Below are 461,373 nucleotides of genomic sequence, written 5' to 3'. Positions count from 1 at the left end.
AATCGAGTTGACATTCTATCTACATAGTCATACAATGTAGTGGTAATGAGTAATACTGAATAGCGTAGTTTTTAAAAATATATTCAGTATCCAATAGGCAAAAGCGGATTTAAGAAAAAATTTAAAAATCGAGTTGACATTCCATCTACTTAGTCGTACAATGTAGTTGTAATAAGTAATACTGAATAGTGAGGTTTCTCAAAAGCTATTCAGTAAAAATTAGCCTTAGTACTCTGTGATACTGAATATAAGTCAGACAGAATAGGGGGTAAAGGAGGATCAGAATATGGAAAATTTAACTGAAATGCTGAAAGGTTCGCTGGAAGGATGTGTTCTGGAAATCATTAGCCGCCGTGAAACTTATGGCTATGAGATTACCCGCCACCTGAATGAGCTTGGGTTTACTGAAGTCGTGGAAGGAACGGTCTATACCATCCTTGTGCGATTAGAGAAGAAAAAACTTGTGAATATTGAAAAGAAACCGTCAGACATGGGGCCGCCTCGCAAGTTTTATTCACTAAATGAGGATGGCCGTCAGGAGCTTGAATTATTTTGGAGAAAATGGGATTTTGTATCATCAAAAATTAACGTCTTGAAGTCAAACTAGCCTCATAAGATTAAATATTCGGCCGATATTTTGGGAGTTTCTTGTTCTGCTTTATAAAAAAGGAGGAAAAATAATATGTTGGAAATGTTCAAAAAATTAATTGGTGATAAAAAAGAGTACAAAATGATGATGGCACGGGTTGGAGCTCTGCCAGAGGACTATCAGTTTGTGTTTAAGAAAATTCAAAACTACATGTGGAATTTCTCAGCTGGTAACGGGATGGATATGCTACACATACAGTATGAATTAATCGATTTGTTTGAAGCCGGTGCGGCGGAAGGCAGACAAGTGCTTGAAATCACTGGGGAGGACGTGGCATCCTTTGCTGACGAACTAGTGGCAAATGCTAAAACTTATGTTTCCAAGTATCGTGAAGATTTGAATGAAAGTATCATGAAACAATTGAGAAAAAAATAAATGCAACAGGTAATACCGACTGATTAGCTGGTTACAAATGTGAATTGACGCCATTGCTATTCAGTTATATTTTTAAATCAGTACTAAGTAATACAGATTATCAGTAATACTAAATAGAGGGTGTAGGCAGTCTATCTTTACAAAACATTTTTTAAGGAGGAAAAAAGCATGACCAATACAGCGATTTCTGTAAAAGGATTAAAAAAATCCTTTAAAGATAAGGAAGTGTTAAAAGGGGTAGATTTTGAAGTGCAGCGTGGCTCCATTTTCGCACTGCTGGGCTCAAATGGAGCGGGCAAGACGACGATAGTCAATATCCTCTCGACGCTGATGAAGCAAGATGGCGGCGAAGTAGGTATTTGTGGTTTTGACGTTCAGCGTCAACCGGATCATGTTCGTCAAAGTATCAGTCTGACAGGGCAGTTTGCAGCTTTAGACGGTATGCTCACGGGGAGAGAGAACTTGATAATGATTGCCAATTTGCGTGGAGTTTCTAGTCCTGCTCAAGTCGCTGATAATTTGCTTGCAAGATTCAGCCTGACTGATGCAGCCAACCAGAGGGCAGACCAGTACTCAGGTGGGATGAAGCGCCGGCTTGATATCGCCATGAGCTTGATTGGGACGCCAGCAGTCATTTTTCTCGATGAACCGACGACAGGGCTTGACCCCGAAGCGCGTATTGAAGTGTGGGATACCGTCAAGGAACTTGCCGGCGGCGGCACAACCATCTTGCTCACGACCCAGTACCTCGAGGAAGCCGAACAACTGGCGGACCGTATCGCTATCTTGCATGGCGGAAAAATTATTAAGACTGGTACTCTTACAGAACTTAAAGAGATGTTCCCGCCAACAAAAGTGGAGTATATCGAAAAGCAGCCGACATTGGAAGAAATTTTCCTTGCGATCATTGGCAAAAAGGAGGAGATGTAAATGAAGAGCAAAACAGGGGTATTATTAGGGCGCTTAATGCGCAACATCATGCGCAGTCCAGATACAATTATTACGGTAGCGATTACGCCGATTATGATGATGCTGTTGTTTGTCTACGTATTTGGCGGCGCCATAAAGACAGGAACGGATAACTACGTCAATTATTTATTGCCGGGAATCTTGCTGATGGCTATCGCATCCGGTGTCGCTTACACTTCCGTACGGTTGTTTACGGATGTAAAGAGCGGGCTGATGGCACGTTTCATTACTATGCCTATCAAGCGTTCGTCGGTATTATGGGCTCACGTATTAACATCACTTGTTGCTAATGTGCTTACTATCGTGGTGGTTATCCTTGTTGCGCTCTTAATGGGCTTCCGTTCCAGTGCTAATATTCTGGATTGGCTCGCGGTAGCTGGAATACTCGGGATGTTTACGCTGGCGCTGACATGGCTGGCTATCATTCCTGGGTTGACAGCGAAGTCTATGGAAGGGGCGACAGCCTACTCGTACCCACTAATTTTTCTGCCCTTTATTAGTTCGGCCTTTGTTCCTACCGAAACTATGCCAAAAATTGTTCGTGCGTTCGCTGAAAACCAGCCTGTGACTTCAATCGTGAATGCGATTCGTGCCCTCTTATATGAAGAGGCTGTTGGCAACGATATTTGGATTGCACTTGCTTGGTGTGTGGGCATTATGGTTATCGCTTACTTCTTCGCCGGCAAAGCATTTAAACGTCAGTTAGGGTAACACCACCAGTTAATGGCAACTAAATCTTCTGGAATAATATATATATGGGAAAATGGATTTAAATCACATTAATCTTAGTTATTGCTATAATTGTTAGTATTCTTACTGGTTATGCAGTTGGTACGTAAGTAGGCTCAGACGTTGAGAAAAAGCAGACTGAGAGAGTTAAAAGGGAAGAGATAATATTTTGCCCTCAATTCTAATTGCCATATAATAAATGCAATTTTTATACATGAAAAGCCCACCTGTTTCCGTAGGTGGGCTATATCTTTATTACACAATTCGAAAGTATACTCTCTTTTTCTAAGTATGTAATTATGCATATTTAGAAAAAACTACACTTAATAAATATTACATATAGTAAATGGAAACTTATGGTGTAATTCTTTTAACAGGCTTAACATGATAACCATTATATAAGGTGCGTAGGCTCCTTTGGAAAAGTTCTTCTTTTCTGAAAAATGAATGTTAATTCGTTATATGTAATAAAAATTCATGAGAATAATTTTATGTTTTCTAAATTTATTCCTTTACATCAATGTGTATTATTTATTACAACAGCTTCATGTCAAAGATAAGATGTGAAAGCAAAGGGAAATATAAGTATCTTTATAACGAGTTCCTAATATAATCAATGTGTTAACGAAAGGAACTCTGTATTATGTTTACTTTTCTATTAACTAATACAGCTTCAAAAAATAGACACAATTGCTACATACCAATTGTAATTTATTATCTATTCATAATTCTGTTTATTCTGTCTTTCTAAAAATAAAAAAATATTAGACTCGCAAATATAAACGTTATAATGAGGGCGTCGAGAGGTAACCGATTACCTACGAAGAAAATATCAAACATTTTAAAATTGGACAGACTGAAACGATTAATTACAGAAAGGTGTGTGACCAGAAGGGGAATTTCTTCAAAATAGTTTAGCAGCAGCGGACATCGTATTAGCTGGTGTAAACAATATCATCAATGGTAAGTATAGGGTTGGAGGATAAATGCCTCGCACATTAAGAGAGACAGCTTTAGGTGGAATCGTTTACAATATGGCGCATCTAGTAAGCGGTTCATTTTTTAAGAATGGTCTATATTCTTAAGCCTAAAAAGAGACGTAAGAATAGGATACAAGGGGGATTTATTATATGAATGGGAATACTGCAAAAAAAATAGAATTTCAAGCTGAAAATAATGCAGTGAAAAATGAGAAATATCCAGATCCTAAAAAGTGGCATAAACAAGATACTACCTGGGCATTGAGCCTTTTTGGAACAGCAATTGGAGCAGGAGTACTCTTTTTACCTATTAATGCCGGTTCAGGTGGTTTATTATCATTACTGTTAATTACGATACTTGCATTTCCTGTTATGTATTACTCACATAGGGCACTTGCTAAAATGATATACGCTTCCAATTCTGCTGATGAGGGGATTACAGGCACAATAAGAGAGTATTTTGGCAATAAGGCAAGTATAATTTTTAACATAGTATATTTCGTCTCAATTTATACGATCGTACTGATGTATTCGGTTGCACTTACAAATACTGCAAGTAGTTTTATCGTGCATCAATTGCACATGCCGGAGCCTCCAAGGGCCATTTTATCACTTGTATTAGTACTCGGTCTTATCGCTATACTAAATTTCGGTCAAGATATCACTGTAAAGATAATGAGCATGCTAGTATATCCTTTCATAGCTTCTTTACTGTTTATCTCAATATCTTTAATTCCACAGTGGAATACGTCAATGCTTAGTTTCTCAAGTGCGTCTACTGCTTCAACAGGAACAGGGTATTTTGGAGTGATATTGATGATACTACCAATCATCGTATTCTCGTTCAATCATTCTCCTATGATTTCGTCATTCGTTATGAAACAGAGAGCTACGTATGGAATAGAAGCTACTGATGCCAAGTGTGCTCAAATACAAAAAGTTTGCTATATCATGACATTCGCTGTTGTTATGTTCTTTGTTTGGAGCAGTACTTTAAGTTTGACTCCAGATGATCTTAAGATGGCAAAAGAACAGAACTTGTCAATCCTATCATATCTTGCTAATGAGCTTAATTCGCCTGTAATCACTATTGCAGCTCCTATCATTGCTTTTGTGGCTATTACAAAGTCTTTCCTTGGCCATTATGTAGGAGCGTATGAGGTAATGCGTGACATGATTATGAAGTCCGGTAAAAAACGCGGGAAAGATATAGGAGAAAAAACAGTTCAGACAATGATTCTTACTTTTGTCGTATTAACATGCTGGTATGTTGCTTATGCAAATCCAAGTATTCTTGGAATCATTGATGCTCTTAGCGGTCCATTAGTTGCTGCGATCTTATGTCTATTACCAATGTATGCGATTCGTAAAGTACCAGTACTGGCTAAATACAGAGGGAAAATGAGCAATGTGTTTGTCATTATTGTAGGTATACTTACTGTCCTAGCAAGTATTAAGTCATTATTCTAATTCGCTATTGTTAGTTCAAGTGCTAAAATAGCGGGATATGAAAAATGAATGAAAGAGATTATGGAGAAGATAAATCCAAATTCGAATTTAGAACAAGTAATTTAATGAGGGTTAAACTCTAATATGAAAAGACATGAACAAAGATTAGTTCATGTCTTTTTTTGTGTTGGCGTTATTCTTAGAAGAGCGTTTCAAGTAGCGGTAGCGAATAAAATGTTTTTACTAGGTATTTAAATAGAGGTAACTGGCATCTAGTCAAACTCAATATTATTTTGGGTTTAACTGACCACTGCTTATGGGCAGTATAAACATAATCTCTCTTTTAAACCTTCTAACACTTCTTCAGGAACTTCCCTGATTTTGATATCTTTACCTAGGAAAAGTAGCCAATTTGTTATTTCTATCAATTCATCGAGATTATTAACATTGATAAAAGTTTTTAGAATGGCTGTGGATTGGTAAGGATTTGTATAGGAAATAGAAATTTTTATAGGATGGTATTTTTTGAACTGGGTAATCGCTTTTGGACCAAGTTCAAGTACAAGGTTGATTGCTTCGTCCTTCTTACTTAGTTTTTCTGAAATTTTTTTCTTACTTAATCTAGTTTTCGTCGTATAGGTTTCGACATTAATGAGATGATCGACAAGAAACATCTTCTTTTTTTCTTCTTTTATGTCAAAGCCTTCAATTATCCAATGGCTTTTTTCTTGATAAAGGTGCAGTAGATAAATTGGATAAGACTTGGTTTCCTCCTCTTCTTTTACGGTAATCAATAAATGGCTATCTAAAAGAAGGATTTGGATGAGTTTTTCTAACATAGGATGGGGGAGGTCAGAAAGCTCAAGTAGGTCAGGATTATGAGGGTTAGTCCCTTCAAAAAGCAAGATTTGATTTAAAAGAACAAGGTCATCCTGCTGGATTTCTGAGATGAGTCCTAGTAGTTTTTCGGCTAAAGACTGACGACTCTTTAGATAGGGAAGTTGTTGATTTCTTGTGGCCATAAAGGCAATAAAAAGAGCTTTGACCTCATTATCAGTAAAGCGAACAACGGGCAAGATAGAGTTATGCATGACAAAATATCCTCCATCCCTGCCAACTTCAGCGACGAGCGGCATCCCCATGGCTTCAATTTCTCTAATGTCTCTAATAGCTGTCGATCGTGAGATGTTAAATTCTCGTATGATTTCAGAAATTGTAAAGTGGGAGCGGTTGTTAATATAGCGCATGATCGTATTAATCCGTTCAACTTTTTTCATGTTGGTCTCCTAAACAGTATCATTTTTTGACATGATTTAAAGATATTATAAACTCATCAAGTGAAAAGATAAATCGTTTGATCAATTTAAAAGTGAGGAAGGTTTTAAATATGAAAAATTATACAATAGAAGAAAAAGATAGCTTTATCGTGTTAGGTATTGGAACTGAACTTAAGAGCCACTATACAGACTTTGCGGGCATAAACAAGGAAAAGGCAGACTTTTGGCTGGCTGTCGAACAAGATGGAAGGTTGGACACTTTAAAAGCTTTAGCTACAAATGATTACATTTTTTCTGTGAGTGAAGCGGTGAATAACAAGATGATGTATTACGCTGGTGTCATGACAGAGGCAACGATACAAGAAGAATCTAGAGTTATCCAGTTTCCGAGGGGAGAATACCTAGTAGTTAAAGGGGAAGGCGATACAGCTGAGGAGCTAAGTAATAAGCTTACTGGTATTGCATTTGGTCAAGCATTAGCAGAAGTAAAAGATTTTTCCTATGTTGGTGGGCCAAATACAACAGTTGAGATGGGGCAGCGAAACGGCTTAGTATTTGGTGAAATATGGATTCCAGTTGTTAGGAAGTAAAGTATTAAAAGGAGAGATGGAATTGTCCAATATAGTTGATTTTAAAAACGTAACTACAGCTGGCATGGAGTCTTCACCCGTAGCAGAAGCACTTGCTGGTTTACGTGCCCATGAAGCACGTTACTTTATGAATAAATACAAGCATGAATTTACGGTTGTACCAGCTAGTGAAAGCGAGAAGACTCTTGATTATGTGAACCGCATTTTGAAAGAAGAACGTGATATTGAGTTTGCGGCAAAACCTTTAGAAACATCGTGTTTTCAAGTGGAAAATATTAAATTTGCCTATGTCTTCTATGAGGATGGTCTTGCAGTCAACGTCATGTATACGCTGGATAACCCAAAGAAGCGGGCTGTTGGATTTAAGCTTTCTGAGGGAATGGAGATACCAACGGAGTTAGTAGAGAAGTTTAAGTTTGCTAGACAGAAGTCTAAACTTGCTGGAACAATTCGAGGTTCGTTTTTTGTAATTAAAGGAGAATATATTGCAAGTTGAAGAATCAGTCATTTGTTGTATTGAGTTATTCTTTTAAAAGGCGCGATTAAGGCTAACAATCTTAAATTGTTAGCCTTTTTTACATAAGTATAATATTCATAGTCTGCTACACACTACGTTCAGATAAAATAAAACGAAAGGAAATTACTGTAGAGTGGTGGTGGCGTGAGCAAAAAAAGGCTATTTGAGTTATTCTTAGTAACTTTTGCTTTACTATTCCTTCATGTAAGCACATTTACTAATGAAAAATTGAATGATAAATTTGGTAACTTTACCTTCTTTGTTGTATTTCTCATGTTTTATATCAACGTTGCATTTATAAAGCGGTATTTTGATGATATACAAAAGTGGATTCGAAATATCACATTTCTTCTTGCCCTGTTAGTAGTAACTTTAATATCACTATGGATAGGTTACTTTTAAAGCCTTGTGATTAAGGAATTTTTGTTTTGTTATCTTTCCTTAACAACAAACAAGACGCCAACCAGATCATGGTAGCGCCTACTATAATATAATCTCTTTTCTAGATATGCCTTTATCAAGAATCAAAGAACTTAATACCACTTAGTACAAAAGCATCAGAACTTGGGCTATAACCAACTAACTTTCTTGTTCCTTCAATATCAATTCGTTTAAACCTGTTGTTAGATACACCATGTAAAATTGAAAATGGAGGTAAGTTCTTTGCCGTCATCGACTTTAAGAGAAGGTCCATAAAATCTTCTGGGCTTAAGTATGCACTCATATCTCTAGCTGTTAGTGGTTTACCATATGGATTATAATCATCATATGCACCTATACGAATAGCAAGACTTTGTAACCCTTCTTCATAAGCAAAATAAGAAGCAACAGCCTCTGCAAAACACTTACTTACCCCGTACATATTTTTGGGTCTCGTGGGTGAATAAGCATGTGGTTGATAATCCAAAGGATAGCCTTCAATTGTTTGAGCACTGGAAGCAACTATCACTTTGGATACATTATTATCACTAGCAGCTCTAAAAATATTATAGGTTCCCTTTATATGATTTTCTAATAAGGAGCCATAAAAATCAGCATTTGGCGAAGGATTACCTGCCAAGTGTATAACTATATCTATACCTTTCGTAAATTCTTGACAAGCAGCTAAATCAGAAACATCTAAATATATGATTTCATGATTTGTATCTTTAAAAGTTTCTAAAGCAGATAAGTTAATATCTGCTAGCCGTAACTGGTAATTCCCTTGCTTATCTAGGAATCTTGTAACATCTTGGCCAATCTTACCTGCAGCACCTGTAACTAAAATTTTTTGCATTTCACTTCATCCTTCCATAAAAAATACATCCCTTGTCAAGGGTCATATAATAGAGCATGCACTTATTGTATGTTGGTAATGGCATTAAATAAAACGAAGAAATATAATGGAGACATGAATAAAATTCATGAGGAGGACCATAGTGACTTTAACAAAATATGAAATATTTAACAAAGTGGCAGAACTCAATAGTTTTACAAAAGCTGCAGAAGTGTTAGGTTTCACCCAATCTGCTGTAAGTCATGCAATTAGCAGTTTGGAAAAAGAGTTTTCCTTTCCTTTATTTATTCGTAATCACTCTACTTTAACATTGACCAAAAATGCAGAGGAGCTTTTAATTACCGTTCGGAAAATTTTATACTATAACAACATGCTGAAGCAGGAAGTAGCCGCTATCAATGGGTTCCAAAAAGGAACAGTAAGAGTGGGGGTTTTTTCGAGTATTTCTAAAAACTGGATTCCTGGTATTCTTAAAAAAATGGAGGAAAAGTTTCCAAATATTGAAATCGAATTACTGGAAGGAAACTATGCTGAGGTTGAGAATTGGTTACAAAACGGGAGATTAGATTGTGGATTTATTAATAATGATACTTACTTTGAATCATTTGAAAAATCCTTTGAAATCGTACAATTGAAGAGGGATCGACTTTTATGTGTTGTATCTAACCAATCCCCATTATGTAAGGAAAACCAAGTATCAATGCAACAAATAGAAAATGTACCTTTTATTATGCCAACATATCAGTGTTATGATGATATTCAAAAAATATTTAGGGAGAATAAAGTTAGCCCCAATATTCGATTCGAAAATATGAATGAATACTCAGTGATCTCCATGGTGGAGAATAATCTAGGAATTAGTATATTGCCAGAAATGATTATACCGACATCAAAAATTTCTTTTGCAGCAATTCCACTTGAAAGTGATAGCTATCGAACTATTGGATTAGCTATAAGAAAACCAACCTCACTCGCGACTAAGAAATTTTCTGAGATTACTAAAAGGTGGGTATCATTTGAATCAATTTAATTTTGCCAAAATCTGAGTTATTTAAACTGATATGGTTCTTCTTGAACGGAGCAGATTAATTCAATAAGCAATGAGAAAAAGTTATATATTATGTGTCGATGTAGAACTATAATATACAAAAATCAGGAGGTGATTATATAGTAATATATAAATTATATGACAGAACACCCTAATAACTTTGACTAATTACTAAACCTATATGAATCTTTATGATGGAATTCACTTAAATTAACAAGTAATGATTTGGAACGAATGTGCAATCAAAGTTGATACGCCATACGCATTTGATGAAAAATAATTAGTGGGTATGGGACGTGTTATTTCAGATGGTGTAATTACTGGAGTAGTTTGGGGAATATGCGTTCTATCAATCTATCTGTCCGAAGGAATCGCCGCCATGTACAAATCGCGCTGGGTAATTGAATCATTTTTCCGCTGGATTTAGCTGAATTTGAACGTTCCCGTATTGTTTGGCACAACATCCAATGCGTTGTTCAATCAGTTATTCACAGCTATAATTGCCTATGCTTTGCTGAAATTTCTTCGTGCACAAGGCCAAAAGACAAAATAAACGCTTGTCATTTGCAGGTTTCACACGCCTGTTTCTTTGTGAAGCCTTGTCAATTGAGTGGCAAATTAGTTTGAAAGAAACACTTGAATTCTACAGGTCGATAAATCAAGAAACTGTATTACTTTGGTTAATCAACATACGTGTTAATTTATAGTATAATGATTGCTTGAAATAATGCGGTGGAAAACAGGGAAAAGAGGGAACCGATGCCTACTATACTAGTTGCTGACGACGATGCGAACATTCGCGAACTCGTCTGTTTATTTCTACGCAACGACGGATTCGCAACAGCTGAAGCAGCGGACGGCAAGGAAGCACTGGCCGTCTACATCTCAACGAATGTCGATCTTGTCGTACTTGACATTATGATGCCGATTATGGATGGTTGGACGTTAAGCAAGGAGCTCCGAAGAGCCAATCCTGATCTACCTTTACTTATGCTGACTGCGAGAGGAGAAACATGGGAGAAAGTGAAAGGTTTCGAACTTGGGACGGACGATTATTTAACCAAACCATTCGATCCGTTAGAGTTGACGGTTCGTGTTAGGGCACTACTCAAACGATACAAGATTGGCTCCACGCAGACGATCCATTTAGGGAACGTCATCCTTGATCGACAGACCTATAAGGTGATGAAAGGGACGGAGTCGCTTACGTTGCCGCTAAAGGAGTTCGAATTGCTGTATAAGCTCGCTGGAACACCCGGACAAGTCTATACGCGCGTGCAGTTGATCGATCAGATTTGGGGTATCGATTACGCCGGAGATGATCGAACGGTAGACGTACATATTAAACGGCTGCGTGAACGGTTCGCGACAACACCCGATTTTCGGATCGAAACGGTGCGCGGGCTTGGGTATCGGCTTGAGGTTTATGAATGATCAGATCCTTATATATACGTGTTGTCCTGACATTTTTAGTCTCCATCATCGGGGGCACGATCATTTCTTTTTTTGTGTCAACTTGGATATTCGAAGATAAATTGAACGAAAACGCTCAAATCAACTCACGTAACTTTGGCCAAGACATCGTCCGGATTTACAAGACCTTTCCGTTACGTGAAGCGGACTTGTTCGTAAGTGAAATGAAGCAGCTAGATTCTTATTATATTCGAATTTACGAAGCAACGGGTCAGTTCAAGTCTTACGGTAAACTTCACGGACACAAACCTGCGCCTGTGACGATGGAGCAACTAAAGAAAGTATTAGATGGAGGTGTTGTTCAGGACACTCCTAATGGTATTGCCACGGTCCTCTTAGGGTTGCCGTTGAAAACGGAAATGGGAACGAAAGCGATATTTTTGGAAGCGCTCGCCCCTCCTTCAGCCTCTTTTGTCACAAAGTGGGCATTGGTCTTTGCAACATGTTCGTTGATTGCAGGAAGCTTATTGATTCTAGTTGCCTCTGTATTCCTGGTAAGACCGATAAAAAAGCTGACAAAAGCGACCAGGCGGATAGCATCTGGAGATTTCAACGTCAAGTTGAATATTAAGCAAACGAGTGAGCTGGGTACTTTGGCTCGCAGCTTCGAAGAAATGATGCACGATCTGCAGCAACTTGAGCAGATGCGCAGGGAATTCGTAACGAACGTGTCGCACGAGGTTCAGTCTCCGCTCACTTCGATATCCGGTTATGCTCTAGTGCTTAAGCAAGTTGACCTCTCAGAATACGAACGAAGCCGTTATCTTGATATTATCATCGCTGAAGCGAAAAGGATGTCCAAAATGAGCGATAGCCTGCTAAAGCTGAGTTTTCTTGAATCGCAGTCAAAGCAACTGCGGCTCGTCACGCTCAGCCTCGATGAACAAATCCGACGGATAATCGTGGCGCTCCAGCCACAATGGTCTGCTCGCGATATACATTTCGAGCTTGATTTACAGACAGTTAAAGTAACGGCTGATCATGACCTGTTAAATCAGGTATGGACGAATATCCTCAGAAATAGCATCAAATTTTCCGAGGATGCCGGCGTGATTAACGTAAGCATCAAACAAGATATCAAAAACGTGACAATCCTAATATCCGACACTGGTATTGGTATTCACCTTGACGACCAGAAGCGTATATTCGAGCGTTTTTTTAAGGCCGATCGTTCCCACAGTCGTAAGTATGACGGAAGTGGTATGGGACTCGCTATCGTTAAACAGATCGTGTCGCTTCATCAAGGTGACATCCGAGTGAAAAGTGAACTTGGTCAAGGAACGACCTTCATTGTCACCTTGCCAATCACTACACCAACAGATTAGTTAGATTCATTCTCTATGCTACGACTCATATGCAAGCTTACTTGCATATAGAGCCGTAGCATTTTTTTTGGCAGTTCATATTCAGTTCATATTGTCGTCATGGTGAGTACATCTTCATTGGTTAAGTTTTCATTACAGGCACATGAAGGAAGGCAAACAGATCAGGACAGGAGAAGATGACAGTGACACAACAAGAGGAAAAGAAAACGCTGAGTGGAATGAAAATAAAGAAAGTGCGAAACATCTTACTTAAAACCATAGGAGCAATCGTTCTAGCCATTGTACTTTTTTTAGGTATTGTTTATATCGTAAATGTGATAAGTAGTCATTCGGAGCAAAAACGAATAGTGCCCTACGGGCAGCACGTATCTGTAGACGGGAAAAACATGAATGTGTTAATTCAAGGCGAGGGCGAGGAAACGATCGTGCTCCTGCCTGGTTATGGAACAGCTACTCCAGGGCTTGATTTTAAGCTTCTTATCGATGAATTATCTCCATTTTACAAAGTTGTTGCGGTAGAGCCTTTCGGTTATGGATTAAGTGATGAAACTGTAAAAGAGCGAACCACGGAGAATATGGTAAGTGAAGTTCATGAAGCTCTACAGCAGCTTAATATTAACAGATACATGCTCATGGGCCACTCCATTACAGGCATTTATGGAATTGATTATGTGAACAAATATCCAAACGAGGTGACTGCATTTGTCGGAATCGATAGCAGTGTTGCAACACAACCGGGTATGGATATCAATTTCCCATTAAAAACGTTTGCATATCTCAAAAAATCAGGTCTCTTAAGATTGGCTATGAAAATCAGTGCTGACCCCTATGCTGGACTGGCATTTGATGAAAAAACCGTAGAGCAAATGAAAATGATTTCGAATAAAAACATGTATAATGAAACAACCTTGAATGAGATGGACCATATTTCGTCTAATTTTAAAGGGGCTCAAGGTTTAATCTTCCCTAAATATCTTCCACTTCTTCTCTTTGTACAAGCGAATAATGAAGATGTAGCAGGATGGATACCTCTGCATGAAGGGCAGATCAAAGACTCGGTACATGGAAAAATAGTAACCATGGATGGATCACATTATTTACACCATACCAAATTCAAAGAAATCGCTGAAAACGTTAGACTATTTATGAAAGAAGTAAAGTAAGTGTTCAGAGAAAGGTTCATCCGTTATTTTATGCATTTGTCTACAGTCTGCAAGACCATCATTTCGATGGTCTTTTTTATGTCCAAACAGTTGTATATTTCCAAACCAAGATTATACTTTCGCCTGAAAGACATTGGGTTTCATTTTCATATTAACTAACGAGGCAGGTGTGCGGCCGAGCCTAGGTCGTATCATATAACGGGTGGGATTCCCGTCGATTAAGAACTAGCCATTCGCTCGTAGCGAGTCTTGGAGGGCTAAAGGTAACTTTAGTCTTTAAGCGTAGACAGTTAGGTGGCGGATTTGCTTTACTGATCGTTCTATTCATCCTGTCAAACATTATAGGATGTAGTTGTTGGGGTGGCGGTAGCGGCGGATTCGGTTACTAAAAAAAGGGGCACTCATAAGAGTGTCTTTTTTCTCAATATAAGAACTCTAAGAATATGATATTATTTTAATGCAAATTCCCTTTTGTGCAATGAGATAGTAATGCCCAACAAAAAACCCACCTATTTCCGTAGGTGGGCCTTATCTTTATTACACAATATCAAAGTATACTCTCTTTTTCTCGTGAATTTTATGTAATTATACATATTTGTAAAAATTACATAAAATAAATATTACATGCAGTAAAATATAAATTGTGGACACGTTCTATAAAGCTGATTCTCCGATTAGAAGGCGTAACACATATCAACCATATAGGTGTGGTGTGGCGTTGCTTTAATCTAGCCAAACAAACGATCTCGATTCTCTTGTATTTGTACACTAACAATCTGTTGAAAATAAATGATTCTGTTTTATAGGACGTGTTTACTTAATGTCCAATACATATTATTAAATTAAAGTGGTTCAAGTCGGAGGAAGGCAACGGCACCTTAGGGTGTCTTTTTTTTTATGTAATAATGCATAGAATATTAAATTTAACAGATATTATGATATACTCTCAAGGTGTGATACATAATTTCTTTGAATTGGAAAACTAAACCTTATCTACCCAATTATGGGGGGCGCCTTATGGCGTCTTTTTTTTAGGACCTGCTCAATTCAGGCGTAAAAACATAAGGTAAAGTGAACCCGTAAAAATACATGGAATGAACCCTAGTTTCACCTTCTTATCTAAAGGAGGAAATATTATTATGGGATATGGTGGTAGTTGCGGCGAAGGCTGCGGTTTTGCTGGAGGATTTGCTTTACTTGTTGTATTATTTATTTTATTAATCATTATCGGATGCAGTTGCTTCTGCTAAAAAACTATTGGAAAAGACACTCTTATATGGGTGTCTTTTCTTTATGGGGTCTCACCACATCGCCATCAACTAAAAAAATATATAAAACCCCCAAAAAGGAATTTTATATATTTTCAATTTGAAGAGATCAATTTTCTCGTTTGAGGTATTTGTTTACCTTATCATGAGGACAATAAAGTGTTTTATGCTATTTTTTTGAAATGTCAGTAAATTATTTGATGAATTAATAAGTTACTATTAATCTATAAATAGTAACAGTGCAGTAATCCAAAAGAAAAATGCTCAAATCGATAAATAGGGGAGGATTCTAGATGAAGGTAAATCAGAATATTGTTTTAAAAATTATTGGGTTAGAATTTTTATTAATGATTTTTTACACGCTTAACGGGGCCTATCAAATTATTACTAAGCCATCCAGTCCAGTATTACAATTTATTGGACTTGTTCCTTTAGCAGTGGGAATTTTAATATATTTAACAATAAAGAACAAGTGGAAATTCTATTTCTTTGATATTAAGTTAAATAATTCAATGAAGAATACCATTTTATTAAATTCCCCATTAGTGCTTGTTCTATTAGTAATACTACTTGGTAATAAAGGATTAAACACAACATCGGTATCTGACTTATTTTTTATGTTTATCATGCAATTTTTTGTTGTTGCATTTATTGAGGAAATCTTTTTTCGGGGATTTATGCTCAAAATGTTGTTTTCAAAGGGGATAAAAAAATCAGTTTTGATTTCAAGTTTTTTGTTTGGTATCACCCATTTATTACAACTAATTGGTGGGCAGTCTATTGAAGATACCATTTTACAAATCATATATGCATTTTTAGTTGGACTTGTTCTGTCCTTACTTATCGTAAATAAGCAATCAATTATTATCACCATTACTTTCCACACTTTTAATAATTTCTTTAATTTTATGGGGAATGTTCAAGCCTCGTCGCTTTTTACATATATTATTATTGCAATTTTATTCTTCTACACCATATATTTATGGAAACGTGCTAATAAAAAAGAGTGTATTCGACAGGAAATAAATATAGCAGTTTGAGTTGTGATATTACCTTTTCAGTATAGAGGGCAGCCTGGTACCACAATATTACCTTTAAAGGGGCTTGCTGCATGCTCATCAACTTAAGAGATTAATTGTTCCCCTAAAAAAATACGTTATTCTTTCTGTAGAATCATAGGAAAGGATGGCGTTTTTTTCATTCTAGGGGGCATTTCTTTTTATTAGCTTGATAGCGATGTGGCGGTATCCCATTAATAGAAAACGACTGCAAGAGTTATAGTTTTATGTTTTTATTTCCCTTTTGGCATTTATCTTTTAATCAGATGAATGCTTTTTTTAGTACATAATAAAAAAATAACCAGAAAAACTGTCACAAAATCCGTTTTTCTGGTTTCTCTATAATACAGGCATCAAATTGAAAGTGAGGTTTAAACTAACATGTTAACCATAGAAAATGAAGAAAGTCATGCTTCTGATATGCCTTTTGAAGATTTATTTAAGCAGTACTATGCTTATGCTGTGAAACAGATTATATGGATTGTTAAAGATCAATCTATCGCTGAAGAGTTAGCACAAGAAGTGTTTTTACAATTATATCGTAGCGACTGGAAAGTAATTGAAAACATACCTGGATGGTTGATTAAATCTTCTACTTATGTAGCTTATAACCATTTGCGATCTGAAAAAAGGCAACAAGCGAAGATTGATAAAGAAATACAATACCATGAAGTACAAAATGTTTCATCATTAGACGATGATTGGATAAGAAAAGAAGAAATTACAAAGGTACAAACGATACTAAATAAAATGAATGATCGAGAACGAACCCTTTTACTAATGAAATTCTCTGGTTTTCAATATAAAGAAATTGCAGAAATACTTCAAATTGAAATATCTTCTATTGGAACATTATTGGTCCGAGCCAAAATGAAATTTCGCAAGATTTATAAACAAATGGAGGAGGCATAACAAATGAAATGTTATGATATCGGATTTATTCAAACATATATTGATGGAGAACTTTCTCATGATATAAGAAAGGAATTCACAAAGCACCTAGATACATGTGAAGCATGCCAAGATTTATTAGTAGAAATCAGCAAATTAAATCAATGGGAAAACGTAATGCTAGATGAAGAATCTGTAAATTCACCACAAGAAATCAAAATTGATATAGAACAAGCATGGAAAACATTTGAAAGTCGTTCCAAGCTAGACAATGTTTCTAATATAAATCACAAAAAACAACAGAAGAAGGGACTCTTTACAAACATGAGTAAAAAATCAAAACGTTTCATGTATACAGCAGTAGCTGCAGCAGCACTGTTCACAACAGCAATGATTCCACAAGTACAAGTAGCGGCTACAAATGTTGCCTCATATTTTTCTGATGCAATTACAAATGATAAAGTTGTAAATGAAGGAATACAAGATGAAAATGGTGTCACACAAGATATGATGAAGAATGGTGAATATATTCCTATTGATGAAAAAATTACAGATCAAGGTATTACTGTACATTTCAAAGAATTATATATCGCAGATTCACGTATATCAGTTCATTATAGAATGGAAAAAGCTGACGGAAGTTTAGTACCATTTGAATTTGATACATCAGGATTAGAGCTCGAAAGTGATGGTAAAATTAATGGGCAACAAGAGGAAAACCCTGAGATTAAACATGAAGGGAGACTATCATTTATCCATGATTCAGATGACCGTCTTCCTTTTGAACTTATGGCAGCAGGTAAAAAATTAAATGATGTAGGTATTCGTGATAATGATAAACCCGAAGGTGTTGCTACATTTGTTATAGTTTCTGGGGGAAAAGACGATTTTAAACAGCCCCTTACTTTAGATGTAAATATAAATAGAATTGGAAAAGTAATTGGATCTTGGAAAGGAGAAATTCAAATTGATACTTCACATCTGAAAAATAATACTAATTAAAATGAAAAAAAGAATAGAACAATATGTATCTAATGCTCAGTTTATATGTTTTCTTGTTTTCGTTACATTTATTTCTTATATAGTTTTTACTCTATCTTTTATTTATGATTTAAGTTTATAACCTTAAATCAATCATTTAAGACCATTACGAGAAAAACCTCCCTAAAAAAGTAGGAAAATAAATAACCGGTCCCTTAACGTATAAGGAATCGGTTATTTTGTATCTAAAATGTGTCTAAACTTACAATTTTCTTTTTTGATATGGTGCCCCTATAGAGAAAGAATTTTTTCGTTTAGGGGGTACTTCAAAACCTTAACTTGATGGCGATGGGGTCCCGCCAACATAACGCGAATTTCGTACGCTAAGGAATTTTTTATTTAAAAAACTTGGTTTTCCGTACATTAAGAGTGTTCCATAAACGGTATTTGATGTTTGATATAAAACTTAGTTTTTGGTAATGAGTTTTTGAACTGAATTTTAAACATATTTCAGTCAGTTTTGATAGATATAAATAAAGTTCCTTAAACGACCGTTTTAGGGACTATTTGGACTGGTTAGTCAACATGTGATACCGCCAGCATTTCGAAAAAAAACACGCTAAGCAAATTAAATAAGAAATAAGCAGGTTTTTATCACGTTAAGAGTAAACCTATTTATGAAAAATAAAATTCTTAAAAAATGGAGAGCCGATACCATAAACCTGCATTTTTTAAGAATTTTGATGTTGGCTCTTTATTTACTAAAATAGCAAGTTAGTGAATAAATTGTTCATATTTTTTCGAGAGGAGGTTAAGCAATGAGAGCGCCGTATCAAGTATTGATATTTCCTTATATAAAAACTGATGATTCCATTCAATATGGCATTTTTAATCGAAGTGATTATGGTTATTGGCAAGGAATAGCTGGTGGTGGAGAAGATGGTGAGACTCCTATTGAATCAGCAAAACGGGAAGCGTTTGAAGAGGCTGGTATTATAAGAGAATGTCCATATATAAAACTAGATTCTGTGTCTTCACTACCAGTAGAGGATGTAGTTGGTGAATTTCTTTGGGGAGAAGATGTTTATGTAATAAAAGAATTTTCTTTTGGAGTTAAAGTTCCTACAAAAAATATTAAATTATCTAAAGAACACTTCAAGTATAAATGGTTGTGCTTTGAGGAAGCCGTAACGCTTTTAAAATGGGATAGTAACAAAACAGCTTTGTGGGAATTAAACAAAAGGCTGTTAAAATAATTTAAGTGTTAGTTAACAAAGCCGATAATAGAAATCACACATTAAACATATATTTATACGCGTCGTTACTACACGCTAAGGAATAGTAATAAAAAGATGATGCCGATAAAACTATATAAAAACCAAAAGAATCCTAAGATGGGGAATGTTTTATGAAAATTAAGCATAGTAAACCTCCTTGGATATATAAAGTATTATAATACATCGTTGGTCTATTTAGAATACTAACCATGAATTGGATGACATTAGGCATGGTTAAACTAATAGAAATGATACATTAAACGTATTTAATGAGTCTGCTAGGTATAAAGATAATTGATAATCATACAATGATATGGAAGGGCCTTTTCTAACGTGTTAGTTACCTCAACGTATATGTATCTCTTGGCGCCTGGGCGAGGGTGCTTTTTTTATTGCACATTATAATATGGACAAGCATAATATTATGTAACAGGACGAGTTCTTCGTGTCCTATTCAATGCTCAGGATAAACCCCAATTCACATTGAGAGCACTCTCTTTTTATTGAATCTACATTTATTTTTATGCCTAATGAATTCGCTAAGTGGATACTATTTCATGTAAAATGGTGATTTTATTTATATTCTGGATAGATTTCTTGCGAAATATGTAACTAGAGCCGTATTTAAATTGAAATATGATACGATAGTTGTATATATACATTTAGATGGTAAGAGGGGATAAAAGTTGATGAAAAACCATATAAAAGTAAATGGAAAACTCCTTCAAACAAATATATAAAATTTTAATTTTTTTGGAGGCGTTCTTCAATAAGTTTTGCTTTTTCATTCACTTTTGTTGTATATGTGAAATCACCGTAACAATATGGATATCTAAAATTTTGTTTATTTCCACCACAAGTGTATGTAGCTGGATTCTGATCAACTTTCAACTTAGAAAACTGTTTAGCTGTATCTTCCGAGTGTTGTTTAGCTTCTTGATTGGCAATAAAATCAATATAGCCTGGCCCCATATTATAGCTTTGAATAATTGTATCCATGCTAACACCTTTTTCTTCTCCATATCTATACATTTGAACAAAGTGCTTTACCCCTTGTTTAATGCTCAAGTTTATCACTTGGATTTCATTTGGCTTTAATCCAAGTGATTCGGAAGATTGCATAGGGTCGTTGCCCTCACCCCTACTCTCGTGGTACATAATTCCTAGTAAAATTGCTGTTTTTTCTCCCAAATTATATTTTTCTAATTCTTTTTTCATGATGGGCTCATATTGCAATAAACGTTCCTCGGTAGCAAACGCTTTATTTTTTTGAGTATTGGTTTTGTCATTAAAATATAGTATCCCGATTATTGTTCCTAACCCTAAAATACTAATAAAGAATAATATAATAGTTTGTACTTTTCTCTTATTCTTCAAATATTACTCCTCCTTTTACAAGAAACCCTATTTTCAATGGTGGCTGGTTATTAAAAAATTCAATAATTCTCTATTTCCCAGCTTTTTTAGACTCGAAAATTTTTTTCTAAATGCTAAGTTTAATAGAAAAATTTAAAGATAAGGTAAAGATAAGATAAAGATAAAGATAAAGTCCATTTTTTAGGGTATCTATTATGTGTTCTAAAGGCTCCAGATTCAAGAGATATATTATCTACATAACCCATAAGAGAGAAGGAGGTAAGCAAAATATCACTTGAAACAGATATAATTCTTTCTTTATTAGATATAAAACTGTGGATGGCCCATCATTCGGAAATTAGTCGCTTAAAAATAAAAAAAATTAAAATCAGAACCGTACCTCAATAAGTCTTCAAGTGTTAATAAAAGAAAGCTATATAAGGTGAGGGAATAAAGATTCAACACCAATGATTATCAATAATTGAAGTGCTAATGATTATAATAAAAAGAACCTTCAATAGGCTCTTTTTTATAGTTGGTAAATATGTTATCAACAATAGATGGTAATAAAGATAGAAATTTAGACACTTTTTATTAATGGGCTAAGTTTTCTTAGGAAGAAATCTATTTCTCATGACTGATCGCTAGATATAACAGGATATATCATTTATTAATTTGGGTGGGTGATTTAGCTTTTTGAGTTTACCACACTAAAATTTAAATTTTGTTTAGGGACAAAATATTAAAGTGTTACATTCTGAATTAACAGAAAATTTAAGTGGTAAAAATCCTATTAAATCTTTTATCAGGTAACTCATATTTCTTTGGCCTCATTTTCATGGTATTACCGAACGTTTATATGTCTCTAAGGGAAAGAAATACTTTAAGTTTTATTACCATCTAATGTTTGATTAAGATGGTAACATGAAAATAAAACGTTTACAACTAGAAAATAAAGAAAAAATATAAAAATTCGACTTTTTTCGACATTACGACTATGAGAGAAAGAATCTAAATTAAGTAAATCTTATATTTAGAGGGGATATTTACCTTATACATAACGGTTAAAGCATTTGCAAATGTTTCACGAGTAATTAAAAAAGTCGAATATAAAATTATATTGTGACAATTTTAAACGAATATACTTTATAATTCATACTTAGACTAATAAATTAATTACTAATAAATTAAATACGCTATATTTAATAGAGTATAATACGGAATATTTAACTTTAATATTCCGTATTATATATAATTATGAATAATTTAACATATTTGTTGCGAAAAATTTTGACATAAGATATTTTAAATATTAAGCACAGAAACATTTCAAAGAAAAAGAGCTATTTTAAAATGTACCCTAAAAACATTTTTCCTAAAAGTAGTAAGATTTTGCAAAATGTTTCTGTGCTTAATTAGACGAAAATAATATGATAAATTGTTTAAAAGAGATAAAAATAAGTTGCTTTTATGGAGAAATATACATCCCATACTATTAGAATTATGTCAAATTGTAGTTTGCAAATTACATTTCAAAGTATAAAAGGGGCATTTATTGCAGCTCGAATATCTATTACTGATTTATTGCATAAAAAGGTAGCTGCACAAAAGTACAGCTACTTTTTTCTTGAAAACATTATTATGCAAATAGCATACTTAACGTAAACTTGCGCTTAACGGTACTTGTGAATAAATTGTGAAATTGCTACTCTATGTTTCTAACTAACATTTTTGCACCAGAACCATATAAAAAGAGGACGAATAGTTACGTCTTCTTTTTATATGGTTATATTAGCTACAAAATAATATCATTTAAATAAATCTTCTATTATATTAGCAGGGGATAGTGATAGAAAAGTGTGTTCCTTTTCCTAGTTCACTTTCTATCTCTATATCTCCGTTTAATTCTTTAATAATACTGTACGCAATCATAGTACCAAGCCCAGTACCTTTTTCTGTTGTTGAATAAAATGGCAAGGCAATACGTTTTATTTGTTGGGAAGACATTCCTATTCCTGTATCAATAATATCAATTACAATATTACCTTTTATTTTTTGTATATTTATTTGTAATACGCCACCATTTTTCATAGCCTCAATTCCATTTTGTATGATGTTGGTTAGACATATTTTAAATTTTTCAGTATTAGCATTTATGTAAAGGGAATCTGTTGTAATATGCTGTTTTATTTCAACATTATATGAAAGAGCGAGTGGTGAAATATTATCTTTCACTTGATTTAATATGTAATTAATATCTAGTTCCTCTTTTATAATGTTTTGTGGTTTGGTTAAAGATAAATAGTTATTAATAGTAGATTGTATTTGCTGCATTTCAAGTAACATAATTTCTAAGTACTTATCTTGGGACATCTTAGCACTCTCATCTTCATTTAGTAGTTGAGTGAATCCACGTACCGTGGTCAGTGGATTATGAATTTCATGCGCGATCGATGCAGCTAGTTCGCTAGCTATATAAAATTTTTCTGCTCTTTGCATTCTTTCTTTTATTTTATATTTCTCGATCATTCCTTCTATTAAATAAACTGATAATAATACTGTGAAAATATTTATGATTATATAATTGAATAAAAATTCAATGAGAGTAGAGTCAATTTTACTACCTGTATTTATTTGCGTTACAATACCGCAGATAGAAAGGGAAGTTGTACATATCAAAATAAGTAGAATACTTAATAATATCTTCTTTTCTTTGAAATAAGTAGGTGACAAGTAACGAAACATGATTGTAATAACAGAAATAACAGTAAAGATAATAAATGATGGGAAGACTCCGCTTCCACCTAAGTAAAATCTATAAGAAAGATATAAAACTCCAATACAAATAATGCTCTTTGTATTTCCATATAGAAAAACTAATATAATGGGAATAAAACGTAAATCATAAATGAACCCAGCGTGTAAATGAAAAGGAAAAGTCATACAAAAAATAATTGCAATGGAGGAAAGTACAGAAATTAATATATTATTACATGCCATTTTTTCTTTATGTTCTAGCCAAAATACTTGGTAACTAAGGATACAAATAATAATAATAAATGTATTTAATAATAGTGTAGGAATTCCCATAGTTTATACCTCTCTGAGAGTTTGTAAGTAGGATTATGTATGTGTTTAATCTAGGTGTTTGATTTTATTAGATTTTCTATCTTTAAAAAAGAAAAGGAAGGGCACTTGAAAAAGTGCTTTTTTACCATTTATATTAAAATCGATGAGGAAGATAGAATAAAAAGTTACTTTTACTTATGAACAAAAAAATTGAAAGTAGCCCTTGTATAGGTAAAAGATGAAGCAAATTACTGAAATAGTTACGTTTCTCTGGAGTGAATATTCCGAAAAAACATTGTGTATGGCGAAATCCATTTTATAACCTTCGCCATATTAACATGCAACTTATTAAATTACAAAGAAAAAATTAAAAATTATTATTTTTTTGTTATTTTAATTTATTTAAAAACGTAAAAGTATTCAAGAGGTTACCATTGAGATGCTAGGGTACTTAGACCAATATTCGAACTTAGTAATAACGTTGTTACTTTTATACTAATATTCTTAATACTAATGTTAGTATAATTGATCGATTGAAAGTTCCGATAATTACCTACGTACCCCTTTTTTTATATCATTTTATATTAAATACAATGATATTTATTGTCACATAATAATGCAAATTTCCAGTAAACTAATAGAAAAAATCCTATAAAAACATAATTTACTATCTTTTATATAAACATTGCAGGTGTAAATGCAATAAAATTTCATTATTAATACATATATTCAATTTGAAAATATCTTTGTAGTGGTCCTTCATGCGAAGAATCGTTTCCGTACTCCAACTACCGTTATTCTAGTATTTTACCAAGTTTCTTATTTTGTTAAGGTATCCTAATATTGTTACTTTTGTGAAATGAAATGTTTTAATATTATAATTTATAGTGAATGTTGAGAAAATAAATAATTTGTAAAAATAATATAATATTTGTAACTTTATGTCTTATAATATGAAATATCTTCGTTGTGATTATTTTAAATATTTGAATAATACATCAGATTCATTTTATCTAGGGAGGTTTTAAAATTGGGGAAAAGAGTTGTTAAAAGAGTTTTTGCATTATTATCAGTACTAGCATTATTCTTTAATGTGTTTCTACCGAAGGCAAATGCGGAGGTTATGACGCATGAAAAGTATTCAATGAACTGGAGTTATAGCAACAGTTTAGGAAAGGATATCCGAACTGAAATTATCAAAAATTCAAGCGGTCAAATTGCTTATTGTTTAACTCTAGGTTTAAAATCACCAAATGGTGAAGATCTTCCTGAAATGGGGAAAACAGATAATGTAGTATATAGGGTTCTATTAAATGGTTTCCCACAAAAAAGTATAGAACAACTGGGAGTAGCTAATAAGAATGAAGCACATTACGCAACTCAGCTTGCGGTTTGGAATGCATTAGGTCAACTTGATGTAAATGAATTAAAGCATGAAAATAAAAATGTTGAAAAAGCGGCTAAGACAATTATTAATGCTGCAAATACAAGTGAAGATACTCAAGATATTTTTATGAATGTGATTCCTGCTGAAAAGCAAAAGGCAGAATTAAAGGGTGAGTTTTTTGAAACAAACCTATACACAGTACAAACAAATGCTAAGAGTGGTTCTTATAAAGTAGTAGCGAAAAATGCACCTAATGGAGTTAAAATTGTTAGTGAAAATGGAGAAGTGAAAGATCAGCTTTCACTTGGGGAAAAATTCCGTATCCAAATTCCTAAAGATACAAAAACAGGTGAATTTAATCTAAGTGTTGCTGCAAATTTAACTAAAGTTCAAGCAATTGCTTATCGCGGTACTGATACTGTTCAGAATGCTACAGTGCTACTAGAAAGAAATGAGGAAAAGCTTAGTAGTGACCTTGCAGTAAATTGGGAAGCTGCTGGTTCTTTAAAAATTAAAAAGGTTGGGGAAAATGGAGAAATATTAGCTGGTGCAGTATTTGAAGTCTTTAATGCAAATAATGAATCAGTTGGAAAAATCACGACGGGTGCTGATGGTACTGCAGAATTAAATAACCTACCAATTGGTACCTACACAGTAAAAGAAATTAAAGCACCAACAGGTTATGTTTCAGGTGATAAACCACAAACTATTGAAGTTAAGACAGGGGAAATAGGAGCTGTTCAAGTAGTAAACAACAAAGTAAAAGGTAACATCGAAATAAAAAAACTTAGTGATTCAGGTAAGATGTTACCTAATGTTGAATTCACGGTCTTTACTGAAGATGGAAAAGAAGTGAAAAAAGTAGTAACAAAAGAAAATGGAATTGCAAATGTTGATGGTCTTACGTATGGTAAATATTATTTCTTAGAGACAAAAACACCTAATGGATATATTGGAAATAAAACAAAGTATCCTTTTGAAATTAAAGAGCACAATAAAACACTTACTTTTACAGTGGAAAATACAGAAGTGAAAGGTAGTGTGAAATTACTAAAAGTAGATAATGAAGATATCAGTAAAAAATTAGAAGGTGCAGTATTCGAGCTAAAAGATGCAAGCGGGAAAGTAATTGGGGAATATAAGACAGATAAAAATGGTGAAGTTAACGTCAAAGATTTAGCGTATGGTAAATATTCATTTGTAGAAAAGGCTTCTCCAAATGGTTACGTTCTTATTACAGAACCAATTGTGTTCGAAATAAAGGAACACGGGAAAATTATTGAGCTATTAGCAGTTAATCATCTTATCAAAGGTGATCTAGAAATTACAAAAGTTGATGTAGCTGATGGAAACAATAAGCTTCCGAATGCAGAGTTTACTATTTATAATGAAGCAGGAAAAGAAGTAGTTAAAGGGAAAACAGACGATAAAGGTATCGCGAAGTTTGAAAAGTTACCATTTGGAAAATACACATATAAAGAAACTGTTGCACCAAAAGGTTATGTATTGAATGAAGAAATATTCTCTTTTGAGATCAAAGAGAATGGTCAAATCATTAAACATATTGTCAAAGATGAAAAGATTCCATCAGTAAAAACAACAGCTACTGATAAAACCGATGGTACAAAAGAAATGCACACTTCTAAGTTTGTAACAATCCAAGATAAAGTGGAATACAAAGACCTACAAGTAGGTAAAGAGTACACTTTAAAAGGTAAATTAATGGATAAAGAGACTAATAAACCATTAGTTGTAAATGGTAAAGAAGTAACTGCTGAAACTAAGTTTACACCAAAAGAAGCAAATGGTTCTATTACACTAGATTTCACTTTTGATGCAACTGGTTTAGAAGAAAAAGAAGTAGTAGTATTCGAAGAGTTACTGAAAGACGGAAAAGTTGTTACTACACATGCTGATATCAATGATAAAGGTCAAACAGTTAAGTTCGTTAAGCCATCAGTAAAAACAACTGCTACAAACAAAGCTGATGGTGGAAAAGAGATTCATTCAAAGGATTCTATCACTATTCAAGATAAAGTAGAGTATACTAACTTAGTTGTTGGTAAAGAGTACACTGTAAAAGGTAAATTAATGAACAAAGCTATTAACAAACCATTATTAATTGATGGTAAAGAAATAACAGCAGAGACTAAGTTCATTGCAAAAGAAAAGAATGGTTTTGTAACATTAGACTTTACTTTCGTTGGTGCTGAACAGCAAGGAAGAGAAGTAGTTGTGTTTGAAGACTTATTGCATGAAGGTCAAGTAATTGCAACTCACACTGACATTAACGATGTAGGTCAAACAGTTCGATTTGTAGAGCCTTCTATTAAAACGACAGCTACAAACAAAGCTGATGGTTCTAAAGAGTTAGACGCTTCTAAATCTGTAACAATCCAAGATAAAGTGGAATACAAAGACTTAATCGTGGGTAAAGAGTACGTTGTAAAAGGCAAACTAATGGATAAAGCAACAAAAAAACCATTATTAGTTGATGATAAAGAAGTAACAGTAGAATCTAAGTTTACTGCAAAAGAAAAAAATGGTTCTATCACACTCGATTTCACATTTAATGCATCTGCATTACAAGGTAAAGAAGTGGTAGTGTTTGAAGAATTGTATCAAGATAATGTCTTGGTTGCTATTCACGTTGACATCGAAGATAAGGGTCAAACGGTGAAATTTAAAGAAGTAAAACCGGAACAACCAAAACCAGAACAGCCGAATCAAGATGAAAATACTCCAACATCAGAGCAACCTAAAGAGCAAGTAAAAGAGCAACCACAACCTAAGAAAGAAATTCAATCTAAAATTGGATGGTTACCCCAAACAGGTGCTGACCTTACAAGTTGGATCTCTATGGCTGCAGGTGCATTATTGTTAATTGTTGGTGGAGTGATTTTCCTAAAACGTAAAAATGCATAAAAATTAAAAAATAAGCACATCTGTTTTTTTACAAGATGTGCTTATTTTTATGTTAATAATTTAGTCCTATTTACAGTATTTTAATCTATTTGCTTATTTTTGAGTTGTTGTAATAATTCCCTGTTTTCTTTTCCTTAGCTTTCAAAGTGTCAGCTTCTAAATTCACTGTGAGACAAAATCCCTTAGCTATTTCAAAAGGTCTCATAGAGAACTGGGGGATATAATGCTCTTTTTTTACAAACTGTGTTTTTTCTGCCGTGATAAAGCAACAAATCCTTTCCTGCTATCATTATAGAGATAATTTTATCAAAAAAAGAGAGCGTTATCTCTTCAATTTAGATAAATGGGACACAAAGTAGTATGGTGTGACAGAAGTGGCTTTGACCTTACTGAAATGTTAAAGGGAATTTTCATTCATATAGATTGTTTTAAAAAAGGTGCGAAGTCAATTCTATGACTTTGCACCTTTTTATTTCACTTGAACTTTGTTTAAGCGCGTTTATCTACTCATTGTTACGCGTGAATTGCGTTTAAAATCGACACTTTATTCGTAGTAAATAATACATAATTTTGTTTTACAGTTCTAATTAATATACGATCAGTTGTCCCATATGCTGTTCCGATACGGATTGCACTTGGTTCTTCAACACCCGCATAGGTAGCATCTTCGGTAACCTCAATCACATCACGTAATGGAATCGTGACCTCCGCAAATTGCCATGAAATAATTAACTCTTCTTTTGTTTTTTTGACATCAATACCTAGCATTATACCAAGACCTTTCTATAATAGAATGCTACACTTCTTATCTTATTATACAAATTTTTAGATTATTTTTCTACATGTATGAATAGAGCTGATATTTTAAGGGTGCCAAAAGAAAGGGAAGATATACTATCAATCTATTAAGGAATACGTTATGAAGAAAAGTTCACAGGGAATTAATATGGATTTGATATGGTTGAAGTATGATGAATGAGTAACAGTAGGAGTTGCAGGAAGGAAATGAATGATGAGACTTAAATTAGTAGGAACCTTAACTTGTATAGTAGTAATGTTAGGTATCTTTATCATTTACACCAATATATCTATTGGTAAAGAACCATATAAGACAAACCATGAAACTAGTGAAAACTCCATAAATAAAGAAAAAAATAGTAAGCAAAATGGGACCTCAAATAAGATAGCAAGTTCCTTTGCTAGTATACAGGCTGTAGTAAATAAGGAATATGGTTTACCCGAAGACTATATGCCAGAGGATTTAGTTGTACCAAATGTACCGTTCTCATTTAGTGGAACGGTAGAAAAGAGTCATCTTCGTAAAGAAGCAGCGGAAGCGTTAGAAAAACTATTCCTTTTAGCTAAGCAAGATGGGATCCAGTTGAATGCTGTTTCAGGATTTCGTTCCTATGAGTATCAAAAAGGTCTGTATGCCAACAATGTTAAAAAGAAAGGGCAAGAGCATACGGATCGCTTCTCTGCAAAGCCAGGGCATAGCGAACATCAAACAGGGTTAACGATGGATGTTTCTTCTAAAAGTGCGAACAATGAACTAGAGCTATCCTTTGCGAATACGAAGGAAGGAAAATGGCTGAAAGAAAACGCGCATCGTGCAGGGTTTATCATTCGTTATCCTAAGGGGAAGGAAAGTATTACGGGTTATGCATATGAACCTTGGCATATTCGCTATGTAGGAGATATTGCTGAAAATATATATAAGGAAAAACTGACTTTAGAAGAATATATGAATCTGTGAAAATAGAATTGAAGAGTTAAACTGTATTCATTGTTTATGAATGCTACTTTTTCTATTAAAAAGCCTAATTTCTCAATGTTTTGTAGAGAAATTAGGTTTTTTTCATCACTTCATTAGAGTTTTTTAGGCTTCGTTCGTTGGTATACTTCACACAATATTATAAAGGAAATAGAACTTACTGAAGATAACATATGAATGTTTTATAAATGTATCAAAAAAGTGAACAAAATCGTTATTTTGCACAACAAGATAGTCAGCGTAATGAAATAACTGCTTGTAAAAAAAGAAGCCCTATAGGAAATATTACAGGGCTTCACCAAGTTGAGTTATGTCGTATTCAAAAGGGATTTTAACATGATATTTGTGTTGAATAAACTGGTAAATGTGTCCAAGTAATTTGGAGCTATTTTATAAAAAAAGAGAAGCGCTTAATCAGGACGCTCCTCTTAATGCCAATACACAATAACTATCCCATTATACTGTATAAGCGTAAAATATTTAACAATTACCTTCATGGTAAATATTTCATTTTGTCTTAGTGCCTTTAAATCACGAAAAAAGGTTCTGCTGTTTCCAACAGAACCTTTCCTAAAATGGCAAAGAGTAACTCTTACCTTACTCTTTGTTCATATACTACAGGAGTTTTAATGAAAATCCAAGGCTCCTTATATTGAGAAATAAAGAAGAATCATTATAAAAATTTTTATCTTTTTTCATAAATAAAAGAGCAGCTAGCAAAAACTAACTGCTCAATACAAGGAGATACAGAGAAAACTAAATGGATTTTGGCATACAGCCTATCAACATTATGGACATAATATTGATTTTTATTCGAAGGAATTCATGTTTTACAAATCAGATTATGATAGTCGATATTCTCCATATTGACCAGAAAAGAACCAAGAATTCTAGTGAAATTCCAAGTGTTTTTTTCCTAGTTTTTTGAAATTCTTTTACTAAATAGCCAATAGCGCTAATTGCTAGAAGAATGAAAAGAATAAGTTCTAGTGTAACTGGCATTTGATCTACTCCTAATCTATTATTTTAATTTAGTATATAACGATTATAAGATATTTTTTTGTGGTTAGTGGTGAGAAATTAAACAAAACCATCTCTTTACGAAAAAAGGTCCTGTTGTTTCCAACAGAACCTTTCCTAAAATGGCAAAGAGTAACTCTTACCTTACTCTTTGTTCATATACTACAGGAGTTTTAATGAAAATCCAAGGCTCCTTATATTGAGAAATAAAGAAAAATCATTTAAATTGTTTTTGAGTAGAAATGAAAATAGGGGTTTGCCTTAAACATTTATTATTAATCAAGAATATGAGTATAGAAACAGGTTTAAATTTTGTAATGGTGGAGGGGATTGTTGTGGACATAACTCAAAGTGTGGTAAGAATAGTGGTTAATGGGAAAGACCTTCCGTTCACTTCAGTTCAAACCTCTGTATGGAATCATGGACCTGTAAATGATTTAATCGTTTCGACGAATCAGAGAGTGAATGAGCTTTATCAATTCATGTGGTCACAAGTACCAGTTACGATCTCGGTGTATTTTCTTCAAGGGGCGGACTTAATGAGATTCGCTAGGATCGCTGGAATTAATGAACGTGTAACGGGAGAATATATATATCATTTCATTTGGGGATAAGAAGAATTCAAAGTAGCTTAACAGCTGCTTTTTTATTTTGCATAGAAAAAGGAACCATAATAGGCTCCTTAATTTGATTCAGAAGTTGTGTAGTTTTTCTTGATGATATCTTTTATGTTGATAATTAAGGATATAAGGAATCCAGCAGCTAGGATACCGTTTACCCAGTAATATGTATTCCCGGATGTGAATTTATTATAAAAGGAATCGATATTATAATACACTAAGCCTGCTGAAATGACGGTAGAGATTACTAACGTACCAAAACTTTTCATGACGTTGCCCTACGATTCTGAAATTTTAGACTTTTAATACAATTATACATTTAAATAAAAAGGTTTACAAAGGAATTACCATAAGGAGGAGTTATAACGAGTTTCTTCCAATTGATGGTTTTTATTTTTGAAAAAATAACTATTTTATAAAAATATTTTTTTGACCCCCATAAAATTATTTATTCCTTCGAATATATATAAGTAGAAGAAAATAAATGAAAGAAAAAGCTAAAATTACCAAAAATATAGCGAAGAGTTATTCAAAGATTGCAGCTAAAATAGAAAAGAGCAAGTGGTATTGCAAAAGAAAACAAGAAAGTAATACAAAATACAGACTTCACTTTAGTACAAGTGGAAAAAATAGTCATATAAAAAGTCGGCCTCGAAAAATATGAGCACCAGCAAGAAGACAAGCCCAAAGAAAAGTACTAAGAAAATGTGGTTAAATGGTCACTTGTTTAGTGGCCATTTTGCTATTTGAAGCAGAAGGAGGCAGGAAGATTACTAGTGTTGAGTTTAGTAATGAAAATCTTAAAAAAAACGAAAATAGAAGATATCGTATTTAACATACAAAACAACGGAGGAGATAAGGAAGCTTTTATCGTACAGTATCAGCCGTTTATTAGAAAATCAATCTCGTCTGTCTGCCGCAGGTACATTACAGAACAGGATGATGAATATAGTATTGGATTGTTTGCGTTTAACGAAGCAATTGAACAGTATTCATATAAAAAAGGAAAATCTTTTCTAGCGTTTGCTGATCTTCTTATAAAAAGAGATGTAATTGACTATATACGCAAGGAGTCTAAGCATAATCTTGTCTTTTTAAAAGAAGATAAGCAAGAGGAAATATTAGAAATACAAGTATCGCTTACGGAGTATATGAAAGAGATGGAAAATAGTAACCGTAAGGAGGAAATTCTTCATTTTCAAAGTGTGCTAGCTGAGTTTAAAATCACATTTTCAGAGCTTGCTAAGGAATCCCCTAAGCATCGTGATACGCGTGAGCACTTAATAGAAATTGTAAAGATTATTATAAAAGACGAGAAAATGATGGAAGAGCTGTTCCGAAAGAAAAAGTTACCCCTTAAACATATTGAACCATGTGTTAGGGTAAGTCGTAAAACGTTGGAGCGACATCGAAAATACATTATTGCGATGTGTATTATCTTTGCAAACAACTATACATATATTCTGGATTATATAAGAGGGGAGAAGCATGATGAATAAAGGAATTGTGATGGATATAAAGAAACATAACGTAGTTGTTTTAACTCCAAATGGAGAGTTTATTACGTTTAAAAGAAAAGTACACTCTTACATGATTGGAGAGGAAATCTCGTTTAACGAACAAGAGCAAAGAGCACCGCGTTTTTCAATGCCACCTTTCTTAAAGCCTACAACAGTAATTGTTGCTGGTTTTCTATGCGTATTGCTGTTTTTCTACAATCAACCGGAAGAAAAAGTGTTTGCTTATGTCTCAGTTGATATAAATCCAAGTTTAGAGGCGAGCGTAACGGAAGATCTTCGTGTTATAGATTTGCGGGCTTGTAATGATGATGGAAGGCGTATTTTAAAAGAAATGAAAGGGTGGGAAAATAAGCATCTGCAAGACGTAATACGTACTATTATAAAGCAGAGTCAAAAGGATAAGTACTTAACGAATGATAAGCAAGTTATGCTAACAGCTGTTACAAAGGACAAGTCGTTAGAACCTCAGTTGGAAAAGGCTATGCAAGAATTAAAGAAAGAGTATGAGATAAAACATATTACAGTTGAATATCAAAGCAGTACGATGCAAATGCGGGAGGATGCCAAGAAAGCAGGGGTTGGAACGGGCGTTTATATAAAACAAGAGAATGAGAAGCAAAAATCGCTTACTCCACCTGCACCTCCGTCTAATCAAGAACAACAAAAGTCATCTTCTGATGCATCATCGGACGCATCTCCTGTAAAAGAAGAAAGCAACGAGAAGAAAGAGCATATAGAACAAAAGCAATCTAAGGAACAACAACCGAAGCAAATAAAAGAAAATAATGGGAATCAGCAAGAGAACAACGGAAGAGGATCACAAGGAAATAATGGGAATGGGCAAGGAAACAACGGCAGAGGGTCACAAGGAAATAATGGAAATGGGCAAGGAAACAACGGCAGAGAGTCACAAGGAAATAATGGAAATGGGCAAGGAAACAACGGCAGAGGGTCCCAAGGGAATAATGGAAACCAGCAAGGGAACAACGGAAGAGAATCGCAAGGGAATAATGGACATCAGCAAGAAAACAACGGTAGAGGTCCACAAAAAGAAAATAATGGACACCAGCAAGAAAACAACGGTAGAGGTCCACAAAAAGAAAATAATGGACACCAGCAAGAAAACAACGGTAGAGGATCACAAGGGAATAATGGGCATCAGCAAGAGAATAACGGAAGAGAATCGCAAGGGAATAATGGGAATGGTCAAGGGAACAACGGAAGAGAATCGCAAGGGAATAATGGGAATGGGCAAGGAAACAACGGAAGAGAATCGCAAGGGAATAATGGGAATGGTCAAGGGAACAACGGAAGAGAATCGCAAGGGAATAATGGGCATCAGCAAGAAAACAACGGTAGAGGATCGCAAGGGAATAATGGGCACCAGCAAGGGAACAATGGCAGAGGGTCTCAGTAAGGAAAGCTCCTACCACATAATATTTAGTGAAAGAAAAATCTATAGAATATTGAACGGAGGGGAGATTCCTTCCATCTGAAGATATTTTTTAACATTTTTTTAAAATGACGGACATAAAATCGTATATCCTTTCGAATTATATATATGGATATCATTAATGTTTATATAAAAGGGGAGAAAAAATATGAAAGAAATGTATGAAGAAATCACTGAAGTATTGAAGGTATTAGCACATCCTGTTCGTTTATCATTAGTAAAAATAATGCTTGCAAAAGGTCCTATTAACGTAACGACAATGTATGAAACATTACAAATGCCTCAAAGTACAATTAGTCAACATTTATCTAAACTAAAAGCTACAAAGGTCGTTACAGGTACTCGGAAAGGGTTAGAAATTTATTATGAAGTAACAGATAATCGTACAAAAGCGATATTATTAAGCTTGGCTTAAAGGGTAACTGTTTAGATTTCAAAATTAAGTAAGCAATTCAGCGACTATAATTTTCTTATTAACATTAGTCGTATGTGTTGTTGTTTTTAATTTGTTTAATACATTTCTTTATTAGGGTCTTGCCGTATCACTATCAAGCTAAAGTTTAAATGGATTATAAAAATGAAGGTTTTCTTATTAGGGTCTTTTTGTTAGCTTGATAGTGATGTGCCATTCCCACTAGTATGTAAAGAATTTGGTAGTTTTTTTAGTCATGTAATCTTTTGATCTGATGGTCTTTTCCCCATTCAAATAGTTCATCCATAATTTGCATTAAAGATTTTCCATGTTCGCTTATTGTGTACTCAACCTTTGGTGGTACTTCTTGATATACAGTACGATGGATAATCCCATCAGCCTCAAGTTGCCGAAGTTGCTGTGTGAGAACTTTTTGTGTAATGTTTGGAATTTCTCGTTTTATTTCATTTGTTCGCATTTTTCCATCCGCCAAAACACATAAAATATGAATTTTCCATTTTCCACCGATCACGTCGAGTGTCGTTGCGATTGGGCAATTATCATTTTGATTCATATAACACCTCCAAAGGTACTTTAAGGTTCCTATAGCACTTTAAAGTACGTACTTTTCAATTATATGTGACTCATTCATACTAATACTAAAGCGTTTGAATTATTTATAAGGGGGAAGAAAATATATGAAAACACTTGTAATTGTAGCACATCCTGATATTGAAAAGTCTCGAATTAATAAAAGATGGGTAGAAGAACTTGAGAAATATCCAGATGAAATAACGGTGCATGAATTATATAAAGTGGCACCAAATTGGCAATTTAATATTGAAGAAGAACAAAAGCTGTTAGTAGAGCACGACCGATATATATTCCAATTTCCACTCTACTGGTATAGCTCACCACCATTATTAAAAAAATGGTTCGATGATGTATTAACATATGGATTTGCCTATGGATCAAAAGGGGATAAAGTGAAGGGGAAAGAATTTGGTGTAGCTATTTCTATAGGTGGGTTAGAAAAAGACTATAAAAATAGCGGAATTACAATGGATGAATTAACGAAACCATTCCACGCTACGAGCTTATATACAGGAATGGAATTTATACCATCATTTTATTTATATGGTGCGGAATATGAAATCAGTGATGAAGAGATTGACAAAAGTGCACCTGAGTATGTGAAATATGTGATGAATAAGGAGTTTTCTAATATATAAGGAGAAATAGCCATTTACTTGTTAAGTAGATGGCTATTTTTGTTTATCCCGCATTAACCGCCCGTAGGGTGTGGACTAATAATCAGTGGGGATGAACACCTCACATCGACTAAAGATTCACTTCATTTAAATTCACTAAGTTTAATCTTTAGTAAATTAATAATTAATCTGGTAAAATAAAAACCCTAACATATATAAAGGGGAGTTTTACTTGAGAACGATGCGACAATTATTACAAAAAAGAGCAATGCAGTCACCAAATTTGGAAGCGCTTATCTGTGGAGAGAAAAGGTATTCGTTTCAGCAGTATAATGAACGAGTAAATCAGCTTGCACATTATTTGTTACATACCGGTGTGGAAAGAGGGGATCGTATAGGAATTCTATGCAAAAATAATCATCCGTTTCCAAGCGTTATGATGGCAAGCTTAAAAATTGGAGCGGTATTTATTCCGCTTAATCATCAGCTTACTGCTTATGAATTAGAATCGATTGTAAAAGAAGCGAGATTAAAAGTATTAGTTATTGATGATGAATTTAGTGAAGTTGTATTAAAGATTAATGGAGTTAAAGAAATTCCTTATGTAATTGAGACGACAAAAGAAGGATTTGGCTCATTTGAATTAAAATTAAAGGAACAGCCAATAACAGAGCCGAATGTGGAAGTTCATGAAGATGATGATGCCATTTACTTATTTACTTCAGGAACGACTGGACAGGCAAAAGCATGTGTAATTGGTCATAAAAACTTACACCATTATTTTACTGAAATTGCGGGGCAAAGAGAAATTCCAGCAGGTGAACGCTTTTTATCAGTGCACCCATTGTTTCATATGAGTGGCGTGCTTTCTATTTTAAATTGTATTTATCACGGCGTTACGATGGTCTTTTTAGCTGATTCGAATCCTACTCTTATTTGGGATAAGATTGAAGAAGAGAAAATTACTACAATGCTTGCGTTCCCAGCTGTTTATAGTTACATGCTTGATGAATTAGATAATAAAGAGCGCAACATTTCGACCTTTAAAGTAGCGCAAAGTGGTGGTACAAAAGTGCCAGAAACACTTATCCAAAAATATATGGAAAAAGGAATATATATGGTGCAAGGTTATGGGAGTACAGAAGGTTGGGTAGTAACTTCTTGGCATCCAAATATGGGAAAAGAAAAAATGTCTTCTGTAGGGAAAACTTTGAAACATGTAGAGCTGAAAATTGTTCATCCAGAAACAGGTGATGAACTAACAACAAATAAAGTTGGAGAGATTCACGTGAAAAGCCCGTACATGTTTAAAGGATATTGGAATAATGAAGAGGCAACAAAGAAGGTAGTAAAAGATAATTGGTTTAACATGGGTGATGCTGGCATGATAGATGACGATGGATTCCTACATATTATGGGAAGATATAAAGATGTTATCGTACGCGGTGGTGACAACGTATATCCAGATCAAGTAGAAGATGTTATTCATGAAATAAACGGTGTTTTAGAAGTTGCAGTAGTTGGGATTCCAAATGACTTTTGGGGGGAGGTTCCAACAGCTTACATTGTAAAGGACATTCAAACGTCTTTAACAGAAGAAGAGATTATTCAGCATTGTAAAGAAAAACTAGCAAGCTATAAAATACCAGAAGTTGTATTTATGGACGAATTACCGAAAAACGCTTTAGGGAAAGTGTTGAAGAGGGAATTAAGGGATGTTTTTCTTGTGAAATAAAAGGTTATTAAATAATGAAGAATCCAGTTATGTAAAAAGCATAACTGGATTTTTGTTTATAAAAAACATAATTATTTACTAGATTTTGTATTTTGTGTAAGATAATAAAGAATATTCAATTAACAATTAAAGGAAGAGATATAAATGAAGCTGCCACTATTACAAGTAGAGACAGAGAGACTGATTATTCGTCCATTTCAAAAAGAGGATTATGAAAGTTGGTTAGATGGATTCAATAAGAGGTTACCATCTCAATATAAATACGATGATGGCTATCATGACATGTCGTCTTCAACGAAAGAATGGTTTACGGAATGGATAAGAGGATTTGATGAGGCGGCAAGACGGGATGAAATGTACGTTCTAGGTATTTTTCAGAAAGAAGATGGTGCCAATATTGGAAAGCTAGAACTTATAAAAATTTTACGTATGGACTATCAATGGGCGATGATGGGTTACTCTATTCATAATCAACATTGGAAAAATGGATACGGAGCAGAAAGTGTAATAGCTGCGCTGCCGTTATTTTTTAATGGCCTTCAATTTCATAGAATCGAATTACATATACATATCGATAATGAGCCATCTATTCGTCTTGCAGAAAGAGCAGGATTTTCCTTTGAATGTAGGAGAGAGGCATTTTCTATGGGGAATGGTAAGTGGGCAGATTTTCTTAATTATTATAAAAATAATGAAACGAACAAATAAGGGGATAAAAAATGAAGACTATAAACGTATTTCATTACGACGCATTTACGAATAAACCAAATATGGGAAATCCAGCAGGTATTGTATTAGAGGCGGATGGATTAACGGAAGAGGACATGCAGCGTATTGCTGAAAAAGTTGGATTTAACGAAACATCTTTCGTTCTTTCTTCAGAAGTAGCAGATATAAGAATGCGCTATTTTACACCAGGGTTTGAAATGGATTTATGTGGTCATGGGACAGTTGGAACTATATATGCCTTGCGTGAAAGAGGTTTATTAGAAGAAAAAACAAACCTTACGATTGAAACGAAGGCAGGTATTTTACCGATACAAATAGGTGCAAATGAAAATGGAGAAACCTTTATTAAAATGAGGCAGGTAGCACCTCAGTTTAAAGATTTTGCAGGTTCAAAAGAAGAATTAGCTCATAGTATCGGGTTAGAAGTAACTGATTTAGATGCAAGTGTACCAATTGTATATGGAAGTACGGGGAACTGGACTGTAATTGTACCGATTAAAAATCTAGATGCATGTGAAAGAATGAAACCTAAAAATGAGGCGTTTCCATCGGTATTAAAAGAAATACCTAAGGCTTCTATCCATCCAGTTTGTCTAGAAACTTATGATGAACAGGTGCAAATGCACGGTCGTCATTTTTCATCACCTTATGCTGGAACGATTGAAGATCCAGTGACAGGAACAGCTTCAGGTGTAATGGGAGCGTATTATGCGACGTATTTGGAGAAAGATTTTGACCATGAATTGGAGTTAATCGTTGAGCAAGGACAGGAAATAAATAAAGATGGTCGTGTAATGGTTTATGTAACGAAAGATGTAGAAAATGAGAAGTTACAAATAGATATTGCGGGAACAGCGGTGTATGTGAAAGAGTTTGAATTTTCAATATAAAGTGAAACTTTAATCAGTGGGGGTTTTGTTCATCCCCCACCTAACTTCTTTGCTTCCGCTGAATTTTGAGGTGGAGGTCTTACTGCACGGCAAATAGCGGGATAAAAAAAGAAAGCCCGGAATACATCCAGACTTTCATTATCTATTCAACACTTCAATATACGAAGCATCTCCAGTTGTTCTTAAAGCAGAGCGGAAATTGTTGTTTTCTAACGTTTTAGCGACTTGTTGTAATTGCTGTGCATCATCATGATGGATAAGTAAGCTGTCGGCACCGCTTTCTTCTATATGAATGTGTTCGACACTTCCAATGGCATCATGTACTGCTTTTAAAAATTCAGGTTTCATATTGTCCTCCTAATATGTATGTAACGTTGTTGTTAGTATTTCCTTATTTTTGAAATATAAAAGTAAATGATTTTTTGTTATATTAAGATTTTGGAAGGGGTTTCCTATTCGTTTGTCAAATAATAGTAAAGTTGTCTTTTTAATTGAGGGAATCTTCGGAATTAAAGGGTGAGAGAATGGACATTTCAATAATTGTTGCACAGCTAGTTAAGGAGAAAGTTATTTCACATGATCCAAATAGTGTAAAAGCGTTGAACGGAGGAACGACAAGTACTGTATATTTGTTGGACGAAAAATATGTAGTAAAGCTGAATGAAGCGGAAATAATACGTGAAGAAGCTAATTTTCTCTCATTTTATGAGGAGAATAGTTTATTTTCAAAGCTTTTGTATAAGGAACCTTTACATACATATTTCGTGTATTCTTTCCTTGAAGGTAATACTTCGTGTAAACAAGGATATAAACGAAGTACGCTTCGTACACTTGTAAAAGAAGTTATCAATAAGTATAAAATGGTTCCAGGGGCAGAAGGCTGGGGATGGAAAGAAAGTTCGGTTCAATCTTGGAATGAATTTTTAACGGCAAATGTGATGGAAGCTTATGAAAATGTAAGACGTTACATAAGTGAGGAAGATTATAGAATTGTTCTTAAACTAGCAAATAGGGAAGCCGGAGTAAATCAGCCATTTTTATTACATGGTGATTGCGGATTCCATAACTTTATATTTCAAGAAAATAAGTTATATGGCGTGATAGATCCGTTACCAGTGTTAGGGGATCCTCTATATGATTTAATTTACGCGTTCTGTTCAACTCCGGAAGATTTAACAAAAGAAGTGATTGGTTATGCGATAAAACCATGTATATTTCATAAAAAAGAACGAGATTTATATGAGGAAATAGTCATAGGTTTATATTTGCGTATAGATACATGTTTGAGACACCACCCGAAAGATTTAGAAGATTACTTAGTAGCTTGGCGTTATTGGATGAACGAAATTGAGCCGGCTTTATAGTACAAATAGTTTGGGGGAGATAGTGAAATGAACATAGCAGAAGCAAAACGAGATTTAGCACAAAGAACGAAGAGGGGAATTCCTGTTATAATAGCTGGTATTTTGTTTTGGATTGTAGCGAGTGTAACGGGTATTCTTCTTTCAGAAAAACAAGTTGTGTGGGTGTATTTAATTGGTATGGGTTGTGTATTTCCTTGTGGCTTAATGATAGCTGCTATATTGAAAATTGATATGTTTGCGAAAGGAAATTCGCTAGGGACTTTAGCTGGAATAATTGGTGGGATAAATGTATTAAATATTCCGTTAGTGTTACTTGCATATTTTCAATTTCCAGAATGGTTACCTTTTGTAGTAGCAATGTTAATAGGTGTTCATTTTGTACCGTACGTATGGATTTATGAAAGTAAAAGTTATGGTGTATTGTCAGTAGGAACCGTATTTGTGACGTCAGTTTGCGGGATTCTTTTTGCAGACAATGGACTTATTGTAATTCCATTGTCAGTTACAGCTGTCTATTTACTGACTCTAATAGGTTTAGTAATCGAAAATAAAAAAGCAGAAAACGATCAACAAATATCAGCTTAGCAAAAAATTAAAGGGATAGGGGAATAACTATGAATAATTTCGTTTGTACAACGTGTGGCGTGCAGTATGCAGCGAGTGTGGAAGAACCGGTAAGTTGTGTTATTTGTGATGAGGAGAGACAATATGTTAATCCGAAAGGGCAGTCTTGGACGAGTTTAGAAAACTTGCAAACGAGTGATACATATAAAAATGAAATTATAGAAGAAGAAAATGGGCTTTATAGTATTACGACAAAACCAGAATTTGCGATCGGTCAGACGGCATTTGTAGTAAAAACAGAGTCATATCGTTTGTTATGGGATTGTATTACTTATTTAGATGACACGACAATTGAGAAGGTAAAAGAGTGGGGCGGATTAGATGCGATTGCACTATCCCATCCGCATTATTATTCAACGCAAGTAGAATGGGCAGAAACATTCGATGTACCAATTTATATACATGAAGACGATAAAGAGTGGGTGATGCGTCCAAGTAGTCGTATTATTTATTGGTCTGGTGAGTCTTTACAATTAGCAGATGGGATTACTGTACATCGTCTCGGAGGGCATTTTAGCGGCGGTTCTGTATTACATTGGGAAGAAGGAAATGATGGGAAAGGTATATTATTAACAGGTGATATCATTCAAGTTGTAGCGGATCAGCAGTGGGTAAGCTTCATGTATAGCTATCCAAACTTAATTCCATTACCGGCGAGAAAAGTTGAGGAAATGGCGAATCGAGTGAAACCGTTACAATTTAATCGTTTATATAATGCTTTTCACCGAGTAGTAAAAGAAAATGCAAATGAGGCAGTGGAACGTTCTGCTGAAAGATATATGAAAGCGATAGAAGGAAAGCTGTTTCATACGTAAAAGGAGTGCTAGATTAATGAAAACGTTAGTATGCTTTGGCGATAGTATTACAGCTGATGAAATACTTTTTGATGGAACACCGAGATTAACACCACGTTTGCAAGAGATGTTTCCAAATTGGAAAGTGGTTAATGGGGGTGTTCCAGGTGATAATACTTTCGATGCGTTAAATAGGATAGAAGATGATGTACTATCGCATAAACCAGACTTTGTAACGGTTTTTCTTGGTACAAATGATGCGGTCTCTTTTTCTCAAGTATCATTACAAGTATACAAAGAAAACTTAGAGAAGATTGTAAGCATGATTTCACCAGAAAAAGTATTACTTATTAGTCCTGCACCAGTTGATGAAGAAAGACAGCATAATAGAACGAATGAAGTACTCGGCCAATATGCAGACGTGGTTGAGGAAGTGGCGAAAGAAACAAGAAGTCATTTTTTAAATTTGTATGCTGAAATGATTCAAGAACAGCATTATAAAAAATTTGTAGAAGATGATGAAAAAGACGGTTTACACTTTGGACCACAAGGTTATGAGTATTTAGCGAAGTTAATTTGTGAAAAATTAAAAGGGATTCTGTAAGAAGCAAAGCTTGGGCGCTTTGCTTTTTTTGTATTCACATAAGTAAAATATAGTATCTTTTCGCAAGGGCATTGTAGCAAGGCAAAAATGCAAACACCTTAATATATTCTAATTAATCACAGAAATAGACAATTCCTGTACTAAATGTTTAGTACCTATAGCACTTTAAAGTACATACATTTTTAATGTGTTAAATATAATTCATAATAGCACCAGTAAGAAGAAAACAAGCGTTACGGTACTATAGAATCTGGTAATTCTAAAAAATGCCAATGTGGTATAAGACAATTAGGGAGGTTAAAGATATGAGTACTTCAAATTTGAGTGAAATAAGTAAACAAATATTAATAGAGGAGGAAACACTTCAATTTTCCTCTTTTACAAATGAAGATGCCTTGCAATTAGGTTTATATATCGTTGAAACAGCAAAGCGAGAGGGGAAATTGATTGCTGTTGATATAGCCAAAAATGGTGTGCAATTATTTCATTTCAAGATGACGGGGACAACTGAGGAAAATACGAAATGGATTGAGCGTAAAAAACGGGTCGTTTCCCTGCATAATCATAGCTCGTATTATATGCAGATAGAAAGTGAAATAAGCGGAGTTCCATATCATGAAAAATACCGTTTAGATGGCTCGGAATATGCTGCGTTTGGTGGATGCTTTCCTATCCAAATAAAAAACGTAGGGGTTATTGGGATGATAACAGTCTCAGGATTACCACCAGAAGTAGATCATGAATTGGTTATAAGAGCAGTTAAAAATCATTTAAATCAATAATAGAAGTAATTTTAAAGGTTAAATAAAAAGGCAAAAATGAACATATTCCTGTTCGTTTTTGCCTTTTTATTATTTATTTAAGGAAATGGACAGGGAGATGATATCCCTAAAAAGTACAAAGAGAATGTAGCGTGGATTCTAAGGGTCAACGTTTTCCTAGTAAACAACCATTTAAAGATATTATGAAATAAAAAATCTTCAATTCGAAACACTTTGCTTGACGATTATAATCTATGTAGTTAATATGATACACATAAAATAACTTAATTACTTTTAATAATTAAGTTATTTTATATAAGTCACGGTAGGTAAGTAGAATGTGGTAAAAATGCTTTGAATTGCCACTATTAATATTGGGGACAATTAGAAAGCGACAACTATAAAAAATTAGAAGTTAAGAAATAAGATTGGATCAACAATAATAGTAGCTTCTGTACAATGCATTTTTACTATAGTGACAATGACTATACATCACGAGGGGGGACTGAAATTGGAATCAATGACCTTTGTTTTATTTGGAGCAACAGGGGATTTAGCTAAAAGAAAAATTTACCCCGCGCTATATAACTTATATAGAGATCAAAAGCTTCCAAAGCGAATATCCGTTATTGGGCTTGGAAGGCGTGAAGTATCTCATTTAGATTTTCAAAAAAGAATAAAAGAATCCATAGAAACTTTTTCTCGTCGCAGAGAAGAAGGTACTCCGAAAATAGAAGATTTTTTAGAGTATTTTCGTTATTGTCCGTTAGATGTGAATAAGCCAGAAGATTATAAAAGGTTATTACAAGTAGTTCGTGAAAGGGAAGAAGAACAAAATATACAAGGGAATAGAATGTTCTACCTTTCAGTTACTCCGGACTTCTTTGAGACAATTGCTTTAAATATTAAAGAAAGTGGACTTGATAAAACGGATGGATGGAAGCGCCTGATGATTGAAAAACCGTTTGGTCATGACCTTAAATCTGCCCGAGAGCTGAATGATAAGCTTAGCCGAACGTTTGAAGAAGACGAAATATACCGTATTGATCATTATTTAGGTAAACCGATGATTCAAAATATTGAAGCACTTGAATTCGCAAATCCTGTTCTCCAATCGATTTGGAATAAAGAACATATTGCGAATGTACAAATAACAGCTAGTGAAACGGTTGGGGTAGAAGAAAGGGCAGGATATTATGATCATGCAGGAGCCATTCGCGATATGGTTCAAAATCATATGTTGCAAATATTAATGATGACTGCTATGAATTTGCCGGAAAAAATTAATGCATGTGAAATTCGTGAGGAAAAACGAAAAGTGATGGAGACTCTTCGTAAAGTGAAAAAAGAAGACGTTCAGAACCATATCGTTCGCGGGCAATATGCTTCAGGGGAGATAAAAGGACAACAAGTTGTAGCGTATAGGGAGGAGCCAGGAGTAAATCCTTCTTCTCAAACAGATACATTTGTTGCGGCTCGCCTATGGATCGATAACCCATTTTGGACTGACGTTCCCTTTTATATACGAACAGGAAAAAGAATGAAAGAAAAGTCTACTCGTATTGTAATTGAGTTTAAAAATACATTAAAACAGCAATATCAAGATAGTAATCCAAATGCAGAGCCTAATTTGTTAATCATTGAAATTAGCCCAAATGAAAATGTTTCACTCCAATTAAATAGTAAAAATCCATTGAACAATGGAGAGCTTGAACCGATCCGTATTCATTTTACTTGTGAGCAAACAGGAGTGGGAATACCTGAAGCCTACGAAAGGCTTATCTATGATGCTGTATGCGGAGATTCTACATTCTTTGCACATTGGAGAGAAGTTGAGTTGTCGTGGGAGTGGGTGCAGCCAATACTTGAAGCATTCGAAGAAAATTTGTTACCTCTTCATGAATATGAGTCTGGCTCGTATGGTCCGGATACTGCTCATGCTCTATTACAAGAAAGTGAATTTAAATGGTGGTTAGATGAAGGATTGAAAAAATAAGTACATTCTTATAAGTAAAGCAATATGAAAAAAGATATTCATCATTTTATTAACATGTATTTATGATGAAAGGTAATTCAAGGAGGAATTATATTATGAGAGTAGGATTAATTGGTTTAGGTAAAATGGGATTAAATTTAGGGAAGAATTTAATGGATCATAAACATGAAGTAGCTGCATTCGATTTAAATACGAGTGCGGTGGAAGAAATGAAAGAGTATGGTGCTACAGGTGTATCTAGTTTAAGCGAACTCGTTCAATCATTGGAATCACCAAGAATTCTTTGGGTAATGGTTCCGCACGCTGTTGTTGATTCTGTTATTAATGAGGTTACACCGTTGTTATCAAAAGGAGATATTTTAATTGAAGCTGGGAATTCACATTATAAAGAGTCTATTCGCCGATATGAGCAACTAAAGACAGATGGCATTCACTTTATGGATGCAGGAACTTCTGGCGGAATGGAAGGTGCTCGAAATGGTGCTTGTTACATGATCGGAGGAGACCAAGAAGCTTGGGACATCGTTGAACCTATCTTCCGAGATACAGCTGTAGAAAATGGATACTTATATGCTGGCAAAGCTGGTAGTGGTCACTTTTTAAAAATGATTCACAACGGAATTGAATACGGAATGATGGCTGCTATTGGTGAAGGATTTGAGGTTTTAGAGAAGAGTGAATTTGACTACGATTATGAAAAAGTATCAAAAGTATGGAACAACGGTTCAGTCATTCGCTCTTGGTTAATGGAATTAACTGAAAATGCATTTTCTAAAGATGCAAAACTGGATGAAATTAAGGGCGTTATGCATTCTTCTGGTGAAGGGAAATGGACAGTAGAAACAGCATTAGACCTTCAAACAGCAACTCCTGTTATCGCGATGTCTTTATTAATGCGCTACCGCTCATTAGACAATGATACGTTTACAGGAAAAGTTGTAGCAGCTCTGCGCAATGAATTTGGCGGACATGCAGTAGAAAAGAAATAAACATTTTAAAATTATAACTCGTTAGCGTTTAAAAAATGGAGGGAATGAATCATGAAGTTTTTTATCGATACTGCAAATCTTGAGGACATAAAAAAGGCATATAAACTAGGGGTTTTAGCTGGCGTTACAACGAATCCTTCTTTAGTAGCGAAAGAGGGCATTAAGTTTGAAGACCGTATTGCAGAAATTTGTCAGGCAGTACCTAACGTTGAATCTGTTTCGGCAGAAGTAACTCCAGATGTTGTTGCAGCTGAAGAAATGATCTCCCAAGCAGAAGAACTAATTAAAATTAACGGTGGCGATAAAAACATCACGATAAAACTTCCGATGACATTAGCAGGATTAGAAGCTTGTCGCTATCTTACAGAAAAAGGTGTGAAAACGAACGTTACACTTATTTTCACTGTGAACCAAGCTCTTTTAGCTGCCCGAGCAGGTGCAACGTACGTTTCTCCATTTTTAGGTCGCTTAGATGATATTTCTGAAGATGGCGTATTATTAGTTGCTAAAATTGCTGAATTATTCGATGTTCATCAATTAGATACACAAATTATTGCGGCTTCTGTCAGACACCCAGACCATGTCACTCGTGTAGCGATGGCAGGTGCTCACATTGCAACAATTCCTTATAAAGTCATTGAACAACTTGCTATGCATCCACTAACAGATCAAGGTATTGAAAAGTTTGCTGCGGATTGGGCGAAAGCGCCTAAGTTATAATGAAATGAAGATTTCACTTTTCAAAATAGCACTATAGTTATGAAAAGGACCTCCTTATGAGAGAGAAGCTTATTAAAACGTAGCTCTCATAAGGGAGCGTCTTTTTTGTATACATCATGGTGCTCTTTTGTTATAGGAATAATTTGAAAGGGGTTACATAGTGAGCTCGAAATATATGATTGGTGTAGATATTGGGACAACTAGTACAAAATCAGTTTTGTTTTCGATTGATGGATCAGTTATTGCAAGTCATGGGATTGAATATCCTTTATATTCTCCCGCACCAGAAACAGCAGAACAAGATCCAGAAGAGATTTTTCAAGCGGTCATACATACGATTAAAGAAACTATACAATCAAGTAATGTGCAGCCAGTTGATATTTTTTGTGTTTCTTTTAGTTCGGCAATGCATAGTGTCATTGCTGTAGACGAAGCAGGGAAGCCGTTAACGAGATGTATCACTTGGGTAGATAATAGAAGCGCCAGCTGGGCAGAAAAAATAAAGAATGATATGAATGGTCATGAAATTTACCTTCGTACTGGAACACCAATCCATCCTATGACACCACTTTCGAAATTAGTTTGGCTTAAGAATGAACATGATGAGTTGTTTGCAAAAAGCTATAAATTCATCTCTATTAAAGAGTATGTTTTCTATAAGTTATTTAAGGAATATGTAATTGATTATTCTATTGCATCAGCAACAGGAATGTTCAATTTGAAATCTTTAAAATGGGATGAGGAAGCTCTTCGTGTTGCAGGAATTACCGATGAAAAGTTATCTACAGTTGTTCCAACGACGCACAGTTTAATAGGGATAAATGAAGAACTTGCAAGAGAGATGAATGTACTTGTTGCTACTCCTTTTATAATCGGTGCGAGTGATGGGGTACTATCGAATTTAGGTGTAAATGCAATAGAACCTGGAGTAGTTGCTATTACAATTGGTACGAGCGGTGCAGTGCGAGTTGTCACAAATCATCCTGTAACGGATCCGAAAGGTAGGACTTTTTGTTATGCGTTAACTGAGGACCTTTGGGTAATTGGTGGACCGGTTAATAATGGTGGTATGATTTTTAGGTGGGTTCGCGACCAATTATGTACGTTAGAAGTTGAGCATGGGAAGCGTTTAGGAAAAGATCCATATGAAGTGCTTACGGAAATAGCGGCAAAAGTGAATCCTGGATCTGACGGTTTATTATTTCATCCATATTTAGCAGGCGAAAGAGCTCCTTTATGGAATGCGAATGCGCGGGGATCTTTCTTTGGGCTTGGACTACATCATAAGAAAGAGCATCTTATACGTGCTGTTTTAGAGGGGATCATTTATAACTTGTATACAGTTCTTCTTGCGTTAAAAGAACTAATTGGCGAACCGAAAAAAATTCAAGCGACAGGTGGTTTTGCAAGGTCAGAACTTTGGAGACAGATGATGGCGGATATTTTTCATCAAGACGTATACGTTCCTGAAAGTTTCGAAAGTTCTTGCCTAGGAGCGGCAATCCTCGGTTTATATAGCTTAGGTGAAGTAGATACATTACATGTAGTTTCTAATATGGTAGGTGCCAATTTTTATCATGAGCCAAACATGGAAAGTGTGGAGAAATATAAAGATTTAACACCGATCTATATTCGTTTGGCCCGTCACTTGGAAGAAGAATATGAAAGTATAGCAGCTTTTCAGAAAAAGTGGGTTTAGAGGCTATTTGGCAGAAAAATATGGTAGCGTATAAAGAGGTACTCTGATTTTTTAGGATACTCTTTCAATGAATAATAGTTTTAGGTTGCTTAGTAAGAAGTGTGATGAACAAAAACTATAGGGAGAAGGTTATGAAAATGACGGATAACAAAGAGTTTATTGGATATGTTGGAACTTACACGAAAGAAAATAGTGAAGGAATATATACTTTTACTTTAAATACGGAAGCGCAAAAAGTTAGTAATGTAACACTTGCGGCTAAGCTGGATAACCCTACATATGTAACGATTAGCAAAAGTAATCAATATCTCTATTCTGTTGTAAAGGAAGGAGAAGCTGGTGGTGTAGCTGCTTATTCGATTAATAGTCATACTGGAGAGCTAGAGGAAAAAAATAGACAAGTAGTAGTAGGGGCTTCTCCTTGTCATATTAGTGTGGATAGTGGAAACCATACGGTAGTTACAGCAAATTACCATAAAGGAACGATTGAGTCTTTTGAAGTAGATGAAGAAAATGGAACTGTAAATCCTACTGCATCTATTATGGCACATGAAGGTTCAGGTCCAAATAAAGAAAGACAAGAAAAACCACATGCACATTACGCGGGGTATACTCCTGATGAAAAATATGTGGTAGGTGTTGATTTAGGGATTGATAAAATAATTACGTATGGAATAAAAGATAGTACATTAAAAGAAGTGAATAGCTTGTCTGTGAACCCAGGAAGCGGTCCAAGGCATATTACTTTTCACCCGGACGGAAAGTACGCTTATGTGATGACTGAACTTAGTTTGGAAGTCATTGTGTTAACATATCATCCGGAAGAAGGGTCTTTTACAGAGTTGCAGTATATTTCTACTGTTCCAGAAGAGATTGATGGAAATAGTCAAGGAAGTGCTATTCATATTTCTTCTGATGGCCGTTTTGTATATGTAGCGAATCGTGGTCATAATAGTATTGCTGTTTTCAGTGTGGATCAAAATTCAGGTCAGCTTACATTTGTGGAACATACATCTACAGAAGGAAATTGGCCGAGGGACTTTGTGTTAGATCCTACTGGAAAATTTCTTATTGCTACAAATGAAAAGTCACATAATCTTGTGCTATTTTCAAGAAATGAAACGACAGGGAAGTTAACACTGTTACAATCTGATGTTGTTGTACCAGAGCCTGTTTGTGTTAAGTTTTTAAATGTTTAATTTATGATTGGTAGAATTTCTATATACCCCAAAAACAGAAAAAAGCAAAGCGATATCGCTTTGCTTTTTTCTATTTCTTTTTCGGCCTACGTACTAACTCTCCACCGCAGTTTGGGCAAACATTTTGCCTTTCCTCTGTACATGGTGCACAAAATGTGCATTCATACACGCATATGTATGCTTCAGAATCGGGCTGAAGGGAATGGTCGCAAATTTGACAGTTTGTTTTCATTTCTAATGCCATAGTAATCCTCCTTGTTATTTGAAAGTTCTTAATTTAATTATAATTAACATTGTAGTGGATGTCCTTTTTAAATGAAAAGAAATAAAAGGATTATGTTGTTGTTTGAAATGAAATAAGTCTATTTATTTTAAAATTGATTATTTATTGTAGTTGGAATATTATGAAATAGTCAAAAGACAACAGGGGGTATATATTTTGACTAATAATAACGATTATTTTCATGTAGAAGAGGATGTAAATCACAATAGTTTAAAAGCAGATTGTGAAAAGTGTTTTGGTTTATGTTGTGTAGCATTACCGTTCGCAGCGTCAATAGATTTTGCGGTGAATAAAGATGGTGGTAAACCTTGTACAAATTTACAATCAGATTATAAATGTAGTATACATAGAGATCTTAGAGGAAAAGGGTATAAAGGTTGTACAGTGTTTGAATGTTTTGGTGCTGGACAAAAGATTTCTCAAGTTACGTTTAAAGGAATTGATTGGCGGAAAGATGCTCAGCATGCGAGAAAAATGTATGATGCTTTTCCGGTAATGCATCAACTTCATGAAATGCTTTGGTATTTGAATGAGGCTATTCTATTAAAGGCGACGCAGACAATTCATAAAGAGCTGAAGGAAGCAATTGAAGAGACTGAGCGTCTTTCTAATTTAAGTCCAGATGAGTTAATGGAAGTAAATGTGCCATTACACCGTGCAGAAGTGAACATTCTCCTTTTAGAGACGAGTGAATTAGTTTGGAAAGAAATGAATGATGCACGTAAAAAACGAATCAGTCACCGAGGTGCAGACCTTATGGGAGCGAATTTAAAAAAGAGAGATTTACAAGGAGCCAATTTAAGAGGGGCGTATTTAATTGCGGCTAACCTTAATGGTACAGACTTACGCGGAGCTGATCTCATTGGAGCAGATTTGCGTGATGCAGATATTAGAGGGGCAGATTTTACGAATAGTATTTTTCTTACGCAAGTCCAAATTAATGCGGCGAAAGGGGACAAACATACGAAATTACCGAAAGTGTTGTCTCGTCCAGCACATTGGACTGTGTAAAGTGTAGGGAGTTGTAATAGTGTGGATATTTTTCAGTATTTAGAGGAAATGCAGGAAGATGTATTTTTGTTATCAGTATCTCAAATAGAATTGAAGTATTATGATATTTGTCGCACACTAGCGTCAAGTGAGGATGCGGAGCGCATTAAATTGATTCCATTAGATTCATACAAGGAAAGTATGAGGATAGGTTTGAAAGAAGCGTTAGAAATTGCTGAAAGTGAAGAAGCAAAGGCGATTTATTTTGAGTATGATCTTGATAATGAGTGGGATAGTCAGTTTTATATTTGTGACGATTATATGTTTCTTGAAGAAGATGAGGATTGGGCAAGTGATTGGACGGATGAAATAGAAGGACCATCTTTAGGAGAGTTAGCTGATATTTATGGTGAAAATGGCTTTGATTCAGATAAAAAGGCTGTAGGTATTACTTTATATTTAATCGCAAGAACGGTGTGTAGTTTTATAAGTGCATGCAGTGGATTACAAAGTAATATACCAATTTGCATCGGTTTCCACGACCAAGACCCAATTATGCGAACAGGCAGAGACTAAGTCTCTGCCTGTTTTTTTTTATACTATTTTTGCTTTTCAAAAGTAGTAATTATAACACTGCATATAATAAGGATACCACCAATGAAAAAGTTACTGTTTAACGTCTCATTTAACAGGAGCCAGCCAAGTAATGATCCTACGATCGGTTGAAAGAAGAAAAATAATGAACCGATGCTAGCATCCATTAATTCTAACCCTTTATTCCAAAGAAAAAATGCACCTGCGGTTGAGACGATTCCTAAATAGAGTACGCCTAATAATACGTACATGTTTATATGTTCAATAGGACTTGATTGGAGTTCCCATACCATGCACGGTGTAATGAAAAAGAGTGAAAAGAATATTGCGTGCGTTGTAATAATTAAAGATGAAAATCGAGCGGAAGCGATTTTTACATAAATGGATAGTAAAGCCCACGTAATAGCGGCTCCAACTAAAATGATTGTACCGATAAAATAGGAGCCGATTTCAATATCCCATCCGATAACGATAATGACACCGATTGTCGCTATTATAGTTGATAAAAGTCTACGAGCAGTTAGTTTCTCTTTTAAAAGGAGCGCTGCAAATATAACCATAAATGCAGGTGTAGCTGATGTCACTAAGGAGCCTGTATGAGCATCGGATAATTTCGTTCCGATAAATTGACATGTGATTGAAATGAAATACCCGATGAATCCAATCCAAGCAAATAATAGCCAATCTTTTTTGTGTATGGTTAATTTTTTCTTTTGCTTTTTTTCAGTTGTTTTCAAAATCGCATATAAAACAACAAAAGCGATAATAAAGCGTATCCAAACGAGTGTAAGTGGCGGAATAAAGTCGAGTACGTATTTACTAACGACGTACATACCGCCCCAAATACTTGCTGCTAGTGATAAACATATAGCTCCTAAAATTGTTTGTTTCATGTAAACTACCTCCGTCTATTTTTAGGGTATTATGAGTTCCCTAAGACGAGGCAAAGTGTATGTGTCCCGCATTAACGGGCAGTAAGCCCCCTACCTCAAAGTTCAGCGAAAGCAAAGAAGTTAGGCGGGGGATCAACTGCCCGTATATGCCCGATTGGTTCAACCAATAATCAGTGGGGAATAAAGCCCCCCACTGATTAAAGTTTCACTTTATTATATGAATGCCCGTCTTAGTTTATAGACGGCCTACAGGTTGGTCGTTTTCGAATGAAGTGTTGTAGTACATGAGCGCATTCCTCCTTCATAATTTTATAATGATATTATAACTCAATTTTCAGTTTATTGGGATGGTTATTGTACGGAGTTGATTCTTTAGAAAATGGTGGTTGTCTAAGAAAGCATAGTATATGGTAGAAAAACATATTTTTAAAATAAAAGAAACCAATTACATAACTGATAAGTATATTAAGAGTAGGATGAAAAAGTAGATTAATAGAGAAAGAGGAGGAGATTTACATTACTACAACCGTTATTTCTCATTTTTATAACGAAGAGTATTTATTGCCGTGGTGGCTTGTGCATCATACGAAACTGTTTGATCATGGTATTTTAATTAATAAAGGTTCTACAGATCGTTCGGTTGAAATTTGTAAAAAATTCGCACCGCATTGGGAAGTGCGAGATTCTACAAATCCAGAGTTTGATGCAATAGCGACAGATCATGAAGTGATGAGGGCGGAACAAGAAGTAGAAGGTTGGAAAATGATTTTAAATACGACTGAGTTTCTTTGTGTGCAAGATAAGAATCAGTTTTGGAAATCACTAAATGAATTGGGAGGGAGGATGTATTGGCTGGAAGGGCTTATTATGGTCGATAATCTTAACTATAATTATCCGGACCTTAACTTTGGAATACCTTTAATGAAACAGCGATTTCACGGTTATTTACCAGAAGATTGGGCGTTATGGAGAAGAGGTAGATTTATTCATAATCATGAACACGGAAGTTATACGGTTGGAAGACATTTATCCGCGCATGAATCTATGATTTATCCGCCTCTTGCTTGCATATTATGGTTTGGATTTAGTCCGTGGAACGATGCGATGAGAAAGAGAAAATTACAAATTGGTCCGACTCTTTCTGAAGCTAGTAAGCATGGGGGAATGGGAACGCATCATATTATTACACCCGAAAAATTAGAAGAATGGTATAGGGATTTAGCGAGAGGAACGAAGGATTTACGTTTTAGTGATGCATATCGGTATGCTTTTGTATAAATGATTCCCACCATAAAATTGTTTCTTCAATTCCTGTATTTAGATCGTATGTTGGTTTCCAGTTTACTTCAGTGTTTAAACGTTCTACATTAACGCCGACAAATAAAGGTTCATCTTTAGAGAAAGGGATCGCACCTAATTTAATTAAATGTTCTTTTCCTATCTTTTTAGCAATGATAGAAGCTAATTCTTTAATTTGTACAGATTGACCAGAAGCGATATTGATTGTGCCTGTAACATTGCGTTCTAATACTGTTACGAGAGCATCAGCGACGTCACCCACATGGAGGAAATCTCTTGATTGTTTTCCATGTGTACATAGTGCTTCCTCATTTTTTAATAAAGAAGTGATAATGTTAGAAACGAGCCGATTTCCTTGTTCGTGAGGGCCATACATATGAAAAATTCGTCCCCAACATACGCTGAGGCTGGTTTGCCCAGCGTATGATTGTAGCCAGGAATGTAGTGTGTTTTTACATAATGAATACGGGGTTTTATAGGAAAGAAGCGGTGAATCTTCAAATAATACGCCGTTAAACCATTCATACTCTGCGCCAGTACCTGCAACAATGACTCGCTTTCCACCGCATGATGTGAAGTGTTGAATCAATGAGATACTGCACGTAAGCCAATAGTAATTATTAATAGATACATAACACGCTGGCGGCACTGCTTCCCAAGCTAAATGAATGAGATGACTAGGTTTAATGTCGTAAATGAGTTTTTTTACTTCTTCATCGCAAAGTAAGTTTACTTTATGCCAATGGCAAGAAAGGTGAGAAGGCTTATTTGTATTGTAAGTGGCGTGCACCTCATAGCCCTTTTGTATAAGAGAATTTACAACATATTTACCAATCCATCCACTACCGCCTGTTACAAGGATTTTTTTCATGGCTCAATCACCTCAACTTCTGGAATCGTTACTAAAAATTTGCCGCCCCATTCACGAATGAAAGAGCATTCTTTCATAATTTCATCTTTTAAATTCCAAGGAAGTATGAGAATGTAATCGGGTTTTGTACGTTTAATTTCTTCTGGAGATTTTATTGGAATGCGGGTACCTGGTAGAAGGAGATTTTGTTTGTGAGGGTTTTTATCTACTGTATAAGCTAGAAATTCTTTTCCTATCCCGCAATAATTTAAAAGGGTGTTTCCTTTAGCGGGAGCACCGTAACCGATAATTTGTTTGTTTAAAGCTTTTGCTTTGATAAAAAACTTTAAAATACTTATTTTCAATTGTTCTATGCGTTTAGAAAAAAGGAGATAGCAATCTAAAGTATCTAGCCCGTGATCTATTTCTTTTTGGATTATATTTGTAACACTGGAATGGATAGTGGATGAGTCACTGTGATGGTTTACAAAAATACGCAATGAACCACCGTGCGTTGCAAGTTCTTCTACCTCGACAATTTGTAAATGATGATGCGCTAAAACTTTTTGAAGACTTATAAGAGAGAAGTAAGAGAAGTGCTCATGATAGATTGTGTCAAACTGTTTAAAGGATATGAGGTTCAATAAGTGCGGGAATTCAATTGTTATCGTGCCATCTTGTTTTAATAATGTTTTTAAACCGGCAACAAAATCATGCAAGTTTGGAACGTGTGCTAATACGTTATTTGCGACGATTAAATCAGCTTGTGGTAATTTTTTTGCTAAGTCATTGCTGAAAAAATTCACTTCAGTAGGAATTCCTTTTTGGATAGCGATTTCTGCTACATTTTTTGCTGGTTCAATTCCTGACGTTTTGATATTTTCTTTTTGAAAGTATTGTAATAAGTACCCGTCGTTACTTGCGATTTCAATCACTTTCGAATGGTTTGTTAAGTTGAAACGCTTAATCGCCATTTCTACATATTGTTTAGCGTGTAGTAGCCAACTGGAGGAATAAGAGCTAAAGTATAAATAATCATGAAAAATATTGTGGGGAGATTCAAATTCATCTAATTGTACAAGTAAACAAGAGTTACAAACAAACGTGTGCAGCGGATAAAATGGCTCCATTTTATATGAGTGTTCTGGAACTACAAATGAGTTAGCGAGAGGAGAAACGCCTAAATCTAAAAAAGTATTTGTTAGTAATGAGTGGCAAAAACGGCATTTTTTTTGTTCCATTTTATAGCCCCCTTATAAATTTTTGAATGCATCGATTTGTTGTCGCGTGAAAGATTCCATATTTTCACCAGATGCATATTTTTTGTACCAATCAACAGTCCAAGCGATAGAATAATCTGTTGATAATTTAGGAGTCCAACCGAGTTTATTTACTGCTTTTGTACTATCAAGTGTTAAAATAGGTGATTCATAAAGAGTATTTGTATGAGGGGAAAGGATTGTTAGTGGTTGATTCCATAATTTTATTATAGATTGAATGACATCATGGACGGTTCTGTTAGCCTCGTTAATTGGTCCGAAATTCCATGCTTCTGCATACTCTTTATGCTTCCAAAGTTTCTCAGCTAAAAGGATATATCCATGTAAAGGATCCAAAACATGTTGCCACGGTCGGATAGCATTTTTGTTTCGAATACTTAAAGGACGGTCTTGTAAATATGCACGAATGATATCTGGGAATAAGCGATTTTCTGCCCAATCACCACCACCGATGACATTGCCTGCTCTTACTGAGGCGAGTGAAAGGGTGTTCGTGTGAAAAAAAGATTTTTGATATGATGTTGCAACTAATTCAGCGCAAGCTTTACTAGCACTGTATGGATCATAGCCCCCTAAACGGTCGGATTCTACAAATGCTCGATTACCGCTCCCATCATTCGCATAACATTTATCACTCGTAACATTAATAATGAGACGTACGCTTTCGACGTACTTTGCTGCTTCTAATATGTGAACAGTGCCTAAGACGTTTGTTTTAAATGTATCAATAGGATCTTTGTATGAAGTGGTGACGATTGGTTGAGCTGCTAAATGAAATATCATATCAGGTTTGTGCTGTTTTATGGCATGGAATAAAGAATCGTAATCTGTAATGTCTCCTTCAATTGTAATGCACTCTTTTGCTGCGTTACATTGTTCAAAAAGGTTAGGAGTTGAGGGAGGGTGAGAAGAGTAGCCGATTACTTCTACGCCTAAAGAAGTTAAAAAAAGGGTGAGCCATGAGCCTTTAAAGCCAGTATGTCCTGTAATAAATACTTTTTTCTTATTCCAAAAAGATGATGAAGTCATATTACCAGACCTTCCATGGAGCGTCATTATTTTCCCATAGCTCGACTAATTTATTTTTATCGCGCAATGTATCCATCGGATGCCAAAAACCAGTATGCTGAAATGCTGCCAGTTCATTTTTGTTTACTAACTGAACTAAAGTTTCGGTTTCAAAAACAGACTTATCTCCACTAATGTAATTGAAAATATCATGATTTAAAACAAAAAATCCACCGTTAACCCATCCACCATCACCTAGTGGTTTTTCTTGAAAGGATGTGACAGATTGTTTATCTAAAACGAGAGAACCAAATCTACCAGGAGGTTGTACGGCTGTAACAGTAGCCATTTTTCCGTGTTTTTTATGAAATGCAATAAGTTCTTTTATATTTACATTACTTAATCCATCACCATAAGTGAGACAGAAAGGTTCGTCTCCAACATAATTTTTTATCTTTTTAACTCGTCCACCTGTTTCGGTATTTAGACCAGTATCAATTAATGTAACTTTCCATGGTTCTATAGGATGAGAATGGCTAGTAATTGTGTTATTGCTTAAATGTATTGTGAAATCTGACATGTGTAAGTTGTAATTTAGAAAAAACTCTTTAATTGCATATCCTTTATAGCCTAAGCAAATAATAAACTCAGTGATCCCATAATGGCTAAACAAACTCATAATGTGCCATAGAATAGGTTTTGTTCCAATCTCAATCATAGGTTTTGGTTTTAAATGTGTTTCTTCCCCAATTCTTGTACCGTATCCACCAGCAAGAATAACAGCTTTCATTTTTTCCTCCTAAAATAAAAATTTATAATATATACAGTATTCATATTTTATGCAAATGAGATTGTTTTTGATTAAGCGGATGAAATGGTGTGAGGTGATGACCATGCAAAAAACATTATGGTTTAAACTTTGGAAATAATTCTTGATATTCAGGATTATTACGGAGGTCTTGAGTTACGTTACTAAGCTCTAAAAAACGTGTTTCCAGTTCTTCAGGAGATTGACCGTAATGTGTTTGGAGTCCCATTTGAACACCTATTTTTGAAAGGGTAGGTGTAATTTGTAATTTTCTTGCCTTTGACTGTTCATTCCAAGGGCTAAAATAAAATTTTAAAATAAATGAAGGATAGTCATAAACTATATTCCCGTGCCGCGAATAATGTCTACCAGGTAAATATGCACCATCTAGATGATTGTGAATAAATCTCCAGGCACATCCGAGTTTTGGGTTATAAGGGAAGACGCCGTGGTATCGTTGTTCTACTAATGGGATAGAGTATCTTGGCTTTGAATAATTGTACTTATGGCTATCTATCATTAAAATCATTCTAATCGCATACATATTTTGTCCTAGTGCATGAAGAGATGAGAAAAACTCTTCTGTATTATTACAACAAAAGAATTCAGTAGTATTTAAAACGATTTTCCAACCTGAAATTTCTCTTTCAATTCCCATCACTTCAATATCAGTATTTGTTGGATCAAACTCAAGAAATCTGGAATCTCGCACTTCCCAGTGGGGTGCGAATAATTTACAAATCTCTACGGAACGATCAGTAGAACCTCTATTAATTAATATGCCGTGATCAAATATTTTTGTATGATGCATAAGCCACCATGGAAGTAGGTATTCTTCATTATAAAAATGAGAAATGATAGTTTTTTTAATATTAATCTCCTCCTATACAAGCAATCGTTATTAGTAAGGTATGCTGTTAAATAAGAAAGGTTGAAAGGAAAAAGCTGTATAGTTATAGATTAATTGTTTTTATTAATAAAGGATGAAATTTAGAAATTTGTATAATTTGTGAATGATAACCATCACGTTTGACTGTACAGTTTATGTATTGTATGATAATAGTAATATAAACAAGGGGGGAAGATCGTTGGGAAGGTGTATCGAATCGGACAGTTGGCTCTCATGGCTCACGTGTCGAAACGAACGATTGACTATTATACGAATCTAGGTATCTTAAAAGCGGAGCGATCTCAATCTAATTATCGCTATTACGACGAAACAGCATTTGAGACATTACAATTTATTGAGAAGTGCAAAGAAATGCATATGCCGCTTTGTGAGATTAAAGAGAAGATCGAGGAGAAGAAGCTGCTCGGTATCAATGAACACGTTTCGAAACAAGTGAATGAAGTGACAGACCATATTCATAGATTAGAAGCAGAGCTAACGGAGTTAAAGCCTCTTTTAGATGAATTGACTGATTCACAACGTGAAAAAATATCGAAATCTTTATCAGGTCAAACGACAGCTTTAATACAGACACTTGCTCTATTATTATAGAATAAGTGAAATCCGACCTCTTTAATTTTTGTATCGGGCTATGTTTTCTAATGAACAAATAAGAAAACATTATAGTATACAGGAGGTGGACACCTTAGTTTTTTAACTAAGGGGATTCATTGGAAATATTTAATTTAGTCATGGTTGCGATTTTAATCGCATTTACTGGATTTTTCGTAGCAGCAGAGTTTGCGATTGTTAAGATACGTTCAAGTCGCATTGATCAGCTTGTTGCGGAAGGGAAACGCGGTGCGTTAGCAGCGAAAAAGGTAACAACAAATTTAGATGAATATTTATCTGCTTGTCAATTAGGTATTACAGTTACAGCGATGGGATTAGGTTGGTTAGGTGAACCGACAATCGAAAAGTTATTACACCCGTTATTTGAGAAATGGAACGTAAATCCTTCTATCTCATCAGTATTAACTTTTGGTCTTGCTTTTATGCTAATGACATATTTACACGTTGTAGTAGGGGAATTAGCTCCGAAAACGCTGGCAATTCAAAAGGCTGAAAAAGTAACGTTGTTATTGGCAACTCCGTTAATGATGTTCTATAAAATCATGTATCCATTTATTTGGGTATTGAACGGTTCAGCTCGTGTTATAACTGGTTTATTCGGTTTGAAACCAGCTTCTGAACATGAAGTAGCTCATACAGAAGAAGAATTACGTCTTATTCTTTCAGATAGCTATGAAAGTGGCGAAATTAATCAAGCTGAATACAAGTATGTAAATAATATCTTTGAATTTGATAATCGCATCGCGAAAGAGATAATGGTACCGCGTACAGAAATCGTTGGTTTCTATCTTGAAGATTCAGTAGAAGAACACATGAAAGTAATCCAAAATGAACGATACACACGTTATCCGATTTTTGGAGAAGATAAAGATGATATTATCGGTATGGTCAACGTAAAAGATTTCTTTATTCGATATATGAACAACGATCAAGAAGATTTATCATCGATTCGCACGTATATGCGTCCGATTATTGAAGTTATGGAAACGACTCCAATTCATGATTTATTACTGCAAATGCAGAAGAAGCGAATTCCAATGGCTGTTTTATATGATGAGTACGGAGGAACAGCTGGAATTGTAACGCTTGAAGATATATTGGAGGAAATCGTCGGCGAAATTCGTGATGAATATGATGAAGATGAAGCACCACCAATTCAACATGTGAACGAGTATCATAAAATTGTTGATGGAAAAGTGCTTATCTCAGAAGTAAAAGATTTGTTTGGATTACACATTGAAGAAGACGATGTGGATACAATCGGTGGATGGATTATGATGCAAAATCATGAAATCGAAGAAGGACAATACGTTGAAGCAGAAGGCTATGAATTTAAAGTGTTAGAAAAAGATGCTTATCAAATTAAACGTGTTGAAATTCAAAAAATGGAACAAGAACAAGAGAAAGCAGCAACTGTGTAAGTTGCTGCTTTTCTTCTGACACATAATAAAATGTGAAATTAGGAGCGGATATTTTGATTCAAGTAGCCTTACGTGTATATCGATTACAATTGTATACGATCTTTAGTGGTTTACTACTAATGTGGGCGGTTACTCCGTTTGGGAAACAAGTGACAGGGTTCGGTATCGGTTTAGCAGTTAGCGCATATTGTCTTTGGCTATTAGCTCGCAGAGTGGAGAAATTAGGAAGAAGTATCGTGATGAAAGAAAAGGCTCCTGGATTAGGAGTTCTAAACCGATTTGCGGCCGCAATATTAGGGGCTATCATTATGTTTGAAATTGAGCATGAAATGGAAATGTGGGCATTTGGTACTGGAATATTGGGTGGACACTTTTTAATGATTGCGAATTTAGCCTATGCAAATATGCAGCTAGTAAAAGAAGAAGAGAAGCAAAAGGAAAATGCTTCGAAAAACATAGAGCTCTGATGAAAGGGACCTAATCAGGTTCCTTTTTTGCGTTTAAAAATAAATGATATAATACGAATGATTTACTGGTACTTATCGAATTTATGCCAAACATAATACGCTTATTTTTGGGGCATTTCAATAGTATGAAAAAAAATTAAAAAAAATTAAAAAACCCATCGATTTCTAAAGCTTATGTATGTTATCATGACAAAAGAATTTGCGAAAGAGGTGGATACCAATGTTACAAGCTTTACTTATTTTTGTGCTTCAAATTATTTACGTTCCAACTTTAACAATCCGTACGATTTTGCTTGTAAAGAATCAAACAAGATCCGCTGCAGGTGTAGGATTGTTAGAAGGAGCAATTTATATTGTCAGTTTAGGTATTGTGTTTCAAGATTTATCAAATTGGATGAACATTGTTGCCTATGTCATCGGCTTTAGTGCGGGACTATTATTAGGCGGTTATATAGAAAATAAATTAGCAATTGGATATATTACGTATCAAGTTAGTTTACTAGACCGTTGTAATGAATTAGTAAATGAATTACGCCATTTTGGATTTGGCGTTACAGTATTTGAAGGTGAAGGAATAAATTCTATACGTTATCGCTTAGATATCGTTGCAAAGCGTTCTAGAGAAAAAGAACTGTTAGAAATTATTAATGAAATTGCACCGAAAGCGTTTATGTCTTCTTATGAAATCCGTTCGTTTAAAGGTGGATATTTAACGAAGGCGATGAAAAAGAGAGCATTGTTGAAGAAGAAGAAAGATGAACATGCATTGTAAAGAAAAGGGAGTAGTGCAGCTTTAAAAGCACGGCATAATCCCCATAGAAAAAAGAGAGGAATCTATATTGAAAAAGATTCCTCTCTTTTTTTTGCGTTATTTTTTTCTGCTTTTTCTCAGATTAACAATTAACCATACAACTTGAATAATTAGTGGTAATATAAATGCAATTAATAAAACGATGAATGCCACTAATTTAAGCTCTGGTGTTTGAGTAACACCAGCACCATCAACCTCTCTTAGCCAAATGATAGCTGCCAATATCCCAAAAATGGTAATCCAAAATATGTTACCAATCCACCAAAAAATCCATCGTCTTTTCATATTAGCACCTCTTATATTTACCCTCTGTTAAAAGTATATTTTCGGTTGTTATATTTAAATGAAATAACTATAAAACTACTTTTTTTTAACTGTATATCTAACTTGTTTAAAGGTTGCCATGTCTCCATCTTCGTTATCATCTTTCGTTTGCAAAAGTTGAACTCTTGGCTTGTAGTCTGTCCTATGAGCGTGCTCGATATCTTTAATGTTAAGTTTGTAGGATTCACCATTATTTATTTTTTGTTCCAATACTTTTTTATTGGCAACATAAATAAAAGTTACTTTATTTTCATCAATACCTTCAGTCTTAATTTCTAATTCATTATCTTTTGTTGTAATCGTTGGTGTTAATAATTCAATACTGCCGTTTCCAGTTTCTAAAGACTGTTCTACTATAGTTGAACATCCGTATAATGTGATTAGGATGAATAGAAGAAGGCTAAATCCTTTTATCTTTTTCACAAGATCCCCCCTAATTTAAAAACCTTTTGATTTGTCATTCCTAGACGGTTAGTGTGGAACATAGATAAATAGCTATTAATCTGACAATGTTATACCATAATATGTAAAATGTAACAGGTGTATATTTACTTTAAGGGATAGCTTCAGGATTTTATGTTTTTTATCGTATTGAAAGATACATTTATTATTGTAAATTCGCATTTCCTAATTCTTGAAAATTGTAATTTTTTAAAGGTGTTTTGTATCTTTACATAGGGATTCATGTTCTTTAGAAATAAGTTTTTTAGTATATAAAATATGTAATGCAATAAAGCCAATAAGTCCAAATGTACCGAAAATAAGCCAAGGTGCATACATTCCGTTTAAGTTCGATGTAAACGATGTACCGGTATAATTACCAACGATAAAACCAAATGCGAGTGATAGTTGATAAAATCCGAAATAAGTAGCTGTATACGATTCGTTACTGTAATTTGCAATAGCGATATCAGCGTTAGGTAATACGAGCGTTTCACCGATTGTAAATAAAATTACACAAATAAATAGCCAATATGGATGTTGGAATAAAGGAATGAGTAAAAAGGAAATACCCATTAATAAAACACCGTATTTAATAATAGAAAGTGTGTTGTATTTATGAAAGAGTTTCCGGAATAATACCATAAATATGACACCTGTTATTGCATTTATCGTAATAACTAGTGTAGCGAGCTGGTTGCTATGACTAATGTTTTTCATATGAAGTGGAAGTGCGACAGTAAGCTGAGTAAACATAATGTAGAAGAAAATCATAATAAATGAAAATAAAAGAAAGGTTTTATTTTGTAAGATTGCCTGTATTCCTAATGTAATAGACGTGTTTTCAGTAGAGACTTGGAAGTGATTTTTAAGCAAGTAAAAGATAAGAGAGAATAACAGCATAAGAGATCCTGTTAGAGAGAAAGCATATATCGGATTGAGTAAGAGTAAGAAACCTCCTGCAATTGGTCCGATTATCGCACCGCAATTAAAACTAAGGTTTAAGTATGTAAATAAACTTTTTCTCATATGAGCTGGTTGTGAGCCGAATATGGCGCGAGCAGCAGGTTCATAAAATGCAGTCCCAAAACCGATAAGTGCGGAAGAAATAGAAATTGTATAGAAATCAGAGCATATTCCTAAGGCTATAAATCCGATTCCTCTTAAAAATAATCCGGCTATCATCATAATGATATAACCTGTTTTATCCGCGATTAGCCCTGAGAATAAAGGGATAATTCGAGATGTGATTGTCATAACTGTTAAAACTGTTCCTACTTGCATCGCTGAAAAGTGGAGAAAATTTAATAGATAAATAGCTAAAAAGGCATATACCGCAAAATAACCAAAAGACATGAAAAATGAAGCAATAAGCATGAAACGTATCGGTATTGAGAAAATTTTCATAGAACTCCTCCTAATTTTGTAACCAGTAAAATTAATTGGCGGTTAACGATTTTATATTATAATTATACATAAAGTTAGAAAAAAGTAAATTTTAAGAAAAAGGTGAATGGAATTGAATCAGAACGCACCAAATGAATTAGAATATATTCGGGGATTTTTAAATACATGGAGAATACCAAATGATACGAGAGAGCCAATTGATTTGTTGCAAACAGAAGGTGATATAAAGCAATTTATGAAAAAACATTTTCATAAAGAGTTTCTTTTTCATACGATAGATGAATTGAAACGTTTTCGAGAAGACATTCGGCTAACAATTGAAGGGGAAGGATCGTTGCAAAAGTGGTTAGAAAAATACCCATTTCAAGTACATGTAAAGGAAGATATGAAAGGTATTACATATGAACCAATACACGAAGAGAATGTGTATACAAAAATATTAAGCGTTGTTTTAATAGCGATTCAAGAAAATTTGTGGGGAAGGTTAAAAGCATGTCCGGATTGCCACTGGGTCTTTTATGATCATTCGCGTAATGGAAGTAAAAGATGGTGCGGTATGTATGCTGGAGAAGAAGGAGGAAGAGCGTGCGGAACGATCGCAAAAGTGAAAAACTACCGAGCGAAAAGAAAAGGGAGATCAAGTTATAATGTGTAATACCTATTACGTTTGAAGTATTTAAAGGAGAAGATGTACAAGCGATAGTATATAAGAGAAAAATGCGTTAAATAAAGTGGGATTTACGATTGAGAAAATAGAAGAATTTGAACCATCTAGCTCGTTTGATGAAAAACTAGCGGAGTTTTCTACGAAATATTATTCTATATGAAGCTAGGAAGTAATTTGGTAGAAAAGAAGCCTATCATTTCAAATACATGAAATGATAGGCTTCTTTATTTTATAAAAAATGTAGTTGAATGTGTACTTTTTTTATAACAGTGCATTTCATATAAAAAGTGTGATTATTTTGGGGAAGGGGGATTGTTGTGCGTCATCATAAAAATTGCAAAAAATTCGGAGTGGCACTGCCTCTTCCGCTTATAGGAGCAACTGGTCCAACGGGTCCACAAGGTATACAAGGAATAACGGGTTCAACAGGTCCAACCGGTGTAACTGGAGCAACCGGTCCGACGGGAGCAACTGGTCCTCAAGGTCCACAAGGAATTCAAGGTCCACAAGGGATAACTGGTCCAACAGGACCGACTGGAATCCAAGGAATACAAGGGATAACTGGAGCAACAGGGGGAACGGGAGTAACCGGTCCAACAGGTGCCACGGGTCCAACTGGATCATCTGCTATATCAACAGGTGGTGGGTACTTCTTTTCTACATCAACAAGCACAATTGCGGCAAATGCCAACATTCCAATTAATTCGGGATCAACTGTATATGGAGCTGGCGTATCTTTAACTAGTGCTACAACTGTTACAGTATCGACGCCAGGAATCTATTTAGTAAGCTACTATTTTCAAGGAGATGCAAATGGTGGGAATGAAGTAGTATCTGTAAGATTACTATTAAATGGAACACAAGTAACAGGGAGTTTTATACAAAATGTAACGACATCAACTGTAGTACTAGAGCCAGCCATTTCAAATACACTTCTTGTGAATGTAGCGAGTGCAAATTCACAAGAAGTGTATTACAAAATGGCCCATTAGCTGTTGGGCATGTGACCACTATAGCAGGGACAATTACGGCAAGTTTAAATGTAGTGAGGATATTATAAAAAGCACAGGAAATATAAAAACACAAGGGATGTCTTTTTAGACACACCTTGTGTTTTGGATGTTAAATGAACAATTTCTTTATCTTTTTGGTTGAAAAATATGTTGGAAAAAGTATTTGTGATGTAAGTTATCTACAACTTTATTTGCTTGATATGTGCGATGTTGTTCGAGTCGAAGTCTTTGCTCCATCATTTTTATTGCGTGATCAGATAAACGTAACATAATACATCTCTCCTTTTCTATAAATATAGGTCTCTAAAATGATATCGATTCCACATTTTATAGTTAAGGAGGCATACTGTGTAACATAGGCAAAAAGCACCTTCCTCTCCCATTACGCTTACGAGGTTAGCTGTCGGACTCGGGAAGTGAGAGTTTCCCTACTTAAAAAAGATTCGCCCCAAGTAGCATTGCTACAAAAATGGTTCCCCCGCTCCAAAATTTGGACTCAGCAAAAGGTTTTATAAAGTAAAAAATAACATAAAGAAACAGATAAGTCAAACTATTTTATTTTTTCTGTTTTTTAAGTTTTGTAAGAACTAGACCATCAGGGAGTTCTGTATTTGTTACTTCAATGAATCCGTGTTTTTTATATAATGCAATAGCAGGGGTATTCGCTTTACCCGTTTGTACAATGTATGTCATGGAAGAAGGGAACATGTTAAATATATAACTTAGGAGTTTCGTTGCAATTCCTTTTTGAAAAAAATCGGGCGATACAACTAGCCTGTGGATATCCATTAGTTGTTCTTCTTGTACAAAAGAAATAAAACCGACAAGTTTATTTTCAGAAAAATATCCATAGAATGTTTCAGCGCAACTTTGAATATCGTTTACAGTATCATATAAACGGGGTATGGCAGTACTATTTAAGTAGTCTGCTTCAACTTTATAAGCTGGAATTTGAACTTGTAAAATAGATACTGCTACCTCATGAGAACTGGAAAGTAACTTATGAATCATAGATAAGGAAGCCTCCTTTGAATATGGTATATTAATATAATTGATTTTTGGGTAAGTTTGACAATGTTTTTCTTTTTTGCATATAATATATGTATCTCCATACATATATTATTCTTACGTTTATTTCTATAGTAGGATATGGTTAGTGTAAACGAATTTGAAATCTTATATAAGAGTTTTGCTACTCTTGTATTTGATCATACAAACTATAATAGAAATGGAGGACTAGAAATGGGATGGATTATCACATTAATAGTTGGTGCTATTATAGGTGCAATTGCTAGTTCTATAACGGGTAAAAATTTCCCAGGTGGTATGTTCGGAAATATTATCGCAGGTTTATTAGGTGCTTCGTTAGGTAGTAGATTATTTGGATCTTTTGGGCCATCATTTGGTGGGATTCATGTCGTGCCAGCACTATTAGGAGCAATCGTATTAATTCTTATTGTATCATTTGTAGTGAAAGCTGCAAGGAAATAAAGATATAGATAATGATGAAAAGCCCTGAGGAAGGGCTTTTCATCATTCAAAGAGGTGATTTCATTGGAGAAAGTAAATATAAGAAAAAGAGACAAGTTAAAAAAGTTTTTTAGAGAACAAAATTATTTAGCAGTGTTACTTGGATTTGCATTATTGTTCATTAACATATTATTGCTAACAAAAATTTCTTTTGTTTTTACTCCGTTTATCGTCTTTTTAAAAACAATCTTCTTCCCGGTATTATTAGCTGGAGTACTATTTTATATCTTGCACCCATTCGTTTCACTTTTAGAAAAGAAAGGTGTTTCAAGAATCGTATCGATAGTCTCGATATATTTAATAGTACTAGGATTATTTGTGTTTTTAGTTGTAACGGTTATCCCTATTATTAAAGATCAAATTGATGCATTAATAGATAACTTACCGTATTTCGGTCATGAAATCGAACGAGCAGCACGTAGATTTGGGGAAAGTAATTTACTCGGTAAAATTCAGGAGAATTTAAATATTGATGTAGCGAATATAGTAAAAGACTACACAGTTGATTTTACAAAGTCATTATCATCAGTAACTGGAAATGTAACTGGATTTTTAAGTACACTTACAGAAGTTGTTTTAACATTTGTCATGGTTCCGTTTATATTGTTCTATCTATTAAAAGATGGTGAACAATTACCGAATCACTTTTTGAAGTTTATTTCAGAGCAAAGACAACCGGCAGCAAAGAGAATACTAGATGATATGCATTATGCGATTAGTTCGTATATAAGAGGACAAATTATCGTTAGCTTGTTTATCGGTATCATGCTATTAATTGGTTACCTTATTATTGGTATTAAATATGCGGTATTACTTGCTATTTTAGCGATGATTGTAAATATCGTTCCGTACGTAGGCCCAGTTATCGCAATAACTCCAGCGTTAATTATCGCATTTATTGACTCGCCAGGAATGGTTTTAAAGGTAATTATAGTTATGATGGTTGTGCAATTAGCAGAAGGTAAGTTTATCTCCCCGCAAGTAATGGGGAAAAAGCTAGATATCCATCCGATTACAATTATATTTATCATTTTAACTGCTGGAAACTTATTCGGTATTATGGGGATAGTTTTAGCAATTCCAGGGTATGCGATATTAAAAGTGTTAGTTACACATGGTTATAGATTTGTAAAATTGAATACGTAAAAAAAAGAGCTAAAACAGAGAAACCTGTTTTAGCTCTTTTTTATTAATAATTGATTTGCGTATTGGCGTGCCCATTGATCAGCTTCTAATATAGCATCGAGTGAAGGATCTTTTACGTTATGATGAGCTTCAACTGTATTGTAAATTGTTTTTTCGATATCGAAAAATGCAATTTCATTTTTAAGAAATAGTGCATTTGCAATTTCGTTCGCTGCATTTAATACAGCTGGAGTTGTACCGCCAATTTTGCCACATTCAAATGCGTATTGTAGACAGGGGAACTTCTCTAAATTTGGTTTTTCAAAATGTAAACTACCAATTTCTAATAAATTTAATTTTTCATAGGATGAAGGTAGTCGATTAGGATAGTGAAATGCATATTGAATCGGCATTCTCATATCAGGGGCACCGAGCTGTGCCATGACTGATCCATCAATAAACTCTACTAAAGAGTGAATGATACTTTCTTTATGAATCATAACATCAATTTTTTCATAAGGAATATCAAATAGCCACTTAGCTTCCATCACTTCAAACCCTTTATTCATTAACGTGGCAGAATCTATCGTTAGTTTTGCCCCCATTAACCAGTTTGGGTGTTTTAAAGCATCCTTCGCTTGTAATGTTTTCATTTCTTCACGTGTTTTATCACGAAAAGCGCCGCCAGAAGCTGTAACAATTAATTTTTCGATTTCCTTATTATTTTCCCCATTTAAACATTGGAAAATAGCTGAATGTTCACTATCGACTGGAATTAGGCGGCATCCATTTTGTTTCGCTAGTTCGGTTACGATATGTCCAGCTGCAACTAAAGTTTCTTTGTTAGCGATGGCGATATCTTTCTTCGCCTTTAATGCTTCAATTGTTGGGAGTAAACCTGAAACACCGACAACTGAACTTAATACAAGATTTGTATCAGGATGGGTAGATACTTCAATTAAACCATCAGTTCCATATGTAATTTTTGTATTTGTTGAAATACGAGAACGTAATGTGTCCGCTAATTCTTTTGTCGCTACGCTTACAATACGAGGCTGAAACGATTCGATTTGCTTTTCGAGAAAATCGATATTATAATTTGCGGTTAAACCGACGATTTTAAAATGTTCAGGATGAGCGGAAACGACATCTAATGCAGATGTGCCAATGGATCCTGTTGAACCTAAAATGGATATATATTTTACCATGAAAAAACCTCCAAAGTTGTTTCGAGTATTTCTGCAAACCTATATATTATTAGACAATCAAGGTGAAAATTCCTGCTATATAAAACAGAAAATTAGGGTTTAATTGGAAAGGGAATGTGATAAACTGTAAAAAATAACTAAAAGCAATGAAAGAGAAGAGTACATGTTCAAAACTTTTCAGAGAGCTGATATGTGGTGGGAATCAGTAAGGGATGAATATGGAATGGGCTCTGGAGCTTCTAACTGAAATGAGTAGGTAAAGACGGTTACTTCACGTTATAGAAGTATGAAGTGAGCTAATGATAGCTAATTAAGGTGGTACCGCGGGAGTCTCTCGTCCTTTTTTAAGGATGAGAGGCTCTTTTTGTTTTTTATTTTGAGAAAGGAGGGGTTAGTATGAGTGGAAAAATAATGTTAACAGGAATTAAGCCGACAGGTTATCCGCATTTAGGAAATTATATTGGTGCAATTAAACCTGCATTGCAAATGTCAAAAAATAATGAAGGAAAAGCATTGTACTTTATAGCTGACTATCATGCGTTAAATGCTGTGCATGATCCGAGTCAGTTTAGTAGTTATACGAAAGAGGTAGCAGCTACTTGGTTATCACTCGGACTTGGAGAAGATGTTATTTTTTATCGACAAACAGAAGTACCAGAGATTCTAGAATTAGCTTGGATGTTAGCTTGCCTAACTCCGAAAGGACTTATGAACCGTGCTCATGCGTATAAGGCGAAGGTAGAGCAAAATAAAGAAGCGGGATTAGAAATTGATGCAGGTGTGAATATGGGATTATATACGTACCCGATTTTAATGGCGGCTGATATATTATTATTTCAAGCTACTCATGTACCTGTCGGAAAAGATCAAATTCAGCATATTGAAATTGCTCGTGACATTGCGACGTACTTTAATCATACATTTGGTATGACATTTACGCTTCCAGAGTATGTCATACAAGAAGAAGGGGCAATTTTACCGGGACTTGATGGAAGAAAGATGAGTAAAAGTTACGGAAATGTTATCCCATTATTTGCAGAGCAAGAAAAACTTAGAAAGTTAATATTTAAAATAAAAACAGATTCCTCACTTCCGAATGAACCGAAAGAACTAGAAACGTTATTTATGATATATAAAGAATTTGCGAAGGAAGACGAAATTCAGGCGTTACGCGAAAAGTATGAGACTGGAATCGGATGGGGCGATGTGAAAAAAGAGTTATTCCGCGTTGTAAATCGTGAACTCTCAGGACCTAGGGGAAAATACGGAAATTATATGAATGATCCACATTTACTATATGAAGCGTTAGAAAAAGGTGCTGAGAGGGCGCGGGCTATTGCGAAGGTGAATTTGGTGGAAATTAAAAAACAGATTGGATTTGAGAGGGGACGCTGAGCGCTCCCTTGTTTTTTTTAATGTGAATCTTAATTATTTATTCGTTTTATCTGCATGTAAAATGAGGGATTCGCATTTTTTACTGAATTTATTAATTGCATATTAATAAAAATATGTTAATATAGGGTTACTTATTAAACATGTTTAATAAGTAACATTAAAGTCACTTATTAAACTAATTTAATAAGTTTGATTCATTCGATAACGAAGGAGATGATTAGATGAAAACTGAGAAAGAAAAGATGTTAGCGGGAGAAATGTATATTGCGGATGACGAAGAATTAGTAGCTGATAGGGTGGAGGCAAAACGTTTAACACGCCTTTATAACGAGGCGATGGAGACTGGTGATGAAAGTCGCTTTACCTTGTTAGAGCAGCTTTTAGGTTCTTCAGCTGACGGAAAAACCCACATTAATCCTGATTTTCGTTGTGATTACGGCTACAATATCCACATTGGAAAGAGCTTTTTCGCAAATTTCAATTGTGTTATTTTGGACGTTTGTGAAGTTCGAATCGGTGATAATTGTATGTTTGCACCTGGTGTCCATATTTATACGGCCACTCATCCTTTACATCCGGTAGAGCGGAATTCTGGAAAAGAATATGGAAAGCCTGTAAAGATTGGTAACAATGTTTGGGTTGGTGGGGGAGCTATTATTAACCCTGGTATTTCAATTGGAGACAACGCTGTAATTGCTTCAGGGGCAGTTGTGACAAAAGATGTACCTAATAATGTAGTAGTTGGTGGTAATCCAGCCAAAGTTATGAAAATGATAGACTTATAGAAATCATTTTTCACGGATGCATGAATAAACTGGTGTCGTATCGTATAGACAATGTGAAAGGTGTTTCATATGAAGAAAAATAGTGCGTATAATCATACAAAGACATTACTTGCCTCTCGAAATGCTCTTTTTCTCTTATTTGCTTTGCCAGGTGTCGCGTTTGCTACATGGATTTCAAGAACAGCAGCTACTCGAGATATGTTAGCAGTGTCAAATGCAGAAATGGGCTGGATTTTATTCGGACTATCTGTCGGTTCAATAATTGGTTTACTGAGTGCAAGCCGCTTTATTGACTGTAAGGGAGCTAGAGACGTTATTATAGGCAGTATGTTTTTTATGATTGTTGGATTGATTTGTTTAGGTATAAATATTTATTTTGTTTCTAGTATGGGGGCTTTTAGTAGCTTACTAGTATTTGGAGTAGGCTACGGATTGGCGGAAGTCGCATTGAATGTAGAAGGTTCTTCCATTGAGCAGAAATTAGGAACAACTCTTCTTCCGAAATTCCATGGCTTTTTTAGTGTAGGAACTTTAGTAGGCGCGCTCAGTGGTTCTGTCGCAGCGTCGCTTCACATCCCGATTCTGTATCAGTTTCTTGCGATTTCGGTCGTGTTTATATTACTTGTATGTATGGTGTATCGTTTTCTTCCGCATGGAACAGGAAAGAAGGAGAAATCGTGGAACAAAAGGAGAGAGAAGCATACGACCTTACGTATGGAAAAAAAGGTGCTTTTAATTGGTCTTTTTGTACTCGGAATGGCATTTGCAGAAGGTAGTGCAAATGATTGGCTACCTATCGTGATGGTAGATGGACACGAGCAAAGTATAGTGGCAGGTTCTATTATGTACACAATTTTTGTATTAGCAATGACGTTAACTCGTATGTGTAGCAGCTATTTCCTTGATCGATTCGGTCGTATCGCTGTCGTACGTGCCACCATTATGATGGCGATTCTAGGAATTTCAATCGTAATATTTGGGAGTAATTCGTATTTTCTAGCATTTGGTGTAGTACTGTGGGGGATTGGTGCAGCGTTAGGGTTCCCAATTGGTCTGTCAGCTGCTGGAGATGACCGTGAAAATGCGACTTCTAATGTTGCTGCAGTTTCTATAATCGGTTATACAGCATTTTTAGTCGGACCACCATTCTTAGGTATACTGGGGGAAGCATTCGGGATACGCAATGCCTTGTTAGCTGTTTTATTATTTGTTCTCTTGTCTGGAATTGTATCGTCTGTTACGAGAGAGAATAAATCGAGCTAAATAAGGAGTGCATGCCAGCGGAAATGTATCATCTCTATTGCTTTAGAAAATGATGTATGATATATTGTCAACGCAACTTATTAAAAGTGTTTAATAAGTATGTTGATTAAGGTGGTGAACGATTTGAGTGAACAATTTGTTACTCAAAAATCGATTAAAGAGACGATCCTTCGCGGCATTCGTACAGCTCTTCTAGAGCAAGGTAGTGCAACGAAAGTTGAACTTAGTAATACATTAGAAATCAGTTTTCCAACTGTGAGTAAATTTATAGAAAAAATGAAACAAGACGGAGAAATCACTCTAGTCGGTTTAGATGATTCAAGTGGTGGAAGAAGAGCAAAACGATATGCGTATAATCCGGAATATATGTTAGGTTTAGCGATATTTTTAGAAAAAAATGAGACGAACTATACAATTTTTAACTGTTTAGGGGAAGTAAAAGAACAAGGAAGTACTTCAAGTGTATTAATTGATACTGGCGTAAACCTATTATCTAAACATATAGAAAGTCTTATAGCTACATTTCCGAAAATAAGCTCTATATCAATTGGTGTGCCCGGTTCGGTTGATAATGGTCGTATTTTTTATATACCTGGTTATGAAAAGTTCCAAAATTTTAATTTGAAAAGTCATTTGGAGGATCTGTTTTCTATACCTGTAGTAATAGAAAATGATATGAATGCCGCAGTCCTTGGCTATTATAAAAATACTGGAAATAATGATAAATCATCTCTTGTATATTTGTATTCAGGTCAAAACGGCCCAGGGGCGGGAATTATGATAAATGGAGATGTGGTACGAGGGAGTACCTTTTTCTCAGGGGAGATATCTTTCGTTCCACAGTATGATAATAAAAACTTCTTACAATCTTTGAGAAGTGAAGATGCAGTAAGAGATTCAAATAATCCAGAGCAATATAATATAGATGCCATTACTCGTTTAATAGCTACATGTATAGCTATTATTAACCCTCATGCCTTTATCTTCTGTGATGATGAATTGAATCAATTCGTAATAGATCAAATTGTAAAAACTTGTCCGAAGTACATTCCGGCAGAACATATTCCGAAAATAACAGTGAGCGATTGGAAAGAAGATTATTTATATGGATTAAAAAGTCTTGGACTTGATCTGATGATAACAAGAACAAGCAAAGAAAATTAAATATCAAATTGTTGGTTGAATACTGTAAAAGAAAAGGTGTCGATTATGAAAATTGAACATGTAGCAATTTGGGTAAATGATTTAGAAGGAATGCGTGATTTCTATAAACAGTACTTTGGTGGTGAAGAAAATAGCTTATATCACAATTCGAAAAAGCAGTTTGAATCTTATTTTATAACTTTTGAAGGTGGAGCGCGTCTAGAACTTATGAGACAAGTAGGGATAGACGATGCAATAAAAAAACAAACAGTAGGATATGCGCATATGGCTTTTTCTGTAGGTAACAAAGAAAAAGTGAACCAATTAACGGATAGGTTAAGAGAAGCAGGATACCCTCTGTTAAACGGCCCACGCACTACAGGAGATGGTTATTATGAAAGTGTAGTAAGTGATCCTGAAGGAAATCAGATTGAGATAACAATCTAACATTTTATTTACTAATAACTGATAAAAAATAAAACTTTGTTGTTCCCCAAAATGTTTACGAGAAACCTATTATTTCTTCAGAAAGGGGGACATAACAGTGAGTGAATTCATTTTTATTTTCTGTATATATCCATTGCTTATTTTTATTTTTTCAATAGCTGGGACATATAAATTAGGTGTATTTTATGTGATGCCAATGGTAATATTTCTTATTTTTCTTATGTTAAATGTTACATTGTATGATCCATCATTTTTCTTTTGGGTGGGCATATATACTATTTTTTCATTCATTACTTCTTATATAACACTCTTATTTGTAAGGGGATATACAGCTGTAGAAAGTGAACGTTAATATCATTTGGTTATTTTTTGGGGAATAGGGATTTATGCTGAACGATAACAACCTCATTTCGCGTTATCATGACGGGAAATGAGGTTGTTTTATTTCTATATACAATATGTAATGTTTTTTAATTGGAGTGCTGAAACTCCCTAATAATACGTTCAATAACTGGATGAAGAGTAATAGGTAACTCATCAAGCGGAAAGAAGCGTAATTCTTTTGACTCAGTTTGATCACATATAAGCTCACCGTGGAATTCTCGGCAAATATAAACAGCGAGTACACCGTGTACTTGATCGCCGTTTGGATAGATTTGAAAGAAATCAGGTCCTGAGTATGTACGGAGTAGTTCTGGATTTTTAATGATAAGTCCAGTTTCTTCATATACTTCTCGTTGTAAAGCGTCTTCTAACGTTTCATTATATTCTAAGGCGCCACCAATAATACCCCAGCGGTTAAAATCTGTACGGAGCTGCAGTAATATTTCATTTTTCTCATTTAATATAATGGCGTGTGATCCGATTAAAATGAGTGGATGATTTCCTACTAGATTTCTCATGTCTTCAATATAGCCCATAATTCTTCTCCTTATATTTAATAATAATTAGGCAGTTCTTTTAACATTTTTTCTGTTTTACGTGCTGTAAATGCTAAGTTATGATCATCTTTTGTTCTAAAAAATAATGTGCGTAAAAAGATTTTAATGTTTGCGCATAAAATACAATACTCATTAAGGGAAAGGCGTTTTCTAATTTGAGGAAGCCTTTTTATTTTTTTATAAATAATTGAAATTAACTCATCTTGCGGGAAGTCATGATATAGCATAGATAGTAACGGTGTAACAATTCGTTCATCTTCATTATTATGAAAAAGATCCGATGGGATGAAAATTTTATTTAATAAACAATGAATTAATTCCTCGTACCATTCAAAGGTCGTATAGGAATTGTGAACAATTTCAGAAAAGGCATCAGATACGTGGGCAAGACAATGAGCCCATCCTTTATTTTCAATATAGCCTCGAAAATCCATTTCTAAGTTTGTGTATGTAATGAGTTTGTTTTTTATTTCTTCGATATCCTCCTCTGTAAAAAAGTAGTGCGAGTTAGCGAATTGGAGTATTAATGCAAGTAACGAAACAGTATAAGAACGTGTGAAAACCCCATCTGTAAGTGGGGAGTGAATGTCACAATATAAATACTCATCACTTAAACAAGTTTGTAGAAGTAATTTCAGTTGATCGTCCATAAGGAATTCATGATGAATGAAATGTGCAAAACATTTATATATAAGTTGGTAACGAACGTAACTATCAGTTGTTCCGATATACTGAAGCATATTGAGCGTTAACTCATTAATATCTATATGTTGCAGTTGCGTATAGTCATTTTGTTGTATAAGCTCTAACTGTTGTTGCAATGATGTAATATCCAATGGAGAACCTCCTCCGCACTTTAAAGATGCAATGTTTTCTAGTATTCTATATATTCAAGGACAATCCTGCTCATGCAAGGAGAACAAGTAGAAATTCGAGTATGACATAGATGAGGGAAGTATATGATGACTATAGAACAGTTAGAAAAACATTTTAAAATAAGAAAAAATGCTTCTTCTATAATGATAAAAGAAAATGATGCAGAGGTTTTTACAGAAGAGCAATTAGAAGAGATAATGCAATATTGCGTTGCTGAAGCTGAAAAAGATGGAATAGAAGAATTGCAATTTGAGATTTCTTCAAAAAGCCCAAATTATGATGTGTATAAGAAATGTTTCGAAACGTATTCATTTGAATATATTACTGAAAATATGATTGTATTTAAGGATATATATGAAGTAGAAGATATAGAAAGTGAAATTGATTTTAAGCTTATTGAAGAGATAGGCGAAGCCGCTTTTTATTCACTGTGGAATGAAGTGACGGGAGAACAAATCGATTATGATCAATTTGTAAATACGATGCTACAAGAAATAGGTGGGCAATGGAAAGAACATTGTTTAACAGCAAGTATCGATGAAGAGCCAATAGGAATTGTAATCCCGCATATTGAAAGAGGTACGTTAGAAGAAGGAAAACTTATGTATTTCGCAGTCGCTCCAAATATGCGAAATAAAGGGTATGAAGCAGCATTCTTTACAGGGGCAATGTTTGTCTTAAAAGAAATAGGCGCATCTTATTATATTGGCGAGACAAATGTACAAAACGAGTGGATGAAGGATGTCTTTGAAAAGAACGGATGTCAGCAGCTGAGCTCTACTGAGCGATATGTGAGAAGGTTTTAGAAGGATGGATGATTTACTCTCTCGAACTCATTTAGCGGGAATCCATGTACAACTTATGAACAAATAAAAGAACTTTTTGCATGTTTGTAAGATAAAAAGAAAAATCGAAACGACAAAGTAAGCTTTCCTATAATACAATAGAGAAGGATTAGACTATACGAAGAAAGCGTTGGTGAAAGTATGAAGCAGCAAAGAAATTGGCTACAAGCAACTGTAGAACGAAATGAAGATAATACGTTACATATAAAGTGGGAAAATAATATAGAAGAAGTTCGTATTTATTGGAGTACTTCACCAGATCATATTGAAGAAAATGGAGAATTACTTGTAACAGTAAGTGGGGATGCATGTACAATTGAAAACCCGAGTGAAAATGAGCGTCCATATTTTAGGTTAGTAGGAAGTAATGGACAAGCAGTCACAGTAGCTGAGCGTAGATTGCCATTACAAGGTGCGTTTAACTTCCGTGATATGGGAGGATATGAAACGACTGAAGGCCGTAAAGTAAAATGGGGTAAATTGTATCGTTCTGAAGAATTAGCAGGATTAACAGAATGGGATATCGAGTATTTACAGAAGTCGGGTTTAAAGTTAATTTGTGATTACCGTACAGATTTTGAAGTGAAGCATAAGCCGAACCCAAGTGTTACAGGTGCTCGTCAAGTGTGCTTACCAGTTATGCAAGACTTGGCGAAAGACTTGAATATAAATGAATTTTTCCAAGTTGGTGACCTTTCTATGTTAGGGAAACCAGGCGAGTATCTTGTGAAAATGAATCAAGATTTCGTAAGTGGTAATGAAGCATTCGTGAGCTTCTTAAAACTGGCGCAAAACCCGGAAAACTTACCGTTAGTAAACCACTGTACAGCTGGAAAAGACCGTACAGGATTTGGTTCTGCATTATTATTACTTTTACTAGGTGTACCGGAAAAAACAGTAATGGAAGACTACTTACTAAGTAACGGTTTCCGTGAAAAGTTAAATGAAAAAATGATGGCCTTTTTAGGTGCGAAATTACAGAACGACGAAAGTAGAGCAATATTAGGTGCAATGTTTGAAGCACGTGCTGAGTATTTACAAGCTGCGATTGATGAAGTTAAAAAGCAATATGGATCAGTGGAAGCATACGCTGAAAAAGCTCTTGGCTTTACGAAAGAATCGTTAGAGGAATTGAAAGAATTATTGCTAGAAGATAAATAAGAAGAAGGGAGGCTGATTGGATTAGCCTCCTTTTATTATTGTTGCTATAATTAAGCTATGAGAAAATAGGAATTGAGGCGAACATCATGAAATACAAAGTAATACTATTCGACGTAGACGATACATTATTAGATTTCCCTAAAACAGAAAGAAACGCATTACATAACGCGTTTGTACAATTTGGCATGCCTACAGGGTATAATGATTATCTTGAAAGTTATAAAGAGATTAGTAATGGATTATGGAGAGATTTAGAGAATAAAATGATTACGCTAAGTGAATTAGCGGTAGATCGATTTAGACAATTATTTGCTCTTCATACTCTAGAAGTAGATGCGCAGCAATTTAGTGATGTATACCTTGAAAACTTAGGAAAAGAAGTACATCTTATAGATGGTGCAGTGCAATTATGTGAGAACCTTCAAGATTGCAAGTTAGGTATTATTACGAATGGATATACGAAGGTGCAACAATCTAGAATTGGAAATTCCCCTTTATGTCACTTCTTTGATCATATTATTATTTCTGAAGAAGTCGGCCATCAAAAACCAGCGCGTGAGATTTTTGATTATGCTTTTGAGAAGTTTGGGATTACTGATAAATCAAGTGTACTAATGGTTGGAGATTCGCTAACTTCTGATATGAAAGGCGGAGAAGATTACGGTATTGATACGTGTTGGTATAATCCGAGTTTAAAAGAGAATACGACGAGTGTTAAGCCGACTTATGAAGTGGAGAACCTGCTACAAATTTTAGAAATTGCGGAAGTGGCGGAAGAAAAGGTAGCTTCATTTTAATAGAATTAAGATTTTTCGATTAGTTGATATATATTAAGTTACGGTAGATATATTTGAAAAATCGTTCATATAAGTTCATATACTATGATATGGAACAAAAAAAGATGGTACCAAGTCAAAATAATTTTACTGAAAGAAAACAGAAATAACACAAAATAATATATTTAGCTGTTTGTAATTGGTCATTACAAACAGCTAAAAAAAACGATTGCCTCTTAGGATCCAAGCAATCGTTTTTTTATTTTTTTCGGAGATGAAATTTGTATTTTTATACCCTATCTCCATCAAGTTTAAAAAATGTTTGTTCCCCAGTAATGAAAAAAATGAATTTAATTCTCATAAATAACTGTAAAGTGGTAAAAATTTCGTTTTGGGTGTAATTCAAAATCTTAAGTTAATGGGCATGAGGTGGGACCCTTTCCTTGTTTAGACCGGATATCCGCCTGTTGGCGGTGGCCAAGCACTAAATAATCTGCGAATCAGCACAATTTCTCCTAAATGGTAGGAGTTATGAGATGCAATATTCCGTAGAACACCGCCAGGGGTTTCATCAGGCCATTCCTCCAATGTTTTGTCCAATTGAACAGTTTGGGCGATCGTGCATGCCTGTTCAATCCCTTGAAGAAAATACTGAATAATCTGTTGCCACTCTTCCTCACTGCCAGGGCATTCTTCTTCAGGCCAGCTCTCTTTTACATGGGCAGGCAATGCAGGCATCTTCCCCTGAGCGGATAATAAGAGAAAATCTTGCCAATAGGTCATGTGTTTCACTAATTGATAAATAGAATAAGGCAGTTCCTCTCTGCGTTTTCCCGCAAGCGCCACGTCTATATCCGACAAAGCATTCTTGATGGGAAGATGTCCTCGTTCCCCTCTTAACGATTTTACTAATGCCTGGCTAAACGCTTTATTTGATTGCTCCATAATAACTGACTCCCATCCTGTTTTATTTTCTAATTTGCTGATTTTATGATTCCGTCTTTTTTATATGTACTAAATAAATTATAGAAGCTTTACGACTATTAAGAGAAAGTAAAATAAGGCAAGAATCACTGACTTCTTAACGTACAGGAAATCGTAGGTTTTTATTTAATTAGTACCTTAATGTACAATTGTATTAACAGATAAATCAAAGGTTCGAATGACAACATTCAGGTCTGCGTTAATATCAGCCACTTTTGATTTTAGCTTTTCCGATCCCTCCTGAATTTTATCCAATTGATTTTATTGTGAATGAACTATGAGTTGATTATAATAATTAGAGTGAACTCTAAGTCAAGAAAAAAATAATAAAAGGATAGTTATTCTATTATGAGGGAGTTCGCGAAGCAAAAATAGCGCTAATATACTAAGGTCATTCACGTGTTATAATGCGATAATTAAATATTCATATATACATAGTTTCTCAGAGTGATGCGATGTCATGTATGAGCTGTGTAACAACTAGAGGTGAGTGAAGGATGTTAATGTTTTTATTTGAGTTAGACAAGGCTATCCCGCAGAAGGATGAGCCACGGTATGCCGCTTATGCAAATGGCTTTATTGAAGGGGATTTAACGATTCGCGTGAGTGACAGCGTATTTTTTCAGAAGTCATGCATGAAGGTTGCAGAGCTTGGCATTTATTTAGGACAGTGGATGGAACAAGTGCAACATGGGCAGAAAGAACAATTGAATTATGAAACGAGTGACCGTGAGGAAGTAATTCTCGGATTCGTATATGAAGAGGAAGATCAGTGGAGAGTTTTTTCCAGTTGGCAGCAATTTGAACTTCAAGAGCGTATATCAACTACAACATTAGTAGAGAGCGTTCAACGCTATTTATATGAGCTAAATAAGGAACTGCGCGCGATAGGATATCCTGTGACGTTTGATCAGTACTTAAGAGGAGAGCGAATGATGCAGCTTTCTTATAAACGACTGTGTGATAGTAAAGCGGATACGACTTCAATAGAGGTTTACAATGGAAGCGAAGGAGTAGGCGCAGTACGGGGCTATTATAAAAATACGTTGATGAAAGTGCTAGACTTCATTCCGAAAGTCGGTAGTAATATCATTTATGAAATAAAGGATAGTAAGAACAATATTCGCGTCATTGCAAAGGATGTAAGTAGGCAGCGTCAAAGAAGGATTTTAGTAACGTACATCGATAATAATGATGCAGAGCATGAAATACTTGTATGTGACGGAAAGTTATTAGATGCAAATTTCTTATTTACTTTTACATATAAGACAGAAGAATATGTTGTTCACAAAACTTCAATTGGGCTTGGAAAATTATTACGAAACGGCTATGTAATCGCAGATTGGAATATTCGTCTTGAGGAAGATATGTATTATATCGAGATGGATGTATATGATGAGGATTATATAGAGGATCAATACTTACTGTTAGGTGTATTTCATGCGGTTTTGTATGGGTGATAAATGAAAAGTACTGGTATTCTTCATGGGAAGGATACCGGTATTTTTTATGTGGTTCTGGTGTGAAGATTGCATTTTGTCGCTTTTCTTTTTTTAGGAATTTACAGTTATAACATCTCATATTTTGTTTATAATTGTAAATGGTTATTAAAATGTATAAATGTTATTTCTTTTTTAATAAATAAAAAATATAAAAAGGAAAAATAATGCAACTTTATAACACGCTTATTCGTGTTATATATGAAAGGAGGAGGGGGATGGAAATTGAAGAAATATATAAGGTTTATATAAACGATGTGTACCGGTATTTATTTTCCCTTTCTCGTAGCCATCACGTAGCGGAGGACTTGATGCAGGAGACTTTTTATCGGGCGTATCTTTATCTAGAAGACTATGAAAACCAAAAGGTAAAATCATGGCTTTTTAAAGTGGCATATCATACGTTTATTGATTTTGTAAGGAAAGAGAAAAAAGTATCTTTTGTAGGAACGGAGGAATTAGAGACAATACAAGCAGGGGAATCTACAGAAGAGTATGTAGTCGCAAAAAATAGTTATGAAAAATTAATTCAGATTATTCATACTTTACCAGTGGTAGAGGCACAAGCTATTTTATTATGTGACGTACATCAATTAACGTACGAAGAGGGTGCTACTGTATTAGATTTAAAGGTAAATACTTATAAAAGTCACATATTTCGTGGGAGAAAGAGATTAAAAGAATTGTTAAAGGAGGAAAAGAGTCAAAATGACAAATGATAAACCTCATTCTGAACAAGATGATTATAAAGAATTGTTACAAGAAGCTCTTCATCAAAGACCAGATTCACTTCCTGATGGAAAACAGCAGCAAGTGTTGAAAATAGGTAAAAAAAGAGCTCGAATTACGAATGTGTTGATTGTATTTACTTTTTTATTACTTATTCAACCTATTTTATATATATCTACACTTTTATATTATACATTGGCACCTACAAACGCGATGGAGATACGGAATGTAGTAAATCAAACATTAAGTGTAACAGAACCTAATGTATTTATGAAAGAAAGGGATATGGAGCAAACATTGTTACCGCTTAGTTTACAATTGCATTTTGATTTGTATAAAAGGGTAGGAAAGAAAGATATTCGAATAGGAGAAGAGAAAACAGATTATTTATTAAGTAGAGCAACGAAAGTAAGCCGTGAATATACAACAGATGAAAAAATTCCGGAAGTCCCATATATAGATAACGAGGTATTATCTCATCCTAATAATTATAATGTGTCTTATAATAGTAGCGAGGAAGCTCAGGTATTAAAAGGTCTTCCACAAGAATCTGTTGTAGAAGCATTTGTATCTTTTAGAGAATTATTAAGTGTACAAGAGGTAACGGATACGTTTCCTACTATTGATATTGTTTGGTATGCCGTGAATACAGGATTAGAGGAGAAGCAAAAGAATGATGAGGGTCAGTATGTTGCCCCAATCGGTTTTCCAGCAGATATGATTTCAAGTCCAAGTGGTCCTTTTTTAAGTGACTCACCTCATGAGGAACAATTTATTGATGTGTTAAAGTCATTACGGAAGCATGAAGATTTAGCGGTGAAGCTATCTAGAGCGAAAACATTAGAGTTGTCACAGCGCATTTCTTTCCTTGAAAAAAATGGGATAAAAACATACGGGGCAGTTGTAACTGGACCTAAAGGAGAAGTTGAAAAATTGATGAGCCATGAAAAAGTTAGAAACTTGAAAGTAGGTGAAGCGAGATTATGGAATTGGCATTCTTAAAAAAAAGAAAGAGTCATATTTATAAACAGGAAACGTGGATGGGTATTATTTCATTAATTATTGCCTTTCTAGCGTTATTGTATTTGAACATTACATTGCTTATTCAAGAAATATTTATAGGCGAAGGTTTTCGAGAAATAGTTGGAGCTGGATTGATGTGTTCAGTCGTAGGCATGCTCACAAAAAGCAAAAGTCGAAAATATGCATTGTGGGCATGTAGTTTATTTGTTTTTATGTTACTGTTTGCTGTATTTGGATTTATGTTAGGTTGGATGATAAGCTTTACGCCATAAATATGTGGAAAAGAGCGAATGTAGATTCGCTCTTTTTTAATGTGTAAAAAGTAAACTAGATAAGAGAAGAACCTATCAAATTTGAAAGGAGAGCACTATGCATCTAGGCTGTGGTTTTGTTGATATGTTTTCCGCTCACGATTCAGTATTATATATTAAACTTGGTGCCCTTTATTAATCCTCAAAAATAAAAACCTCATCAATCGTACTATGTAGTGCCCTCGCTATATCGTGAGCAAGCTGTAAGGAAGGGTTATACTTTCCTTTTTCGAGATGGCTAATCGTTTCACGACGTACACCAACCTTTTTCGCTAAATCTTCCTGCGTCATATGTACTTTGGCACGGTATTCTTTTATCTTCGTTACGAACGCCATGGTGCATCTTCCATTTCATCAACTGGTTTATCGTAAAAGAAGGTAGAGAATCCGAATGTAAGAATGAGTGTGCTGAAAATAAGAGCAATATCAATCTCTTGTAGTGTAGGATTCGGAAATAACATTTCAATAAAGATAATGATAGCGGTAGTTAATAACGTAACGATAAAGGCGTTGCGGCAAGATTTATTGACGATTTGTTCAAATAGTTCATCGTGTTGAACTTTTCTATACGTCGTGAAAAAGGAGAAGAAACAGAACATAGTAAACAATCCTTTTTCATAAAAAAATCCGAGAAACCCAAAGAAACCGAGAAATCCTAAATATTTTATCCAAGTCGTTTTCATGATAGATTCTCCTTTCGATGTTAGAAATAAAGTGAAGGCTAATAATCAGTGGGGGGTGTTCATCCCCCACTGATTATTAGCCTTCACCAATCGGGCGTTTACGGGCAGCAGGGCTCCCACCTAACTTCTTTGCTCCAGCCGAATTTTGAGGTGGGAGTCTTACTGCCAGTTAATGCGGGATAAATCACTATATGTTATAAATATATCACATATGGAAATTCATAGTAATAATAGTTTTGCGATTTATTTCATAATAATAGTAAAAAAGGTTAAATATTCTGTAAAATAAAAAGGGAAATATCGTAAAATGGATGTAAGGAGGGGGAGGACGAAATGTTAACTGGGATAATGATCGTTATATTACTTGTAGTTATTACTGTAATTGGAACGGTGTTAATTGGGCGAAATGGTGATGCGAATTATAGTAAAGCGACAAAAGGAAATATTAAACGACTTACGATGATTTATATAATACTAGCTGTTGTTTTAATTGTTGGATTAGGAGTTTATATTTATTTTAAAGGTTAAAAAAACTGAAAAATGTAAAAATCTATAAATATAAGTATGCTATAATATTAATATAGTTAATTGGTAATTAAGGAAAGGATTGGATGTAATGATCGAAATTTTGAATGTGTCAAAAAGTTATAATGGATCTACCTATGCAGTAAAAGATTTAAGTTTATCTGTACCGAGCGGAGAAATCTTTGGGTTTTTAGGACCGAATGGTGCGGGTAAATCAACGACAATTAAGATGATTACTGGTATTCATGGGGTGGACAAAGGAACCATTACAATCAACGGTAAAGATATTATGAAAAATCCGATGGAAGCGAAGAAAACATTTGGCTATGTTCCAGATAGCCCGGATATGTTTTTACGATTAAAAGGGATTGAATATTTAAACTTTATGGCTGATATGTATGAAGTACCGAAGGAAGTAAGACAAGAACGAATAGAGTCATTAGCGAAGAAGTTTGATCTGTACAATGCTTTATCTGATCAAATTCAAAGTTATTCACACGGTATGAGACAAAAGATTGTTATTATCGGTGTGCTCGTACATGAACCAGATGTGTGGATTTTAGATGAACCGTTAACAGGTCTTGATCCGAAATCTGCATATATTTTAAAAGAAATGATGAGAGAACATGCAGATAAAGGGAAGATTGTATTTTTCTCGACACACGTATTAGAAGTAGCTGAAAAAATATGTGACCGCGTCGCGATTATTAATAAGGGAAATCTTCAGTTTAAAGGGAATTTAAATGAAATGAGAGATCATTTTGAATCCAATGAATCACTTGAAAAAATGTTCTTGGAGATGACGGGCAATGAGTAAAATTTTGACGTTAACGAAAGTATTATTGAAATTAAATTATGCAGATTTCATAACAGATAAAAAGAAAAGATGGGCGTATTTATTTTCATTTGCAGCCATTTTATTTGTAGGTTTTTTAATATTTGGTTCGATGACCCATGGAATATATGAAGGAATGATACACCTCGGACAGGATCCAGGAATTGTTATTGCGATGGGATTAGCAGTTGCTAGTATATGGGTATTTTTGATGAGTATTATGAACATTTTAACAGTGTTTTACTATAGTAATGATGTTGAAATGTTGCTACCGTTACCGTTAAAACCAGCGCAAATTATTTCGGCAAAGTTCTTTACAGTGTTAATTACACAATACGTAATGAGCTCGTTTATTTTATTGCCTATCTTTATTACTTACGGTTTAAAGAGTGGTGCTTTCATTACATATTACATTTATATGATTGTCATTTACTTATTCTTCCCGATCATTCCGCTAGTTTTAGCTTCGTTAATTATGACAATTATTATGAGGTATACGAATATAGCGAAAAATAAAGATCGAGGAAGTATATTTATTGGAGTCGTAAGTATACTATTTATCGTCGGAATCAATGTATTTATGCAATGGAGAAATAAAAGTGCAGTATCTGGAGCTGGAGATTCAGTTGCGAATTATCTTACAAATAATCAATCCTCCCTTTTCATACAAATGACAAATTATTTTCCGACTACATATTTTGGTGCAATGGGATTAGTAGAAAATGCATCGTGGAAGGGAATATTATACGTACTAATATACATTCTTATTTCTATCGCATTTTTCGGTTTGTTTTATTACATTGCAGAGCGTACATATTTAAAAGGGGTTATTGGACTTTCAACGAGTACAGCAAAAAAAGAGGTAATTTCAGCAGAAGGCTTACAGAAATCAACAGTACAAAGTTCACATTTAAAAGCGTATGTGAAAAAAGAATTTAAAACGTTATTCCGCACGCCACAATTTTTCTTAAATTGTATTGTGCAAACTTTTGTTATGCCAATTATGCTGTTCTTTGTTTTGTTTGTACAAGATGGAAATTTAAAATGGATTACGGAATATATTGATAATCCAGAATCAGCAGGTTTCGCAATTGGTGTTGGCCTTTGTGCATCCTTATTTTTAATGGGGAGTAACGTTATTGCAACAACGTCATTCTCACGAGATGGAAGCTCTTGGTTTGTTAATCGCTACTTACCAGTAAAGGCTTCGGATATCTTTTTTGCGAAAGCGATAACGGCCTGGTTAATTAATGTAGTCATTTTAGGAGTATTCGGTATTACAATGGGAGTTGTAGCAGGTATTTCGCCAGTCTTCATGATACTTTGGTTCTTACTAAGTGCGAACGGTTTATTGTTAATTAATTTAATCGGTACACGCTGGGATGCACAAACTGCAGATATTCATTGGGATACAGAACAGAAATTATTTAAAAGTCGATATACAACTTTGTGGAATTTTTTAGCTAATATTTTAATAGCTTTAGTTATTGTAGCGGGTGTAAGTGTATTATACTTCTTCCTTCAAGTAGGACTTTGGATTATGTTTATCGTTTTATTTGTAATGTTTACGATTGTAAATTATATCTTTATTAAAATTTTAAAATTAGGCGCTGAGCGTATATTGTCAAATATTAATTAAAAAGGTAGATCCTCTGTATTCGTGCAGGGGATTTATCCATAGATGGAGGAGAAAAGGTGAAGAAAATAGCAATTGTAACAGGGGCAACTCGTCTGAATGGAATTGGTGCAGCTGTATGCAAGGTGCTTGCTCAAAATGGGATAGACATTTTTTTCACGTACTGGCCTCGGTATGATAAAGCGATGCCATGGGGAATGAATGATCAAGAGCCCTTTTTGTTGAAAAAGGAAATTGAAAGTTACGGCGTTCGATGTGAAATGGCAGAAATCAACTTATCGCAGTCTTATTCGCCTAATCGTGTATTGTATATGGTATCAGAACGTTTAGGGGATCCATCTATTCTTATTAATAATGCGGCGTATTCTACTCCTACGAAAATTGAAGAGTTAGATGTAGAACAGCTAGATAAACATTATACGGTTAATGTTCGTGCTCCTATGCTATTAAGTTCATTATTTATTAAACATTTTTCACTTAAAACGAGTGGAAGTATTATAAATCTTACTTCTGGGCAGTCATTAGGCCCGATGCCAGATGAACTAGCATACGTAGCAACGAAAGGAGCAATAGAAGCATTTACAAAGTCAGTTGCACCAGTTGCTATGGAGAAGGGGATTACAGTCAATGCTGTTGATCCAGGACCAACGAATACAGGATGGATTACAGAGGAATTACAGCATCATTTAGTATGGAAATTCCCGCAAGGAAGAGTTGGAGAACCGGTGGATGCGGCACGCTTAATTGCTTTTTTAGTAAGTGAAGAAGCGAAGTGGGTTACTGGGCAAGTTATTCATTCGAATGGTGGTTATTCATAAAAATATTATGTTAACAAGTGTTGAGAAATAAAAAAATTAGTAATTATTTTGTTTTTTGTATAAATAAAATGTCAAGAAAGATAAAAAATTGATAGGGGAGTATGTTGTCATTTGTAGATTGTAAATCTTCATGTGACAACATACTCTTTTTCTTTTGCTACAGAGGAGGAAAATGTAGTAGAAAAAACTCGAATATTAAAATGAATTTATCGTTTTTTGTACGTATTATTATGAAGATTACTGTCGGAAAGATGGTGATTCGTATGAAAAGGGATTTTTTAAGGGGAAATAGAATCGTAAAGAGAAGGATAAAATTGTAAACATAGGGGGATTTTTATGAAAATGAAAAAGGTCGCTATCGCATCAGTAGCAATTGGTACAATGCTTACAATGGCAGCTTGTAGTACCTCCACAGATAAAGATGCAGCGAAGAAGGATCAGGCAACTGCACAAAATGAAGAGCAATCGAAAACGACAAGTGCAGATGAAGCGTCAAAAACAACGAAAGATACTGAAAAAGACACAAATACTTCTTCGAATGAAAAAACAGATAAGGATGCAAAAAATACAAAGGAATCATCAGGAACAGAAAGTAACGGCAAAACAACAAAAGAAAAAGAAACGACAGGAAAAACGAATGATCAAACTACTAGCGGGAAAACAACAGATCAAAGTACAAGTACAAACAACAACGGAAAAACAACAGATCAAAGTACAAGTACAAACAATAACGGAAAAACAACGAAAGATCCGAAGAAAAACGTCGCTGTGAAAACAAATGTAAAAGAAGTCGTTACATTAATTGAAAGCTTGGACAAGCAATTAGCTGCAAATCCTAAATTAGAATCAGTTAATAAACTTGGAAAACAAATTAATGAGAAGTGGGATGTCATTGAAAAAGAGTTAGAAGCATCACATCCGACTGAATATAAAACAATTGGCCAAAGTATGTATCCGTTAATTGTAGGAGCGGAGAAAGAAAAGATTGATATTAATAAAATGAAGTCATTAACGACAAAAACGAAAAAAGATTTAAATCAATTATTAACGAAGCTTTCATAGTTTCAAAAGCCTACTCGTGTGAGTAGGCCTTTTTAGTTTGTTGTACATTCTCGTTGGGTGTTAAGAAATAAAGACTTCATTTGAAAGGAACATCACAATGATAAAAAAGAGTGATAACTATTAAAGATATTTTTTGATAGGAAGTCATATAAAACGCTCCCTTGTATTTATATTTGCAATTTAGTAGTTTTTAAAGTTCATTATTTTCTACAAAAATTTCATTTTGTAGAAAAGGAGAATGAATTGAGATATACGATAAAGAGGAAGTTTATGATGAAGAAATTGCACCAGTATCGCAGAAAATCCTAGAAATATGTAAACGAGAATAACTTCCAATGGTCGCACAATTTTATTTAGCGGAAGAGTCTCCATACAGTGGCTGTTCAACCATTATATTGTTCGTCAGCAATTGTTCAGGGAGAACATAATGAAGAAGAAGGCATTCAGCAGTTACAATCAATTGCTCAAATTATGAAATACGGAACAAATGGACTACCAGTAGTAATGACGGCAATGATTCGAAAATAAAAAAGCAGCTAACAAAAGCTAGCTGCCCGACTCTCCAAGGGGGAACAAGGAGAAAATCTAATGTCATGTATAGTATTGACGGAATATTGAATTTTATTCGAGGAGGGCTTATTTTTAAATGTAATTTAGGGTTGGTTCCAGAAAAGTGACATACCACAAAAATATAAAATTATTAAAAGGACAATTACTATGAAAGCAATTAAAGAAACTTTCTTCCATAAATTTTTCATCAGTAGACCTCCTTTATGAAGAATATTAACACTTTTCCAGAATCTGACCCAAATAATCCTTTTACTCAAAAAAAGATCGCCTGTATACTAAGAGGCAATCTTTTTTGAGTTGTTTGTAATGGCTAATTACAGGTTTTAAATACTATTTAGTGTTATTTCTACTTTCCAAAACCTGCTCCATATTATTAGTCGCCCATTCCATCATTAAAAGGATAATTGGACGTAATGACTCGCCAAGTTCAGTTAACGAATATTCTACTTTAGGGGGCACTTCACGATATACCTCCCGATGTACGATGCCATCTGCTTCAAGTTCTCTAAGTTGAAGTGTTAACATTCTTTGGGTGATATTAGGTTTTAATCTTTTTAATTCATTAAATCGTTTCTTACCATCTAATAAATGATAAAGAATAACACCTTTCCATTTTCCGCCAATAACCTCGACCATAGCTTCTACTGGACAAGAATATTTATTTAAAAATGGATAATTTACATCATCTTCTTTTGAACTAATCATAAAAAGACTCTCCCTTAACAATAGTATCTTTTTTGATACTATAGCAAATAAATGTGCGTACTTGTATCATTGTTACTTTAAAAATATAATTTGGTTAAATAATAATTTAATGAAAAGGGGATCTTTTATGACTAACACAAAACAAAATACAAAACAAAAAATTATTGAGGCTTTTAACTTTAGACATGCATGTAAAGAATTTGATCCTATGAAGAAAATTTCAGAAGATGATTTTAAATTTATTTTAGAAACAGGAAGATTATCTCCTTCTTCTTTTGGATATGAGCCTTGGAAATTTATTGTGGTACAAAATAAAGAATTAAGAGAAAAACTATTACCATATTCATGGGGAGCAGGTGGGCAACTTTCAACAGCAAGTCATTTTGTCATTGTTCTTTCAAGAAACATCAAAGATATGCACTATGATGCAGAGTATATTCAGCACATGATGAAAGATATTATTGGATTGCCTGAAGAAGCCCAACAGATGAGATATGAATTCTTCAAAAAATTCCAAGAATCGGATTTTAAATTGTTAGACTCCGAACGTGCTGTATTTGATTGGTCATCAAAGCAATCTTATATTGCTTTAGCTAATATGATGACTAGTGCAGCTCAAATCGGTATTGATTCTTGTCCAATGGAAGGATTCGATAAAGAAAAAGTAGATTCTTTACTTCGTCAAGAAGGAATTTTAAAAGATGACAATCTTGAGGTGTCAGTTATGGTTGCATTCGGATACCGTAAAGGAGAACCACAATTTAATAAAACAAGACAAACTATGGATACTATTGTTGAATGGATTTAATAAGATAAATTTGTATCCATATAACGAAAAAAACGCTACCCTGTCTATAGAAAGGATAGCGTTTTTTTATGTCTGTTTTTAAATTTAGCGAGAATGCTTTGTGAATAGTTGAATTGCCTTTTCAGGTACATAGAATTTCCCGTTGCTTTCTACAACGATGCCTCCTAATTCATAATCTTTCCCACCAATATAGATAATGTTTTTATTAACAAACAATTTGGCCTCCGTATTATTGCGTTTTACTACAAGCACCGGGTTTCGTACATCTTTTTTGTCAATCGTTACAGTTGCACCAATTTGTTTAAAGGATGTTTCAGCATCTAAGAATAATTTCTTAGTTAATTCTTCTAATTGAAAGCCCATTGCTTTAGCCATTATTTTCGCAATGTCTGTATTTTGGACTAAACCGTATGGCTTTTGAGGACCGTAAGAGTATAAGAATACATCTTCACCCGTATGACCACCAGTTGTAAAACCGATGTTCGCACGGTTGGCCAATAATTTAGTAAGGATTGGACCTACATCAGTTTTCTTTTGTGCAGCTTTTAACAGCTCTTTTTCATTATCAGTTAGGTCGTCTAAACCGTAAAGTGCAGCGATCTCTTTTATATTAGATAAATCATCTTTTAGTTTATTTGTAGCACCCTCAAGTGTCATTTTCGCCTTTTTCAGTGGGGCAATGTAAGCTGATACTGGTGTGGTATCATATCCTTTTGTGGTATTGCTGTTGCCAATGGAAATACCGCTATTACCATGATCCGCTAAAGCAATGACCATAGTGTTACCGTCTTTCTTCGCAAATTCTAATGCTTCTGTAACTGCATCATCAAATGCCAATACATCGCTAATCATCCCGATTGGGTCATTTGCATGTGCTGCCCAATCTGCCTTACTACCTTCTACAAATAAGAAGAAACCATCTTTATCTTTTGATAATGTTTGAATTGCTTTTCTCGTCATCTGGGAAAGAGTTGGCTGCTTAGGATTGGTTATTATACGATCCATATCGAACGCAAGGGCAGTATTAGAGAAAGAACCCCAGATTTTCTTTGATTTGGAGTTTAATAACGCATCTTTTGTTTCGACAAAGTCATACCCTTTGTCTTGAATCACTTTTACTAAATCTTCGTTGTCTTTACGAATTCCGTTGCTTGTCGTAGGCTGAAGTGCTGCTTTTCCACCACCTAATACAACTTCTATATTTTGATAAACTTGCTGTTCACCAAGTACTTCGAAATCTTTACGGTTAACGTGGTGGGCAGAGAAACTAGCAGGAGTAGCATGTTGAATTTCTGATGTAGCAATGATTCCTGTCGCGCGGCCGGAACGTTTTGCGCCTTCTAATACGTTGGCAACTGGACGAAACTTGCATTCTTCTTTCACTGGTTCTAAGCCAGGTGAATTCACAACAGAAGGTAATACGCCCACGTAGCCTGAATTTGATTTATTTCCTGTCGCTAAAGCTGTGGCTGCTGGTGCAGAGTCCGTAATAGCTGATTCTGCGGAATACGTACGAACACCTCCGGATACAATTTGATCTAGTGCAAGAGGTGAACCTTTATACCAGCGGGCTAATGTTGTAGCAGAAGAACTTGTCCCATCTATAACCATGAAAATCACATTTTTAGGTTGCTTTCCTGCTTTTTTTACCTCAGCTTTTACCTCGTTATCGTTCATTATGATTCCTGTTGCTAATGTAAATAGTGCTATCGTTCCCGCTAATGTTAGTCCCATTATTTTTTTTCGAAGAGTAGTCATTGTGGTTCCTCCATAGGTCGTTTTCGATATCCAAATCTAACGTTCGTATGTAAACAAGATTTATTATTAGTAGTACCCCATTGCAACGAAACTAACAATAACTATGGAGTCGAAAAGTTAAATTTAAGCTACTTCTTCAGCAAAATATTCTCCTCATATAAAACTTCTTTGCACCCTTAGTTACATGGTCTTTCCTATAAAAAGAATCTTCTCTTTATTTTATGGGAAACATTTAAAAAAGGATGGTGGGGACATGACAATTGATCGAGTTTGTACAATTGGGCCAGCGAGTAATAATGAAGAAACGTTAGCGCAGTTAATAAACAATGGTATGAAAATTGTTCGGTTAAATTTATCACATGGTACGCATGAAAGTCATAAAGACATCATTCGTTTAGTAAAATCGTTAGACGATTCTATTAAAATTCTAGGGGATGTACAAGGTCCTAAAATAAGATTGGGTGAAATGAAAGAGGAACAAATTACACTTGAAGCAGGGGAGTTATTTACTTTACATACCAATCCAGTTCAAGGGAATAAAGAAGAAGCAAGTGTTGATTATGTAGGGATCGCGAATGACGTGAAAGTTGGAAGTAGAATTCTTATTAATGATGGAGAAGTTGAGTTAATCGTTGAAAAGATAAGTTCGGAAAAAATAGAAACAAGAATAAAAACAGGTGGCAATATTTCCTCTCATAAAGGGGTGAACTTACCAGGTACAATTGTTAGTTTGCCAGCTATTACGGAGAAAGATAAAAAAGATATTCAATTTCTTCTAGAAGAGGAAGTTGATTTTATTGCGTGTTCTTTCGTTCGAAAACCTAGTCATATAAAGGAAATACGAAGTTTTATACATGAACATAAAGAAACATCTCCTAATTTAATTGCAAAAATAGAAACGATGGAAGCAATTGAGAATTTTCAAGACATATGCAAAGAAGCGGATGGCATTATGATCGCAAGGGGAGATTTAGGTGTGGAATTGCCGTATCAATTTATTCCACTGTTACAAAAAATGATGATTCGTGAGTGCAATCGAACGAATACATATGTCATTACAGCGACACAAATGCTTCAATCTATGGTAGATCATTCTATTCCTACAAGAGCTGAGGTGACAGATGTATTTCAAGCTGTACTGGACGGGACGAATGCTGTTATGCTTTCTGCTGAAAGTGCGTCAGGAGATCATCCAATCGAAAGTGTGAAAACGTTACGTCTCGTTTCGGAATTCGCTGAGCATGTAAAAAAAGACGGTCCTTTTGCGATGAAAGATGTATTGGAATTGCTGCATAAGTCTCTTTAGTTTATATAGAAGGATTTATCTCTCATCCTAAAAACGTACGGAAACGAATTAGGGTATGAGGTGCCATTTTAGTATTTACTTACAGATTGAAAGGTGGCATTCCAGCTGCCTATATGAAAGAATCATTATGGAACATGGAGGTCTTTCGGAAATCTAAAGAAGGATTTTAAATTAATTAATCCAATTATCTCATTTAAAATATGTTCATTCCTATTCATAAATGATATCCTTATAGTTGAATACTTTTGCTGAATCAGCAAGAATTTGTCGTTCTTTCTGTATGAATTCAACTTTTTTATGGAAAGATATGTTAGTAAGTGTGCAATTTGAACATTTTATTTTTTAGAGTATGATAGGAGGAGAATGAATATGGAAGCAATTGAAGTAGGCGAAATTTTTAGTCTTACCGATGAGAATAATGAAGAACAGGAAGTTGAAGTGCTTGGAGCGATGGATGTCGAAGGTGCAGAATATATTGCGGTTGCCTTTGTAGAAGACATTCAAACAGAAACTGAGGAAGACATTGATATCTTCTTTTTAAAAGTAGAAGAAGATAATGAATTCTCATACATAGAGAATGACGAGGAATTTGAAAAAGTATCTGCGGCGTTCGAGAAGATTATGGACGAGCAAGAACAAGAATAATAATAAAAAGAGTTAGACAAAAGAGGGAGATGCATATCTGCCCTCTTTTGTTATATGGTTGAAAATTACATTTATAGAAATCAATAATTATATTATGTAAACTGAATGACTCTTTATTTATGCACTAGAAAAACCACCCAAATGAGGGTGGCGCTTATTATATATAGTTATTAAATGTGTTATTTTCCAAGGAAGAGAGGGGAATCTTCACTTCAGTACCTTCCTTCATATTACGCAATACAACTGTTTCTGTAGATAGTTCCTCTTCACCAATTATTAGCACATACGGGATATTTTCTTTATTTGCATAATTAAGGGCACGTTTCAATTTACGTCCAGCTAGTTCAAGTTCGACTTTTAAAGAAGTAGTAGAGCGCAATTGCTGGGCAATTTGTAAACATTGTAATTCTGTCCCGAGTGGAATGATAAAAAGATCTGCTGTAGATGATATGGTTTCTTTCTGTGATAGAGCTGTATAAATGACATCTAATCCGAATGAAATACCGACTGTTGGATAGTTCATATTATCACCACGGAATGCTCCGATAATATTATCGTATCGACCACCGCTACCGATGCTAGATGTAATCGTGCCATCTTTTAGAAAGATTTCATACACAGTGCCTGTATACATTGTGAGTCCTCTTGCTAAAAACGGATTGAATATCGTATTTTCATTTATTCCGAGGGCGAGTAAGTATTGCTGTAGTTGTTGTAGTTCCTCTACTCCATCGGCGACAAGTGTATTATTGAAAGTGTCTTTAAAGTCGGCTATAGTGAGCTTTAGGCAAGATAAAACAGTATTACATATTGTATCAGCCATTTCTACAGTAATCCCGCGCTCCAATACATCTTTTCGTACACCATCAATCCCAATCTTTTCGATTTTATCCAATGATAAAATTACGTCACTCGTTAATTCGGTAGGGATGTTAATAGACTGGAGAATACCGTTTAACAATTTTCGGTTATTATATTGGATCGTTACTTCTAAGTTTAACGTTCGGAACAGCTCAAACGCCATGCCCATGAGTTCAGCTTCCGCCATGACTGATTCTACACCGACTATATCAACGTCACATTGAATGAACTCACGGAATCTTCCTTGTTTAATCGGACCATCTCGAAATACTTTTCCAATTTCATAGCGTTTAAAGGGTAGGCGGATGTTCGGATTCATCGCCACGACTTTTGCGAAGGGAATTGTTAAATCATAACGTAAGGCAAGATCGCGTTTTCCTTGATCCTTAAGTGTATATATTTCTTTTAAAATTTCATCGCCACCACCGTACTTGTAAGACATAAGCTCATACATATTTAACGTTGGTGTCTCTAACGGTTTACAGCCATAACGTTCAAACGTATCTTCACAAGCTCTTTTAATTTTATTTCGTAGTACTTGTTCCTCTGGTAAATAGTCTTTTGTCCCTTTTACATTTTTCATTTCCACCATAATCACTCCTCTTTTAAATTAAAAAAAGCTATGCGGGTATAAAAATACCCACATAGCTTTATGAACGCTTCGTGGGTCAACAGGAAAAGCCCTGTATCCACGAAGAAAAATTTTTCTTCGGATACACGGCGTTACGTATGATGATGAAGTTGGAAAGAAGTATTAAAAGTTCGCATTAAAAATCTCTCCTTAACATAAGTTTTTCCAAATTATATCAGATGAATTTGGAAATATCAATATTTTCAGTTTTGAAGAATACGTGAAGTTATGTAGGAGAAATTGAAAAGAGTGTATAATAAAAGAAAACTTAATAATATGAAATAACTTTTTAAGGAGAACACTATGAAAAAAGATAAAACAAATGCGATGCGAATATTAGATAAAGAAAAAATTGAATATTCGATGATGTCATATGATCCGGACGATGGGAAAATTGATGGCGTATCAGTTGCTGGGAAAATTGGTAGAGAAGTGAGAGAGGTATATAAAACGCTTGTCGCTCAAGGGAATAGTAAGGATTATCATGTGTTCATTATCCCAGTAGATGAGGAACTAAATTTAAAAGCAGCTGCAAAGGCGGTCGGTGAAAAGAAGATAGAAATGATTCCTGTTAAAGATATTACGAAAGTTTCAGGGTATATTCGCGGTGGTTGTTCACCAGTAGGAATGAAGAAGTTATTTTCTACATGTATTGATGCGAGTGCTCAATCGCTTGAAACGATCATTGTAAGTGGCGGGAAAATTGGAGTACAAATTGAGCTTAAAGTTGATGACTTGGCGAAAGTGACGAGAGCGCAGTTTGGTGAAATAACGAAATAAGTATACATAGGAAAAGAAGTTCTAATTTTATTAAATTTAGATAAAGATTTATAGGATAATTAGTCCATTATGAGGGCGAATTATCCTTTTTTATTTACATAATGAATGAAATGAAAAGAGATTGAATTTTTAGTTTAATTAGTATAATATGGATGTGTAATTTTAATCATTTGTTTGGCTTTAGGAGGAGTACAATGCCTCGTTTCAAAGACTTTAAATAAACAGCAGAGTTACTTTTAAAGATAGACAAAGGACGGGAGAGTGTTTTAATGAGGGTTCAAGAAATACCATAAGAAAGCACATATTGGGGGATGCCAGTATTTTGGCCCCCCCCCCACGCTAAGAGTATGCAAGATTTTATACAGTTTTTTGGCTAATCCAGTAACAAACAAGAACCCTAAAACCGTGCCAGGATAGGAATGTATAAAAAAATGTATAGATTCATAGAACTAAAAAAGAAGGTTCCCTTGTTAGAGCAGGGTTCTTCTTTTTCCTTGCTACCGATAATGAGACGTTATGTTAACTGATCATGTATACAATATGCATTGTTCCTTCTTCAACTAAAGGGCAGATTAGTTGAAGAAGGAATTTCTCTAAATTTGGAAGAATTAATATTAAAAAATATGTTAAGGAGCTTGTGAATTATATGGAATCCATTAGCAAAAGCGAAGTGAAGCTACGAGATATCACAGAGAAAGATCTACCTATCTTTTTCGAACAACAACTAGATTCAACGGCGAACTATATGGCTGCTTTTACAGCTAAAGACCCCACTGATAAGGACGCATTTTTTGACCATTGGAAAAAAAATATTGCTGACGAGACTATTACAATTAAGACTATATTATTCAATGGCATTGTCACTGGACACGTCTCGAACTTTGAACAGTTCGGCGAACCCGAAGTAAGCTACTGGATTGGGAAGGAATATTGGGGTCATGGTATTGCAACTAAAGCGTTGTCAGAGTTTCTGGAGTATATTAAGGTACGCCCGCTCTATGCTCGTGCCGCTAAAGATAACCTCGCCTCCATTAGGGTATTGGAAAAATGCAGGTTTAAAATCATCTCTGAAGATAAAGGTTTTTCCAACGCAAGAGGCAAGGATGTTGAAGAATTTATTTTGAAGCTCGAACCTTATGATATGTAATTTAATACCGTAATACGATTGGAGCGGTTCTTGACTAAGAAACCTTCTGTTGTTTAACTAACGGGTGGCTTTAATTGAGCAAGAAACTAAGAATTTTTAACTTCCGCTTTCGAAAATTATGTAAATAAGCTGTTCACTGGATTCTCATAGAAAACTGTGGTGAGATGAAATTTTTGATTTTGAAGCACTTCAAAATCTTAGTTAGATGGCTATGTATCGGTACCCCACAATAAAAAGGCAGGAACATATCAAATATGTTCCTGCCTTTGATTTTATTAAGTTTAATATCTATGACCTAAATATAATAAAATTTGGAGCTTCTTTTATTTTAGAGAGATGTTTCCTAACAGTTGATTTTGTTAACGAAAGTCGACTTAAAATCTATATTTTGTGTGAAATAAAGTACATATAATAAAAGTATGAGGTGATACAGTGAGAGAAATTCATATTCATAAAATCATTGCGGATAAGAGAAAAGAAAAAGGAATTACACAGGAAGAGTTAGCGGCGTATATCGGTATTACGAAAGCATCTGTTTCCAAATGGGAGACTGGGCAGAGTTATCCGGATATTACATTTGTGCCACTGTTAGCATCGTACTTTAACATAAGTATAGATGAATTAATCTGTTATACACTGCAAATGGAACAGGAAGATATTAAAAATTTATATCATAGACTAGCGGAAGCTTTTAGTGAAGAACCGTTTGATGAAGTAATGATGGAGTGCAGGGAAGTGACAAAAAAATATTATTCTTGTTTTCCATTATTAATTCAAATGGGGCTACTTTTTATTAATCACCACATGTTAACAGAGGATATGGATAGAAGAATTGAAATTTTAGAAGAGGCAATGTATCTCTTTAGCCGAGTGCAGGGAGAAAGTGTAGATGTTTCTCTTGTGAAAGAGGCGGTATCGTTTAAAGCAACTTGCTATCTTATACTCAATAGACCAAATGAGGTGCTTCAATTACTTGGCGAAACGATACGTCCTAACTTTCCAGAGGAAGATCTAATTGCGCAGGCGTATCAAATGCTTGGAAATGCTGAAAAGGCGAATGAAATGATGCAAATTAGTATGTATCAACATTTAATACAACTCGTTGCGACAATACCGAATTATGTAGTAGTAAATGCCTCAAACGCTGAAAAGGTAGAGTAATTGTCTGTAAAAGATCGGTTGTTGTAGGTTAATCTAGTTTAGTATATGGGTTATGAGTTTTTTAGCGTCGTTATCCATTTAGGAATGATAAATCCTAACTATTTAAGTTGTAAAAACGAACATTTTTATTATTTTTGTTAAAAATGTTCACTTTTAGATTGCGTATACACTAAAAGTTTGTTATATTATCAATATAATAATTTTAAATAACATCACTCGTATATACTCGGTAATATGGTCCGAGCGTTTCTACCTAGTTCCCAATGAAAGAACTGGACTACGGGTTAAAGTATTCGGTCGTTCGGTGTATTGAGCCGCTACCGTTCTATAATTTAGCAATGGCCTTATCTTTTGCTTAATTAACTTTAACTACCGTAGTTCTAGAAAGTAGAGATTTTTCTACAATTTCTAGAGCTTTTTTCTTTGGACCAAAACATCGAGTATAGAAAACAACAAGAGAAAGAGGAGATTATTTATGAAGAAGAATACGTTGAAAAAATGTGCTGCCCTAGTAACTACTGTTGCATTGTCATTCTCAATACTTGCGGGATGTAATGCGGGTCCAAAACAAGTTGAGGCAAAAAGTAATCAAAAACCAATCTTAATTCAAGGTCCAATGCCAATAGAAGCTGAAAAATTTGCAAAAAGGTTAAAAAATGTGAAAGAAGAAAAATCTGGAACTTTTACCTTTTATAAAGGAACTGTAGACAATTATCCTGTAATCGTTGCGAAAACAGGTAAAGGAATGGAAAATACAGCAGCCGCTACAGCAGTGGCTATTGAAAAATATAAGCCTATAGCGATTATTAACCAAGGAACATCAGGTGGACATGATCCTAATTTAAACGTATTTGATATTGTTTTAGGAAAACAAGTCGCGAATATAGGGTCATTAAAAACAACAAATATGGATGAGAACCAAGGAATTGAACCGGAAAAATGGATATCTATGGACCTGATGGCTTCTGAAGGGAGTGCAGGAGAAGATCCAAATGCTGAGAAAATCCGATACTACGAGGGAGATAAGGATTTACTTGCAGCAGCTAATGCAGTGAAAGATAAATATACAAAAGGTAAAGTGGTGGAAGGTACTATAGGTTCAGCAGACGTTTGGAATAATGAAGTTGATAGAATTAAATGGTTCCATACAAAATACGGTACATCTGTAGAAGAAATGGAAGGTGCAGCAGCAGCGCAAATCGCAAAAGCTTATGACGTACCATTCTTAGGGATTCGCGTATTATCTAACAATAAAACAAACGGCGGAAAATACAACCCAAACACAGCAGCGGCAAATCAAGAATATGTATATGAAGTAGTTAAAAAGTATATAGATTCGATACCAAATAAATAGTAGTAGTTCTGTCTCAATATAAAAATGTTATCATTACTGCACAATGTGTTGTGAACTCAGAATTACCAAAGTTTCTTTAATTAAAATAGATTGGTGCCTTACATGGTATCCAATCTATTTTTGTACTTATTCTACAGAGGAAGAAGGGTTTTACACAAAAAATAAAGACAGTTATAGAAAAAAGAAAAGTCGAACGATTTATCAAATATGCATAATTGCATAAAAAAATTGAAATTTATAAGTTAACATTAAACTACTTTTTAATTGTAAAGAATATTTTAATAATCTTTACTAGAGAAGGATATTCCTTGTGAAAAGTAGATAAACAAAAAGTGTGGAAATAATACAGACTCAATAGAGTTTTGTATTAAATAAAAAGAAAAGGATGGGTATGGCTTTCTAAAAGTTTTTGGGGGCTAGAAAGCATTTTTTAGTTAATAGCTTCAAATTATATGTTAAAGGGGAAATGGGTATATGAAGTTTAGAAATACAAGGCTTGCTATGGTTACACTATCTTCATTTTTTATTTTAGGTACTGCATCTCTATCATTCACAGATATCATACACGGTGAAGTAGCTTCTGCATCACCACAAGAGATTATTGTAAAAAGCTATGACGATACATATTATAATAATGCAATAGGAAAAATGGGTTTAGAATTAAAGAAGGAACTTCATAATATTATTGATGATCATACAAAGTTATCATACAGTGCGGTTTGGGAAGCACTAAGAGATACTGATGAAGATCCAAATAATAAAAACAATGTGCTACTCTTATATACTGGGCGTTCGCAAGGGAAACTTACGAATGGTTCAGGAGTTGATAATTGGAACCGAGAGCATGTTTGGGCAAAATCTCACGGTGATTTTGGAACGACTGCAGGAGCTGGAACAGATTTGCATCATTTAAGAGCGACGGATGTATCTGTAAATAGCTCACGTGGAAATCTAGATTTTGATAATGGTGGTGTGAATCATTCAGAAGCGACAGAATGTAAGTACGATAGTGATTCTTGGGAACCTCGTGATAGTGTAAAAGGAGATATCGCTAGAATGCTATTTTACATGGCTGTTCGTTATGAAGGAGACAACGGCGAAATAGACTTAGAATTAAATGAAAAGGTGAATAACAATAAAGATCCATACATGGGTAAACTATCCGTTTTACTAAAATGGAATGAACAAGACCCTGTCGATGATTTAGAGCGAAAGCGTAATGAAGTGATTTTTACGAAATATCAACATAATCGTAATCCTTTTATTGATCATCCAGAATGGGTAAATAAAATTTGGAACTAAGATTTTTAAAGAGTTTTTAGTGAAATTATACTTTGACAGAAGGGATTGATCATTATGATCAATCCCTTCTTATCTTTATGCTAGAATAAATGGTTTTCATAGGAGTGGAATAGATTATAATAAAGCTTTTTACTTAAAGCAATAGTTTCAAGTGGTAAGCTTTATTTTCCTTCATTTGTATATGACTTTCACCGCACATACAAATTCTTGCAACATTAGACAGGGAAACGAAAATAATCCAAGAATATGTTATATAGAAAGAATAAGGAAAAGAGGGGAAAAAGATGTGGAAAACTACGGATCTATGTGATGAGTTTGAAAAGGAATTACAAATATGTCGCCAGTCTTTTCGTTCTTTTGGGAAGAAAGAACAATTTCACGGGAAAATTGCAACGGTAAAAGTGAAGGATGATAATGTACTAGTGAAGGAAGGATTGCAAACATTACCAGAAGGAACGGTATTAGTTGTTGATGGCGGAGCGTCTACGAATTGTGCGTTACTTGGTGATAATTTGGCAGCTATTGCGGAGGAAAGAAAGCTAGCAGGGATTATTGTGAATGGATATGTTCGTGATTCTAGTGAACTAAAGAATATAGATATTGGTATTTTAGCGTTAGGGACGATGCCAAATAGAAGTATAAAAGAAGGAAAAGGAGAGCGTGGTATTTCATTGCAATTTGGACAAGTAGAATGGAAGCCAAATGAATATGTGTATGCGGATGAAGATGGCGTCATTATTAGTGAAAAGAGTTTGCATCGTTAAAGGTTAGTAAGTTACTATTCTTAGAAAATAAATCCGATAAAGCATGGACAAAATTCTTTGTCAATAGTAAAATAATACAGAAATTTAAAATTAACAGAATGTATAGGTTTATCGTTTTACGATAACTTAAATGGAAGTAAGTTGTGCCTAGAAAAGTGAATGTTATCACAATGGTGCGTTCATAAACGAAATTATTTTTCCTATACAAATATAGCCGCGAATAATGCGGGTAGGAGGTGTTGTACATTTTTGTTCGACACTTACAAAAAGAGAGTGTCAACCGCATACCCTTAAAGGGTCTTTTTTTGTGTGAATGTTAGTAAAGGGAGGGAATTTTGGGATGGCAATGTTAAAGAAATGGCTGCTTACATCATTAATGGCAGTGGCACTTGTATTTGTTTCTTTTGCGAATACAGTACATATTACGTTTGCTGAAGGAAAGACAGCGAAACTTGCAATTATTGGTGAATCACAAAAAGGAATTATGTTATGTCCGAAAGAAGTTTCCATTGAAGATGGAGAAACAGCTTTTAGTTTGCTACAAAAAGTTATGGGTGACAAAGTAACATCTGAAAGTATGTCATTTGGAACGTATATAAAGGGCATCGATGGATTAATGGCCGGAGCAACGAGCGGTTGGTTGTATGATGTAAATGATAAATCTGCAGAAGTTGGGGCGGATAGTTATAAATTAGAGTCTGGGGATGTTGTTGCATTTCGTTACGTTGCAGACTGGAGCAATATGAGTCAACAAACGTTGCAACAAACGTTAGATAAATTTGGCACTTGTAAAACTGTAGAAGAGCCAAAACCAGAGGAATCGAAAACAGAAAAACCAGATGGTAACCCAGAGGAACCGAAAACAGAAAAGCCAGATGGTAAACCAGAGGAACCGAAAACAGAAAAACCAGATGGTAAGCCAGAAGAACCGAAAACAGAAAAGCCAGATAGTAAACCAGAGGAACCGAAAACAGAAAAACCAGATGGTAACCCAGAAGATAAAGTAACAGAACAACCAAAGCAAGAGAAAGTCGAAATTCCAGCAGCACAATTAAACGAAGCGATTTCTAAAACGTCAGAAAAGATGTTACAAGATGGAATTGGTAGTGATTGGGTTGCGATTGGACTTGCTCGTTCAGGTGTAAATGTTCCGCTTGAAACGAAAATAAACTATGTTAAGCCAGTAGCTGAAAAGGTTAAGAAGCGTTTAAATCGTTTTTCAGCAACAGATTTAGCTAGAACGATTATTATGATGAATGCAATGAATGTTGATCCTACAAAGGTAGAGGGACAAAATTTAGTACAAAATTTATTTGAATCAGATAAAGTGAATTCTGTTACAGGATACGCATTTACATTACTTGCATTAGATACAAAGAAATATGAGATTCCGGCCGAAGCAAAATGGAATCGAGCTGCTTTAGTACAAGCACTTTTACAAGCGCAGCATACAGACGGTGGCTGGACATATGATAGTTCAAGTAGTAAAGAAAGTGCTAGTAACGTTGATGTAACAAGTATGGTATTAGCAGCATTAGCTCCTTATCAAGATCAAGCAGATGTAAAGCCAGCTATTCAAAAAGCTGTTGATTATTTATACAAGCAGCAGCTAGGTAATGGTGGTTTTACCGCTGATGGACAAGAGAATTCTAATAGTACTGCACAAGCAATTATTGGACTATCGCTAGTTAAAGATGTAGATCACGATCGTCTTAATAAAGCAGTACAAAATTTAATGTCATACCAGCTTCCAAATGGTGAGTTTAAATGGTTACCAAGTGATCAAAAAGGTAGCGGAATGGCTACAGAGCAAGCATTTTTAGCTTTACTTCAGTTTAAAGATCTTGGAAAATCGATTTATGATTGGTCAAATGTAGTAGAGAATGAAATTGATACGAAACCAATTGTAGAGCCAGAGACAACTGTAGAAGAAAAAGAAGTTGTAGAACAGCCGAAACAACAAGAAGAGTTACAAAAACAACCAAAAGATGAAAATCTAAAAGTTGTTGGAGATAACGAACGAGTTAATAAAGAAACAAACAAGAATAAGAATCAATTACCACAAACAGGAGCATCTTCTCATAGTGCAGCTACACAAGTAGGTATGGGTGTATTATGTATCGCTTCTGCATATGTATTATGGAGACGTAAAGCAGCTTAACAAAAATTAGGAGCAATCATTTGCTCCTAATTTTATTATAAAAGTGAGGGCTAATAATGAGTGGGGATGAACAAAATCTCCACTCATTAAAGTTTCACTTTAATATGAAAGGTGAGGGACAGCATGAGTAAGATGAAATGGTTCATTTCTTTAGTTCTTTCATTGGGATTATTAGCCGGATGTGAAGAAACGGCTGTAAAACCTGAGAAGAAGGCAGAACCGAAGCAAGAAGAGCAAAAAGAAGTAGCGAAACAGGAAGAACAAAAAGATGTACCGAAACCGGAAGAGAAGCAAGCTGAACCGGAACAGAAACAGAAACAACAAGAAGAGCAGAAAGATAAACAAGAACAAAAAGTAGAAGAGAAACCGAAAGAAGAAAAAGCGCAGGAACAAGCTGAAGTAAAGAAAGAAGAGAAACCAAAGGAACAGCCTGCTGTAAATAAACAACCAGAGCAACAAAAAGTACAAGAAAAGAAACCCCAGCAGCCGAAAGCACCAGAAGTAAAAGAAGAAGCAAAGGTTGTTAATCAGCCAAAAGAAACACCAAAGCAGGAGCAAAAGGAAGATCCGAATAAAGAGGAGAAAACGATACCGACTCCGGTAGTACCAACTCCTGAACCACCAAAACCAGTACCAGTACCAGTACCAAAACCGCAATCGAAACAAGTCACTATCTCCGTAAAAGGTCATGAAGGATACTTATTAGGTGCGAAAAAGGTTGATGTACAAGAAGGCGACACAGTTTACAGTGTGCTACAGAGTACAGGACTAGAGGTTGATGCAATGGGCTCTAAAGGTGATATTTATGTAAAAGGTATTAATGATTTATACGAGAAAGATATTACTGCTACTAGTGGCTGGAAATATCGTGTGAACGGTGCTTTTCCAAACTATAGTGCAGGTGTAGTTAAAGTAAAACCAGGCGATACAATCGAGTGGGTGTTTGTATTAAAATAGGAAAGGATCTTCGGTAAAGGACTATGAAAATAAGCTTTTCTTCTTTACATCCTTTTGTTAATTTTTTCTATTATATTGGGGTGATGATACTATGTATGATGTGTCTTCATCCTCTTTTTTTAATTGGAGCGATTATACTAATAGTAATCTTAAATATAGTACAGGGAAATGGTGAGAAAATCAGAAAGATGTTACCTAGTACTATCGTATTCTTTTTGATGGTTATTTTATTTAACTCTTTATTAACGCATAGAGGAGCGACTACGTTATTTTATTTAGGAGATAGCCGGATTAAGCTTGAGGCCTGTATGTATGGACTTGTTATGGGATTATTATTAGTTGCAATTATGTTTACATTTGCTTCTTATAACGATATTATTTCGAGTCATAAATTTTTATATTTGTTTTCGAGAATTTCACCGAAAGTTGCATTGTTAACGATGATTACAGTACGATTTGTTCCTTTGTTTATTAGGCGGTTAAAGAAAATTACACTCGTCCAAAAAACGAAAGGTGTACAATTAGATTCAGGTTCACTCATTGAGCGTATAAAAAATGGAATGAAATTACTGCAAGTGTTATTAGTTTGTTCGTTAGAAGATGCACTTCAAACGGCAGATTCTATGCAAGCTCGTGGATTTGGTGTAACGAAACGTACGACTTATATTCGGTATAGAATGGAAAGACGCGATTGGTACACGCTAAGTTATTTAAGTATTCTATTTATAGCCTCATTCATATTTAGTTATTATGGCGGAGGGAAATTGATTATCTATCCGAAAGTGGAATCAATACTGTTCCAGCAATACGATGGAATTATGTTTATATTATTTATGATGTTTGTTAGTTTACCAATTATGATGGAAGGAAGGGAATGGATATGGTGGCGCATGCAGAAATGAAGAATTTATCATTTATATATACTGATGAAAATGAAGAAGCGTTACAGCATATTTCTCTTTCTGTTCAAAAAGGAGAATTTATAGTACTTGCTGGCGGTTCAGGTTCTGGGAAGACAACTTTATTAAAACATTTTAAAAAGGAGTTACTTCCAATTGGCACGCGTTCTGGACATACATATTATGATGGTGCTTTATTAGAAGAAGTACCAGATTTATTATCTGCCCAAGAAATTGGTATGGTATTTCAAAACCCAGAAAATCAGCTCGTAATGGATACAGTTATTCAAGAATTAGCATTCTCTTTAGAAAATATTGGGTTACCATCACATATTATTCAAAAAAGAATAGCGGAACTCATTAGCTTTTTAGGATTTCAAGATTTGTTACATCAATCTGTCCATACTTTATCTGGTGGTCAAAAACAACTAGTAAATTTAGCAGCAGTATTAGTTATGCAGCCGAAGCTACTATTACTGGATGAACCGACAGCGCAGCTAGATCCGATTGCTGCGAAAGAGTTTTTAGGATTGTTAAAGCGTATTAATGAAGAACTTGGAATTACGATAGTTTTAAGTGAACATCGTTTAGATGAAGTTATACCGCTCGCAACACGCGTTGTTTGTATGGATAATGGCAGAATCATTTATGATGGTACTTCTAAAAGTGTGATAGCGAACATGTGGGAAGTAGAAAAGTTTCGTCCATTCATTCCGCAAATTCCAAGATTGTTTTTAGAGTGGAATGTGAAAGAGATTCCATTTACAGTGCGAGAAGCACAAATGAAAATGAATGATTTTTCAGCGATATCATATAGGAATGGGCAAGTAGAACAATGTGAAAAGCGAGATGTAATTTTAAGTGCAGAACATATATCTTTTCAATATGAAAAAAATAGTCCACTTATTTTACGAGATTTAACAGTGAACATCGAAAAGGGAAAATGGACAGCTCTAGTTGGGAAAAACGGAACCGGGAAGTCTACACTGTTAACGATTTTAGCAGGATTGCAAAAAGCTAGAAGAGGTAAGGTAAAGTGGAATGGGAAAGTGGTACATAAAATTGATTCGAAAGAACGATTTAAAAGTATAGGGTACGTATCGCAACATCCGTACTATCATTTTACTTTTGATACAGTATGGGAAGAGGTTTATGAGCGTGCGCGTGAATTATATGGTGAAGAGGGAAAAACAATAGCAGAAGAAATGTTGAAAAAGTTCTGGTTAGATTCACTTAAAGAGCGCCATCCACATGATTGTAGCGGCGGAGAGCAACAATTACTCGCATTATGTACAACGTTATTATCAAAGCCAACTTTATTATTACTTGATGAGCCGACAAAGGGACTAGATCCATGGAAAAAGGAAAGAGTAGGAGAGCTATTTAAACAGTTGCAAAAAGAAGGTACAACAATTGTAATGGCAACGCATGATATTGAGTTTGCAGCGAAATACGTTGATCAGTGCATGATGTTATTTGACGGGAAAGTCATTATGAATGATGCACCGAAAGAGTTCTTTAGTGGTAACTTCTTTTATACAACATCTATTAATCGATTCATCCGTAGAGAGTTGCCATTTGCATTAACGTGGGAGGATGTGTACGAAGCGTGTCCAAACGATATGTTGCATTCATAATATTTATTTTTGCTGTTGTAATATGTACACTACTCTTTACGACTTTTATTATGGACGGGTATTACATGGTAAGTAGTTTGTTTTTATTAGCTGTCATTATGTTACCTTTCTATGTTCGTTTTGAAAGGAAGGCGTTTGTTTCACGTGAAATTGTTATCGTTGCTGTGTTAGCGGCGATTGCAGCGGTTAGCCGGGTACCATTTTCTATTTTACCAAGTGTACAACCGACTTCTTTTGTCATTATCGTTTCTGCAATTGTTTTTGGGAGTGAAACTGGCTTTATGATTGGGGCAACGGCGGCTATTGTATCTAATATTTTTTTAGGACAAGGTCCGTGGACGCCGTGGCAAATGTTCTCTTGGGGCATGATCGGGTTTATAGCTGGACTATTACGTAATACATTTTTAATGAAAAAACTGTGGGGAAGACTGTTGTACGGATTTGCCGTTGGATTTCTATTTGGCTGGATTATGAATTTTTGGGGTCTTCTTGGTTTTATACAGGAAGCAACGTGGGAAACAGTTATTGCTTACTATGTCGCAAGTTTTTACTTTGATCTGAGTCACGCGATATCGAATGTTATTTTCCTTCTGCTATTTAGTACGTCATGGATTACGATCCTCACAAGATTTAAAAAGAAATACGGTATATTAGATGAGCATAACGTGACATAGAAAAGCATACTCATATAAGGTAGGGTCGCGACTTACATATTCGTTTGCCTCTTTCATGCTTCTTACATATTGTAAGGAGCATTTTTTATTGTCAAAAAATAGATTCAATATATATCCGTTATTATATGAAATTATTTGTATAATAGTAGGTGAGAATTATTTTCAAGAGGGAGGTGTATAGTTAATGAAGTTAGTTATTCCGAAGCAACATGGAGCATGGGCGATGCTTGTCATACCATTTCTATTAAGTGTATTACTTGGTAAACCTACTTTTTATCATATCCCATTGTTTTTAGCCTGGTTCTTTATCTATCTAGCTACTTATCCATTTCTCATGTACATAAGGCAAAGACGAAAAAAAGAATTTCTACACGCTGCAATTGTTTATTTTATCATTGCATTTGTATTTGGGATGATTTCTTTATTATATGAATGGCGAATTCTTTTATTCGCAGTATTAATGATTCCATTGTTTATTGTAAATATGTATTACGCTCGTCAAAAAAATGAACGAGCATTACTAAATGATGTTTGTGCGATTATAGTGTTTTGTATAGGTGGTTTAATCAGTTATTATTTCTCCGTGAAATTCATAGATAAAACAGCATTATTCATTGCGCTTATTTCATTTCTATATTTTTTAGGAAGTACGTTTTATGTGAAAACGATGATTCGTGAAAAAAATAATCCGAAGTATCGTTTTATATCTTGGGGATACCATATTGTATTAACGGTAATTGTATTTGCTATAAATCCATGGTGTTCACTCATATTTGTACCAAGTGTAATTCGGGCCATTATGTTGTATGGCAAAAAGATTTCTATATTAAAAGTAGGGATTTTAGAAATTGTTAATTCTGTATATTTTTTAATAATAACGGTAATAATGATGAAGTATGCCATTTGAAACAAACTTCCCATCTTTTGATGGGAAGTTTTCATTCTTGTTCTAAAATGTGAACGGTGTAATCGCAACGTTGAAGAGCTTGCTCTACAGCGTAAAGGGATTGTTCAATACGTGCGCGATTAAAATCTTCTTCAACAGTCTGTAATGCATCTTCTAAACAATGTTTCGCTTCTTGTAAGGAATGAAAAGAATCTTGTACGTATCCACGAGCATTCTTTTTCAAAGTAGTAGCCTCCTTTTGTACATCTTTTTGTAGTATGAACAATAAAGAAGAAAATATAATTTTTTATATTTATTTGACAATTATAATAAAATTACGTATAGTTAAATTTAAAGTGAATATTTTCTTATCCAGAGAGGTGGAGGGACTGGCCCGATGAAACCCAGCAACCGCGATGCAGGTGCTAATTCCAGCAGAACATATTTGTTCTGGGAGATAAGACGAAGATATACGTAACTTCTTCTTATCGGAGAGGTTTTTTTGTTGCAAAAAAACCGATTACGAAAACATATAATAAGAAGAAAGGGGTTGCGAAGTACTGTGACACTCGAAAAATACGTAAAACTGCGTAGTACAGTTTATGAATATATGATAGAGCAAGATAAGCCAATATCATTGTTAGATATTCAAGAACATATCGTTTCGCATCATGAAGGAAAATTCACTAAAAAAATGTTACATCAATTTTATTTATCAAGACTATTAGATGAACTCAAACTGGATGGGAAAATTACTTTAGCTGATGATGAATATCGCTATGCTGAAAAAGGGGTATTTTATAAGGCGGGAAAAGGGAGCTGAGCTCTCTTTTTTTCTTGAAATAACGAAGTATGTAGCGTAAAAGACTGCTAAAGCAGCCTGATACAAGGGAATGGTGTTGAGTGTGTAGTGTCAAAGATTGAATGTGCCTGAAAAAGGCACTTCATATCGGCTGCAAATGAAAAGAGACACCTTCGCCGAATAGGTGTCAGTCGTTTGTCACGTAGACTCGCTACTTGACAGTTATTAGAATAACATGCAGGATTTTGGAAGTCAAAAGGGAATTAAAGGAAGAGGTGTTGTGATGTATGCATACTTATTAAAAGATATAATGAAATGGATTCCAAAGTACATTATAGATAGAGGATATGAATATTATGAAGAGGGACATGTAGAAGATGTTGAAATACACGACAAGAAAGTATTTGCTTTCGTTACTGGAAATGCAGGGAATTATGAAGTGATTATTGATCTTGAAGATTTTGCAGAAAGTAGCTGCGAGTGTCCTTATGAAAATTATTGTAAACATATGGCGGCAGTTGTGTATGAAATTCAAGGTGCTGGTGAGAGTACAGTTAAAGAGCAATTGAAAGGTTTAGAAAAAGAAGAGTTACTAACAGTATTAAATCGTTTGTTACAAAGTTCGAAAAATGTGCAAATTGTAGAGAAAATGTTAAAGAAGGGGAAACTTTAACTAAAGAGGGAGTTGTTTTGTAGTGAACGTACTAATTATATATGCTCATCCTAATCCTTCAAGCTTTAATGGGGCAATTTTAGAGCATGTGCAAAAAGGACTTGAGGAAACAAATCATTCTGTTACGCTACTTGATTTATATAAAGAACAATTTGATCCAGTGCTTGTATTTAATGAAGAGAAGAAAAGACGTGATTTACTAAATGAAGAAGAGACGAAGCGATATAGAGAATTAGTGCAGAAAGCGGATATTCTTCTTTTCATATATCCGATATGGTGGTGGGGCATGCCTGCTATTTTAAAAGGATTTATCGATCGTATTTTTGTAGCTGGATTTGCTTATAAATATGAGGGGGCATTACCGAAAGGCTTATTTAAAGGTAAGAAGGCGTGGGTTATTAATACGTTAGACTCACCGTTATGGTACGTAGCACTATTATATCGATCAGCGGATTGGATTATGATGAAAAGAGGGGTTTTGCGTTTTTGTGGTATTCGCAATATAAAACGTTCTGCTTTTCAATCTGTGAAAACGAGTAAAGTAGAGAAGCGTGAAAAATGGCTGTTACAAATAGAAGAAGCGGCTCGTACATTATGAATGAAATCGATCGTATTATAAAGTGTTGCAATTGTGATGACGAACTTTTGCGTACGTATATTAATTGTTTAGTCCAATTGAAGAAATACAGCGAAACGTTTCAACAAATTCAAATACAATTAAGAAATGATTATTTAATAAGAGGGATTTGTGAAAGAGAAGTTGATGAGGTAATAAAGGGAAGTAAAGAATATGAAACGTATGTTCTTCCTAAAGTATTGCAGTGGAATTTCCTTAAGAACAATCCTCATATGATTGAAAAAGTATGTGAAGATTTGTTTACATATGAAGCATTAAATCATGCAGAGGTAGAGTGGAGGAAGGTAATAAGCTGTATAGATAACGAATGATTTATTATATAAAAAAGCTAGTATAAAACTAGCTTTTCGTTTAAATAAATAAGAAACATAGACTAATGATAAATCCTGCATATAGTAAGTTAACAACACAAAATCCCATAATATCACGCGCGCTTAAACCAGCTATCGCTAATGCCGGTAATGCCCAGAAAGGTTGAATTAAATTTGTCCAAGCATCGCCCCATGCAATTGCCATCGCTGTTTTCGCGGCAGGTACACCAAGTTCAGCGCCAGCTGGAATCATAATTGGTGCTTGCACTGCCCATTGACCGCCTCCAGATGGAACGAAAATATTTACAATGCCAGCACTTAAAAATGTAAAGAGCGGGAATGTGGTTTCATTTGAAATACTAATAAAGAAAGTAGAAATAGCTCCTCCAAGCGAAAGACCTTCACTATTTACTCCAATCATCATCCCCATAATTCCAGCATAGAACGGAAATTGAAGTAAAATACCTGAAGCACTCTTAGTTGAGTCAGAGAAAGCGCGAATATATTGAATCGGAGTACGGTGGAAAATAAGACCGGCAATTAATAACATAAAAATAACGATATCAAGTGTAAGGTTAAAGCCTTTCGTACTAAAATAGTTAAAAATATAAATAAGACCTAATAATCCGATGCAAAGTGTAATAATCATACTATTTTCCATTTTTTCAGCGAACGTATTGTTCCCTACTTCTTGAGCGGCAGCTTCTTCATGGAATACGCTAGGATCTACAGTTATCGTATGTTTTTCATCTGGATGCATGGCCCGGTTAATGAGAGGCATCGTAACGAGAAAAATAATAACTGGCACGAGTGCGTATGGTGAGAATAACGTTTCTGTTATTGGAATCGCTTCTTTAATACTTCCAGCTGTCGTTTTAATTAACGTTTCGCCGCCAGTTGCTAACGTAAGAGGGATAGAAGCAGAAAGGCCTGCATGCCAAATGAGAAATCCAGAGTAGGAAGAAGCAATTGCTAACCTATAATCTAATCCTTCTAACTGTCTGGCCACTTCTTTTGCATATAAAACCGATACAACAATACCAAATCCCCAGTTTACGTATGCTCCTAGTAAACTTACGATTGAAATAGCAATAATACCTTGTCCATTTGTTTTCGGTAATTTCGCTGCTCTCGTTAATCCTTTTTTAATAAGAGGAGCGTTTGCTAATGCAGATCCTGTCACGAGTACAAGAGCCATTTGCATAGAAAAAGCGAGAAGTCCCCAAATTCCATTGCCCCAATGCGTAATCATTTCGACCGGTGTTTGGTGCGTTGCAAACATGCCGAAGAAGATAACGAAAACAGTTAATAAACATGATAAAATAAACGGTTCTGGTAAGAAACGCTGCACAAGGGCAACACATCCATTTGTAAATGAACGAAACAAAATAAATCAACCTCCTTATGTATATTTATTACAATGTTCGAGGTTGTTTGAGTAATATCCTTTAATATATGGAAAATTCAGATATTTAAGGTGATTGTCATAATGTCTAGGTAGATTGATAGTCTATGTTGAAATGTTATTTCATTTTGAACTGAAATATTTCAAAGAGGGGTAGTATCTATGCAAATCAACTTAAGCAAAGCAAATAGCCCAAAACGTTAAAATTATAGTTTGTATATATAAATCGAAATAGTGTAAAAATATGTGTTTTCGTTTATATCTCTGTTAATTAGATTTGACGAAAACAGAAATTGAAAAGAATGCTCTATATACAAGGGAAAGAGATGGTCATAGACGAATATGTCCATCAAATGACAGTTTATGTAAGAATCAGGTTATTGAAAAAGGATATTAGCTATTTTTAACGAATTCTGAATTACAAACAAAATTTATCAAAAGTGGTGAGATAATATAGAGAATAAAACAAATTTATTTTTGGATATGAAAATGGAAAAATATATAGTTAGCAAGCTTCGAAGTGCCGGTTGTGTTTTTGCAGAAGATGAGACCCGGTTACTTATGTCAGAGGCACTAACTCCAGAGGACCTTGTGAAAATGGTAGAAATGCGAGTCAACGGTTTACCTCTGGAATACGTTGTTGGATACACGGAGTTTTGTGGTCTACGAATAGAAGTGGATCGAGGCGTTTTTGTACCGCGTAAACGTACCGAGTTCCTTGTTCATCAAACAGAGGCTCTGTCACGTTCTAGCGATATCATTGTTGACCTATGTTGTGGATCAGGTGCGGTGGGCGCAGCACTGGCAGCAGCTTTGGGACGAGTTGAATTGTATTCTGTTGACATTGACCCTATCGCAGTACAATGCGCTAGCCGCAATGTAACGAATTTTGGCGGTCATGCTTTTGAAGGTGACTTGTATAAAGCTCTACCAGACTCACTTAAGGGCCATGTAAATATCCTAGTTGCGAACGTACCTTACGTTCCTACTGAAATAATAAAGTTTCTCCCCCGGGAGGCACGCCTATATGAACCACATGTAACGCTTGACGGAGGAGAAGATGGTCTTAACATTCTGCGAAGAGTAGCAGAAGAAGCTTTACTCTGGTTAGCTTTGGATGGACATCTTTTGATAGAGACGAGCGAAGTTCAGGCACCCCAGGCCTTTGAAATCTTTGCTGGTGCTGGGCTTAGCACAAAAGTTGCTAGAAACAAGGAACTGGACGCTACTGTCATAATCGGTTCTAATTCTAGCTTTTAGAGTAAATAAACATTATTCAATGAATATAATCATTTTGATAATCAATCTCTACAAGGGGAGGATCAGGAAAATACGGAATTAAAACATTAAGAAGTGTTAATCCATAAAAAAGTGTACCTCCGATTGTTAGACTGTGTCTAATAAACGGAGATGCACTTTTTTTATTTACCTTATTGAACTAAAGCACCTGCTAGCTTAATAGCAAATGATTACAACCGGCTATTTCTCCCAAAGTTCGATCAATCGACCTTCAGGATCTTTAATCCAAATAAACTTTCCAAATTCACTAATCTCTTCTTTTTTTTCAAGAGGTACGCCAATTTGTTCAAGATGCTGAATAGTCTCGTGTAGATTATGTACTTGGAAATTTAACATCACTTGTTGTTCTGTAGGAAAATAACTATCATTCTCGGCAAAGAAAGAAAAGATAGTCTCAGTTCCTAATTCGGGTTTAATCACAGTCCCGTTCCAATTTTCTATTTCAATCTTCAACACTTCACTGTACCATTTTTTTATAACATCAAGATTTTTAGTTCTCCAAAATATTCCTCCGAAACCTTTTATCATTGTATTTAACTCCTATCTGTCTTTAAATTTTTAATGACATAAGTTCAACCTTCAATAAAACGCAGTGCACAACGGGAATGGTGATTGGTTAGATCTTTTGCAAATTGTTGATTCGGAAATCCTCTGTGAAGCAATCTCAACCCGCCTGAAGTTAAGGATATATGATGATGGAATCGATAGAATAACATCCTGTTGGGGTCGAGAGTATCATTCTTTAAATATCGATAATAATCCCCAAATCGAAACTGCAAAAAACTGTGCTCATGCTCAATATCAAAGAACTCGGTTCCTTCGATATCAATCAAATAAGGTTCTAGTTTGTCATTAATTAATACATGATCAGGGCCGAGTTCCCCATGTATAAATCCATAACGACTTCTTGGTTCAATTTTTGATTCAAGCTCGTACAATGTATCGAGTAGATTGCTATGACTAGCCCTGATGCTGTCAATCAAACTATATAAAAAATCTAACCAAAAGTATAGATTGTTTATTTATAATTGTTATGATGTTAAATTGGGTCTGGAAAAATAGTCATATAAAACCCCGTTGGAGCTTCAATGTTTTTTTGATGAAATCATTCTTACTTCTCAAATACCTCGCCACACAAAAACTTAAAATGTATTACAATGAATCTATACGATTTTTAATCCTTCTTCTTTTCACTAACTTTACCATTATTTTTAATTGAGTATTACTGCCCCGTTAGTTTAAGTAAAAAACCTTCACAATCTCAATGATCTATTCAAACTTGAATAATCTAATTGCCTGGAAACGTTCCTCAACAATCTGTCCCTTTAGTGGAGTAACTTTATTGCTACTCAGCAGTTTCTTAATCCGTCTTTCAGTTCAGATTTTCTTTTCACTATAAAAACCTCTCTTTAGATAAACAGATCTAAAGGGACAAAACATCGCGTCTTTTAAATAAACACCGTGACTTTATTTAAAAGCGATATTAAACATATTCTTCAAATCTTGGAAGCATATGTTTGCCGCAAATGAAAAGAACCATAAGCTTGCCAAACGGCAAAATTATAATTTTGATAGCTGTCGTCATTTTTTATTCATATATTGGAAATGAATTTCATAATGCGGAAAAATAGGGGGATTTATATGTCAAAGTGGCAATCTAAAGAACAATTGGTTCAATTATTAAGCAATCTTGTTGAAATTCCTAGTATTACAGGTTCAGAAGCTGAAGTTATATTGCCAGACTTTGTTGTAGAACAACTATCTGATTTACAGTATTTCAAACAAAATCCGCATCATTTACAAAAAAATCCGACGGGGGATGGACGATATTTTGTTACAGCCCTAGTAAAGAAAAGTGATAGTACGAAAAATACCGTAATTCTTGTTAGTCACTTTGATGTTGTAGATGTACAAGATTACGGAGTGTGGAAAGAAGATGCATTTAACCCTAAAAAATTAACATCTATGTTTTATTCTCATAAAGATGAGCTACCAGATCATGTACGTGAAGATATTGAACAAGGAGATTGGCTCTTTGGTAGAGGAACAATGGACATGAAATGTGGTCTAGCTTTACAAATGGCGATGGTTGAGCAAGCTTGTGAAGGAAGATTTGATGGGAATGTTCTTTTATTGGCCGTTCCAGATGAAGAAGTGAACTCTGTAGGGATGAGAGCTGCTGTTCCAAGATTATTAGACTTAGCAAAAGAACATGACTTAGAGTATAAAACGGTCCTAAATTCAGAGCCTATGTTTTCAAGACATCCTGGTGACCAAAATAAGTACATTTATACTGGTTCTATTGGTAAGGTGTTACCTGGTTTCCTTTGCTATGGAAAAGAGACACATGTAGGCGAACCTTTTGCAGGATTAAATGGGAGCTATATGGCTGCATTATTAACAGCGGAATTAGAGTTGAATACGGACCTTTGTGATATTGTAGAAGGGGAAGCGAGTCCACCACCAACTAACTTGCTTCAAAGAGATTTAAAGGAGGATTATTCTGTACAAATTCCTCATCGTGCTGTCACATTATTTAATTTGTTTTTACTAGAAAAAACGATGACAGATGTAGTTTCATTGTTACGCCAAAAAGTAACGAAAGTAGCAGAGAAAATCGAAGAATCGTATGAGGAGCGAGCGTATCATTTTTCTAAGTATAATCCGTTCATACCGCCGAATCTTAAAGTAAATGTATTAACGTATGAAGAGCTTATCGCTTATGCAATTGAACAACATGGAAAAGAAAAAATAGATGAAATTCAATCCGATATTATAAAAAATAGAGAAGATAAAGATGATCGTGCAGTAACTATTGATTTAGTAGACAAATTATCTATCTTATGTAAAGAAAAGGCTCCAATGATTGTACTTTTCTTTGCGCCGCCATACTATCCAGCTGTGAGTTCACGCAACAATCCTTTAATTAAAGAGGTAGTTGTAGAAATGGAAAAGTATGCCCACTATAATCATAGCATTACATTTGAAAACCAAAATTATTTTGGAGGAATTTCAGATTTAAGCTATGTTGGCTTACAAAACCCATTGGATTCAATGAGTTCTCTTGTCGACAATATGCCATTATGGGATAAAGGTTATTCGATTCCACTTCAGGAATTAGAAGAGTTTGACGTTCCAGTATTAAATATGGGACCAGTAGGAAAAGATGCACATCAATGGACGGAGCGTCTGGACGTAAATTACGCATTTGAAACGTTATTAGATATGTTACCTATATGTATTGAAAAACTACTTGTTTCTAATAAAGTTACACAGTCATAGTGTTTGCATAAGAGCGAGAAAAGGACCGTAGTGATACGGTCTTTTTTTCGTAATGAATAGTTTGAAACCTTAGATTTATGAAATTGTGATGTAAGAATTCTCCTTAAAATAGATTCGCAATAAACTATTTAGAGAGAGTAGATATGGCTTGTACACTTTTTGTAACGGTATTTGCTGAGTTTTTGTATAATATAATTATGTGAAGTTAACATAACTTATTGTATCAATAATATATATTTGCGTAGAATATCCATTTTAAGATTTTGAAGTACCCCCCTAAATGAAAAATTTATTTCGCTACAGTTAGTTACTTAGTGAAGTCTGCTCATTTTTTTCGTATTAGGGAAGAATGTACTTTTTAACTTGATGGGTATGGGGTAGTACCCCTTGTAGCAAAACCGGAGTGGGAATGATGAGTATAAATAGTTTTGTGAGATTGATAAAGGACGAATTATTAAAAGAGGTAAGCATAAGAAGTGAGGATGAATTCGAGCCTATAGTAGTTAAAGATATTCCTAGACTTTGGAAGTGTTTAGGGACAGGTAATTATGCCGCAGTATTTATGCACAAAGAATACAAAGATTGGGTAGTGAAAGTTTACGCGCGAGAAGGAGAAGGAATTGAAAAAGAGTCAGAAGTATACCGAAGAATCGGAAATCATCCTTCTTATTCGAAACTTATATATAAAGGAGAAAATTTCATAGTATTGAAACGTTTAAAAGAAATTACCTTATACGATGCTATCCATAAGGGGATTAAAATTCCTAAGCAGGTAATCCTTGATATCAATGAAGCTATAGAGTATGCAAGGGAGCAAGGATTAACTCCTTGTGATGTTCACGGAAAAAATGTGATGATGGAAAATGGAAGGGGATATGTAGTCGATGTATCTGATTTCTTAAAAACAAAAGAAGATAGTAAGTGGAGAGACTTAGAAAAGGCATATTTTACATTTTACTTGCCTTTCATTTATAAATTGCCTTTCCCTGTTAAAATACCGTATTTCATGTTAAACATTGTTCGACGTTCATATAGAAAATATAAGAAGCTTAAAAAGAAATTCAAATTGTAAAAGGACCGTACATTTTAGATATGTCTAATATGTACGGTCCTAATTTTATAACTTCATGAAGTAATTTATTTATAAAATGATTGTAACAATAGAATATACCCATTTCAGTACATTTCATTTTAAACATATTGATGTACTATAGTTCTAAACAAATCACAATAATGGATTAGAAGGGGAATAAACTATGTACACAGACGCAATTGAGTATTAAAATTTCAATCTAATTTACCTTTGCATAGATGCAGGTATCAGTTAGTTCTTTACCGTCAGCTGAAAGATCTTCATTACGTAATATCCCTTCAAGCTCAAAACCTAGTTTTTCAGGGATCGCACGACTTTTAGTGTTATTAGATTCACAGCGTATTTCAATCCTTCTAAATTTGAGTAACTGAAATCCAAGATTTGTTAACTCACTTACTACCTCTGTCATATATCCATTGCCACTAAATTGCGTGTTAATCCAGTATCCAATTTCACATTTAGAAATTTTCCAATTAATTCCGTGAAGGCTAGCAGTTCCAATAAAATCATTAGTATCCTTATGATAGATAAGATAGCGAAAGCTTTCTCTTTTCAAAAAATCTATATGGGCATTTCTCAGGAGAATTTCCGTTTCTTCAACAGTAGGAATTGACTGAAATAAAAGCAACCATTGTTTTAACTCATTAATTGAATCCTTAATAGCTTGGTGTACGACATTCCCGTCACCAGCTTGAAGTGGTGCTCGAAGAATTAGTCTGTCTGTTTCTATTTGTAACGGAACATCTAATAAAATAGAATTCATATCATTTCTCCTCTCGAAAACTTTAAATTATGACAGAATGAAACTTATATAATAAAAAAACTTTCACCCAAAAGAAATAATTCTTGAGGACGAGAGTTGCAATTTCGTGGTACCACCACAGTTGGTTGATATGTCACCATATCAATCTCTTCGGGTACGTTATTATGATAAATAAATTAAAAAACACCCTATCTCACTAACAGGAGATCCCGTCACAGCAGCACTATAAATTATTATAGAACCGTGCGAAGCTCCTATTCTTTCTTCATTAAGAACTTGATATGTAGCAATACAGTAAAGTTTATCTCCCATAAAGGGACCTCCCAAAAATTAGTAAACAATAAATATATATTCAATTAATCACTTAGAAATCCCTTTTCACATATTGAAAACCAAACTGCCAGTTGGTACAAAAAATGGCTACCGAAGCAGCCTTAGGTTGTTTAACTCATGCATGCGTTAGTTGAATAAGGAATTATTATTTTTCATCTATCAAATTCCAACCTTTGTCTTTTGCATAATGGGGTAGCACCACATTCCTATCAACTTAAGAAAAGTTAACACCCCACAAACAAAAAAATGAGCTGACTTCTCAAAAAAACTAACTGTAGAGAAAGGAAATTTTCATTTAGGGGGTACTTCAAAACCTTAGCTTGATGGGCTTTTTTCTTTTTTCTAAAGATCCAGTGTAAGTTCTTTAAATATTTTCATACCAGATAAACCCTATTGGGTTTTAATTTTTTGGATTACGTTACATGCTTGTGAGGCATAGAAAGGTTATATACGACGCCTAAGATATCAAAGACGGTTTCTTATCATACCTATGGGATTTTCGTCCGTTTTTCTGTAAGAGATCAAACAGACGAAACAATATCTTTGTTAATTCTTTGGTGTCTTTTTGTAGAGATTCATAAATAAGTAGAAAATAATCTTTTATGATATAAATCGCTTTATATTCGCTTAATTCTCGTTTCTTCTTGATGAGAATTAATTGGCACATTTGAGACACAGAAGCTATTTTGAACGTAAGGGATTTGTAAGGAATAGGTAAGGAAAAAGAGATTTTCATTGTGTATGATGAAAATATAAAGAAGCATGAAAGGAGGAACAGATATAACTTATATATGAAAAACAAACCAGTTAATAAGAGTGTTTCATGGAAAAGAAATAATTTCTGAGGTTAACATACATGCAAAAAGAGGGATTTACCATTTATTAGGACAGAATGGAGCTTGTAAAAATAATCATTATGAAGATGATTACGAATTCAATGTTGACTTTTTATCATCGGTAGAGATGATAGCTGTGTGGTGAGTATGAAATATCAAGCAACCACCTATACAATATGAATAGAGGAGAGGAATGCCTTATGAAAACACGTAGTCAAATTACATTTGCAAGTCTGGCTCTTTTAATAGCTGGAAGTTCCCTGTTATATACAACGCCAGCCTCAATTGTAAAAGCAGAGCCCACTCAAAATGTATCTAGTTCGTTACAAACAAGCACTCAACGAGATCGTACTTCCGTCAAGCAAGCAATGCGGGATACATTGCAACTTGGATACCCGGGGATACTTGCTAAAACTTCTGAGGGTGGAAAAACGTGGAGTTATGCCGCTGGGATAGCGGATCTGAGAACCAAGAAACCAATGAAAACAGATTTTCGCTTTCGCATTGGCAGTGTGACGAAGACGTTCACAGCAACGGTTGTACTTCAATTAGTCGGAGAGAACCGCTTGAATCTAGACGATTACATCGAAAAATGGTTGCCTGGTGTCATTCAAGGAAACGGATATGATGGTAACCAGATTACTATCCGGCAGATATTGAACCATACAAGTGGTATCGCTGAATACTCAAGGTCAAAAGACGCTGACTTTACAGATACAAAAAAATCGTATACGGCTGAAGAGTTAGTGAAGATGGGGATTTCTCTGCCCCCAGACTTTGCCCCAGGAAAGGGCTGGTCTTATTCAAACACAGGATACGTATTACTAGGTATTCTTATTGAAAAAGTAACCGGAAACAGCTATGCGGAAGAGATTGAAAGTCGGATTATTGAACCGCTTGAATTGTCGAATACATTCCTACCTGGCAATTCAAGCGTTATTCCAGGCACCAAGCATGCCCGTGGATATGTCCAACCAGACGGAGTAAGTGAGCTAAAAGACGTTACTTATTATAACCCAAGTGCAGGTAGCTCAGCTGGAGATATGATTTCTACTGCTGACGACTTAAATAAATTCTTCTCTTACTTGCTCGGGGGTAAATTACTGAAAGAACAGCAACTAAAACAAATGCTTACTACAGTTCCTACAGGAAAAGAAGGAATCGATGGATATGGTCTTGGAATCTATGAAACTAAGCTTCCAAACGATGTCTCGATATGGGGACACACAGGTGGCATTCTAGGGTTTACTACTCTTGTTGGAGGTAAACTTGGAGGCAAGCATACGTTGGTCGTCAATTGGAATAGTTTGGGTAGAGCTGACAGTCCTAATCCTTTTAAAAATATTTTACTTGCTGAATTTAGCAAGTAGGCAAAAAAGAAAAACGGATAAATTTTGTCATATTTTTTATAGTTAAACAAATAAGTGATGAATTCGATTACTTATCTAAGGAGGCAATTCTCTCATGAAAAATAAACTATCTGGGGTGTTAGCCGCTACATTAGCGCTAACGATGATCCTACCAACAGGGGCGATAGCATCTTCAAGCAGTAAGACTCCGGTTGTAGCTAACCAAGAAGTTGCTAACCAAGAACTGGAGAAGATTGCGGCAGAGAAGGCTGCGCTACTCACGAAGTCCTATGGGACGACTAGCGTGCAGTATGCGCTAATTGATAATGGTAAACTTATTTTGTCGGGTCAGACAGGCAAGAACGATATGGAAGGAAAACAGCGGCTGAACAAAGATACTCTATATGGGATTGGTTCAGTCAGTAAAATGTATGCAACAGCGGCTGTAATGAAATTGGTCGACGAAGGAAAAGTCGATTTGGATGCTCCTGTCGTCCACTTTGTTCCTGATTTCAAGATGAAAGACGAGCGGTACAAACGCATTACGCCACGTATGCTGTTAAACCACTCCTCCGGCTTGCAAGGTTCCACGTTAAGTAATGCATTTTTATTTAACGATAATGATACCTATGCCCATGATGTCTTGATGCGGCAATTGTCCAACCAAAGCTTGAAGGCGGATCCTGGCGCGTTCTCGGTATACTGCAACGACGGCTTTACGCTGGCCGAGATTTTGGTGGAAAGAGTCAGCGGTATGAGCTTTACCGAATTTATACATCAACGGTTTACAGAACCCTTACAGCTGAATCATACGAAAACGCCGCAGGATAAATGGGAAGACGATAAGCGGGCTGGACTCTATTTTCCGGCGTACCAAGGGAAGCTTCCCATTGAATCGGTGAATGTGATTGGTTCGGGAGGGATCTCTTCCACGGCAGAAGATATGGTACGATTCTCACAATTATTTATGGGACAGGGAAAAGGGATCCTCTCTGATAAGGCAGTCAAGGCGATGGAGCAAGAGGAATATAAAAAAGGAATGTGGCCGGGGGATGGAGGTAATATTTTCAACTATGGTCTTGGCTGGGATAGTGTGAAACTATACCCATTCAGTGAATATGGGATAAAAAGCATGGCTAAGGGCGGCGATACAACACTGCAACATGCTATACTGGTCGTGCTTCCGGAACAGAAGATGGCAGTGGCTGTGTTGTCATCCGGCGGCCAAAGCTCTACAAATCAACTACTGGCAACTGAATTACTGCTCGCCGCGCTTAAAGAGAAGGGCACAATTAAGGACATCAAGCCAAACAAATCCTTTGGCAAGCCGGTCAAGGCCAAGATGCCTCAAGACGTGACGAAGAAAGCGGGCTTTTACGGCAATAGCGAAAGTCATTTCAAAATAGAAATTACGAAGAATGGAGAACTGTTCTTACCATCTAATCGAGAAGAAAAATATGTATATACTGCGAATGGAAGCTTTATTAATGAGAAGGGTACTTCCAAGCTCAACTTCGTCACTGAGAAGAATGGAAGCACTTATTTGAAGGAGAGCACATATAAATCGACGCCAGGCTTAGGGCAAAATGTGATGACTCACTATTTAGCCGAGAAACTAGAAGACAACGTGCTATCGAAGAAAACCGCTGCCGCATGGGCGAAGCGGGAAGGCGTCAAGTTCTATCTCGTGAACGAGAAATTTAGTTCTATTGAATATCTCGTTCAACCGAAACTTATTACCACACAAATTACTCGCAAGGAAGACCTGGAGGGCTATTGGGACGGCAGAAAAATTACAGGTCCGAACACCGCGGCGCATCAGCTCCAGATCCCCGTGATGAATGGCCGTGATACGACGGAAACTCATTTCTATACAGAAGGTGGCAGTGAATATATGGAGATGGCCGGATTGTTATATGTAAGTGGATCCAACGTAAAACCGCTTGATGCAGGCCAATCATCCAAAGTTACGCTACAAGCAAATGGGCATGCGAAATGGTTTACGATCCCACAAGCGACAGCAGGGAAAACGATGAGCGTGACGTTGTCATCGAAGAGTTCATTCGCGGTGTATGATGAGAAGGGAGTATGCGTCAATTTTACCGTTGTGAGCGGCAATAACAAAGTAAAATTGCCGAAAAACGGATCGGTTGTATTTGCTGGCGCGCCGAACTCGGAATTTGCAATCACGTTGAACTAGCTACAATTCAAGATGGACTTCAACAAAACCAGTACGACACAGAAAAGGTGTTTTGCTGGTTTTGTTTGTATTTACGCATTATCTTTACGAAGAGGCTTTCCACGAATAATATCACGCTCAAACTCTGCAAGAACAGCTATCATACCAACTTTTTAGCTGTTAAGAAACTTTGCAACAGAACCAGACATGTACTCCTTCATCACTAAAAACAGCCAGTTTTGATTTTAAATTTTTTTATTTATTGACTATGAAGTAACCACATAGTTTATAGTATGAATATTATTCCTTATAGGAGGCAATATAATTAGATGGATAGCTATAAGTTAACTAAAAGTGATGTAATTAAGATTTTTAATACTACGAAAGAAACACTTCGATTCTATGAAGAAAAAGGATTAGTTCAGCCAAAGGTAGGTAAAAATAACTATAGATTGTATGGAAATGAAGACCTACAAAGAATTAGCCAAATCTTCTTTTGTAAAGATATGGGTTTTTCAATTGAAGAAATTGATTTAGTAATAAATAAGAGAAATATAATAAACAATATGAATATCTTACAGAACAAAAAAATGAAATTGAAACTGAAATTCATCGATTTATGGAAGTGCAAAAGAAAATTACTAGGCTCCTAGATCTCCTTCAAAATAGAAGCAGAAATTTCAATAAAATTCAGAGTGTCTATTTTGAAGAAAGAAAATATTATCACATCAAAGGAGAAAATTTTAATAGTGTAAAATCCTTTTTTGATAAATTCCGTTCTATTTTTAAGCAAGGTGAACTTTTTCAAGAACAATTTATAACAATGTGTCCAATTAAGAATTTCTTCAATGATGATTTGGGACTTTCAGTTTATTATCCTATTTTGAATGATACAGAGATCGAGCATGTTGATATTCTTAGTATACCTGCAGGTAATTATCTTTGTGTTGATTACGTATGTACAGAAGGGCATATGGATGAAGCACGACGTCAAATATATACAAACATTAAAGACTATATAAAGAGAAATGGTTTACAGTTTAGATCATGTGATGTAATTGAATCAGATTTACACGGATTGAATCTGTTTTACCCAGAAGGACAGATAATTATGAATATGCAAATTCCTGTTGAAGAAAAATCGAAACACCAAGAGAAATGAGCATTTATTTATGCAACACAATTTACAAGAAAATTGGAAAAATCGGCTCTTTTATCAAAATGTGTTTAGTATGATTTTTTTAAAAAGTGCTGGTAGTCCACTTACTATAAAATCATAGAATCTCTTTAAATTAATACAAACTAAAGCCAATTTGCTTAGCGTGGGTTTTATGTCAATTGGTTGGCGGGGCCCCTACTATAATTGGGGTCTGTGTACATGCCCATCAAATTAATCTATTTTAATACTCCATTGCCATCAAGCTAAGACTTTAAAGTACTCTTTAAATGGAAATTTTGTGTTTTTTATAGCACCGAAGTTCATTTTTATCATTTTGGGGAAGAATGTGTTTCTTAACTTGATAGCGATGGGGTAGCACCAACAAAACACAAATTTCGTACGCTACGACAGCGTAACGATTTTATGCTACCAGTAAAAAACTGATTATTGAGAGCTCATAATCTGCGGGGGAGGGACACCCCCGCGAATTTAAGTTTCACTTTATAAAAAAGTAAGGGCCGGTACCGCTTGTTATTTGACTATTACTTTTCCATCCATTCCTTTCAAGTAGTGGAACCGACATATTAGTTCATATGTACCGGGAGTTTCAGGTTTTACGGTAATTGTTATTTCTTTTCCTGACGGGACTTCGGCGTCAATTCCGAGTTTTTTCACCGTGAAGGTATGTTCTCTATTTCCTTTGTTTTTCAATAGTAACGTCGTCGTTTTCCCAGCCGGAACAGTGATGATACTCGGATTAAAGTAATCATCATTCAATTCAACCTCAATAGGCTGTCTCACAACGTCGGATTCGGCAAATACATGGAGCGAACCTAAAGTAGTCATAACTACAATCATCGCAAGTGAAATGATTAATCCAGTTAATAGCTTTTTCACAGACATTCACAATCCCTCCTTTCCTAAGCACTAGTGTTTTCAAATTACTAAAATATTATCAATATAAATGGGGTTTAGGCGTGGCTTAAATAGTAATTCTTTCGGCAACTCCTACTAACCAAGTACTAACTGGAATAGGATTTGGGTAAATAAAAAAAGCCTCCACTACTGTGGAAGCTTCTCCAAATGATGTGCAATATCAATATACATATCGGAATAAACCGAATGGACTTCATTACTAGGCGCAGCGTTAGAAGAGAAGTGGACGATTACCATACTTGCTTTCGGATCAATGTAAAGAGTTTGTCCGTAACTGCCTAACACTTCGAAAGCACCTTGTTCATTGTGCGGAATCCACCATTGATTATGATAAGAAATGGAAGCACCATGACCAATTGCGAGCTCACCTTCTTGTACATTTTTCACACTTTCTGTAATAGAAGAAGGGACGATTTGTTTTCCGCTATATTGACCATTATTTAATAGTAATTGTCCGAACCTCGCCATATCTCTAGCAGTTGCATTTAAGCCAGCGCTTGCTTGTTCTACTTTTGTTTCATCTGTAACGTAATAAGCGTCTTCTTCCATACCAATGTGAGACCAAATTCGTTCGCTTACATTTTCAGCTAACGATTTCCCTGTAATCGTTCGGATAATCCAAGCGAGTGTTTCAGTTGATCCGTTATTGTAAGAAAAAGCTGAACCAGGTGGTGCAGTTTCTTCTGCTTCTAGTAACATATCATAAATTTTCATAGGCCCCTCGTAATTTTTACCTTGGGGTAAAATATTACTAGCTAAATATAGTTGTGCATCTTGATTTTCTAGTCCTAGCTGCATATATCCGTGAGTAGGGTATTCAGCGGAAACTTGCATGTCCAGTAATTGCTGAAGTGTTGCTTTTCCAAACGGTGTATTTTTTAATTCTTTTATGTAAGTGTCAGCTGTTTTCTCTACATCAATAAGATTTTCTTCAGCGAGAGATTGTATGATTGCACCAGTAAACACCTTTGCTAATGATGCCATTCCATGAGGTTCACTCTCGTTATATCCATTGAAATATCGTTCATAAACAAGTTGACCATTATGTACAACGACAAAAGCATCTGTTTTGTTTTCGTCTAAAAGTTTTTTTAGAGGAGTCTTATTTCCAAATCTACGCTCCACAGCAAAATCGTCTAAGTTTTGTAACGCGGTAGGGAAGGGAGCAACTTGATCAGGATTGTTTTTTACTTCATTTATTAAAGTGAATTCTTTCATATGTGTATACGACCAGCGTAAGTAAGGATCGTCTAACCAGTTTTCTTTTGTGACATTTGCTTTAGTGGGGGTCGTTTTATTATTTTTAAAAAAAGTAAACCCAAGCCCTGTAACTACGAATAGTAATACTAGTAACAGTAATAGCAGGGGAGATTTCTTTACATTCATATAGGTACCTCCTTTAGTTTCTATTATAAGTATACGCTCGTCTTAAAATAAATACAAAATAAGGAAAGTAAACGGGTAAGTTTACTTTCCTTATGAACGTTAAGCAGATATTTGTCCGTCTGTACTTTGTTTCTTGAATTTTTGTTTTCGTCCGTGTAATCCATAATATAGAAGTAAAGTGAACGCAACGATAATAGCTGCGATAAAATACATATTATGATAACTTGATTTGGCAGCGACTATACCTAAAATGAAAGAACCGAAGCCAATGCCACTATCAAAGAACGAGTAGTAAGTAGCTGTCGCAGAACCACGTCGATGGTTTGGAGCGGCAGAAATTGCAATCGTTTGGAAACTTGGAATTAATGTTCCGTATCCTAAACCGATTAACATACCTGCGCCAAGGAACCAAAATGAAGTTTGCGCTTGGCTTAAAATGAACATCCCAATTGTGAAAATAATAATAGCGGGATAGATAAGTACATTTTCACCGAAACGATCAAATATTTTCCCTGTAAATGGACGAGAAATAACCACAACAAGTGCGTATAAAATAAAGAAGTAACTTGCAATTTCGCTTAAACCGAGTTCTTTCGCATAAATAGGAATAAAGGATAAAATGCCACTATAAGAAAAGGCTAAAACAAATCCTGTTAGAGCGATTGGAATAGAAGATGGTTCAATTAAGTCTTTCCATTTCATTTTTTCTCGTTTTTGTTTGTTTACTGGTGCTTCATGCGGAATATTGACTAGTAATCCTAATAAAAATGCGAGTAATGAAAATACTGAACAAACGATAAATAGTACAGTAAATGAAAAATGAGAAATAATTGTTAAACCTAAAAAAGGACCAATTACCATCGGTAGACTCATAAATACGCCGTAATAAGCAAGTGCTTCGCCGCGTCTATGAGCTGGTGCTACATCAGTTACAATTGTTCCAGTTGCTGTTGTTGCCATTCCGAATCCAATACCATGTAAGAAGCGAAGGGCAAGTAATAAAAATAAACTTTGCGTACCGAAATACATAACAGTAGCGGCTAAAAATAGTGAAAGTGAAATAAATAATATTTTCTTTCTTCCTAAATCATCGAGCCATTTTCCTGTGAATGGTCTACATAAAACAGATGAAATAAGAAAAACAGTTGCAACTAAACCAATTTCCTCAGGTTTTCCTTTTAGGCTGTCTATAACATAGACAGGCAGAGTAGTCATAAGCATGTAAAATGTTAAAAAGAGAAACAGACTACTAAAACAAGTTCCGAGGAAATCCTTCGTCCAAAGTTTTTCACTTTGCATCGTCATCCCTCCATATTAATGATCCAAATTTTTGATAATTTGTTGTAACAATTGAAAAGCTTCATGTAAGTCTTCTTCTTTAATACCTTCTAGCGTCTTTTCTTCAAAGGAATCAACTTCTTCTTGCCATACTGGAATCATTTTTAGTGCAGTATCAGATAATGAAATCAACTTTTCACGGCGATCTTTTCCTTCAGTACGAATAATCCAGCCCATCGTTTCCATACGTGTTAACGTACGAGTCATCGTTGGTGATTCAACATTTAAATATTGACATAATTCTGTTTGGGTACAAGATCCAGTTTGATTAATGCGGAAAATAACAGCCCATTGCGCACTAAATAATCCTGTTGGAGATACACGTTCATTAAATTTCTTCGTAAACTTACGAGAAGTTTGACTGACAATGTGGAAAAAATGTTGTTTTTCGTCCATGTATTTTGATCCTTTCAAATTAGTTACCTAGCTAACTATATACCTTTTTATTTTACTTGTCTAGTAATAGACATGTTGTTTTATGTGGAAATTTCGTATAGATTTTGTATTGAGAACGTACATTCTACATGGTATTCTTTAATTAAGTAAAGAATTTTCTTTCTATTAAATAGAATGGGGGAACTTGTGATGATTAAGCCTGCAACAATGGAGTTTGTTTCACTATCGAACGGAGAAACGATTGCGTATCAGGAAGTTGGAAGGCAAAATACAGAAATTCTTGTACTCATTCACGGGAACATGACATCGTCACAACACTGGGATTTAGTTATTGAAAAGTTGCAAGATCAATACCATATTTACGCTCTTGATTTAAGAGGATTTGGCCAATCAACATATAATCAATCGATAGATTCATTACAAGACTTTGCAAGAGATGTAAAACTATTTATCGATCAATTAAAACTAGAAAAATTTTCATTAATGGGCTGGTCAATGGGCGGTGGTGTTGCGATGCAATTTACAGCGAATCATCCAACATTTGTCGAAAAGTTGATTTTAGTAGAATCAGTGGGAATGAAGGGATATCCAATTTTTAAAAAAGATATTAACGGGCAACCGATCGTATCAAGTTTAGTAAAGACGAAAGAAGAAATCGCGCAAGATCCCGTACAAATTGCTCCAGTGCTAGATGCGATAAAAAATATGAATAAATTATATTACCGTACAGTATGGAATCTATTAATATATACACATAATCAACCTGAACCGGATCGTTATGAAAAGTATTTAGATGATATGTTAACGCAACGTAATTTCGTAGATGTGAATTATGCGCTCATTACATTTAATATTTCGGATGAACATAACGGGGTTGTAGAGGGAAATAAGCAAATTCATCATATTAAAGCTCCAACACTCGTCATACAAGGTGACAGAGATTACGTCGTACCGCAAGTAGTCGGTGAGGAATTAGCAAAACATTTGCCAAATGCAGAGTTGAAGATATTAGAAGATTGCGGACACTCACCGTTTATAGATTGTTTAGATGTATTTATAAAACATGTAGAGGATTGGTTAGACAATAAATAATTCCCGAAATATAAAACTTGCATATACTATAGCATTTGTATGTATAAGGGGAGAGAGTCAATGCATAATCCATTTTTAATATATCATTCTCCATATAATGATCATCAATATATAAAAATGATTATAAATCCGATGTATATGCAAGTTTCACCAGCTGTAGTTCCTTTGCAAGTGCAGCAATCAATGGTCCATACACATCCGATTTTATTTGGGCCTTCATTTTATGAAAATCCATATTTTAAGCATTTTCATTACAATGTGAAAGCGCAAGTATGGGAAGGATAAGAAGCTAAAAGGTTCATTCTTTTAGCTTCTTTTTTATTATGAATATTCGTACACGCATTTGAAGAAACAGTTTATAATGAAAAGTGGAAAGCGTGAGAAGGAGAGGGAAAGGGATGTCGATGCGTTTTACTTTTTGGATTATGGTTGGAATTGTAGCAATCTCAGGTTTGTCACAAGGGATGCTTTTACCTGCCATTGCAATGATTTTTGAACAAGAAGGGGTTAGTTCAAGTATTAACGGTATTCATGCGACGGCATTATATATTGGGATATTAGTTATTTCACCGTTTCTTGAAAAACCGATGCAAAAGTTTGGAATGAAGCCAATTATCGTTATTGGTGGGTTTCTCGTTATTATTTCATTATTCTTTTTTACACAAATTTTTTCATTTTGGGTATGGTTCGTTCTTAGATTTCTAGTTGGAGTCGGAGATCATATGCTTCATGTCGGAACACAAACATGGATTACGACAACATCAGACCCGAGTAAAATAGGTAGACAAGTATCGATATACGGTGTATTCTTCGGAATGGGTTTCGCAGTTGGCCCGTATTTAGCAAGCACTGTTCAGTACGGTCTTGCAACACCATTTATCGTATCTACTATACTTTGCTTAATAGGATGGCTTTTACTACTACCAACGAAAAATGCATTTCCAGCACAAGATGAGGCAAAAACTGAAAGTAAATCATCCTTTTCTCGTTATAAACAAGTCGTTGGATTAGCTTGGATTGCGCTAATTGGTCCGCTCGCATACGGCGTACTTGAAGCGATGTTAAATAGTAACTTACCAGTATACGCACTTCGCAAAGGATGGTCTGTATCGGAAGTTTCCTTCTTATTACCAGCATTCGCAGTTGGGGGCATTATTACACAAATCCCGCTCGGTATATTAAGTGATAAATACGGGAGAGACCGTATTTTAACGTGGACGTTCAGTGTAAGTACGGGCATTTTCCTACTTGCAGCAGTATTTGATCAATATTACTGGATCGTCTTTGCATGTATGCTTATAGCAGGTATGGTCATTGGCTCGTGCTTCTCACTAGGGCTTGGATTTATGACAGATTTATTACCGAGACACTTACTACCAGCGGGTAATATATTATCCGGAATCGCCTTTAGTATAGGAAGTATTATGGGACCTGTATTAGGAGGCGTATTTATAGAAAAAATACAGTATACAAGCTTTTTTATTGCGGTTATGATTATAATGGGAATTCTCGCAATGGTATATATGGTCTACATGAAGAATCAATTCGCATCAAGAAAAATAGAAAGTAGGTTAGGGCATGACAAAACAACCTAATAAAAAGAAATTTGAAGTACTCGAAAACGAAACAATTACAGACTGCTTAGCGCGTATGGAACAAGAAGGATATGCACCGTCTCGTCGCATGGAAGAACCAATCTTTCATGAAGTGAAGAAAAACGGCAAAACAGAAGTTGAACCATGCGGTAGAAAAATTGTTTTTGAGGGGAAATTGAAGTAATCAAATAACAGATTTTCTTTTTGATACAGAACAAGCCATCCAATTCATCCTCTATGAATTGGATGGCTTGTTTTTTTACACTTGATCAGTGAAGGAAAATATATTTTCTGGGAAGAACGAAAAGACATGCCCAATTCTTCTAAATCCTGTTTTCTAGACTGTAGCTTCATGTAGAAAACTTTGCAACAGAGCCTTTATTTATTGTTTTTGCTAAAACTTATGTACAATTCACAGTGCGAAACAACACATATAAAATGCCACTTCCTTTTTCATTTCTCCTAATTGGCTTCTTTCTATGGATCGCAGAAAATATTGCTACTTTTTTCGTATATTGATAAAATAAGTTCTTGGGTCTTACTTGTTGTTATCAGTATAATGATTGTCGCTCAACTTAAAGAAATTAGTTACACAGATTTCGCACTATCTAAAGAGGGGACGGCAGCGATTCCCTCTTTTTGGAGCCACTCACAAACGTAAAGCAAGAGAGGAGGCTATATGAACTATTCTCCTCTCTTGTTTAGATTAACCAGCTACTACAATTGGAACAGGTATATCAAGTTCAATATCTGGAGGATGTTGATTGGAACCTATTCGACATCCTGGTGGATAATGTTTTTCTAGCAATCTATCAATTCTGATGGAATCGATAGATTGTTAGAAAGTGGAAAAAATATCCGTATATTCCGAAGCAGATGTAACAGAGTGTCCTTCCATAATTAAGTGTAAAACCAAAATACGTTGTTTTAAAAAGTTATTTGTTAGAACTGGTTATAAGTAATAAAACAGAAAAGAGGATTACATGTTACATAATTTACAGAGAAGTAAAAGAATTTTTTTATTATGTCTTATTTTTTTAGTGCTTTTAACCGCTTGTGGTAATACGGATGTTAAGACATCTAAAGCTTCATTACCACCGGCTCAATCAAATATAGATAAATCCTTAAAAGCACCAAATTGGGTAGATAAAAGTCCTATTCAACAATCTCCTAATTTTACGGAAGATAAAAAAGTAAAATCGGTTGTGAATTTAATAGCAACGGGTGATAATTTATACCATGACGCAGTAATTAAAGATGGCAAACAAAAAGACGGTTCATATGATTATAACTATATTTATGAAAATATCAAAAAAGCTGTTAAATCAAGTGATCTTGCTATAGTGAACCAGGAGACCCCGATTGCAGGAAATAATTTAAAAGTACAGGGATATCCTACTTTCAATACACCTGAAGAAGTAGGTCAATCTTTAGTGGATACTGGATTCAATATAGTGACTCAAGCGACAAATCACGCTATGGATATGGGTATTAAAGGTGTTGCGAATACAAGAGAATACTGGAAGAAATATCCGGATGTTATCCCGGTAGGCATTAATGAGAGTCAAAACGAGCGCAATGAAATAAAAACGATTACAAAAAATGGGATTCGTTTTGCATTACTTAATTATACATATGGTACGAATGGAATTAAAATTCCAGCTGATAAGTCTTGGGCATTAAATTTAATTGATAAAAAAGCGATACAAAATGATGTGGAAAAGGCAAAGAGTAGTTCTGATATGGTGATTGTTATGGTGCATTGGGGAGTTGAATATACCTCTACACCTTCAAAACAACAAAAAGAAGTTGCTCAATATTTAACAGATTTAGGTGTAGATGTAGTAATTGGAAATCATCCACATGTAATTCAACCAATTGAGTGGAAACAAAATAAAGATGGACATCAAACGCTAATCTATTATTCTCTTGGAAATCTTATTTCTGCTCAAGAAAAATTAGAAACATTGGTTGGAGGATTATCTTATATACAATTTGTTAAGTATGAAGATAAAACTTTTGGTATACGACAAGCGGCACTCGTACCGACAGTAACCGACTATGCTGATGGTAAGAAACAATTTAAAATTCAATTTTTAAAAGATTATTCGGATGAAAATTCTAAAAATCATGGGATTAAAAAATTTGTAGGTCCCGTTTCTTTGAAGGATTTCAAGGATATTCCTAGAGATGTGTTGGGAAATTGGTATAAAGACTAATAAACAAAAAGGGAATGAGATACAATTAAAAAATTTATAATTTTAGCATTGGTATTGACATTGGGATGGAGCCTTGCTGCTTGTAGTGGAAAACAAACATCTCAGGAAACTACTAATAATAACGATAAAAATAAAAATGAGATAAATGCGAATAAAAAAGATGTTTTACCTTTCTCTGATCTTAATGATTGGAGAATTATTCTTGTAAATAGAGAACATATGTTATCAAAGGAACTAGGGATTGAATTAACAAGTATCACTCAAAATGCTAAGCCAAATATGAAAATCGATAGCAGAATTGCAACTTCCTATCAGGATATGGTAACAGCTGCAAAAAAAGAGGGAATCAATCTTTATTTAAGATCAGGTTATCGAGCTATAAAATTACAACAAACTTATTATGATGCTTCAGTTAAAAGCTTTAAATCTCAAGGTTTGTCGGATAAAGAGGCTAGTGCTAAGGCATTGGAATATCTTCAGTATCCTGGTGCAAGTGAACATCACACTGGATTAGCATTAGACATTATTTCAGTTGAATGGCAGAATACTGTAGAAGATTTAAATGCAAAATTTGAAACGACTGATGCATTCAAATGGTTAGATAAGAATGCTGCAGAGTATGGGTTTATTCTCCGCTATCCAAAAGATAAAGAGAATATTACTGGCATTAAGTATGAGCCATGGCATTATCGTTATGTAGGAAAAGAAGTTGCTGTTTATCTAAAAGAAAAAGGATTAACTTTAGAAGAGTATTGCGAAAAAATTAATCCTAGCAAGTAAAAATACAATTTGCTTCTATTAAAAAGCCAGTGGACATATTTCCTTTCCTCAAAGGAAAAAATTATGTACTGCTACGGGAAAAGGCGGATCTAGAGGATGTGTGAACCTTCCTTCTAGTATTGCGAATACTGTGTATCATAATTTAAGCACGTATGAACCGGTTATCGTGTACTAGTAAATAGCAACTTCGTGTGAAGCGATGTATGTATGAAGAACTTAAATGTATAAAAGAAGCAGTGAAAAAGGATCTGATATTCATATCAGATCCTTTTTCATTCGTAACATAGAATAGTTGATTACTGTATCTGCTTAACTAAGCTTTAGAGACTGCCTGCTTTCGAGATGTTACAACATTAACCTCGCCATCTTTTTTGTTTTGGATGGTCGCTTTTCTTAGCTTACTAGATATGTGGAGGTAGCCGGAACACTGCGCTTGGCAGTGTTTTTTTATTATTTCTGCACATAAATATATAGTCATATTGATCCCAGTTTCATTTTATTGAAGAAAAGTGCGACAGCTTTTTATCCCGCTATTTGAGGGCAGTAAAACTCCCACCTCAAAATTCAGCAGGAGATGAACAAAACCCCCACTGATTAAAGTTTCACTTTATAAAATATGGAAATGTTAAAATCCCTTTGATAGAATAGCAATATGCAAAAATAATTATTTATAAATTCTCAATGTAATGAATATTCATGTTTGAATATACGAATTTAACTACATAGTTATTGTAATAAAGGGGGAGAAAGATGTTAGATGAATTATATAATGCTTTTTTAAATGCATCGGGTTTTACAGAAAGCGCGAGGAAACGAGATCAGTATGATAAATTACATGATTATTTAAAAGATCAAGAAAGAGAGTTAAAACGATTCATTCAAGATGCTGAATCAGCGAAGAGAGATTATGAGAGTAAAAGTAATGGCTTAGAAGCTAATAAAATTCCGGCAGTTGAATTTGAACAAAAACGTCATGAAAAGGATGAGGAATTAAATACATTATTATCCTATTTTAAAAGTGCATTAAGCGATGTTGGATCTGCGATAGGTACAGCTTATGCAAAGTATTTGGAATATAAAGCGAAAGCAGAAGCGGAGAAAGCGTCAGCATACAATGCAGCGACCAAGGCTTTTGAAGAAAAGAAAAAGGAAATTGAAAATCTTATCCATTAAACATATAAAGAATGGGGGAACCCACATGAGTGGTAAAGAGGTTGAAATTATAGGAAGTAACACTGCAAGTGCCATTTCTTATGCGCAAAATATTGAAAATGGTATGAAGGATTCTTTAAACGAAGCGAAAAACTTAAAAGCATACGTTACATGTGCGAACTGGAATTGAATATATTTGTAGTACTTTTACAAATTTAATAAATTCGTTGTATTTTAATGAAAATGAATGAGTTGGAGGTTGATGAATTATGAACCTTAGTTTTGAATATACTTTTAAACAAATTAAAATAGAAGATATAGAGAGTTTTGAAAAAAATAATGGATTAAAATTACCAGATGATTATAAGAGTTTTTTATTAAAGGATAATGGTGGTAAATCTAATAGAAGGAGATTTAGTACGAAAGATGATGTGGTTACGTCATCAATTATGATGTTCTTTCCACTATCAGAGGAAACAGAAAATAATCTGCAAAATTCTTTAAATTATTATATCAAGGGGAATAAATTACCCTCTAAATTTATTCCGATAGGGAAAGACCCGGCTGATAACATTATATGCATATCAATCCATGGTAGCGACATAGGTAGTGTTTACCACTGCCATACATACCATATAGATGATGAAGGAGAATTAGAATCAAAATTTATTAGAAAAATAGCTTCTAGTTTCACAGAATTTGTTAATGAACTTTCTGAAAAATAGAATTGCATTATTAGCAAGTAAATATGTAAAATATCCAAATCAACTAGCTTTGGTTGGACTATTGAAAAAAAGAATAGTGATGGATTAATGTTACATATAAAACATATGAATTTAAAGCACTTGATTGTCTACGAAAGGCAACAAGTGCTTTTTTAATAGATAGGCATGCTATAAATTAAGGCTAACAGAAATTACTAGTATTATATAATTGAAAATACATTAGCAAAAGGTGTAGAAATACTGCCAGATGGAAGTGTCGTTAGAACTAGAACGAACTATAGCGGGAAATTCCAAGAAGCCCATGATGCCTCTAAGGCGAGTATTCAGAGTAGGATCTCGAATTTGGAGAGTGGTGGGGTTAAGGGTACGGGTGAAGGTAGTAAGATAGAGAATATATCTAAATTAACTACAGAAGATATCCCGACTGCAAAAAGTGGCAAATTTAATGATTTCTTTAATTCTCTTTCTAGTGCAGAATTGGATGAATTATGGAAAGATAAAAAGATTAGAAAGAAAATTGAACGTCAGCTTAGAGAACCTGGTGGTTTACATGAATGGCATTTAGTATCAAGGGCTCCACAATTCAAGTTTTGGGATATAAGTGCTGAAAAAATTAAAGATTTAAGAACAGCAATATCTGATGTTAAATTTGTCAATCCTAAAGGCGTTCATGGAGGATTAGGTTCTACAAAAGCACATAATGAATTATTGGCAATTATTGATACATCAAATGACTATAACACATTTATTAGAAGACTTAATAATTGGGCCTACTATAGATTAGAGGGTGGAATTTCATCATTGCCAGAAGGATTAAGATTAAAATAGGGGTGTGTTATTTATGGAAAAGCAAGGAATGGTTTCAATATGGTTAGGTAATATTAAAACACAAAACCAGTTAGAGAAATACGTCAATTTAACATACGATGAAGACGGAGAGTCTGTACCTTCTAAATTTTTTGTGGATTTCAATATTGATATGGATGAAACAGATGAGGATTTTATTGAAAAAGCGGTATTAGAAGAAAAGAGTGATAATATCTCTGCTTTATTAGAGGGCTGTTCATATGAGGAGATTATACTACCTAAAATTAGAGGATATGTTAACTTAAATAAGTTGTATAACGCTGTTATTTTAATTTACAATTTTGAGTACGAGAACATAGTTAATTCTTTTGAGGATTTTGATTATATTACTTCTACTAGTCACCTACAATAGTAATCTCTAGATTAAAATTTGAATAAACTGTTGAATAGTGAAGCGCGTTAATCTTATATTAATTTGAAACCTTGATGGGCTATATGCCTCTCGAGGTTTTTATAATTTATGTTTAAATTAAAAGTTTATAGAGACAAAACATATATGTAAAGTTAAAGTGGACAGAAAAAGAAATAGGTATTTTGAGATTGAGAGCCCATGATGGTTATACTAGTATAAGGGATTTATTAGAAGGGTATAAAAATAGTAGACATACGGGATTAAGTAAGATGACATTTACCTTGTGACGAGTACAAAAGACCTTCATAGTATAATAAGTTAATGAATAAACACAAACTCATACGTTTTAAAGGGATTATTTGTCTTGATAAGCAAAAGCATCATAGTTTTTTTACGTCGTGAAAAGAAGTAGAAACTTAGAACAAACATATGAACTTAAAGCGCTTGATTGTCTACTTGAGGCAACAAGTGCTTTTTTAATTGAAAGGTATACTATAAATTTATAGAAATTATTTTTATGAATTAAAGCTAACAGAAATTACTAGTATTATATAATTGAAAATACATTAGCAAAAGGTGTGGACTCCGTATCCCCATTCGTTAAAGGTGTAGAAATACTGCCAGATGGAAGTGTCGTTAGAACTGGAACGAACTATAGCGGGAAATTCCAAGAAGCCCATGATGCCTCAAAGGCGAGTATTCAGAGTAGGATCTCGAATTTGGAGAGTGGTGGGGTTAAGGGTACGGGAGAAGGTAATAGGATTATTCCTGGTACTCCGGGTATTGTAATAGGAGGGAATTCTACTAAATTAGGAAAAAATATGATGACAGAAATTGGGCTTAAACGTTCAACTAAATGGAGTGGATATCAAGCACAGCATATTATTCCTTCTGAAATGGCAGATAATCCTGTAATTAAAAAAATCGGTATGAACTTTGATGACTCATTAAACGGTATTTTTCTAAGAGTACCAGATGATAATATAAGTACAATGGTTAGACACAGAGGATATCATTCTGTTTACAATGAAGTAGTTGCAAGAGCATTAAATAAAATGGATATTAACCAAAGTATTGATAGTTTACAAAAGAAGGTATATGATTTGCAAAAAAATTTAAGGGGATTACAGGGGAATGGTTTACCATTGTACCCAAGCCAAGGTGCAACAGTGGAACTTTGGGAAAGAAAGCTAAAACAATTGGAAATACAAAATAAGTAAATATCAGTAAGGTGGTAAGGTGTAATGGAAAATAAAGATATTAGTTTGCTTGAAGAATTACTTTATAATACAAATAAAGAGGATACAATTAGCCGAATAAAGAATATAGATAATCCAATAATCCTTCATTGTTTTGCAGCAAATTATAATTGGAATAGTGGATTTGATATACCAAATGCAATTCTTGAAAATAAAGATTGTGACTTAGGAACGGGATTACTAATGTTTCATTATACGGATGGATATCGGCTATTAGAAAGTCCGGAGGAAGTTTTGAATCCTCCATTAGAAGAATGGAAGGTTTTTATATTAAAACTTCAAAATAAAATTATAAATTTGGAGTTTAAAACACAAAATATATCATTTAGCCCTGAATTAACAAAAATTCAAATATTCAAGTTAAAAAAAAGCAACCCAAGTATTTCAGATATTCTTATTAATGAGTCACAAGGAAATATAATTGATATTCCTAAAATATAAATAAACATTAAAAACTCATTATAGTAAATAAATGAGTTTGGTTATAGTGATTTTATAAAGCTTACTATACTAAATTATATTTTATGTACAGATATGCTAAAGTTCGTGGTGCTAAATTTAAATATGCATAAGTATATATGAATAAAAAATAAAGTATATGTGAAGTAGATAGGAAAAATAATAGGATGTTTGAAAATACATACCCCATGATGGTTGTACAATCATAGGGTACTACGTGCAATGATAGAATAGAAAAAGACGTACGATCTTAGGTAAGATGACATTTTACTGGGCGATAAATATAAACACATGGAACGTATATGAAACTAATGAACTCGTACCAACTGAAAATGGAAAAATAAGATTTATTAATAATTTAACTGGTAAAGAATTGAAACATTTAAAAAGAATTTAAGAAGCTGATTACATTATATCTTAAAAAGTGGGCCTGATTTATTACCATTAGAACATAGAAAAATTGGAAAGGAGGATTAATATGGAAAGTCCAGGAGCTGTTTCTCTTTGGTTTGGAAATTGTACTAGCAAAATGGTGTTAAGAAAGTATGTAGAAATAAAATATGATAATGAGGGGAACAGGATTCCTTCGCGTTTTATGACTGATTTTCAAATAGATTTCATTGAGTATAACCAAGACTTATTAGAATGTACATATAATGAACATGTTACATCTTCTTTGTCTGAATTACTACAGAATGCTTCGTATTCTGAATCAATTATAAGTGAACTTATAGACTTTTATGGTGAAAATTTAGAAGAACAATATAATACTGTCATTAGGTTATATGATTTTGAATATGAAGAACTTGTTGAAAAAGCAAAACTGGATGGTAGGAACCTGAAGTATATGGGATCGGTAATTTATGAAGATTAGAAATCTAATGTAATGGTATTGAAGGATTTTAAAATGATATCGGGAGTTTTTAAGTTAGGAAGATGAAATATTAAAGGAGGTTTCACAGATCTTATAAACAATGTATTTATACCTTCGACATAGTAGTCCTGCAAATACATATTCGGATATGAATTACTTTATTTTTACTGTATATACGGAGAGTTATATGCTAAGCATGAAAGGGGCGATTATTAATGAACATACTACAGAACATCAGTGATATGTATACAGTTGATAATAAAGAACCTCCTTCGAAAGAAGAAGAAATTAAAGCGCTTCAGCATTTTTCGGTAATAGATGTACCTACAGAATATATAGAAATGATTCAGCTAGCTTCAAATGTTGAAATTAATGTTAACGACCAAATGTATATTAGGATATGGGGAGCTTCGGATTGCATAGAAATGAATGAAGCTTATAAAGTGCAGAATTACCTTCTTAATTCACTCGCAATTGGTGATGATGAAGGTGGGGGTGCATTAATTTATCTACAAGGTAAAGATGGTTTTGGTATATATTATAACAGTTTTGGAAATTTGGACATGGAGGATGCAGTTAAAATTGCACCATCTCTAACCGAGTTATTAGTAAATAATGTTGGTGTGAATATCTTATTAGACATTTGAGAACATGTAGAGACTTTGGTGTTATAGTTCATTGTAATTTGTTTTCTAATAGCTATAGGGAATACAGCAAAGATATATTTATATGATAATAACATTGTGAGAGTGTTTGAAGAATATTTCCACAATACAGAATCTTTATATGAGGTAAAGAAAAAATAACAATATCTATTATTAATATTCTTGGCTTAGTTGGTTAGTAAACAACCAGATACAAAAGAATACATATAAAGTATGAATAGGGATGTAGTAAAAATGACAATAATCCAATTTAATTCTTATCATCAAAAAGTAGAGATTAAGAGAAGTTTAGAACTTATTAACTTAGAACATAAAAAAATTAGAGAATATGTAAATTTTGATGTATGTTCTTTTGAACAATTGGATGAATTTCAAGTAGGATACAGCATTGATACAGATGGAAACTCCCTTGTAACCGCTGAGGAAGATACTTGGGACGCAAATTGGATTGTTATTGCATACGAAACTATGTGTGGAGATCCAATTATTATTGATTTAAATGAGGAAGGATACCCTATATCTTCAATCATGCACGGAATGGACAGTTGGAGTGGTGGCGATTTTCTTGCAGATTCCATGGACTCATTTATTAATTTTATGAAAGATATAGGTGATTTTCTTACTGAGAAACAAGTGTTAGAAGGTAAAAGAATGATACAAACTAAAGAATTGGAAATATTGTTAAATGAGTTTTTGGAAAGAAATAAATTTGCTGATTTTGAAATATGGCACTCTTTATTAAGTCCATTATTTGATATTGCAGAAGAATATGAGCAAACAATGGAGAGAAAAGTAAAAAAGATGAAGGAAGAAGGAAAGAAAATAACGGAAATTGCCCACATGCTTAATATAAAACCTAAAGAAGTGTATGAGTATATTAAGAAAGTTTAATAGCAACTCTTCACTTTTAAGAGAACAATCAGGCACGATGATGGAGCAATACAGGCAGAAAATGCTCAAACTTTTTTATAAAGCCGAAACAAAAATCTGCTGAAGAGGAATCCATTTTGATTAATCTTTTTTCAAAATGGATTCTTTTTATTTATCGTAAAACTTAGGATTGAGAGTTGTTTTTGATTAAACTTTATTTCAAATCTACAGTATAAACCATTTCATGCAATAATGTACGCATGACAAGTTAATTATAGTTAGATAATCACTATGATTAGCCTATTTTTGATTTAAAGCGAGGGCATTGGGGTTTCGAGGCAGCTCTGCATGAGCAAAGGTACTTACAAAAAATCAATGAAATTCAAACGAATATCCATAAGTGAATACAGTATGGAGAATGGGACTGAAGGACGACGGACGCGAAAGGTGGCTACAGGGATGAAGTATGGTGAAAATACTAAGTTAGTTGAGGAAGTTATCGAGTATATACAAAAAAGGAGCTTATTTGATAGGAATGATATAAAGTTACATGAATTATTACATGACATTGAAATTATCCATGATTTTGATAAAGCACAGGAATTGGCTTGGTCTCAAGATTTGGATGTTACCCAAATCGTTTGGGATGATATTTAATCGGATGAAAGTGCAAAATTATTAGAAGGAACTTATAACCCTAATATGGAATCAAAAAAAGATCTGTTATATGAAGTTTTTTCTAATAATTATAATTATTATCAGGATTTTATTTCAATTGATCATATAAATATTCTTGAAGAAGTAGAAAGAGATCTTGAGATGTGTGCACTAAATCGTTTAGTAAATGGAAAAGTGGATAATTTTTATGAAAAGGTATTTGAGGTGTATAAAATGGGAGGATGGCCTTGTGGATGGAAAGGTGAGTACCTGAAAGGGAAAATGATTGTCTACTTACCAAATGAAAAATGAAGGCTTACATACCGATATACTTTATGAATTTAATGAAATCTATAGTGAAATGATTATAGAGAGGTGACAGGCAATAATCGATACGTTTAAATATCTTGATAGTTCAGGAGGGATTATTAAATGATTAATCTATTTAATATTCCAGATTTGATAGAAAAATCAGCAGCGAGTGATATTGAAATTCAAGCAGTAGAAAATCGCATGAATGTTACATTACCTAATGTATATAAGGGTTTATTGAGATGTACAAATGGGTTTTCAATCGGTGGTGGGTTATTTATTTATGGTACGGAGCATATTGCAGAAAGGAACGAGGTTTGGGAAGTAGATGAATATGCAATGGGGTATGTCTCAATTGGTGATGATGGCGGAGGTAATGTATTTTTAATGGCTCAACATGCAGAGGGAAAAGAGGTGTTAGTAATTGGTTCTGGGGATATGAATCCTAGCCATGCTACTGTAATTACCGCTGATTTTAAAAAATGGGTAAATAGTGGTTGCGTAAGTGAAATAGAACAGAAAACAATAAATAAGTCGTCTGATATTTGTAATATAGTGTTAGTGAGAACTCCTAGTGAAGGTTTGAAAGATTTAATAAGAATAAAGAACGTATTAGGGCTTGAGATTTCCGCAATTGATTTGCTAAAGGGTTCAAGAAATCTTCCTTATATATTAGTAGGGAAATATCCATATGGTAAGGCGAAAAAACTAATTGAAAAATTAGCAATTGATAGTACTATACTGAGTATAGTAGTGGCTGAAAAAAACAGTTAATGTTAGAGGGTAACTTTTATACGATTAAAGAAATTGATATGGATCCAAGAGAGTAAACAGGGAGAGTTAAAAATGATAATAAATGATGCAGTTTTTGGTGAGATTGAGTATACATATGGATGGGTTAAGGACATTACCTTTGAATTTTGTGGAAAAGAAGTTGAAATAGCATTGATAGTGAAAGGTGAAAAAGAAGGTAAGTTTGATGAAGAACAATATACTGCTTATAATTCATTATTGCAAAATTGGGAACGACTGCAGCAAGGTTTTTTACAAGCGATTTTAGACTATTACAAGCAAGAGCGTCAACAATTAGGATATGATATTGGATTTAATGAAAATTATCCGCATATCGAAACAATTGATCAATTACTTAAGAGGATCACTTTAGTTGGAATTGTAGTCCCATATGGAGATATTAATGAAGAGCGAGATAGTGGGATAACTTTCGATTGTACGTGGGATACAGAGAATGGATTAGGAATACGTCTACTAAATGAAAAAGTAACTGAAGTGGGGTATCAAGACGTTGCCATTTAACTTTTAATCTAAGGAGTGAAAAAGTAGTATGAAAGAATTTGAGGAAAAATTTAGTGAATTGCAAGCTGATATAGTATCCATATGTATGGAATATGTTGAAAATAGAGCCGATAAAGTATATGTTTACGCTTCATGTGAAGAAGATATGATTTCTAGTAGTTTCTTTTATTTAATTAACAATAAGCATGTAGAGTGTCACAAGGTTAATGATGCATTGGAAAATGGAGAAGAAATATATGATGTATCTCCAGAACGAATGTTTCAGGTTCTACAAATTATAAGTGAAGATATCGAAGAAATTGAAATACTATGCAAAGAATACGAAAAAGATATGCCAACTGAGATGAGATTAATATACGATGCTCAGAGTGGTAAGTTTAAAGCTGAATATAAGTATGAATTAATACATACAAATGAGGATGTAAAAACGGCTGATGATTTTGCTGATGAGTGGTTTGAGGAAGTGAAAAATAATAAACTTTAAAAAATTTATAGTAATAGATATATTTATATTGAATTAATAACTCATGAAAGTTTTAGCATCCATTTGTAGAATAGCATTTGGATAGTATTTAGTGACTTGTAAAGGTTACAGCATTTGCATACAGGAGTGACAAAGTATTGCTGTAATTAATTTAAAATGTATTATGAAGTGTACAGGAAAATAATAGGCTGTTAGAAAGTACGTACTTCATGATAGTTGGACCATCATAGGGTACAATGTGCAATGATAGAATAGAAAAAGAAGTACGAGCATAGGCGAGATGACATTTTACTGGATGATGAATATAAACACATAGAATGGACATAAAACTAACGAACTCGTAAAAACTTACAAAATTAACGATACTTAAAAACATATGAACCTAAAGCACTTGATTGTCAATTAAAGGAAACAAGTGCTTTTTTGCGTTTTAGCATAGAAAATTAATAGAGAACTATAATTTTATTATGTAAACATTTTTTCTGTTTTTTACATAGTGTATACAACTAACGAGGAGATAAATATTCACTATTACTTTCATTCCTGTTATAAAAAATTCTACAATAGAAGACAGAACGTATATTTGGTATAATCAAAACATACTATATGAAATGATGTACATGAGTTTGAAATTCATGTAATAAGGTAAGTACTACATAACAATAACTAATATTTAAAGTTCTCGTACCTATAGGATTCAGTTCATGTTATACAAATCAGTTGTTAGAAAGGAAAAGATGTAATGAATCAAATTTCATTTGAAGATTTATTTGAAGAAGAAAAAGAAAAAGTGGAGGTAGCTGAGATCTCAGCACCTTTATCGCCCTTGCAAAAAGATATTTTGGGATTATTTAATTCTGAAGAAATAAGTGCACTTGAGCTATGCGAACAATTAATACGATCTGGTAAAATATCAGATGAAAGATTTACAACGAATAAGCCTAAAGCCTTTGGACAAGTATGCTTAATATTAGAAGGGTTTGTTACAGAAGGAAAGCTTACTTTTATCAAAAATGATGAGAAAAGAGATAGGGTATATAAATTGATAGAAGAAGTATGAGATGTATAGAGGGAAATGAATGATTGGTTCCCTTTAACTTTCAGTCCCGTTAGTCTAGTAATGTCCACAAAAAAGGTGTCAATCTTTCCTAGATTGACACCTTCATACTTTTAACACCTTACATATTTACGTTTGAAACCAAGTCTTCCTCTATCAAGTTCTTTCTGAATACTTTCGGAAGCATTTAGTAAACTGCTTTTTTTCTTATCACGTTTTACTTCAACTATACCAACTTCTTTTGCAGTCTCGACTGCTTTTTCGTGTAGTGGTACATATGAAATTGCCACAGTGTTTAGAAAATTATTCCCCTTTTATTTATGACGATCGCCGTAAGGTCATTGCCCAAAATAAAAGAGCACAAGCACTAACGGATGCACCTAATATACAAACTCCGTTCCATCCGTAGCTTGCATAAATGTTTGTGGAAAGAATTGCACCTGTTGCACTGCCGATAGAATAAAAAATCATGTAACTGGCAGTGAGGCGACTTCTCGCTTCTGGACGCACTGTGAAAAGCATACTTTGATTGGTGACATGTACAGCTTGCACAGCTAAATCTAAAAGGATAACACCGATAACTAGTAGGAATAGAGAATGGTTCATTAATTTAATTAGGAGCCATGAAAGTAATAATAAGGATAAGGCTATGCCAGTAGTTCTCTCTCCGAATCCGCGATCAGCAAGTTGTCCGGCTTTAGTGGCAGCTAATGCACCAGCAACTCCAGCAAGACCAAATGCTCCGATAGCTGTATGTGATAGATTATATGGTGCAACACTTAGAGGTAAAACTAATGAAGTCCATAAAATACTGAATGAAGTAAAAATAAGCAATGCTAATATTCCGCGAATACGTAAGATCCTTTCTTCTACAAATAATAAGAGAACAGAACGTAATAATTTACGATAGGTCATAGCTGTTTTTTTATGTTCAAGACTAGGTAAATTACGATATAACAAACCAATTACGAAGAGCATAAGTACAGCAGAGGTAAGATAAACGGAACGCCATCCCGCTAGATCTGTTAATGTTCCGGCAAATGTACGTGCAAGTAGAATTCCTATTACGACACCACTCGTGACGAAACCTACTATTCGCCCACGGTCTTTTGGGTTAGCTAAAATGGATGCGTATGCGACGAGTGTCTGCGTAACAGTCGCAAGAATTCCGACTAAGGCCATACCTATAAAAAGTACGGTACTGGAAGGAGCGACTCCGACCACAATTAAAGCGAAAACGGATAAAAGCATTTGAACAATGATAAGTCTTTTTTGGTTTAACAAATCACCAAGTGGAACTAATAAAAGTAATCCGAGTGCATAACAAACTTGAGTAATCGTAATAACGACACCAATAGTTGAATGGTTGATCTTAAACGCATTTGATAAAGAATCAAGTAGAGGATGAGCGAAGTATATATTCGCCACAGCCATCCCGCAAGCTATTGAAAATAATAGAGTTATATAGCGGGGCATGATTGTATTGATAGGTGATTGGAACTGATCATTATTCTGTGTAAGAGCAGCTGTCATTTTTTCTTTAATATCCATAATATCATCTCCTTTTGTTATTAAAATAATGTACCGAACGGTATGTTATTTCGTAAGTCAAATATAATCAGGGATAAGTTACTATGTCAAGTGAATTGTAAATTAAATTCAGTTTCTTTTGACATATCATTTATAATTTAATACGATATATAATATACTGATTAGTACATAAAAACGTGATTTATAATTTAGAAAACAGGTGAAAAAAGAGGAGGGGTTAAATGGCTCGACTACGTGAATTTGATAAAGAAAAAGCTTTGAATGCTGCTATGCAACTTTTTTGGGAGAAAGGATACGCTGCTACTTCATTAAGTGATCTAACTGCTAAAATGGAAATACAAAGACCGAGTTTATATGCAGCATTTGGTGATAAAGAAGGGCTGTTTGAAGCTGCATTACGGAGATACACGAATTTACACGCAGCTAGCATTCGAACAAAACTTCAAAAAGAACAATCTGTAAAAGAGGCCATTCGTATATTTTTTGAAAATATGGTGGAAGAGGAATATAAAAAAGAATCAAATAAAGGCTGTTTTTGTATTAACACAATGGTGGAACTTGCTCCTCATAATGAAAAATTTGAAGTGCTGACTAGAGAACATCAAATGTATCTTTCAGTTATATTTCAAGAATTAATTACTAAAGGAATTCAGTCTGGAGAACTGCAAAGTGATGTGAATGCTAAAGCATTGGCACAAACGCTAGTCACTTCATTAATTGGATTAACGGTGTTAATGAAATCTCGCCCAGAACGTTCAGTTGTAGATAATTCGGTATGTATCATATTATCGTTACTAAAATAAATGTAACAGAAGTGTATTTCAATCAACTATGTCGATTATAGACACTTTTATTTATAAACTTTTAACTTTAAGCACTGAATTGTCTACGAAGGCAACAAGTGCTTTTTATTTTCGTGTAAATATGAGCAGGTGAATCATAATGGTTGTCTGCAATATATGAAGATTGTTGGAGACATTTGTAATTAGGAATCGGATAAGAGAGGAATGAAAACACTATATAAGCCCCTTATAAGCACCTACCAAGTAATAAATCACTAAGAAAAAACAAAAACAAAAACAAAAACAACTACAAGAACAAAACAAGCGCGAAAAAATAAAACCGTCGTTGTAGTAGTTAAAAAAATTTGGAACTCGAATTCCAAAACCGTTACCTCATTCCTATATTTATATTGAAGGATTGGAATTTTCCTTTTTACTAGTAAAGAGCGGGAGGAAAACTGATGGCGGTGTACCGTAATGTGCAGGTGAACTTTTGGCAAGATGAATTCATATTAGATTTAACGCCAGAGGAGCGTTATTTTTACATATATTTGTTAACTAGTACGAAAACGAAGCAATGTGGTATTTACATATTACCGAAGCGTTTGGCAGAGCTTGAAACTGGTTACAGTATGGAGACTGTTGAGAAGTTATTGAACCGGTTTGTGGAATACGGGAAGATTTTATATGATGCGGAAACGAAAGAGTTATTCATTATAAATTGGTTACACTATAATCCTATTTTTAATACGAACATAGAGAAATGTGTATTACGTGAGCTGAAAATGGTGAAAAGTAAAGAGTTCCTACATAAGTTTTTACGTAAATGTCTTGAAGAAGAATGCAAGATTCCATTATTACTTCAGTATTTTGGTATGCCAGAGGAAGAGGTTGATAGTAATTCACAACAAGTAATTATTCAAGAGAAGGAAGAGGTAGAAAGAGTAGAGGATGCCACTCCGCATAGTGAAGTTTATAAATTTTACGAACAAAACATTAGTAGTCTATCTCCATATATCGCGAAGGAATTAAAGGAATGGATGCAAAGAATTTCAGGAGATAAAGTACTAGAGGCACTTAAAATTGCGTTTGAAAATAATAAGGGGACACTTGCTTATGTAAAGGGGATTTTGAAGAATTGGTGTAAGAAAGGACGAGTAAGCTTCAATAAAGGAAAGGAAATAGTGCGTAAGAGAGAAGTATTCAGTTTGTATGATCCATAGCATGAGCAAGTAATGATTTCTTCTTTTCTAAAAGGTTCTTTCACAATAGAAGCGAATAGATTGAGAGAGGAGGGATTGTATGGAAGTCGTCATAAAAAAGAAACGAAATAGGGGAAAAAGAATTTTTATTTGGTCTAGTAGTATCGTTCTTTTTTTGTTTATTTGCGCTATGATTTTTTTGAACATATATACGCTTAGTTCTGTGCCAAAGATAGATGGAACGATAAAACTTAAGGATTTACAACATGCTGTTGCGGTGAAACGAGATAGTAAAGGTGTACCACATATTAAAGCGGAAAATGCGCATGATTTATATTTCTCGCAAGGGTATGTACAAGCGCAAGATCGTTTGTTTCAAATGGATTTAAGTAGAAGACAAGCTTCTGGTATGTTAAGTGAAGTTGTAGGGGAAGCAGCTGTTGATCGAGATAAATTGTTTCGAACGCTCGGTTTACGGCGAGCGGCAGAAGCATCTGTTAGTCAATATGATGGAGAAGCGAAATATGCCCTGCAGTCATTTGCTGATGGGGTGAATACTTTTATACGTGAGGCAAAAGAGGAAAAGAAATTGCCGGTTGAGTTTACTATATTAGGATATGAACCTGCTGAATGGTCAATCGTGGATTCTTTAACGATTGGAAAGTATATGGCGTTTGATTTAGGAGGACATTGGCACGGACAAGCATTTCGATATTGGGCGTTGAAAAATCTTCCGGAAGAGCAAGCAAATGAGCTATTTCCTACATATCCGAAAGATGCGCCTAGATTGCTAGCTGAATTGAAAAATACAAATGTGGACGTAGCACAAAGTTTTTCAAAGACAGTTATTCCACCAGAGTTTAACGGTAGTAATAACTGGGTTGTGAGTGGTGAAAAGAGTGTATCTGGTAAGCCAATTTTAGCGGATGATCCTCATTTATCTCTTGCGACACCTTCTATTTGGTATCAATCGCAACTTGAAATGAAAGATTTACATGTGAGTGGCGTTATTTTCGCAGGAGTACCAGGCGTTATATTAGGACACAATGACAAAATAGCATGGGGCGTTACGAATACAGGTCCCGATGTGCAAGATTTGTATATTGAAAAGAGAAATCCTAATAATGAAAATGAATTTTTGTATAACGATAAATGGGAAAAGGCTACGGTTGTTAATGAATCTATTAAAGTAAAAGGCGGGAAAACAATTCCGTATAACGTTACGGTTACGAGGCATGGTCCAGTTATTTCAGAGTTTGCGGATAAGGGGAAAGAGAAAACGAAAACAGTATTCGCTTTGAAATGGACTGCTTTGGAGCCTTCTGCTGAATTAAAGGCTGTATTAAATATGAATAAGGCGAAAGATTGGAATGAGTTTGAAACGGCTCTTCAAGATTTTCATACACCGACTCAAAATTTTGTGTTTGCATCAAACGATGGCACAATTGCTTATAAAGCGAATGGAAATATACCAGTGCGTAAAAAAGGCGATGGTAGTTTGCCTGTGCCAGGGTGGACAGACGAATATGAATGGGAAGGGTATATTCCGTTTGATCAGCTACCGAAAGTAATAAATCCAAAACAAGGGTTTATTTCAACTGCAAATAATAAAATCGTTGATGACGCTTATCCGTACCATATTAGTAATACGTGGGCGCAGCCATATAGGCAAATGCGTATTCAAGAGTTTTTACAAGAGAAGGAAAAGTATACGGTGAAAGATTTAGAAGATTTACAGATGGATCAAAAAAATTTATATGGGAAAGAGTTTACTCCTATATTGTTAAAAGAGTTAAATAAAGCATCTTTAAATGAAGTAGAGAAAGAAGGCGTAAAACAATTAACAAAGTGGAATTTTTACGATAGTAAAGATGAAGCTGCACCATTAATATTCCATTTGTTAATGAAAGAGATTTCGAATACGCTATTTTCAAAAGAAATACCGAAAGATGTGATGGAGTTATTTGAAGGGAAGTCACAAGTAGTTGATGAATTGATTCGAAAAGAAGTAGCAGGAGAAAATAGCGCTTGGTTTACGAAGTACGGAGGCTTCACGAAAGTTGTGCATACATCGTACGAGAAAGTAATGAAGAAATTACAGAAGGAATATGGACCGAATGTTACGGAGTGGAAGTGGGGCGATTACCATCAACTGGCGTTCACACATCCAATTTCAAAATCATCTAGTATGCTAGCACTATTTGCATTTAATCGTGAAAAACCAATTCCAATCGGCGGAAGCCAAGTTACCGTTCAAGCAGCGAGTTACGGAGATAACGGTATTGTCAATCACGGAGCTTCTTGGCGATTCGTTATTGATACGAAAGATATGTCAAACGGTTATCATATCGTAGGGCCAGGACAATCGGGACATTTTAGAAGCGATTGGTACCATGATCAAATAGATGATTGGGTGAACGGTGAGTATCATACGACTACATTGAATATGGATGGAATAGAGGGGAAGGTGTTAACTTTAGAGCCGAAGTGATAATATTTCCACTGATGAAAACTGTTAAATTAGAACATAACCAAGTTCTTAAATAATTTTAAAAGCCTACTATCAGTTAAATTGATAGTAGGCTATTGTATTTTAGAGAATAAGATTCAATGATTTTATTATGACAAAACAGTAAGTGTTTTAACATTTACTTATACGATAACGGACCTTATTTACTCTGTTACAAAAGAAACCACACAAAGCGTTCTGTTTTTTTGTTACTCATTGGTATATACCGCAAAACATTTTGTTATTCAATAATTCCAATTTCTAGAGCCTTTTGAACAGCTTCTTCTTTGTTACGGACTCCTAGCTTTGTATAAGCTGTGGAAGCATAATTTCTGACCGTACCATTCGATAAATATAACCTTGATGCTATGGTAGTGTATCGAAGTCCTTTTGCTACTAGCTGCAATATTTCTATCTCTCTAGCTGTTAGCTCATAAGCAGTTGCTTTTGATTGTGGTGTCTCGATTTGCTCATCAAACTTCTCAAATATTTTGTGAGACATTCCCTGATCAATCAGTGTCCCACCTTTGTGAATAAGTCGGATCGTATTAGCTAGCTCCAATGTTTCAATAGATTTGAGTAAAAAACCATCCGCACCGTTGCGAAGTGATTCCAACGCCTGTTCGGTATCCTGAAAAGTTGTAAAAATCAATACGCGGATATGTGGCCATTGTTGCTTAATCTTTTTGGTTGCTTCGACTCCATCCATGTGCTGCATATCTAAATCCATAAGTATAACGTGGGGTTGAAGGCGCCCACACAAATCGATGGCTTGATTGCCATCCTCAGCCAAACCGACTACATTTAAATCTTCATATCTATCGAGTAGTGTCCTCAAACTTTCCCGAACAAATGGCTGGTCGTCTACAATTAACAAACGAATAAGTCCATCTTTTATTTCAGTTTGTCGCGGTATGGTACATGTAACAAGCATTCCTTCCTCTGGCTTTGTATATACAGACAATTGACCTTGCAAATTCATTGCCCGTTCTTTCATCGCATTCATACCGAAGCCTTCCTGCCATTCTACATTTCCTTTTCCGTTATCTTGAACTTCTAACCTCGTATATTGTTGTTCAAACTGCAATGAAACTATAATTTCAGTCCCCTGACCATGACGTACTGCATTTGTAAGAGATTCTTGTAAGCAACGAATGAACGCTATCTTCGCTTGCCGAGACAATTGATATTCCTCTCCGTATGCCCGAAAACTTACAGTAACCTGAGCGTGCTCCTGAAATTCGGCTCCAAGATTTTGTAGAGATTGAATTAAGGAGGGCGATTGACACGGAGACTCAATTTGATGTAGGTAACCTCTCACGTCCTCGATGCTTTTACGTCCCATTTCAAGCAGAGAATCTAGCCTCTGTATACCCATTTCAGTAGCAAGTTCGGTGCGCAACGTTTCCATCCCCATAATAATAGAAGTATAAGCGTGACCAACTGTATCATGAAGCTCACCCGACAGTCTGTTTCGTTCCTCTGCCAGTGTTATGCGTTCAATCTGAGACATATATTGCTCAAGTACTGCGTTTTGTTTACGAATTGCTTCATTTTGCTTATGATTGACGATTAATAAATGAAAGGCGAATCCCATTACATAAGCGAATCCATAATAGGTGACCATAACCCAATAGCTATTACTTGGCGCAACCGCATAGAAAATTCCAGTTGTTATAAAAACTGTTGTTGGAGCTGTCCAATAATAGGACAAATGCTTACTATTTGCTGCGATAAGAAATACCGATATAAGAAAGATATTGTAAGCTTCTGGAAATAAAGAGGTTAAGAATATACATAGTCCACCATATAGCAATATTTCTGTGAATAAGTAATATTTATAATTGAATAGTAAGGCTACCCATGGAATAGAGAAGGCAATAATTTCCCAAATAATAATAATCCAAAGTGGTAATGTTAAACCATCCTGGAAATTTAATGTTGCTAGGAGGGTAGACACACTAACAAGTAGACGGATTCCTAACATAATCCAATCATACCAAAACCAATATTTAACCATATCAAACAATTTATTTACCCCCTAAGTAGCCTTCTTTCTCATTTCCTATATTATAGAATAATCCTTCTTACATTGTTATATTTTTAAGTTTAAACTGCCTACTATTCGTAGACTACAAACTTCTATCGATTTAGTTGCTGAATCATACTGCGTGTATAACCTCCAAATTTTTTCGTTAAACCATCTACTATTTTAATACTTATGGCGGTAAACACTATACCGATAGACATTACAAGAAGTGACTTGGGAAAAGTATCTATCTGTATGAAAATAATATTCATATCGATGTATCGATACAATAGTGGTGCTAACAGGAACATAAGTGGCATTACATAAAAAATGATTGCACTAATGAGACTGAAAATGCCAATCACAAATTTCTGCATTAACCAAAAGACAGCAGACCAGGTGTGGCGATCCGTAAGTCCTAATTTTACTTGCGCCCAGTCCGATGTATCCGTTGTTACACTTCTATCGTAAGATTCTGTCGAAATATCAGTATAAATTTTCGTTTGTATGCGCTCAAATTGGATAAAGGGTGTGGTAGTTTGTAGTACGCGTATAACTAATGGAATCCCAACTACCGTAAATGAAAGGGTGAAACTGAATAGCAGAGCTATTAGATAAAAACAAAAATAAAACAAACCTGTAATGAAAGTTAGTAATAAAAAATAACCATTCTGGATGAATCTTGATTTCATAAAGCTCATCGCTCCTATCTATGTAATAAACGAATTATATTGCTTTTTTTGTCATTCTCACTAGTGTAAAAGTGTCATATGACATCTCTAAATGATGCTAAAAAGGGGAGAGTAACCTACTTCTGGTTAAAAAAGATGCTTATATTAATCTCCATAAAACAATCCCGTTCTTGCAGATGCAAGAACGGGATTGTTTTGTACTTTTATTTAATATGAGATGGACTTGTTTTTCGAATGTGAAAAATAATATCAAATTGCTCAAGCAATGAAGTATCAAAGTATAAAGAACTGCCCGGGAGGAGTTGTCCCCCTATACTTAGTAATGGCCTTTTTGCTTTAACCCATTTCTCTGCTTGTCCTTTAAGGTGACGGTTATCCAATAAAAACATTTTATATGGTACTTTTCCGAGGGTATAATTGAAACTATTTACATCTTGTGGAATCGTACCCGTTGTAATCTTACCTCCGGTGGAAGGATCATATTCGCTGTATAAGGTAAAATTCCCCTCCGTAGTTGTACTACCAATTGTGACATAATTAGTGTCTAAACGTTCCTTCAAAAACTGCCCCGCAGCATAAGGGTATAATTCCTCATCGATAATTTCTTTAGCTATATGAATATTGTGTCCCCATACCATAGTTTTACCACCCAATGCCTCTTGTGCCCACATTGCATGATCGGCCATGTATTGCTCGTGTAGCTTTATTACATTTGGGTAGTCATTAGAAAGCAGCATTGTGGTAAATTTCTCTATTGCACTTGCCGTTGCTTTCGCCCAGATGTACTCGGGTGAAACTATTTCTGTGTTGGCTTGCTCATTCTCATCTTTCAGTAATCGGGCTACTCTCTCAGCGTTTGCTTTGAACTTCTCTTTCATTTCAGGAGCAAGTTTCATATATTCCTGTATACTTCCAGTAAAAGACGGCAATTCTTTATAATTTGCTTCTACTTCTGCCAGCAAATCTGGTCGATGCAGCCTTACATAATCAATTACTTTATTAAAGCTACCTTGGTCCAACTCCTTTAAGTCGAGCCCAATAAATCGGATCTTTTTTTTATTGGATGGATCAGCATTATAATCTTTCATCCACTCAATCATGGCTATAATTTCATCAGTAGGATATAACAATTTTAAAAATTCCCTAGGGTTTCCTTTTCCTGTTTGGATATATTCATTTAGCTTTAAGCCGTTTCCCCAATCTTCTTCCATTGCGAAATTCGTAAAACCCATCTCAGTAACCAAATATTTCACAAGTCGAAACTTCATAGTGAAAATTTCAGAGCTTCCATGAGTATTCTCTCCTAATCCTACATATTGTGCACTCCCAATCATTTTCTTAAGTGGTTTTAAATCCTCAAATGATTTTGACGGTTCTATCGTTTTTAATGGGTAAGCCTGTGATTGTATTGATTTAACTATATTTTTTTGGATTGATTGACCTGAATTTTCGACTGCTACTGTTTGAGCGTTTCCTACTTCTCCACATCCTGTGACTAATAAAGCTGTACTAACCATTGCAATTATTCTTTTCTTATTCATTTTTTTCCACCTCAATTGAATTGTTTTAAAAGCGAGATTGATTCATGTACTTGCACGAATCAATTGCCTTAATTCAATTGTTATCTATCCCATATCATATTTTCTAGTTACATATTGTCATAAGGTTAATTGACACAGGTCATAGACTAATCATTACACTTTTGTACTATCGGCTATGACAACTTATAAATAATAATTACATTGATGAGTCGCAAGTAAGACTAGATTATAAATTTGGGAGGGATTTTAAAGATGAATTAATCTGTATGCCAAAATATTTTTATTCTAAGTTGTGTCTGTGGAAATGACAAGAAGTAAATTCGATAAACAAGTGAATTAAAGGGGAAGGGCGGATTACAATGATATTACACGCAAAATCGTTCCACAATAAAGATAAAATCCAACGTGCTAAAATAGGACTGCAACTCTTTCTGAGTATCTTAATCATTACTTCTATTATCCTAAATGTAGTAGTAATAATTACTAAAAGTATGCCGCTTATTGTGGTATATATGTTTATCCCAGCATTTTCTTCTATTTTGACTCGCATAATACTGAAAGAAGGGTTTAAAGATGTATCTTTTAGTCTCGGTAACTTAAAGATATGGAAGGGGATTGGTTTTGCTCTGCTAATACCTATGATTATTTGTGGAATTACTTATTCTATCGCCTGGTTGAGCGGGATTGCGGGGTTTCAGCATCCCGAAGGTGGTATGTTAGAACCAATCTACAATATACTTGGGCTTCAGTATCTAACGGCACCATTCAGTTTCATTTATCTAGTAGTATTGAGCGGCATTTTAGGGAGTTTGCTTAACTTAATCCCAGTTTTGGGAGAAGAAATGGGTTGGCGAGGTTATATGCTCACAAGGCTAGTCGATGCAGAGTTTTCACGGCCCATCCTTATTAGTGGATTGATTTGGGCAACGTGGCATGTTCCAATTGTTATTGCTGGTCTATATGTAGAGGGAACATCTGTCCTTCTTTCAGTACTTGGCATCTATTTTTGTATTGTGCCATTCAGTTATATTACAGCTTATTTACGACTTATCACAGGTAGCGTTTGGCCTTCGGTTATCATCCATACTACTTGGAATGCCATTATTCAAGGACCTTTCGCACGTGCAAGTACAGGATATCAAACTGAGATTTGGATTGGAGAATCTGGCTTGATAACTGCTCTTATTATCTTGATTACTGCAATAATTACGTCTCGAATAGTAAATCTTACTAAATAGCATACGGATGTGTTTTAAATTCAATTAGTGAAATATGACGAGGCGCAATTATGGATGCTCAAAGACATGAAAGTAATACAAATGAGATTCTTATTTCTGCTGAGAACTATTGAGCAGATGAAGTACGTGATTGCTCGTGAATTAGGAGTCACATTAGGACCGGATACATCAGCACGTGCAAATGGTTCTGTCGGTGGAGAAATTACAAAACGCTTAGTTCGAATGACAGAAGAACAATTAACAGGACAATATAGGTTACAGTAAGTTAAGGTGATAAATAAAAAAACATATATGGATTCTTTTCAGACTGTGGAGAAAATCTTCTCCACAGTCTGTTTTTGTGTAAAAAGAGGAGTAAGGACTTCTGGAAGAAATACAACGGATACTGAATTAAAGCATGGATTCAATCCTTCTGATTTCATCAGTACTCCAGTTGAAAGTTTTTACAATAAGTATAGCGTTTTTTTATTTTGAGGATATAATTTTAACTTCGCTTGATGAGCATGTGGCGTTACCCTATTATGTTTTTCTTATGACTATCAATCGAATATCAAAAATTATATAATGACCGAAATATATTTTTCGGAAATTTTTTTTTATTAATTATCTATCTGAATATATAATTTCGTTGAATAGATAAATTATTGACAAAGAGAGGGGTCTATAAAATGAATTTCATTGCAAAATTAATAAACCGCTTATTTTATAATACTATCAGTATAAAAACGTGATGTCTTTTATAACAACGAGGGTTATTTAAGGGGGCAGTTCATTTTTCTAATGAGGAATTGGAGCTGTTTTTATGATGGAATATACTTTCACTTTTAGGAACGGATATTTTCAAATGCTAACCCTTAATGAAATAATGATATGTTATAATTTTCATAATATATATGCAAAGAAGGGATGGAATGAGCACACAAATAAAGGTAACACCGGAACAATTAGAACAAGCTGCTAAAACCGTAAGCAATACGAGATCATCATTAGAATATATACATAAAGATTTATACTCTCAAATTGAATAGATAGCTTCTCAGTGGAGCGGAGCAAGCAGTGATCGTTTCTATCAGATGTTTAATGAAGCAAAACCAATGATGTTTAACATTTTGCAAGAATTAGATAAAATCGCAGTAGAATTAGAACGTGCAGCTGTTAAATTCCGGGAAGCGGATGAATCGTATGACGGAAATTTAGTTGACTCTGATATTCAAGAAGGAGCCATGTGTGGAAAACTCCCTCCAAAATCAGAAGAGTCATTTTTCAATAAAAAGGATTTAAATGCTGCGTGGACTGGTATTTCTACTGGTTTTGTAGATGGTGTTGTAGATGCATGGAAAGGATTCGTAGCTTTAGGAGATAAAGAAACTTGGTTAAATATGCGAGATGCGATTGTAAACTATAGAGAGACTATTCCTGCTGCATGGAACACTGTATCAGATACATTTATGAATAATTTTTGGAATGGAGATCTGGAAAGCAGAGAACATTATGCAGCTTACGCAGTCACTACGCTACTCACAGGCTTTGTTGGTAGCAAAGGTCTAGATAAAGTAGGGCAAGCAGGTAAGGTTGCTGCTATTACAGGTTTTACTAAAGGGAAATCACTTGTGACTAATTCTCCGGCATACAGAAATGCACTACACATATTAAATAACTATGAATTTAAAGCTGGTAATCACCTTTCATATGCGGGAGTCGGAAGTATTCAAAAGTACTTGCAGAAAGCAGCTCCATATACTTATGAGGGTCCAAATGGTCCGAAAACAATAAGAGTAAGATTGGGTGAGTTAGCGGGAAATAAACATCCAGTTACAGGAATTCCGTATGATTTAGATGGTTTCCCTATTTTTAAACCTGTTTCTGAAATTAAATTAAAAGAAGCTGAGTTTAAAAAATCTAGACCAACACATGATAGAATATGTAGTAAAGCATTATATGAACAAATAAGGAAAGATCCTAAGTTAGCTGCAAAATTCACTGAAGAAGAAATAGAGTTATTTAAGCTAGGCGAGGTACCAGAAAATTATACATGGCATCATCATCAAGAAGCAGGACGAATGCAACTTGTTGATTATGAAACACATAGGAAAACAGGTCACACTGGTGGATATAAAATTTGGGGAAAAGACAGCGATAAGTAAGGAGGAGTATATATGAGCAACGTTACTTGGATTGGAGTAAATAAAAAAGAAATTACAGACGAAAACATTCAGAAAGTAGAACAATATTTCAATATTAAATTCCCTATGGATTTTGTAGAATGTGTAAAAAAATATGATAGTGGTTATCCAAGACCAAAAATATTTGATGTACCAGGACAGGATGAGAATGTATTTAGTAAGCTTTTAACTTTTGATTTAGAAAATAGAAATTCAATCATTCAAGTTTATGATGATATAAAAGATAGATTAGCAAATAAAGTATATCCCTTTGGTAAGGATTCATTTGGAAATCATCTGTGTTTTGACTACCGTAGCAATCCTGAATCACCGACAGTAGTATTTTGGGAGCATGAGGAAGAAAACATAGAGGAAGCAATATATCCTGTTTGCTCAACATTTACAGAATTGCTTGCTAGTCTACGTGATTTCGAAGAAGAAGATTGAGGGAACTAAAAAAACGTCCTAGAATTCTAGGACGTTTTTTTATGATTTACTAATTTTCTAACCATCATCCGCTTTCTCAAGTTTAATTACGATTACTTTTTTGGATTACCTTTATATTACAGCATCAACAGTTACTGTAGCTGAACGAGCTTTGAACAAGATTACTGGAGATACGGAAACAACATGGATCCAAGAAAATCAATATCTGTGATAAGAAGGGAGGTTAACTTCCATTCTTTCAAGTTTTCGTTAAATTCCGATTTAATGAACACTTGGATAATATACGTATCTCTCCCTTCTTTATTTTTTAACTAAAAGAATTAATTATAGGTATAATATTCATGAAGTAATTATTACTTTGTACACAGTTATGAATTTATTTGTATGATGGTGTGATTTTTGAAAAAAGAACAAAGAAATTATTAACTATAAAGGTAAATAATGAAGTAAATATAAAAGTAATACAAACAAAAGCGAATATAGATAAAAATTTATTTATACGAAAAAATAGATGTGATTAGATTATCAGAGAAAATTCAATAACTTCAATTGTGAAAAGATAAAAAAGGAGCGGAAATACGCTCCTTTTTTATTTACCTTACTATTTTTAGGGGAATTATATGGATAACACTTTTATTAATGGAAATGTATTTAATTTTTTTCTGGAATATATGTGAAATGTTGTATAAAATAATCAAGAAAGTCAAAAATTATGGGGGGAAGTTGTGAAAAAAAATAAGAGTTTAATAAGTATTTTAGGAGTGTGTATCATGTTGTTTTCTTTTTGTTTCCAGGGAAATATACAGGCGGATGTAAATACTGTTCAATCTGGAAAAATAAAATCAGGAAACGTAACGGTATGGGAAGTAGGCAATGTAGCGAAAGTGTTAGCAGATGTAGAGCGCTTGAATTTAAATACGGTGAATGTACCTATTCAAGTAGATATTTCGAATGTGAATTCGGCTAATATGGTAATTAATCAGGCGCAAAAGAAACAAGCTATTATTTTAATTCAAGAATTATTAAAGCGTAATATACAAGTTATATTGGAGCCGTTTCCGTTTATTCAGCAAGGAAATATTGGAGAAACAGAGTGGAACCCTAGTAATATTAACGATTTCTTCTGGAATTGGAAAACGGTTGTTTTACAAGATATTTTTAATTCCATTACAAGTAAGTACAATATTTATGGGCTGAAAATCGCTTCTAATTTCGTGAATATGGAATATGCAGAAGGATATTGGAATGATACGATTAATTTTGTTCGCCAGCAGTATAAAGGAAATGTTTTGTATCAAATGAATTGGTGGTTAACTGCAAGCTTTGATCCTTCTTATGAGGCGAAATTTAAAGAGAAAATAAATCGCCCGTATTTAAAAAAGGTGGACATTGTAAGTATTGATAGTTGGTTTGAAGTTTCAGGAAAAAGAAATCCATCATACGAAGAAGTAAAACAAAGCTTATTTGCGACGACAGTATACAATCGTGGCCAAAATGTCGTTCAGCAACTTGAGACATTACATAAAACAACTGGAAAGCCAGTTTATTTTGGTGGATTTAATGTGCCAGCACGTGAACTTGGACTACAAAGCCCGTGGAACCCAGATGTTACGAATGTGTTTTCGAAAGATGTACAACTTAACGGGTGGCGTGCTTACCGAGATGTATTAGAAGCGAAGCCATATTTTAAAGGTTTTTCAATTTGGTTTATCGGATCTAATGATAGTAATCATTCATATCAAATACATAGTAAAGAAGCAGAGACAGTTATTAATGGCTGGTATCGAAAATAAATTTTATAAAATAGGTAAGTTTTAGAATCTATTACATATATTTTAGTGAAAGGCCTTTCACCATCTTATCACCTAGGGGGCAATCATAATGAAATTTTTGTCATACCTTACAGTAATTTTGGTGATTCTTGGCGGTTTGAATTGGTTGTTTGTGGCGTTAGATTATAATGTAGTTGAGAAATGGTTTGGTTCTATGCCGGCGCTTGTGGATACTATTTATTGGCTCTTTGGTCTTTCAGCTATTTATCAAATTTTCGATCGGTTCTTTACGAGTAAGTAGCTATTATACTTAATTACTAGAGTGTTAAGTACGATTATGTACTTAACACTTTTTTGTATGTTTATAAAAAGCAGGGTGCACATGCAAGCGATTCCATTGCGTCTTGCACCGTAATAACGGAAAACAAATTGACCGTGTAGTGTATATAGGTTATAATTCAGAAAGTTTAAAAAATAATAAAAATGAGAAATAGGGAGGTTATCTGGGTGATGGAGAGAGTGTATAATTTTTCAGCAGGACCATCTATACTCCCTTTGCCAGTTTTAGAGAAAGTGCAAAAGGAGCTTGTAAATTATAACGGGACAGGCATGTCTGTTATGGAAATGAGCCATAGATCTTCTTATTTCCAAAGTATTATGGATGAAGCAAGTAGCTTACTTCGTGAATTAATGAACATTCCTGATGAGTATGAAGTTTTATTTTTACAGGGCGGTGCGTCATTACAATTTTCTATGATACCGTTAAATTTAATGAGTACGTATAAAAAAGCTGGGTACGTACTGACAGGTTCATGGTCTAAAAAGGCGCTGCAAGAAGCCGGAAAAGTAGGAGAAGTAAAAGTGATTGCTTCTTCTGAAAAAGAGAAGTTTACTACAATTCCTAAAATGGATGATTTACCAAATGATGAAGAACTAGATTATGTACATATTACAACGAACAATACAATTGAGGGGACAAAATATGTGGATATTCCACATTTAGAAAGAGTGCCGCTCGTTGCGGATATGTCCTCAAATATTTTATCAGAACAATATGATGTTACGAAGTTTGGTCTCATATATGCGGGTGCGCAAAAGAATTTAGGGCCAGCGGGTTTAACGATTGTAATTATAAAAAGAGATTTAATTGGCAGTGCAAATAGTGCTTGTCCTACGATGTTAAACTATGAAACTTACAGTAAAAATAACTCCCTATATAATACACCGCCAACCTTTAGTATTTATGTAGCAAAACTTGTACTAGAGTGGTTGAAAGAACAAGGCGGGGTATCTGCGATTGAAGAACAAAATAGAATGAAATCTTCACTTCTTTACAATTTTTTAGATGAATCTAAATTGTTTACTTCACCAGTTGACCCTACGTATCGATCACTTATGAATATTCCGTTTACAACACCGTCAGAAGAGCTTAACAATCAGTTTTTACAAAAATCGAAAGAACGCGGCCTTGTTACGTTAAAAGGACATCGTTCAGTCGGCGGTATGCGTGCTAGTGTTTACAATGCGATGCCAACCCAAGGTGTACAAGAATTAGTAGACTATATGAAGGAATTTGAGCTTGAAAATAGATAGGGAGATGGGGATATGTTTCGTGTTCAGACGTTAAATCAAATTGCCGAAAAGGGTTTGCAAATTTTTGATGGGAATCGCTATGAAATTGGAGACAAAGTAGGTCATCCAGATGGTATTTTACTTCGCAGCTATTCTTTACATCAAGAAGAGTTTTCAGAAGATTTAAAGGCGATTGCAAGAGCTGGTGCTGGTGTAAATAATATTCCTGTTGAGCGTTGTACGGAAAAAGGGATTGTAGTATTTAATACGCCAGGGGCTAATGCGAATGCAGTGAAGGAACTTATTATTGCAAGCCTTATTATGTCTTCCCGTAATATTATAAATGGAGTGAGCTGGACGAAAGAGTTGGATGGAGAAGAAGTACCACAGCTTGTTGAAGCTGGGAAGAAGCAATTCGTTGGGTCAGAAATTGCAGGGAAACGTTTAGGTGTTATCGGTCTTGGCGCAATTGGTGCTTTAGTTGCGAACGATGCGTTATCTTTAGGGATGGACGTTGTCGGATACGATCCATATATATCTGTTGAAACAGCATGGCGTCTTTCTACGCAAGTACAAAGAGCGTTTAGCCTAGATGAAATCTTTGCAACGTGTGATTATATTACACTTCATATTCCTCTTACGAACCAAACGAAGGGGATTATTGGTAAACACGCTATAGAGACGATGAAAAAAGGAATGCGTCTATTCAATTTCTCAAGAGGAGAACTTGTAGATGAAAAAGCTCTTCAAAAAGCGTTAGAAGAAGATATTATTACACATTACGTAACAGATTTCCCAAATGAAAATGTTATAAAGATGAAAAATGTAACAGCAACGCCTCATCTTGGTGCATCTACGTCTGAATCTGAAGAAAATTGTGCAGTAATGGCTGCACGTCAATTACGTGAATATTTAGAGACAGGTAATATTCGTAATTCAGTAAACTATCCAAACGTAGAACTTCCGTACATTGGAAAAAAACGAATTACAATTATGCATCAAAACGTTCCGAACATGGTAGGACAAATTACAGGATGCTTAGCAGAACATCATATTAATATTGCGGATATGATTAATCGTAGTAAACATTCTTGGGCGTACACAATGATTGATATTGATAACGGAATTGATGATATAATAAAAGAGAATATTGTGGAAAATATAAGCAAAATCACAGGTGTTGTAGCTGTTCGAATGATTGTGTAAAGGAGAGAGAAACTTGGCAAAAATCCGACCGTTTCGTGCTATTCGTCCAGTAGAAGGAAAAGCAGCACAAGTAGCAGCTTTACCGTATGACGTATTAAATAGTGAAGAGGCAAGAGAAGTTGTAAAAGGGAATCCATATTCTTTCTTACACGTTGATAAAGCAGAAATTGATTTAGACCCGGCACTTTCACCGTACGATGATCGCGTATATGAAAAAGCGGGTGAAAATTTAAAGCAATTTATACAAGAAGAAGTGTTCGTTCAAGATGAGGAGCCAGCGCTTTACATTTATGAACTGACGATGCAAGGAAGAACGCAGTCAGGCCTTGTCGTTTGTACATCGATTGACGAGTATGAAGATGATACAATTAAAAAACATGAAAGAACGCGTCATGAAAAAGAACTTGATCGTATTCGCCACGTAGATGTGTGTGATGCAAATACGGGGCCTATCTTTTTAACGTATCGTACGAAAGAAGATGTGAAACGTATCATTGCAAGCTGGAAAGAAGAACATGCGCCAATCTTTACATTTACAGCAGAAGATGGCGTTAGGCATGTTGCGTGGAAAATAGCTGATGAAGAAGTAATTGCAAATTTAGTAAACGCATTTGAAGATATTCCTAGTCTTTACATTGCAGATGGACATCACCGCTCTGCATCAGCTGCAAAAGTAGGGCTAATGCGAAGAGAGCAATATCCGAATTACACAGGAGAAGAGGAATTCAATTTCTTCCTATCTGTTTTATTCCCTCATGATGAATTATCAATTTGGGACTATAACCGGGTTGTGAAAGATTTAAATGGCTTATCAGTAGAGCAATTTTTAAAGCAAATTACGCAGTACTTTTATGTAGAAGAAGCAAATGGTTCTCCGTATAAACCAAATGAACCAAAATCATTTGGCATGTATGTAAACGAGAAGTGGTATAAGCTCACTGTGAAAGAGGAAACGTTTGATGCGAATGATCTCGTTAAAGGTTTAGATGTATCTATTCTGCAAGATCATTTATTAAGCCAAGTACTTGAAATACATGATCCACGATCTGATTCACGCATTGATTTTGTCGGAGGAATCCGCGGATTAGAAGAATTAGAACGCCTTGTAAATAGCGGTGAATATAAAGCAGCGTTTTCATTATATCCGACATCAATGGAAGCTTTATTATCAATCGCAGACGCAGGGGAAGTTATGCCGCCAAAATCAACGTGGTTTGAACCGAAACTGCGCAGTGGGTTGTTTGTTCATTCGTTAAAATAAATATAGACTTCTTTAGATTGAAAAACCGAAATGATTATAGTTTCGGTTTTTCTTATGTTAAAAGTGTTTTTGAGGAGGGGTATCGATGAAATTGCAAGTAGGCGAAAAAATCACCTTTGAACGAACGTTTACAAAAGAAGATGTTGTTTTATTTACAGAAGTATCTAAAGATGAAGGTGTTCATCATGTTACACCAGATGAGCAGGGGAGATTTGTTGTACAAGGGCTGTTAACATCAACGCTGCCTACAAAAATTGGCGGTGACTATAACGTACTAGCTCGCAAGATGGATTTTGAATTTTTACGTCCTGTTTTTAGCGGTGATACAATTCGTTGTGACGTAACCATTGAACAATTTGAACCCGATGAAAAACATCGCACAAAAATTATTGCGATGTTTATATGTAGGAACCAACTTGAAAAAGAAGTTATGAAGGGGAGTTTTTCGGGGATTATTCTTTAGTAAGTAGGAAAAGTAATGAATAGGTGGGGGCCATGTCTCTCGGGCTTAGATTTTTAATTCCCCCCATAATTAAAATTTTACACATTGCTGAATACTGATAATAAGACGTTATGTAATATACTCTGTTCTTTTCTTAACTAATAGAAGAATAGTTGAATAAGCTCGTCAACAAAAAAAGGACATTCCTAGTATTAAAAGAAATGTCCTTTCCACTAAATTATAGGATATTTTGCTAAAATTCAAACTCTAAAATTAGTTTACTGGTTTGACCTGTAAACTGATAATTATAGGACCCTCTCAGATTTTCTAAGTTACCAGTAGCTTTAATAATTGTTCCTGGGGAATCTAGATTTCCTTTATCAAATATTCCTTGCTCTATAGCTGTAAATGTCCCTTGTTGCCCCTTATAAATTCCTTCAAAGTGTAAAAACCCAGAAATTTTAGCAGTAGCCAAGTGACCATCATTTATATTTGAGTCTAAATAATATAATAAGTATTCAACAAAAGCTTTTCCTTTTAATTCACCATCAATATCATATTCAACATGGGCAATATTAATAGGAAAATCTTTTCTAGTATCATCGATTAGTTTTTCATCCCATTTACTTACTGTAAATGTTACTTCCATAAACGTAATCTCCCTCCAATTATATAGTTTTAAAAAGTATCAATTCACAGTCATATCTCATAGGAGTGATTTTATTTATTGTGGTCCTTTCATGTCGCTATCAAGCTAACCAAAATAAAATACTCTCTAAAATGAAAAAACACGCTATTTTTTCTGTAGGATCAGGAAAATGGCTATACTTATTTAAAGTTTTCCTTTATTCCACGCCACTCTCTAAAATAGAGAAAGACCCATTTTCACAATCAATTTCTGCCATCGCACCGTAAGGTAAAATAAACTTCGGCTCGGTATGGCCAAAATTTAAATTATAAAGAATCGGCAAATCTTCTAAGTTATGTTCTTTCATAACTTGCAGTATTTCATGTTTATATTCTTCATAATACATTTCGTCTTTTGGTTTACCAAAGATGATACCCTTTGCTTTTTGAAGAATGCCTTGCGCTGCGTAATTTCGTAACCAATACTTTATATAGCTTGGTTCTGGGTGGTCTTCAGAAGTTTCAAAGAAAATGATGGTATTCTCCCAATGTTTTTTCTCAGGCCAAAGTTCCGTTCCTTTTGCAAATTCCAATACTTCTATACAGCCACCAATTAAGCGTCCTTGTACGGTAGTAGAGCCTTGAAGTAGTTCATAGCCATTGTTTTGTTGCATCGTACGCTTTGTATCTTTATTTACCTCTATCCATTCTAAACGCTCACTTGTCCATTCAGGAGCTGGTTGAATCTCGCCAATTGTCTCATTTGAAAAGAGAGTCCGATTTACCATTTCAACTGTATATGGATCCATCTCTACATTTTCGGCAAAATCAGTTAAAATGGCTGGACCGTAAAAAGAGGAAACTCCTGCTTTATGACAAAACAAGTGTGAAACGGTAACGTCAGAGTACCCCATAAAAATTTTCGGATTTTCACGTATTACATTAAAATCTATATAAGGAAGTAAGCGGATGCTATCTTCACCGCCAATATTCGCAATAATTGCTTTCACGCGCGTATCTTTAAATGCTGTCATTAAATCTTCCGCACGAGCCTCTGGGTTGTTATAAATGAATTCGCTACCTTTTAAACTATTCGGCATTGGAACAACCGTAAGACCGAAAACTTCTTCTAATCTCTTTACTCCTTGTTCATAACGCCATCTTATCTCAGAATCGCCTGCGCCTCCCCATGAAGGACTTACTATTGCCACAATATCTCCTGCCTGTAATCTCTTTGGTTTCTTTAACATATTAACTCCGCTCCTACATAATGTAATGGACTACGATTATACAAACTGTAGCATTGAAAAAATATGATGCATCACATTAATTTCTTCGTTATCAATCCGTTTACCTGCTGGTATTCAAGAATTTAGAACTCGTGTTGAATATAGGAATAATCGATTTATATTTGAAAATCACAGTATGCAACATTGCATGAGAAAGAGGGTTGCTATTTTCTATAACCTGTAACTATAATAGTTACAGGTTGGTCGTATCCAATCAAAAAAATATAATCATCATGAATGGAGAGGTTACATATGGGTATGAAAAAAATAATTTTAGCAGGTGCTTTAGGGATCGCAGCATTATCAGGAACGAATTTACCAGGATTAGAAATATCAAAAGCGAGTGCCGCTTCTATTGAATCGAATTTCTCGACGTTAGAAGGGCGAGTAGTAGAAGTAGATAACGGTGTAATTGTCGTAAAATCTAAGCAATATGAGGAACCTGTTAGTGTGTATATAGATTCCCTTTCAAATGTGAAAGTAGGGGATGAGGTTAAAGCTACTGGATCTATGATGCGTAATTTTACTGAATATATGATTGCAAATACAGTTGAAAATACGTCAAATAAATTAGGTATGCACATGAAAGAAGATGGTTCTCCTGATTATGTAATTGGGGAAGTATCAAAAGTAGGAACGATGGAAGATGAAGGAGACGGTTCTACTAAATATGTCGTAGTTGAGTATCCATCGCTAAACGGGAAAAAAGATATTATTGATGTTTTCTTAACGAAGGGACAAGTATTTCATACAGGTGAGAAAGTAAAAATTGATATGAAGTATGTAGGCTGGGGCGGAAGTTCTATTAACTACAACACAACGGATCATATCGAAAAAATTCATGAGATAAAGAGCAACGTTGAAAATAATGATGATGTTTGGATTTGGTCTTAATTAGACGCTTGTAAATAACAAATGTATCATGCAGTACCCATCGAATGATCATATGTATGATAATTCGATGGGTACTTTTTTGTTTTATGTTTTTTTGAGAATAACGGATTTCTGATTAGAATATGATGTTAATACTGGAGCGAAGGTGAAAAAAACAATATGGAAAGAGGTGTTTAAGGGTGGAGCAAGATGAGGTTTATTTACGAGCTAAAAAAAGGGTAGAGAATTTACAAGCGTTTTATATTCATTTAACGGTCTATATACTAGTGAACTTAATGCTTTTTATTATAAATATAAGCTCTGATTCAAGTAAATTATGGTTTTTATATCCACTTGCAGGTTGGGGGATCGGTATCGTTATACACGGTTTGACAACTTTTCCAGTTGGGATATTCGGAAAAGAGTGGGAAGAACGAAAGATTAAAGAATATATGGAGAAAGATAAGTAAATTTATTTCTGGAATGTATGAATATAAATCTCTTTGATCAAATGTTTGATGCGAAGTCTATTCTATAGCTTCGCCTATTTGTTTTGTATTCGAAGTTTGTGCGAGTGAGTGTTCCTATTCATTTTTTTAGCATCAACTGCATGTGAAATCAAAACTTTACTTGTAGTACATAATAAATACAGTTGTTTTACTTTTTAAATTACATGTGGATATAGGATAAAGTTGTTTTATCATCCTATATTAAAATAAAAATAAACCACTGTTCGATTTGAATATTCCACGATATAATGGTGAGAGTTTATGACAGAATAAATATTTACATAAGAAGTGAGGTACTGTATGAAAAAAAGAACGACAGACATTATTTTTATTATTATTGGTGCATTTCTTTTTGCGTTAGGTGTGAATTTGTTTGTTATTCCGAACGAGTTTGGTGAGGGTGGAGTAACTGGTATCACGATTATTACGTATTATTTATTTGAATGGTCACCAGGTTTAGTTAACTTAATTTTAAATGCGATTTTGTTAATAGCTGGTTATAAATTTTTGAATAAGATTACAACAATTTATACGATTATCGCTGTAGTTACGAACTCGCTATTCCTTCATTTGACAGAAGGTTGGACGATTGCTTCGGATGAAATGCTTGTAAATGCCATTTTCGGAGGAATATTTATTGGGTGCGGGATTGGTCTTATTATTCGCGTTGGCGGAACAACAGCAGGTACTACCATCTTAGCAAGAATGACGCATAAATATTTAGGATGGAGCATTAGCTATGGTTTACTGTTCTTCGATTTAATTGTTGCGTTTTCATCTTATTTCATCATTGGTGCAGAAAAACTGATGATAACAATTATTATGCTATATGTAGCAACGAAAGTGATGGAGTTTGTAATTGAAGGTTTAAATCCGAAGAAAGCCATTACGATTATTTCTGATAACCCGAATGAAATTGCCGGGAAGGTAACTACCTTAATGGGCAGAGGGGTTACTGTGTACTCAGGTCATGGCTATTACACGAAAACTCCGAAGGAAATTCTTTATATTGTTATTAATAAGCAAGAAGTAGTGAAGCTAAAACGGATTGTTCAAACTACAGATCCGGCTGCGTTCATCGCTATACACGATGTTCGTGATGTGTTTGGAGAAGGATTTGTTGATATTTCTAAGGCTTAATAAGAGTTAGAATTAGTTTTTAAAAAGGCAGAAAATGAGCAATATTTTTTATTGAAATAATCTTAATGCGAAAATATGAGAATCTATTTTGATCACTTAATTATCAAGACCTAAATTTTAAAAAAACAAATAAATTCAAGGACATTATATATTTTATATGACTAATATGTAATGTCCTTTCTTATTCCACAATGATACCCGTTTGTTGACGATTAATTTTCATTATGCTTTTTGTGCCGAGTCCAATGCTTTTTTTAATTCGTCCGGTTTTTGAGTGCCGATTACCACTGTGTTATATTTCAACTTTAACTCTATACCTTTCTTTCCATTCATGTTATAGGCCGTTTCACCCTTAAGGTTAAAACGAATTCCCCATCCTCCGAATCTTTTTAGTGGACTGTAAGTAATGCTTTCATAGTGACATATATTTTTGAAAAGGTACTGTTTATATTGAAAATGAAAAGGAACAAAACGAACATAAAGACCTTTTTCACGGACTTCTATAATCAGTTTCAATACCCCAAGCATTAATACAGGAAAGGCAATCCCAAAAAACAACCACAAAGCAATTAACACACCATTGGGAGCTGGTTTATCTCCAAACGGGGTATCAAGGATAATTTGTTGAATGAATCCATACCACATCAGTGCTGCGATCCCAAATATGAGTATCCATACCCAAATTTGTTGTGGTCGCTGAACCTCACGAAAGATAATACGTTCTTGTTGTTTCATTAATAATTGTCACCTCCTAAATGATTTATTACAGGGAATCCTTTTTGATCCAGTAATATGTATCCTTTGTTTTTATTCTCTATGAGAACCTCTTGTACTCTCATAGCACTTCACCCCTAAAAAAATTAACGCTCAGTCTAAAGACCTCACAACGCTTTCCGTTATGAGATACGTTAGCTACCTAAATTATACAAACTTTTCCGAATTCAGTATACATATAGAGTTTTATTTTTATTATCTGTATAAGTAATCTAATGTTTATAAGAAAAGAGGATATATACTCATATATTGAACGTAATATCCTCTTCTTAGTTTAGTCTATTTAAAATCTATTTCAAAATGGATTCTTTTTATTTATCGTAAAATATTGGCTTGTAGGTATTATTTATGAACCTTTATTCCAAAGCTACATTATCATACGATCTGTTGTACTGTATTGCGGTTCTAATGCGTAGTATCTTTGATAACCTCAATAATTTCACGTAATGGATTTTAAAATTTAGCTCATTGCCATGAAAAAATTAATGCTGTAATTGTTTTTCTTTTTCTTGCAAAAAATCCAATTGTTTCTTAATGTAAGGATGTAGAAGGATGAACAAGAGAGGGTTTAATGAAGATGATACATATTTTATTAGCTGATGATGATAAACATATTAGAGAGTTATTGCATTACCATTTACAAAAAGAGGGCTTTAAAGTTTTTGAAGCGGAAGATGGAAAGGTAGCGCAAGGCGTTTTAGAGAAAGAAAATATTCATCTTGCGATAGTAGACATTATGATGCCGTTTGTTGATGGCTATACGTTATGCGAAGAAATCCGGAAGTATCATGATATACCTGTTATTTTATTAACTGCAAAAGATCAGCTAGTAGATAAAGAAAAAGGATTCATTTCTGGTACGGACGATTATATTGTAAAACCGTTTGAGCCAGCTGAAGTCATTTTCCGTATGAAAGCATTATTGCGTCGTTATCAAATGCTTAATGCTGATATTATTACGCTGCACGGTACAACAATTGACCGAAAAGGGTTTGAAGTGAAGTGTAACGGTCAGACGATTTTGCTTCCATTAAAGGAATTTGAATTATTATCACAACTTGCTAGTTATCCTGGAAGAACATTCTCGAGAGAAGAGTTAATTGAATTAGTATGGGGAATGGATTTTGAAGGAGATGAACGAACAGTTGACGTTCATGTGAAGCGACTGAGAGATCGTTTTTCAAAACGAACAGATGATTTTCAAATTACGACAGTACGCGGACTCGGTTATAAGTTGGAGTTGAAATAAAATGAAATCACTATATTCTAGATTTGTTTTTATGACAGTCGGTATTATGCTTCTTAGTAGTATTATCGGTTTTTTATTAACGAACGTATATTATCAAGTGAAGTTAAAACCGTACAATAGTGAAAAGATTTTAATGTATGCTAAAGAAGTAAAATCATTATATGAAAAGCAAAGTGAAGAGAATAAAGAGGCATACTTACAGTCTATTGCGAAGTTAGGGTATGAAATTTATATTGTAGATGACGAAAATCATGGAAAGCGTATTGGGAATGCGTTTCGTAAGATAACAATTAGTGATGATACCGTTCATAAAGTATTGCAAGGTGAAACGTTTAATGGCGTTTCCACATATCCAACGCGCCTCTTTATTACAGGATTTTTTGATAATGAATTAATTAATAGTGTCGGTGTACCGCTAAAACACGATGATAAACAGTACGCTTTATTCATTCGCCCTGATATTCAGCAACAATTTGGTGAAATGAGAATTTTTCTAGCGGTATTACTTGGTTTCATCGTTGTATTAAGTATCATTTTTATAGCGATCGCAGCAGGGTATATTGTTCGTCCTATTCGAACATTTACGAAAGCGACTCAAAAGATTGCAAGTGGTGAATATGATATCGAATTAGATGAAAATCGAAAAGATGAAATTGGTACACTAGCGACTAATTTTCAAAAGATGACAAAGAGCATTAAAGAATTAGACCAAATGAGACAAGAGTTCGTTTCTAACGTTTCTCATGAATTCCAATCTCCACTTTCTTCGATACAAGGTTTTTCGAAAACATTACAATCGGAGAATATGAGTGAAGAGGAAAGAAAACGTTACTTGAAAATTATTGAGGGTGAAAGTAAGCGGATGTCTAGTTTATGTAAACAGTTACTTACGCTTGCTTCTTTAGATAAAGAAGAGAAGGTTTTACAGATAAAAGAATTCAATCTGCAGAAGCAAATTAAAGACGTCATTTTTATGCTCGAATGGAAATGGCGTGAAAAAGATATAGCTGTTGAATTTGATGTACCGGACATATTTATAGAAGGTGATGAAAACCTACTACATCAAGTATGGAGTAATATTTTTACGAATAGCATTAAGTTTTCAAACGATGGCGGGACGATTGAATTTGTTGTAGAAGAATTAGAATCCGGTATTGTCATTTCTATATCAGATAACGGAATCGGTATGGAAAAAGAAGAAATGGATCGTATATTTGATCGTTTTTACAAAGTAGATACGGCAAGGGCAAGAAACATAGAAGGTAGTGGTTTAGGGTTATCGATCGTGCAGAAAATTGTTGAACTTCATAATGGAAACGTTTCGGTATATAGCACGAAAGGGGAAGGGACTACTGTTCAGGTGGAGCTTCCGAAATAGATGGAAAGGAAGAGGCTGTTTTTAGAACAGCCTCTTCTTATTTTTGTCAATTGGTCAATATATTATCACTTACGTGTAAAGTGATAATATATTGACCAATTGACAAAATGCGAGTCATTCTATTTCACAATTGGGTCAGTTTGTGGAATAAGATTAGCAGGAAGTTTATTTAAAAATGTAGAATCTCTACAGAGTTATAAGGATTTTATTGAAACTTTAACTATTTAGGGAGGCGATTACTTTGAAACGAATTGACTTGTTATTAAACGTACTAGATTCCACATTCGATAAAGAGAGTTGGTATGCACCGTTTAAACATGCTATAGAAGGACTTACAGCCGAACAGGCTATCTGGAAACCATATGGAGAGGCAACTAAAACCATTTGGGAGAACGTTAATCATCTCATTTATTACAAAGAGAGACTTGCAGCAAACTTGGAAGGCCGTGAATGGATACATAATCTCGACGGTGATGAAACCTTTTATCTTACCAATCAATCTAATGATGATAAGGAATGGAAGAAAGTCGTTGAACGTTGTGAAAATGCCCAACGTAATTTAAGACAGGTATTGAGTGCAATTTCCGAAAAAGAGCTTGAGCAAAGTTCACTTGAGGGTAAATTACTAGACATCATGCTTCATGATGCTTATCATACAGGCCAAATTATGCAATTAAGAAAAATGCAGGGATCATGGCCATCAAATCGTTGAATGAACGTTTTAGTTCTTCCATTAAAGGGTGCTATTTTTGAATAAAACTTAGGTTTTCAAACGACTTTATTGTTATATTTTTAGTGTTGTGAAGTATCTTGCATCCAAAAAAAACAGGCATAACCCCGTCCTAAATTTAGAACGGGGGTTAGTTATGGAGGAGAAAACATTAAATAATACACCATTTTTCGGTAGTGAAAAATACAATGGATTTGGTGGACTGTTGAACAAGTTTGAAACTTATATAATGTTAAATTCGTCTAATCTTATAAAGGTAAGGTGTGTAGCTAATGAAAAGAAAATTTTTCATGGCATTTACAGTTATATTGTTAAGTATTTCACTCGCAGGGTGTGGCAAGGCTGATATGGAAGGAATTATTTTAGAAGTAACAGAAAATGAGATATTACTTTCAGAGAATCTTTCTCTGGACAAGTATGAAGATATAAAAAATAAATCAATTTCAGAGATACAGGGAGAGGAAAAGGGTATTCCTTTAATTTATTTAGCATATGACAATACAGAGGAATGGTCAAAAGGTGATGAAGTAAAAGTATGGATTGATGGAGATGTATTTGCATCCTATCCTGGGCGAGCTAAGGCTAACAGAATTCAATTTAAAAAATAAGTTCTCAACAATCGAGAGTAATTGTGAAACAGAATGTAATATTTAGAAAGCTCAGGATTCAAATCTGAGCTTTTTTGTGATGGTTATCTATACTGTTAATTCATACTCTCTTAATTATATCAGACAATTTAACCGTTAAAAGTTAACCAATAGCAACAATTTTTACGAAAACAGCCTAAAATTAAATAACTTTATTATCTCTACAAATTACGGATTACATGATATTTTCTATTTGCTATAAAGCCGCACCTTTCCCGCGCTCTTCCTTAAAGCGAAGCTCAAAAGTATCCGCTGTAATTTCATCAGCTTTCGGCAATGAACGTAATTTCGGATGAAGTAGCCATACGAGAGAAATAAATAAAATTCCGATGCTAGCGAGCGCGAAAATGAGTTGGCTACTAAATACATTTGCGGTGTATCCGCCAATTAAAGAGCCGAACGGCATAGCGATTGTACCCATGCTTCGTGTGACTGAATTGATGCGTCCAAGATATTGATTTGGAATTACAATTTGACTAATTGTCGCAAATAATATGTTGGTCGCACCAATTGGTATCCAAGCTAGGCCGAATAAAAAAATTGATAACCATTGAAACGGTACAAACGTAGAGAGAAACCAAAAGAAAGCGCTAGTCGCAAAGCTAATAATGGAGACATGGCTAATATTATGTTTACCAACCCATGAACTGAATAGTGCTCCAATTAAACTACCGGCGGATATAGCGGCTAAAAAGAAACCGTATAATTTAACCTCTCCTAAAGAATCGGCGAAAGAAGGGAGTATTGCCATCGTCATACCGATTGAAAAATTAGCGACAACTGAACCGATTAAGAAAACGCCCATTAATGAACGAAAGACGATTGAAAAGCCTTCTTTTAAATCAGAGAAATATTGCTTAGTTGACAGTGATGTGCCTGTTTCGGTTTGTTTCGGCATTTTTAATGAAAAGAACAAAAGGGCGGTAATCGCAAATGTAAAAGAGTCTATCACATATAAAGTAATTGCGCCAAGTAGTGCTACTAATATTCCAGAAAGAGTCGTGCAAATTAAATCAATGCCTTGATAAGCAAAGGAAAAGAGTGAGTTTCCTTTTAATAATTGTGTTTTATTCAGTAGAAGTGGTAAAGCTTTTGATTGTGCGGGATAGGCGAATTGCTCGATAAAGGCTACGATTGGCATAATGATGAGTAGTAGTTGGACTGTTAGTAGATCGAAGTAGTGTGTAATAGGAATGATTAATATAAGAATGCATTGCAGGACTTGTGTGATTACAAGGGTGTTTTTGATTGACCATCTATCAACGAATGGACCGGTAAGAAATTGTAATGCAGAAGGTAATAATGTAAGGAAACCAGCCAATCCAGAATAAAAAGGATTACCACTCAGCTCATATACGAGCCACATCGCTGCTACATAATACAAACTATCTCCTATGTTTGTAAAAATTCTCCCTAAAAATAGTAAGAGGAAATTACGGTTTTTTAATATGTCCACTTTATCTACTCCTTTATAAAAAATTTATTCGGTAAAATAAATTTGACCGTTTATGTAAAAAAAAATCGCATTACGATTTTTCTTCTTTTTTTACAAATTGCTGCATTGTTCTCTCAGCGATTTGAAGTGCAGTAGTAGAAATATAATAAGCTTTACTATTTGGATCTTTATCCGCACTTTTTGTGATTTCGTTTAATTCAGCCATTAATTCATGAAACTTTTTCACCCACACTTGAAATTGTTCTGGCGTAGCATCAAACTCCCAACAAGATGAAACGTAATTCCACTCAGCTGGGTCTTCGCTTACTTTCCGTAATGTAAAAGCTTCTTCTGGTGCAGCGAGAATATGGCTTTTCGTTCTTTCCGTCATTTGTAAAAAGATTTGGCGACCTGATTCGCTTAATATTTCTAAATGAGGTAATAGGTCCGCGGCAGGGGTGAAGCCTCTAGCGACAGATTGATAAAACTTTTGAATGATGCCATTCTTTTCTTCTGTATAAACAATCTCTATAAAACCATTCTTCTCTAATTCTTTTAAATGATAATGAATTTTAGCCCTTGGAATGCCGAATTTCTCAGATAGTAATTGTCCTGTATAAGGACGTTCGCATAGACGCATCATCATTTCGACACGTAGTGGATCGCTTATTGCTTTTAGTTGGCTATAAGTAGTTAGTGTTAACATGGGCTTCAACATGATCAACTCCTTAAATAAAATTACTCGGTCAAGATTATTTGACTGAATTGTATCAAGGATTTTAATTGTTTTCAATACTTTCTGAAAATTAAATCTTACACTCTGTAATCTTCTGTTCATATTCCGTTCATATTTCTTTTTTATGATAAGTGCATAGAAAGAAAGAGGAAGGAGCGAGCGAAATGTTTTTAGCTCTGCGTGAATTAAAACAATCAAAATTAAGATACGGATTAATCGGACTTATTATGGTGTTATTATCATTTTTAGTTCTTGTTATTTCAGGATTAGCAAATGGACTATCATATGATAATGCTTCATCGATTCAAAATATGGAGGCAAATAAGTTTGTATTAGCAGATGATGCGGAAAATAAATTACTTCGTTCACAAATTAAGAAAGATGATGTAGATAACGTAGTAAATCAAGTAGGCGAGAAAGAGGCCGTTCCGTTTCGTGTGAAAGTTTCAACGTATGAAAAGAAAGATAGTTCGAAAAAAGTGGATGTTGCTATTTTCTCAAGTGAACGTGATTCATTTTTAGAACCAAACATTGTAAAAGGTGAGAAATTAGGTACAGCAAATAACGAAATGGTTGCTGATGAATCAATTAAAGAAAAAGGAATTGATATTGGGGATACAATTATTGATCCTGTTTCAAAGAAAGAATTTACAATCGTTGGATTTACGAAAGATCAAATGTTTAGCCATACACCAGTCGTTTATGTAAATGAAGACGTATGGGGTGCTATTTCACAACCAAACCAAAAAGATTATAGTGCAATTGCGCTGAATACAGATAAAGAAATTAAAAATGCACATGTTATCGACAAAAAAGAAGTACTGCAAAGTATTCCAGGATTTAAAGAAGAGCAAGGAACATTAACGATGATCATTGCGTTCTTACTTGTTATCGCTGCGTTACTGATCGGTGTATTCTTCTACGTAATTACATTGCAAAAAACACAGCAATTAGGTGTACTAAAAGCAATCGGTACGAAAAATTCTTATTTAGCAAATAGCTTAGTCGTGCAGGCGTTATTCTTATCAGTCGTTGCGATGGTAATCAGTATTGTTCTTGTACAAGGATTAGAACAAATTTTACCAGCGGGTATGCCGTTCTTATTAACAACACCGATGATTGCACAATATGCAGCAATCTTTATCGTCATTAGTATTTTAGGAACACTTATTTCGTTATATCAAGTATTAAAAGTTGATGCATTAGAAGCAATTGGAGGCGGGATGTAATGACTTCATTATTAAAATTAGACAAAGTAAGTAAAGTGTACGGAGAAGGGAATACAGAAGTAACAGCCCTTCATCCGATGTCGCTTGATGTGAAAGCTGGAGAATTTATCGGAATCGTCGGTCCTTCTGGATCAGGGAAAAGTACGTTATTATCAATCGCAGGTGCTTTACTATCACCGTCAAAAGGGGATATTTACATTCGTGAGCAAAATATTACGAAGTTATCAGAAAAGGAAATGACAGACATTCGTTTGAAAAAAATCGGCTTCATTTTCCAGTTCGCAAATCTTGTTCCATATTTAAATGTAAAAGAACAATTGCTTTACATTGCAAAGTTAAAAAAAGACAACAAACAAGAATCGGAAAAGCGTGCGGATCACTTGCTAGCAGCATTTGGATTATCTGAAAGAAAAACTCATTATCCAAATCAACTATCGGGCGGGGAAAAACAAAGGGTAGCAATCACTCGTGCTTTCATGAACAACCCAGATTTAATATTAGCGGATGAACCAACTGCAAGCTTAGACTCAAAACGCGCACGTGAAGTTGTGGAAATGATGAAACGTGAAGTGAAAGAAAGTCAAAAAGCAGCAATTATGATTACACATGATGAAAGAATGCTTGATGTATGTGATCGTATATTGACGCTTAGAGATGGGAAGTTAATATAAAGAAAAAAGGCCAACCGTACATATATGTGCAGTTGGCCTTTGTATGATTATTTTAAAATAGATATAATGGCTTTATTTTGAGAATAACGTTTTAATTTTATTTCGTGTTATTAATAAAACCCCGCCTAATAGAGATAACATACCTAAAGCCATATTATTTGATTCTTCACTACCAGCGTTAGGAAGTTCTCTAGCATTGTTTTTCGCTGGAACAGTAGAAGGTGTAGTAGTAGTGTTATTATTCACTGTCGTTTGTTTTGGTTGTGATACTTCATTAATTTTGTTATCTACATTTTGCTTTGTTGTATGTAACTCAGCTAATTTGTCATCAATTTTTTTCTCAGTATGTTTAAAATCGTTTATTTTAATATCTAAGTCTTGTTTTTTCTTTGTTAAATCGTCTGAAACAGTTTGTTTCGCTTGTTTCATTTCGTTTATTTTATTTAGTAAATCTTGTCTAGCTTCTTGTAACTCAGCTAATTTGTTTTTCACATCTTGTTTAGCTAGTTCTAAGTTAGATGAAAGACTATCTAAATTGCCTTTAATTTTCTTAAGTTCTTCTAATGTGTTACCTGTATTCGGTTTATTTTCTTTAATTTCAGCAAGTTTGTCCTCAGCGGTTTGTTTCGCTTTCTTTAACTCAGCTAATTTGTCATCTACCTGTTTTTTTACTTCCTTAAGCTCATTAACCTTTGCATCGATATTTTCTTTATGCTGCTTAATTTCATTCACTTTTTCATCGACAGTTTGTTTATGTTCTTTAATCTCATTAACCTTTTCATCAACAGTTTGCTTATGCTCTTTAATTTCAGCGATTTTATCTTCGGCGATTTGTTTGTCTTGCTGAAGTTTTGCATCTAACTCTTGTTTATGTTGTTTAATCTCGCCAATTTTTTCATCTGCAACTTGTTTACGTTCATGTAGTTCATTCACCTTTGTATCAACATTTTCCTTAACTTGGTTAAGTTCATTTAATGTTTGATCCACATTTTCTTTGTGCTGCTGTAATTTCGCATCTAACTCTTGTCTATGTTGCTTAATTTCAGCTAAGCGATCTCCCGTACTTTGCTGGGGAGTAGCATCAGTTACTTCCGCATGAGTAGAGTTTGCGCCAGCAATCATTGCTAAAGCTAGTGTAGACGCAGCGATTGTTTGTTTTGTTTTCATATTTTTGTACCTCTTTTCTTTCATATGCATGAGCTGTTTTGTGTAAAATTGAGCATATAGAAGTAGATTATTTTATTATTATATACCATGTTCGGCGCCAAGAGGAAGTATTTGCATAAGAATCTATGATTATGTGATTCTTATAGTCTCTTATTTTGGGATAGGGGACAAATCTTCAGCAAGATGAACAATTTCTTCTATAGTAGATTTTACATCTTTACTATCGCGAATAACAAACAAATAATCAGCCTCATTTTCTACAGGATCTACTACATCTTCATGTTGAGATTCAGCCTGTTGCCGAACGAGTACTTCTTTGAAACTGGAATAGTTACCTCTAAATATATTTATACTTCGTTTACTACGAGCTACTCTTTCATAAAGAATATCATCTGGAATGTCAAAACGAACGAGTATGCGTACATATTCCTCTTCCTTAAACAGCTCATTCAGCAAATAGATCCGGCCGTTTCGGCTTCTATTTGAGTTGCAAATGATAAGGTGTAAATTTGTATGTTCTTTTGCATAATCAACAATGAATTTCGAAAGAGCGTGCTTAAATGTATTAGGGCCTTCAGTTGGCTGTAATTTTTCATAATGCGTGTTAATAAATTCTGCTTGGTTATCTTGATCCATAACGAAAGAGTGGGGTAACTTTTTTTCTAGTTCTTTAGCAAATGTTGTTTTTCCACTGTGGGTTTTTCCTACTGTAATAATGACTAATCGTTTCATATTGGCCTCCATATGTATTGTTATAATCTGGAATGTTCGGTGTGAATCGACAATTTTCCTGCCGAAGAAAATACAAAGTGGCTGAGTAGTAATGGGCTGAAAATTTCACCAAAAAACTTATTTATCCAATAATTCCCTAATGTGAAAAGTGTGATGTTGTCCTAACTCAAATGAACTAAAAAATATTCTGTTTAGAAAGGGAGCGGCAATGCTATCGTTATTGAAATATATTATGAAAATGTTCCTGGTGAAAAGGAGGTTTAGAACAAATATTAATAATAAAAGGGTAGGAAACATATACCCTTTATAGTTAAATACAGCCTTTCATAATCTATGTTGAATCAATTGGAAAATTCATGGGAAAGTGTTATGGTTTATTTGGGAGCTGCACATTATTTATGTTCAGTAAAAAAGGGGGATTAAAGTGGGGGCTAAAATTTTTAACGGCAGGCATATAGCCAATAGCAAGGATCAAGAATTTGTTGTTTTTATTATTGGTATGCGTATTAATAACCTATTAAAATATTGGAAGTGGATACCAGTTTTTAATGCTATGGGACCTATGATTAAAGAATTGTATCAAAATCCACAATGGGGTTTCTTACATACAGAATTCTTATTTAGTTGGAGAAAAGTAATCCTAATTCAATACTGGAAGGGATTCGACGAATTAGTAAACTATGCTCACGGAAAAAATCATTCATATGCTTGGAAATCATACAATAATAAGATTAAAGATAATGGGAGTGTCGGTGTTTTTCACGAAACCTATCAAATAGAAAAAGGTGCTTCTGAAGCAATCTATGTTAATATGCCAAAAACAGGTTTATCTAGAGCTACCGAACACATACCGGTATCTCAAGATACTAATACTGCTCAAAAAAGAATGAATAAATAATTCGGAAAATTGAGTATATAATTCCGATGTTCCTGCCGGAGAATATACAAAGTGTCGGAGTGTTAGCAGGCTGAAAACTTGACAAAAAAACTTATTTATGCTATAATTTACCAATATAAAAATAAAGTGTATAATAGGGTTCTCCTGGCCAGGGGGACCCTATTTTTGTTGTGAAAATGAAGGAGTGTATGTGCGTGAAACAAGGTGAATCAAGTGTAACATCGTTAGTATCAGCTTTCGGAAGGGCATATCATAGAGGAAATGGACCATTAACCCAAAATTAAAGTAGGGTATAATCCATAATAGTCACCTTATTCTTTTCTTGTTTTATTTTTATAGTATCAAAAACACTTCTTATAGATTCGGATTTGGTTTTATCGTCTATTAAGTGCCAAATACTTTCCAGTTTGTTTATTTGATCCCGAACAAATTCGGCGTCAACATTTTCCTTACATGATGTCAAATCTCTTTTTAATTTCTCTTTCTCATTTAGAAGGGAGTTCATTTTTTCATTGTATTTACTTTTATTGATATCTCCTTCTATATATATATCACTCAATCTTTCTATCTTACTGTCTAAGTGTTTCAGTTCACATTCTATATCGCTTTTAATATCTCTGGAATCTAATTTTATTGTAGTATTCTCAAAAGACCCTGAAATGTATTCAGCAAAAGCTTTGTCAACTTGCTCGGCTCTAATTCGCTTTCTGTTAGTGCAATTAATATTTTCTCGTCCGTATACACAACGATAGTAACGATAATAATAATCGCCGTATTTAGCTCTATCGCCCCTCATTGCCCGTTGACATTCGGGACAAAGTACAATTCCACTAAACGGATAATAAGAAACGCTTCTCGATCTTGTCTGTGCTTTATTACGTTTCGTTAATATTTTTTGAGTCGTCTTAAATTCTTCTTCACTTATTATAGGTATGTAACCTTCATTCTTGATCGGAACCCATTTGTTATTAACCTCCATATATCCGCAATAGAAAGGGTTGTGCAGTATTCTTTTTACCGCCGACTGTCCAAACTTATTATTCCGCCTAGTTTTAATACCCTTCCTGTTTAATTCTACGGAAATCTTAAATAGTCCCATGGTCTTGGATAGCTCATATATATAGCGTACCATTTCCGCTTGTTCTTCAACTATTTCAATTGATTTATTACCACTGCATCTATAACCGTATGGTGGATGCCCTGTTGAAAAAACGCCGTTTTCTCTCAACTTCCCAAATACATCTTTTATTCTCTCCGAAATCGTCTCACGTTCCCATTGTGCGGTTGTTCCCATCATATTCAATATCATTCGTCCTGTTGCGGTAGTGGTATCTACAGATTCTGTAGCGCTTTTGAAAGCTATTTCATTTTCTTTTATTGTTTCTAACATTTCGTTTAAATCTTTAACTGATCTAGTAAATCTATCTAATTTGTATACCAGTATTACATCGAATTTATCAACATCACTGAACATTCTTTGTAATGCAGGTCGATTTATGTCTTTTCCGCTAAACCCATCATCAACATAATCCTCAACAACTTCCCAACCTTGAGAAGTTGCAAAGGATTCAAGTCTTAATTTTTGATTCTCTAAAGAGAATCCTTTTTCCGCTTGTTCATCTGTAGAAACCCTTCTATATATAGCACATCTCATTAGAAATCACCAATAACTTTCTTTACACGTCCAATTATCGAAAATAGTGTTTTCCTATCATCTATAATATCTTTTTTATAAATTGAATCTAATGTTATTGAATTTCCATCTTTATAAATTCTTCTTATAAGAACTTCATTATCTACAGAAACAAGAGCCATATCTCCATTTTCTAAACTTGATGTTTGCATTATTAAAGCTTTATGACCTTCAAATATACCAGGCATAGAATTATCTTTTACATTTATATAGAAGAAATCACCTTCACTAATCCAACTGAAAGGCGTATCAATATATTCAATAGGATCACTAAATGAAGTTGATCCAAATTCGCTCTTTATATTGTCATATACAGGAACTTTTTTAATCCCAATTACTTCAATAGTTTTGGATTCATCTAATTCAACAATTTCAGACTTAGTAACTCCTAATGCATTTGCTATACGTTGTAGGGCAACCATCGGTATTATTGTTTTTCCGTTAACATAATTACTTATAGTAGAACGTTTTATACCAGTATTATCAGATAAATCAATTTGCCTTAAACCTTTCCTTTTCATTAGAGTTTTAATGTTTTCGCTCATCTTTTTCGCCATCATATCATCGTTGGCAGTTTTGAAATTCCTAGGCATAGTAAATTTCTCCTTTGTACTTAATTGTTATTACTTTGTTATTACTTTGTTATTACGTTATTCATTATATAATAGAAATAACAATAAAATCTATACCTTTCACCCATAAAAATGAACTTTTTACCCAAAAAATTAAATAAATTTGGACAAAAAGTATTGCATTTGATTTTTTTGCATGGTAAGATTACTCATGTAGCAGAGGTGAACAAGTGTTCGCATCGGGCGAGGTCTGTTTACTCATCTGATATTTGGTTATTTAAACATCACTATGTTACAAAAATAATAGAATAGTGGGGGAAGTTCCATGGAGTTAACTTTTAGATTGGCACGTCAACGTGTAGGTTTATCATTAAGAGAAGCAGCAAAAGCGGCTGGTATCGGCTACAATACCTTACAAAAGTTAGAAGGCGATACTTCTAAAATTAAAATGGAAGTTGCTAAGAAGTTGGCTGACATTTATTATATTGATCCATTCAAGCTTTATTATGGCAAAGAGGAAGATTACATAAAACAAGTGAAAAGTGAGTTTTTAGCAAGTTAACACTTGCACTTGCTGTTAGTATGCGAAAAATAATGTTTCATAAAAATCCAATTCTATTTAACTAAAAAGGATATAAAGATGGATATGCTAATCAGTTTAGTTACATTAATTTTGATAATCGTAATTATTCTATCAAACTAAAATTTATGTAAGGAGTTAGATAAGCTTAATGAAAAAATTAAATTTAACAAGTGAGCAGCAACAACAGTTTTTGAAACCAATCATCAAGTTCATACAAAGTAATCCAAGTTTATTTAACGAAGGTGGAATTAATAATGAAGATAGAACAATTAAGGGAACGAGCGATAGAGTTAAAGCAAGCTAAAAACAGTTACATCGCAAATCAACGCCTGGTACAAATGCAAGCAAGGAAAGCAACAAACGAACCTTTAGAGGTTACACGCGGTTACGCTAAATCAATGATTCACTGGCTAGATAAAGAAAGGGAAGCTAATGAAGAATTAAAACAAGTCACTTTACAATTAAGAAAAATGGAGCGTGTTACTAATGTCTAAAAAGAAACGTTACTTTACAAAACAGTTGCCAAAACGAGAAATTACATTGCAAGAAGCTTGGGATGTTGTAAGCAAGCACATGGAACAAGAATCTAGTAACGTTGGTACGTTGTTTGTTGATTGGCATAATGTATATGGTCAAGGGTGGTACAAACCTATTCTACATACGGCACACGGTAGAGTTATTGTACAAGCTTCTGAAAAGTGGGGTAGTAAACAATGAAATCATTTGAATTACAAGCGGCTGAAGCTAGACTGGAAGCGGCTGAACGTCAAATAAACAAACGTTTGAAAGAAATCGAATCAACGAGAGTTTTCGGCGGTACTGAAACTTTATTCTTAGTAGAAGAAATAAATCTTTACTTACTTCTATCAACTATAACTGGTAAACCAAACAAATATATCGAATTCTAGGAGGAAAACAAAATGAACTTATACAATTTAACTGGTCAATTTTTAAACATTCAAAACATGATTGCTGACGGCGTGGACTCTGAAGTGATTCAAGATACATTAGAAGCGGTTGAAGAAGCTATTGAACAAAAGGCTTTGAACACGGCTTACATCATCAAATATATCGAAGGCAATGTAGAAACTATTAAAATAGAAGAAAAGCGTTTAGCGGCAAAAAGAAAAGCGTTAGAAAATAACGTGAAGAACTTACATTCATTCTTAGAACAATCATTAAAAGCATCTAATATGGAAGAAATAAAAAACGAAACGTTAACACTTAAATTTAGAACTAACGCGCCATCATTAGACATAGCTGAAGGCGCTCAAATACCGCAAATGTATTATAAGACGGCTGAACCTTCATTAGATAAAAAACAATTGTTAGACGCGGTTAAAAAAGGAATTCAAGTAGAAGGCGTAACAACTAAACGAACTAAAACATTGCAAATTAAATAATTGGAGGAAATGAAAATGACAAAAGAACAAACAGCAGTTGAAGAAGTTAAAGTTGATGAAGTAGCGGTAACAGAAGAGGAACTTTACAGCTTTAATAAGATGTTTAAAATCAACGTTAATGATGTAGTAGAAAAGAAACAGAATTTAACTTATCTTTCCTGGGCGTGGGCATGGGCTGAAACTAAAAAGATTGATCAGTTTGCAGTACAAAAAATTCATTGGTTTCCATATGAAGGCGATAGCAATATCATGGTACCTTATTTAAAAACACCTAACGGCTTCTTTGTACAGGTATCAGTTACTATTCATGGACATACAGAAACGGAAATGTTGCCTGTACTTGATCATAAAAATAAACCTATTGCAAATCCTAACGCGTTCGAACTTAATAAAAATCAAAAACGTTGCCTGGTTAAAGCTATTGCATTACACGGTTTAGGGCTTTATATCTATGCTGGTGAAGACTTGCCTGAAGATACAGAAGGTGGGAAAAAGTCATTACCTGAAAGAAGTAATAGAGGTTCTAATAATGATAATACCGATAAATTAAGTAAAATGGTATTCGCTAAACGAAAAGCATTAGAGAAGAAACACGAAAAAACAGAAGCAGAAATTAATGAAGTGTTAGCTCAAAATATTGTAGGCTGGGTTCCGTACACTAAAGACCCTTCATTATTACAACAGGCTAAAGACTTGCTACAATCTTGGGGAGTGTAAACAATGAAAACAGTTGTAAGAAGCTATTCTAATAGAGGTAAAGTTAATCCTAATAACGATAAAGGATTGCCGTTTGCTGTAACAGGTGAAACAGTAACAGAACTGATAAAGAAAACTGATTCACTTTTAGAACGCGGTTATGATTTTAAAACACAATTCTATCAAGTTATTGAAACTAGACGTAATGAAAATTGCGGTTTAGGTAGAAGACGTTTTAACCAGTCTTCACGACACAATAGTGATGTTGGAATCAGAACAAGAATGTTAAAAGAACTTATGTATTACGAATGCATGATGATTAAAGAAAATTACTCCAAATCTATTTAACTAAAAAGGAGAAAATACAATGAATGAATTACATTTTAATACAGAATTAGCGAAGGAAACGAGTTTAACAACGGCTTTATTAGCGGAATACATTAGAGATATTTGTGAGTTAGAAGGTAAAAAGAAAGTAACTATCACTGGTACAGAATTCGAAGAAGCGATAGGGATTAAACCACTTGCTACTGAAAGAGCATTAAGAAAAGTAAGAGACGAAGGTTTGTTTAAATATTCTTCACGAATTAGTAAAGATGAATTCACTTTCATGATGCGTAAAAAGACACCTGAAGCGGATAACACGTTATTGAAGTTTCCTATTAAGTGTCAGTTTTCACCTAAAAGAATGTTAATACTGACAATCCTTCAGGAGCATGGAGGTTGGATGAACTCTGTTGAAGTTGGTTATTCGTCTGACGGTATTTTCACAAAAGACGCGGCTAATGCAGCACTAAACGATATGTTTAGAAAAGGCGAACTTCTTAAACGTGATGCAACGAGCAAAGGTAACGGAACTAGCGGTAAAAGAATTGAGTTCAAAATTTCGGAGGTAACAGCATAATGAGTAAATACATATGGTTCAGTTCAGTAGTGGCACAAGAAACGTTTTCTGTACATGCAGCAATATTATTAGAAAGATTTCATGAACGTGCAAAGATTGAAGGTCCTGAAATTGTTATGAATTATAAAGATAGCGTTCTACCTGGAATACCTGAATACATGGACAATCGTATACATTTTAAGAATACTGTTGAGAAGCTTCATGATGCTGGATATGGAGTTTTCACAAAGGGTGCAGGACAACATAGAAAACCTTCTTTCAAGCTCATAGCAGAGCGAATAAAGCCTGACAATAACATTCATGTTGAATACCTTTCTAACAAGGGAATCAAACGTAATTATGTTCATAATCTTTTGTGCGACCTTTACCCTAAAGAAATAGAATTACACGAAGCGGCTTTAGTGAGAATTTTAATAGAAGAAGCACAGGATATCATTTCGGAACAAGGTGTAAGAAAAGCATTAAGCGCGTTAGTTAGTGAAGGGCATTTAACTTTTGAAATGGGAAGTAGTAAAGGCGTAGTTTATAAGGACCAGGTAGGGTACAAAGTTTACAAAGAGATTAAAGGGAAGTAAGGAGAATTTACAATGAGCAACTTATTAAATGAACATCCATTAATTATATTACCGTCTTTAGCGGTAGATATTGGACTAAATGAAGCTATTATAGTGCAGCAAATACATTACTGGCTTCAGAAGTCTAATCATGAATATGATGGGCGCAAATGGATTTATAATTCAGCAGAAGAATGGAAGAAACAGTTTCCTTTTTGGGGAATCGCGACTATAAGACGAACATTCACGAAGTTAGAAAACATCGGTTTATTATTAGTTGGCAATTACAACAAATTAAAAATTGATCGTACAAAATGGTATTCTATCGACTATGAAAGATTGAGTAATCCATCTAATCAAAATGATCAAATGACAATTGATCAAAATGAACAAATGGATATGATCAATATGATTAAACCATTACCAGAGACTACACAGAGAATAACAGAAACTACTACTAACGCTAATGCTGAAGAGGTTAAACCGAAAAAAAACAAGAAAACTTATTCTCCTGAATTTGAAGAAGTATGGTCTGTATATCCTAAAAAGAGAAACAAACCTAAAGCTTATCAGAGATACAATGAAGCTAGAGCAAAGCATCATAGTCACGAAGTAATACTGTATGGTGTAACTAAATACGCTGAAGAATGCGCTAATAGAGATATGCAGTATATAAAGATGTTAGAAGGCTTCCTAAACGATGAAAGGTATTTAGAATACAAACTGGATGAAGCGAAACAAAAAGCAGCAGAAGCTAAACAAGGGACTGAAATAACATTATGGTAGTTCACTCAAATACAGCGAAAGAGTTTCTAGTTTATAAAGGTGAAACGTTCATATGTGCTGGTACAGCTAAAGAATGCGCTGAACACATGGGCGTAAAACCTGAAACGATTAAATTCTATGTAAGACCAGCATATAAAAAGCGGGTGGCAGCGCGTAAGAACGCAAGAAACTATATGATAGTTGAAGAAATGGAAGATGTAGAATTTTGACAAATCCAAATCTATTTAACGGAATTAAAATAAAAACATACGAAAAGGCGGGAAACGAAATGACAAACTTAGTATTCTTAAACAACAACAATGAAGCGGTAACAGACTCTTTAATGGTGGCTGAAGTATTCGGAAAGAAACATCATCATGTATTAGATTCTATCAAAGATATTTTGCCGATTGATCAAGAAAACGGAAAAACGAATTTTCGTTTCTCTTCATACAGAGCAGGAAATAGAAATTATCCTAAATACGATTTAACTAAAGACGGTTTCGCTTTGCTTGTAATGGGATTCACAGGAAAAGAAGCTATGAAATTCAAAATGATGTACATAGAGGAATTCAATAAAATGGAATCATATATTAAAGAAAAACAAACAAAACAAGTTAGTGCAAACGATAAACTACGTTTATTAATGGAAGCAGCCGTTGAAACTCATGAAATCGCGATGGAAACTAGAGAAGGTCTTGAAATCGTTAAAGGTGAAGTGGAAGTGTTACAAAACACTATGACAATTGATTATGGACAACAGAGCGTACTTAATAGAGCTAAGAAACGCCGTGTAGAAATGATGTGGGAAGAACGCGGGGAATTAAGCAAATACGACACTAAACAGAAAATGCATTCAGGAGCCTGGAAAGATATTTACATTCGTTTTGGTGTAGCGAGTTACAGAGACATTGCTAAAATTGATTTCGATAACGCGTTGAACTTTATCAATTCATGGATTCCACTAAGTTTATAAACTATATATAATAGATTTCGGATTAGGCTAAAGTATAGTTTAATCCAAATTTATTTAACTAATTGGGTAAAAAGTTTAATAAAATGGTTTACATGTTTAAAAAAGTGGTGTAAGATAAATCTTGTCAAAGCGACAAGGCAATTAAATGCCTGGGTGGTCATGGACGAAGAAAAGCCACTCACTTAATTGGGAGGAAACGAAAATGAAAGTAGAAGTACAAACAAAACATATAGATGAATTAACAACAGTAACAACGATTAAATACAACATGTATGATCGTAAACATAGAGAAGAACGCGGTTCATTAGTTTTAAAATTAGGTACTGAAGATTTTAAACACATTACGACAATTGAACAAGACTATTGGAAAGTTGACGTAATGCAGAAGGTAGAAAATCAATTCAAGTTCAAACCTACAAAAGAAGATGTAGTGCCGTTTGAACCTGATCAACTTGAACTAACTGAAGAACCAAATCTATTTAACTTTATTGAACCTGGAGAAGAAAAATCGGATGCAGCAGAATTACAGCCTGAGTGGTTTCAAGTGGATATGATGGTAAGTGTAAAAGATATAGCGGTATTTTACGGCGTATCACAGAAGCGAGTTAATGAAGTAATAGAAGAACTACACTTTGAGACTTATCCAGGTTCAGGAAAGTTTACAAGACGTTTTAGAAGTATCAGCGGTACTGATCAGCCTAGATTTCAAATGATTCATAGTAAATTAACAGTATAAATCCAAATCTATTTAACTATATGGGGGTAAATATAATGAAAAAACGTGAGATTATGGAAGCTATTCATAAAGAGGTTAGTCAAGTAACGGAAACAAAGGTGCAATTTACCCAGGTTATTATGGGTGCTGGTATAAGAATTGGGTTACAGCCGCGTAAAGCTGTATCTCTAGCAGAAAATATATTTTCAAAAGATTTCGTCAAAGTAAATAACCGCGTGTGCAAAGATACGATGTTTGACATCATAGAAGATTTAAACTCTGAATGGTGGTTAGCATAATGGCGCAATTTATTAAACAAGTCGATTTAGAAAGTGGAAAGATTCAATACTATGAAACGAACGAAAATGAAAGTGTCAAGTCAATGAATGACTTTATCGCTTGGTGTAAATCAATAGATTTCGAAAGTGGATTCGAAATGAAATACAGCGTTGTATCAAGGAAGGGGGAAAGAAGTCATGTCTAAAAAGGTAGTAAGGGTTATTGATTGGAATTGCGAAGCGTGTAACCATACGGAAACGAGCGGGCTGTTTGAAACGTGGATTGGTTGTCCTGTATGCGGTTGTGAAGAGTTCCTACATGGTGAATCTTACAAAAAAGAGGTAGAGGTAAATGATTAAAGAAGATTTCAAAGAGGCTTTATTTGTCAGTTCAGGTGTGTTAGCATTTTTATGGGCGTTAGGTTATGCATTAAGTTGGGCAATCGTTAACCTATAAGCCGATAAACTGTTACATACATCGGAGGAAATTACATTGAAAAACAAAAGTACAGCTTGGTTATTATGGTTATTCTTAGGAACGTTCGGCGCGCATAAGTTTTATACAGGGAACATCATTAGTGCAATTACAAAGTTATTTACAGCTAATTGGTTTTTTATAGGGTTATTCATTGATATATTTAGTATTAACAATGATGTAGACGCGGCGAACTTCAGAGCGATCCAACAAGCTAAAATGATGAAAGGCATGATGGAGTAAATGACTACTAAATATTCAAACCATGCAGACATGGAAATAAGCGTCCTAGAAGCAATGCTAGAGGATAATACCTTGATTGATGAATGCCGTCTGAATCAAAAGCATTTCCTGGACAGTAAAAATAAAGAACTTTACAAAACTATTTGCGAATTAAACGATAAAGAAATTGATATCAATCCGCAAATGATTATAAGTCATAGTGATTTAGAAATTAAAGATGTTATGAGAGTCATGTCAAATGGCTCTCTGACTTCTAACTTTGATTTCTTCCAGCGTAAAATGTTTGATTTTATCGAAATAGAAGAGATTAGAAAACTCGCGGCAACATTCTTGAGCGACACTGAAGAAAGAAACGCTTCAGAAGCTTCAGAACGCTTCATAAACAGAGTTATGAAAACAAGTGAAGAAAAGGTAGTGAGTAAAGAAACATTCATGGAGAAGCTTTCTGTACGTGTTGACAAACATGCAAATATGAAAGTGGATGGACTGTCAGGTGTCGATACAGGTTGGGATAAATTTAACAACTTTACAGACGGCTGGCAGGAAGGTGACTTGATCATAGTTGGTGGTCGTCCTGGTATGGGTAAAACAGCCTGGACCCTGGACAGTATGCGAAGAGCCGCTGAACGTGATCAAAAAGGAATTTACAAAGGAAAATATTATTCCGCTGAAATGCCTGAAGGTCAATGTATTGATAGATGGATAGCAGGACAATCAAGCCTTCCAGTTGCTTGTATGAAGAATCCAAATAGATTCCTACCATTATTCGATAAAAGTTCGAACAGTCAACCAGGTACAGCTTTTGCTAAATATCAAATGGCTGTAGGCGATTTAAGCACAATGCCTTTAGATATCAGTGAAGAAAAAGATTTAAGGATGATAAAGGCGGATATGAGAAAAGAAGTTAAAAACAATCCTGACAAGAAACACGTATTCATGATTGACCACATTTCACATATTAACGTGGATGGAATGACAGAAGATATCATTAAGTTTGCTCATATTGTTCGTGAGTTGAAACATACAGCGGTACAATTAGGGGTGCCTATCATTCTATTAGTACAGTTGAGTAGAGCGAATACAAACAGAGAAGACAAGCGCCCGACAATGGCAGACATAAGAGCGTGTGGAGAAATCGAACAGGTTGCTGATATGATCATAATGCCGCACAGAGAAAACTATTATGATAATGAAACAAAAGGTGAACGATATCAGGAAATGGAGATAATCGTTGATAAGTACAGAAATGGACGCGCTGGAACATTCATTCAAACGTTTGACACCGTGACAAATATATTCATAGATAAGGAGTAAAAAGTGGTGGTGACGGTTAAAGAGATTTATATGAGCGCGAAAGAAGACGAACTTATGTCTTTAATCGTTATCATAGATTTATTATTGCAGCACGGAAAAATAAAGTGGAAAGATGATCCTGGGCTTTTAATGTTCTACATGAGTACAAATAAGGATAAATGGAACAGGATTATAATAAATGAAATGAGAAAGAGAGGGATTGCAGCATGAAGGAAGAAACAAAAGTGCAATTAAGATCAGAAGTTTCACACATTACAGATGCAGTTGTTAAACTTGAAAAGGAAAAGAATTTTCATAAGGAGCAATACAACAAAACAATGGGTGAATTGATCAAGGCAGAAAGAAGACGCGATAAAATATTAACTAAATATCCAAATCTATTTAACAAGGATGGAAGATGATGAAAAAGAGATTAACAGAAACGTTAGTGACACAGGTAACGGCGGCACAATCTAACGGCTATGAAATTAAAGAAATAGAGATTGGTACGGGCTTATGGTACGAATTGAAAAACGAGCGTGAAAGCTTGCGTTATATAACAGCTAACGTTAAAAAGAACCTGGCGAAATACAAAACAAACCTGGAAGAAAGATTCATGGGTATTCCAGTGAAAAGAACATACGGCGAAGCAACATATAAATCAATCCAATTAAATTATAAATAGAGGTGCAACCATGAAAAAATGGCATATCAGTTTTAGAGTTAACAAAAATGAAGCAAACAGCGAGATTGAAACAGTTAAAGTAAACGCTCCAACAGGTAAAGAAGCTTTAGATATGTTTAATGCCTGGGCTAAATTCATGAAATACGATCCGTTTACAACTGTATTTAGATGTGAGGGTAAAGTAAATGAAGCTTAATAAAACGTGGGAAAACACAACGCAAGATGTAAATTATCAAATAAAAGAGTGGCAGGATAAAAACGTCCTGCACTACTCTGTCCTTGTGTTATACAAAGGTCTTGAACGTTCTCATAAATGGGGATTCACAAGCAAGGAACAGGCTAGGAAATCAATTTTAAAGCGGGTTGATATAGAAGGTCAATTCAAGATTAAAAAGGCTCCTAGAAGACGCGTGAACGCTGTAAAAGTAGAGTATGACGGAAAAGAATTTGATTCTATGACTGAACGTGATTTTTATATCTATCTACAAAACAATAAATTAGTTGAGTATATAGAAACTCACAATAGATACCACTTATTAGACGGTTATGAAATACCTAGCATAGTTAATAAGAAAGGTGTTAGGAAAGTCAGGGAAAAGCGTTACACGCCTGATTTTGTGTGTTTAATAGCTGGCGAAGAAATAGCATTCGAAGTAAAAGGTTCTGTTAAATCTATACCGCGTGACCTGTCATTGAGAAGGCATTTGTTTGAATCTAAATACGGAATACAGTTAGTTATTGTTACGCCTGATAAAAAAGAAGTAGAAGGGTGGAAATTCCATTGAGTTATAAGAAGTTGTTCAAGGTCCATTACACGAGTTGGGACGGGCTACCAGTTACGTTACAAATGAGGGGATACAACAAAGATGATGTAATTATGCAATTGAAATCATACCACCAGGTAAAAGAGCTACATTCTATTGAAGAAGGCGGGGGTGAATAATGCTAGCAGCTATTAAACGTTTTATTTGTAACTACTGGTTTGGGACTCATAAATATTATTGTATGGGAACTATAACTATTCACGGTATAACAGAAGAGGTTTGGTGCTGTAGACGTTGCGGGAAATATCGCATGATAGAGGTTTGCAATCATGGTGGTGAAAAGAAATGAGAAGGTGGTTTAAAAGATGGTTGTGTGACTTTTGGTATAAAAAGCACGACTACAAACAAGAAAAATATATATTAGATAAATATGAAATGGTGTGCAGGGTACATAAGTGCGAAAGGTGCAATCAAAGGATGATTGAGTTTTTATGACATATCTTGATGAAAGAAGTATGTACCACATGAAGGTGTATTTAACAGATAAGTTAGGTTGGGAACGCCGCGAAGAAATAGAAGGATGGGACATTGATAAAACGTTCGAAATGTTCCGTTATGTATATCATGGTGGATTAGATAAGAAATCAGAAGCTAAACAACGTGAATTAGCGCAAAAGGCTATATGGAGGAGATAGGCATGGATAAAACGATTGTGTTTAGAATAGAAGGCGTTAATCTTAATTACCAGGTAGGACAACAGATTATTATTGATGGTGTTGAAGGTAAAATAACGTCAATAAGAAGTATTAAGGCTGTAAGTTTTAACGAATACGAGATTATAGGACGGTACAAACCTAAAGTAAATTATGTTGATCAATTACTAACGCAATTCGGGAGGAACAGATAAATGAAGCATTCAATGTTTAGAATCGTAAGTTATGCAAGAAATTTACAGATAGGGGAACCTATTTTCATAGATGATGATAAAGGCGGTAAACACGGAATTGTAAGAGAAATTGTTTCTGTTAAGTGGGCTGATTGTGACAGGGTAGAAATTAGAGGTATCGCAACATTGATAACTAAAGAAGAGTATAAAATTAAATTGGAGGAACATTACAATGAGAAAAATTAAAGTAGTGTTACCAAAAAGAACGGATAAACCTAGTATGAAAGATATTAAGGAAATGAGAGAATGGATAAAAGAAATGAATATAAGTGATAGTGATTGGAGCCAATATAAAAATAAGCGTTACATGTTCACTAAGATACCTATATTTTGCGAACAATGCAGGGAACGAATGGAGCTTAGAAACGGATATCAAGTGAAGTACGGCTTTTGCGATGTGAGTTGCGGCAACAGACTTTATGGTCTAACTTAATAAACAATGATGTATAATTTTATACAATCCAATTCTATTTAACAAATGATATCTAATCACAACAATACAAAGTAGGAAAAAGGTTTATATATTCGTGTGTATAATGGTTTAGAGGAAAGCCTTTGATATTGTGCTTTCTTCGTTCTTTTGACCTTAAATGTTTTAAGTCATTTAGAACGAAGTGAAACTATCATATGTTTTAACGGTTTAAGGATAACTCTATTCTTTTAGAAAGAAGAAAACTAAAAACAGTGATTAAATGCATGATATCAAGGTTTGAGAGGAAAAGGAGAAAAAAAGAATGGATAAAGAAAAAGATTTTAAACAATTGCAACATACATATAATGTTTTTATTTATGAAGATACATTAAGCGAATTCGATATTATGGAAATAATGAAAGCTTATTGCAAAAAGTATAATGAAGATGTAACGAGAATAGAGCCTATACTTTATTTTAATCTACCAATATATACAGAATATGAAGAAGGTAAAAAGAAAAAGGGAGTCTAACGACTCTCTTTTTCTTTTAATCCAAATTTATTTAAAAAACTTACATAAATCTATGGACAAATGTATATAGATAGAGTATAATAAGAGTATAAGGAGGTGAGGGAATGGTGATCGAAACGATGACGAAGGTTGTAACACTAATCGTTGGAGTGTTTGGGATAGTAAATCTTAGCTTAGACATCCACTCTAAAACGAAGAAGTTACAACAAAATAAAAAGCGCCAGCGTAACAAACGCAAGCGCAAATAACAGAGTCGAGGGGAAAGGTTGACCGCCGAGTCCCCTCGGCAATATTATAACACGTCGATCGCCAAAATAATAATGAAGAAAATTAAACCAATTGATGTAACTGTATTTGTTATCTTATTCTTATGGATAGTGACAAACGATTTTAGTGTAATGAACGCGTTGGATTGGGCATGTATAGTGGTGGGAGTTGTATATACCATCATGTTTATAGTTAAGCTATGTATTAGAGGTGAAGGAAAGTGAAGTATCATTTAAACTCTAGGGAAGAAATGGAGGACTTCATTAAGAGTGAAGTCCTCATAACATCCGAGGCAATGGAGATTTTAGGAGTGAATCGTTCTCGTATGAGTGCTATGGTCAAAGCTGGTAAGTTATCGCCAGTTAAGAAGCTAGGGAATGTGAGTTTATTTCTAAAAACCGATATAGAAGCCAAAAAAGAAGAATTAGAAGTGCTGAGGGTAAAATACCGTCCTTACGATGAATAAGAGGGATTATCCCTTTTTTATTGTAATGAGAGTCTAAACGGCTCTTTTTTTTGTTGTCAGAAAACTTTTCGACCTATTCTGAAAAACGCAATAGATATCATTGGATAAACTTTGTTAAATAGAATTAGAGCGTTATATACTAGTAACTGTAAGACATGAGGATTTCTTACAAGCGTCGGAAAACGCGTAAATAAAAAAAATTGTATCGGTATAGATACACTTAATTATTCTATTTCTTTATAAACGTTGTTACCTACTCTAAATTGATACAATAGTAATTACTCACATTCTTACTAATGTATGATACGTAAATTATCCTTTGTGTTCTGAAAAGTTCTAGTATACGTAAAATATTCTTGATTTCTTGTTTTAAATAACATAAAGTCTTTTATCACAAAATGGATCGTCATTAGTCTGACCAGTGGACACGCTGATTGAATGAACTGACAAAGGCAGTCTGTAAGCTGCCTGGAAGTCATAAGGCGTACTAAAAAGAATGTGTTTCACCTCCTGAATGAACCAGTCTTAGTACCTGCTTAAATCACACAAATACTGTACTTGTGGCTTCCAGGGTGTTTATAACACCTTTCCTATCTATCTGTTTTGATAAGATTGCTTACTTAATACTTACTTTAATCATTGTTAAACACTCCTTTAAATTGTGAGAAGGGTTTTCCCTTCTTTAAGAGTATTACAAACCGATGGCGTGCCACTTAGTGCGGTCACTGTAGTGCTTTTAAAGAAGTGAAAAACTTCAAAATAATATAGTCTCACTAATACTAGAATTAGTGGTCTACTTTTCATGCCTGTTAGGTAGAAGGCTATAATATTTTTGCAAAATGTTCTCCTGACGGAGCGTATACAACTGAATCGAGAAACACATATGTGAGAAGTTTTGCTTCTCATTAAGCGTATAAGAGTTTTTATGTTTGCTGCACGGGATAGTAAACAACGGTTTAGGCATAGACCGCACTCCTTTTTCTCTTATACGTTTAATGAGTGGTACAACTCCGTTAATCCATAACGTAAAGGGAAATACAATACAAAGGTTATTATCAAACAATTGTATTGAACAAAAATTCATATAATAAGAGTAGCGAAACAGCTACGCTAAATAACAATGAATTTGATAACTAAGCGAAATTGTATGAAGTGCGATAAAGGCATGAATTACGAGTCTACGGACTATAAACATTGATCAGGGACTAACTACCCTGAATCATGTCCAGGTGTGCAAACTTGGTAACTGCAAACGAGAAAGTGCGTTAAACGACTCGTTGTCATGCTGGTTCGATTCCAGCCCTGGGCATTATCTTTTATAGTTATAAAGTGAGAAACAGAGATATCGCCATTTCTGTTTTTTTCTTTACCAAAAGGAGGAAATGATATGTGGAAAAAGTTGAAAGCATTAACCTGGAAAGAATGGAAAGAAGTATTTAAAGAAACATTCAGAGGTACATTCATGAGTAAATCATGGTTATTAAAAACATGCGGTTTGATTCTGTTTGGTTGTACTTGGCAACAAGTAGGATTACAGCAGCATTGGTATAATTGGATTTTATACGTTGTGGGGTCAATCGTTTCTATTAGCATGATGGATGCAGGATATAAAAAGAAATAGGTTGCACTTAATGTGTGACCTTTTTTAATTCTATTTAACAACGATGGAAAATATTCAATTCTATTAAACAACATACGTTATATTGAAAAGGCGAACGTATAAACGAAATATTGAGAGGTGGTAACATGCATGATTTAAACGAACGTCAAAAACGATTCGCGGATTATTACATTGAAACAGGGAACGCTTCAGAAGCTTACAGGCGGGCGGGATACAAAGCCGAAAACCCTCGGACTGTCGAAGTCAATTCTTCTAAGCTCATGAGAAATGCTAAGGTTTCAGCCTATATTGATTCTAGGATGTCTGATGTTGATTCTAAGCGCGTTGCTGACGGTAATGAAGTATTAGAATTCCTTTCTTCTGTAATGCGTGGTGAGGTTTCAGGTAAGGTCCTGCGAGGTGTTGGACAAGGTGAACAAGTTATAGCTGATATCGCGCCAACATTAGGTGAAAAGATTAATGCAGCAGTTCAGTTAGGAAAACGTCATAGACTATGGACAGAAAAAGTTGAAGTTGAAGGCGTGGCACAAGTTATTATTAATGGTTCTATTGGTGATACGTGCGATGAGTGTGGAAAACATTATGAAGAGTGTGAATGCTAATGTTAGAAAGTTGGCAAGGATTCTTTTTTGTGCTGCTGCTCATAACTGTACCATTGGCGCTGATAGACAAATACGAAAAGAAAGCGCGGGAAGAGCATGAACGAAAACGTTAATCACATTGATATGAGAAACGTTATTTCACCGCGTTTCAAGAAAGTCTATTATCTATCAGAAATGAAGAAACACCTGCGGTATGTATTGAAAGGTGGTCGTGCTTCGGGTAAGAGCTACTTCATACCGTTCCGCATATTAATGGACATCATGGAATATCCGATCAGTTGGTTGGTGCTGCGAAAAGTGCAGAATACTATTGTCAGGTCGGTATTCGAACAGATTAAAGAAGCAATGGTATTACTAGGTATAACACATCTATTCAATATCGTACCTTCCCGCCTGGTAATGGAATATAAACCGCGTGGGAATAAAATATATTTCCTGGGCTGCGAAGAACCTGAACGGATTAAATCTATTAAAGACGCGCAATTCCCTATTATGGGTATGTGGATTGAAGAGATAGGAGAATTCAGAGCTGAAGAAGATGTTTCTATTATTGAGAAATCAATCTTACGTGGTGAGTTTGAAATCAAGCCTGAACAACGTACAGAGCTACCAAACTATGAATACACGTTCTTCTATAGCTACAATCCACCTAAACGCCGTGGACACTGGTTAAACAAGAAGTATAACAGCAGCTTCATACCTGAAAATACACACGTTAATCATTCTACTTACTTAGATAATAAACATTTAACTAAGGCGTTCTATGAAGAAGCAGAGATTGAAAAGGAAATGAACCCGCTTAAATACAGGTGGGAATATCTCGGTGAAGCAATCGGATCAGGAAACGTTCCGTTTGATAATATCATCGCTGCTGAAATAACGGATGAACAGATAAGTCAATTCGATAACATTAGACAGGCTGTCGATTTCGGTTATGCAACGGACCCGCTGGCGTTTGGTCGTATGCACTATGACAAGAAGAAGCGAACGCTGTATATATTCGATGAATTGTATGGAGTACGCATATCAAATAGGGAATTAGCGAAATGGATTAAGAAGAAGGGCTACACGGATATCGAGATAACAGCCGATAGCGCGGAGCCTAAATCTATTGCAGAACTGAAGCAGGAACATGACATATACAAGGTTAAAGGCGCTAAGAAAGGACCTGATAGCGTTGAGTATGGCGTTGAATGGCTTGGAGACTTATATGCAATTGTGATTGATCCTAAACGCTGCCCAAACGCTCTGAAAGAATTCGAGAATGCTGATTGGGAAACCGACAAAGACGGAAACCCGCGTCCTCGACTGCCTGACAAAGATAATCACGCAATTGATATGACGCGTTACGCAATGGAGAAAGATATGAAACGTTCTAAGAAGATTAGAACAGTTAAACGAAGTGAATTAGGCTTCTAATATGAAAGGAGAGTGACAGAATGCTAACTTTTAATAAAGCTAGAGACTTATTTTTCAGATTCAAAACACAACGCGGTAAAGGGAAGTTAAAAGGATTCATTGACTTTCAAAAGCTGCATGATTATTACATTGGTGAACATGCTATCACGGATAAGAAACAGCGACCTAACGGACGTAAAACATATAGAACAGTGAGCAATTACCCACAATATGTATCGACTATTTCAACAGGCTTCTTTATCGGTTCGCCTGTAACGTATACAACAACGAATAAGGAGCAGCTAGAACCTGCTTTAGACATCATAGACGACAATGACGGACAAACGGTTGATTATGATAATGCTTTAGATATGAGCATTTACGGCAAGGCTTATCGTTTATTCTTCCATGATGAAGAAGGGGAATTGAATTTCAAAGACCTGGACCCGCGCTACACAATCGTTGTGACGGATGGAAAGATTAAACCAAAAGTAACGGATGTTATTTACTTCAGCGAAGCTTTAACTGCTGATAATACAATTAAGGTGAATATGACTATCTATGATTCTGTTCATCAAAGAGAATATGAATTCGACTATAAAACGATTGAAACGGATAGAGCGAAAGCTGACATCACAGAAATGGTAACGCCAACTAGTGAAGGTAAATTAGAAGCACATAAGATTACTGATGAAGACGGCAAACCAAAAGTACCAGTATTAGTTATCCCTAACAATAAGTTTGAATTAGGAGACTATGAGCCGCACTTGTCATTAATTGACGCTTATAACGATATGGACAGTAACGACTTTGAAGACGCTGCTGACTTCACTGACGCGATTCTAAAGCTTGTTAACATGAGTGAAACAAGTCCTGATGATGTTAACCATCTAAATGAGGATAAAGTTTTGCTATTAGATGAAGACGGCGATGCAGATTGGCTAATTAAGAAAGTTGATAGTGCATTCAAGAAAGATATGAAAGATAGATTAGAATCTAACATTCACAAATATACATTCGTTCCAAATATGAATGATCAGGCGTTTGGCGGTAATTTAACTGGTGTCGCTATCAAATACAAGTTGCTTGCATTAGAACAAGTACGAGGACAAAAAGAGCGCATGTTTAACAAGGCCTTAACTGATCAATTGGCTATTATCAAAGGTTACTTAGCTAAGTTCCCTAAAGGTGCTGCTAATTTCGAATTAAAAGATGTGAAACTACAATTTACGCCTAACTTGCCACCTAACTTCATGGAAGAAGCAGAACTGGTTACAAAACTAAGAGCAGCGGGACTTCCTGATAAATTCATTTACTCTTATTTATCTAGCGTACAAGACGTTGAACATTTAATAGAAATGAAGAAAGAAGAGGAACAAGAACGTTATGAAAACGAATATGCATTCGGCGGGGAAAATGATAACTTGGAAGAACAAGAAACGAAGTCTTCTGATCAAGATGGGGAACGAAATACACCACCTGCCATTAACAAAGGTAAAGAATAATGGCGACAATAGAAGAGTATTGGACCAAAAGGGCAGAACTCTTAGAAGCTAGATGGAATAGAGACGCAGAAGTGATTGAAAAAGAACTTAAGGCGTCCTATCGCCAGGCTTTAAAAGAAGCAACAAACGAAATGCGCGCATATCTCACACAAAAAGGCTTTAACTACAATGAACTAATGAAAGTTTTAAATAGAGGTGAGATAAAAGAGCGTAAAGAGTCGCTGTTAAACTTCCTTAATAAGCTGAAAGAGCTAGATACAGAAATAAGCAAACGAATAGTTGAAGATGTGAATGTACACCTGGATAAACGGAAATTAAGCCGCCTGGATGCTATCATGAGTGAAATGTTAATACAAACTGGTGAGTATTCAATAAAAGATGAGCAAATGATACGCGACCAACTGAAAGAAGTGTACAAAGAAACGCTACTTCAGAATAAATTTGAGTTAGCGGGGCTGGGAATTAATACACCAGTATACACTTTAAACAATAAATTAGTTGACAAAGTGTTATCATATCCCTGGAACGGCGAAAACTTCAGTAACCGCATATGGAATAATAAACAGGTAATGCTTCAGAAACTTAGAGAAGCACTTGTTCAAGGAGTCCTACAAGGACTACACGCCGATGAGGTCGCGGAACGGTTCGCTGATACTATGAAGGTTCCACTGCATAGAGCGCAAGCAACTATCTATACAGAAACAGCTTTCGTTTATGGACAAGCTCAATTAGATAGTTATGATGAAGCTGAAATAGATTTATATAAATTACATGTAACCTTTGACAATGTAACTTCAAAGATATGCAGGTCTTTAGACGCTTCTAAAATCCATCGTACTTCAGAAGCGCGCGCTGGTATCAACTACCCGCCGTTACATACAAGGTGCAGAACATTATCTATTCCTTACTTTGAAGGCGTTGAAGGTGCTAAATATAGATGGGTACGAGATAAGAACGGCAATTCGGTTAAAGTCGATAATGCTAATATGTCGTACAAAGAGTATAAAGAACAATTCTTGAAATAAGAGGTGATATTATGGGAGACAAAAAGAACGCTGTCCTGATCGGTTTGCTTTCTGCAACATTAGGATTAGAACATATTCAAGAAGCATTGCCTGAAGGTCTATTAGATTCAAAGGCTGAAAAGTTTAACGCTACTATGGATGAAGTATCACCTAGAGTGCGCCGTGAACTATATACAAAAGCATTAGAAGAGTTATTAACAAACTTTTAACCGTGGACCTGGACACGAAATACCAGGGTCAAATAATAGTCACTGAGACTTAAAACCAGGAGGTAACATATGAAACGATTAGCTGAAGCATTAGTTGAACCTCCTAAACAGGCTCATAAATTTTCGCTATCTTTTAAAGACATCAAGAACGGTTTACAGTTCTTTTCTGAAGGTGGCGAAGGAAATGGTGAACAAACACCACCTGAAGGTGAACAAACACCACCAGGAGGCGAACAGACACCGCCAAAAGGAAAAACTTATACAGAAGCAGAATTTCAGGAAGCGTTAAACCGCGTATCGGGTAAAATTCGAAAAGACGAATCACGAAAAGCGCGCGCTGCTGCTGAACAAGAATTCGGCGATAAGAACAAAACAGAAATGGAAACGTTAATGGACGAAATGCGAACGATTAAAACCGAACGTGACCAGGAGAAACAAAAAGCTCATAGTCTTAAAATGAAAGATATTGCTGTTGATAAATTAGCCGCTGCTGGTTTTGGTGCTGGGTTCGCCGCTAACGTGAAAGGCGATACAGAAGAAGAAATTCAAGCTAACATTGAAGCTTTTAAAGCTAATATGGAAACTGAAGTAACGAAACGCGTTAAAGGTGGATTAGCAGGGAAAACACCTAATGAAGCAAACGGCGCACAACAAACAACTGTTGACCCTGTAAAAGCTGCATTTGATAAAGAATTCAACTAAATAGAACATGACCAATAGAATTGAAGTCATTATAAAAGCTATTCCAATTATATTTAACAATTATGGAAAGAAGGTCTAAACACATGGCTGCTATTACATTAACAGAAAAATTTTCATCATTAGTAGATGAGCGTTTCAGCGCAACGGCTGTTACTGAAGCTTCTACTAACAAAGATTACACGTTTGAAGGTGCTAAAGGTATCAAGATTACATCTGTACCAACTGTACCTATGAATGATTACAAACGATCAGGACAAAATCGATATGGACAAGCTGACGAATTAACGAACGATATTCAAGAAGAAATGATGACTCAAGACCGTTCATTCACATTCACACTAGACAAAATGAATGAAGAAGAGTCTGAAGTGAAAGTAGCTCCAGCTATTGCGCGTCAAATGCGTGAAGTTGTTATTCCAGAGATCGAAACATACCGCTTAAAAGTTATGTCTGATGAAGCTGGAACGAAACAAGAGGGCGCTATCACTAAGGGAAATGCTTATGAATCATTCCTAGCTGGTCAAGAAACACTTGATGATCACTTTGTACCAGAAAACCGCGTATGCCATGCAACGCCAACATTCATTAATAAGATCAAGTTGGATGAAAACTACACGAAAGCTAGCGATCTAGCACAAGGAACAATCCTTATGAAAGGTCAAGTTGCTGAAGTTGACGGCGTTGCTATCATCAAAACACCTAAATCATTTATGAATGGTCAAGAATTTATTATTACTCATAAATCTGCTACAGTTGCGCCAGTTAAACTAGCTGAAACAAAAGTACACCTTGATCCACCTGGAATTTCTGGAACATTAGTAGAGGGCCGTTTCTACTATGATGCATTCGTGTTAGACATGAAGAAAAACGCAATCTATGCACACGCTGGAAAAGTCGAAAAGGCTACTACTAAAAATTAAGAGGGTTTCGGCCCTCTCTTTTTTAGAGGTTAACACATGAAAATGATAACTACTTTTGATCGTTACGCTATGTCTACACAAAAAGAGTATACGGCTATGCAAGAGGAATACATTGAAGACATTCTTATCCCTGTAGTGACAGAATTTATCATCGGTTATACTGGCGTTGATTTTGAAGCTGAAGGGCGTGAATTCCCTAAATCTTATGAGGTAGTAGCGTTTAGATTGATCACTTATCACTTATCTGGCGAAGGCGCTGACATTATAAGCGAGCAAATGGGAGCGTATCGCGTACAGTACGGGCCAGAGGGCATTTACCCTAAAACATTATTAACAGGGCTATCAAGGCGAATGAGAACACCTAGTGTGCGTATTCGTGGACGTAGACCAGAGGGAAGAGGATAACATGCGAATTGCGGGATTACTAGCGAAACACGGCAAACCTACGGAAATACAGCGCAAAGGTGAACGGGACAAGAAAGACCCGTATGATAAAGGCGAATTCAAAACGATTCATGAGGTTGTGGCCATTGTCGATGAATTGGTGACAGGATCACCAGCGGGATTCCGTCAAGATCGTATTGTTAATTCAACTGACGCTATTATGTATTGTTCCGTTATTGATGTAAGGGCTGGTGACAAGGTTATACAAAGCGGTAAAGAATACCGTGTAACAAAAGCATCAAACCCTTATAACTCTAACGATCATATAGAAGTCGCGCTGGATGTGTGGTCATAATGGCCGAGTTCTATTCTAGGCGCGCTGAATGTGAAAGAAAAACGGCGCAATTGCAAAAAGTGGCCCTTCAAAGAGCGATCAAACATGTTGAAGCGCAAGTGAAGATAAACACCAGGAAAAAGAGTGGCGCTACAGCCAGAACAATTACAAGTAAGGTAACTGGTGAAGGTCAAAATTTAAAGGCAATTGTGGGCGGGAACGATGACAATTTAATATATGAAGAATTCGGAACGGGTATTTATTCCGAAAAAGGTGGCCGAAAAACCCCGTGGAAGTACAAGGATAAAACAACAGGTAAATGGTACATGACACGCGGTAAAAAGGGAACACGGGCCATGCGTAAAGCTGGAGAGAGTTCAAAAGGCCAGGTAAAACAAATTATTGCACAAACAATGAAGGGTGGCATGGGTAAATGAGACAGGTTATTAAATACATTCATGAAATGTTATGGGACATTGCCGAACCACTCGGAATTGATGTGTATTACAAGGAAGCCAGTGAAGAGAACATTGCATTACCTTACATGGTATTCGATACACAAAGTGATATGGCATTGTCTCAATTCTCGGAAAACTTCACTATTAACATAAATATTTGGGGCGTTGATGAACATTATCAAGAAATGGATGACGCCAGCCAGGGGATCATGGAAGCGGTGGTAAACAGAACGCTGATAGATAATTGTAAACCGCTTGTGATCCATACAAAGTTTCTATCAAGAATGGATATACCTGTCGATGATCTGAAGTTGAGGTGTAAAGAAGTGCGTTTTACTTTGAGACACTACAGAAGATCGGGCCAGGATACAAAATAATTTATGAGGTGACAAAGCATGATTGCAAAGTTTAACAAATTCACGCCAGAAAACATTGTATTGGGATCTGGAACGGCCATTTTCTTTAACTGGAAACAAGGCGAAGACAAAATGATTGACGTTGGCGCTACACAAGGCGATCTGACGTTTAACTATACACCTTCATTAGAAGCCATTAAAGCACGCGGTGTGCGCGGCAAAGTGAAGGGCCTACAATATGTATCTGAATCAGAAACAAAGATGAAAGCGGGCTTCCTGGAGTGGATCAGAAAAGATTTAATTAAACACTTCTTACTGAATGCCAACATTACGGAATATACACATGATGGTAAAGAGCCTGGAACAGTCGCTGGTAAAGGTGTGATCATTCGAGGAAATGAAAACCTTATGAACGCTTGTGGGGATGATGTTTACATTGATGACATTACTGTAATTGGTCAAGGTAATGACGGTAATGTTTATCGAATTACGATATTTAATGCGTTGCCTACATCTGGTTTTGAAGCTGTATTCAGTGAAGCTGAAGTTGCTACAGAAGTAGAGTTTACAGGTCATAATGATCCGCATGATCCAATGACACCACCATTTGAAATTGAAATCTTTGAACCTGCTAACAAGTGTAACGCTGAATTTAGCGCGGTTAATGAAGGGCGCGTATTTTTAGACGCTGAAAAGATCGAAGAATAAATAACAGAGGGTTTCGGCCCTCTTTCTAAATACTAAAATACTTATCTCGGAAGGATGTTTTTATAAATGGAATCAGTACAATTCGAACTATTAAACGGCAATACATACACTATGAAAGAGCCTAACGCAATGCAACGCATGGTTATTGCTGGTTTAGCTGGTAAACACCAATTATTAGGGGATGTACCAGCGAGTGACGTTGATAACTTCTTTAAATGTGCGCGAAAGCAAGCTGAAGGGAAGAAACTAACTGACAAAGAGAATTCAAGCATGTTCAATTTTGCAATGATATTAAACAACAAAATTCTAATGATGATGGGCGAAGACGCTGAACAAATGTTCACGCTTATGGCGGGTATGTCCAACCTTCCTAAAGGTGAAATGAAAGAGTTATGCGGATCAGATTTTGACATTGTATTTAATGCATTTAAACGCGTTGGCGGTATCTCGGCTTTTATGAAATCCGTGACGAACCTAAGCATGTAATAGGCACTATTATAGATCGCATGGCCAAACGTTACGGATCGTTAAAAGATGTGTTAGAGCTTCCTTGGAGTTTCTTAATAGATTTATATATGACTGTAACGGACAAGGCCATTGAATACGATATGCGCTGGGACGCTTATATTAATAATCCTTTCCGTGATAAGTCATTTAGTGATTATTTAGTAGAAACAGGTTACCACGATGGGGGTAACGCTAAGAAGGAAGAAACAATCCCTGTTGAACAAGTCATGTCAAACGCGCGTGAATTAAGTAAACAGTTTAGGAGGGAATAAGGTTGGAAGTATTTAAGATATTTGGAACACTAGGTTTAAAAGATACTGAATACAGGAACGGCCTAAGAAAGAGCGAGAACGAGGGGCGAAAAGCCTCTCAATCTATCTCTAAAGGGTTTAATCCTGTTAATAAAACATTTGGCATGGTTGGCGCTAGCGCTGTAGCAATGGGTTTGGGCCTTGCTGGAGTTGCTGGCGCTTCTTTAGGTTTAGCGGTCGGGATGGTCGGCGCCGTAAAGGAAGGTATGGCATTTGAAAAGCAAATGAGTAAAGTACAGGCGGTTTCGGGATCATCTGGTCATGAAATGGCCGAACTAACTGGAAAGGCTCGTGAATTAGGTAAGTCAACCCGCTATAGTGCTACAGAAGTAGCTGAAGGTTTCGAATTTATGTCTTTAGCTGGCTGGAATGCTAGTCAACAAGTTAGCGCGATCGGCCCACTGTTAAACATGGCCACGGCTGGTAACATGGAATTAGGGCGGGCAACCGACATTGTAACCGATACTATGACAGGGTTTAGCATGGAAGCAAACCAGGCTGGACAAGCATCTGATCTATTTGCTGTTACACAGTCTAAAACAAATACTAGTATTGAGCAATTAGGGGAAGCAATGAAATATGTTGCGCCAGTTGCTAACGCGTTTGGAATGAATTTATCAGAAACAAACGTTATCCTGGGACAATTTGCGAACGCTGGTACAAAAGGATCAATGGCGGGTACTGCTTTGCGTGCTGGTCTATCTCGTTTAGCTGGGCCACCAAAAGAAGCATCTAAAGCCCTTGACTCGTTGGGAGTTTCAACAACTAACGCCGATGGATCAATGAGAAACATTCGTGATATTGTAGGTGATTTATCTAAAGGTTTCGGTAATTTATCACAAGAACAACAAATTGTTGCCGCAAAAGCTATTTTTGGCCAGGAAGCCTTTTCTGCATGGTTGCCAGTTATCAAGGGTGGAACAGAAGAGTTTGACCGATTAAAACGTTATATGGACATGTCAAGTGGATCGGCTGATATGATGGCGAAAGTCATGTCAAACAACCTTGATGGAGCAACTAAAAGCATGATGTCAAGCGCGTCAAACCTGGGGATGGTTTTATATGACAAGATGACACCAGCCTTAATGAGCGCGACAAACGGAACAACTGGACTGATAGAAGGAATCACAAACTATCTTGATCCAACTGGACAAGCTGTAGAAGCTACTCAATTACTAGCGGGAACAAAAAACCAGCTAGCAATGGAAGAATTGATCCTGGGCAACGAATTGAAACAAGGGATCATAAATCAAGAGCAATATGACCAGAAAATGCAACAAGCTAAACAAGTTATGGAAGAAAACCTTACTGCTAAAGGTATGTTAGAAACGAAAGAGCAAGAACTTGCAATACAATTAGAAGCGGGCATGATCACACAAGAGCAATATGATCAGCAAATGAGAGAAGCGAAAGTTACGATGGAACAACGCGCCGAAGCTGTAGGTTTAGCCCAGGAGAAGGAAGCGCAATGGTCTGCTGTAATTGAGGGGATCATGGGGCCTTTACAATCTTTAGGTACTGCATTTGTAGACTTATGGAACGCTAAATCTGGTGAAGGTGTGCCAGATAGTGCTGTCAAGATTTTCGAAAAGATGGGACTATCACCAGAAATGCAAGCAATGGCAATGGCTGTTATTGATGGCGTTAAACAGGGGATAGATTTAATTATGGCCCTGGTCACTGGAGATTGGGGAGAAGCTAGCAAGATAGCGGAAAAGATCGGACTGACGCCACAAACTCAACAAACAATAGCTGACGTTGTAACAGGCGTTATCAGCATTGTAACAAACCTAGCCAGTGGTGTTATATCTCTTATAGGCCCTATCGGATCATTCATATCCATGTGCTGGGACGGTATTTTACAGGTTACTAACGCTGTTTGGGGTGCTATTTCTCCATATGTAACAACTATAGTAAACCAAGTGAATTCCGTTGTAACATCGGTAATCGGCCGTGTGAAATCATTCTGGGATAACAACAACCAGGCAATAAAACAGATAACTGAAGTTGTTTGGGGTGTAATTTCAGTGGTATTCCAAACGGCACTAAACGTTATCCTGGGCATTGTAACAACTGTTTTCCCTGTAATTCGTGGTATTATCGCAACGGTAATGAATGCGATACAATTAGTAATATCCCTAGTGTTAAACTTAATCACCGGAAACTGGGAAGGTGTCTGGAATTCAATACTTACATTCTTCCAACAAACATGGGATACGATAGTTAACGTTGCTGACGGTGTTTTAAACGGCCTGTTATCGTTTTTCCAGGGTACTGTCAACACAATAGGCACAGTGTTCAAAGTTGTAACAAAAGCTATTGGCGGGCCATTTGAAGACGCTTGGAAGATCGTTGATAAAGTTACAGGCTGGATCGGACAAGCTGTAGATAAGGTAAAAGGTTTCATAAGTGGTATAGCGGATTCTGCAAAGGCTGTTGGCGGTGCTGTCGCTGGCGCTCTCGGTTTTTCTGCTCCTACACCTGCATCTAGTGGCGGAGGTGGTCGTAGTATGGCTGTACCTGCTAGTGTTGGCGGTTTCGCAAATGGTGGCGTATTTAAACCAGGTATGGAACGTATGGTTAAGATCGGTGACGCGAAAGGCTACGATGAAGCGATTATGCCATTAAATGACGATGTATTCCAGAAGATCGGAAACGGTGTAGCGGAATCTTTAGGCGGTACAGGTGGCAACGATAAAGACATTCATTTGACTGCTAAAGTTGAAATGGACGGAAAAGTTGTAGGTGAGTTAGTGGCCGACACTGTAGAGCGCGTGAACACTAGAAAGAAAGAAACTAGAAAACTATTTTAAGAGGTGAAAGAATGAAGTGTTTAGAAAATTTAGCATTCTTCAGTTTTGACGGGAAAAGAAATGATAAGGTGATTCCATTACAGGGCGTTAAGCGTCCTGCATGGGCGCCTATCGAAAGAGCGTTCTTAGAAGTACCTCATTACCCTGGAGGGCGTTTACTACGTACAGAAACGAAAATGAGAGAGGTTTTAATACCTGTAGCATTTATATACGAAACATCTGAAGAAGGCGAACTATTAAAAGAAGAATTAGCCGATTGGCTCTATACGGATCAACCAGCCGAATTAATTTTCGATGACGAAAAAGAACGAACTTATTTGGCTGTAATTGATGGTGAACTCGATCCAGATCAATTAGTTGATATTGGACAGGGTGTATTGAAGTTTATATGCCCTATGCCTTACAAGTTAGGAAAAACACAAACTGTAGACTTTAAACAAGATTCATCAAGTGAACAAAATGCATATTTTAGAAACAGAGGGACTGTAGAAGCGAAACCTATTATTGAATTAGAAATGACTAAACCCTCTACAAATCTTGATGTTTGGTTTGGCAAATATCCACATGAGCGCCAGTATTTCCGAATTGGACAGCCTATGTCTATTCAAGATAAGCCAGTACAAGAAAATGAACGTGTTTTATGGGATGAAATGAACAATATAGTTGGTTGGTCTGACGCTGGAAAAACTATAACAGGCATGGAAAGTACGGGTAAATTTAAAGTGAATGCTGGTAAATTCGCGTTTGAAGTCGAGGATTTTGGAGAACCGAAAAAAGGAGCGTTCACAGGCCCTATTTTAAAACGATCAATCCCAGGTGGCCCGCTAACTGATTTTAGGGCTGAAGCATACGTGACATTGAAAGCTAAAAACTATTGGGAAATGGGACGAGTTTCTATGTTCTTGCTTGATGAACAAGGCGATATAGTGGCCGATATTAACATGAATGATCTTTACTGGACTACAGAAAGAGCGCACGGTTATGCACGCATAGGGAACGATAAGCAACCGAACAATACACGAAAGTTATTTGATTCTGGTGGCAATGGCAATACCGCTTTCAATAACTTTTATGGCCGTATCGCTATCGCTAGACGCGGGAAAAAGTGGTCTGTCTACTTTGCTAGGTTTAGAAGTGGAACGGAAATTGATGACGCCTCTGCTGTTGTGTATTTCACGGATGACGACAAAAACCCTATGACAGTAACAGGAAGAAGAGTGGCCCAGATTGCTATAGGCATTCAACGCTGGCAAGATAACGCGCCAGTTGATCTAATGAGAATTGATGATCTTAAAGTTTGGAAAGTTAATCAAGTGCCAAATGGCGGGAAGCCTTTTTTGCTGGACACTGGCGACAAAGTTATAATAGATACAGAGCGTTCACTTGTTACGATCAACGGAACGGACGTTATTTCCGCTAAAGATATTTTTAGTTCATTCCCTAAGATCATAAGAGGGGAAAACAGGCTTTCAATTATGCCACCAGACATAAAGGGAAAAGTAACATATAGAGAGAGGTACAGATAATAAATGCAAAATACAGAACTTCACATAATAGACTTTAAAACACAATCCATCGTGGCTACATTCCAGGATCAAGACTATTGGGATGATATGCGAGAGTGGGAATTAAAAAACAATGTTGACATTCTAGAATTCAAAGTCTTTGACGGTACGCGCCAATCAGTGACGTTGCAACAACAAAACTTAGTATTGCGCCAGGATCGTGAAGGGAACGTTATTCCATACACTATTGAAGATGAATGTGAGAAAACGGCAAAAGATCGTTCTATTACAGTTAGGGCGGTCGGTGCATGGACAGGACTTAGAAAGGCTGGCTACATTCGCCCGCAACGATTAGAAGCCCTTACAGCACACCAATATGTTAGCCTTGCAACTGCTGGCACTAAGTGGCAACCAGGGAACATTGAGTATGCATCATTCAGAACAATGACGCTGGACGAATTCACCGATCCTCTAACTCTATTAAAGAAAGTTGCAACTCTATTTAACTTAGAATTACAATACCGCGTAGAAATTGACGGGAATCAAGTTATAGGCTGGTTTGTTGATCTAGTTGAAAAGGTTGGGCGAGTTACACGAAAAGAAATCGAACTCGGAAAAGACTTAATCAATATCACACGTATAGAACACACTAAAAACGTTTGTACGGCCCTTGTTGGCTTTACCAGGGGTGAAGATAATGAAATGATTACCATTGAAGGGATCAACGCTGGATCGCCTTACATTGTGGATAATGAAGCCTTTCAGCGCTGGAGTGAAAACGGACAACATAAATATGGCTTCTATCAACCAGAAACAGAAGAACAAATTGACGCGAAACGCCTTTTAACTCTTATGAAAACCGAAATGGAGAAAAGAAAAAATTCTTCTGTAGGTTATGAAGTTGACGCGCTTGACATCGCTGAAGTGTTCGGCCTACGTCATGAATTGATCATGAAAGGTGATACAATCGGAATTAAAGACACGGCGTTTACACCTGCATTGTATTTAGAAGCCCGTGCAATAGGCGGTAAAGAGTCTAATAGTAATCCAGATACAAACCGTTATGCATTTGGTGAGTATCATGAGGTCGTTGATTATGACGCTGAAATGAGGCGTTTATACAACCGTGTACAAGGATTGCTTGAAAACAAAGCTGGTAAACCTATGCTGGATCAACTAGAAAAGCTAGTTAAAGAACAAGATGAGAAAATGAATGAGGTTGTAAAAGAAAACGAGCGTGTCCTGGAGGTTACGGAAAAGTTACAAGAAATGATTATTAACAATTCAGTAACGATCCACGACGGCCCAACTGCACCAACTGAAGGTTTAAAGGATGGAAAGTCATTATGGTTGGACACTTCAAACGGTAAACCTGGCATTCTAAAAATCTGGCGTAATGGTAAATGGGAGCCCGTGACAGAAGATTTTTCTGGGCTAGAAAAGCAAATTCGAGATGAAGTTGCAAAAGATGTGGAGGCATCAACAAAAGAATTAGATTCTAAGGTGTCGGAGGTCGAGCGTAAGGCGAACGAAGCCGATAGAAAGGCTGATGCATTAGAGAAGAGAGCAACCGATCTTGAAAGTAAGAATGGTACGTTAGAATCAAAGGCTGATGCATTAGAAAAGAAAACAACAACGCTAGAAACTAAAGCGAACGACTTAGATAAAGAGGTAACAACTTTAAAAGGTGGTTATGATTCTTTAGATAAGATCACGAAAGAGATCAAAGAAACAGACCGTGGCACACAAGAAACTCTAAAACAATTAAAGATTGATGGACAAAAAGTGGATCAAACAATTGTCGAGATCGGAAAATCGTTAGACGGTTTCAATCAATCTATTAGCCAGATCAAGAAAGATGCTGAAGAAACTAATAAAACAGTAGTGAAACAACAACAAACAATTGATGGTTTCACAACAGAGATCGGAAACTTAAAAAAGACTGATACAGAGATCAATGAAACGTTAGTCAAACAACAACAATCTTTAACAGGTTTCACAAGCGAGATCAGCAACCTTAAAAAGACTGCTGATGAATTGAAAGAAACGAACGTCAAACAACAACAGACGCTAGATGGTTTCACAACAGATATTACAGAAATGAAAAAGACTGAAGCTGAATTGAAAGAAACAAGTGTTAAACATCAACAATCAATTAACGGTTTCACAAATGAGATCAGCACGTTAAAGAAAAAAGATACAGAGATCAACGAAACATTAGTTAAACAGCAACAATCTTTAACAGGTTTTACAACAGAGGTTAACAACCTTAAAAAGACTGACAAAGAACTAAGCGAAACATTAGTTAAACAACAACAGTCTTTAACGGGCTTTTCTAATGAGATCAGCAATTTGAAAAAGACTGATACAGAACTTAATCAAACGTTAGTTAAACAGCAACAGACGTTAAATGGTTTCACAAATGAGATCAGCACATTAAAGAAAACTGACACTGAATTGAAAGAGACTACAGTTAAACAACAACAGTCGATCACTGGCATTTCTAATTCTATTGTAGAGGTTAACAAAAGCATTAGTGGTCAATCACAAAAGATCAATTCATTAGAAAGTACAGTTGACGGAAATAAAAAGTTGATCCAGAAAGTTGAGAAAGATACTGATAGTTTAGGTGTCGGGATCGGTGAACTAAAGAAAGAGACAACAGAGATCAAAGAAGAAGCCGGAAAACTTTCTACTAAACTAGAAAAGGTAGAGGCTCGAACAGTCGGAGTCGAAAACTGGTTTGAGCATACAGGCAAAGACGAAAAGCCGAAAACAATCGGTATGGGTAACGGTGCTATCGTTAATAAAGCTGGACAATCGTTTTATGACGGTTATGTCATTCTGGAATGTACGGATCACACCGACTCTTTCTATCAATTCCATTTAGACCAACAAAAGATGGGTGACTATGAAAAAGGGAAAGACATGACTATCTCTTTAGATATTCAAAATGACGTTCGTGTAGATATCATGTTATTCCAAAATATAAACAACGCATGGAACGAACAAGTTTATAAAAATATCCCTGCTGGTAACTGGCGAAGGGAATCGTGGACATTCAGAATAGACGAACGGTCTACAGGTTGGGGATTGCGTTTAAGATTCGAGCGTAACGAAATCAGCAAAGGTAAGAAATTCCGAATGGCTAAAGCTAAACTTGAAAAAGGTTCTGTACCGACTGATTACTCACGATCCACTTATGAATTAGAACAGAGTTATAAAGGCGTTAAAGAACGTATTGAGTCAGTAGAAGTTAAAACAAATGACATGGGAGATCGTAACTATATCCGTAACGGTGGTTACACTGATTTTTACACGGATAACGGCCTTGCATGGGATAAAAACCTGAATGGTAATTTACGTGCTGATTGGTGGAGTACAGGTTATAACGCTGGAGTTCCCGATCCTACAAAGGGTTACCATGCACATATCAACGAAAAACGTTTCGGGTTCCCTGTATTAGCATTAATTAATAGAAACGTTGGTCAAGTTGGTGCGAAACGCTGGTTAGGTTTTTCACAAAACATGGGAATGCAAAAACAATTCGTTTCCGATCTTCAACCTGGCGATTACTTTACTGTTTCATTTGATTTATGGACTAGTCGTGTTGGTGATAACGTCGCAACTGGATTGCATCATTTCATTGAAGGTAACGCAACGCAAAATTTCCACTCTGGACAAACAGAAGTTAAGTCTACAGTGGCCCAAAAGTGGCATAGAGTACACGCTACATTCAAATTACATGATAAATATGAAGCGAATAAAGGAAGTGCCTTTTACTTATATGGAGATCGTGACGCTGACGGGACAGATAAATATGTCAAGAATATTTCATTGGTGAAAGGAAGAATGCCTTTAGGCTATGCACCTTCTCCAGAAGATAGCGTTGACGTTAAAGTGTTCAATCAGAAAGTAACAGAGATCACAAAAGACGCTGAAGGCATCAAAACAGACGTTAAAAAAGTTACTGAAGTTACTACCGAACACGGGAAACAGATAACACAATCGCAAACACAAATGAAACAGTTGTCTGATGAAATGTCTGCAAAAATGAGTACCAAACAGGTAGAAGATTATGTTGCTGGTGTTGGTATGACTAACATTCTAAGAAATGCCGATCTGAAGACTGGCTTAAAAGTGCCGTATTTCGGTTTAACACAAGGGACAACAATAACAGATAGTAAGTACAGAAGTTTCAACACGTTCTGGAGTGACAAGACGGGCCGTACTGCTGATGATTGGCAAGGCGCTATATCAAATAGATACCCATGTCAAGCTGATGAAGATTTTGTTGCGTCATGCTGGTTCATAAGTGACAACCCTGCTTCCATAGATAAAGGGGCCGTTATGGAGGTTGAACAGTTTAACTCTGCTGGAACGAGAATAAGAACAGATAATGTGTCATTAAAACCACTGACAACATGGCAAAGAGCGTCATTTAAAGTTAAAACCGTCGCTAATGCCGTAACGATAACTTGGAGATACTATGCTGTAAGAAACGGTCGTTTGCGTGTCGGTATGCCTATGTTGCAAAGAGGAACTGTAGCGAGTGAATTCCAGGTAAATCCTGCTGATATTGCCGATGTGGACGCTTTAAGAGAAGATATTGCACAACGTATTGCAACAGAGGAATTTAATAGAGTTGTTACCAATATCAACAGAGAGATCAAGGCGAACGGTGAAGGAATTCTTTTAAAAGCGGATTCGGACAGTGTGTACACGAAACAACAGGCCGATGGAACATTTGCTAAGGAAGCGCACGTAAAGACGTTAGAAGCTAAAATTCAAGTGAATGAGAGAAATATCAATCTATCGGTTAAAGAAAATGACATTATCTCTAAAATTAACATATCTAAAGAAACAATATCTATTGAGGCAAGACGAATTAATTTGATCGGTTTCGTTACGGCACAACACATAAAAGGTTCTGTACTAGAGGGTGTGAGAATCAAGACTGCACCGTCTGGAAAACAAAGATGGGTTGAGTTAAATGAACAGCATATCAACATGTATGATAAAGGCGTTAACCGTATGTACTATGGTTTCTATGATTCTGGTAACGATGTACAACCAACAATTGTATTAGGTAAAGGCTCTGTAGGTGATTTGCTGGGGGCTATGGTATTCCACCAAACAACACCAGGAGGTAATAACTTCAATACAGCATATGGCCGAATTGGAATGGTTCACCGCACGGAAAACGGCGATCTGCTCATGAATGCATCTATTGAGTTTCAACGTGACGGAGGGAATTTGTTACACCACTGTTGGGGCCAGATGAATTTCAGAAGTAACACGCAAATGATGTTTGAAACTAACGGTATTCTTCAGTTAACTACAAACTTCACTGACGGTGCTAAAAACGTTAACGTTATTGCTACAAATAACTTTGATGTTATGGCCCATAATAACGTATGGATGAACTCAAACCAAACACAATATTACCAAGCTGGAAACGGACGTATTGAGTTTGCGAAAAAGGATTCTGGAAAACCTGGTATAAAATTTAACCTTTCTAACGTGAATGATGCTGATATTAATTTTGGTACAGATATCACATTGAGATCTTCAAACGTAACTGGTTACACTGGGAATATGCAAATTAAAAACTGGGATGGTACAGCGTTCAGAGATCTAGAAGTTAGGGATGTAAAACATTATGGTCGTATCTCTCAAGTGTCGAAACGACAATTAAAACAAGCAATAAAGGACGTTGAATTTGATTCATTAGAGAAAATCATGGATCTTGAGTTAAAGAGTTACTACATGAAATCAGAGATAGAACGCCTTTATGAAATGAGAGAGAACAGAAAAGAAGACGATCCATTACCGACTTACAACGATATTGATATTAGTTATGGATTTATCGTTGAGAATACAGATCCTGTTTTCCAGGTCCCTAAAGGTGACGCAATGGACATGTACGCAATAGCGACTATTCACATTGACGCAACTCAAAACATTAACCGTCGTTTAGTAGAGGCTGAAAGAGTTATAGAGACTCAAAATGACACTATCAAAAATCAAAACGATAGAATTTATAATATAGAAAAACAATTATCACAAGTGTTAGAATTGATAGGGAAGGAATGATAAGCTAAAATGGAAAATTTCATTATGGAACAACTTGCAAGCGGTGGCGTTGTCGGTTTATGTATCGGCGGGTTTGCCTGGCTTTTCCGTTACGTGTTAAAGCGCAACGAACATAGAGAAGAAAAGTTAGAGAAAGAAATTGAAAAAGGTGCACAACGAGAACAAAGTTATCAAACTACAATTCGTGACAATCATGATATAATGAAACAACAAGCTGAATCATTGCGGGATGTTGGCGAAATTAAAAACATTCTAAAGATAAAAATTTCTGAAGAACAGCGAATTGAAACACATTAATCTAAATTTATTTAACAAAATTGGAGAGTGGTTTTTTATGGGTTACATCGTAGATATTTCTAAATGGAACGGCGATATCAATTGGGATATTGCAGCAGGACAACTGGACCTAGCTATTGCTAGGGTTCAGGATGGTTCTAATTATGTTGATCCTTTATACAAAGGTTACGCGGAACAAATGAAAGAAAGAAATATTCCTTTTGGAAATTACGCTTTCTGTCGTTTTGTATCTATTAACGATGCAAAGAAAGAAGCGCAAGACTTTTGGGCGCGCGGTGATAAGGCAGCTAAGTTTTGGGTTGCTGATGTAGAGGTAACAACTATGAACGATATGCAAGCGGGAGTACAATCCTTTATAGATGAATTACGCCGTTTAGGTGCTGAAATTGTTGGTTTATATGTTGGACATCATAAATATGAAGAGTTTGGCGCGAAAAACATTAATTGTGATTTCGTTTGGATCCCACGTTATGGAGAAAATAAACCTGCGTATCCTTGTGATTTATGGCAGTACACTGAAACAGGAAGTATTCCAGGAATTGGGAAATGTGATATTAACCGACTGAATGGAAGTAAACCTTTAGAATTCTTCACTAACAGTAAACAAATGATTCAGTCAGGTGCTTTTGATGCTCAACATCTTAATGATGTAATAGGCGCGTTTCAGTCTCTTAATATGACTGCTAAAATAATTTTACAAGAAGACAAGTTACTTTATGTAATTACTGATCCAACTGGACCTAATCAATTATCGCAAATGAAAAAATGGTTTGATGATCGTGATTGGTGGTATATGATGGTATAAAAGAAAAGACCCTAATTACTAGGGTTTTTTCTTTTTGGGTTAATAATACGTTTACTAGTGAATTTGATAGTCCGAAAATCTTTGATGATTATATAGCTAAGGATTTCATTTCACAAAAAGAACGTAATGATATTGAAACGAACATGGTTCAAGGAATACATTTTTTCAATAAAGACATTGCACAGCAGTTTCAAGATAATCCGAAAGAAATATTAAAGTGGATTACGCAAGTTCAATTATCACCAACACCTTTAGCACGCGCGGCATATTGTGAAAGAGTATTACTACATGAGATTACATTAGGAGCAAAACAATACGTTATACTCGGTGCGGGCTTAGACACATTTAGTTTTAGACATAGAGAGTTAGAGAATAAAATAGAAATATTTGAAGTGGATCATCCTTCTACGCAAGAGTTTAAAATACAAAGAGTGAAAGAAGCAGAGCTTGAAATCCCAAGCAATCTTCATTTTATTTCAATGGATTTTACTAAAGGTTTCTCGAAGCAAACATTAGTAAATGAAGGATTTGAAAATAAAAAGACTTTCTTTAGCCTTTTAGGTGTTACGTATTATTTAACGAAAGAGGAACTTTCCAGTTTAATAGAATATTTATTCGAGATAGTTCCAGCAGGAAGTTCTATCGTTTTCGATTATCCTGATGAAAACTTATTTACGGAAAAAGGATTATCCAATCGAGTTGAAAATATGATAAAGATGGCTGAGATAGGCGGAGAACCGATGAAATCATGTTTTTCTTACGGAGAAATGGAAGCACTGCTAGAGAAATCGGACTTACTCATTTATGAGCACTTATCACCAGAGGATATTCATACATTATATTTTGAAGGACGAAACGATTATTTAGAAGCTTTTGAGACGGTGCATTATGTACATGCGGTGAAGAAGTAGAGGATTAGTAGGCATGGGGAGGGATCTCTGTGTCTTTTTTTGTGGAAAACAAGAGGATGGGATTTATTGAGAAAGATAATGATAGATATATTGTTACATGAGTTACTACATCTAGATGAACATAAGGGAGAATGTGGGGTGTATTTGTCGAAAAAACAGAATGTTCAACGAAAATTCGCGATTATGTTATATAATGATTTTAATAAACCATATTTTAGAAATTACCCCCGATTATGTAGAAAGTATATTTTGTTTTGATAAGCTAAAAGAACTTGTAGTGGGGCTTGTTACAAGTTCTTTTATTTGTAAAATTTTTATTGACTAAAATATGGAAAAAAGGAGGGTGCAAGTTTGATAAGAAATTTAAAGAAAGCAGCACTTAATTCGTTAGATGGGAAATGGGGAGTAAGTATAGGGGTATCGGCGTTATACTATTTTGTACCAACTTTAAGTGCATCAGCGATTGCTAGTTTTATATATTTAATACTTGGCCTGTTTATTGGGGTAATTGGTTTGGATGTTTTCTTTATTTATTCAATTGGTGGGCAACCACAAGTAGATCCAACAGCACTAGTTTTACTTATTCTAAGTTGTTTTTTTATAGGACTGATTTGTTTCTTAATTTACAGTGTCATACAAGGTATCTTTAATTATGGGTATTCTGTTTTCACCTTACGCTTAGGTAAAAATGAAGATGCTAAGGTGGACGATGTATTTGTGGGGTTTAGGAAGAACAATTTGTTTAAATCAATGAAATTAGGAGTGTTGCAGGCTATTTTTCTATTTTTATGGAGCCTGTTATTAATTGTTCCAGGTATTATTAAATATTTTTCTTATTCAATGGCATATTATATTTTAATAGAGAATCCGGATTATACAGCAAGTGAAGCACTAAGGGAGAGTAAAAGAATAATGAAAGGGCATAAGTTCAAGTTATTTGTTCTTTGGCTATCTTTTATTGGTTGGTTTTTATTAACAGCATTTATAGGTATGTTTACATTTAATCTGTCATTCATATTCATTTCCCCTTATTACAACACAACTGTCTCGCATTTTTACTTAGACTTAATTAAGAAACAGGATGCTAGAGAAGCGAAGGTAAGTATATAAAGAATATAATTAGTAAGAAAATATTTTTAATGTATATTTTCTCGATTGTGGTCATGCAATTAAGCATATCCCTTTTTAATATGATATTGAAAGAAATAAAGTAGCTGCAATTGGATATGTTTTACTTATAATAATTTGGGTAAGGATATTATAACATTGGAGGGATTTAAAATGGGGAAGAGTGAGATATTTCAGGATTTTAATTTTAAATTAGTAGTAATTGATGCTTTATTAGATAAAGAGCCATTATTTTCAAAAGAATTAAAAGACTTAATAGAAAAGTATACGAATAATTTCGAATGGTATTCAGGAGCTGGGCCAATTGTTGAAATTAGAGATTTTTTAGAAGAGTTAATTTTGGAAACAAGTGATTTGGAAAAGATTGAATCCCTTTGCTTTGATGGAGGAAATGAAATTTATCATATCTTAAAGCCAGATTGGGATGGTGAAGACAGTTTATTTGATGTAATATCTGTTGAAGGATTTCAAAATTTAAAAAATCTAAAAATAGTGGAATATATTTCAATGTGTTACCCAAAAGTATTAGAACCATTTAAACAAGCTGGAATTGAAATTGAGGATTAATGAGGGAAAAGTTATATAATAATGGAAGTGATTCTTATTAAGAAAGAGTCACTTTTTCTTATGCAACGAACAAAGCAGAATGGAGGATATTATGATAATAATCGATAAAGATGGTGAAGGCTACTGGAGTAAAACTGTTGATTTGGGCATTTTAGGTAAATTCAATAGCATTTTTATAGATTTAGATGGATGTGATATAACAGGGGCGACGGATAATATGACTCAAGAAGAAAAGGTAGAAAAAGCTAAAAAATATTATGGTAATAGATTCAAAGAGTTAGAAACCAATGTTGGATTTATAAATGAGCAATTTCTAATGTGGATTATAACGCATTTATGTGATATAGAATATCCATTTTGGGAATTTGGTGATGAAGATGAAAGTAGTGAAGATTATCAGATTATATAGTAAAAGAAGAAATAAAAAAATTCGAAGATGAAAATGGACAATTGCAATATGATCCGTATAGTCCAAGTCCGATTTATAGAGAAATTCAGAAATATAATGCATATAATAATGAAGATAATTTATTAAGCTATGAAATCATAACGAAATATTTACCGGTTCTTGATTTCAAAAAACTTGTAGATACAATTAGACCTAATAGTATAGATACATTTGAAGATAACATAAACTTTCAAGTGAGTAGTGAGGTTTGTGGTGGAATGTTACTTTGTGCTACTTACGGAACAATTTATGCTAATAATGAGCTAGAAGTTACGCATAATTGTTAATACAAAGATTACTGATAGGTATATGGCTACACATCTATTAACTGAAAAATATTAATTGCAATCAAGCGTAAAAAAAACTCGATTCTTATTAAAAAAATAGCGTTCTTTTACTATTCAAATATGATTACATCTGAAGTTAATGAAGATTTCTTCTGCAAAAGTAGTAGATTTTTTATTTGAATTTACTACCTCAGTTTGATTTATCATATTTCAATCTCAATAGAATAGTAAATAGGTATAAAAGATATGGAGATACATACTTTAGGTTTTAAAATACAGTAACTTTTGTGAAATCAAAATGGAAAATAGAAGATGTTAAAATTACATGTATGTACACCCCATATGTGTATATTTGCTGCTCAATAAACTACCATCTCACGTAAGTTTATACCACATTTTCACTTTTATTTACAAAAAATACTATTAAATATTTTCGGATAATTGTTATAATATAATTAAATTGATATAAAAGTTTTTTTCTAGATTGTGTATTTGAAGAATTCTCATGCAAAAAGAGCAAGTTCTCAAGTAGAGAGCTTGCTCTTTTTTGAAGAGAAATAGGATTAGAAGTACATAAGGGGATAGCAGGATTTTATAAAAAGACTTTCTGTATGTATCCACAACAATGTTTAGATGTAAAGGATTTTTAAATTTATAAAAAGATTAAGAGGCGATAGAGAATGAAAAGATATATTAGTATAAAAGGAATTGGCACATATCTTCCGAAAAGAAAGGTAGAATCTTTTGAAATAGATCGCATGCTACATGTGCCAGAAGGCTGGACATTAAAAAAAGCTGGGGTAAAAACAAGATATTTTGTTGATGGGGAAACGTCTTCTTATATGGGGGCAGAAGCTGCAAAAAAAGCTGTAGAAGATGCTAAGTTAACTTGGGATGATATCGATTGTATTATTTGCGGAAGCGGAACGATTCAACAGGCAATACCTTCTACAGCGTCACTTATTCAAGAACAGCTCGGGCTACAGCATTCTGGTATTCCATGTTTTGATATCAATTCAACATGTCTAAGTTTCATAACAGCACTTGATACAATTTCTTACGCAATGGAATGCGGGAGATACAAAAATGTTGTTATTATTTCTTCTGAAATTTCTTCTGTTGGATTAAATTGGGGACAAAATGAAAGCAGTATTTTATTCGGTGACGGTGCGGCAGCTGTAGTAATAACAAAAGGCGATCATACATCTTCTATTATTGCTTCCCATATGGAAACATATAGCTCTGGTGCGCATTTATCAGAAATTCGTGGCGGTGGAACGATGATTCATCCTCGCGAGTATAGTGAGGAACGAAAAGAAGACTTCTTGTTCGATATGAATGGAAGAGCCATTTTTAAACTATCTTCTAAGTATTTGTTGAAGTTTATCGACAAGCTACTTATGGACACTGGTTATACTCTAGCCGATATTGATTTAATTGTTCCTCACCAAGCAAGTGGACCAGCTATGAGACTCATTCGTAAAAAATTAGGTGTTGATGAAGACCGCTTTATGACCATTTTTGAAGACTACGGTAATATGATTTCCGCATCTATTCCAGTCGCTCTTTTCGAAGCGATTAAGCAAAAGAAAGTGCAACGTGGAAATAAAATACTATTATTAGGTACTTCTGCAGGACTTTCAATCGGGGGCATCCTTCTTGAATACTAAGAAAACAGTATTAATTACAGGGGCACGTGCACCAGCAACTCTGCATGTATGCAGACTGTTTCATAACGCTGGACATACCGTTATTATTGCAGATAGTATTCCTTATCCATTAAGTAAAGTTTCAAAGAGTACGGATTACTTTTATGAAATTCCTTCTCCAAAATGGAAAACAAATGAAAGTATCCGTGCGCTACTATCCATTATTCAACGACACAATGTGGATTTGCTTATTCCTACTTGTGAAGAAGTGTTTTATATATCTAAATATAGAGAAGAATTAAGCGCATTTTGCCATGTATTAGTAGATGATTTTCAAAAACTTTCATTACTGCATAATAAGTGGGAATTTATTCAATTCGTAGCGAATTTAGGGTGGCAAGTACCTGCAACATATAGAATAAATAATGAAGAAGCGATAAGTTCAATGATGCACAAAACGCCAGCTCATACTCCTTTTGTACGAAAGCCGATTTTCTCCCGTTTTTCTGATAAAGTGGAATTTATTACAAAAGAGGATGCTCTAAAAGAAAGCATGATAGATAAGTCGAATTATATTATGCAAGAGTTTATACGAGGGACGCAGCACTGTTCCTACAGTATTGCACAATCTGGGAAAGTGTTAGCTCACTCTACGTATAAAACGGAATTCACGGCAGGCTTAGGTGCTACCATTGCGTTTCAGCACACGAATCATCCTAAAATTGATCAGTTTGTGAGACATATTGTAAAAGAGCTAAATTTCTCAGGACAAATTGCTTTTGATTTTATCGTTACAGAGGATGGGGATGCGATTCCGATTGAATGTAATCCACGTACTACAAGTGGATTACATTTATTCGATGAGGAAATATTGCCGGCTTTCTTTCATGAAACAGTAAACAATACACTCATTCCAAGACCAAACTCTGAGTGCGCAATTCGGTTAGCGATGCTTCTATATGGATTTCCTTATTTAAAAAGTAAACAAAAGCGTAAGCGATGGTTAAAAGTTCTATGCTCTTATCCAGATATCGTTTATCGTCACAATGATTGGAAACCATTTTTTTATCAGTTTTTTAGCATGTATAAATTATGGCGTGAAAGTTATAAACATGAACGGACTATTTTAGAGCAAACAACATATGACATATCGTGGGATGGTGAAGATTTATGAAAATGCTAGTAACTGGTGGAACGGGCTTTCTAGGACAAAAACTCGCCTTTCGACTGAAAAATATGGGCTATGAAGTAACGGCAACGGGAAGAAATAAAACAATCGGTAAGGTATTAGAACAAAATGGAATCGAGTTTGTTCATTGTCCTCTTGAAGACAGGGATCGTGTGCTACAAGTTTGTAAAGATAAAGATTATATCTTTCATAGCGGCGCACTTTCTTCCCCTTGGGGCAAATATGAAGATTTTTATAATGCGAATGTGTTAGGAACGAAACATATTATCGAGGGATGTCAAAAGTACGGTATAAAACGCTTGATCCACGTATCAACACCAAGTATTTATTTCTATTATGATGAGCGACAAAATGTAGTAGAAAACGCGAAACTTCCTGATACATTTGTAAATCATTATGCAACAACGAAGCACATGGCTGAACAAGCTATTGATCAAGCTTTCATGCATGGTTTACCAGTTATTACAATACGCCCGCGCGCTTTATTCGGACCAGGAGATAACGCGATTCTTCCGCGTCTTATTAAAGTATGTGAAAAGGGTGCTTTACCGAGAATTGGTACTGAAAATGTTCTTGTTGATATTACGTATGTTGAGAATGTTGTAGATGCTTTACTTCTTTGTATGCATTCCCCAAAACATACATTAGGGCAAAAGTACAATATAACAAATGACGAACGTGTAAATTTATATGAGGTCATAGAAAATGTAATGAAGCGTCTTGATAAGGAAGTAAAATATAAAAAAATTTCCTACAAAACCGCTTTTTCACTAGCTGCTATACTAGAAGGAATCTCAAAAACTATTTTATTTGGAAAAGAACCTATTCTCACAAAATATACTGTTAGTGTCCTTTCAAAAAGCCAGACCTTAAATATTGATAAAGCTAAAGAAGAACTAGGATATGCTCCAAAGATCAGTATAGAAGAAGGAATTACAAAATTTGTAGACTGGTGGAAAATACAATGAAAATCAAATCTTTAAAGCTATATGATACAGGATATTGCACACATCCAGAAAAAATCGCATATTCCAAGGGCAGTTGGAAACAAATCAGTTTTCCAGCTACAGTAGGATTACTCCAGCATCCAGTATTAGGATATATTTTATTTGATACTGGATATGCGGGACATTTTAAAGAGGCGACAAAAAAATTTCCTTACTCTGTATATGCAAAACTTACGCCTGTTCATTTCACGGAAGAGCAATCTATTAAACAGCAACTTCTTCTTGATGGTATTCAGCCAGAAGAAATTAAATATATTATTCTTTCTCATTTTCATGGCGATCATACTGCTGGTTTACCTGACTTTCCAAAAGCGAAAATATTAACCTTCGCAAAAGCTTATGAGGATATTAAAAAGAGAAGTAAATTTGGTGCTCTATTAAAAGGGTGTCTAAAAGATACACTGCCGATGGATTTAGAGGAAAGAATGTCATTCATTGATCAAACTTCATCCCTTAACTTACCTTCTACATATGGAAAGTTTGAAGAGGGGTATGATGTATTTGATGATGGCTCATTATTTGCTGTTGACTTAACAGGACATGCAACGGGACAATTCGGTCTATTCGTTCATTTACAGAGTAATAAAATTGTCTTTCTTTGTGCAGACGCAGTGTGGCTAAGTAAAACGTATCAAAACCTTGTATTTCCTAGTAAGATTGCCAACCTTTTAACTAGCGATCCAAAATCTTACCGAAAGAATATTGAGAAGTTACACCATTTATCACAAACATCACCTGAGATCGAAATTGTACCAACTCATTGTGAACATACATGGGATAAAATTAAAGCAGGGGTGTACTATGAATAAACTACGAATTCTCAAGCGATACTTGAAAACAAAATATGGCTTGAGATTTTCAAATCGCAAACAATTGGAAAAGTTTCATAAACAACAAATAGAAAAACAACTTTTGTTCACGATAGAGACGTCTCCTTTTTATCGCCAATTATATACGCCATTTTTAAATGAAATTCAAAAGGGGAATTTGTCTGCACTCCCCATTATTGATAAAGAAGTAATGATGGAACATTTTGATACATTAAATACAGTCCATATTTCAAAGGAAGAAGCGTTTCACGTAGCATTTGAAGCAGAAAAGACCCGGAATTTCTCACCAACCATTCGTAATATAACTATCGGTTTATCATCAGGTACTAGTGGGAATCGTGGAGTTTTTCTCGTTTCCGAGGAAGAACAAACGTTGTGGGCTGGCTCGATTATTGGAAAGGTGCTTCCTTCTAGCATTCTACATAAACACACGATTGCTTTTTTCTTACGTGCAAATAGCAATTTATACGAAGCGACAAAAAATAAGCGAATCTCATTTCATTTTTTTGATTTACTAGACTCGTTTCAGCAGCATATCACGCGATTAAATGAAATACAGCCATCTATTTTAATTGCACCTCCGTCTATGTTACGGAAAATTGCTTACTGGCAGCAAGAAGGACTGATTACGATTTGTCCCCAAAAAATTATCTCTGTAGCAGAAGTGCTTGAAGATATTGATAGAGAGTTTATTTGTGCAACTTTCAAGCAGACAGTACACCAAGTTTACCAATGTACAGAAGGTTTTCTTGCTACCACCTGCAAGCAGGGAACGTTACACATTAATGAAGATCTCGTTCATATTGAAAAAGAATACTTAGATCAAGAGAAAGGGATATTCGTTCCCATTATTACTGATTTCATGAGGAAAACACAGCCGATTATACGCTATCGTCTCAATGACATATTAATTGAGAAGAAAACGCCGTGCAGCTGTGGTTCACCTTTCTTAGCATTAGAACGAATTGATGGTCGATGTGACGATATATTTATTGGAATAAGTGAATTAGATAATAAAGAAATATCTATTTTTCCAGATTTCATTAGAAGAGCAATTTTGTTTGCATCTAGTGACATTCAAGAATTTAAAGTAATACAGCATAGCGTAGACAAAATTGAAATTAAACTTAAAGCACTCCCTGAAAATCTGGAATTATGTAAATCAAATGTAATGAAAGAGTTACATACACTATGGTCTACTAAAAAGTGTGCGATACCACAGTTCTTCTTTTCACATTACGATATTCAAGTATATGATAAAAAATTAAAAAGAATAGAAAGTCTTGTAAGGCGTGGTGAACATAAATGATTCAGTTACATGATGTTCATTCCTTGCATAGTATTGATTGGGAATCAAAAAAAGATGGGGCATACGTGCGAGATAGTTTCCTGCCTCTTTTTCAAAAGGGCGTTACAGCATGTATTGAAAATGTTAACACGGAGCTCTTTCTATTAGAAATCGATGATCTCATCTTGCCAGTTACTCTTAATAACGCAGAGTTCGAAAATTCATATGTATGTTCTCCTTATACACATTACGTATCTTATGCGTTAGAAGAGCTATGGGAGTTGAAAAAACCGTGGCTAGAGAAGCTATTAACCTATCCGCTTCATCTTATGGGAAGTTGGCTACGACGAACGAATATTAATAAAGTAATTGTCGTAAATAATTGGATGCTTTCAACAAACCTTTATCACTCTATCAACGAACGACAAATCGAACAAATTACAAATCTATTTGTTGAGAAATTTCCAGAGCATACAATTTTATTTCGCTCTTTAAATAACGCATTATATCCTGTAACGACAGAAGCACTATCTACAGTAGGTTACAAGAAAATTATGTCTCGTTCTATATACTTATTTGATCCGAAACAGTATAAAAAAATGAATCGAAAAAAACGAAAAGACTTATTAAACGATAAAAGCTTATTAGAGAAAAGCAATTATGAAATCATTACGAATGAAGAATTAACAAAGGAGGATATTTTACAAATTTCCCATTTATACAACCAACTATATATCGAAAAATATTCCGCCCATAACCCAATGTTTACACCTGCTTATTTATGGAATGCTCTTCAGCATCGTTTATTTGAGATAAAGGCCATAAAAAAAGGGAATACCATTGATGGTGTCATTGCTTATTTCATTAGGGATGGAGTTATGACAACGCCGATCCTTGGCTATAATACAAACTTTGACCAGCAACAAGGTTTATACCGTATACTTTCCCTCCTTATTACAATGGATTCTATCGAAAAAGATTTAATTTGCCATTGTAGTGCTGGGGCTGGAGAGTTCAAACGAAATCGTGGTGCAACACAGCAAATTGAATACAGTTATGTATATAACGATCATCTACCACCTAGCCAACAAAAGGTATGGAAAGTATTAATGTGGATATTAAATACATATATAGAACCGATGGCAAAAAAAAATCGCTTTTAAACAAAAAAACTTTTATGATTGCTTGTTACCTGGAACTCTTTATTTAAGTGTAGCTGCAATACCCACGTTATGGAATTTATATAGTATATTTTTAATGATTTATTTTATATTTATCGTTTGGATGAAAGAGAGAAGTGCTTGAAGAGTAGTTCTCTTTTTTATTAAGTTTTTGAAACATCGCATTATATACATACAGTAAAGAAGTAGAAGATTAGTAGGCATGGGGAGAAATCTTTATGTCCTTTTTTATGAGGATTTTTAATTTTAAAAATAAATTGTAAAAAATAATTTACAATTTGTAAAAAATAAATTACAATTATCTCAAGAGGTGTTACTATTGTTGCATAATAAAATTGTAGTTTGTCGAGCAGAAAAAGGTTGGACCCAAGAAGAACTGGCAACAAGAGTGGGAGTTAGTCGTCAAACTATCGCTACTCTTGAAAAGAATAAATATAACCCTTCTCTAATTCTTGCCTTTAAAATCGCAAATGTATTTGAAAAGCCGTTAACCGACGTATTTGATTATCTAGAGGAGTGATACATATGTTGTTGTTAAAAATTTTATTATTTGGTTTAATAGTGATAAGTAAGATGTATGTAATAAAATTTCAATCAAGTGATGAAGCAAATGACGAAAGAGGAAGAGAAATTCTATATAAAACAAATAATGTTTTGTACAATATTCTATATTTAGGTATCCTTGCCATTATTGTTTTACAATTAATTGATATTATTCCTTTGAACTTTCTACCTGATTTGTTATTATATTTTGCACTTTCATTAAGTGTGTTAGGCAGTATTTTTATATTTATCAACAGAAACAGTAAAAATTACTAATACGAGTTAAGTGTTTAATCTTGTTCTGTTAGTTGATTGAACAAAATTTATTTTTTAGTAAGCTACATAAAATAATCAATCTTTTTCATGAAAATTTAAGGAAGCCAAAAGAACCCCACACATTTCAATCAAAATGTGTGGGGTTCTTCTTTTTATAGAATAAATATTTGCAGCAATACTTTGGTCAAATTTTAATTAAAACTAAAATCCACCTTTTCTATTATAAATTTTTGTAGTTTGGAATATATCTATTTGATTAACCAAACTAGTATTTTAGAGACATTAACTTAAACCATAAATATAACCGCATGTCTATCTTGTTAATGAATTTCATTTTCCTCGGATAAAGAACAGTAAAACCCCTAAGCATGTAAATCTTTGATTTTTATTACAATTATGTAAGGTTAAGTAATAAAAATCGATAGAACGGGATATTAGAATAGGATACTCTGATTGATGGGTAGAATATTCTGAAAAAAAGGGTGACGCAAATGAAGAATAGGCAAAAAGCATCGATAATATGCAAAAGTATTTTATGTTTAATTATTTGCATATTTATTACGAATGAAGCATGGTTTACAAATGTGGTGAGGGCAGAATCGGGCACGTTGACTGATAGGAGTATAGAGGATTTTAAAAAAAAGTTGGATGAACAGGTACCAAAATGGCAGGGGAATTATGAGGTACCAGGGATTGCAATAGGGATTGTACATGAGGGGCGTATTGCTTATACACTAAACTACGGTTATGTAGATAAAAAGACAAAAAAAGCAGTGAGTGATGATACTTTGTTTCAAGCTGGTTCCATATCTAAAAGCCTTACAGCGTGGGGAATCCTACATCTTGTAGACGAAGGTCGTTTATCACTAGATGATCCCGTTGGAAAATATCTGACCAAATGGAAATTACCTAATTCAGAGTTTAATAATAATGAAGTCACAATAAGAAGATTGCTAAGCCATATAGCAGGGCTGTCTGCACATAAAGGATACCTCGGGGTTGCACCAGGGAAAAATCTTAATTCTATCGAGGAGTCTCTGTCTGGAAAAGGATGGCTTAATGAACAAGTGGAGGTTACCAATAAACCAGGTTCAGAAACAATTTACTCTGGTGGCGGATATACAATTTTACAACTTGTAATTGAAGAGGTTACCGGAATATCGTTTGATCGCTATATGGAAGAACAAATTATGAAACCTTTAGGAATGAAATCTAGTTCATTCTTACAACGCCCTGAAAATCATAACCTTTCGAAAGCTTATGGATATTTGGGAGAGGAGCTCCCTAGTTACCAATTTACCGAACAGGCTGCTGCAGGTCTCAAGACAAATGTTACGGATATGATGACATTGATACTTGCAAGTATGGATACAAATAATAAAGGGAATGGTGTCATCAAAAGTGGACGTGTTGAGGAAATGCAAAAGCCAGTATTAGGGGAGAATGGTTTAGGTATATTTGAAAAAAAACTATCTAATCAATGGAAATTAATTTATCATTCTGGTGACAATCGAGGCTGGCATTCTTTTTATGGTTTCATTCCTAATACAAAGGATGGATTGGTAATCCTTACAAATGGTGAAGGTGGTATAGACTTACGACAGGATATTTACCACGCATGGATGGAATATGAAACTGGAAAATTACCTGAAAGTTACTTCTCTCTAGCTGAGCAGAGAAAAAGTAATTCCATTACATCAATTGTTATTGGAGCCACACTTAGTGTATATTTACTGCTATTTGTGATTAGATTGTACAAAAGTAGAAGAACTTTCATTTTTAAGCAAGAGAAGAAACCTTACATAAGATTAGTAGTTAGGGTATTTTTACTTAGTATTACTGCTATGCTTGTATTTGGAGCTGCCTATTTGTGGAGGATTTTCAGTTTGAATTCTGGTAATACAATAAATTTTATTCTAATAATGGCGTGGGTTATAACATTATTAATTAGTGGCTTTTTCCCGAAAATTAGAAGTAATAAAAAACAACGTATGAAACTAAAAGATTTAACATCAAAATTTACATTTATGTAATGTTAAAGGCTAGAAAGCTAGATTGGCGTGAATCTCGAATTGTGGAGTGCAATGAAAAGACAAAATCTCTTAAAAAACACTTAATTTTTTACCCAATCTACCTTTACAATCGCTCCCTATAATATGAATTGGACAAGCATCTAAGAGAAAGCAGAACATGTCAGTTTCTACATTCTGTTATTAGGGGGAGAGTTTGAGTGAAAAAGACAGTTGCTTCGTTAGCAGTTATGGCGGCACTATTGCCGACGTTTTCAGTGCATGCGGAAGGAAAAGAGCAAGTCCGAAAATCAGCTACAACTTTTAATGTTATTAGTGATATTCAAGGGGATTTAGGGGATTTTGATCACGTATTAAAAGATATGAACAAAGTGACACCACTTTCTAGAGCGCTTATTATGAATGGGGATATAACACCAACTGGACAGCAGTCACAATATGATGATGTAAAGCGCGTGCTAAACAAAAATAAGCATCCGGAAAATGTATGGTCAACTGTTGGGAATCATGAATTTTACGCTGGTAAATGGACAGCTGATGGGAAACTCTCTCAAAATACATGGCCAAATGGTGTAACGGAAGAGACATTGTTTAATCGATATTTAAAATTTAGCGGACAAGATAAGGTATATCATAAAAAAGAATTAGATGGTTATCCGCTTTTATTTTTAGGAACTGAAAAATATATGAAATACCACGATTCAAAAATGTGGGATGAAGTATATATGAGTGATGAGCAATTAGGATGGTTAAAACAAAATTTAGAAGAGTATAGTCAAAAAGATAAAAATAAGCCGATTTTCATTTTCTCTCATCACGTTTTACCTGATACAGTATCTGGATCAAGACAAAATCCGTATTTACAAGATTATTTAAACGTTGATAAATTGTACGATATATTAAAAGACTATCCGCAAGTTGTTTTCTTTACGAGTCATACGCATTGGGATTTAAATTTAGCGGACTGGGCTGGTAAAAAGAAAATTGCAGGCGGAGATGAAAAGGGATTTACAGTTGTAAATACGGGCGGCATTGAAACAGGATGGAGGTCAGCTGGTCCAAATGGCGGCGAGATTCATGCTCCTGATGGATCTTCTTTTAAACAAGGGTTGCAAGTGAAAGCATATGGTAACGATGTTGTCGTAACGGCTTACGATTATAAACGTGATAAAGGTATAAAGAACTTATTAATTAGTGATGCAAAAATTGCACAAATGGCACCAGATGTAACGGCTGATGATAGTAAAAACGTAATCGTTGGTGCAACAGAGTATATGGAGTACAATGTAGAAGGAATGAATGAGTGGTACACGTACAATAAAGCGAATCCTCCAAAATTTGATGGGAACAAAATTGTATACGTACGCCATAAAGGCGAAATGAATTTAGAGCCAGGATTAACGCAGCTTCTTCGTTTTTCGGTAAATAAGTGATTGGTAAGGGCCTACTTCTTAATGAGTGGGCTCTTTTTATTTTGTCGTTTTTTATCGGCAAGTCGATATATTTTAAGTATCGGTCGATATAATTTGAAAATCGCTAATATAAATTTCATGTACCGTATTGAAGTTAAAATCGTTAATGCAATTTCATGCACCGAAACGAAATTCCCTACATTTTTAATCCAGAAAGGTGACTTCATCATTTTTCCATGTAATAATAGTATGGTTACATTTACTGTGAAAGAGTATAAAAGGAGCGTTATTGATGAATTTAGCTAAATTTCCGAGAAAAAAATATACAGAATCATATACACCAATTGAAAAATTAAACAATTTTTCTGAAGCACTTGGTGGGCCAACTATTTATTTTAAACGAGATGATTTACTTGGTTTAACAGCTGGCGGTAATAAGACGAGAAAGTTAGAGTTTCTAGTTGCGGATGCACAGGAAAAGGGTGCAGATACGTTAATTACAGCTGGTGGTATTCAGTCAAACCATTGCCGTCTAACACTTGCAGCTGCGGTAAAAGAAAAAATGAAATGTATTCTTGTGTTAGAGGAAGGGCTTGAGCCAGAAGAAAAGCCAGACTTTAACGGAAACTATTTCTTATATCATTTATTAGGTGCTGAAAACGTAATTGTTGTGCCAAACGGAGCAGATCTTATGGAGGAGATGCATAAAGTAGCGAAAGAAGTTAGTGAAAAAGGTAATACACCATATGTAATACCAGTTGGTGGATCAAATCCTACTGGTGCAATGGGATACATTGCTTGTGCGCAAGAAATTATGGCACAATCATTCGAGCAAGGAATTGATTTCAGTTCAGTTGTTTGTGTAAGTGGTAGCGCTGGTATGCATGCTGGTTTAATTACTGGTTTTTCTGGAACGCAAAGCAAAATTCCTGTAATCGGAATTAACGTAAGTAGAGGAAAAGCGGAGCAAGAAGAGAAAGTAGCAAAACTTGTAGATGAAACTTCAGCTCACGTAGGTATCCCAAACTCTATTTCACGCGAAGCAGTTACATGCTTTGATGAATATGTAGGACCAGGATACGCTTTACCAACACCAGAAATGGTTGAAGCAGTACAGTTACTTGCGAAAACAGAAGGTATTTTACTTGACCCAGTTTATACAGGTAAAGCAGTAGCAGGATTAATTGATTTAATTAGAAAAGGCAAATTTAATAAAGAAGACAACATTTTATTCGTACATTCAGGTGGTTCACCAGCTTTATATGCGAATACGTCTCTATTTGCGTAAGTGTAAAAAGCATTGGGTATCCAATGCTTTTTGTTTTGAATTAATGTTGAAATTTGATACAATTTCGTGAATATGCGATGATTTTTCAACATTCAACGGTAAACAACGATATATAAAGGAGATTGATGTATGACAGAATTTTGGGAAGCAAGTTTTATAGAAAATCAAATGATGTGGGGATTTGAAGCTGCAGATTCCGCAATTTTGACGAAGGATTTTTTCCTTGAAAAGAAAGTGAAGGATATATTGATTCCTGGTATTGGATATGGAAGAAATGCAAAGGTTTTTATTGATAACGAAATACAAGTAACAGGTATTGAAATTTCAAAAACGGCGATTGAATTGGCGAGGGAAAATGAAATTAATGCCAATTTATTCCATGGTTCAGTTACGGATATGCCTTTTGATAACAAACTGTATGATGGCATATTTTCTTATGCACTTATTCATTTGTTGAATAAGGATGAGAGAGAGAAGTTTATTAAAGATTGTTATAGTCAGTTAAAACCAAACGGATATATGATTTTTACTACTATTTCTAAAGATGCCCCAATGTTTGGGAAGGGGAAACAACTTGGTAAAGACTACTTCGAGATAATGGAAGGGGTAAAAATGTACTTTTATGATGTTGACTCGGTACAACAAGACTTTGGAAAATATGGACTGATAGAAACTACGGAAATTTTGGAGCCGCATAAAAATATGGCAAGTAAACCTCCATTTAAATTTATAATGATCAAATGTCAAAAAACGCTATAATTACAATTGTGTAAAAAATAGTGAAAGGTTACTTAATAAGCTTGATGTGTAAGCTACTCACTAATTATTCTTTAAAGGCGAAGTAAGGGAAGTCAAATGGCATCCCTTACTTCGCTTAATTTAGTTTAAACATGTTTTAAACTTCCAACGAATTATTTGTTATATAATGGAATTATTGAAGCGTGAGAGGGGTGATTATATGAGTACAACATTAAGAGGGGTCATATACACAATACTCAGTATTTCTATAATATTAATAATTTTTTTGGTTACGGATTATATTTGTATTTTAAGTGAAATGATAACCGAACCAAAGGAAAGATAAAATAATTGCTGTATTAAATAACGTAAAGGTTAAACCGATAATAGATAAAATTTTCTTTTCGCTGCGACTACAAAATGAGATAACTGCTAATATAATTGCTATAACAGCGGAAGTTAATATGAAGTACGCGAAAGGAACCACGTATCCTACTCCAACTCTGTCTAAAATAGGTGAGAAGAGAAATAGATTAATAGTAACGAATATACTTATAATGAGAAACGTATAACTTTTCCAAGTGTATGTTTTCAGTTGCATGGAATGGCACTCCTTCCTTATTAGTGTTTATATGTCTAATTGCAAGGTGTTTACCTTTATTTTACAATTAGGGATGCTTTTTATTAAAAAGAGGAGGACTAATATGCGAATTAGAAAATTGACTTTAGTTTTTGTTTTTATGTGTATATTCATAGTAACCGGCTGTTCAAATATACTAGGAAATGAAGATCAAAGAATCGAAGTGCAAAAACGTGTTGGTGATGATAATTATGAGGATTTGAAAGTAGTTACAGACAATAATCAAGTGTTGCAAGTAAAGAAAATATTAAATGATATTCATTTTGAAAATAAAAAAGTGGAAATGTCTCGTTCAGCTGATTATCACTTTGTTTTTCAATTTAAAAATCCGAAAATAGAGGCGAAAGCTGTGTTGTATCAAATTTGGATAAGTCCTAATAAAGATAAAGTAGAAGTTATGGCGGGGGATAATCGGTATGCTCAATTAGAAGGGAAAAATGCAGCCACCTTGTTTCAGATTGTTACCGGAGAGAAGTTAGTTAAATAAAAGTATATGGTACTTAACTTTTTGGTGTTTATTGTAATGATTTATTACTTGTAAGGGACTATTCAATGTGTTGTTCTATTAAAAAACTAAAGTTGATTAATTAAATGCGATAAAATCTTTTTAAAAATAATGAAATTTTAGGAAAAATAAGGTACACTAGTCAATGGTTTTAGTTTAAAATCGATTGACGTTAATGTATACGGGGGAAAGATTGATGAACAATAATCCAATAAATGAATCAGTTGAAGAAGTTGAGAGAAAACGAGTAAGATCAAGCAAACGTTTTACAAATTGGAAGCTTATTGCAGCGGGTGTTGGTGTAATTGTACTTCTCATTGGAGGAATGAGTTATTATCAGGCAACTCACTTCAATTCAAATGTTACGATTAATGACACAAAAGTCGGTGGTCTGAATGCTGATCAGGCAATACAGAAATTAAAAACATCTGGACTAGAAAACAAAGTCTATGTTGATCAACAACAAATTTTAGATGAAAAAGATACAAAAACGGAACTTACGGAAAAAGATTTTCCTCAAGTTAAGAAACTATTAAAAAGCCAGTGGACATTTTTCCCTTCCTCAAAGGAAAAAAATTATTCAGTGCTACCGGAAAAGGCGGATCAGTATCGTAGTGAAACGATGAAAAAACTTGTAGAAGAAAAGCTCATCTCTATGAATGAAAAATTACAAGCGCCTCAAGATGCTATGGCGAAGCTTGAACAAGGAAAAGTTGTTATTTCGAAGAGCGTTGATGGAAAACAGTATGACGTTACTAGTCTACTGAAAGATTACGACAAGCAGAAGTATAAAAGCGAAATTCATCTGAAGTCTACATACATACAGCCTATTAAAGAAGACGATCCGATTGTCAAAAAAGAGGAGAAAGCGCTACAGAATCTTCTTGGGCAGTCTGTTGAGTATAAAGTGCAGAATGAAGTGTATCCTTTAAAAGCGAAAGATTTAATTCAGAATGCCTCTATGTCAAAGGATATGAAAGTTACAATCGATGCGAGCGACATTAAGAATAAGATTGCTGAAATTAATAATGCTAAATCAACATTAAATAAAAATTTCAGCTTTAAAACCCATTCCGGTTCGGTCATATCAGTAAAAGGACAAGGCTATGGCTGGGCACTAGATGTTGAAAAAGAAACAAAACAAGTTCAACAAGCTTTTGAAAAGGGTGAAAAATCGCTATCTGCTTCTAATATCCATGGAAATGGTTGGGAGAAGGAAGGTATCGGTTATGAAACAACATCGAATAATGGCATCGGAGACACGTATGCGGAAGTTTCAATTGCAGATCAACAAATTTGGATTTATAAAGATGGGAAATTAGTCGTCACAACAAATGTAGTAACTGGTAAACATAGCACGAGTGAAGATACATCACCAGGTGTGTGGTACGTTCTATATAAACGAACACCATACACGCTGAAAGGCAGCGCAGTAGGTAAAGCTGATTATGCAGTTAAAGTAGATTACTGGGTTCCATTCACAAATAGCGGCCAAGGATTCCATGATGCAGGCTGGCGAAAAGACTGGGCAAATAATGCTTATTTAACAGGGGGATCAGGCGGGTGTGTAAACCTTCTTCCTAATGTTGCAAAAACTGTATATGATAGTTTGAACACTAATGATCCAGTTATTGTGTACTAGAAAATAGCTACGTATCAAGAAATAAATAAAGCAGGAAATCTTATCTGATGGTACATGAAAAAACACCTCTTGAATTCGCATATTTAGTGTGCAAATTCAATGGAGGTGTTTTTTGTTTGAAAACAAGAGTTCATTGCCTATAAGAAACGAAGTAGAAAGAGATTGAGATGATAAATAGATATTCAAATAGTCAATAAAATTGACACTGAATATCATTTTCATTTATTATGAAATCGTCGCATGTAATTGGACATGATTTTTGTGAAAAAGTTTACTTTTTTATTAATATAATAGATTTCTATTAAGGTGTCCCATTTAAGAATTTAAGCGTAGGAAAGGGTAAAATAAAAATGAACTGGAAAAAAGGCGGATTATGGATTATTATTTTTTTCATTGTAAAAGGTACGATTTCTACACTTTTAATAGTTACAGGTGCTAAATATTTTGATTTATCATTTATGCAACTTTTCGTACTAATACTGATCTTATTACTGATTTCTCTCATAAGTCGAAAATTGCTGCATAGACATAAACAAAATAAAAAGCAAAAAGAGCTAAATATATAATGGAGCCCCAGAGACCTTTGGATTTCTGGGGTTTTACTATATATTTAGCTTCTTACTATTTGTGGAAAGTAAAACTCCCAGCTCAAAAGATAGGTGGGTACAGAAGTTTGTTGGGAGCTGATTAAAGTTTCACTTTATTTCATAGTGCATGATCTATGTTGATTAAAGGAAGTCACTGAATTTGTTGCTACAATTATTAAACAAGGACTGAAGAGAGCTTTTTAATCAATCTGTATTCTAAAGCTAAAACCGAGCATACATTATGCTCGGTTTTCAATTGGTAGTTTAAATGTAAAAGTACTGCCTTCTCCTAATTCACTTTCAACGGTAATTTCTCCTCCGTGTAGTTCTATAATCCATTTTACCATCGACAATCCTAAACCTGTGTTTCCATTGTTTGAAGATGTTCGTGCTGCGTCAACTCGATAGAAGCGGTCCCATATTTTCACAATATGTTGCTCGCTGATGCCTATGCCATTATCGGAGACTTTACCTATTATGTTGGTTTCATCCCGGAACAGTTGCATATTCACAGTGCCGTTCGCTTTGCTATAGGCAATCGCATTCGTTAGTAAATTCATTAATAAACGCATCATCAATGTTTGATCTGCTTTAATAAACAGGTCTTCCTCTATATTTGTTGTTATATTAATCGAAGCTTCTTGAACCATTAATGAAAGCTCTTCTACAACGATTTCCGTTAATTCACTCATATTGATACATTCAAATTGAAAAGTATTATGCTTTTCTTGGTCAACTCGTGCTAATAATAAGAGTTGCGAGATTAACGCGGACATTTTACGCGATTGCCTTAAAATTACTTCTAACGATTCTTCCATTTCTTTCGGATTATTCCTCTGCGATAAAGCGTATTCGCATTGCGAAATAATAACAGATGTTGGTGTTCTTAATTCATGAGATGCGTCAGATGTAAATTGTTTTTCACTTTCGAATGATGTCTCCAATCGCACAAACATTTTGTCAAAGGTTTGTGCTAAATGATACATTTCGTCTTTCGATGAACCTTGTAAATTAATTCTCTTCGAAAGGTCTTTACCATCACCAATTTCACTGGCTGAATCACTCATTTGTTGCACAGGTCGAAACGCTCTTTGCGTAATAAAATATCCTCCCGCTGCTGCAATGAGAATAAGTAATGGAAATGAGATGAGTGTTACCACAATAAGCGTATTCATGGTCGATGATAATTGATTCATGGTCATTATGCCACGAACCCAGACTTGCTCATCGCCGCCTACATTATGGAGAAAATCATATACTATCCATTCCTTATTACCGTCTTTAATGGTTTGTATTTCATCGGATTTAAGCGATACCTTTTTATTAAAGGTTGTTGGATTATGTCCTGCCAGCAGCTCACCTTGTTTACTATAAATGATGATATTTACTCCATCTTCTAAGGCTTCAAATTCATCGTCAATCTTTAACTGCCCATGCTTATATTCGATATCTTCAACACTTTCTTTTACTGTGCTCTTCAATTGATTTTTCATATTAAAAAGCAAAACTTTATCTGAAGAAGTTAAAATAAAAGCTAACACGAGTGCCATAATAATTACAACTAGCCCCGTATACCATAGGGTCACTCTCATTTTTATTGATAGTCTTTTCATGATTCTACTCGCAATACGTAACCAGTTCCTCGTACTGTATGAATTAACTTCGTTTCAAACTGGCTATCAATTTTTTTGCGAAGATAGCGGACGTAAACATCAATAATATTCGAGCCACCTTCATAGTCGTAATTCCACACATGTTGCTCAATTTTATCTCGTGTCAACACAACTTCTTTATTACGAATCATATATTCTAAAATAGCAAATTCTTTACTGGAAAGATTGATAACTTGATCTCCTCTTGTTACTTTATGCATATTGCAATCCACCACTAGGTCAGCGATTTCAAACACATTAGATGTATTTCCTGTTTTTCTTCGCATCAACACTCGAATTCTTGCTAACAGCTCATCAAAAGCAAAGGGCTTTACTAAATAATCGTCCGCACCTAAGTCGAGTCCTGTTACGCGATCATCAATTGTATCTTTAGCTGTAAGAAGCAAGACAGGAGTTGTATTATTGTCCGCACGTAATCTTTGTAATACTTGTAAACCATCTATTCCGGGAATCATAATGTCAAGCACAATCAAATCGTAGGTAGCCATGCTTATATAATCCAAAGCATCTTCTCCATTCCCACATCCATCGACACTATAATATTCTGCATTTAATCGTTTTACCAATATATTTTGTAAGTCTTTTTCATCTTCGACAATAAGAACTCGCATTAACATTCTCCTTTTCTTCTTATTTATATGTATCACTATAATTCCGAAACATTAAAGAAAGATTAGAAACTATTTAATTATATCATTTTATTTTTTTGCGCATTAATCTTCCTTTAATGTTTGTTCAGTAATATAAGGACATGGATAAGGTGCACATGTAAAGGGAGGAGAACATAATGGGAAAATGGATGATGATTGGAGCAATGTCTTGTTTATTCTTAACAGCTTGTTCTACTCAAGCTGATAACGATACAGAAATACAACAACTGAAAGTAGAAAAAGATACATCACAAAAAGAAGGTACGCAACTACAACAAGAACCACACAAAACAGGGCCTGCTATGAATGATACTAAGCAAACACAAGATTTCAAAAACGAAGTCACATCTATTGTAGAAAAGGCAAATAATACGAAACCAGTTGGAGCAAAAGAAGATAACTTAAATACGTACTTAGCAGCAAAAAAAGAAATTGACCAATTAGATGACAAGATAGATCTATCTGATGATCAGCTAGAAGCAGATTTTCACGCTGGAACGATAACTGTTGAACAATATCAAATACAAGAAAGAGAACAAGATATACTTGAAGATCAATTAGAGCAAGCAGAAAATGTACTTGAAGCAAGATTTGGAATAAATGATTAATTATTAAGGAGTGGATGGAAATGTTAAAACATAAAAAGAAAATAATTATAAGTGTAATTGCTATTTTAGTAAGTGGTATTGCTATTGTTGGTGGATATTATGGTATGGGCTACAATTATGCGAAAAAGAATGAAAACTATACAGAGAAACAAGTTCGTGAAATTTCTTTAGCTCATACAAATGGAGAAATTATTAATGTGAAAAAAGAATTCGAATTAGAAGATGAAAACTTAGCACAATCTAAATTTGAATATGAAGTGGAAATCAAGACACCTGATAATCTGTTAAATATTTTAAAGGTTAGTGCTAGAACAGGTACAATAGAAATCAATAATGAAGATTAAAAAATTATCGACAAATAAAATATCGCGTATTTGAAAAAATCCAATAAGCTGCCCATATGGACAGCTTATTTAAATAATTCTCGTTAGCGGAAGTAAAAAATGCTACTTATTTAACATTAGCACTCCGTTAGTTTAAGAACAATTGAGTTAATAAATATATCTAAAAGTCTCATATTCGCCATAATTGATAACGGTTTTAAATTCTCCGCCACCATTTTTATCCTTTAAAAAAGCATCTATTTTATCATTTGGACTTATTAAACTAAACTACCGGCTAGCTAAATAAAGAAAAATGAACTTCATTGCTATAAAAGCCTCTAATTTTTCGTTTTGAGGAAACCTTTTCTATTAGATTTATAGACATGTGGTGTTAACACCATAAACAATGTTTTAGATTATAAAATAGAGTACTAAGCATCCAATTTGAAAGCAGATATCCCTGAAGTGCTAAACCTAAGCAAAAAAATTAACCATCCTATGCAAGAAAGTTTAGATAGCTAAAAGCATATGTTTTATTGAAAGGGTGTGATTGAATTATGGAACGGACGAATTGGGGAATTGGAGGATTAGTATTTGTTGGCTGCATGTTTCTTGGCGGAGGAGTGGGATCTATATTAGGCGATACTCATGCTGGATGGCTAATAGGAATGGGCGCTGGATTTATTGGGATGGCTTTAACGAGACTGGTCAGAAAGTAATATAACGGGATTCTTCTTATGATGAACAATGTAATTAATTAATGGCATAAGAGCTCTATAAATTATAGCTAGAACCTTATCTTTAGTATTTGTCTTTTCTAAATTTCTCCATACATAGATACGATTCTCAAGTTGGAGGCTGGCACCTTAGGGTGTCTTTTTTATGCTCTTTAAAAATGTTTTAACATATAATAGCCGAGTTAATTCAAGTAATCAAGCTAATAGATTTCGTTAGATTGCTATCATCTTTTTTGTAATAGAATAGATTCATTACCGTTTCAGACCGATGTATTCATTCATAACCTAACAGTAAAAGGGGGATGATTAAAGGCATGGCGATTAATGATGAATTAATTTGTCAACAGTTTGCAAGAATTATCGGTGGCCAAGAAGGATTCGCCGGTGGAAAATGCGTGGCAACAATAAATCGGGATGAAATACAAGCAACTATCTTAGGAAAACGTTTTAGAGTAACAACTTCCTTCTCATTCGAATCAAGAGATAATAAAACTGGACAGGCATTATGTCTAGGTCGGATAGCGCTCTTACAAAAAGAAGTTACTGAATTTGTTGCTACAATTATTAAACAAGGAATAATCGTTTCGTCTATACACAATGAGTGGTTATGTGATGAGCCGAATTTAATTTACGTTAATATCGAAGACGTTGATGATCCGCTAAGTTTCGCAAGGAAAGTTAGAAGAGCGTTATGCAATTAACCAATTTATTTAGTTAAATGAGCAATATAAAAGGATCTTTGATTGAAAGATCCTTTCATACATAAGATGAAGGTTTTCCCTTGTATTTTATTAATTAAGTTCGCTTGACTAGCAAACGAACTTGGAGGGAGTACTGGAACCATACAATAAATACATTGAGGGGGCATGTTTGAGCTATGGACCTATCCTCCCGTTCTAATTAACTAAAAGAAGAATTTTCCCATACCGATTAGACTACTAAGCATTCCGATTCCATTCATGGTGCCTTTTCCTGCTGTCAGTAAGTTTCCAAGCATTCCTGGCTGCCCGTTATTCCCCCATCCCATGGGATTTATCTGTCCTCCCCATCCTGGAGAATTTCCAAAAACACCCCAGTTATTATTGGTATTAAAATTAAAAGCTTTGGCTGGCGGTGATAGTAAAGCGGCAATATGACCTTGTGCGAACATCCCTGTATGATTGAATGGTTGGGGCCAGGGGATGGGAGGTTTTTGAAAATTAAAACCTGCATGGCCTTGTAATGGAGACCAATTAGCAGGATGTCCTTGGGGCATCATCCCTGCATAATGGATTGGCTGACCTAAAGAGAAGGGAGGGGGCTGGGGATTGAAACCCGTATAATTGGCTGGTGAATCCCAACCAAATGGATAGACTCGACAACTCCAATTCTCAGGAATATTCATACCATTCATTTCCTCAGCTTTAGTTATTTGGGGCTGTGAATATAATGATGACATTGAAATTTGGTTATTATATTGCTCCCCGTTTCCCTTTGAATTCAAATACCAATATTGGTGCATAAGCTTATTCCCCTCACTTTAAAAATGTAATGTTAGATTTAGCCTATGTAATATTACTTTTTATGGATGGTTACATAACTAGATTTACAAGCCCGTATTTAAAAGAATGGGTGTGTGGTCTTGTTGATTTATCCGGCTATTTGTGGGCTGCCTGTAAAAGTCCGACTGATTAAAGTGTCACTTTATTTTAGAAGGGGATTTTCAGCTGCTCCTTTTGTTTATTTCAGCCTAATTTAATAAACGTGTTTAAATAAACATTCAAAATCTTATTTAAATGTTTATAAAGGTTTAATCAACAACAAAATTTTAAAATGTTATGTTGAGCAAGTAGAATTGCTAAAAAGAGAATATCCATTCGAAGAGTTTGGCAAAATACTGCAAGGACAATATATTCTTGTGCAGATATACAAACGATTTAAACTGATCAATGGAATTTATAATGAAGGGGCAAATGAATATATGAGTGAAACATTACATAAAAGAAAACCACCATATTTAATGCTTGTAATCCTTTTTATTGGGGCATTTGTTTCATTTCTAAATAACTCGCTTTTAAATGTAGCCTTGCCATCAATAATGAAGGATTTAGACATTAAAGATTATTCGACGATCCAGTGGCTTTCTACAGGGTATATGCTTGTAAGTGGTATATTAATTCCGGCATCAGCATTTTTAATAACCCGCTTCTCCAATAGGAGCTTATTTATTACATCTATGGTGATTTTTATTTTTGGTACGGCCTTAGCGGCTTTAGCGCCGAACTTTAGTTTATTACTTACTGGCCGGATGGTTCAAGCAGCAGGTTCTTCAGTCATGGGGCCTTTGTTAATGAATATTATGCTAGTAAGCTTTCCAAGAGAAAAAAGGGGAACAGCGATGGGGATTTTTGGATTAGTTATGATTACAGCTCCAGCAATTGGACCGACACTATCAGGTTATATTGTAGAGTATTATGACTGGCGTTTGCTTTTTGAAATGATTTTACCGTTAGCAATCATTAGTTTACTGTTAGGGATTTGGAAATCGGAGAATGTCATGAGACAAAACAAAAATGCAAAACTTGATTATCTCTCATTATTATTATCTTCTGTCGGTTTTGGCGGTTTGTTATATGGATTCAGTTCTGCAAGCTCCGACGGTTGGACGAATAAAGTTGTTTTAACAACCTTAATCATAGGCGCTATTGCCCTAATTACTTTCATTGTCCGCCAATTAAAAATGAATGAACCGTTATTGGATTTACGTGTTTACAAGTACCCAATGTTTGCACTTGCGTCTGTAATTGCAATTGTCAACGCAGTGGCCATGTTTTCGGGTATGATTTTAACCCCAGCTTATGTACAAAATGTCCGCGGTATTTCACCGCTGAGCTCTGGGCTGATGATGCTTCCAGGTGCGGTAATAATGGGGATTATGTCACCAATTACAGGTAAACTATTTGATAAATATGGTCCTCGTATTCTTGGTATAGTAGGACTTTCCATTACAGCCGTTTCAACTTATATGCTAGCAAACCTGCAACTCGATTCTAGTCACACACATATTATTCTTATTTACACATTGCGGATGTTTGGGATGGCGATGGTGATGATGCCACTTATGACAAACGGACTTAATCAATTACCAACTCGCTTAAATCCGCACGGTACAGCTGTTAATAATACAGCTCAACAAGTGTCCGGTTCGATTGGTACTGCTATTCTTGTTACGATTATGAATTCTGTAACAAAAACAAAAGCTGAAAGTCTAATGGTTGATGTAGATCCTACAACCTTCACAGAGGCTACGAAGGCAATGTTAACTCAGAAGGCTTTATTATCCGGAATTCAATATTCATTCTATGTAGCGCTTGGCATGAATGTTGTTGCACTACTATTAGTTTTTTTCGTTAAACGTGTAGATACAAGCGCGGAAGCTGTCGAGAGGTTAAATCGGTAGGGAAAAATAAAACTCTAGATCATGATTCCTACAAGTTTTTTTACTGTTTAGTTAGACTATGAAGAAATGCAAATTTCTGCTGCTAAGGCGCTGGTATTTAAATTTGGAAAAGGACCAGTGAAATAATTATATATAGTAAAAAGGATCTGATATTCATATCAGATCCTTTTTCATTAGTAACACAGTATACTTGCTTATCGTATTTGTTTGAATTGACATTAGGAACTACTGGTTTTCCCAATACTACAATCTTTAGCTCTCAATTTGTGATAAACATTATAATAATACGCTTCATTTTAATTTAGTATTTTCTCTGCAAGTTATAAATCTAATATCAACAAACAACTTAGATTACCAACCTTATAAGCAATATCATAATCGTGAATAGTTCGGGAAAAGATAAAATAAGGTAATCAATTACATATCTTTATCCCAGGCGATTCATTGCTATCTTCTTTTTATTGAATGGGATATTTTATTTCATGCTTTTTTGAAAGGGTGTTTTTAATGGATAAAAAAGTATCTGCCATTCCTCAACCGAAAACATATGGATTGCTGGGGAATCTCCCATTAATCGATAAAGATAAACCGACCCTATCCTTTATCAAGATAGCGGAAGAGTATGGTCCCATTTTTCGAATTCAAACTTTAAGTGATACCATTATTGTCGTTTCTGGACATGAACTGGTAGCAGAAGTCTGTGACGAAACAAGATTTGATAAAAGTATAGAGGGTGCTTTAGCGAAAGTTCGCGCCTTTGCTGGAGACGGATTATTTACAAGCGAGACTCACGAGCCTAACTGGAAAAAAGCTCATAATATTTTGATGCCTACATTCAGCCAACGAGCAATGAAAGATTATCATGCTATGATGGTCGATATTGCTGTACAACTCGTTCAAAAATGGGCACGGCTTAATCCGAATGAAAACGTAGATGTTCCGGAGGATATGACTCGCCTTACATTGGATACAATTGGTCTATGTGGTTTTAATTATCGATTTAATAGCTATTATCGTGAGACCCCTCATCCTTTTATTACTAGCATGAGCCGTGCTCTAGATGAGGCGATGCACCAATTACAGCGGCTGGATATAGAAGATAAACTCATGTGGAGAACGAAACGTCAATTTCAGCATGATATTCAATCTATGTTTTCTTTAGTAGATAATATTATTGCTGAACGTAAAAGTAGTGGAAATCAGGAAGAAAATGATTTACTTTCCCGTATGTTAAATGTGCAGGATCCGGAAACTGGTGAAAAATTAGATGATGAAAATATTCGTTTCCAAATTATCACTTTTTTAATAGCTGGGCATGAAACAACAAGTGGATTATTATCTTTTGCAATCTATTTTTTATTAAAGAATCCAGATAAATTGAAAAAAGCCTATGAAGAAGTAGATCGGGTTTTAACAGATCCCACTCCAACATACCAACAAGTTATGAAATTAAAGTATATCCGGATGATTTTAAATGAATCGCTACGTTTATGGCCTACTGCTCCAGCATTCAGTCTCTATGCAAAAGAGGATACAGTGATTGGTGGGAAATATCCAATTAAGAAAGGAGAAGATCGTATTTCTGTTCTTATTCCACAGCTACATAGGGATAAAGACGCGTGGGGAGACAATGTGGAAGAATTCCAACCTGAACGATTTGAAGAGCTGGATAAGGTTCCTCATCATGCTTATAAGCCATTTGGAAATGGTCAACGAGCATGTATCGGTATGCAGTTTGCACTTCATGAAGCCACACTCGTAATGGGAATGCTTCTTCAACATTTTGAATTCATCGATTATCAAGACTATCAGCTGGACGTAAAACAAACATTAACGCTAAAGCCTGGTGATTTTAAAATTAGGATTCTACCCCGAAATCAAACTATTAGCCATACTACTGTTCTTGCGCCTATAGAGGAGAAACTGAAAAACGATGAAATCGAACAGCAAGTTCAGAAGACTCCTTCTATTATTGGAGCCGATAATCTTTCGCTTCTTGTTCTGTATGGATCGGATACAGGGGTAGCAGAAGGTATTGCAAGAGAACTAGCAGATACAGCTAGTTTAGAAGGTGTTCAAACAGAAGTGGTAGCACTTAACGATGGAATTGGAAGTCTGCCAAAAGAAGGGGCGGTTCTTATTGTAACTTCTTCTTATAATGGAAAACCACCAAGTAATGCAGGGCAGTTTGTGCAATGGTTGGAGGAATTAAAATCGGATGAGCTAAAAGGTGTTCAATACGCAGTTTTTGGTTGTGGAGATCATAATTGGGCTAGTACTTATCAGCGAATTCCAAGATACATTGATGAGCAAATGGCTCAAAAAGGAGCAACAAGATTTTCGACACGTGGAGAAGCAGATGCAAGTGGTGATTTCGAGGAACAGCTCGAGCAATGGAAACAAAGTATGTGGCCTGATGCGATGAAGGCATTTGGATTGGAACTTAACAAAAACATTGAGAAAGAACGCAGTACATTAAGTTTACAATTTGTTAGTCGTCTTGGAGGATCTCCTCTTGCGCGAACATATGAAGCAGTTTATGCATCTATACTAGAAAATCGTGAACTTCAATCATCTAGCAGTGAAAGAAGCACGCGACATATTGAGATATCCTTGCCAGAAGGCGCTACGTATCAAGAAGGTGACCACCTTGGGGTGCTGCCAATTAATAGTAAGAAAAATGTCAACCGAATTTTAAAACGCTTTGGATTAAATGGGAAGGATCAAGTCATACTGAGTGCAAGTGGACGAAGTGTAAATCACATACCTTTAGACAGTCCTGTTAGTTTATTTGACCTTCTTAGTTATAGTGTAGAAGTTCAAGAAGCAGCCACTCGAGCACAAATACGAGAAATGGTGACATTCACAGCATGCCCTCCTCATAAAAAGGAATTGGAATCATTATTGGAAGAGGGAGTTTATCATGAACAAATATTAAAGAAACGTATGTCAATGTTGGATCTTCTTGAAAAGTATGAGGCTTGTGAACTCCGATTTGAACGCTTTTTAGAACTTCTTCCTGCGCTCAAACCGCGTTACTATTCTATTTCAAGCTCTCCACTCGTTGCACAGGATCGTCTGAGCATTACGGTTGGTGTTGTTAATGCACCTGCATGGAGTGGGGTAGGGACATATGAAGGAGTCGCTTCTAATTATTTAGCTCAGCGTCATAATAAAGATGAGATTATCTGTTTCATTCGAACGCCACAATCAAACTTTCAATTACCTGAAAATCCAGAAACACCAATTATCATGGTTGGACCAGGTACTGGAATTGCACCATTCCGTGGATTCTTGCAAGCGCGTCGTGTTCAAAAGCAAAAAGGTATTAACTTAGGACAAGCACACCTATATTTTGGTTGTCGTCATCCTGAAAAGGATTATCTCTATCGTACAGAACTAGAAAATGATGAAAGAGATGGATTAATCTCTTTACACACAGCTTTTTCTCGCCTAGAAGGATATCCTAAAACATATGTACAGCATTTAATAAAACAAGATAGAATCAATTTAATTTCGTTATTAGATAATGGAGCGCATCTTTATATATGTGGTGATGGAAGTAAAATGGCTCCTGACGTAGAAGACACCCTTTGTCAAGCATATCAAGAAATTCATGAAGTCAGTGAACAAGAAGCAAGGAATTGGCTGGATCGTGTGCAAGAAGAAGGGCGATATGGAAAAGATGTTTGGGCCGGAATCTAAATTCGTCTTAATTAGATAAGTAATATTTAATTCACGAACTTCTTTCGACTAAGTATAACTGTAAACGAAATAAACTGCTTTATAAAAACCCTGTATTTTTCATTGAATATGGGTTTTTTTTATTTTTAAATAAAAGGGACGTATATGTTGATTCAAAATCCAACAATCTTTATGCTTTATATACACAACATGAATAAAAGGATGACAAAATTTTTATGGTTAGTATGGTAATTTGGAAACAGAAGTCAGCTTAATCTATGAAAACCTTATCAGAGGAGTGATGTAAGTGAGACAAAATGTTTACGATAATCCGAATTTCTTCAAAAACTACACAGCGTTGCGTGAAAGTGGAATAAATGCTAATGACTTCATAGAACAGCCAGCAATCAAATCATTAATTCTGTGTTTGAAAGGAAAATCGGTACTAGACTTGGGTTGCGGTGATGGTCATTTTTCAAAGTATTGTATAGAAAATGGTGCAAAAAACGTAATAGGTGTAGACATATCCAAAAATATGATTGAACGTGCTAAAAAGTTAAATCAGGATGATAACATAGAATTTATGTGTCTTCCTATGGAGGATATGGGACTAGCCAATCAAAAGTTCGACCTGATTATAAGTTCCCTCTCTATACATTATATTGAAGATTACTCGGCAATGATTCAAAAGATTAATGAATTATTAAAAAGCGGTGGTGAATTTATCTTTTCAACCGAACACCCAATAGCAACAGCTCGCAAAGGAAGCAACCATTGGATAAAAACTGAGGATGGTAATACATCACACTGGGCATTAGATAATTATCAAGAAGAAGGAATGAGAGTACACAACTGGTTTGTTGACGATAGTGTGGTTATTTATCATAGAACTGTTGCCACATTAATAAATACTTTAATTGAACACGGGCTTTCGCTGGATAAAATAATCGAACCGCAATCAACTTTGGCAGGGATAGAGATAATGCCAGATTTAATAAACGAATCGCGAAGTCCATCTTTTATTATAATCAAGTCAAAAAAAACAAAATAATATTTAAAAATATCTACCGCAATCTGGGAGCTTTTATTGAATTACGAAAACAGCCGTTTCACTAAGGAATGGCTGTTTTTTTAAAACATAACCTAAAGCCGTTAAACTGTATGCGTTCAAGTTGCTATCATTTTGTAATTATTTTATAAAAGAGGTTGTGAAAATATTGAACATAGGAGTGAGTGAAAATGGCATATTTACTACAAGTTGATTTTCCGTTTGAAGGTCCTTTTGGTGAAGAAATGGAAAAAGCATTTTTGGATATAGCAAAAAGTATTAATGAAGAAGACGGATTCCATTGGAAAATATGGACGGAGAATCAAGAAACGCAAGAAGCAGGAGGCATCTATGTATTTGAAGAAAAACAAGATGCTGAAAAATACGCCGAAATGCACAAAAATAGACTGCAAGCATCTGGTGTTAAAGATATTAGAGTAAGAATTTTTCACATCAATGAAAAGTTAACTAAACTGAATCGCGGTTATAGTAAATAATGAGGGACACGGAATTCAAAAAAGAAGGGGGGAATCCCTTCTTTTTTGAATTGATGCTACAGAAAGAATAGCGTGTTTTTTAATTTAGGGTCATCTCTTTTTGATAGTTTGATATCGATGTGACAATACCCCTTTATTATTTTTTAGGTTACAATACATGTATTGCTTCAATAACATATGATCATTCTTAAGAATGTCATTGAAATGTACCAATAGATGTTAGTGCAGCAAAATAAATTGTGTTATGATGTGAGCAAATATAAAGCTATCTAACGGAGGGATTCACATGCCGCATGTTGTGTTTCGTGGAATTACTATTGAACAATTAAAAAGCATAAGCAAGCCATTAGTAGAAGAGCTCGCAGATATCTGTGAGTGTGGTACGGATAATTTCACCTTGGAACTACCAAGTTCTACGTTTGTATTCAATGGAGAAGAAATAGAAGCGTTTCCTCTTATTGAAGTGAAATGGTTCGAGCGTGGACAGGAAATTCGTGATCGATTTGCCAAGGCCATTACTACATATGTAATGGATTTTGGACTTCCAGAAGTAGAGGTTGTATTTACGGTTTTCACAGAATCAGCGTATTATATTAACGGGAAGCATTGTGCAAGTTAGAGCTATTTGAAAGATTTTTATAACATTAAGAAAAGAAATAGGAGAGAACACCCTATTTCTTTTTATTAATATAATAAAATATGATGACTAGATCCAAAGTAATGATAATAATTAGAAGTACCAAGTGTATAAGTGCATCAGTTTTCCCGTTTAATAAAGATTTTATAAAGAAATCCCATTCTGTTTCATAGGGAGGCTCTGACCAATTTCGTTGCATTCCTAACACCATTCCATTTATGAAAAAGATAATACTTAATAGGATCCTTCCAACAAATACGGCAGCCACTTTTATATTCCAGCGCTGTATCTTAATTACATACAGGATTGGAAATAGAATAAGTATCCAAAAAATAATAATATAGATGGTATTAATCATTCTCTACTCCTAACAAAAGGATTGTGTTTTTAATCTTGGTGAATTCTCAGGTTGGAGGTATGTTTTATTGTTACTGGATATGCACTTGTAAAAACAAGGGCCGGAATTCCGGCTCTTTTTCTATCCCGCAAAATAAAGGTTTACTTTATCTCTCCGTCTCAAAAAACTCAATCCATTCTCCATCAGGACCAGCGAAGAATATGTAACGTGTTCCATCTGGTAATGTTTCAATTTCTTCTCCTAGTAGGAAGGTTATTTTGTGTTTCTTTAGTCTTTCGATTTCATCCTCTAATGAATCCACTTTAAAACAAATGTGATGTACTTTTCCTTCTGCCGGAAGGGAAGAGTTGTAACCTTCAATTAGTTCAAGTATCGTTTCTTTCGATTCTTCCACACCTAAAAAAGCGAGTTTTAAGTCTGGATTTGGGTGCCCCATACGTTTAATGAGCTGTAAGCCGATTACTTCTTCATAAAATGAAATAGATGTTTCTAAGTTTGCAACCATAAGTCCAACGTGTTCGATTCGTCTAACTGGCATGTGGATTCCTTCTTTCTGAAAATTATATACAATATATTATTGAAAATTAAGAAAATAATCAAGATAAAAACCTTACAAATTTTAGCGTGTTATATGGTATAGTGAGAAAGTATGTTTGGGGAGAAGGAAGGAGATTATACGATGAATACAACTACTCAAACTCCTTCATTATCGGAAACAATGAAAGAGTGGCATTATGCATTAGCATATGAAATTAAACATTGGAAAACGATAGGTGGTAGTAAAATCTCTATCATTAACGGTCGTTTTTTATATACAGATTATGAAAGTACAGTATACGTATTTCAGCTTATTTCGGAAGTAAGCTTACCTGAAGGTTCACCAATTCGAATTGAGTTCGATGGTGAGGAAGCGACAGGGGAAGTATTATCTGTACATGGATTAGAAATAGAACTGAAATTAAATGATTATATACAAGGTGAAATACGAGAAGCGGTTTTATACAGTGAACCGTGGCAATTGTTAGAACAACTACAAGAGAGATTGAAAGAAGCTCATAAAGATAAGCTGAAACGTAATCGTATAAAGCGTCTTGTTGATGGGACGAGCAGTCCGAAACATATTGAAAAGATGAAAAATACGAAAAATGAATTGGCGTATCGTTCTTTTTACAATCCAACAACGTACGTGTGGGGACCACCGGGAACAGGGAAGTCTTACAATTTATCGCGTATTATTTCTGCTCATTATCAAAAAGGAAAATCGGTACTTGTGTTAGCTCATAGTAATGCGGCAGTAGACGTATTAATGAGTGAAGTAACGAAGCAAATTGAGAAGAAGAAGAAATGGACGCCTGGAGAAATTGTTCGTTACGGTTATAGTCAACATGAACATATACGAAATCATGAAACGTTACTTGCATCGAAGTTAGTTGAAACGACGAATGGATCTTGGGGAGAAGAAAGACTCTATTTAGAAGAGACACGACAAGATCTTCGTGAAAAGATTTTATCATATAAAGCGACTTCTGCTGATAAGAAGCGTATACAAGAGATTGAAAGTGATCTTCGAAAGCAAAAAGCGAAAATTAAAGAAGTAGAAAAAGAATACATTGAAAATGCGAAAGTAATCGGTGCGACTTTATCGAAATGTGCAATTGATTCACTTATTTATGAGCGTACATTTGATTTAGTTGTCGTAGATGAAGTAAGTATGGCTTATGTTCCGCAAATCGCATTAGCTGCTTCACTTGGGAAACGTATTGTCGTTTGTGGTGACTTTTTACAGTTACCTCCGATTGCGATGGCGAACCATGAACTCGTTCGAAAATGGCTCGGTGAAGATATGTTTTATCATGCAGGGATTGTTGATTCTGTAAATAAATCAGAAGCACATCCGAACCTTTTTATGCTGCAGGAGCAAAGACGTATGCATACGGATATATCTAAGTTTACGAATTCATTTATTTATAAAAATAGAGTGTACGATCATCCATCTGTTTCAGAGCGTAAAGAACTTGCGAAACTGCAACCGTTCGCAAATGAGGCGAGTGTTTTATTTGATACGAGCTTAATGGGAGCCTTTTCTTTAAAAGACGCTGCTTCCGGTTCTCGTTTTAATATTATGTCTGGTTTAGTAGCGATGCAAATGATGTTAATTGGATTGTTAGACGGTGTTCAATCTATCGGTGTAGTTACGCCTTACAGGGCACAGTCCCGCTTTTTATCAACGTGTATTAGAGAAATGTTGCAGAAAACGAAATGTCAAAACATACCAGTTTTAGCGGCGACAGTTCATAAGTTTCAAGGGTCTGAAAGAGATATGATGATCTTTGATACGGTAGATAGTTATCCGCAAGAACGACCTGGCGTGTTATTCTTTGACCATAAAAATCATCGCCTCGTCAACGTTGCAGTGACAAGAGCGAGAGGGAAGTTCATTCAATTATCAGATTGCCACTACATGCGTAAAAATCTTTCGAGAAAACAAGCGTTATCGCAATTAACAGCTCATATAGAACGTCACGGAGATGTGTATGATCGCACGACATCAAGACAATTGTGGGAGCGGAAAATCTCGAAACGTTTACGCTGGTTTATGGAAATGAATCTTGAAGAGCCGAAAGGGTTATTGAAAGATATTTTAGCAGCAAAACGAAAAATTATCATTTCACTTCCAAGTACAAAGCAAGTGGATAAGCGAGTCTGGCAAGCGTTAATGCGTACAAATGCGCAAATAACAGTGTATAGTGATGGACCAGTTCCGTTAAAAAATGTAAAGTTACAAAGACAAAATAAAGCATTCCCGTTTATCGTAATCGATGATGAAATCTTTTGGGCAGGAGCACCTCTTACATCTCAAATGATGTTTGAAGGTAGTATGGAATTTCCGTACATATGTGCAAGATTACAAGCACCTGAAACAATTGGCGTATTAAAAGGGTTTTTAGATATTCGGTAAATTCAGATAGGAATTCCTTGACTTTTGTCTGGAATGAACTTAGAATGAAAATAATTTAATATAATTTTATGAAAATTCTTATCACGAGAGGTTGAGGGACTGGCCCTATGACACCTCGGCAGCGGATTCTTTATGAATACTGTGCCAATTCCAGCAAGGTAACTTGAAAGATAAGAAAGAAGCTCATTTTGACTGTATATACAGAAGCCTCTTTCTATCTTTTAGAAAGAGGCTTTTTTACGTGAAAATAAAAGGAGGAAGAAAAATGGGAGCGACAGGAGTAACGTCACAAAGAAAAACAATTGAAGAGAGTATAGAAAGAAATAAGGAAAAGTACATAGAAACAAGTCATAATATTCATGCGAATCCGGAGATTGGTAACCAAGAATTTTACGCATCAAGAACGTTAAGTTTGTTGTTAGGAAGCGCAGGATTTCAGTTGCAGCACAATATAGCTGGTCATGAAACAGGGTTTATCGCGCGAAAAAGTTCCGGGAAACAAGGACCAGTTATCGCATTTTTAGCTGAGTATGATGCTTTACCAGGACTCGGTCATGCGTGTGGTCACAATTTAATCGGAACAATTAGCGTTGCAGCAGCGATCGCATTATCAGAAACGCTTGAGGAAATCGGCGGAGAAGTTGTCGTGTTCGGAACACCAGCAGAAGAGGGCGGGCCAAATGGTAGCGCAAAATCGAGTTATGTGAAAGCTGGCTTATTTAAAAACATTGATGCGGCGCTTATGATTCATCCGAGCGGAAAAACAGCTCCAACGAGTCCATCACTAGCGGTCGATCCACTTGATTTTCATTTTTACGGAAAAACAGCTCATGCAGCAGCCTCACCAGAAGAAGGAATTAACGCATTAGATGCGATTATCCAGCTGTATAACAGTATTAATGCACTTCGCCAACAACTCCCATCAGATGTGAAAATTCATGGAATCATTACAGAAGGTGGCAAAGCACCTAACATTATTCCGGATTATGCTGCGGCACGCTTCTTCATCCGTGCTGCAACGAGAAAAAGATGTGCGGAAGTAACAGAAAAAGTAAGAAATATTGCACAAGGGGCAGCGTTAGCAACAGGCACAAAAGTAAAAATTCATCAATTCCAAAATGAAATCGATGAACTACTCGTAACAAAAACATTTAATGACGTCGTAGCCGAAGAGTTAGAACTACTAGGTGAAGAGGTAAACCGTAAAGAAAGAGTAGGAATTGGCTCAACAGATGCAGGAAACGTAAGCCAAGTTGTACCGACAATTCATCCGTACATTAAAATCGGTCCAGATGACTTAATTGCGCATACGAATGAATTTAGAGAAGCAGCACGTTCAGAATTAGGAGATAAAGCGCTAATTACATCCGCAAAAGCACTAGCAAATACAGCGTATCGATTAATTACAGAAGAAGGGCTGTTAGAGAAGGTGAAGGAGGAGTTTAGGGAGGAGCAGAGGAATCAGGGGTAGGTGAGAAGGAGACGTATCTCTGGATTTTCTAGTAGGAAATTGAATGAAAAAAGAACCAGCCTATGGCTGGTTCTTTTTTCATTATATAAGAATTTTTCCACATACACTCGGTATCTTTATCTTAGTACCCTCTTATCAGAACGACAATTTCTCCTCAAACTCACTCTTTAAAACAATTAAAGGAGACGATAATCCAAATTGCATTAAGGAGTCTAAAAATGTAGCGAGAGAATCCATCGAATCGCTCATGACCTTCATCATATAATTAAACTCCCCGCTAATTCGATATAAATCAGTTACTTCGGGAGCGGCATTACAAAATTGGATGAAATCAGAGCATTGACTCGTTTTAAACATGATGAATGCTTGGATGTTTTTATTAATTTTAGAAGGCTCAAATTTCGTTCGGTATGCAGCTATAACCCCTTGATCTTCAAGCTTGTTAATGCGTTCTTTTACAGCAGGCTGCGTCATGGATATAATACGTCCTATTTCTGAAACAGAAATTCTCGCATTTTTATACAACAAGTTCATAATTTTATGGTCAATTTCATCTAGTTTTACTGCGTTTTGCATTGGATAGCCCCCCTTTTTATTTTCTAAAGTAAATCGTAAATTATAACTATAATATCATAAGTGAAGGAACTAAATTACCTATAAATCTATATTTAAAATTATTAGTATTTGCTTAAAAATATAAGTATAGGATTTATTAAACGGAAATTTAGGAAGGATGAAAAAAATGAAGAATCTTGATGGAAAAGTAGCGTTAGTAACGGGAGCGAGTCGCGGCATCGGCCGTGCCATTGCAATAAGATTGGCGAAAGATGGGGCATTAGTTGCGATTCACTATGGTCGAAATAAAGCAGCTGCAGATGAAACAATTAGTGAGATTGAATCTAATGGAGGAAAGGCATTCTTAATTGAAGCGGATTTCAATTCAATTGATGGTGTCAAAAAGATAGTAGAACAATTGAAGAATGAATTACAAATAAGAGTTGGTACATCAGAGATTGATATTTTAGTAAACAATGCAGGGATAGGTACACAAGGAACAATTGAAAATACGACAGAAGAAGTTTTTGATGAAATTATGTCTGTAAATATTAAAGCACCGTTCTTCTTAATTCAGCAAACATTACCGTTATTACGAGCGGAGGGGCGAGTTATTAACATTTCATCAGCTGAAGTAAGACTTGGTTTTGCAGGGTCCATTGCATACGGTTTAAGTAAAGGTGCACTAAATACGATGACACTTCCTCTAGCTAAACAGCTTGGAGAAAGAGGTATAACAGTGAATACAATTATGCCTGGGTATACGAAGACAGATATTAATGCGAAATTGCTAGATAATCCGGAAATACGAAATTTTGCTACGAATTCATCTGTGTTCGGACGAATAGGGCAAGTTGAAGATATTGCAGATGTAGTAGCATTCCTTGCTTCTTCTGATAGCCGCTGGGTAACAGGGCAAATTTTAGATGTTTCTGGAGGATTTTGTTTATAGGGGCACTACTTCATACCCATAAAGCTAATATTTTCATATCCCCCTAAATTAAAATTTTCTTTCTCTACAGATAGCTATTTTGAGAAGCCGCTCATTTTTTCGTTTTGGGGGCATTTCTTTTTCTTAAGTTGATGGGTATGTATGGTGACCCCTATTAGACGATAGTGAATTAACAATTTCGCGGTTCAGTTCAACTTTATTCAAAATAAGATTTTTTTGCAGTAAAATCAATGTTAGTGGAACTTTTTTAATCAAACTTTTTTCTAAATTAACACAAATACTTGCAACATTTAAATTAGTACTATATAGTTCTAGTTATGACAAAGGTAAAATTAATGAATCAAAAACGTGTGATTGAAGTAGCTGCAACATTATTTTTAGAAAAAGGGTTTGCTTATACAAGTATGGATGAATTAGTACGTGTAAGCAAAGTTTCAAAGTCTAATGTGTATTATCACTTTTCTAATAAGGAAGTATTATTAGAAGGGGTCGTTGATTATTGGATTGAAATGTATCAATCTGCAATTGATGACGTACTTTCTCAGAACCAATTTTTAGTTGAAGATCGTATCCAACTGTTTTTAAAGCAATTATCACAAGGAGTTCAGTCGAGAGAGTATAAGGGGAGCTGTCCATTTATTACTCTTTATATTCAAAGTCCTAAACAGGCCACGCAAATAAAAGAAAAAATAGGTCTTTTTTTTACAGGATTACAAAAGAAAGTTTCTCTATTACTTAAACAAGGGGTAGAGAATGGAGAATTCAGAAACACGATTAATATTGATGAGGTTGCATCACTTTTTATTACAAATCTTGAAGGAGCGTTATTTATTTCAGAAACATTGAAGGATGCAACTGTAATTACGAAAACAGCAGATCATTTTTTAAAATTGCTTCGATAAAAGAAGCATTTTTTTTATATCAAATTAGTACTAATTAGTACTAAAAAGGGGATTTTATATGAGAACAGTATTTTTAACTGGTGGAACAGGCTTTATTGGAAAGCAATTAGTAAAAGAATTAGCCAAAGAGGATGTTAAAATTCTTCTTTTAGTAAGGTCGAAAAGTAAAGCAATACGCATTTTTCAAGAAAGAGGCATCTTAAAAAAGGCAGTTATGCACTTTATTGAAGGTGATTTGACGAAAATAGATTTAGGTCTAAGTGCTGAAGATAAGGAGAGGGTATTGAAAACGGATGTGATTATTCACGCAGGAGGCCCCATGGATATTCAAGCGACAAGTAAAGAGGCAGCTTCCGTATTTTTAAATGGCGCCAAACACATTAGTGAATTAGCTAAAAGCATTCATCAATTGAAGGGCTTGCAACAATTTATTCATGTTGTAGGTTATATGAGTCCCTTTGATGATAAAAATAGCAAGATTGCAATTGATGTGTTTAAAGAAGGAAACAATTATTTGAAAATAAAAAATCCATATGAGAGAACAAAATTTTTAGCAGATCTTTATATCCGTCACCAGGCATCAGCAGTAGGTTATCCGCTTTCTGTAATTAATCCGCCAACTGTAGTCGGTAGTAGTAAAACAGGGAGTACAGAGCAGATAGCAGGATTAGGTTTGCTTGTGATGAGTATGCGAAGAGGGCTCATGCCAGTGATTCCTGGAGGTAAGGGATATAGGTTACCACTTATTTCAAACGATGAGCTTGCGAAGTTTATTGTGCAGGTTTTCAGATTGGAGCAACCGACTATACAAACATATACACTTGTTGAAGACAAACAGCACGATCAGAACATTGCTGAATTATTAAGTATTATGTCGGAAAGTATGAATATGAGGGCACCAAAAATCTCTGTCCCAATGCCACTTATGAAAGCAATTATGAATAGTGGAGTAAGTAAAATAACAAAAATTCCTTCTGATGGACTGAATTTTATTACAAAACGAAAATTTTCAAATGTTTCAGCGAAAAAAATTATGGGAGGAGATTGGTTTAAGAAGACGAGTGTAATGAAATTTTTCCCTGCCGTAGTAGCTGATCTGGATTATCGAATGATGCATCAAAATGGCCAGCATAATCATTTATTTAAACGAACATTATGCGATAACACTACCCTTTACCAATTACAAGGAGAGGGTAAACCGTTTATTTTATTACATGGTTTATTGAGTGATGGAGAGGATTTATTTCCTTTAGCACAAGAGCTTCATGAAAAAACTGGTCAACCTGTATGGATCGTGGATCTTCCAGGTTTGGGACGTTCTCCTTTTAAACAAGAGAAAAATCTTCTAGATATCTATTTGAATGTAGTGAAAAAGTTATTGGAGAAAGCTACTAATGGTGCACATCTAATTGGCCATTCATTCGGTGCGTTTATTCTTCTGGAAGCATTGGTACAAGAGTACATAGATAAGAAGTATTCAATCACTTTACTTCAGCCACCTGTTGCTAAAAAAAATGCTAAATCGCTAAATGTTCCTCAATTTATGAACAAATGGACATTAAAATTGGCAACTACTAATTTGATAGGGCGTTATTTATTAAGTAATGGTTTGTTTGAAAGTATGGAGAGTATCCCTGAAAATTATATTGAAAAAATAAGTAACAGTTTTACTTCTCCTAGAATTTTAAATACTACGGTTCAGCTTAACAGTTTACTACTGAAACACGATCAAGGTGATTTCAATGAAGTAACAAAGTATAATCTTCGCATTATTTGGGGGGATTGTGACAGAGGTTATTCTGCTCCATCGCATCTTGGTAAGGTTGATTTTGTTCCATATGGCCATCATTTTCCTCTTAGCCATCCGAGTGAAACGGCAACATTAGTAATAAAAAATAGTAATACTAGCAGATGAGAGTGTGGGATAAATAAACAGTGTGTAGTAAGATCGTTGTGTCTTTGAAATAAAATCGTACTGTATGGGGTCCCACCCCATACCTATCAAGCTATACTTCTGAAATATCCCCAAAACGAAAATTTCATCCTTTCATAGTTGTCCATAGGATCTTAGGTCGATTTTCATTTTTGAGAAGAATACATTTCTCAAATTGATGGAAATATGGGGGGGAAATAATGTTACGATGTTTATAAAAAAGTAGTTAGACTAGTGTGTTTTACTCCGATTCATTTCAAAATATAATTGAAAATCCATCTTTAAATTAAAAAAGAAGGTGTTACCTTTATATATTAATAACTTCGAAATATTGTATAACAGATAATTTTTATGCATTATTGATTAACATTGCTTATTGTGCTAACGAATCAGGATAGTGTGGCGACCGACAAACTAAATAGTTGCTTATCCTCAATTATTAGAAGGACAGTTCTATCATTTCGCGAATTTATTAGACATAGACGAGTGCTATAATTTTGTATATCTACATATAAGAGGTGACTACGCATGAATCAAAGACCATCAGAAGAAGAATACGCCGGGAACTCCGGCGAATATATCCGTTTGGTACCGGACGGTAACATCATCGATATTCTGCTCGCCCAGGAAAAACAAATGACCGAGCTCCTGGCATCGTTGACCGAAAGCCAGTACGCGTATCGGTATGCGGAAGGAAAATGGACGCTGAAAGAAGTCGTGGGCCACATTGCAGACTCGGAACGCGTCATGACCTACCGCCTGCTCCGGTTCGCAAGAGGGGACCAGACGCCTCTGACTGGTTTTGATCAGGAATTGTTCATGCCTCCTTTCGGAAGTTGGACAACCGAGCAATTGGCCGAAGACTACCGGGCCGTACGGCAATCAACGATCACATTGCTGCGCGGGCTACCGGCGGAGGCGTGGACCCGCAAGGGCACAGCCAACAACCTAAGCATTACGGTGCGCGCCCTCGCGTACGGCATCGCAGGACACGAACTTCATCACATGGGGGTCATCCGAAATCGGTACTTGAGTTAATCTTCGGCTGAGGCCTTTGGAATGGAACTAACACCTCTCATCCAACCTTAGATACCGTTCTTATTGGGGTCCCGCCCCACAACCATCAACTTAAGGATTTAGACTATTTTTGAAATTAAAAGCACATTACTATTCTCTTATGTTAATGAGAAAGGGTGACGTGCTTTTTATGAATATGTACCAAAAACAAGAGTTATCTTTATTTGCCGAAGAGTTATATCGATTTTTTTCATTTGGGGGTATTTGTTTTTCTTAGCTTGATGGTGATGGGGCACTACGCTATAATGGTCAAATTAAAATTTAAAACAGTTATAGAGACTCCATTCCTCGGAAACATTGTAACTATTAAGTTGTAAAAAGAACCGTAGTTTTTTATTTTTGAAAAGGCTATGGTCCTTTTTAGTTGTAGCAAAGATATGATGTGAGGAGGTTTTTGTAAATCAAAAAAAATTGATTAATTAGTTGCATAATAAATTAATCAGCGTATATACTATAAATATCAAAAAAAGTTGATGAAGGGAGAGTGAACTACAGTGGCGCAAGATTTTCAGCTCTATGAGAAAAAATTCAAAGCATTAGCGGATCAGAAGCGTTTAGAGATTATGTATGAACTTTGCCAGCGGGGACAGACTTGTGTGTGTGATCTAACAGAGGTTTTTGAAATGACGCAATCTAAGTTGTCCTATCATTTAAAAATTTTATTAGATGCAGGTTTAATTGTAAAAGAAACAAAAGGTACGTGGAGTTATTATGATTTAAATGATGCGGAAGTAAATAATTTATTATCAGAAGAATTGTGCTGTATTTTTAGAAAAACAGGTAAAGGTAGCTGTTGTTAAAATTTCAAACTATTAATCAAAAAAAATTGATTAATAGTATTTAAAGAGGAGGAATAAGCTATGAGATATGTTCACGTTGGTATAAATGTTACGGATTTAGAGAAGTCTATTCAATTTTACGAAAAGGTATTTGGTGTGTCACCAGTAAAGGTGAAAGTAGATTATGCAAAATTTTTATTAGAGACACCAGGGCTTAATTTCACGCTGAACGTACGAGATGAAGTGAAGGGAAATCAGGTAAATCATTTTGGTTTCCAAGTGGATACAGCTGAAGAAATTACATTTCATAAAGAAAGATTAGAAAAAGAAGGTTTCTTTGCGCGTGATGAGATGGATACAACTTGTTGCTATGCGGTTCAAGATAAGTTTTGGGTAACGGATCCTGATGGGAACGAGTGGGAATTCTTTTATACAAAAGCACATAGTGATGTTCATAAAATTGAAGATCCATCTTGTTGCACGACTTCTAACGTAGTAGATAAAAATTCTTGTTGTTAATAGGAGATGGAAAATAAAATGAAACGTTTATCTTTTCTAAATCGATATTTAACACTATGGATTTTTCTAGCTATGGCTGTTGGGATTGGTTTAGGGTTTGTGTTTCCTAGTGTAGTAGACGGACTAAATACATTACAAGTTGGAACGACGTCCATCCCGCTCGCTGTTGGTTTAATTGTCATGATGTATCCACCGTTGGCGAAAGTTCGTTACGAGGAAATGGGCCGGGTATTTAAAGATGTAAAAGTATTGGTTTTATCTTTAGTGCAAAACTGGATTATTGGTCCTGTACTTATGTTTGTTTTAGCAATTATTTTTCTTCCAGATAAGCCAGAATACATGGTCGGACTCATTATGATTGGTTTAGCACGCTGCATTGCAATGGTAATTGTTTGGAACGACCTTGCAGATGGGGATAAAGAGTATGCAGCAGGTTTAGTGGCTTTTAACTCCGTATTCCAAATGTTATTCTTCTCTGTTTATGCATACGTGTTTGTAACAGTCATTCCAGAATGGTTAGGGATTGAAGGGGCTATTGTCGATATTACAATGGGAGAAGTAGCGAAATCAGTATTTATCTATTTGGGAATTCCTTTTATAGCAGGTATGTTGACACGCTTTGTACTCGTTAAGTTAAAAGGAAGACAATGGTATGAAAAGGTGTTTATACCTAAGATTAGTCCACTTACATTACTTGCATTATTATTTACAATCATCGTTATGTTCTCTTTAAAAGGGGAAATGATTGTTAGCGTACCATTAGATGTAGTAAGAATAGCGATTCCGTTATTAATCTATTTTATTGTAATGTTTTTTGTTTCTTTCTTTATGGGAAGAAAAATTGGTGCAAACTATCCGGTGACTACAACGTTAGCATTTACAGCAGGTAGCAATAACTTCGAGTTAGCAATTGCTGTAGCAGTTGGTGTGTTTGGTATTCATTCAGGCGCAGCATTTGCAGCTGTTATCGGGCCGTTAGTTGAAGTACCTGTAATGATTGCACTTGTAAACGTCGCTTTTTGGTTTAAGCGTAAATATTTTAATGATCAACCAGTATAATTTAAAAATAAAGGCGGAAAACAACATGAAAAACAAAAAGACAATCTATTTCTTATGCACAGGAAATTCATGCCGAAGCCAAATGGCAGAAGCATGGGGCAAACAATATGTAGGCGATAAGTGGAATGTATATTCTGCAGGAATTGAAGCACACGGAGTAAATCCAAATGCTATTAAAGCTATGAAAGAAGTAAATATCGACATAACGAATCAAACATCGGATATGATTGATTCAAATATTTTAAATAACGCTGATTTAGTCGTTACGCTTTGTAGTCATGCAGATTCTGTTTGTCCTTCGACACCTCCGCAAGTAAATCGTGTTCACTGGGGATTTGATGACCCGGCAGGAAAAGAATGGTCTGAATTTCAACGTGTTCGCGATGAAATTGGGGAACGTATAAAACGATTTTCTGAAACAGGGGAGTAAATAAAGGAAAGAGTCAATTTTCTATTATATAGGGGATTGGCTCTTTTTCTATACATAGTCACTACTGCATTGGTTTACAACAACTATCTCAACGAATGCAGAATATTATGTAAGAATGATATAGTTAGAATGGTAGTCTGCCTCTATTAAATTTATATATAGAAAAAAACACTATTGATAATTAACAATGAATAAAATTTTGGTTTTTAGAGTAATCGAGATAGTAATCATAAAAAATAGCGTGTAATAAAAATTTTTTCACATGAAAGGAAAAAAGGGTGAAACACATAATAAAAGACGTATTAATAAATTATTTTAAAGAAATTCATTCACTAGCAGTGGAAGAAGAGCTACATAAAAATAGCTGGAATACAGATCTACACTATAAAATTATGGTGAATGGGAAGCGATATTCCGCACGGTTTATCAATAGCAAGCGAACAATCAATCCAGCTTTTGGGGCGTTATCAAACAAACAACTGATAGAGCAAGTACGTTTTACGTATTATTTACGCGAGCATGGAGTCCTTTTTATGCAAATTAATAAAAATAGGTCAGGGGAGTCATTTACATTAGTCGCTTGGAATGATGAACAATACCGATTTATATTGTCTAATTGGATTGAAGGAGAACATATTACACTCTGTACGGAAGCTATCGCAGAAGCATTTGGAAAGGAAGCAAGAAAGGTTCATGATATTTCTAGTGCATTTCAAAGCGCGATTTTTCAGAAGAAATCTCATTTGGATGGGTATGTTGAGTTTATTAATATGTTAGAAAGCAAGACAAGCACATGTAAGGAATTGCGGGAGTATATAGATCTTGCTAAATATCATATAGACTGCGCATATACGAGTGAATTAGAGTTTATTGTACAAACAGACTTAAATCCTTTGAATGTTTTATGGGGCTCAAGTCAACAGGTAAAAGGAATTGTAGATTTTGAATCTATTAGTTATGTTGACCGTATTGAAGGGTTAGCCTTTTTAATAAAATGGTACTCTCGAACGAAAGGAATACAGTCGCATAAAGTATGTCCGGAAGTTGCTAGAGCATTTTTAGAAGGGTATAAAGCTAATAACATTTTAACTTCAAATGATTATAAAAGACTTTCTTCGTTGCTATGGTTATCCGGTAGTTTAAATTGGAACTTCGTTAAAAAGACGATGAGTCTATTTGGTGACGGGAGAGAATTAGAGGAACATTTGAAAGTTTATAGAGTAAGGGGAGAAAGGTTGTCTTCATTGTTTTAATTTGTAGATAACATTTCTTCTCTTTTGGGATTTATAAAACAAAGCATATGAGGTGTTCTAAAAATGAAAATACAAATTGTATTGTTTGACGGATTCGGAGAGCTTGTCTCCTTTGCACCTTTTGAGGTATTGAAAAGAGCGATAGAAGAAGGGGCTCCGTTTACGGTTGAATTAGTTTCTAGTGAACCAAAACAAGAGGTTACTACTTCGTTTGGAGTTACGGTTAAACTACATGATTTTTTACGAATGGATAATCGTCCAGATTTGTTAATTGTACCCGGAGGTGGCTGGAATCATAAAGCTGAACATGGGGCGAGAAAGCAAGCAGAGATTGGAACTTTGACCAAAATGATTAGAGAGATGCACAATGAAGGAACGATTGTTGCGGGAGTTTGTACTGGAGGTATGTTACTAGCTGCATCCGGTATATTGAATGATAAAAAGGCAACAATGCATCATTTGGCGCAGAGTGAAATTAGTCAATATGGGGCAGAACTTCTTCATTACAGAATTGTGGATCAAGGCGATATTATTACTGCAAGAGGAGTTACTTCAGGGATTGATTTAGGTCTTTGGATCACGGAAAGGTTTGCAAGTCCAAAAATTGCAGCTGCTGTTGAATATAGAATGGAATACGAGAGGCGAGGTGTTGTTTGGAAGTGATTTAACTTCTTTTTTAGCCCTCTTTAACGGGCAATAAGAATCCCACTTCAATTTCATAGTATAATACCATTCTTAAAAAATGCAGGTTTTACTACTGGACTTTGGCTGACAGATGATCCTTATTATACGGATGTAGCACAGAATCTTGTTCCGTATTATGATTACATATTCACGCAAGATTTAAATTGTATTGAGTTTTATAAAGGGATAGGATATAACAATGTGTTTCATCTCCCGTTAGCAGCAAATCAAGATGTGTTTAAACCTTCTCAGAAAGAAGATACATATAAGTATGATCTTAGTTTTATAGGCACAGCATTTGAAAATAGAATTACTTTTGTTGATTCAATTTCAGAGTATTTAGCAGAAAAAAACATAAAAATTGTGGGGTTCGGTTGGGAGAAGTTAAAGAATTATGAAAGATTAAAGGATAAAATACAACTCTTGCCACTTGCAAAGTATGAAGATGCGTTACAATTTTACGTATCGACTAAAATCAATATAAATTTACACCGTTCACCAAATGATCAGGAATTGAATTGTAATGCTGCAAACATCCAAGCATATTCAGTAAACAAAAGGACGTTTGAAATTAATGCTGTAGGTTCTTTTCAATTAACTGATATACGCCCAGATGTAGCAAAGCATTACATACCAGGTGTTGAAATAGAAACGTTTTACAGTGCACCGGAGTTTATACAAAAAGCGGAGTATTATTTGGAACATGTACAAGAAAGAAAACGAATAGCAAAAAATGGGCTGGATAGAACGTTGAAACATCACACATATGATAGACGTGTATTACAATTATTAAATTATATTCATTTCATAGGCGTGAAGATGTAGTCTAACCATTAACTGAAATGATAAGCGTTTAGCGCTTTCAAATAGAGTTAACTCTAGTATTCTATAAAATCATTTACGAAAAAGGGATTTGGATAATTTTGCCGAATTTATTCATTTAGAAAAAACGATTTTGCATACAAACTAATTTATATTTGATAATTAGAGGAGATTAAAAATGAATCACTTTTTTGTAGAATTTGGCGAATATGAAGCAAGTGTTTGTGAATGGGGGATAAAAGAAATCCTCAAATCATTTGTTTTCATGGTTTAGGAAGTACAAAATTAAGTTTTATAGAAATAGCGCAGCTTTTACAGGATAAATGTCATATTGTATCGTTTGATCTACCTGGACATGGGAAAACACCAAGTTTTGGGAAGGATGAAGATTACGGTGCATCCCATTTAACAAATTGGGTAGTAGCATTACTTGAGCAGATAGGAAAAGACACATTTCATATAGTAGCACATTCATGGGGAGCAAGCGTTGCGCTTCACTATGCAGCAGAATGTACAGAAAAAGTGAATAAGATGGTTTTGTTAGATGGTGGTTATCATCATGGTAAAATGAATGCAGATTATTTTGCGAAGCTATACAAAGATGCGAAAGAAGGAGAGTGTCCACCGCGATCATTAGAAGAAGAAATCACCCATTACGAGAAAAATTTTGATGAATATACTTTTGACAATAAAGAAGCATTCATCCAATCAGAAGAAATGGTTTACAGCAGGTGGTCACCATTAATAGAACGTGCGGTTTATGACTTAATGCGAGAAGAAGATAATAAAGTGAAGTGGCATGCTACTGGCGATACCGCTAGAAGTGTAATTAAGTTTCAATATACGGTGTATAAAACGTTGAAATCGCATAAAATTAAAAACGATATTTTGTTATTGTATTGTGATCTGCCACATAATTATTTAGAAATAAGAGAATTGCAAATTGCGGAATTTAGGAAGCATATTGATATTACGACTAAGCTTTATACAGATACAGGGCACTTAATGCATTGGGATAGACCGGAAGAGATTGCTGCGGATGTTTTAAATTGGTTCATATAAAGAAGGTCCGTTGTTCGAATTTGAGCAACGGACTTTCTTGATACGTTACCTGAAAAAGAAACTAGTATCTCTAAACTAGAGGAAAGTAAAAAATAAAGAAAAGAGGTTGCCTAAAAGTAACTATTTAGCGACTTTTGGGACAACCTCTTCTTTTGGTTGTGGATTTTCAAGAAAATTTAGAATAAAATAAAAATATAGCCGCCTACCTATTATTCACTAATGAAAAGAAAAGAGGCTAGCGAAATGCAATTGAAGTATGGGAAGCACATTAATATATTATCTATTGTTCTAACTTTGTTCTCTTTTTCTGTAATTGTAAGTTTCTCTACCTGGTTGAGTGGATATTCAATTCCCAACCTTTCTACAATGCTTAAGGTAACAATGTTGAGTGCATTTATTCTTGGAATTATAGGGTTTAGACAAGAGAAAAGCGCACTAGCGATTATAATTATGGGAATATGTGCCTTTGCTCTAGTCGTTCTATATACTTATGCGGTTATAAGTTTTCTTGAGCATTAAGCACCATAAAAAAGAAACGAACATATATGTTCGTTTCTTTTTTTGGGATGATTATTATAAAATAGCCTCTTCTAATGATTGAGTGCTGAATCCAAGAATTAATTTTTGAATGTTATTTTCATGATCTTTTACAATGATATATGGAACGCCCTGTACGTTAAAGGATTCAAACTCTTCTTTTTCTTCTGGGGTATTAGGGGTACCCCCATATTAGAAAAAAATATATTTTGATGCAAATTTATGGTGTAAGCAAGAGCATGAAAGTTCTATCGCCAATTCTTTTTTTGATATAATAGATGTGAAGCAGGAAATAGATAGAAAGATACTGCTAGTAATTTATACTTAAATGTAGGGTAACTAACTGTTACGATTTATTTAACCAATTATAACGAAAGTTAATTAAATATATCAGTAAGCCCTGCTAGTCCAGTGATTGGCTAGTAGTGAGGGTTAACTGCGGGCAATCCCTAAAGCTGATTGAACTACAACGTGGCTAGAAATAGCGAGCGTGAATGTTGCGAAAGCAGAAAAAATCAATCAGATGGTGTAAGGTTAAATCCTAAACACTAGAACAATGGGTCTTCCGCCTCGAATCATCTAAGTCAAAATGGATAAGATGAACGTTCAACGACTATCTCGTATAACTGACGAGAGTACATCACAAGCCTATGGTGGTGGAAAAATCCTCTATCTCTAAAGAGATAAACATATAGTCTGCGCTCATGTGAAAATATGAGAAGTTCATAAGAGAACTGGCTAAGGAATTGCGCCCTTAGTTGAACGAGATAAATTTAATTAAATCTATCAAATCCCATTGAAGCTACCGAACCTATGCATTGTGGTAAATTCAATGGGGTGAGAATATTAATGAAATTTTCACGAGTTAGTCAAGTATCGGAATTAACAGGTTTGTATCCTAGTAGTCTTAGGAGAATGCTGATGGAACACGCTACAATTCAGAAGAATCAATCTTTCATTATCTAAAAGATGAGTGCCCGAATAATCGCACAGTAAAGGAGTTAAATTCTGATGATATTGGCGAAGAAAGTCAGACTGATTCCAACGCCTGAACAAGAACAAGTGCTTAGAAACCATGCTGGTGCTGCAAGATTCGCTTATAACTATTGTAAAAGAATGAGTGATAGATACTATAAGCTATTTGGAAAATCTGTTTCACAGTTAGCTTTACAGAAACGATTTACAAAGATCAAGAAGCGAAAGAGATATGAGTGGTTAAATAACATCAACGCACAAGTTCCTAAACAGGCTTCAAAAGATTTTGATAAGGCGAGGAAAAATTCGTTCAAAAAGTACAAAAATGGTTCTCACACTTCTTATAAATCAAAAAAAGATTTAATTCAAGGATTTTATGCCAATTATGAAAGACTGATTATAGGAAAGAAAGTAGTTCATATTCAGTCCATTGGAGAAGTGAAAACAAGCCAACAACTACCAAGAAACAAAAAACCATCCAATCCAAGAGTTACATTTGACGGTCGTCACTGGTGGATTAGTGTAGGATTCCAAGAAGACTTTGAATTACAAGCACTAACCAATGAGTCGATTGGTGTGGATGTTGGTTTAAAAGAGCTGTTTGTAGCTTCTAATGGTATGAAAGAACGAAATATAAACAAAGATGCCAAGGTTAAAAAGCTTTTGAAAAGGAAAAAGTCAGCACAAAGAGATATGTCTAGGAGATTTAAAAATGGTGTAAAAATTCAGTCTGCCGGATATGAAAAAGCTAAAACTGAGCATCTGCGGTTATCTAGGAAAATTACGAATATCCGAATTAACCATATCCATCAAGCAACAGCTAAATTGGTGAAAACCAAACCAATGAGGATCGTTGTGGAAGACTTACCTATCTCAAACCTGTTAAAAAACAAAAAACTATCGAAAGCATTTTCATTTCAAAAATTACACTTCTTCTTTCAATGTTTGTCATACAAGTGCGAGAAGTATGGCATTGAGTATGTAAAAGCTGATAAATGGTTCGCCTCAAGCAAGATTTGCTCATGTTGCGGAGTAAAATACGACCATTCAGTTCAACCAGAAGGACAGTGGAGTTTAAAAATACGTGAGTGGCGTTGTGTTGGGTGCAATAGCCACCACGATAGAGATTTAAATGCTTCGATAAATTTATCAAGATGGGTAAAATAAATGCTTGATAATAGGAGGTAACGATACTGCCTCGTGTGGAGTGTTATACCCCTCGTCCCTTCGGGGTTGCGAGAACACGATGAAGCACTAACTCGTGTAAATTTGATTGAATTGTATAGATTTAGTTAAGTTTATCGTATCGGAGATTGAACAGAGTTATGGGGAATGAAAAAGAAATTAGTTCCGCTAAATTAATATGGAAGATGACGCGCCCACATACATTAACGGCGACGTTTTCTCCTGTAATTTTAGGGACAGTGGCATCACTTTACGTTGCCGAAATTCATTGGCTTTTATTTATTGCGATGATGAGTGCATGTTTAGCGTTGCAAATAGCAACAAATTTATTTAATGAGTATTATGATTTCAAACGTGGATTAGATACCGCTGATTCTGTTGGAATTGGTGGTGGAATTGTCCGTCATGGATTGAAGCCAAAAAATGTATTAACAGTTGCGCTTTTATTGTATGTGGTAGCAGCATTTATTGGCATTTATATTTGTATGAATAGCAGCTGGTGGTTAGTCGTTATTGGTTTAATTGGGATGGCGGTTGGCTACTTATATACAGGTGGTCCATTACCAATTGCGTACACTCCATTTGGAGAATTAGTTTCTGGACTGTTAATGGGGACATGTTTTGTACTTATTGCTTTCTTTATTCAAACGAATACGATAACGATTGAAAGTGTATTGATTTCCATTCCAATTGGAATTTTAGTAGGTGCAATTAACATGTCGAATAACATCCGAGATATCGAAGAAGATATTAAAGGTGGAAGAAAGACGTTGGTAATCCTCCTTGGGAGAGAAAAAGCAGTGGTAACACTAGCTGTAGCCTTTTTCATTGCTTATTTATGGATCGCGGCGATTGTATTAATGGGTTATATAAGCCCTTGGGCATTAGTTATGTTCCTAGGTTTGAAAAAGCCAATCTCTGCAATTCAAAGTTTCCAAAAAGGAGCAAAGGATCCCGGATATATGCGCATCGCAATGAAATCAACAGCGATGACAAATACGATTTTCGGCTTCTTATTATCAGCAGGATTGTTAATTAGTTACTTGTTTTAAATAAAAAAATAACTTAACCCCGATTTCTCGATTTTAATATAGAGAAATTGGGGTTTTTATTTTTGTATTTCTTTAATAATGATCAAACTCTTTTATAAATCTACATTATGTAATAGATTAGTTGAGATAAAGATCAGGATAGTGAGAGGAATGCTTTTTATATTTGTCTAAAGTTGTAGATATTTTCAATAAATAAATAATAAAATACAATATTTTTTTATTGAAAAACGATAAATGTTATGTTAGTCTTTAAAAAAAGATAGACAAGGATGAAGAAGAATGAAAAAAATATTTTTAGTTGGACTTTCTACCATAACTTTAATTATTATTGGTTTTGTCTCTTACATTACATTAACAACGAAAGATCCATTAAGTGACAAAGAATTTCCAAAAACTCAAGAAAAAGCAAAGGCAACTGCTATTGAATATTTTCAAAAAGAAAAACAGTTAGATGTTGTTATAACTAAAGTTGGAGTAGTGGGAGAAATAGGATATAAAGTTTGGATCGAAGGGCATGAGCTGAATAATGAACAACAAAAAATTGATGCAATTATAGATGTTGCAAAAGAAGATAAATATAAAGTAATAAGTTCTAATATCAATTAAATATCAAGTATTACGTATAATTGATATTACCTTATAATTCTACCTTTAATATGAAAAAACGCTATCCTGTTTGTAGAAATATACAGAAAGGATGGCGTTTTTGTATGGATCTTTCGATTCAAGATGAGTTTCATTATTTGCTGAAGAATTACAGTTATCTCTGCATTTTATCTTTATATCAGCATGCTATTATCTTGATATAACTATGTTGCATTTAGTAGTGACAGAAATAGTGAAAGATTTCTAATTGGTTAAAATATAAAATGAACTATTTCTTCATAAAAATAAAATTAATCGTGGGGAAGATGAAATATGCAAAGAACAATTTTAATTGTAGAAGATGAAGATATTTTACGTGAAATAATGAAGGATTACCTACTAAACGAAGGATATAACGTCTTAGAGGCGATTGATGGGAAAGAAGCATTATCTATATTTGAAGAACATGAGGTACATTTAATTATTTTAGACATTATGTTACCGGAATTAGATGGTTGGGCGGTCTGCCGGCGAATTCGTAAGAAATCTAATGTACCTATTATTATGCTAACGGCTCGGGTGGATGAAGATGATACTTTACTGGGATTTGAAATGGGAGCGGATGACTATGTTACAAAACCATAAAGTCATCCTATTTTATTGGCAAGGGCAAAACGATTAATTGAAAGCCGATATTCTTCCACTATTAATGTATCTACTGCAGACACATTAACTAGTAGTGGTATCCATGTACATTTCCCTTCTCGTACAGTAACTGTAGATGGGGAAGACATAAGTATGACACATACAGAATTTGAAATATTAACGTATTTCATGCAAAATCAAGGGATTGTAATTTCGAGAGAACAACTAATCACTAAAATTTGGGGTTATGAATTCGCTGGGGATGATCGTACTGTTAATAGTCATATCCGTAATTTGCGTCATAAATTAGGGCAAAAAGCGACTTGTATTGTAACCGTTGTTAGAACTGGGTATAAATTTGAGGGACAGGTATGAAAAAAGGAATTGTATTAAAGTTATTTATATTAACAACGGCATTATGCACACTTATTTTAGTGACTATTTTTATTGGACAAACCATATTTTTTAAGCAATATTATTCGAATCGAAAAGTTAATGATATTAAAACGAATATTCAATCCTTTGAAAAGGCATATATAAAAGCTGGAGATGACGTGAAAAGGATTCAAGAGTTGGAACAAAATTTCTTTCAAGATAATGCGACATGGATTACAACGTTAGATAGTGTAGGGAATATAAAATATGCAAGGGATTTTTCTTTAGAAATTCAGTTAGATCCTAACGGAAATAACACCTTTTCTGAACGTTTAATTCAGATACCGTTGTATAGTTTTGTTAATTTAGAAGATATACAAAGGATAAAAGATAGTTTAGAACAGGGGAATCATATTATTATCGATGGAGTGCAGGAAGGTGATGCAGTAGTCCCTGCGATGTTAACAATAAAAGAGAAGAATGTTGGGCTAGGGAACAAGCAATTGTCAGAGAAGTTATATGGCCCAAAAATCGCATCTTCAAAAGGAAATTCACAGTTATATTTAGCAGGAAGTATTAAGAACGTGCAGTTACCGGAGGGTACTGTAGGAACTAACTCTATTTATGGAAATCGTGTGTTAATAGATAGAATAAAACAATTTCAGGTTGATTTAATATTAAATCAAAAACCAAATAATATTACTTCTACAGAAATAGTGGACTATGAAGAAAATGATATTAAATATAAACTATTAATCAAACCAACAATAGATGCAGATGGTAAGGTGAATTATATATTTGCTATGACATCATTACAGCCAGTTGATGAAGCTGTGCAAATGATAAAGGATTATTATGTATATTTAATTATCTTTGTTTTGATTTTAATCGTTTTGATATCGTTCTATTATTCAAATAAAATTGCCAAACCACTATTACAAATAAATGATACTACAAAAAAAATCGCTGGTTTAGATTTCTCAGAGACAATACCTATTACTACAAAGGATGAAATAGGTGCTTTATCACAAAATATTAATACACTTTCTAAGGCTTTGCATTCGTATATTAATCAATTGCAGCAAGATATAGAGAAAGAAAAGCAATTAGAAAATACACGTAAAGAATTTATCGCGGGTGTTTCACATGAGTTAAAAACACCTTTAAGTATTATGAAGAGCTGTATTTCAATTTTGGAGGATGGTGTTGCTAGTAATAAAAAGGAGTATTACTTTAAAGCAATGTCAAAAGAAGTAGATAAAATGGATATGCTTATTATTGATATGCTGGAGTTAGCAAAATTCGAGTCTGGTACGTATAAAATGGAAATGGATGTTTTCCATATTGATGAGATGATTGATTATATATGTGAGCAATTAACCTCGGATATAACAGCTAAGCAATTACATGTGCATAAACAACTTTCTAAAATTGAGGTAGTCGCAAATCCACATCGAATAGAACAGGTGGTTACTAACTTTATTACGAATGCGATTCGTTACACACCGGAACATGAGAATATTATTATTTCTACAATAGAAGAAAATGAACGTGTAAAAGTATGTGTAGAAAATAAAGGGGCTCATATCGCGCCAGAACATGTAGAAAAAATATGGGATCGTTTTTATCGAGGGGATACGTCTCGTCAACGCTCCAAAGGCGGAACAGGATTGGGCCTTGCTATTTCAAAAAATATATTAGAACTGCATGGCGCAGAATATGGTGTTTTGAATACAGAAGATGGAGTATTATTTTTCTTCTATTTAAATAAAAACGTGTAGAATTTTCGTTCTACACGTTTTTATCATTTTTAAACAAAATCGACATTATCTGCATTTTATCTTTATCAACATTCATTACTATTTTCATTAGAAACGGAATGAAAAGTTGATAAGGAGATTGTTAAAATGAAAAAAAGAGCGATATTGCTTTTGTTTATTATATTAATAATGGGCACTGGCGCTAGTTTCATACATGCTAAGGGTCATAAAAATATATCACAAGAGGATTTACGATTAAGAGGAAAAACAATTGTAATTGATCCAGGGCATGGTGGAGGAGATAGAGGGACGAAAGGAAAGAAATTTGGAACGATTGAAAAAGAGCTTAATTTAAAAGTAGCACAAAATATAAAGAAAGAATTAGAAGAAAGAACGGATGCAAAAGTTATATTGACGCGTGAAAAAGATGCGAGTTTACTTTCAGAAACAAAACAAAAGGAAGAATTGCAAGCGCGTGTCAAAGTAGTGAAAGAACATGCGGCGGATCTTTATATTAGCATTCATCATGATGCTTTTGAGGATACAAATGTAAAAGGAATAACAACTCATTATGGATCTAATAAAAGGAAAGATAAAAAATTAGCTAAGATCGTACAAGAAGCTATTTTTGATCAAAATATAGACAGCCGAGATAGAGGCGTTCATGGCAGTGATTTTCTTGTCTTACGAGAAAATCCTTCTCCGGCTATCCTAATAGAATTAGGGTTTACATCTAATGCGAGTGATGAAAAAAGAATGAATTCAGAAGAATTCCAAGCAAAATCGCAAAAAGGAATTGTGGATGGCATTATTAATTATTTTACGATGTAATAAAATAGGCAAATAGAAAAATACTATTCTTTCTAAATCTTAATTAGGAAGAGTAGTATTTTTTATTTTGGGTGTATATCCAGTTTTTAAATTAAAAACAAATATTTTTCTAAAGAGTGGATGCAATAAGCTATTCTTTAACTGATTTCGACATTATCTGCATTTTATCTTTATCCATCTCTATTAATCTATTTATTGTAAACACCGGTTGAAACTAATGATTCAGCCTTATAAATAATGAATATGAAAATTAATAGGGAAAGGATCGAAAAATAATGAAAGAATCACAAAGTAAGAAAAAAACAAGTCGATTAACTAAGGTAATAATATCTCTAGGAGTTGTTTTAGCAACGACCTTTTTCACTTTCTTTTTAATTGGAAAATGGCACTCTATCCCAGCGAAGGGAGTAGCTAATGAAAGTAGTAAACAAGTTAATACGCAACAACAAGAAAAGAAAAAGGAAACATCACCAGCAAAACAAAAAAGACCTGATGGAAAACCGGTAGGAAAAGTTGTCTATTTAACATTTGATGACGGTCCTAGCGAATTGACTGGGAAATTTTTAGATGTACTAAAAGAGCAAAATGTTGCTTCGACATTTTTTATGCAAGGTAGTAATTTACAAAATACAGGTTTTCAGGAAAATGTAAAACGAGCAGTAAAAGAAGGACATTATATTGGTGCACATAGTATGACACATAATAGTGATAAGCTATACAAAAAGGGACAATTTGTACCAGAGATGAAAGAAACGTTAGATCTTATCCATAATATTACGGGCACAACTCCTAAACTAGTCCGTCCGCCATATGGATCTGCACCAGGATTAAAGGGTGAGGAAATTCGTAATCAAATTGTAGAAGCAGCAATAAAAGTTTGGGATTGGACAGTAGACTCAAATGATTGGAAATTAAAAGATAATCCAACTCAGATTATAGAAAATGTAAAAAAACAGACAACAGAAGAAGTAGAAGTTGTTTTAATGCATGAAAAGGCGCAAACATTACAAGCACTTCCTGACATTATTAAATTTTATAAAGAGCAAGGGTATGAATTTGGGGTATATAATGATGCGGATCATTTTCGTCTAAACTTCCAGAAAGATCAACGTCTATAGTGAACGTGGTTATCTTAACAAGGTGTTTTTTATTACTAAATCAATAACTAAGCCAAAAGCCGATTTCCTATAAGATAAGGAAATCGGCTTTTTCTTTATAAAATTTTACTTAGCTTATGAAGCTTACGTTTTAAAATAATATATTGAATTTATGTTAAAACGGCATTTCAGGGCTCGTATTATTTTTTCTAAACTTATTAGTTAAGATTATTCGACAATTATAGTAATAATAATTAAAGTATAGAATATACACATCTTAGGGAGGGCATATATGTGAAGAAGTGGATGAAAATTGTTCTGTACTCTTTACTAGGTATTTTACTTATGGGAAGTATTACTTTTTTTGTTTGGTCTCAGTTTACTTATAAACCAACGAAAGAGGCTTTGTCGTTAGTAGATGATAAAAAAGATGAAGATAATATAGTTTTTGGACAGAAAGATGCTAAAGTAGGGATTATTTTTTATCAAGGAGCTAAAGTAGAAGCTGAGGCTTATAGTTACTTAGGGGAAGCTCTTGCAAAAGATGGGCATTTTGTAGTGATGCCTAAGTTACCATTAAATTTAGCGATACTTGGAATCAATGTGGTAGACAGTGTGATTGAAAAGTATCCTGAAGTTCAAAAATGGTATGTTGCGGGGCATTCAATGGGGGGAGCTATGATTTCTAAGTATGCTTTTCAACATGAAGACAAGGTAGATGGGATCATTTTCTTAGGTTCGTATCCTGCAGAGGATTTCTCTACTAAATCGCTTCCGATGTTATCAATTTATGGGGAAGTAGATGCTTTAGCAACTGTAGAAAAAATAGAGAACAATAAAAAGTTAATGTCAAAGAATACAACTATGCACATGATAAAAGGCGGAAACCATGCTCATTTTGGCATGTATGGTGAGCAAAAAGGTGATAATGCGAGCTTAATTACGTCAAAAGCACAACGAGATGAAACAGTGAAAGTAATTGAAGAATGGTTATTAAAACAATGATAGCGAATGTAATAAATTTACCGAAAGGATTCTCCCATCTCAAGCATGTGTAGGAAGATAGCCTAACGGTAGGTGGGAGAGATAATAAAGAGCCAACTCGTACGAATTGGCTCTTTTATTTATTTGCTATCTCCAATTGGCCCCTTATTTTCTCCGGAATGTCCTTTTCAGAAATAATGTCGTAGGAATAGACATACTTACCTTTCACATGAATTTTTAAGTAAGTTTTTCTTATAAAATCATTAGGAGTGTTCGTTCCTACTTTATATTCCTTCTCATTCCTTAATTCATCAACACCTTTTAGCGAGTACATAGCTCTTCCTTTATGATGGTAATCTGGAACGCCATATTCCTCCGCGATAGCGTATACATTTTTTTCTTCAGCAATCGGATTAAATCTGTCTAAATCTCCGCGTAATATGAAAGGTAGTAAGTATATAGGGAGGCCTATTCCTAGTATGCAAATTATAAATTTCTTCATGACGTTTCTCCTCTTGTTCGTTTATATGATTTAGTATAGAAAAAAATTCTTATAAATATAGAGGGAAATTCCTTAAGGTTTTCTTAATAAAGTTTAACCGTGTGAAAAAAAGATTAACTTGAGCATTAAGCTTACGGAATGAATAGCCAAATAACCTGTTTTCTTTATTTTTTGATGGTAGGTTATTTGGTTTTATATTGGTATGAGTGAATTAAGAAATAAGTGGGATTTAGGAACTAGAATAAATTTATCTTACAGTAATAAGAGAATTATCTAAATAAATTATAGTGAGAACAATTAAAGAAAGCATCTAGTGGGGTGCTTTTTTCTTTTGGAATAGAGAATCCCATGGGTCAGTTACATGTAATTCAGCGCTGTGCTTCTAGGTCATTGGAAAATCCAATGATAAAAAAAGAGGGGGAAGGCGTTTTTTATTGAAGTTTGTTAATGATAGCTTTTTAACTTGTTAGGGGGGATCGTAAAATAGATTATTAATCTCTTTGATAATTTTTATTTTCCTTATAGTATTTGGCATACTGTATTAGAAATTTTTAATTTTGAAAGGAGAATCAATAATTATGGGTAAGAAAAAAAGAATAAGTAATAAATTATTACTTGTCAGTGCAATTTGTACAATAACAATTCCCTCAGTCTCATATGCGGAGAAAGTAATTTCACCTAAAAATTTTACGAGTTCTTCAAGTTTGTATGAGGGACGGAATACGGAAGTATTGAAAACAAGTTTATATCCTGATACATATAATAATCCGTTTAACCACCAATTTATTTCGAAATTAAAGGAAGCAAACACAAATATAAAAAAAGTAGACAATAGTGATGATGAAAATCCTATTATATCTACTACTCTTTCATTTATTCGCCATATGAATAGTGAAGATTATAAATCTGCATTTGATTTAACCTCAAGGTCATTACAGAAAATAATATCCAAAGAATGGTTGAAGAGCTATTGGGAGGGACTGCCAGTTCAATTACAAGCAGGTTCTTTTATAGAAATTGGAGAGGTTACACAAAAAGAGACAAATCCTGTTCATACAAATGTGGAGATTCAATTAGTTTTTGAACAAATGACTGTACCTTTACTAATAAAACTAGATCCATCTGGAAAAATAGACGATTTTCAACTCAGCATGTCGTTTAGTCCTGTTGCAGAGCGTCCATCATATAGTAAGCCTGAATCATTTGTTGATAAAGAAGTAGTAGTTGGAAGTGGTGCATTTCCATTACCAGGAACATTGTCTGTTCCAAAAGGAAAGGGTCCTTTCCCAGCGGTTATTCTTGTGCAAGGATCTGGAGCAACTGATCAGGATGAAACAGCGTTTGCTTTAAAACCATTTCGCGATTTAGCTGAAGGTCTTGCATCGAAGGGAATTGCTGTCCTTCGCTATAATAAACGAACATATGAACATGGGTTGAAAACACAATTCAGTCCCTTTTATACAGTTGATAAAGAGACAACAGATGATGCTCTTCTTGTAACTCAATTTCTTAAAAATGAGCCTCTAATAGATAAGAATCAAATTTATATTCTGGGTCATAGTCAAGGTGGAATGATGCTTCCGAAAATGATTGAAAAAGACCAAAATCAAAATATTGCTGGGGCAATTGTAATGGGAGGGCCAGCTCGTACGATCCAAGATGTTGTTTTAGATCAATTTGAGTACCTTTTTTCTATTGGAGCAATGAACCTAGAGGAATATAAATTCTACAAATCGCAATTTGAATTATTAAATGATCCCAATTTCTCTAGTCGGAATCCCCCAAAAGATTTTTACTTAGGATCAGCAGTATTTTGGGATTCTATCCGGAAAATTAAAGCAGCAGAAATGTCAAAAGAACAAAAGACACCGCTTCTTATTATTCAAGGAGAAAGAGACTATCAAGTTCAATCAAAAATCGAAATTCCTCTTTGGAAAGAACAATTAAAAGAACGAGATAACGTTGATTATCGACTATATCCAAAGTTAAATCATTTCTTTACAGAGGGTGATGGGGAAATAAGTAAGCCGGATGAATATTATAGTCCTGCTAATATACCTGAGTATGTTATAAATGATATTGCTGCTTGGGTGCAAGGAAGATCGCAATTAAATTAGCAACCATATGTTTTAATAAAGACTTTCTTTCTGTAATCAAAATAGAAACATTTTTATTAGGTTATATGTTTTTTAAAAGCACTCTTTGAAAAGGAGTGTTTTTATATTTTCCTTTGATTTAATTAACGAAAAAAATATCTTGTACTCCTTTTGTAACTTTTTCTAAATAGAAATTTTCTATAAAATAAGGGGCTTGCCTTCCAAACAAATCGTTATTTGTAACGCTTTTATTAAAGTAAAGTTCTCGTGACATCGCTTTGATATTCAAAAACATTAATAACCTATTGTATTAAGTTTTTTGAAAATTTAGGTTTAACATCTTTAAAATAGGTGTATTACATATTACATAACAACTAAATAAAAAATCTAAAGGAGGAAAGATACCATGCATAAGAATGAAAGAAAACCGGTGGTTCATGAATATCAAAATGAACAGGAAGTAGTTATGAAAGTAAAAGAGCTAGAATTGCAAGGGATTCGCCAAGATGACATTTATGTCTTAGCACATGAAAAACATCTAACAAAAAGGATTGCGGATGATACAAACACAAATACGATTGGAGTAAAAGAACAAGGATTGGGCACAAGTATTATCAACTTTTTCTCCAAAAAAGGGGACGAACTCCGAAATCAAATGGAAGAAATGGGGTTGTCGAAGGAGGAAGCTAACTTATATGAAGAAAAACTAGATCAAGGGAGAATTTTACTCCTAGTAACAGCTGAAACACAAATGGCGAGTGATAGGCAGCCGCAAAACTATCATTCCCTCTAATAGATTGCAACATCTGATAAATAGGTAAGGTAATGCTAATTTCCTATTTCAAGAAAAGATTGAAATAGACTATATTTTAGGCTGTAGCATTGAAGAAAATAAAAGTAGAGAAGGATGAGAAAAATGAAACATACAATATTTAAATATGCTTTGATTGGGATTACGACCGGAGTCATGGTTTCCCTATTAAAAAAAGAAAATCGGAAAGCTATACAAACAAAAGGAAAAAGCGTAAAAGACAAACTACAAGAAGGAAACATAAAGGAAACATTGGAGAAGGTAACTGAGACAAGTAAACAATTCTCTGTAACTGCAGCTAATGTTGCAAAACAAACATTACCACAACTGCTTACAGCCACACCAGTTGTCATTTCTACCATTAAAGATTTAACAAAAAACGAAAATAACAAAAAGAAAAAAGATGAAAAGGATTACGAAATAAATCAAAATAGTAAGGACATAGACGGGGAAAAAACGAAAAATGAAAAGAAATATATGAAAGAAGGGAAAGAAGAGAGTGCCTAGATTTAAGTCTAAAAAGAGAAAGTGAGGAAAAAAGTATGAAATCTCTGTATGCGATTGATGCAGGAATTGGCTTTACCAAGCGGGCATATCGACAGGATGTAGATTCTGAGATGACGATCAAGAGTGAAGCTTCCACACTAGCCCCTGTACCTAATCATGCTGAAAGTGAAGATTTAACAAAGGTAAGTTTTATAGACTTAGACTTTGCATACTACATGGGAAATGAAGCACATCAATCTGACGCTTCATTTCTTCCTCCATTTGACGAAGAAATAGAAAATTATTATGAAAGCGAACGGTTTAAACAACAAATATTTGGTTGCATTGCAAAGGATTATAAAGAAAATGTCGTGTTACCTTTAGTTGTTACCGGGCTTCCCGTCACTTGTTTTGGTAGTCAGCATGAGCAATTACAAAATGTATTAAAAAAAGAAACTTCCGTGCAAATTGATGGGAAATTTATTAATATTACGGTGGAAAATGCTTTGATTCTTCAGCAACCGGTCGCTTTACATGCCTATTTCTTAAAAGAGGGAATCATTCAGGAACGAGATCGTATCTTAATTATTGATGGTGGATTTCGTACATTAGAAATGACAGATATGAAACAGAATGTCATTTTAAATCATTATGAGACGGAACTAGGATGTAGCAAGCCTTTGAAAAATATTAAGAATATCCTGCAGAATCATGCGGGTGAAAGTAATCACTTGCATATTAACGACATCCCAAAAATATTAGAAAAAGGATATGGAGGTCGAGAAGAAAATTATCAGACAAGTCAGGTTAATACTTTGATTCAAAAAGAGTTGGATGCACACTTCCAAGACGTTATGCGTGTATTACAAGAACAATTTAAGTTAGACCAGTATGATACTATTATTTGGACAGGAGGAATAGTAGATATCCACAAAAAACGAATTGAAAAAATGCAAGGTGAAATCTCTTCTTTCCGTATGGTAGACGCTTCGAAAGAGGCTGCACTTCATGGATACTATATTATTGGAAGTCAAGTATTTGAGGACATCACCAATCAATCTGCATATGAATCCAAATTATAATAACGACCGAAATGGAGTTTGTTGAATAGAAGTACCAAATTATGTGGCTTCTTTTCCACATATAATAAATTCTTTATAAGAAAAGATAAAAAGTGCTTGTATAGAGGAAATGTTTAAAATTGAGAATAAAAATAGCTAATATATAGGGGGTCTTCCTTTTTACAGAATAAGACCTCCTATGCCATTTATTTTGTAATTTAGTTGATCTAAAAACTTTTCCTCCAAGACATGAATACCTACATACAAATTTCATATTACGGATATCATTTGATCAAACATAAGACTATTCAGAAAGGAAGAATAATATGGAATGCATAAAAATGCCGAAATGGAGTTGGTATCATGTGAGAACTAGTGAGCTTGAAAAACTTTCTTCTATAATCCCTCGTGATGTAACATCTTATTTCTCTCAATTTGTAAAGAAAATAAGTTCTCCTTGTGAAAATGGATTATATGTTTATACGTTATCACCAAGTCAAACTTGTGTATATGGTTCGTTTTTATATGATCAAGATAAAAAGGACGCCAAAATTCAAAACTTTCTTCATTATTTCGTAGCTCATGGAATACTGATAACGGTCCAGGAAAAAGAGGAAGAGGATTTCCAAAAATTAATACATAATTTCCCTATGGGTACAAAAAATTGTAATAGTTCCGCTGAAGGATTATGTGCTATCTTATCAATGTTTATATCTCACTATTTGCGGGAGGTTGACTATTTTGAAAACCATTTCAGAAATGTATTATGGGATTTTTATCATCATAATAACATAGCAGTTTTAGAAAAAATTTATCATATTCGTCATGAATTATTTATGAACACACATGTGTTTCGCTTAATACAAGAAGTGTTACAAGGCTTGGAGGAAGCTTGGTTAGAAAATATAACAAAAACTCTTTGTTATAAACAAACATACTTGAAATTAGAGCGTGGATTACAACTCGTTAAAGAGTACCAAGAAGAATTAGACACGATGATTCATTTACAAGAAGTTGTTTCTTCTCATCGTGGGAATGAAATTATGAAAGCTCTTACTGTATTAACTGCTGTAAGTACGCCTTTGACGGCCTTAGGAGCATTGTGGGGGATGAATTTTAAATATATGCCTGAACTAGAATGGAAATATAGCTATTTAATTGCTCTCTTATTTATTATTTTCACAACAGGAGGTATGTATATGTATATGCGATTCAAAGGATGGACAGGTGATTTGTTACGAGTAAAGAAAAAGAAATCTTTTTTTAAATCTAATTAATCCTGTTTATAAAAAATATGATAGATATTAACCTAGATATATGGTTAGTAATATTTATTAATGGGGGTAGTGCCATATCCCCATCAAGTTAAAGTTTTGATGTCCCCGCATTTAAAAAGATGCTCTTGGATAAATCCAGGAGCATCTTTTTAAATGCGGAGTAGTGCACCACTGTAATCAATTTAAAGAATCGAAATCTTCCATAACGAAATTTTTATTCATTTTTAAATGGTGATATCGAGATGTTAGGTTGATAAATCTCCATTAGTTTCGAATTGAATATTCTTCATGACAGCTAAAATGTATTGATTAGAGTTTTTTAGATCTCTTAGAAGTATTGTTATATTACTATCAAGATAATATTTTGAATAATCCTCAAAACAAAGAAATGTACATTTTCTTGAGGAAGAAATATTTTGTCAGAAAACAATAAAATCTTATTAATTTTTATAATTGGTAGAATTTTTATAGAAATAATTCTCTTAATATATTAAAATAACATTGTATTATGTCAGATTTTAATTAGGGGAGAGAAATTTTATGTTGAAAAAAATCATTCCAGTTGCTTTAGCATTAAGTACAGTTACTTTTACTAGTGTATTCGCTGTGCCTTCAGCCCAAGCAAGTACAGAACCAAACCGCTACATAGATGTACAAATGCTCGGTATTAACGATTTTCATGGGCAACTAGACACTGTAAAAAAAATTAACAATAAAGATGCAGGGGGAATTGAGTACTTAGGGGCTTATTTACGTGATCGTGAAAAACAAAATCCGAATACATTAAAGGTACATGCTGGCGATGTTGTTGGAGCAAGTACTCCTGTTTCAGCATTATTACAAGACGAACCTACGATTGAATTTCTAAATGATTTGAAATTCGATGTTGGAACCATAGGAAATCATGAATTTGATGAAGGTGTTGAGGAAATGAACCGCCTTATTTATGGTGGATACCATGAGAAAACAGGAAATTTTAAAGGAGCAAAATTCCCATATGTTGCCGCAAATTTCTATAATAAATCCACTGGTCGTTTATTTTTACCACCATTCACTATAAAAAAGGTACAAGGAGTTCCTGTTGGATTTATCGGAGTCGTAACAACGGATGTTCCAAACCTTGTTATGCCTACTATGCTAAAGAATGTAGAAATTACAGATGAAGTTGAAGCTATTAACAAATCCGTAAAGCAATTAAAAAAACTAGGCGTTAAATCTATCGTTGTTCTTGCGCATAACGGAGGTACAACAGATGGGAACGGCGTAACAAATGGTGATATCGTCCGATTAGCAAATGAGACTGATCAAGAAGTCGATGTTATTTTTGGTGGGCATAGCCACACCTATGTAAATGGAACTGTTAATAATAAACTTGTCGTACAAGCAAATTCTTATGGTATGGCTTTTGCTGATGTTGATGTAAAGATTGATCGTAAAACACAAGATATTGTTGAGAAAAAAGCAGAAATTGTTACAACTTACCATGAAGGCATGGAGCCTGATAAAAAAATAAAGAAGAAGATGGAGAAATATCAAGCAAAAATCGCACCTCTTGTCAATGAAGTTGTAGGTAAGTCTATTGCTCCACTAGATCGCAAACTCAATATGGCTGGTGAATCTACTCTTGGAAATTTAGTTGCTGATGCCCAGCGTACAACAATGCAATCCCAAATTGCACTTATGAATCCTGGTGGTATTCGTAATGACTTAGATGTTGGTGATATTACATGGGGAGAGATATATGGTATTCAACCATTCGGAAATCAATTAATAAAAGTAAATTTAACAGGTCAAGACATTCGTGATATTTTAAATCAACAATGGCAAAAAGACATAACAAGAATGCTTCAAATTTCAGGGATCCAATACACTTGGGATGCAAAAAAACCTAATGGAGAAAAAGTAACAAGTATTCGCTTAACAAATGGAGAAGAAATTATTCCTTCTAAAACTTACAGCGTCGTTGCTAACGCATTTCTAGCTTCAGGTGGAGATGGATTTGTATCCTTTAAAAACGGTAAAGATGCTGAAACAGGACCAACTGATTTTGAAGCATTAGTAGATTATATAAAAAAATCAAAAGAACCAATTCAGTCTATTATTGATGGAAGAATTCAAAAAATAAATTAGGTTTTTATTAATCTCAAAAACAAATAGATTACCTATACTTTTTCGTGTACAGGTAATCTATTTTTTGTGGGTTTGAAATAAAGTCTTACTGTGACTAATTAATAGTGACGGTGAATCTGGCCCCTATGGAACATTAAAATCAGATGATCCAAACAGTTATAACTACATCTTTGGACAAGTTAAAAAAGATCAATTTTTTATTGATTTACGCAAGGCGAACGGAGTGACAAAAACTTGGTTAAGCGAACAACATCCAATTTTCGCTGGGATAACTACCGAAGGGTCTGATATACCAAAAACTGTTGATATATCATTAGGGAAATCATTTGATATACTTGTTCAAATTCAAAAAGTGAGTCCATCTCAAGTGCATCAATAAAAGTAGAATCATATGTCTTAATGACAACGTGATAAGTGTTTCATATAGCAAGAAAAATAATCACATTAGAAAAAAATCAGCAATGTAACCTGTTAAGAGTAAAATGAATCTTCAATATTTAGAGTGTAAAAAAACACCGGAGCGACAAAAATCGGTGTTTTTTGTGCTTTCGGGCACAGATGCTACTTCAATCCTTTCATTATAGAAACGATTTTGAATGTAAGGAATTTGTAAGGGATAGGTAAGGAAAAAGAGATTTTCATTGTGTAGGATAAAAATATAAGGAGGCGTGAAGGGGGATAAGTACGGCCTACATATAAAACAATCAGTAACAAGAGTGTTTTGTGAAAATAATGAGTACAATGATTGCAAATGCATTGTTGCCTTTTCATCATTGGGGGAATTGATAGCTGTGTGGTTCGTATATGACACTGCTATCAACTATCTATACAATTTTAATAGAAGAGAGGAATGCTTTATGAAAACACGCAGTAAAATTACATGTGCAAGTCTAGCACTTTTAATAGCTGGAAGTTCCCTGTTATACATAACACCAGCCTCAATTGTAAAAGCAGAACCCGCGCAAAATGTATCTAGTTCGTTACAAACAAGTACGCAAAGCGATCGTACTTCCGTTAAGAAAGCAATGCGAGATACACTGCAACTTGGATACCCGGGAATACTCGCTCAAATTTCTAAGGGTGGTAAAACTTGGAGTTATACCGCTGGGGTAGCGGATCTGAGAACTAAGAAACCAATGAAAGCAGATTTTCGCTTTCGTATTGGCAGTGTGACGAAAACGTTCATTGCAACAGTTCTACTTCAATTATCTGGAGAGAACCGTTTGAATCTAGACGACTCCATTGAAAAATGGTTGCCTGGTGTCATTCAAGGAAACGGATATGATGGTAACCAGATTACAATCCGGCAAATATTGAATCATACAAGTGGTATTGCTGACTATATAAATTCAAAAGACTTTGATATTACGGATATAAAAAAATCGTATACGGCTGAAGAATTTGTAAAGATGGGGATTTCTCTTCCCCCAGACTTTGCTCCAGGGAAGGGTTGGTCTTATTCAAATACAGGATACGTAATACTAGGGATCCTTATTGAAAAAGTAACAGGAAACAGCTATGCGGAAGAGGTTGAAAATCGGATTATTGAACCGCTTGATTTGTCAAATACATTCCTACCTGGCAATTCAAGCGTGATTCCAGGCACCAAGCATGCCCGTGGCTATTTGCAACTAGACGGAGCAAGTGAGCTAAAAGACGTTACTTATATTAACCCAGGTAGCTCGGATGGAGATATGATTTCCACTGCTGACGACTTAAACAAATTCTTCTCTTACTTACTCAGTGGTAAATTACTGAAGGAACAGCAACTAAAAGAAATGCTTACTACAGTTCCTACAGAAAGAGAGGGAACTGGATATGGTCTTGGAATCCTTGAAATTAAGCTTCCGAACGGTGTCTCGGTATGGGGACACAGGGGTGCCGTTCCAGGGTTTTCCACTTTTGCTGGTGGAACACTTGGAGGCAAACATACATTTGCTATCAATTCGAACAGTTTAAATATTAATAATCCAGAATTTTTTAAAAATATTTTACTTGCTGAATTTAGCAAGTAAGCAAAAAGGAAAAACGGATAAATTTTGTCATTTGTAATTTCAATCGGAATGGATTACCGCTTGAAATGAGTATAGAGGGGATTAAGTATCTAGAAACAATCAAACCAATTATGAGAGGTGGCTAAGTAAAAGGATTGGTTTATACATTGGCCGATTAAAAGAGCAACAGATATAATGAGTGATTATTATGTATATACTATTGTATGGGTATTGTCACTAATTGTAAATTTGTATAAGGCGCGAAGTCTAATTTAAGACTTCGCATTTTTTGCTGTTTAACAGATTTTATTATGAAACTATTAAAATAGAAAAAGGAGAATGTAACTAGTTATGCGGATGAATCTTGGTACATGCGCTATATAGGAGATTTTGCTGAAAAAATATACAAGAAAAAATCAAAATTAGAAAAATATATGCATGAGAGACAAGAAAGCTGAAGTAAATTAAAAATCTTTGCTTTTTTGTTTTGGGAATAGTATTTTATTATCTTCACACATATAAGAAACAAAGGAATTTATCCCGCATTAACGGGCAGTAAGCCCCCCACCTCAAAATTCAGCGGAAGTAAAGAAGTTAGGTGGGGGCTGATTAAAGTTTCACTTTATATAAATTATGTTTTGATAATAAGGGTTTAATTGGTTTGTTTTAGTAGTTTTATACTTATGAGTTATTTGAAATTCTAGCGGTTTTGTATACATAGTTTTTCCCGCCTTAATTGATAGCGCATAGATATGACGGTTATTTTAACCAAAATTTTCATGGAAATACCTTTAAAAAGAACGTTAGTTCGTATATAATAAGAACAAATGTTCTTTCGTTAGGAGTGATAACCTTGTATGATTATTCTCTTTTACCGAATCGTATTATTTTATGTGTAGATCTTCGTAGCTTTTATGCAAGCGTGTCATGTATAAAAAAAGGACTTGATCCACGATATACAAAATTGGCTGTCGTAGGAGATGTAAACCGCAGTGGATCAATCGTATTAGCGGCAACACCGCCATTAAAAGCGTTAGGAATTAAGAAAATGGCACGGTTGTACGAAATACCGAAGCGGCCAGATATTATTATTGTGAATCCGATTATGCATACGTATATGAAATGTTCAAATTACATAACGGGCTTAGCTTTACAGTATGTTGCGCCGGAAGATTTTCATCAATATAGTATCGATGAGTTTTTCATGGATATGACTGCAAGTATTCATTTATTTGCGAGTAATCCGTGCGAATTCGCATTAAAGTTCAAGAGAGAAATATATGAACGTACACGGATCGAAAGTACGATTGGTATTGGTCCGAATTTATTATTGAGTAAAGTAGCGATGGATGTTGAGGCAAAAAAGAATAAAGATGGAATAGAACAGTGGACGTATGACGATATACCCGAGAAGTTATGGAGTATTAGACCGCTTTGGGGTATATCGTATAAAACTGAAATGAAATTGAATCGAAAAGCTATGCATACAATTGGAGAATTAGCTCAGTATCCTTTGAAATATTTAAAGCAATCTTTCGGTGTAATAGGGGAAGAATTACATCTACATAGTAACGGGATTGATTTTAGCAGAATAGCAGAGAAATACGTTCCAGCGACAACATCTATAGCGAAAAGCCAAATATTATTACGGGATTATTCGATAGAAGAGTTCATAGTTATTTTATTAGAGCATATAGAAGAAGTTTGTTACAGATTGAGAAGAGAAAAGAAATGCGCGCAAACGATCCATTTTTCAGTTGGATATAGCAAGGAATACGGCGGAGGAATAAAAAAAGCACATACGTTAAACAGAGCAACGAATTTAACGTATTATCCGAAAGAAGTCTCCTTCCTCAAGTGTGTGAAAGACGATAGTCTAGCGGTAGGTGGGAGATGAATTTCGACTTTGCGTAGCCAAACATTTGGTTTTCCTACTTATTTCACCTCTGATATAATCAGTCTTATAAGAAGTAAAGTTTGATATAACGATGAAATGAGATAATCATGTAGTGTTCAGGTTGTATGATCACCGTCATAGCTTATGGGAAATGAAGCGAAAAGTGAGGTGAATAGATATGACAAAGCAGAATAAAGCGTACAAATTTCGTCTGTATCCAACAGAAGAACAAGCGCATCTCATACGTAAAACGTTCGGGTGTGTACGCTTTGTGTATAATAAAATGCTGGCTGAGCGGAAAGAACTATACGAAACATACAAAGAGAACAAGGAAGAACTAAAGAAACAAAAATTCCCTACTCCTGCGAAATACAAAGTAGAGTATGAATGGTTGAAAGAAGTCGATTCATTAGCATTGGCCAACGCGCAATTAAACTTGCAAACTGCGTATAAGAATTTTTTTAGTGGTCAAAGTGATTTTCCTACATTCAAAAATAAAAAGAGTAGAAAATCCTATACAACGAATCGAGTAAACGGAAATATTATGTTATTTCATGGTTATATCAAATTACCAAAATTGAAAATGGTGAAACTGAAGCAACATAGAGAAATCCCGCCAAAACATATCATCAAATCGTGTACGATTTCGATGACACCTACTGGTAAATACTATGTGTCCATCTTGACTGAATATGAAAAAGAGATTGTGCAAAAAGAAGTACAAAGTGTAGTTGGATTAGACTTCGCAATGGCTGAATTGTATGTGAGTAGCGAAGATGAGAAAGCCAATTATCCTCGCTTTTATCGTCAGATGTTAGACAGATTAGCAAAGGCACAACGTGTATTGGCAAGACGTGTGAAAGGTTCAGAACGCTGGAATAAACAACGGATTTGTGTAGCGAAGTTGCATGAAAAGGTCGCCAATCAACGTAAAAATTTCCTTCACCACAAGTCTAAAGAATTAGCTACGAATTTTGACGTTGTAGCAATCGAAGACTTGCATATGAAAGGAATGTCACGAGTACTTAGATTTGGTAAGAGTGTAGCGGATAACGGTTGGCGGATTGTTCACGACGTTTTTAGCATATAAGCTACAAGAACAAGGAAAACAACTTGTAAAGATAGATAAATGGTTTCCTTCTACAAAGATGTGTAGTCGTTGTGGAAACAAAAAAGAAATGCCATTATGTGAACGCACGTATGCGTGTTCGTGTGGACTCACAATCAGTCGTGACTATAACGCAGCTATCAATATCAAAAAGGAAGCCATGCGGTTATTAGCATTGATATAAATCGTAAGAAATAACCTTTGGAACAAGGGAGTTAGCTCGGCTGTCCTAGGGCAAATTCGTTAGCTATCAAAAGTAACGATGAACCGAGAAGCCCCACTTCAAGTAAGCTCGTAAGAGATACTGAGTGGGGGGTAGTTCACCGATGGATATTTACAATGTTTGTACATATTTTTTATACGAGCGGCATACAGGAGAGCGGATTCGGTCAATAAGTATCTCATTAACAAATTTAATACATGAAGGGGAAGAGCAAATTTCACTTTTCGATAACATTATACAAAGAGAAAAAGAAATGATACAGGAGCAAACAAAAATCCCACGTCCAATTTTAACGCAAGATGCAAAAGAAAGGATTGAAAATAAGCTGTTAATTTCATATTTAGGTGAAGAAGAGATTTTACTTACATATTATAAAAATGGCTATCTATATAAAAATTACATAACAGTAGCTGATATAAATCCATTAAATAAGACGATTACTTGTACCGATGCTTTTCATAATCAAAGGATGTTTAAGTTTGGTGATGTAGTTGAAGTGAATTAGAGGGGAGAAATATCTCTTCCTAACTTAATTATATCATGTAAATCACGTTCGAAATAGACTGTTTATTCTTATTTACTACTGCTACAATCAAGAACACATGCACAGTAAGGAGAGATGTTAAATGAGTTCTTTCGTTCTCGATTTTCAGGAAATAGAAAAAACGCAGCTTTCGCTCGTTGGCGGAAAAGGATTGAATTTAGGGGCATTATCAAACATTCAAGGTATACAAGTGCCAGAAGGTTTTTGTGTTACAACGGTAGGGTATGAAAAGGCCATCGAGCAAAATGACGAGCTTCAAACTTTGTTGCAGCAGCTAACAAAGTTGAAAATGGAAGAGCGAGCCCAAATTGGTGGAATTAGTAAGAAGATTAGAGAAGTCATTATGGCAGTAGAAATCCCTTCTGAAGTAGTGGAAGCGGTAGCTCATTATCTCTCACGTTTTGGAAATGAACATGCGTATGCCGTACGTTCTAGTGCTACGGCTGAAGATTTACCATATGCCTCGTTTGCTGGTCAACAAGATACGTATTTAAATATTATCGGTAAAGAAGCGATTTTGCAGCATGTAAGAAAGTGCTGGGCTTCTTTATTTACAGAGCGAGCAGTTATGTACCGCATGCAAAATGATTTTGAACATAATCAAGTTTCTATATGTGTTGTCGTTCAAAAAATGGTTTTCCCTGAGGCTTCGGGAATTTTATTTACTGCTGATCCGGTTACTTCTAACCGAAAGGTAGTATCAATTGATGCCAGTTTTGGACTTGGTGAGGCGTTAGTATCAGGACTGGTCTCTGCCGATAATTATAAAGTAAAAGAAGGCGAAATTACTGGAAAGATGATAGCAACTAAAAAATTAGCTATTTATGCTTTAAAAGAGGGCGGAACGGAGACGAAACAGATTGATCTGGCTCAGCAAAAAATTCAAACATTGTCTGAACAACAAATTTTACAACTAGCACAGATTGGAAGACAGATTGAAGCTTATTTTGGTTGTCCGCAAGATATTGAATGGTGTTTAGTGGATGATACATTTTATATTGTCCAAAGTCGCCCAATCACGACTTTATATCCAATACCAGAAGTAAATGATGGGGAAAATCATGTGTATGTATCGGTTGGTCACCAGCAAATGATGACCGATCCCTTGAAGCCATTAGGAATGTCTTTATTCCAGTTAACATCTTTTGGACAGAGGTTTCAAGCTGGAGGAAGGTTGTTTGTTGATGTTGCACAAAGATTGGCTTCGCCTACTAGTAGAGAACTTTTATTAAATATGATAGGGAATTCGGAACCGCTTATTAAAGATGCATTAACGACTGTAGTCGAGCGAGATGATTTTATTACATTGTTACCAGATGATGAAAAAGAAAAGAGTGTTGGTAAAAGTGGACCACCTGCAAGTTCACAACCAAAAATCGAAAACAATCCAGCGATCGTTACGGATTTAATAAAGATGAATCAAGCATCAATCGAAGAGTTAAAACGAAACATGCAAACGAAATCAGGGGTGGATGTACTTGATTTTATTTTGGAAGATATGCAGCAATTAAAGAAAATATTATTTCATCCGCAAAGTATGGCTGTCATTATGGCAGGTATGGATGCTTCAACATGGGTCAATGAAAAAATGGAGCAATGGCTAGGCGAAAAGAATGCAGCAGACACGCTTTCTCAATCAGTACAAAACAATATTACGTCTGAAATGGGGCTAGCATTACTCGATGTTGCTGATGTGATTCGGCCATATCCAGAAGTTATTGCGTATTTACAACATGTAGAAAATGAGAACTTTTTAGATGAATTAGTTCAATTTAAAGGCGGAGAAAAAGCTCGAGATGCCATTCTAACTTTTCTAAATAAATACGGAATGAGATGCAGCGGAGAAATCGACATTACGAAAACGCGCTGGAGTGAAAAGCCAACAACCATTATCCCAATGATTTTAAATAATATAAGAGACTTTGAAGCTGGCGCTAGTAAACGGAAGTTTGAAGAAGGGTTGCAAGAAGCTTTGCAAAAAGAAGAAGAGTTAGTAGATCGATTGCAGCATTTGCCGGATGGTAAACAAAAAGTAGAAGAGACGAAGCGAATGATTCGTAACATCCGGAATTTTATCGGTTATCGTGAATATCCAAAATACGGTATGATTAATCGCTATTTCATATATAAGCAGGCAATATTGAAAGAAGCCGAGCAACTCGTGCAAAATAAAGTTATTGATGAAGTAGAAGATATATACTATCTAACTTTTGAAGAACTTCACGAAGTTGTCCTTACGAATAAACTAGATTACGAGCTTATTCATAAACAAAAAAATGATTACAAATTATATGAAAAACTAACGCCTCCACGTGTAATGACGTCTGATGGAGAAATCATTACAGGTAAATATAAACGAGAAAATCTTCCGGCTGACGCGATTGTAGGTTTGCCTGTTTCTTCAGGAGTGATTGAGGGGAGAGCACGCGTTATTTTAAATATGGAAGAAGCGAATTTAGAAGATGGAGATATATTAGTTACTGCCTTTACTGACCCTGGATGGACACCATTGTTTGTGTCTATAAAAGGGTTAGTCACCGAAGTTGGCGGACTGATGACACATGGAGCAGTTATTGCACGTGAATATGGATTACCAGCAGTCGTCGGGGTAGAGAATGCTACGAAATTAATAAAAGACGGACAACAAATTCGGGTACATGGAACAGAAGGGTATATTGAAGTGTTGTAATGAAATAAAAGATCATCCGCTATTATAGTGGATGATCTTTTATTATATAGCGGACTTATTTCTTTAAACCAGCCGCATAAAAAGGTCCATGAACTGCGATTGTTGATAAAATACGAGCAATCTCCTCAGGTGTTTCTTTTTGTCCATTATTTAACCATTGTTGAATGACACCTATATGAGCAGATGCCATATAAGAAGCTAAGTATTGGCTTGGGACAAGTAAATTCTCCTTATTAATGAGAGGACCATTCGTATCTTCAAATAGTGTTTTCCACATAAAGTCTTTCAGTTTCGTTTGGAAAGATAAATCTCCTTTTGGGCTTAGTACAGCTTTCATAAAATCACTATTTTCATTTAGAAATTCAAGAATAGAAGCGATAAGTATAAATGGCATTGTTGGGGAAGGGCTTGATCCAAGATCAGCAATAACTTCCGGTAATCTCTGTTTAGCAATGCTAGAAAATTCATACATAATTTCTTCTTGGCATTTTGTCATTAAATCAAATTTATCTTGGTAATGTGTATAAAATGTACCACGATTTATGTTTGCTTTCGTAGTAATATCTTTCACTGTAATGGCGTCAAAACCTTTTTCCTCAATTAATTCCACTAATGCATTTCGTATGGCAGTTTTCGTACGAATAACACGTAAATCTAAATTACTATCGCGCAAAGTATGTCCCTCCTTAATTTTAGCCAACACATTTCAAGGATGTGTCTTATAACCGACACATTCACGATTTTTGATTATTGTATAAGGTTCAACTCGAACATATAATTCAAATATAAATAAACAACACGTTGTTGGTTATTATAAATCAAATTAAAGGAGGAGAAAAGAAAATGTTTAAAAACAAACTTTTATTGTTATCTCCAGTTATTGCACTACTTGTTGTTTTTATTTTTTCATTAACATTATTTCCAACCGTTCAACCTAAGCCGAAAAACTTACCAATCGCAATTGTAAATGAGGATCAAGGAGTAGAAATTCCGAATCAACCGAAGATGAATATGGGGCAAACGATTGTTGATAATATGAAAAAGACATCAAAATCAGAGGAAGAACCTGCGGTAAAGTGGGTAGAAGTGCAAAATAAAGAAGCAGTTCAAAAAGGCTTAAATAATCAAGAATATTATGCAGCATTGGTTATTCCGAAAGACTTTAGCACAAAACAAGCATCATTACGAACACCACAGCCATCTTCGCCAGAGGTAGAAATATTCATCAATCAAGGAATGAATACAGCAGCATCAACTATGGCAGGACAAATGTTAAATGCGATCGTTGATAATATGAACAATACTGTTCGTACACAACTATTAGAAGGATTGAAAGCAAAAGGAGCTACATTAACAGCAGACCAAGTTTCAAATGTAGTAACACCTATTACGAAGAAAGTGACAAATGTGAATGAAATCGGCAAAAATAGTGCGAACGGTAACTCGCCAATGTCTTTATTCCAGCCGTTATGGATTGCAAGTTTAGCGAGCGCAGCAATTATCTTTATTGCGATAAGTAAAACGCAAGTGGGTACAAGAAAAGAGAACTTCGTATTGAAACTAAAACAAATAGTAACAGGAGCAATTGCTACACTTGTAATTGGATTTGGTCTTACATGGATTGCGGATGGAATGGTAGGATTAAATATCCCGAATTTCACGGATACGGCTTTATTCTTATCCATTACTTCTTTTTGTTTCTTCTTAATGATTTCTGCGGTGCTTTCATTAGTTGGACTAAAGGGTATAGGTATATTCGCTCTATTACTTTTCTTTGGGGCACCGCTATTAGCATTAGCGCCTGAAATGATGTCTCCATTTTATCAAGACTGGATTTACTCCTGGTTACCGATGCGATTTATGATAGAAGGGCTAAGAGAAATCTTCTTCTTCGGAAAAGGATTAGCTTGGAATACTCCTCTTACTGTACTCGTTTGGATTGGTGTAGTAAGCGTGGTTATTATACTTGGAACAGCTTTCAAACGTAGTGCAGTAAAGGGGCATAAAACGGAATTAAATGCTTAAAAATAAAAACCGTTTCACTCGTAGTGAAACGGTTTTTTGTGATGAAATCGATAGGGAAATAATTCAATGATAGATAGGCTTTTTCGATGTTTTAAAGGTGAGTGAAGAACTAGTATTTGCTGTCCCTTTATATATACATGCTCCTACTATTTCGAAATGCATAAAATGTTATGCGAAATAATGGAGGGGATACGATGTATAATTCGAATTATGATGATTGGTATAGACAGAATGATAAGCTAATTAGTGATATTGAAAAAGCTATAAACGGAGAGTATAGCGCTATAAGCTGCTATGCAAAATTAGCTAACATGGCTCCAAATCAAGTAGAACAAAAACAAATTCTTGAAATCCGTAATGATGAAATAAGGCATTTTCATCATTTTGTACAAATCTATACGAATTTAACTGGCAGACAGCCGAAACCACAGATTACGGAAAATTGCCCTAATACGTACTTACAGGGATTAGAGTTCGCTATACAAGATGAGCAAAAGACCGTAGATTTTTACTTGGAAATTTCAGATGAAGCAGCAGATGCATCTATGAAAGAGTTATTGCGCAGAATAGCTGCAGATGAACAAAATCATGCGGTGTGGTTTTTATATTATTTTGTGAAGTCGAAGTGAGTGTTAAAAATGAATGGCTGATGTGCTGAACATATTAGAAATTATTTTAAAACGCAGTGCAATAATTGAATGAAAAACTTGAATATAAGTAGAAAGAAACCGTTTCATAAGTAGTGGGACGGTTTTTTCGCGGTGAAATACAAGTTACATAGGTATCGACAAAATATAGTAGTTGAATTAGGTATATAATGTATGGAATGAAAACGAAAATAAATAAGCTAGGAGCAAACAAATGAAAGAGGAATTACAGTAGATATTCCAAATGAAAATGATAATTTACTTTGGAAAGTGTTAAAGCCGATTGATATTTCTTCATTTGATTGGTGGGTGGGGAGTGAGGAGTCATACTTAGTAGCACGTGGTGGATTGGATGAGGCATTATTTCCAGAAGAACCAAGTATAGTGGAAGGATCAGATTTGAAAAGATTATTTAAAGACAATATATATTATGTTATTTTTGCAGATTTAAAAGCGTATCCAAAAGGAGAGGAAGTAGTAGATATTGAAACATATGAAGAATTTAAAGAGAGTAAGTGTGAATTAGTTTTACTAGTTGCGGATTGTACATACGTCACAGTTTACGCTAAAGACCAAAAAGCAATCAAATCGTTGTATGAAAATGCACAGAATCAAGGTTATTATGTTGAATACGTTACAGACGAAAATGACGGTAGAACGCGTTTATCCGCGTGATAGGTATATAAAGGGGGAAGTAAATGAATCATATTAATGCTGATTTAGTTAAAAGGTTAATAGGGGCACAATTTCCAGAATGGGCGCACTTAGAAGTGAAACGGGTAAAATTTAGCGGACATGATAATAGAACGTTTCATTTAGGGGACGAGATGAGTGTCAGATTACCAAGTGATGTAGCATATGCACCGCAAGTAGAGAAAGAAAACACTTGGTTACCTATATTAAGTAAGGGACTTTCTTTACAAATTTCTGCACCAATTGCGAAAGGGAATCCGACTGAAGAGTATCCGTGGCCTTGGTCTATTAATAAGTGGATCGAGGGAGAGACAGTCACGAAAGAAAATGTTCGTGACTTAGATGAATTTGCGGCGGACTTAGGCTCGTTTTTAATAGAGTTACAATCAATTAATGCGAGTAACGGGCCAATAGCTGGAGAACATAATTTTTACCGAGGCGGGCTTATATCTGTATACGATGAAGAAGCGAGAGTGGCTATTGAAAATAATAAGGATGTTTTTGATGAGACATTATTTAAGCATCTTTGGGATTTAGCACTTCAGTCAACGTGGGAGCGTGAACCAGTTTGGGTTCATGGAGATGTAGCGCCAGGGAACTTACTTGTTAAAGAGGGAAAGCTTTGTGCCGTAATTGATTTTGGTATTTTAGGAGTAGGAGATCCTGCTTGTGATGCAGCGATGGCATGGACGTTTTTTGATAAGAATAGTAGAAACGTATTTAAAGAAGTATTGCGCATAGATGAAGAAACGTGGAATAGGGCGAGAGGATGGGCACTTTGGAAGGCGTTAATTACATATGATGCGAATAAGACTAGTAATAAGATAGTGGCAGAAGAATCTTATCGTGTCATTCAAGTAATTGTGGATGATTATAAGAGGTAATAGAAAAAGCTTATTTTGATTGTATATTTCAAAATAGGCTTTTTTACATGATTAAATATTCAGAATTAAAAGAAGGGATCTGACGTTATTATACAGAATATTTAGATAACGGGAGGTGTCTAATTTTGAGTGAAATTGAATTAAAAAGTAATGTAATTAAGACAGGGCGAGAGAAGGGGATTATACTTCGGTTTATACTTGCTAGTCTAGTTGGTGTGTTTATGTTTTTCGTACCAGTTACGATAAACGGTGCTTCGTCAATTATGATTGATCATATCGTATCGTGGATAAGAGCTACGGTTCCTTCGGTAGTACCTTATTATGCACTGCTTGTAATGATAATTGGTGCGATTTATCCATTTTATACGAAGAAGTGGAATGCATCTATCGTAGACATTTGTTTTTCTATTTTAAAAGTAGTAGGTGTTGTTTTCGGCGTATTATATTGTTTGAAAGTAGGACCAGCATGGTTCTTTGTGCCAGATGTTGGACCGTTTTTGTATGAGAAGTTAGTTATATCAGTAAGTTTACTCGTTCCAATTGGCTCAGCATTTTTAGCGTTATTAGTCGGGTACGGATTGCTTGAGTTTATCGGCACGTTTTGTCGTCCAATTATGAGACCGTTATGGAAAACACCTGGGCGATCAGCAATTGATGCGGTTGCTTCCTTTGTAGGAAGCTATTCGTTAGCCTTATTAATTACGAACCGTGTTTACAAAGAAGGAAAGTATACGACGAAAGAAGCAGCAATTATCGCTACAGGTTTTTCTACAGTATCTGCAACATTTATGATCATCATCGCAAAAACATTAGACATTATGCATTTATGGAATGTTTATTTTTGGACTACTCTTGTTGTAACATTCATCGTGACCGCTATCACCGTAAGAATCCCGCCTCTTAGTAGAAAACCAGATACATATATTACGAAAGAAGGGTTCCCAGAGCCCGTTTATAAAGAGAAAATGTTAGAGCGAGCTTGGGAAGATGCATTAGAAGTATCGAAATCTGCGCCAAGTATTATGAAAAATATCGCAGTGAATTTAAAAGATGGATTTATAATGACGATGGGGATTTTACCATCTATTATGTCAGTAGGATTAATTGGTATCGTCTTAGCAAAGTTTACGCCAATATTTGATTGGATTAGTTATATTTTCTATCCATTTACATGGTTACTGCAGCTTCCAGAAGCGGAACTAGCTGCAAAAGCAGCATCAGTTGGTATTGCAGAAATGTTTTTACCTTCTCTTTTAGTTGTAAGTGCACCACTCGTGACAAAGTTTGTTATTGCGGTTGTTTCGGTATCATCTATTTTGTTTTTCTCCGCTTCAATTCCTTGTATATTATCAACAGATATTCCGTTAAAAGTATCTGAGCTTATTATTCTATATGTGCAAAGAACGATTTTAACGTTGCTTATTATTACGCCGATTGCTTATTTGTTGCTTTAAACATGTAGCGTTAAATAGTATTAAAAGTGTTAAAGCTTTCTTGGACCAGATAAAAACAAAGCCTTCGCGAAAATCGTTCCAAAACCCACTGACTAAAGCATCACTTTATCGTAAAACATAGGTTTGTGAAATGTTTTTAATCCATTCTTATTATTAAGTAACGATGTGGTATTACTTTAGTTTTCGAATATTCCTTGATGGGAATATTCCTCTTTGGTTATAATCGATTCAACAGGAAAATAATATTAGTGATGATATTGATGTGTTATAACCGGAGACCATCACTTAACGAGGTGAGTGATATGTCGGGGGAAATTCCGGGCGTGAATATGACGACGTTGAGTGCTTTATCTGAACCGAATCGTATGAATATCGTTGAACTCTTGCGTGACGGTCCCTTAACCGTTGGAGAAATCGCCGAACATTTGGGATTAAGGCAACCACAAACTTCAAAACATTTAAAAGTGTTAAGCGATACAGGGATTGTGGAAGTGCAGGCTGAAGCTAATCGCCGGATTTACAAGCTCCGACCTGAGCCTTTCCAAGCACTTGATTGTTGGGTGCAGTCATTTAAGCGTGTGATGGAAGAGAGATTCGATAATTTAGATGAGTATTTGAAGGAATTGCAAAAAAAGGAAAAGTTATAAAATTAGTTCATATTTAAGGAGGAATTAACATGTCAAATAATACAATGGTATCGAGAGTAGAGAACGATCGGGTATTAGTACTGGAGCGCGTTTTCGATGCGCCGCGCGATTTAGTATTCAGTATGTTTAAAGAACCAGAGCATTTGAAACATTGGTGGGGACCAAGAGGTTGGGAAATTCCAGCATGCACTGTCGACTTCCGTCCGGGAGGCGTTTGGCACTACTGTATGAAGTGTGTCAATCAGAACTTGGAGCAATTTTTTGGTATGGAATCATGGGGAAAAGCAGTCTATAAAGAGATTATTGAGCCAGAGAAAATCGTCTACACTGATTACTTTTCAGATGCTGAAGGCAATGTAAATGATTCTATGCCGTCAACCGAGATGACATTGGAATTCATCGATTTAGGTGGAAAGACAAAGCTAATAAACCGTGCTGAATATGTTTCCGAAGAAGCCCTTAAGACCGTTATGGACATGGGCATGCTACAAGGTATCACCGAAACTTGGGATCGTTTGAATGAGCGATTGGAGTCGCTGAAATAGATTTTTGCACCGCAACTTTATTTTCGGTGATAATTAGGTGTAAGTGTATGGAGTTTAATAAAAATTGTTTATAAAGGAGCGTTAAAATAAATGATTAATAATGTTGGTCAAATCATGTTGTATGTAAATAACCAAGATGAAGTGAAGGAATTCTGGACAGAAAAAGTAGGATTTATTGTAATTTCAGAGGAAGATAACGGTCAAGGAATGCGATGGATTGAAATTGCTCCAACTAAAGAAGCTGAAACAAGTATTATTCTCCATAATAAGGAGCTAATTGCTAAAATGCAGCCGGAGTTAAATCTTGGCACACCTTCTTTAATGTTCTTCTCAAAAGAATTCGATCGTTTATATAGCGGTTTAGTAAACAAAAACGTTACAGTCGGAGAAATTGTAAATATGCCTTCAGGTAGAATATTTAATTTTGCAGATAGCGAAAATAATTATTTTGCAGTAATGGAAAAGAAGTAAATTTCAATTCAATTTATGAGTGCGATGCTTGAATAAAAGGCATCGCACTTTTTATTTTAAAGATATATTTTATTCCTTGATATAAAAATAATTTCACGTTCTTATATAACGATATAACGGTAAAAGAGTATGATATAGTTACAACAAAGGGGGCTTACAAATGGAAATTATTCACGAAAGAGCAAAGTTACGGTTAATGGATAGCAATGATGTCGAAAAAATGTTTTCAATCGTGGAAGGAAATCGAGATATTTGGGCGTATTTAATCTCTAAAATGGATACTGTTCAAGATATGCAGCAATATGTTCAAAAGGCGATAAAAGCTTATGGGGCAGGGAAGGATTTGCCATTTGTTGTTGTTGATCAAAAGACAAATGAAATAGTAGGGAGTACACGCTTATATAACATTTCAGTTGAAGATAAGACGGTGGAATTAGGGAAAACGTGGTATGACCCGAGTGTGCAACGTACGAGTATGAATACGGAATGTAAGTACATGTTATTACAATATGCTTTTGAAAAGTTGCATATGCGGAGGGTACAAATTAAGACGGATGCACGAAATGAAAAAGCACAAAGAGCAATTGAAAGACTCGGCGCAGTAAAAGAGGGTGTACTTAGAAACGAAAGAAAATTACCGAGTGGGCATGTTAGAGATGCAGTTGTATACAGTGTAATTGCAAATGAATGGCCAGCTGTAAAGGAAAGGTTATTAGAAAAATTAGAGTCATATAAAGAAAAACGATAATTCATATTAAGAAAGGTGTATTGATCGTCAAGATGAAAAATATACCTTTTTTCTTACAAAATAGTTACTTCTTTTGTTTCATCATTCCATTATGATAAAAAATTCGTTACAATGTAGTTGTATGGTAATAAACTTATAAATTACACAAATGTAATGAAAACCGCAAACGAAAAATGAATTGATAATCCTCAATTTTAAATGAAAACCCTTTAATGCATATATATGATAAGAAAAATTCCTTCTTTTAAACAAATTCAAACAAAATGATTTGATATATACGTTTTTATATAGAAGTATGGATGATGTACGGAGGCAGTTATAAATGAAAGAAAATAAGAAAAGTAAGAAAAGAAGAATCTTGCAAGTATTCTTGCTTATGATTTGTTCTATTATTTTATATGTAAGTTATGCAGCTTACGATATTTGGAGTTATCGCTTTAAAACAGATGATGGTGTGAAGACAGATGCTGGTATCGTGCTGGGAGCAGCTTCATGGAACGGAAAACCATCTCCTGTATTTAAAGAAAGAATTAATCATGCAATTTCCTTATATAAGAACGGTAATATTAAAAAGATTATTTTCACAGGTGGTACAAAGTTTGAGGCAGAGCTTGAGGAAGCGCGTACTGCTAGAGTGTATGCACTGAAACATGGTGTGAAAGAAGAGGATATTCTAATTGAAACAAAATCCCTTTTCACAGAGGACAATTTAAAGAATGCAAAGCAAGTTGGAATAGAGAACGGAATACGCACATATACGATTGTGAGTGATCCACTTCATATGAAACGTGCAATGAAAATTGCAAAACATATTAAAATTGAAGCGTATGCATCACCAACTCCAACGTCAGCGTATAAAACGTTAGATACAGAAATCCCTTTCTTTTTTAAAGAATTATGCTCGTATATTGGATATGTAACCTCTTTGCCATTAAAGGCATTGAAAGGGGATTAATATAAGAAAAGAACCTATCTTTTTTATAGGAACTTTTCTTATTGTTCAAAAGCATTGTATTTTTATCGGAATAGTGAAACAATAGAGAAGTAACTTCATATAATCATAATGACAAAATGAACGGTTTATGAATCGGACATAAAGGAGATTATGTATGGCACTCTCATTTGTTGAAACAGAAGAACAATCTTTAGTTATTGAACAAATAAATAAATTGATTCCGAAGTTCATGGAAAGGGAGCATCAACTAAGTGAATTAGAATCATTTCCGTATGAAAATATTAATAATTTGAAAGATATCGGATATACGAAATTAACGTTGCCAAAAGAATTGGGAGGCAATGCGATTTCTTTATATGACTTCGTTTTATTTCAAGAGAAAATAGCAGAAGGCTGCGGTGCTACCGCATTATCGATTGGATGGCACCTTGGCATTGTAAAGGAATTAGCTGAAAATCGTTCTTGGAATGAGGAAATGTTCACTTGGTTTTGTGAAGAAGTACGTAATGGTGCGCTTTTTAATCGAGCAGCGACAGAGCCGAATACAGGTAGTCCTACTCGCGGCGGGAAACCAGAGACGTTAGCTGTCAAAAAAGGTGAGAAGTGGATTATAAATGGAAGAAAAACGTTTACGACAATGGCACCAGTACTTGATTATTTTATCATTTCAGCAAGTATTGAAGGCCAGGAAGATATCGGAGAGTTTGTCATTCCAAAGAATACGCAAGGCGTGACAATTGAAGAAACGTGGGATAGCATCGCAATGCGAGGAACTGCGAGCCATGATCTCGTTTTACAAAATGTAGAGATACCAGATCGCTTTTTCACTGATATAAAGGGTCCAAAAGTTAAAGCTAAGGGTATTGGCTGGTTGCTACATATACCAGCATGTTATTTAGGAATTGCACAATCAGCAAGAAATTATGCAGTTCAGTTTGCGGTATCATACAAGCCAAACAGTTTAAATCATTCTATAAGTTTATTACCGAATGTTAGAAGGTTAGTTGGAGAATTAGAACTTGAGCTTATGCAAGCTCGTGTCTTTTTATATCAAATTGCGAAAAAATACGATGAGGCAGAAGATAAATTATCATTGCAAGCCGAACTTGCGGCAGTGAAATACGCGGTAACAAATGCGGCGATATCTATTGTAGATAAAGCAATGCGTATTGTCGGGGCGAAAAGTTTATCAGAAAAAAATCCGCTTCATCGTTATTATTTAAACGTAAGAGCAGGACTACACAATCCGCCGATGGATGATGCAACACTGTCTATGCTGGCGGATGCGGCGTTTCGGTCGTAATGAAGAAATATAAAGTCTGTTCCGTTCAGGAACAGGCTTTTCGTTGTCGGTGAATCGGTATTCTATGTTGAATCGTTGATATAATTCCATGTATTATGTCATTGTTCAAAGAAGAGGGAATTCTCGTTTTACAAAATAAAAAGGCTATTCTTTTGATAAGAGGATAGCCTTTTTATTTTGTTCTATTGTGGCTGCACTTCAAGATTCATACTACTTTCAGAACCGTCTTGATTATGTGCAAATAATGAATACTCACCTGGTAAAGGATTGGCGATGAGTGAACGTAAAGGAAAGGATTCACTTTCATTTGGCTGTAACGTGTGTTTGACTAAACGATCTTCTTTGAATTTAATTGAATAGGTAAAACTGTTTGTACTAGTATTTTTAATTGTAATATGTAAGTCACCTTGGCCACTAAAGTCAAAGCCTGTACCAGTATCGCCTCTGAATACAGTTGAGTTATTAAATGAAGATGAACGAAAGGTTTGAGTTTCTTCTTTATTGCTTGATGAAAGGGTAATCGTTTCTGTTTCTATACTTGAAGTTGAGGAATCTAGTTTTGTATTTTGTTTTGTTAATAAAGTAATCGCGCAAAGTGATGCAATTACAATAAATGAACTAGAGATAACGAACCGTTTTTTGTAAGAATCATATGTTTCTTTCCTTTTGTAAGGATATAAGAATGTATAATTTTAAGGGAAACATAACATATATGATATTTATTATCAATTCAATAAATCTTTCTTTTCATTCTTCTTTTTATAGTTTTATAGTGGAATGCTATGTTTCTTATTTCACCTACTGTATAATAAGAAAAAAGTACGAAAAGAGGTTATCTCATGCTAGAGGTTATTGCAACTTGTTTAGAAGATATGAAGCGAATTGAAAAGGCTGGTGGAAATCGAATTGAACTCATTTCATCATATACAGAAGGTGGTTTAACACCGAGCTATGCTTTTATAAAAAAAGCAGTAGAAGCAGTGCAAATACCAGTTCATGTTATGATTCGTCCGCATGCGAAGTCTTTTACATATACGGAAGAAGAAATTGAAATGATGAAAGAAGATATTGTAGTTGCTCAAAATCTTGGAGCTGCTGGTGTTGTATTAGGTGTGTTAAATGAACAAAATGAAGTTGATGAAGAGAAATTAGTAGATTTATTATCTGTTGTAGATGGAATAAATGTAACGTATCACCGTGCGATAGATGATACAGAAAATCCAGTAGAAGCGATGAAAGTTTTGAAGAAATTCAATAAAGTTACTCACGTTTTAACTTCAGGCGGACAAGGAAATGTAGTAGATAATATTCCGGTTCTTGCAGCAATGCAAAAGGAAAGTGAAGGGAATATACAGCTTGTTGTCGGAAGTGGAGTAACGAAAGAGAATGTAAAGCAATTGCTAGATGAAACTGGAATTTCTCAAGCTCATGTCGGTACAGCGGTAAGAGAAGGGAAATCATGTTTTTCTGAAATTGATTCTAATTTAGTACAAGAATTAGTTCAAATAATAAAATAAACACTTAAGAAAGAGGAGAAACGATGAAGGAAAATACGAAGAAAGAATTATTCTCATGGGCTAAAACGATAGGATTTACCCTTGTATTAATCGCTATTATTCGCGGTGTTTTATTTACACCTTCATTAGTACAAGGGGAATCGATGATGCCCACTTTAGAAAATAACGAACGAGTTCTCGTGAATAAGATTGGTTATAGTATAAGTGGATTAGACCGTTTTGACGTTATCGTCTTCCACGGAAAAGAAGGGTACGATTTAGTAAAACGAGTAATTGGTTTACCGGGTGATACAGTTGAGTATAAAGATGATGTTTTATATGTAAACGGAAAAGCAATGGAAGAACCGTATTTAAAAGAATTTAAAGAAAAGGCGTCTGGTCGTGTATTAACTCCTGATTTTACGTTAGAACAAATCACAGGGAAAACGAAAGTGCCAGAGGGTCAAGTGTTTGTTTTAGGAGATAATCGTGAAGTATCTAAAGACGGTCGTATGTTTGGATTTATTTCAGAAGATGAAATTGTCGGAAAAGGACAAGCTGTTTTCTGGCCATTGAAACAAGTAAGAGCGTTATAAAGCAAGTATGGGAGAAATATTCTTCCTGTCGATTTGAAATAAAGTCGTACTGTTTATAAAAAAGTTGCACCGTTTTATTCTTTTTGATTAAAGAAATCCAAGTGCGTTTGAATCAAATTTTTTTGTGAAACTGAATGTTCATTTAAGAAGGACAGAGGCCATTTTGATTATTATTTTTCAAAATGGCCTCTGTTTATTTGAAAATAGTATTGTGAGGAGGGAATTAAATGATAGTGAAAGAAGCAGAAGCAGAAGCTATCTTAAGCAGGAAAGGAGCCAAGAAAGTAAACGAAATTCCTAAAGAGGTCTTACAATTACTACAGCAAGGGAAATTAGAAAGTGTTAATCTAACAGAATGGCTAGCTATAAATCATATTGAACTACTTAAAAATCTCTTACCTTCAATAGGACTCAAGGATAGTTTGGAGTTTATAGTAGCTGAATTGGAAAAACAGAACGTTGAAACTGGAATGAAAGTCATTCGAATAATAGGAACTTTATTGGATAAAGTTATACGCGAAGAGAGTGAAAGGAAAAAGGAAGACTTACTGTTAAAATTATCTAATCATATTTCAGATAGTGTACGATGTTGGGCAGCGTTTATGAATAAAAAAACAAATAACACATTAAAAGATAAATTAACGTACATTCGACCTTTTGCAGCGGATCATCATTTTGGTGTTCGAGAAATTGCTTGGATGTCTATTAGAGAAGACCTTTCACAAAATATAGAAAAAAGTGTGGAGTTGTTAGTAGAATGGGCAAAAAGTGAAGATGAGAATATTCGCAGGTTCTCTGTAGAATCTATTCGTCCTCGGGGGGTATGGAGTAAACATATTGAAACATTAAAACAAGAACCTGATAAAGCACTTCCTATTCTTAATTTACTTAAATCAGATCCTTCAAAATATGTCCAAGATTCAGTTGGAAACTGGTTAAATGATGCAAGTAAAACCAAACCGGATTGGGTAATCAACCTGTGTGAAGAATGGGCAAAGGATACTGACATAAAATCAACTAGTAGAATTATTAAAAAAGCTAAAAGAACAATCTTGAAAAACAATTAACGTTCAATTAATAGACTTGTTAGTTGAACGAGGGAAACAAATAATCAATCATGTTTAAAAAAAGAATAATTTGAATAGCTATTAGAAGAGCATGTTTTGAACAAAGATTGTTCAAAACATGCTCTTTATATTTTTTTCTATATCAGTGTTATTAATGTAAATTGATAACACTTTATTTCAAATCTACACTTACATACTTTATTATTGAAATTTTCAATCTAACGGTTTTGTAGCAATGTGAACTTTGGAAAGTGAACCATCGTTATTTCTAAAAACAATTGCATATTCACCGTCAGGAAGCCAATCAGTCCAGTGAATATTGAATTCGCTTATCGCTTGTTCCCCAGGTTTTAAAGTTCCGTCAATCATCCAAGAATTTTTAGCGTTATATAGAGTGTAACGAAAAGGAGAATCACCTATATTTTGCACAAGAACGTTTAAGTTATCTCCTCCAAAATAATTGAAACTATAGGTGCTTGATCCAAAAAAGGCAACGTTGTTGTTAGTTATGAGACGTTGTTCAATTTGAGAGCTTAAATTAGTATCTTCATTTGTCGCAAATGTTACATTATCCCCTATACAAAAAGATAGCATAATTGCAGGAATCACTAGCAGTCTTTTCAAAAGAAACACTCCTCACATTTTGTTGTACATTACTAAATTAAATAATAAACGATATAGATTAAATGAATAATAATTAGATATAAAAATTTACAAATATATTTAATTATTTACGTTTTTTAAATGACTGACAAAATTTATCGGAGGATGTACGTGAAAAATATATTGATAGAATTGAAAGAATATTTTATAATTTTAAATTATATGTTTGTTTCGAAAAACGGAATTGAAGTTCCGAAATTCGGAACGAAAAGGAGATAAGATGAGTATAAATAAAACGGCAGTTAAGACAATGGATATTTTAGAGTTGTTTTATGAGCATGAGGAGTTAAGTTTGACAGAGATGGTTCAGCTTACGAATATGCCGAAAACATCTGTTTATCGTTTAATTGGTTCGTTAGAAGAAATGGACTTTTTACAAAAAACAGAAAAGGGAAAGTATCGTCTCGGAGTCGTTTTTTTACGATTTGGTCAACTTGTTTCACAAAGGTTATCCGTAAGAAATATTGCGATTCCTTATATGAAAGAGCTTAGGGATAGTTTAGGGCAGGCAGTAAATTTAATTATTCAAGATGGTAATGACGCAATTTATGTTGAGAAGATGGAGGGAGTTCAGCCAGTACGTGTTTATACGGCGGTTGGAAGAAGGGCACCACTGTATGCGGGTGCATGTCCGAGAATTTTACTATCGTATTTTTCTGAGGAAGAGAAAAGAAAGTACGTAGAGGAAACGGATTTAAAGCAGTTTGCAGATGGAACAATCGTGAATAAGGAGCATTTGTTAGAAGTATTACATATGGCGAAAAAAGAAGGGTACACAATTAGTTATTCTGAACTAGAAAATCATACAGCGGCTATAGCAGTACCAATTTTTGCAAGTGATGGAACGGTTGTAGCCGGCATTAGTATTTCGGGATTAGCAATTGAGTATGGCGAAAGTAACATTTCATATTTTACTGCGAAAGTGAAAGAAACAGCATACCGCATTTCGAAAGAACTCGGCTTTTTGGCATAGAAAGAGGGAGTGGGATGAAATTTTCTGCGTTAGGAGATCAAGCAATTATTGTTACATTTGGTGAAGAAATTGGAATGGATATATACGAAAAAGTACACCGACTATTTCAAGCACTGCAGCAACATCCGTTTGCAGGAATGGTTGAATGCGTTCCGTCGTTTACTTCATTAGCGGTTTATTACAATTTGTACGAAGTATGGAAGGAAAATGATAGAAATATAAGACCATATGATTACGTTTGCCAGTATATACGGGAGCTGTGTGATTCTTATAAAGAAGAAGTGAACCGAGATGTGAAACATATTTCTATACCAGTGTGTTACGGGGGAGAATATGGACCTGATTTAGAAGAGGTTGCACATTATCAAAGATTACAAGTAGAGGATGTTATTCGAATACATAGTGAAACAACATATTTCGTGTATATGTTAGGCTTTACGCCTGGCTTCCCTTATTTAGGGGGATTATCAAAAGAACTAGAAACACCTAGAAAAGAAACACCACGGTTACAAATCGCTCCTGGTTCAGTAGGTATTGGCGGAAATCAAACAGGTATTTATCCGCTAGAAACACCAGGAGGCTGGAATATTATCGGCCGAACACCTATTTCTCTATTTAATCCAAAAGAAGAAACACCAACATATATTCAAAGTGGTATGTATTTACGATTTATACCAATAACAAAGGAAGAGTACGTATCGCTTGAGGGGGCTAAAGAATGGATGTAGAGGTTTTGCATGCAGGAATGTTTACAACAGTCCAAGATTTAGGGCGATTTCATTATCAACAATACGGTGTACCTGTTGGCGGTGCTATGGATAAAAGTGCGCTCAGGATGATTAATATGTTAGTAGGTAATGAGGAGAATGAGGCTGGACTCGAAATTACAATAATGGGACCTAAATTGTTAATAAAGAAAACGACTTTGCTTGCGATTGGCGGTGCGGATATGGAACCGTTATTAAATGGAGAACGCATTCCATTATGGCGCCCTATATTAGCTGAAGAAGGAAGCATGCTTTGCCTCGGAAAAGCGAAAAGCGGTTGCAGAGCATATGTGACTTTTGCGGGCGGTATAAATATTGATCATACGATGGGAAGTAAAAGTACTTACATACGTGCTGCTCTTGGCGGTATTGAAGGGAGAATGCTGAAAAAAGGAGATTATTTTCAAATTGGTACAGGGGCAGAAGTTGCAAGCCGTTTCATTCAAAATTTACAAGAAGAAAAGCGTATAAAAACGAAGTGGGCAATTTGTAACAATGCTTTACCAAAATATAAGAAGCATCCTATTCTTCGCGTCATAACAGACTTTGAATATGATCAATTTACAGAAGAAAGTATAAAGTCGTTTTTTTCGAAAGAGTATAAAGTGTCCAATTATGCTGATCGCATGGGATATAGGCTTGACGGAGATGTTTTAAATAGAGTTGAAGAGATAGAAATTTTATCGAGCCCAGTTACATTCGGAACAATTCAAGTACCAAATGGTGGACGGCCTATTATATTAATGGCGGATAGACAAACGACAGGTGGTTATCCGAGAATTGGAAATGTAATTTCAGTAGATTTACCTCTTCTAGCGCAGCTGAAACCAGGAGACTATGTAACTTTTGAAAAAATAACTATGGAAGAAGCTGCACAATTGTATATAGAACAGGAAACAAGTATGAGTCTATTAAAGAAATTCATCGCTTTACGAAGCTGAGATTAGGAGGAAAACATCGTGACTACGATCGATTTAAACTGTGATTTAGGAGAAAGTTTTGGAGCTTATAAAATGGGGAATGATGATGAAATTCTTCCGTTCGTTTCCTCTATAAACGTTGCTTGTGGTTTTCATGCTGGTGATCCGTCCGTTATGAGGCAAACGGTTGAAAAAGCCCTGCAGCAAAATGTAGCAATAGGGGCACACCCTGGATTTCCTGATTTAATTGGATTTGGAAGAAGGAACATGCATGTTTCAGCAAGTGAAGTATACGATTATGTTTTATATCAAATTGGCGCATTAGAAGGATTTGTTAAAGCTGCTGGAGGGAAAATGCAACATGTAAAACCGCACGGTGCCTTATATAATATGGCGGCAACTGATTCGGAAATTGCGGATGCAATTGCAAAGGCAATTTATCATATTAACCCTGGATTATTACTTTACGGATTAGCAAATAGTGAGGCATTTATAAGGGCAACAGAAAAATATAATATAACTCTCGTACAAGAAGCTTTTGCCGATCGTACGTATAAGCAGGATGGAACTTTAACGAGCCGTACAGAAGAAAATGCTCTTATAAAAAATGAAGATGAAGCAATAAAACAAGTACTTCAAATGGTGAAAGAAGGGTATGTAGAATCGGTTAATGGGGGGAAAGTAGCAGTTCAAGCGCAAACGATATGTTTACACGGGGACGGAGAGAAAGCAGTCCAATTTGCGGAAAAAATATACAGAACATTCGAACTTAACGGTATTTCTATATGCGCACCAAATAAAGTGAAACTTTAATTAGCGGGATTAAAAATGAGAGGAAGTGTTAAAATTGGTGAAATTAATTGGGATTTTACTTGTTGCGGTTGGGTTTTTATTTAGGCTAAATACACTGTTAGTAGTTATGGTTGCGGGTATTGTTACTGGTATGGTTTCAGGCTTAAGTTTTTATGATGTAATTAGCATGTTCGGTAAATTTTTCATAGAAAACAGATATATGTCTATGCCAATCATATTAACTTTACCGGTAATCGGAATTTTAGAGCGTTATGGTTTAAAAGAAAGAGCAGAAGCACTTATAACGAAATCAAAAGGAGCAACAACTGGAAGAGTATTAATGTCATATTTTACGATAAGAGAATCATCAGCAGCACTTGGACTAAATATTGGTGGTCATGCGCAAACGGTAAGACCGCTTGTTGCGCCGATGGCAGAAGGGGCTGCGCAAGGTAAATACGGTAAACTCCCTGAAAAATTGAGAGAAAAGATTAAAGCAAATGCAGCAGCTGCGGAAAATACAGCTTGGTTTTTCGGAGAAGATATTTTCATCGCAACTGGAGCCATTTTATTAATGAAAGGATTCTTCGATTCAGTAGGTATGCATGTCGGTGTATGGGATATGGCGCTTTGGGGAATTCCAACTGCGATATCTGCCCTTATTGTGAGCTGGATCAGGTTTAGAAGGTTTGATAAGTATATAGAGAAAACAATGAAAGCAGAAGAAAAACAAGAGAAGGAGGCTATATAAGATGAACATCATAACAATGGATACAATTTATTATGTATTAGGTATAATCGTTGCATTTATCGCTGTTCGTATTGCATTTGATCGTGAGCATCCAAACCGATTCGGTTCTAGTTTATTTTGGGCATTGTTTGCAGTTACATTTTTATTCGGAAATGTAATCCCTTCGTTTTATGTTGGCTGTATTGTGCTTGTTATGGTTGTTTTGGCTTCATTAAATAAAGTAACAAAATCCGAGGAGAAAGAAGTACCAGTACAAGAACGTGTGAAACATGCTGAGAAATTAAAAAATAAAATTTTTATGCCTGCAATATTAATACCTATTTTTACAATTATCGGAACGTTAACGTTAGGAAAAATCAAATGGGGAAATGTTGCACTTGTTGATCCTGATAAAGTAACATTAGTTGCATTAGCGTTAGGGGCATTACTCGCATTCATTGCGGCGATGCGTATTACAAAAGCGAAAATAACAACGCCTGTTCAAGAAGGAAGTAGGTTACTACAGGCTGTCGGTTGGGCAGTTATTTTACCACAAATGTTAGCAGCACTTGGCGGTATTTTCGCGAAGTCTGGCGTAGGACAAGTCGTTTCGGATCTAGTCGGACAAGTGTTACCGACAGAGTATCCATTCGTTGCTGTTATGGCCTATTGTTTAGGAATGATGCTATTTACAGTCGTAATGGGGAATGCATTCGCAGCGTTTGCAGTAATCACTGGTGGAATCGGCTTACCTTTAATTGTGCAAATGCACGGAGGAAACCCAGCAATTATGGCAGCACTAGGTATGTTTGCTGGATATTGCGGAACGCTGCTTACTCCAATGGCAGCAAACTTTAATATCGTACCTGCGATGCTTTTAGAATTGAAAGATAAAAATGCAGTCATTAAAGCACAAGTACCAATTGCTCTTTCCATTTTTATTATAAATATGTTTATTATGTACGGCCTTGTATATCGTTTCTAATTAGGAGAGTGAAACTATGAAAACAGTATTAGTAACAGGATTTGATCCGTTCGGGGGAGAAAGTATCAATCCAGCTTGGGAAGTCGCAAAAAGTTTGCATGAAAAAACAATCGGAGAGTACAAGATTATTAGTAAACAAGTTCCAACCGTATTTCATAAATCAATAAGAGTATTAAAAGCGTATATAGAAGAGTTGTCGCCTGAAATAATTATATGTATTGGACAAGCTGGGGGCAGACCAGATATTACGATAGAGCGTGTAGCAATTAATATTGATGATGCAAGAATTGCTGATAATGAAGGAAATCAGCCGGTGGATATGCCGGTTGTAGAAGAAGGACCTAATGCGTATTGGTCTACACTTCCGATGAAAGCAATCGTGAAAAAACTTCGCGAAGAAGGTATACCGTCATCAGTTTCACAAACTGCAGGTACATTCGTTTGTAATCATTTATTCTATGGTCTCATGCACGAACTAGAAAAACATGATAAGAAAATAAAAGGCGGATTTGTTCATATTCCGTTCTTACCAGAGCAAGCGAGCAATTATCCAGGTCAACCGAGTATGTCACTTTCTACGATTAGTAAAGGTATAGAATTGGCAATTGAGGTAGCGACGGAAGTTGAGGTGGATATTGTGGAAATTGGGGGTACGACGCATTAAATAATAGTAGATTAAAGAGGGCTGATGCAGCCCTCTTTGTGTGTTTGTATTTTGTAATTGAAGATGCAGTATAGAATATAAAGGGAAAGGTTGCAATGGGAGTATTCTAACAAATATGGAATTGTTCCAAATAAAAGGGAACTTTTTAAATAGTTTCTTAATGATGTAGAATTTTCGTCTATATGAATGGATAAAAAGTTAAGTGCTGATAAACTCAAAGACATACAAAGTAATGATTTTAAAATGGTGTGATAAAAATATCACACCATTTTTATGTAAAACAAACAGAGTGAATTTTTTTCCATTAGTAAAGTATAACTGGGTAAGAGATAATCATCAGAATTGTTAATTGTACTATGATTTTTCAAAACTGATAAATTTAAATATAAGTACGGTAAGAATGCGATATTTATCTAACTTTTACAAAAAAGAGTAACCCGTTTGGCTACTCTTCACATAGAAACTTGTATTTGTTCATTTCAATAAGAGACCGTTATTGAAGTCCCTTCATGAAATTTTGGATTTTTGATGATAATGTAAACAGCAGGATGCTAACTAAAATGGAGATAGCACCAATAACACCAAAGTAAATTGCTTCTGTTGCAGGATTATACAGTTTAACAACTTGGGCATTTATTGCTTGCGCAGACGCAGTTGATAAGAACCATAAGCTCATGGTCTGCGAAGAGAAAGCAGCTGGAGCCAGCTTCGTCGTTATTGATAACCCTGAAGGAGATAAACAAACTTCTCCAATTACAATTAAAAAGAAGCTAAGGACTAACCACATAGGATTCACTAAAGAGTGAGTACCGTTGATTAAAGCCGGAATAATCATAACTAAGAATGATAAACCTGCAAATAGCAATCCAATAGCGAATTTTTTTGCCGTTGAAGGCTGCTTCTTGCCTAACTTTATCCAAACCCATGCAAAAATTGGGGCAAGCGTTACGATAAAGATTGGACTTAATGATTGGAACCAAGCGGAATGCAATGTAATTCCATTGAACTGTAATTGAGTTCGTTGATCCGCGTATGTCGCTAAGATAATAGCACCTTGTTCTTGTATAGACCAAAATATTGTAGCTGCAATAAAGAGTGGTATATACGCAAGAAGACGAGATTGCTCTACTTTTGTTGTTTTAGGACTACGATACATATAAATGAAATAATAGGTTGGAATAACAATCCCTAAGATACTAATCAGGAATGTAAAACGATTTATAGTTAACAACCCAGTTGGAATTGTAACCACACCTAGCAATGTTAATACAACTAGACCAACACTGAAATACTTAATAGTCTTTTTTCTTTCCGAATCTGATAATGGATTAGGTACTTGCGTACCGACTAGACCAAGGTTTTTCTGTTTTGTTCCAACAAATACCCCTAACCCAATTGCCATACCAATTGCCGCAACTCCAAAACCAAGGTGGAAATTATATTGCTGACCTAATGTTCCGACAACTAAAGGTGCAAGTAAGGCACCTAAGTTAATACCCATGTAGAATATACTGAACCCTGAGTCACGACGCGCATCTGTTTCACTGTATAAACTTCCTACGATGTTCGATATGTTAGGCTTTAACAACCCTGTTCCTAGAACTAAGAAGACCATAGAGATAAATAACGCACTTTTACTACCCGGTAAAGCTAAAATAAGATGGCCAATCATAATTAAAACGCCACCAAAGAATACGGTTTTACTTGGACCAAATAAACGATCCGATATCCATCCACCGATAATACTAGACATGAACAGTAAGGAACCGTAAATTGCCATTATCGAGGTTGCGGTAGATTGTTCAATTCCTAATCCACCTTTTGCGACTGAATAGTACATATAATACAGTAAAATAGCTCTCATTCCGTAATGAGAAAACCTTTCCCAAAACTCAGTGAAGAATAAAGAGAATAATCCTTTTGGATGCCCAAAAAATCCTGTTTGAGGAATACTTTGAACAAGTTCGTTTTTTTCTTTCATAATGTTAATATTACCCCTTGTTAATTTTTTATATTATACAAGTATAACTTAAGAGGCTCCCAGTAGTCCATAACTATCTAAGCCCATCGATGAAGAAAAGCAGCCTTCTGGCTGCTTTCTAAATGATAACTTTATTTTAAATTGAACAGTAGTTATCTTTGAAACTTTAATTACACCCAAAAAAGTTGGGGGTTAATTCATGCAATGAAGTAAGTAAAATGAATTGTACAACAACTATTGTAAACAACTGGTATAATAAGTATAGGAATATACATAGAGGTGATTTTTGTGCAATATGAGGAAGTACGTTCGATATTAGAAAAAGCAAAGAAAATTACAGTGTTAACAGGGGCTGGTGCAAGTACGGAAAGTGGAATCCCTGATTTTCGTTCAGCAAATGGATTATATGCTGATGCGAATGTAGAGATGTATTTGTCGAGAGGCTATTATAATAGAAATCCGAAAGAGTTTTGGAAGCATTATAAAGAAATCTTTCAAATTAATACGTTTCATCAATATAAACCAAATCGTGGGCATCGCTTTTTAGCGGAGCTAGAAGAACAAGGGAAAGACATAGCGATTTTAACGCAAAATATTGATGGTTTGCATCAAGTAGGTGGTAGTAAACATGTAATTGATTTACATGGAACACTTCAAACTGCGCATTGTCCGAAGTGTAAAACAGGATATGATTTACAATATATGATTAATCATGAAGTACCGCGTTGCGGGAAGTGTAATTTCATTCTAAACCCAGATGTTGTTTTATACGGAGATACACTGCCACAATATCAAAATGCGATAAAACGTTTATATGAAACAGATGTACTTCTCGTAATGGGAACGTCATTAAAAGTGCAACCTGTCGCTTCATTCCCAGAAATCGCAAAGAGAGAAATAGGCGCAACAACAATTTTAGTAAATGAAGAGTTAACAGGGCAAGAATACAATTTTGATTTTGTTTTTCAAAATAAGATTGGTGAATTTGCCAAAGGGTTATCTTCGATTAAATAAGTTTTTGTTTTCGTAAAGAAACTGAGGTGAATGATGTCCACCTCAGTTTTTTTGTATGAATTATATTCATGTTATTGCGTATAAGGGGAATGGTAATAAATAGGATGAGAAAATCAAAAACTGAAAATTAAATCTTTTATTTCTTTTGTAATTAATATAAAATTCTATATATAGCATATAAATAAATTTAATACATAATGGTTCATGCGTAGAAATGTTAATAGAATGAAGCGAGGGAGCAAAATGAGACAGAAAAAGGAGAAACAGAAACAGTCGAAAAAGAAAAAGACTCATATTCCATTTCGGTTAAATGTACTATTTTTTATCGTTTTTCTTTTATTTTCAGCTATTATTATTCAATTAGGTAAAGTACAAATCATCGACGGAGAAACGTATCGAAATGAAGTGAATAAAAAGGAAGATGTAACGGTGAGTACTCCAGTTCCGAGAGGGAAGATGTTTGACCGGGAAGGGAAAGTTATTGTAAATAATAAACCGTTACGAACTGTTACATATACGAAGATGAAAGGAGTGGACTCAAAAGAGGTTTTAATAGTGGCAAGAAATTTAGCAAAGCTAATTGAAATGCCGCAAGAAGATATGGACAAGTTAACAGAGACAGATAAAAAAGACTTTTGGATGCAGTTAAATGAAAAACGTGCAGCAACAAAAGTAACGAAAGAAGATGAGAGTAAATTTAGGAAACAGGAAATAGAAGGGAAAGACTTAGACAAGAAAGTAGAAGAGTTGAGACGAGAAAGAATTACACAAGAAGAATTAAACGAGCTTTCGAAAGAGGATATAGAAGTACTAGCAATTAAAAGCAAAATGAATGCGGGATATAAAATGACGCCACAAATCGTCAAAAAAGATGTAAGTCAAAATGAATATGCAGTAGTGAGTGAAGGATTATCGAGCTTGCCAGGCGTAGATACGACTGTGGATTGGGAGCGCGAATATCCAAATGACAAAATACTACGTTCTGTACTTGGTAGTGTTTCTACTGAGAATGAGGGATTACCAAGGGAGCAATTAGACTATTATTTAGTGCGAGATTATAACCGAAATGATCGTATTGGTAAGAGTTACATCGAAAAACAATACGAAGATGTGTTACATGGAACGAAAGAACAGTCTAAAAATATTACGGATAAAGCTGGAAATATTATTCGGACTGAAAAAGTGACAAAAGGAAAAAGTGGAAATAATTTAATGTTAACAGTTGATATGGATTTACAGAAAAAGGTGGAGGAAAGTCTTGAAAGGAATTTAAGGGCATTTCATTCTTCTGAACCGATGATGGATCGTGCATTCGTCGTTATGATGAATCCGAAAAATGGTCAAATTCTATCATTAGCAGGAAAGAAAATTGTAAATAAAGATGGCGGGATGCAAATAGAAGACTACGCTTTAGGAACGATGATAAGTTCTTACGAGTTAGGATCAACGGTGAAAGGAGCTACGGTATTAGCGGGATATCAAACAGAAGCGATTAAGCCATATACGCATTTCTTTGATGCACCAATGTACTTTAAAGGAAGTTCGAAGCCGAAGAAATCGTGGAAAGACTTTGGAGATATTGATGATTTAAGAGCATTGCAAGTTTCATCCAATGTCTACATGTTTAATACGGCGTTAAAGATTGCGGGGATTGATTATGTACCAAACAATCCGTTAGATATTAGGCAAGAAACATTCAATAAAATGCGCTATTACTTTAGACAATTTGGTTTAGGTGTACCAACTGGTATTGACCTTCCAAATGAATCGATTGGTCAAATGGGTAGAACAGATAATATACCTGGTTTTTTACTTGACTATGCCATTGGACAATATGATACATATACGCCGCTTCAGCTTGCGCAATATATGTCAACGATTGCAAATGGTGGTTACCGAATGAAACCACAAATTGTACAAGAAATTAGAGAGCAACCGAATAGACTAGAGGAAGTCGGGAAAGTTATGCAATCGATGGAACCAGTCGTGTTAAATCGAGTGGATATGGATCTTTCATATATAAATCATGTGAAAGAAGGGTTTAGAAGAGTTTTCCAAGAGGTAGATGGGACCGGTGCTGGAACTTTTAAAGGATTACCTTATAAACCGGCTGGGAAAACAGGGACAGCAGAAACAGTGTACGGTGGAGAAAGTGATATTGGAAGAGATGAAAACAACTATCGAAAAAAATGTTATAATTTAACTCTCGCCGGGTATGCGCCATATGATGCTGATCCGGAAGTTGCTTTTTCTGTTGTTGTGCCATGGGTAAATAATGATAAATCAGGTATTAATTCTGCAATTGGTAAAGAGGTTTTGGATGCATATTTTGATTTAAAAACGCAGAGATCGGGTGTAAGTCCAGTCCCAGTAACACAATAGCCGAGTAAGGCACAGTAAAAAATTCAAATTGTAGTATATCACTGCGCAAATGAACAGGTGCAGTGATATATTTTTGAGTTAAAAAGTGTTTTGATAAGGTGGGAATGGATATGAAAGAGGAGAATAAGAGAGGTTGGGGAAAGTACATACTATTTATATTTGTCCTAGTAGTAACGTACCAGTCTTTCACTTTATGTAAAGTGGAAGGAAAATCAATGCAGCCAACTTTACATGAAGAAGACTACGTATTTGTAAATAAAGCTGCGGTACATTTTTCTAGCTTACAGCACGGAGAAATCGTCATTATTAAGGAAGAGGATGAGTCGAAATATTATGTGAAACGTGTAATAGGGCTTCCTGGTGACGTAATTAACATAACGAATGGAACTGTATACGTAAATGACAAAAAGCAAGATGAACCTTATATAAATAAAGATTTCTATAACAATACACAAGTGTTTTATAATTTTCAAAAGACAAAGATTCCACCAAATAAGTTATTTGTAATGGGAGACAATCGTGAACAAAGTAAGGATAGTCGAAATGGTTTAGGATATATTGAAGAAGATAATATAATAGGAAAAGTGGAATTTGTGTACTATCCTTTTTCGAAAATGAAAATCATAAAATAAGTGGGGATTCACAAAACCCCACTTATTAAAGTTTCACTTTATCTTCTTTAAAAAACCTTTTGGATTAAATGATATGAAAAACTTATGTTTAGATTCATCGATTATGAAATTGCTATTTTTAGTTAAAAACTCTTCCACAGCTTCCATTGGGCCAGGGCCCCAATCAGGAAGGAGAGGATTCCCGTTAATACTTGTATCTTCTACAATAATGTAACTGCCAGTGGTTACAATAGATTTATAAAGTAAGAGTTCTTTCGATACATGTTCTTTACTATGATCAGAATCTAAAATAACTAAAATCACATCATCAGGTTTGCGCATACTTAATATTGATTGGACGGCCTGTACAGAAACAGATGAAGCTGTTAAATACGTAATTCGATTATGGGATGGCCGATTTGGTTGCGGAGTTATATCGATAGTAAGTACGTGACCTTTTCCAATTAAATCTAACATAGAAGCTAAAAACAGTGCACTACCACCGTAAAAAGTTCCGCATTCAATAATTAAATCAGGCTTTAATTCGTATAATATTTCTTGATACAAAAAGAGATCAGAAGGAAGTTTGCAGATTGGAACCCCGAACCAGTGTGTACCATGTAACCAAACGTTGCTGTCGTAATATTGTTTTAGAAATTCGCTACTAATGTTATCGATTTTGAATTCTCCTTTCTAAAAAGGATTCTTTCATACGTAAAGAGTTTACGTATGAAAGTTGTACTATATATTATGTGGTAAGGGATTATAAGGCGAGTGTTTTCACGTGAAAATAAGCCAAATAACACATGTGGAAAATGAATTGCTTGCAAAAGAAGATGTAAATGAAAGGAAATGATCGTATGTATAAGTACACAATTTGCTTCATTAGAAAAGGAGATAGAATACTTTTACTAAATAGAAACAAGAAGCCGACAATGGGAATGTGGAATGGTGTCGGAGGGAAAATAGAAGAGTATGAAACGCCATACGAAGGAGTCATTAGAGAAACCTTTGAGGAAACAGGAATAGAGCTTCCAAGTGTAACGTATAAAGGGAATGTTATTTTTAAAGTTAAAGACGAACCTTTGGGTAGTGAGGGAATGTATGTATTCCTAGCTGATTTACCAGATGGAGTACATATTGATACGCCAGTAAGCACTCATGAAGGTATATTAGAATGGAAGTCAATTGATTGGATATTAGATGGTGATAATAGAGGTGTAGTTAGCAATTTGCAAAGATATTTACCAAGAGTATTAAAAGAAGAAAACAATTTAGAGCATACATTCACATATGATAACCAGAATATTATTGATTACACAACTACACTTTTGACAGAAGATGATACGAAAAAACGATATGAAAAACATCTCATTTCTCAATAGGATAAGATGTGTTAAAATAATAAGAAAAAGCCAAGTCCTTTATTGGGACTTGGCTTTTTTGTAGGGAATGCTAATTCAAATTTTACTCTACATAATTTGCTTTAATAATAAAGCGGTGTTGCTTCACATCGAAATATCCTTTTTGCAAGATGATCTCATGTATGCGATATAATTCCTCGTTATAGCTTTCTACTGTAAAATCAGGAATTTGCCACGGAATTGCTTGTAAGTAATAGACAACAGCACCGACATCATAAAAACGCTGAAGAGGGAATTCTTCTTTCGCTTCTAAAATAGTAAATCCATTTTGTTCTAATTCACTACATGCCGTTTCGAGTGACCAACTTGAAAATTCGCTATTCAGCGGTGTGCCAAACTGCTCATTCAGTTCCGTACAATCAAGACCACCGACTTGTTGTGTAAGAAATGTTCCATTGATGGAAAGACTTCTTTTCACTTCAGAAGCAGAATAGGATTCATGTTGATTCACAATTAAATCAAACTGACCATCTTGAAATGGTAAAGCAGTATCATCAGTCACTTCTACGACTGTAACCCCTAAAGGTTCTAATTTCTTTCGTGCAATTGGGACATTCGTAGCATAGCCCTCAGTCGCATAAATAGTTGACGGGAACGGTTGTAACATAGATAAAAACTCTCCGCCACCAGTCCCCATATCTAGCATTGATTTTGCACGTTGCATAAGCTGGAAAGCAGTGCTACCGTATGACCATGATAAAGGCTCACTATTCATACGGCCAGTTTCTGCAATGAAAGAAAAATCCCAGCCGCTAAAGTTAGTCTTTGCACTTTCTAATAGTGCTGAAAATAATGGATCACGTTTCATATTGTTGTCCTCCTATTTCGTTAATAAATGATATAGTAAGAAAAGAAAAAGGGAGGACCTCTTATTAAAGTGGAACGGTTTTATGTTTCGTGTTCGAATAGATTCATATAAATTAGCTCCTTGCGAGAATGGTTATTTATATATTCGGGAGTATCGAGTGAAAATCCTTTGAAATTATAGGGGAAGGCAGTTGTTTAATGAAAAATTGGATGGAGTTTACAGACAAAGAGTACGACCAAATATGGGATAGGGTATATAGTGATTTTGAGTTTTCGCCAAGTGATTCTACATTCCCATCATTTAAGGTGCCAAGTCCCTTTATAACATATGATATTTCTCATTACTTCAGAGAGTCGGTAGATTTAGATGTATATGACGACCTGGAAGAAAAAGCATTACTAGTTTTTAAAGAGAATACGGTATCGAATGAATATATAATGGCACTTGATTGGCAACATGAATGTTACTGGGTAAATCCACATTTAAAGTTTGATAGAAATGAATTTGATGAGTGGACAATCCCGATTTTTCCAAATGGAGATTATTATTTCTTTATTCAGAAGGACTTTAAGTGGGGCTATTTAGGGCATCCGTGGGAGGAGAGTATAACGATATTTGGAAAAGAATTAATAGATGCTTTTGATCAACATAAACCGGAAATATTTCATAAGATTTTAAGGCAGGGTTAATGTTTAAAAAAGAAAAAACGTTTATACTTCCAAATGAAGTATAAACGTTTTTATTATTAGCTGTTTTCATATAGATTGTTGCTTTCTTTACAAATACTTAAAAACAAAAATCTTTTGGTAAAGTGCCATTTTTTATCATCGTTCTTAATCCATGTTTCATAATCCAAGGATTAACAGGATGGTTTTTATCGAGTAATTGTTGCAACCATTGAAAAACGAGTTCGTTATCTTCTTTCATAATATCATTAATGTGATTGGCTACAGATTTTTGAACATACTTAGAAGGGTCATTCATTAATGGCTCAAGAAGTTTTAAATTATTTCTGAAGTCACCTTTCAAAGCTCCTATTTTTTTTGCCCAAGGAAGTCTTGGTCTAGTACCTTCTGAAACTAATCTCCTGATGTGGCTGTTTTCATCACGTAACCATTGCTGCAATATGTCTAAGGTTTCTTCATGGTATTTTTCAAGATAAGGACGAATGGCATATTCAGCAGTATTTCTTTTTGTTATTTCATACATTGCATTGAATGAGGATTCAAAATCGTTAATTCCATATTTTTCAACGTATTTTGCGATAGGCATATACATATAACCCTTTGTAAATGTGCCGACTTCTGTTGTATTTTCTGGTCCTAATGTTTTCAGTAATATATGTATTGCTTCATTAAAATCTTTTTGTAATGCATTGTGTAATTCATCTGCTATTACTTCTATACGTTGCTTTAACTCTAAATTTTCAACTTTATTTGTTACGGAATCTACAAAATTTTTTTTAGAGAAATTAGGATCGTGTTTACAAATAGAATCAGCCATTTTTTCTGCTAATTCTTCGTTAAATAAAAATTTTAACGGAACATATTTACCCATTTTTTCACCCCATTGGTCGGATAAAAACAATGTTTATTTTTTAATCGACAATCCATACACCAAAGTCTCACTAGGAGTCGTAATACTAAAACCTGTCGTTTTATAATCAAGTTTCACCGTATCACCAGTGTAATCTGTCGTGAATGAATCCATTTGTACGATAAGCTCCGCATCTTCATATACAACATCATCTGCACGATATGTATCCCAAATTAAATCGACATCAACGAAAATACTGCAAGAGTTTGTCATAGTTCCTCTAATGCGAATGATCTTTTTGTCTTCACGTTCTAGTCTATGTATAGCTGCTTTTGCTTCATCAGTAATACGAATGTTCATGTAATCCCAACCTTTATTTATATTTCCTCTATTATTGCAAAAACAGGAGAAATAGGGAAGGGAGAAGCATTGCATTAAAAAAACGAGCAAACAATTTTGTTTGCTCGTTTTGCTTTATTTCAGTTCACATTTATCAAGTGGAATGACTTTCGTTTTCTTAGTAAATTTATAACCTAACCATAGTACTAAGAAGAGTGGTAAACCGATGTAAGAAACGAGTACACCGTTCCAGTCGATAGATGCTCCTGTAAATGCTCCGTAGTTTTGACCTAAAATAACAATAACACAAAGTGTAAATGCAAAGATTGGACCGAATGGGAACCATTTCGCTTGATATGGTAAATCTTTTAAATCTTTCCCTTGTGCAATATAAGCTTTACGGAAACGGTAATGACTAATAGCAATCCCGACCCAAGCAATAAATCCTGACATCCCAGAAGCATTTAATAACCAAATGTATACAACACCGTCACCGAATAAAGAAGCGATGAAAGCGACGCTACCAACTACTGACGTTGCGATTAATGCGTTAACAGGTACACCGCGGCTATCTAATTTCCCTAAGAACTTTGGTGCTTTTCCTTGGCGAGCTAAATCCCAAAGCATACGAGTTGATGCATACATTCCAGAGTTACCAGCAGAAAGTACTGCAGTTAAAATAACAGCGTTCATAACAGAAGCAGCGAAGGCAACGCCCGCTTTTTCAAATACAAGTGTAAATGGACTTACTGTAACATCACTTGCTGCAAGGCTTTCAGTCGTATAAGGAATTAATAAACCGATAACGAGAATTGCTAAAATGTAGAATAATATAATACGCCAAAAGATAGAACGAATTGCTTTCGGAATATTGCGTTCTGGATCAGCAGTTTCACCAGCAGCTACTCCTAATAATTCAGTTCCTTGGAATGAGAAACCAGCAGCCATAAATACACCGATAATTGCCATGATGCCGCCATTAAATGGTGCATCTGCAACAGTGAAGTTTTTAAAGCCGACAGATTCGCCGCCCATAATTCCAAAAATCATCATAAAACCGACAATTAAAAAGATAATAATAGTAACTACTTTAATAAGTGCGAACCAATATTCAGATTCACCAAAACCTTTAACAGATAAATAGTTTAAGAGAAAAATAATAGCTAAACAAAGTCCACTCCAAATAAGAGAAGGGGTATCTGGGAACCAAAATTTCATAATTAATGTTACGGCCGCTAGTTCAGCTGCAATCGTAATCGCCCAGTTATACCAATAGTTCCATCCAAGTGCAAAACCAAGTGATGGATCAACAAATTTTGTTGCATAAGTACTAAAAGATCCAGTAACAGGCATGTAAGCCGCGAGTTCTGCTAAGCTTGTCATTAAAAAATAAACCATAATTCCAATTGCGGCATATGCGACTAATGCACCGCCAGGACCAGCTGAATGGATAACACCACCACTGGCAAGAAATAATCCGGTACCGATTGTACCACCGAGAGAAATCATCGTAAGGTGACGAGATTTTAATCCGCGTTTTAATTCACCTTGTCCTTGTGTAGTTTGCGTTTTAGAGGTAGATTGATTTGTTGCGCTATTCATGTTCAACACTCCTTTTCTTGTAGGTTAGGAAGGAGCGGGGGAGAAAAATACAAAAAACCGCCAAAGGAATTAGGCGGAACGTTTCACAAATAACCACCCCATCATACCCTTCCGTTAAGATAGCACACCACGTTTACACGGTAATTTTGTAAACGTGACAGTTCTGTTCCTTTCGGAGACAGCCCCAGCTCATATTTCCAGAGAAGAAATATAAACTTCGGCAACTTTTCCTTTCAAACGGAGTCAGTGACATTCGCTGTGTCTCGTCCATTTTACTTTTAAAAGTCGCAACCTCTACCTCATCGGATTGATGAGGATTTATAAATTGCTATGATTTTTAATATATGGCAATTGTAATGATTTTCTGAATATATTGCAAGGGATTTTGTTAGGAAAAGTCAAAAAATATCGGTTATTGTATAGGAAACGCTTGCAAAACTCCACCCGAACCTACTTTTATGTAACAATAAGCAAAGAAAAAATTGTTATACAAATGTTTCGCAAAAAATATTGAAAAACCCTTTAAAATTAAAAGAAAATTCAGAAAATATAATTCGACATAACTATTAAAAGGGGATTATTCCTTAAATTCGTTTCAAAGAAATAGGTATAAATCCGATAAATAGAATGAATATTCTTTTTACTTCTGATAAAATTGAGGTATTGTTTAATTGAAAAGGGGATATCATTATGAAATTAGAAACGGAAAGATTATATATAGTACCGTGTACAGAAGAATGGATTCAAATTGCGAATAATCAAGGATACAATAGTGGCCCACATATTGTAGGGCATATAGAAAATGTGAAACGAGATGTGGCTTCATTACCGTGGGGACCGTGGTATGTTATTCGGAAAGAGGATGATGTGGTTCTAGGTGATATAGGATTTAAAGGGAAACCGAATGAGCAACATACGGTAGAAATTGGTTACGGATTTATTGAGAAATATTGGAATAAAGGGTATGCAACAGAAGCAGTTAGTGAATTAATGAAATGGGCTTCTCAAACAGGGGAAGTGGAAACGATTATAGCGGAGACACTCCTTGATAATTATAGCTCTATTCGTGTATTAGAGAAATTACATATGAAAAGAGTAAATAGTACTGAAACGATGGTCAATTGGAAAATAGAAAAATAAAAAATACCGCTCGAAGTAAATCGGGCGGTATTATTATTAATTATGGTAGCATTTGTTTTTGATCTTTCGGATAGCCGGCTGTCGATACGTTAGAACGATTGGAATGATTACGAACAGCAATAAAAATAGATATAATAACGACAAGACCAACTGCAACGTAAGAAAGTGAAATAATAGTTGGATCTACTTTAAATGTAGTAAGCAGTGTACGTATATTCGTAAAGATAATAAGTCCGCCAACGAGTACGCCAAGTAAATGAGAAGGAACGATGCGTACTAACCATGCGGCGATTGGTGCGGCAACAATACCACCAAGCATGAGGGCAAATACCCAAACCCAGCTTACTTGTTCCCAGCCAAGTGAAATGAAAAAGCCAATCGTTGCAGCGAGTGAAACAGGAAATTCACTCGTATCTACAGATCCAATAACTTTTCTAGCTTCATTTCCTCTTGCAAGAAGAACAGGTGTCGTAATCGGCCCCCAACCACCGCCGCCAGTTGAATCGACGAATCCAGCGAATAAGCCAAGTGGTACAAGTTGTTTAGCAGACATACGCTTATTTGAAGAAACAATTTGTTTTTGAATGATGAATCGTAATAAAATATAAACCCCTAAAGTAAATAAAAATATGGAAATGTACGGTTTAATTACATCACCAGGTAAATTGCTTAAAAAACATGCCCCAATAAATGCGCCAATTGCTCCTGGTAATGTAAGTCTGGAAACTGTATATTTATCAACGTTTCCAAATTTGATATGAGATGCACCAGAAGCGGCGGTTGTAACGACTTCAGCTAAATGAACTGATGCAGAAGCTACAGCTGGTGCGATACCAAACATTAATAATAGTGAGGTAGACGTTACCCCGTACGCCATACCAAGTGCGCCATCAATCAATTGAGCGAAAAATCCAATAATAGCAAAGACAATTAATTTCTGCATAAATAATCCCCCTGTAATAATAAATGAAAAAGACACTTTTCCCGTATGAGAAAAGTGCCTTTGGTTTTTCCAATCAGCAATAATTAAATTTGTTTTATTATAATACACATTAATCGTATAAATCAACTGGGTTTTAAGTTTTTTTGAATTGAACGAAAGAAAAATAAAATATACAATAAAAGGATGGAGAGAAAGGGGAGAAAGACTATGTTAGCATTTGATCATCTCGTTCACGCAGTGCATTGTACACCGGAGGAAGCGGCAAAACAAATGCAGGAGCATGGATTTCATACTGCATTAGGCGGTGAGCATACGACTTGGGGTACTTGGAATAGTTTATGTTATTTTGATTTATCATATATAGAATTTTTAGCAGTTCAGCATGAAGAAAAAGCGAGAGAAGCAGAAAATCCATTAGTACAAGAAACAGTGGTGAAATTAAAAAATGGAGAAGGGATGCTACAAATCGCAATTCGAACAGATGCAATTGAAGAACTAGCAGTTAAATTTAGTAAGCACGGCTTACATACGATAGGACCATTTGAAGGGAAACGGATCAGAAAAGATGGCCGGCTTTTAGAATGGAAAATGTTATTTGTAAAGCAAGAAGAGAATGGACCGAAATTACCATTCTTTATACAGTGGAATGAAACGGATGAAGAAAGAAGAAACGATTTACGTAAAATAGGGACGATCACTGAACATAAAAATAAAGTACAAGAAATTGAAACGATTCATTATACGGTGAAAAATGTTCGAGAAACAGTGCGGAAATGGAAAGAAGTAATGGAGCTAACTGCAAATTCAATCATACAAAATGAAGAATGGAATGCTGAGTGTCAAAGTGTATCGTTTGGTGATGTTCATGTGCAGTTTTGTGAACCAGTTGGAGAAGGGCTAGTACTAGAACGTTTGAAGCATCATGGCGAATATCCATTTGCAGTGGAGTTTAAAGAGGAAAATAAACGAGAGTATGAAGTGTTAGGTAGTTTGTTCGTATATTAATAGAGGTGAGTTTTGTGGAAGAAATGTTAAGAGAGATAGAAAGAAAACTAGAGTGGTCACGTATTGTAAAATGTACAGCTATTACAAAAGGTTTTTCACATGAAGAGAAGTATAAAATTGACCTAGAGAATCGAGAAACTTATTTTGTAAAAGTGTGTGGTTCTTCTAATTATGAACGAAAACAAGAAGAATATATGTATATGAAACAATTGGAGTTATTACATATTCCAACGCCGAAGTTAATTCATTTCATAAAACTTGAGGGATTAAATAAATGTGTTCAAGTATTTGAATGGACCCAAGGTGTAAATGGTCAAGAGAGCTTAAGCAAGCTATCGGTGGAAGAACAGTATAATGCAGGAAGAAAAGCAGGGGAAATATTAAAGAGAATTCACTCGATAGAAAGAGAAAGTGCAAGTAATAAATGGGAAATATTTAGGTGGAATAAGTATGAAAGGTACATAGAGGCATTAGCAGATTATGAGGTGAATTTTCTGGATTTGAAGCCAGTATTAACCTTTGTAGAAAATCATAAAGACTTATTGAAAAATCGGCCTATCACATTTTTACACGATGATTACCACCCAGCAAATAGTATGATTCACAATAAAGAGTTTATCGTTATTGATTTTGGTGGATATGATTTTGGCGATCCAATACACGATTTTTATAACGTAGCGATTTTTACTACAAGAATAAGCAAACCATTTGCGGTTGGACAAGTTCACGGTTATTGCGGAGGTGATCCGTCACTCCACTTTTGGAAACTGTATTCATTATATGCAGCGATGACATTCCCAGCGGATATCGTATGGACAAACCGAACTACACCACATTTAGTAGAGGATATGAAAGAAAGATTGAACCGAATTATAGAAGATCATAATCATTTTTCATCTTATATTCCAAAATGGTATCAATCACAACATGAGGATATAATAAACAATAAATAACGGAGGGATTCATTTGGATAAAATTGCGGTAATTTCAGATATACATGGTAATATTCCGGCATTAGAATCAGTACTGAAAGATATTAAATTAAGAGGAATTGAACGTATTATTTGTCTTGGAGATTTAGTAGGAAAAGGTCCGCATTCTAGCGAAGTAATTGAAATCGTTCGTAAAGAATGTGAAGGAACCGTAATGGGAAACTGGGATGATTTCATTACAAAACCGACTGAATTTGAAGCGTTAAAATGGCATCAAAAACAATTGTCAGAAGAACAAAATGAGTATTTAAGAAGCTTACCATTTTCAATCGAGTTTTATATGAGTGGGAAACTGATTCGTATGTTCCACGCTTCACCGAGAAGTTTGTATGAAAGAATTCAACCACATGCAACAAGAGAAGAGCGTATTAGTATGTTCGAAAATAGTGAGCTCACAGAGAATATAGAAGGGGAAAGAAAACCAGATGTCGTTTGTTACGGTGACGTTCATCAGGCGTATGTGCAAAATTTTAGAGGGAAAACGTTATGTAATGCTGGTAGTGTAGGTAATCCACTTGAAATTACACAAGCTTCCTATTTAATTTTTGAAGGAACATACAATGAAAAAGAAGCAGCAAGCTTTTCCATTCAACTCGTACGTGTACCATATGATATTGAACTAGCCATCCGATTAGCTGAAGAGTTGGATATGCCAGAAATTGAAGAATACAAGCAAGAATTACGGACTGCTTTATATCGAGGGTTTAAGGGGAAATAAGGGAAATATAAATCAATAAAAATATATCTATCATAACTTAAAATATATCAACGATTTTTTTCAATATATCGATTTACCAACAAATAGCGATAAAATTAATTTACTGCAATTATATTATGTAAACAATATACAGGAGGGAATGTCATGCTCCGAAAACAATACATGAAAGAAATTGCTGATCATATTTTAACGTTAAAATTAACCCATCCAATAAGAGTTGGAGTAAATGGTATAACAGCTTCAGGAAAGACAACATTTGCAAACGAACTGGCAGAGGAAATGAAAAATCGGGGAGTGCAAGTAACACGCGCCAGCATTGACGATTTTCATAACCCGAGAGTGATTCGTTTTGCACAAGGAAAAGAGTCTGCAAGAGGGTATTATGAAGATGCACACAATTATACAGCTTTCAAAGAAAGGCTATTAAAACCTTTAGGACCTAACGGGAATTTACAGTATGAAACGATTTCTCATAACTTAATAACGGACATGCCTGTACATAATACGCCGCTAGTGGCCTCGCCAACTATGGTGCTAATAGTAGATGGAACATTTTTATTGAAAAAAGAAATTGAGTATCTATTTGACTATAAAATTTTCGTAGATACAGATTTTGAGATTGTGAGAAACCGTGGTGCAGAGCGCGAGACTGAGGCTTTTGGAAGTTATGAAGAAGCAGAGAAAATGTTTATAAACAGATATCATGCAGCTTGTAAGATGTATATAGATGAGCATAATCCGAAAGAATGTGCGAATGTTATATTTCAGAATAGTAATTTTGATGATCCGGTAGTTGTATTTAAATGAATTTAAAATCGTTTATATAGCAAAAAGTTCGTGAAAGGGGATGCGTCGGGTGGATAAAAAAGATAATCCGAACGATTGGCCTGTATGGGCGAATGAGTCAGTAGAGATAGTTAATGCAAATCCTGATTGGCAAGATAAAGGCCGATATGAAGAACAGCAACTTTATGAACTGCTTACTCCTCTCGGTATTAGCAAAGTAATACATATAGGAAGTACATCCATACCTGGTTTACCTGCAAAACCTATCATTGATCTAATGGCTGAAACAGACTCATTTGATAGAGTGCTCGATATTTCAGCAAAATTGGCTATATATGATTGGCATTATGTAGGCCCGGAATTAGATGAAAGACCTTGGAGAAGGTTCTTTGTGAAAGTGAAGAATAATAGGCGTGTAGCTCATCTGCATTTGATGGTTAAAGGGACTGAACGATGGGAGCAACAACTTTTATTTCGTAACCGCTTACGAGAAAATCCACAATTAGTTTATGATTATTCAAATCTGAAACAAGATTTAGCTAAAAGATATAACCAAGATAGAGAAGCATACACAAAAGCTAAAACAGAGTTTATTAAACAAGTTCTAAAATGATTTAATTTTTGATTGTAAATACGTTTGAATACAAATGAAAAAAATACTTTATTTTATAACTTAAACTTACATGAAATGCATGTAAACAAAGTGAGAAGCTTTGGTGTTCCAATGTATTTCCTTTTATTTCTCGGGAGAAATTTATATAATTGAATCAAGTTCATAGAAAGATAGGGACTAAAACTATATTAAAAGTCGACTTAATTTTATGAGGGAAATTACAGGGGATAAGGCGAAAATAAGTTGAAAAACGTAAAAAGGGGACAGGAAATATAATGACAGAAGTACTAGAACTAAAAGAAGAATTACAACAAATTCAAAATAATAATTATGCTGTGCCAGAAGATGTAGATGCATATCCATATGCACAGTGGATGCTAGATTATATCGGATCACCTGATGCTGAATTACGTGATGATTTGATTTATAGTACGCTTCACAAATGGATTACAAATGATGTATTTAGACAAAAAGAATTACGAGGATTAATGTTACAAGCGATTAGTCCTGATTATTTATTTTATAAAATTGGTGAAAAGGGCACAGATTCTGTATTTAAACGTGCGTTCTCCGTATTAATTCCGCCGCTTATTTTATCTGTTCATGAAAGAGAACCACTGTTATCTGAAGAACAACTGTATAGTGTGGCAGAACAAGTTCTGGAATATGTCTATTTAGAAGAAGATGTAAGAGGTTACGTAGAAGGAAAAGGCTGGGCACATTCTACTGCACATGCGGCAGATGCACTAGATGCTTTAGCACGTACAATACAAAATCGTGAGTTTTCATATGCAATACTAGCTGCTGTTCGTCAAAAAGTTCGTATGAATGACTACGTATACATGCACTTTGAGGATGAGAGATTAGTAACGCCAATTATGTCGTTACGTAATCAAAATCTTTTAACTGAAGAAGAGTGGAGCAACTGGCTACATAGTATAGCAATTGTTGATGATATCCGACATCCTCAGCTTGCTATTTTAGTACAAAATATTAGAGCTTTCTTAAGAAGTTTATATTTTACAGCTTTAGAGAATGAGGGTACTACTGCCTTTACAGATGATATATTGAAGACTTTGAAGGATTTGCGTAGGTATTAAAAATAGCGTTTGAATTGGAAATTTTAAAAGAAATCCATACTTAGAAACAAAGAGAAAATATTAATTTTGAAAAATTTATTAGAAATTTATTTTTACATTGTACCCTTTCAGTATAGACTGAAAGGGGTGTCAAATGAAAAAAATATTGAAGATAGTAAAGATTATATTTTTTGTATGTAGCAGCATTATTTTTCTTGGAACAGGCGCTGTATTCATATATCATAACTATCAATTAAGAATGGAATCGAAATTAATGAACAATGAAGGGGACCTTGTTAATTTCAATAATAAAAAAGTGAATGTTTATAACGAGGGGAGCGGGAAGGATACTTTTGTATTTATGGCCGGATCTGGAATTGCCGCTCCTGTTTATGAATTGAAAGGATTATATAGTGAATTTTCGAAAGAAAACAAGGTTTCTGTAATTGAGAGAGCTGGTTATGGATACAGTGATGTTTTTCATGATGATAGAGATATTGATACGATATTAGAACAAACGAGAGAAGCGCTTATTAGAAGTGGAAATAAACCTCCCTATATTTTAGTGCCACACTCTCTATCGGGTATAGAGGCTATTTATTGGGCACAAAAATACCCAAGTGAAGTAAAAGGGATTATTGCGTTAGATATTGGTTTACCTAATCAGTACGTAACTCATAAAATAGACGAGGTTGATTCATTAATAATAAAAGGGATGAATATTTTAACGAAAATTGGTTTTCAGCGATTAGTTCCTTCTATTACTTATAATCCCGAAGTAATTCAGCAATCCTTTTTAACCGAACAGGAAAAAACTATTTATAAAGCCCTCTCATATAAACAAGCTTTTAATGATGATATGAAGCAAGAACTTTTACAAAGTTACAATAACAGTAACAAATCTAATTCTTTATCATTCCCAAAAGAAACACCAATTTTATTTATAGATGCGATTGCTAGGGAAAATAAAAACTCGAAATATACAAAGCAAAAAAACAGAGATTATGAGGAGTTTGCTAGCAAGTTATTGATAGCTGATGTGAAAAAAATTGAAGGTACACATAGTATTTATTTATACGCTCCTGATGAAATATACAAACTTGTAATGGATTTTATTAATAATAAAGTAGTGAAGAACTAAGCTATTGTTATTTTAGTGATGGAAGGTCTACATAATGAAAGAATATAACATATTAATTGTTGAAGATGATTTGATGATAGGAGATTTATTACAAAAAATTTTGCAGCGTGAGAAGTATAAAGTGTATTGGGAGAAAGAAGGAAAGAATGTTCTAGATGTAATCCATGAAATAGATTTAGTCATAATGGATGTTATGTTACCAGGTGAAGATGGTTATCAAATTACAAAGAAAATAAAAAATCTAGGATTAAATATTCCAATCATATTTTTATCAGCTCGGAATGATATTGATAGTAAACTAAAAGGTCTTACCATTGGAGAAGAATACATGATAAAACCTTTTGATCCTCGAGAATTAATGTTAAGAATTCAGAAAATGTTAGATAATCAATATGGTACTTTCACGCAAATTAAACATTTATTTATAGATGCAGAATATAAAAGGGTTTTCATTAATGGTTTGCGTGATGAAGTTGTGTTTACAGCGATTGAGCGTAAAATATTTTTCTATTTGTATGAAAATAGGGATAGAATTCTAACAAAAGAACACTTCTTTGATTACTTATGGCAACTCGAAGATAGAAATCAAAATATCATGAACGTACATATAAAGAAAATTAGGACCAAAATCGATGATAAAACAGGTAACATAATTCAGAACATATATGGAGAAGGGTATAGATTAAATACCTTTATGAAGAAATGAAATTAAAGAAGAAATATCAGTTATTACTATTCACTGCTATTATTAGCGTACCATTGTTATTATTGCCGATTAGTATCTTTGTATCAGTTATTTATAATGTTGCCTTTAAAACTAAAAACAAGAACATTCCTTTTCATGAATCCTTTGCATATCCTACTATGTTAATCATATTTTTATTATCACTATTAGTATTAGCTTTTGTATTTTCAAAATCGATTAATTCATTATTAAATAAAATTAATGTATTAAATCAAACGATTCGAGATTTAGCAAGTGATAAAAAAATCCCTAATATAATAGATGTCAAAAGCGATGATGAAATGGGGGAACTGATTAGATCAGTAAACTTGCTAATAGAAAGAACGACTTATCGAGAATTAGAACTACAACAACAGGAACAAATAAAAAAGGAACTATTAAATAAATTACGGCATGATATTAATACACCCTTAACAGCGGTTAGATTACAATTATATTATTTAGAAGGCGAATACGAAGGACAAGCACAAGTACTTGAATCAATGTATGGGCAGATACAATATATAAGTGATTTAACTAACGAATTTAATATTCAATCTACAGAGACCTTAGAAAATACTTATATTGTGAATGATGAAGTGAATATACATAATTTAATAGAAAATATGATTAAAAAATGGAGCTATTTGTATAGCATTCATAAAATTGAATTAGTATATAATCCACAAGATAAAGAGTTGATATGGAATAGTAATGAGTTATGGATTCAAAGGCTATTTGATAATATTTTTCAAAATGTCCTTAAACATTCAAAAGCTAAAAAACTCAAAATCATTATAGATGAAGATATTGTTTCCTTTAGAGATAACGGGATGGGGTTTGATATAAATAAAAAAGGAACGGGACTTGGTTTGAAAAATATTGAAGATATATCAAAGATGTTCGATATAAAATACACTTTACAATCAAATAGTGAGGGGACTATGTTTTCATTTGAAAATACTAAAGTTTAGAGCAATTTACATAAAACCAACACCTCACAACCATACTAATAAAATGTGTTGGAGGTGAAATTTATGGACAAAAAAGACTTTCAAAAAGTTTATAATGATTACTTACATCAAGGAGAAGAGCAAGCTCAATTTGAAGTAGACAATGAAGGCAATTCAGGAGCAGAACAAATTGTTGCCGTTCGTAAAAATGATGATGGGGATTTAATTGCTTTTAAGACAAGTAGCGGGAGAGAGTTAGATTATATTACAGCTCTTAGTGAAGCGAAATCAGGGAATTTAGCTCATGTGGACGTATTTCATAAGTATGGTAGAGATATTATACGTAGTGAACCTGATGGAATAAAGGAAAATAACTTAGATAATTTACCTTCATTTTAAACAGGTAAACCTCAAGAAGAGAATGTTCATTTGGATATTCTCTTCTTTGTTTTGCGAAGTTTTCCTTGCAAATAGACGGTTCATTTTTAAAGTGCAATTATACTTTTAAAGAGCACTCTAAACTTCTCTTTATCTTCTGCTGTAAATGGTTTCGGTCCCTTTGTACGCTTACCGCTTTTTCGAACCATTGCACTTAAATACCGTGTTTGTAACAATTGTTCAATGTTTTCATTCGTATACTTATAGCCTTTATGGTGTAGAACGATACAGCCTTTTGCTAAAGCTAGCGAAGCAAGACCATAATCTTGCGTTACGATTAAATCTTCTTTTTTTGCTAACTGCATAATCCGGTAATCCGCAGCATCTGCTCCGGAATCAACATAAATTGTTTCTACACCTTTTGGTTGTTCCGCATTAGAATAATGAGAAAAGCTAGTAACGAGGGTAACGGGAATTTCTGCATTCGTAGCCTCATAAATAATCACATCTTTTACAGGACAAGCATCTGCATCAACGTAAATCTTCATTTTATCAACTCCTATAAAGTGAAACTTTAATCAGTGGGGGTTTTGTTCATCCCCCACTGATTATTAGTTGAACCAATCGGGCGTTTACGGGCAGTTGATCTCCCACCTAACTTCTTTGTTCCAGCTGAATTTTGAGGTGGGAGTTTTACTGCCCACAAATAGCGGGATGAATAGGTTCGTGTTGATAATAATGGTAGATTTTGCTTTTGTCAAACGAGACTTCTTTACATAATGTTATTTCCCACAAACCAAAATAGCCTCACGCAAACGAGAAATACCTTTTTCAATTTGATCAATATTCACTTTCCCGTAAGATAAACGAATATAACCGTCTTTAGCACCGAAAATACTACCCGGCATAAAGGCGATTTCTTGTTTTAAGCTTTGCATAATAAGTTGTTTTTCGTTTATAGGTTCGTTTAATTTTCCCCATATGTATATACCACCGGTCGGGCTTGAGAAAGAGATTTTATCGTGAAGTTGCTCGTTTAGGGCACGAACGATAATGTCTCTTTTTTCTGCAAGTTGTTTTCGTAACGGTACGATATGCGACTGAAATGGTACAGTTTCGAAAAATTGTTGTATAAGCCACTGCGGGAATATACTCATCCCTAATTCCATTTGGTGACGTGCATCTGATAATCGCTCTACGACAGACTGCGGAGCGACAAGCCAGCCAACTCGTAACCCTGGCGCAATCATTTTTGATAAGGAATGAACATAAATGACAGTTCCGTTTTCATCAATCGATTTTAAAGTAGGGCAAGGTTGTTTATTTTCTAACGTAAGTAAACTAGACGGATCATCTTCAACGATCGCAATTCGTAAGTCTGCGCAAAGTGATAGCAGTTTCTTTCTACGGTTTGGATGCAGCATCGTTCCCGTAGGGTTTTGGAAATTTGGATTTAAAAAGATCATTTTAATACGATGCTTTCTATATAACTCTTGCACATCGTCTGGATTAATACCGTGTTCATCGACAGGTAATGGAAAAATACGAATACCTGCCGATTGGAATAACGGTAATGAATAACAGTGTGAAGGGCTTTCGAAAGCGACTGCGTCACCTGGATTTAATAAACATTGTACGATAAGGTGAAGTGCTTGTTGGGCGCCGGATGTAATCATTATGGATTGTTCGGTCGCTTCAACTTTTAAATATTTCTTCATATATTTTACTACCGCTTGTCTTAGCGGGAGATACCCCTGGGGATGATCGTAACTTAATGACTGCGTTAACGGTTGTTCTCGCAAAATTGTTTGTAGTTGATCGTGAGGATAGAGATTACAACCGAGCTCTCCGTTTGCGAAATCTATAATGTTCTCATTTTGTTGTACTTCTGCCCGAATATGGCGAAGTAACGGTAAGTTTGGTAAAAAAGTACCACCTTCTACGAAACCTCTCCAGTTCGGCGTTAATGTTGGAGAAACACCCCACATATGTGTACTCACACGTGTACCTTTACCAGTCGTACTTTCTACAATTCCCATAGCACGTAGTTCATTATAAGCAGTTGTTACCGTACTTCGGTTTACATTTAACTGCGTAGCTAATTTCCGTTCTGAAGGGAGGAAGCTACCTGGGGGAAGTTCTCCGTATGTAATACGTTTTTCAATAAAGTCAACAACTTGCTGATAAATTGGGATTTTACTGTCGTTATCTAGCTTCCATTCCATACAAACGCCTCCGCAAATCTTATATACATTAAGTATAACAAATTGGCTGGGTAAAAAAACAGCCAATTGGACGGTGTTATATCCAGCCAATTTTACTATGCTAAATAGGGAAGGGGAGATTCGGATGAAACGATGGCAAATGGAATGGCTCCTAGTATCAGTAGCATTAGTATGGGGAGCAAATTATACAATTGGAAAGTATGGCGTGGCATATATGTCATCCATTCAATTTAATAGTTTACGATTTTTAGTAGCATCACCGGTATTATTACTTATTACATTTTTAATGGAACGCTCATTACGTATTGAAAGAAAAGATTGGTTACGATTATTAGCAGTCGGTATCGTTGGAACGACAATGTATCAAACGATGTTTATGCTATCTGTGAAATATACTTCAGCAACGAACGCCTCATTATTAATTGCGATGTCACCTATTTTTACAGGGATATTAGCAGTATTGCACAAACAAGAACGTTTTTCGATGAAAGTACAAATAGGTTCAATAATAGCGTTTATTGGTGCAGCATTCGTTTTATTAACAGGACATACAGGAGGAGCTACTTACGAATATGCGTGGATCGGAAATGTAATTGGATTAGTCGCAGCAATTGCGTGGGGATGGTATCCCATTTTAGCGCAACCACTTATCACAAAATACTCCGCAATGAGAGTCACTTCATGGTCTACTTTAATTGGAATTGTACCTCTCGTTATATACTGTTTATTCAACGTAAATACATTAACGTGGCCAGTAGATACGCCAAGCTGGGGATCACTAGCATATTCAATCGTCTTTGCGACAATTTTCGGACTTGCAATGTGGTATGTCGGTATTAGTAAAATCGGTTCAACGAAAGTAATGGTTTATATGTATCTCGTACCATTGTTCGCAGTTATCTTTGCAGCTGTAACAATTGGAGAGCAAATCAATATGATGCAACTCGTTGGCGGTCTTATAATCTTCATCGGCTTATATGTTGTAAAAAAAGGCGGAATCAAAAAGCCAGCTCTCAATTTGAAAAAAGTAAGTTAGTAGTAAAAATGATCTCTTTCATATAGAAGGAGATCATTTTTTATTTCGTAATAAAAGCGCTTGTTCAACAGCCCATTTTTGATGATCGTGAAGTAAATGTTCTATAGCAAGCGATGGAGACATCCATTGTAAAATATGGTCTTCTTCATGAACTTCAACTTCATGTATCTTTTATGCAATGTAAAAGAACCCATCGTTTAAATAATATGTATCCTCTTTTTCGGCATAAAAATCTCGTGCTGCATTACCGATATAACGATCAATTTCAATCGCCCAACCTAATTCCTCTAGTAATTCACGATGTAAACATGCTTCTTTCGTTTCCGTACTTTCCATACCGTCACCAGGTAAAAAATAATGTTCTCCTTTTTCGATGATAGCTATTTTTGAGCAAGTATTGTTAAAAATAACCGCATAGCAACTAGGCCGTAATACATACTGGACGGTAGGGTTTTTATAGATAAATGTCGGTTTCGAAATCATAAAACACGACCTTTCTCTATAAAATACATAAAAGGGATATTAAGGTAAATGTAGAATTATGTAAGTATAATCTTATATGAATGGAGTGATAACAACATGATAAATCGAAAATGTTCAAGGTGTAAAGAAATAACAGGTACAATACATGGTGGTAAAAAAATAAATGAAGAATTTTTGTGTGAAGATTGTCTACAAAAAGGAATTGCGAGCGGGGAAATCGAATTATCACAAGTGGAAGAAGAACAAACTTCGTATCTTTCTATAAAAATATTAAAAATAATGAGTGTTATTTATTTAATAGTATCTATTATAACTGCTTTTTCTGCTGGAGCACTTATACAGGATCCAGGGCTTGGTGGAATATCATTTTCAATAACAGGTGCAGTTGGTGTTATGATAATTGGATCGATATTCCAGTCTGTTCTTGTATTTTCAGGTATTTGGGTATTCATTCTGTTAGTCGAAACGGTTATTAAAATATATGAGAAAATGAAGTGAGTGAGAGGGAGAAATGCATGCGAGTAAGAAATATTCAAGGGGAAGATTATGTAAATATTCATTCTGTATTAAATGATTGGTGGGGCGGAAGAGATATGGCTAGTATGTTGCCGAAGTTGTTTTTCGTCCATTTTCAAGAAACGAGTTTTATCATTGAAGAAGATGGAAAAACGTTAGGTTTCTTATGTGGATTCTTTTCACAAACGCATAAAGATGAAGCGTACGTTCATTTTATCGGTGTAAATCCGAAGTTTAGACGAAAAGGAATCGCATCGACGTTATATTCTTATTTCTTCGATGTCGCTCGTGCAAATAACCGTAAAGTTGTAAAAGCGATAACGTCACCAGTTAATAAAAAGTCAATTGAATTTCATCAAGAAATCGGATTTCAAATTGAAGCTGGGGATGATGAAATAGAAGGTGTATCCGTACATACAAATTATGATGGGAACGGCGGGAGTAGAGTTTTATTTTTAAAAAATGTGTAAAAGGAGGCTAGCTTAACGTTAGCCTTTTTGTTGTGAGGAGTGATAAATATGGAGAGTTCTCAAAGTAGAAACGAGTATTTACGACGTGTTTATAAAGTGCAAGACTATATAGAATCACATATAAATGATTCACTTTCAATTGAAGAGTTAGCGGATGTAGCAGGATTTTCAAAGTTTCATTTTCATCGGATTTTTAAGGGGATAGTAGACGAGTCATTATCACGGTATGTAAACCGATTAAAGTTAGAAAGGGCAACAAATCTACTTACATATCGCACAGATATGACGATTACACATATTGCGTATCACTTTGGGTTTACAGATTCAGCAGTTTTCTCCCGCACATTTAAAAATTATTACGGTGTAAGTCCGTCTCAATATCGAAACGACAATAGCAAGAATTGCAAAGACGTTAGCGAAGATTCTCAATACAATGAGTGTAAGAAGGTTCGAGGAGAGGTCGAAATTGTAGCAGCGGACAAAGTAAACGTCGCATACATAAGACATGTAGGTACATATAAAGATTTAGCTATAGATTTTCCGAAAATGATAGAAAAACTATTTCATTACGCACCGGAGCAAAGCTATCATGCATTCGAGGATACGAAGGTATTAACCATTTACCACGATCATCATGAATTTACTGAGGACAATCATTTAAGAACTAGTTTATGTGTAACAATTCCGAATGAGTCCGCAGTAGAAACGAGCGACATTGGAATAATGGTAATACCTTCAGGCAAGTATGCGATAGGTCATTTTGAAATATTCCAAGAGGAATATAAAGGAGCATGGGATTTCTTATACGGTGAATGGCTCCCAAATAGCGGATATAAGCCGAGAGATTCATATCCTTTTGAAATGTATAAAAATGACCCAAGGCAGCACCCGGAAAATAAACATATAGTCGATATATATGTACCTATCGAACCTTTTTAATCATAGATTAAGGGGGAAGAACGATGAAAACAGCTGAACAGTTAGATTGGACTATAAAAGAAAACTATAAAAATATAAATGGTGTATTAGTTGTACAAAAAGGTAATGTTACTTTTGAAAATTATTATAATGGTTACGGTCCAGATGATGCATGTCATGTAGCATCAGTAACAAAAACGATAATCTCTGCGTTAATTGGGATATGTATAGATAAAGGATATATCAAAAGTGTTAATCAAAAAGTAATAGAGTTTTTTCCTGAATATAATCTTAAGGAATCTGAAGTAACAGTTCGGCATCTACTTACAATGACAGCTCCATATCCTTATGTAGACTGGCAGGAACCGTTAGAAGAACTATGTACACAAATGGACTGGGTGAAGTATACGTTAAGTAGGGCAGGAAAAGGTGGAGAAATTGGACCTTTTAAATATTCATCGGCAGGCGCACATGTACTATCAGCGATTATTACGAGTGTAACAGGGAAAAGTGCTCGTGAGTTTGCGAACGAATATCTATTCCAGCCTATCGGCATAAGAGAAATTCCAAACTACAATATGAAAGCATTTGGATTTGATGACTTATTCGGAAAAGATGTCAAAGGGTGGGTTCACGATCCAAACGGTATTTCGACAGGCGGCTGGGGACTAACGTTAACAGCTAGAGATATGGCTAAGTTTGGACAGATGTATTTGAATGAAGGTATTCATAATGGAAAGGAAATTCTTTCAAAATCGTGGGTACAAGAATCAATAGCGATGAATTCAAATCAATACGGTTACTTATGGTGGTTACGAGAAGAAGATGGGGTCTTTTCATACTGTGCCATGGGTGATGGTGGGAATATGATTTGTTGTATTCCGGAGAAGGAATTGGTGGTGGCGATTGCATCTGAGATTATACCGGAAGCGAAGGATAGATGGAGATTAATCAAAGAGTGTATATTTCCTTATTTAAAAGTTTTACAAAAGTTACAATAAGAGAAATAGTTAAACTTGCTATGTTCTACATAATTGAAATAAGTGCTGTGAGAACGGAGTCGTTCAATTAAAATTAGAAAACTTCAACACCTATACGATTATTGAATAATTGAAAGGTGTTGAAGTACTTAATGAGCTAATTAAGGTACATTAAACTGAAACACTTTTTTTAATTGTTAACTATTTTTTAACTTTTCGATGTATAAGATATATAATGCAGAGCGCAATTGCTAAAAAGATAAATTTAATTAACTCCATTAGGCTGGCATCCCACTTGTTTTGCAATCCATCTGTTAAAAAAAATACATTAAACATACCATGTAAAATTGCGGGTGGTACTACAGAACGACCATACTCTCTCGTGTACGTCAAAAATATAGATACCATAAATAATAACGAGAGATAACTTACTATTCCTACAAACCATAACTCATAGTTTTTATAAAAGAGTACTACTGGTAAATGCCATAAAGACCAAAGTGAAGCGGTAATTATTGCTGTTTGTATTAATGAATATTTTTTTCGTAAATAGTAATGAAAATTCCCACGCCAAATGATTTCCTCTAAAAATGCAGACAAAGATCCAATTGTAAGACCGATGAGTAGGAGAAATCCCAATTCATTACAATGATTAAATAAGAACTTTATATTATAAATATAAAAATAAAAATGGAGACATAGACCTAGAAGTAGTGGGAATAAAATGGAGAAAATTAGTGTTATTAATGTTGGACGTGAAATGCTAAATGTATGAACTATTTTTTGTTTCTTATATGCTTTTTGATATAAAATAATCGCTAACAGCGGAACAACCATCGTAAAACCCAAATAATTACGACCATTTTCTACATTTAGCAAAACGATATAAACAAGCGAAGTGAGAAAATAAATGTATAATGTTGAATGATAAACTATGTTTTTATTAATATTTTTCACCTACCTAAGTACATATAATTTGTTAATCGAATATTTTAATTATATATGAAATAGAAATAGACAGAATGAATATTTTCATACTGTTGATTCTAGTAATAGGGAAGGGGATTAAATTATATCTCCTTTTTTTGCTAGTATAGTAAGAGATAGAAAGAGATTTCACTAGATGGATAAAAGACGTTGTTTGAAAGGTGAGGGTATGATGACAAAGTCTAATGTTGTAGAAATCATTTCAGCTTTAGTAGCTATTATCGGTGTGTATGTACTAATAAATGCACCAGAAATGGGGAGTAAGGCAACAAGTGAATCTGTTGCAGAGCAGGGCGGTCATATGGATACAAGTACGTATTTAGCTTTATTACAAGGATACGGAAATTCTTATACAATTCTAGGCGCGACTTGTTTATTTATGGGGTTGCTCAGTTTAATTTCTATAATTTCACTTCAAGTATATAAAAGTAAATAGAGGCTGAAAAAACAATGCTCCTGTCAATTTGGCAGGAGCATTGCTCGTATAAATAAGTATTTTCGTAGATGTGTACTTATCACTATGACTTAGTTGAAATATTTTTCAACCCCTCTTTATCGTCTTCATTACTGTCGAATTCGATAAAAAGTTATGTCACAAGTTGCAAATTTGGATGACGTTATATTAACTATAGAAAAAAATGAAAAATACCCGTAACTTTTTACAAGGGAAAATCGTTAAACAAAAGAAAAGGTTTTTAATCATGCGCTTGATTGAATGGGGGAAAAAGAATGAAGATTCTAATACTGGGCGGTACACGTTTTTTAGGAAGAGCTTTCGTAGAAGAGGCTTTAAAAAGAGAGCATGAAGTTACATTATTTAATCGCGGAACGAATAAAGAAGTTTTTCCTGAAATAGAGCAGTTAATCGGTGACAGAAATGATGATGTTTCAAGTTTAGAAAATCGAAAATGGGATTTGGTCATAGATACATGTGGATTTTCTCCTCATCACATTAGGAATGTAGGAGAAGTACTTAAAGATAATATAAAGCACTATACATTCATCTCAAGCCTTTCCGTATATAAAGATTGGATCCCGCATCACATAAAAGAAGATTATAAATTACTACCTGAACCACCAAGTGATAAGGTGAAAGCTGTAGAGAATGGTGAAGTTTCTCCTTATGAGTATTACGGTGCGCTGAAAGTATTATGTGAAAAAGAAGCAGAGAAGTATTGGCCGGGTCGTGTTTTACACGTAAGAGCAGGACTTCTTTCAGGAATGTTTGATTATACAGATCGGCTTCCATACTGGGTTGGGCGTGTAGAAAAGGGAGGAAAAGTGTTAGTTCCAGGAAGGAAAGACCGTCCAGTGCAGTTCGTTGATATAAAAGACGTCGCAAGCTTTGGACTAAACATGGCAGAAAACAATAAAGTAGGTACATTTAATGTAACGGGTCCGAAAGATGAGCTGACGATGGAAGAGCTATTAAATATGAGTAAAAAGGTTACGAATAGCGATGCTGAATTCGTTTGGATCGATGAATCATTTATGAATGAGAATAAAGTACAGCCATGGACGGAAATGCCATTATGGCTTCCCGAAACTTTTTCATTAGAAGGTGAAACAGATCCGTGGAAAGGTGGATTCTCTATTAATATAGAGAGCGCAGTTAAAGAGGGTCTTACTTTTAGAAGGTTAGAAGACACAGTTACAGACGTGTATGAGTGGATGAGAGAAACGAAAGATAGGGAATTAAAGGCAGGTATTTCAATTGAAAGAGAAAAGGTGCTGTTAGATAAGTGGTATGAAATAAAGAGAGCTTAAATAGGAATCTTATGAAAAAAGGACTCTGTCTATTGGTTAAACAGAGTCCTAATATTAGTCTACCACTCAATCGGTTCTTCCCCGTACATTTCCCATAGCTTAGGAAACATCTTTTTCAAACCTTCTTCGTCATCTTCATCCCAGTCTAACTCGATATCAACTTCCTCAAATTCTTCATTTGATAAGACATGGTATAGTGTAAAGTATGTATCATCTTCATCCCCAGTCTTCTCCAAATATACTTCTTGTCCGAAATATAGCGTAAGTTCTTCAATTTCTGGAACATCATACTCGCTCAAATTTTCTAATACAGGAATTAACCGTTCTGGATCTTCAATACACGCTTCGTATGTTTCTTTTCCTTGATATAATAACCACCCGCGGAAGTAATCAAAACTATCATCCGAACAACCGCCCATAATTATATAAGCAGCCGCCCATAAGTGAGACGTATAGGAAGCTTTTAAAATATGGTGCATATGTGTGTCAAAAGCTACAATTTCATGTACTGTACGTTTGGCGATATGAGAAGTGAGCCATTCTATTTGTTCTTCTTGGTCTTCGCCTTTCGATTTTGCACGAGCGAGTAGTTCCCAAAATTCTTCTTCTGTTATCGTTTTTTCTTTTATGTAATCTTCCCCTAGAATAGGGTCGGTATATCCTTTTTTTCGTTTGGTAGCGATTAGTTTGTTAGCTTCTTTTATGCATTCTTCTTCTGTTTCAAACTCTTTCGCTTTCACACTACCAGCTGTGCCAATTTTTCCGTAAAACACAACGTAGTCTCTATCTTTCACAACGATTTTCCAAAACTTATTTGATTTCTCAGTTTGCTGGATTAATAACGTTTCCATTCGTACCCCCATATTGCTTTTCTAGTATGCATTGTGATTGTAACATATGTATAAATACCTGTAATGACAAAAAGGTAAGTGTAGTTTTCGGAAAGTTCGAAAATCATTGAATGAAATAGAAAAATTTAGTAATCTTATTTGTACAGCACATAAATAATAGTTTTGTAATGATACATTGGAGGGGTTTGTTGTGGATCTTACGTTTAAAGTAGAGGAAACATGTTTTAATTACCGAGTCGGAGCAATTTGTAAATATGATAATAAAATACTTATCCTTCAAGATGAAGGTGAAGAGTATTGGTACGTACCAGGCGGAAGAGTGAAAATGCTAGAAAATAGTGAAGATGCGTTAAAACGAGAGCTTGCAGAAGAACTAGGCGTACCTATTGAAGTGAAGAGATTAATATGGTCAGTAGAAAACTTCTTTACACTTTCTGAGCGAAAGTTTCATGAGATTAGTTTTTATTATGAAGTAGAATTGCATGAATTACCTGCAAATGGGGCGGATCAATATATTCTTGAAGAAGAAGGTAGAAAATATTTATTTAAGTGGGTGCCGGTAGAAGAGTTAGATGCATATAACTTACAGCCAGCGTTTATAAAAGATAAAGTAAAGGATGTATCAGTTCATACAGAACATATCGTGTTACAAAAGTAAGCGTGCTTGGAGGGGAAAACGGTGAAGGGGACTAAAAAAGAGATACATATAGATGATAAAGTCATTCGTTACACACATATCGAAAAAGGTTCTAATACAATTTGTTTTATGTTCTCAGGTTCAGGCTACAATTATGACAAGCCGTTATTTTATTATGCAACGATGCTTATGCTTGAAAATAAAATAGATGTAGTACATATTCATTATTCCTACGATGGACAATTAATGGAAAAACCAATGGAAGAAGTAACGAAAGTAATGGTGGATGATATTAATCCTATCATTAATGAAGTGCTAAGAAATGGACAATACAACGATTCGATGTTTTTAGGAAAATCACTCGGAACAATCCCAATTGCGAATGATTTATTGAAGAGAGAAGAATTTGCACATTCAAAAATGATATTGCTTACACCATTACTAACTGTTGATTCGATTTTTGATTCGATCTTACATAGTCGTCACGAAGGGCTTTTAGTAATTGGAGACAAAGATCATCAATACAATGCAAGTCAAATGGAGCGATTAGAGCAATCGAATTTAAAGATTGAGATTGTTAAAAATGCAAACCATTCTTTAAATGTTGGGGAATTTGAAACAGATAATTCAATTACAGTTATAGCAAAAATAATAGAAAAACTTGAAGAAACAATAGAAACAATTAAAGTTTGAATGAATAATAATTATCAAAATACATGCAAAAGAGGTGCTTATTGCACCTCTTTTTTTATGTTCAAATTTTAATGGCTATGAAGTGAAGCCCGCATTAAATAGGAATATTACTTTTCTATTTCCTATAAAAAGCGGATAACAATTTTTAATAGTAGTTATTACAATTTAAATACGGAAAATTCAGAAAAATAACCAGAAACTAAGGGGGAGGTAATTGAAAGCGTTTACTGATATTGGAATACAAGAAAGGGAAAATTCCCATATAAGGAGGCCATTAAGATGAAATCGATTAACCCGATGAATGTGATAGACGAGAGTCGTATTCATTCCATGCATATTTGGTTAATATTTTGGTTGTTTATCGTAATTGCATTTGATGGATATGATGCTGTTATTTATGGAGCAACAGTACCTTCGCTCATTAAAGAGTGGGGAATATCGGATGTTACAGCAGGGGCAATTGGTAGTTATACAGCTATAGGAACGGCAATTGGTGCTGCTTTCTTTGGTTTATTAGCTGATAAAATAGGTCGTAAAAATATCATACTAGTAACTACAATCTTATTTAGTCTATTTACATGTCTAGCTGGTTTTGCGAACGGTCCTGTAATGTTTGCGGTTTTCCGTATTATCGCAGGTATAGGGCTTGGCGGAGTTATGCCGAATGTAATTGCTATAGCAACGGAATTCTCGCCGAAACGAGTTCGAACTGCTATCGTATCTTTTATTTTTTGCGGATATTCAGTTGGAGCAATGGCAGCAGCACTTACAAGTCGTTCCCTTCTTACGACAGCAGGATGGGAGCCCGTTTTTTGGTTAGCAGGAATTCCGTTATTGTTTATCCCGTTTTTAATGAAAAGTATTCCTGAGTCTGTTGGTTTTCTTTTAATGAAAGGAAAAATAGAAGAAGCTAAAAAAGTAATAGCTAAGGTAAATCCACAATTAAGTAAAGATGTGGCAATTGAATTTACAAAACCATCAACTAAAGAAGCTGGTTCTCCGGTTGTTAAGTTATTTGAGGAAAAGCGCGCCGTAAGTACAATTATGTTTTGGATTTCATGTTTCAGTGCTTTCGTACTCATTTACTCTATGAGTACATGGTTACCAAGGCTTATGATGCAGTCAGGGTACGATCTTAAATCAAGTCTCACATTTACGGCTGTCATGCAAATTGGAGCTATTGTTGGAACACTCATATTCGGTCCAATAGTAGATAAAATCGGATTTAAAAAGGTACTTGTCCCATTATTTTTCTGTGGAGCAATTGCGTTATCACTCATCGGATTTGTAAATAATATGTTTTTAGGGTTTTTGTTAATTTCAGTGATTGGCGCTTCTTCTGTCGGACTACAAAATATGTCAAATGCATTCGTTTCTCAATATTATCCTAGTAATATGCGCTCAACAGCAGTAGGGAGTACAATGGCCTTTGGGCGTCTTGGAGGTGTGGTAGCTCCGACGTTGGTAGGTATTCTTCTTTCCATGCATTTATTGCCTCAATATAATTTTGCGGCAATTGCGACTGCTGCTGTAATCGGTGGTATAGCATTGTTATTTGTTAAGGAAGAACATGGGATTTATTATAAAGAGAAAAAAGAGATTGCTAGTGGAAATAATAATGTAACTACAGCAAAATAGTGAATGATCAATCCCGGGGAAACATTTCTTCGGGATTTAAAAATGTTTAGAGAATAATTAGAATATTTACTTTTGTTTTATGTGACGTTTCTTATACAATAGATAAAAAGGTGAAATGGGGGATGGGGCGTGTCTAGTAATAAAAGAGAGAGATTAATGAAAAGAATAGAATATCATTTACGAAATACATCAAGGCAGCTTATTAAAATTGATACGGAAGAAGAGGCGCTTCAGTATTTAACTCATTCTTTTTGCGCAGAATTACATTGTGATTTCGTTGCTGTAATTATTAATGAAGGAGGACAGTTTTTGCCAAAAGCATGGAGTGGAAATTTAACTTCTTTAGCTTCAGCGTTTCCTCTTCATGCTGATGAATGTTCTTCCAAACTACAATATCAAAGCATAACGGATCAAACGGCAGATGAACCAGAAGTGTGTCTTCTATCTGAAACATTGAAAAGTGCTGGTGCGGAGACTTGGTTTACCGTCCCGTTAAAAGATGATATCCAGCATTTTGGGTTTTGTATTGTCGCCTTTTTAAATCATGTCCCGCTTTTAGATATGGAAATATCATTTGAAGAGTTCGGAAAAGATATAGCAGTGGCAATAGCTGTCGCAAGGCAAAAAGAGTCGCAGTTGAAAAAGATTGAAGGCTTTGGATGGATTAGCAAAAATCTGTCACTAGATGTGCCGTTAGAAAAGCATGTATATGAAGTAACTTCTAAAGCGGGAATGGAAACAAATTCGCATTTTGCATGTGTTTACTTGTATAACGAGACGGAAAATTGTTTTGTCCTACAACCACCATCATATGGAGAAATGAGAAGGCCATACAAAATTATGGTTGAGGATAAATATGTATTAAAAGAACACTTTCCATTTTTTGAAACGATTGGTGGTGAACAGTTTACTGCTCCAATCATTATTGATATGAAACCGATTGGAGTATTACACGTTGAAAAGCAATGTGAAGGGGTTTTTACGGAAGCAGATTCAAAATCACTTGAAATGATTGCAAATCATTTGGCCACTATACTAGATAATGCAAGATTATATAATGGCGAGAAAGAACATAAGCAACGTCTTCATTTTCTATTAGATTATCAGCAAGCTTTATTAAAAGAAACGGTCGATGATAATAATTTTGAAGGTATTACAACAATGCTTGGTAGTCTGTTTCAAGATACAGTATTTATTTTTGATAGATTTATGCAACCAATAGCATTTAATGATGAAAAGGATAGTCGCTTAGCAGAACATTTAGCTGAACTAACGAGAGAAGAACGTAAAAAGCAAAGATTTACTGACACTTTCCAAATTAATGATCCGGATAATAGTGAGTATTGTTTTTCGTTTTGGATTATTAATGGGGGCGGTAATTTTTTAGGATATTTAGCAGTACGAAGATCTAGTGGGGGGATGGATGAATTTGATCAATTAACGGTAGATTTAGCCCGAAATATATGCTCCATCCAGTTTATTAAACAAAAGCTAGTTCTAGATACGAAAGAACAGATGAAAGACAGTTTTATTAGTAAATTATTAACTGAAAAAATTGAGGATCGAGATAATATTTTGCAATATGCTAATTTATATCAATGGAATCTTTTCAAAAAACATCGAGTAGCGGTATTATCAATTTCACTCGATGAGAAAGAATTAAAGAAAGGAAACCTACTCGAACAACAAGCGAAAAAGTCACTTATTTGGGACTTGATTAAGACGCGTCTTCCAGAACTCGGGACAGGCATTTTAGCAGTATCCCATAATGATGAACAACTTTTAATTGTTCCTATTGAAAATCAGAAAAAGAGCGCTGATACATTTTGGGAATCGATGTTTTATAGCATAAAAAAATGGATTGGCTCATCACCTATAGGCTGTCGTGTTTTATTAGGGATTGGCGGTGTTACAAAACAATTGGAAGACTATTATATTAGTTATCAGCAAGCTATACAGACTTTAAATATTTTAGATAGTCGCTTTCGCAAACAGGGGTTTGCGCTATTTGAAGATCTAGGATCGTATGCCATTTTACATCATTTAAACCATCCAACCGCTGTAGATCTTTTTGTAAAGAAACAAATTGGTCCACTAATTGAATATTCAGAAGGGAAGAATATTGATTTATATAATACATTACATGTGTTCTTACAAAACAATGGAAATGTAAAAAGTGCTGCAGAAGAACTTTTTATTCATAGAAGTTCTCTCTTGTACAGGTTAGAAAAAATTGAATCACTCATTTCAGTTGATTTAAATCATGCGGAAGTGAGATTTAATTTAATGATGGCATTAAAGCTTTATGATATGCATGGGGAAGTAGTAGGATAATAGAAGTTTATATTTCCAATGATGTTCTATTTTGATAAAAGGAGGTTTCACCTTTATCCGAAATCCCTTTTATCCCACTGATTAAAGTTGCACTTTATTTTTATATAATTGTTTTTCAAAACTTGTTACACTATATAGGTATTTAAAGGAATTATAGAGTTGAAGGTGATATACATGAAGAAATATAAAATAGGAGAAGTAGGAAAGGAATTTGGAGTTTCAATAGATGCTTTGAGGTTTTATGAAAAAAAAGGGTTCCTAAAACCACAAAAGGACAAAGATAATGGTTTTAGATTTTATACATATGAGGATTTTGGAGTATTTTTAGCGATTAGAAGTTTTAGACAAATGGGTTTTCATGTTAAGGAAATTGGATCGGTTTTTAACGGTTTGGAATATGATGACATAATGAAAAAATGTCATGATAAAATAGCTGAAAAAAATGAAGCGATAAAACAGTTAGAATTAGAAACAAAGCAAATAAATGAATTTATGAACTTATTACAAGAATATAAACAAGAAGATAAGCGATGGGTTATAAAACAAGCTGAGACTTATTATTTTCTCAAACATGTTCATTTAAATGAAGGAACATTATATGCAAATCCTTTATTAAAAAAGTGGTTGAATTTCTTGCCAACAGTTTCTCCAGCATTATGTATTCCGCTTGAAGAATATAGATTGAAAAATATAGATAACAGTTATTGGGTAATGGCTATCTCTGAATCAAAGGTGAAAGAATGTCAATTACCTATGGATGATTCGGTTATTCAAATACATATGGGAGAGTGCTTGAATTATTTATATGAAAAAGACGTGGATGAACCGTTATCATCGTTAATATTAGATGAACCATTCGATATTATGCAGGAACAGGGATACGCTCTTAACGGAGATGTTTTATGTCGATACGTTTGTGAAACAAAGAGTCAAGACAAAACAGTTGAACATTATATTATTATGATTCCTATTATGAAATCAAATAATGCAAGGTGACCTCGTAAATGTGAAGTAGAGAAGGAAATGAAAAAGGTGCATGTAATTGTTAGACACTGTCTACAATTACATGCACTTTTTTTTGGAACAAAAGAATTTTCACGCGGTGTCCAGTTAAGTTTATCCAGCTATTTGTGGGCAGTAAAACTCCCACCTCAAAATTCAGGTGGAGCAAAGAGGTTAGGTGGGAGTCGGGCTGTCCGTAAACGCCCGATTGGTATGGGCTAATAATCAGTGGGGAATGAACAAAATCCGGTTGATTAAAGCTTCACTTTATACAAATTATACAAAAAAAATGAATTAATTAAATTAAGCTATTGACCCTAGTCTTAGACCATAGTTTATATTGAACCTATAAAGAAAGCGCTTGCATATATGAAGAATATGCAAAGCACTTAAAATAAATATTGGAGGTTTTTAATATGAGAAATATCGTACTTTTATGTAATGCAGGTATGTCTACAAGTATGTTAATGAACAAAATGAAAGGGTTTGCAGAAACGGCAGGTTATAACTGTGAAATTAATGCTTATGCATTAACAGAAGCACAAAATGTTGGCCCAGCAGCTGATGTGATTTTATTAGGACCACAAGTTCGATATGCATTAAATAATGTGAAAAAACAATTGCCAGAAAAGCATATTGAAGTAATTGATATGGCAGCTTACGGCATGTTAGATGGGAAAAAAGTAATTGAACGAGTGAAAATCATTTTAGGTGATTAAAAGTTTCTGCATTTGGAACGATTAACGAGCTTTATATGATTTATGTCAGTTATGAAAAGTACATATTTTGAGGGAGGTCATCGTCTGAAAAAGATAAAGAAATTTCCAATTTTATGTATGGTAATAGGGAGCTTGGCAGGTGGTTTGGTACTTTCAGGATGTTCATCAGAAAGCAAAGGTAAGGCTTTAAAAGATTCAGATATAACACTTATAACGAATGTTCTGCCGTATGGGGAAGTAGGAGCTACCGTCGTTTGTGACTTTGGAGATACAATAGATAGTTCAAAATTAACAAAAGATAGTTTCAAAGTTGAGGTGGAAGTGAATGGAAAACCTCAAAATAGAAAAATAAATAAAGTGTATACAAATAATAAAGCTGAGGTATCAGAGGCTTCAAAAGACGGACAATACGTTGTGATCGAATTAGATGAAAACGATAAACATGCATCTACTTCAACATTTGATGAAGAAAAATTTTTAAGCACAAGAGATAATTTAGATTATAAGTTAACTCTTACGAAAGAAATTAAAACAAAAGAAGGTGCAACTTTTAAAGCATCTGAACAGAAAAATAAAATTTCAAATGTAGTTACTCCTGTTGTAGATGATTTTAAAAAAGGAGTATATCAAGATGCATCTGGAAGCAAAATGCAATATAGACTTTTTGAGCCTAAAAAAGATCCTAACAAAAAATATCCATTAGTCTTATTTTTACATGGATCAGGTGAACGAGGAAATGACAACTATATGCAAGTCGTAGGGAATCAGGGCGCTGTAGCGTGGGCTAATCCAGAACAGCAAAAGAAAAATCCTGCATACGTGTTAGCTCCTCAGGTTGAGGTAACTGAAAATCTTACAGCATATTGGACCGAGGAACCTAACTATACTACTATGTTTAATTTACTAAAAGAAACCATTGATAAATATGATATTGATAAAAATCGCATATATGTTGTTGGTATGTCCAATGGTGGAATTGGAACTTGGAATGTTATTAAGAAGAACCCGGATCTTTTCGCAGCTGCTGTTCCGATTTGCGGAATAGGAGATTTGCCGGGAAATAAGCTTGTTGGTGAATATGAACCAATGCAAGATACTTCAGTATTCAAGGATATTAAAGATATGCCAATTTGGGTCTTCCATGCAGAAGATGATCCGCTAGTTGATGTGAGATATAGCAGAGATGCTGTACAAGCTATTAAAGAACTAGGTGGTTCTTTGGTCAAATATACAGAATATCCAACTGGAATCGTTCAACCTATGGGACACTTCTCTTGGGTACCAGCTTTGCAGGATAAAGAGATGATAAATTGGATGTTTAATCAGTCAAAATGATTTTTAAATATCTTAATTATAAAAATAGCATTCTACTCATGTGGGTGGTACATGCATATTTTTATAAACCGATAAGGAGAATTCATAATGAGTAAAAAAATATTATCACTTTGCTTGTTAGTTTCTTTAACAGTTTCATTATTTGGATGTTCAGCAAATGAAGGCCAAAAAGTGAAAGAGAAAAAAGAAGAAAAACCTGTGGAACTTTATTTGGTAAGGCATGGAAAAACGATGTTAAATACGACTGATAGAGTACAAGGTTGGGCGGATGCGCCACTTACAAAAGATGGTGTTGAAGTAGCAGAGTACCTTGGAAAAGGTTTAAAAGGAGTTAAGTTTGAAAAGGCATATAGTAGCGATAGTGGACGTGCAATAGAAACAGCGAAAATTGTGTTAAATCAAAGTGGAAATAAAGATATGAATATCAATCAAAGTAAAAATTTGCGGGAAGCATGTTTCGGTGAGTTTGAAGGAGAATTGAATCATACTTTTCACGAGAAACTTGCAGAAGCTAATAATATGACATTAGAAGAATTTAAGAATAATTTCGATGTTGATATGATGCTTAATACTGCAGCTAAGATTGATAAAAGTAAACAGGCTGAAAGTACTGAAGTAGTCTCAAAGAGAGTAAAAAAAGAAATCGATAAACTTGTAGCAGAAGTAGCTGAAGATGGGGGCGGTAACGCGCTTGTTGTATCGCATGGAATATCGTTAATGGCGTTGTTACATACAATATCTCCTGAATCCCTTAATAATCTTGATGGTGGTCTAGCTAATGCAAGTGTTTCAAAAGTTACATATAAAGATGGGAAATATAAAGTTGAGTCTGTAAATGATATGAGCTACGTAGAAAAAGGAAAAAAGAAAATTAATTAAAAATCAGAAATATTGGAGGTAATTATGAAGCTGTTAGAAGGGACAAAAAACGGACTAGAACGAATCATCACACCACTAACAAATTATCTCGGAAATAGTAAAGTAGTGAATGCTATTACATCAGGAATGATGATGACAATTCCTGTTACGATCGGTGTTACATTGTTTGCTATTTTAGGTAACTTACCATTTAAAGGGTGGAAAGAATTTTTAATTCAAATTGGTTTATATACGCACATGCAGGACATGATTAGTGCGACACTTAGCTTGCTAGCAGTATATATGGTTGTCATTATTGCTTATTCTTATGTGAAAGAAGAAGGTATGAACGGAATGACAGCTGCTGTTATAGCAATAGGTAGTTTCTTATGCTTAATGCCAATGTCAATTAAGGTTGGAGAAGAACAAATTCCAGCTATTTTAAATCAGTATTTAGGTAGTGATGGAATATTCGTTGCCATGTTTGTCGGCGTGTTCACCGGTAAATTGTACTGTGCATTAAAAAGAAAAAATATTGGAGTGAAATTACCGGAATCAGTACCACCTATGGTAGCTGATGCAATTAATCCAGTATTTATTTCAATCATCATTTTCACGATTATCTTCTTTATTAGAGTAATATTTGGCTATACTCCATATGAAAATATTTTTAACTTTGTAAGTCAAGTAATCTCGTTACCTGTAAAAGTAATCGGATCATCTGTTTGGTCAGTTATTGCTATCTTTACTTTTATGAATATATGTTGGTTCTTCGGTTTGCATCCAGCACCAATTATAAATGTATGGTATAGTGCGACGGCTCCGTTATTTACAGCAGCAATTACAGCTTTCGCTTCAGGAACACCATTTTCGGAAATTCCTTACTTAGCATTTAGCTTGATGCATTTTGCAGTTGCCATTGGTGGAACAGGAAATACGTTAGGTTTAGCAATAAACCTACTATTTGCGAAATCGGAGCAATATAAATCACTTGGAAAAATCGGTATCGTCCCAAATATCTTTAATATTAATGAGCCTATTGTATTTGGATTACCGCTTGTTCTGAATCCAATATATTTTATTCCATTAGTAGCATCTTCAATAGTTGGCGGGTTAATTGGTATCGTATTCCTTAAAATCACGGGAATTTTATCTACCTTTAACCCACTTATTGAATTGCCATGGGTAACACCAGCACCATTTGCAGGTTATATTTCTGGTGGGTGGTTACTATTAATCATGACGGTATTAATTATTATCTCTCAAATTCTACTATATTATCCGTTCTTTAAAATGGGAGATAAGAAAGCTTATGAGGCAGAACAACAAGCAGCAACTGAGCAATAATAATGTATCCCTCAAAAGCCCGATTGTTGTGGGCTAGTAATCAGTGGGGATGAACGAAACCCCACTGATTGTTTTTTGATTTATAAAAATAAAAAAATGTTAGGAGAATCGTTATGGAACAAAATGAATTAGTAGTATTTAAAATTATATCAACAGTAGGTAGCGCACGATCTTCATATATTGAAGCAATTCAAGAAGCAAAAATGGGTAACTTTGAACAAGCGAGACAATTAATGAATGAGGGTAGTGAAACTTTTATTGAAGGCCATAGAGCGCATGCTGGACTGATTAGTAGAGAAGCGGCTGGTGAAAAAGTAGAAGTTAGCTTATTACTAGCACATGCAGAAGATCAATTAATGAGTGCAGAAGGGTTTAAAATTATAGCAGAAGAGCTTATAAGCGTTTATGAAACATTTTTAGTGAAACAAGTTTAATATAAACAAACTATAACAATACTATTTTTGAAAAGGAAAGGTAAAAATTATGCTCAATAGTTCATTTAAAAAAGACTTTTTATGGGGAGCTTCCACAAGTGCTTACCAAGTAGAAGGGGCCTATAATGAAGATGGAAAAGGCCTTTCTGTTCAAGATGTGAAAGTTATTCCTGAAGGTACGTCAGATTTTACAGTTTGTAGTGATCATTATCATCATTTTAAAGAAGATGTGAAGCTTTTTTCTGAATTAGGACTAAAAGTATATCGCTTTTCAATAGCTTGGACTCGAATTCTCCCAAATGGTACGGGAGAAGTGAATGAAAAAGGTATTACATTCTATAGCAATCTTATTGATGAATTGCTGAAGCATGATATCGTACCGTTAATAACGATGTATCATTTTGATTTACCGTATGAATTAGAGAAAAAGGGTGGCTGGAGTAACCGTGCTACTATCGATGCTTTTGTTACATATTGTGAAATCCTTTTTGAACGTTTTGGAGATCGGGTAAAGAATTGGTTAACAATTAATGAACAGAACATGATGATACTACATGGACAGGCTGTTGGGACATCGATAGTATCTCAAAAAGAGCTATATCAGCAAAATCATCATATGCTTTTAGCAGAGGCAAAGGTAACAAACTTATGTCACGAGATGATACGTGATGCAAAAATTGGTCCAGCACCAAATATTAGTTATGTGTATCCGAAAACATGTAAGCCGAATGACAGTATTGCAGCTCAAAATTGTAACGCAATTCGTAATTGGTTATACCTTGATATGGCTGTATATGGTAGATATAACAATATAGCGTGGAATTTCATGAAAAGCAAAAATATCGAACCAGTCATTCTAGAGGGAGATATGGAGATTCTATCTAGTTCAAAACCAGATTATATAGCGTTTAACTATTATTCTTCTATTACTGTTAGTGAATATGATGAGAACATTGTAATCGATGAAGCTGCTGATCAACAAATTGAAGTAGGTGAAGAAGGGTTTTTCATGGGTGACGATAATGAACATCTAGAATTAACCGATTTCGGTTGGGAAATCGACCCAATTGGCTTCCGAGTTACATTAAGAGAAGTGAATGATCGTTATAACTTGCCAATTATCGTTACAGAGAATGGGATAGGTGCTTACGACAAAGTAGATGAAGATGGATCAGTGCAAGATCACTACCGAATTGATTATTTGAAAAAACATATTGAACAGATGGAATTGGCAATTGCAGATGGAGTGGATGTAATTGGTTATTGCCCTTGGGCGGCAATCGATTTAATTTCTACGCATCAAGGTTTCAGAAAAAGATATGGTTTTATTTATATAAATCGTGATGAAGACGATTTAAAAGATTTAAAAAGAATAAAGAAACAGAGCTTCTATTGGTATAAAGAAGTTATTTCATCAAATGGAAAAGAACGATAACATATAGTTTCGAATTTCACATCATAGAGTGCGTACCTCAAGGGAAAATTATTTATTTTGAGGTGCGCACTTTTTTATGAAAAATAACTGTACCTCTTACTAAATGAAAAATAAAGCAGTTTGAACCGAAATGAATACCATCAAAATGTACGAAAGAAATATGTATATTTCCTACACTATGTATATACAAAAACTTTTTGGATATAGATATAATTTATTTACAGAACATTTAAAAAGTTATTCAAGGGGGTAGAAGAATGGCGATTCAAACAATTGGTATTGTCGGTGCAGGATCTATGGGGTCTGGCATTGCAAATTTAGCCGCATTAAATGGGTTTACAGTTATTTTACATGATATTGAAGAGCGTTATTTAGATAATGCAATACAACGTATGAATGGTTTTATGACTAAGAGTGTTACAAGAGGAAAGATGACGGAAGAAGATAAAGAAAAAGCGCTTGGCCGAATTCGACTCACTACAACTTTAGAAGATATGAAGGATGCGGATGTAGTTATTGAAGCCGTATTAGAAAAATTAGATTTGAAGAGGGAAGTGTTTGCAGCTCTAGATCGAATCGTTCCTGAAGGGGTTATACTTGCAACGAATACTTCATCCATGTCTATAACAGAGATTGCTTCAGCAACGAACCGTCCAGAACGTGTGGCGGGCATGCATTTCTTTAATCCCGCACAACTTATGAAACTTGTAGAAGTTGTTCGTGGTTATCGAACGAGTGATGAAACAGTCAAAGAATTGAAAGCGCTATCTAAAGAGCTTTCGAAAGAACCAGTTGAAGTAAAGAAGGATTCCCCAGGATTTATTGTGAATCGAATTATGATTCCGCAATTTATAGAGGCAATTAAATTGCTAGAAGATGGCGTTGCCTCTGCAGAAGATATTGATAAGGCTGTTACACTCGGTCTTAATTATCCGATGGGGCCATTTACACTTCAGGATTTTGCAGGTGTAGACATTGGTTATCATGTGATGGAGTACTTCAAAGAAGAATTAAATAATGATCAATACGCGCCGCCGCTGCTTTTAAAACAACTAGTTAGAGCAGGTAGACACGGCAAAAAAACAGGTGCAGGTTTTTATGATTATGAATAAAGAATGGGGGATTAAGTTATGAATTATGAGTTTTTAATTTGTGAAATTGAAAATAGAGTTGCGATTGTTACAATTAATCGACCACCTGTAAATCCATTGAATACACAAGTGTTTCATGAACTTTCCGTTCTATTTGGTGAACTAGAGGCAAATGAAGAAGTACGAGTAATCGTTCTTACAGGAAGCGGAAGGAAGGCATTTGTCGCAGGCGCTGATATTAATGAAATGGCAGCACTTGATCTTGTCGGTGTAAACAAAATGAATAAGACTTCACGAACAGTATTTAGCAAAATTGAAAATATGTCAAAACCAGTTATTGCGGCGATAAATGGATTAGCTCTTGGCGGTGGTTTTGAACTCGCACTCGCATGTGACTTACGTATTTGTTCGGATCAAGCAAAATTCGCTTTTCCAGAAGTGGGACTCGGAATTATTCCTGGAGGCGGAGGTACACAGCGTCTTCAAAAGATTGTCGGCCAAGGTATAGCGAAAGAATTACTTTATTTCGGAGATATGTTTGATGCTCATCGTGCGTTCGATTTACATATTGTCAACAAGGTAGTACCTGCGGAAGAGTTGTTTGAGTTTGCAAAAGGATGGGCATATAAATTGGCAAAAAAACCACCAGTAGCACTTCAAATGTTAAAAACGGCGGTAAATGTAGGTAGTAATGCTGATCTTGAAACAGGCTTAATAATTGAAAGCATCTGTTTTGGAAATGCGTTCGCAACAGAGGATCGTAAAGAAGGATTACAAGCATTCGTTGAAAAAAGAAAACCAGTTTATTTAGGGAAATGATGAGGTGAATGGGATATGAAAGAGATTGTTTTATTGGAGGGAGCTAGGACTCCGTTCGCTGAAATTTCGGGATCGTTCAAAGGATTAAATGCAACAGAATTAGGGGCAATTGCCGCTAAGGAAGCAATACGAAAAGCTTCTATATCTGCTGAAGATATTAATCAAGTTGTATTTGGTAATGTTCAGCAGTCTAGTAAAGATGCACATTTATTGGCAAGGCATGTTGGATTAAAAGCCGGAGCACCTATTCATGTCCCAGCTTTGACGATTAATCGTCTTTGCGGAACTGGTGTTGAATCTATTTTAACGGCAGCTCGTTATATTCTTTGCGGAGAAGCAGACGTTGCACTTGCCGGAGGAACTGAGAACATGAGCCAAGTTCCTCATGTAATACCTGGAATGAGATGGGGAAGTCCACTTGGCGGTCCGGCTTTAGAAGATTGGTTATGGGATGGTCTTTATGATACGTATGGTAAATGTACGATGGGAGAAACAGCCGAGAATTTGGCTGCAAAATATAACTTAACGAGAGAAGAAGTAGATCAGCATGCACTCTCTAGCCATGAACGAGCTCTTTTAGCAAGGGAAAAAGGATATTTAAAAGAAGAGATTGTTCCAGTAACAGTGAAAGGAAGAAAAGGAGAACAGCTTATACATGAAGATGAGCATATCCGTCATACGAGTCTAGAAAAATTAGCGGAATTAAAACCCCGTTTTGCTGAAAATGGTGTCGTAACTCCAGGTAGTGCAAGTGGGATGGTGGATGGTGCAGCGGCAGTTGTTTTAGCATCTAGTGATTATGCAAATGATAGAGGATTAAAACCGATTGCTAAGCTCATTTCTTGGGCTGTTGTTGGAGTAGAACCGAAGTATATGGGGATTGGACCGGTTCCAGCTATTCAAAGTGCATTAGAAAAAGCGAATCTAACTTTAGCAGACTTAGATTTGATTGAAATTAATGAAGCATTTTCAGCGCAGTACTTAGCTTGTCAAAAAGAATTAGGTTTCGATCTTGATATAGCGAATGTAAATGGAGGGGCAATTGCGATAGGCCATCCACTTGCTGCGAGTGGAACAAGAATTTCTCTATCCTTAATTTATGAATTAAGAAGAAGAAATAAAAAGTATGGGGTATCCGCTGTTTGTATTGGCGGAGGGCAAGGAATTGCAGCGATTTGGGAAGCGTTGTACTAGAAAAACCAGGGAGAGTCCTTCCTGGTTTTCCTACATCGTTTGTCCTGCTATAAGTAAGGGATAAAAAACGCGAGCTAGTAGGGTAAGACGATAGAAAGTGAGTGAGAGAATGAAAAAGAATAGGAACTTATTAGCGGTGTATGAGCTGTTAGAATCTGTTACTTCATCTTATGGTGAAAAAGAAGCGATATATGATTTAACGAGACGAATTACATACAAACAATTGAAAAATGAAGTAGATTGTTTGGCTACTGCATTTAAGAGACTAGGAGTAAGTAAAGGAGACCGTATCGCCGTATCTCTACCAAACTGGTCCGAAACAGTAGTAATTTATTTTGCAGCAGCAAAATTAGGAGCAATAATCGTTCCTTTTAATCCAAAATATAAATCATATGAAATTGAATTTATATTAAAAAGTTCAGCTCCGAAGCTATTAATAGCATCCGGAGAATTTGAAAAGAATGTTGGTTTTGAAAAAGTATTTACTATGGTACAAAAAGCTATTACAGTACGGTTTCCGCAAGAGAATATCAGTTCCTATGAGCAGTTAATGCGTACAGAAACAATAGATATTGAACAAGTAAATATAAATGTGAATGAAGATTTGTTTTGTATATTATATACGTCAGGAACGACGGGAACCCCAAAAGGTGTAATGGTTACACACCGTGCTGTTGTACAATCTGCACAAACGATAGGAATAGAGCTGCATTGTACACAAGATGATGTATTTATTATTTCAGCACCACTGTTTCATATTTTCGGTATGGCAATTAATATGCTTTGTGCAGTAGCGATGGGAGGACGAATGATACTACAAGAAAAATTCCGTCCGCGAGAAACTTTACAATTAATTGAACAAGAAAAGGTAACCATCCAAAAAGGCGTACCAACAATGTTTATAAAAGAACTAGAATTAGAGGATTTTAATAAATATGATTTATCTTCATTACGTGCTGGATTAGTTGGAGCTGCACCTATTCCGGCAAAAACAGTGACGGAGATACGAGACCGGATGGGCATTAACCTTTGTCAATCGTTTGGGATAACTGAAACGGTTTCTATTACGATGACCTCGTATGGTGATACAAAGCAGAACATAACAGAAACTCTTGGAAAGGCTATCCCAGGAGTAACATTGAAAATTGTCGATGAAAATAGAGTAGCGCTTCCGCCAGGGGAAGTGGGCGAAATCGCAGTTAAGGGATTTGGAGTAATGAAAGGTTATTATAATATGCCTGAACAGACAAAACAGGTTTTGGATAATGATGGTTGGTATTATTCAGGAGATTTAGGCACCCTTGATCATCAAGGATATTTAAGGTTTGTAGGGCGAAAGAAAGAGATGATTATAAGAGGTGGCTTAAACGTTTATCCACAGGAGATTGAAGCAGTCATTATGAAACATCCAAAAGTAATTGAAGCTGCAGTTGTAGGTCTTCCAGATAAAGTGCTCGGAGAAGTTGCGTGTGCGGTCATACGGTTAAAAAATGGAGAAGTAAGTTCAGAAGAAGAAATGAAACTCTATCTTAAAGAGAAAATGGCAATTTATAAACTACCAGAGAAAGTGATTTTTACTGATGAATTCCCTGTAACAGCAAGTGGGAAAATTCAAAAGTTGAAATTGAGAGAACAAGTATCTTCAAATATTAGTCCAACAGTTTGATAGATAGGAGGGAAGGCATAATGGAAGAATATACTTTTCAAGTAAGGTGGGGAGACACAGATGCTGCAGGCATTGTGTACTATCCTAATTTTTATAAATGGATGGACGAAGCAACTCATGAATATTTTAAAAAAATTGGTTTTCCTTCCGCCGAACTTTACGAAGAACAACAAATTGGTTTGCCCTTACTAGAAGCAAAATGCCAATTTAAGTCACCTCTTCGTTTTGAAGATCAAGTAGTTGTGAAAAGTACTGTGAACGAATTGCATAATAAAGTTTTTACAATTCAGCATGTTTTTGTAAAAGGGGAACGGGTTGTAGCAGAAGGTTATGAAACTCGTGCATGGACTTCTTTCAAAGAAAAAGCGAAAGCGCATCCAATACCTGAGGATATTCGGAAGAAGATGATGCCGGAGATAAAAACTGTAGGGAGTTAAAGAAAGAAGAGTGAGGAAATCATAATGGGAAATTGTTAATAAAGGGGAGATATTGATGGGAAAAGAAAAAAAATATGATGCCATTGTTGTTGGTGCGGGCCCGGTAGGACTTGTAGCAGGACTTGCATTACAAAAGAAGGGGATATCAACTTTAGTAATAGAGGGAGATTCATTTGGAAGACCACGTCCAGGAAGTAGAGCAATTTATTTACACAGTGCTTCGTTAAAACTACTGGAGGAGACTTCAGAAGGCCTCGGTTTCAAACTTGCTCATAACGGAATTATTTGGCCTGTAAAACGAACGTTTTATAAAGGGAAAGAAGTATATGTACGAAATTACGGTAAGGATGAAAATCTTAAGTTTAACCGATTGCCTCATTTCACAGCTCTTCATCAAGATGAGATCGAAAAGCATATGTATGAGGCGTGTATAAAAGCGGGCGTTGAATTCCTTTGGGATGCTCCAGTTAAAAATTTACACATTACAGACTCTGGAGTAGAAGTAACAATCACAAATGACGAAATCTTGAAGGCGCAGTATGTAATTGGGTGTGATGGAGCTCGTTCAATCGTAAGAGAGGAAGCTGGATTAAAGTTTGAAGGCCCACGCACGGCAGATACTTTTATCGTCGTGGATGCAAAAGAAGATGAAACAGATCCACTTCCTTTAGAAAGAATATTCCATTACCAGCATCCAGCTATGGGGGGAAGAAATGTAATGTTTGTTCCGTTTAAAGGCGGATGGCGTATTGATTTACAACTGCTTGAGTCAGATAATCCAGATGATTATACAAATATTGAAAGTGCTAAGAAATGGTTGCCAAAAGTAATGGATGCTAAGTACGCTGATAGGATTACATGGGTGTCTTCCTACCGTTTCCATCAAGTAGTGGCAAATTCATTTACTGACGTAAAACGTCGTGTTCTTCTAGCTGGAGAAGCAGCACATTTATTCGCCCCGTTCGGTGCACGTGGATTAAATTCTGGAGTTCCAGATGCAGTTCTTGCTGCGAGAGGTATTGAGAAAGCACTACAATCTCATTCTGAAGAAGAGCGAGTGTGCGCGATTGAAGCAGCTGCAAACGAACGCCGAATTGCAGCGAAATGGAACCGCGATGCTTCAACCACTGCGCTTCATCACCTTCAGGGGAATTCTCCTGAAATGAACATGAAACGCGACATTGCTGCCTCAATGGTATCTATCGTTCCGAGGCTTGGAAGATGGCTTGATGAGGGACCATACGGACCGAAATTTGGACCTCCTGAACTGACAACGAAATATTAAAATTATAAAAAAAATTAGATGAGTAACGTGAACAAGATGAAAGGAGCGATAAGAAATGGTTTTGTCTCAATTCATGAATGAAGAAAAGTATGGTTCTCATGCCCGTTCTACAAATGGAATGATTGAGCGGTTAATGACGATGAACTGGTATAGGAACATTGGACAGCAAAATCTAGAGGCTGAGAAGAAAATAGATCAATTTATGAGTTCTCTAAACGTTAGTGAATATGAAATCAAATGGATTTCAAGAAACCAATTACATGAGACAATCGGGCGGATTTCCTTTGAAGGTAATGCTTTATGGGGGGCACTAGCAGAAGTGCCAGATCAATTGAAAGAAAAAATTGTACGCGCTGGTAACGAAAAACTTCTTGTAGATGTAGTAGATAAAGTACCAGAAGCAATCTTTCATGGTGTTTATAAAGAAGTTTTCAAGCATTTCGGAGAGGAAAAAACAGTGAAATTTCTCGTCGGGCATGCGATGTATGTAAGTGTTCTTGCATGCGCTGCTGAATTAGCTGAAGAAAAAAATGTATTGCTGCCAATTATAGAGTTAATAGAAATGGGACATGTACCACTTGGTCCAGAAGGAAATACTTTATATCTTTTATAACAAAGAGTAAGGCTGGAAAGTTATACGTTACTATCGTTCAGGGTAGAATTTTCATTCATTTAAAGGAAAGGGAGATTACTATGAAACTTGTTACTTTTACACGTAATGGAGAAACGAGGATTGCTGCGTTAGAGAACGGGAATTTGATTGATTTACATGCTGCTTTTAAAGCGAAATTGACAAGCGAAGGAAACCTTCGGGCCGCTCAAATTGCAGAGGCGTATATACCAAAGGATATGAATGGATTTTTACAAGGTGGAACGGAAAGTATGAATTTAGCAAAAGATGCAATCGCTTATGCGCTTATGAAAAACCATGAAGATAAATTGGTTTTTGCAGAAGGTGAAGTGAAAATAGAAGCTCCCGTACCTGCGCCAGGAAAAATTATATGTGTAGGTCACAATTATCGTGAACATATTTTGGAAATGAAACGCGAATTACCTGCATTTCCAGTCATCTTTGCGAAGTTTGCCAATACAGTAATCGGTCCAGAAGATGATATTCCGTATTACCCGATTTCTGAACAACTAGATTACGAAGCTGAATTTGCTTTTGTAATCGGAAAGCGTGCTCGAAATATTTCAGAAGGAGATGCCCTCCAATATGTAGCTGGTTACACAATTGCGAATGATATTACTTATCGTGATATTCAGCGCCGTACGATTCAATGGCTTCAAGGGAAGACAGTTGAAGGAAGTGCTCCGATCGGACCATGGTTAATTACTTCAGATGAATTAACGAACCCATCTGGCTTGGAAATAGTTTTAACAGTGAATGGAGAGACACGTCAGCAATCTAATACTGCTAATTTAGTATTCTCGGTGCAATATCTCGTTTCGTTTTTATCCGGTTTAATGACACTAGAACCAGGGGATGTCATTTTAACAGGTACGCCAGGTGGTGTAGGTGTTGCACGTAATCCGCAAGTATTTCTTAAAGATGGAGATATCGTTCGTATTGAAGTTGATGGAGTAGGCGTACTTGAAAATAAAGTAAGACAAACAGTAGAGGTGCCAGTACTATGACGAAAAGCTTGCAAATCCACGCAGCCGAGTCTGTTTATGAATCAATCGATAAGATCAAGACTATTGTTAAGTCTTTGCCAGAGGAAATCATCTATTGGAAACCTTCAGAAGATGAATGGTCAATTATGCAAATTATTACACATGTAGTGGAAGCTATCCCATATTGGGCAAAAGAAATTAACAATATTAAAGTAAACCATGAAAACGTATGGGGCCGCGGTTTAACAGATGGAGTACGTCTACAAGCAGTATCAGAAGAGAATATAAACAAAAAATCTATAGAAGAAGTCATAGAGCAGCTGTCTTCTATACCACTCATCATAGAAAATGTACTAAACACATTAACAGACGAAGAGTTAAATATTCAGGCTCCAAGTCGTAATCCTCGTTTTAACAATAAGCCGATTGACTTTATCGTGAATCACCTCATCGTAGAACATACAGAAAAGCATTATAAACAAATCGAACGGAATTTATGTAAATTTAATGAGCAATAAAGGGGGCAAATAAAATGGCGGAAAAAAATGCTTTTTTTGAAAGTACACTCGTACAAGATTTCAATCGTGATATAGAACAATATCATCTCGGACCACTTTGGAACGCGATCCCAGATTTAATGAAACATACACCTGAGCCTCATGCACAAGCGTACCTTTGGAAATCTGAATTGCTTCAAAAGAAGTTAACGGAGGCGACACAAATATTTACACCAGACCGCGGGGGAGAACGCCGGGCCATCTACTTTCAAAATCCTGGACTTAATTATAGAAAACCTTGGGGATGGGCATCGACCACCCAAACATTATATGCAGCGGTTCAATTAATACAACCTGGAGAAACCGCTCCGTCACATCGGCATGTTCAAAATGCATTACGTTTCGTCATGGAAGGAGAAGGGGCTTACTCAATTGTGCAAGGAGAGCGTATTTTCATGGAACGAGGAGACTTTTTAACAACTCCAAATGGACTGTGGCACGGACATGGTCACACAGGTGACAAACCGATGATTTGGATGGATTGCCTTGATATTCCGACCATTTATTATCTCGGCGGTACGTTCTTTGAGCCGTATCCAGAAAAAATTGAACAGCCAAACGTGCCGGACAATTATACTGCTCAGCGTTATGAAGGTGGAATGGTTCGACCGGTTTCGGACCGATATGCAAAGAAAGCTCCACTTAGTTCCTACAAATGGGCAGGGACGGCAGCAGCGCTTAACGGATTAAGTCGTTTTGAACCAGATGCTTACGATGGTTATGCTGTTGAATATATAAATCCATCGAACGGCGAAACAGCGTGTCCAACGATTGCAGCTTGGATGCAAAAGTTACCGAAGGGATTCAAAGGAAAAGCACATCGCCATACACATGCATCAATTTATCATGTGCATGAAGGGGCAGGATATACAATAATTAATGGTGTTCGCTTCGACTGGTCTAAAGGGGACTTCTTTGTTGTACCAAACTGGGCATGGCACGAACATGTTGCGCTAGAAAATAGTTATGTATTTTCAACAAACGACCTGCCTATTTTAGAAAAGTTCGGGTTAGAGCGGAAACAGGAATATGAGAATAATAACGGATATCAAACGATCACTGGAGAGTTTGAACCAGCTCTACCTTGATATTGTATAAAAAAGTGCCCTCTAGTAAAGAAAATATCATACAAGAGGGCACTTTTTCTATTTGTTAATTAATAAGCCTTCAACACATGAAGTAAATAATCTTTCCGATTTAGCGGATTAAAGTCAACACGTTTTCGAGTAGGGAAGGGAGCCGTCAGCTTTGTGAAACCAGTTGGCTTTGTTATAAAGATACCTTCTCCTTCAGTAAATGAATGGAGCATTCGTTTGAAATTCTCTGTTTTTGCAACAGGTAATGATCCTGTTAAATGGTAAGAATCATTATGCAACGTAGGCTCTGCAAAAGTTGCTGGGATAGCAGCTAGTTTATACATTGCGGTACTAATTGCGTGCTCCGGAACAGTTAATTCAAATTCATTTATTGGTTCAAATACACATGTTTTGGCTTGTTTTAAAGCATCCATTAATACGAGCGGTGTTAAGTTTCTAAAGTCACTCGCTGTTGTAACGGGGCTTGCATAACCAGAATGTGTTAATGTGACGATAATATCAGTAACTTCCCATCCGTATAAACCTTGTTTTAACGATTGAAATACTGTATCTTCAATCGCTTTATGAAATGCTAAAGGTAGTGATCCAAGTTCAACGCCTAAGTTATACGTTATGCCAGAGTTAAGTTCACCACGTTCAACTTTGAAACCGATTGTTGCGTAAAAAGGATTCTCTTTTTCGCCCATTACATCAAAGCTATTCCCTATGCCAATTGGTTTTTCAATACATACAACTCGCGTGTTTGAAAAGGTAACTTGTAAATTGTATTTTTCATAAAGTGTTGTTTCGATAACTTCTTTTTGTACTTCACCGAAAAGGCGAATGTATAGTTCATTATGAACATCGTCTTTCCAAACTTTAATGAGAGGATCTTCTTCGCATAGCTCCATAAGTGCAGCGTATAAATCATGAATTCGCTCTTTAGGCACTGCTTCAATAGTAGCTTCCATTTGTGGTTCGGCAAAGTGAATATCCTTTATATAATCCGTCCGCTTACCGATAATATCACCAATTTTAATTTTCGTAAGTCCCCACACTTTGCAAAACTCTCCGCTTTGAACAGTAGAAGATTGAACGGCATCTCCATTATGAAACATGCACATTTTTTTAATCTTTTCCTTATGTGGTAGAGACTCACTACGCTGAATATCAACATATTTTCTAACGTGTAAACAACCAGAAAATAGTCTTACGTAAGCAATCTTTTCGCCAGAAGATTCACGTTCAATTTTAAAAACAACACCGGATAATGTTTCATCTTGTGCCGATTTAGTAGCTGGAATTAAGGATGAAATATTTTTAAGTAATTCAGTTACTCCTATACCTGTCATTGCTGAACCAAAAAAGATAGGAAACACATTTGCTTGCTGTATTTGCTTTTCGAGTTCTTTTCTTAATAGTGCATCCGGTATTATTTCGTTATTTACATATGACTCAAGCAATGATTCGTTAAATGGTGCTAATCGTTCAATACAATCGTCATAGGATTTATATTCAATAATCCGTACTTCCTTTGTACCTTCGTTTTCTACAGAGTAGAAGGGGCATACTTCATTTGAAAGAAGCTCTTTTATTTGTTTCACAACTTTTTCAGTATTTGCGCCACTACGGTCTATTTTATTAACAAATAATATAGTAGGTATGTTTAATTTCTGTAATGTCCGCATTAAAATCTTCGTTTGTGCTTGCACACCTTCAACGGCAGATATAACTAAAATGGCACCGTCTAAAACGCGGAATGATCGCTCCACTTCAGCGATAAAATCAGCATGTCCAGGTGTATCAATAACATTTACTTTTAAATCATCAATAAAGAAAGAAACGACAGATGCTTTAATCGTAATTCCGCGTTGTCTTTCTAATTCCATTGAGTCAGTTTGCGTATTGCCACTATCTACTCGGCCAACTTCTTTAATCACATTCGTTTCATAAAGAATACGCTCAGTCAAACTCGTCTTGCCAGCATCTACGTGCGCGACAATCCCTATATTTATTGTTGTCATATATAAATATCCTCATTTCATTTTCCATTTTCATTTCCTCGTTTCTATTTGTGTATTGCCGCATTACAATCACTCTCCAGTCATTTGAATTATTACTATTATAATGTAATTTACATTTTTTGTAACGTCATAAAACGTCTTATTTTGGAAAAATATTAATAGACGAATTTCAAAAAAATAAATAGTGAAAACAAAATGCTTGCATTATAAATCGATATAGATTATATTAATTGACATATCAACTATTGATACATCAAGTATTTTTATTTTGCATGTAAAGGAGGGGTAATTTGACAAGTTCATGCTCAAAAGAAGCAATAATTTTATATAAATTACACTTTCTAAATAAAGAAGTAAGTTCGAAGTTTGAAGGGTGTACGGGTATGAGTCAATCTAGACTAGAGCTTATACTTCAGTTATATGAAGTAGATGAAATTAGTCAAAAAGCACTTCAGCAAGAAGTGAATATTGATAATGCCGCGATTACGAGGCATTTAAAACAGCTGGAAGCAAACGGAATGATTACAAGACGTAAAAATCCAGATGATAACAGAATTACGTTAGTTTCTCTTACAGAAGAGGGGCGAAATAAAATTCAAGTGTATCAAGAGGAAAAAGAGCGTTTCGCTACTTCAGCATTTAAAGGATTAAGTGAAGAAGAACGCGACAATCTTTTAACGATGTTAGACCGCATTCAAGAAAATATAAAAGAACTTTAAAAAAGGGAGAATACAACTATGACTAACTCAGTAAAAACAAATGATTTTAACGAAATTTTAACAGGACGTCGTTCAATTCGTAAGTACGATCCTTCAGTAAAAATTAGCAAAGAAGAAATGACAGAAATTCTTACAGAAGCAACACTTGCACCATCTTCAGTAAACATGCAACCATGGAGATTCCTTGTTATTGAAAGTGACGAAGCAAAAGCAACACTGGCTCCACTTGCAAAATTCAATCAATCTCAAGTAGAAACATCTTCAGCGATGATTGCTGTATTTGGTGACTTAAACAACTTTGATAACGCAGAAGAAATTTACGGTACAGCAGTAGAGCGCGGACTTATGCCAGCTGAAGTAAAAGAAGATCAAATGAAAAAACTTTCAGGTTACTTCTCAATGGTTACACCAGAAGTAATGAAAGATACTGTACTAATTGACGGTGGTCTTGTAGCGATGCAATTTATGTTAGCAGCACGTGCTCACGGCTATGATACTTGCCCAATTGGTGGATTTGAAAAAGACCAAATCGCAGAAGCTTTCGGATTAGACAAAGAGCGTCACGTACCAGTTATGTTAATTTCAATCGGAAAAGCTGCTGACAGTGGTTATCCATCAGTACGTCTTCCAATTGAAAAAGTTGCTGAGTGGAAGTAATTTTATAACAAAACAGAAATAAGTGAGATATGAGAGGGGAAACACCATGATTATTATTCACGCAATATTTCAAGTAGATCCAGCAAAACAACAATCATTTTTAGAAGAAATTCAGCCACTACTTCATGGTTCAAGAGAAGAAAGTGGAAATGTATCTTACGATTTATATAAAGATACTGAAAAAGAAAGTGTTTATACGATGGTAGAAGTATGGAAAGATGAAGCAGCAGTTGCGAGTCATAATACGAGTGAACACTTCACATCTTTCGTTAGTAAAGCATCACAGTTTTTAACTGCTCCGCTTGATATAAAGGTTTATAGCGGTGAACTAGTAAAATAATATGGTTATAGAAGATGACTTTGGCGTATGCTGAGGTCATCTTTTTTATTTTGATAGGAATATAGTTACTTGTAATGTGATGTGTTATAATTTGGAAAATAAATATTCTTAATTTTAAAAATATTTAAAGGTGGTAGTGAAATATATGAACATATTAAAGAAAATCACTAACAATATTTCAAAGGTCATTATAGGGAAAAATGAATCGATTGAACTCGCAGCTATAGCTCTTATAGCAAGAGGACATATTTTATTAGAAGATGTACCTGGGACGGGGAAAACAACATTAGCGAAAAGTTTGGCTAAAAGTGTGGACGCTAAGTTCCAAAGAATTCAATTTACAGCTGATACTTTGCCTGGAGATGTTATTGGACTCGAATATTTTGATGTGAAGGAATCGGAATTTAAAACGAGGTTAGGGCCTATTTTTGCAAATATAGTATTAGTTGATGAAATTAATCGGGCTGTACCGAGAACACAATCTTCGTTACTTGAAGTTATGGAAGAACGTACTGTTACAATTGCGAAGCAGACACATTCATTACCAGAACCTTTTTTAGTTATTGCAACGCAAAATCCTCTTGAATCGGCTGGTACATTTCCTTTACCTGATGCTCAATTAGACCGATTTTTACTTACTATACGCCAAGGTTACCCTACGAGAGAAGCGGAAAAGGAAATGATGAATCGGTTCCAAACGAATGATCCATTAGAAACGCTGCATTCTATTATTTCGAGTGAAGAAATAATAAATATACAAAAACGTGCAAGGGAAGTGTTAGTAGGGAGTGATGTGCAAGATTATCTTCTTGAAATTATTGAAGCAACCCGTAAGCATGAGTTAATTGAAATTGGTGTAAGCCCGCGAGGCACATTGGCATTTATGCGGGCAATCCAAGCGCGAGCAATATTAAATGAAAGAGATTACTGTACACCAGATGATATAAAACTACTAGCTGCATCCGTTTGTGCTCATCGGTTAACGTTAACGATTGAAGGGGAGATGAAAACGACGAAAGAACAAATCATGAAAGAAATTCTTCATACGATTAGTGTGCCAGTGGAGAATGTACGATGAATCAACAGCTTGTGTATACACCTTTAGCGGAGCCTTTCGTAATAGGAGTTATGTCAGTTGTAGCCGTTATTTTATGTGTATTTTCAAGTAATCTACTCATATTATCTCTCGTATTTTTGTATTTAATTTTAATAGGCGCTACGCATATATATATTCGGAAAGTATCTCGCGTTAACTGGAAATACAATCAAGGTAATTCGAACGTTTTTATAGGTGAAACAAATATGTGCAAATTGAAAATTTTAAACAAGTCGATATTTCCTATTTTCAATATCGTATTTCGATTTAAATGTGAAAACAAGCTAACTTGGAATCATGATGAACTAAACAAAAATCATAGTACAGGTTCAAATTATTATTTGAATTTCAATATAAAAGGTGGAGAGACCGTTTCATTTGATTTACAAGCTGTAGCATTAAAAAGAGGTATCGCGAAATGGGAAGAAGTTGAAATTGTTATTACTGATCCATTTGGATTCATAACGAAACATATAACATATAAACAAGTTGATACGCCGTCCTATTTAGTTTTACCAGCCGTTCCGAAAATACAAGTTCCTGAATTACAAGAATGGTCACGCGGATTTCGAAAAGCAATGTCTTCTCCGCTATATGATGAAACGAAAGTAATGGGAGTGAAGTCTTATGAAAATGAAGATTTTCGTTCTATCCACTGGAGTGCAACAGCAAAAACAGGGACGATAACTGCGAAAAAATACGAACGAACACAATCTGATAAATATGCGATTTATCTCAATTTACAAAATAAAAGTGGCGTTTCTTTACGAAATGATATTGAAGAACTTATTGAATTAACCGCAGGCATATGCAAACAACTGCTCATGGAAGATTGTTCATTTGAGTTATGGATTAATAGTGTGAAAGGTAACGGATTGTTACATGTAAAGAACGGGGATAATCGGAAACATTTGCAAAATGTATTAAAGGTACTTGCCTCAATATCGGACCAAGATACGCCTGTATCTTCTTCTTATTTTTACACAGCTGGATTTCGTCGTAAGGAATTGGATGCGGTTCCTTTAATTCTTGGTACTTCTCCAAGGAAATATAGTAGAACGAATAAATGGATTGTAATTAAAGAATAAGAAAGGGCTTATGTCATGATTAATAAAAAGAGGCATATGAAAGTGAAGTTTTGGAGTGTAAGGGCTTTAATCATACTTTTTTTTGCGGTTAGTGCGATAACGTTATCACAAGGTGTTGTGCATGTACAAGACATAGTAAAAGAGCGTTTTTTTAGTGAGACTGAGACCAGATCGGAAAAGAATTATAACTTTATAAGCAAAGACGAACCGTATGATGATTCTGCAAGATTTATAGATGAAGAAACAGGAGATATAGGTATAAGAACGACAACGGATAGGAAATTTCCACCTTTCGAACGAGAAAGGTCATGGGGGGACGTATTTTCTGTTCTTTCAAATCCATGGATCACTATAGCGTTTTATGTGATTATCGCAGTGGTAAGTATATATTTTCTCCACAAATCTATTAGGAAAAGGTTGACGAAAACAGAAATAGAGCAGGAGAAACAATCTGTAACAAAAGAGAATACGGTAAGAACCGTAAAGGATGAAAAAGTCATTCATCAGTTAGAGCAACCGTTACCTACAGATATGATAAGGAAAAAGTTAGTTGAATGGGAAAGAACTTTACCATTTCACGAACAGCGAAGGTCTTATGAAACGATGCAACAATGGTTAAAACGAATATGTCGAACGAGAGATATTATTCCGATATATGAGTCTGTTCGTTATGGTGAAAAGACGTATACGGAGTTAGATGTTAAGAAAACTATGCGGTGGATAGATCGGGATGGAAAAGGGCGATGTGAATAGTAGAATGTGCTATATGAAAATAAAATGATGGCTGAGTTAATCTGAATATGAAAGTTATATAAGTAAATAAAATTAGCTGTAAATTAATTTTATTTACTTATATTTAATTGCATGTTAATGTATACTTAATTTTTTAATATCTCTACCAATGGAAAAAGAATATACAAGCTATATGGAACTCTTTGTAGAGTATTGCTTCTTTAATTGTTCATGAGTATATCTTTGTTTTATTAATATAGAATGAAAAAAGGATACATTAGAGCTAAACGATTAATGGGTAGCATGTTAATAAAAAATTACATGAGTTTAGTAAAAACTTATAATTTATTTTTAAGGGTGTGAAAATATAATGAAACCGGTATTGAAAAGCATACTTATTTCCTTTGCTTTTTCTGCAGTAGGGATGTGTTGGCTTCTGTTCATATTATTTAGAGGAGGCGGAGACTGGTTATTGTCTTGGATAGGTGTATTAATGGCATATTTATCTTTATACACTTTAATAGATTTATATTGTAAAAATACATACGAAAAAACATTAAATATAGTGCTTATAAAATCAACAGTTACTACCTTTAGTTTTGGAGTATTAGGAATCATATTTGGTATAATACACGAGCTATTAACACCATGGAGTCTCAGTTTAATGGTTTGGTATTGGTTGCTAACTCTACTTTTATTTTTAACGACCATAATATTATTAGTTAGTTTAGTATTTGTAAATCGTAAAGATCAAAATTTCCCCGGGGTATATAGATTACTTATACTTCTAAATTTACTTCTTACGTTAGGACCAGTATTGTGGCCACTATTTCTTACTATTATTGGAAATGGCATGAACGCTAGTGCAGGATGGTAAAAGTGAATGAAATAAAAAGTTGATATAGGGTTTTAAGTATGTAAGTGAACGTGTTCTGATAAATTGAAAACACGTTCTTTTTTATTGTTAATCTTAATATGAACTCCTTAAATTTATAAGATAATTCGATTGAGAAAAAGATATGTTACTGGAACAAACATATATGTACCTTTGAAACGAACACAATTAATGAAGCATCTTAAAAATAATAAAGACGAGGTGAAATGAAAATAAGGGCAGTTAAGTGGCTGTCCTTATTTTATATGCCCTTTTTATTTTCATGCATAGCTCTTTCTCAGTTTATCGTATCAAAATTTGAACGTAAGTATTTCGTAAGGAATGGATAAGAAAAAAGAGAGTTTTATCATATAGGATTAAAGTATAACTTGAATTAATCTTATATTAATAGAGGAGAGGGAGCCTTATGAAAAAATGTAATTCAATTAAGTTAGCAAGTTTGGCAGTTTTATTAGCGGGTACTACTCTATTCACACCAGGTTTTACTGTGAAAGCAGAGTCTGTTCAAAATTTATCTAGTCCGTCACAATCACATGATCAAAAGAATCGGAATGGTTGGAAACAAGTAATGCAGGAAACAGTACAGCTTGGAACCCCAGGAATATTAGCGAAGACGTCTAACAATGGAAAGATTAGTAGTTATACTGCTGGCGTCGCGGATTTAAATACAAAGAAAACAATGAAATCGGATTATCGTTTTCGGATTGGGAGTGTGACGAAGACTTTTACCGCTACGACTGTTCTTCAATTAGTAGGAGAAAATCGCGTGCAACTTGACGATCCAATTGAAAAGTGGCTACCCGGTCTCATTCAAGGAAATGGGTATGATGGCAATCAAATTACGATACGTCAACTTTTGAATCATACGAGTGGTATAGCTGAATACTTAAAGTCAAAAGACGCTGACATAATGAATTCGAGAAAAACGTATACAGCAGAAGAAATAGTGAAAATGGGACTTTCTCTACCCCCAGATTTTTCACCAGGTAAGGGATGGCTGTATTCAAACACAGGATACGTAATATTGGGAATGCTTATTGAAAAAATAACTGGAAATAGTTATGCGGAAGAAATTGAAAAGCGAATTATTGAACCTTTGGATCTGTCAAATACGTTTTTACCAGGGAATTCACCCGTTATTCCAGGAAAGGATCATGCTCGTGGGTATATGAAAATAGACGAAACAAGTGAATTGAAAGACATGACGTATTATAATCCGAGTTTAGCTAATTCAGCTGGAGATATGATTTCTAATGCGGACGATCTAAATAAATTCTTTTCATTTTTACTTGGTGGTAAGTTACTGAAAGAACGTGAGCTAAAAGAAATGCTTACTACAGTTCCTATAGAAGGAAAAGGTGTTGGTGATGGATATGGCCTTGGGATCTATGAGACTAAACTTCCAAATGGTATTTCAGTTTGGGGTCATGGAGGGGCAATTCCTGGATTTACAACTTTTGTTGGCGGAGTAATGGGAGGCAAACATACATTAGCTGTCAATATTAACTCTTTAGGTGCGATGGATGTTGTTACACAGTTTAATAAAATGATGCAAATTGAATTTAATAAATAGATGAAAAGAAAGCGAATGGGATCCTGCTTTAGTTGTAAATAAAAGAGATGCTTTTTAATTTCGCAAATAAGGACAGTATTAGCATTCATGGTATGGCAGCAATCAAGTATATGTAATAAATACGGATACAAGTGTAATTCAATCTTATAGTTTAGTATAAAAAAGATGTCAGTTGTGTGACATCTTTTTTATTTTGGATCAAAGAGATATGTTGTGAATTTTGAAAATTGTTATTTTTACAATCATTCCATATAATAAAGGGTATAGGGGATATACAGGGGAGTTATGAATGGAAAATACTTTAGTTAGTTAATTATTTTTGTTTTAATAAATAAAAGTAAATTGATGTGGAGTGAAATACATTGGGACAAAATCAGTTTAGATGGAGTAACACACAATTACGAGAACATGTTGAAGTAATAGATGGCACAAGAAGCCCGCACATTTTATTCAAGAATGCAACATATTTAAATTCCTATATGCGCGAGTGGGTGCAAGCAAATATTTGGATCTATGATGACCGCATTATATATGTAGGAGAAAAACTGCCAGAGCAACTACACGAATGTGAAGTCGTTGATTGTAATGGAAAGTATGTAGTTCCTAGTTACATAGAACCGCATGCACATCCATATCAATTATATAATCCAGAAACTTTAGCAAATTATGCGATGCAATTTGGCACAACTACTTTAATCAATGATAATTTAACTTTGTTTTTCACGTTACAACGTGAAGAAGCATTTCGTTTATTAGATGAATTTAAAAAGATTCCAGCAAGTATGTATTGGTGGTGTCGTTTTGATGGACAGACTGAACTGCAAAATGGGGAATCTTTATTTAATAGTGAAGAAATAATGGAGTGGCTGAAGCATGAAGATGTTCTTCAGGGCGGCGAGTTAACAGCATGGCCAAAACTATTAAATGGCGATGATGAGATGTTAAATTGGGTACAGGAAACAAAGCGGTTACAGAAAAAAGTAGAAGGTCATTTTCCCGGTGCGTCTGAATCAACGTTAGCGAAGTTAAAGTTACTAGGTACTGATTGCGATCATGAAGCGATGACGGGGCAGGAAGCATTAACACGTCTTATGCAAGGTTACATCGTTACTCTTAGAAACTCTTCTATCCGTCCAGATTTAGAAGTTTTACTGAAAGAATTGCTGGAATTAGGTGTCAAGCAATTTGATAGATTCATGTTCACAACAGATGGTTCACATCCGTCATTTTATGAAAACGGAATGACGAATAGGATGATAGAAATCGCGATAAAGCAAGGAATACCAGTAATTGATGCCTATAATATGGCAAGCTATAACATTGCTCGTTATTATAATATGGAGCATTTACACGGCGCGATCGCGACAGGAAGAATTGCAAATATTAATATTTTGGAAAGTAAAGAAAATCCGATTCCAATAAGTGTAATTGCAAAGGGGAAATGGATGAAGCGTGACGGAATAAACAAAAATGCATCATTACATATAGATTGGAGTAAATTCAAAGTAACTCCATTATCATTAGACTGGTCTTTAAAGAAAGAAGATATGATTTTTTCTGAAACAACAGGTATAAAATTATTAAATGATGTTATTTCAAAACCATATGTAACTGAAATCGACTTAAACGGTGAAGAACTTTCTCTAGATCATGATGAGTGTTTCCTTATGATGATTGCTCGTGACGGGACGTGGCGAGTGAATACAGTTGTAAAAGGCTTTGCAAATAAATTAGGAGGCCTTGTTAGCTCCTATTCCGGTACAGGTGACATCATCCTCATTGGAAAGAGTAAAGAAGATATGCTTACAGCTTTTCATAGGGTAAAAGAGCTTGGCGGGGGAATGGTAATAGCTGAAAAGAATGAAGTATTACACGAAATAGCATTACCATTGCTCGGGATTATGTCTAATTTGAAAATGAGTGAATTAATACAGAAAGAGAAAAAAATGGTGGAATTACTACAAGAGCGAGGATACACCTATAATGATCCAGCATTTACGATTTTATTCTTTTCTGCGACGCACTTGCCTTTTATACGGGTAACACCTATAGGATTATATGATGTGAAAAGTAGTAAGGTACTTGCTTCGCCGATGAAACTGATAAATCAATATTAAAAGGAAAGGTCCTATAAAAAATCTATTTTATAGGACCTTTCTCATTCTTAGCATAAGAATATCCTAAACCTCAAATAATATAGTATCTAAATCATTTGAGGTGATACTTAAATATGAAAAAACTATTGTATGTTTTAAGTGTATTTATTTTGTGCGTATCTATACAGCATGTGGTACATTCTCAGTCAAATGCACCAAGGTTATCTTCAAATTGTCTGGAAGAAAGTAAAATTCGTGATGAAAAGTATGTGAAAAACATTATGAATGACATTATATCTACATTTGATTTAAAGATTGATGAAAATAGTTTTTGGGAAATTAGTAAAAGAGACCTAGAGGCTGCGCATTTGATGTATGGCGGAAGGGAAAATGATTCTTATTATAATTCGCTAACTAAAGTTTATGATAGTGGTGGATATAGGGGAGAGCCTAGATTATTTGTGAAGGCGCAAGAAGCATTTTTACTTTATAAAGAAATAGACGATACTAATGTAATGAAACGCCTAAACCTTGAAAAAGGGGAATGGATTGTTACCGAAACGAAAAAGAAGCAAGGGAAAATCGTGGAATACAAGCCGTTACAATGTGAAAAAGATTATCTGAAAAAGAGAAATGAATATCATAATATAAAATGATGCAACGAAAATCTTGAATGGGAAAGTTTTCGTAAATAAATGTAAATTAATCGGTAGAAATCACTAGTAAGTTCGCCATAAAAAACGTCATTTTAATCATTAAAAATGACGTTTTTTTTAATTCTTAAAGCCTTTGCATCGCACTCTCAATCCTCTTTTCCAAATCAGCTGACACTTCATGGAAATACCCTAAAACTACCTTTCTTATATCATCGGAGATAACTTTCAAATCACTAGCTAAGTTTTCGGCAAGATGTTCTTTTTCTATCGGTTGTAACTTCGCATAAAATTCACCAGGTTGCCCAAAGTCGTCTTTCTTAGTTATAGAAGCTCTTTCAAGTTTTCCTTCAACGTATCTTCCGTCACCGCTAGTTGCTTGATTAGCAGGTGTCCAATTTTGCTGTTGGTTGATCGCTATTTTACGAAATTCAGGTCCAATTCTTCTTCTTTGAGAATCACTATAAATGTTAGCACGACCTTGTAGCATTTTATCATCTGATAGTTCTGCACCGTCTAGTAAATTAGAAGGGGAGAAAGCGACTTTTTCTACTTGTTCTTTATAGTTTTCAGGATTTTTATTTAATACCATTTTGCCTACTGGTATAAGAGGATACTCCTTTTCATCCCATACTTTTGTATCATCTAAAGGGTCATGAGAAAGGTGTGTTTCATCTTTAGGATCCATGAGCTGGACATATAAACCATATTCCACTGCTTTACCAGCCTCAATTGTATCGTATAAATCTTTCCCGCTATAATCAGGGTTTTCGGCGGCCAGTTTATTTGCTTCCTCACTAGTAATGAATTGTACACCTTCAAATGGATACCAATGATACTTTACATACTTTCGATAACCTTGAGCATTTCTCCAAACATATGTATTTACACTATGTCCTGGGATGTGGCGAAGACTTTTTGCCGTACCAGCATCAGAGTATAAACGGACAACAAAGTGAATGGATTCGGGTGCTCTAGCAACAAAATCCCAAAATCTATCAGGGTCTATTAAGTTATTTTTAGGTGAAGGCAATAACGCATTAATAGTTTCAGGGAAACGCATCGGATCACGAACAGAAAAGACAGGAAGGTGATTACATAAAAGATCAAATACGCCTTCTTTTGTATAAAATTTTGTAGCAAAACCCCGTACATTTCTAGAAGTATCAGGTGTTCCTTTCGTACTAACAGCTAATGAAAATCGAACCATAACAGGAACTTTCTCATTTGAATTTTGTAAAAAGCTTAGTTTTGTATGTTCAGACATCGGATATATCGTTTGAAAATAACCGAATGCACCAAATCCTTTTGCATGAACAGGTCTTTCTAAAATTTTTTCGTGAATAAATTCTTGTAACGCCTCGTGCAGTACATTATCTTGCTTTAAAATAGGTCCACGTGAACCAACTGTTTGAGAGTGAAGTTTAGCTTGTTCATTACGTTCTCCATTTTCATTAAAGCCTTTTCCTAGTAAAGATTGTCCCTGTTTATCATAGTTTTCATCCATCGATATAGCCTCCAAATCTTTTTTTCCATTGTTACTAAATATGATTTTATAGCCTTGATTATGTATGACACGCAAAGTTCAAAATAGTAACAGACCGCTAGATGAAAAAAACGTGTATGTAGTGGACCTGTTGAAATAGAAGAAATTATGGAAAAATGAATATCGGGAAGAAAATTACTATTAAAATTACAATCTTAAAAATGAATTTATACATGACTTTATAGAGAATGAACATAAATAAACAGGGAAAATAACTAGGAGGAATTTAAAATGTCGGATTGGTTTCAATTAGATAAAGAATATATGATGCCTACGTATTGTCGTACGAAGGTTGCAATAGAAAGAGGAGAAGGGTGCAAGCTTTATGATGTGGATGGTAAAGAGTATGTAGATTTATTTTCTGGTGTCGGAGTGAACGTATTAGGGTATAATCACCCGAAAATCGTGCAAACGACAATGGAACAAGTTACGAAATCTCTGCATCTCCCATTTCATTTTTTAAACCCAGTTGCGATTGAGTATGCAAAGAAATTAGTTGATTGCTCTTTAAAAAATGGAAAAGTCTTTTTTACAAACTCTGGTACGGAAGCGACAGAAACAACGTTGAAATTAATTGATAAATATAGAGCGAATACGCATGAGGAACGTGAAGGAATCGTAGTGCTGAAGAATAGCTTCCACGGGCGTACGTTAGGGGCACTTCATTTTACGAGACAAGAAAGTGTATATCAAAATTTCCCTAAAACATCGATTCCAGTATATGAAGTAGAGCGCGAGAATATAGAGCAATTAGAAGAAACAATTGTTAAAGAAAATCCAATTGCGATTATGCTAGAGCCTATATTAGGTAGCGGGGGGATATACCCTTTATCGGGTGAATATTTACATGGTGTTCAAAACTTATGTTATAAATATAATGTCATTCTTATCGTTGATGAAGTTCAAAGTGGTATGGGGAGAACTGGTAAACTATTTGCTTATCAAAATTTCAATATTACACCGGATATTATTCAAATTGGTAAGGGAGCAGGAGGCGGGATACCGCTTGGCGGAATTATTGTAGGTGAAAAGTTATGTGATGTATTTGCACCAGGAGATCACGGCACAACGTTTGCTCATTCTTCAATGGGAACGGCTTTAGGGTTAACGGTTTTAAATACATTGATTGACGATGGTTTAATGCAAGAAGCGTATGAAACATCACACTATCTAAATGATAAATTGCAAGAAATTCAGAAAGAAAATTCTTATTATATTCAGGAAGTACGTCATGCTGGAATGATGTTTGGAATTAGTTTGAATGATAAGAATGAAAATGTTAAGAAATTACAGGTGGAGCTAATGGAGAAAGGAATGTTAGTTGATGTTACACAAGGGAACATCATCCGTTTACTTCCTCCATATATAATTACTAAAGAAGAAATTGATGCATTTATTTATGAGTTTATCTCCTGTATTCATAGCTTATCAGCTATAGCGAGTGTTTAAAAAACTTTATAAAAAAGCACCTTATTTTTAATTCAAATAGGAAGAAAATAGGGGTGAAAAAAATAAATTTAGATATTAAAATAAAAAGCTGAAAAAGGTACTCGTATAGCGCCTTCTTCAGCTTTTTAAAATAGTAAATTACTTAATCTAGGAAGCATCTCGTTGGACAAATAATTAATTATGTGAAACAATAATAACAGATAAGGAGACGTTGCTTTTCCTTAAGTGCTTCGTATTGAATTTATTCTAGTAAGAGAAGGTGTGCTTAAAGAAGTTAAATTAAATAAGGGGCTGTTTTACTATATGCAACAAAATAATGATTTGAATTTTGAACCTCAAGACGTTAATATTGTCAATTCTAAACAAGCGAAAAAAGCAGTTATTGCTACTGGCATTGGGAATGCAATGGAGTGGTTTGACTTTGGATTATACGCGTATTTAGCGGTAATATTAAGTCAATTATTCTTCTCAGGTGTGGATAATAGTGGTTTGCAACTTGTACTAACATTTGGTACATTTGCGGCGGCCTTTCTCGTTCGACCAATCGGAGGTATTTTCTTTGGTAGAATAGGAGATAAATACGGCCGAAAGATTGTTTTAAGTACAACTATTATTTTAATGGCACTTTCTACATTATTCATCGCATTACTACCAACCTATGAACAAATTGGTGTATGGGCACCAATACTACTTTTAATTGCTCGAATGATTCAAGGCTTCTCTACAGGCGGCGAATATTCAGGAGCAATGGTTTATATCGCAGAATCTTCTCCAGATAAAAAGCGTGGTATACTCGGTAGTGGTCTTGAAATTGGAACACTCTCAGGTTACATTGCTGCCTCGGTAATTGTTACCATTTTGACGTTATTATTAACAGATGAGCAAATGCTCAGCTGGGGATGGCGTATTCCTTTCTTAATTGCTGCACCAATTGGTTTGGTCGGTTTATATTTACGACGTCATTTAGATGAATCTCCAATCTTTCAAGAGATGGAAAAAGCACAAGAGGAATCTGAAGACAACGAACAATTTTCATTTATGGATATATTAAAATATCACAAAAAAGACTTCTTATTAAGCACAGTAATTGTTGCCTTCTTTAACATTACAAACTATATGATCCTTTCGTATATTCCTTCTTATTTAACACAAGTACTAAAAGTCAAAGAAACAACGGGCTTATTAATTATTTCAATTACGATGGCACTTATGATTCCACTGGCACTTTATTTCGGTAAATTAAGTGATAAAGTAGGTAATAAACGCGTAGTACAAATTGGCTTACTTGGTTTAGCATTATGTTCAATTCCAGCATTTTTATTAATTGGTAACGGACATATTGTAGCCATGTTTGCGGGTATTTTCATTTTAGGTTTCTTCCTTAGTGTATATGAAGGAACATTGCCTTCGTTATTACCAGCACTCTTTTTCACCGATGTACGTTATCGTGCGCTTTCTATCTCCTTTAATATTTCTGTATCTATATTCGGTGGTACAACACCGCTCGTATGTTCATACTTAGTTCATGCTACTGGTAATCCACTAGCACCAGCATTTTATTTAACAGGTGTAAGTGTAATTGGATTAATTGTGTTTAGTGTACTGTTTGTCACAACCTCAGGACGTGCACTAAAAGGTTCTTACCCTACTGTAGAATCGAAAAAAGAAGCACATCAAATTGCTAAAGAGGATCCTGAAGAAACACTTTGGTGGCATGAAGAATCTTTAGAAATTGAAGCAGGAAAAAAAGCATAATTTGTGAAAAGCAACGTGGACTTTTACACAAAAAGACTCCTAGTTTAATAGGAGTCTTTTTGTATACATCATTTTTTCTTCTTCTTCAAACTCTTCTGATACGCATAAAGCTTATGAACCTCTTCCTTAAATTCATGCAGAAGTACAGTGTTTTCACCATTTGAATAACGCACTGCATTATACGCGTCTATAATAATATGACTCTGAATATTTACCTCTTCTTCATCATTAATTCTTTCTAGCCAAGCTTCAACAGTTTCTCCTCGTTCTCGGTTTAAAGGAGGAGATAGCTTGCTCTCGAGTTTGAAAATTTCTTTCCGAATTTCGTTATTTGGTGATTTATTTCGTTTGAAGCGTTTTTGGCTAATGCCTTCTTTATCAGTAATGATTGTAGATTCAAAGACAGGTATATTTGGTAAACTTAAATGTTTTCGTTTTTTTACTATTTTCCAAACGACGTAAATAGCGATGGCTGTACATGCTATTATTGTAATGCTATTTATGAGAGTTGGATCAAAAGGACGCTGCCCCAGTTCCTCTTTAATTTGAGGATCTTTTAAATTTCCTTTATTCGACCAAAAGTCGTCTGTATCTTTTAATGCAGCTGCCGAGAACAATGGATTTAAAGCATAACCAAATCCTAAGGCAACTACTTGTATGATATAAGAAAAAAGAAGCCGAATATAAGGAAATACCGGAATAAGTAAAGCGCTAATTATTCCAATCGTAATAATAGAAGTGAAACGTAATAGCTGTTGATTACGATTGGAACCTGTTAACCAAAATGTAATCATAATGTGTAAAGTTAATAGTAACAATTTCCACAATGGCGGAAAGGGGGTATAAAATATAGCTGAAACGACAAACCATACAATACCGCCTAACGATTTTTGTACTGGATATCCCGGTCCAACAGAGTGTACGATAAAGAAAAACAGTGGTAATAATATTGTGCCTAAAATAGAGAAAGGTAGAAATAAAGAACAACCGATTATTTGAATAACTAACAGTAGTACAAAACCTGTTGTTTTTTTATTCATAAATTTATGAATAAAAAATACTCCTACATAACCGGTCACTAAAAATATAGCAATACCAACTAGTTCGTCCCTTTCTGTTAATAACGAAAGGAGGAGGAGCAGAATAAAGTCATTAACGTGATAGAGCCAAGTTTTCAAGCTTTTCCACCATCCCTTCATTATTAATGAGGAACGTAGGCTGAGATAGAAGAGGGAGCTCCTTTTTCTGCAAACCAATGTATATCATTGTAGATGAGCGTTCCCTTTTTCTCGTTACATAATGAAGAAATCCTTGTTTCGGAAGTAGCGTACTATCATCTGAAATACGTGCTAATTCTTCTAACGCTTTGGCGTAATGTGTTTGTCCTTCGTTTAATGGTAAAAGCAAAGGGCCACCTTCTGCTAAAACACTAATAAATAACTCAAACGGAATTTGATGCTTCGTTGCGAATTGACAAATGTACGTTGTAAATGAAATAAGGTCTTCTACATTTTCTTTCCAACCAAACCCACGATCAGCAGCTAAAGAAAGACAAATCGTCCAACTATAATTTTTTACAGGTTCATATTGCTTCGCTTGTAACGCCTGCATTTTAGCAGATGCTTTCCAATGAATAGAGCGGAAAGATTCACGTTCATATCGTTTAACACCGATAATGGATGTTTCATCATTGTAAAAAGAGAAATTCGTTCGATACGAACCTGTTAATAGTTGCTGGAGTTCTTGTAAACCGGCTACTTCTTTAGGAGTAGGGTATACAATAATTTCAGTCTTTAATTTATCAAAAACAGGTAAATGTACAGTTAATAAATGAAAAGGGTCTTTTAAAACACATTCAAATTGTTCAATTTGAAAGACACCACGCTTCGTTGCGGTTAATGTTAAATCCCATTTTTGTGCCGAATGAGCAGGTTGTGAAAATGGGAAAGAAAATAACGTTTTTGATATTTGTTCAATCCCTTGATCTTTATGCGGTATAAGGGAAGAATCTAAATGAAAATAACAAACACCATTAACGAGTGGTATATTTGCCCCATTTTTTAAATGAATAAAAAACTGTCCAGATTCATCAGGGAAAAGCCGAGTTGTTTGTTTCTCGTTTATTACTTGAAACTTTTTCTCTATGTAAGCGACATATTTATAAATAAAAATCGCAAATAAATAGTAGAAGAAAAAGAGAAACATAATAATTCGTTGCGGCAGAAAAAACGTAAATAGTATAGCGCCTGGCACAGTTAATTGAATAATATGGAGCTGAAAAAATAAAGGTACAGTTACAACGCGCTGTCCATTCATGCTTGTTCAATCTCCACAGGTACGTCTACTTCTTTTAAAATCCTTTGCATTAATTCATTTTTTGTCGTACGTAAAGCTCCTTCCATTGACAAGACGATACGGTGATTCCAAACAGAAGGAACTAAAAATTGTATATCTTCAGGCGTGCAATATTCTCTCCCGCGTAAAAAGGCTAATGCTTGAACGGCACGTACTAAAGCTAATGTGGCACGCGGGCTTACACCATTGGCAATGTAATCATGATTTCTTGTAGCGTGAGCAAGCTTAATAATGTAATGTTCTAACGGTTCTGATACGAAAATTTCTTTCACTTGTTTCTGTGCTTCTAAAATGTCTTCTAAAGAAATGACAGATGTGACGCTTTCTAACGGTGCATTGTTACGAAAACGGCGCATCATTTTTAATTCATCTTCAGGAGACGGATAACCAATTGAAATCGTCATTAAAAAGCGATCAAGTTGTGCATCTGGAAGAGGGAAAGTTCCTTGTGATTCTATCGGGTTTTGCGTCGCAATAACAAAGAACGGTTTCGGAAGAGGAGTAGACTGCTTTTCAAGCGTTACTTGTCGTTCTTCCATCGCTTCTAACAAACTAGATTGTGTTCTCGGCATCGCACGGTTAATTTCATCCGCAAGTAATATGTTTGTCACGACTGGTCCAAGTCTTAACTCGAATTCACTAGTTTTTGGATTGAAATATTCAATACCTGTTACATCACTCGGAAGTACATCAGGGGTAAATTGAACGCGAGAAAAATTACCACCAATGCTTTTAGAAATTGTTTTTGCTAGTAATGTTTTCCCGGTGCCAGGAACGTCTTCAAGCAGTACATGTCCATCAGCAAGTAATGAAACGAGGAGTAAATCAATTACATTTTCCTTACCGACAAAAACAGATCCTATGTTTTCTTTCAATTTAGTTATCATATGTATCATTCCTTTCAAAATAAAAGCGGATATTTCTATATTTTAACAAATTATTCAGAAAATTGATATGATTTTTTAATCTGAAGAAATGGATATTTAATTTTAAAATTCCACTTGCATATTTTGGAATATGATTATACAATATCGGTATACGATGTATCGTGAGTCGATATATCATGAAGCGATGTATCGGAGGTAGTTATAATGAATGCGAAAGCGCAAAAATACATTCCATTAACTGAGGCGACATATTACATATTGTTGTCACTTGTAAAGCCAATGCATGGTTATGGAATTATGCAAATGGTAGAAGAGATGACAAATGGGGAAGTAAAGCTCGGTCCTGGTACTTTATATGGGAATACTACGAAGTTATTAAAAGAGAAGTTAATTGTTGAAGTTGCCTCTACAGACAGAAAGAAGTGCTACGAGTTAACACCGTTTGGGAGAGAAGTGTTAGAGCTAGAGTATAACAGACTGCAGAGATCTGTAAGGAATGGAAACAGTATATTAGGGGAGTGAATGGAAGATGGAGACAAAAAGGGTATTTAAATTTTACGCGGGATGGAGTTTAGAAAAAGAAGAAGCGTTTTTAAGAAAAATGCATCAAAAAGGTTGGGCATTACAAAAATATAATATAATGTATACGTTTAAGAAAACTGAGCCGAAAGATGTAATATATAAAGCAGATTTTAGATTGGATTATAAAGATTCAAAAGAAAAACAAAAAGAGTATTTCGAAATATACGAAATTTCTGGTTGGAAACGCGTAACGAGTTTTACAGGATGGAATTATTTTTGTAAGGAAGTAGAAGAGGTAAATGAATTGCCTGATATATATTCAGACAAGGAAACGAGGATACAAAAACTTACTGAGTTGTTACAGTTCATTGCAATTATGTTTGCAATGTTAATTCCAGCGCTGTACTTATGTTTTTTTGGAGTATCAGAATCTGGATTATATAAAGGTATGATAGGATTTTTTGTTTGTATATATTTATATATATTTATTAATTTATTTTGGAAAATTAAAAAGTTAAAAAAGGAAATATTGTAACAAATCGTGAAAATTTTAAGAAGATGATTTCGTATTAGATTTATGGGAATCATCTTCTTTTGTTATGTAAAAAATTCTTTTTGTTCATTCTTTTTTATATAATAAAAACTATGTAATTAAGGCATAGAGCTAACGATAATAAAGATAACACCTGTAACAACACCTAAAAAAGTCATAAATGATGAAGAAACGATTAATAATAATGAACTACTGATTAATACTATTTTATTAGAGTTTTGATGTTTAAAGTGGTAATAAAGTAAAAAGCCGCAAACAGTAGAAACAATCCATATAGTTAGACCGTAAGGAGTTGTTATCTTCTTCCAATCAAAAATCCAAAAGTAGAGTATGATCATGTGGCAAACTAATAGTAGTAATGCGGATGGAATCATTAATCTGTTATTAAATATCATTTATTTCACCTCTCTTATGTAAAGATTACCAGAAGAGTATGGAGTTTAAAATATAATAAGGAAGAAATACGTTTTGTACTACCTCATTAAAAGGAAAAATCCCTTAAAGAAAAATCTATTTCTATAAGGGATAGTAATGATTTTATGAGAAAGACTGATTTTGCGCAGGTTTTATAAATTGTTCTGGGTTTTCAACAAGCCCACATACAGCACATTGGACGCGGTAAGTAGGTCCTTGATAAGCCATATGAAAAGCGTTCATCGTTTCATTTGTGTATTCTTCTTCTACATGACCTGTTTGTGGATTTAATTTTACTGGTTTTACTTGTTGCTCAAGAATATTAAAGCGCGTTCGGTTCGTTTTACAGCTTGGACATAGCATTGGTTCCATATGTATACACCTCCATTTGTAGCATTTCTTAAGCGGTATGATTTTATGCAAGTAAAAAAACTTTCTCAATATAAATAGGTGTTTATTATATTTAAAATTCAGAAAAAATAAAATATAATAAATGTAAGAACTGGTTATGTCCAAACCAAATCTCCTGTTTTATGCCAATAAGCTGGGGGGCCGAGAAATCGGCCTCATTTTTTTGTGCTCATCTCAATAAGGTACAAGGTTTTTAAAAACATTTGTCGAATTTTTAGAGGTGAAGGTTAAGGGGGAATAATTATGAACTTAAAAATGAAATACATTATTTTATATGTAGAAAAGTTTGAGCAATGTCTTCAGTTTTATAAAGAAATTTTAAGATTGCCAATAAGAGCAGAGCACGGTACATATATTGAATTTGAAACAGGAGCAACAATTTTAGCGATGAATACACGAGAGGATGTTAAGGAGTTAACGGGACTACCTCTTACAGAAGGTGTACTACAATCTTCCCATTTTGAGTTAGGGTTTGTTGTAGAGGATGTAAAGGAAACGATTGAGAAATTAAAAGAACAAGGGGTGAAAGTTCTAGTTGAGCCAATCGTAAAACCGTGGGGACAAACAATTGCTTACATTGCCGATCCAGACGGTAATTATATTGAAATTTGTAGTTCATTAGAATAGAAGGAGAAAAAGAGGATGGGGTTTCCAAAATTAGAAACAGAACGTTTACTATTAAGAGAACTTACACTATTAGATGCAGAAGCGATGTTCCATTATTTTTCAAAAGAATCCGTTATTCGTTATTTCGGAATGGACTCTTTCGAAAATATTGAGCAAGCGAAAACGACTATTCAAACGTTTAGAAAGCGTAATGAAGAGGGAAGCGTATTTCGCTGGGGAATAGAGAAGAAAGGCACGGATCAATTAATTGGTACGTGTGGGTTTCATTTAATTAACAAGCATCATAAACGAGCTGAAATTGGTTATGAGCTAGATGATACATATTGGGGACAAGGATACGCAACCGAAGCACTGCAAGCAATGCTAGCTTACGGATTTGAAACGTTGCATTTTATAAGAATTGCAGCTGTCGTATATATAGAAAATGAAGCTTCCCGTAATTTATTAAAAAAATCCGGATTTCAAGAAGAAGGATTACTTCGAAAATATATGATTCAAAATGATGTTGCTCATGACACGGTCGTTTATTCATTATTAAAAGAAGATTGGCAAAAGTAATGAGCACAAATGAGATAATGAAGGTTATTAAGGACCATAAAGATGAGCGATTTATATTAGGTATAGACGGACTAAGTCGTTCGGGTAAAACAACGTTGGTTAAAAAATTAGAAGAAAATATGAAACGAAATGGAATCCCGTTTCATATTTTTCATATTGATGATCACATAACCGAGCGTAACAAGCGATATAATACTGGATTTGCAGAATGGTATGAGTACTATAACCTTCAATGGGATATCGATTGCTTGCAGCAAAACTTATTTCAAAAGTTACAAAGTGACATGCAATTAGAGTTGCCATACTATCATGATGAAACAGACTCATGTGAAATGAAAGAAATACAGCTTCCTTTAGTAGGTGTAATAATTGTAGAAGGAGTTTTTCTGCAGCGAAAAGAATGGAGAGATTTTTTTCATTATATGGTGTATTTGGATTGTTCAAGAGAGACAAGGTTTCTACGTGAAAGTCCAGAAACGCAGAAGAATCTTTCAAAGTTTCAAAGTAGGTATTGGAAAGCTGAGGAGTATTATTGGGAAGCGGAATCTCCGAGGGATAGGGCGGATTTAGTAATTACAAAATGAAGCTAAGTATAAAGAAGTGCATGGGAAATTTGATAGCAAGATGAAAACCGCATTATCAGAGGGGAAAATGAAAGATCTTACGCCTGTAATGTTAAGCGATAATAAAGTTGTTTAAAAAATAATAAAATCCTTTAAAAAATAATAAAGTTCTTTAATTCTTATAGAACTAACCATGCAGGTTAGCTCTAAAAAAAAATTTCAATTTATTACAAAGTGTAGAAAAGCATAATTTTTCAAAGGCAAAGCAAGAATGGGTATATTATGGAATGGTAGACAATAAGTTAACTGTCATCTATGTTGCCATGAAAGAGTTTAACTGGCATGAACTACAATTTGTAGGGCAGTTTATGAGTTCACAACAAAGAGAACGCTATAATATCATATTAAAATAAAAGAGGGGTAGAACATGCCATTCCATATAGGTAGTGCAAGAGCAGGTTTTACTAAGGTAAGTGGTACTAGGGGTAGGTGCATTCTATAAGTATTTAGGATATAGAGAAAACGGTAAAGATGTAATGGAACGACACGAAGCTTATGTTGAGGATATTCATGTAGAAACTGTAACGAAATACGGTAAAGTATACTGGAATGCGATTGATAGTGAACTAGAATATGCAAAAAAAAGATTAGTGAACTAGGATATACAGAAAAGGAAACTCTTAGAGATGTATTACTTAGGGCAGATAGATGTTTGAGAGACTATGGTTACGCTATAAAATAGTGGACTTTAGGAGAAATAAATCTATTTAAAGGGGTACCAAGGATGGGGAAATTCAAGAAAGACCAAAAAGTAGTTGCACTTACATTTGAGGGGTTAACGCCATGTACCATTGTAAGAGTTGGTTGGATTTTTATTACGGTACAGGTAGAGGAAACAAAACATCTGTATTCGATTACAAAAGGTAAGATAGTTCCTTTAGAAGAAGACAAATACTACTTATTAGAAGAGTGTATAAATGAAGAAGGTAACTTTGAAATAGGCGATGTGTTTGGTATTATTGATTCATCGAACTTAGAAAGTGTAAAGAAAGAATTTGCTAACAACGGTGAATTCGAGAAGAAAGATGGACAATATTATACAAGACTTAAAACAGGTAGTGAGTTACTGAAACAATACTTCAACTAATATTTCACAAAGGAGTATGCAATATGATTGAGATGAAACAGGTAAAAGTAGGGAGAGACCAAAAGGAGTCTCTTTTTGTTTTAAATGGTGAAGGTGACATTATATTAAGTACAGAGAAAAGGTCCATCTTAAACAGTTGGTGTAATCTATTAGGGATAGAGATACCGACTAATGTAAAAATAACAGAAGTAGACAATGTACATATAACTACATATCAAGTAGAGAAGACTGTCATGTGTAAGGAATTTATAGATAAGAAAGAAGTACCTTTAGGGGTATCTCCTTGTCTAACCTTTGTACCTATGAAAGACTGTGATGAATACATGGAAGTAATTGCTTACGTACATATTGACGAGAAAGTCACAACAATCTATATACCGCATGAAACTTCAAATGTATTTGTAGAGTTGTATACAGGAGAAGTAGACACTAGTGTAAAGTTACCATTTTTAAATTATAATTTCTAATTTCTAATAGGATGGTAGGAACATGATTCCAAATATAGAACTAGGTATCAAAACGGTAAAGGGTCAAGACTTAAAATTAGGTGATATATTAAGTGCAGATGGGTTAATAGACGAAGAAGGTAACTTACATGCACAAGTAAAGAGTGAACCATCAATTGCATTCGAGTTAGAAGGTTTTATCATAGTAGAGTGAAAATGACCTAATTTTGATATTTACGGACATATTTCAAGTGGGAAAATATGCTCAACTCATCCTATCAATAATTACAATGGGATTATCTGCTTACATTTGCTTGAACAAAAAGATGAAATGAGGCTTTCGATAAAAATGAATAATCTTATTTATGTTAGGTATATAGACTAATAAAAAAATTTTATATTTTATTATTGGGAGGACGAAATAATGGATTTGGTAAACAAATTTTTAAACGGCTTGAGAGCAGCATTATCAACAGATGACCTCGAGGCACTAAATAAAGCGTACGGTGCTACAAAAGATGATATTGATACATTAAGGTCAGAATATCCAAATTGTCCAGAATCACTAATCTCTTTACTTGAAAATATTGATGGTACATATTGGCGGAAATATGGAGCAAACAAAGTTGCGGTATGTATTTTAGGCTCAGATGTTGAAGAGTATCCATATTATTTGCTTTCTACACAGCAGATGCTCGAAAGTTCAAAAGAAGAAGAAGACGTCTCCTATCTTTTAGAATACCAAGATGACGAGGATACTGTTGATTCTAAGATAAATCCAAAAGGACTTCTCCCTGGCACTTATATTCATTTTTCAGACTGTATGAACAATGGTGGAACATCAAGACTCTATATTGATTTTAACCCTTCTGATGAAGGTGTATGTGGTCAAATAATTCGTTTTTTGCACGACCCTGATGAATATGAAGTGATTGCAAACAGCTTTGATGAGTATTTACAGGATCTTATTGATGGTGATTTTAATTTTCTAGAAGAAGAATCTCAATAATTTGTGAAGAATTACACTTCAACTAATGGGAGCTTTAGTTGAACAAGATTTAAACAAATTTATTATTTATATTTGTCTACAAACTCATTTAAAAGGTTAGAAATTAAACAACTTTAAAGTGCCTTACTACAATATGATTTGTAGCGAGGCTCTTATATTTTTAAATCAGAATTAAATAACATTATTATCACTTTACATGTAATTGAAAAAGCTGGTATATTCGAAAAGATTGAAAAAAAGTCGATTGAAGAAAAAGATGGTTTATATACTGTTGTTCTTGTAGCAAAATATAGTAAAGAACAACGTACCTTTATCATAACTTATAACGCTAAAGAAGAAATAGCTGGTTTATATATTAAATAAAAACAGATACAGTGGAAGTTTCCACTGTATCTGTTTTTTTAACCAAATTATGGTTATTCGTGCTAATATGAACACATAGCTATATAAAAGGGGTGGGTATTATGAAAACCGAAATAGTTCCCAAAAAGAAGTACAGTATAATAAGCTATTTATCTTTACTCATCGGAATTATGTGTTTTTTATTCGTTTTTATAACTCCGACGAGAATAGCGAATGCGGGAAATATAGTTGGAGATTATGTAACGATTGCTCTTACAGGTGTAGGTATTATACTTTCAATAATCACAATGACGAAACAAACAGAGAAGAAGGCAATTGCAATTATCTCATTAATACTTTCCTCATCATTTTTTATTTTTTGGATTATCGCGATTATCTTATTGTTTACTGGGCAAATAAGTTTTGCGCCTTAATGAGCGATAAAAAGAGTCCTTCATTACGAGAAGGACTCTTTTTTATTCGCTATCTTCAGGTTGATATTCTAAAATATCCCCAGGCTGGCATTCCAATGCTTTACAAATAGCATCTAAAGTTGTAATTCTAATTGCTTTTGCTTTTCCATTTTTTAATATAGAAAGGTTAGCCATTGTAATTCCAACCTTCTCCGAAAGCTCTGTTACACTCATTTTTCTTTTAGCTAACATTACATCAATATTAATTATTATTGCCATGTTATTCACCTCAGACCGTTAAATCATTTTCTGATTTTATATCTATCGCATCTTTTAAAAGTCTTTGGAGAACGGCAGCAAAGACTGCGATAACCATTGAAGCAAAGATTAGGAGCATGCCAAGTATAATAATACCTGGTGCGTCATCTCTCTCTGCTACAAGATAGAAGAGTGGCATACCTACCACATATAAAATACTGATTGTTACTGCGCAGTTTTTTATCTTTTTTAAAGCACTAACAGATAATTTCGAGAAAGCGTTACCCTTGTCAATGAAGCTTACAAGTTTAAAGGCTTGATATAGAGCAAAATAAAAAGGTATCACGGTTGCATATAGATTGATTAAAACAAGATATTTTATAAATGCAATATCCGGGAACAATTCCGCTGCATATTTCCCTATGTTAGGAACTAAAAATATACATAAAGCAAGAACAGGGATTCCAATCAGAATAATAGCTGTCTTTAAAAAGAGTGTTGATCCTTGTTTCATATAAAGCACCTCATTTAAATATTATCTATTTAATCTAACATGAAATTTATCGTTTAACAATAAATTTTTATTTATTATAATCTTGTTTTTATTGTTAAACCAATTTGAATTTTAGATGAAAATAAAAAGTGCACTCTTTATAAAAAAGGGCGCCAAACAAATAGATTTCCTGAAATAAAAAAGTATGATGAATATGGTGATATATATCATTGTTCCTTTGACGGAATATAGTGAAGATAATCGTTCCTTCTTTCTGTAAATGATGTTATGTTAAAAGTAACGATTAAGTCTTTCTAATAATAAGAGTTTTTAGAAAATCAATATTTTTCGTAATTTGAAGAGGTGTTAATGAAATGAAATCGTACACGCAATTTGAACGAAGAAAACACATACTAGATGAGTTAGAAAAGTACAACCGAGTTATGGTGAATGATTTAGCGAAGGTATTAAATGTTACAACAGAAACGATACGAAGAGATTTAGATATGTTGCACAAGGAAGGGCAGCTTACGAAAATACATGGTGGTGCAATTAAGAAGAAAGATCAAACACTAGAATTTCATTTTGATAAGCGCCGAGCTGAGAATATTGAAGAAAAACGAAAAATTGCAATGGAAGCAAGTAAACTCGTAGAAGATAATGATATTATCGCAATTGAAATTGGGACAACCACAATGCAAATTTTGGATTACATATACGATAAAAAGAATTTGACGATTTTAACAAACTCGATACCAGCTGTTAATAAAATTATTGAGCTTAAAGAACACTATGATTCCTTTGATTGCAGGCTAATAGTCATTGGAGGAATATTGAATACAAATTCATTAGCATTGTCTGGGGAGATGACGTTAAACTATCTTGACCATTTCACTGTTAATAAGTTATTTGCTTCGTGTGATGGAATTTCTTTAGAAAAAGAACTAACATGTTCGTATATTGAAGATGCACAAATATATAAGCAGTTAAAGCATAATGCCAAACAAGTTGTAATGATGGTAGATGAGTCAAAGTTTAATTTAACAAAGTTTTATAAAAGCGGGAATTTTAGTGATATAGATGCATTATATACAAATGCTAAGCTCGATGAGGCGTGGCAAGATGTGTTAACAAGTAATGGGGTAGAAGTAATAACAGTATAGAAAAACAAAAAGAAGACTATTTCTTAGTAAGTTGAGAAATAGTCTTTTTTATTGTTTATATGTTGTTTTATTTTGTTTATTTGTTGTTTTTTATAATTGGTTAACAAATTAACAACATTGTGTTAATAATATACTCGTACAATATGAATTAGGGGGTGGCAAGAATGCAAATAAAACTATCAAAAGCTGTGTTCTTTTTAATACCAGTTGGAATACCTCTAATAATATTTTGGATTATTCCGAATTTCATTAGTTTAGGTATTAGTTTTACTGATTGGGATTTTATGACGAATGATTTTAACTTTGTTGGTTTAGAAAACTATTTCAATTTATTTACACAAGATTCTTTTATGCAAGCATTGCTAAATACGTTTTATTTCGGAATTGGAACAGTGATTCCAACGATTGCATTAGGTTTAGGATTCGCATTATTCTTCCGAAAAAAATTCAAAGGTTCCGCATTGTACCAATTAATGATCTTTTCACCTTGGGTAACGCCAACAATAGCTGTATCCATTGTGTGGTCACTCTTATATGAACCTCAATTTGGAGTTATTAATAAAGTTCTAAACTTTTTCGGGATACCAGGTTTGGACTGGCTTCAAAGTAGTCAAACAGCGATGTTAGCAGTCATTATTGTGACAGTTTGGAAATTAGTTGGTTGGACGATGATCTTCTATATCGGCGCATTAGAAAAAGTTCCAGATAGTTTATATGAAGCAGCTAGTATTGATGGAGCGAATTCGTGGCAGAAATTTCGATATGTAACACTGCCAATGGTTTCATCAACAACTTTCTTCTTAGTTGTTGTCAATACAATTTCTTCAGTGCAGGCTTACGATCAAATAAAAATTTTAACACAAGGTGGACCTAGTGGTTCGACGCGTACGTTACTTTATTTATTCTTCCAACAAGGGTTTGAACAATTTGATATGGGATCTGCAACAGCAATCGCATTTATCATACTAATCATTACAATACTACTATCTGTTATAAACAAAATAATAGGTGACAAGTGGGTGAACTATTAAGGTGAATAATATGAAAAAAGGTCCATTAATCGTAAAGCATCTCTTTCTAGCGTTATCAAGTCTACTATTTATTTTTCCATTCATATGGATGGTGCTTGGTTCGTTTAAAACATCTAGTGAAGTATTACAAGGAGGGTTTTGGCCTAAAGAATTTCACTGGGAAAATTATCAGCAAGTATTAGATATACTTCCATTTAGCACATATTTATTTAATAGTTTCTATACTTCTTTCATCATTACTATATATGTACTTATTTCGTCAGCGCTTTTTGCTTATATGTTGGCATTTTATAAGTTTAAAGGTGAAAATCTTACATTTAGTGTTGTGATGGCAACTTATATGATCCCTGGAGCTGTATCGTATGTTCCTGTGTATGTAATGTTAGGTAAATTTGGTTTGCTTGATTCACATTTTGGATACATGATTTCTATGGCTGTTAGCGTATTCGGTATTTTCTATTTGAAACAAACGTTCCACAAAGTTGGTTTTGAAATAGTGGAAGCAGCCAAAATTGATGGAGCGAGTGATTGGCGAATTCTTTGGAAGATTATTTTCCCAATGACACGATCATCATTTGTAACTCTAGGATTGGTCACATTTATTGGTAACTATAATAATTACATTTGGCCAGCTCTTATTTTGAAAGATAATACACAAAAACTAATTACGAATGGAATTGCTGATTATTTCATTAATAGTTCTTTAGGACGAGATTGGTCACACATTATGGTTGCAAGTACAATCGCAACAGTGCCGCTCTTAATCGTATTTTTAATTCTACAAAAATGGTTCTTATCTGGTGTTACTGATTCAGGAATAAAGGGGTAATTAAATATTAAAGGAGATATGTGGGATGAAAAAACTATTCATGCTTCTAACAGTTTTAACATTGTTTGTTAGTGCACTTGCGGGTTGTTCAGGCGGAAAAGGAAGTACGGTTAAAGCAAGTAAAGAAGGCGAGAAGGTTGTTGTTCCATTCATTAATGGAGTGGGTGGTTCTCTTGCAGATCGTGTAGACAAGATCGTGGAAGAATACAATAAAAGTCAGGACAAATATGTAGTGAAAACGACGAAAGCGGGTAACTACGATGAGTCTTATCAAAAGCTACAAAGTGGATTTGCAGCGAATAACCAAGAAGCAATCGCATTACTAGGTTCAGACGTTATTCAAGAATATGTTAAAAAACAGTTAATCGTACCTTTAGATGAATCTGTAAAAAATGATACTGATTTTAAAAAGGAAGATTACGGAAAAGGTTTTATGGAGCAAGCAACAATTGACGGAAAGTTATATGGAATTCCATTTTACGGTACAACACAAATCTTTTATTACAATAAAAAGGAATTAGCAGAAAATGGCTTTACAAAAGAGGATTTAAAGACGTGGGAAGGTGTAGAAAAGGTAGCAAAAACAGTCGCAAAACGTGGTGAAAACGGAAATGTTTCATATGCTGGCTGGATGCCAATGTGGGGGACATCAAACTTAATTGATGCAGTCCGTAGTGCTGGTGGCAATGTATTAAGTGAAGATGGTAAAAAAGTATTAATTAACGATGATACTTGGGTTACGGTATGGGAGAAATTCCGCACATGGCTTCATGAAGATAAAATTATGAAAATACATTCAGGTGGTACTGGATGGGAATATTGGGATAAAACAGTAATTGATTTAGTAGAAGGCAGAACATTAGGATTTACAGGATCATCTGGTGACCAAGGATTTGTGTTCAAATCATTAGGTAAAGGAATGACTGAAGAAGAACGTCTTAACACGTTTGACGCATTGCCACAACCAGCTTGGGGTAGTAATAAACCAGCACCAAAATTAGAAACATATTTATTCACATTAACGAGAAATATTGATCCAGAAGTAGCAAAAGGTGCATATGACTTTATGAAATTTGCGACAAGTACTGAGAAAACGGCTGAATGGTCAATGGCAACAGGCTATATTCCTGTTCGTAACAATGTAACAGAGTACGGTCCATATGCTGAATTTGTTAAAAAGCAACCACAAGCATTAGTTCCGTTAGAACAAGCCAACAATAATGGAGTAGGACCATTTGTAGATCCAACGGGTGGAAAAATCAATGACGCTTTAAATGTAGCAAAAGATAAAGTAGAGATTGAAGGGGTTCCAGCAAAGAAAGCATTAGATGAAGCAGCTAAAGTTGCGCAAGAAGAGTTAGATAAAGTTCTGAAAAAGAAGAAATAAACCTGTTGTAGTACGAACGTGAGGTGCTTTTGAACGAAGGAAGTGCCTCTAAAATTCACTTGAAAAGGTGTGAGAACTATGATCGAAATAACAAGTACGATAACACTCTCTCCATTAGTGAAAAATAAACATTGTTTCCAAATGGATGAAACTGATATTACAAACTTTACATTAACAATTGATCAAGGGGATAGCCGGAAAATTCCGCTTTTACTAATTTTGAGAGATCCTAACGGTTATGTACGTATACAATATCAAACTCCAATTGTAAATGAAAAACTAGTCGTTTCGAAAGATTCAAAGTTTTGCTCAGCTGGTTGTATTGGAGGAGACATACAGTCAGGTAATTGGGAATTAGAAGTCGTCTATATCCCTCATTGTGCAAAGAAAGTAGTGAAATTTACTGGGAAAAAAGTTGACTATACAGTAAATATAGAAGTGAATGATCAGTTGGAGCGAAAGTATAATAGAGAGCATTTTTGTAAGGGCAATGTTTTTATCGATGAAGACCGTTTTAATAGGGTAGTAAATGAAGAACATCGCTGGTACAAAGGGGATTTTCATGAACATACAGATTTAACAGATGGCGAGATAGATGATGAACTTGGAATGAAAGTATGTGAAAAACAAGAATTAGATTTTTTATATGCGACGGAGCACAATATTGTTATGCCATCTTATGAAAAAGGAAACACATTAATTATACCATCTATGGAACTTACAACTCCTTATGGTCATTACAACATATTTGGCATAAGAGAATTTGTTGATTTTACAGAGTATGCAGATGAATCATTTAGCACTGAAAAAATGAATGCACTATTTTCACTCATGAAAGAAAAAGGGTATTTATTGAGTGTGAATCATCCATTTATGAAGCCTTGGGCGAACCAAGTTAATATTAACTTAGAAAATGTTCATACGATGGAAATTATGTGTGATCCAACTTATAAAAAAAGTAAATCATCTACTTTAGAAGCTTTGCGTTGTTTCGATCAAATGTGGTCAAATGGTCTTAAAATCTGGGGAATAGGAGGAAGTGATTCGCATTTACATCCATCTAAAACATTCCCAGGATCAAAAGACCCATCCATTTACGGTGATCCAGGAACATATGTATTATGTAACGGTTTATCAATTAAAAACTTGAAATTTGCGATCCAAAACGGAAGAATTTATTTCTCACGATTTAGAAAACTAACGATAGATATTCAAAACGAAGGTGAAACGATTGCTGTCGGCGATGAGGCTAAAGGAAATATTATTTATAACGTTCAAACAGATAAACCGTGTGAGTGGAGACTACTTATAAATGGAAGAACGATTGAAAAAGAATACGGCAGCGATGCAACTTTTGCATTCTCTTTAAATGAAGGGGCGTACGCTAGAGTTGAGGGATGGGAAGAGGACGAATTAGTAGCGTTTATTAATCCTATTCATAATAAGGTTCAGAATAAAAATATAAAAACATGGAATGAAGTTATAGGGGGAATAAAAGGTGAATAAAGCGATTATTTTTGATAAAGATGGAACATTAATACAGTTAGATTCAGTTTGGTACAAAATTGTGCATCGTGTGTTAGATGATATATTTCAAACGTATCCAAATGAAAAAAGTAAACGAGATGACTACTTAACGATTATTGGTATGAATGATAACGATTTTGAGAGTACGAGTTTACTAGCTTGTCGCACAAATTACTTTATTGCGGCTGCATGGTATTCGTTACTAGAAAATCAGTATGTGGATAAAGAGGATTTTATTCAAAATGTATGTCTTCTATTCAAAAAGTACTCTACTTCAGATGATCTTGTATTTACAGAAGTGGAAGGTGCAAAGGAAACGTTACGATATTTAAAAGACAATGAATATATTATTGGGGTTGTTACGGCAGATGATGTTGATGCAGCTATTCATTCTCTGAAAATGACTGAGTTATATGATTATGTAGATTTTTTAGGTGCAGATGATGGTGTGAATAGAACAAAACCTGAAAGTGACTTTTATCATATGTTTAAAGAACAATTTTCACTAACTGAAGAAGATGTGCTTATGGTAGGTGATACATTAACAGACGTTACATTTGCCAGAAATAGTAACATTAAAGTAGTGGGCGTCTTATCGGGTGCGAGCAAGAAGGCAGATTTAGAAGGAAAAGCGGATTATATTTTAGACAGTATGAAGGATATTTCGAAGGTTTTATAATTCATGTCATCATAATTTTTAACAATATCTATAAATATAGCTCGAATTCTAGGAGGATATTATGGCTCAACTATCATTCAAAAACATTTACAAAAAATATGATCATGATGTGACAATCGTAAAAGATTTTAACCTAGAAGTAAATGATGGAGAATTTATCGTTTTGGTTGGCCCTTCAGGGTGTGGGAAATCTACAACATTACGTATGATTGCAGGACTTGAGGAGATTTCAGAGGGCGACTTTTATATTGACGGAAAACGTGTAAATGATATTACACCGAAAGATAGAGACATTGCAATGGTATTTCAAAACTATGCACTTTATCCGCATATGAGTGTGTATGAAAACATGGCATTTGGATTAAAACTACGAAAGTATAGTAAAGAAGAAATTGACCAGCGTGTGCAACATGCAGCAAAAATTCTTGGGCTTGAGCAGTATTTAAGCCGAAAGCCAAAAGTACTTTCAGGTGGGCAGCGCCAGCGTGTTGCCTTAGGCCGAGCCATTGTTCGAAATGCAAAGGTATTTTTAATGGACGAGCCTTTATCAAACTTAGATGCGAAATTACGCGTTCAAATGCGTGCTGAGATTACAAAATTACACAAGCAGCTGGAAACAACAACTGTATATGTTACACATGATCAAATAGAAGCTATGACGATGGCAACGCGCTTAGTTGTACTAAAAGATGGTATTGTACAACAAGTCGGTACACCGAAAGAAGTGTATGATAATCCAGAGAATGTATTTGTCGGAGGATTCATTGGCTCTCCTGGAATGAATTTATTCAAAGGAGTATTAACAGATAATGCAGTTATGATTGATAAGTGGAAAATTGAAGTGCCAGAAGAGAAGATGAAAGGCTTGCGAAATAATGGATATACGAATAAAGAAATCATAATAGGAATACGTCCAGAAGACTTTTATTATGGAAAAGAAATCGAGGATTTACCATATAACGCAAAAGTAACAGTACCGATTGATGTAGCAGAATTAATGGGAGCCGAAACATATCTATATTCTAATATTAATGGACAATCTTTTGTTGCACGTGTGGACACTTCTTTAGATGTGCAAAGTCAATCTAATATAGATCTAGGTTTAAATATGGACAAAGTGCATTACTTTGATTCAGAAACTGAGAAACGAATTGTTTTATCCCGCATTAACGGGCAGTAAACTCTCACCTCAAAATTCGGTGAATACGAGGAAGTTAGTTGGGAGATAACTGCCCGTAAAAGCCCGATTGGTTCAACTAATAATCAGAGGGGATGGAAAAAATCCCCTCTGATTAAAGTTTCACTTTATAGATAATAATTAATATGATTATACTTTTAGAATTTCTTCAACTACTACAAATAAATGAATAGTAACACGGCCGATTATCCTTTAGATTACAGGAAATCGGCTTTTTTATATAGAAGATCGCTTAGCGTACGAAAATCGCTTTTTGTTGGTAGTGCCCTGTCACTTCTTAAGTTGATGGATGTGTGATGCTACTCCTGTGTTAGGGTTCGAGTCATTTGAAACAGCAACCTCTATATTGAGTGGTGTTAAAGTGATCTATATGATAAAAAAGATGTATCACTTGTAAAAAAATTGCATCACCTTGAATGAGCTAATACGACAAGAGTCCGTGTCGGGTCTAATTAGGGAATGCAGTACAGAAGTGAAAAAACCTCTGTGTTTCTTTTTAATTAATATATTTATTAGGGAAAATTTCGAAATTTTCGGCACAAATGCTCCTTCTATCTTATAATAGAAGCTATTCTGGACGTAAGCAATTTGTAAGGAATGAGTAAGAAAAAAGAGATTTTCATAGTATAAAATATTTATTATACCTGCGTATAACACCTACTACTAATAATGTGTTATAATACGAATTAGCAACATAAAGGAAAGGAATTAGAAAAAATGACCTTACAAAATACTAAAAATTTAAAAAAACAAGTTGCTCCTTTTGAAAAATCAACGGCAAAAAAAAGTGTTTGGCAAATCATCAATACGGTAGTGCCATTTATTATCTTATGGTACCTTGCTTATAAAAGTTTGTCCGTTTCTTATTGGTTAGCATTAGTTCCAGCTGTGTTAGCCGCGGGATTTATGACACGGGTTTTCATTATTTTTCATGATTGTACCCATCATTCTTTCTTTAAAAGCCGTCGTGTAAATAGAATAGTAGGGACATGTATGGGTGTTTTAACTTTATTCCCGTTTGATCAATGGGGGCATGAGCATTCCGTTCATCACGCTACAAGTGGTAATTTGGATAAGCGAGGTACAGGAGATATTTGGACACTTACAGTGAATGAATATTTGGCAGCGCCATTTAGACTCCGTTTAGCATATCGTTTATATCGCAATCCATTGGTTATGTTTGGGTTAGGTCCGATTTATGTTTTCCTGCTTAAAAATAGATTTAACAGAAAAGGTGCTAGAAAGAAGGAACGCATGAATACCTATTTGACGAATGTTTTAATCGTTGCTTTAGTAGGGTTACTTTGCTGGACACTCGGATGGCAATCGTTTCTTTTAGTACATGGTTCCATATTCTTAATAGCAGGTTCAATAGGTATTTGGCTGTTTTACGTACAGCACACATTCGAGGATTCTTATTTTGAAGAAGATAAAGAGTGGGAATATGTGAAAGCGGCAGTGGAAGGAAGTTCGTTTTATAAACTTCCCAAAATCCTGCAATTTCTAACTGGTAATATTGGGTATCATCATGTTCACCATTTAAGTCCAAGAGTACCTAACTATAAACTAGAAGAGGCACACAATAATACGCTTCCTTTAAAAAATGTACCAACGATTACTCTTGCTACAAGCTTGCGGTCAATCCGTTTCCGTCTATGGGATGAGCAAAATAACAATTTTGTTAGCTTTAAAGACGTCAAAAAATTAGTGAAAAACAATGTTTCTATTCCAGTAAAATCAGAACTATAACTTCATCAAATATGACTGACTCCCCTTAATCATTTTCGATTTAAGGGGAGTTTTTGTTTAACTAGTAGATGCACGATATGGAGAAAACTTAAATGATTTAAATTGTAATTGCGGAGGATTAGGAAACAGGCATTAATAAAGGAGACAGTAAATATGTTATGTTAACAATGTGAAGCGTTTGATACCACAACTTTTTTAATGAATATCATGCTTCGTCTCTGAGAATATTTCAATAGACAGGAAATGATGTAAACGTAATACCAAAAGTATCTTAATCTGCAAAACAAATAACAATAAGAGTTATGAAGTTATTTCGAGATAATAAAATGATAAACGGACAAACTCAATTATTCATGAATTTGTCCGTTTATCTTTTAGTGGAAACAGGGGAGTATGTAAACCACATGTGCATAAAGTGTAAAGCTGTTTAAAGATTTGTGTATTCAGCTAATCTGGTCTTTTTTGCAGTTGTTACTTTTTAGTTTGACCGGATAGTTCAACAGACTTTTGCGTACAACGCTGCATAGCTGAAATGATGGCTGTTCGTAAGCCTTTTTCCTCTAATGTTGCTACAGCTTCTATAGTTGTTCCGCCAGGGGAACAAACCATATCTTTCAATGCACCTGGATGCATTCCTGTTTCTAGTACCATTTTTGCAGAGCCTAACACAGCTTGAGCTGCGAATTTATATGCTTGATTTCTTGGCATACCATCTAATACAGCTGCATCTGCCATTGCTTCTATAATCATATATACATATGCTGGCGAAGAACCACTTACAGATGTTACAACATCCATTAATTTTTCACTTACGATCTCCGTTTGACCAAAACTATTGAAAAGGATTAATACATCTTCTAAATCTTTTTCTGTCACCATTTCATTAGGACATAGCGCAGACATTCCTTCTCCAACAAGAGCAGGTGTATTAGGCATTACTCGTACAACCTTCAACTTTTTATCAAAAGCATCTTCAGTACTTTTAATGCTTTTCCCTGCAGCGATCGTTACGACGATAACATCGTTTTTTATCACTTCTTTTATTTCGTTAATTATTGATGCGTATAGGTCTGGTTTAATTGATAAAATTAAAATATCAGCATTTTTAGCTACTTCATTGTTGTCAGTTGTTGTAGTTAGCCCATATTTTTCACTAGCATTTTTTAAATTCGTAGTGTTTAAATCTGAACAAATGATTTTATTTGAAGACACTATATTTTTGTTTATCATCCCGCCAATCATAGCCATTCCCATATTTCCGCATCCGATGAATCCAATTTGTTTATCCATAATAACTCAATCTGGCTCCTTTTATCATAAATTATATCGGTTTCAAATTATTATTCTAAAATAACAATAACATCCAAGTGCAATATAAAGAAACATTCTAAGAGAATACGTTCTTTTTTGCAATACAAAAAATAAAGAAATCAATTTTATTCTGTACTAAACAAGTGCATTCTCAATTATTTAATATTTTATGTTATTTACTATTTGGTAACGTTTAAAAGCATGTTGGAGAATAGGTATAGTTATATCAACTTTTTCTAGATATGGTGATATTCATAAGTGTGTACATAATTTCATACTTAAAGCTTATCGCTCTATTCATTTTGCAAAATACCTCTTGACACAAAAACGAAATATATAGCATAATATAAAAAATCAAATGGAAAATCGTTGAAGGGAAATAGTACATATGTCTTCTTACGAAAGAGAGTGGAATTCACCGGCTGAAAGATTCCTCGTATAGAATGTATCGAACCTATCCCCGAGTCTTAAATGAAAGTTTAGGCGTACGCCTGCGTTATAGGCGCCAAGTGGATATCTATGTATATCAATTAAGGTGGTACCGCGGAACAATGACCGTTTCGTCCTTTTTATTTTATTAAGGGCGAAGCGGTCATTTTTATTTTGCTCTTTAATAGGCTAGGTGCAGCACTGATAAGAATAGAAGCCGCTGTAAGCTGTATGAATAGAAGTGAAATTTATAAAAAATTTTGATTTTAGACTTGGGGGATACAAAAGTGAAAAAACAACGAATTGTTGTAAAGATTGGGAGTAGTTCCTTGGCAGATAGTCACGGAGGCATCTCTAAAGAACAACTTTCAGATCACGTTGCTGCATTGGCACGATTGAAAGAGGAAGGGCATGAAGTTTTACTAATTACATCCGGGGCAGTCGCTGCAGGTTTTTCTGCTCTAGGGTATTCTAGTAGACCTGTTACAATTAAAGGGAAACAGGCTGCTGCTGCTGTCGGACAAAGTTTATTAATGCAGGCATACACGGAGGAATTCCGTAAATATGGTATCGTTACTGCACAACTTTTACTAACGAGAAGTGATTTTTCTAGAAAAGAACAATACAGTAACGCTTACGCTACTTTAGGAGAGCTACTAAACCGTTCCGCTCTTCCAATAATCAATGAAAATGATTCCATTTCTTTAGAAGAGCTGACGTTCGGTGATAATGATATGCTGTCAGCTTTAGTAAGCGGACTTGTTTCGGCAGATATGCTCATGATTTTTACCGATGTGAACGGTTTATATGACCAAAATCCTCAGAAAAATGCGGATGCGAAAAAATATCATTTCCTTCCTGAGGTAACGGAAGAAATTGCTTCTCTTGCAGGAGATGCTGGCTCAAAACTTGGGACTGGCGGTATGAAATCAAAAATCGATGCTGCAAAGACGGCACTATCTCTTGGAGTGAGTGTATTTATCGGAACGGGATGTGGACAGGAGAAGTTTTTAGATGTTATGAAGGGCAAAGGTGATGGAACATATATCGGGAATGCTCCTCAAAAAGTGATTAAGATGAACAAGCAATGGATCGCCTTGCATTCGCTTGTTAGCGGACAAATTGAAGTAGATGCGGGGGCAGCCACTGCCATCATTCAACATGGAAAGAGTTTACTTCCTGCTGGTGTTACTAGTGTGTCTGGATTTTTCCAAGTGGATGAAGTCGTGGAAGTAATTACGCAACAAGGGCTCGTAATAGGAAAAGGACAATGCACATATAGCGCAGAGGAACTAAGGAATTTAAAAGGTATGCAAAGCCAAGATATTCAAGCAAGAGGCGAAAGGCATAATTATGAAGTCATCCATAGAGATCACTGGGTTTCATTGTAAGCTTTAATTCTAGTACAAGAAAGATTTAGATACTGGTGTTAAAGGGCTCTCAAACTGTAACCTTTAAAAAGGAGGAAATAAAATGAATGAAGTATTGGCAAAGGGAAAAAGAGCAAAAGAGGTTGCTCGAGAACTTGTTCTTAAATCTACGAGTCAAAAAAACGAAGCACTTGCTGCAATTGCTGAAAGGCTAATAGTAGAAACAGCTTATATTTTAAAGGAAAACAAACGAGATATTGAAGAAGGTAAGGCGAAAGGGTTTTCCGATTCTCTTCTTGATCGTCTTATGCTCAATGAACAGCGTATTATTGATATGGCAGAGGGGATTAAGCAGTTAATTGAATTACGCGATCCTGTTGGAGAATGTGTAAGTGCATGGGAGCGACCAAATGGATTATCTATTCAGGAAATGCGTGTACCACTTGGTGTTGTCGGAATGATTTACGAGGCAAGACCGAATGTAACGGTAGATGCTGCTACAATTTGTTTGAAAACAGGAAACGCAGTCATATTACGTGGTAGTTCTTCTGCTATCAATTCTAACAAAGCCATCGTTGCTGTTATTCACCGAGCGCTCAAACAAACAAGCTTGCCTCCAGAAAGTGTACAGCTCATAGAAGATACAACGCGAGATAGTGCAAAGCAGTTGTTTACATTGAATGAGTACTTAGATGTTCTTATCCCAAGAGGCGGCAAGCAGTTAATAGATACTGTAGTGAGAGAAGCATCTGTTCCAGTACTTGAAACAGGTGCGGGAAATTGTCATATTTTCATTGATGAAACAGCGGATAAACAAATGGCATTTGATATTATTATAAACGCAAAAACGCAGCGTCCATCTGTATGTAATGCAATAGAAACGATTGTACTTCATGAGAAGTGGGCGCAGCAATTTGGTAGCGAGCTGTTTTCTTCTTTGAATGAAAGAGGCGTGGAGCTACGTGGAGATAGTAAAGCATTGGCAATTGATTCTTCTATTGCATTAGCTTCAGAAGAAGATTGGGAAACAGAGTTTTTATCTCTCACACTGGCAGTTAAAGTGGTTTCCACTACAGAAGAAGCGATTCATCATATAAATACGTATGGATCCATGCATTCCGAAGCGATTATTACAGAGAACGAGGAAAACGTCAGTAAGTTTTTCACATCTGTTGATGCCGCAGCACTCTACCATAATGCATCGACTCGTTTTACAGATGGATCTGAATTCGGATTCGGTGCAGAAATTGGCATTAGTACACAAAAGCTACACGTAAGGGGACCAATGGGGCTACCTGCATTAACTTCTACAAAATATGTGATTCGTGGAAATGGTCAGATTCGAAGATAAAAGACACGCAATTAGTTTTATATATGAGTAAGGACAGTAAGGGACGATGTTCCTAATGTCCTTTTTTTATGCATAATTTTAGATTGGTAATAAAAGGTAGTTTAAGGAACTTACCTAAAAAATGAATGCTTAGCTTAGTAAAAGGTCGTGGATGAAGAAAACAAAAAACTAAAAAAGACAATGCCATTTTACTTGGTAAATTGTCAAAATTGTAGACGTAGTAAAGGAGGATCGGCGCATTTTGAAAAAACAAGCTAAGACAAAAATACAATAAGCTGCCCATATGGACAGCTTATTTACATAATTTTCGATATAGGAAGTTATTGTATTTAATTTATTCAATACTTATTATTGCTCTACAAGTAAATAACGTTAATTCATTGACCTTGCGATTTCTAGCATTTTTTCCTTTGGTAATCTTGTACTTTGCATTTCTACATATGTTCCAGCTTGTGTCCAACAGAGTAAACCACCTGTAATGAGTTCTCCATTCTTGTCCAGTGTTCCACTATTTCCCCATGCTGAAAAATAACCTTTATTTCCGTTAATCACAATTTGTTCAGCATGGGTGAAGTCTTTATCAGATAATGGAATTCTCCTACTCAAGTGAATAGCAACCATTAGCTTTGTATCCTTGCTATCCATATAATGTAGGCTTATCCAAGGAGATGTTTTTGTATCTAATGTCCAATCATCTGGAATCTTTTTTGGAGATAAAATAGTGAAATTAACTTTTTTCTGTATTTCTGGAATAGTAGTGCTGTTGTGATTATACTTAATTTCTTTAGCAATGATTGTCATTGGGTAACTAATTAAAAGTATTAAGGTAATGAATAAACGAAATGAAGCTATCAATTTATTACCTCGATTCTAATTTGATTTTCTGACAGGTAGTATTTCCAAACTATTATTTTTTATTAAATAACCTGTCTCTTTTGTTTAACGAGGAATCATGTATATTTCATACATATTCAGTTAACGCATCATTATCGGTAGAGAGGAAAAAGAAGGAACCCTATAAAGTAGTATTCAATTTTTTGGATGAATATAGAGCGACCTAAATAAAAGGAGCCTCTATCAAAAGTTACTTAGTAATTTTTGATAGAGGCTTTTAATTAAAATACTTAATTGTAGTTATATATCTTTAACATATAGTGAGTGTCTTTTATTTTAAAGATTATTTACCATACAAAAAGCCCCACAAGCATAGCGCTTAATAAGGAAACAGCCATTCCGCTAACAAGAAGCTTCCAAACATTTTTACCGATTATTGATGATTTTTCCCCGCCAAATAAAGAATTGTATGTTCCATAAATCATACCTACTGTACTAAAGTTTGCAAAAGAAGCTAGAAATGTTGTGGCAACTGCAATTGTATGTGGTTGTAAAGACTTTAGGTTTGATTTTAAATCCATCATTGCAACAAATTCATTCGTTGTTATTTTTATCCCCATTAATTCAGCTACATACATAGCATCTTTTCCTGATAAACCAAGTAAAAAAGCGAAGGGACTAAAGATAATCGAGAAGATTTTTTGAATTGTTAAACCTGTTACAAAAAAGCTCAAAATACCATTTAAACATGCTGTTAAAGCTACATACCCAATTACCATCGCTAAAATAACAATAACCATATTCATCCCAACTAACATACTGTTTGAAATAGTAGAAAAGAAATCTTTTTTTTCATTTTTTGAAGGTGAATAAATAACATCCTCTTCTTTAGTAACTTCTACAGGATTTAAAACATTAGCCAAGATTAATGCATTAATACAGTTTAAAGGAATAGCGCTGAAAATATATGTTGCTGGAACCATTGATAGATAAGCACCAAGAATAGATCCGCTGACGCTACTCATACTCATAATTCCAAAAGTCAACAAACGATTTTCTTTTAACACAGATAATTGATCACGAACAACTGCAAGTGCTTCCGTATTTCCTAAAAACATCATTTGAATGGAAAAGAAGCTTTCTAACTTTGGTAAACGAGAAATCTTTGAAATGATTGCACCAACTTTATCAATAATCCAAGTTAAGATTCCAAAATACGAAAGAATATCAAAGAAAGTGATAACAAAAATGATAGGAAGTAAGGCGCTAAAGAAGAAATCAACTGTTTGATTTTCCATAGCTGAAGGAAATGCAAATCGAATTCCTTCATTCGCACATGATAGTAGCCAACTGAAAAATGACGCAATTTTATTAATGATAATACTGCCCAATTTCGTGCCTAACATAAACCACGTAATAAAAAGCTCCAATATTATTAGAATAACAATTGGTCTCCATTTTATTTTTCTTTTATTAGGCGAACATAGGAAAACGATTAATATTACAACGAAAATCCCTAACATATTTAATATGAAATGCATGTCAACAACTCCTTGAGAGTTATTATTTGTATATAAAAAAGCTCCTATTCTTCCTAATTTAGATTACAACGATAAGTTATGAAGAATGTAAATGATGTTAGGGATTAATTCATATTATTTTTAAATACTAAAAAGAACTTAATACATAGCAAACAAGCAGGTAGAATTGAAAGTTTTTCATATCTGTTGATGCTGCTGCACTGTATCACATAATGCATCAACTCGTTTTACTGATGGATTTGAATTCGGATTCGGAGCAGAAATTGGTATCAGTACGCAAAAACTACACGTAAGGGGATCAATGGGACTAAAATACGTGATTCGTGGATGAAAAAAGTATCCTGCTATTTGTGGGTAGTAAAACTCCCACCTCAAAATTCGGCTGGAGCACGAAAGTTAGGTGAGAGTCGGGTTGATTAAAGTTTCACTTTATAGAGTAATAGGTCTATTAATCTAACAAGGTAGGTTATGCCCAAAGGAAAAAGGATAGAGAGTAATATTCATAAATCGAAAACATATGCAAAGTAAAAACGAGCACTCCTATTTATAACGATAGGGTGCTCGTTTTTCTATCTATGCACAGAAAGAAAAAATCATCATTTACATAAAGGGGATTTGTAATTGTATGTTCATCTTTCGTTCATAATTATTGGTTATTGTAAAAATAGTACAAGTGGAAATTCATTATACCTTCTACGTTAGTTGCAAACCCTGTAATACTTTTCATCATAATCGTCAGAGAGTGAAAAATTATTCTCATGTATTACTCACAATAGGAAAAATATTTTCTAAATGTAGTAAGAACAGATTAGAAGGAGTTACTGAATAAAAAATTCATCAAAGAGGAGTTGAAGTAATATGAAATCATTGTATGGCAGATTTGTCATTATATCCGCTGTTATTATGGTAGTTAGTAGTGTAGTGGCATTTCTATTTACAAATATATTTTACCATGTTTATTTAAAACCATATAACAGTGAAAAAATTTTAAAGTATGCCTTATATATAGAACATTTATATGATGAAGATAGCGAACTAAATAAAGAGACATATTTACAATCTATTTCAAATCTTGGTTTTGCAATTTATGTGGTAGATGAAAAAAAACAAGGAAAACGATATGGAGAAGGCTTTAAAAAAATTAATATTAGCGACGAGGATATTAATAATGTATTAAATGGAAATATATATAACGGGATTGAGAACTATCCTAATCGATTGTTTTCCACTGGTTTCTTTGACAATACAGTAGCAAATAGTATCGGAATCCCAATTCATACGAATGGCCAGCAATATGCTCTATTTATTCGCCCGGATATTCAACAGCAATTTGGAGAGTTACGAATTTTTTACACAGTATTGTTAGCGCTAATTGTATTAATTAGCTTAACTTGTATAGCGATAGCTACGCGTTTTGTTGTTCGCCCGATTCAAAATTTTACACAAGCTACACAAGAAATCGCGAGTGGAAAGTATAATTTAGTATTACCAGAATATCGAAAAGATGAAATTGGAGTGCTTGCTAAGAACTTTCGAAAGATGGCAAAACGGTTGCAAAACTCTGAACAAATGCGTCAAGAATTCGTTTCGAATGTTTCACATGAATTTCAATCGCCATTGTCATCTATTCAAGGGTTTTCTAAAACAGTAAAAACAGAAGATTTAACTGAATTAGAAAAACATCGTTACTTGAGTATCATTGAATCAGAAAGTCAACGTATGTCTAATATGTGTAAACAATTATTAACACTTGCATCACTTGATCAAGAAAAAATTACTTTGCGTAAAGAGTTTTTCAATCTAGGAAAACAAATAAGAAGTATTATATTTACGTCTGAGTGGGAATGGCAAGAAAAAGATCTTGCAATTGAAACAGATATTCCTTATATCGAAATTTATGGGGATAAAAATCTACTTCATCAAGTTTGGACGAATGTATTTACTAACAATATCAAATTTACAGAAAGCGGGGAAAGTATTTCGTTTGAAGCTGAAGAAAATGAATTAGAGTGACGTATTGCTATTATTGATAGGGGATGTGGTATTCCAAACGAAGAGATAAAAAGAATCTTTGATCGATTTTATAAAGTTGATTCAGCTAGAAATAGAAATATTAAGGGGAGTGGATTAGGATTAGCCATTGTTAAAGATATTATTGAACTTCATGATGGTGTAATAACAGTGGAAAGCGAGGTAGGGGGTGGTACAACCTTTACTATTTATCTTCCAAAAAATAGAGAAGGAATGGATGTAGAGGAGTAATAACTAAAGTTTTTTTAGAAAGGGACCTTTTCCGTATATATTAATGAAAGCTTTGTACTTATAAAAGGTGAAGTCACATTATAAAATTGTTTTTTGTAATGTTCCATTCATAATCCGTTCATATTTCTTAATTATGATAAGTGTATAGATAAAGCACAACATAAGGAGGGAAAAGGAATGTTTTTAGCTCTTAAAGAATTAAAACAATCAAAATTAAGGTACGGATTAATTGGTACAATCATGATTTTATTATCATTTCTTGTACTTATCATATCAGGATTAGCGAATGGATTATCCAATGCGAATGCTTCTTCTATTCTTGAAATGAAAGCAGAGAAATTTATAGTATCAGGAGATGCTGAAGGGAAATTACTACGGTCTCAAATTAAGAAAGAAGATGTAGATAAGGTATTAGCACAAGTTACTGAAAAAGAAGCGGTACCAATGCATATTGCAATGTCTACATTTGAGAAAGAGGGAAGTTCAAAGAAGGTTGATATTGCAATCTTTACAAATAAACAAGATTCATTTATTACTCCAAAGGTTATTGAAGGAAAATCAAGTGACTTAGCAGACAATGAAATTATTATTGATCAATCTGCGAAAAATAAAGGGTTAGCATTAAATGATGAAATTGTAGATCCTATATCTAAAAAGGTATTTAAAGTCGTTGGATTTATAGAAAATGAAATGTTTAGTCATGCACCAGTTGCTTATATGAATGAGAAAGTATGGGAAAGCATTGCGCTTCCACATCAAAAAGAGTACAACGTTATTGCTTTAAATACCGATAAAGAAATTAATAATGCAAAAGTAGCTGATAAAAAAGAAGTATTACAAAGTATTCCTGGATATAAAGAAGAGCAAGGAACTTTAACAATGATTATTGCATTTTTACTTGTGATTACAGCGTTGTTAATTGGTGTATTCTTCTATGTTATTACTTTACAAAAGACACAACAATTAGGTGTATTAAAAGCGATCGGGACGAAAAACTCTTATTTAGCTAATAGCTTAGTAGTACAAGCTGTATTTTTAACTGTTGTTGCATTAATAGTAGGTATTGGTTTAACACTCGCGGTACAAACTGTGTTCCCTGAAAGTATGCCGTTCTTACTAACAACGACAATGATGGTGCAGTATTCTATTATCTTTATTGTAATTAGCGTGTTAGGAACATTGATTTCTTTATACCAAGTGTTGAAAGTAGATGCATTAGAAGCTATCGGAGGTGGGATGTAATGGTGACAGATTTAAAGTGGGAGACACCAGCATCATTATTAAAACTAGATAAAGTCAGTAAAGTGTATGGGGAAGGCGATACGGAAGTGACAGCTTTACATCCCATCACACTAAATGTAAGAGAAGGGGAATTCATTGGTATTGTTGGACCATCTGGATCAGGTAAAAGTACATTACTTTCCATTGCGGGAGCACTTTTATCTCCTTCTAAAGGTAATATTTATGTATCTGGTCAAGATATAACTAGTTTATCGGAAAAAGAAATGACGGATGTTCGTTTGAAACGAATCGGATTTATCTTTCAGTTTGCAAACTTAGTGCCATTCTTAACAGTAAAAGAACAGCTTCTATATATTGCAAAATTAAAAGGAGAAAATAAAACTGCAGCAAACGAATATGCAACTGAATTACTAAAAACATTTGGATTAACACATCGAATTAACCACTATCCTAGACAACTTTCTGGTGGTGAAAAACAACGGGTAGCCATTGCACGTGCTTTTATGAATAATCCAGATTTAATTTTAGCCGATGAGCCTACTGCTAGTTTGGACTCAAAACGTGCTAGAGAAGTAGTTGAAATGATGAAGCATGAAGTAAAGAAAAATAAAAAAGCAGCAATTATGATTACGCACGATGAAAAAATGCTTGATGTATGCGATCGTATATTGACGCTTCGAGATGGAAAATTACTACGAAAAAATGAAATTTGATAAAGACGCTCTTACAGAATTAGATGTAAGAGCGTTTTTTGATCAAAATAATTTTGGTAAGTATTTTATCTAAAGACCAATTGTCATAATGTAATGTGTTTTTTAACCCATAAATTGACCGTGAACTTTAAATGAAAATGCTTATTATCAGTGTAGGATATTCGGAATGATTAGCTTATTCACTAGAATATTTATGTTTGCCTGTATTTTGTTAAAGGGGGAACGCTAGCATTTCGGAAGAAACCACGCTAAGAGCATGCAAGATTTCATACAGTTTTTTGGCTAATCAAGTAATAAATAAGAATCCTAAAATCTACACCAGGATAGGAATGTATACAAAATGAATAGAGTCATAGAAAAAGAAAAAGGGGATTCCTTGTGAAAGTAGGGATCATTTTTTTTGCTACCTATAATGATACGCTATGTTAACTTCATATGAATATGTTATACAATAGATTTAAAAAGAGTTGGAGAGAACAATGAGTATAAACTATCCATTTAAACCAAAATCAAATCGCTATTTAGTACCAGGACAATTTGGGGCTATTCCTTTAGATAACAGGAAATTTGTTTGTGGCAGGGTAATTGAAATGGAACCAAATAGTAGAAGGGGATTTTTAGCAGGCTTGATGGATTGGATCGGGGATAGTCCACCTATAGCTGAGGATTTAAAAGGGTGTAAAACATTAATACAACTGAATGTTCACATTAAAACCATTCATGAAACAGCATTGGATGGTTGTATAAGTGGCTATCGTTCTTTAAAGTTAGATGGGGTTGAAGAAGATTATTTCACTTCACAACTGGTTCATGATGAGAATTGCATGTTGATGAAAGGATACTCGGTACTTAGGCAGGCGACTCAAGAAGAAGCGGATACGTACGGTCAGCTAGGTGCCGCAGGCTATATGATGATTAAATGTTACGCAGAAGATTTATTAGTAAGTAAATAACTTCCGCTAACGATAATTATGTGTAAATGAGCTGTTCATATGGACAGCTCATTATATTTTTTACTTAGCGTTGTTTTTTCAAAAATGCTGGAGGTACCTCCATGTCCATCTAGATTGAGTTTTCTATAAACTTCTGTCCTTGTTACTTACATGATTGAATTATTATTTATTTGTTTTTAAAAATACGCATACCAAATATACCTTGATAAGGTGTGTTTTTTAGATTATGCAATTTTCTACTCGGTATTGGATACAGTGTACTCATAAACGACACCTAAAATATCAAGATGGTCTTTTTGTCCATTTTTCTGTGAATTATGGATATAATTTTATCTTAGGTTGATAGTGATGTGCTGGTACCCCTATTAGATATTTTGCTCAAATTTTCATTGATAGATAATTATGTCGGTGTATGATCGGGAAAATGATCATTTCTAAACTGCCTGGGGGTTATACCAGTGTATTTTTTAAAGATTTTTATAAAATAACTTTGGTCGTTGAAATTCAGCCACATGCCGATGTCTAAAATCGAATAATTTGTTAAAAGTAATAGTTTTTTTGCTTCGTCAACTCGTTGACGTTGAATGTATTCACTTAGTGGTTTACCAACCTCTTTTTTAAAAAGTGATGATAAGTAATTTGGGCTTAAATGACACATTTGTGCAAGGTGATCAAGTGTGATGTTGTCATAAAGATGGTCATAAATATAATGTTGACAAGCTGTAATTATTGCAGAATATTTTTCTTCATTTAATTGGTGCACACGATTGGTAAAATCCATTATGGCTTCTTCCATTAATTTTAAAATTGCTTTTAAGCTTCCTAATTCCTCGAGTTGTTGAATATAGAAATCATTTAAGGTAAAGGCCGTTTCATCATTTAAACCACCTTCAATGGCCGCTCTGCAAACAAGAGCAATTCCAGTTATCATTAAATTTTTTTCACTTCTTAGGCGATTTCGTTTCGATAATAACCCTAATTCCGCCTCACCGACAATAGAGTAATCGAAGATATCCCTTAATTTATTTATCCGTCCTTTTTTGACATAATCAAGCAAAACTCGTTCATATGAAAGATTGGAATGGAAAATGAAATTCCTTCTCCCTTTTGAAAGCTCAAGATCCGGATTCTCTAATTCAATTATATCAAGGGTCAGCGCTTTATTGTTTTGGATGACCATCGTTTTATCAAGCTTTTTATGGTACATCAAATAATAAACCAATAGACTAATCGTCAGGAATTGTTGACTATCAATAATGGGGATGGAACGATAGTATTCAATGAGTTTCCTTTTATTCAGGTTTCCGTTAAAAGTATCAAGGATCTTACTAATATTTTCATCAGATATTTGTGAATCAAGGGTAGGTCCTAAAATAATGGTACCTAAAAATAGGTTCGTTTTTTTTAGATTGACAAAGAAAAAGTTCAAATTTGAGTTCGAAAAGAAAATAGGAAAATCCTTAGGATTCTCTTCATAAGTATAGACACTGATTTGCTCTTTGAACTGGCTGTAATATGAATGTCCCCGTAAGTCTTTACTTGAAAATTCGTGTTCAATCTCACCAAATTGATTGACATAATAAACAGGTATTTGATGAGCTTCATAAATAAGCTCACATATATATTGTAAATCTTCTATGACTATTTCCATCGATTCCATAAACTCCATTCATTTTTTTGAAATTGGTTATATTTTTGTAATACTTAAATAAATACTATTATTCGTAAAATAATACAATATTTCTTTTTATACAAGCAATAAAATGATTGATGTAACAAATTATAAGTAGGGAGGAATTAAACATGGAATTATCAAATAAAATTGCTGTCATAACTGGTGCAGGAAGTGGAATCGGAAGAGCAAGCAGTTTGAAACTTGCTAGAAACGGTGCAACAGTTGTATTAGTCGATTTCAATCAGGAAACAGGAGAAGAAACGTTAAAACTTGTGAAAGACCAAGGTGGAGAAGGTATCTTTGTTCAGGCCGATGTCTCGAAAACTGAAGATGTGCAAAACTATGTAAATAAAGCAGTCAAAAAATATGGACGTATTGATATATTTTTCAACAATGCAGGTGTTATTCAAAAGTTCTCACCTTTCACTTCAATAGAAGAATCCGAATTTGACCGCATTATGTCTATCAATGTAAAAGGGGTCTTCCTTGGAATGAAATATGTGTTAAAAGTGATGGAGGAGCAAGGAAGTGGCTCAATTATTAATACTGCTTCTACTGCAGGGGTTCGTCCTGAACACAGTGTAGCTGCATATTCTGCAAGCAAACATGCGGTTGTAGGCTTAACCAAGGGTGCTGCATTAGAATATACGAAAAAAGGAATTCGCATTAATGCACTCTGTCCTGGCGGTGTGAAAACAGCATTAACAACAAGTGTTGAAGCTCAGTTTGCAAAAGGTGGATACGTTCCAGAAGAGATTTCCAATATGAGAATGGGGCGTTATGCTGAGCCGAAAGAACTCGCTGAAATGGTTGCTTACTTAGCATCAGATAAGGCAAGCTATATGTCTGGTTCAATTGTTCTTGTAGATGGCGGGCTAACTTTATAGTCAATAAAAACTTCGAATAGGATTTTTTCTATTTAATAATTAGGGGCAGTTATGACTGTCCCTAATTTCGTTATTTTATTTATTTTCTAAATTGGATGGCTATGCCTCTAAAACCCCGCCAGAATAGGAATATATATATAAATGCATAGATTCATAGAACGAAAAAGAAGGTTCCCTTGTGAGAGGTTTCATTCCTATCCTTGCTACCGATAATGAAACGATATGTTAACCTTATATGAATATCCTATTCATCCAAATTTGCACAAATTTTTTCTTGCTGATGGTACAATTAAGGTAATAGAGGGAGAACATGAAATATATTGTATTTTATGGAACTCTGTTTCTTATAATCGGTACTGCAATGGGACAAAACAAATTTCTATGAAATCATTTATGATGAATGCAAATTCATATTGGAGCTGAAACAAATGGATTATATAAGTTATTTAAGAAATATGGTTGGACATGAAAAAGTAATTATGGTGGTCGCAGGTTGTTTTGTATTGAATGAAAAGAATGAAGTGCTTTTGCAATTACGATCTGATAATGGAAAGTGGGGACACCCTGGTGGATTTATGGAATTTGGCGAGACAGTTGAAGATACAGCAAGGAGAGAAGTGTTTGAAGAAACTGGTTTAAAATTAGGACACCTTGAATTCTTTAATGTGTATTCTGGAAAAAAATTCGAAAGAACGCTATCTAACGGTGATCAAGTTGCCTTAGTGAAATTGACTTATATTTGTAGAGATTTTCATGGAACATTACATACTGATAACGAAGAAAGTTTACAGCTAAAATTTTTCCCCTTAGATAACTTGCCTGAATTATGGCAGAATCAACAAGAAGTTTTGGATGATTTGTTGGAGTTTATGGAAATAAAGAAGTGAATTTTCCTATCAAGTAGACAAAAGAACCAAATGGTTATGCACACTTAGATAACATAAAACCCTCCTAAAATCAGAAAGAGGACAAAACCTGTTATTATGAGATTTGTCCTCCTTTTTGATATGATTTTACTGCCGCTACCGATAATTATGTAAATGAGCTGTCCATATGGGCAGCTTATTGTATTTTTTGCTTAGCGTTGTTGTTTAGCCATTTTTTTCAGAAATGCTGAGGATACACCTTAAAATACGAATGAAAATCCGATATATATTTGGAAGGATAATGCCCCATCCATACTCTGTTCATAATTCTTAGATAATATAAATCTTGTAATAGTAAGAGAAATTTTGTAAAGGGGTGATTGATGTGCTAGCATCAGCTATTACATTTATTACGGCAGCACTTATTTTTTATTCAATTGGGGTTTGGAGTGAAAAGATTCAAAAGACATTAAAACCTTGGCATGTGGTTATATTTTGGGTTGGATTAGCATGCGATACGATTGGTACTACATTAATGGAGAAAATGGCTTCAGAAGGTTCTCTATTAAGCTTTCATGGAATAACGGGTTTATCAGCAATTTTACTTATGCTATTTCATGCTGTGTGGGCTACTGTAGTTTTGAAGAAAAAGGATATAAAAATGATTGCAAAGTTTCACACATTTAGTGTAATTGTGTGGTTCATTTGGTTAATTCCATATGTTTCAGGGCTTGTATATGGAATGACAAACAATTCATAAATTGAATTTGAATTTTCTGGACGAAAATAAGGTTACTCATACATTAGGAGATATAAGAAGAAACTTAAAGAAAAAGAAAAACGTATATTACATTAATAAGTAAAATCCCCTTAACATAAGTCGAGGGGATTTTGTAAAGCAAATAAATAATTCTAATGGTCGAATGAGGGAAGACTGCTCTTTATAGTAGGATAAACATTATAAACATCTATTTTTATATTGTTTAGGTGAAATACCAGTATGTTTTTTAAAAATCTTTGTAAAATGACTTTGGTCGTGAAAATTTAATAATGTAGAAATTTCGGATATAGAATGTCTCGTATAAGTCATTAACTTCTTTGACTCATCTACTTTGACACGCTGAATATATTCATTTAGAGAAATTCCAACTTCTTTTTTGAAAAGGGAAGATAGATAACTAGGGTTTAATGTGACTATTTCTGCAAGGATAGTTAGTGTAATATCACCATAAAGATGAGTAAATATATAATTTTGGCATTCGTTTATAGGTTTGGAATGTTGCTGCATTGTACCATTTTTGACACGTTCTGCAAACTCAAGTAAAGCATTCTCCAAAAAAGGGGCAATGGCTTCATTTTTATGTATTTCTTCGAGTTTTTGTATAAATAAATCGCTAAGAGTATATGCGATTTCAGGGAAAAGTCCTCCTTCTATCGCAGATCTAGTTGCAAGTGTAATAGCTGCAATGGCAGAATTTTTTTGGCTTCGCAGGTGACTCGTCTTTGATAACACCCCAAGCTCTCCTGATTCAGGTAATCTCCTTAGATTTTTAATTAAATCATCCATTTTCCCTTGCTTAATACACTCAAATATTTTCCTCTCAGCTAGTGGATCGATATGAGTTAATGTACTTTGTCGTTGCTCCGATATATGTATTTCGGGCTGTTCAATTTTAAATTCCACCTTTTTTACAAGCATGTTTTTTTGCAGAACATCTGCTATGTTCAATTGTTTCTGATACAGCATGTAATAAAGCACTAAACTTATATTTAAAAAACTCAAATTATTTAATACGGGTAGAGAACGATAATATCGAATCATTTCTTCTTTGTCTATTTTTAGTTGAAGATCATTAACGATACCTTTAATTGATGTTTCTGATAGCCTGGAATAAAGGACGGGTCCAACAATGATGTTCCCACTAATTCGGTCGTTCAAACGCAGATTAATTGCGAAAAAATTTTCAAGAAAGGCTGTCTCTTCTAATGACGGAAAAGTAAAGGGAGGCTGTTCTTTAAATATTTCATTAAGTATCGCCTCTTTTGAAGAATACATAGGGTTATGCTGAATATTGGACGAGATTTCAAATACTAAATCTCCATTGTTATTAAGAAAATAGACAGGTGTTTTATGTACGTCAAAGACTAGTTTACAAATATAATATAAATCCTCTAGTTTGGAGAAACTCATTATTTTAACCCCTATTCTTTAAAAATTAGCTAAATTTTTTACCAGTATTCTAAAAAATATACCATAACATCTAAAGAATAATAACTATAATGACATTAAGAAAGCGTTTACTTAATTATTTTTTAGGAGGGCTATCATGAAAAGGGATATTAAGAAAATCATTTCACAAATGACATTAGAAGAAAAGGCAAGTCTATGTTCTGGATTAGACTTTTGGAATACAAAAGGGATTGAGCGATTAGGAATTCCTTCAATTATGGTAACTGATGGACCACACGGACTTAGAAAACAGGCAGAGGGAGCAGATCACTTAGGGATTTATAACAGTATTCCAGCGACTTGTTTCCCTTCAGCAGTAGGATTAGCAAGTACATGGAATAAAGAATTAATAAAACAAGTAGGAGTTGCATTAGGAGAAGAATGTCAGGCTGAAAATGTAGGAGTTCTCCTTGGACCAGGTGCAAATATAAAACGTTCGCCACTATGCGGAAGAAACTTTGAATATTTTTCAGAGGACCCGTATTTATCATCACAAATGGCTGCAAACCATGTTAAAGGTGTACAAAGTCAAGGGGTTGGAACGTCATTAAAACATTTCGCTGCTAATAATCAGGAGCATCGCAGAATGTCTGTAGATGCAATTGTTGATGAAAGAACATTGCGTGAAATCTATCTTGCTAGCTTTGAATATGTTATTAAGGAAGCACAGCCTTGGACAGTAATGAGCGCTTACAACAAAGTGAATGGTGAATACGCTTCGGAAAATAACTATCTATTAAATGATATTTTAAAAGATGAATGGGGATTTGAAGGTTTTGTCGTTTCTGATTGGGGTGCAGTAAATGAGCGTGTTGCAAGTTTAGCTAACGGTTTGGAGTTAGAAATGCCTTCAAGCTTTGGAATTGGTGAGAAGAAAATTGTCGACGCAGTTAACTGTGGTAAGTTATCTGTAGAAAAGCTTGATCAAGCAGCAGAGCGATTACTTTACATTATTTTTAAAGCTTATGATAACCAATTAGAAAACGCTGTGTATAGTAAGGACGCGCATCATCAGCTTGCAAGAGAAGTTGCAAGTGAAAGTATGGTTATGTTACAAAATGAAGCTTCCATTCTTCCGCTGAAAAAAGAGGGAACGGTAGCAGTAATTGGAGGATTTGCAAAGCAACCACGTTTTCAAGGTGGCGGAAGCTCTCATATTAATCCAACAAATCTTGAAAGTATTCTCGAAGAAATTGAAGCGGTATCAGGTGAAAAAACGAACATATTATTTGCCCAAGGCTATGACATTGCAAGTGATGATGTAAATGAAAGCATGGTTAATGAAGCAAAAAAAATAGCAGAGCGAGCAGATACAGCGGTCCTTTTCGTTGGACTTCCAGATCGTTATGAATCTGAAGGCTTTGATCGAAAGCATTTACAGATGCCAGAAAATCATGTGCAATTAATTGAGGCTATCGCTGAAGTTCAAAGTAATATCGTTGTAGTTTTAAGTAACGGTGCTCCAATTGAAATGCCATGGATAGGTAAAGTAAAAGGAATACTTGAAGGCTATTTAGGTGGCCAAGCATTAGGCGGGGCGATTGCCGATATATTATTTGGTGATGCGAATCCAAGCGGGAAATTAGCGGAAACATTCCCGAAAGTGTTAAGCGATAATCCTTCTTACTTAAACTTCCCTGGTGAAGGGGACAAAGTGGAATACAAAGAAGGTGTGTTCGTCGGATACCGTTACTACGATGCGAAAAATATTGAACCGTTGTTCCCATTTGGTTTTGGATTAAGCTATACAAATTTTGAGTATAGTAATCTTTCAATAAATAAGAAAGAGATAACGGATACGGACACTGTTTCTATCAGTGTGAACGTGAAAAATACTGGTAGTAGAGCAGGGAAAGAAATTGTTCAGCTTTATATAAAAGATGTTGAAAGCAGTATGACTCGTCCTGAAAAAGAGCTAAAAGGATTTGAAAAAGTAGAATTGCAACCGGGAGAAGAAAAAACGGTTAGCTTTACTTTAAATAAAAGATCATTTGCTTATTATAATGTTGAATTAAAGGACTGGCATGTTGAAACAGGTGAATTTGAGATTTTAGTAGGAAAGTCTTCAAAAGAGATCGTTTTACATGATAGCATGTATGTTCAATCAACGACTATAACTCAAAAACCAGTGCATCGTAATACGTTACTTGGGGACATATTTACGGACCCAATCTTAGCACCAATCGCAAAAGGGCTTATGGAAAAAGCATTAAAAGACAGTCCGTTTGGTAGTATGACTGAAGGGGATAGTGATGCATCTGAAATGATGGACGCTATGCTGAACTATATGCCATTACGAGCATTAGTGAACTTTAGCGCAGGTGCTTTTACAGAAGAAATGTTAAGTGAAATAATTGGGATATTGAACGATGCGCAGATGAATTGATAAGTGGCGAATGCGAGGAAGTTAGGTGGGAGATAATGGCCCGGAAATGCCTAATTAAAGTTTTACTTTATCCATTGAACATTCTTTGTTGAATATTAATTAAGCTTAATAATTCATTGCAGGATGTTTCTCCAGCACGCAAAAAGGCAAATGAGAGTTAGAATCTCATTTGCTTTTTTGCGTGCTTATTTTGCTAAATGAAGAATCATATGCTTATCTATCATCTTTAATCGTTGCTTATAAATATGAACGATGAGATGGCCATGAACCTTGGAGTTTACGAAGTTGTATAATTTGACCTGTATGATATGCATCGTGCAATAGGATATTCATATATTGTTGCCAAACTGGTAGAGACGGACTTGGTTGATCCAGTTCTGCTTCTTGAAGGGATGTTAATGAAGATTGTAAGGCATCATGTACTTGGAGCGTTCGCTTCACTGTTTGTTGCCAAGCACCATCATCATTAGGTCCACCTTGGACAAAAGTGTCATCATTATTTTGTGGAGCAACAAATGTGTCATCCTGATGTAAGCGGGAAAGTAAGCGCTCTTTAAAGATTAGTAAATGGTTTGCATTTTCCCAAATCGTATTACTGGCCGTTCCTTCTGGGTGCCAACATGCTTGTGCAGCAGTAAGATTCTTTAACGCTTCTGATATCGGTGGGTACCATTCTTCTTCGTAAAAAACTTGCTTGACCCCATTTTGTAATATTTCTTTTTTACCCATTCGTATAGCCTCCTTAACTATGAGATAGACCAACAACAAGTGTTAGAGAAATTAGAAACGTACCTACTTATCATCTGATTGATGTTTGGAAGTTTCTAAAATAACAATACGGCGCCGTTGTAGTAATTGCAGAAATAAACTTATGCTTTCCAAATCATTTTTATAAACGTAATAAATTCTCCTTTCTCTTCAATAAACCTGCCTCATAGTTGAACAAGAAAATTAACTGCAGCTTAAATTTAAAAACTTGTAGCAATATAAAGTTTCAGAGAGTTTTAAAATTCTAAAAAGTTAGAAGGTATAATTCGATGAATAAAGAATTTAATACATAGCAAATAAGGAGGGGATAAAATGGAAGTCTTTCACGTGACGAGTAGAAAAAGGGAAACATACAACGTTCAAATGAAGTATTCGATACTTTTCGAATGCGCACTTGGCATTGCGGCAATTACTCATAAGAGGTTAATCGACACGCTTGAAAAATCTCAAAGCGAATGGGAAGAAATAAGACAATCTTTATCACATGAAATGATAGAACATTTACAATTTGTTGAGAAGCATAATACGTGGAAAGCGTTGCTACAGTTACTGTATGATGGAGATTTTACGGATTTATCTCAGTTTGTTCACAATATCAATTCGTTATCGGAAGTAGATTTTAAATATGTGTGCTTACCGTTTTTAGGAGAAATGCATCAAGGAAAAAGACGTTTAGCAGCAAATGGAGACGTAACTGCAATACATGAATTAAAGGAACTGGCACATGATCACCAGTTTTTCTCTACTTATATTGGCTTTATATGTGATGCAGATGTACAAGAACTAAAGGGTCATTTAATCGCGGTTATGACAGGATGGTATGAGGGTGTTATTAAGAAAGAAGAGGAGCAACTGCTCTCTATATTAAAGCGAGATTATGAAGCGAAAAATGAAATGAATAAAAAGATGAAACCGGAAGAGTTTGTCGAGTGGGCTACAGGTGGCGTTACATATATGCCAGAGCCAAGTGTGCATCACGTACTTCTTATCCCGCAAATTACATACAGACCGTGGAACATAGAAGCTGATATTGAAGATACGAAAGTGTTTCATTATCCGGTCGCAAATGAAAGTATACATCCGGAAGATCCGTATGAACCGAGTTATTTTTTAGTTCATAAACATAAGGCGCTCGGGGATGAAGCGAGATTACGAATTGTAAAAATGTTGTTTGAAAAAGAACGTACATTGCAAGAAATAACGGAAAGATTACAACTAGGAAAATCGACAGTACATCATCATTTGAAATTGTTACGTTCAGCAAAGTTAGTAGATATTCATGACGGAAAATATGTATTGAGAAAGAAAGCAGTACAGTCGTTAGCGAAAGAATTAGATGCATTTTTGAATAGATAATATACAACGGGAATGTACATAAAGGGAGGAATTTAATAGAAAAGTTGGTGAGCTATAGTGAATAGTGTATTGAAAAATCGTTCATTCTTTTTTATGTGGATTGGCAGTGCAATTTCAGAATTAGGCGGGGCTTTCGGGACGTTATGTAATTCAATTCTCGTTTATGAATTAACAGGATCAAAAACAGCATTAAGTAGTATGTGGTTACTATATTTTATCCCGTCGCTCATACTACAACTTATAAGCGGGCCATATATTGATAAATGGAGCAGAAAGTGGATTATGATTTTTTCGCAATGGATGCGGGCCTCTGTTTTCTTACTGCCTTTAGTAATGCTAGTTACTAACAGTGTAGAAGTATGGCACATTTACGTTGTTCAAATTATAGTAGGGCTCATTACGCCGCTGTATACACCCGCCAGTCAAGCGATTACACCGAGCATTGTAAGTAAAGAGCAGCTTCAAGATGCAAATGCGTATATAGATGGAATGACTCGTCTTATGATGTTTCTAGCGCCAGTATTAGGTGGTATCGTCATTCATTTTATTGGAATGAAGCTTACATTATTTTTTGTGTGCGTTTGTCTATTAATAAGTGGAGGATTATTACTTTTCATTACAGAAAAGAGGATAAAGCAAGAACTTCGAAAAACGTGGCTAGAAGAGTTTCTTCACGGCTTTACATATTTTTTCACAAAACCAGTTATCGTTTGGCTTGGTATCTTTCTAACATTCGTTCAATTTGGAGTAGGAGTAACGATGGTTACGAATCTTCCTTATATTAAAGATGAACTATCGGCAGGGTATGCTGAATACGGTTATTTTATGGCAGGATTCCCACTTGGCTATGTAGTTGGTTCCATATTAGTTGGGAAAGTGAAGTATAGGAGCCGTAGATTACTTATGCTTGGAGGATTATTCGTAGGGGGCCTTACTTACATTTCACTAGGTTTAAATAATAGTATTATTATTGCGATTGTAATCGAGGTAATTGCTGGTATATGTATTGCATTTTTCAATGTTCATAACACGACGATATGCCAACAAACTGTCCCAAGTAATATGATAGGAAAAGTATTTTCAGTGCGATTATTTTTCATACGATTGGCAATGCCATTAGGTGTGTTATTAGGGGGAATACTGAGTGAAATGTGGGGAGTGAGAGTACTATACTTTATCATTGTCTCGATTATATGTGTCACTTCTTTAATAGGAATATTGGTTCCGTATTTCAAATTTTTAGATGAGGCAATTGAGGAGAAGTCAGCATAATTCTAAAGATTTGAAACTTTATAATTGAAAACGATTATCATAATCAATTATAATAGAAGAATACTAGTATTCGTATTACAAAGAGGGAGTGGAATATATGTTTATCGAAACGAAGACATTTACAGTAAAAGAAGGTACATCTAATATAGTTGTAGAGCGTTTCACAGGAGAAGGCATTATTGAAAAATTTGAAGGATTCATCGACTTAAGTGTTCTCGTTAAAAAAGTAAGACGCGGAGATGAAGAAGTTGTAGTTATGATTCGCTGGGAATCGGAAGAAGCATGGAAGAACTGGGAAACGAGTGAAGAGCACTTAGCTGGACATAGAGCGGGCCGCGGTAAGCCAAAACCAGATCATATCATTAAGGTTGAGCACGGAGTTTATTATGTGAAATCATCGAAATCGGCTTATCAACAGTCGTAAAAATACATTTGTTTAATTATATTCTTTCGAATAAATAACCATCTATCTGCTTACTGATAGATGGTTATTTATATTGAATAAAGAGAATGATTCGCATGTGATGTAAGAATAATTAACGGATAAGTTAAAACTAGAAATGTTATAATATAAACTCGATCAGTGAGTAAGATTAGGAGGAACAATAATGGTTCAATCGATAGTTCATATCGCATTAGTAGTAAAAGACTATGATGAGGCAATAGAATTTTATACAAAGAAACTAAATTTCACATTAGTTGAAGATATTTATCAGCCAGAAGAAAACAAACGGTGGGTAGTGGTATCTCCTCCAGGTTCAGTCGGCACCACAATATTACTAGCCAGGGCATCTAAACCTGAACAAGAGCCCTTTATTGGTAACCAATCAGGCGGTAGAGTATTTCTTTTCTTAAATACTGACGATTTTTGGAGAGATTATAATGAAATGATTTCAAGAGGAATAGAATTTGTGAGAGAACCGAAAGAGCAATCATACGGAATTGTTGCAGTATTTAAGGACTTATACGGGAATTTATGGGATCTACTGCAACTAAAGGATGATCACCCAATTGCACAAAGAATTAATAGTAAGCAATTTGACTAGGCATTTTACAAGTATGTGAAAATAAAATAGAGCTCGGCATGTAACAATTAGCAGTGTGTATAATGGAAAGGTATGAGAAAAAATATAATTCAATATCGTTTAAAAGGTGTTTGCTTATTTTAGAAACTGAGAAATATCGATCTATTCTTATAAGAATAGATCGATAACTTGGAGGATAGAAATGTTAGAAAATCTTTCATTTATTACATATGAAAGCCATAAAGAGTTAGTACATAAAATTCTAAATGAATATATCGCTAGGAATGAAGTGAGTGGGTTAATGCTCATCGGATCTATCGCAAGAGGTGACGCATACCCCGAATCCGATATAGACGTATATGTTCTTTTAGAGAATGGACAAAAGAAGGATTTTCATTCAGAAATGAGAGAAGGTATTTTAATTGAATATAAGTATGCAGATTTTAATAGAATTCAATTAAACCTTAAAAATAATCCAATGGAATTATACTCTTTTTTAGAAGGAGAAATTTTATTTGATAGTAACGGTGAGTTGAGAAGGTTAAAGGAAATAGCTCAACATAATTATGAAAATTATGCTGTTTCTAGTGATAAAGTAAAAGGCATTTCTCATTGGTTACATAGTTCGCTTATTAAAATTCAGGCTGCTTTGAAAGCAAAAGATGAGTTAAAAGCTTCATACATAGTTCACACATCAATGTGGACATTGCTAGAGGGAATATGGGCTATTAATAACAGACCAACACCTCCAGCTGGATCTGCTTTAAGGTATATTCAAGCATTATCTATTAAACCGACTAATTTTGATGATTTACTTAATAAAGTGTTTTTAGGAGATACGACAGAGCGTATCTCCTCAGCAGTTTTCTTGATTGAGTGGATTTTACTTAATTTGGAGAATAAATAATATGGCTATAACACTTGTCAACTTATATAGGTAAATCGATACTCCATGTCGAATTTTTCATATGATTGCATTCATTTCGAAAAACGTTCTAAGCTATAGGAAAAAGCATAAGACTATAAAAAAGTCTTAGACGGTATATCTTTCTTTACATATGTAAGTGTTATCAATATGAGTATATATACCCTCTGCTTAAAAGGAGATGAGTAAATGAAGTTAAATCATATGAATCTATGTGTTGATGATTTATCAGAAGCTAGACATTTCTTTGAAACATTTTTTGATTTTCAATTTTTGGAGCAAAAGGGAAAGGCACTTGTAGTAATGAGTGATGAGAGTGGATTTATACTTGTGCTAAGTGATCCAAAAGCGTTCAAGGGGAAATAGGACGTTACATATCCTGAAGCTTTTCATATTGGTTTTTTAGTGGAAACTTCAAGTGAAGTTGATCGAGCATATAATCGTTTAGTAACTGGGGGCATTGAAATAGACAAGGAACCTTATACAATGAGAGGTAGTAGTTATGGTTTTTATTTTACAATATTTAATGGATTATTAATTGAAGTTTCTTGCCTTGACTATAGAGATGGTAAGAAAGTTTCAAAACTGAATGGCACTCATCAAGAATAACTCTTTGAAGGTGTATATATAGCCCCTTATCCAGTTTGGAAAGGGGCTTGATCATTTTATTCGCTTTTTTAATGGAACACCCAAGTAAAAAATAAGCATCTTTTAGTCAAAAGCCCGATTGATTCAACTAATAATCAGTGGGGGATGACAAAACCCCCACTGATTAAAGTTTCACTTTATTAATCTAACCGAATTTCAAATTCAAGCACATCTGGATCTTTCATAAATGGCATACTTTGTTCTTTAAATAATAAGCTAATTTCAGAGAGATTATTAGGAAGAGTAGGGGAAACTACAAATTGGTAGCTCACATGTCCATCTGTTCCAGTCCATCCTTCTGCCCAGCAATCGTATGTATCATTTATCGATAATTCAACAAGGCTATGTGTATTATTCTCATTAAGTGTATTGTTTTTTTGGATCCCATTCCTTATATAAATTAATTACACTAGCGTTAGAATATTGACGAATAAAGGTTACAGTATACACAGTTCCTTTATGTTCATAAGTTTTTAAAACGGGTATATGTTTTTTAAACTTAGTCGGTTCGACGTGAGGTTTAAATTCTTCTTCACCCATCATAGTGGAGAACAATGAATTTAAATAGTCTGGATAAAATCCATTCTGCTTTGCCCAATTAGAAATAGCCTCATCGGGTGGAAATCCTGGATTCCCATTCGAAAGTTCTTTTCTTTCTTTTAATAAAGAGCAAATTTTTTCATCAATAGAGTATAAGCGTTCATCGTAATGATCAGTAGGGCGTTCAAAAGGCATTCGATTCATCGTCATTCCTCCTTTTCTTTTAGTTTAACAAAAAATGACAGACTACTGTAATACATAGTCTGTCATTTTTATTTTTATTTTAATTTTTCACATCATTATATAGTTCCAGCGCCTCTTTCACATTCAATCTATTTTTCACAATGCCATGAATTGCTTGAATCATCGCAGCTGGATGTTCGGATTGCCATATGTTTCGGCCCATGTCTACTCCGATTGCGCCTTCTTGCAGCGCATTGTACGTAATGTTTAATGCGTCTTCGATTGAATCTAGTTTTGGTCCGCCCGCGATTACGACTGGGGCAGGGCAGGTACTCGTAATTTTTTCGAATCCTTCGCAGTAGTACGTTTTAATAATGTCAGCTCCCATTTCAACACATACGCGGGAGGCGAGTGCTAGAAAGCGAGCTTCACGTTTTTGTAGCTCTTTCGCAACGGCGGTAATACCGAGTACTGGTAGGCCGTAATCGTGAGCTTCAGAGACTACATTTGCGAGATTTGAAACAGTTTGTGTTTCATAGTCTGATCCAACAAAGACAGAAACGCCGACGCCAATTGCGTTTTGTCTTACTGCTTCTTTCACAGGTGTAACAATTGTTTCATTCGCTAAATCTTTGCCTACTACAGTTGCCCCGCCTGATACACGCATAACCATTGGTGTGTTGCAGTTTTCAGGAATACAGGAACTTAATACGCCTCGTGTTAAAAAGAGGGAATCAGTATATGGAAGCAAGTTTTTAACTGTTTCTAACGGTTGTTCAAGTCCGTGAATTGGCCCTAAAAAGTAGCCGTGATCTATCGCTAACATAACCGCTCTGCCGTCAGGTAAAATTGTGTTTAATCGATTTTTAAATCCCCAAGTCATTAGGAATCACTCCTTCGTTAATGTTGGATTTTCAGTTTGTACAGTATCTTTATTTGGTAAATGTGGTGACTTTATAAAAACAGCTTTAAAAGGCTTATCAGAATGGTTAATAAGATAATGGGATTCATGAGGTCGAACTTGCAAGACATCCCCTTGTTTGATCGGAACTCTCTCGTTATTCACATAGAAATCTATTTCGCCTTCTAACGCATAGAAGACTTCTTCGCACGTTGTATGATAGTGATTTTGAAACTCTTGCCCAGGCTGAATCACGACTAGGCCAAGATCGATATTTGGACCTTGTATTAAATATTTAGGCCCGTTATCACCGAAGCGATAGGAGAAATCATTTTCATTCGCTTTTAACATACATTTCACTCCTTTATCCCGCGTTAACGGGCAGTAAAACTCCCATCTCAAAATTTGGCTGGAGCAAAGAAGTTAGGGGGAGGTCAACTGCCCGTAAACGCCCGATTGGTTCAACTAATAATCAGTGGGTGAGGAACAAAACCCCCACTGATTAAAGTTTCACTTTATGTAATGTGTTACAGAGCACCGGGTGCAATCCACATATGTGAGGTGAGCCCTTTATCGGCTAAAGCGAGCTGACTGTTATACACAGTTTTCCATGTTTCATAGAATTCCTTATATAGTTCATGATTTTCAGTGACTGGCTCAAATGTTTTTTCCCACTGTACAAACTGTTCGGCAGTCGCTGCCATAGATGAATATATGCCAGCACCAACCCCAGCGGCAATTGCCGTACCTAAAGCTGCCGCTTCTTTTACAACTGGTACTTTCACTTGGATTCCAAGAACGTCTGAAAGAATTTGCGGCCAAAGTTTTCCTTTAGCAGCGCCGCCTGCAAAAATCACTTCAGAAGGGAATTTACCTGTGAGAGCCTCTATTAATTTCAAGTTTCCGAGTGTAACAAAGGCGGCATTTTCTTCAATTGCACGGAACATTTCTTTTTTACCGCATTTTTCAGCATCTAAACTTAAATTTAAAAAGGATGGTGCAGCATGTCGCCAAGAAATATAATTCATTACATTTGAAAAAGTGGGGATTATGCCATGTGAGCCGACAGGTACGTCTTTCGCTTGTTCTTCTAACAATTCATATGCATCTACACCGAGTTTTTCAGCGAGTTTCTTTTCTTCTTGGCAAAAAGCATCTCGAAACCAGCGCATAACGAGGCCTGGGAAAAAGGCGATCGTTTCATATTGCCAAAGTTTAGGAACGACATGGCAATTTACGCGAATCGCAGCATGCGGATCCGTTATTGGTTCAGTAATGTTAACTTCTTGCTGCCAAAAGCTACCCCCGCATATTAATGTTTGATTTTGCTTAACAACTCCAGTTCCGAGTGATGCCATTTGTGCATCTCCGCCGCCAGCAACGACAGGAGTTCCTTCATGTAATCCTGTTAATTCAGCACTTCGTTTTGTGATATTCCCAATAGTTGTACCAGCTTCATTTACTTTTGGAGAAAAGGCTAGAGTAAGACCGCATTGCTCAGCAACCCAGTTATCCCAAGCTCTATTTTGTAAATCGAATATACCGGACGTACATCCGTTTGAAGGATCAATTTGTAGTACGCCGCACAATTTATATAAAATCCAATCGTTTAACATCGTGAAAGAATGAATGCTCCTGTACACGTCTGGTTCATGTTTTTTAATCCAAAGTAAGCGAGGTAAAGCACCTAATGAAAAAGTTTGACCGGATTTTTTATATAAATCCTTTTCAATTTCGGAACGAATTTGTTTTAGTTCACTAACTTCCGCTGACGCGCGGCCATCAACATTTGCACAAGCCCATATTTCCTGCCCGTTTTTATCGTATAAAACAAAGCCTTCACGCATACTCGTTGCACTAATACCTTTAATAGAAGAGGAGGACGTATTACTTTTTTGAAGAACCTCTTTCGTACATTGTTGAACGAGCTGCCAGTTTTCAGTTACATCAAAATTCATAGAACCAGGGTAACGACTATCTGATTTATGAATCCATTCTTTTTGACTAACAGCAAGTTGATTACCGTTTAAATCAAAAAGAACTGCTCGAATGCTCCCTGTACCAGCGTCGTAAGCTAATAGAGTAGACATTAAGAGTCACCTTCCTTTCTTAATAAGGAGAGGGCAGTTTCTTCATCGGTAATTAATGTATGAATGAACTTTCCTTTTAAGGCGCCGTAAATTGCAGCTATCTTTTCCGTACCGCCAGCTACACCAACGACATGTTTCATATTTTGAAGAACAGAGAGTGGTGTGCCGATAAGACGGTTATGATGGGGAAGTTCTAATTGTTTTCCGTCAGTATTATAAAATTGCCCTAAAATATCTCCAGCCCCGTGTTGACTACGTATATAAGTCATTTCACGTAGTGTTAATTTTTCTTCTTTCACAATTGTGGCGTCTTGAGATAAGCTGCCAATGCCAACTACTGCTGTATGAGCGAGTGAAGCGACGTGAAGCATATCTTTCACGCTCGGTTCAGATAGAATAATTTGTGTCATTTCGTTTGTAGATGTTAGAAAAGGGGTAGGAATAATATGAAGATCGCCTTGCATGTAGTTTAAATAGCTTTGATTTCTTGGAATATAGTGATTTACGCCTCCTGTAAGAGTAACGATTGAAAGACTCATAGAGCTATCAAAATGAATGTTTTCTAGCATTTTACTTATCGTCTCTCCCCAGCCAATCCCAAGTAAATCACCTTGTTGCAACTGAGTTTCTAAATATTGTGCGGCAGCTTTTCCGAGTGAAAATGCATAATCCTCAGTTGGAGTTGGAATAACGAAAGCATCTTTTAGATGGAATTTTTTCATAAGATCACGTTCGATGCTTAAACAGTGCAAACCAGTACCTTTTACGTGAAATGTGACGACACCTTCCGTCCGTGCTTTATCTAACAACCGAACGACTTTATTTCTTGAAATGTGAAGAAGTGAAGCAATTTCTTGCTGGGTTAATTGATCTTTATAATAGTACCAAGCTACTTTTGTTAACAAATTGTCTTCAAAGTTCAGCTGTGACATGCTCTTCATCCCTTTCAACAATTGACCACTGCTTAAACATATGTGCTCGTTATTTTGTTTATTCCAGTTGAGGCGATAAAGTGAAACTTTAATCAGTGGGGGTTTTATTCATCCCCACTGATTATTAGCCCTCACCAATCGGGCGTTTACGGGGAGTTGATCTCCCACCTAACTTCTTTGCTCCAGCCGAATTTTGAGGTGGGAGTCTTATTGCCCGTTAATGCGGGATAAATAGTCTGGTGAAAATAATACGCAAAAATCTTTATCAGTAGGAGAGGTTATTTTAAAAAGGTATCCAGATATTAACGCAGTAATATGTCCAGATGCAACGGGACTTCCAGTGATGGCGCAAGCAGCTGAGAATTTGAAAATGGATAAGAAAGTAGTCGTAACGGGATTTTCGACACCGAACGTTATGCGTGATTATGTAAAACGAGGAACAGTACAACAATTTGGATTATGGGATGTAAAACAACAAGGTGCCCTCGCAACGTATGTTGCAAATGAAATTGTTGTAAAAGGGAAGAAGTTAAAAGTCGGGGATAGCTTTGAAGTAAAAGGAATCGGAAAAGTGAAAGTAGAGCCGAACTCTATTCAAGGGTATGACTATGAGGCAGAAGGAAATGGTATTATCGTATTACCTGAACGAGTTGTATTTACGAAGGATAATATTGATAAGTATAATTTCTAGTAGAAAATAAAAACGTCCGAATATATCGGACGTTTTTATTATGTCGTTTTTTTAATCTATTCATTAATTGTGAACAGCTTCTTTTTCATTTAACCCAAGTGTGCGTCCTGTTGAAGCGTGAAGCTCTTGGAACAGTCTTGGATTTTCCGTAAGTGACACGCCGTAAGAAGGGACCATTTCTTTTATCTTTGGCTCCCATTCTAGTATACGTTCTGGGAAGCATTTTTCTAATACTTCAAGCATAACGTGGACAGCAGTAGAAGCACCTGGAGAAGCGCCAAGTAACGCAGCGATTGATCCGTCATTTGCACTAACAACTTCTGTACCAAATTGAAGTGTTCCTTTCCCACCTGCATCAGTATCTTTAATTACTTGCACACGTTGTCCAGCCACGACAGTATCCCAATCTTCACTTTTAGCGTTCGGAATAAACTCACGTAATTCTTCCATACGCTTTTCGTGTGATAACATAACTTGTTGGATTAAGTATTTTGTTAATCCCATTTCTTTTACACCGGCTGCTAACATCGTTAAGACGTTATTCGGTTTTACAGAACCAATTAAATCAAGGTTTGAGCCAGTTTTTAAGAATTTAGGTGAGAAGCCTGCAAATGGTCCAAACAGTAAAGCTTTTTTGTTGTCTATATATCTTGTATCAAGGTGAGGTACAGACATTGGTGGAGCACCAACTTTAGCTTTTCCGTATACTTTTGCATGATGCTGCTCTACAATTTTTTGGTTTTTACATACCATAAATAGTCCACTTACTGGGAATCCTCCAATATGTTTTGACTCAGGAATACCAGTCTTCTGAAGTAGAGGTAGGCTACCGCCACCGCCGCCGATAAAGACGAATTTTGCAGTATGGTGTTCGATTTTACCACTATTCATATCATGTACTTTTACTTCCCACAAACCGTTCTTCGCACGTTTAATATTTTCGACACTATGTTTGTAGTTAAGCTCCACATTTTTAGTTTTTAAGTAATCAAATAACATACGTGTTAGCGCACCAAAGTTAACATCTGTTCCAGAATCAATTTTTGTTGCAGCCATAGGTTCATTAGAATTACGACCTTCCATAATGAGTGGAAGCCATTTTTTTAATGTGTCAGGTGCATCAGCAAATTCCATTCCTTGGAATAGAGCATTTTTTGAAAGCGCTTCAAAACGTTTTTTTAGAAACTCTACATTTTTTTCCCCTTGTACCAAACTCATATGAGGTAGTGGCATAATAAAATCTTGTGGATTACGAATTAAATTTCTTTTTACAAGATACGCCCAGAATTGTCTTGAAAGTTGAAATTGTTCGTTAACTTTTACAGCTTTACCAATATCTATAGATCCATCGGATTTTTCGGATGTATAGTTAAGCTCACATAGCGCAGAATGTCCTGTACCGGCATTATTCCATTCGTTAGAACTTTCTTCTCCGGCATTTGCGAGTTTTTCAAATACTTTAATTTCCCATTCAGGTGCCAATTCTTTCAGTAATGATCCTAACGTTGCGCTCATAATTCCTGCGCCAATTAAGATAACGTCTGTTTTTTGCTGCATGTTGCTCATGATAATCTCTCCATCCCCTATATTGGCAAAAAAGAGTAGGTGTTTTTTATTTCTAAGCCGTAAAAAGAAAACACCGCCTAGGCCCCACCTAGGAATCTATCTTTTTTGTCTCAATTATATAACCATCTCATACTCTATTATAATAATTAATAGAGTAAAATATCTAGTGTTATCTGATAATTTTAAACTATTTAACGTTTTATTTCTTAGAATTCTTCTGCCATAAGGGTAAACTGCATAGTAGTAAAGCTAGATTTGGAGAAGAATTCCAGTTTGATGTTATCCCAAAAAAGCTTATAAATACTTAAATTCTTTATCTTTGAGAACTAGTAAAATTCTATTTTGAAACATTTAATGTGAAAAAATAGTATAAATAACATTTAAACGATAAGATTATTCAGAAAATTAAACAGGAGGGATACCATTGCTTACACGTGAACAAATTGCAAACTTATTTCGGAATTTTTCTGCGAATGAATGTAAAGGATCGAGTGTTTTATACGAATACTTATCAATAAAAATTTCTGAAGATGAGGAAGTTCTTACGTTAGCTTCCTACGCACAACCTGGTCAACCAGTCCCAAACTTATTATTAGGTGCAGTCCATTATTTATTGTTAAAAGGAAAAGAGCACAGTTTAAAAAACTATTATCAAAGTTTAGTTGAAAATGCTGATATAAATTTTGAAAATGCCTTTTACCAATTTAAAGATTTTTGCCATGTATATCGAGAAGAAGTTATCTCTTTATTACAAACGAAACTTGTTCAAACGAATGAAGTAAGACGATGTGCCTATTTATATCCAAGTTTCTGTTACATATTTAATAAAGTGAACAAACCATTGGCGTTAATAGAAATTGGTACAAGTGCGGGATTACAACTATTTTGGGATCAATATCGTTATTCATATGGAACGGAAGAAGTGTATGGAAATACACAATCGAATGTTCATTTAACCTCTGAAATAAGAGGGGAGAATATGCCGAATCTGCTAAAACAAAGTCCACCTGTCGTAGAAAGAATCGGACTAGATTTACATGTGAATAATTTAAATGATGAAGAAGATTATTTATGGTTACGCGCGCTTATTTGGCCAGAACATAAAGAAAGACTTGAACTATTCGATCAAGCAGCAACGCTTGTAAAAGAAAAATCAGTACAATTAATTGAAGGGGACGGTGTAGCACTTCTTCCAGCCATTGCGAATCAAATAAGGGAAGATGCTGTAATCTGCATTTTCCATACACACGTCGCAAATCAAATACCTGAAAATGTAAAACATACGCTAGAAAAACAAATTAAAGAAATTGGTGCAAAACGTGATGTATTCCACCTATATAACAACATGTGGGACCGGGACCTTCATATTGATTATTATATTAACGGAAACGAATATTGTGAAATGGTTGGGGAAACGGAAGGGCATGGGAGATGGTTTAGTTGGGGGCTTGGGGATAAGCCGCTTTGTTAATGTAATCCTATAGGATGGGGACATTTTGTTTTAAAATTAATTTTTTTTGATTAATATGATAATAATTTATGATAACTTGTATATAAGGATAAAATAAAAAGGATGATAAGCATGCAAAAGAGACCAGAGGCAAATGAATATAACCCGTATTATTCAACGTACATAAACTTAATACCAGATGGAGATATCATACATATTCTAGAGCAACAAATGAAGGAAACGAATCTTTTATTGAAGGATATTTCTGATAGTGAGGGACATTTTAGATATGCTCCTAATAAATGGAGTATAAAAGAAGTAATCGGTCATATTGCGGATACTGAACGTATCATGGCGTATCGATTGCTTTCAATAGCAAGAGGCGAGACAGCAGAACTTCCTGGATATAACGATGATATGTATGTTCTTAGAGCAGCTTTTGATAAGCAATCTATGCAAGATCTTCTTGAGAATTTAACAGTTGTTCGCCAATCTACTATGCATTTGCTTAAAAGTTTAGATAAAGAAGCTTGGTTACAAAGGGGAATTGCGAACAATTCTGAAGTCACGGTTCTTGCATTAGCAAACATTATTGCTGGTCATGAGCTTCATCATCGTCAACTTATAAAAGAACGTTATTTGGGTTCTAATGCATATCCAGCATGTTAAAATATGAAAATAAAAAGAGAATGATTCATAGGGAATTTCTGAATTATTCTCTTTTTATTTTTCTGCGTATCAGTGGAATTATAAATGTTTTTTTACAAGGTCTATTCCTTCTCGTTGATGCTAATAGGGGGCACTATACATGCCCATCAAGTTAAGAGTGGGTATTGGGGTTTGTGTAGCAATGAAACCAAATCACGCAATAAGCATTAGCGAACATTAGAAATAGTAAAAATGCCACTTTTTCCTGTTAAAACGGGGTGATTTTAAATTTCAAATTCTTCTTTTACAACAGTCGCTAGTCCATCAATTGATTTACGTAAATCTGTTTCCCCTTGTGCAAGATATACTTTTTCTATTGTGATTTCTGACGGCTTATTTATTAGTAAATTCATCGGGAGTCCAAGTAGCGATTTCATTCCCAGGTGCAGCAACTACAAGCCAATCATCAAATTGGACCCCAGCTTGCCAGCATTCATAATAGTCATGAAAACCATTTACAAACATGATTTGCCCATTTTCAAATGTAATAATTAAATGCGGAGTTGCCTTACCTAGTTGTATGTCTGTAACTTTTTTTCTTCTCATTTCAAATATTATCTTATATTCTTCTTCCTCAGTATAATCGTCAAATTCACCCTCATTAGATGGATATTTTTCAGGTGGAGTATGAAATAAACACCATTTCGATTCGATGTTGACATATAATTGCCCGTCATAATCAACGGTGGCTTCAAAATCTGTAAAATGAATCTTTATAGTTGCTGGAGAAATACCAAATTGCAATCCATCAACTTGTGCTCCTATGAAGAGATGTTTTAATACATTTTCAGCATAAAGTTTGTCTTCTTTGTTCATTATACGAATCATCCTTTCTGTAAAATATATAGTATATCTTTATTATAATAAATAAATTTTTATGTAAAATGAACCTTTTGTGAGAAACCGGCGAATATAGTGCGAAAGATCATGAGAGGGTAACGTAATTTTGGATGAAGTAGAATTAAAAGAATGGCTGTATAAAATGGAGTCTGAAGACCAAGAAGCCTTTCGAGTTATTTATAAATTAACAAGTAAAGATATTTATAGACAGTAGTATTTTTATTAGGGAATCAAAAGCAAGATGTCAAAATTGATGAATGTACAGCTTGTTAAATAGTTCAATATTTTTGATTTTTCTCTGGCTGCATAAGTATGATGTTTGTAGGAGGGGATCATATGAGTATACACAAAAAAATCATAGCGATTTCAGGAAGTATTAGGGAAGGATCATCCAACACAAACATATTAAAAACTTTAGCAGCATTTATTCCAGAAGGTATAGATTACACTATTTATAATGGGATAGAGGAACTACCTCATTTTAATCCGGATGTAGATCGAGTTGGAGCACCGGTTGTTGTTGAAGAATTTCGAAAGACATTAAGTGAAGCACATGCACTTATTATTTGTACACCAGAGTATGCAAAAAGTATTCCAGGAGTTTTGAAGAATGCTTTAGAATGGCTTGTTTCATCAGCGGAACTTTATAAAAAGCCAGTGGCTATTATAACAGCTTCACCATCAATTGCGGGAGGGGATAAAGCCCATGAATCTTTATTACTTACACTAGGTATGCTAGATACAATTGTCGTTCAAAATGGCTCGTTATTAATCCCATCTGTGCGAACTAAATTTAGTGATGATGCAAAAGTAACAGATGAGGATACAAAGAAAGCTCTTATCTCTTTAGTTCAAAGTGTAGTAGACGAGATAAAGAAATAGTGATTTAGTTCGTATTAAGGTGAAAATGGGACTTTTATAATAAAAAAAGATAAAGGCAATGCTACGGTTAGTTCAAATGTAGCATTGCCTTTTTATATAGTTAAATATATGTACTTAAAATTTCCCCAGGTAATCCATCAATCTCACAAACTACATCTGATGTAAAACCAACGTTTATTAATATTTTTCGAGAGGAGATATTATTTGGATCGATAATTGCCTTTAGTACGTTTACATCTGTCTGCTTCGCTATTTCAATTAATTCTCTTGCAATATAACTACCATATCTTTTTCCCCAGTGCTCTGGCAAAATCATATACCCAATTTCAGCTTCTTTTACATTATCTTCATTCACTGTTACATGTCCAAGGCCGATAAATTCATTTGTTGCACTGTCATAAACTTTATAAGACCCAAACAGTTTATGCTTTTCATTGCGCCTTAACAATTTTTCATAGTCGTTTTGTGCCTCTTCTAGCGGAATAGCACGCTCTGTAATTTGTGCCATCACTCTTTCATTTGATACGAGCTGGAAATATGGACTAAAATCTGTTGCTTCAAATTTTTTGAAATGCAGTTTATGCATAGGGTTCCTCCAAACGAATTTTTATTAGTTCTTCAGAAAAGATAAACGATAGTTAAATAGTGATCTCTATTTGATTGCCTTCCGGATCACTAATTACACTTTCGTAATAGCCATCTCCAGTGAAACGTGGTCCATTTAATAAAGGAGAACCAGCTTCTTTTAACGTTTTTGTTAGTTCATTTACACGTTCTTCACTTTCAACTGAGAATGCCATATGTGCATAACCAGTAATATTAAGGTTAGGCTCATTTTCTATACCTTTTTTACGCATAAGTTCAAGCCTTGCTCCAGATTCGAACGTAATAAAATAAGATTCAAATTGCTTTGCTTCGTTATGATATAAAGAGTTTGCTTTACCGTTAAAGTACTTTGTATAGAAAGTACGCATTAATTCTAAATCATTTACCCAAATTGCTATATGTTCGATTTTCATTCGTTTCACCAATCCATTCTTTATGTAAATTAAAAAATATGTACTCTGTAATAATTAGCGAAATTCAACAACACTAATTAGATGTTCACTTTATTAAATTTGCATGCATATTGCAAGAAATAAGAATGGACGTTAGGAAAAAGCGGATTGTAATGAAAATTTTTATTAATGGTATTAGATAATTTTTAAGTCATAACATGCATACAATGTCTAATTAAGTGAATTACGTACGTCAAAATTTCAAATAAGGAGGGACATTTGTGGGGCAATTTGAACAAATGGTGATTGTCGGTATTTCCATGTCTTTTATACTGTCTATTATGATATTAGGGTCTGCATATTATAATCCTCGCCTTTGGTTAAATGATTATCCGACAGATATTCAAAAAGTAGTATTGCCAAAATCGATAAATGAAAAAAAACAAACATTTTATTTCGGAATTATTTACAATATTATTCTCTTCGGAACGCCTTTAGTTTCTACATATATACTACATCACCATGGGAAATTATTGTATATTGAAGCCTATTTACATACTTTTGGGATTGTAATGATTTTCAATTTAGTAGATTTATTAATAATCGATTGGCTTATATTTTGCTGGATTACTCCAAGATTTGCTGTTATTCCTAGTACTGAGGGAATGAAAGGATATAAAGACTATAAGTTTCACTTAAGAGGTGCAATAGCTGGAACGCCATTTTTAGCAATTGTAAGTTTATTTTTGGCTGGAATTGCGACAACTATCTAGTGTGAAGTAGAAGGTCATGAAGAGTTTATAGAAGATAAGTAGATTTATAATGTATAGAATTAGAAATGAAAATTTGATAATATTGGAGTAGGAAGTTTTAAAAACAGTATATTAAGTGGTATTAATATACTGTTACAAATGTTTTGATACTCTGTGGAACCCCCTAATTTTATGGAAGGATTTCATAGAATTCAAAAAAATGTAATGGAGGCTATTATGAAAAAAATAATTGGCGCAGCAACAGCAACAGTTCTTGGATTGGGGGCTTTTACCACATCTGCTATCGCAGAAACTATCGTAACAGCGGATGTACTCAACGTACGTGAAAAGCCAACTACGGAATCAAAAGTTGTCGAAAAAGTAAAAGAAGGACAAAAGTTAAAGGTCATACATACTGAAGAAGGATGGTCAAAAGTTGATTTAAATGGTAAAGAATTGTTTGTAAGTTCGGAGTATACAAAAGATATTTATCATGTAACAGCAAACCTATTAAATGTACGTACTGAAGCAAACACAGAATCAGAAATTCTTGGCAGACTGAAACAAGATGATGTAATTGAATCAACACATCAAGTAAAAGATGGATGGCTGCAATTTGAGTATAAAGGAAAAACAGCCTATGCAAATGTTTCTTTCCTATCAAGTACAGCACCAATTGAAAAGAAAGCTGAAGAGAAAACGAAGCGAGTAGCGAAAGTACAAAAAGCAGTTAAAGCAAAGGAAGAAGTAAAAACGCAGAAAGAAGTAAAAGTACAAGAAATAGCAAAAGCGAAAGAAACAACAAAAGAGCAGAAAGAAGTGAAGGTAAAAGAAATAGCAAAGCCTAAAGAAGAAGCGAAAGTAACAGAGAGAGTAAAAGTTAAGGAAGAAACGAAAGCAGAAGAAATAGTAAAGCCTAAAGAAGAAGAAAAAGTAACAGAGAGAGTAAAAGTTAAGGAAGAAACGAAAGCAGAAGAAATAGTAAAGCCTAAAGAAGAAGCAAAAGCGCAAGAAATAGCAAAGGCTAAGGAAGAAGCAAAAGCACAAGAAATAGCAAAGGCTAAGGAAGAAGCAAAAGCACAAGAAATAGCAAAGGCTAAGGAAGAAGCAAAAGCAGAAGAAATAGCAAAAGCTAAGGAAGAAGCAAAAGCGCAAGAAATAGCAAAGGCTAAGGAAGAAGCAAAAGCACAAGAAATAGCAAAAGCTAAGGAAGAAGCAAAAGCACAAGAAATAGCAAAGGCTAAGGAAGAAGCAAAAGCACGAGAAATAGAAAAAGCAAAAGAAGAAGCAAAAGCGCAGGAAATAGCAAAGGCTAAGAAAGAAGCGCAAGCACGAGAAATAGAAAAAGCGAAAGAAGAAGCGAAAGCAAAAGAAGCAACAAAGACACAAGAAGTATCTAAAAATAACACACAGTCTGCTAAACGTGAATTAACGGTAGTAGCTACAGCATATACTGCTGATCCAAGTGAAAATGGTACATATGGTGGACGCGTTTTAACTGCGATGGGTCATGATTTAACGGTAAATCCTAATATGAGAATTATCGCAGTGGATCCGAAGGTAATCCCATTAGGATCTAAAGTATGGGTAGAAGGTTATGGAGAAGCTATTGCTGGTGATACTGGTAGTGCTATTAAAGGAAATCGTATTGATGTTTTAATGGGTTCAAAAAGTAAAGCTATGAACTGGGGAAGACAAACTGTTAAAGTAAAAGTTCTATAATAATTATAGTTATCCAAATAGAAGTCAGTTCTCTTTATTGAGACTGGCTTTTATTTTTTATCTTAATGTGATTCATTGAAAAAATTTGAAGGATATGTAAAAGGGTAAAACCTTAATTTTGCTGCTGAGTACCGTGAGCAGTAAAAGTAACCCTATTGAATTATATAATCCTTATTTGTATTTCTGACAACCATATTGTTCTTCTATCACTATTAAAATACAATTAGATAAATAGGAGAAAAATATTCATAAAATAGTAATTGTTTTATTTAGTCTTATACTAGGGTTTATAACGTTCCAAATCCCTATAGTGTCAGAATGGATACAGAACTCAGTCTTCTTGTAAATTGTTATTATTTTATTATCGTATTCATACTAAAAAGATAACGGTGATAAGAATGAGAAAAATGATGATTAGCAACAATAAAAAATGTTTATGTACCGAAAGTTATTAAAAGATTAGTATCGAGGATTACCTTTATAAGCGAGAAGAGGATAGAATATGACAATGGAATTATATGGCGAACATTGGGATGGAATAAAAGGGTATAGAGTAATGGAAGGGAAAGATTCATATAATCATTATTTCGGTGGTCAAGATTGTGAATTACCATTGTGTAAGTTATGCGGTGAGAAAATGCATCAAATTTTTTGTTTTGATTTGAAAGATGAGAGACTTGCTGAACTTAAAAATGCTGAATTGATTGTATTACCATTCATCTCTTGCTTGAATTGTGCGATGGTGTGGGAGCCACAATATTTTCAATTAAGTAATGGGGGCAAAACGGTACAAATAATAAAACAAGACAATATGGAAGAGTGGATTATGGAAGCTGAGTATAAGCTACCGGTCAATCTTCCAAAAACTAATGTAAAGCTAACGAATATGAAAAATAAAGATATACCTACAGATGAAGATAGTTATTGGGAAGCTTTTGACTTATTCGGATCGGAATATGTATGTAGATTGGTAGGAGCGCCCCTATACGATGATGTTCCAGAAGATTTAGGATGTCCAACTTGTTCGAAAGAGATGAAATATGTGGCTACAATTACACAAGATCTTGAAGAACGGGAACTTATTTCAGTAGTTGATTTCCAGTTTGGGGAAATGAATATATACTATTATGTATGTAAAGATTGTTCCGTTATGAAAACTGAAATTCAAGGAACATAAAAGAATAAGACTGACATAAAAAGTCAGTCTTATTTTTGATGTGTCACATCATTAAGAATCGCATGAAAGATGTCTTTTTGAATGAAATCATCTGTAAAAATAGTTTCTTTATCAACTTCAATTGTATCGTGAGGGTTATACCATTTACTTAATAAATCCTCACCAAACTCATGTCGTTTTTCTCTTGTATTATGTCGTCTAATGGTTTCCTCTAGTGATAAATCGAAGTAATATGTATGTGCGTCGTCGTCAAAATAATGTATTAATTCTTTTAACATATCTCCATATCTACCGCTGTTTAGAATACCTTCTAAAATAACAAATTCACATTTTCCTTTTCCGTACTTCGTAATTTCAAATAGTAAATCATGAGATAAGTTACCCATTGTGTCGTGCACTTTTAACATATCTCTACGCACGACATCTTGAGAGACTAGTAGTGTCCCTTGGCCAAAATGCTCTTGCAGTTCTTTTGCGATTGTTGTTTTGCCACTTGCGGAGTTTCCTCGAAGAATAATTAATGTTGATTTCAAATTCTCATCTCCAAATTGTTTTAGTTTTTTAGGTCCTGTTACAAAAGAACTTCATTATGGGAAACATTCTTTTAGTTAGTTAAATAATAGTTTATGATACTCAGTATAGGTTGAACAGAATAATTTCTTATTGTGGGATTATGCAAGTAAAGCTGTTTGAAAAATTTACTATCCGCATATAGAAAAGTTATTATAAGAGTAACTAATAAGGAGGTGACCTATGTTATTCCAAAAGGGACAATTATTAGTTAGATACGTAATAAAAAACGATGCACCTATCATTTCAAAATGGTTAACAGATCCAGAAGTCCTGCAGTATTACGAAGGACGAGATAATCCGCAATCTGTAGAAAAGGTGCTTGATCATTTTATACATCATCCAAACGGTCATGAAAAAAGATGTTTAATAGAATTTGATGCCGTTCCAATCGGTTACATTCAAATGTATCCAGTTGATTCTGAATGGAAAGCGTTATATGGATATGAAGAATCGCAGAATGTATGGGGAATGGACCAATTTATCGGTGAACCAATCTTTTGGGGAAAAGGAATTGGAACGAAACTTGTTCAAGCAGCAATTACATACATTATGGAAAACTTAGGAGCAGAAGCGATAGCGATGGATCCTAGAGTAAATAATGAACGTGCGATAAGCTGTTATGAAAAATGCGGGTTTAAAAAGGTGAAAGTACTAGAGAAACATGAACTGCATGAAGGGAAATTAGAAGATTGTTGGATGGTAGAATATAAACAATTATAATAAATATGCAGGGGCTTATAAAAATAAAGGGAGCTGTGTGGAATGAAAAAGGCATTACTAGTTATTGATGTGCAAGCGGGTATGTATACAGCAGGAATCCCAGTACATAATGGGGAAAAGTTTTTAGAAACGTTGCAAGAGCTCATTGGGGAATGTCGTTCAAATAGTATTCCGGTTATTTATGTCCAACATAATGGACCTAAGGATCATCCATTAGAAAAAGGTACAGATGGCTGGAAAGTGCATGCGGCGATTGCACCGCGAAAAGGGGAGCTTGTCGTTGAAAAGACGACTCCAGACTCATTCCATAAGACAAACTTAAACGAAGTGTTACAAGGAAAAGGGATTGAGCATGTTATTATTTCAGGAATGCAAACAGAGTACTGTGTTGATACGACAACGCGAAGAGCGTTTAGTGAAGGGTATAAAGTAACATTAGTAAGTGATGCACATAGCACATTTGACACAGATGTATTACGCGCTGAAGATATTGTAAAACATCATAATGTTGTATTTGGATCATTTGCAGATGTTATTACGTTAAAAGATTTAAAAGTAAAAGCGTAATTACAGAAGTTGCTGTCTCTTAATGGGGCAGCTTTTTTATTTGAAGATAGGCTATCAAACGTTGTCGATAAATCGATATTTCTTGTCGAATCGTTGATATAATTTCATTCACCGTATTGATAGTACAAAAAACAAAAAGGAGCGCCACATCGTCAAAAATTCGACTGATGAGACAGCTACTTTTTTGCATCAGTAATTATGGCTTTATTTCTTCTTATCTTTATCCAACACATTCTGTTCTTCAGCAAACTCCGTGCCATATGCAAACCGGCGATTAATTCGAATGTTATCATTGCTGTGCCTTGTGTGGGAATTAGAAAAGCGATGGACGATTACTTCTGATAATGTAAAGACGATGGCAGAAAGGATACTGCCCCATGCAATTTGCATGTAGTTGTCTAATAAAATATTACCGAAAATCCAAACACTTAAATACGTAAGTAAGAAATCCGTCATAATGGCAGCGGAATTGCCAATTCGATTTAAAATAATTTTATCAACAAACATATAAGAAACGATTGTGACGAAGAGACTAAAAGAAATGATTTGGACGAGCGTTGCTGGGAAAAATAGAGCTAGTCCGATACTAAAAGCGATGATGCATGATATAAATTTGATAAGTATTACAGTAATATCACTCAATATTTACACCTCCCATTTATACATAGTTTTACAATAAATTCAGGAGTTCATACATTGGAACGGTTTAATTTATATAAAACTTTATCATGCTGGAATTTTATCTAAATATTAAAAAAACAATTAAAAAATGTTATAGTGAAATGAGAGCGTATGACATTTTTAGGTAAGGGGGAATCCGGGATGTGGATAACTTCAGAAGTAGAAATTCCAGATGAGTTAATCGATCACCTTGAACAAGGTAAGTTAGTATTATTCGTTGGAGCAGGAGTTTCTATGAAGGGGAAATCAAACTTACCGAATTTCGATGATTTAGTTGATGAAATTTCGAAAGCTTTATATGTCGAAAGGCGTGAGATGACAGAACCCCACGATTATTATCTCGGTAAAATTGCGAAAACGAAAGATGTGCATCAAGTTGCAAGAGACCTCGTTAATATAGAAAAATCAAAACCAAATCCATTACACTATGCGATTCCAAGGCTGTTTCCGTTAGATACGGATGTTCGAATTGTAACGACAAACTTTGATCAACATTTTACGTCTGTAATTACAGAAATGAATAGAGAGCTGAATATTTATTATGCACCTGCTTTACCGACAGGGAGAGCGTTTAAAGGGTTGGCTTACATACATGGGAATGTAGAACAAGAGAAAGAAGCTTTAATTTTAACGGATGGTGATTTTGGAAGGGCTTACTTAACAGAAGGATGGGCGAGACGATTTTTAGTTGATTTATTCTCAAATTACACTGTTTTATTCGTTGGGTATAGTCATAATGATCCTGTAATGAAATATTTAGCAACAGGCTTACCACCGAGTACAAGGCGTTATGCTTTCGTCGCACAAGGTGATAATACATATCATTGGGAGCATTTAGGGATAAGACCGATTGTGTATCCGAATAAAGCAAATAATCATCAGGCGCTTGTGAAAGCGGTGAAGCGGTGGGCGGAATTAATGGGGGATAATTATATTACGAAAAGAATGCGTATTCGTGATATTGTAACCGTTCCTCCATCAGTAGAGCAGGAGCAATTATCCTATATAAAACAGTCAATAAAAAAAATTGAAACCGTTCGGTACTTCGTTGAATTTGCTCGTGATTATGAATGGGTGGAATGGCTTGAAGCAGAAGGGAAACTAAGAAATTTATTTCTGCTTACAGCAAATTATGATGAAGTAGATGAATTGCTTGCGGAATGGTTAGTGGAGCAATTTCTATTTAGTCATCAAAAAGAACTATTTCAATTGATTTTTAAAAATCATTCTAAAATATCCCCGTTATGGTGGCGAACAATTTGTACTTACTTAAACGAAACGAAAGAAACGATGGACCCTTTGTTGTTTGCAAGATGGACATTGCTTTTATTAGAAACAGCAGAGAAAGATAGTAGCTCTATTGAAATGATTTCATACTTACTGCAAAAATGTTCTTTCCCAGAGCATAAAGAAATTGCTTTATTGTTACTAACGTTTATTTTAGATGGAAAACTAAAATTGAAGCGTGTAAGAAAATGGGGAAATGATACGCAAGAGTCGATTGAACTCGAGGAATCGAGTCGTATACCGATGCCTATTTTTTCTCATGTGGAGCGAATTTGGAAAGAGAAAATGAGACCACATATTACTTACTACGCAAATCCAATTATGGTTACGGGGTTAGAAAAAATACAACTATTGTCATTAAGACAAAATGCACTGAAAAAAAGAGATAGAGAAATTTCAGAGCAGGAGTTACAGCAAAATGATTTTACATTTTTAATTCAAATTGTAAAAGAGTGTCTTACATATTTATGTGAAAACAATGAGAAAAAAGCAAATCATTATATTACAGAAATGATAGAAACTGATAGTGTACTTCAAAAGCGAATTGCAATTGAAGCAATGATTAATAATGTATTCGTTACAGCGGATGACAAACTGAAGTGGCTGTTACATGTAGATGTTCTGTTAGATTTCACATGTAAACATGAAGTGTTTCAACTTTTAAAGAATTATTACGCAGATGCTTTAGAGGAAACGAAAGAAGAAGTAATTCAACATGTATTAGAGTATCTTGCAGAAGAGAGGGCGTTTGATGCTTGTCTTGTATTAGACTTACTATTCACGTGTGATTCGAATAGTAAGTGTACGGCGGAAGGATACGAGCTAATGAAACAGAAACACCCCCATTTTTCTTCAGATCTATACAGTGTTCCAAAGAAAGAGGAAAATGAACAACGTATTACATGCAATGTAACAGCTGATGGATTACTGCAGCTGAAAGACGATGAAATAATGGAGCAAGTTCGGCAATTTTCAAGAGACGGTGTTTTTGAACAACGCCATTTTTTAGAGATGTTATCAAAAGCGTGTAAATTGAATGTAGAGTGGAGTATTTCGTTTGCTTATCAACTAGTAGGCGTGCACGAAATTAGTAATGAAGTATGGTTTGTGTGTATTAGAGAGTGGCGAAATAACCGGAATTTGGCGAATGAACAAATTCAAAAAATCATTCCGTTATTGCAGAAATTTATTAGAAATACTGCTTTTCATTGGTTAATTAGTAGTTTTCTATATGAAATTAGTAATCGATTAGAAGAGTTAGATGAAAATAGTATAAGGATTGTAAAACGCTTTGCTTTTTCTGTACTTCCACAAGTTATGAGAGGGGAATCGGATTTTAAGATTGGAAAACAAGAGTTTTACAATGAATCTATTCAGCATCCTGTTGGGAAGATGACTGCTGTATTACTAAAACTGCTAGCATATGATCATTTATACGATCGCAACGTGTATGAATATTTATTTTTATTTGAGGAGCAGGTAAGGGTTACTTCGGAAAGAACGAACTTCATGTTTGCGCGTTTAACAGCAGATATTACGTTTTTATACCATATTGAGAAGCAATGGTGTCGGAAAAATGTATTACCTTACTTAGATTTAAAGAAAGAAAGTGAGCTTACGAAATATGCGTGGGCGGGATTATGTTATACGCAAATTAATCTACCTTTGTTTACAGAAATAAGGCGATATATTAAGTATGCAGTAGAACATTTAGATGCACTACATCCATATACGAGAGAAGCATTTTTAAAATGGCTTAGCTTTGTATTTATTAAATGCGTATTATATTGGGAGCAAAAAACAGATTGGTTATATCCACTTTTGATGCAAGAAAACGAAGAGAATAAAATTAAATTTATGCAGTATTTATGCTACTACGTAAAAACGTTAAGTGGTAAGGAACAACAAAAATTTTGGACAGCGTGGCTTAGTGTGTTTTTAAGAGAACGTCCGAAAATGGGCGTAATAACAACGAGAGAATATATGATGCTTTTACGTATTGTTTTATGCATGGATGAGGTTTTAGAAAAAGGATTAAATATTATTTCTAGTAAATTTCAAGGTGTGGAAGGACAATCTAATCAAGAAGAAATGAAACAGTTGTTTATAGAGATACTTGAAAAGAAAGAGCGTATGAAAGCGTATAAAGAATTGTATGCAAATGTGTTTTTCACTTTACTGCAGACGTGTCAAGAAGCCGATTTACTTGAAAGTGAGATCATACAAATAAAAGAACTATTAACCAGGTATGAAGTAGAAAGACATGTATTAAATTTAATAGAAAATGAAATAATTCGCATCGGAATCGTAACGGAGAATTTACAAGAGGAATCATAGGGCGGAAGTGGAATTTTTAAAAAATATATAAAAAGTTATTGACAGTGTTTTGAAAAGCGTTCTATAATACGAATCATACTTATTCAATTTCAAAAACATTTGAATAAACAAAGTGCAATGAAGAGATCACAGTAGTGGTTAGTCTTACTGTAACAGAGAGCTGGTGGTTGGTGTGAACCAGTACAGGGATAATCATGAATTACAGTCTTGGAGCATCTTTTTCGTAGTAAAGATACTATTGTCTTTATGAAGGAAAAGCGGTCAATTGATCGTTAACAGTGAAGAGAGGTAGACGGAAAGTTAGTCTACAACTAGGGTGGTACCGCGATAAATATCGTCCCTACTGATTTATTCAGTAGGGACTTTTTGTATTTTAGTGGTCCAACTTGAAAATAAAATAGTCACGCGTTGAAAGGAAAAGAAGTAGTTGTTGTTTCCCTGTAACAGAGAGCTGGTGGTTGGTGCGAACCAGTACAAAAACAAGAGCGAATTACAGTCCTGGAGCATCTTTTTCGTAGTAAAGATAGTTATTGTCTTTATGAAGGGAAAGACGGTCAGATGATCGTTAACAATGAAGAGAGGTAGGCGAAATAAGTCTACAACTAGGGTGGTACCGCGATAAATATCGTCCCTACTGATTCAATCAGTAGGGCTTTTTTGTACAAAAAAGTGGCTTATTAACTAGTAGTTAGTGTCTTTATGGTAATTATTAGTTTAAAATAAGAAGAGGTATCGATTCCACTTTAAATTTGTATAATTAACCAGTTCAGAAAATAGAGAATTTTTTATTCTCTTACTATACTTTTAAAACATTAGAGGAGGATTTCCAAATGGCAAATCACGAATTAGATCAATTACGTAAACAGGTAGATGAAATTAACTTACAATTATTACACTTATTAAACAAACGCGGTGAAATCGTTCAAAAAATTGGGGAACAAAAGCAAGTACAAGGTACGAAACGCTTTGATCCAGTACGTGAGCGTGAAGTACTTGATATGCTTGCAGAGCATAACGAAGGACCATTCGAAACGTCAACGATTCAACATATTTTCAAAACGATTTTCAAAGCAAGCTTAGAATTACAAGAAGATGATAACCGTAAAGCATTACTAGTTTCACGTAAAAAGAAAAAAGAAAATACAATTGTTAATGTTAAAGGTGAATTGATTGGAAACGGAACACAAACGTTCATCATGGGACCTTGTGCGGTAGAAAGTTTAGAGCAAGTTCGCCAAGTAGGGCAAGCTATGAAAGACCAAGGCTTAAAATTAATGCGCGGTGGTGCTTTCAAACCGAGAACATCTCCATACGATTTCCAAGGTTTAGGAGTAGAAGGTTTACAAATTTTACGCCAAGTAGCAGATGAGTTCGACTTAGCGATTATTAGTGAAATTTTAAATCCGAACGATGTTGAAATGGCGCTAGAATACGTTGATGTAATTCAAGTTGGAGCACGTAACATGCAAAACTTCGATTTACTACGAGCTGTAGGTAAAGTTAATAAGCCAGTATTATTAAAACGTGGTTTAGCAGCAACGATTGATGAGTTCATTAATGCAGCGGAATACATCATTGCACAAGGTAATGACCAAATTATTCTTTGTGAGCGCGGTATTCGCACATACGAGAGAGCGACACGTAACACATTAGATATTTCAGCAGTACCGATTTTAAAGAAAGAAACACATTTACCAGTTATCGTTGACGTAACACATTCAACTGGACGTAGAGATTTACTATTACCAACAGCGAAAGCAGCACTTGCTATTGGAGCAGATGCAGTAATGGCGGAAGTGCATCCAGACCCAGCAGTTGCGTTATCAGATTCTGCGCAACAAATGGATATTCCAGAATTCCATAGATTCATGGATGAGTTAAAAGGTTTCAAAAATAAATTATCTTAATTCCATATCATAAATGCGCTGAAGAGGAAACAGTAGTGCTTATCTCACTGTTAAAGAGAGCTGATGGCCGGTGTGAATCAGTACAAAGGTAAGCATGAATTACAGCCTTGGAGCATCTTTCCCGCCAACTTTTGGAGAGAAAGACGGTCAAACGATCGTTAAAGAAGAAGAGAGGTAGACGAAAGAAGTCTACAACTAGGGTGGTACCGCGATAAACATCGTCCCTACTGAGCGCTCAGTAGGGACTTTTTTGTACAAAAAAATAGTAAAGGGGCAAGAGAAATGAGATATATTACAGCTGGAGAATCACATGGGCCGCAGTTAACAGTTATTTTAGAAGGTGTACCAGCAGGTTTAACATTAACAGCGGAACATATTAATAAAGAATTATTAAGAAGACAAAAAGGGCATGGGCGCGGAAGACGCATGCAAATTGAAACAGATACAGTTGAAATTGCAAGTGGTGTACGTCACGGAATGACACTTGGTTCACCAATTACGTTAATCGTAAAAAATGATGATTTCAAACATTGGACGAAAGTAATGGGTGCTGAACCAATTTCAGAGCAAGAAAGTAAAGAAATGAAACGTACTATAACGAAACCACGTCCAGGACATGCGGATTTAAACGGGGCAATTAAATACGGCCATCGTGATATAAGAAACGTATTAGAGCGCTCTTCTGCAAGAGAAACGACAGTTCGTGTTGCTGCTGGTGCAGTTGCGAAACAAATTTTGAAAGAACTAGGTGTGGAAATCGCAGGACATGTTCTTGAAATTGGTGGGGTACAAGCGAAGCGTATTTCAAACTTACCAATTGAAGAAATTCAAACGATAACTGAAAATTCACCAGTTCGATGTTTAGATAAAGAAGTAGAACAAGAAATGATGAATGCGATTGATGATGCGAAAAGTAGCGGAGATTCTATAG

At 34.9% G+C, this 461,373-nt stretch carries 463 protein-coding genes, 32 pseudogenes, 5 riboswitches and 5 other annotated features (1 of these 505 only partly in view); of the genes and pseudogenes, 390 read left to right on the top strand and 105 right to left on the bottom strand.

Features of this window, described 5'->3' with window-relative positions; all coding sequences use genetic code 11:
• The first annotated feature begins 286 nt into the window (after window positions 1–286).
• The 5 genes from NSQ08_RS15560 to NSQ08_RS15535 all read left to right on the top strand — a co-directional run bounded on the left by NSQ08_RS15560 (window position 287) and on the right by NSQ08_RS15535 (window position 5,172).
• Window positions 287–607: a PadR family transcriptional regulator gene (locus NSQ08_RS15560; protein WP_002128372.1), complete on the top strand. Its 321-nt coding sequence runs from the start codon at window positions 287–289 to the stop codon at window positions 605–607.
• Window positions 608–682: 75 nt separating this feature from the next.
• Complete coding sequence (locus NSQ08_RS15555) at window positions 683–1,024, top strand: DUF1048 domain-containing protein (RefSeq protein WP_002014108.1); 342 nt, start codon at window positions 683–685, stop codon at window positions 1,022–1,024.
• Window positions 1,025–1,192: 168 nt separating this feature from the next.
• Window positions 1,193–1,954 carry an ABC transporter ATP-binding protein gene (locus NSQ08_RS15550; protein WP_002033389.1) on the top strand — a complete coding sequence of 254 codons (762 nt, stop codon included), beginning with the start codon at window positions 1,193–1,195 and terminating at the stop codon, window positions 1,952–1,954.
• The gene (locus NSQ08_RS15545) at window positions 1,955–2,704 is read left to right on the top strand and encodes an ABC transporter permease (RefSeq protein WP_002033386.1); all 750 of its coding nucleotides are present in this window, start codon (window positions 1,955–1,957) and stop codon (window positions 2,702–2,704) included.
• A 1,148-nt stretch (window positions 2,705–3,852) separates the two neighbouring features.
• Window positions 3,853–5,172, top strand: coding sequence for an aromatic amino acid transport family protein (locus NSQ08_RS15535; RefSeq protein WP_002033384.1), 1,320 nt, complete (start codon window positions 3,853–3,855; stop codon window positions 5,170–5,172).
• Between the two features lie 293 nt (window positions 5,173–5,465).
• On the opposite strand, the gene NSQ08_RS15530 is transcribed toward NSQ08_RS15535, so the two are convergent.
• Window positions 5,466–6,428, bottom strand: a complete 963-nt coding sequence (locus tag NSQ08_RS15530) for a helix-turn-helix transcriptional regulator (protein WP_002033382.1) — start codon at window positions 6,426–6,428, stop codon at window positions 5,466–5,468.
• A gap of 110 nt (window positions 6,429–6,538) precedes the next feature.
• On the opposite strand from NSQ08_RS15530, the gene NSQ08_RS15525 reads away from it, so the two are divergent.
• The 3 genes from NSQ08_RS15525 to NSQ08_RS15515 all read left to right on the top strand — a co-directional run bounded on the left by NSQ08_RS15525 (window position 6,539) and on the right by NSQ08_RS15515 (window position 7,937).
• Window positions 6,539–7,018, top strand: a complete 480-nt coding sequence (locus NSQ08_RS15525; RefSeq protein ID WP_002033380.1) for a GyrI-like domain-containing protein — start codon at window positions 6,539–6,541, stop codon at window positions 7,016–7,018.
• The gene (locus NSQ08_RS15520) at window positions 7,005–7,514 is read left to right on the top strand and encodes a hypothetical protein (protein ID WP_002142573.1); all 510 of its coding nucleotides are present in this window, start codon (window positions 7,005–7,007) and stop codon (window positions 7,512–7,514) included. Before NSQ08_RS15525 ends, NSQ08_RS15520 begins: the two co-directional genes overlap by 14 nt.
• A 165-nt stretch (window positions 7,515–7,679) precedes the next feature.
• Window positions 7,680–7,937, top strand: a complete 258-nt coding sequence (locus tag NSQ08_RS15515) for a DUF3963 domain-containing protein (RefSeq protein WP_033709324.1) — start codon at window positions 7,680–7,682, stop codon at window positions 7,935–7,937.
• 115 nt (window positions 7,938–8,052) lie between these two features.
• On the opposite strand, the gene NSQ08_RS15510 is transcribed toward NSQ08_RS15515, so the two are convergent.
• Entirely contained in the window at window positions 8,053–8,811 is a 759-nt protein-coding gene (locus NSQ08_RS15510; RefSeq protein WP_002014092.1) for an NAD-dependent epimerase/dehydratase family protein, read from the bottom strand.
• A 142-nt stretch (window positions 8,812–8,953) separates the two neighbouring features.
• Here NSQ08_RS15510 and NSQ08_RS15505 point away from each other — a divergent pair, with 142 nt between their 5' ends.
• The 11 genes and pseudogenes from NSQ08_RS15505 to NSQ08_RS15455 all read left to right on the top strand — a co-directional run bounded on the left by NSQ08_RS15505 (window position 8,954) and on the right by NSQ08_RS15455 (window position 19,274).
• Window positions 8,954–9,841 carry a LysR substrate-binding domain-containing protein gene (locus NSQ08_RS15505; RefSeq protein WP_002142572.1) on the top strand — a complete coding sequence of 296 codons (888 nt, stop codon included), beginning with the start codon at window positions 8,954–8,956 and terminating at the stop codon, window positions 9,839–9,841.
• Between the two features lie 156 nt (window positions 9,842–9,997).
• Window positions 9,998–10,232, top strand: a pseudogene (locus tag NSQ08_RS15500) (GNAT family N-acetyltransferase); the annotation flags it as partial.
• A 386-nt stretch (window positions 10,233–10,618) separates the two neighbouring features.
• Window positions 10,619–11,293, top strand: a complete 675-nt coding sequence (locus NSQ08_RS15495) for a response regulator transcription factor (RefSeq protein WP_001142154.1) — start codon at window positions 10,619–10,621, stop codon at window positions 11,291–11,293.
• On the top strand, window positions 11,290–12,657 hold the full coding sequence (locus NSQ08_RS15490; RefSeq protein ID WP_201052624.1) for a sensor histidine kinase: 1,368 nt from the start codon (window positions 11,290–11,292) through the stop codon (window positions 12,655–12,657). Before NSQ08_RS15495 ends, NSQ08_RS15490 begins: the two co-directional genes overlap by 4 nt.
• 182 nt (window positions 12,658–12,839) lie before the next feature.
• Window positions 12,840–13,820 carry an alpha/beta hydrolase gene (locus NSQ08_RS15485; RefSeq protein ID WP_340776606.1) on the top strand — a complete coding sequence of 327 codons (981 nt, stop codon included), beginning with the start codon at window positions 12,840–12,842 and terminating at the stop codon, window positions 13,818–13,820.
• A 293-nt stretch (window positions 13,821–14,113) separates the two neighbouring features.
• Window positions 14,114–14,209: pseudogene (locus tag NSQ08_RS15480) on the top strand (YjcZ family sporulation protein); the annotation flags it as partial.
• Between the two features lie 750 nt (window positions 14,210–14,959).
• A complete protein-coding gene (locus NSQ08_RS15475) occupies window positions 14,960–15,070 on the top strand; it encodes a YjcZ family sporulation protein (protein WP_000540371.1) in 111 nt (36 codons plus the stop codon).
• Window positions 15,071–15,381: 311 nt separating this feature from the next.
• The gene (locus NSQ08_RS15470; RefSeq protein WP_201052621.1) at window positions 15,382–16,128 is read left to right on the top strand and encodes a CPBP family intramembrane glutamic endopeptidase; all 747 of its coding nucleotides are present in this window, start codon (window positions 15,382–15,384) and stop codon (window positions 16,126–16,128) included.
• Between the two features lie 399 nt (window positions 16,129–16,527).
• Entirely contained in the window at window positions 16,528–17,058 is a 531-nt protein-coding gene (locus tag NSQ08_RS15465) for an RNA polymerase sigma factor SigX (protein WP_002016748.1), read from the top strand.
• Between the two features lie 3 nt (window positions 17,059–17,061).
• Complete coding sequence (locus NSQ08_RS15460) at window positions 17,062–18,039, top strand: DUF4179 domain-containing protein (protein WP_340776597.1); 978 nt, start codon at window positions 17,062–17,064, stop codon at window positions 18,037–18,039.
• A gap of 797 nt (window positions 18,040–18,836) precedes the next feature.
• Window positions 18,837–19,274 (top strand): NUDIX hydrolase, encoded by a 438-nt coding sequence (locus tag NSQ08_RS15455; protein WP_002066317.1) that lies wholly within the window; start codon window positions 18,837–18,839, stop codon window positions 19,272–19,274.
• A 765-nt stretch (window positions 19,275–20,039) separates the two neighbouring features.
• On the opposite strand, the gene NSQ08_RS15450 is transcribed toward NSQ08_RS15455, so the two are convergent.
• On the bottom strand, window positions 20,040–20,672 hold the full coding sequence (locus tag NSQ08_RS15450) for a lysozyme family protein (RefSeq protein ID WP_088031856.1): 633 nt from the start codon (window positions 20,670–20,672) through the stop codon (window positions 20,040–20,042).
• A 1,449-nt stretch (window positions 20,673–22,121) separates the two neighbouring features.
• Here NSQ08_RS15450 and NSQ08_RS15445 point away from each other — a divergent pair.
• The gene (locus NSQ08_RS15445; protein WP_033732005.1) at window positions 22,122–22,316 is read left to right on the top strand and encodes a hypothetical protein; all 195 of its coding nucleotides are present in this window, start codon (window positions 22,122–22,124) and stop codon (window positions 22,314–22,316) included.
• A gap of 168 nt (window positions 22,317–22,484) precedes the next feature.
• On the opposite strand, the gene NSQ08_RS15440 is transcribed toward NSQ08_RS15445, so the two are convergent.
• Entirely contained in the window at window positions 22,485–23,741 is a 1,257-nt protein-coding gene (locus tag NSQ08_RS15440; protein WP_340776584.1) for an ATP-binding protein, read from the bottom strand.
• A gap of 1,009 nt (window positions 23,742–24,750) precedes the next feature.
• Here NSQ08_RS15440 and NSQ08_RS15435 point away from each other — a divergent pair.
• Window positions 24,751–28,032, top strand: a complete 3,282-nt coding sequence (locus NSQ08_RS15435) for a VaFE repeat-containing surface-anchored protein (RefSeq protein ID WP_340776580.1) — start codon at window positions 24,751–24,753, stop codon at window positions 28,030–28,032.
• Between the two features lie 513 nt (window positions 28,033–28,545).
• On the opposite strand, the gene NSQ08_RS15430 is transcribed toward NSQ08_RS15435, so the two are convergent.
• Window positions 28,546–28,800 carry a SunI/YnzG family protein gene (locus tag NSQ08_RS15430; protein WP_002035246.1) on the bottom strand — a complete coding sequence of 85 codons (255 nt, stop codon included), beginning with the start codon at window positions 28,798–28,800 and terminating at the stop codon, window positions 28,546–28,548.
• A gap of 244 nt (window positions 28,801–29,044) precedes the next feature.
• Between NSQ08_RS15430 and NSQ08_RS15425 the strand changes: the two genes are divergently transcribed.
• Together NSQ08_RS15425 and NSQ08_RS15420 are read left to right on the top strand one after the other, a co-directional pair.
• The gene (locus NSQ08_RS15425; RefSeq protein ID WP_033709884.1) at window positions 29,045–29,788 is read left to right on the top strand and encodes a M15 family metallopeptidase; all 744 of its coding nucleotides are present in this window, start codon (window positions 29,045–29,047) and stop codon (window positions 29,786–29,788) included.
• 1,280 nt (window positions 29,789–31,068) lie between these two features.
• Window positions 31,069–31,440: a hypothetical protein gene (locus NSQ08_RS15420; protein ID WP_002167918.1), complete on the top strand. Its 372-nt coding sequence runs from the start codon at window positions 31,069–31,071 to the stop codon at window positions 31,438–31,440.
• A gap of 68 nt (window positions 31,441–31,508) precedes the next feature.
• On the opposite strand, the gene NSQ08_RS15415 is transcribed toward NSQ08_RS15420, so the two are convergent.
• A complete protein-coding gene (locus NSQ08_RS15415; protein ID WP_000834521.1) occupies window positions 31,509–31,715 on the bottom strand; it encodes a hypothetical protein in 207 nt (68 codons plus the stop codon).
• Window positions 31,716–32,222: 507 nt separating this feature from the next.
• Between NSQ08_RS15415 and sigI the strand changes: the two genes are divergently transcribed.
• The 3 genes from sigI to NSQ08_RS15400 all read left to right on the top strand — a co-directional run bounded on the left by sigI (window position 32,223) and on the right by NSQ08_RS15400 (window position 34,834).
• Window positions 32,223–32,945 (top strand): RNA polymerase sigma factor SigI, encoded by a 723-nt coding sequence (sigI, locus tag NSQ08_RS15410; protein ID WP_340776570.1) that lies wholly within the window; start codon window positions 32,223–32,225, stop codon window positions 32,943–32,945.
• The gene (locus tag NSQ08_RS15405; RefSeq protein WP_275901025.1) at window positions 32,938–34,383 is read left to right on the top strand and encodes an anti-sigma factor domain-containing protein; all 1,446 of its coding nucleotides are present in this window, start codon (window positions 32,938–32,940) and stop codon (window positions 34,381–34,383) included. Before sigI ends, NSQ08_RS15405 begins: the two co-directional genes overlap by 8 nt.
• 184 nt (window positions 34,384–34,567) lie before the next feature.
• Window positions 34,568–34,834 carry an ArsR/SmtB family transcription factor gene (locus NSQ08_RS15400; protein ID WP_000661861.1) on the top strand — a complete coding sequence of 89 codons (267 nt, stop codon included), beginning with the start codon at window positions 34,568–34,570 and terminating at the stop codon, window positions 34,832–34,834.
• Window positions 34,835–35,081: 247 nt separating this feature from the next.
• Here NSQ08_RS15400 and NSQ08_RS15395 read toward each other — a convergent pair whose 3' ends face one another.
• Window positions 35,082–35,405, bottom strand: coding sequence for a winged helix-turn-helix transcriptional regulator (locus tag NSQ08_RS15395; protein ID WP_002033301.1), 324 nt, complete (start codon window positions 35,403–35,405; stop codon window positions 35,082–35,084).
• A gap of 124 nt (window positions 35,406–35,529) precedes the next feature.
• Here NSQ08_RS15395 and NSQ08_RS15390 point away from each other — a divergent pair, with 124 nt between their 5' ends.
• The 4 genes from NSQ08_RS15390 to NSQ08_RS15375 all read left to right on the top strand — a co-directional run bounded on the left by NSQ08_RS15390 (window position 35,530) and on the right by NSQ08_RS15375 (window position 39,396).
• The gene (locus NSQ08_RS15390) at window positions 35,530–36,063 is read left to right on the top strand and encodes an NAD(P)H-dependent oxidoreductase (RefSeq protein ID WP_002033303.1); all 534 of its coding nucleotides are present in this window, start codon (window positions 35,530–35,532) and stop codon (window positions 36,061–36,063) included.
• Window positions 36,064–36,274: 211 nt separating this feature from the next.
• Complete coding sequence (locus NSQ08_RS15385) at window positions 36,275–37,777, top strand: class I adenylate-forming enzyme family protein (protein ID WP_340776556.1); 1,503 nt, start codon at window positions 36,275–36,277, stop codon at window positions 37,775–37,777.
• A 144-nt stretch (window positions 37,778–37,921) separates the two neighbouring features.
• Complete coding sequence (locus NSQ08_RS15380; RefSeq protein WP_340776553.1) at window positions 37,922–38,485, top strand: GNAT family N-acetyltransferase; 564 nt, start codon at window positions 37,922–37,924, stop codon at window positions 38,483–38,485.
• A gap of 11 nt (window positions 38,486–38,496) precedes the next feature.
• A complete protein-coding gene (locus NSQ08_RS15375; protein WP_340776549.1) occupies window positions 38,497–39,396 on the top strand; it encodes a PhzF family phenazine biosynthesis protein in 900 nt (299 codons plus the stop codon).
• A 138-nt stretch (window positions 39,397–39,534) separates the two neighbouring features.
• On the opposite strand, the gene NSQ08_RS15370 is transcribed toward NSQ08_RS15375, so the two are convergent.
• Window positions 39,535–39,744 (bottom strand): hypothetical protein, encoded by a 210-nt coding sequence (locus tag NSQ08_RS15370; RefSeq protein WP_044443258.1) that lies wholly within the window; start codon window positions 39,742–39,744, stop codon window positions 39,535–39,537.
• Window positions 39,745–39,920: 176 nt separating this feature from the next.
• Here NSQ08_RS15370 and NSQ08_RS15365 point away from each other — a divergent pair, with 176 nt between their 5' ends.
• The 10 genes from NSQ08_RS15365 to NSQ08_RS15320 all read left to right on the top strand — a co-directional run bounded on the left by NSQ08_RS15365 (window position 39,921) and on the right by NSQ08_RS15320 (window position 50,146).
• Entirely contained in the window at window positions 39,921–40,760 is an 840-nt protein-coding gene (locus tag NSQ08_RS15365; RefSeq protein ID WP_340776543.1) for a phosphotransferase, read from the top strand.
• A 27-nt stretch (window positions 40,761–40,787) separates the two neighbouring features.
• Complete coding sequence (locus NSQ08_RS15360) at window positions 40,788–41,345, top strand: DUF7010 family protein (protein WP_340776540.1); 558 nt, start codon at window positions 40,788–40,790, stop codon at window positions 41,343–41,345.
• A 29-nt stretch (window positions 41,346–41,374) separates the two neighbouring features.
• Complete coding sequence (locus NSQ08_RS15355) at window positions 41,375–42,199, top strand: MBL fold metallo-hydrolase (RefSeq protein ID WP_088031847.1); 825 nt, start codon at window positions 41,375–41,377, stop codon at window positions 42,197–42,199.
• 16 nt (window positions 42,200–42,215) lie between these two features.
• Window positions 42,216–42,782, top strand: a complete 567-nt coding sequence (locus NSQ08_RS15350; protein ID WP_340776533.1) for an SGNH/GDSL hydrolase family protein — start codon at window positions 42,216–42,218, stop codon at window positions 42,780–42,782.
• 305 nt (window positions 42,783–43,087) lie between these two features.
• Window positions 43,088–43,564: a heme-degrading domain-containing protein gene (locus NSQ08_RS15345; protein ID WP_002033314.1), complete on the top strand. Its 477-nt coding sequence runs from the start codon at window positions 43,088–43,090 to the stop codon at window positions 43,562–43,564.
• Window positions 43,565–44,054: 490 nt separating this feature from the next.
• Window positions 44,055–45,539, top strand: coding sequence for a glucose-6-phosphate dehydrogenase (zwf, locus tag NSQ08_RS15340; RefSeq protein ID WP_002142544.1), 1,485 nt, complete (start codon window positions 44,055–44,057; stop codon window positions 45,537–45,539).
• A 95-nt stretch (window positions 45,540–45,634) separates the two neighbouring features.
• Window positions 45,635–46,528, top strand: coding sequence for a phosphogluconate dehydrogenase (NAD(+)-dependent, decarboxylating) (gene gnd, locus NSQ08_RS15335; protein ID WP_002033317.1), 894 nt, complete (start codon window positions 45,635–45,637; stop codon window positions 46,526–46,528).
• Between the two features lie 51 nt (window positions 46,529–46,579).
• Window positions 46,580–47,248, top strand: a complete 669-nt coding sequence (fsa, locus tag NSQ08_RS15330; RefSeq protein ID WP_000667685.1) for a fructose-6-phosphate aldolase — start codon at window positions 46,580–46,582, stop codon at window positions 47,246–47,248.
• A gap of 157 nt (window positions 47,249–47,405) precedes the next feature.
• Window positions 47,406–48,947 (top strand): gluconokinase, encoded by a 1,542-nt coding sequence (gene gntK / locus NSQ08_RS15325; protein WP_340780175.1) that lies wholly within the window; start codon window positions 47,406–47,408, stop codon window positions 48,945–48,947.
• 137 nt (window positions 48,948–49,084) lie between these two features.
• The gene (locus NSQ08_RS15320) at window positions 49,085–50,146 is read left to right on the top strand and encodes a lactonase family protein (RefSeq protein WP_340780173.1); all 1,062 of its coding nucleotides are present in this window, start codon (window positions 49,085–49,087) and stop codon (window positions 50,144–50,146) included.
• 70 nt (window positions 50,147–50,216) lie between these two features.
• Here NSQ08_RS15320 and NSQ08_RS15315 read toward each other — a convergent pair whose 3' ends face one another.
• A complete protein-coding gene (locus tag NSQ08_RS15315) occupies window positions 50,217–50,390 on the bottom strand; it encodes a DUF1272 domain-containing protein (protein ID WP_001162783.1) in 174 nt (57 codons plus the stop codon).
• Between the two features lie 195 nt (window positions 50,391–50,585).
• On the opposite strand from NSQ08_RS15315, the gene NSQ08_RS15310 reads away from it, so the two are divergent.
• Both NSQ08_RS15310 and NSQ08_RS15305 read left to right on the top strand, forming a co-directional pair.
• Window positions 50,586–51,440: a pentapeptide repeat-containing protein gene (locus NSQ08_RS15310; RefSeq protein WP_002033322.1), complete on the top strand. Its 855-nt coding sequence runs from the start codon at window positions 50,586–50,588 to the stop codon at window positions 51,438–51,440.
• Window positions 51,441–51,461: 21 nt separating this feature from the next.
• Window positions 51,462–51,995, top strand: a complete 534-nt coding sequence (locus NSQ08_RS15305; protein WP_012261303.1) for a hypothetical protein — start codon at window positions 51,462–51,464, stop codon at window positions 51,993–51,995.
• A gap of 23 nt (window positions 51,996–52,018) precedes the next feature.
• Here the strand turns inward: NSQ08_RS15305 and NSQ08_RS15300 are convergent, their stop codons facing one another.
• Window positions 52,019–52,906, bottom strand: a complete 888-nt coding sequence (locus NSQ08_RS15300; RefSeq protein ID WP_340776522.1) for a DMT family transporter — start codon at window positions 52,904–52,906, stop codon at window positions 52,019–52,021.
• Between the two features lie 492 nt (window positions 52,907–53,398).
• On the opposite strand from NSQ08_RS15300, the gene NSQ08_RS15295 reads away from it, so the two are divergent.
• Entirely contained in the window at window positions 53,399–54,184 is a 786-nt protein-coding gene (locus NSQ08_RS15295) for a glycosyltransferase family 2 protein (RefSeq protein ID WP_080683311.1), read from the top strand.
• Here NSQ08_RS15295 and NSQ08_RS15290 read toward each other — a convergent pair.
• The 5 genes from NSQ08_RS15290 to NSQ08_RS15270 all read right to left on the bottom strand — a co-directional run bounded on the left by NSQ08_RS15290 (window position 54,153) and on the right by NSQ08_RS15270 (window position 59,022).
• Window positions 54,153–55,076, bottom strand: coding sequence for an NAD-dependent epimerase/dehydratase family protein (locus tag NSQ08_RS15290; RefSeq protein ID WP_340776519.1), 924 nt, complete (start codon window positions 55,074–55,076; stop codon window positions 54,153–54,155). The two genes, NSQ08_RS15295 and NSQ08_RS15290, sit on opposite strands and share 32 nt — an antisense overlap.
• Window positions 55,073–56,296, bottom strand: coding sequence for a class I SAM-dependent methyltransferase (locus tag NSQ08_RS15285; protein WP_002033332.1), 1,224 nt, complete (start codon window positions 56,294–56,296; stop codon window positions 55,073–55,075). The genes NSQ08_RS15290 and NSQ08_RS15285 overlap by 4 nt, the downstream gene beginning before the upstream one ends.
• A 12-nt stretch (window positions 56,297–56,308) precedes the next feature.
• Window positions 56,309–57,364 carry a CDP-glucose 4,6-dehydratase gene (rfbG, locus tag NSQ08_RS15280; RefSeq protein WP_340776514.1) on the bottom strand — a complete coding sequence of 352 codons (1,056 nt, stop codon included), beginning with the start codon at window positions 57,362–57,364 and terminating at the stop codon, window positions 56,309–56,311.
• 1 nt (window position 57,365) lies between these two features.
• Window positions 57,366–58,133 (bottom strand): glucose-1-phosphate cytidylyltransferase, encoded by a 768-nt coding sequence (rfbF, locus tag NSQ08_RS15275; protein ID WP_002033335.1) that lies wholly within the window; start codon window positions 58,131–58,133, stop codon window positions 57,366–57,368.
• A 115-nt stretch (window positions 58,134–58,248) separates the two neighbouring features.
• Complete coding sequence (locus NSQ08_RS15270) at window positions 58,249–59,022, bottom strand: glycosyltransferase family 2 protein (protein ID WP_078176817.1); 774 nt, start codon at window positions 59,020–59,022, stop codon at window positions 58,249–58,251.
• A 225-nt stretch (window positions 59,023–59,247) separates the two neighbouring features.
• Here NSQ08_RS15270 and NSQ08_RS15265 point away from each other — a divergent pair, with 225 nt between their 5' ends.
• From NSQ08_RS15265 to NSQ08_RS15250, 4 genes are all read left to right on the top strand, one after another.
• Entirely contained in the window at window positions 59,248–59,652 is a 405-nt protein-coding gene (locus NSQ08_RS15265; protein ID WP_012261301.1) for a MerR family transcriptional regulator, read from the top strand.
• Window positions 59,653–59,771: 119 nt separating this feature from the next.
• Window positions 59,772–61,094, top strand: coding sequence for a hemolysin family protein (locus NSQ08_RS15260; protein WP_002142537.1), 1,323 nt, complete (start codon window positions 59,772–59,774; stop codon window positions 61,092–61,094).
• Window positions 61,095–61,147: 53 nt separating this feature from the next.
• Window positions 61,148–61,561: an ATP synthase subunit I gene (locus NSQ08_RS15255; RefSeq protein WP_002084378.1), complete on the top strand. Its 414-nt coding sequence runs from the start codon at window positions 61,148–61,150 to the stop codon at window positions 61,559–61,561.
• 220 nt (window positions 61,562–61,781) lie between these two features.
• Window positions 61,782–62,333, top strand: coding sequence for a DUF2179 domain-containing protein (locus NSQ08_RS15250; protein ID WP_002033341.1), 552 nt, complete (start codon window positions 61,782–61,784; stop codon window positions 62,331–62,333).
• Window positions 62,334–62,429: 96 nt separating this feature from the next.
• Here NSQ08_RS15250 and NSQ08_RS15245 read toward each other — a convergent pair whose 3' ends face one another.
• The 3 genes from NSQ08_RS15245 to NSQ08_RS15235 form a co-directional block, all read right to left on the bottom strand.
• Window positions 62,430–62,657: a DUF3923 family protein gene (locus tag NSQ08_RS15245; protein ID WP_061689133.1), complete on the bottom strand. Its 228-nt coding sequence runs from the start codon at window positions 62,655–62,657 to the stop codon at window positions 62,430–62,432.
• 75 nt (window positions 62,658–62,732) lie between these two features.
• Window positions 62,733–63,119 carry a hypothetical protein gene (locus tag NSQ08_RS15240; RefSeq protein WP_340776504.1) on the bottom strand — a complete coding sequence of 129 codons (387 nt, stop codon included), beginning with the start codon at window positions 63,117–63,119 and terminating at the stop codon, window positions 62,733–62,735.
• A gap of 228 nt (window positions 63,120–63,347) precedes the next feature.
• Window positions 63,348–64,544, bottom strand: coding sequence for an MDR family MFS transporter (locus NSQ08_RS15235; protein WP_078176819.1), 1,197 nt, complete (start codon window positions 64,542–64,544; stop codon window positions 63,348–63,350).
• Between the two features lie 112 nt (window positions 64,545–64,656).
• Here NSQ08_RS15235 and NSQ08_RS15230 point away from each other — a divergent pair, with 112 nt between their 5' ends.
• The 3 genes and pseudogenes from NSQ08_RS15230 to NSQ08_RS15220 all read left to right on the top strand — a co-directional run.
• Window positions 64,657–65,199 carry a CGNR zinc finger domain-containing protein gene (locus NSQ08_RS15230; protein ID WP_078176842.1) on the top strand — a complete coding sequence of 181 codons (543 nt, stop codon included), beginning with the start codon at window positions 64,657–64,659 and terminating at the stop codon, window positions 65,197–65,199.
• Between the two features lie 2 nt (window positions 65,200–65,201).
• Window positions 65,202–65,371: pseudogene (locus tag NSQ08_RS15225) on the top strand (class I SAM-dependent methyltransferase); the annotation flags it as partial.
• A gap of 214 nt (window positions 65,372–65,585) precedes the next feature.
• Window positions 65,586–66,271, top strand: a pseudogene (locus NSQ08_RS15220) (BclA C-terminal domain-containing protein); the annotation flags it as partial.
• A gap of 79 nt (window positions 66,272–66,350) precedes the next feature.
• Here the strand turns inward: NSQ08_RS15220 and NSQ08_RS15215 are convergent.
• Both NSQ08_RS15215 and NSQ08_RS15210 read right to left on the bottom strand, forming a co-directional pair.
• Window positions 66,351–66,494 carry a hypothetical protein gene (locus NSQ08_RS15215; RefSeq protein WP_000945246.1) on the bottom strand — a complete coding sequence of 48 codons (144 nt, stop codon included), beginning with the start codon at window positions 66,492–66,494 and terminating at the stop codon, window positions 66,351–66,353.
• Between the two features lie 99 nt (window positions 66,495–66,593).
• Window positions 66,594–66,736, bottom strand: a riboswitch (cyclic di-AMP (ydaO/yuaA leader).
• Between the two features lie 43 nt (window positions 66,737–66,779).
• A complete protein-coding gene (locus NSQ08_RS15210; RefSeq protein WP_078176820.1) occupies window positions 66,780–67,235 on the bottom strand; it encodes a GNAT family N-acetyltransferase in 456 nt (151 codons plus the stop codon).
• A gap of 231 nt (window positions 67,236–67,466) precedes the next feature.
• Here NSQ08_RS15210 and NSQ08_RS15205 point away from each other — a divergent pair, with 231 nt between their 5' ends.
• Both NSQ08_RS15205 and NSQ08_RS15200 read left to right on the top strand, forming a co-directional pair.
• The gene (locus NSQ08_RS15205; protein WP_000539737.1) at window positions 67,467–67,715 is read left to right on the top strand and encodes a GlsB/YeaQ/YmgE family stress response membrane protein; all 249 of its coding nucleotides are present in this window, start codon (window positions 67,467–67,469) and stop codon (window positions 67,713–67,715) included.
• Between the two features lie 63 nt (window positions 67,716–67,778).
• Complete coding sequence (locus NSQ08_RS15200; RefSeq protein ID WP_340776495.1) at window positions 67,779–68,900, top strand: AI-2E family transporter; 1,122 nt, start codon at window positions 67,779–67,781, stop codon at window positions 68,898–68,900.
• Window positions 68,901–68,929: 29 nt separating this feature from the next.
• Here NSQ08_RS15200 and NSQ08_RS15195 read toward each other — a convergent pair whose 3' ends face one another.
• A complete protein-coding gene (locus tag NSQ08_RS15195) occupies window positions 68,930–70,087 on the bottom strand; it encodes a 1-deoxy-D-xylulose-5-phosphate reductoisomerase (RefSeq protein WP_340776493.1) in 1,158 nt (385 codons plus the stop codon).
• A gap of 137 nt (window positions 70,088–70,224) precedes the next feature.
• Window positions 70,225–70,432 (top strand) — a binding site (T-box leader).
• Window positions 70,433–70,498: 66 nt separating this feature from the next.
• Between NSQ08_RS15195 and NSQ08_RS15190 the strand changes: the two genes are divergently transcribed.
• From NSQ08_RS15190 to NSQ08_RS15165, 6 genes are all read left to right on the top strand, one after another.
• Window positions 70,499–71,482: a tryptophan--tRNA ligase gene (locus NSQ08_RS15190; RefSeq protein ID WP_078176843.1), complete on the top strand. Its 984-nt coding sequence runs from the start codon at window positions 70,499–70,501 to the stop codon at window positions 71,480–71,482.
• A 221-nt stretch (window positions 71,483–71,703) separates the two neighbouring features.
• The gene (locus tag NSQ08_RS15185) at window positions 71,704–72,267 is read left to right on the top strand and encodes a maltose acetyltransferase domain-containing protein (protein ID WP_078176823.1); all 564 of its coding nucleotides are present in this window, start codon (window positions 71,704–71,706) and stop codon (window positions 72,265–72,267) included.
• A 69-nt stretch (window positions 72,268–72,336) separates the two neighbouring features.
• Complete coding sequence (locus tag NSQ08_RS15180) at window positions 72,337–73,530, top strand: MFS transporter (protein ID WP_340776487.1); 1,194 nt, start codon at window positions 72,337–72,339, stop codon at window positions 73,528–73,530.
• A 123-nt stretch (window positions 73,531–73,653) separates the two neighbouring features.
• Window positions 73,654–74,694, top strand: a complete 1,041-nt coding sequence (locus tag NSQ08_RS15175) for an ROK family transcriptional regulator (RefSeq protein WP_002128302.1) — start codon at window positions 73,654–73,656, stop codon at window positions 74,692–74,694.
• Window positions 74,695–74,739: 45 nt separating this feature from the next.
• A complete protein-coding gene (locus NSQ08_RS15170) occupies window positions 74,740–75,120 on the top strand; it encodes a VOC family protein (protein WP_340776484.1) in 381 nt (126 codons plus the stop codon).
• 97 nt (window positions 75,121–75,217) lie between these two features.
• A complete protein-coding gene (locus NSQ08_RS15165; RefSeq protein ID WP_002142525.1) occupies window positions 75,218–75,472 on the top strand; it encodes a YbeF family protein in 255 nt (84 codons plus the stop codon).
• A 118-nt stretch (window positions 75,473–75,590) separates the two neighbouring features.
• Here the strand turns inward: NSQ08_RS15165 and NSQ08_RS15160 are convergent, their stop codons facing one another.
• Both NSQ08_RS15160 and NSQ08_RS15155 read right to left on the bottom strand, forming a co-directional pair.
• On the bottom strand, window positions 75,591–76,040 hold the full coding sequence (locus NSQ08_RS15160) for an NUDIX hydrolase (protein ID WP_002142523.1): 450 nt from the start codon (window positions 76,038–76,040) through the stop codon (window positions 75,591–75,593).
• 17 nt (window positions 76,041–76,057) lie between these two features.
• Window positions 76,058–76,897, bottom strand: coding sequence for a DUF2785 domain-containing protein (locus tag NSQ08_RS15155; RefSeq protein ID WP_002033370.1), 840 nt, complete (start codon window positions 76,895–76,897; stop codon window positions 76,058–76,060).
• 123 nt (window positions 76,898–77,020) lie between these two features.
• On the opposite strand from NSQ08_RS15155, the gene NSQ08_RS15150 reads away from it, so the two are divergent.
• From NSQ08_RS15150 to NSQ08_RS15140, 3 genes are all read left to right on the top strand, one after another.
• Entirely contained in the window at window positions 77,021–77,743 is a 723-nt protein-coding gene (locus tag NSQ08_RS15150; RefSeq protein WP_002033371.1) for a GNAT family N-acetyltransferase, read from the top strand.
• A gap of 180 nt (window positions 77,744–77,923) precedes the next feature.
• Window positions 77,924–78,943, top strand: a complete 1,020-nt coding sequence (locus NSQ08_RS15145; protein WP_159146934.1) for a tyrosine-protein phosphatase — start codon at window positions 77,924–77,926, stop codon at window positions 78,941–78,943.
• 86 nt (window positions 78,944–79,029) lie between these two features.
• Window positions 79,030–79,740, top strand: a complete 711-nt coding sequence (locus tag NSQ08_RS15140; protein WP_340776475.1) for a YjjG family noncanonical pyrimidine nucleotidase — start codon at window positions 79,030–79,032, stop codon at window positions 79,738–79,740.
• Between the two features lie 426 nt (window positions 79,741–80,166).
• Here the strand turns inward: NSQ08_RS15140 and NSQ08_RS15135 are convergent, their stop codons facing one another.
• Entirely contained in the window at window positions 80,167–80,664 is a 498-nt protein-coding gene (locus NSQ08_RS15135; protein WP_340776473.1) for a DinB family protein, read from the bottom strand.
• Window positions 80,665–81,200: 536 nt separating this feature from the next.
• Between NSQ08_RS15135 and NSQ08_RS15130 the strand changes: the two genes are divergently transcribed.
• The 4 genes from NSQ08_RS15130 (at window position 81,201) to NSQ08_RS15115 (ending at window position 84,226) form a co-directional block, all read left to right on the top strand.
• A complete protein-coding gene (locus NSQ08_RS15130; RefSeq protein WP_002142519.1) occupies window positions 81,201–82,163 on the top strand; it encodes a tubby C-terminal domain-like protein in 963 nt (320 codons plus the stop codon).
• Between the two features lie 257 nt (window positions 82,164–82,420).
• Window positions 82,421–82,921 (top strand): sigma-70 family RNA polymerase sigma factor, encoded by a 501-nt coding sequence (locus NSQ08_RS15125; protein ID WP_002013989.1) that lies wholly within the window; start codon window positions 82,421–82,423, stop codon window positions 82,919–82,921.
• Entirely contained in the window at window positions 82,911–83,933 is a 1,023-nt protein-coding gene (locus tag NSQ08_RS15120) for an anti-sigma factor (RefSeq protein WP_002142518.1), read from the top strand. Before NSQ08_RS15125 ends, NSQ08_RS15120 begins: the two co-directional genes overlap by 11 nt.
• Window positions 83,915–84,226 carry a hypothetical protein gene (locus NSQ08_RS15115; RefSeq protein WP_002128289.1) on the top strand — a complete coding sequence of 104 codons (312 nt, stop codon included), beginning with the start codon at window positions 83,915–83,917 and terminating at the stop codon, window positions 84,224–84,226. The genes NSQ08_RS15120 and NSQ08_RS15115 overlap by 19 nt, the downstream gene beginning before the upstream one ends.
• Before the next feature lie 174 nt (window positions 84,227–84,400).
• On the opposite strand, the gene NSQ08_RS15110 is transcribed toward NSQ08_RS15115, so the two are convergent.
• Window positions 84,401–84,601 (bottom strand): helix-turn-helix transcriptional regulator, encoded by a 201-nt coding sequence (locus NSQ08_RS15110; RefSeq protein WP_002084410.1) that lies wholly within the window; start codon window positions 84,599–84,601, stop codon window positions 84,401–84,403.
• Complete coding sequence (locus NSQ08_RS15105) at window positions 84,589–84,948, bottom strand: DUF3796 domain-containing protein (protein WP_002033294.1); 360 nt, start codon at window positions 84,946–84,948, stop codon at window positions 84,589–84,591. Before NSQ08_RS15105 ends, NSQ08_RS15110 begins: the two co-directional genes overlap by 13 nt.
• 333 nt (window positions 84,949–85,281) lie before the next feature.
• Here NSQ08_RS15105 and NSQ08_RS15100 point away from each other — a divergent pair, with 333 nt between their 5' ends.
• The 6 genes from NSQ08_RS15100 (at window position 85,282) to NSQ08_RS15075 (ending at window position 90,352) form a co-directional block, all read left to right on the top strand.
• Window positions 85,282–85,476 (top strand): hypothetical protein, encoded by a 195-nt coding sequence (locus tag NSQ08_RS15100; RefSeq protein WP_002142517.1) that lies wholly within the window; start codon window positions 85,282–85,284, stop codon window positions 85,474–85,476.
• A gap of 88 nt (window positions 85,477–85,564) precedes the next feature.
• Window positions 85,565–86,290: an ABC transporter ATP-binding protein gene (locus tag NSQ08_RS15095; protein WP_002033261.1), complete on the top strand. Its 726-nt coding sequence runs from the start codon at window positions 85,565–85,567 to the stop codon at window positions 86,288–86,290.
• On the top strand, window positions 86,283–87,947 hold the full coding sequence (locus tag NSQ08_RS15090) for a putative ABC transporter permease subunit (RefSeq protein WP_159146931.1): 1,665 nt from the start codon (window positions 86,283–86,285) through the stop codon (window positions 87,945–87,947). Before NSQ08_RS15095 ends, NSQ08_RS15090 begins: the two co-directional genes overlap by 8 nt.
• A gap of 56 nt (window positions 87,948–88,003) precedes the next feature.
• Window positions 88,004–88,762 carry an SDR family oxidoreductase gene (locus NSQ08_RS15085; RefSeq protein WP_002013978.1) on the top strand — a complete coding sequence of 253 codons (759 nt, stop codon included), beginning with the start codon at window positions 88,004–88,006 and terminating at the stop codon, window positions 88,760–88,762.
• 336 nt (window positions 88,763–89,098) lie between these two features.
• On the top strand, window positions 89,099–89,824 hold the full coding sequence (locus tag NSQ08_RS15080) for a hypothetical protein (protein WP_002033268.1): 726 nt from the start codon (window positions 89,099–89,101) through the stop codon (window positions 89,822–89,824).
• A gap of 375 nt (window positions 89,825–90,199) precedes the next feature.
• Window positions 90,200–90,352 (top strand): hypothetical protein, encoded by a 153-nt coding sequence (locus tag NSQ08_RS15075; RefSeq protein ID WP_002033270.1) that lies wholly within the window; start codon window positions 90,200–90,202, stop codon window positions 90,350–90,352.
• 372 nt (window positions 90,353–90,724) lie between these two features.
• On the opposite strand, the gene NSQ08_RS15070 is transcribed toward NSQ08_RS15075, so the two are convergent.
• Window positions 90,725–91,099, bottom strand: coding sequence for a winged helix-turn-helix transcriptional regulator (locus NSQ08_RS15070; RefSeq protein ID WP_002013973.1), 375 nt, complete (start codon window positions 91,097–91,099; stop codon window positions 90,725–90,727).
• A 127-nt stretch (window positions 91,100–91,226) separates the two neighbouring features.
• Here NSQ08_RS15070 and NSQ08_RS15065 point away from each other — a divergent pair, with 127 nt between their 5' ends.
• Window positions 91,227–91,907 carry an NAD(P)H-dependent oxidoreductase gene (locus NSQ08_RS15065; RefSeq protein ID WP_016100992.1) on the top strand — a complete coding sequence of 227 codons (681 nt, stop codon included), beginning with the start codon at window positions 91,227–91,229 and terminating at the stop codon, window positions 91,905–91,907.
• 84 nt (window positions 91,908–91,991) lie between these two features.
• On the opposite strand, the gene NSQ08_RS15060 is transcribed toward NSQ08_RS15065, so the two are convergent.
• Window positions 91,992–93,665: an alkaline phosphatase gene (locus NSQ08_RS15060; RefSeq protein ID WP_137077283.1), complete on the bottom strand. Its 1,674-nt coding sequence runs from the start codon at window positions 93,663–93,665 to the stop codon at window positions 91,992–91,994.
• A gap of 253 nt (window positions 93,666–93,918) precedes the next feature.
• Here NSQ08_RS15060 and NSQ08_RS15055 point away from each other — a divergent pair, with 253 nt between their 5' ends.
• The gene (locus NSQ08_RS15055) at window positions 93,919–94,971 is read left to right on the top strand and encodes a pyruvate kinase (protein ID WP_002167963.1); all 1,053 of its coding nucleotides are present in this window, start codon (window positions 93,919–93,921) and stop codon (window positions 94,969–94,971) included.
• Between the two features lie 363 nt (window positions 94,972–95,334).
• Window positions 95,335–95,616 carry a DUF1292 domain-containing protein gene (locus tag NSQ08_RS15050; protein ID WP_002013967.1) on the top strand — a complete coding sequence of 94 codons (282 nt, stop codon included), beginning with the start codon at window positions 95,335–95,337 and terminating at the stop codon, window positions 95,614–95,616.
• Between the two features lie 157 nt (window positions 95,617–95,773).
• Here NSQ08_RS15050 and NSQ08_RS15045 read toward each other — a convergent pair whose 3' ends face one another.
• A complete protein-coding gene (locus tag NSQ08_RS15045; protein WP_340776443.1) occupies window positions 95,774–97,069 on the bottom strand; it encodes a histidine--tRNA ligase in 1,296 nt (431 codons plus the stop codon).
• Between the two features lie 342 nt (window positions 97,070–97,411).
• Between NSQ08_RS15045 and ybaK the strand changes: the two genes are divergently transcribed.
• The 12 genes and pseudogenes from ybaK (at window position 97,412) to NSQ08_RS14985 (ending at window position 110,851) form a co-directional block, all read left to right on the top strand.
• Window positions 97,412–97,888, top strand: a complete 477-nt coding sequence (gene ybaK, locus NSQ08_RS15040) for a Cys-tRNA(Pro) deacylase (RefSeq protein WP_002142510.1) — start codon at window positions 97,412–97,414, stop codon at window positions 97,886–97,888.
• A gap of 646 nt (window positions 97,889–98,534) precedes the next feature.
• Window positions 98,535–99,035 (top strand): GNAT family N-acetyltransferase, encoded by a 501-nt coding sequence (locus NSQ08_RS15035; protein WP_002013963.1) that lies wholly within the window; start codon window positions 98,535–98,537, stop codon window positions 99,033–99,035.
• Between the two features lie 432 nt (window positions 99,036–99,467).
• Window positions 99,468–100,193: pseudogene (locus NSQ08_RS15030) on the top strand (helix-turn-helix domain-containing protein); the annotation flags it as partial.
• A gap of 199 nt (window positions 100,194–100,392) precedes the next feature.
• Window positions 100,393–100,496: riboswitch (purine riboswitch) on the top strand.
• Between the two features lie 175 nt (window positions 100,497–100,671).
• On the top strand, window positions 100,672–101,550 hold the full coding sequence (locus tag NSQ08_RS15025) for a 5'-methylthioadenosine/S-adenosylhomocysteine nucleosidase (RefSeq protein WP_340776437.1): 879 nt from the start codon (window positions 100,672–100,674) through the stop codon (window positions 101,548–101,550).
• 474 nt (window positions 101,551–102,024) lie between these two features.
• Window positions 102,025–102,852 carry an endonuclease I family protein gene (locus NSQ08_RS15020; RefSeq protein ID WP_002033283.1) on the top strand — a complete coding sequence of 276 codons (828 nt, stop codon included), beginning with the start codon at window positions 102,025–102,027 and terminating at the stop codon, window positions 102,850–102,852.
• Between the two features lie 284 nt (window positions 102,853–103,136).
• Complete coding sequence (gene rraA / locus NSQ08_RS15015) at window positions 103,137–103,616, top strand: ribonuclease E activity regulator RraA (protein WP_340776434.1); 480 nt, start codon at window positions 103,137–103,139, stop codon at window positions 103,614–103,616.
• A 340-nt stretch (window positions 103,617–103,956) separates the two neighbouring features.
• Window positions 103,957–105,777, top strand: a complete 1,821-nt coding sequence (locus tag NSQ08_RS15010) for a DUF4430 domain-containing protein (RefSeq protein WP_340776432.1) — start codon at window positions 103,957–103,959, stop codon at window positions 105,775–105,777.
• Between the two features lie 123 nt (window positions 105,778–105,900).
• Entirely contained in the window at window positions 105,901–106,734 is an 834-nt protein-coding gene (locus NSQ08_RS15005) for a DUF4430 domain-containing protein (protein ID WP_340776430.1), read from the top strand.
• 23 nt (window positions 106,735–106,757) lie between these two features.
• The gene (locus NSQ08_RS15000) at window positions 106,758–107,636 is read left to right on the top strand and encodes an energy-coupling factor transporter transmembrane component T (protein ID WP_033715026.1); all 879 of its coding nucleotides are present in this window, start codon (window positions 106,758–106,760) and stop codon (window positions 107,634–107,636) included.
• Window positions 107,609–109,270 (top strand): ABC transporter ATP-binding protein, encoded by a 1,662-nt coding sequence (locus tag NSQ08_RS14995; protein WP_340776427.1) that lies wholly within the window; start codon window positions 107,609–107,611, stop codon window positions 109,268–109,270. The genes NSQ08_RS15000 and NSQ08_RS14995 overlap by 28 nt, the downstream gene beginning before the upstream one ends.
• Complete coding sequence (locus tag NSQ08_RS14990; protein WP_002167975.1) at window positions 109,243–109,944, top strand: ECF transporter S component; 702 nt, start codon at window positions 109,243–109,245, stop codon at window positions 109,942–109,944. Before NSQ08_RS14995 ends, NSQ08_RS14990 begins: the two co-directional genes overlap by 28 nt.
• A gap of 184 nt (window positions 109,945–110,128) precedes the next feature.
• Window positions 110,129–110,851 carry a YwiC-like family protein gene (locus NSQ08_RS14985; protein ID WP_002137286.1) on the top strand — a complete coding sequence of 241 codons (723 nt, stop codon included), beginning with the start codon at window positions 110,129–110,131 and terminating at the stop codon, window positions 110,849–110,851.
• Window positions 110,852–110,882: 31 nt separating this feature from the next.
• On the opposite strand, the gene NSQ08_RS14980 is transcribed toward NSQ08_RS14985, so the two are convergent.
• The gene (locus tag NSQ08_RS14980) at window positions 110,883–111,074 is read right to left on the bottom strand and encodes a hypothetical protein (protein WP_002084448.1); all 192 of its coding nucleotides are present in this window, start codon (window positions 111,072–111,074) and stop codon (window positions 110,883–110,885) included.
• A gap of 121 nt (window positions 111,075–111,195) precedes the next feature.
• A riboswitch (SAM riboswitch) is annotated at window positions 111,196–111,294 on the top strand.
• Between the two features lie 38 nt (window positions 111,295–111,332).
• Here NSQ08_RS14980 and NSQ08_RS14975 point away from each other — a divergent pair.
• From NSQ08_RS14975 to NSQ08_RS14960, 4 genes are all read left to right on the top strand, one after another.
• The gene (locus NSQ08_RS14975) at window positions 111,333–111,653 is read left to right on the top strand and encodes a hypothetical protein (RefSeq protein WP_002110869.1); all 321 of its coding nucleotides are present in this window, start codon (window positions 111,333–111,335) and stop codon (window positions 111,651–111,653) included.
• Between the two features lie 214 nt (window positions 111,654–111,867).
• Entirely contained in the window at window positions 111,868–112,305 is a 438-nt protein-coding gene (locus NSQ08_RS14970) for an SWIM zinc finger family protein (protein WP_340776414.1), read from the top strand.
• Window positions 112,306–112,327: 22 nt separating this feature from the next.
• Window positions 112,328–112,903 carry an NAD(P)H-dependent oxidoreductase gene (locus NSQ08_RS14965; protein ID WP_340776411.1) on the top strand — a complete coding sequence of 192 codons (576 nt, stop codon included), beginning with the start codon at window positions 112,328–112,330 and terminating at the stop codon, window positions 112,901–112,903.
• Complete coding sequence (locus tag NSQ08_RS14960) at window positions 112,900–113,253, top strand: hypothetical protein (protein WP_002165385.1); 354 nt, start codon at window positions 112,900–112,902, stop codon at window positions 113,251–113,253. The genes NSQ08_RS14965 and NSQ08_RS14960 overlap by 4 nt, the downstream gene beginning before the upstream one ends.
• A 40-nt stretch (window positions 113,254–113,293) precedes the next feature.
• Here NSQ08_RS14960 and NSQ08_RS14955 read toward each other — a convergent pair whose 3' ends face one another.
• Window positions 113,294–114,640, bottom strand: coding sequence for a short-chain fatty acid transporter (locus NSQ08_RS14955; RefSeq protein WP_002013939.1), 1,347 nt, complete (start codon window positions 114,638–114,640; stop codon window positions 113,294–113,296).
• Window positions 114,641–115,147: 507 nt separating this feature from the next.
• On the opposite strand from NSQ08_RS14955, the gene NSQ08_RS14950 reads away from it, so the two are divergent.
• Complete coding sequence (locus NSQ08_RS14950; RefSeq protein WP_061675250.1) at window positions 115,148–115,918, top strand: putative protein N(5)-glutamine methyltransferase; 771 nt, start codon at window positions 115,148–115,150, stop codon at window positions 115,916–115,918.
• Window positions 115,919–116,137: 219 nt separating this feature from the next.
• On the opposite strand, the gene NSQ08_RS14945 is transcribed toward NSQ08_RS14950, so the two are convergent.
• Window positions 116,138–116,485 (bottom strand): VOC family protein, encoded by a 348-nt coding sequence (locus NSQ08_RS14945; RefSeq protein WP_061675228.1) that lies wholly within the window; start codon window positions 116,483–116,485, stop codon window positions 116,138–116,140.
• A 44-nt stretch (window positions 116,486–116,529) separates the two neighbouring features.
• A pseudogene (locus NSQ08_RS14940) lies at window positions 116,530–116,958 on the bottom strand (aminoglycoside phosphotransferase family protein); the annotation flags it as partial.
• Between the two features lie 640 nt (window positions 116,959–117,598).
• Between NSQ08_RS14940 and NSQ08_RS14935 the strand changes: the two are divergent.
• Both NSQ08_RS14935 and NSQ08_RS14930 read left to right on the top strand, forming a co-directional pair.
• A complete protein-coding gene (locus NSQ08_RS14935) occupies window positions 117,599–119,239 on the top strand; it encodes a M20 family metallopeptidase (protein ID WP_340776406.1) in 1,641 nt (546 codons plus the stop codon).
• Between the two features lie 412 nt (window positions 119,240–119,651).
• Window positions 119,652–120,311 (top strand): serine/threonine protein kinase, encoded by a 660-nt coding sequence (locus tag NSQ08_RS14930; RefSeq protein ID WP_033709292.1) that lies wholly within the window; start codon window positions 119,652–119,654, stop codon window positions 120,309–120,311.
• 220 nt (window positions 120,312–120,531) lie between these two features.
• On the opposite strand, the gene NSQ08_RS14925 is transcribed toward NSQ08_RS14930, so the two are convergent.
• The 3 genes and pseudogenes from NSQ08_RS14925 to NSQ08_RS14915 form a co-directional block, all read right to left on the bottom strand.
• Window positions 120,532–121,095: a GNAT family N-acetyltransferase gene (locus tag NSQ08_RS14925; protein WP_340776403.1), complete on the bottom strand. Its 564-nt coding sequence runs from the start codon at window positions 121,093–121,095 to the stop codon at window positions 120,532–120,534.
• Window positions 121,096–121,257: 162 nt separating this feature from the next.
• Entirely contained in the window at window positions 121,258–121,407 is a 150-nt protein-coding gene (locus tag NSQ08_RS14920; RefSeq protein WP_002142482.1) for a hypothetical protein, read from the bottom strand.
• A 434-nt stretch (window positions 121,408–121,841) separates the two neighbouring features.
• Window positions 121,842–122,098, bottom strand: a pseudogene (locus tag NSQ08_RS14915) (IS4 family transposase); the annotation flags it as partial.
• Between the two features lie 366 nt (window positions 122,099–122,464).
• Between NSQ08_RS14915 and NSQ08_RS14905 the strand changes: the two are divergent.
• The 4 genes from NSQ08_RS14905 to NSQ08_RS14890 all read left to right on the top strand — a co-directional run bounded on the left by NSQ08_RS14905 (window position 122,465) and on the right by NSQ08_RS14890 (window position 126,954).
• A complete protein-coding gene (locus tag NSQ08_RS14905) occupies window positions 122,465–123,634 on the top strand; it encodes a serine hydrolase domain-containing protein (protein ID WP_340776400.1) in 1,170 nt (389 codons plus the stop codon).
• A gap of 94 nt (window positions 123,635–123,728) precedes the next feature.
• The gene (locus NSQ08_RS14900) at window positions 123,729–125,813 is read left to right on the top strand and encodes a serine hydrolase domain-containing protein (protein WP_002035327.1); all 2,085 of its coding nucleotides are present in this window, start codon (window positions 123,729–123,731) and stop codon (window positions 125,811–125,813) included.
• Window positions 125,814–126,121: 308 nt separating this feature from the next.
• Window positions 126,122–126,445, top strand: a complete 324-nt coding sequence (locus NSQ08_RS14895) for a MerR family transcriptional regulator (protein WP_340776394.1) — start codon at window positions 126,122–126,124, stop codon at window positions 126,443–126,445.
• The gene (locus tag NSQ08_RS14890) at window positions 126,412–126,954 is read left to right on the top strand and encodes a hypothetical protein (RefSeq protein ID WP_340776392.1); all 543 of its coding nucleotides are present in this window, start codon (window positions 126,412–126,414) and stop codon (window positions 126,952–126,954) included. The genes NSQ08_RS14895 and NSQ08_RS14890 overlap by 34 nt, the downstream gene beginning before the upstream one ends.
• Before the next feature lie 528 nt (window positions 126,955–127,482).
• On the opposite strand, the gene NSQ08_RS14885 is transcribed toward NSQ08_RS14890, so the two are convergent.
• From NSQ08_RS14885 to NSQ08_RS14870, 4 genes are all read right to left on the bottom strand, one after another.
• Complete coding sequence (locus NSQ08_RS14885; protein ID WP_002185405.1) at window positions 127,483–127,854, bottom strand: cupredoxin domain-containing protein; 372 nt, start codon at window positions 127,852–127,854, stop codon at window positions 127,483–127,485.
• 159 nt (window positions 127,855–128,013) lie between these two features.
• Entirely contained in the window at window positions 128,014–129,273 is a 1,260-nt protein-coding gene (locus NSQ08_RS14880) for a serine hydrolase domain-containing protein (RefSeq protein ID WP_340776387.1), read from the bottom strand.
• A gap of 99 nt (window positions 129,274–129,372) precedes the next feature.
• Entirely contained in the window at window positions 129,373–130,572 is a 1,200-nt protein-coding gene (locus NSQ08_RS14875; RefSeq protein WP_002128166.1) for an MFS transporter, read from the bottom strand.
• Window positions 130,573–130,587: 15 nt separating this feature from the next.
• On the bottom strand, window positions 130,588–131,007 hold the full coding sequence (locus NSQ08_RS14870; RefSeq protein WP_002033056.1) for a MarR family winged helix-turn-helix transcriptional regulator: 420 nt from the start codon (window positions 131,005–131,007) through the stop codon (window positions 130,588–130,590).
• 174 nt (window positions 131,008–131,181) lie between these two features.
• Between NSQ08_RS14870 and phaZ the strand changes: the two genes are divergently transcribed.
• From phaZ to NSQ08_RS14755, 23 genes and pseudogenes are all read left to right on the top strand, one after another.
• Window positions 131,182–132,099 (top strand): intracellular short-chain-length polyhydroxyalkanoate depolymerase, encoded by a 918-nt coding sequence (gene phaZ / locus NSQ08_RS14865; protein ID WP_002013809.1) that lies wholly within the window; start codon window positions 131,182–131,184, stop codon window positions 132,097–132,099.
• A gap of 60 nt (window positions 132,100–132,159) precedes the next feature.
• Window positions 132,160–132,384 (top strand): hypothetical protein, encoded by a 225-nt coding sequence (locus NSQ08_RS14860; RefSeq protein WP_002013808.1) that lies wholly within the window; start codon window positions 132,160–132,162, stop codon window positions 132,382–132,384.
• A gap of 113 nt (window positions 132,385–132,497) precedes the next feature.
• On the top strand, window positions 132,498–133,694 hold the full coding sequence (locus tag NSQ08_RS14855) for an MFS transporter (RefSeq protein ID WP_340776379.1): 1,197 nt from the start codon (window positions 132,498–132,500) through the stop codon (window positions 133,692–133,694).
• Window positions 133,678–133,878, top strand: a complete 201-nt coding sequence (locus tag NSQ08_RS14850) for an NETI motif-containing protein (protein ID WP_000166305.1) — start codon at window positions 133,678–133,680, stop codon at window positions 133,876–133,878. Before NSQ08_RS14855 ends, NSQ08_RS14850 begins: the two co-directional genes overlap by 17 nt.
• Before the next feature lie 185 nt (window positions 133,879–134,063).
• Window positions 134,064–134,355, top strand: a pseudogene (locus NSQ08_RS14845) (DUF817 family protein); the annotation flags it as partial.
• Window positions 134,356–134,677: 322 nt separating this feature from the next.
• Window positions 134,678–135,913, top strand: a complete 1,236-nt coding sequence (locus NSQ08_RS14840; protein ID WP_063218236.1) for a CapA family protein — start codon at window positions 134,678–134,680, stop codon at window positions 135,911–135,913.
• Window positions 135,914–135,961: 48 nt separating this feature from the next.
• Window positions 135,962–136,693 carry a M15 family metallopeptidase gene (locus tag NSQ08_RS14835; protein WP_340776373.1) on the top strand — a complete coding sequence of 244 codons (732 nt, stop codon included), beginning with the start codon at window positions 135,962–135,964 and terminating at the stop codon, window positions 136,691–136,693.
• 750 nt (window positions 136,694–137,443) lie between these two features.
• On the top strand, window positions 137,444–137,866 hold the full coding sequence (locus NSQ08_RS14830; protein ID WP_113769931.1) for a hypothetical protein: 423 nt from the start codon (window positions 137,444–137,446) through the stop codon (window positions 137,864–137,866).
• A gap of 25 nt (window positions 137,867–137,891) precedes the next feature.
• Window positions 137,892–138,032: pseudogene (locus NSQ08_RS14825) on the top strand (WXG100 family type VII secretion target); the annotation flags it as partial.
• Between the two features lie 82 nt (window positions 138,033–138,114).
• Window positions 138,115–138,570, top strand: coding sequence for an SMI1/KNR4 family protein (locus NSQ08_RS14820; protein WP_002033063.1), 456 nt, complete (start codon window positions 138,115–138,117; stop codon window positions 138,568–138,570).
• Window positions 138,571–138,774: 204 nt separating this feature from the next.
• A complete protein-coding gene (locus NSQ08_RS14815; protein WP_340780165.1) occupies window positions 138,775–139,398 on the top strand; it encodes a hypothetical protein in 624 nt (207 codons plus the stop codon).
• Between the two features lie 13 nt (window positions 139,399–139,411).
• Window positions 139,412–139,789, top strand: a complete 378-nt coding sequence (locus NSQ08_RS14810) for an immunity 22 family protein (RefSeq protein WP_199710085.1) — start codon at window positions 139,412–139,414, stop codon at window positions 139,787–139,789.
• Window positions 139,790–140,367: 578 nt separating this feature from the next.
• Window positions 140,368–141,009, top strand: a complete 642-nt coding sequence (locus tag NSQ08_RS14805) for an AHH domain-containing protein (protein WP_340776363.1) — start codon at window positions 140,368–140,370, stop codon at window positions 141,007–141,009.
• 24 nt (window positions 141,010–141,033) lie between these two features.
• Complete coding sequence (locus NSQ08_RS14800) at window positions 141,034–141,489, top strand: DUF4274 domain-containing protein (RefSeq protein WP_131245471.1); 456 nt, start codon at window positions 141,034–141,036, stop codon at window positions 141,487–141,489.
• A gap of 496 nt (window positions 141,490–141,985) precedes the next feature.
• On the top strand, window positions 141,986–142,381 hold the full coding sequence (locus NSQ08_RS14795; RefSeq protein WP_063218239.1) for an immunity 22 family protein: 396 nt from the start codon (window positions 141,986–141,988) through the stop codon (window positions 142,379–142,381).
• A 215-nt stretch (window positions 142,382–142,596) separates the two neighbouring features.
• Window positions 142,597–143,028 (top strand): SMI1/KNR4 family protein, encoded by a 432-nt coding sequence (locus NSQ08_RS14790; protein WP_063218240.1) that lies wholly within the window; start codon window positions 142,597–142,599, stop codon window positions 143,026–143,028.
• Between the two features lie 252 nt (window positions 143,029–143,280).
• Window positions 143,281–143,937: an SMI1/KNR4 family protein gene (locus NSQ08_RS14780; protein ID WP_340776350.1), complete on the top strand. Its 657-nt coding sequence runs from the start codon at window positions 143,281–143,283 to the stop codon at window positions 143,935–143,937.
• A gap of 438 nt (window positions 143,938–144,375) precedes the next feature.
• Window positions 144,376–144,573: a hypothetical protein gene (locus tag NSQ08_RS29930; RefSeq protein WP_445686020.1), complete on the top strand. Its 198-nt coding sequence runs from the start codon at window positions 144,376–144,378 to the stop codon at window positions 144,571–144,573.
• Window positions 144,574–144,699: 126 nt separating this feature from the next.
• Window positions 144,700–144,885: pseudogene (locus tag NSQ08_RS29925) on the top strand (cytoplasmic protein); the annotation flags it as partial.
• Between the two features lie 120 nt (window positions 144,886–145,005).
• On the top strand, window positions 145,006–145,659 hold the full coding sequence (locus tag NSQ08_RS14770) for an SMI1/KNR4 family protein (protein WP_340776347.1): 654 nt from the start codon (window positions 145,006–145,008) through the stop codon (window positions 145,657–145,659).
• A gap of 72 nt (window positions 145,660–145,731) precedes the next feature.
• Complete coding sequence (locus tag NSQ08_RS14765) at window positions 145,732–146,199, top strand: DUF2004 domain-containing protein (protein WP_340776344.1); 468 nt, start codon at window positions 145,732–145,734, stop codon at window positions 146,197–146,199.
• 28 nt (window positions 146,200–146,227) lie between these two features.
• Window positions 146,228–146,683, top strand: coding sequence for an immunity protein YezG family protein (locus NSQ08_RS14760; protein ID WP_340776341.1), 456 nt, complete (start codon window positions 146,228–146,230; stop codon window positions 146,681–146,683).
• A gap of 742 nt (window positions 146,684–147,425) precedes the next feature.
• Window positions 147,426–147,743 carry a DUF3895 domain-containing protein gene (locus NSQ08_RS14755; protein WP_340776338.1) on the top strand — a complete coding sequence of 106 codons (318 nt, stop codon included), beginning with the start codon at window positions 147,426–147,428 and terminating at the stop codon, window positions 147,741–147,743.
• 110 nt (window positions 147,744–147,853) lie between these two features.
• On the opposite strand, the pseudogene NSQ08_RS14750 reads toward NSQ08_RS14755, so the two are convergent.
• Window positions 147,854–148,048: pseudogene (locus NSQ08_RS14750) on the bottom strand (DNA alkylation repair protein); the annotation flags it as partial.
• A gap of 10 nt (window positions 148,049–148,058) precedes the next feature.
• A complete protein-coding gene (locus NSQ08_RS14745; RefSeq protein WP_340776335.1) occupies window positions 148,059–149,291 on the bottom strand; it encodes an MFS transporter in 1,233 nt (410 codons plus the stop codon).
• A 221-nt stretch (window positions 149,292–149,512) separates the two neighbouring features.
• On the opposite strand from NSQ08_RS14745, the gene NSQ08_RS14740 reads away from it, so the two are divergent.
• The 3 genes from NSQ08_RS14740 to NSQ08_RS14730 all read left to right on the top strand — a co-directional run bounded on the left by NSQ08_RS14740 (window position 149,513) and on the right by NSQ08_RS14730 (window position 153,766).
• Window positions 149,513–150,094 (top strand): TetR/AcrR family transcriptional regulator, encoded by a 582-nt coding sequence (locus tag NSQ08_RS14740; RefSeq protein ID WP_340776332.1) that lies wholly within the window; start codon window positions 149,513–149,515, stop codon window positions 150,092–150,094.
• A 440-nt stretch (window positions 150,095–150,534) separates the two neighbouring features.
• Entirely contained in the window at window positions 150,535–151,296 is a 762-nt protein-coding gene (locus NSQ08_RS14735; protein WP_340776329.1) for a DnaD domain-containing protein, read from the top strand.
• Between the two features lie 79 nt (window positions 151,297–151,375).
• Window positions 151,376–153,766 carry a penicillin acylase family protein gene (locus NSQ08_RS14730; RefSeq protein WP_340776326.1) on the top strand — a complete coding sequence of 797 codons (2,391 nt, stop codon included), beginning with the start codon at window positions 151,376–151,378 and terminating at the stop codon, window positions 153,764–153,766.
• 259 nt (window positions 153,767–154,025) lie between these two features.
• Here NSQ08_RS14730 and NSQ08_RS14725 read toward each other — a convergent pair whose 3' ends face one another.
• From NSQ08_RS14725 to NSQ08_RS14715, 3 genes are all read right to left on the bottom strand, one after another.
• A complete protein-coding gene (locus NSQ08_RS14725) occupies window positions 154,026–155,813 on the bottom strand; it encodes a helix-turn-helix transcriptional regulator (RefSeq protein ID WP_012261258.1) in 1,788 nt (595 codons plus the stop codon).
• 113 nt (window positions 155,814–155,926) lie between these two features.
• Window positions 155,927–156,505 carry a sensor domain-containing protein gene (locus NSQ08_RS14720; protein ID WP_002084562.1) on the bottom strand — a complete coding sequence of 193 codons (579 nt, stop codon included), beginning with the start codon at window positions 156,503–156,505 and terminating at the stop codon, window positions 155,927–155,929.
• A 203-nt stretch (window positions 156,506–156,708) separates the two neighbouring features.
• A complete protein-coding gene (locus tag NSQ08_RS14715) occupies window positions 156,709–158,046 on the bottom strand; it encodes an erythromycin esterase family protein (RefSeq protein ID WP_340776318.1) in 1,338 nt (445 codons plus the stop codon).
• Window positions 158,047–158,405: 359 nt separating this feature from the next.
• Between NSQ08_RS14715 and NSQ08_RS14710 the strand changes: the two genes are divergently transcribed.
• The 10 genes and pseudogenes from NSQ08_RS14710 to NSQ08_RS14665 all read left to right on the top strand — a co-directional run bounded on the left by NSQ08_RS14710 (window position 158,406) and on the right by NSQ08_RS14665 (window position 168,167).
• Window positions 158,406–159,284 (top strand): CPBP family intramembrane glutamic endopeptidase, encoded by an 879-nt coding sequence (locus tag NSQ08_RS14710; RefSeq protein ID WP_012261256.1) that lies wholly within the window; start codon window positions 158,406–158,408, stop codon window positions 159,282–159,284.
• Window positions 159,285–159,334: 50 nt separating this feature from the next.
• Window positions 159,335–159,548: pseudogene (locus tag NSQ08_RS14705) on the top strand (small, acid-soluble spore protein, alpha/beta type).
• 647 nt (window positions 159,549–160,195) lie between these two features.
• Window positions 160,196–161,428 (top strand): annotated as a pseudogene (locus NSQ08_RS14700) (WXG100 family type VII secretion target).
• 12 nt (window positions 161,429–161,440) lie between these two features.
• Entirely contained in the window at window positions 161,441–161,893 is a 453-nt protein-coding gene (locus NSQ08_RS14695) for an SMI1/KNR4 family protein (RefSeq protein WP_012261254.1), read from the top strand.
• A 725-nt stretch (window positions 161,894–162,618) separates the two neighbouring features.
• Entirely contained in the window at window positions 162,619–163,686 is a 1,068-nt protein-coding gene (locus NSQ08_RS14690; RefSeq protein ID WP_340776314.1) for a glycoside hydrolase family 113, read from the top strand.
• 88 nt (window positions 163,687–163,774) lie between these two features.
• Entirely contained in the window at window positions 163,775–163,966 is a 192-nt protein-coding gene (locus tag NSQ08_RS14685) for a DUF378 domain-containing protein (protein ID WP_002084566.1), read from the top strand.
• Window positions 163,967–164,175: 209 nt separating this feature from the next.
• Window positions 164,176–165,258, top strand: a complete 1,083-nt coding sequence (serC, locus tag NSQ08_RS14680; protein WP_340776310.1) for a 3-phosphoserine/phosphohydroxythreonine transaminase — start codon at window positions 164,176–164,178, stop codon at window positions 165,256–165,258.
• Window positions 165,259–165,270: 12 nt separating this feature from the next.
• Window positions 165,271–166,443, top strand: a complete 1,173-nt coding sequence (locus tag NSQ08_RS14675; protein WP_340776307.1) for a 3-phosphoglycerate dehydrogenase family protein — start codon at window positions 165,271–165,273, stop codon at window positions 166,441–166,443.
• 13 nt (window positions 166,444–166,456) lie between these two features.
• The gene (locus NSQ08_RS14670) at window positions 166,457–167,704 is read left to right on the top strand and encodes a DUF1015 domain-containing protein (protein WP_340776303.1); all 1,248 of its coding nucleotides are present in this window, start codon (window positions 166,457–166,459) and stop codon (window positions 167,702–167,704) included.
• Window positions 167,705–167,789: 85 nt separating this feature from the next.
• Window positions 167,790–168,167, top strand: coding sequence for an enoyl-CoA hydratase (locus NSQ08_RS14665; protein ID WP_002033079.1), 378 nt, complete (start codon window positions 167,790–167,792; stop codon window positions 168,165–168,167).
• Between the two features lie 232 nt (window positions 168,168–168,399).
• Here the strand turns inward: NSQ08_RS14665 and NSQ08_RS14660 are convergent, their stop codons facing one another.
• Window positions 168,400–168,795 carry a DUF3224 domain-containing protein gene (locus NSQ08_RS14660; RefSeq protein WP_000454079.1) on the bottom strand — a complete coding sequence of 132 codons (396 nt, stop codon included), beginning with the start codon at window positions 168,793–168,795 and terminating at the stop codon, window positions 168,400–168,402.
• A 196-nt stretch (window positions 168,796–168,991) separates the two neighbouring features.
• Complete coding sequence (locus NSQ08_RS14655) at window positions 168,992–170,023, bottom strand: S66 family peptidase (protein ID WP_002033081.1); 1,032 nt, start codon at window positions 170,021–170,023, stop codon at window positions 168,992–168,994.
• Window positions 170,024–170,314: 291 nt separating this feature from the next.
• On the opposite strand from NSQ08_RS14655, the gene NSQ08_RS14650 reads away from it, so the two are divergent.
• The 3 genes from NSQ08_RS14650 to NSQ08_RS14640 all read left to right on the top strand — a co-directional run bounded on the left by NSQ08_RS14650 (window position 170,315) and on the right by NSQ08_RS14640 (window position 172,584).
• Entirely contained in the window at window positions 170,315–170,956 is a 642-nt protein-coding gene (locus NSQ08_RS14650) for a hypothetical protein (RefSeq protein ID WP_340776298.1), read from the top strand.
• A 179-nt stretch (window positions 170,957–171,135) separates the two neighbouring features.
• Complete coding sequence (locus NSQ08_RS14645) at window positions 171,136–171,405, top strand: 2TM domain-containing protein (protein ID WP_002033083.1); 270 nt, start codon at window positions 171,136–171,138, stop codon at window positions 171,403–171,405.
• 339 nt (window positions 171,406–171,744) lie between these two features.
• Complete coding sequence (locus NSQ08_RS14640; protein WP_000747487.1) at window positions 171,745–172,584, top strand: YitT family protein; 840 nt, start codon at window positions 171,745–171,747, stop codon at window positions 172,582–172,584.
• Between the two features lie 222 nt (window positions 172,585–172,806).
• Here NSQ08_RS14640 and NSQ08_RS14635 read toward each other — a convergent pair whose 3' ends face one another.
• The gene (locus tag NSQ08_RS14635) at window positions 172,807–173,319 is read right to left on the bottom strand and encodes a DUF6141 family protein (protein ID WP_002033084.1); all 513 of its coding nucleotides are present in this window, start codon (window positions 173,317–173,319) and stop codon (window positions 172,807–172,809) included.
• A gap of 610 nt (window positions 173,320–173,929) precedes the next feature.
• Between NSQ08_RS14635 and NSQ08_RS14630 the strand changes: the two genes are divergently transcribed.
• The 4 genes from NSQ08_RS14630 (at window position 173,930) to NSQ08_RS14615 (ending at window position 177,323) form a co-directional block, all read left to right on the top strand.
• Window positions 173,930–174,607 (top strand): response regulator transcription factor, encoded by a 678-nt coding sequence (locus tag NSQ08_RS14630; protein WP_002033085.1) that lies wholly within the window; start codon window positions 173,930–173,932, stop codon window positions 174,605–174,607.
• A gap of 1 nt (window position 174,608) precedes the next feature.
• Window positions 174,609–175,985 carry a sensor histidine kinase gene (locus tag NSQ08_RS14625; RefSeq protein WP_340776288.1) on the top strand — a complete coding sequence of 459 codons (1,377 nt, stop codon included), beginning with the start codon at window positions 174,609–174,611 and terminating at the stop codon, window positions 175,983–175,985.
• Between the two features lie 241 nt (window positions 175,986–176,226).
• Complete coding sequence (locus NSQ08_RS14620; protein WP_201031407.1) at window positions 176,227–176,697, top strand: DinB family protein; 471 nt, start codon at window positions 176,227–176,229, stop codon at window positions 176,695–176,697.
• Between the two features lie 290 nt (window positions 176,698–176,987).
• A complete protein-coding gene (locus NSQ08_RS14615) occupies window positions 176,988–177,323 on the top strand; it encodes a DUF3221 domain-containing protein (protein ID WP_016120496.1) in 336 nt (111 codons plus the stop codon).
• 235 nt (window positions 177,324–177,558) lie between these two features.
• On the opposite strand, the gene NSQ08_RS14610 is transcribed toward NSQ08_RS14615, so the two are convergent.
• Together NSQ08_RS14610 and NSQ08_RS14605 are read right to left on the bottom strand one after the other, a co-directional pair.
• Window positions 177,559–178,818, bottom strand: a complete 1,260-nt coding sequence (locus NSQ08_RS14610) for an MFS transporter (RefSeq protein WP_340776279.1) — start codon at window positions 178,816–178,818, stop codon at window positions 177,559–177,561.
• Window positions 178,819–178,888: 70 nt separating this feature from the next.
• Complete coding sequence (locus NSQ08_RS14605; RefSeq protein WP_340776276.1) at window positions 178,889–179,515, bottom strand: ArsR/SmtB family transcription factor; 627 nt, start codon at window positions 179,513–179,515, stop codon at window positions 178,889–178,891.
• Window positions 179,516–179,697: 182 nt separating this feature from the next.
• On the opposite strand from NSQ08_RS14605, the gene NSQ08_RS14600 reads away from it, so the two are divergent.
• Both NSQ08_RS14600 and NSQ08_RS14595 read left to right on the top strand, forming a co-directional pair.
• Complete coding sequence (locus NSQ08_RS14600) at window positions 179,698–180,762, top strand: ABC transporter permease (RefSeq protein WP_000477763.1); 1,065 nt, start codon at window positions 179,698–179,700, stop codon at window positions 180,760–180,762.
• A complete protein-coding gene (locus NSQ08_RS14595; protein WP_002142440.1) occupies window positions 180,762–181,433 on the top strand; it encodes an ABC transporter ATP-binding protein in 672 nt (223 codons plus the stop codon). The genes NSQ08_RS14600 and NSQ08_RS14595 overlap by 1 nt, the downstream gene beginning before the upstream one ends.
• 72 nt (window positions 181,434–181,505) lie before the next feature.
• Here the strand turns inward: NSQ08_RS14595 and NSQ08_RS14590 are convergent, their stop codons facing one another.
• Both NSQ08_RS14590 and NSQ08_RS14585 read right to left on the bottom strand, forming a co-directional pair.
• The gene (locus NSQ08_RS14590) at window positions 181,506–182,630 is read right to left on the bottom strand and encodes an LPXTG cell wall anchor domain-containing protein (protein ID WP_340776268.1); all 1,125 of its coding nucleotides are present in this window, start codon (window positions 182,628–182,630) and stop codon (window positions 181,506–181,508) included.
• A gap of 120 nt (window positions 182,631–182,750) precedes the next feature.
• The gene (locus tag NSQ08_RS14585) at window positions 182,751–183,344 is read right to left on the bottom strand and encodes an AAA family ATPase (RefSeq protein ID WP_181150778.1); all 594 of its coding nucleotides are present in this window, start codon (window positions 183,342–183,344) and stop codon (window positions 182,751–182,753) included.
• A gap of 412 nt (window positions 183,345–183,756) precedes the next feature.
• Here NSQ08_RS14585 and NSQ08_RS14580 point away from each other — a divergent pair, with 412 nt between their 5' ends.
• Entirely contained in the window at window positions 183,757–184,230 is a 474-nt protein-coding gene (locus tag NSQ08_RS14580; protein WP_340776261.1) for a DUF4188 domain-containing protein, read from the top strand.
• Window positions 184,231–184,418: 188 nt separating this feature from the next.
• Window positions 184,419–184,484 (top strand): annotated as a pseudogene (locus NSQ08_RS14575) (methyltransferase); the annotation flags it as partial.
• 26 nt (window positions 184,485–184,510) lie between these two features.
• On the opposite strand, the gene NSQ08_RS14570 reads toward NSQ08_RS14575, so the two are convergent.
• Both NSQ08_RS14570 and NSQ08_RS14565 read right to left on the bottom strand, forming a co-directional pair.
• A complete protein-coding gene (locus tag NSQ08_RS14570) occupies window positions 184,511–185,884 on the bottom strand; it encodes a recombinase family protein (RefSeq protein WP_340776258.1) in 1,374 nt (457 codons plus the stop codon).
• Window positions 185,884–186,516, bottom strand: a complete 633-nt coding sequence (locus NSQ08_RS14565) for a LexA family protein (RefSeq protein WP_340776256.1) — start codon at window positions 186,514–186,516, stop codon at window positions 185,884–185,886. Before NSQ08_RS14565 ends, NSQ08_RS14570 begins: the two co-directional genes overlap by 1 nt.
• A gap of 304 nt (window positions 186,517–186,820) precedes the next feature.
• Between NSQ08_RS14565 and NSQ08_RS14560 the strand changes: the two genes are divergently transcribed.
• The 71 genes and pseudogenes from NSQ08_RS14560 to NSQ08_RS14210 all read left to right on the top strand — a co-directional run bounded on the left by NSQ08_RS14560 (window position 186,821) and on the right by NSQ08_RS14210 (window position 238,801).
• Window positions 186,821–187,057 carry a helix-turn-helix domain-containing protein gene (locus NSQ08_RS14560; protein WP_340776253.1) on the top strand — a complete coding sequence of 79 codons (237 nt, stop codon included), beginning with the start codon at window positions 186,821–186,823 and terminating at the stop codon, window positions 187,055–187,057.
• Window positions 187,058–187,226: 169 nt separating this feature from the next.
• Entirely contained in the window at window positions 187,227–187,382 is a 156-nt protein-coding gene (locus tag NSQ08_RS14555; protein WP_340776249.1) for a hypothetical protein, read from the top strand.
• The gene (locus NSQ08_RS14550) at window positions 187,333–187,572 is read left to right on the top strand and encodes a hypothetical protein (RefSeq protein ID WP_340776246.1); all 240 of its coding nucleotides are present in this window, start codon (window positions 187,333–187,335) and stop codon (window positions 187,570–187,572) included. Before NSQ08_RS14555 ends, NSQ08_RS14550 begins: the two co-directional genes overlap by 50 nt.
• Complete coding sequence (locus tag NSQ08_RS14545; RefSeq protein WP_340776243.1) at window positions 187,565–187,795, top strand: hypothetical protein; 231 nt, start codon at window positions 187,565–187,567, stop codon at window positions 187,793–187,795. The genes NSQ08_RS14550 and NSQ08_RS14545 overlap by 8 nt, the downstream gene beginning before the upstream one ends.
• Window positions 187,792–187,986 (top strand): hypothetical protein, encoded by a 195-nt coding sequence (locus tag NSQ08_RS14540; protein ID WP_340776241.1) that lies wholly within the window; start codon window positions 187,792–187,794, stop codon window positions 187,984–187,986. Before NSQ08_RS14545 ends, NSQ08_RS14540 begins: the two co-directional genes overlap by 4 nt.
• Window positions 187,987–187,998: 12 nt before the next feature.
• Window positions 187,999–188,481 carry a siphovirus Gp157 family protein gene (locus tag NSQ08_RS14535; protein WP_340776237.1) on the top strand — a complete coding sequence of 161 codons (483 nt, stop codon included), beginning with the start codon at window positions 187,999–188,001 and terminating at the stop codon, window positions 188,479–188,481.
• Window positions 188,482–188,496: 15 nt separating this feature from the next.
• On the top strand, window positions 188,497–189,198 hold the full coding sequence (locus NSQ08_RS14530; RefSeq protein ID WP_340776234.1) for a Sak single strand annealing protein: 702 nt from the start codon (window positions 188,497–188,499) through the stop codon (window positions 189,196–189,198).
• A 3-nt stretch (window positions 189,199–189,201) separates the two neighbouring features.
• Window positions 189,202–189,525, top strand: a complete 324-nt coding sequence (locus NSQ08_RS14525; protein WP_340776232.1) for a hypothetical protein — start codon at window positions 189,202–189,204, stop codon at window positions 189,523–189,525.
• A 19-nt stretch (window positions 189,526–189,544) separates the two neighbouring features.
• Window positions 189,545–190,081 carry a hypothetical protein gene (locus NSQ08_RS14520; protein ID WP_340776228.1) on the top strand — a complete coding sequence of 179 codons (537 nt, stop codon included), beginning with the start codon at window positions 189,545–189,547 and terminating at the stop codon, window positions 190,079–190,081.
• Window positions 190,081–190,656 carry a hypothetical protein gene (locus NSQ08_RS14515; protein WP_340776225.1) on the top strand — a complete coding sequence of 192 codons (576 nt, stop codon included), beginning with the start codon at window positions 190,081–190,083 and terminating at the stop codon, window positions 190,654–190,656. Before NSQ08_RS14520 ends, NSQ08_RS14515 begins: the two co-directional genes overlap by 1 nt.
• A gap of 12 nt (window positions 190,657–190,668) precedes the next feature.
• Window positions 190,669–191,421 carry a hypothetical protein gene (locus tag NSQ08_RS14510; protein WP_340776222.1) on the top strand — a complete coding sequence of 251 codons (753 nt, stop codon included), beginning with the start codon at window positions 190,669–190,671 and terminating at the stop codon, window positions 191,419–191,421.
• Window positions 191,415–191,630 (top strand): hypothetical protein, encoded by a 216-nt coding sequence (locus NSQ08_RS14505; protein ID WP_340776219.1) that lies wholly within the window; start codon window positions 191,415–191,417, stop codon window positions 191,628–191,630. Before NSQ08_RS14510 ends, NSQ08_RS14505 begins: the two co-directional genes overlap by 7 nt.
• A 59-nt stretch (window positions 191,631–191,689) precedes the next feature.
• Window positions 191,690–192,376: a Rha family transcriptional regulator gene (locus tag NSQ08_RS14500; protein WP_340776217.1), complete on the top strand. Its 687-nt coding sequence runs from the start codon at window positions 191,690–191,692 to the stop codon at window positions 192,374–192,376.
• 202 nt (window positions 192,377–192,578) lie between these two features.
• Window positions 192,579–193,112 (top strand): hypothetical protein, encoded by a 534-nt coding sequence (locus tag NSQ08_RS14495; protein WP_340776215.1) that lies wholly within the window; start codon window positions 192,579–192,581, stop codon window positions 193,110–193,112.
• A 35-nt stretch (window positions 193,113–193,147) separates the two neighbouring features.
• A complete protein-coding gene (locus NSQ08_RS14490) occupies window positions 193,148–193,390 on the top strand; it encodes a hypothetical protein (protein WP_340776213.1) in 243 nt (80 codons plus the stop codon).
• Entirely contained in the window at window positions 193,390–193,575 is a 186-nt protein-coding gene (locus tag NSQ08_RS14485; protein WP_340776211.1) for a hypothetical protein, read from the top strand. The genes NSQ08_RS14490 and NSQ08_RS14485 overlap by 1 nt, the downstream gene beginning before the upstream one ends.
• Entirely contained in the window at window positions 193,568–193,729 is a 162-nt protein-coding gene (locus NSQ08_RS14480) for a hypothetical protein (RefSeq protein WP_340776209.1), read from the top strand. The genes NSQ08_RS14485 and NSQ08_RS14480 overlap by 8 nt, the downstream gene beginning before the upstream one ends.
• A 133-nt stretch (window positions 193,730–193,862) precedes the next feature.
• A complete protein-coding gene (locus NSQ08_RS14475; protein WP_340776207.1) occupies window positions 193,863–194,087 on the top strand; it encodes an NINE protein in 225 nt (74 codons plus the stop codon).
• Window positions 194,088–195,401 (top strand): replicative DNA helicase, encoded by a 1,314-nt coding sequence (locus NSQ08_RS14470; RefSeq protein ID WP_340776202.1) that lies wholly within the window; start codon window positions 194,088–194,090, stop codon window positions 195,399–195,401. It abuts the gene before it with no gap.
• Between the two features lie 6 nt (window positions 195,402–195,407).
• Window positions 195,408–195,611, top strand: a complete 204-nt coding sequence (locus NSQ08_RS14465; RefSeq protein WP_340776199.1) for a hypothetical protein — start codon at window positions 195,408–195,410, stop codon at window positions 195,609–195,611.
• Window positions 195,608–195,802 carry a hypothetical protein gene (locus tag NSQ08_RS14460; RefSeq protein WP_340776197.1) on the top strand — a complete coding sequence of 65 codons (195 nt, stop codon included), beginning with the start codon at window positions 195,608–195,610 and terminating at the stop codon, window positions 195,800–195,802. Before NSQ08_RS14465 ends, NSQ08_RS14460 begins: the two co-directional genes overlap by 4 nt.
• A complete protein-coding gene (locus NSQ08_RS14455; protein WP_340776194.1) occupies window positions 195,802–196,065 on the top strand; it encodes a hypothetical protein in 264 nt (87 codons plus the stop codon). The genes NSQ08_RS14460 and NSQ08_RS14455 overlap by 1 nt, the downstream gene beginning before the upstream one ends.
• A 10-nt stretch (window positions 196,066–196,075) precedes the next feature.
• The gene (locus NSQ08_RS14450; RefSeq protein ID WP_340776192.1) at window positions 196,076–196,261 is read left to right on the top strand and encodes a hypothetical protein; all 186 of its coding nucleotides are present in this window, start codon (window positions 196,076–196,078) and stop codon (window positions 196,259–196,261) included.
• A complete protein-coding gene (locus tag NSQ08_RS14445) occupies window positions 196,251–196,850 on the top strand; it encodes a DUF1064 domain-containing protein (RefSeq protein WP_340776189.1) in 600 nt (199 codons plus the stop codon). Before NSQ08_RS14450 ends, NSQ08_RS14445 begins: the two co-directional genes overlap by 11 nt.
• The gene (locus NSQ08_RS14440) at window positions 196,847–197,008 is read left to right on the top strand and encodes a hypothetical protein (RefSeq protein ID WP_340776186.1); all 162 of its coding nucleotides are present in this window, start codon (window positions 196,847–196,849) and stop codon (window positions 197,006–197,008) included. Before NSQ08_RS14445 ends, NSQ08_RS14440 begins: the two co-directional genes overlap by 4 nt.
• A complete protein-coding gene (locus NSQ08_RS14435) occupies window positions 197,008–197,178 on the top strand; it encodes a hypothetical protein (protein ID WP_340776183.1) in 171 nt (56 codons plus the stop codon). Before NSQ08_RS14440 ends, NSQ08_RS14435 begins: the two co-directional genes overlap by 1 nt.
• 142 nt (window positions 197,179–197,320) lie before the next feature.
• The gene (locus NSQ08_RS14430; RefSeq protein WP_340776180.1) at window positions 197,321–197,524 is read left to right on the top strand and encodes a hypothetical protein; all 204 of its coding nucleotides are present in this window, start codon (window positions 197,321–197,323) and stop codon (window positions 197,522–197,524) included.
• A gap of 2 nt (window positions 197,525–197,526) precedes the next feature.
• Window positions 197,527–197,736 (top strand): hypothetical protein, encoded by a 210-nt coding sequence (locus tag NSQ08_RS14425; protein WP_340776178.1) that lies wholly within the window; start codon window positions 197,527–197,529, stop codon window positions 197,734–197,736.
• Window positions 197,737–197,961, top strand: coding sequence for a hypothetical protein (locus NSQ08_RS14420; protein ID WP_340776176.1), 225 nt, complete (start codon window positions 197,737–197,739; stop codon window positions 197,959–197,961).
• Window positions 197,948–198,208: a hypothetical protein gene (locus NSQ08_RS14415; RefSeq protein WP_340776173.1), complete on the top strand. Its 261-nt coding sequence runs from the start codon at window positions 197,948–197,950 to the stop codon at window positions 198,206–198,208. Before NSQ08_RS14420 ends, NSQ08_RS14415 begins: the two co-directional genes overlap by 14 nt.
• 301 nt (window positions 198,209–198,509) lie before the next feature.
• Complete coding sequence (locus NSQ08_RS14410) at window positions 198,510–198,719, top strand: hypothetical protein (RefSeq protein ID WP_340776170.1); 210 nt, start codon at window positions 198,510–198,512, stop codon at window positions 198,717–198,719.
• Between the two features lie 104 nt (window positions 198,720–198,823).
• Window positions 198,824–198,967: a hypothetical protein gene (locus NSQ08_RS14405; protein ID WP_340776168.1), complete on the top strand. Its 144-nt coding sequence runs from the start codon at window positions 198,824–198,826 to the stop codon at window positions 198,965–198,967.
• A 239-nt stretch (window positions 198,968–199,206) separates the two neighbouring features.
• On the top strand, window positions 199,207–199,452 hold the full coding sequence (locus NSQ08_RS14400; protein ID WP_340776165.1) for a helix-turn-helix domain-containing protein: 246 nt from the start codon (window positions 199,207–199,209) through the stop codon (window positions 199,450–199,452).
• Between the two features lie 1,223 nt (window positions 199,453–200,675).
• Window positions 200,676–200,761, top strand: a pseudogene (locus tag NSQ08_RS14395).
• Window positions 200,762–200,839: 78 nt separating this feature from the next.
• Window positions 200,840–201,073: a hypothetical protein gene (locus NSQ08_RS14390; protein ID WP_340776162.1), complete on the top strand. Its 234-nt coding sequence runs from the start codon at window positions 200,840–200,842 to the stop codon at window positions 201,071–201,073.
• 110 nt (window positions 201,074–201,183) lie between these two features.
• Complete coding sequence (locus NSQ08_RS14385) at window positions 201,184–201,675, top strand: terminase small subunit (RefSeq protein ID WP_340776159.1); 492 nt, start codon at window positions 201,184–201,186, stop codon at window positions 201,673–201,675.
• Between the two features lie 96 nt (window positions 201,676–201,771).
• On the top strand, window positions 201,772–203,094 hold the full coding sequence (locus tag NSQ08_RS14380; protein WP_340776156.1) for a PBSX family phage terminase large subunit: 1,323 nt from the start codon (window positions 201,772–201,774) through the stop codon (window positions 203,092–203,094).
• Window positions 203,095–203,114: 20 nt separating this feature from the next.
• Window positions 203,115–204,578, top strand: coding sequence for a phage portal protein (locus NSQ08_RS14375; protein ID WP_340776153.1), 1,464 nt, complete (start codon window positions 203,115–203,117; stop codon window positions 204,576–204,578).
• Entirely contained in the window at window positions 204,578–205,603 is a 1,026-nt protein-coding gene (locus NSQ08_RS14370; protein WP_340776150.1) for a minor capsid protein, read from the top strand. The genes NSQ08_RS14375 and NSQ08_RS14370 overlap by 1 nt, the downstream gene beginning before the upstream one ends.
• 11 nt (window positions 205,604–205,614) lie before the next feature.
• Window positions 205,615–205,812, top strand: a complete 198-nt coding sequence (locus NSQ08_RS14365; protein WP_340776147.1) for a hypothetical protein — start codon at window positions 205,615–205,617, stop codon at window positions 205,810–205,812.
• A gap of 69 nt (window positions 205,813–205,881) precedes the next feature.
• Window positions 205,882–206,514, top strand: coding sequence for a DUF4355 domain-containing protein (locus NSQ08_RS14360; protein ID WP_340776144.1), 633 nt, complete (start codon window positions 205,882–205,884; stop codon window positions 206,512–206,514).
• An 83-nt stretch (window positions 206,515–206,597) separates the two neighbouring features.
• Window positions 206,598–207,434, top strand: a complete 837-nt coding sequence (locus NSQ08_RS14355) for a hypothetical protein (RefSeq protein ID WP_340776140.1) — start codon at window positions 206,598–206,600, stop codon at window positions 207,432–207,434.
• A gap of 36 nt (window positions 207,435–207,470) precedes the next feature.
• Window positions 207,471–207,839, top strand: a complete 369-nt coding sequence (locus NSQ08_RS14350) for a hypothetical protein (protein ID WP_340776137.1) — start codon at window positions 207,471–207,473, stop codon at window positions 207,837–207,839.
• Window position 207,840: 1 nt separating this feature from the next.
• A complete protein-coding gene (locus NSQ08_RS14345) occupies window positions 207,841–208,173 on the top strand; it encodes a hypothetical protein (protein ID WP_340776135.1) in 333 nt (110 codons plus the stop codon).
• A complete protein-coding gene (locus NSQ08_RS14340; protein ID WP_340776131.1) occupies window positions 208,173–208,589 on the top strand; it encodes a hypothetical protein in 417 nt (138 codons plus the stop codon). Before NSQ08_RS14345 ends, NSQ08_RS14340 begins: the two co-directional genes overlap by 1 nt.
• Window positions 208,586–208,987 carry a hypothetical protein gene (locus NSQ08_RS14335; RefSeq protein ID WP_340776127.1) on the top strand — a complete coding sequence of 134 codons (402 nt, stop codon included), beginning with the start codon at window positions 208,586–208,588 and terminating at the stop codon, window positions 208,985–208,987. Before NSQ08_RS14340 ends, NSQ08_RS14335 begins: the two co-directional genes overlap by 4 nt.
• Before the next feature lie 60 nt (window positions 208,988–209,047).
• Window positions 209,048–209,674 (top strand): hypothetical protein, encoded by a 627-nt coding sequence (locus NSQ08_RS14330; RefSeq protein ID WP_340776125.1) that lies wholly within the window; start codon window positions 209,048–209,050, stop codon window positions 209,672–209,674.
• A 66-nt stretch (window positions 209,675–209,740) separates the two neighbouring features.
• Window positions 209,741–210,160 carry a hypothetical protein gene (locus tag NSQ08_RS14325; RefSeq protein ID WP_340776122.1) on the top strand — a complete coding sequence of 140 codons (420 nt, stop codon included), beginning with the start codon at window positions 209,741–209,743 and terminating at the stop codon, window positions 210,158–210,160.
• A 20-nt stretch (window positions 210,161–210,180) separates the two neighbouring features.
• Window positions 210,181–210,453, top strand: coding sequence for a hypothetical protein (locus NSQ08_RS14320; protein ID WP_340776120.1), 273 nt, complete (start codon window positions 210,181–210,183; stop codon window positions 210,451–210,453).
• Window positions 210,454–210,596: 143 nt separating this feature from the next.
• Window positions 210,597–213,305: a phage tail tape measure protein gene (locus NSQ08_RS14315; protein ID WP_340776117.1), complete on the top strand. Its 2,709-nt coding sequence runs from the start codon at window positions 210,597–210,599 to the stop codon at window positions 213,303–213,305.
• Window positions 213,306–213,316: 11 nt separating this feature from the next.
• A complete protein-coding gene (locus NSQ08_RS14310; RefSeq protein ID WP_340776114.1) occupies window positions 213,317–214,831 on the top strand; it encodes a distal tail protein Dit in 1,515 nt (504 codons plus the stop codon).
• A 3-nt stretch (window positions 214,832–214,834) separates the two neighbouring features.
• Complete coding sequence (locus NSQ08_RS14305; protein WP_340776111.1) at window positions 214,835–220,906, top strand: phage tail spike protein; 6,072 nt, start codon at window positions 214,835–214,837, stop codon at window positions 220,904–220,906.
• Window positions 220,907–220,915: 9 nt separating this feature from the next.
• Complete coding sequence (locus NSQ08_RS14300) at window positions 220,916–221,203, top strand: hypothetical protein (RefSeq protein WP_340776108.1); 288 nt, start codon at window positions 220,916–220,918, stop codon at window positions 221,201–221,203.
• 37 nt (window positions 221,204–221,240) lie between these two features.
• On the top strand, window positions 221,241–222,008 hold the full coding sequence (locus NSQ08_RS14295) for a GH25 family lysozyme (RefSeq protein WP_340776105.1): 768 nt from the start codon (window positions 221,241–221,243) through the stop codon (window positions 222,006–222,008).
• A complete protein-coding gene (locus NSQ08_RS14290; protein ID WP_340780163.1) occupies window positions 222,005–222,919 on the top strand; it encodes a class I SAM-dependent methyltransferase in 915 nt (304 codons plus the stop codon). Before NSQ08_RS14295 ends, NSQ08_RS14290 begins: the two co-directional genes overlap by 4 nt.
• A gap of 351 nt (window positions 222,920–223,270) precedes the next feature.
• Window positions 223,271–224,029, top strand: coding sequence for a DUF975 family protein (locus tag NSQ08_RS14285; protein ID WP_219374664.1), 759 nt, complete (start codon window positions 223,271–223,273; stop codon window positions 224,027–224,029).
• Between the two features lie 171 nt (window positions 224,030–224,200).
• A complete protein-coding gene (locus NSQ08_RS14280) occupies window positions 224,201–224,614 on the top strand; it encodes a DUF6892 domain-containing protein (RefSeq protein ID WP_219374665.1) in 414 nt (137 codons plus the stop codon).
• Between the two features lie 91 nt (window positions 224,615–224,705).
• A pseudogene (locus NSQ08_RS14275) lies at window positions 224,706–225,349 on the top strand (hypothetical protein).
• A 680-nt stretch (window positions 225,350–226,029) separates the two neighbouring features.
• Complete coding sequence (locus NSQ08_RS14270; RefSeq protein WP_002190125.1) at window positions 226,030–227,019, top strand: beta-ketoacyl-ACP synthase III; 990 nt, start codon at window positions 226,030–226,032, stop codon at window positions 227,017–227,019.
• A complete protein-coding gene (locus NSQ08_RS14265) occupies window positions 227,009–228,172 on the top strand; it encodes an ATP-grasp domain-containing protein (RefSeq protein ID WP_219374668.1) in 1,164 nt (387 codons plus the stop codon). The genes NSQ08_RS14270 and NSQ08_RS14265 overlap by 11 nt, the downstream gene beginning before the upstream one ends.
• Window positions 228,169–229,155: an NAD-dependent epimerase/dehydratase family protein gene (locus tag NSQ08_RS14260; RefSeq protein ID WP_002190123.1), complete on the top strand. Its 987-nt coding sequence runs from the start codon at window positions 228,169–228,171 to the stop codon at window positions 229,153–229,155. The genes NSQ08_RS14265 and NSQ08_RS14260 overlap by 4 nt, the downstream gene beginning before the upstream one ends.
• Window positions 229,152–230,003 carry an MBL fold metallo-hydrolase gene (locus tag NSQ08_RS14255; protein WP_219374670.1) on the top strand — a complete coding sequence of 284 codons (852 nt, stop codon included), beginning with the start codon at window positions 229,152–229,154 and terminating at the stop codon, window positions 230,001–230,003. Before NSQ08_RS14260 ends, NSQ08_RS14255 begins: the two co-directional genes overlap by 4 nt.
• Window positions 229,996–231,333: a F390 synthetase-related protein gene (locus NSQ08_RS14250; protein WP_340776086.1), complete on the top strand. Its 1,338-nt coding sequence runs from the start codon at window positions 229,996–229,998 to the stop codon at window positions 231,331–231,333. Before NSQ08_RS14255 ends, NSQ08_RS14250 begins: the two co-directional genes overlap by 8 nt.
• A complete protein-coding gene (locus NSQ08_RS14245; protein WP_340776084.1) occupies window positions 231,330–232,475 on the top strand; it encodes a hypothetical protein in 1,146 nt (381 codons plus the stop codon). Before NSQ08_RS14250 ends, NSQ08_RS14245 begins: the two co-directional genes overlap by 4 nt.
• Window positions 232,476–232,812: 337 nt before the next feature.
• Window positions 232,813–233,013, top strand: coding sequence for a helix-turn-helix transcriptional regulator (locus NSQ08_RS14240; protein ID WP_000903049.1), 201 nt, complete (start codon window positions 232,813–232,815; stop codon window positions 233,011–233,013).
• A gap of 5 nt (window positions 233,014–233,018) precedes the next feature.
• Window positions 233,019–233,312, top strand: coding sequence for a hypothetical protein (locus tag NSQ08_RS14235; RefSeq protein ID WP_098095691.1), 294 nt, complete (start codon window positions 233,019–233,021; stop codon window positions 233,310–233,312).
• 491 nt (window positions 233,313–233,803) lie between these two features.
• Entirely contained in the window at window positions 233,804–235,345 is a 1,542-nt protein-coding gene (locus NSQ08_RS14230; RefSeq protein ID WP_340776071.1) for a serine hydrolase domain-containing protein, read from the top strand.
• A gap of 197 nt (window positions 235,346–235,542) precedes the next feature.
• Window positions 235,543–236,775, top strand: coding sequence for a DUF4073 domain-containing protein (locus NSQ08_RS14225; protein WP_340776067.1), 1,233 nt, complete (start codon window positions 235,543–235,545; stop codon window positions 236,773–236,775).
• 21 nt (window positions 236,776–236,796) lie between these two features.
• Window positions 236,797–237,060 carry a hypothetical protein gene (locus NSQ08_RS14220; RefSeq protein WP_002142428.1) on the top strand — a complete coding sequence of 88 codons (264 nt, stop codon included), beginning with the start codon at window positions 236,797–236,799 and terminating at the stop codon, window positions 237,058–237,060.
• Entirely contained in the window at window positions 237,047–238,042 is a 996-nt protein-coding gene (locus NSQ08_RS14215) for a D-cysteine desulfhydrase (RefSeq protein ID WP_001046600.1), read from the top strand. Before NSQ08_RS14220 ends, NSQ08_RS14215 begins: the two co-directional genes overlap by 14 nt.
• 129 nt (window positions 238,043–238,171) lie before the next feature.
• On the top strand, window positions 238,172–238,801 hold the full coding sequence (locus NSQ08_RS14210) for a class I SAM-dependent methyltransferase (RefSeq protein ID WP_215552046.1): 630 nt from the start codon (window positions 238,172–238,174) through the stop codon (window positions 238,799–238,801).
• Between the two features lie 289 nt (window positions 238,802–239,090).
• Here the strand turns inward: NSQ08_RS14210 and NSQ08_RS14205 are convergent, their stop codons facing one another.
• Window positions 239,091–239,381, bottom strand: coding sequence for a hypothetical protein (locus tag NSQ08_RS14205; protein ID WP_340776054.1), 291 nt, complete (start codon window positions 239,379–239,381; stop codon window positions 239,091–239,093).
• A gap of 103 nt (window positions 239,382–239,484) precedes the next feature.
• Here NSQ08_RS14205 and NSQ08_RS14200 point away from each other — a divergent pair, with 103 nt between their 5' ends.
• The 3 genes from NSQ08_RS14200 (at window position 239,485) to NSQ08_RS14190 (ending at window position 242,133) form a co-directional block, all read left to right on the top strand.
• Complete coding sequence (locus NSQ08_RS14200; RefSeq protein ID WP_340776052.1) at window positions 239,485–239,907, top strand: hypothetical protein; 423 nt, start codon at window positions 239,485–239,487, stop codon at window positions 239,905–239,907.
• A 214-nt stretch (window positions 239,908–240,121) separates the two neighbouring features.
• Window positions 240,122–241,567 carry a L,D-transpeptidase family protein gene (locus NSQ08_RS14195; protein ID WP_340776049.1) on the top strand — a complete coding sequence of 482 codons (1,446 nt, stop codon included), beginning with the start codon at window positions 240,122–240,124 and terminating at the stop codon, window positions 241,565–241,567.
• Between the two features lie 350 nt (window positions 241,568–241,917).
• Window positions 241,918–242,133: a hypothetical protein gene (locus NSQ08_RS14190; RefSeq protein WP_002017170.1), complete on the top strand. Its 216-nt coding sequence runs from the start codon at window positions 241,918–241,920 to the stop codon at window positions 242,131–242,133.
• 260 nt (window positions 242,134–242,393) lie between these two features.
• Here NSQ08_RS14190 and NSQ08_RS14185 read toward each other — a convergent pair whose 3' ends face one another.
• Together NSQ08_RS14185 and NSQ08_RS14180 are read right to left on the bottom strand one after the other, a co-directional pair.
• Window positions 242,394–243,767 (bottom strand): sensor histidine kinase, encoded by a 1,374-nt coding sequence (locus tag NSQ08_RS14185; protein WP_340776041.1) that lies wholly within the window; start codon window positions 243,765–243,767, stop codon window positions 242,394–242,396.
• Window positions 243,764–244,438: a response regulator transcription factor gene (locus NSQ08_RS14180; RefSeq protein ID WP_002128055.1), complete on the bottom strand. Its 675-nt coding sequence runs from the start codon at window positions 244,436–244,438 to the stop codon at window positions 243,764–243,766. Before NSQ08_RS14180 ends, NSQ08_RS14185 begins: the two co-directional genes overlap by 4 nt.
• Window positions 244,439–244,614: 176 nt before the next feature.
• On the opposite strand from NSQ08_RS14180, the gene NSQ08_RS14175 reads away from it, so the two are divergent.
• The 4 genes from NSQ08_RS14175 (at window position 244,615) to NSQ08_RS14160 (ending at window position 246,846) form a co-directional block, all read left to right on the top strand.
• Entirely contained in the window at window positions 244,615–245,085 is a 471-nt protein-coding gene (locus NSQ08_RS14175) for a hypothetical protein (RefSeq protein WP_002190111.1), read from the top strand.
• 20 nt (window positions 245,086–245,105) lie between these two features.
• Complete coding sequence (locus NSQ08_RS14170; protein WP_193653149.1) at window positions 245,106–245,429, top strand: PepSY domain-containing protein; 324 nt, start codon at window positions 245,106–245,108, stop codon at window positions 245,427–245,429.
• Between the two features lie 536 nt (window positions 245,430–245,965).
• Entirely contained in the window at window positions 245,966–246,127 is a 162-nt protein-coding gene (locus NSQ08_RS14165; protein WP_002190108.1) for a hypothetical protein, read from the top strand.
• A 320-nt stretch (window positions 246,128–246,447) separates the two neighbouring features.
• Entirely contained in the window at window positions 246,448–246,846 is a 399-nt protein-coding gene (locus tag NSQ08_RS14160; protein WP_002033128.1) for a DUF1259 domain-containing protein, read from the top strand.
• A 203-nt stretch (window positions 246,847–247,049) separates the two neighbouring features.
• Here NSQ08_RS14160 and NSQ08_RS14155 read toward each other — a convergent pair whose 3' ends face one another.
• The gene (locus tag NSQ08_RS14155; RefSeq protein WP_340776027.1) at window positions 247,050–247,646 is read right to left on the bottom strand and encodes a hypothetical protein; all 597 of its coding nucleotides are present in this window, start codon (window positions 247,644–247,646) and stop codon (window positions 247,050–247,052) included.
• Between the two features lie 459 nt (window positions 247,647–248,105).
• On the opposite strand from NSQ08_RS14155, the gene NSQ08_RS14150 reads away from it, so the two are divergent.
• From NSQ08_RS14150 to NSQ08_RS14130, 5 genes are all read left to right on the top strand, one after another.
• Window positions 248,106–249,584, top strand: a complete 1,479-nt coding sequence (locus tag NSQ08_RS14150; RefSeq protein ID WP_033715031.1) for an MDR family MFS transporter — start codon at window positions 248,106–248,108, stop codon at window positions 249,582–249,584.
• A gap of 507 nt (window positions 249,585–250,091) precedes the next feature.
• A complete protein-coding gene (gene cypD, locus NSQ08_RS14145; protein ID WP_340776019.1) occupies window positions 250,092–253,289 on the top strand; it encodes a bifunctional P-450/NADPH--P450 reductase in 3,198 nt (1,065 codons plus the stop codon).
• A 286-nt stretch (window positions 253,290–253,575) separates the two neighbouring features.
• The gene (locus tag NSQ08_RS14140; protein ID WP_340776016.1) at window positions 253,576–254,319 is read left to right on the top strand and encodes a class I SAM-dependent methyltransferase; all 744 of its coding nucleotides are present in this window, start codon (window positions 253,576–253,578) and stop codon (window positions 254,317–254,319) included.
• A gap of 188 nt (window positions 254,320–254,507) precedes the next feature.
• A complete protein-coding gene (locus tag NSQ08_RS14135) occupies window positions 254,508–254,813 on the top strand; it encodes a monooxygenase (protein ID WP_340776014.1) in 306 nt (101 codons plus the stop codon).
• A gap of 286 nt (window positions 254,814–255,099) precedes the next feature.
• Entirely contained in the window at window positions 255,100–255,432 is a 333-nt protein-coding gene (locus tag NSQ08_RS14130; protein ID WP_002142404.1) for a DUF1904 family protein, read from the top strand.
• Between the two features lie 52 nt (window positions 255,433–255,484).
• Here the strand turns inward: NSQ08_RS14130 and NSQ08_RS14125 are convergent, their stop codons facing one another.
• A complete protein-coding gene (locus NSQ08_RS14125; RefSeq protein ID WP_033709278.1) occupies window positions 255,485–255,808 on the bottom strand; it encodes a hypothetical protein in 324 nt (107 codons plus the stop codon).
• Between the two features lie 145 nt (window positions 255,809–255,953).
• Entirely contained in the window at window positions 255,954–256,346 is a 393-nt protein-coding gene (locus tag NSQ08_RS14120) for a VOC family protein (protein WP_002033138.1), read from the bottom strand.
• Window positions 256,347–256,457: 111 nt separating this feature from the next.
• Here NSQ08_RS14120 and NSQ08_RS14115 point away from each other — a divergent pair, with 111 nt between their 5' ends.
• Window positions 256,458–258,767, top strand: a complete 2,310-nt coding sequence (locus tag NSQ08_RS14115; RefSeq protein ID WP_340776007.1) for an AAA domain-containing protein — start codon at window positions 256,458–256,460, stop codon at window positions 258,765–258,767.
• Between the two features lie 75 nt (window positions 258,768–258,842).
• Window positions 258,843–258,944: riboswitch (SAM riboswitch) on the top strand.
• An 88-nt stretch (window positions 258,945–259,032) separates the two neighbouring features.
• The gene (locus NSQ08_RS14110) at window positions 259,033–260,238 is read left to right on the top strand and encodes a M20 family metallopeptidase (protein ID WP_016101080.1); all 1,206 of its coding nucleotides are present in this window, start codon (window positions 259,033–259,035) and stop codon (window positions 260,236–260,238) included.
• Window positions 260,239–260,373: 135 nt separating this feature from the next.
• Here the strand turns inward: NSQ08_RS14110 and NSQ08_RS14105 are convergent, their stop codons facing one another.
• Window positions 260,374–260,814: an Lrp/AsnC family transcriptional regulator gene (locus NSQ08_RS14105; protein ID WP_340776002.1), complete on the bottom strand. Its 441-nt coding sequence runs from the start codon at window positions 260,812–260,814 to the stop codon at window positions 260,374–260,376.
• Between the two features lie 166 nt (window positions 260,815–260,980).
• On the opposite strand from NSQ08_RS14105, the gene NSQ08_RS14100 reads away from it, so the two are divergent.
• The 21 genes and pseudogenes from NSQ08_RS14100 (at window position 260,981) to NSQ08_RS14000 (ending at window position 282,312) form a co-directional block, all read left to right on the top strand.
• Window positions 260,981–261,745, top strand: a complete 765-nt coding sequence (locus NSQ08_RS14100) for an SDR family oxidoreductase (protein ID WP_016101081.1) — start codon at window positions 260,981–260,983, stop codon at window positions 261,743–261,745.
• A gap of 335 nt (window positions 261,746–262,080) precedes the next feature.
• Window positions 262,081–262,647, top strand: a complete 567-nt coding sequence (locus NSQ08_RS14095) for a TetR/AcrR family transcriptional regulator (RefSeq protein WP_001072320.1) — start codon at window positions 262,081–262,083, stop codon at window positions 262,645–262,647.
• A 58-nt stretch (window positions 262,648–262,705) separates the two neighbouring features.
• Window positions 262,706–264,562, top strand: coding sequence for an alpha/beta fold hydrolase (locus tag NSQ08_RS14090; protein WP_002033146.1), 1,857 nt, complete (start codon window positions 262,706–262,708; stop codon window positions 264,560–264,562).
• Window positions 264,563–265,108: 546 nt separating this feature from the next.
• Window positions 265,109–265,618, top strand: coding sequence for a DinB family protein (locus NSQ08_RS14085; RefSeq protein WP_002033148.1), 510 nt, complete (start codon window positions 265,109–265,111; stop codon window positions 265,616–265,618).
• A 533-nt stretch (window positions 265,619–266,151) separates the two neighbouring features.
• Window positions 266,152–266,457 (top strand): arsenical resistance operon transcriptional regulator ArsR, encoded by a 306-nt coding sequence (arsR, locus tag NSQ08_RS14080; RefSeq protein ID WP_000046018.1) that lies wholly within the window; start codon window positions 266,152–266,154, stop codon window positions 266,455–266,457.
• Window positions 266,458–266,517: 60 nt separating this feature from the next.
• The gene (locus NSQ08_RS14075) at window positions 266,518–266,955 is read left to right on the top strand and encodes an ArsI/CadI family heavy metal resistance metalloenzyme (protein ID WP_002033152.1); all 438 of its coding nucleotides are present in this window, start codon (window positions 266,518–266,520) and stop codon (window positions 266,953–266,955) included.
• Window positions 266,956–266,973: 18 nt separating this feature from the next.
• Window positions 266,974–268,014 (top strand): ACR3 family arsenite efflux transporter, encoded by a 1,041-nt coding sequence (gene arsB / locus NSQ08_RS14070; RefSeq protein WP_340775992.1) that lies wholly within the window; start codon window positions 266,974–266,976, stop codon window positions 268,012–268,014.
• A 25-nt stretch (window positions 268,015–268,039) separates the two neighbouring features.
• A complete protein-coding gene (arsC, locus tag NSQ08_RS14065) occupies window positions 268,040–268,444 on the top strand; it encodes an arsenate reductase (thioredoxin) (protein ID WP_340775989.1) in 405 nt (134 codons plus the stop codon).
• Window positions 268,445–268,722: 278 nt separating this feature from the next.
• Entirely contained in the window at window positions 268,723–269,697 is a 975-nt protein-coding gene (locus NSQ08_RS14060; RefSeq protein ID WP_340775985.1) for a phosphotransferase, read from the top strand.
• Window positions 269,698–269,760: 63 nt separating this feature from the next.
• Window positions 269,761–270,360, top strand: a complete 600-nt coding sequence (locus NSQ08_RS14055; RefSeq protein ID WP_016120473.1) for a DJ-1/PfpI family protein — start codon at window positions 269,761–269,763, stop codon at window positions 270,358–270,360.
• Between the two features lie 48 nt (window positions 270,361–270,408).
• Window positions 270,409–271,206, top strand: a pseudogene (locus NSQ08_RS14050) (CgeB family protein); the annotation flags it as partial.
• 175 nt (window positions 271,207–271,381) lie between these two features.
• A pseudogene (locus NSQ08_RS14045) lies at window positions 271,382–272,265 on the top strand (alpha/beta fold hydrolase).
• 243 nt (window positions 272,266–272,508) lie between these two features.
• Window positions 272,509–272,784: a hypothetical protein gene (locus tag NSQ08_RS14040; RefSeq protein ID WP_001176332.1), complete on the top strand. Its 276-nt coding sequence runs from the start codon at window positions 272,509–272,511 to the stop codon at window positions 272,782–272,784.
• Between the two features lie 1,029 nt (window positions 272,785–273,813).
• The gene (locus tag NSQ08_RS14035) at window positions 273,814–274,944 is read left to right on the top strand and encodes an RNA-guided endonuclease InsQ/TnpB family protein (protein WP_340775980.1); all 1,131 of its coding nucleotides are present in this window, start codon (window positions 273,814–273,816) and stop codon (window positions 274,942–274,944) included.
• Window positions 274,945–275,102: 158 nt separating this feature from the next.
• On the top strand, window positions 275,103–276,014 hold the full coding sequence (gene menA / locus NSQ08_RS14030) for a 1,4-dihydroxy-2-naphthoate polyprenyltransferase (protein WP_340775977.1): 912 nt from the start codon (window positions 275,103–275,105) through the stop codon (window positions 276,012–276,014).
• Between the two features lie 279 nt (window positions 276,015–276,293).
• Window positions 276,294–276,620, top strand: a complete 327-nt coding sequence (locus tag NSQ08_RS14025; RefSeq protein ID WP_002013624.1) for a hypothetical protein — start codon at window positions 276,294–276,296, stop codon at window positions 276,618–276,620.
• 312 nt (window positions 276,621–276,932) lie between these two features.
• Window positions 276,933–277,619 (top strand): annotated as a pseudogene (locus NSQ08_RS14020) (response regulator transcription factor).
• Window positions 277,616–279,400, top strand: coding sequence for a sensor histidine kinase (locus NSQ08_RS14015; protein ID WP_340775973.1), 1,785 nt, complete (start codon window positions 277,616–277,618; stop codon window positions 279,398–279,400). The pseudogene NSQ08_RS14020 and the gene NSQ08_RS14015 overlap by 4 nt, the downstream one beginning before the upstream one ends.
• Before the next feature lie 126 nt (window positions 279,401–279,526).
• On the top strand, window positions 279,527–280,210 hold the full coding sequence (locus NSQ08_RS14010; protein ID WP_340775971.1) for an N-acetylmuramoyl-L-alanine amidase family protein: 684 nt from the start codon (window positions 279,527–279,529) through the stop codon (window positions 280,208–280,210).
• A gap of 275 nt (window positions 280,211–280,485) precedes the next feature.
• Entirely contained in the window at window positions 280,486–281,328 is an 843-nt protein-coding gene (locus NSQ08_RS14005; protein WP_340775969.1) for a polysaccharide deacetylase family protein, read from the top strand.
• Window positions 281,329–281,601: 273 nt separating this feature from the next.
• Entirely contained in the window at window positions 281,602–282,312 is a 711-nt protein-coding gene (locus NSQ08_RS14000; RefSeq protein ID WP_040963098.1) for an alpha/beta hydrolase, read from the top strand.
• Window positions 282,313–282,427: 115 nt separating this feature from the next.
• Here the strand turns inward: NSQ08_RS14000 and NSQ08_RS13995 are convergent, their stop codons facing one another.
• A complete protein-coding gene (locus NSQ08_RS13995; protein WP_340775964.1) occupies window positions 282,428–282,793 on the bottom strand; it encodes a YxeA family protein in 366 nt (121 codons plus the stop codon).
• 578 nt (window positions 282,794–283,371) lie between these two features.
• Here NSQ08_RS13995 and NSQ08_RS13990 point away from each other — a divergent pair.
• The gene (locus NSQ08_RS13990) at window positions 283,372–284,910 is read left to right on the top strand and encodes an alpha/beta hydrolase (RefSeq protein WP_340775960.1); all 1,539 of its coding nucleotides are present in this window, start codon (window positions 283,372–283,374) and stop codon (window positions 284,908–284,910) included.
• Window positions 284,911–285,028: 118 nt separating this feature from the next.
• Here NSQ08_RS13990 and NSQ08_RS13985 read toward each other — a convergent pair whose 3' ends face one another.
• The gene (locus tag NSQ08_RS13985; protein WP_080784555.1) at window positions 285,029–285,184 is read right to left on the bottom strand and encodes an acyl dehydratase; all 156 of its coding nucleotides are present in this window, start codon (window positions 285,182–285,184) and stop codon (window positions 285,029–285,031) included.
• Window positions 285,185–285,295: 111 nt separating this feature from the next.
• Here NSQ08_RS13985 and NSQ08_RS13980 point away from each other — a divergent pair, with 111 nt between their 5' ends.
• The 11 genes and pseudogenes from NSQ08_RS13980 to ppsA all read left to right on the top strand — a co-directional run bounded on the left by NSQ08_RS13980 (window position 285,296) and on the right by ppsA (window position 299,109).
• Complete coding sequence (locus NSQ08_RS13980; RefSeq protein ID WP_061688574.1) at window positions 285,296–285,682, top strand: general stress protein; 387 nt, start codon at window positions 285,296–285,298, stop codon at window positions 285,680–285,682.
• Between the two features lie 123 nt (window positions 285,683–285,805).
• Complete coding sequence (locus tag NSQ08_RS13975) at window positions 285,806–286,207, top strand: peptidase U61 (protein WP_340775951.1); 402 nt, start codon at window positions 285,806–285,808, stop codon at window positions 286,205–286,207.
• A 35-nt stretch (window positions 286,208–286,242) separates the two neighbouring features.
• On the top strand, window positions 286,243–287,268 hold the full coding sequence (locus NSQ08_RS13970) for a ParM/StbA family protein (protein ID WP_256486076.1): 1,026 nt from the start codon (window positions 286,243–286,245) through the stop codon (window positions 287,266–287,268).
• A gap of 305 nt (window positions 287,269–287,573) precedes the next feature.
• Window positions 287,574–288,524, top strand: a complete 951-nt coding sequence (locus NSQ08_RS13965; RefSeq protein ID WP_256486078.1) for a magnesium transporter CorA family protein — start codon at window positions 287,574–287,576, stop codon at window positions 288,522–288,524.
• Between the two features lie 540 nt (window positions 288,525–289,064).
• Entirely contained in the window at window positions 289,065–290,654 is a 1,590-nt protein-coding gene (locus tag NSQ08_RS13960; protein WP_159146827.1) for a bifunctional metallophosphatase/5'-nucleotidase, read from the top strand.
• Between the two features lie 100 nt (window positions 290,655–290,754).
• Window positions 290,755–291,033 (top strand): annotated as a pseudogene (locus tag NSQ08_RS13955) (erythromycin esterase family protein); the annotation flags it as partial.
• Between the two features lie 478 nt (window positions 291,034–291,511).
• On the top strand, window positions 291,512–292,669 hold the full coding sequence (locus NSQ08_RS13950; protein ID WP_340775939.1) for a serine hydrolase domain-containing protein: 1,158 nt from the start codon (window positions 291,512–291,514) through the stop codon (window positions 292,667–292,669).
• An 832-nt stretch (window positions 292,670–293,501) separates the two neighbouring features.
• A pseudogene (locus NSQ08_RS13945) lies at window positions 293,502–294,476 on the top strand (Y-family DNA polymerase); the annotation flags it as partial.
• A gap of 247 nt (window positions 294,477–294,723) precedes the next feature.
• Window positions 294,724–295,837, top strand: a pseudogene (locus NSQ08_RS13940) (RNA-guided endonuclease TnpB family protein).
• Between the two features lie 292 nt (window positions 295,838–296,129).
• Window positions 296,130–296,381, top strand: a complete 252-nt coding sequence (locus tag NSQ08_RS13935; protein ID WP_157404380.1) for a YolD-like family protein — start codon at window positions 296,130–296,132, stop codon at window positions 296,379–296,381.
• A 121-nt stretch (window positions 296,382–296,502) separates the two neighbouring features.
• On the top strand, window positions 296,503–299,109 hold the full coding sequence (ppsA, locus tag NSQ08_RS13930) for a phosphoenolpyruvate synthase (protein WP_340775936.1): 2,607 nt from the start codon (window positions 296,503–296,505) through the stop codon (window positions 299,107–299,109).
• A gap of 55 nt (window positions 299,110–299,164) precedes the next feature.
• Here the strand turns inward: ppsA and NSQ08_RS13925 are convergent, their stop codons facing one another.
• Entirely contained in the window at window positions 299,165–299,782 is a 618-nt protein-coding gene (locus tag NSQ08_RS13925) for a TetR/AcrR family transcriptional regulator (protein WP_002084688.1), read from the bottom strand.
• Between the two features lie 170 nt (window positions 299,783–299,952).
• Here NSQ08_RS13925 and NSQ08_RS13920 point away from each other — a divergent pair, with 170 nt between their 5' ends.
• From NSQ08_RS13920 to NSQ08_RS13870, 11 genes are all read left to right on the top strand, one after another.
• Window positions 299,953–301,134, top strand: a complete 1,182-nt coding sequence (locus tag NSQ08_RS13920; RefSeq protein WP_240380435.1) for a YhgE/Pip domain-containing protein — start codon at window positions 299,953–299,955, stop codon at window positions 301,132–301,134.
• A 194-nt stretch (window positions 301,135–301,328) separates the two neighbouring features.
• The gene (locus tag NSQ08_RS13915) at window positions 301,329–301,763 is read left to right on the top strand and encodes a ferritin-like domain-containing protein (protein ID WP_002142369.1); all 435 of its coding nucleotides are present in this window, start codon (window positions 301,329–301,331) and stop codon (window positions 301,761–301,763) included.
• Window positions 301,764–302,006: 243 nt separating this feature from the next.
• Window positions 302,007–302,456, top strand: a complete 450-nt coding sequence (locus NSQ08_RS13910) for a DUF2691 family protein (protein ID WP_113770530.1) — start codon at window positions 302,007–302,009, stop codon at window positions 302,454–302,456.
• Between the two features lie 23 nt (window positions 302,457–302,479).
• On the top strand, window positions 302,480–303,358 hold the full coding sequence (locus NSQ08_RS13905; protein WP_340775923.1) for an aminoglycoside phosphotransferase family protein: 879 nt from the start codon (window positions 302,480–302,482) through the stop codon (window positions 303,356–303,358).
• A gap of 125 nt (window positions 303,359–303,483) precedes the next feature.
• Complete coding sequence (locus NSQ08_RS13900) at window positions 303,484–304,812, top strand: YjiH family protein (RefSeq protein ID WP_340775921.1); 1,329 nt, start codon at window positions 303,484–303,486, stop codon at window positions 304,810–304,812.
• Between the two features lie 302 nt (window positions 304,813–305,114).
• Window positions 305,115–305,459: an ArsR/SmtB family transcription factor gene (locus NSQ08_RS13895; RefSeq protein ID WP_340775918.1), complete on the top strand. Its 345-nt coding sequence runs from the start codon at window positions 305,115–305,117 to the stop codon at window positions 305,457–305,459.
• A gap of 29 nt (window positions 305,460–305,488) precedes the next feature.
• Complete coding sequence (locus tag NSQ08_RS13890) at window positions 305,489–306,004, top strand: SRPBCC domain-containing protein (protein ID WP_002013656.1); 516 nt, start codon at window positions 305,489–305,491, stop codon at window positions 306,002–306,004.
• Window positions 306,005–306,094: 90 nt separating this feature from the next.
• Window positions 306,095–306,475, top strand: a complete 381-nt coding sequence (locus tag NSQ08_RS13885; protein WP_193653736.1) for a VOC family protein — start codon at window positions 306,095–306,097, stop codon at window positions 306,473–306,475.
• Window positions 306,476–306,635: 160 nt separating this feature from the next.
• A complete protein-coding gene (locus tag NSQ08_RS13880) occupies window positions 306,636–307,223 on the top strand; it encodes a GNAT family N-acetyltransferase (protein ID WP_002185500.1) in 588 nt (195 codons plus the stop codon).
• Window positions 307,224–307,545: 322 nt separating this feature from the next.
• On the top strand, window positions 307,546–308,178 hold the full coding sequence (locus NSQ08_RS13875; RefSeq protein WP_002033016.1) for a YdcF family protein: 633 nt from the start codon (window positions 307,546–307,548) through the stop codon (window positions 308,176–308,178).
• A gap of 154 nt (window positions 308,179–308,332) precedes the next feature.
• Window positions 308,333–309,481 (top strand): acyl-CoA dehydrogenase family protein, encoded by a 1,149-nt coding sequence (locus NSQ08_RS13870; RefSeq protein ID WP_340775911.1) that lies wholly within the window; start codon window positions 308,333–308,335, stop codon window positions 309,479–309,481.
• 182 nt (window positions 309,482–309,663) lie between these two features.
• Here NSQ08_RS13870 and NSQ08_RS13865 read toward each other — a convergent pair.
• Window positions 309,664–310,133, bottom strand: a pseudogene (locus tag NSQ08_RS13865) (hypothetical protein).
• Window positions 310,134–310,320: 187 nt separating this feature from the next.
• On the opposite strand from NSQ08_RS13865, the gene NSQ08_RS13860 reads away from it, so the two are divergent.
• The 3 genes from NSQ08_RS13860 (at window position 310,321) to NSQ08_RS13850 (ending at window position 312,640) form a co-directional block, all read left to right on the top strand.
• Window positions 310,321–310,998: a copper homeostasis protein CutC gene (locus NSQ08_RS13860; RefSeq protein WP_340775908.1), complete on the top strand. Its 678-nt coding sequence runs from the start codon at window positions 310,321–310,323 to the stop codon at window positions 310,996–310,998.
• A 23-nt stretch (window positions 310,999–311,021) separates the two neighbouring features.
• A complete protein-coding gene (gene lepB / locus NSQ08_RS13855) occupies window positions 311,022–311,573 on the top strand; it encodes a signal peptidase I (protein WP_002013664.1) in 552 nt (183 codons plus the stop codon).
• 227 nt (window positions 311,574–311,800) lie between these two features.
• The gene (locus NSQ08_RS13850) at window positions 311,801–312,640 is read left to right on the top strand and encodes a DNA alkylation repair protein (RefSeq protein WP_340775903.1); all 840 of its coding nucleotides are present in this window, start codon (window positions 311,801–311,803) and stop codon (window positions 312,638–312,640) included.
• A 213-nt stretch (window positions 312,641–312,853) separates the two neighbouring features.
• Here NSQ08_RS13850 and NSQ08_RS13845 read toward each other — a convergent pair whose 3' ends face one another.
• The gene (locus NSQ08_RS13845; RefSeq protein ID WP_061675625.1) at window positions 312,854–313,264 is read right to left on the bottom strand and encodes a hypothetical protein; all 411 of its coding nucleotides are present in this window, start codon (window positions 313,262–313,264) and stop codon (window positions 312,854–312,856) included.
• A 259-nt stretch (window positions 313,265–313,523) separates the two neighbouring features.
• On the opposite strand from NSQ08_RS13845, the gene NSQ08_RS13840 reads away from it, so the two are divergent.
• From NSQ08_RS13840 to pcp, 7 genes are read left to right on the top strand one after another with little or no spacing between them, the layout of a single operon-like run.
• Window positions 313,524–314,276 (top strand): IclR family transcriptional regulator, encoded by a 753-nt coding sequence (locus NSQ08_RS13840; RefSeq protein ID WP_340775898.1) that lies wholly within the window; start codon window positions 313,524–313,526, stop codon window positions 314,274–314,276.
• Between the two features lie 14 nt (window positions 314,277–314,290).
• Window positions 314,291–315,004: a 5-oxoprolinase subunit PxpB gene (gene pxpB / locus NSQ08_RS13835; protein ID WP_340775895.1), complete on the top strand. Its 714-nt coding sequence runs from the start codon at window positions 314,291–314,293 to the stop codon at window positions 315,002–315,004.
• Window positions 314,995–315,984, top strand: coding sequence for a 5-oxoprolinase subunit C family protein (locus tag NSQ08_RS13830; RefSeq protein WP_340775892.1), 990 nt, complete (start codon window positions 314,995–314,997; stop codon window positions 315,982–315,984). Before pxpB ends, NSQ08_RS13830 begins: the two co-directional genes overlap by 10 nt.
• 18 nt (window positions 315,985–316,002) lie before the next feature.
• Window positions 316,003–316,776 (top strand): 5-oxoprolinase subunit PxpA, encoded by a 774-nt coding sequence (pxpA, locus tag NSQ08_RS13825; protein WP_002033004.1) that lies wholly within the window; start codon window positions 316,003–316,005, stop codon window positions 316,774–316,776.
• A 34-nt stretch (window positions 316,777–316,810) separates the two neighbouring features.
• Window positions 316,811–317,506, top strand: a complete 696-nt coding sequence (locus tag NSQ08_RS13820) for a DUF969 domain-containing protein (protein ID WP_002142352.1) — start codon at window positions 316,811–316,813, stop codon at window positions 317,504–317,506.
• A gap of 1 nt (window position 317,507) precedes the next feature.
• Complete coding sequence (locus NSQ08_RS13815; RefSeq protein ID WP_033709246.1) at window positions 317,508–318,470, top strand: DUF979 domain-containing protein; 963 nt, start codon at window positions 317,508–317,510, stop codon at window positions 318,468–318,470.
• A gap of 16 nt (window positions 318,471–318,486) precedes the next feature.
• Complete coding sequence (pcp, locus tag NSQ08_RS13810; RefSeq protein ID WP_340775882.1) at window positions 318,487–319,134, top strand: pyroglutamyl-peptidase I; 648 nt, start codon at window positions 318,487–318,489, stop codon at window positions 319,132–319,134.
• Window positions 319,135–319,627: 493 nt separating this feature from the next.
• On the opposite strand, the gene NSQ08_RS13805 is transcribed toward pcp, so the two are convergent.
• Window positions 319,628–321,115 carry a peptide MFS transporter gene (locus tag NSQ08_RS13805; protein ID WP_078175776.1) on the bottom strand — a complete coding sequence of 496 codons (1,488 nt, stop codon included), beginning with the start codon at window positions 321,113–321,115 and terminating at the stop codon, window positions 319,628–319,630.
• Between the two features lie 288 nt (window positions 321,116–321,403).
• Between NSQ08_RS13805 and NSQ08_RS13800 the strand changes: the two genes are divergently transcribed.
• From NSQ08_RS13800 to lepB (NSQ08_RS13790), 3 genes are all read left to right on the top strand, one after another.
• On the top strand, window positions 321,404–322,129 hold the full coding sequence (locus NSQ08_RS13800) for an NAD-dependent protein deacylase (RefSeq protein ID WP_340775877.1): 726 nt from the start codon (window positions 321,404–321,406) through the stop codon (window positions 322,127–322,129).
• Between the two features lie 225 nt (window positions 322,130–322,354).
• Window positions 322,355–324,511, top strand: a complete 2,157-nt coding sequence (locus NSQ08_RS13795) for a peptidoglycan D,D-transpeptidase FtsI family protein (RefSeq protein WP_340775874.1) — start codon at window positions 322,355–322,357, stop codon at window positions 324,509–324,511.
• Window positions 324,512–324,621: 110 nt separating this feature from the next.
• A complete protein-coding gene (lepB, locus tag NSQ08_RS13790; protein WP_340775871.1) occupies window positions 324,622–325,143 on the top strand; it encodes a signal peptidase I in 522 nt (173 codons plus the stop codon).
• A gap of 33 nt (window positions 325,144–325,176) precedes the next feature.
• On the opposite strand, the gene NSQ08_RS13785 is transcribed toward lepB (NSQ08_RS13790), so the two are convergent.
• Window positions 325,177–325,800, bottom strand: a complete 624-nt coding sequence (locus tag NSQ08_RS13785; RefSeq protein ID WP_078178857.1) for a cephalosporin hydroxylase family protein — start codon at window positions 325,798–325,800, stop codon at window positions 325,177–325,179.
• Between the two features lie 182 nt (window positions 325,801–325,982).
• On the opposite strand from NSQ08_RS13785, the gene NSQ08_RS13780 reads away from it, so the two are divergent.
• The gene (locus NSQ08_RS13780; RefSeq protein WP_340780157.1) at window positions 325,983–326,507 is read left to right on the top strand and encodes an NUDIX hydrolase; all 525 of its coding nucleotides are present in this window, start codon (window positions 325,983–325,985) and stop codon (window positions 326,505–326,507) included.
• Window positions 326,508–326,589: 82 nt separating this feature from the next.
• Here the strand turns inward: NSQ08_RS13780 and NSQ08_RS13775 are convergent, their stop codons facing one another.
• A complete protein-coding gene (locus tag NSQ08_RS13775; RefSeq protein ID WP_340775868.1) occupies window positions 326,590–327,354 on the bottom strand; it encodes a class I SAM-dependent methyltransferase in 765 nt (254 codons plus the stop codon).
• Between the two features lie 197 nt (window positions 327,355–327,551).
• Between NSQ08_RS13775 and NSQ08_RS13770 the strand changes: the two genes are divergently transcribed.
• Window positions 327,552–328,043: a DUF2716 domain-containing protein gene (locus NSQ08_RS13770; protein WP_061688493.1), complete on the top strand. Its 492-nt coding sequence runs from the start codon at window positions 327,552–327,554 to the stop codon at window positions 328,041–328,043.
• Between the two features lie 97 nt (window positions 328,044–328,140).
• Here the strand turns inward: NSQ08_RS13770 and NSQ08_RS13765 are convergent, their stop codons facing one another.
• The 3 genes from NSQ08_RS13765 to NSQ08_RS13755 all read right to left on the bottom strand — a co-directional run bounded on the left by NSQ08_RS13765 (window position 328,141) and on the right by NSQ08_RS13755 (window position 330,831).
• Window positions 328,141–328,911: a DNA alkylation repair protein gene (locus NSQ08_RS13765; protein WP_340775863.1), complete on the bottom strand. Its 771-nt coding sequence runs from the start codon at window positions 328,909–328,911 to the stop codon at window positions 328,141–328,143.
• A 33-nt stretch (window positions 328,912–328,944) separates the two neighbouring features.
• On the bottom strand, window positions 328,945–329,250 hold the full coding sequence (locus NSQ08_RS13760; RefSeq protein ID WP_044443128.1) for an iron-sulfur cluster biosynthesis family protein: 306 nt from the start codon (window positions 329,248–329,250) through the stop codon (window positions 328,945–328,947).
• 114 nt (window positions 329,251–329,364) lie between these two features.
• Complete coding sequence (locus NSQ08_RS13755; RefSeq protein ID WP_016091686.1) at window positions 329,365–330,831, bottom strand: amino acid permease; 1,467 nt, start codon at window positions 330,829–330,831, stop codon at window positions 329,365–329,367.
• Window positions 330,832–330,943: 112 nt separating this feature from the next.
• Window positions 330,944–331,136, bottom strand: a riboswitch (Lysine riboswitch).
• A gap of 385 nt (window positions 331,137–331,521) precedes the next feature.
• On the opposite strand from NSQ08_RS13755, the gene NSQ08_RS13750 reads away from it, so the two are divergent.
• Window positions 331,522–331,971 (top strand): GNAT family N-acetyltransferase, encoded by a 450-nt coding sequence (locus tag NSQ08_RS13750; protein WP_340775853.1) that lies wholly within the window; start codon window positions 331,522–331,524, stop codon window positions 331,969–331,971.
• A 40-nt stretch (window positions 331,972–332,011) separates the two neighbouring features.
• Here the strand turns inward: NSQ08_RS13750 and NSQ08_RS13745 are convergent, their stop codons facing one another.
• Entirely contained in the window at window positions 332,012–332,914 is a 903-nt protein-coding gene (locus NSQ08_RS13745) for a sulfite exporter TauE/SafE family protein (RefSeq protein ID WP_002127976.1), read from the bottom strand.
• A gap of 207 nt (window positions 332,915–333,121) precedes the next feature.
• Between NSQ08_RS13745 and NSQ08_RS13740 the strand changes: the two genes are divergently transcribed.
• The 10 genes from NSQ08_RS13740 to NSQ08_RS13695 all read left to right on the top strand — a co-directional run bounded on the left by NSQ08_RS13740 (window position 333,122) and on the right by NSQ08_RS13695 (window position 341,324).
• The gene (locus tag NSQ08_RS13740; RefSeq protein WP_340775849.1) at window positions 333,122–333,919 is read left to right on the top strand and encodes a VOC family protein; all 798 of its coding nucleotides are present in this window, start codon (window positions 333,122–333,124) and stop codon (window positions 333,917–333,919) included.
• A 14-nt stretch (window positions 333,920–333,933) separates the two neighbouring features.
• Window positions 333,934–334,872: an aminoglycoside phosphotransferase family protein gene (locus NSQ08_RS13735; protein ID WP_340775847.1), complete on the top strand. Its 939-nt coding sequence runs from the start codon at window positions 333,934–333,936 to the stop codon at window positions 334,870–334,872.
• 13 nt (window positions 334,873–334,885) lie between these two features.
• Window positions 334,886–335,629, top strand: a complete 744-nt coding sequence (locus NSQ08_RS13730) for a metallophosphoesterase family protein (RefSeq protein WP_002013591.1) — start codon at window positions 334,886–334,888, stop codon at window positions 335,627–335,629.
• Between the two features lie 144 nt (window positions 335,630–335,773).
• On the top strand, window positions 335,774–336,436 hold the full coding sequence (locus NSQ08_RS13725; RefSeq protein WP_340775841.1) for an AAA family ATPase: 663 nt from the start codon (window positions 335,774–335,776) through the stop codon (window positions 336,434–336,436).
• A 49-nt stretch (window positions 336,437–336,485) separates the two neighbouring features.
• The gene (locus NSQ08_RS13720; protein WP_131245591.1) at window positions 336,486–337,028 is read left to right on the top strand and encodes a GrpB family protein; all 543 of its coding nucleotides are present in this window, start codon (window positions 336,486–336,488) and stop codon (window positions 337,026–337,028) included.
• Window positions 337,029–337,303: 275 nt separating this feature from the next.
• Window positions 337,304–338,128 carry a DUF2785 domain-containing protein gene (locus tag NSQ08_RS13715; protein WP_340775831.1) on the top strand — a complete coding sequence of 275 codons (825 nt, stop codon included), beginning with the start codon at window positions 337,304–337,306 and terminating at the stop codon, window positions 338,126–338,128.
• A 133-nt stretch (window positions 338,129–338,261) separates the two neighbouring features.
• On the top strand, window positions 338,262–339,248 hold the full coding sequence (locus NSQ08_RS13710) for an alpha/beta fold hydrolase (protein ID WP_340775828.1): 987 nt from the start codon (window positions 338,262–338,264) through the stop codon (window positions 339,246–339,248).
• A gap of 34 nt (window positions 339,249–339,282) precedes the next feature.
• Window positions 339,283–339,954: a response regulator transcription factor gene (locus NSQ08_RS13705; RefSeq protein ID WP_340775825.1), complete on the top strand. Its 672-nt coding sequence runs from the start codon at window positions 339,283–339,285 to the stop codon at window positions 339,952–339,954.
• On the top strand, window positions 339,951–340,946 hold the full coding sequence (locus NSQ08_RS13700; RefSeq protein WP_340775821.1) for a sensor histidine kinase: 996 nt from the start codon (window positions 339,951–339,953) through the stop codon (window positions 340,944–340,946). The genes NSQ08_RS13705 and NSQ08_RS13700 overlap by 4 nt, the downstream gene beginning before the upstream one ends.
• 63 nt (window positions 340,947–341,009) lie before the next feature.
• Window positions 341,010–341,324, top strand: a complete 315-nt coding sequence (locus NSQ08_RS13695; RefSeq protein ID WP_340775818.1) for a DUF3892 domain-containing protein — start codon at window positions 341,010–341,012, stop codon at window positions 341,322–341,324.
• Between the two features lie 86 nt (window positions 341,325–341,410).
• Here NSQ08_RS13695 and NSQ08_RS13690 read toward each other — a convergent pair whose 3' ends face one another.
• Together NSQ08_RS13690 and pdxR are read right to left on the bottom strand one after the other, a co-directional pair.
• A complete protein-coding gene (locus NSQ08_RS13690) occupies window positions 341,411–341,851 on the bottom strand; it encodes a YaiI/YqxD family protein (protein ID WP_340775815.1) in 441 nt (146 codons plus the stop codon).
• Between the two features lie 234 nt (window positions 341,852–342,085).
• Window positions 342,086–343,528 (bottom strand): MocR-like pyridoxine biosynthesis transcription factor PdxR, encoded by a 1,443-nt coding sequence (gene pdxR / locus NSQ08_RS13685; RefSeq protein ID WP_340775813.1) that lies wholly within the window; start codon window positions 343,526–343,528, stop codon window positions 342,086–342,088.
• Between the two features lie 124 nt (window positions 343,529–343,652).
• On the opposite strand from pdxR, the gene NSQ08_RS13680 reads away from it, so the two are divergent.
• Complete coding sequence (locus tag NSQ08_RS13680; RefSeq protein ID WP_088039666.1) at window positions 343,653–344,564, top strand: DMT family transporter; 912 nt, start codon at window positions 343,653–343,655, stop codon at window positions 344,562–344,564.
• Window positions 344,565–344,597: 33 nt separating this feature from the next.
• Here NSQ08_RS13680 and NSQ08_RS13675 read toward each other — a convergent pair.
• Window positions 344,598–345,047: pseudogene (locus NSQ08_RS13675) on the bottom strand (NUDIX hydrolase).
• A 96-nt stretch (window positions 345,048–345,143) separates the two neighbouring features.
• Between NSQ08_RS13675 and NSQ08_RS13670 the strand changes: the two are divergent.
• The 4 genes from NSQ08_RS13670 to NSQ08_RS13655 are packed head-to-tail and all read left to right on the top strand — an operon-like array spanning window position 345,144 to window position 347,952.
• Window positions 345,144–345,545: a DUF3980 domain-containing protein gene (locus NSQ08_RS13670; protein ID WP_085311783.1), complete on the top strand. Its 402-nt coding sequence runs from the start codon at window positions 345,144–345,146 to the stop codon at window positions 345,543–345,545.
• A 17-nt stretch (window positions 345,546–345,562) separates the two neighbouring features.
• Window positions 345,563–346,033: a GNAT family N-acetyltransferase gene (locus NSQ08_RS13665; protein WP_002066078.1), complete on the top strand. Its 471-nt coding sequence runs from the start codon at window positions 345,563–345,565 to the stop codon at window positions 346,031–346,033.
• Window positions 346,034–346,081: 48 nt separating this feature from the next.
• Window positions 346,082–346,972: an AraC family transcriptional regulator gene (locus NSQ08_RS13660; RefSeq protein WP_340775800.1), complete on the top strand. Its 891-nt coding sequence runs from the start codon at window positions 346,082–346,084 to the stop codon at window positions 346,970–346,972.
• 23 nt (window positions 346,973–346,995) lie between these two features.
• Window positions 346,996–347,952: a serine hydrolase domain-containing protein gene (locus NSQ08_RS13655; protein ID WP_326996282.1), complete on the top strand. Its 957-nt coding sequence runs from the start codon at window positions 346,996–346,998 to the stop codon at window positions 347,950–347,952.
• A gap of 180 nt (window positions 347,953–348,132) precedes the next feature.
• Here NSQ08_RS13655 and NSQ08_RS13650 read toward each other — a convergent pair whose 3' ends face one another.
• The gene (locus NSQ08_RS13650) at window positions 348,133–348,888 is read right to left on the bottom strand and encodes a CPBP family intramembrane glutamic endopeptidase (protein WP_340775793.1); all 756 of its coding nucleotides are present in this window, start codon (window positions 348,886–348,888) and stop codon (window positions 348,133–348,135) included.
• A 166-nt stretch (window positions 348,889–349,054) separates the two neighbouring features.
• Between NSQ08_RS13650 and NSQ08_RS13645 the strand changes: the two genes are divergently transcribed.
• Both NSQ08_RS13645 and NSQ08_RS13640 read left to right on the top strand, forming a co-directional pair.
• The gene (locus NSQ08_RS13645) at window positions 349,055–349,354 is read left to right on the top strand and encodes a hypothetical protein (RefSeq protein WP_340775790.1); all 300 of its coding nucleotides are present in this window, start codon (window positions 349,055–349,057) and stop codon (window positions 349,352–349,354) included.
• A 293-nt stretch (window positions 349,355–349,647) separates the two neighbouring features.
• Window positions 349,648–350,685, top strand: coding sequence for an SDR family oxidoreductase (locus NSQ08_RS13640; protein ID WP_340775786.1), 1,038 nt, complete (start codon window positions 349,648–349,650; stop codon window positions 350,683–350,685).
• A gap of 59 nt (window positions 350,686–350,744) precedes the next feature.
• Here NSQ08_RS13640 and NSQ08_RS13635 read toward each other — a convergent pair whose 3' ends face one another.
• A complete protein-coding gene (locus NSQ08_RS13635; RefSeq protein ID WP_340775783.1) occupies window positions 350,745–351,536 on the bottom strand; it encodes a DUF4240 domain-containing protein in 792 nt (263 codons plus the stop codon).
• Window positions 351,537–351,726: 190 nt separating this feature from the next.
• On the opposite strand from NSQ08_RS13635, the gene NSQ08_RS13630 reads away from it, so the two are divergent.
• From NSQ08_RS13630 to NSQ08_RS13530, 21 genes are all read left to right on the top strand, one after another.
• Entirely contained in the window at window positions 351,727–352,194 is a 468-nt protein-coding gene (locus NSQ08_RS13630; RefSeq protein ID WP_088009398.1) for an NUDIX hydrolase, read from the top strand.
• A 21-nt stretch (window positions 352,195–352,215) separates the two neighbouring features.
• On the top strand, window positions 352,216–352,866 hold the full coding sequence (locus NSQ08_RS13625) for an alpha/beta hydrolase (RefSeq protein WP_340775780.1): 651 nt from the start codon (window positions 352,216–352,218) through the stop codon (window positions 352,864–352,866).
• 279 nt (window positions 352,867–353,145) lie between these two features.
• Window positions 353,146–354,504, top strand: a complete 1,359-nt coding sequence (locus tag NSQ08_RS13620; RefSeq protein ID WP_044438168.1) for an MFS transporter — start codon at window positions 353,146–353,148, stop codon at window positions 354,502–354,504.
• Window positions 354,505–354,633: 129 nt separating this feature from the next.
• Window positions 354,634–356,838, top strand: coding sequence for a helix-turn-helix domain-containing protein (locus NSQ08_RS13615; protein ID WP_340775776.1), 2,205 nt, complete (start codon window positions 354,634–354,636; stop codon window positions 356,836–356,838).
• A gap of 174 nt (window positions 356,839–357,012) precedes the next feature.
• Window positions 357,013–357,834: a MerR family transcriptional regulator gene (locus tag NSQ08_RS13610; RefSeq protein WP_061674863.1), complete on the top strand. Its 822-nt coding sequence runs from the start codon at window positions 357,013–357,015 to the stop codon at window positions 357,832–357,834.
• 422 nt (window positions 357,835–358,256) lie between these two features.
• Window positions 358,257–358,559, top strand: a complete 303-nt coding sequence (locus tag NSQ08_RS13605) for a PTS sugar transporter subunit IIB (RefSeq protein ID WP_340775769.1) — start codon at window positions 358,257–358,259, stop codon at window positions 358,557–358,559.
• A gap of 42 nt (window positions 358,560–358,601) precedes the next feature.
• Complete coding sequence (locus NSQ08_RS13600) at window positions 358,602–359,894, top strand: prolyl oligopeptidase family serine peptidase (protein WP_340775766.1); 1,293 nt, start codon at window positions 358,602–358,604, stop codon at window positions 359,892–359,894.
• 87 nt (window positions 359,895–359,981) lie between these two features.
• On the top strand, window positions 359,982–360,773 hold the full coding sequence (locus tag NSQ08_RS13595) for a histidine phosphatase family protein (RefSeq protein WP_340775763.1): 792 nt from the start codon (window positions 359,982–359,984) through the stop codon (window positions 360,771–360,773).
• Window positions 360,774–360,797: 24 nt separating this feature from the next.
• Entirely contained in the window at window positions 360,798–362,099 is a 1,302-nt protein-coding gene (locus NSQ08_RS13590; protein WP_340775759.1) for a PTS sugar transporter subunit IIC, read from the top strand.
• A gap of 113 nt (window positions 362,100–362,212) precedes the next feature.
• Window positions 362,213–362,533 carry a PTS lactose/cellobiose transporter subunit IIA gene (locus NSQ08_RS13585; RefSeq protein WP_061674867.1) on the top strand — a complete coding sequence of 107 codons (321 nt, stop codon included), beginning with the start codon at window positions 362,213–362,215 and terminating at the stop codon, window positions 362,531–362,533.
• 49 nt (window positions 362,534–362,582) lie between these two features.
• Window positions 362,583–363,968, top strand: coding sequence for a glycoside hydrolase family 1 protein (locus NSQ08_RS13580; protein WP_340775753.1), 1,386 nt, complete (start codon window positions 362,583–362,585; stop codon window positions 363,966–363,968).
• A 257-nt stretch (window positions 363,969–364,225) separates the two neighbouring features.
• The gene (locus tag NSQ08_RS13575; protein WP_060750405.1) at window positions 364,226–365,080 is read left to right on the top strand and encodes a 3-hydroxyacyl-CoA dehydrogenase family protein; all 855 of its coding nucleotides are present in this window, start codon (window positions 364,226–364,228) and stop codon (window positions 365,078–365,080) included.
• An 18-nt stretch (window positions 365,081–365,098) separates the two neighbouring features.
• Window positions 365,099–365,878: an enoyl-CoA hydratase/isomerase family protein gene (locus tag NSQ08_RS13570; protein ID WP_340775746.1), complete on the top strand. Its 780-nt coding sequence runs from the start codon at window positions 365,099–365,101 to the stop codon at window positions 365,876–365,878.
• 15 nt (window positions 365,879–365,893) lie between these two features.
• On the top strand, window positions 365,894–367,072 hold the full coding sequence (locus tag NSQ08_RS13565; RefSeq protein ID WP_340775742.1) for an acetyl-CoA C-acetyltransferase: 1,179 nt from the start codon (window positions 365,894–365,896) through the stop codon (window positions 367,070–367,072).
• Between the two features lie 109 nt (window positions 367,073–367,181).
• Window positions 367,182–368,738 (top strand): class I adenylate-forming enzyme family protein, encoded by a 1,557-nt coding sequence (locus NSQ08_RS13560; protein WP_340775740.1) that lies wholly within the window; start codon window positions 367,182–367,184, stop codon window positions 368,736–368,738.
• A 20-nt stretch (window positions 368,739–368,758) separates the two neighbouring features.
• On the top strand, window positions 368,759–369,175 hold the full coding sequence (locus tag NSQ08_RS13555) for an acyl-CoA thioesterase (RefSeq protein ID WP_044438184.1): 417 nt from the start codon (window positions 368,759–368,761) through the stop codon (window positions 369,173–369,175).
• 55 nt (window positions 369,176–369,230) lie between these two features.
• Window positions 369,231–370,460, top strand: coding sequence for an FAD-dependent oxidoreductase (locus tag NSQ08_RS13550; protein ID WP_340775730.1), 1,230 nt, complete (start codon window positions 369,231–369,233; stop codon window positions 370,458–370,460).
• Between the two features lie 55 nt (window positions 370,461–370,515).
• Window positions 370,516–371,073 carry a hypothetical protein gene (locus tag NSQ08_RS13545; protein WP_078175731.1) on the top strand — a complete coding sequence of 186 codons (558 nt, stop codon included), beginning with the start codon at window positions 370,516–370,518 and terminating at the stop codon, window positions 371,071–371,073.
• An 80-nt stretch (window positions 371,074–371,153) separates the two neighbouring features.
• Window positions 371,154–372,098, top strand: coding sequence for a fumarylacetoacetate hydrolase family protein (locus NSQ08_RS13540; protein ID WP_078175730.1), 945 nt, complete (start codon window positions 371,154–371,156; stop codon window positions 372,096–372,098).
• The gene (locus NSQ08_RS13535) at window positions 372,095–372,595 is read left to right on the top strand and encodes a DinB family protein (protein WP_340775722.1); all 501 of its coding nucleotides are present in this window, start codon (window positions 372,095–372,097) and stop codon (window positions 372,593–372,595) included. The genes NSQ08_RS13540 and NSQ08_RS13535 overlap by 4 nt, the downstream gene beginning before the upstream one ends.
• Before the next feature lie 14 nt (window positions 372,596–372,609).
• A complete protein-coding gene (locus NSQ08_RS13530) occupies window positions 372,610–373,722 on the top strand; it encodes a cupin domain-containing protein (RefSeq protein WP_061674876.1) in 1,113 nt (370 codons plus the stop codon).
• A 68-nt stretch (window positions 373,723–373,790) separates the two neighbouring features.
• On the opposite strand, the gene tet is transcribed toward NSQ08_RS13530, so the two are convergent.
• On the bottom strand, window positions 373,791–375,734 hold the full coding sequence (tet, locus tag NSQ08_RS13525) for a tetracycline resistance ribosomal protection protein (RefSeq protein WP_340775719.1): 1,944 nt from the start codon (window positions 375,732–375,734) through the stop codon (window positions 373,791–373,793).
• Window positions 375,735–376,024: 290 nt separating this feature from the next.
• Here tet and NSQ08_RS13520 point away from each other — a divergent pair, with 290 nt between their 5' ends.
• From NSQ08_RS13520 to NSQ08_RS13475, 10 genes are all read left to right on the top strand, one after another.
• A complete protein-coding gene (locus tag NSQ08_RS13520; RefSeq protein ID WP_000204168.1) occupies window positions 376,025–376,453 on the top strand; it encodes a MarR family winged helix-turn-helix transcriptional regulator in 429 nt (142 codons plus the stop codon).
• An 18-nt stretch (window positions 376,454–376,471) separates the two neighbouring features.
• Window positions 376,472–377,110 carry a nitroreductase family protein gene (locus NSQ08_RS13515; RefSeq protein WP_000185377.1) on the top strand — a complete coding sequence of 213 codons (639 nt, stop codon included), beginning with the start codon at window positions 376,472–376,474 and terminating at the stop codon, window positions 377,108–377,110.
• 46 nt (window positions 377,111–377,156) lie between these two features.
• Window positions 377,157–377,450: a putative quinol monooxygenase gene (locus tag NSQ08_RS13510; RefSeq protein WP_000583822.1), complete on the top strand. Its 294-nt coding sequence runs from the start codon at window positions 377,157–377,159 to the stop codon at window positions 377,448–377,450.
• A 145-nt stretch (window positions 377,451–377,595) separates the two neighbouring features.
• A complete protein-coding gene (locus tag NSQ08_RS13505) occupies window positions 377,596–378,528 on the top strand; it encodes an AAA family ATPase (RefSeq protein ID WP_088031134.1) in 933 nt (310 codons plus the stop codon).
• Window positions 378,525–379,634, top strand: a complete 1,110-nt coding sequence (locus tag NSQ08_RS13500; RefSeq protein ID WP_340775714.1) for a DUF58 domain-containing protein — start codon at window positions 378,525–378,527, stop codon at window positions 379,632–379,634. Before NSQ08_RS13505 ends, NSQ08_RS13500 begins: the two co-directional genes overlap by 4 nt.
• A 15-nt stretch (window positions 379,635–379,649) precedes the next feature.
• Window positions 379,650–380,387: a signal peptidase II gene (locus NSQ08_RS13495; protein WP_340775711.1), complete on the top strand. Its 738-nt coding sequence runs from the start codon at window positions 379,650–379,652 to the stop codon at window positions 380,385–380,387.
• 349 nt (window positions 380,388–380,736) lie between these two features.
• Entirely contained in the window at window positions 380,737–381,243 is a 507-nt protein-coding gene (locus NSQ08_RS13490; protein ID WP_215589823.1) for a DUF3902 family protein, read from the top strand.
• Window positions 381,244–381,667: 424 nt separating this feature from the next.
• Window positions 381,668–382,834, top strand: a complete 1,167-nt coding sequence (locus NSQ08_RS13485) for a serine hydrolase domain-containing protein (RefSeq protein ID WP_215589822.1) — start codon at window positions 381,668–381,670, stop codon at window positions 382,832–382,834.
• Window positions 382,835–383,196: 362 nt separating this feature from the next.
• Window positions 383,197–384,951, top strand: a complete 1,755-nt coding sequence (locus NSQ08_RS13480; protein WP_340775699.1) for an adenine deaminase C-terminal domain-containing protein — start codon at window positions 383,197–383,199, stop codon at window positions 384,949–384,951.
• A gap of 113 nt (window positions 384,952–385,064) precedes the next feature.
• Window positions 385,065–385,586: a hypothetical protein gene (locus NSQ08_RS13475; RefSeq protein WP_340775697.1), complete on the top strand. Its 522-nt coding sequence runs from the start codon at window positions 385,065–385,067 to the stop codon at window positions 385,584–385,586.
• 124 nt (window positions 385,587–385,710) lie between these two features.
• Here NSQ08_RS13475 and NSQ08_RS13470 read toward each other — a convergent pair whose 3' ends face one another.
• Window positions 385,711–387,090 carry a catalase gene (locus tag NSQ08_RS13470; RefSeq protein ID WP_340775694.1) on the bottom strand — a complete coding sequence of 460 codons (1,380 nt, stop codon included), beginning with the start codon at window positions 387,088–387,090 and terminating at the stop codon, window positions 385,711–385,713.
• Window positions 387,091–387,360: 270 nt separating this feature from the next.
• Between NSQ08_RS13470 and NSQ08_RS13465 the strand changes: the two genes are divergently transcribed.
• The gene (locus tag NSQ08_RS13465; protein WP_340775692.1) at window positions 387,361–388,578 is read left to right on the top strand and encodes an aspartate aminotransferase family protein; all 1,218 of its coding nucleotides are present in this window, start codon (window positions 387,361–387,363) and stop codon (window positions 388,576–388,578) included.
• 303 nt (window positions 388,579–388,881) lie between these two features.
• The gene (locus NSQ08_RS13460) at window positions 388,882–390,333 is read left to right on the top strand and encodes an MFS transporter (RefSeq protein WP_012261183.1); all 1,452 of its coding nucleotides are present in this window, start codon (window positions 388,882–388,884) and stop codon (window positions 390,331–390,333) included.
• 68 nt (window positions 390,334–390,401) lie between these two features.
• Here the strand turns inward: NSQ08_RS13460 and NSQ08_RS13455 are convergent, their stop codons facing one another.
• The 3 genes from NSQ08_RS13455 to NSQ08_RS13445 are packed head-to-tail and all read right to left on the bottom strand — an operon-like array spanning window position 390,402 to window position 393,575.
• A complete protein-coding gene (locus NSQ08_RS13455; protein WP_340775688.1) occupies window positions 390,402–391,511 on the bottom strand; it encodes a DUF4018 domain-containing protein in 1,110 nt (369 codons plus the stop codon).
• Window positions 391,486–392,649, bottom strand: a complete 1,164-nt coding sequence (locus NSQ08_RS13450; protein WP_256485768.1) for a DUF58 domain-containing protein — start codon at window positions 392,647–392,649, stop codon at window positions 391,486–391,488. Before NSQ08_RS13450 ends, NSQ08_RS13455 begins: the two co-directional genes overlap by 26 nt.
• Window positions 392,646–393,575 carry an AAA family ATPase gene (locus NSQ08_RS13445; RefSeq protein ID WP_002032896.1) on the bottom strand — a complete coding sequence of 310 codons (930 nt, stop codon included), beginning with the start codon at window positions 393,573–393,575 and terminating at the stop codon, window positions 392,646–392,648. Before NSQ08_RS13445 ends, NSQ08_RS13450 begins: the two co-directional genes overlap by 4 nt.
• A 204-nt stretch (window positions 393,576–393,779) precedes the next feature.
• Between NSQ08_RS13445 and NSQ08_RS13440 the strand changes: the two genes are divergently transcribed.
• Both NSQ08_RS13440 and NSQ08_RS13435 read left to right on the top strand, forming a co-directional pair.
• Window positions 393,780–394,097 carry a PadR family transcriptional regulator gene (locus NSQ08_RS13440; protein WP_000991891.1) on the top strand — a complete coding sequence of 106 codons (318 nt, stop codon included), beginning with the start codon at window positions 393,780–393,782 and terminating at the stop codon, window positions 394,095–394,097.
• 7 nt (window positions 394,098–394,104) lie between these two features.
• Window positions 394,105–394,632 carry a DUF2812 domain-containing protein gene (locus tag NSQ08_RS13435; RefSeq protein WP_340775681.1) on the top strand — a complete coding sequence of 176 codons (528 nt, stop codon included), beginning with the start codon at window positions 394,105–394,107 and terminating at the stop codon, window positions 394,630–394,632.
• A 116-nt stretch (window positions 394,633–394,748) separates the two neighbouring features.
• Here NSQ08_RS13435 and NSQ08_RS13430 read toward each other — a convergent pair whose 3' ends face one another.
• Complete coding sequence (locus NSQ08_RS13430; RefSeq protein WP_340775678.1) at window positions 394,749–395,045, bottom strand: hypothetical protein; 297 nt, start codon at window positions 395,043–395,045, stop codon at window positions 394,749–394,751.
• A 142-nt stretch (window positions 395,046–395,187) separates the two neighbouring features.
• Complete coding sequence (locus NSQ08_RS13425) at window positions 395,188–395,436, bottom strand: hypothetical protein (RefSeq protein ID WP_002013535.1); 249 nt, start codon at window positions 395,434–395,436, stop codon at window positions 395,188–395,190.
• 282 nt (window positions 395,437–395,718) lie between these two features.
• On the opposite strand from NSQ08_RS13425, the gene NSQ08_RS13420 reads away from it, so the two are divergent.
• The 11 genes and pseudogenes from NSQ08_RS13420 to NSQ08_RS13375 all read left to right on the top strand — a co-directional run bounded on the left by NSQ08_RS13420 (window position 395,719) and on the right by NSQ08_RS13375 (window position 400,601).
• Window positions 395,719–396,102 carry a VOC family protein gene (locus tag NSQ08_RS13420; protein WP_002084828.1) on the top strand — a complete coding sequence of 128 codons (384 nt, stop codon included), beginning with the start codon at window positions 395,719–395,721 and terminating at the stop codon, window positions 396,100–396,102.
• 15 nt (window positions 396,103–396,117) lie between these two features.
• Entirely contained in the window at window positions 396,118–396,660 is a 543-nt protein-coding gene (locus tag NSQ08_RS13415) for a GNAT family N-acetyltransferase (protein ID WP_002032891.1), read from the top strand.
• Window positions 396,660–397,244, top strand: a complete 585-nt coding sequence (locus NSQ08_RS13410; protein ID WP_340775671.1) for a kinase — start codon at window positions 396,660–396,662, stop codon at window positions 397,242–397,244. The genes NSQ08_RS13415 and NSQ08_RS13410 overlap by 1 nt, the downstream gene beginning before the upstream one ends.
• A pseudogene (locus tag NSQ08_RS29920) lies at window positions 397,234–397,335 on the top strand (DUF3887 domain-containing protein); the annotation flags it as partial. The gene NSQ08_RS13410 and the pseudogene NSQ08_RS29920, both read left to right, overlap by 11 nt.
• A 361-nt stretch (window positions 397,336–397,696) precedes the next feature.
• Entirely contained in the window at window positions 397,697–397,882 is a 186-nt protein-coding gene (locus NSQ08_RS13405) for a hypothetical protein (protein ID WP_340775668.1), read from the top strand.
• 125 nt (window positions 397,883–398,007) lie between these two features.
• On the top strand, window positions 398,008–398,370 hold the full coding sequence (locus NSQ08_RS13400; RefSeq protein ID WP_002032883.1) for a hypothetical protein: 363 nt from the start codon (window positions 398,008–398,010) through the stop codon (window positions 398,368–398,370).
• Window positions 398,371–398,393: 23 nt separating this feature from the next.
• On the top strand, window positions 398,394–398,837 hold the full coding sequence (locus NSQ08_RS13395) for a hypothetical protein (protein WP_002032882.1): 444 nt from the start codon (window positions 398,394–398,396) through the stop codon (window positions 398,835–398,837).
• Window positions 398,838–398,859: 22 nt separating this feature from the next.
• Entirely contained in the window at window positions 398,860–399,030 is a 171-nt protein-coding gene (locus tag NSQ08_RS13390) for a hypothetical protein (protein ID WP_340775665.1), read from the top strand.
• A 210-nt stretch (window positions 399,031–399,240) separates the two neighbouring features.
• Window positions 399,241–399,825, top strand: coding sequence for an SMI1/KNR4 family protein (locus NSQ08_RS13385; RefSeq protein ID WP_340775662.1), 585 nt, complete (start codon window positions 399,241–399,243; stop codon window positions 399,823–399,825).
• A gap of 198 nt (window positions 399,826–400,023) precedes the next feature.
• Window positions 400,024–400,188 (top strand): annotated as a pseudogene (locus NSQ08_RS13380) (DUF3887 domain-containing protein); the annotation flags it as partial.
• Window positions 400,189–400,289: 101 nt separating this feature from the next.
• Complete coding sequence (locus tag NSQ08_RS13375) at window positions 400,290–400,601, top strand: hypothetical protein (RefSeq protein ID WP_002136994.1); 312 nt, start codon at window positions 400,290–400,292, stop codon at window positions 400,599–400,601.
• 42 nt (window positions 400,602–400,643) lie between these two features.
• Here NSQ08_RS13375 and NSQ08_RS13370 read toward each other — a convergent pair whose 3' ends face one another.
• Both NSQ08_RS13370 and NSQ08_RS13365 read right to left on the bottom strand, forming a co-directional pair.
• The gene (locus tag NSQ08_RS13370; protein WP_002084833.1) at window positions 400,644–400,859 is read right to left on the bottom strand and encodes a helix-turn-helix domain-containing protein; all 216 of its coding nucleotides are present in this window, start codon (window positions 400,857–400,859) and stop codon (window positions 400,644–400,646) included.
• A 10-nt stretch (window positions 400,860–400,869) separates the two neighbouring features.
• Window positions 400,870–401,352: a DUF2975 domain-containing protein gene (locus tag NSQ08_RS13365; protein WP_002190008.1), complete on the bottom strand. Its 483-nt coding sequence runs from the start codon at window positions 401,350–401,352 to the stop codon at window positions 400,870–400,872.
• A gap of 353 nt (window positions 401,353–401,705) precedes the next feature.
• Between NSQ08_RS13365 and NSQ08_RS13360 the strand changes: the two genes are divergently transcribed.
• The 8 genes from NSQ08_RS13360 to NSQ08_RS13325 all read left to right on the top strand — a co-directional run bounded on the left by NSQ08_RS13360 (window position 401,706) and on the right by NSQ08_RS13325 (window position 410,894).
• Window positions 401,706–402,494 (top strand): DeoR/GlpR family DNA-binding transcription regulator, encoded by a 789-nt coding sequence (locus NSQ08_RS13360; protein WP_340775655.1) that lies wholly within the window; start codon window positions 401,706–401,708, stop codon window positions 402,492–402,494.
• 164 nt (window positions 402,495–402,658) lie between these two features.
• On the top strand, window positions 402,659–403,525 hold the full coding sequence (locus NSQ08_RS13355) for a carbohydrate ABC transporter permease (RefSeq protein ID WP_340775652.1): 867 nt from the start codon (window positions 402,659–402,661) through the stop codon (window positions 403,523–403,525).
• 10 nt (window positions 403,526–403,535) lie between these two features.
• On the top strand, window positions 403,536–404,354 hold the full coding sequence (locus NSQ08_RS13350; RefSeq protein WP_340775649.1) for a carbohydrate ABC transporter permease: 819 nt from the start codon (window positions 403,536–403,538) through the stop codon (window positions 404,352–404,354).
• A gap of 25 nt (window positions 404,355–404,379) precedes the next feature.
• Window positions 404,380–405,741: an extracellular solute-binding protein gene (locus NSQ08_RS13345; RefSeq protein ID WP_340775645.1), complete on the top strand. Its 1,362-nt coding sequence runs from the start codon at window positions 404,380–404,382 to the stop codon at window positions 405,739–405,741.
• Window positions 405,742–405,819: 78 nt separating this feature from the next.
• On the top strand, window positions 405,820–407,247 hold the full coding sequence (locus tag NSQ08_RS13340) for a CehA/McbA family metallohydrolase (protein ID WP_340775643.1): 1,428 nt from the start codon (window positions 405,820–405,822) through the stop codon (window positions 407,245–407,247).
• The gene (locus NSQ08_RS13335) at window positions 407,240–407,947 is read left to right on the top strand and encodes an HAD family hydrolase (RefSeq protein WP_340775641.1); all 708 of its coding nucleotides are present in this window, start codon (window positions 407,240–407,242) and stop codon (window positions 407,945–407,947) included. Before NSQ08_RS13340 ends, NSQ08_RS13335 begins: the two co-directional genes overlap by 8 nt.
• A gap of 61 nt (window positions 407,948–408,008) precedes the next feature.
• The gene (locus NSQ08_RS13330; protein ID WP_340775638.1) at window positions 408,009–409,127 is read left to right on the top strand and encodes an ABC transporter ATP-binding protein; all 1,119 of its coding nucleotides are present in this window, start codon (window positions 408,009–408,011) and stop codon (window positions 409,125–409,127) included.
• Window positions 409,128–409,862: 735 nt separating this feature from the next.
• Window positions 409,863–410,894 carry a fatty acid desaturase gene (locus NSQ08_RS13325; RefSeq protein ID WP_113769241.1) on the top strand — a complete coding sequence of 344 codons (1,032 nt, stop codon included), beginning with the start codon at window positions 409,863–409,865 and terminating at the stop codon, window positions 410,892–410,894.
• A gap of 471 nt (window positions 410,895–411,365) precedes the next feature.
• Here NSQ08_RS13325 and proC read toward each other — a convergent pair whose 3' ends face one another.
• A complete protein-coding gene (proC, locus tag NSQ08_RS13320) occupies window positions 411,366–412,184 on the bottom strand; it encodes a pyrroline-5-carboxylate reductase (protein WP_256485758.1) in 819 nt (272 codons plus the stop codon).
• A gap of 381 nt (window positions 412,185–412,565) precedes the next feature.
• Window positions 412,566–412,776 (top strand) — a binding site (T-box leader).
• A gap of 145 nt (window positions 412,777–412,921) precedes the next feature.
• Between proC and proB the strand changes: the two genes are divergently transcribed.
• Both proB and NSQ08_RS13310 read left to right on the top strand, forming a co-directional pair.
• Entirely contained in the window at window positions 412,922–414,025 is a 1,104-nt protein-coding gene (gene proB, locus NSQ08_RS13315) for a glutamate 5-kinase (protein WP_340775630.1), read from the top strand.
• Between the two features lie 82 nt (window positions 414,026–414,107).
• Window positions 414,108–415,355: a glutamate-5-semialdehyde dehydrogenase gene (locus NSQ08_RS13310; RefSeq protein WP_340775627.1), complete on the top strand. Its 1,248-nt coding sequence runs from the start codon at window positions 414,108–414,110 to the stop codon at window positions 415,353–415,355.
• Window positions 415,356–415,727: 372 nt separating this feature from the next.
• On the opposite strand, the gene NSQ08_RS13305 is transcribed toward NSQ08_RS13310, so the two are convergent.
• Both NSQ08_RS13305 and NSQ08_RS13300 read right to left on the bottom strand, forming a co-directional pair.
• Complete coding sequence (locus tag NSQ08_RS13305) at window positions 415,728–416,210, bottom strand: DUF4367 domain-containing protein (RefSeq protein ID WP_002142282.1); 483 nt, start codon at window positions 416,208–416,210, stop codon at window positions 415,728–415,730.
• Window positions 416,211–416,536: 326 nt separating this feature from the next.
• Entirely contained in the window at window positions 416,537–417,730 is a 1,194-nt protein-coding gene (locus NSQ08_RS13300; RefSeq protein ID WP_113735796.1) for a NupC/NupG family nucleoside CNT transporter, read from the bottom strand.
• 173 nt (window positions 417,731–417,903) lie between these two features.
• On the opposite strand from NSQ08_RS13300, the pseudogene NSQ08_RS13295 reads away from it, so the two are divergent.
• The 5 genes and pseudogenes from NSQ08_RS13295 to NSQ08_RS13275 form a co-directional block, all read left to right on the top strand.
• Window positions 417,904–418,061: pseudogene (locus NSQ08_RS13295) on the top strand (gamma-glutamyl-phosphate reductase); the annotation flags it as partial.
• Between the two features lie 527 nt (window positions 418,062–418,588).
• Window positions 418,589–419,992 (top strand): annotated as a pseudogene (locus NSQ08_RS13290) (sensor histidine kinase).
• Window positions 419,993–420,169: 177 nt separating this feature from the next.
• A complete protein-coding gene (locus tag NSQ08_RS13285; RefSeq protein WP_340775616.1) occupies window positions 420,170–421,234 on the top strand; it encodes an ABC transporter permease in 1,065 nt (354 codons plus the stop codon).
• Window positions 421,234–421,947, top strand: a complete 714-nt coding sequence (locus NSQ08_RS13280; RefSeq protein ID WP_340775613.1) for an ABC transporter ATP-binding protein — start codon at window positions 421,234–421,236, stop codon at window positions 421,945–421,947. The genes NSQ08_RS13285 and NSQ08_RS13280 overlap by 1 nt, the downstream gene beginning before the upstream one ends.
• Before the next feature lie 590 nt (window positions 421,948–422,537).
• Window positions 422,538–422,900 carry a hypothetical protein gene (locus tag NSQ08_RS13275; protein ID WP_340775610.1) on the top strand — a complete coding sequence of 121 codons (363 nt, stop codon included), beginning with the start codon at window positions 422,538–422,540 and terminating at the stop codon, window positions 422,898–422,900.
• A 400-nt stretch (window positions 422,901–423,300) separates the two neighbouring features.
• Here the strand turns inward: NSQ08_RS13275 and NSQ08_RS13270 are convergent, their stop codons facing one another.
• Window positions 423,301–424,551 (bottom strand): helix-turn-helix domain-containing protein, encoded by a 1,251-nt coding sequence (locus NSQ08_RS13270; RefSeq protein ID WP_340775607.1) that lies wholly within the window; start codon window positions 424,549–424,551, stop codon window positions 423,301–423,303.
• 152 nt (window positions 424,552–424,703) lie between these two features.
• On the opposite strand from NSQ08_RS13270, the gene NSQ08_RS13265 reads away from it, so the two are divergent.
• The 3 genes from NSQ08_RS13265 (at window position 424,704) to NSQ08_RS13255 (ending at window position 427,088) form a co-directional block, all read left to right on the top strand.
• Window positions 424,704–425,462: an SDR family NAD(P)-dependent oxidoreductase gene (locus tag NSQ08_RS13265; protein ID WP_340775604.1), complete on the top strand. Its 759-nt coding sequence runs from the start codon at window positions 424,704–424,706 to the stop codon at window positions 425,460–425,462.
• A 428-nt stretch (window positions 425,463–425,890) separates the two neighbouring features.
• Window positions 425,891–426,349, top strand: a complete 459-nt coding sequence (locus tag NSQ08_RS13260) for an NUDIX hydrolase (RefSeq protein WP_061688452.1) — start codon at window positions 425,891–425,893, stop codon at window positions 426,347–426,349.
• Between the two features lie 364 nt (window positions 426,350–426,713).
• Window positions 426,714–427,088 carry an HsmA family protein gene (locus NSQ08_RS13255; RefSeq protein ID WP_340775597.1) on the top strand — a complete coding sequence of 125 codons (375 nt, stop codon included), beginning with the start codon at window positions 426,714–426,716 and terminating at the stop codon, window positions 427,086–427,088.
• Window positions 427,089–427,286: 198 nt separating this feature from the next.
• Here NSQ08_RS13255 and NSQ08_RS13250 read toward each other — a convergent pair whose 3' ends face one another.
• Window positions 427,287–428,519: a helix-turn-helix domain-containing protein gene (locus NSQ08_RS13250; RefSeq protein ID WP_340775594.1), complete on the bottom strand. Its 1,233-nt coding sequence runs from the start codon at window positions 428,517–428,519 to the stop codon at window positions 427,287–427,289.
• Between the two features lie 136 nt (window positions 428,520–428,655).
• Between NSQ08_RS13250 and NSQ08_RS13245 the strand changes: the two genes are divergently transcribed.
• Window positions 428,656–430,944, top strand: a complete 2,289-nt coding sequence (locus tag NSQ08_RS13245; RefSeq protein WP_340775591.1) for a glycoside hydrolase family 3 C-terminal domain-containing protein — start codon at window positions 428,656–428,658, stop codon at window positions 430,942–430,944.
• Between the two features lie 237 nt (window positions 430,945–431,181).
• Here the strand turns inward: NSQ08_RS13245 and NSQ08_RS13240 are convergent, their stop codons facing one another.
• Complete coding sequence (locus tag NSQ08_RS13240) at window positions 431,182–431,673, bottom strand: DinB family protein (RefSeq protein ID WP_340775587.1); 492 nt, start codon at window positions 431,671–431,673, stop codon at window positions 431,182–431,184.
• 351 nt (window positions 431,674–432,024) lie between these two features.
• Here NSQ08_RS13240 and NSQ08_RS13235 point away from each other — a divergent pair, with 351 nt between their 5' ends.
• The 6 genes and pseudogenes from NSQ08_RS13235 (at window position 432,025) to NSQ08_RS13210 (ending at window position 436,899) form a co-directional block, all read left to right on the top strand.
• The gene (locus NSQ08_RS13235) at window positions 432,025–433,068 is read left to right on the top strand and encodes an ArsR/SmtB family transcription factor (protein WP_215589811.1); all 1,044 of its coding nucleotides are present in this window, start codon (window positions 432,025–432,027) and stop codon (window positions 433,066–433,068) included.
• A 57-nt stretch (window positions 433,069–433,125) separates the two neighbouring features.
• The gene (locus NSQ08_RS13230) at window positions 433,126–434,340 is read left to right on the top strand and encodes an MFS transporter (protein WP_340775580.1); all 1,215 of its coding nucleotides are present in this window, start codon (window positions 433,126–433,128) and stop codon (window positions 434,338–434,340) included.
• 97 nt (window positions 434,341–434,437) lie between these two features.
• Window positions 434,438–434,764: a heme-degrading monooxygenase HmoA gene (gene hmoA / locus NSQ08_RS13225; RefSeq protein ID WP_000469495.1), complete on the top strand. Its 327-nt coding sequence runs from the start codon at window positions 434,438–434,440 to the stop codon at window positions 434,762–434,764.
• A 184-nt stretch (window positions 434,765–434,948) separates the two neighbouring features.
• The gene (locus tag NSQ08_RS13220) at window positions 434,949–435,386 is read left to right on the top strand and encodes a VOC family protein (protein WP_078176498.1); all 438 of its coding nucleotides are present in this window, start codon (window positions 434,949–434,951) and stop codon (window positions 435,384–435,386) included.
• Between the two features lie 181 nt (window positions 435,387–435,567).
• Window positions 435,568–436,272, top strand: a complete 705-nt coding sequence (locus tag NSQ08_RS13215; protein WP_340775573.1) for a nucleotidyltransferase domain-containing protein — start codon at window positions 435,568–435,570, stop codon at window positions 436,270–436,272.
• Window positions 436,273–436,479: 207 nt separating this feature from the next.
• A pseudogene (locus NSQ08_RS13210) lies at window positions 436,480–436,899 on the top strand (VOC family protein).
• 179 nt (window positions 436,900–437,078) lie between these two features.
• Here NSQ08_RS13210 and NSQ08_RS13205 read toward each other — a convergent pair.
• The 5 genes and pseudogenes from NSQ08_RS13205 to NSQ08_RS13185 form a co-directional block, all read right to left on the bottom strand.
• A pseudogene (locus tag NSQ08_RS13205) lies at window positions 437,079–437,682 on the bottom strand (hypothetical protein).
• 79 nt (window positions 437,683–437,761) lie between these two features.
• Window positions 437,762–438,544, bottom strand: a complete 783-nt coding sequence (lsrF, locus tag NSQ08_RS13200) for a 3-hydroxy-5-phosphonooxypentane-2,4-dione thiolase (protein WP_340775570.1) — start codon at window positions 438,542–438,544, stop codon at window positions 437,762–437,764.
• Window positions 438,545–438,550: 6 nt separating this feature from the next.
• Window positions 438,551–438,913 (bottom strand): cupin domain-containing protein, encoded by a 363-nt coding sequence (locus NSQ08_RS13195; RefSeq protein ID WP_000909986.1) that lies wholly within the window; start codon window positions 438,911–438,913, stop codon window positions 438,551–438,553.
• A gap of 176 nt (window positions 438,914–439,089) precedes the next feature.
• Window positions 439,090–440,652: an autoinducer-2 kinase gene (lsrK, locus tag NSQ08_RS13190; RefSeq protein ID WP_340775567.1), complete on the bottom strand. Its 1,563-nt coding sequence runs from the start codon at window positions 440,650–440,652 to the stop codon at window positions 439,090–439,092.
• Window positions 440,652–441,584 (bottom strand): sugar-binding transcriptional regulator, encoded by a 933-nt coding sequence (locus tag NSQ08_RS13185; protein ID WP_002165567.1) that lies wholly within the window; start codon window positions 441,582–441,584, stop codon window positions 440,652–440,654. The genes lsrK and NSQ08_RS13185 overlap by 1 nt, the downstream gene beginning before the upstream one ends.
• 238 nt (window positions 441,585–441,822) lie before the next feature.
• On the opposite strand from NSQ08_RS13185, the pseudogene NSQ08_RS13180 reads away from it, so the two are divergent.
• Window positions 441,823–442,275 (top strand): annotated as a pseudogene (locus NSQ08_RS13180) (substrate-binding domain-containing protein); the annotation flags it as partial.
• Between the two features lie 63 nt (window positions 442,276–442,338).
• On the opposite strand, the gene NSQ08_RS13175 reads toward NSQ08_RS13180, so the two are convergent.
• Window positions 442,339–443,844 carry a malate:quinone oxidoreductase gene (locus tag NSQ08_RS13175; RefSeq protein WP_274378591.1) on the bottom strand — a complete coding sequence of 502 codons (1,506 nt, stop codon included), beginning with the start codon at window positions 443,842–443,844 and terminating at the stop codon, window positions 442,339–442,341.
• Window positions 443,845–444,265: 421 nt separating this feature from the next.
• On the opposite strand from NSQ08_RS13175, the gene NSQ08_RS13170 reads away from it, so the two are divergent.
• Window positions 444,266–445,312 carry a DUF2332 domain-containing protein gene (locus NSQ08_RS13170; protein WP_340775561.1) on the top strand — a complete coding sequence of 349 codons (1,047 nt, stop codon included), beginning with the start codon at window positions 444,266–444,268 and terminating at the stop codon, window positions 445,310–445,312.
• A gap of 111 nt (window positions 445,313–445,423) precedes the next feature.
• Window positions 445,424–445,960 (top strand): DinB family protein, encoded by a 537-nt coding sequence (locus NSQ08_RS13165; RefSeq protein ID WP_016120406.1) that lies wholly within the window; start codon window positions 445,424–445,426, stop codon window positions 445,958–445,960.
• A gap of 263 nt (window positions 445,961–446,223) precedes the next feature.
• Here NSQ08_RS13165 and tnpB read toward each other — a convergent pair whose 3' ends face one another.
• Both tnpB and NSQ08_RS13155 read right to left on the bottom strand, forming a co-directional pair.
• The gene (tnpB, locus tag NSQ08_RS13160; protein ID WP_002127887.1) at window positions 446,224–446,352 is read right to left on the bottom strand and encodes an IS66 family insertion sequence element accessory protein TnpB; all 129 of its coding nucleotides are present in this window, start codon (window positions 446,350–446,352) and stop codon (window positions 446,224–446,226) included.
• Window positions 446,333–446,815, bottom strand: a complete 483-nt coding sequence (locus NSQ08_RS13155; RefSeq protein WP_087996014.1) for a hypothetical protein — start codon at window positions 446,813–446,815, stop codon at window positions 446,333–446,335. Before NSQ08_RS13155 ends, tnpB begins: the two co-directional genes overlap by 20 nt.
• Window positions 446,816–446,945: 130 nt before the next feature.
• Between NSQ08_RS13155 and NSQ08_RS13150 the strand changes: the two are divergent.
• Together NSQ08_RS13150 and NSQ08_RS13145 are read left to right on the top strand one after the other, a co-directional pair.
• A pseudogene (locus NSQ08_RS13150) lies at window positions 446,946–447,085 on the top strand (sigma-70 family RNA polymerase sigma factor); the annotation flags it as partial.
• Window positions 447,086–447,175: 90 nt separating this feature from the next.
• Window positions 447,176–447,721, top strand: coding sequence for an NADPH-dependent FMN reductase (locus NSQ08_RS13145; RefSeq protein WP_002189990.1), 546 nt, complete (start codon window positions 447,176–447,178; stop codon window positions 447,719–447,721).
• A 100-nt stretch (window positions 447,722–447,821) separates the two neighbouring features.
• Here NSQ08_RS13145 and NSQ08_RS13140 read toward each other — a convergent pair whose 3' ends face one another.
• Together NSQ08_RS13140 and NSQ08_RS13135 are read right to left on the bottom strand one after the other, a co-directional pair.
• Window positions 447,822–448,307 carry a GNAT family N-acetyltransferase gene (locus NSQ08_RS13140; protein WP_340775545.1) on the bottom strand — a complete coding sequence of 162 codons (486 nt, stop codon included), beginning with the start codon at window positions 448,305–448,307 and terminating at the stop codon, window positions 447,822–447,824.
• Window positions 448,308–448,359: 52 nt separating this feature from the next.
• The gene (locus NSQ08_RS13135) at window positions 448,360–448,740 is read right to left on the bottom strand and encodes a VOC family protein (protein ID WP_033709223.1); all 381 of its coding nucleotides are present in this window, start codon (window positions 448,738–448,740) and stop codon (window positions 448,360–448,362) included.
• 260 nt (window positions 448,741–449,000) lie between these two features.
• On the opposite strand from NSQ08_RS13135, the gene NSQ08_RS13130 reads away from it, so the two are divergent.
• The 3 genes from NSQ08_RS13130 (at window position 449,001) to NSQ08_RS13120 (ending at window position 452,370) form a co-directional block, all read left to right on the top strand.
• Window positions 449,001–449,492 carry a nitroreductase gene (locus NSQ08_RS13130; protein WP_340775542.1) on the top strand — a complete coding sequence of 164 codons (492 nt, stop codon included), beginning with the start codon at window positions 449,001–449,003 and terminating at the stop codon, window positions 449,490–449,492.
• A 216-nt stretch (window positions 449,493–449,708) separates the two neighbouring features.
• Window positions 449,709–451,193, top strand: coding sequence for a cell wall-binding protein EntB (entB, locus tag NSQ08_RS13125; protein ID WP_340775539.1), 1,485 nt, complete (start codon window positions 449,709–449,711; stop codon window positions 451,191–451,193).
• A gap of 502 nt (window positions 451,194–451,695) precedes the next feature.
• Window positions 451,696–452,370: a hypothetical protein gene (locus tag NSQ08_RS13120; RefSeq protein WP_340775536.1), complete on the top strand. Its 675-nt coding sequence runs from the start codon at window positions 451,696–451,698 to the stop codon at window positions 452,368–452,370.
• A 29-nt stretch (window positions 452,371–452,399) separates the two neighbouring features.
• On the opposite strand, the gene NSQ08_RS13115 is transcribed toward NSQ08_RS13120, so the two are convergent.
• A complete protein-coding gene (locus NSQ08_RS13115) occupies window positions 452,400–452,903 on the bottom strand; it encodes a kinase (protein WP_016101180.1) in 504 nt (167 codons plus the stop codon).
• Between the two features lie 220 nt (window positions 452,904–453,123).
• On the opposite strand from NSQ08_RS13115, the gene NSQ08_RS13110 reads away from it, so the two are divergent.
• Window positions 453,124–453,663, top strand: coding sequence for a GNAT family N-acetyltransferase (locus NSQ08_RS13110; RefSeq protein ID WP_215589799.1), 540 nt, complete (start codon window positions 453,124–453,126; stop codon window positions 453,661–453,663).
• A gap of 42 nt (window positions 453,664–453,705) precedes the next feature.
• Window positions 453,706–454,230, top strand: a complete 525-nt coding sequence (locus tag NSQ08_RS13105) for a cysteine hydrolase family protein (RefSeq protein ID WP_215589798.1) — start codon at window positions 453,706–453,708, stop codon at window positions 454,228–454,230.
• Between the two features lie 204 nt (window positions 454,231–454,434).
• Here the strand turns inward: NSQ08_RS13105 and NSQ08_RS13100 are convergent, their stop codons facing one another.
• Window positions 454,435–454,872 (bottom strand): YndM family protein, encoded by a 438-nt coding sequence (locus tag NSQ08_RS13100; RefSeq protein WP_002032800.1) that lies wholly within the window; start codon window positions 454,870–454,872, stop codon window positions 454,435–454,437.
• Window positions 454,873–455,022: 150 nt separating this feature from the next.
• On the opposite strand from NSQ08_RS13100, the gene NSQ08_RS13095 reads away from it, so the two are divergent.
• The 3 genes from NSQ08_RS13095 to aroC form a co-directional block, all read left to right on the top strand.
• On the top strand, window positions 455,023–458,535 hold the full coding sequence (locus NSQ08_RS13095; protein ID WP_340775521.1) for a DUF4020 domain-containing protein: 3,513 nt from the start codon (window positions 455,023–455,025) through the stop codon (window positions 458,533–458,535).
• Between the two features lie 108 nt (window positions 458,536–458,643).
• Window positions 458,644–458,880, top strand: a binding site (T-box leader).
• A gap of 54 nt (window positions 458,881–458,934) precedes the next feature.
• Window positions 458,935–459,171 (top strand) — a binding site (T-box leader).
• A gap of 194 nt (window positions 459,172–459,365) precedes the next feature.
• Window positions 459,366–460,442, top strand: a complete 1,077-nt coding sequence (locus tag NSQ08_RS13090) for a bifunctional 3-deoxy-7-phosphoheptulonate synthase/chorismate mutase (RefSeq protein WP_002013433.1) — start codon at window positions 459,366–459,368, stop codon at window positions 460,440–460,442.
• A gap of 9 nt (window positions 460,443–460,451) precedes the next feature.
• Window positions 460,452–460,671, top strand: a binding site (T-box leader).
• 53 nt (window positions 460,672–460,724) lie between these two features.
• Window positions 460,725–461,373 carry the 5' portion of a chorismate synthase gene (gene aroC / locus NSQ08_RS13085; protein WP_002013434.1) on the top strand. The gene runs 524 nt beyond the window's last position, so the window shows 649 of its 1,173 coding nt (coding positions 1–649); its start codon is at window positions 460,725–460,727; its stop codon lies beyond the right edge, outside the window.

The organism is Bacillus sp. FSL E2-8887, assembly GCF_038007205.1.
In the GTDB taxonomy this organism is placed as follows: domain Bacteria; phylum Bacillota; class Bacilli; order Bacillales; family Bacillaceae_G; genus Bacillus_A; species Bacillus_A mycoides.
This window is presented reverse-complemented; position numbering and strand designations above follow the sequence as displayed.

Bases quoted from the DNA above. Each gene is read 5' to 3' on its own strand.
- NSQ08_RS15560 (WP_002128372.1), top strand. From the start codon at position 287: ATGGAAAATTTAACTGAAATGCTGAAAGGTTCGCTGGAAGGATGTGTT.
- NSQ08_RS15555 (WP_002014108.1), top strand. From the start codon at position 683: ATGTTGGAAATGTTCAAAAAATTAATTGGTGATAAAAAAGAGTACAAA.
- NSQ08_RS15550 (WP_002033389.1), top strand. From the start codon at position 1,193: ATGACCAATACAGCGATTTCTGTAAAAGGATTAAAAAAATCCTTTAAA.
- NSQ08_RS15545 (WP_002033386.1), top strand. From the start codon at position 1,955: ATGAAGAGCAAAACAGGGGTATTATTAGGGCGCTTAATGCGCAACATC.
- NSQ08_RS15535 (WP_002033384.1), top strand. From the start codon at position 3,853: ATGAATGGGAATACTGCAAAAAAAATAGAATTTCAAGCTGAAAATAAT.
- NSQ08_RS15530 (WP_002033382.1), bottom strand. From the start codon at position 6,428: ATGAAAAAAGTTGAACGGATTAATACGATCATGCGCTATATTAACAAC.
- NSQ08_RS15525 (WP_002033380.1), top strand. From the start codon at position 6,539: ATGAAAAATTATACAATAGAAGAAAAAGATAGCTTTATCGTGTTAGGT.
- NSQ08_RS15510 (WP_002014092.1), bottom strand. From the start codon at position 8,811: ATGCAAAAAATTTTAGTTACAGGTGCTGCAGGTAAGATTGGCCAAGAT.
- NSQ08_RS15495 (WP_001142154.1), top strand. From the start codon at position 10,619: ATGCCTACTATACTAGTTGCTGACGACGATGCGAACATTCGCGAACTC.
- NSQ08_RS15490 (WP_201052624.1), top strand. From the start codon at position 11,290: ATGATCAGATCCTTATATATACGTGTTGTCCTGACATTTTTAGTCTCC.
- NSQ08_RS15475 (WP_000540371.1), top strand. From the start codon at position 14,960: ATGGGATATGGTGGTAGTTGCGGCGAAGGCTGCGGTTTTGCTGGAGGA.
- NSQ08_RS15470 (WP_201052621.1), top strand. From the start codon at position 15,382: ATGAAGGTAAATCAGAATATTGTTTTAAAAATTATTGGGTTAGAATTT.
- NSQ08_RS15465 (WP_002016748.1), top strand. From the start codon at position 16,528: ATGTTAACCATAGAAAATGAAGAAAGTCATGCTTCTGATATGCCTTTT.
- NSQ08_RS15460 (WP_340776597.1), top strand. From the start codon at position 17,062: ATGAAATGTTATGATATCGGATTTATTCAAACATATATTGATGGAGAA.
- NSQ08_RS15455 (WP_002066317.1), top strand. From the start codon at position 18,837: ATGAGAGCGCCGTATCAAGTATTGATATTTCCTTATATAAAAACTGAT.
- NSQ08_RS15445 (WP_033732005.1), top strand. From the start codon at position 22,122: ATGGAGAAATATACATCCCATACTATTAGAATTATGTCAAATTGTAGT.
- NSQ08_RS15440 (WP_340776584.1), bottom strand. From the start codon at position 23,741: ATGGGAATTCCTACACTATTATTAAATACATTTATTATTATTATTTGT.
- NSQ08_RS15430 (WP_002035246.1), bottom strand. From the start codon at position 28,800: ATGCTAGGTATTGATGTCAAAAAAACAAAAGAAGAGTTAATTATTTCA.
- NSQ08_RS15425 (WP_033709884.1), top strand. From the start codon at position 29,045: ATGAGACTTAAATTAGTAGGAACCTTAACTTGTATAGTAGTAATGTTA.
- NSQ08_RS15420 (WP_002167918.1), top strand. From the start codon at position 31,069: ATGAAAATAGGGGTTTGCCTTAAACATTTATTATTAATCAAGAATATG.
- NSQ08_RS15415 (WP_000834521.1), bottom strand. From the start codon at position 31,715: ATGAAAAGTTTTGGTACGTTAGTAATCTCTACCGTCATTTCAGCAGGC.
- NSQ08_RS15405 (WP_275901025.1), top strand. From the start codon at position 32,938: ATGAATAAAGGAATTGTGATGGATATAAAGAAACATAACGTAGTTGTT.
- NSQ08_RS15400 (WP_000661861.1), top strand. From the start codon at position 34,568: ATGAAAGAAATGTATGAAGAAATCACTGAAGTATTGAAGGTATTAGCA.
- NSQ08_RS15395 (WP_002033301.1), bottom strand. From the start codon at position 35,405: ATGAATCAAAATGATAATTGCCCAATCGCAACGACACTCGACGTGATC.
- NSQ08_RS15390 (WP_002033303.1), top strand. From the start codon at position 35,530: ATGAAAACACTTGTAATTGTAGCACATCCTGATATTGAAAAGTCTCGA.
- NSQ08_RS15380 (WP_340776553.1), top strand. From the start codon at position 37,922: ATGAAGCTGCCACTATTACAAGTAGAGACAGAGAGACTGATTATTCGT.
- NSQ08_RS15375 (WP_340776549.1), top strand. From the start codon at position 38,497: ATGAAGACTATAAACGTATTTCATTACGACGCATTTACGAATAAACCA.
- NSQ08_RS15370 (WP_044443258.1), bottom strand. From the start codon at position 39,744: ATGAAACCTGAATTTTTAAAAGCAGTACATGATGCCATTGGAAGTGTC.
- NSQ08_RS15365 (WP_340776543.1), top strand. From the start codon at position 39,921: ATGGACATTTCAATAATTGTTGCACAGCTAGTTAAGGAGAAAGTTATT.
- NSQ08_RS15360 (WP_340776540.1), top strand. From the start codon at position 40,788: ATGAACATAGCAGAAGCAAAACGAGATTTAGCACAAAGAACGAAGAGG.
- NSQ08_RS15355 (WP_088031847.1), top strand. From the start codon at position 41,375: ATGAATAATTTCGTTTGTACAACGTGTGGCGTGCAGTATGCAGCGAGT.
- NSQ08_RS15350 (WP_340776533.1), top strand. From the start codon at position 42,216: ATGAAAACGTTAGTATGCTTTGGCGATAGTATTACAGCTGATGAAATA.
- NSQ08_RS15345 (WP_002033314.1), top strand. From the start codon at position 43,088: ATGAGTACTTCAAATTTGAGTGAAATAAGTAAACAAATATTAATAGAG.
- gnd (WP_002033317.1), top strand. From the start codon at position 45,635: ATGAGAGTAGGATTAATTGGTTTAGGTAAAATGGGATTAAATTTAGGG.
- fsa (WP_000667685.1), top strand. From the start codon at position 46,580: ATGAAGTTTTTTATCGATACTGCAAATCTTGAGGACATAAAAAAGGCA.
- NSQ08_RS15320 (WP_340780173.1), top strand. From the start codon at position 49,085: ATGACGGATAACAAAGAGTTTATTGGATATGTTGGAACTTACACGAAA.
- NSQ08_RS15315 (WP_001162783.1), bottom strand. From the start codon at position 50,390: ATGGCATTAGAAATGAAAACAAACTGTCAAATTTGCGACCATTCCCTT.
- NSQ08_RS15300 (WP_340776522.1), bottom strand. From the start codon at position 52,906: ATGAAACAAACAATTTTAGGAGCTATATGTTTATCACTAGCAGCAAGT.
- NSQ08_RS15290 (WP_340776519.1), bottom strand. From the start codon at position 55,076: ATGAAAAAAATCCTTGTAACAGGCGGTAGTGGATGGATTGGTAAATAT.
- NSQ08_RS15285 (WP_002033332.1), bottom strand. From the start codon at position 56,296: ATGGAACAAAAAAAATGCCGTTTTTGCCACTCATTACTAACAAATACT.
- rfbG (WP_340776514.1), bottom strand. From the start codon at position 57,364: ATGACTTCATCATCTTTTTGGAATAAGAAAAAAGTATTTATTACAGGA.
- rfbF (WP_002033335.1), bottom strand. From the start codon at position 58,133: ATGAAAGCTGTTATTCTTGCTGGTGGATACGGTACAAGAATTGGGGAA.
- NSQ08_RS15250 (WP_002033341.1), top strand. From the start codon at position 61,782: ATGTTACAAGCTTTACTTATTTTTGTGCTTCAAATTATTTACGTTCCA.
- NSQ08_RS15245 (WP_061689133.1), bottom strand. From the start codon at position 62,657: ATGAAAAGACGATGGATTTTTTGGTGGATTGGTAACATATTTTGGATT.
- NSQ08_RS15235 (WP_078176819.1), bottom strand. From the start codon at position 64,544: ATGAAAATTTTCTCAATACCGATACGTTTCATGCTTATTGCTTCATTT.
- NSQ08_RS15215 (WP_000945246.1), bottom strand. From the start codon at position 66,494: ATGTTACGTTTATCTGATCACGCAATAAAAATGATGGAGCAAAGACTT.
- NSQ08_RS15210 (WP_078176820.1), bottom strand. From the start codon at position 67,235: ATGATTCATAAGTTACTTTCCAGTTCTCATGAGGTAGCAGTATCTATT.
- NSQ08_RS15205 (WP_000539737.1), top strand. From the start codon at position 67,467: ATGGGATGGATTATCACATTAATAGTTGGTGCTATTATAGGTGCAATT.
- NSQ08_RS15195 (WP_340776493.1), bottom strand. From the start codon at position 70,087: ATGGTAAAATATATATCCATTTTAGGTTCAACAGGATCCATTGGCACA.
- NSQ08_RS15190 (WP_078176843.1), top strand. From the start codon at position 70,499: ATGTTAACAGGAATTAAGCCGACAGGTTATCCGCATTTAGGAAATTAT.
- NSQ08_RS15185 (WP_078176823.1), top strand. From the start codon at position 71,704: ATGAAAACTGAGAAAGAAAAGATGTTAGCGGGAGAAATGTATATTGCG.
- NSQ08_RS15180 (WP_340776487.1), top strand. From the start codon at position 72,337: ATGAAGAAAAATAGTGCGTATAATCATACAAAGACATTACTTGCCTCT.
- NSQ08_RS15170 (WP_340776484.1), top strand. From the start codon at position 74,740: ATGAAAATTGAACATGTAGCAATTTGGGTAAATGATTTAGAAGGAATG.
- NSQ08_RS15160 (WP_002142523.1), bottom strand. From the start codon at position 76,040: ATGGGCTATATTGAAGACATGAGAAATCTAGTAGGAAATCATCCACTC.
- NSQ08_RS15150 (WP_002033371.1), top strand. From the start codon at position 77,021: ATGATGACTATAGAACAGTTAGAAAAACATTTTAAAATAAGAAAAAAT.
- NSQ08_RS15145 (WP_159146934.1), top strand. From the start codon at position 77,924: ATGAAGCAGCAAAGAAATTGGCTACAAGCAACTGTAGAACGAAATGAA.
- NSQ08_RS15140 (WP_340776475.1), top strand. From the start codon at position 79,030: ATGAAATACAAAGTAATACTATTCGACGTAGACGATACATTATTAGAT.
- NSQ08_RS15135 (WP_340776473.1), bottom strand. From the start codon at position 80,664: ATGGAGCAATCAAATAAAGCGTTTAGCCAGGCATTAGTAAAATCGTTA.
- NSQ08_RS15130 (WP_002142519.1), top strand. From the start codon at position 81,201: ATGTTAATGTTTTTATTTGAGTTAGACAAGGCTATCCCGCAGAAGGAT.
- NSQ08_RS15125 (WP_002013989.1), top strand. From the start codon at position 82,421: ATGGAAATTGAAGAAATATATAAGGTTTATATAAACGATGTGTACCGG.
- NSQ08_RS15120 (WP_002142518.1), top strand. From the start codon at position 82,911: ATGACAAATGATAAACCTCATTCTGAACAAGATGATTATAAAGAATTG.
- NSQ08_RS15115 (WP_002128289.1), top strand. From the start codon at position 83,915: ATGGAATTGGCATTCTTAAAAAAAAGAAAGAGTCATATTTATAAACAG.
- NSQ08_RS15110 (WP_002084410.1), bottom strand. From the start codon at position 84,601: ATGGCGTTCGTAACGAAGATAAAAGAATACCGTGCCAAAGTACATATG.
- NSQ08_RS15105 (WP_002033294.1), bottom strand. From the start codon at position 84,948: ATGAAAACGACTTGGATAAAATATTTAGGATTTCTCGGTTTCTTTGGG.
- NSQ08_RS15100 (WP_002142517.1), top strand. From the start codon at position 85,282: ATGTTAACTGGGATAATGATCGTTATATTACTTGTAGTTATTACTGTA.
- NSQ08_RS15095 (WP_002033261.1), top strand. From the start codon at position 85,565: ATGATCGAAATTTTGAATGTGTCAAAAAGTTATAATGGATCTACCTAT.
- NSQ08_RS15090 (WP_159146931.1), top strand. From the start codon at position 86,283: ATGAGTAAAATTTTGACGTTAACGAAAGTATTATTGAAATTAAATTAT.
- NSQ08_RS15080 (WP_002033268.1), top strand. From the start codon at position 89,099: ATGAAAATGAAAAAGGTCGCTATCGCATCAGTAGCAATTGGTACAATG.
- NSQ08_RS15070 (WP_002013973.1), bottom strand. From the start codon at position 91,099: ATGATTAGTTCAAAAGAAGATGATGTAAATTATCCATTTTTAAATAAA.
- NSQ08_RS15065 (WP_016100992.1), top strand. From the start codon at position 91,227: ATGACTAACACAAAACAAAATACAAAACAAAAAATTATTGAGGCTTTT.
- NSQ08_RS15060 (WP_137077283.1), bottom strand. From the start codon at position 93,665: ATGACTACTCTTCGAAAAAAAATAATGGGACTAACATTAGCGGGAACG.
- NSQ08_RS15055 (WP_002167963.1), top strand. From the start codon at position 93,919: ATGACAATTGATCGAGTTTGTACAATTGGGCCAGCGAGTAATAATGAA.
- NSQ08_RS15050 (WP_002013967.1), top strand. From the start codon at position 95,335: ATGAATATGGAAGCAATTGAAGTAGGCGAAATTTTTAGTCTTACCGAT.
- NSQ08_RS15045 (WP_340776443.1), bottom strand. From the start codon at position 97,069: ATGGTGGAAATGAAAAATGTAAAAGGGACAAAAGACTATTTACCAGAG.
- ybaK (WP_002142510.1), top strand. From the start codon at position 97,412: ATGAAAAAAGATAAAACAAATGCGATGCGAATATTAGATAAAGAAAAA.
- NSQ08_RS15035 (WP_002013963.1), top strand. From the start codon at position 98,535: ATGGAATCCATTAGCAAAAGCGAAGTGAAGCTACGAGATATCACAGAG.
- NSQ08_RS15025 (WP_340776437.1), top strand. From the start codon at position 100,672: ATGAAGAAGAATACGTTGAAAAAATGTGCTGCCCTAGTAACTACTGTT.
- NSQ08_RS15020 (WP_002033283.1), top strand. From the start codon at position 102,025: ATGAAGTTTAGAAATACAAGGCTTGCTATGGTTACACTATCTTCATTT.
- rraA (WP_340776434.1), top strand. From the start codon at position 103,137: ATGTGGAAAACTACGGATCTATGTGATGAGTTTGAAAAGGAATTACAA.
- NSQ08_RS15010 (WP_340776432.1), top strand. From the start codon at position 103,957: ATGGCAATGTTAAAGAAATGGCTGCTTACATCATTAATGGCAGTGGCA.
- NSQ08_RS15005 (WP_340776430.1), top strand. From the start codon at position 105,901: ATGAGTAAGATGAAATGGTTCATTTCTTTAGTTCTTTCATTGGGATTA.
- NSQ08_RS15000 (WP_033715026.1), top strand. From the start codon at position 106,758: ATGAAAATAAGCTTTTCTTCTTTACATCCTTTTGTTAATTTTTTCTAT.
- NSQ08_RS14995 (WP_340776427.1), top strand. From the start codon at position 107,609: ATGGATATGGTGGCGCATGCAGAAATGAAGAATTTATCATTTATATAT.
- NSQ08_RS14985 (WP_002137286.1), top strand. From the start codon at position 110,129: ATGAAGTTAGTTATTCCGAAGCAACATGGAGCATGGGCGATGCTTGTC.
- NSQ08_RS14970 (WP_340776414.1), top strand. From the start codon at position 111,868: ATGCAGGATTTTGGAAGTCAAAAGGGAATTAAAGGAAGAGGTGTTGTG.
- NSQ08_RS14960 (WP_002165385.1), top strand. From the start codon at position 112,900: ATGAATGAAATCGATCGTATTATAAAGTGTTGCAATTGTGATGACGAA.
- NSQ08_RS14950 (WP_061675250.1), top strand. From the start codon at position 115,148: ATGGAAAAATATATAGTTAGCAAGCTTCGAAGTGCCGGTTGTGTTTTT.
- NSQ08_RS14945 (WP_061675228.1), bottom strand. From the start codon at position 116,485: ATGATAAAAGGTTTCGGAGGAATATTTTGGAGAACTAAAAATCTTGAT.
- NSQ08_RS14935 (WP_340776406.1), top strand. From the start codon at position 117,599: ATGTCAAAGTGGCAATCTAAAGAACAATTGGTTCAATTATTAAGCAAT.
- NSQ08_RS14930 (WP_033709292.1), top strand. From the start codon at position 119,652: ATGAGTATAAATAGTTTTGTGAGATTGATAAAGGACGAATTATTAAAA.
- NSQ08_RS14925 (WP_340776403.1), bottom strand. From the start codon at position 121,095: ATGAATTCTATTTTATTAGATGTTCCGTTACAAATAGAAACAGACAGA.
- NSQ08_RS14920 (WP_002142482.1), bottom strand. From the start codon at position 121,407: ATGGGAGATAAACTTTACTGTATTGCTACATATCAAGTTCTTAATGAA.
- NSQ08_RS14905 (WP_340776400.1), top strand. From the start codon at position 122,465: ATGAAAACACGTAGTCAAATTACATTTGCAAGTCTGGCTCTTTTAATA.
- NSQ08_RS14900 (WP_002035327.1), top strand. From the start codon at position 123,729: ATGAAAAATAAACTATCTGGGGTGTTAGCCGCTACATTAGCGCTAACG.
- NSQ08_RS14895 (WP_340776394.1), top strand. From the start codon at position 126,122: ATGGATAGCTATAAGTTAACTAAAAGTGATGTAATTAAGATTTTTAAT.
- NSQ08_RS14890 (WP_340776392.1), top strand. From the start codon at position 126,412: ATGGAAGTGCAAAAGAAAATTACTAGGCTCCTAGATCTCCTTCAAAAT.
- NSQ08_RS14885 (WP_002185405.1), bottom strand. From the start codon at position 127,854: ATGTCTGTGAAAAAGCTATTAACTGGATTAATCATTTCACTTGCGATG.
- NSQ08_RS14880 (WP_340776387.1), bottom strand. From the start codon at position 129,273: ATGAATGTAAAGAAATCTCCCCTGCTATTACTGTTACTAGTATTACTA.
- NSQ08_RS14875 (WP_002128166.1), bottom strand. From the start codon at position 130,572: ATGCAAAGTGAAAAACTTTGGACGAAGGATTTCCTCGGAACTTGTTTT.
- NSQ08_RS14870 (WP_002033056.1), bottom strand. From the start codon at position 131,007: ATGGACGAAAAACAACATTTTTTCCACATTGTCAGTCAAACTTCTCGT.
- phaZ (WP_002013809.1), top strand. From the start codon at position 131,182: ATGGGGGAACTTGTGATGATTAAGCCTGCAACAATGGAGTTTGTTTCA.
- NSQ08_RS14860 (WP_002013808.1), top strand. From the start codon at position 132,160: ATGCATAATCCATTTTTAATATATCATTCTCCATATAATGATCATCAA.
- NSQ08_RS14855 (WP_340776379.1), top strand. From the start codon at position 132,498: ATGTCGATGCGTTTTACTTTTTGGATTATGGTTGGAATTGTAGCAATC.
- NSQ08_RS14850 (WP_000166305.1), top strand. From the start codon at position 133,678: ATGACAAAACAACCTAATAAAAAGAAATTTGAAGTACTCGAAAACGAA.
- NSQ08_RS14840 (WP_063218236.1), top strand. From the start codon at position 134,678: ATGTTACATAATTTACAGAGAAGTAAAAGAATTTTTTTATTATGTCTT.
- NSQ08_RS14830 (WP_113769931.1), top strand. From the start codon at position 137,444: ATGTTAGATGAATTATATAATGCTTTTTTAAATGCATCGGGTTTTACA.
- NSQ08_RS14820 (WP_002033063.1), top strand. From the start codon at position 138,115: ATGAACCTTAGTTTTGAATATACTTTTAAACAAATTAAAATAGAAGAT.
- NSQ08_RS14810 (WP_199710085.1), top strand. From the start codon at position 139,412: ATGGAAAAGCAAGGAATGGTTTCAATATGGTTAGGTAATATTAAAACA.
- NSQ08_RS14800 (WP_131245471.1), top strand. From the start codon at position 141,034: ATGGAAAATAAAGATATTAGTTTGCTTGAAGAATTACTTTATAATACA.
- NSQ08_RS14795 (WP_063218239.1), top strand. From the start codon at position 141,986: ATGGAAAGTCCAGGAGCTGTTTCTCTTTGGTTTGGAAATTGTACTAGC.
- NSQ08_RS14790 (WP_063218240.1), top strand. From the start codon at position 142,597: ATGAACATACTACAGAACATCAGTGATATGTATACAGTTGATAATAAA.
- NSQ08_RS14780 (WP_340776350.1), top strand. From the start codon at position 143,281: ATGACAATAATCCAATTTAATTCTTATCATCAAAAAGTAGAGATTAAG.
- NSQ08_RS29930 (WP_445686020.1), top strand. From the start codon at position 144,376: ATGAAGTATGGTGAAAATACTAAGTTAGTTGAGGAAGTTATCGAGTAT.
- NSQ08_RS14770 (WP_340776347.1), top strand. From the start codon at position 145,006: ATGATTAATCTATTTAATATTCCAGATTTGATAGAAAAATCAGCAGCG.
- NSQ08_RS14765 (WP_340776344.1), top strand. From the start codon at position 145,732: ATGATAATAAATGATGCAGTTTTTGGTGAGATTGAGTATACATATGGA.
- NSQ08_RS14760 (WP_340776341.1), top strand. From the start codon at position 146,228: ATGAAAGAATTTGAGGAAAAATTTAGTGAATTGCAAGCTGATATAGTA.
- NSQ08_RS14755 (WP_340776338.1), top strand. From the start codon at position 147,426: ATGAATCAAATTTCATTTGAAGATTTATTTGAAGAAGAAAAAGAAAAA.
- NSQ08_RS14745 (WP_340776335.1), bottom strand. From the start codon at position 149,291: ATGGATATTAAAGAAAAAATGACAGCTGCTCTTACACAGAATAATGAT.
- NSQ08_RS14740 (WP_340776332.1), top strand. From the start codon at position 149,513: ATGGCTCGACTACGTGAATTTGATAAAGAAAAAGCTTTGAATGCTGCT.
- NSQ08_RS14735 (WP_340776329.1), top strand. From the start codon at position 150,535: ATGGCGGTGTACCGTAATGTGCAGGTGAACTTTTGGCAAGATGAATTC.
- NSQ08_RS14730 (WP_340776326.1), top strand. From the start codon at position 151,376: ATGGAAGTCGTCATAAAAAAGAAACGAAATAGGGGAAAAAGAATTTTT.
- NSQ08_RS14720 (WP_002084562.1), bottom strand. From the start codon at position 156,505: ATGAAATCAAGATTCATCCAGAATGGTTATTTTTTATTACTAACTTTC.
- NSQ08_RS14715 (WP_340776318.1), bottom strand. From the start codon at position 158,046: ATGAATAAGAAAAGAATAATTGCAATGGTTAGTACAGCTTTATTAGTC.
- NSQ08_RS14710 (WP_012261256.1), top strand. From the start codon at position 158,406: ATGATATTACACGCAAAATCGTTCCACAATAAAGATAAAATCCAACGT.
- NSQ08_RS14695 (WP_012261254.1), top strand. From the start codon at position 161,441: ATGAGCAACGTTACTTGGATTGGAGTAAATAAAAAAGAAATTACAGAC.
- NSQ08_RS14685 (WP_002084566.1), top strand. From the start codon at position 163,775: ATGAAATTTTTGTCATACCTTACAGTAATTTTGGTGATTCTTGGCGGT.
- serC (WP_340776310.1), top strand. From the start codon at position 164,176: ATGGAGAGAGTGTATAATTTTTCAGCAGGACCATCTATACTCCCTTTG.
- NSQ08_RS14675 (WP_340776307.1), top strand. From the start codon at position 165,271: ATGTTTCGTGTTCAGACGTTAAATCAAATTGCCGAAAAGGGTTTGCAA.
- NSQ08_RS14665 (WP_002033079.1), top strand. From the start codon at position 167,790: ATGAAATTGCAAGTAGGCGAAAAAATCACCTTTGAACGAACGTTTACA.
- NSQ08_RS14660 (WP_000454079.1), bottom strand. From the start codon at position 168,795: ATGGAAGTAACATTTACAGTAAGTAAATGGGATGAAAAACTAATCGAT.
- NSQ08_RS14655 (WP_002033081.1), bottom strand. From the start codon at position 170,023: ATGTTAAAGAAACCAAAGAGATTACAGGCAGGAGATATTGTGGCAATA.
- NSQ08_RS14650 (WP_340776298.1), top strand. From the start codon at position 170,315: ATGGGTATGAAAAAAATAATTTTAGCAGGTGCTTTAGGGATCGCAGCA.
- NSQ08_RS14640 (WP_000747487.1), top strand. From the start codon at position 171,745: ATGAAAAAAAGAACGACAGACATTATTTTTATTATTATTGGTGCATTT.
- NSQ08_RS14635 (WP_002033084.1), bottom strand. From the start codon at position 173,319: ATGAAACAACAAGAACGTATTATCTTTCGTGAGGTTCAGCGACCACAA.
- NSQ08_RS14630 (WP_002033085.1), top strand. From the start codon at position 173,930: ATGAAGATGATACATATTTTATTAGCTGATGATGATAAACATATTAGA.
- NSQ08_RS14625 (WP_340776288.1), top strand. From the start codon at position 174,609: ATGAAATCACTATATTCTAGATTTGTTTTTATGACAGTCGGTATTATG.
- NSQ08_RS14615 (WP_016120496.1), top strand. From the start codon at position 176,988: ATGAAAAGAAAATTTTTCATGGCATTTACAGTTATATTGTTAAGTATT.
- NSQ08_RS14605 (WP_340776276.1), bottom strand. From the start codon at position 179,515: ATGTTGAAGCCCATGTTAACACTAACTACTTATAGCCAACTAAAAGCA.
- NSQ08_RS14600 (WP_000477763.1), top strand. From the start codon at position 179,698: ATGTTTTTAGCTCTGCGTGAATTAAAACAATCAAAATTAAGATACGGA.
- NSQ08_RS14595 (WP_002142440.1), top strand. From the start codon at position 180,762: ATGACTTCATTATTAAAATTAGACAAAGTAAGTAAAGTGTACGGAGAA.
- NSQ08_RS14590 (WP_340776268.1), bottom strand. From the start codon at position 182,630: ATGCATATGAAAGAAAAGAGGTACAAAAATATGAAAACAAAACAAACA.
- NSQ08_RS14585 (WP_181150778.1), bottom strand. From the start codon at position 183,344: ATGGAGGCCAATATGAAACGATTAGTCATTATTACAGTAGGAAAAACC.
- NSQ08_RS14570 (WP_340776258.1), bottom strand. From the start codon at position 185,884: ATGAGATGTGCTATATATAGAAGGGTTTCTACAGATGAACAAGCGGAA.
- NSQ08_RS14565 (WP_340776256.1), bottom strand. From the start codon at position 186,516: ATGCCTAGGAATTTCAAAACTGCCAACGATGATATGATGGCGAAAAAG.
- NSQ08_RS14560 (WP_340776253.1), top strand. From the start codon at position 186,821: ATGGAGTTAACTTTTAGATTGGCACGTCAACGTGTAGGTTTATCATTA.
- NSQ08_RS14555 (WP_340776249.1), top strand. From the start codon at position 187,227: ATGAAAAAATTAAATTTAACAAGTGAGCAGCAACAACAGTTTTTGAAA.
- NSQ08_RS14550 (WP_340776246.1), top strand. From the start codon at position 187,333: ATGAAGATAGAACAATTAAGGGAACGAGCGATAGAGTTAAAGCAAGCT.
- NSQ08_RS14545 (WP_340776243.1), top strand. From the start codon at position 187,565: ATGTCTAAAAAGAAACGTTACTTTACAAAACAGTTGCCAAAACGAGAA.
- NSQ08_RS14540 (WP_340776241.1), top strand. From the start codon at position 187,792: ATGAAATCATTTGAATTACAAGCGGCTGAAGCTAGACTGGAAGCGGCT.
- NSQ08_RS14535 (WP_340776237.1), top strand. From the start codon at position 187,999: ATGAACTTATACAATTTAACTGGTCAATTTTTAAACATTCAAAACATG.
- NSQ08_RS14530 (WP_340776234.1), top strand. From the start codon at position 188,497: ATGACAAAAGAACAAACAGCAGTTGAAGAAGTTAAAGTTGATGAAGTA.
- NSQ08_RS14525 (WP_340776232.1), top strand. From the start codon at position 189,202: ATGAAAACAGTTGTAAGAAGCTATTCTAATAGAGGTAAAGTTAATCCT.
- NSQ08_RS14520 (WP_340776228.1), top strand. From the start codon at position 189,545: ATGAATGAATTACATTTTAATACAGAATTAGCGAAGGAAACGAGTTTA.
- NSQ08_RS14515 (WP_340776225.1), top strand. From the start codon at position 190,081: ATGAGTAAATACATATGGTTCAGTTCAGTAGTGGCACAAGAAACGTTT.
- NSQ08_RS14510 (WP_340776222.1), top strand. From the start codon at position 190,669: ATGAGCAACTTATTAAATGAACATCCATTAATTATATTACCGTCTTTA.
- NSQ08_RS14505 (WP_340776219.1), top strand. From the start codon at position 191,415: ATGGTAGTTCACTCAAATACAGCGAAAGAGTTTCTAGTTTATAAAGGT.
- NSQ08_RS14500 (WP_340776217.1), top strand. From the start codon at position 191,690: ATGACAAACTTAGTATTCTTAAACAACAACAATGAAGCGGTAACAGAC.
- NSQ08_RS14495 (WP_340776215.1), top strand. From the start codon at position 192,579: ATGAAAGTAGAAGTACAAACAAAACATATAGATGAATTAACAACAGTA.
- NSQ08_RS14490 (WP_340776213.1), top strand. From the start codon at position 193,148: ATGAAAAAACGTGAGATTATGGAAGCTATTCATAAAGAGGTTAGTCAA.
- NSQ08_RS14485 (WP_340776211.1), top strand. From the start codon at position 193,390: ATGGCGCAATTTATTAAACAAGTCGATTTAGAAAGTGGAAAGATTCAA.
- NSQ08_RS14480 (WP_340776209.1), top strand. From the start codon at position 193,568: ATGTCTAAAAAGGTAGTAAGGGTTATTGATTGGAATTGCGAAGCGTGT.
- NSQ08_RS14470 (WP_340776202.1), top strand. From the start codon at position 194,088: ATGACTACTAAATATTCAAACCATGCAGACATGGAAATAAGCGTCCTA.
- NSQ08_RS14460 (WP_340776197.1), top strand. From the start codon at position 195,608: ATGAAGGAAGAAACAAAAGTGCAATTAAGATCAGAAGTTTCACACATT.
- NSQ08_RS14455 (WP_340776194.1), top strand. From the start codon at position 195,802: ATGAAAAAGAGATTAACAGAAACGTTAGTGACACAGGTAACGGCGGCA.
- NSQ08_RS14450 (WP_340776192.1), top strand. From the start codon at position 196,076: ATGAAAAAATGGCATATCAGTTTTAGAGTTAACAAAAATGAAGCAAAC.
- NSQ08_RS14445 (WP_340776189.1), top strand. From the start codon at position 196,251: ATGAAGCTTAATAAAACGTGGGAAAACACAACGCAAGATGTAAATTAT.
- NSQ08_RS14435 (WP_340776183.1), top strand. From the start codon at position 197,008: ATGCTAGCAGCTATTAAACGTTTTATTTGTAACTACTGGTTTGGGACT.
- NSQ08_RS14430 (WP_340776180.1), top strand. From the start codon at position 197,321: ATGACATATCTTGATGAAAGAAGTATGTACCACATGAAGGTGTATTTA.
- NSQ08_RS14425 (WP_340776178.1), top strand. From the start codon at position 197,527: ATGGATAAAACGATTGTGTTTAGAATAGAAGGCGTTAATCTTAATTAC.
- NSQ08_RS14420 (WP_340776176.1), top strand. From the start codon at position 197,737: ATGAAGCATTCAATGTTTAGAATCGTAAGTTATGCAAGAAATTTACAG.
- NSQ08_RS14415 (WP_340776173.1), top strand. From the start codon at position 197,948: ATGAGAAAAATTAAAGTAGTGTTACCAAAAAGAACGGATAAACCTAGT.
- NSQ08_RS14410 (WP_340776170.1), top strand. From the start codon at position 198,510: ATGGATAAAGAAAAAGATTTTAAACAATTGCAACATACATATAATGTT.
- NSQ08_RS14405 (WP_340776168.1), top strand. From the start codon at position 198,824: ATGGTGATCGAAACGATGACGAAGGTTGTAACACTAATCGTTGGAGTG.
- NSQ08_RS14390 (WP_340776162.1), top strand. From the start codon at position 200,840: ATGTGGAAAAAGTTGAAAGCATTAACCTGGAAAGAATGGAAAGAAGTA.
- NSQ08_RS14380 (WP_340776156.1), top strand. From the start codon at position 201,772: ATGAACGAAAACGTTAATCACATTGATATGAGAAACGTTATTTCACCG.
- NSQ08_RS14375 (WP_340776153.1), top strand. From the start codon at position 203,115: ATGCTAACTTTTAATAAAGCTAGAGACTTATTTTTCAGATTCAAAACA.
- NSQ08_RS14370 (WP_340776150.1), top strand. From the start codon at position 204,578: ATGGCGACAATAGAAGAGTATTGGACCAAAAGGGCAGAACTCTTAGAA.
- NSQ08_RS14365 (WP_340776147.1), top strand. From the start codon at position 205,615: ATGGGAGACAAAAAGAACGCTGTCCTGATCGGTTTGCTTTCTGCAACA.
- NSQ08_RS14360 (WP_340776144.1), top strand. From the start codon at position 205,882: ATGAAACGATTAGCTGAAGCATTAGTTGAACCTCCTAAACAGGCTCAT.
- NSQ08_RS14355 (WP_340776140.1), top strand. From the start codon at position 206,598: ATGGCTGCTATTACATTAACAGAAAAATTTTCATCATTAGTAGATGAG.
- NSQ08_RS14350 (WP_340776137.1), top strand. From the start codon at position 207,471: ATGAAAATGATAACTACTTTTGATCGTTACGCTATGTCTACACAAAAA.
- NSQ08_RS14345 (WP_340776135.1), top strand. From the start codon at position 207,841: ATGCGAATTGCGGGATTACTAGCGAAACACGGCAAACCTACGGAAATA.
- NSQ08_RS14340 (WP_340776131.1), top strand. From the start codon at position 208,173: ATGGCCGAGTTCTATTCTAGGCGCGCTGAATGTGAAAGAAAAACGGCG.
- NSQ08_RS14335 (WP_340776127.1), top strand. From the start codon at position 208,586: ATGAGACAGGTTATTAAATACATTCATGAAATGTTATGGGACATTGCC.
- NSQ08_RS14325 (WP_340776122.1), top strand. From the start codon at position 209,741: ATGGAATCAGTACAATTCGAACTATTAAACGGCAATACATACACTATG.
- NSQ08_RS14320 (WP_340776120.1), top strand. From the start codon at position 210,181: ATGGCCAAACGTTACGGATCGTTAAAAGATGTGTTAGAGCTTCCTTGG.
- NSQ08_RS14315 (WP_340776117.1), top strand. From the start codon at position 210,597: ATGGTTGGCGCTAGCGCTGTAGCAATGGGTTTGGGCCTTGCTGGAGTT.
- NSQ08_RS14310 (WP_340776114.1), top strand. From the start codon at position 213,317: ATGAAGTGTTTAGAAAATTTAGCATTCTTCAGTTTTGACGGGAAAAGA.
- NSQ08_RS14305 (WP_340776111.1), top strand. From the start codon at position 214,835: ATGCAAAATACAGAACTTCACATAATAGACTTTAAAACACAATCCATC.
- NSQ08_RS14300 (WP_340776108.1), top strand. From the start codon at position 220,916: ATGGAAAATTTCATTATGGAACAACTTGCAAGCGGTGGCGTTGTCGGT.
- NSQ08_RS14295 (WP_340776105.1), top strand. From the start codon at position 221,241: ATGGGTTACATCGTAGATATTTCTAAATGGAACGGCGATATCAATTGG.
- NSQ08_RS14280 (WP_219374665.1), top strand. From the start codon at position 224,201: ATGGGGAAGAGTGAGATATTTCAGGATTTTAATTTTAAATTAGTAGTA.
- NSQ08_RS14270 (WP_002190125.1), top strand. From the start codon at position 226,030: ATGAAAAGATATATTAGTATAAAAGGAATTGGCACATATCTTCCGAAA.
- NSQ08_RS14260 (WP_002190123.1), top strand. From the start codon at position 228,169: ATGAAAATGCTAGTAACTGGTGGAACGGGCTTTCTAGGACAAAAACTC.
- NSQ08_RS14255 (WP_219374670.1), top strand. From the start codon at position 229,152: ATGAAAATCAAATCTTTAAAGCTATATGATACAGGATATTGCACACAT.
- NSQ08_RS14250 (WP_340776086.1), top strand. From the start codon at position 229,996: ATGAATAAACTACGAATTCTCAAGCGATACTTGAAAACAAAATATGGC.
- NSQ08_RS14245 (WP_340776084.1), top strand. From the start codon at position 231,330: ATGATTCAGTTACATGATGTTCATTCCTTGCATAGTATTGATTGGGAA.
- NSQ08_RS14235 (WP_098095691.1), top strand. From the start codon at position 233,019: ATGTTGTTGTTAAAAATTTTATTATTTGGTTTAATAGTGATAAGTAAG.
- NSQ08_RS14230 (WP_340776071.1), top strand. From the start codon at position 233,804: ATGAAGAATAGGCAAAAAGCATCGATAATATGCAAAAGTATTTTATGT.
- NSQ08_RS14220 (WP_002142428.1), top strand. From the start codon at position 236,797: ATGAGTGGGCTCTTTTTATTTTGTCGTTTTTTATCGGCAAGTCGATAT.
- NSQ08_RS14215 (WP_001046600.1), top strand. From the start codon at position 237,047: ATGAATTTAGCTAAATTTCCGAGAAAAAAATATACAGAATCATATACA.
- NSQ08_RS14210 (WP_215552046.1), top strand. From the start codon at position 238,172: ATGACAGAATTTTGGGAAGCAAGTTTTATAGAAAATCAAATGATGTGG.
- NSQ08_RS14205 (WP_340776054.1), bottom strand. From the start codon at position 239,381: ATGCAACTGAAAACATACACTTGGAAAAGTTATACGTTTCTCATTATA.
- NSQ08_RS14200 (WP_340776052.1), top strand. From the start codon at position 239,485: ATGCGAATTAGAAAATTGACTTTAGTTTTTGTTTTTATGTGTATATTC.
- NSQ08_RS14195 (WP_340776049.1), top strand. From the start codon at position 240,122: ATGAACAATAATCCAATAAATGAATCAGTTGAAGAAGTTGAGAGAAAA.
- NSQ08_RS14190 (WP_002017170.1), top strand. From the start codon at position 241,918: ATGAACTGGAAAAAAGGCGGATTATGGATTATTATTTTTTTCATTGTA.
- NSQ08_RS14185 (WP_340776041.1), bottom strand. From the start codon at position 243,767: ATGAAAAGACTATCAATAAAAATGAGAGTGACCCTATGGTATACGGGG.
- NSQ08_RS14180 (WP_002128055.1), bottom strand. From the start codon at position 244,438: ATGCGAGTTCTTATTGTCGAAGATGAAAAAGACTTACAAAATATATTG.
- NSQ08_RS14175 (WP_002190111.1), top strand. From the start codon at position 244,615: ATGGGAAAATGGATGATGATTGGAGCAATGTCTTGTTTATTCTTAACA.
- NSQ08_RS14170 (WP_193653149.1), top strand. From the start codon at position 245,106: ATGTTAAAACATAAAAAGAAAATAATTATAAGTGTAATTGCTATTTTA.
- NSQ08_RS14165 (WP_002190108.1), top strand. From the start codon at position 245,966: ATGGAACGGACGAATTGGGGAATTGGAGGATTAGTATTTGTTGGCTGC.
- NSQ08_RS14160 (WP_002033128.1), top strand. From the start codon at position 246,448: ATGATTAAAGGCATGGCGATTAATGATGAATTAATTTGTCAACAGTTT.
- NSQ08_RS14155 (WP_340776027.1), bottom strand. From the start codon at position 247,646: ATGCACCAATATTGGTATTTGAATTCAAAGGGAAACGGGGAGCAATAT.
- NSQ08_RS14150 (WP_033715031.1), top strand. From the start codon at position 248,106: ATGAGTGAAACATTACATAAAAGAAAACCACCATATTTAATGCTTGTA.
- cypD (WP_340776019.1), top strand. From the start codon at position 250,092: ATGGATAAAAAAGTATCTGCCATTCCTCAACCGAAAACATATGGATTG.
- NSQ08_RS14135 (WP_340776014.1), top strand. From the start codon at position 254,508: ATGGCATATTTACTACAAGTTGATTTTCCGTTTGAAGGTCCTTTTGGT.
- NSQ08_RS14130 (WP_002142404.1), top strand. From the start codon at position 255,100: ATGCCGCATGTTGTGTTTCGTGGAATTACTATTGAACAATTAAAAAGC.
- NSQ08_RS14125 (WP_033709278.1), bottom strand. From the start codon at position 255,808: ATGATTAATACCATCTATATTATTATTTTTTGGATACTTATTCTATTT.
- NSQ08_RS14120 (WP_002033138.1), bottom strand. From the start codon at position 256,346: ATGCCAGTTAGACGAATCGAACACGTTGGACTTATGGTTGCAAACTTA.
- NSQ08_RS14115 (WP_340776007.1), top strand. From the start codon at position 256,458: ATGTTTGGGGAGAAGGAAGGAGATTATACGATGAATACAACTACTCAA.
- NSQ08_RS14110 (WP_016101080.1), top strand. From the start codon at position 259,033: ATGGGAGCGACAGGAGTAACGTCACAAAGAAAAACAATTGAAGAGAGT.
- NSQ08_RS14105 (WP_340776002.1), bottom strand. From the start codon at position 260,814: ATGCAAAACGCAGTAAAACTAGATGAAATTGACCATAAAATTATGAAC.
- NSQ08_RS14100 (WP_016101081.1), top strand. From the start codon at position 260,981: ATGAAGAATCTTGATGGAAAAGTAGCGTTAGTAACGGGAGCGAGTCGC.
- NSQ08_RS14095 (WP_001072320.1), top strand. From the start codon at position 262,081: ATGAATCAAAAACGTGTGATTGAAGTAGCTGCAACATTATTTTTAGAA.
- NSQ08_RS14090 (WP_002033146.1), top strand. From the start codon at position 262,706: ATGAGAACAGTATTTTTAACTGGTGGAACAGGCTTTATTGGAAAGCAA.
- NSQ08_RS14085 (WP_002033148.1), top strand. From the start codon at position 265,109: ATGAATCAAAGACCATCAGAAGAAGAATACGCCGGGAACTCCGGCGAA.
- NSQ08_RS14075 (WP_002033152.1), top strand. From the start codon at position 266,518: ATGAGATATGTTCACGTTGGTATAAATGTTACGGATTTAGAGAAGTCT.
- arsB (WP_340775992.1), top strand. From the start codon at position 266,974: ATGAAACGTTTATCTTTTCTAAATCGATATTTAACACTATGGATTTTT.
- arsC (WP_340775989.1), top strand. From the start codon at position 268,040: ATGAAAAACAAAAAGACAATCTATTTCTTATGCACAGGAAATTCATGC.
- NSQ08_RS14055 (WP_016120473.1), top strand. From the start codon at position 269,761: ATGAAAATACAAATTGTATTGTTTGACGGATTCGGAGAGCTTGTCTCC.
- NSQ08_RS14040 (WP_001176332.1), top strand. From the start codon at position 272,509: ATGCAATTGAAGTATGGGAAGCACATTAATATATTATCTATTGTTCTA.
- NSQ08_RS14035 (WP_340775980.1), top strand. From the start codon at position 273,814: ATGATATTGGCGAAGAAAGTCAGACTGATTCCAACGCCTGAACAAGAA.
- menA (WP_340775977.1), top strand. From the start codon at position 275,103: ATGGGGAATGAAAAAGAAATTAGTTCCGCTAAATTAATATGGAAGATG.
- NSQ08_RS14025 (WP_002013624.1), top strand. From the start codon at position 276,294: ATGAAAAAAATATTTTTAGTTGGACTTTCTACCATAACTTTAATTATT.
- NSQ08_RS14015 (WP_340775973.1), top strand. From the start codon at position 277,616: ATGAAAAAAGGAATTGTATTAAAGTTATTTATATTAACAACGGCATTA.
- NSQ08_RS14010 (WP_340775971.1), top strand. From the start codon at position 279,527: ATGAAAAAAAGAGCGATATTGCTTTTGTTTATTATATTAATAATGGGC.
- NSQ08_RS14005 (WP_340775969.1), top strand. From the start codon at position 280,486: ATGAAAGAATCACAAAGTAAGAAAAAAACAAGTCGATTAACTAAGGTA.
- NSQ08_RS13995 (WP_340775964.1), bottom strand. From the start codon at position 282,793: ATGAAGAAATTTATAATTTGCATACTAGGAATAGGCCTCCCTATATAC.
- NSQ08_RS13990 (WP_340775960.1), top strand. From the start codon at position 283,372: ATGGGTAAGAAAAAAAGAATAAGTAATAAATTATTACTTGTCAGTGCA.
- NSQ08_RS13985 (WP_080784555.1), bottom strand. From the start codon at position 285,184: ATGTTTTTGAATATCAAAGCGATGTCACGAGAACTTTACTTTAATAAA.
- NSQ08_RS13980 (WP_061688574.1), top strand. From the start codon at position 285,296: ATGCATAAGAATGAAAGAAAACCGGTGGTTCATGAATATCAAAATGAA.
- NSQ08_RS13975 (WP_340775951.1), top strand. From the start codon at position 285,806: ATGAAACATACAATATTTAAATATGCTTTGATTGGGATTACGACCGGA.
- NSQ08_RS13970 (WP_256486076.1), top strand. From the start codon at position 286,243: ATGAAATCTCTGTATGCGATTGATGCAGGAATTGGCTTTACCAAGCGG.
- NSQ08_RS13965 (WP_256486078.1), top strand. From the start codon at position 287,574: ATGGAATGCATAAAAATGCCGAAATGGAGTTGGTATCATGTGAGAACT.
- NSQ08_RS13960 (WP_159146827.1), top strand. From the start codon at position 289,065: ATGTTGAAAAAAATCATTCCAGTTGCTTTAGCATTAAGTACAGTTACT.
- NSQ08_RS13950 (WP_340775939.1), top strand. From the start codon at position 291,512: ATGAAAACACGCAGTAAAATTACATGTGCAAGTCTAGCACTTTTAATA.
- NSQ08_RS13935 (WP_157404380.1), top strand. From the start codon at position 296,130: ATGATACAGGAGCAAACAAAAATCCCACGTCCAATTTTAACGCAAGAT.
- ppsA (WP_340775936.1), top strand. From the start codon at position 296,503: ATGAGTTCTTTCGTTCTCGATTTTCAGGAAATAGAAAAAACGCAGCTT.
- NSQ08_RS13920 (WP_240380435.1), top strand. From the start codon at position 299,953: ATGTTTAAAAACAAACTTTTATTGTTATCTCCAGTTATTGCACTACTT.
- NSQ08_RS13915 (WP_002142369.1), top strand. From the start codon at position 301,329: ATGTATAATTCGAATTATGATGATTGGTATAGACAGAATGATAAGCTA.
- NSQ08_RS13905 (WP_340775923.1), top strand. From the start codon at position 302,480: ATGAATCATATTAATGCTGATTTAGTTAAAAGGTTAATAGGGGCACAA.
- NSQ08_RS13895 (WP_340775918.1), top strand. From the start codon at position 305,115: ATGTCGGGGGAAATTCCGGGCGTGAATATGACGACGTTGAGTGCTTTA.
- NSQ08_RS13890 (WP_002013656.1), top strand. From the start codon at position 305,489: ATGTCAAATAATACAATGGTATCGAGAGTAGAGAACGATCGGGTATTA.
- NSQ08_RS13885 (WP_193653736.1), top strand. From the start codon at position 306,095: ATGATTAATAATGTTGGTCAAATCATGTTGTATGTAAATAACCAAGAT.
- NSQ08_RS13880 (WP_002185500.1), top strand. From the start codon at position 306,636: ATGGAAATTATTCACGAAAGAGCAAAGTTACGGTTAATGGATAGCAAT.
- NSQ08_RS13875 (WP_002033016.1), top strand. From the start codon at position 307,546: ATGAAAGAAAATAAGAAAAGTAAGAAAAGAAGAATCTTGCAAGTATTC.
- NSQ08_RS13870 (WP_340775911.1), top strand. From the start codon at position 308,333: ATGGCACTCTCATTTGTTGAAACAGAAGAACAATCTTTAGTTATTGAA.
- NSQ08_RS13860 (WP_340775908.1), top strand. From the start codon at position 310,321: ATGCTAGAGGTTATTGCAACTTGTTTAGAAGATATGAAGCGAATTGAA.
- lepB (WP_002013664.1), top strand. From the start codon at position 311,022: ATGAAGGAAAATACGAAGAAAGAATTATTCTCATGGGCTAAAACGATA.
- NSQ08_RS13850 (WP_340775903.1), top strand. From the start codon at position 311,801: ATGATAGTGAAAGAAGCAGAAGCAGAAGCTATCTTAAGCAGGAAAGGA.
- NSQ08_RS13840 (WP_340775898.1), top strand. From the start codon at position 313,524: ATGAGTATAAATAAAACGGCAGTTAAGACAATGGATATTTTAGAGTTG.
- pxpB (WP_340775895.1), top strand. From the start codon at position 314,291: ATGAAATTTTCTGCGTTAGGAGATCAAGCAATTATTGTTACATTTGGT.
- NSQ08_RS13830 (WP_340775892.1), top strand. From the start codon at position 314,995: ATGGATGTAGAGGTTTTGCATGCAGGAATGTTTACAACAGTCCAAGAT.
- NSQ08_RS13815 (WP_033709246.1), top strand. From the start codon at position 317,508: ATGAACATCATAACAATGGATACAATTTATTATGTATTAGGTATAATC.
- pcp (WP_340775882.1), top strand. From the start codon at position 318,487: ATGAAAACAGTATTAGTAACAGGATTTGATCCGTTCGGGGGAGAAAGT.
- NSQ08_RS13805 (WP_078175776.1), bottom strand. From the start codon at position 321,115: ATGAAAGAAAAAAACGAACTTGTTCAAAGTATTCCTCAAACAGGATTT.
- NSQ08_RS13795 (WP_340775874.1), top strand. From the start codon at position 322,355: ATGAAGCGAGGGAGCAAAATGAGACAGAAAAAGGAGAAACAGAAACAG.
- lepB (WP_340775871.1), top strand. From the start codon at position 324,622: ATGAAAGAGGAGAATAAGAGAGGTTGGGGAAAGTACATACTATTTATA.
- NSQ08_RS13780 (WP_340780157.1), top strand. From the start codon at position 325,983: ATGTATAAGTACACAATTTGCTTCATTAGAAAAGGAGATAGAATACTT.
- NSQ08_RS13775 (WP_340775868.1), bottom strand. From the start codon at position 327,354: ATGAAACGTGATCCATTATTTTCAGCACTATTAGAAAGTGCAAAGACT.
- NSQ08_RS13770 (WP_061688493.1), top strand. From the start codon at position 327,552: ATGAAAAATTGGATGGAGTTTACAGACAAAGAGTACGACCAAATATGG.
- NSQ08_RS13765 (WP_340775863.1), bottom strand. From the start codon at position 328,911: ATGGGTAAATATGTTCCGTTAAAATTTTTATTTAACGAAGAATTAGCA.
- NSQ08_RS13760 (WP_044443128.1), bottom strand. From the start codon at position 329,250: ATGAACATTCGTATTACTGATGAAGCAAAAGCAGCTATACATAGACTA.
- NSQ08_RS13755 (WP_016091686.1), bottom strand. From the start codon at position 330,831: ATGAATAGCGCAACAAATCAATCTACCTCTAAAACGCAAACTACACAA.
- NSQ08_RS13750 (WP_340775853.1), top strand. From the start codon at position 331,522: ATGAAATTAGAAACGGAAAGATTATATATAGTACCGTGTACAGAAGAA.
- NSQ08_RS13745 (WP_002127976.1), bottom strand. From the start codon at position 332,914: ATGCAGAAATTAATTGTCTTTGCTATTATTGGATTTTTCGCTCAATTG.
- NSQ08_RS13740 (WP_340775849.1), top strand. From the start codon at position 333,122: ATGTTAGCATTTGATCATCTCGTTCACGCAGTGCATTGTACACCGGAG.
- NSQ08_RS13725 (WP_340775841.1), top strand. From the start codon at position 335,774: ATGCTCCGAAAACAATACATGAAAGAAATTGCTGATCATATTTTAACG.
- NSQ08_RS13715 (WP_340775831.1), top strand. From the start codon at position 337,304: ATGACAGAAGTACTAGAACTAAAAGAAGAATTACAACAAATTCAAAAT.
- NSQ08_RS13710 (WP_340775828.1), top strand. From the start codon at position 338,262: ATGAAAAAAATATTGAAGATAGTAAAGATTATATTTTTTGTATGTAGC.
- NSQ08_RS13705 (WP_340775825.1), top strand. From the start codon at position 339,283: ATGAAAGAATATAACATATTAATTGTTGAAGATGATTTGATGATAGGA.
- NSQ08_RS13700 (WP_340775821.1), top strand. From the start codon at position 339,951: ATGAAATTAAAGAAGAAATATCAGTTATTACTATTCACTGCTATTATT.
- NSQ08_RS13695 (WP_340775818.1), top strand. From the start codon at position 341,010: ATGGACAAAAAAGACTTTCAAAAAGTTTATAATGATTACTTACATCAA.
- NSQ08_RS13690 (WP_340775815.1), bottom strand. From the start codon at position 341,851: ATGAAGATTTACGTTGATGCAGATGCTTGTCCTGTAAAAGATGTGATT.
- pdxR (WP_340775813.1), bottom strand. From the start codon at position 343,528: ATGGAATGGAAGCTAGATAACGACAGTAAAATCCCAATTTATCAGCAA.
- NSQ08_RS13680 (WP_088039666.1), top strand. From the start codon at position 343,653: ATGAAACGATGGCAAATGGAATGGCTCCTAGTATCAGTAGCATTAGTA.
- NSQ08_RS13670 (WP_085311783.1), top strand. From the start codon at position 345,144: ATGATAAATCGAAAATGTTCAAGGTGTAAAGAAATAACAGGTACAATA.
- NSQ08_RS13665 (WP_002066078.1), top strand. From the start codon at position 345,563: ATGCGAGTAAGAAATATTCAAGGGGAAGATTATGTAAATATTCATTCT.
- NSQ08_RS13660 (WP_340775800.1), top strand. From the start codon at position 346,082: ATGGAGAGTTCTCAAAGTAGAAACGAGTATTTACGACGTGTTTATAAA.
- NSQ08_RS13655 (WP_326996282.1), top strand. From the start codon at position 346,996: ATGAAAACAGCTGAACAGTTAGATTGGACTATAAAAGAAAACTATAAA.
- NSQ08_RS13645 (WP_340775790.1), top strand. From the start codon at position 349,055: ATGGATAAAAGACGTTGTTTGAAAGGTGAGGGTATGATGACAAAGTCT.
- NSQ08_RS13640 (WP_340775786.1), top strand. From the start codon at position 349,648: ATGAAGATTCTAATACTGGGCGGTACACGTTTTTTAGGAAGAGCTTTC.
- NSQ08_RS13635 (WP_340775783.1), bottom strand. From the start codon at position 351,536: ATGGAAACGTTATTAATCCAGCAAACTGAGAAATCAAATAAGTTTTGG.
- NSQ08_RS13620 (WP_044438168.1), top strand. From the start codon at position 353,146: ATGAAATCGATTAACCCGATGAATGTGATAGACGAGAGTCGTATTCAT.
- NSQ08_RS13610 (WP_061674863.1), top strand. From the start codon at position 357,013: ATGAAGAAATATAAAATAGGAGAAGTAGGAAAGGAATTTGGAGTTTCA.
- NSQ08_RS13605 (WP_340775769.1), top strand. From the start codon at position 358,257: ATGAGAAATATCGTACTTTTATGTAATGCAGGTATGTCTACAAGTATG.
- NSQ08_RS13600 (WP_340775766.1), top strand. From the start codon at position 358,602: ATGTCAGTTATGAAAAGTACATATTTTGAGGGAGGTCATCGTCTGAAA.
- NSQ08_RS13595 (WP_340775763.1), top strand. From the start codon at position 359,982: ATGAGTAAAAAAATATTATCACTTTGCTTGTTAGTTTCTTTAACAGTT.
- NSQ08_RS13590 (WP_340775759.1), top strand. From the start codon at position 360,798: ATGAAGCTGTTAGAAGGGACAAAAAACGGACTAGAACGAATCATCACA.
- NSQ08_RS13585 (WP_061674867.1), top strand. From the start codon at position 362,213: ATGGAACAAAATGAATTAGTAGTATTTAAAATTATATCAACAGTAGGT.
- NSQ08_RS13580 (WP_340775753.1), top strand. From the start codon at position 362,583: ATGCTCAATAGTTCATTTAAAAAAGACTTTTTATGGGGAGCTTCCACA.
- NSQ08_RS13575 (WP_060750405.1), top strand. From the start codon at position 364,226: ATGGCGATTCAAACAATTGGTATTGTCGGTGCAGGATCTATGGGGTCT.
- NSQ08_RS13570 (WP_340775746.1), top strand. From the start codon at position 365,099: ATGAATTATGAGTTTTTAATTTGTGAAATTGAAAATAGAGTTGCGATT.
- NSQ08_RS13565 (WP_340775742.1), top strand. From the start codon at position 365,894: ATGAAAGAGATTGTTTTATTGGAGGGAGCTAGGACTCCGTTCGCTGAA.
- NSQ08_RS13560 (WP_340775740.1), top strand. From the start codon at position 367,182: ATGAAAAAGAATAGGAACTTATTAGCGGTGTATGAGCTGTTAGAATCT.
- NSQ08_RS13555 (WP_044438184.1), top strand. From the start codon at position 368,759: ATGGAAGAATATACTTTTCAAGTAAGGTGGGGAGACACAGATGCTGCA.
- NSQ08_RS13550 (WP_340775730.1), top strand. From the start codon at position 369,231: ATGGGAAAAGAAAAAAAATATGATGCCATTGTTGTTGGTGCGGGCCCG.
- NSQ08_RS13545 (WP_078175731.1), top strand. From the start codon at position 370,516: ATGGTTTTGTCTCAATTCATGAATGAAGAAAAGTATGGTTCTCATGCC.
- NSQ08_RS13540 (WP_078175730.1), top strand. From the start codon at position 371,154: ATGAAACTTGTTACTTTTACACGTAATGGAGAAACGAGGATTGCTGCG.
- NSQ08_RS13535 (WP_340775722.1), top strand. From the start codon at position 372,095: ATGACGAAAAGCTTGCAAATCCACGCAGCCGAGTCTGTTTATGAATCA.
- NSQ08_RS13530 (WP_061674876.1), top strand. From the start codon at position 372,610: ATGGCGGAAAAAAATGCTTTTTTTGAAAGTACACTCGTACAAGATTTC.
- tet (WP_340775719.1), bottom strand. From the start codon at position 375,734: ATGACAACAATAAATATAGGGATTGTCGCGCACGTAGATGCTGGCAAG.
- NSQ08_RS13515 (WP_000185377.1), top strand. From the start codon at position 376,472: ATGACTAACTCAGTAAAAACAAATGATTTTAACGAAATTTTAACAGGA.
- NSQ08_RS13510 (WP_000583822.1), top strand. From the start codon at position 377,157: ATGATTATTATTCACGCAATATTTCAAGTAGATCCAGCAAAACAACAA.
- NSQ08_RS13505 (WP_088031134.1), top strand. From the start codon at position 377,596: ATGAACATATTAAAGAAAATCACTAACAATATTTCAAAGGTCATTATA.
- NSQ08_RS13500 (WP_340775714.1), top strand. From the start codon at position 378,525: ATGAATCAACAGCTTGTGTATACACCTTTAGCGGAGCCTTTCGTAATA.
- NSQ08_RS13495 (WP_340775711.1), top strand. From the start codon at position 379,650: ATGATTAATAAAAAGAGGCATATGAAAGTGAAGTTTTGGAGTGTAAGG.
- NSQ08_RS13490 (WP_215589823.1), top strand. From the start codon at position 380,737: ATGAAACCGGTATTGAAAAGCATACTTATTTCCTTTGCTTTTTCTGCA.
- NSQ08_RS13485 (WP_215589822.1), top strand. From the start codon at position 381,668: ATGAAAAAATGTAATTCAATTAAGTTAGCAAGTTTGGCAGTTTTATTA.
- NSQ08_RS13475 (WP_340775697.1), top strand. From the start codon at position 385,065: ATGAAAAAACTATTGTATGTTTTAAGTGTATTTATTTTGTGCGTATCT.
- NSQ08_RS13470 (WP_340775694.1), bottom strand. From the start codon at position 387,090: ATGGATGAAAACTATGATAAACAGGGACAATCTTTACTAGGAAAAGGC.
- NSQ08_RS13465 (WP_340775692.1), top strand. From the start codon at position 387,361: ATGTCGGATTGGTTTCAATTAGATAAAGAATATATGATGCCTACGTAT.
- NSQ08_RS13460 (WP_012261183.1), top strand. From the start codon at position 388,882: ATGCAACAAAATAATGATTTGAATTTTGAACCTCAAGACGTTAATATT.
- NSQ08_RS13450 (WP_256485768.1), bottom strand. From the start codon at position 392,649: ATGAATGGACAGCGCGTTGTAACTGTACCTTTATTTTTTCAGCTCCAT.
- NSQ08_RS13445 (WP_002032896.1), bottom strand. From the start codon at position 393,575: ATGATAACTAAATTGAAAGAAAACATAGGATCTGTTTTTGTCGGTAAG.
- NSQ08_RS13440 (WP_000991891.1), top strand. From the start codon at position 393,780: ATGAATGCGAAAGCGCAAAAATACATTCCATTAACTGAGGCGACATAT.
- NSQ08_RS13435 (WP_340775681.1), top strand. From the start codon at position 394,105: ATGGAGACAAAAAGGGTATTTAAATTTTACGCGGGATGGAGTTTAGAA.
- NSQ08_RS13430 (WP_340775678.1), bottom strand. From the start codon at position 395,045: ATGATATTTAATAACAGATTAATGATTCCATCCGCATTACTACTATTA.
- NSQ08_RS13425 (WP_002013535.1), bottom strand. From the start codon at position 395,436: ATGGAACCAATGCTATGTCCAAGCTGTAAAACGAACCGAACGCGCTTT.
- NSQ08_RS13420 (WP_002084828.1), top strand. From the start codon at position 395,719: ATGAACTTAAAAATGAAATACATTATTTTATATGTAGAAAAGTTTGAG.
- NSQ08_RS13415 (WP_002032891.1), top strand. From the start codon at position 396,118: ATGGGGTTTCCAAAATTAGAAACAGAACGTTTACTATTAAGAGAACTT.
- NSQ08_RS13410 (WP_340775671.1), top strand. From the start codon at position 396,660: ATGAGCACAAATGAGATAATGAAGGTTATTAAGGACCATAAAGATGAG.
- NSQ08_RS13400 (WP_002032883.1), top strand. From the start codon at position 398,008: ATGGGGAAATTCAAGAAAGACCAAAAAGTAGTTGCACTTACATTTGAG.
- NSQ08_RS13395 (WP_002032882.1), top strand. From the start codon at position 398,394: ATGATTGAGATGAAACAGGTAAAAGTAGGGAGAGACCAAAAGGAGTCT.
- NSQ08_RS13390 (WP_340775665.1), top strand. From the start codon at position 398,860: ATGATTCCAAATATAGAACTAGGTATCAAAACGGTAAAGGGTCAAGAC.
- NSQ08_RS13385 (WP_340775662.1), top strand. From the start codon at position 399,241: ATGGATTTGGTAAACAAATTTTTAAACGGCTTGAGAGCAGCATTATCA.
- NSQ08_RS13375 (WP_002136994.1), top strand. From the start codon at position 400,290: ATGAAAACCGAAATAGTTCCCAAAAAGAAGTACAGTATAATAAGCTAT.
- NSQ08_RS13370 (WP_002084833.1), bottom strand. From the start codon at position 400,859: ATGGCAATAATAATTAATATTGATGTAATGTTAGCTAAAAGAAAAATG.
- NSQ08_RS13365 (WP_002190008.1), bottom strand. From the start codon at position 401,352: ATGAAACAAGGATCAACACTCTTTTTAAAGACAGCTATTATTCTGATT.
- NSQ08_RS13360 (WP_340775655.1), top strand. From the start codon at position 401,706: ATGAAATCGTACACGCAATTTGAACGAAGAAAACACATACTAGATGAG.
- NSQ08_RS13355 (WP_340775652.1), top strand. From the start codon at position 402,659: ATGCAAATAAAACTATCAAAAGCTGTGTTCTTTTTAATACCAGTTGGA.
- NSQ08_RS13350 (WP_340775649.1), top strand. From the start codon at position 403,536: ATGAAAAAAGGTCCATTAATCGTAAAGCATCTCTTTCTAGCGTTATCA.
- NSQ08_RS13345 (WP_340775645.1), top strand. From the start codon at position 404,380: ATGAAAAAACTATTCATGCTTCTAACAGTTTTAACATTGTTTGTTAGT.
- NSQ08_RS13340 (WP_340775643.1), top strand. From the start codon at position 405,820: ATGATCGAAATAACAAGTACGATAACACTCTCTCCATTAGTGAAAAAT.
- NSQ08_RS13330 (WP_340775638.1), top strand. From the start codon at position 408,009: ATGGCTCAACTATCATTCAAAAACATTTACAAAAAATATGATCATGAT.
- NSQ08_RS13325 (WP_113769241.1), top strand. From the start codon at position 409,863: ATGACCTTACAAAATACTAAAAATTTAAAAAAACAAGTTGCTCCTTTT.
- proC (WP_256485758.1), bottom strand. From the start codon at position 412,184: ATGGATAAACAAATTGGATTCATCGGATGCGGAAATATGGGAATGGCT.
- NSQ08_RS13310 (WP_340775627.1), top strand. From the start codon at position 414,108: ATGAATGAAGTATTGGCAAAGGGAAAAAGAGCAAAAGAGGTTGCTCGA.
- NSQ08_RS13300 (WP_113735796.1), bottom strand. From the start codon at position 417,730: ATGCATTTCATATTAAATATGTTAGGGATTTTCGTTGTAATATTAATC.
- NSQ08_RS13285 (WP_340775616.1), top strand. From the start codon at position 420,170: ATGTTTTTAGCTCTTAAAGAATTAAAACAATCAAAATTAAGGTACGGA.
- NSQ08_RS13280 (WP_340775613.1), top strand. From the start codon at position 421,234: ATGGTGACAGATTTAAAGTGGGAGACACCAGCATCATTATTAAAACTA.
- NSQ08_RS13275 (WP_340775610.1), top strand. From the start codon at position 422,538: ATGGAACCAAATAGTAGAAGGGGATTTTTAGCAGGCTTGATGGATTGG.
- NSQ08_RS13270 (WP_340775607.1), bottom strand. From the start codon at position 424,551: ATGGAAATAGTCATAGAAGATTTACAATATATATGTGAGCTTATTTAT.
- NSQ08_RS13265 (WP_340775604.1), top strand. From the start codon at position 424,704: ATGGAATTATCAAATAAAATTGCTGTCATAACTGGTGCAGGAAGTGGA.
- NSQ08_RS13260 (WP_061688452.1), top strand. From the start codon at position 425,891: ATGGATTATATAAGTTATTTAAGAAATATGGTTGGACATGAAAAAGTA.
- NSQ08_RS13250 (WP_340775594.1), bottom strand. From the start codon at position 428,519: ATGAGTTTCTCCAAACTAGAGGATTTATATTATATTTGTAAACTAGTC.
- NSQ08_RS13245 (WP_340775591.1), top strand. From the start codon at position 428,656: ATGAAAAGGGATATTAAGAAAATCATTTCACAAATGACATTAGAAGAA.
- NSQ08_RS13240 (WP_340775587.1), bottom strand. From the start codon at position 431,673: ATGGGTAAAAAAGAAATATTACAAAATGGGGTCAAGCAAGTTTTTTAC.
- NSQ08_RS13235 (WP_215589811.1), top strand. From the start codon at position 432,025: ATGGAAGTCTTTCACGTGACGAGTAGAAAAAGGGAAACATACAACGTT.
- hmoA (WP_000469495.1), top strand. From the start codon at position 434,438: ATGTTTATCGAAACGAAGACATTTACAGTAAAAGAAGGTACATCTAAT.
- NSQ08_RS13220 (WP_078176498.1), top strand. From the start codon at position 434,949: ATGGTTCAATCGATAGTTCATATCGCATTAGTAGTAAAAGACTATGAT.
- NSQ08_RS13215 (WP_340775573.1), top strand. From the start codon at position 435,568: ATGTTAGAAAATCTTTCATTTATTACATATGAAAGCCATAAAGAGTTA.
- lsrF (WP_340775570.1), bottom strand. From the start codon at position 438,544: ATGACTTGGGGATTTAAAAATCGATTAAACACAATTTTACCTGACGGC.
- NSQ08_RS13195 (WP_000909986.1), bottom strand. From the start codon at position 438,913: ATGTTAAAAGCGAATGAAAATGATTTCTCCTATCGCTTCGGTGATAAC.
- lsrK (WP_340775567.1), bottom strand. From the start codon at position 440,652: ATGTCTACTCTATTAGCTTACGACGCTGGTACAGGGAGCATTCGAGCA.
- NSQ08_RS13185 (WP_002165567.1), bottom strand. From the start codon at position 441,584: ATGTCACAGCTGAACTTTGAAGACAATTTGTTAACAAAAGTAGCTTGG.
- NSQ08_RS13165 (WP_016120406.1), top strand. From the start codon at position 445,424: ATGCAAAAGAGACCAGAGGCAAATGAATATAACCCGTATTATTCAACG.
- tnpB (WP_002127887.1), bottom strand. From the start codon at position 446,352: ATGAATTTACTAATAAATAAGCCGTCAGAAATCACAATAGAAAAAGTA.
- NSQ08_RS13155 (WP_087996014.1), bottom strand. From the start codon at position 446,815: ATGAACAAAGAAGACAAACTTTATGCTGAAAATGTATTAAAACATCTC.
- NSQ08_RS13145 (WP_002189990.1), top strand. From the start codon at position 447,176: ATGAGTATACACAAAAAAATCATAGCGATTTCAGGAAGTATTAGGGAA.
- NSQ08_RS13140 (WP_340775545.1), bottom strand. From the start codon at position 448,307: ATGCATAAACTGCATTTCAAAAAATTTGAAGCAACAGATTTTAGTCCA.
- NSQ08_RS13135 (WP_033709223.1), bottom strand. From the start codon at position 448,740: ATGAAAATCGAACATATAGCAATTTGGGTAAATGATTTAGAATTAATG.
- entB (WP_340775539.1), top strand. From the start codon at position 449,709: ATGAAAAAAATAATTGGCGCAGCAACAGCAACAGTTCTTGGATTGGGG.
- NSQ08_RS13120 (WP_340775536.1), top strand. From the start codon at position 451,696: ATGACAATGGAATTATATGGCGAACATTGGGATGGAATAAAAGGGTAT.
- NSQ08_RS13110 (WP_215589799.1), top strand. From the start codon at position 453,124: ATGTTATTCCAAAAGGGACAATTATTAGTTAGATACGTAATAAAAAAC.
- NSQ08_RS13105 (WP_215589798.1), top strand. From the start codon at position 453,706: ATGAAAAAGGCATTACTAGTTATTGATGTGCAAGCGGGTATGTATACA.
- NSQ08_RS13095 (WP_340775521.1), top strand. From the start codon at position 455,023: ATGACATTTTTAGGTAAGGGGGAATCCGGGATGTGGATAACTTCAGAA.
- NSQ08_RS13090 (WP_002013433.1), top strand. From the start codon at position 459,366: ATGGCAAATCACGAATTAGATCAATTACGTAAACAGGTAGATGAAATT.